Here is a 458,659-nt window from a genome sequence, read left to right as displayed (position 1 = left end):
CGACGATCCCGTCTTCCGTCCAGCCCCTCTCCCATGCGCGGCGGCAGCGGCTTCGGGAACAGTGCCGTCACTGCTTCCGGTACGCGTACGCCTCCGTGGCCGCCGCCTCCACCGCCGCCAGGTCCGCGCCCGTCGAGGCCGTGACCACCGCGGCGACCGCGCCCTCGACGAAGGGAGCGTCGACCAACCGGGTGTTCTCCGGAAGCTCGTCGCCCTCCGCGAGCAGCGCCTTCACCGTGAGGACCGCGCTGCCCAGGTCCATGAGCACGGCGACCCCCGCTCCCCGGTCCACGGCGGCGGCCGCCGCGGAGACCAGTTCGGAGCTCGTACCGAACCCGCCGTCGACCGTGCCGCCCGCGGGGGCGACGGGCACGGCCGCACCGCCGCCCGCCAGCTTCTTCGCCAGTTCGGCGACCGACTCCGCGACGGCGGCGCTGTGCGAGACGAGCACGATGCCGACCAGCTTCTCCCCGGTGTCACTCATCGGCGGCCTCCACGAGTGCGGCGATCAGCAGGGCCGAGGAGGTGGCGCCGGGGTCCTGGTGCCCGATGCTGCGCTCGCCCAGATAGCTCGCCCGGCCCTTGCGGGCCTGCAACGGCGTCGTGGCGACGGCGCCCTCCTCGGCGGCGGTGCTCGCCGCCCGGAACGAGGTGCCCATCGCGTCCACCGCGGGCACCAGGGCGTCGATCATGGTCTTGTCGCCGGGCGCGGCTCCGCCCAGCGCCATGACCCCGTCCACACCCGCCCGCAGCGCGTCCGTCAGCTGCTCCTCGGTGACCTCGGCCACCTCACCGAGCGCCTTGCCGGTACGGCGCAGCAGCGTGCCGTACAGCGGACCGGACGCCCCGCCGACCGTCGAGATCAGTTGCCGGCCCGCCAACTGGAGAACCGCGCCGGGCGTGTCCGGCGCCTCCTTCTCCAGCGCGGCCGTGACCGCGCGGAACCCGCGTTGCAGATTGCTGCCGTGGTCGGCGTCGCCGATCGGCGAGTCGAGCGCGGTCAGCCGCTCCGCCTCGCGGTCGACGGACGTGGCTGCCGCCGTCATCCAACGGCGGAAGAACTCGGCGTCGAGCACTGGATCTCCTTGCGTGGTACGGACGTTGACCTCACTCACCTGCCCCAGCGCAGCGCCGGTGTACTGACCGGCGCGTCCCACAGACGCAGCAGTTCCTCGTCGATCTGGCACAGGGTGACCGATGCGCCGGCCATGTCGAGGGAGGTGACGTAGTTGCCGACCAGGGTGCGGGCCACGGGGACACCGCGCTCGGCCAGCACCCGCTGCACTTCCGCGTTGTAGCCGTACAGTTCGAGGAGCGGGGTGGCGCCCATCCCGTTGACCAGGACCAGCACGGGATTGCGCGGCTGCAGGTCCTCCAGGACGGCGTGCACCGAGAAGTCGGCGATCTCGCGTGCGGTCATCATCGGGCGCCGCTCGCGCCCCGGCTCTCCGTGGATGCCGATGCCCAACTCCAGCTCACCCGGCGGCAGATCGAAGGTGGGGGTGCCCTTGGAGGGCGTGGTGCAGGCACTGAGGGCGACACCGAAGCTGCGGGAGTTCTCGTTGACCTGCCGGGCGACGGACTGCACACGCTCCAGCGGCTGTCCCTCCTCCGCCGCCGCGCCGGCGATCTTCTCCACGAACAGGGTGGCGCCGGTGCCGCGTCGGCCTGCCGTGTAGAGGCTGTCGGTGACGGCGACGTCATCGTTGACCAGGACCTTCGCCACCTGGATGCCCTCGTCCTCGGCGAGCTCGGCCGCCATGTCGAAGTTCAGCACGTCACCGGTGTAGTTCTTCACGATGAACAGCACGCCCTCGCCGCTGTCCACGGCCGCCGCCGCGCGCACCATCTGGTCCGGCACCGGTGAGGTGAACACCTCGCCGGGGCAGGCCGCCGACAGCATGCCCGGGCCGACGAAGCCGCCGTGCAGCGGCTCGTGGCCGGAGCCGCCGCCGGAGAGGAGTCCCACCTGTCCGGCGACCGGGGCATCACGCCGTACGATCACCCGGTTCTCCACATCGATGATCAGCTCCGGATGCGCGGCCGCCATGCCCCGCAGCGCGTCCGTGACCACCGTTTCCGGGACGTTGATCAACATCTTCATGGGAGCCTCCTGCTGAGCCTGGCAGCTGAGCCTCCGACCCGTGCCCTGCCTGGCCGGAGGGGTGAGGACGGTATTCGGTCTCGGCGGTCCGTGTGCGGTGGGCCACTCCCGGCAGTATCGGTGTTCGGGCGGCGATGGTCACGTGTGTCGACGTTCTCGGGTGCGTACGAGTCGCAGGTCCGCTCGGCTCGGCCGCGTCCCCACCTGGTGATGACGACCGCCACCGGGCTGCCCATCGGTCCCCGAGAACTGCGCCGTCGCATCGCGCGATTGGACATCCCGCGCCGGTCACCGTCTCCGCCGTCGCATCGGTGCCCCGGCCTGGTCGACCGAGGGCCGGCGGGCGTCGAGGGCGGGTACGAGTCCCGCGCGCCGTCGTGCGGACGCGCGTGCCGTGGGGATCAGGGCCGCCCGAGGAGGTGGCCGAGGCCGGGTGGTCGCGCGCGGCGAATGGCGACCAGGGCGACGTCGTCGACGAGCCGTCGGTCCGTGTGCATGAGCAGGTCGCGCAGCAGGAGAGCGGTGACTAAGCGTTCCCCCGCTTCGCTCTCGGGCTCGAAGTCGGCGAGGTAGCGGGCCATGCTCCGCTCCAGGGGCGGCGGCGAGTTGGGGCAGGGCGCCGTGTTCGTGGGCAGCCTCGCGGAAGGCCCCGAGCAGCAGGGCGGCCTCACCGATGGCGGGCAGGCCCTTGCCCCGCACGTCACCTGGGCCGGCTGACGCCTGGGCCGCCACGACCAAGCCCCCGACGGCGCCGGTCGTCAACGGGCCATCGAACCACGCGGTGAGCGCGGGCGCGATCACCAGCAGGGGGCCGAGGACCATGTCGGCCGGGGCCACGATGTCCGAGACCGTGACGAGGGCGATGAGCACCGCCGAGATCAGCAGCGGTACGTGGTTCGACCGCCACGAGCGCGCGAGGCCGGTAAGGCGTCGCCGCCAGGAGCTCATGCCTTCCGCAGCGCACCGTTGCGGGTCGCCCGGCGAACACGGGTGCCCCGGCCGAGGACCTCACCGGGAGGTGGTGGGCGCCGGCGGGCCGTTGCGACGGAGGACGGCGTAGCCGATGCCGACACCCACGGCCAACGGCCACTCGAGGGCGCCAGCGACCGCAAGCGCGCCGAGGCCCGCGTACAGGAGCAGCCCGCCCTTGGCGGGCAGTACGCGGCGGGCGGTGGCCACGGGGAGCGCCACGAGGTCGACCGCCTTGCTGACCGCGTCGCCCAGTGGCGGAACGGTGATGGTGATCGTGCGCCCGCCCGAGGCGGCGGGACTCTTCCCCGGCGATTGCGCGGCCGGTGTGTCGGCGGGCCGCTGCGTCGCCTTCGCCGTGGAGGCCGGGTGCGACGCCTTCGCCGTGGAGGCCGGGTGCGACGCCTTCGTGCTTCTCGTGGCCGGGCCCTGCCCGGCGGTCTTCGGCGTGGTCACGGTTCACATCCGTTTCGTGGTCCGGGACTTCGCCCCCCAACGAGGAGAAAGCTACCTGCGGGGCCGCGGACCTGCGAGCCGGGTAACCGTTCGGATCAGCACACCGGGCGGGGTGTGTCCCGGCAGGTGATGATCGGACGAGGGACCGGCCTGCTCTGGAGGTGGCACACGGATGTTGGTGCTGTCGGACGTACGCCTGCAGTTGTCGGCGGCGATCACGGCCCGGATGACCAGCGGTGCGCGCGGAGTCGCGGACGCGGCCGTCAAGATGCTCGGCCTGGAGCGGCGGGATGTCTGGTCCCGCCCGGGGCGTTGCCATATCGAGGTCCGGGGCGTGCAGGGCCCGCGCGGCATGTGGGTGGGCCGGATCGTGGAGCGTGCGCTTGAGGAGCACCCCGGCGTGCAGTGGGCGCGAGTGAACGCCCCAGCGGAGCGGGTCGTCGTGGAACTGGCCTCGCCGCCCCCGCCACAGCAGGAGCTGATCCGGATCGTCGCCCACGCGGAGGCCCATGGGGCCGCCGCCACAGCCGAGCCGGGGACGTTCGACGAGTGGTGCCCCGCGCCGCACCATCCGTGTGAGGGGCCGAGCAGACGGCCGACACTTCCGGTCCTGGCGGCGGACGTCGTGGGACTGCTGCTGACGGTGGCCACCCGCCTGTCGCCGTGGACTCCGCTGCCGGCCGAGGTCGGGGCGCTGGCCTCGGCCATTCAGTGCCACCCGCGGCTGCGCAGGCTGGTGACGTCGGGCCTCAACGAACACGGGAAATCGGAATCTGTCATTCCAGTCCTCAATGCGATCGTCCAGGGCGTGGCCACGCGTGGGGGAGGGCTGGTCCTCGATGTCGCGCAGCGCGTGGCGCAGTTGCGGGAGGCGAACGCGGCCCTCAAGGCGTGGGCCGAGGCAGAGCCGCGACTGGTGCCGGGACCGCAGGACGCTCAGGCCGAGCCGGTCGTGGTGGAACGGCCCGCAGTGCGTCAGGACGTGGCGGCGCGCTACGCCGAACGGGCCATGGGAATCGGCGCCGCCGTCGGCGCCCTGACCGCGCCGTACGCGGGGCCGCGGCGGGCACTGGCGGTGGCCCTGTCCAGCATGCCGAAGGCGCCGGAGGCCGGGCGGGAGGGCTTCGCCACCACCCTCGGCCGGTTCCTCGCCCTGCGCGGCGTCGTGGCCATGGACCGCAGCGTGCTGCGCCGCCTGGGCCAGGTGAACACGGTGCTGTTGGACTTCGACGCCCTGCGCAGCGGCCGGTACGAACTGACCGACCTGGTGCTGTCCGGCGGCGCCGAGCCCGAGCAGGTCTCCGACCGGCTCTTCGCCCTGTTCGACCCGGCCGTGCCCGCAGAGGTCCACCGCGACGGCGAAGGCTGGGCCCTCGGCCCGCTGGAGGAGCTGGACCTGACGGGCGGCACCGGGCAGCCCGCCGCCGACCGGCTGCGCGGCCGGGGCAGCGAACTGGTGCTGGGCCTGGCCTTCCGGCAGCGCCTGATGGCCGTGGCGGGGGTGGCGATGCAGACGCTGCCGGGTGCGCAGGCCCTGGCGGCGGCCGCCCGCCGCTCGGGGATCCGTGTGGTGCTCGCCAGTGACCAGCCCAACCCGGCGCTCGGCTTCGTCGACGCGATGGTGCCCTCGGGCGGTCATCTGGTGGCGTCGGTGCGCGAGTTGCAGGCGGACGGTGCGGTGGTGCTGCTGGTGTCCGGGAACCGCCGTGCACTGGGGGCGTCGGACTGCGGCATCGGTGTCCAGCGCGAAGGGGAGCCGCCCGCCTGGGGCGCACACCTGCTCGTCGGCACCGACCTCGACTCGGTCGCGCTGATCCTCACCGGCATCGGCGTGGCTCGCCAGGTCGACCGGGACTGCGCGGTAGTGGCCGCGAGTGGCAGCGGTATCGGCGCGGTCGCGGCGATGCGGGCACCAGCCGCCCAGGCGTGCTCGCGCGGGCAGGCCGGGTGCAATACCGCCGGGGGCATCGCCTTCTCGGTGGGGGTGTGGCGCGCCCGGCAGCTGTGCTCCCGTCCCATCACCCCCTCGGTGGAGACCGTTCCCTGGCATCTGATGCCGCCCTCGCGGGTCCTGGAGCGGCTGCGCACGAGCGTCGACGGACTCTCCGTGGAGGAGGCCGCCACGCGGGCCAGGGGCCCGGCCGGGGCCGGTCCGGCGCGTACCACCCTGGTGTCGGCCTTCGTCGAGGAGCTGGCCAACCCACTGACCCCGGTCCTGGCCGGCGGAGCGGCCCTGGCCGCCGCCGTGGGATCCCGGGCGGACGCCGCTCTCGTCGCCTCGATCACCGCCACCTCGGCGCTGGTCGGCGGCGTCCAACGGGTCCGTACGGAGCGCGCGCTCGCCGAGCTGACCGCCCGCTCCGCGGTCGGAGCGCGAGTACGGCGCGGGGGCGGCGAGCGACTGGTCACCGCGGAGGACCTGGTCCCTGGGGACGTCATCCTGCTCCAGCCCGAGGACGTGGTGCCCGCCGACTGCCGGCTGGTGGAGGCCCAGGGCCTGGAGGTCGACGAGTCGTCGCTGACCGGCGAGTCCCTGCCGGTGACCAAGGACCCGGCGCCGGTCGTCGCCTCGCACCTCACCGAGCGCCGTTCGATGCTCTACGAGGGCACCACCGTCTCCGCCGGAGAGGCGGTCGCCGTGGTCGTGGCCACCGGGCCGGCCACCGAGGTCGGGCGCACCATGGCCACCGCGCGGGAAGCGGCACCGGTGACCGGAGTCGAGGCGCGGTTGTCGTCGCTGACCAAGGCCAGTCTGCCCGTGGCGACGGCCTCCGCCGCGGCGGTGGCCGGGGCCGGGCTGCTGCACGGGCGCCCGCTGGCCGAGAGCCTGGCCTCGGCGGTGAACCTGGCTGTCGCCTCGGTCCCCGAGGGACTGCCGTTCCTCGTCAATGCGGCCCAACTGGCCTCCGCTCGCCGCCTGGCGGAGCACGGCGCGCTGGTGCGCAACCCGCGCACCATCGAGGCACTCGGCAGGGCCGACGTGCTGTGCTTCGACAAGACCGGCACTCTCACCGAGGGCAACCTCCAGCTCGCCGCGGTCAGCGACGGGGACCGTATCCTCCCCGTCGACCGGCTCGACCTGCCGCACAAGGAGATCCTGGCCGCCGCGCTGCGCGCCACCCCCGCCGCCCGGCAGTCCGAGCCGATGGCCCACCAGACCGACCGGGCGGTGGACACGGGGGCCCGCAGGGCACGGGTGGCGGTGCACCGCGGCGCGCCCCGCTGGCGGCGCACCGACACCCTGCCCTTCGGCCCTTCCCGCGCCTACCACGCCACGGCGGGCCGCGCCCTCGACTCCACCCTGCTCAGCGTCAAGGGCGCCCCGGAGACCGTCCTGGCCCGCTGCACGCGCAGGCGGCTCGACGGGGCGGACACCGAGCTCGACGACGCCGGACGCAAGGCGCTCACCACGGCCACCGAGGAACTCGCCGCCGCCGGCCGCCGTGTCCTCGCCGTGGCGGAACGGACCTTGCGGACCGACGAGGAGCTCACCGACGACGAGGTGCGGGACCTCGTGTTCGTCGGATTCGTCGTTCTGGCCGATCCGGTGCGCCCCGGGGCGGCGCCGGCCACCGCCCGGCTGCGCGCGGCGGGGGTGCACACCGTCCTGCTCACCGGGGACCACCCTGCCACCGCCGAAGCCGTCGCGGCCTCCGTCACCGGCGACTCGAACCAAACCGTCTGCACGGGACCGGAGTTGGACGAACTCGACGACGACGCGCTCGACGCGCTGCTGCCGACGGTGGATGTGATCGCCCGGTGCACACCGCACCACAAGGTCCGCATCGTCCAGGCCTTCCAGCGTCTGGGCCGGGTCGTGGCGATGACCGGCGACGGAGCCAACGACGCCCCCGCCATCCGCCTGGCCGACGTCGGCATCGCCCTGGGGCGGCGCGGCACCCCCGCGGCCACGGCCGCTGCCGATCTGGTCATCGGTGACGACCGCCTGGAGACGATCGTCACCGCCCTGACCGAGGGCCGGGCGATGTGGATCTCGGTCAGGACCGCGCTGGCCATCCTGATCGGCGGCAACCTCGGCGAGGTCACCTTCAGCGTGCTCGCCTCCGCGCTGGCCGGCGTCTCACCGCTGAGCGCCCGCCAGATCATGCTGGTCAACCTCCTCACCGACCTGGCTCCCGCGCTTGCCATCGCCGTACGCACCCCGGCCGAGAGCACGGGCGAACAGCTGCTGCAGGAAGGACCCCACCAGTCGCTGGGCACCGCGCTCACCCAGGAGATGCTGCAACGCGGGCTCACCACCGCACTCGGCGCGGGGCTGGCCTGGACCGCCGCCCGCCTCACCGGCACACAACGCCGCGCCGGCACGGTGGCGCTGGCCGCCGTGGTCGGCACCCAGCTCGCCCAGACCCTCACCAGCGGCGGCGCGGACAGCCGGGTGCTCGTCGCCACGGTCGGCTCGGCCGCTGTGCTCGTGGGCATCATTCAGACCCCGGGCATCAGCCACTTCTTCGGATCCACCCCGCTGGGCCCCGTCGGCTGGGGCATCGCCCTCACGGCCATCACCACCGCCACGCTCCTCCACTCGACGCTGCAGCCGCTCTCGGGCCGTCTGGCGGGCACGAGATGGCTGCCCTCCGCGGCCGGGGAGGGCAAGGAACCCGAGGAGTCCGCTCCGCTCCCGTCCGCGACCCCCGCGTTCATCGCGGTCCCGGCCGCGTGGCTGAGCGGTGCGCTGTCCCGCCTCGGCCTGCTGGCACCCTGGCTCGGAGCCGAACTCGCCCCTGCGGGCTGACAGTTGGGGGACCCGGGATGGCCGTCGTGGTCGCTGCCGCGGCGGCCGAGGGGCACCGGACCGGCGGCCGCTCCCGAGTGAGCCACCCCGGGCTGCAGGGCCGCTACGGGACGCCGCAAGCACCGTACGGCTATCCGCGTCCCGCCGCCCGCATCCTGGTAGTGCGCCGGGTCGAAGCCATGGCCGGCGACCCGGCGCGGGGTCTCCACGTCAGGATGGTGGCTCGGGGCCCGGTCACGCGACACGGGCCAGGTCCGCGTGCCGCACCTGGTGGGCCAGGGGCAGGCCCGCGACCAGGCGCTCCAGCTCCTCCACGACGATACGGCCGAGGCGTTCCAGCTCGTTGCCGAGCGAGCCCGCGATGTGCGGGGTCAAGAAGACGTTGGGCAGCCCGTACAGCGGGGAACCGGCGGGCAGCGGTTCGGGTTCGGTGACGTCCAGGACCGCGCTCAGACGGCCCGAGAGCAACTCGTCGGTGAGCGCGTCGTGATCGACCAGGGCGCCCCGCGAGGTGTTGATCAGCACGCCGCCGTCCCGGATCAGGGAGAGCCGGTCGCGGTCGAGCAGATGATGGGTCTCCGGGATGTGGGGCGCGTGCAGGCTGACGATGTCGCTGCGGCGCAACAGGTCGTCCAGCGGCAGTGCTTCGGCTCCCAGCGCCCTCGCTTCGGCGGGGGTCACGTAGGGGTCGTGGAGGAGGACCGTGAAGTCGAACGGCCGCAGCAACTCGAGCAGTCGGCGACCCACGCGTGAGGCGCCGACGACGCCGACCCGGCGGCCGAGATTGCCGATGCCCGCGGTCTCGGCGGGGGAGGGGTGTCCGTGCGTGCGCCGGAACCGCTCCCGGTGTCCGAAGGCGTCCTTGCCGGCGAGCAGGATCATGGCGAGCGCGTACTCCGCCACCGGCAGCGCGTTGCCGGTCACCGCGCTGGAGACCGTGATCCCCTCCCGCCACAGCGCCTCGCCGATCAGCGAGCGGACGGAACCCGCGGCATGCAGGACGGTACGCAGCCGCGGGGCCAGGGCCAGGATGTCCGCGTCCAGGTGAGGGCAGCCCCAGCCCGTGATCAGCACCTCCGCCCGGGCCAGCGCGGGAGCGAACGCCGGGTCGGTGACGTCCCGTACGACGAGCGTGGCGTCGACGTCGGCCAGCTCCCGGAGCCGGGCCATCAGCGGCGCAGGAAACAGCAGGGGCAGGTGCACCGTATCCATGGCGAACACGGCCCTGGGCAGCCGGGCGTTGGGCATGACTCTCCTGAGTCGTTGGAGAACGGTTTCAGAGAGCGTTTTCTACCGTAGATCTGCCGCGAAGGGGTGGCCAATCGGAGTGATGGGCCACTCGGGCAGACAGGTTGAGTGCCTGTCCACCCCGGAATGTCCCATCGTGCCGGAGTCGGGGACGGGCTCGGGAGAGGTCGCCCGACGCGGGTCGACCGACGCGGATCGACGGGGCGACCGAGCCCGGGTCGACCCCTCCGTCGCCGGGCTGGCAGGAGGAGCGGCCCCTCGCCGTAACGGGTTCTCCCTGTCGGCCCAGCGGTCGCGGTCTCCCGCGACGCCGACGTCCATGACATCTCTTGAGGTTTCAAGCAATGAGCGTTTCACGGGCGCGGATGCGGGTACCAGCGGGGTTCCCTAGCGTTGCAGACGTCGACGTCTCCGTCTGGAGGGACCTGTGATGACCGTGCCCCGGATCGTGATCGTCGGTGGCGGATTCGCCGGGATGGAGACCGCGCGCAAACTGGAGCGCATCCTCAAGCCCGACGAGGCGGCGCTGAAGCTCGTCACCCCCTACGACCACCAGCTCTATCTGCCCCTGCTTCCGCATGTCGCGTCGGGGATCCTCACCCCCCAGTCGGTCGCGGTCTCGCTGCGTCGGCTGCTGCGCCGGACGGTCATCGTGCCCGGCGGGGCCGTCGGCATCGATCCCGGTGCCAAGGCCGTGGTGGCACGCAAGATCAACGGCGAGACGACCGTCGAGCACTACGACTATCTCGTGCTGACCCCCGGAAGCGTCACGCGGCAGTTCGACATCCCCGGGGTGGACGAGCACGCCGTGGGAATGAAGACGCTCGCGGAGGCGGCCTGGGTCCGCGACCACGTCATCTCCCAGCTCGACCTGTCGGCGGCGAGCTCCGACCGGGCCGAGCAGGAGACCCGGCTGCAGTTCGTGGTCGTCGGGGGCGGTTACGCCGGCACCGAGACCGCCGCCTATCTGCACCACCTCACCAGCGCAGCCGTGAAGCGCTACCCGGGCCTGGACCCGGCTCTCATCAACTGGCACCTGGTGGACATCGCTCCCCGGCTCATGCCCGAACTCGGTGAGCGGCTGGGCGAGAAGGCCCTCGCCATCCTCAAGCGGCGCGGTGTGAAGGTCTCCCTCGGAGTCTCCGTCGCCGAGGCCACGGCGGACACCGTCACCCTCACCGATGGCCGCAAGCTGCCCTGTCACACCCTGATCTGGACCGCGGGGGTCGCGGCGAGCCCGCTGATCGCCACGCTGGACGCCGAGACCAATCGGGGCCGGCTGATCGTCCGGCCGGATCTGACCGTGCCGGGGCTGGACGGGGTCTTCGCCCTGGGGGACGCGGCCGCGGTGCCCGACCTGGCCAAGGGCGACGACGCGATCTGCCCGCCGACCGCCCAGCACGCGATGCGTCAGGGCTGGACCGCCGCGAAGAACGTCGCGGCGGCGCTGCGCGGAGCGCCGCTCACCCACTACCGGCACCGGGACCTGGGGCTCGTCGTCGACCTCGGCGGCATCCAGGCCGTGTCCAAGCCGCTCGGGCTGGAGCTTACGGCCCTGCCCGCGCAGGCCGTCGCCCGGGGTTACCACCTGGCAGCCCTGCGCACGTTTCCGGCCCGTCTGCGCACCCTGACCAACTGGACGCTGAACGCGCTGGCGGGCTATGACTTCGTGCGCATCGGCTTCCAGGCCGGCCGCCCGGCCACGCTCAAGGACTTCGAGTCGCCCGACGCCTACCTCAGCCCGGACCTCATCGCCTCGCACACGGGTGGAGAGGTGAGGAAGCGCACGGACTGAGGCAACCGGGGTCGGCGTCACCGGGTGCGGTCGCCTTTCGGCCGCCCCGGCCGGTCGGGAGCGGCGGTGGAGTACCTCAGGGTGTCGTGGCCTGGGTCGGCCATGGATCTCGCTTCCCTGTGCGAGGGACTCGCGTGGGTCAGCGGTGGGCGCCCGGCCCGCCGCTGCCGAACGAGCCGCTGCTGCCCCTGTCCCAGCGGGGCCGCTGCTCCGAGGAGCTCGTCCGGGACCCTACGTTGCCGTGCGCCTTCAGCCGGTGCGGCGTCAGACGGTGCCTGCTCCGGGGCACCTCCTCGGGCTCACGGTTCTCCCGCACCTCACCAACCGGCCCCTCGTCCGGCAGCCGGGGCTGCTCCTCCGGGCGCGGCGGTGGGGGTTCGCGGCGCCAGATGCGTACGCCCATCCAGAAGGCGCCGAGCAGCAGCGCCACCACGAGCACGGCCGCGATCAGCGGCCCGATGATCATGTATACGTCGACGGCAAGATTCATCGATACGGTATTCATGGCGCGCGAGTACCCTTGGCCTCCCCCGTGAACCGGCTCACCGCGACCGCGCGGCCCGTGTCCTCGAACGGTTCGCCTTGCGGATCGCGTCCAGCAGTTCCGCCTTCGACATCCTCGACCGCCCGTCGACGCCGAGGCGCTTGGCGATGTCGTAGAGGTGTTCCTTCGACGCGTTCTCGTCGACGCCCTCGCCGCTGCGGCCGCCCTGCTGCCGGGGCCGGGCGGAACGCGGGTCCGAGGGGCCCTTGCGGCCGCCCTCCTTGCGCTCCCAGTGGTCGCCGACCTTCTCGAACGTGTGCTTGAGCGCGCCGTACGCCACCCGGTGCGCCCGCTCGCCCTCGCCGTACTGCTCCACCGCCGAGTCGTGCGCCGCGATCCAGGTGCGCTGGGCGTCCTCGGGGGAGCGTTCCAGCGTGGAGGGCAGTTCCTGTCGTCCGGGCACGGAATCCACCTCCGTCTCCCTGCTCGTCATCCAGCCCCCGGGTTCCCTTCGCCGAGCCCGCGGAAACGGGCCGGGCCTCCGCGGAACGCCGGGTTTGGCGCGAGCGCCCACGGCTACCCGCACTCCCGTGACGACGACATCCCAGCAGGAGGTCTACCGCTTCCTGGAGGATCGCTTCGCCTGCGCCCAGGCCTGCGCCGAGTGTGCGCGGGCCTGCGCCCTGCGCGCGAGTCTCGCGGAACCGGACGGGCCCTACGATCAGGAGTTCCAGCGGCGCAAGGGGATCATGTGCGCGGAGGCCTGCGACGCGACCTGCCGTGCGCTGTCCGGGCACAGCCGGCAGGACGAGGCCGCCATCCGCGGCCAGGTGGAGTGGTGCCGGGCGGTCTGCCTGGAGAGCGCGCACGTCTTCGACCAGGATCCCGGCGGCAAGGAGGCCGCGCAGGCCTGCCGGGACGCCGCCCGGGCCTGCACCGACTTCATGGCGACGCTGAGCTGACGGGACGTGGTGAGCACCCGGGCGCGGGCGCACCGGCATTCCGACGCACCGGGACGCCCACCGGCATTTGGTCCGCTGGACGTCCACCGGCATTCCGGTCCGCTGGGCGTCCACCGGCACTCCGGTCCACCGGGGCCTCCACCGGCATTCCCAATTTCTGAAACACGTTCTACGGTGTGCGCCGTCAGGACCGGACCCGCCCTGGGGACCCTGGAGGCGCCGTGCATCTCGACCACACGCCCGAGCAGCAGCGGTTGCGCACCGAGTTGCGCCGCTACTTCGCCGAACTGGTGCCGGACCACGCCTACGCCCGCTACGCCGACCCGGCGGCGCAGAAGCGCTTCTACCGCGACACCATCCGCCGCCTCGGCAGCGACGGCTGGCTGGGCGTCGGCTGGCCGAAGGAGTACGGCGGGCGCGGACTGACGCCCATGGAGCAGTTCATCTTCTTCGACGAGGCCGCGCAGGCGGGCGTACCGCTGCCGTTGATGGCGCTCAACACGGTGGGGCCGACGCTCATGCGGTTCGGCACGGACGAGCAGAAGGCCTACTTCCTGCCGCGGATCCTCTCCGGCGAGATCGACTTCGCGATCGGCTACAGCGAACCGGACGCGGGCACGGACCTGGCGTCGCTGAAGACGCGCGCGGTGCGGGACGGGGACCAGTACGTCGTCAACGGCCAGAAGATCTGGACCACCAACGGCGACACGGCCGACTGGGTGTGGCTCGCCGTGCGCACCGACCCGGGCGCCCCGCCGCACAAGGGCATCACCATGCTGCTCGTGCCGACCTCCGACCCCGGCTACTCCTGCACCCTCATCCGCACGCTCGCCTCGCACGACACCACCGCCAGCTACTACGAGAACATCCGCGTCCCCGTCTCCCGACGCGTCGGTGAGGAGAACCAGGGCTGGCGGCTGATCACCAACCAGCTCAACCACGAGCGCGTCACCCTCGCGGCGCACGGCACCATGGCGATCCGTGCGCTGCACGACGTGCAGCGCTGGGCCATGGAGACCAAGCTCGCCGACGGCCGCCGGGTGATCGACCTGCCCTGGGTGCGCCGCGGCCTGGCCCGGACGCACACCAGGCTGGACGCGATGAAGCTCCTCAACTGGCAGATGGTGAACGCGGTACAGGAAGGCACCCTCACCCCGCAGGACGCCTCCGCCGTCAAGGTGTACGGCTCCGAGGCCCGCCGCGACGCGTACGCCTCGCTCATGGAGATCGTGGCGGCCGTCGGCGCGCTGAAGGAGGGTTCGGCCGGCGCCGTGCTGCATGGCGAGCTGGAACGCGGCTACCGCTCCGCCGTGATCTTCACCTTCGGCGGTGGCAACAACGAGATCCAGCGCGAGATCATCTCCTGGATCGGTCTGGGGATGCCCCGCGTCCGCAGGTGACGGAACGCGGCCGGGGCGCGAGCCCGGCCTTCACACAGCGCCGGTTCGGTGATCCCGGCCGCGGCCAGGAGCCCGATCCGCGGGGGGTCGCTCATGCCCGACCCACCTCCGCCATGCCATGACGCACCTCCTCGATCCGCACCGGCCGGTGCTCCGCCAGCGACCGGGTGCAGGCCTCGGCGATCCAGCTCGCCTCGAGGGCGTCGGACACCGTGCAGGGGGAGGGCGTGCGGCCCGCCACCACCTCGGTGAACGCGGTGAGTTCGGCGCGGTAGGCGTCCGCGAAGCGGTCCATGAAGAAGTGGTGCGGGGCACCGGCCGGGAAGGTGGCGCCCGGTTCGACGGACCGCAGGGGCAGCTTGTCCTCCAGACCCACCGCGATGCTGTCCTTCATGCCGTGCAGTTCCAGGCGCACGTCGTGGCCGCGCGCGTTGTGGCGGGAGTTGGAGACCAGAGCGAGGGTGCCGTCGTCCAGGGTGAGGAGCGCCGAGGCGGTGTCGGCGTCGCCCGCGGCCGCGATGTACTCGGCACCGCGGTTGCCGCCGGCCGCGTACACCTCGACGACCTCACGCCCGGTCACCCACCGCACGATGTCGAAGTCGTGCACCGAGCAGTCCCGGAAGATGCCGCCGGAGACGGCGATGTACGCCTCCGGCGGCGGTGCCGGGTCCAGGGTGGTGGAGCGTACGGTGTGCAGCTCGCCGAGTTCGCCGCTCAGCACCGCCTTGCGCGCGGCGACACAGCCCGCGTCGAAGCGCCGGTTGTAACCGACGTGCACCTCGATGCCGCTGTCCTGCACCGCGCGGAGCACCGCCAGGCTCTCCCCGACCGTCCTCGCCACCGGCTTCTCGCAGAAGACGGGCACACCCGCCGCGACGGCGGCGAGGATCAGCGCGGGGTGGGCGTCCGTGGCGGCGGCGATCACCACACCGTCGACACCGGCGGCGAACAGTGCCTGCGGTGAGTCGACCGCCGTCGCACCGAAGCGCTCCGCCGCCGCGGCGGCGGCCGCGGCCACCGGGTCGGTGACCACCAGCGAGTCCACCGCGTCGAGTGAGGCCAGTGTGGCGGCGTGGAAGGCGCCGATCCGGCCGAGGCCGAGGATGCCGATACGCATGAGAAGTCGCTCCCAACAAGCGTGGAGGAAGGGGGAATGGCGCGGAGACGGTCGACGTGGTGGACGTCAGTCGAGTCCGCCGAAGACGATCTGGTCCCAGTCGATCACCGAACCGGTCACCACACCGCTGCGGTCGGAGAGCAGGAAGACGACGAAGTCGGCGATCTCGTCGACCTGCCCCAGCTTGCCCATCGGCTGCGTCTCGGCCGCCCGGTGCCGCCAGTCGTCCCCGGCGCCGTGGAAGGCGCGCTGGATCGCGTCCTCGCCCTCGGTGTCCGTCCAGCCGATGTTCAGGCCGTTGACCCGGATCCGGTCCCAGCGGTGCGCGTGGGCGACGTTACGGGTCAGTCCGGCCAGGCCCGCCTTGGCGGCGACGTACGGGGCCAGGAAGGGCTGCCCGCCGTGGGCCGAGGAGGTGATGATGTTGACGATGGTGCCGGGCGCCTTGCGGTCCACCATGTTCCGCACCGCCGCCTGCATCGCGAAGAACGGCCCCCGCAGGTTGATCGCCATGTGTGCGTCGAACAGCTCCGGCGTGGTGTCCAGCAGTGAACCGCGTGAGGTGAGCCCCGCGGCGTTGACCAGACAGTCGATCCGCCCGCAGAGGTCCACGACCTGCTGCACGCTGCCGTGCGCCTGTGCCGGGTCGGCGAGGTCCGCTCGTACGAACGTGGCGTCGGCCTCGGCCGCGAACGCCTCCCCGATCTCGGCGCGGCGTCCGGTGAAGACGACGCGCGCTCCCTCGCGCACGGCCGCCCGGACGATTCCGGCGCCGACGCCCTGGCTGCCGCCGTTGACGAGGACGACTGCGCCCTCAAGAAGTCCCATGAGGTGATGTACCCTTTCAGATCCGGCGGCGCTCGGCGCCGGCCCGCAGTTCTTGGCGCAGTCGCTGCGGGCCCCAGCCCTCCGACAGGGCCCGGCGCACGGTGTCCGCCTGGGACGGCGGGGCCAGCCCGTCGACCGGTGGGTCCAGGTCCAGATTCGTGGGGAAGGGGTAGCCCTCGGCGCAGGCGGCGACCACCCGGCCCAGCCAGTCCGCCGCGGCGCCCTCGGCCTTGCGTCGCAGCAGCACCGGGTAGACCGCGTTCGACACCGTCTCGCGGTCCACCGTCTCCATCGCGCGACCGAAGGCGGAGGAGATCTGCAGCAGGTTGGCCATGCGTCTGATGTCCGCGGACCTGTTGTGTCCGGCGGCATGGAAGAGCGCGGGGTTGAAGAAGACCGCGTCGCCCTTCTCCAGCGGCAGTTGGACGTGGTGCTCGTCGAAGTACGCGATGAACTCCGGCCGCCGCCAGGCCAGATAGCCGGGTTCGTACGACTGCGAGTGCGGCAGGTACAGCGTCGGGCCGGACTCCACAGGCATGTCGCAGTGCGCCACGGCGCCCTGGAGCGTCAGCACGGGTGACAGTCGGTGGACGTGGGCCGGGTAGCGCGCGGCCTGCTCCTGGCCCAGGAACCCGAGGTGGTAGTCGCGGTGCACGCTCTGCGCCGCGCCGCCGGGGTTGACCTGGTTGATCTGCGAGGTGATCTGGTAACCCGGGCCCAGCCAGGCCTCGGCGATCAGCGCCAGCATGTCGTTGCCGTAGTAGTCGGCGAACGTCTCCGGGGCGCGTACGGCCATCTTGTCGAACGCGTTCCACACCCGGTCGTTGGCGCCGGACTCGGCGAAGTGGTCCCCGCGGGCGGTGCCCGCCGCCCGCTCCTCCTCGATCAGGGCGGTGAAGACGGCACTCGCGCGGTCCACCACGCCGAGATCGGGGAACGCCCGCCTGAGCACCACGATGCCGGGCCCCTCCAGCAGGGCGCGCACCCACTCGGTCTGCACGTGCCGCGGCCCGGCGGCCCGCAGCCGGTCGCTGTCGTACAGGAGGACGTTCTGCTCGACGCCTTCGGCGAGCGGAAAGTCACCTGCATCGGTGTGCCGTTCGACCAGGGGGCGGAACGCGTCGAGGTCACAGTCCTCCTCGCGCAGCCAAGTGACAGGTCCCGTGGCTGTGAGAGACATCGCACAGTCCTTTCGCAGTGCCGTCGTCTCCGCCAGTCTTGTGAACCGGGGGCCGTCATTCAATGAGCAGAGACCCCTCAAAAACCCATCATCGATCAGCCGTCTCCGCCCGCCGTCACCCCCCAGCCGTCATCGCCGGCCGACTTCCGAGGAACAGCCGTGGGACACCCCTATCCGATCCGCGAGATCGCCCGTCAGGCCGGCCTGAGCCAGGCCACCGTCGACCGCGTCCTCAACCACCGGGGCGGGGTGCGGGAGAGCACCGTGCGTGAGGTGCACCAGGCGATCAGGGATCTGGACCGTCAGCGGACACAGATCCGTATCGGCGGACGCACCTTCATGATCGACATCGTGATGCACGCCCCGGCCCGGTTCTCCTCCGCGGTGCGCGACGCCCTGGAGGCCGAACTGCCCTCCCTGCATCCGGCGGTGCTCCGCTCCCGCTTCCACTTCCGGGAGACCTGCCCGCCCGCGGAGCTGGTCGGCATCCTGGACCGGATAGCCAGGCGCGGTTCCCAGGGCGTGATCCTCAAGGCCCCGGACCTGCCCGAGACCACCGCCGCCGTCAGCCGGCTGGCCGCGGCCGGGATCCCCGTGGTCACCCTGGTGACGGACCTGCCCGGCAGCGCCCGCCTCGCCTACGTGGGCATCGACAACCGCGCCGCCGGAGCCACTGCCGCGTATCTCCTCGACCAGTGGCTGGGCGACCACCCGGGTCATGCGCTCGTCACCATCAGCCGGGGCTTCTTCCGCGGAGAGGAGGAGCGCGAGATGGGCTTCCGCAGCGCGCTGCGGTCCACCCGGCCCGGGTGCGAGCTGGTCGAGGTCACCGACAGCGACGGCCTGGACGCCACCCAGCACGACCTGGTGCTGGCCGCGCTGGAGGAGGACCCGGAGATCAATGCCGTCTACTCCATCGGGGGTGGCAACGCCGCGAGTCTCGAAGCCTTCCAGGCGGTGGGCCGCGATCCGGCCGTCTTCATCGCGCACGACCTCGACCGGGACAACACCCGGCTGCTGAGCGAACGCCGCATCTCCGCGGTGCTCCACCACGACCTCCGCCAGGACATGCGCCGCGCCTGCCTGACGGTCATGCGGGCCCACGGGGCGCTCCCCGAGGAGGGGCCCCAGCTGCCGTCGCCGATCCAGGTGGTCACGCCGTTCAACATGCCGCCCGGGGCGGTCGCGGAGGGTTGATGGGCGTGCCGGTCGAGGCCACACTGACGAGGTGGACGCGGATCCGGGGTTCTTCGGGCCCTCCTCGGTGACCTGGCAGATGCATGGCGACCCCATGATGTGGGTCGCCGGCATACGGGCGCTCTACCTCCAGGCCCTGCACCCGCGCACCGTCCGCGGCGTCACACAGAACTCCGACTTCCGGCGCGACGCCTGGGGCAGGCTGATGCGCACCGCCAACTTCGTCGGGACGACGACGTACGGGACCACCGAGGCCGCACAGCGGGCCGGTGCCCGGGTGCGGAAGATCCACGGCATGCTCGGCGCGACGGACCCGGACACGGGGGAGCGGTACGGCGTCGACGAACCCGAGCTGCTGCTGTGGGTGCACTGCGCCGAGATCGACTCCTATCTCCACGTCCTGCGCCGCTCGGGCTTCCGGCTCACCGGCGCACAGGCCGACCGGTACATCCGCGAGAACCGGCTCGCCGCCGCGCTCGTGGGGCTCGATGCGGACCACGTCCCGGCCGATCAGGATGAGTTGGCGGCCTACTTCGAGAAGGTACGGCCCGAGCTCGCCGCCGGGCCCGAGGCCCGCGAGGTGGACGACTTCCTGCAACGCCCACCGGTCCACCCGCTGCTCCTCCCGGCGCGCGCCCTGCTGTGGCGGCGCGTGGTGAACCTGGCGTACGCCGCCCTGCCCCCGTACGCCCACGAGTTGTACGGCCGGCCGGCCCCGACGCCCCCGGCGGTGACCCGGCGGCTGCGTCTCACCGGCACCCTGTTGCGCTGCGTTCCCGCACGTCTGCGCTGGCAACTGCCGCCCAAACACATCCTCCGCGCCATGGCCAGACTCGGCCCCGGCGCACGTCCCGCACCGCACGGAGTCGGCGGACGGCTCGCCATACCGGACGGGCCAGGGGAGGGGCGGGGCCGAGACGGGGGCGATTGCAGCCGACGGCGGACACCAGGCTGATCCAGGGCCGGTACCGGCTGCTCGACCCGATCGGGCGCGGCGGTGAACTGGGGCGCCTCGGCCGCTGGGAGGAAGCCCGGCTCGGCCGCTGGGCCGGCGCCCTCATGGAGTACCACCGGGTGGCGGCCGCCCGTGAGCATCTCCTCGGCCCCGACCACCCCGACACCCTGGCCGCCCGCGAGGACAAGGCCCACTGTCCGGAACAGGTGGGCCGCGGCAGGGAAGCGGTGGAGCTGTACCGGAGAGTGGCGGTGCCACGCCGGCAACTGGCGGCGGGAGCATTCTGAGCCGCCGCCGCGCGGCCCGTCTCTGGCCGATCCCGATCAACGCGTGCTACGAAGAAGCATGCCTGCACACGAGGGATACGACGCCGTGATCGTCGGCGGTGGCCACAACGGGTTGGTGGCCGCCGCCTATCTGGCCAGGGCCGGGCGGTCCGTGCTGGTTCTGGAGCGGCTGGACCACACCGGCGGCGCCGCGGTGTCCACCCGGCCGTTCGCCGGTGTCGACGCGCGGCTGTCGCGGTACTCCTACCTGGTCAGCCTGCTGCCGCGGAAGATCGTGCGCGACCTGGGGCTGGACTTCCGGGTGCGGGCGCGCACCGTGTCCTCGTACACGCCCGTCGAGCGCGACGGACGCCCCACCGGGCTCCTCGTCGGCGGCGGCGAGCGGCGCACCCGGGAGTCGTTCGCCCGGCTCACCGGCTCCGACCGCGAGTACGAGGCCTGGCAGCGCTTCTACGCGATGACCGGGCGCGTGGCCGAGCGGGTGTTCCCCACGCTCACGGAGCCCCTGCCCACCCGTGACGAACTGCGCCGCCGCGTCGACGACGAGGAGGCATGGCGGGTGCTCTTCGAGGAGCCGATCGGTACCGCCGTCGAGGAGTACTTCACCGACGACCTGGTCCGCGGTGTCGTCCTCACCGACGCGCTCATCGGCACCTTCGCGGACGCCCACGACGCCTCGCTGCGGCAGAACCGCTGCTTCCTCTACCACGTCATCGGCGGCGGCACCGGCGCCTGGAACGTGCCGGTCGGCGGCATGGGCGCGCTCACCGACGCGATGGCGGCCGCCGCGCGCGCCGCCGGCGCGGTGATCGCCACCGGGCGCGAGGCCGTCCGGATCGAGACCGACGGGCGCACCGCCGAGGTGACCCACCGCGGCGAGGACGGCGAGAGCACCGTCTTCGCCCGGCACGTCCTGGTGAACGCCTCGCCGCAGGAGCTGGCCAGGCTCACCGGCGACACCCCGCCCACCCCGGCCGAGGGCGCCCAGCTCAAGGTGAACATGCTGCTCACCCGGCTGCCCGCGCTGCGGGACATCACCGTCGACCCGCGCGACGCCTTCTCCGGGACCTTCCACATCGCGGAGGGGTACGCACAGCTGGCCGCCGCCCACGCCCAGGCGGCAGCGGGCTCGCTGCCGGCCGCGCCGCCCTCGGAGATCTACTGCCACTCGCTCACCGACCCGACCATCCTCGGCCCCGAACTCGTCGAGCGGGGTTACCAGACCCTGACGCTCTTCGGCCTCCACACCCCCGCGCGGCTCTTCGAGCACGACAACGACGGCGCACGGGAGGAGTTGCTGAAGTCGACGCTGGCGCAGCTCAACGCCCACCTCGCCGAGCCCGTCGAGAACTGCCTGGCCACGGACGCGGACGGCCGCCCCTGTATCGAGGCGAAGACCCCGCTCGACCTGGAGCGCGACCTCCGGCTGCCCGGTGGCAACATCTTCCACCGCGAGCTGGCCTGGCCGTACGCACACCAGGACACCGGCCGCTGGGGCGTGGAGACCCGCCACACGAACGTCCTGCTGTGCGGGGCGGGCGCCGTGCGCGGCGGCGGGGTCAGCGGCGTACCCGGGCACAACGCGGCGATGGCGGTGCTGGAAGGTGGCGGTGATCCGGCAGCGGGATGATCCGGGCGCGCCGCCATCCACGGATCTGACGGTACATCAGAAACCCTCTTCCCTCCTTCCGGCCGCTGCGGCATCCTGCGCCCATGCAGACGGAGCTGAGCAAGCAACTGGGAGTCGAGCACGCCCTCTTCGGCTTCACGCCGTTCCCCGCCGTCGCCGCGGCCATCAGCCGGGCCGGGGGTTTCGGCGTGCTCGGCGCGGTCCGCTACACCGCCCCCGACGAGCTCAGGCGCGATCTCGACTGGGTCGAGGCGCACGGCGACGGCCACCCGTACGGCCTGGACGTGGTCATGCCCGCACAGAAGGTGGAGGCCCCGAGGGATCGGACGCTGACGGAGGCCGACGTCGAGGCGATGATCCCGGAAGGTCACCGGCAGTTCGTCAAGGACACCCTCGCCCAGTACGGCGTGCCCGAACTCGCCGAGGGGGAGGCGTCCGGATGGCGGATCACCGGCTGGATGGAGCAGGTCGCCCGCAACCAGCTCGACGTCGCCTTCGACTACCCGATCACACTGCTCGCCAACGCGCTCGGCTCCCCGCCCGCCGATGTCGTCCAACGCGCCCACGACCGGGGCGTCCTGGTCGCCGCGCTGGCCGGCAGCGCCCGGCACGCGCGCAAGCACCAGCGGGCGGGCATCGACATCGTCGTCGCCCAGGGGTACGAGGCCGGCGGCCACACCGGAGAGATCGCCTCCATGGTGCTCACGCCCGAAGTCGTCGAGGCCGTCCACCCGTTGCCGGTGCTGGCCGCCGGTGGTATTGGCAGCGGGCAGCAGGCGGCCGCGGCCCTGGCGCTCGGCGCGCAGGGAGTCTGGCTCGGCTCGATCTGGCTGACCACCACGGAGGCCGAACTCCCCTCGCCCGCCCTCGTCCGGAAGCTGCTCGCCGCCGGATCGGGCGACACGGTCCGCTCCCGGGCGCTGACCGGCAAACCGGCCCGGCAGCTGCGGACCGAGTGGACCGACGCCTGGGACGACCCGAACGGACCCGGCACCCTCCCCATGCCCCTGCAGGGCCTGCTCGTCGCCGAGGCGGTCACCCGCATCCAGAAGTACGAGGTGGAGCCGCTCCTCGGCACCCCCGTCGGCCAGATCGTGGGCCGTATGAACACCGAACGCAGCGTGCAGGCCGTCGTCGACGACCTCACCCGCGGCTTCGAGAGGGCCGTCGACCGCATCAACCGGATCGCCGGAAGGAGCCAGCAGTGAGCCAGGCCGCCAACGGATTCTGGGCGCAGGCAGCGCGGGACCCCGAGCGCACGGTCCTCGTCGCACCCGACGGCGAGGAGTGGACCGCGGGACGGCTGCTCGGCGCGGCCAACCGGCTGGTGCACGGACTGCGCGCCGCGGGGCTCGAACGGGGGGACTCCTTCGCCGTCGTCCTGCCCAACGGCGTCGAGTTCCTCACCGCATACCTGGCCGCCAGCCAGGCCGGCCTCTACCTCGTACCCGTCAACCACCACCTCGTCGGACCCGAGATCGCCTGGATCGTCGCCGACTGCGGCGCCAAGGTCCTCATCGCCCACGAACGGTTCGCGGACGCGGCCCGCGACGCGGCCGACGAGGCGAAGCTGCCGGGCGGCCGACGTTACGCCGTCGGAGCGGTCGAGGGGTTCCGCCCGTACGCCGAACTCCTCGACGGACAACCCGAGTCGGCACCGGAGGGGCGCACCCTCGGCTGGGTCATGAACTACACCTCGGGCACCACCGGCCGCCCGCGCGGCATCCGCCGCCCGCTGCCCGGCAGACCGCCCGAGGAGGCGTACCTCGGCGGCTTCCTCGCCATCTTCGGCATCAGGCCCCACGACGGCAATGTCCACCTCGTCTGCTCGCCGCTCTATCACACGGCGGTGCTGCAGTTCGCGGGCGCGTCCCTGCACATCGGGCACCGGCTGGTCCTGATGGACAAGTGGGCGCCCGAGGAGATGCTCCGGCTGATCGACGCCCACAAGTGCACGCACACGCACATGGTCCCCACCCAGTTCCACCGCCTCCTCGCCCTCCCCGACGCGGTGCGGACGCGGTACGACATCTCCTCCATGCGGCACGCCATCCACGGCGCCGCCCCCTGCCCCGACCATGTGAAGCGGGCGATGATCGAGTGGTGGGGCGAGAGCGTCGAGGAGTACTACGCGGCCAGCGAGGGCGGCGGTGCCTTCGCGACCGCCGAGGACTGGCTGAAGAAGCCCGGCACGGTCGGCAAGGCCTGGCCCATCAGCGAACTCGCCGTCTTCGACGACGACGGCAACCGGCTGCCGCCCGGTGAACTCGGCACCGTCTACATGAAGATGAGCACGGGCGGCTTCTCGTACCACAAGGACGAAGCCAAGACGCGCAAGAACCGCATCGGCGACTTCTTCACCGTCGGCGACCTCGGCCACCTCGACGAGGACGGCTACCTCTTCCTGCGCGACCGCAAGATCGACCTGATCATCTCCGGCGGGGTCAACATCTACCCCGCCGAGGTCGAGGCAGCCCTGCTCAGCCACCCCGCCGTCGCCGACGCGGCGGCCTTCGGGATCCCGCACGACGACTGGGGCGAGGAGGTGAAGGCGGTCGTCGAACCCGCTCCCGGCCACGAGCCCGGACCGGCGCTCGCCGCCGACATCCTCGGCCACTGCGCCCGGCAACTCGCCGGATACAAGCGGCCAAGGAGCGTCGACTTCATCGAGACGATGCCTCGTGACCCCAACGGCAAGCTGTACAAGCGACGGCTGCGCGACCCGTACTGGGAGGGCCGCACCCGACCGGTGTGAACCAGGACCGGTACGGGACCGGCGCGCGGGTGTGGTGAACAGGACGGCCGCCGTGACGACGACCCGTCCTACTCGGGTGCGCGATCGTGCCTCCCAACTTCGGTGGCGGAAGGGGAGGTTGAGACTGACAAGGGCATCCCGACGTGTCCGTCACGTCGTGCCGTCGCCGGTCGGGTCGACTCTCTTCACGCGAATACGTCCGGTGCTTGACCTCCCTCGCGGAACGCGGCGAGGATCGCCACAGGCACGGACGGACGAAGGGCAGTTCATGACGGCGGGACGAAGCGTCACGGTCGACGGCACGCTGCGCCGCAGCGCCCGGCGCACCCCGGCACGCGTGGCGATCCACTACGGCGACCGGTCGTGGACGTACGCGGAACTCGACGACGCCGTCTCCCGGGCTGCCCGCGTGCTGCGCGAGGCCCGGCTCGCCCCGGGCGACCGGGTCGGCGCCCTGGGCCACAACTCCGACGCCTATCTGATCGCCTTCCTGGCCTGCGCCCGCGCCGGCCTGGTGCATGTTCCGGTGAACCAGAACCTGACCGGGGACGACCTGTCGTACATCGTCGACCAGGCGGGCTGCGCACTCGTCCTCGCCGATCCCGACCTCGCCGGCAACCTCTCCGGGGGCGTACGGGTGATCTCCCTGCGCGACGCGGACGACTCCCTGCTCGCGCGGCTCGCGACCGCGCCGCCGTACGACGGCGAGGAGCCGCGCGGCGAGGACCTGGCGCAACTGCTGTACACATCCGGCACGACCGCGCTCCCCAAGGGCGCGATGATGACGCACCGCGCGCTGGTGCACGAGTACCTGAGCGCGATCACCGCCCTGGACCTGAGCGCGGGCGACCGGCCCGTGCATGCGCTGCCGCTCTACCACTCGGCGCAGATGCACGTCTTCCTGCTGCCCTACCTCGCCGTCGGCGCCGAGAACGTCATCCTGGACGCGCCGGACGGGGACCGGCTCTTCGACCTGATCGAGGCGGGCCGTGCGGACAGCCTGTTCGCGCCGCCCACCGTGTGGATCGGCCTGGCCGGCCGCCCCGACTTCGCCACGCGCGACCTCAGCGGGCTGCGCAAGGCGTACTACGGGGCCTCGATCATGCCCGTGCCCGTCCTGGAGCGCCTCAAGGAGCGGCTGCCGAAGCTCGCCTTCTACAACTGCTTCGGGCAGAGCGAGATCGGCCCCCTGTCCATGGTTCTCGGGCCGTACGAGCACAAGGGGCGCATGGACTCGTGCGGACGTCCGGTGCTGTTCGTGGAGGCGAGGCTCGTCGACGAGTCCGGCAAGGACGTGCCCGACGGGGAACGGGGCGAGATCGTCTACCGGTCGCCGCAGTTGTGCGAGGGCTACTGGGACAAGCCCGAGGAGACCGCCGAGGCCTTCCGCGACGGCTGGTTCCACTCCGGTGATCTCGCCGTGCGGGACGCCGAGGGGTTCTTCACGATCGTCGACCGGGTCAAGGACGTCATCAACTCGGGGGGCGTCCTGGTCGCGTCGCGGCAGGTCGAGGACGCCCTCTACACGCACGAGCGGGTCGCCGAGGTCGCGGTGATCGGACTGCCCGACGAGCGGTGGATCGAGGCGGTCACCGCGGTCGTCGTGGCGCGCGGGGAGGTGACCGAGGCCGAACTCCTCGCCCACGCACGAGAGAAGCTGGCCTCCTTCAAGGCACCGAAGCGGGTGCTGTTCGTGGAGGAGCTGCCGCGCAACGCGAGCGGGAAGATTCTGAAACGTGAGCTGCGCGACCGGTTCGCCGGGGCCTGACCCGGGTCAGCGCGGCCGCAGGTCGACGATCCGCCTGATCTTGCCCACCGACCGTTCCAGCGACTCCGGTTCGACGATCTCGACCGCCACCGACACGCCGATCCCGTCCTTCACGGCCGCGGCGATCGCGAGCGCCGCCGCGTCGCGCTGCTCGGGCGTGGCGCCCGTCCGGGCCTCGGCGCGCACCGTCAGCGCGTCGAGCCGGCCCTCGCGGGTCAGCCGGAGCTGGAAGTGCGGTGCCACGCCCGGGGTCCGCAGCACGATCTCCTCGATCTGGGTGGGGAACAGGTTCACGCCGCGCAGGATGACCATGTCGTCGCTGCGGCCGGTGATCCTCTCCATCCTGCGGAAGACGCGGGCCGTGCCGGGCAGCAGACGGGTCAGGTCCCGGGTCCGGTAGCGGATCACGGGCATGGCCTCCTTGGTGAGGGAGGTGAAGACCAGCTCGCCCTCCTCGCCGTCGGGCAGCACCTCGCCGGTGATCGGGTCGACCACCTCGGGGTAGAAGTGGTCCTCCCACACATGGAGGCCGTCCTTGGTCTCGACGCACTCCTGGGCCACGCCCGGACCGACGACCTCCGACAGGCCGTAGATGTCGACCGCGTCGATCGCGAACCGCTCCTCGATCTCGCGCCGCATCCCCTCGGTCCACGGCTCGGCGCCGAAGATCCCGACGCGCAGGGAGGTGCCGCGTGGATCGACACCCTGGCGCTCGAACTCGTCGAGGAGGGTCAGCATGTACGACGGGGTCACCATGATGATGCCGGGCTTGAGGTCCTGGATCAGCTGCACCTGCCGTGTCGTCATGCCGCCGGAGGCGGGGATCACCGTACAGCCGAGACGTTCGGCACCGTAGTGGGCGCCGAGGCCGCCGGTGAACAGGCCGTAGCCGTACGCCACATGGATCGTGTCACCGGGGCGGCCGCCCGCCGCGCGGATCGACCGGGCCACCATGTCCGACCACATGGAGAGGTCGTTGTCGGTGTACCCGACGACGGTGGGGCGCCCGGTCGTGCCGCTGGAGGCGTGGATCCGCCGGATCCGCTCCCGGGGGACCGCGAACATCCCGTACGGGTAGTTCTCCCGCAGGTCCGCCTTCACGGTGAACGGGAACCGGGCGAGATCGGCGAGCGTCCGGCAGTCGTCCGGGTGGACCCCGGCCTTGTCGAAGGAGTCGCGGTAGAAGGGGACGTGCGCGTAGACGTACCGCAAGGAGGTCCGCAACCGCTCCAGCTGGAGACTTCGCAGTTCCTCGGCGCCGAGCCGTTCCCCCACGTCCAGCAGGTCGTGCGCGTCCGCCATGGGAACGTCTCCTCGCCTGTCATACCAAATCCGGGCGACCGATCATTCGGTCGATCTGCTGGGATCAGTAATCCAGCCCGCCCGGCCGGAGGCAAGAGGCCGGCGGCCCGCACTTTCCGCCCGACCACATGGGGACCTCAGCGGTCCGCCGCCAGCGCCACCTCCTTCGCCCAGCGGTAGTCCGCCTTGCCGCTGGGTGAGCGCCGGATACTGTCTGTGATCACCAGCCGGCGCGGGACCTTGTAGCCCGCCAGGTAGGTCCGGCAGTGGCTCTGGATGTCCTCCAGGGACGGCCGTGGCGCTCCCTCGCGCAGCTGCACCACCGCCGCCACACGGTTGCCCCACCTCGTGTCCGGCACCCCCGCGACCAGCGCGTCGTACACGTCGGGATGCGACTTGAGCGCCTGCTCGACCTCCTCCGGGTACACCTTCTCGCCGCCGGTGTTGATGCACTGCGAACCGCGGCCGAGGACGGTGACCACACCCTGCCCGTCGACCGTCGCCATGTCGCCGAGCAGCACCCACCGCTCGCCGTCCTTGCGGAAGAACGTCTCGGCGGTCTTCCCCGGGTCGTTGTAGTAGCCGAGCGGCACGTGCCCGCGCTGCGCGAGGCGTCCCGGCTCACCGACCGCGACCGGCTGGTGGGTGACGGGATCCACCACCTGGGTACGGGCGTTGACACGGATGCGGAAGCCGTTGGCCGGGCCCGAGTCCGGGGTCGCGGTGCCGTTGAAGCCCGACTCCGAGGAGCCGAAGTTGTTCAGCAGCATGGCATGCGGGACCAGTGCCTGGAACTGCGCGCGTACGGTGTCCGACATGATCGCCCCGGACGACGACACGCTGAACAGGGACGAGCAGTCCGTGCCCTTCATGGGTCCGTTCAGCGCGTCGATCAGCGGCCGGAGCATCGCGTCGCCCACCAGCGACATGCTGGTGACCTTCTCCCTCTCGACGGTTCGCAGAACCTCCTCGGGCACGAACTTGCGGTGGATCACGACCCGTTGGCCGAAGTTGAAGCCGATGAACGCCGTGAGCGTCGAAGTGCCGTGCATCAGCGGCGGCGTCGGGAAGAAGGTGATGCCCTCGCCGCCGGCCGCGACCCGCTCGGCCAGCTCCTTGGGCTCCTTGACCGGCTCTCCCGTCGGGGCTCCGCCGCCGAGGCCCGAGAAGAACAGGTCCTCCTGACGCCACATCACCCCTTTCGGCATGCCGGTCGTGCCGCCGGTGTAGATGATGAACTGGTCGTCCGCCGAGCGTGCCGGGAAGCCGCGCTCGGGGGATCCGGCGGCATCGGCGTCGGCGAAGTCCACGGCCGGCGGGGCGACGGCGTCCGGCGCCGGGGTCCCCACCCGTACGAGGTGCCGCAGCTTCTGCACCCGGGGCAGCGCCGCCGCCACACGGTCGGTGAACTCCGCGTCGTAGACCAGCGCCACCAGATCCGCGTCCCGGTAGAGGTGGACCAACTCCTCCTCGACGTAGCGGTAGTTGACGTTGACCGGCACGATCCGGGCCTTCAGGCAGCCGAGCACCGTCTGCAGGTACTCGACCCCGTTGTACAGGTGCAGTCCGAGGTGCTCTCCCGGTCGCAGGCCGCTGTCGAGCAGATGGTGGCCGATGCGGTTGGCGGCCGCGTCGAGCTCCGCGTAGGTGAGACGGCGCTCCGCGCCCGTGCCGGGGTGGTCGACGTACACCAGCGCCTCGCGGCCCGGAACCACGTCGACGACCGACTCGAACAGGTCGGCAAGGTTGTACTCCACCGCTCCTCCTGACCCCGGCGACACTCGGCGAAGAAAGGCGCATCCGTCGGTTCGCCGGTCATCAGAGCAAAGCGCGCCGCAACTGTGAAGGGGCCGGGCAGGGTGAATCTGACTGTCTGTCAGAAAACTCTTGAAGTGCCTCACCGGCTCCTGCAACCTGTTCTCGTTCCTGTAGACGGGAGACCGCAATGGGTGGGACGGAACACCTCACCGTGCAGCGCGACGGCGCCACACTGGTGCTCACGCTCAACAGACCCGACGCCAAGAACGCACTCTCGCTTCCGATGCTCGTCGGCCTGTACGACGGGTGGGTGGAGGCCGACGAGGACGACGCGATCCGCTCCATCGTGCTCACCGGTGCGGGGGGCGCGTTCTGCGCGGGGATGGACTTGAAGGCCCTGGCCGGGAAGGGGATGGACGGGCAGCAGCACCGCGACCGCCTGAAGGCCGATCCGGACCTGCACTGGAAGGCGATGCTGCGCCACCACCGCCCCCGCAAACCGGTGATCGCGGCCGTCGAGGGCCACTGCGTCGCGGGCGGCACGGAGATCCTCCAGGGCACGGACATCAGGGTCGCGGGCGAGTCCGCGACCTTCGGCCTGTTCGAGGTCAGGCGCGGCCTGTTCCCGATCGGCGGCTCCACGGTCCGGCTGCCACGCCAGATCCCGCGCACCCACGCCCTGGAGATGCTGCTCACCGGACGCCCGTACGGCGCACGCGAGGCCGCGGACATCGGCCTGATCGGCCACGTGGTCCCCGACGGCACAGCGCTCGCCAAGGCCCTGGAGATCGCCGAGCAGATCAACGCCTGCGGCCCGCTGGCCGTCGAGGCCGTCAAGGCGTCCGTGTACGAGACCGCGGAGCTGACCGAGACCGACGGGCTCGCCGCCGAACTCAAGCGCGGCTGGCCGGTCCTCGGCACCGCGGACGCCAAGGAAGGCGCCCGCGCCTTCGCGGAGAAGCGGCCGCCCGTCTACAAGCGCGCGTGACCGACGTGAAGGAGTGAGCCGTCGATGCCCGAAGTCCTCAAAGCCCCCCTCGTGGTCGAATTCCCCTTCACCCGGTCCCTCGGACCCGTCCAGAGCGCCTTTCTGACAGGACTGCGCGAACGCGTCGTCCTCGGGGTGAAGACCGGTGACGGCAGGACGCTGGTCCCGCCCGTGGAGTACGACCCCTTCACCGCCGAGGAGATCCGCGACCTCGTCGAGGTCGCCCCCACCGGCACCGTCACCACCTGGGCCTGGAACCACGCGCCACGCCGCGGCCAGCCCCTGGACACCCCCTTCGCCTGGGTCCTCGTCCGGCTCGACGGTGCCGACACCGCCCTCCTGCACGCCCTGGACGCACCGGGCCCCGACGCCGTCCGCACCGGCATGCGCGTGCGAATCCGCTGGGCCGGCCGGCGCTCCGGCGCCATCACGGACATCGCCTGCTTCGAGCCGTACGACGGCGAACCCGCCGAACCGGCGGGCCACACCGGCGCCTTCGAGGACAGGGTCAGCGGCATCCTCGCGCCCGCCCGCCTCGACTACACCTACACGCCCGGCCGCGCCCAGTCCGGCTACCTCCACGCCCTCGCCGAGCGGCGCACCGTCGGTGAACGCTGCCCCTCCTGCCACAAGGTGTACGTCCCGCCGAGGGGCGCCTGCCCCACCTGCGGCGTGGCCACATCGGAACAGGTCGAGGTGGGCCCGCGCGGGACCGTGACGACCTTCTGCATCGTGAACATCAAGGCGAAGAACCTCGACATCGAAGTCCCCTACGTCTACGCGCACATCGCCCTCGACGGCGCCGACCTGGCGATGCACGGCCGTATCGGTGGGATTCCCTACGACCAGGTGCGCATGGGACTGCGCGTCGAACCGGTGTGGACGGACGGCGCCCGCCATCCCGACCACTTCCGGCCCGCCGGCGAACCCGACGCGGACTACGACACGTACAAGGAGCTGCTGTGACGCGCGGAGCGCAAGAAGCCCCGGGTGCCGGGGAGATCGCCGTCGTCGCCTTCGCGCAGACCGACCACCGGCGCACCAGCGACGAGCTCTCCGAAGTCGAGATGCTCATGCCGGTGCTGCACGAAGTCCTCGACCGCACCGGGCTCAGGACCAGCGACATCGGCTTCACCTGCTCCGGCTCCAGCGACTACCTCGCCGGCCGCGCCTTCTCCTTCACGCTCGCCCTCGACGGCGTCGGCGCCTGGCCGCCGATCTCCGAGTCGCACGTCGAGATGGACGGCGCGTGGGCCCTGTACGAGGCGTGGACCAAGCTGCTGACGGGCGACGCCGACACCGCGCTCGTCTACTCGTACGGCAAGTCGTCCCCCGGATCGGTACGCGACGTCCTGACCCGGCAACTCGACCCCTACTACATGGCCCCGCTGTGGCCGGACTCGGTGGCGCTCGCGGCCCTTCAGACACAGGCGCTCATCGACGCGGGCGAGACCGACGAGCCCGCCCTGGCCCAGGTCGCCGCCCGCAGCCGGACGGCAGCCGTCGCCAACTCCCATGCCCAGCTGAGGGGTTCGGTGCCGCAGGGGGAGTACGCCGTACGGCCGCTGCGCACCGGAGACTGCCCACCGGTCGGCGACGGGGCCGCGGCCGTGCTCCTCGCGGCGGGGGAGCGGGCCCGCCGGCTGTGCGCACGGCCCGCCTGGATCCGGGGCATCGACCATCGCATCGAGGCACACGGCCTCGGGGTGCGCGACCTGACCGACTCGCCGTCCGCGCGGCTGGCAGCCGAGAAGGCCGGCGCCTTCGAACGACCCGTCGACACCGCCGAGTTGCACGCACCGTTCACCGCGCAGGAGGTGATCCTGCGCAAGGCGCTGCGGCTCGGCGGCAGCGTCACGGTCAACCCTTCCGGCGGAGCCCTCGCCGCCAACCCGATGATGGCGGCCGGGCTGATCCGCGTCGGCGAGGCCGCCGCCCGGATCCACCGCGGCGAGTCCGACCGCGCCCTCGCCCACGCCACGTCCGGCCCCTGTCTGCAACACAACCTGGTCGCCGTACTCGAAGGAGACCCGCGATGAGCAAGGAGCCCGTGGCCGTCACCGGGATCGGCCAGACCAAGCACGTGGCGGCGCGGCGGGACGTGTCCATCGCGGGGCTCGTGCGGGAGGCCGCCGGGCGGGCCCTCGCCGACGCCGAGTTGACCTGGACCGACATCGACGCAGTGGTCATCGGCAAGGCCCCCGACTTCTTCGAGGGCGTCATGATGCCGGAGCTGTACCTCGCCGACGCGCTCGGCGCCGTCGGCAAACCCATGCTCAGGGTGCACACGGCCGGTTCGGTCGGCGGCTCCACCGCGCTCGTCGCGGCCAACCTCGTCGCCGCCCGCGTCCACCGCACCGTGCTGACCCTCGCCTACGAGAAGCAGTCCGAGTCCAACGCCATGTGGGGCCTGTCGCTGCCGATCCCCTTCCAGCAGCCGCTGCTCGCCGGAGCGGGCGGCTTCTTCGCCCCGCACGTGCGCGCCTACCTGCGACGAAGCGGCGCCCCGGACACGGTCGGCTCCCTGGTCGCCTACAAGGACCGGCGCAACGCCCTGAAGAACCCGTACGCACACCTCCATGAGCACGACATCACCCTGGAGAAGGTGCAGTCCTCGCCGATGCTGTGGGATCCGATCCGCTACTCGGAGACCTGCCCCTCCTCCGACGGCGCGTGCGCCATGGTGCTCACCGACCGCGCGGGGGCGGCCCGCTCGCCCCGGCCCCCCGCCTGGATGCTCGGCGGCGCGATGCGCAGCGAGCCGACCCTGTTCGCGGGCAAGGACTTCGTGTCGCCAGGGGCCGGCAAGGACTGCGCCGCCGATGTCTACCGGCAGGCGGGGATCGCCGACCCGCGCCGGGACATCGACGCGGTGGAGATGTACGTGCCCTTCTCCTGGTACGAACCCATGTGGCTGGAGAACCTCGGATTCGCCGAGGAGGGCGAGGGCTGGAAACTCACCGAGGCCGGTGTCACCGCACTCGACGGGGACCTGCCCGTCAACATGTCGGGCGGTGTCCTCTCCACGAACCCCATCGGTGCCTCCGGCATGATCCGCTTCGCCGAGGCGGCGCTCCAGGTGCGCGGACAGGCCGGAGAACACCAGGTGGAAGGGGCCCGGCGGGTACTCGGGCACGCCTACGGCGGCGGCTCGCAGTTCTTCTCCATGTGGCTGGTCGGCGACCGGCCACCGACCTCCTGAGGGCGTCCCCCTCACGTCACCTGTCGGCGGTGGGACGCGATCGCTAGGCTGGCCGCGGACGACGAACCGGGAGGAGCACGGACGTGGCCGAGAGCACCATCCAGCAGCAGCCGCTCGCGGGCTGGGACAAGCCGGAGCTGGATCTCACCAACGCCGACTGGCACTCCAGCAGCCGAGGGCTCGGAGATGTCCAGATCGCCTTCGTCGAAGGCTTCATCGCGATGCGCAACAGTCGCCGTCCCGAGAGCCCTTCCCTGATCTTCACGCCCGCGGAGTGGGGCGCGTTCGTGTCGGGCGCGCGGGAGGGGGAGTTCGACCTCACGTGAGCCTCGCCCGCCGAGGCCTGCCTCGCCCGTACCGGAATTTCCGGACACGCGGGCGGTGAATCCGCCCCCGGGCCGCGGGCTGCGTCACGCTGGCCCCGGAACGATCACCGCTGTGTCCGGGAGGCAAGGATTCGATGAGCACCCTGCCGGTCGTCGCGGCCGTCGACGGATCCGACGAGAGCCTGCGGGCACTGGAGTGGGCGCTGACCGACGCACGGCTGCGCGAGGTGCCGTTGCGCGTGGTCCATGCGCGGCAGTACGCCCCAGGGCCACAGCCCGACGTCCTGGGCACCGGCCCCCCAAAACCGCCGGAGTCCCCCGTGCTCGACCAGGTGCGAGCGCATCTGGCGGGCCGGGCCGACCTTCCGGTCGCGGAGTACCAGGAGCTGCGGGGCGCCCCGTCCGCCGTGCTGCCCGAACTGGGCGACACCGCTGAGGTGATCGTGCTCGGGTCCCGGGGCCGCGGCGGCTTCGCCAGTCTGCTGCTGGGCTCCACCGGCCTGGCGGCCGCACGCGACGCCGCATGCCCGGTGGTCGTGGTGCCGCCCCCGGGACGAGAGGTGCACGAGGGCCTGCCCCTCCCACCGGGGCCGCGCGTCGTGGTCGGCCTGCACGTCGACAGCCCCGCCGAGGCCAGCCTCGCGTTCGCCTTCGCGGAGGCGCACCTCCGCGGCGCCCGGCTGCACGTGATCGCCGCGTATCCCTGGCCCCCGGTGCAGATCTGGACGGTGCCCGGAGCGCCCGTACCCCCGGCCGTGGACGAGGACGCCGTCGAGGACGAGATCCGAACCCTGGCCGCGGGCTTCCTCGCCGTCCACCGCGAGCGGCACCCGGACGTGCGGGTCGAGCTGACGACCCCGCCCGGTGACGCGACGGGCCATCTCGTCGCGGCCTCCAAGGACGCCGAGCTGGTCGTCGTGGGCCGCCACCGGCGTCGCCTGCTCGCCCCCGCCCGCATGATCGGTTCGGTGACCCAGGCCGTCCTGCTGCACGCGGCGAGCCCCGTCGCGGTGATCCCGCCGACGGCGGAGCCGGACCCCGCCGAAGAGTGACCGGACGACGGTCCGCGCCACCGCCCCGCGGAGGCGTCCCGCGCGCGGTCCGGCCGCCGCGTTTGCCCGGCGCCGGGTGGTCGCAGGACGGTACCCGCCCGGGAGATGACCCCTCTCCGGGGGCGGCGGGCCCCGGGCCCCGCTTGGGGCTCGGGCACGTACCATTGCGGCATGTCCTTCCTCCGCCGCCGCAGTGCCACTCCCGCCGGGCCCGACTTCGACGTCCTGGCCATGGATCCGGGTGACTGGCCTGGCAATCTCGGTGCCGGTCTGCTGCCCGCCCCCGACGGCAGCTGCCAGGGCGTCTTCCTGCGCTACGACCTGTTCGGCGGCCGGGGTCCCGCGATGATCATCGGCAATCTGCCGGAGGGCTCCCCGGCCCGTGACGTCGCCGAGGGCGAGATCCCCTTCGAGGTGGCCCAGCTCCTGCTCGCGCTGGAGAACGACGAGGAGGTCACCGTCGTCGGGACCGAGGACATCCCGGTGATGCAGGGCGACAACCTCCTCATCGTGCGCCGCCTGAAGTTGTCCGAGAGCCGGATCTCCTGCGTCCAGTTCGACCGCAGCGACAACGTCCTGGTGACCATCGCCGCATGGGACCGGCCCATCACCGACGACCTGTACGCGCTGCTGAAGCCACTGCCCGCGGAGCTGTTCCAGCAGGGCTGACCGCGGCCGCACGCACACGGACGGCCCCCGAGACCACGGGGGCCGTCCGTGTCGCTGTGGACGGTGTCCTGTCATCGCCGCTACTTCGCCGACGACACCACCTGCACGTCCGCCGCCCGCACGAACGCCACCCGGTGGCCGAACTGGATCTCGTAGTACAGGTCCCGGCCGACCACGACCCGGTGCGTGTCCGTGGTGAAGGTGACCGAGTAGTAGTACTCACCGGGCACCATGTCCCCGACGGCGTACCTCTGGCCCGCCGGCAGCCGGTACGGCAGTGGCGAGACCGACTGCGCGGGCACGCCCGCCGGGTACGCTTCCTTCTCGGGATACGCGCGGCCGTACACCGGGACGTCCGTGAGACCGGCCCTGGGCGTCACCACCAACCCGGACGCGTTCACCGCCGTCGGCTGCTTCTTCGGGTTCTTGAACCAGGCCTTCTGGCCCAGGTACCAGATCGCCGTCCAGTCCCCGCCGCGGTCGGCGACCGCGTAACGCTGGCCGGTGGAGGCCCGCGAACCCACGTCGTTCACGTCGATCGTCGAGTCGTCCCCCCTGGGCCGCAGCCCGATGTCCTTGATCAGCGGCGAGGTCGCGTCCGGCCTGCTGTACAGCCGCACCTCGCTGGATCCGTGTGCCGCGCACGGGGCGCCCTGCGCGGTGCAGCCCGTGTACGGCGGCCGGTTCCTGGTGTAGTCCGGCAGGATCGTCACCAGACCGCCCTTGGCGTCGGCCGTGGCGCCGAACGGCTTGCCGAGCAGATCGAAGTAGTGCCGCCAGTCCCAGTAGGGACCGGGATCCGTGTGCATGCCCGGGATCGTCGAGGTGGTCGGGCCGGGAACGTTGTCATGCCCGAGGATGTGCTGCCGGTCCAGCGGGATGCCGTACTTGGCGGCGAGGTACTGCACCAGCCGCGCCGACGAGCGGTACATCGCCTCCGTGTACCAGGCGTCGGGCGAGGCGAGGAAGCCCTCGTGCTCGATGCCGACCGACTTGGCGTTGACGTACCAGTTGCCCGCGTGCCAGGCCACGTCCTTGGCCTTCACATGCTCGGCGATGTGCCCGTCCGTGGAGCGCAGCGTGTAGTTCCACGACACATAGGTCGGATCCTGGACCAGCTTGATGACGCCGTCCCACTGGCCTTCCGTGTCATGGATGACGATGTACCTGATGCTCTGGGAGGTGGGCCGCTCGGACAGGTCGTGGTTGCCGTAGTCGTTCTGCCCGAACTGCGCGTACGGTGCCGGGATCCACTCGCAGGACACGGTCGGCGGGCACTCGGTCCCGTTCGCGTCACCCACGCGCAGCCCGGTGCGTCGCAGCTGCGCGGTGTCGGGTGTCAGGCCCGGCCGCGCGGCCAGCGTCACGCTCTGGCCGGCATCCGTGATGCGCCACGCGCCCTCGCGCATCACCTCGAAGACGTCATTGGCGTACGTGGCCGCCGTCGCCGTGTCCTCCGCGCCGGAGAACTGCGCCACCGCCCCGTACCAGTCGGCCGGGTCGTCGCTGAGCGGCTCGCCGATGTGCTGTTGCGCGGCGGCGAGCAGCGCGGCCCCGCCCGCGACGTTCGCGGCAGGGTCGGTGCGCAGCCGTTCGGCCGGGATGCCGGTCAGTGCCACGGCCTTGGTCAGCGTCGTGAGCCGGGCGGGCAGCCCGGAGCCGGCCGGCACCTTCGTCGTGGGCAGCAGCGCACCGCGGGCCTGGTCGCCGCGCGCGTCCTCCGTTCCCTCGCTGTGGTGGACGGCCTCGGCGATCGCGGTGCGGGCGTCGGTGAGGTGCATGGGACCGTACCCCCCGGAGACGCTCGGCGCGCCGCCGTGCGCGTCCCAGCGGGACTGGAGGTAGGAGACGCCGAGCAGCACGCCCTGCGGCACGTGGTACTCGGCGGCAGCGGCGGCGAAGGCGTTCTGCAGGGTGGCCGGGGTCTCCCGTGCCGGGGCCGGGGCGGCGCCCAGCAGCGGCAGCAGGAGAGCGGCCGAGGCGACGGCACCCGCCATCCTGGGGGCGCGTCTGTGACCGGCGGGGGCGCGGCGGTCGGTGGCGGATCCTCGCAATGCAGCCTCCTGGGACGGTGGGCGCTCTGGGGCGTGCGGGGGCCGGACGTGCGTCAGTGGTACCGGCTCTCCGACGATCCGTCAATCACCCTCAGATGCGGGCGATTTCCCATGTCAGCGGCGGTCGTGAGGAGTTTCGCGGCGGCGGTGGCGCGGCCTGCGAGGCGTCAGTGGCGTGGACCAAATGACCCGAATGGGTCAGTCCCGCGTGGGGTGGGAGAGCCGGACACGACGAAGGTCCGCGGTGCGCCGCTGTCGCGAGCGCGCCGCGGACCTTCGTCCCCGTCAGCGAGTGCCGACCGCTGCCCGTGCAGCCCGCCGGGCCAGCTGGCAGTCGTCGTGCAGCCGCCGCAGCAGCAGCCGCTGTTCCTCGCCGGACGGCGCAGCAGCCGGGTGGGCCACGCCCGGTGCCGCCGGGGCCGTGTCGTGCATCGATCGCTGCACGGCCGTCTCGTACGTCCGGATCTCACGGGTCAGGACCAGCATCAGGTTCACCAGGAAGGCGTCTCGCGACGCCGGTCCCGCCGACTGCGCGATCTGGCTGATCTGACGCCGGGCCACCGGGGCGTCGCCGAGAACCACCCAGAGTGTCGCCAGGTCGTACCCGGGCAGGTACCAGCCCGCGTGTTCCCAGTCCACCAGCACCGGACCGGTGGGTGAGAGCAGGATGTTCGACAGCAGGGCGTCGCCGTGACAGAACTGGCCCATACCCTGCCGGCCGGCCGCGTGGGCGATGTCGTGCAACAGCTTCTGCAGGTCGCCCATGTCCCGGTCCGTGAGCAGCCCCAGCTCATGGAAGCGCGAGATCCGCTCCGCGTAGTCCAGCGGGGCGTCGAACGTCCCCGCCGGTGGCCGCCATGCGTTCAGCCGGCAGATCGCGCCCAGCGCCGCCCGGATGTCCGCCCGCGGCGGTGCCTCCGCCGGGTGCCGCTGGAGCGCGGCCACCCGGCCCGGCATCCGCTCGATCACCAGGGTGCAGTTGTCCGGGTCCGCGGCGATCAGCCGGGGCACCCGCACCGGGGGCCGGTGCCGGACGAACGACCGGTATGCCGCTATCTCGTGCCGGAAGCGGTCGGACCAGATGGAGGAGTGGTCCAGTAAGCACTTGGCGACGGCCGTACTGCGCCCCGTCGTCCCGACGATGAGCACGGAACGCCCGCTTCGGCGCAGCACCTGCACCGGAGTGAACTCCGGGCAGATGCGATGCACCGAAGCGATCGCCGTGCGCAGCTGGGCGCCCTGGGGGCCGGACAAGTCGATTCTCCCGCTGAGCGGTTGGGTGCCGACACCCGGGACGCGGCGTGTCCTGCCGGCACCGAGCACGGGGGCCGCGGGTCGCGCGGGGTCGAGATAGGGGCCGCCGGCTCCGGGGCGGGGGCGCAGCGACCGGGGCGGGGCGGACACGGAGGACTGTGCTGCGTACATGGGCTATACAGATCCCTTCGTGTGCCTGCGAGTTCCACGCTGCCCGCCCCGGCCGCCGTTGGTGCACCCTGGGGAATGTCCCTGCGGCGGCCGGGTCGGGGTGGCGCGTTCCTACCTGACACCCGATGCCCCGTGGCACACCATCTGGCGCACCCTGGCGAACCCTGGCGAATAGTCCCCGAGCAACTGACAGGGGGTTACTGTCAACTCAGCCGAGAACCTGGGGGCTTGACGTGAGCGGACAACCCAACACCCGCCTCGCGGACCTGTTCGGCCTGGCCGGCTGGTCCAAGGGCGAACTCGCGAGGATGGTCAACCGGCAGGCGGCGGCCATGGGTCACCCCCAGCTGTCGACCGACACCTCGCGGGTGCGGCGTTGGATCGACATGGGAGAGATCCCGCGCGATCCCGTGCCGCGGGTGCTGGCGGCGCTGTTCACCGAGCGACTCGGCCGTGTCGTGACCATCGAGGACCTCGGTCTGGTCCGGCACGGGCGCGCGGGGGGACGGCGTGACGACGGGAATGCGAAGTACCCCGACGGAGTGCCGTGGGCGCCCGAGCGGACCGCTGCGGTCCTCACCGAATTCACGGGAATGGACCTCATGCTCAACCGACGCGGCTTGGTGGGCGCGGGCGCCGCGCTCGCCGCAGGATCCGCACTCAGCAGCGCCATGCACGACTGGCTGCACACCGATCCGGCCCTGGCGGCCGACGCTCCGCGCTTCGACGATCCCCTGCACGCCGACCCCGCTGGGTTCGACCGCTATGAGGCCGCCCCCATCGGGTCGCAGGAGATCGAGGAGTTGGAGCGCTCGGTCGAAGTGTTCCGGGCCTGGGACGCGGCCCGCGGCGGCGGGCTGCAGCGCAAGGCTGTCGTGGGACAGCTCAACGAGGTGGGGGGCATGCTCTCCTACCGTCACCCCGACCATCTGCAGCGGCGTCTGTGGGGCGTCGCCGCCAACCTGGCCGTCCTCGCGGGCTGGATGTCGCACGACATCGGCCTGGAGCCCACGGCCCAGAAGTACTTCGTCATCGCCGCCCACGCGGCCCGAGAGGGCGGAGACCGGCCCCGCGCCGGGGAGGCGCTCTCCCGCGCCGCCCGCCAGATGGTGCACCTCGGCCGGCCCGACGACGCACTCGACCTGATGCAGCTCGCCAAGTCCGGCTCCGGGGACGAGGTGCTGCCGCGCACCAAGGCCATGCTCTGCACCATCGAGGCCTGGGCTCAGGCCTCCATGGGCAAGGGGCAGGCCATGCGGCGCACCCTGGGCGAGGCGGAGGACCTGTTCGTCTCCGACAAGGGAGACGTGCCCCCGCCGAGCTGGATGCAGATGTTCGACGAGGCGGACCTGCACGGAATGCAGGCCCTGGCCTACCGCACCCTGGCCGAACACGAGCCGGGCGCGGCGCTCATCGCGCAGCGGCACGCCAAGGAGGCGCTGGAGCTGAGAGGGACGGGTCGGGACCGGTCGAAGATCTTCGACCACATCTCCCTCGCGTCCGCCTGCTTCATCGCCGACGACCCGGAACAGGCCGACCGATACGCTCGCCTGGCTCTGACGTCGATGGGGGCGAACTCCTCCCACCGCACATGGGACCGTCTGCGCGAGATGTACCGGCTCACCGCGCAGTACGCCGGTTATCCGAGGATCCAGGATCTGCGTGAGGAGATCGAACGTGCGCTTCCCAAGGGCCTCCTGAAGCCCAAAGGGGGCAACTCCGCGCAGGCGTAGGGAGTTGGTGGCGGGCAGGTGCAGAGGAGGGCCCGTACCGGACGGACAGGGATGGTGTCACGGCCAGGGATGGTGTGACGGACAGGGATGGTGTCGGTGTCGGCCTGATCGTCAGGAGACCACCCTGGCGACGAGCACGCAGGCCTCGTCCTCGCGCTCGCTCCCGCCGAACTCCTCCACGACGGCCCGTACACAGTCCTGGGCCGTGCGCGCTCCGCCGAAGCGTGGAGCCAGGTCGAGCAGCCTTCGGACGGCCGCCGCGCCACTGTGCCATGGGACCAGCCCGTCGGTGTGCAGGAGCAGCAGGTCGCCCTGCACGAGGGTCTCTTCGGCCTGCCCGTAGGCGGCTCCGCAGGTCGCTCCGAGCAGCACGCCGTCCGGCGCGGTCAGCATGCGTCCCGTCCCGTCGCGGAACAGCAACGGGGCGGGGTGCCCGGCCTGCGCCCAGCTCAGGGTGCGCGTCCCGGGCCGGTAACGGCAGCACACGGCACTGCCCAGGGCCGGCTGGACCGAGGCGTCGAGCAACTGGTTGAGCCAGCCCATCAGCCGGCCCGGTTCGGTTCCGGCCATGGCCATGCCGCGCAGGGCACCGACGAGGGTCGCCATGCCGGAGGCCACGGTCACCCCGTGCCCGGTGAGGTCGCCGACACTGAGGAGCGTGTCCCCGCCGGGCAGTTCGAGTGCGTCGTACCAGTCCCCGCCGATCAACGCGCTCGCGGACGAAGGGAGATGGCGGGCCGCCAGGTCCAGCGTCCCCGGGCCCCGCTGCGGGAGCCGTACGGAGCCGCGCCACGACGGCAGCACGGCCTCCTGCAGCTCGACGGCGAGCCGGCGCTCGGCCTGTGCGTGATGACGGTGGCGCTGCAGCGAGTCACGCGTCTCGCTCACGGTCCGCCGGCAGCGGCGCAGTTCGCTGACGTCCCGCAGCACGGCCCACATCGAGGCGGTGCTGCCGTCGGCGTCGAGTACGGGCTCGCCCATCATGTGCACGGTGCGCACCTCGCCGTCGGGGCGCAGGATCCGGAACTCCCCGTCGATGGGCTTGCCGTCGATCAGGCAGTCCGTGACCATCGCCGTCAGCAGCGCGCGGTCCTCGTCGTGCACCAGCGAGGGCAGCTCGTCGAGGGTGAGGGCGGGGGCCGTGGCATCGCGGCCGAGGATCTGGTACAGCTCGCCGGACCAACTCGCCTCGTCCGTCAGCAGGTTCCACTCCGCGCTGCCGACGCGGCTGAGCAGTGAGCCGCCCGCGGCAACGGTCGCGGCGACCGGATCGTCGGCGGCGGGGGGTTCAGCGGTCACGGGCGGCGGGCCGTCGCGCAACTGCGCCAAGTGCTCGTCCACAGCGCTCAGCTGATGCAGCGCCAGATCGCACAGGGCACGCTGCCACCGGCCCTCCGGATCCGTGCCGTCCTCCGGTGCCTCCCGCCGTACGGCGTCCACTTCGCCGCGCAGTCGCCGCGTCTGCGAGATGAGCCCGTCGACGGTGCCGCGTCGGGGAGGCTGGGCGGCGGGGCGGTCCGCGGAGAGGTGGGGTGGCATGACGCGCTCCGATGCGGGGATGGTTCGACCAAGGCTGACGGAAGGACCACGACGACTGTGGCACAGCCTGGGACGCGCTGTAAGGGATTTGGCAACACACGATAAGGTGGTGCTTCTGGCATATGCCACAGGCTCGGCGGAGTGTGTGCATCGCAAGGGCCGCGCGCCTGCCCGAGGGGCCCAAGTCGTATGTGACGTACGTGACTTGACGGACTGCCGGGACGCACGCGCCGTCGTTCACGCGGACGTGCCGAGCGTGTGTGTGCGACTCTCGGTGCCCTCGTACAGCTTCGGCCGCGGGGCGAGATCGACGGTCTCCCGGGCGCCGCTCGACAGCGCCCGAACCCCGGCCTCGGCGACCGCCGAGGCCGCGTACCCGTCCCACACCGAAGGCCCGGTGACCCGCCCCCGCCGGGTCGCGTCGACCCAGGACTGCACCTCGCGGTCGTAGGCGTCCGCGAACCGTACGAGATAGTCCCGCGCGACCTCCTCGCACGCGCCGCCCGCGGTCGTGACGACCATCGTGTGTCCGTCTCCGACAGGGGCGCTGCCGTTCTCGCAGACCGCCTCGCAGCGCACCTGGTAGCCGAAGCCGGAATTGACGAAGATCTCCACGTCGACGAGCGCACCGCCCGAGGTCTCGAACAGCACGAACTGGGGATCGAGCAGGCCCTCCGGGGCCTCGCCCGACGGCCGCGGACGCAGCACGGACACCGCGGTGAGCTCCTGGCCGAGTAGCCAGCGTGCCGCGTCGATCTCGTGCGAGACGGAGCTGTTGATCAGCATGGCCGTGGTGAAGTCGGGCGGCGACGACACGTTGCGGTGTGTGCAGTGCAGCATCAGCGCCCGCCCCAGTCGGCCGCTGTCCAGCAGGGACTTCAGACGGACGTACTCGGCGTCGTATCGCCGCATGAACCCCACCTGCGCGAGCCGCCGACCGAGCCGGGCCTCCGCCTCCACCAGGCGCAGTGCCCCGGCCGCGTCCGGCGCGAGGGGCTTCTCGCACAGCACCGGCAGCCCGCGCGCGAAGGCCGCGAGCAGCGCGTCCTCGTGCGCCGGTCCGGGCGAGGCGATCAGCACGGCCTGGACACCGGGCGCGTCGAGCGCTGCGGCCGGCTCGGCGTGCACCAGGACGCCGTCGATACCGGCCGTGGCGTCCTCGGCGCGATCCGTCTCGGGATCCGCCACGGACACCACTCTCGCCCCGCTCACCCCACGGTCCAGCCGGCGTATGTGGTCAGCGCCCATGTGCCCCGCACCCAGCACCGCCACGCCCAGCAGATCGCCCATGTGCCGCCCTCCCTCTGCGCCGACCGTTCCTGGGCAGGGTAGACGCAGGGTAGACGGGGGGAGAGAGGGCGGACTCGGTGGCGCATTCCCCCCGCGATGCACCCGGGCGTCGCCGGGGCAGGGTGCCCGGTCAGCGCCGGCAGCGGACCCGCCGTGATCCACCACCAGCCGGCGTACGACAGGACCAGCGCCCCCGGCCGCACCCAGGGCGGCGAACGGCAACCTGGGCATCCGGCGCAACCCCCGGGCGAACGCATTCGGCCCGAACCGGCGAGAGCCGGTGGGCCGGACGAGCGGTCCGGATGTTGGGGAATTCTTTGCCCATGGCCGAGACCTGACGGCCCCGGCCCGGCACAGGGCCGATCGGCGCATACGCGAGACGTAAAGCGCGGCCGAAACGGCGGGGGCGCACGGGGCCGTCCGGGTTACGGCCGCGTTGACGGCGTTCGATGCGTGGCGCACGCTCGACATATAGGTGCTCCATACAACTGGTTTGCCCGGGAGCCCAAGGCTCTGCGAAACAGCAGGTGAACGGGCTGTCCGGGCCGACCGCACGCGGGAGGTAAGACATGTGCGGCATCACCGGCTGGGTCTCCTACGACCGTGATCTGCGGATCGAGACCGCGACCTTGGATGCAATGACCGAGACCATGTCCTGCCGCGGACCTGACGACCGCGGAACCTGGGTCGAGGGGCCCGCGGCCCTCGGTCACCGCAGGCTCGCGATCATCGACCTGCCCGGCGGACGCCAGCCGATGACCGTGAGCACCCCGGACGGCACCGTCGCGCTCGTCTACTCGGGGGAGACCTACAACTTCACCGAGCTGCGCCGCGAACTGACCGACCGGGGCCATCGCTTCACGACCGACTCCGACACCGAGGTGGTCCTGCACGCCTACCTCGAATGGGGCGACGCGCTCGCCGAGCGGCTCAACGGCATGTACGCCTTCGCCATCTGGGACGGCCGCCACGACAAGCTGGTGATGATCCGCGACCGCATGGGCATCAAGCCCTTCTACTACTACCCGACCCCCGACGGTGTCCTCTTCGGGTCCGAACCGAAGGCGATCCTCGCCAACCCGCTGGCCCGCGCCCGGGTCCGCCTCGACGGGCTGCGGGAACTGTTCGCGATGGTCAAGACGCCAGGTCACGCAGTGTGGGACGGCATGCACGAGGTGGAGCCGGGCACCGTCGTCACCCTGGACCGGCAGGGCCTGCACCGGCGTGTCCACTGGCGGCTGGAGACCCGGCCGCACACCGACGACCGCGACACCTCCATCGCCACCGTCCGCTCCCTGCTGGAGGACATCGTGCGCCGCCAGCTGGTCGCCGACGTGCCGCGCTGCACGCTGTTGTCGGGCGGCCTGGACTCCTCCGCGATGACCGCCCTGGCCGCACGGCAACTGGCCGAGCGGGGCGAGAAGGTGCGCAGCTTCGCGGTGGACTTCGTCGGACAGGCCGACAACTTCGTCGCCGACGAACTGCGCGGCACCCCCGACACCCCCTTCGTGCACGACGTGGCCCGCTTCTGCGGCACCGACCACCAGGACATCGTCCTGGACGCGCACGCACTCGCCGACATGGACGTACGCGCCAAGGTCCTGCGCGCGCGCGACCTCCCGATGGGCTTCGGCGACATGGACTCCTCGCTGTATCTGCTGTTCCAGGCGATCCGCGGACACTCCACGGTCGCGCTGTCGGGGGAGTCCGCGGACGAGGTCTTCGGGGGCTACCTCCAGTTCTTCGACGAGGAGGCCCGGCGCGCGGAGACCTTCCCCTGGCTGGTGAGCTTCGGCCGGCACTTCGGCGACGACGCCGACGTCCTGCGCGCCGACCTGACCGAGGCCCTGGACATGGAGGCGTACGTCTCCGACGGCTACCGCACGGCCGTCGCGGGCATCGACCGCCTCGACGGCGAGAGCGATTTCGAGTACCGGATGCGGCGGATCTGCCACCTCCACCTCACCCGCTTCGTACGGATCCTGCTCGACCGCAAGGACCGCGCGAGCATGGCGGTCGGCCTGGAGGTGCGCGTGCCCTTCTGCGACCACCGGCTCGTGGAGTACGTCTACAACAGCCCCTGGTCGCTGAAGTCCTTCGACGGCAGGGAGAAGAGCCTCCTGCGGGAGGCGACCGCGGACCTGATCCCGCCGTCCGTGTACGACAGGGTCAAGAGCCCGTATCCCTCCACCCAGGACCCCAAGTACGGGCTGGCCCTCCAGGAACACGCCAAGGACCTGCTCGCCCGCCCCTCCCACCCGGTCTTCGACCTGGTCGACCGCGAGCGGCTGCACCGGCTCGCCCACCGCGACACGCCGCAGATCGCGCAGGCGTCGCGCCACGGCCTCGAACGCGCGCTGGACCTCGCGCTGTGGCTGGACCTCTACGCACCGGAGGTGAACCTCACCTGACACCGGGACCTCGCGGACCGGCGCCGGGCGCTGTCGCTAGTCCGACCCGTCCGGGCCGCACGAGCTGCCGTCGGACGGCAGGGAGCCGTACAGGAGGAAGGAGTCGACCTTCTCGTGAATGCACTTGGAGGTCGCGTAGCCGGTGTGACCCTCGCCCCTGTTGTCCAGGACCACCGCCGGGGAGCCGAGCCGTCTGGCCGTCTCCACGGTCCAGCGGTACGGGGTCGCCGGGTCCCCGCGCGTGCCCACGAGCAGCATCTTCGCGCCGCGCAGGTTCTTCACCTTCTCGCGGATGAAGTCGGTGCCCTTGGGCCGTCCGTAACACATCAGCACCTGGGTGAGCCGGAAACGCCCGAAGACCGGGGACGCCTCCTCGTACTGTGCACGCAGCCGGCCGATGTCCTGGGTGATGCGGTCGGCGCTCGGCCGGTCCGGGTCGTCGGCGCAGTTGATCGCCATCAGCGCGGCGGGCAGGTTGTCGGTGGGCACGTCCTCGGGGGCGACGAGCCCGTCGGCGACCCGGTGGCCGGAGGGAAGGGCCATGCCGATGCCGGAGAGGCGCATCACGCCGCTGAGGTCGCCCTGCTGCACGAGCTGGGACAGCGCCTGCTCCAGCGTCGACCACAGCTGCTTGGTGAAGAGCGCCTGGCTGATCGCGCCGACCAGGTCCTGCCCCGTGAACGGCTGCCCGAGATCGATCTGCACCGGGTCCCGGTCCAGCAGGTCGACGAGCTTGACGACCTGTTCCCTGGCCGAGCGCGCGTCCTGGCCGAACGGGCAGGCCACGTCCTTGGCGCACCAGTCCAGGAAGTCCTCCAGCGCCCTCTGCTGCCCTTCCGCGCCCGCCAGCCCCTGCTCGGACAGGGGCTCGGTGAGCGTGTCCACGCCGTCGAGCGCCATCCGGCCCACCTTGTCTGGGAACTGGGCCGCGTACACCGCACCCAGCCGTGTGCCGTAGGAGAAGCCGAGGTAGTTCAGCTTCTTGTCGCCGAGGGCCTGGCGCATCACGTCCATGTCACGGGAGGCATTGATGGTCCCTATGTACGGCAGCACCGGCCCGGAGTGCCGGGTGCACCGCTCGGCCAGCTGCCGCAGCTGGCCGAGGGCCGCCCGGGGATCGCTCTCGTCGACGGGACCGCTCTGGGCCGGGACGTCTTCCGTGCCCGCTCCGCAGCTGATGGGCGAGGACCGGCCGACCCCGCGGGGGTCGAACGTCACCACGTCGTAGCCGTTCGTCAGGCCCATGAAGTCCTTGCCGCCCACCGCCAGCTGGGGGACCCCGGCGCCACCGGGACCGCCGAAGTCCAGCAGCACCGAGCCCCGGGACTTCCCGGTCGCCCGGAAGCGGGCCAGTGCCAGGTCGAGGGTTCCGGCGCCGGGCCTCGCATAGTCGAGGGGCACCGTCACCTGGCCGCACTGCAGGTCCGCGGGCATGTCCTGGCCCCGGCAGGCGGACCATGCGATCTTCTGGTGGTAGAAGCGGGACAGATCGGGGCGGGCGTCGGCCGCGGCCACCGACGGCAGCCCGGCCCCCAACAGGGCGAGCACCGCGGTCATGACCGCCGCCGTGGTGACCGCGCGGCGTTCGTGCGTGGTCAGCATGATGCCTCCGGAGGACGCCCCGGCTGAGTCCGGCGACGTTCTTCAGATCACGATAGGCGGCCCTCGCGGGGTGCGCCTCCGGGCGAACGGGACGGGCGGACGTGCCCGTGGCCTGCGGGCCGCCGCGTGCACCCCGTGGCGCGTCGGAAGCCTGCCGGGGGAAGGCTCCGCCGTCAGTTCGACAACCGGGCCACTCGATGGGGTGAAAGGAAGATAAGCCATAACTCGGATTGGTTCCGCCGCGTTTAGCGGGTGCGGGCGAATGCTCGCGACCATGTCTGGAAGGCAGGGAACCTATGAAACGGGTTACCCGAAATGGTTTGATCGCCACGGCCGCCGCCTCGGGGGCGCTGGCGGTGGCGATGCCGGCACACGCGGACTCCGCGGCGAGCGGCACCGCGGCGGGTTCGCCCGGACTGATCTCCGGCCACACCATCCAGCTCCCGGTGCACGTCCCGGTCGATGTATGCGGCAACACCGTGACCGTGGTGGGACTGCTGAACTCGGCGGCGGGCAACTCCTGCGCGAACGAGAGCGGCGGCGGGGACGGCCCGCGGCAGGACACGGCTCCCGGGGGCGGCTCTGTCGCACACGGCGGCGGAAGGGATTCACTGGATGTGCTCGCCGGTGACAGCGTGCAGCTCCCGGTCCACCTCCCGGTGAACGTCACCGGCAACACGGTCGGTGTGCTCGGCCTCGGCAACACGGCCGAGGGCAACACCTCCACGAACACCTCGGGCGGCTCCGACCACCCGGCTCCGCGGCCCGTCGTACCGCCGAAGGCGCACACTCCCGCGCAGCCGCGTCCACGCTCCGCTCCGCGTCAGGTGGTCACCCTCGCCCACACGGGCACGGACGCGACCCTGCCCGCGCTCGCAGGGGGCGCCGCACTGGTGCTCGGTGGAACGGTGCTGTACCGCCGTTTCCGTGCGGGCGCGCCCCGCTGAGCCGACGCGAGCGCGTGGAGGGGCCCCGCCGGCCGACCGGCGGGGCCCGGAACACGACGCCGCGGGAACGCCGTCCCGGGCGAACCCCCCTCCATGAGCGGGCACTTACTTCCGTGGACATCGGGTCGGACGTGGCCGGAACGCTCGGTCTTCATGGCGCGCGCTTCGGAGATCGGGAAGGATGCCGTCGGCGCGGCTGATCACCGCACCGTCCGACACCCCCACCGAAGGGAGCGCAACGATGACCTCTGCGGGTCCCCAAGACCTTGTCGTCACCCCGGCCACGCTCGACGACTGGCCGGTGATCAGCGGCTGGGCGGCGGACGAGGGCTGGAACCCAGGGCTGTCGGACGGCCCGGCCTTCTTCGCCCAGGACCCGAACGGCTTCTTCATCGGGCGGCTCGCCGAAGAGCCCGTCTCGGCGATCTCCGTAGTCAACTACGGCGGCGAGTACGCCTTCCTGGGCTGCTATCTCGTACGCCCGGACCTGCGCGGCCGCGGCCTCGGGCTGACCACCTGGAAGACGGCACTCGCCCATGCCGGCACTCGGACGATCGGCCTGGACGGTGTCGTCGCGCAACAGGACAACTACCGCCGGTCGGGGTTCGAACTGGCCCACCGCACCGTCCGGTTCACCGGAGTCGTCCCCGACGGCAAGGCAGCTCCGGGAGTGCGACCCGCCGGGAAGGCCGACATCGACGCCATCGCGGCGTACGACAGCGCCTGCTGCCCCGCCGACCGCCCCCGCTTCCTGGACCACTGGCTCACCGCCCCCGGCCACCGTGTGTTCGTCCGCGTCGAGGACGGCCGCCTGACCGGGTACGCGGTGATTCGCCCGGCCCACGACTGCCTGCGCATCGGCCCCCTGTTCGCCGACACCGCCGAGGACGCCGATGCCCTGTTCACCGCACTGAGTGCCGAAGCCGCCGGCCGGCGCATCGCCATCGACGTCCCCGAACCGAACACGTCGGCCATGACCCTGGCCGAACGCTCCGGCCTCGCCCCGTCCTTCGAAACGGCTCGTATGTACACGGGTCCGGTCCGGCCCTTCGCCGCGGAGCGGGTGTACGGGGTGACCACCCTGGAACTCGGCTGATCCCGGCGGCGGGTACGACGGACGCCGAGTCCTGATTCCGGTCGGACGGACCAGGGCCGCACCGGACCCGGATGAAGGCCGCGGGTCCTGGGGTATTACGGTGCCGACACAGACCCCGGACGCTGGAGGAGCCATGGACCACGCCGCCGTACTGGCCCTGTACGACCGGGACATGAGGGAGGGGGCACGGCCCGACGGGCCCGGCGCCCATATCGAGCGTGCCGCGCGGGTGGTGCGCCAGGTCGCGTCCCCGCACGGCTGGAACGGGGTCGTCTGGTCGGACCTGGACGAGGCCACCGCGGACGCGGCGATCGCCGAACAGGTCCGCCACTTCGCCGGACTCGGCGTCGAGTTCGAGTGGAAGCTGTACGGGCACGATCTGCCGGTGGACCTCGGGGCGCGGCTGCGGGCGGCCGGGTTCACGGCCCAGCCCGAAGAGACGCTGATGGTGGCGGAGGTCGCCGATCTCTGCCTCGACGTCCATGTGCCCGACGGCATACGCATCGTGCCCGTCACCGACCCGGCGGGCGTGGACCTCGTGGCGGACGTGCACGAGAAGGCGTTCGGCACCGACGGCACCCGGATGCGCCACCAGCTCCTCGCCCAGCTCACCGGCGACCGGGACCGGGTGGTCGCCGTCGTGGCCCTCGCGGGCGACGAACCGGTGAGCGCGGCCCGCCTGGAACTCGTCCCCGGCACCCGTTTCGCGGGACTGTGGGGCGGTGGCACGGTCCCGCACTGGCGCGGACGCGGTGTCTACCGGGCCCTGGTTGCCCATCGCGCCCAGGTGGCCGCCGACCGCGGTTACCGCTATGTCCAGGTCGACGCGAGCAGTCAGAGCCGGCCCATCCTGGCCCGCCTCGGCTTCGCACCACTGACCACGACCACGCCGTACGTCTCCCCGTAGCCGCCGGGGCCACGGGGGCCGGCCCGCCTGGCGCGTGATCAGGTGGACTGGCGCATGGGACGACACGACCCACGGCGGCACCCCGGGGTACCGGGCTGCCACGGCCCGTGCCCGCACCAGGAGTGCGCCGCGACGCGCTCGCGCGGTCAGCGCCGCGCCTGCGCCCGGTCCAGTGCCGCGACGCCCAGCGCCGCCAACAGTCGTTCCCCTTCAACCTCGGGTCAATGCCCGGTCAATCCTCGTCCTGGCGCGGGCGCGTGCTCCTGTTCAGCCTTCGTCATGCCATGTACCGTTCAACAGTCCGTCGCTCGGGTCGCGTAGGAATGAAGTTCTACGCGCGCAGACCGCGACGGAAGTTCTACGCGCGAAGACCAGCACCCGCACCGCCCCACACGCACCGCACCTTCCCCAACTCCCCACGGAGGTCCGCCGGATGCTCGGACTCAGCAGATCCCGCCACCGCCTCACCACGGCCCTCGCCGCATTCGGTCTGCTCGCCACAGGCGCCGCCGTGCAGGCGACCACGGGCGCCACGCCGGCCCGCGCCGCCACCCCGCACCGCGTCCTGTTCGACAACGCGCACGCGGAGACCGCCGGCAACGCCGACTGGATCATCTCCACCAGCCAGCCCGACCCGCTCGGCGAGAACCCCTCCCCGTCCGCCGAGACCGACTGGACCGGAGCCCTCTCGTCCTGGGGCGTCGCCCTGCAGAAGACGGGCAACTACAGCCTCAAGACGCTTCCTTCGGGCTCCAGCCTCAGCTACGGAGGCTCGTCCTCGACCGACCTGTCGAAGTTCGACACGCTGGTCCTGCCCGAGCCCAACACCCTGTTCACCACGGCCGAGAAGACCGCCATCATGACGTTCGTCAAGAACGGCGGCGGTCTGTTCATGATCTCCGACCACACCGGAGCCGACCGCAACAACGACGGCTATGACGCGGTCAAGATCCTGAACGACCTGATGAGCAACAACAGCGTCGACTCCACCGACCCGTTCGGCTTCTCCGTCGACTCCCTGAACATCGCCTCCGGCTACCCGGCCGCGATCAGCGACAGTACCGACCCGGTCCTGCACGGCCCCTTCGGCACCGTCACCAAGAGCCTCATCGCCAACGGCACCACCGCCACGCTCAAGCCGTCCGACAACTCGGCCGTCAAGGGCCTGCTCTACCGCTCCGGCTCCTCGGGCAACACCGGCGCCTTCTTCCTGACCAGCACCTTCGGCAGCGGTCGCGTCGCCTTCTGGGGCGACAGCTCACCCATCGACGACGGCACCGGCCAGCCGGGCAACAAGCTGTACGACGGCTGGAACGACCCCGGCGCCACCAACGCGGCGCTGGCCCTCAACGCAACCGCCTGGCTGTCCGGCGCGAGCTCCGGCAGCGGGGGCGGCGGCGGTGGCTCCACCCCGTGCACCGCCGCCCAGCTCCTCGGCAACAACGGCTTCGAGTCCGGCAACACCACCTGGAGCGCGACCAGCGGCGTCATCACCAACTCCAGCGGCGAGGCCGCCCGTTCGGGCTCGTACTACGCCTGGCTCGACGGCAACGGCACCGCCACCACCGACACCCTCTCCCAGTCGGTGACCATCCCCTCCGGCTGCGCCGCCACCCTGAGCTTCTACCTGCACGTCGACACCGCGGAAACGACGACCAGCACCGCCTACGACACCCTCAAGGTGCAGGTACTCGACAGCTCCGGAACGGTCCTGGGCACCCTGGCGACGTACTCGAACCTCAACGCCGCGTCCGGGTACACCCAGCGCAGCTTCGACCTCAGCGGCTACGCCGGGCAGACCGTCACCCTCAAGTTCACCGGAACCGAGGGCTCCAAGTACCAGACGTCGTTCGTCATCGACGACACGGCGCTCAATGTGAGCTGAGGTCCCAGGGGTGGGCCCGCCCGGGCCCACCCCTGTCGGATCACCCCGCCGGGACGGTGTGCTCCGGCGTGTTCCAGCCGGAGACCCGCACCCGGGGCGCCGAGCCGTGCAGATCGGCCGTCCGGTAGGTGACGGTCAGCGTCACCGACTCGCCCGGCCACAGGCTCACCTCGTTGTCGGACCACAGGACGGGCAGCACCGGCCTGTCCTTCGCGTCCACCAGGTGGGCGTCCGTGAGCAGCGAGGGCGTCCCACCGTCCCCCGTGTTGCGCAGGGTGACCGTCGTGGTCGACCTGCCGTCCGCGTCCGTCGTCGTGGACGCCGTCGCCGACACCGGCACCCGTGCCATCGAACCCAGCCCGGTCAGATCGGCGTAGCTCGTCGTCGGCGTGTGGTACCAGTCGGTGCGTGCCCAGTCGAGCGTGTCGGCCTTGGTGGACAGCCAGTAGACGTTGCGGCTGACCTCCTTGCCCGCGCGGTCCGTGAGGATGAGCCGTGCGAGATACGTGGTCGAAAGGCCGCTCACCGACGAAGGGAGGGCCAGCACGGTGGTGTGTGCCCCGTCGCCCGCGACACTCACCCCGGTCGCCGTCCGGTCGTACTTCCGTGTGCCGTCGGTGTTGAACAGCGTGACATGGGCGGTGAGCCCGGAGGCGGGCATGTGCCGGTTGTTCACCACCACCACCGACCGGTTGTCGTACGCGTACTGGACGTGCAGCGGCTCATTGGCCTTCTTCGCCCCGAAGTAGGCACCGCCCTGGTCGAGGTAACGATCCATCAGCTGCCAGTGCAGCGAGGTCCACCCGCTGTTGAACATCCAGTAGATCACCCCGGTGGAGGGCTTCGTGGCGTCGTGGGCGTTGCGTCCGTACGCCTCGTACTGCGCCCGCACGTTCTCGTACTGGGCCAGCTGAGCCTTGCGTACGTGGTCCATGAGGCCGGTCGGTGTTCCGTACCGCCCGGCGAGCGCCTTGTCGTACAGCTCCAGGGTGCCGAAGGTCGACGACGGCGAGCGGTGGTACTGCCGGGCGCTCGGGTCCTTCCACAGGGTGTCCAGCTCGGCTGGAGTGAGCATGCGGCGCAGCGTGTCGAGGGTCGGGATGTCGGGACCGGCGCTGGTCTCGGAGTTGAAGCCGGTGGCGCCGCCCTCGCGCTTGGCGTACCAGTAGTTCGGCGGGACCCAGTCGTACGGGCCCGTCATCTTCATGCCCGAACTTCCCAGCCGAGGCGAGGAGTTGTCCGAGGCCGCCGCTACCACCGGGACCGGCCAGTCGGCGGCCTCCAGGGCGTCCAGATAGTTCTTCTCGATCGTGGCGTCCGGTGCGAAGTCGCTTCCGATCAGGAACGAGACGACACTGGGGTGGTCGCGCAGCCGGGCGGCCTCGGCGGCCATCGACGCCTGCGCGACCGGATAGTCGGCGGCGGTCCACTTCTCACCGGGCTCGCCGCCGTTGACGTTGCCCTCCCACTTGTCGCAGCACTCCCAGCCGGGCATGGTGAGGATGCCGTAGCGGTCCGCGAGGTCGAAGAACTCGTCCGGTTCGATGTGGCCTTCCAGACGGATGGTGTTGAGGCCGAGGTCGAGTGCGTACTTCAGGCGGTCCTCGACGTACGTCCCGTCCCAGCGCAGGAACTCGTCCGGGGACCAGCCACCGCCCTTGATGAGCAGCGCGCGGCCGTTGACGCGGTACTGTCGCGCGCCGTCCGCGTCGAGCGGTGCCCTCACGTCCCGGATGCCGAAGCTCTCGTGCGCGGTGTCGGACGTGCTGCCGGAGACGGCCGCGGTGAGGTCCAGCGCGTACAGCGGCTGCCCGCCCATGCCCGCCGGCCACCACACCTTCGGTGCGGTCAGATGCAGACCGGGCACGTCGGAGGGGGTGAACATGACCGTCTTCGCCTCGTGGGAGGCGAGCGGGACGGTCCTGGAGAAGGTGACGGAGCCGACGCTCCCGGAGACCGTGGCGGTGACCGGGGCATCGGAGTCGTTGCGTGCCCGCGCCTTCACCGTCACGTCCGCGGAGGCGAGCGACGGGACGTCCAGCCTGGTGACGACGTGCGCGTCGCGCAGTGCGACCGGTCCACCGCGGTGCACCAGCACATCACGGACGATGCCCATGTTCGCGTCGGGCGGCGGCTGCAGCCAGTCGATCCAGCCCATGGTGAGGTCCTTGTTCGGGTCGTTGGGCCGGATGCGGAACGCGACCGTGTTCGTGCCCGCGCGTACGAGCGAGGTGATGTCCAGCTCATGGCGGGTGTACGCGCCCGCCACATCCGCGGCCCCGGCGACCTGGCGTCCGTTGACGTACACGTCCGCCGCCGAGATGACCCCGCTGAAGTCCAGACGGGTGCGCTGCGAGGTGTCGGCGACCGTGAAGTCCGAGCGGTACCACCAGGGAACCCCGAAGTCGGCCTTCGGGATCCTCTGCTGGTTGGTGGAGTGGAACGGGTCGGCGTACACGCCGTCCGCGAGCAGCGCCGCCAGCACGGTGGAGCGGGATCCGGCCGGGTACCAGCCGCTCGCCGGGTAGCCGGGGGACGAGACGGCGGCCGGAGAGTCGGAGACCTTCGCCGTGGACTGGATCGCGTATCCGGCCAGGGGGGTCGCACTTCCCGCGGTGCCGGCGACCTCGGTGACGGGCGTACGCGGTCGGGCCGGCGACTCGCTCCGGGAGCCGGCCCACGCGCTGGTGGAGAGCGTGCACAGCAGACCCAGGGCGACGACGGCGGTGGTCAGCCGCCGACGCGGGGCAGGGCGGTGGAACACGGTGGTCTCCTTGGAGGTGGGGGAGCATCCGCGCTTCGGCACTGCGGGATCCGGCGGAAGGCGCCGCGGGACCTAAAGTTAGGAAACTTTACTAACTGGCGCCTCAAGCTAGGGCGTCGAGGGGGTCCTGTCAATCACCGGTGCGGCCGGGTGAGTTGGTCAGGAGGCGGTGCGGCGTTCGAAGACCACGTCCCGCGCCGTGCCCAGCGCCGTCGCCAGCGCGCCCAGCAGCACCGCGTCCTCGCCCAGCCGGCTCGGCGCGATCTTCGGACGCAGCGGGGTGAGCGAGCGCAGCGTCTCCCGTACGGGGCCGAGCAGCAGGTCGACGCTGTGCCCCACACCGCCGCCGAGCACCACGAGATCGGGGTCGAGCACGGCCGCCGCGGCCGCCACCGTGTGGGCGATCCGCTCGCCCTCCAGCCGCACCGCCCTGACCGCGGCGGGCTGCCCCTGCCGTGCCGCGTCGAACACGGCCTTCGCCGTGAGCTGCCCGGTCATGCCGAAGGCCCGCGCCGACTCGACGACCGCCACGCCCGACACCGCGTCCTCCAGCGTCTCGGGCTTCCGGCGCCCCGGCCACGGCAGGAACCCGATCTCCCCGGCCCCGCCGTGGGCGCCCGTGAACAGCCGGCCCTCGCTGACGACGCCCATGCCGAGCCCGGTCCCGATCAGGATGTACACGAACAGCCGGCTGCCCGCGCCGACGCCGTACGTGTACTCGCCGAGCGCGGCCAGATTGGCGTCGTTGTGCACCTCCAGCGGAATGCCCAGCTCCTCGCGCATCCGGTCGAAGAGCCCGGCCCGTCCCCAGCCCGGCAGATGCATCGCGTACCGCACCCGGCGCCGCTCCTCGTCGTACACGCCCGGCGTGCCCACCACCGAGTGCGCCACCTCCTCGGTCCCGACCCCCGAGGTGGCGACCACCTGCCGGGCGGTGGTGACGACCAGCTCGGCCATGGCGCCCGAGGAGCGGGCCCGGTTGCGCACGTCCGACCGGGCCACCACCTCGCCGTCGAGGTCGGCGAGCGCGATCCGCAGCCAGCTGCGGCCGATGTCGATGCCGAGCGCGTATCCGGCGGCCGGATCCGGGGCGTACAGAACGGCCATCCGGCCACGCTCGGGCGTGTGCGTGCCGACCTCGTGGACCAGTCCCGCCTCCTGCAGGGCCGCGAGCACGCTGGAGACCGTGGGCTTCGACAGCCCCGTCTCCCGGGCGAGCTGGGCGCGCGAGGCACTGCCCTCGGCGCGCAGCCGGTCCAGGAGCAACCGCTCGTTGGTGCTGCGCAACCGTCTGCGGCTCCAGGGCTGTTCGGTCTGCTCCACGGCGTCGTCGGCGGACATCGCACCATTCTCACGCATTCATGACACACCCTTGACGCATCTAGTAAGGCTCCTTAACTTTATCGCCCAGCCAGCCTCGCCGGGCGAGCCAGGGGGAGACCCGCGCCGGCCGGACACCCGCCGCCCTTGATCCGTCGGCCGCCATGCGACGTCGGCCCGCAGTCCGCACATCTCTCTCCCCGCGTCCCGCATCAGGAGGTCCCGTGTCCGGTAGCCCGCCCTCAGGTGGCGGATTCGTCCGCCGTGTCGGCCTGTTCCAGGCCACCGCCATCAACATGAGCCAGATGTGCGGCATCGGGCCGTTCGTCACGATCCCGCTGATGGTCGCCGCGTTCGGCGGTCCGCAGGCGGTCATCGGCTTCGTCGCGGGCGCGCTGCTGGCACTCGCCGACGGGCTCGTCTGGGCCGAACTCGGCGCGGCGATGCCCGGCTCCGGCGGCAGCTACGTCTATCTGCGGCAGGCCTTCCAGTACCGCGCCGGGCGCCTGATGCCGTTCCTGTTCGTGTGGACGGCGATGCTGTTCATCCCGCTGATCATGTCCACCGGCGTGGTGGGCTTCGTGCAGTACCTGGGATATCTGGCCCCACACCTGGGACAGACCGCCGGTGACCTGATCGGGCTCGGCGTCATCGCGCTGGTGGTCGTGCTGCTGTGGCGGGGCATCGAGAACATCGCCCGCATCACGGCCGTGATGTGGGGCGTGATGATCGCCTCCGTGCTACTGGTGATCATCGCCGCGGTCTCGGACTTCAGCCCGCACCTGGCCTTCACCTATCCGGCGCACGCCTTCGACCTGACGAGCGGTCAGTTCTGGCTCGGCTTCGCGGCGGGCCTGACCATCGGCATCTACGACTACCTCGGCTACAACACGACGGCGTACATGGGCGCGGAGATCAAGGACCCGGGCCGTACGCTCCCGCGCTCGATCATCTTCTCCATCCTCGGCATCATGGCCATCTATCTGCTGCTGCAGATCGGCACCCTGGGTGTCATCGACTGGCACCGCATGACCGACCCGAACGACATCGCGTCCACGTCGGTGGCCTCGGCTGTGCTGGAGAAGACCTGGGGCAAGGGCGCGGCGGACACGGTCACGGTGCTGATCCTGATCACTGCCTTCGCCTCGGTCTTCACGGGGCTGCTGGGCGGATCACGCGTTCCCTACGACGCGGCTCGCGATCGCGTCTTCTTCCGCCCGTACGCCAGGCTGCACTCGAGGCACCACTTCCCGATGCTCGGCCTGGCCACCATGGGCGCGATCACGGCGGTCGGCTTCCTGATCGGCCGTCATACCGACCTGGCGACCCTGATCCAGCTGCTCACCACGGTGATGGTGCTCGTCCAGGCGCTGGCGCAGATCGCGGCCGTGACGGTGCTGCGCACTCGGCAGCCGGCGCTGCACCGGCCGTACCGGATGTGGCTGTATCCGGTGCCGAGCGTCGTCGCCCTGGTCGGCTGGCTGGTCATCTACGGCTACGCGGACAAGAACTCCCCGGGCCGCCACCCCATCGAGTGGTCCCTGGCCTGGCTGGCGCTCGGCTGTGTGGCGTTCGTGATCTGGGCCCGTCTGGAGAAGGTCTGGCCGTTCGGCCCGAAGGAGATCACCGAGGAGTACCTCACCGCGCCCGCGACGGAACCGGCGGACGCGTGAGAGCGCATCCGTGACAGCGGGTGGGCCCGGCGCAGGCGGTGGCGGCCAGGACCTCTTTTGTCGGCCCGGTGCTGCGCTGGGCACCCGTCGTCGTCACTGCTTGACATGCAAGTGATTGCCTGCATAACGTTCAGTGTGCGATCAGCGAGTGACTCCGGGATGGACCAGGTCTTCAGGGCGCTGGCCGACCCGACGCGCCGATGGCTGCTGGACCGGCTGCATGAGCGCGGCGGACAGACGCTGGGCGAGCTGTGCCGGCAGATCGAGATGACGCGCCAGTCGGTGACCCAGCACCTGGCCGTCCTGGAGGCCGCCAATCTGGTCGGCACCGTGCGGCGGGGGCGGGAGAAGCTGCACTACCTCAATCCGGTGCCGCTCCACGAGATCCAGGAGCGGTGGATCGGCAAGTTCGAGCGCTCGCGACTGCGCGCGCTGAGTACGCTCAAGCGACGAGCAGAGGAAGCCATGACCGACAAGCCCGCGTTCGTGTACGTCATCTACATCGAAAGCACACCCGAGGCCGTATGGGACGCGCTCACCGACCCCGACCTCACCGCCGCGTACTGGGGCCACAGCAACGTCTCCGACTGGAAGCCGGGCTCCCGCTGGGAACACGTCCGCACGGACGACTCCGGCATCGCCGACGTGGTCGGCACGGTCTTGGAGAGCGAGCGGCCCACCCGTCTCGTCACCACCTGGGCCGCGCCCGAGAACGAGGGTCAGGAGGACAAGTACTCCCGGGTCACCTTCGACATCCGGCCGCACGCCGACATCGTCAAGCTCACCGTCACCCACGAGGACCTGGCCAACGAGACCGAGCGCGCACAGGTGGCCGGTGGCTGGGCGGCGGTGCTGTCCAATCTGAAGTCGCTCATCGAGACCGGCAGTCCGCTGCCGCAGGAGCCGTGGCTGGTGCCGGAGCGCTGAACCGGGTGGCGCGGGCGGGGCGCGACGAGGCCGGTCCGCGTGGGCGGACCGGCCGGTGGTTGCCCTCCGTGCTCGCTGAACTCGCTGACCGGTGGCTGTGCGGCCGAACTATGCGCGGGCGACGCTCTTCGTCGCCGCGCCCACACACAGCATGCCCAGCACCACGGCGAGTGCGCCGATCACGATGCTGTTGACCACGACTCCCGTGTCGGGGGCGGTGCCGACGATCCAGGGCGAGATGATCAGCCATGCGCCCATCGCGCACATCGCCCAGCTCAGGCCGTACATGCGCTCCGGCATGATGGTGAATCCGAGAGCCAGCAGGCCGATCGCGATACCCATGATGAGGTTGTGGGTCACGAGCGGCGGCTGGCTCGTCGTGTAGTGGAGTATCCACGGGGACGCGGCGCAGTACAGACCGAGCAGGAACGCCGGTCCGTCCACGAGCGCCACATCGCGACCACCGAGCATGCGGGCATACCGCGCCCGCATTTCGTGTACATCGGGGTGGGTGGTGATGTCACCCCTGGTGTGTGAGACGTCAGCCATGACTCGTCTCCTTCGGTTCTGGCAGGTCTGACCACGTCTGGGGCGGTGTGCGGTAGAGCGCCGCGCATGTTCAATCTGCTGTTCATTCTGCCCTTATTTGTTCTTTATGTGTAGCGGTCGGGAGGCTCGGACGGAGCGGAACGACGTTCGGCGCGCGCCAGTTCCGCCGTGAACTGGGCGCCCGCCAGCAGGGACAGATGGGACATCCACAGCCACACCGGGAAGACGACCAGGCCCGCCAGCGACCCGTAGAGCCTGCTGTAGGTGCCGAACCCATCGGCGTACGCCGTGAAGCAGCGCGACGAGATCAGCCACAGCGCCGCGGCGAGCACCCCGCCCGGCATCGCATGCCTCAGCGCACGGGCCTGAGGCGGTCCCGTCCGGAAGAGCAGAAGCACCAGGAGCGCCACCACGGCCACCAGGGCGGGCCAGCGCAGCAGCGCCCACGCGGTCGCTCCCGCCTCACCCAGACCGGCCCGCTGTCCCAGGTCTCGCACCAGCGTGCCGCCGAGGACGAGCAGCAGCGCACTGCAGAACCACAGGGTCAACAGGGCCAAGGCGGTGAGCAGGATGCGGTGCGCGGTACGCAGAGCGGGACGGGTGTCCTTGACGCCGTGCTGGTCGTGCAGGGCCCGCCGGAACACCGCCAGGTAACTGGAGGCCGACCACAGCGCGCTCGCCCCGCCGCCGACGGCCACCGTGAGCGCGGCGGACCGTTCCCCGGCCAGTCGACGCAGCGTGCTGTGCAGGGCCGTGCCCGCCTCGGCCGGCGCCCAGGCCGTGACACGCGCGATCAGCGCGTCCGTGAGGTGCGGACTGACCGCGCCGATCAAGGAGACCGTCATGAGGAGCGTGGGCAGTAGGGCGAGGATCGCGTAGTACGTGAGGGCGGCGGCCCAGTCCGACACGTCGTCCCGCCACATCGCCACCGGGGTGCGGCGCAGCGCCGGCCAGGCCCTACGGACCCGGTCGAGCGCGTCCCCGAGGGCGGCTGACACACCGGTGCCGGCCTGTGCGCCGACGCGTCGAAGCCATGGCCGTCTCCTGTGGGGTACTGACGCGTGCCCTTCCACGGCTGTCCTTCCCGTCGAGCCGCGTCGCGCGCGGCCGCCCCTGTCCCGCCGCCCGGCATCTCGCGTGTGCCGCGCCGGCCGGCGGACTCGTCTCCCACCTCCTTCCCTCACCCGTCGACGCCGGGCCATGCCGTCACCCGGTCGAAGGAAGTCGGCCTGCAGCCGATCCACCGGCGTCGCAGCTTCGGATCACGCGCGACAGCTCGTGATCCCGGATGTGCCAACGGGATGGGCCCGGCCGGAACCGGTCCGCACGCCCGGCATGTCCGCGTCCAGGGGCCCGACATGTCCCCGTCGATCGGGGGCAGGCGGACTGTACGAGAGGTGACGTTTCGGGTCGATGGTCGATGCTGGAGGTGTCTGCCGTTATGGGCGCGAAGGTGTTGGAGCGGTTCTCCGCCGGAGCTCCGCGCGGATCGTGGCCGGCGGAGGAGTACGCGGCGGCGCGCCGCGCGCAGGGGGAGCCCGCGACGGTCGTCATGGATCTGAAGTCGGACGCGTATCTCGTGGTGATCCCGCCACGTGACGACGACTGAGCGGGCGCTCACACGGGACGGGGCGCCGTTTCACCCGGCGGGCGGTCCCGCAAGGTGACCGACCCGCCCAGCTCCCGTGCCCTGCGCACGAACTCCCCGTGCAGGGCCTGCGCCGCCCGCGGCACGGATTCCGCCTTGCGGCGCTGGAGCATCAGCAGCACCTCGGTGCTCTCGTCGGCGAGCGGACGGAACGTGATCACGCCCCGGCGCTCCAGCGGATCCCCGATCACGCTGAAGTCGGGCAGCACTGTCGCGCCCAGCCCCTCCGCCACCATCAGCTTGCCCATCTCGGCCCCGTCGGTGGAGTACGAGAACGACGGGCCGCGACCGGCCAGGAGCCGGTGGACATAGCGGTGCATCACATAGCCCGAGCGCATGGCGATCAGCGGCTCGGTGAGGAGATCGGCGACCGGGACCGTGGTCAGCGACGCGAGCGGACTGTCCGGCCGCACGCACACCACCGGGCGGCCACGCAGCAGTTCGGTGCTCTCGAAGTCGGCCGGCACGTCGTCGCCGTCGAGATGGTTCACCAGGCCGAGGTCGAAGCCGCCCTCCAGCAGGGCCCGGTGGATATCGGTCTGTTGGGCGCCGACCACCTCGACCTGAGTGACGGGATGCGAGGCGCGGAAGTCTCGCACCACAGGAATGAGCAGCGGCACCGTCGCCGCGTTCACCGTTCCGAGCCGCACCGTACGGCTGATCCGATGCCGCTCGCCCGCCGCGGCCCGCAGCCGGTCCACCGCGTCCAGCACATTGATGATGTGCGGCAGCAGCTCCCGGCCCTCCTCGCTCATCGTGGCCCCGGACCGCTTGCGTTCCAGGAGATCGACGCCCAGTTCCCGTTCCAGATTCCGCACGGTCTCGCTCAACGCGGGCTGGGACAGGCGAAGTTCCTCGGCGGCCCGGCGCAACGAGCCGAGCCGGGTCACGGCCGCGATGTATTCCAGCTGTTCTGTTCGCACCACCGCAGAATGCGGACGCGCCGGGCAGTGGTTCAAGGGTTTCCCTGTCACACCTTCGTGAAATTCAATGGTCCGCGATACGAGACCGGTCGGGTTTTCCTTGACTGCCCGAGCCGGTGGCTGCCACGATCGACGACATGAAGATGCGACTGGACCTCACGCGGCGACGCCATGTCGACCTCGCGCGCGTTTCCAGCGCCTCCTGTTGCCCCGCGGTCTGATCCTTCTCCGGTCCACCGCGTTCCCTCCCCACACGCCTGCATCCGCGCGCCGGCGCGACCCGCGACGCCTCCGTCGCGGACAGGTGTGCATTCGTATTCCCTTCCCCGAATTCAGAGACCCGCGGCTCCCTGGCAATCGAGCACGCCTCCTGAATTCGGCGTCCCCGAAATTCGCAGCAGGAGTTCCGCATGTCCGAAGCGTCCGTGAAATTCGCCTACTGGGTCCCCAACGTCAGCGGGGGACTGGTCACCAGCAGGATCGAACAGCGCACCGACTGGGGCTACGACTACAACCGCGAACTCGCCGTCCTCGCCGAGAACAACGGCTTCGAGTACGCGCTCAGCCAGGTCCGCTACATGGCAAGCTACGGCGCCGAGTACCAGCACGAGTCGACCAGCTTCAGCCTCGCCCTCCTCCTCGCCACCCAGCGCCTGAAGGTGATCGCCGCGGTCCACCCGGGACTGTGGCACCCCGGAGTGCTCGCCAAACTCGGCGCCACCGCCGACCACTTGTCGAACGGCCGCTTCGCGGTGAACGTCGTCAGCGGCTGGTTCAAGGACGAGTTCACCGCGCTCGGCGAACCGTGGCTGGAGCACGACGAGCGCTACCGGCGCTCCGAGGAGTTCATCCGCGCCCTGCGCACGATCTGGACCGAGGACCACGCCGAACTCGCCGGTGACTTCTACCGGGTGCGTGACTTCTCACTCAAGCCCAAGCCCCTCAACACCGCCGAGCGGCCGCACCCGGAGATCTTCCAGGGCGGCAACTCCACCGCCGCACGCCGGATGGCGGGTCGGGTCTCCGACTGGTACTTCTCCAACGGCAAGGACTTCGACGGAGTCCTCGAGCAGATCGGCGACCTACGGGAATCCGCTGCCCAGGCCGGGCGCAGGGCACCGAAGTTCGGCCTCAACGGCTTCCTCGTCGCCCGGGACACCGAGGCGGAGGCCCGCGAGACCCTCCGTGAGATCGTCGCCAAGGCCGACACCGAAGCCGTCGAGGGCTTCGGAGCCGCGGTGAGGCAGGCCGGACGGTCCACCGCCGACGGCAAGGGCATGTGGCAGGACTCCTCCTTCGAGGACCTCGTCCAGTACAACGACGGCTTCCGTACGGGCCTCATCGGCACCCCGGAGCAGATCGCGGAGCGCATCGTCGCCTACAAGAAGCTCGGCGTCGACCTCCTCCTCCTGGGCTTCCTCCACTACCACGAGGAGGTCGAGTACTTCGGCAAGCGCGTGCTGCCCCTCGTCCGGGAGCTGGAGGCCCAACTCCCGGACGCAGGGGCTGAGTCCGTCCAGTCCGTCCCTCTGCATGCCTGACCGCCCACTCCTTGCGCACCGCACTGCGAAAGAGGTCACAAGCATGAGCACCGCCACGCCCACCGACTGGCAGACCCGCCCGGCCCCCGAGACCACTCAGGACTGGATCGCCCGCGCCGCCGAGGTCGCGGCCGTTCTCGCCACCGACGCCGCCGAACGCGACCGGGCCGGCGCCACCCCGTACGCGGAAGTCCAGCTCCTCAAGGACTCCGGCCTGGTCACCCTGCTCGGTCCCGCCGAGCACGGCGGCGGGGGACAGGACTGGCCCACCGCCTACCGCGTCGTCCGCGAGGTCGCCAAGGCAGACGGATCCATCGGCCAGCTCCTCGGCTACCACTACCTGTGGAACTGGGCCGCCCGTTTGGTCGGCACCCGCGAGCAGTGGGAGCACATCGAGGCCGAGGCCGCACGCAACCGCTGGTTCTTCGGCGGGGCCGTGAACCCGCGCGACAAGGACGTCGTGGTCACGGAGGACGGCGACGACCTGGTCTTCACCGGACACAAGTCGTTCTCCACCGGCAGCAAGATCTCGGACGTCACGGTGCTGGAGGGCGTCTTCGAAGGCACCGACAGGCACGTCTTCGCGATCGTGCCCTCCGGCACCGAGGGCCTGGTCTTCCACGACGACTGGGACAACATCGGCCAGCGGCTCACCGAGAGCGGCAGCGTCACCATCGACGGGGTGCGCACTCCGTGGTCGTCGGCGGCCGGTTACGTCGACAAGGAGTTCCGGCCGCGCGTCTACAACACCCTCAACGTCCCGACCATCCAACTGGTCTTCGTCAACTTCTACCTGGGCATCGCGGGCGGAGCGCTGGAGACGGCCGCCACCTACACCCGTACGAAGTCGCGGTCCTGGCTGCACGGCGGCCACGAGCGCCCGGTCGACGAGCCGTACGTCATCGACACCTACGGCGACCTCACCGCCAAGCTGTGGGCGGTCGAGGCGCTCGCCGACGCGGTCGCCGACGAGGGACAGAAGCTGCACGAGGAGCCCGACGCCGTCACCGAGCGGGCGCGCGGTGAATTCGAGGTGCGGGTGGCCGCGGTCAAGGCGCGAGCCACCGATGTCGCACTGGAGATCGCGAGTCGGGTCTTCGAGGCGACGGGTGCCCGCTCCACGACCACCGCCGAGGGCCTGGACCGCTTCTGGCGCAATGTCCGCACCCACAGCCTGCACGACCCCGTCGCCTACAAGCGGCGCGAGGTCGGCCGCTGGGTGCTCGAGGGCGAACTGCCCGAACCCACCTGGTACTCCTGACCGCTCGTCCGGGGGCGCCTGCCCATGCAGGCGCCCCTCCTCCCCGAAAGAGGACTCATGGCCACCGTTCTGTCCGTCTCCGGCAGCCCCTCCGCCGCATCCCGCACGGGCCGCCTGCTGCGCCACCTGGATCAGCGTCTGATCGCCCAGGGCCACCAGGTGATCCCGCTCGACGTCCGTACGATCCCGGCCGAGGCCCTCCTCGGCGCGGACTTCCGGCACCCGGCGATCGTCGAGGCGACCGAGTTGTTCGCCCGCGCCGACGGCGTCGTCGTCGGCACACCCGTCTACAAGGCCTCCTACTCCGGGGTCCTCAAGGCGCTGCTCGATCTGCTTCCGCAGTACGCGCTCACCGGCAAGACCGTGCTGCCGCTGGCCACCGGCGGCACCACCGCACACGTCCTGGCCATCGACTACGCGCTGCGGCCCGTCCTCAGCTCCATGGGCGCGGCGCACATAGTGCAGGGCTGGTTCACCCTCGACAAGGACATCACCGTGCACGAGGACGGCTCCCTCGGCGTCGCACCGGCCGCCACCGAGGCCCTGACCCAGGTCGTGGACCAGTTCTCGGCGGCCCTGGGCCGCACCTCCGTCCTGGCGGCGGTCGGCTGAGCGCCATGACCGACGTCACCGCCCATGTGATCTCCGGCGACGCCGAGGCCCTCGCCGTCGCCGCCGCCCTGGCCGACGAGTTCCGGGCCGGAGCCTCCCGGCGCGACGCGGAACGCAGGCTGCCACGCGAGGAGTTGAACCGGCTGTCCACCTCCGGGCTGCTCGCCGTCACCGTGCCCGCCGAACACGGCGGCGCGGACGTCACCGCACGGACTCTCGCCGAGATCTTCCGGCTGCTCGCCTCGGCCGACGGCAGCCTCGCGCAGATCCCGCAGAGCCACTTCGTCTACGTCAACGTGATAAGCCGTCAAGGGACCGCGGAGCAACGGAAGTTCTTCTTCGCGGAGCTGCTCGCGGGCCGCCGCCTCGGCAACGCCCAGTCGGAAGCCGGCACCAGGCACGTCCAGGACATCCGTACGCGCCTGGAACCACAGCCCGACGGCTCGTACGTCCTGAGCGGTGTCAAGCACTACTCCACCGGCGCCCTCTTCGCCGACTGGATCCCGGTGCTGGCCCGGGCCGACGACGACAATCTGCACGTCGCCTACGTGCCCCGGGACGCCCCCGGTCTCACCGTGGTCGACGACTGGGAGGGAATGGGTCAGCGCACGACCGCCAGTGGCACCGTCCGCCTGGACGCCGTCCCGGTCCCCGCCGACCGCGTCCTGCCCCACCACCTGACCTTTCGGGGTCCCCAACTCCATGGGGCCCTGGCTCAGTTGCTGCATGCCGCGATCGACGCCGGGATCGCCGCGGGGGCACTGGCGGAGGCCGCCGAGTTCGTGCGCACCAAGAGCCGCCCCTGGTTCGAGAGCGGCTTCGAGACCGCCGCCGAGGACCCGCTGCTGATCCAGCGCTTCGGTGAACTCGCCATCCAGGTACGGGCCTCGGAGGCGCTGCTCGCAGAGGCCGCCCGCACGGTCGACGCGGCCCGCGCCGCCCTCACCGACGACTCGGCGGCCGAGGCGTCCATCGCCGTGGCCGCAGCCAAGGCGCACGCCGCGCACACCGCCGTCGAGGTGGCCGGTGCCCTGTTCGAGGTGTCCGGCACTCGCTCGGCCCTCGACTCGCTGAATCTGCACCGGCACTGGCGCGACGCCCGCACCCACACCCTGCACGACCCGGCCCGCTGGAAGATCCAGCACATCGGCCGTTATGTGCTGAACGGGACGAAGCCGCCCCGTCACGGCCTCCTCTGACGGACCTTCCAGATCGGAGACTCCCCATGTCCCTCACCTTCCACTGGTTCCTCCCCACCAACGGCGACAGTCGCCATGTCGTCGGCGGCGGCCACGGCACCCCCGCCACGGTCTTCGGACGGGACCGGCCGCCGACGGTCGCCTATCTGAGCCAGATCGCGCGCGCGGCCGAGGACCTCGGTTTCGTGGGCGCGCTCACCCCGACCGGTGCCTGGTGCGAGGACGCTTGGCTGACCACCGCGATGGTCAGCCAGAACACCGAACGCCTGAAGTTCCTGGTGGCCTTCCGGCCCGGATTCGTCTCGCCCACGCTCGCCGCACAGATGGCCTCCACCTTCCAGCGGCAGACCGGCGGCAGGCTCCTGCTGAACGTCGTCACGGGCGGCGAGAGCCATGAGCAGCGCGCCTACGGTGACTTCCTGGACAAGGACGCCCGCTACCGCCGTACGGGGGAGTTCCTCCAGGTCGTACGGGAGTTGTGGGAGGGCAAGACGGTCGACCTGCACGGTCGGCACCTCCAGGTGGAGGACGCGAAGCTGGCCCGGGTGCCCGACCCGGTTCCCGAGGTGTACTTCGGCGGATCCTCTCCCATCGCCGGCGAGATCGCCGCCCGGCACGTCGACGTCTACCTCACCTGGGGCGAACCGCCCGCGCAGGTCGCCGCGAAGATCGCCTGGCTCCGCTCGCTGGCCGCCCGGGAGGGCCGCACCCTCCGCTTCGGCATCCGGCTGCACGTCATCACCCGCGACACCTCCGAGCAGGCCTGGGCGGAGGCGAATCGGCTCCTCGACGGGTTCGACCCGCAGACCGTGAAGTCCGTCCAGGCGGGGCTCGCGCGCAGCGAGTCCGAGGGGCAGCAGCGGATGCTGGCGCTGCACGGCGGCAGCCGGGACGGGCTGGAGATCCACCCCAACCTGTGGGCCGGGATCGGCCTGGTGCGGGGCGGGGCGGGCACGGCACTGGTCGGCAGCCACGAGGAGGTCGCCGAACGGATCAAGGAGTACGCCGCGCTGGGGATCGAGGAGTTCGTGCTCTCCGGCTATCCGCATCTGGAGGAGGCGTACTGGTTCGGGGAGGGCGTGCTGCCGCGACTTGCCGCCCAGGGGGTGTGGCGGCATCCGGTCGGGAAGGACGCGGTTCCCTCGGCCCAGGTGCCGTTCGCGAGCTGAGCGGGGTGGCGGAGGCCGTCCCGCCGCCGTGCGTCCGTAGGTGGCTGGTCACGCAGTTCCCCGCGCCCTTCATGGGGCGCTCCCGACCAGGGCCGTGAGATGTGCCCGGCGTGACTCCGCCGTCTGGCCCTGGACCAGGAGGAACATCCCCTCGCGGGCCAGCCGCTGGGCCTTGCTCGTGAGCGTCATCGCTCGTCCGCCGCCCGCCACCACCGCCGCGGTGGTGGCCGTCCGCATCACGTCGAACGCCTGTGTCCGCAAAGCCAGCCGCTCCTCGTGGTGTTCCTGCGCTACGGGGTGGTCGGCCAGGGTGTAGGCCCGGCGCCGCACCTTGTCGACGCGGTCCCGCAGCGGGCCCGCGCTGTCCTTCTCCAGCAGGTCAAGCGCAGCCTCGGCGATGCCGAACACCGCGGGCGAGGCGTTCACGGTCCTCGCGCGGTCGGTCGCCGACCACTGCTCGTGCGGCATGCGCGCGGCCACCGCCTCGTCCGGCAGCCACAGCCCGTCCAGCTCCAGCGAGACCGTGCGCGCGGCGGTGAGCGCGGCGAGCCGCATCGGTTCCGATGCCCGCAGGCCCGGCTGCTCGCGCGCCTCGGTGAACGCGAACAGCGCCTCGTCGGCGTCGGTCCACCCGGCGAGCAGCATCACGTCGTTCAGGCCCCACCCCGTGTACCAGGGCACGGTCCCGTTGAACCGCCAACCGTTCCGCTCCCTGGTCACGCGCACCGGGGTCCGCGGGTGCGCGCGCAGATGGGCGTATGCCACCCCGGACATCAGCTCGCCGCGCGCCAGCGGACCCAACAGCCGTTCCCGCACCGGCCGTTCGCTCTTCGCCAGCATCGCCACCGGGGTGTGGTGCTGCGTCTGCACGAACCACGTCGAGCAGCAGGCGCCGGCCAGGATCTCCGCGATCTCCCGGGCCACCGCGGAGGGTGCCCCCGCCCCGCCGTACTCCACCGGCGCACTCACCCCGAGCAGCCCCGACCGCTTCACCGCCTCGACATGGCTCGCCGGCACGCCCTCCTGATCGACACGAGCGGCGTTCGGGGCGAGCAGGTCCTCCGCGAGCTGCCGGGCACGGGCGACGAGAGGGTGTGCTGTGGTGGTCATGAGGAAGATTCTCCCGATGTCGTCGGGCGAGGTGTCGATCCGGGGCTGTGCCGTTCGTGTAGGAGGTGGGAGAGCCCCCACGGCGCCAAGGAGGACGTCATGAAGTACTACCTGCTCAGTGTGATCCAGCCGAGCGAGGGCGAGCCGCCCTCGGCCGAGGCGCTCGCGGCGATCATGCACAACGTCGAGACCTTCCACGAGGAACTGCGCGAGGCCGGAGCCTGGGTCTTCGCCGGCGGACTGCACGGCCCGGAGACGGCCACCGTCCTGCGGGCCGAGGACGGCGATGTGCTGATCACCGACGGGCCCTACGCCGAGGGCAAGGAGTATCTGGGCGGCCTCTGCCTGATCAAGGCCCCCGACCTGGACGCCGCCCTGGACTGGGGCCGGAAGGCGGCACGGGCCACCACCCTCCCCATCGAGGTGCGCCCCTTCATGCACACGGCCGAGGACTGATGCCGGACGCCACCGACGTCGAGGCCGTCTTCCGCGCCGAGTACGGCCGCGCGGTCTCCGTCCTCGTCGGCTTCCTCGGCGACATCGACCTCGCCGAGGAAGCGGTCCAGGACGCCTTCACCAGGGCCCTGCGGAAGTGGCCGGAGACCGGCGTGCCGCCGAGCCCGGCCGGCTGGATCATCGCCACCGCGCGCAACCGCGCGATCGACGGGCTGCGCCGTGAGTCCTCCCGGGACGCCCGCCATGCCGAGGCCGCCCGGCTGTACGCGCCCGACGCACCGGCCGAGGAGGGACCCGTGCGCGACGACCGGCTCCGTCTGATCTTCACCTGCTGCCACCCGGCACTCGCCCTGCAGGCAAGGGTCGCGCTGACCCTGCGCCTGCTCGGCGGGCTCTCCACGGCGCAGATCGCCCGGGCCTTCCTGGTGCCCGAGCCCACGCTGGCGCAGCGCCTGGTGCGGGCCAAGGCCAAGATCCGGGCCGCGGGCATCCCCTACCGCGTGCCCCGCGACGCGGACCTGCCCGACCGGCTGAACGGTGTGCTGGCCGTCATCTACCTGATCTTCAACGAGGGTTACTCCGGTTCGCCCGATCTGTGCACCGAAGCCGTGCGCCTGGGCCGTCTGCTGTCCGAGCTGATGCCGGACGAGCCCGAGGTGACCGGCCTGCTCGCGCTGATGCTGCTGATCGAGGCGCGCCGCCGCGCCCGTGCCGGGCACGACGGGGAGCTGGTGCCGCTGCCCGAGCAGGACCGCACCCGCTGGGACCGCGACCTGATCGCCGAGGGCCAGACGCTCGTCCGCCGCTGTCTGCGCCGGAACCGGCCGGGGCCGTACCAGGTCCAGGCCGCGATCAACGCGGTGCACAGCGACGCGCCGACGGCGGACGCCACCGACTGGGGACAGATCCTTCGGCTGTACGACCAGCTCACGGCCCTCACCCCGAGTCCGGTCGTGGCCCTGAACCGGGCCGTCGCCGTGGCCGAGACCGAGGGCCCGCGATCGGCTCTGGAGCTGGTGGACTCCCTCGACCTCGACGGCTACCACGTCTTCCACGCGGTCCGCGCCGACCTGCTGCGCCGCCTGGGACGCGCGGCCGATGCCGTACGGGCCTACGAGGCGGCCATCGCCCGTACCGGGAGTCCGGCGGAACGCGCCCACCTGGAACGGCGGCGGCGCGAGGCGGCAGGAGGGGCGGACCTCTGACACCCCGCTCGCCCGCAGCGGGTCGGGGCCCCACGGCCGTCGGGTGTGACGTACGGCTCAGACGGCCGGGTTCTCCCTGCCACCGGAATGGACGGGGCCCCATGAAAGGTTGGCATTTACACCTGACCGACCGAGACGGTCCTTGCGGGCCGCAAGGACCCCGCACCAGCAGCGAGGCACCGTGAACCACCCCAGCCCCGAGCAGCCCGCCGACATCGTGGCCCGGCTGCGCGCCACCTTCCGCACCGGCCGCACCAAGCCCGTCGAGTGGCGCACGGCCCAGTTGCGCCGCCTGCGCGAGATGCTGGCGGAGAACGGCCCGGAGCTGGCCGCCGCCCTCCACGCCGACCTGGGCAAGAGCTCCACCGAGGCCTACCGCACCGAGATCGACTTCACGACCCGCGAGATCGACCACACCCTCCAGCATCTCGACCAGTGGCTGCGCCCCGACCCCGCCCCGGTCCCCGCGCACCTCGGCGGCGACGCGACGGCGTGGACGCAGTACGACCCGCTCGGCGTGGTTCTGGTCATCGCGCCCTGGAACTACCCGGCCCAGCTCCTGCTGGCCCCCATGATCGGCGCGCTGGCCGCCGGCAACGCGGTCGTCGCCAAGCCCAGTGAGCTGGCTCCCGCGACCTCGGCCGCGCTCGCCCGCCTGCTGCCGGCGTACCTCGACACCGAGGCGGTCGCCGTGGTCGAGGGCGGTATCCCGGAGACCACGGCTCTGCTGGCCGAGCGCTTCGACCACATCTTCTACACCGGAAACGGGACCGTCGGCCGCATCGTCATGCGGGCCGCCGCCGAGCACCTCACCCCGGTCACCCTCGAACTCGGCGGCAAGTCACCGGTGTTCGTCGACCGCGGTATCGATCTCGACGTGGTCGCCGACCGACTGGCCCGCGGCAAGTTCCTCAATGCGGGGCAGACGTGTGTGGCCCCCGACTACGTCCTGACCGACCCGGAGACCGCCGCCGCCCTCGAACCGGCGCTCGTCCGGGCCGTCGAGGCGCTCTACGGCACGGACCCCGCGGGCCACGGCGAGTACGGCCGGATCGTCAACGAACGCCATTTCGACCGACTCAGCGGCCTGCTCGACTCCGGTCGCGTGGTCGTGGGCGGCGGCAGTGACCGCCCGACGAAGTACATCGCGCCGACCGTCCTGGCCGACGTCGACCCCAAGTCCCCTGTGATGCAGGAGGAGATCTTCGGCCCGGTCCTGCCCGTCGTCACCGTGGCCGGTCTCGACGAGGCGATCGACTTCATCAACGACCGCGACAAGCCGCTGGCGCTGTACGTCTTCACCGAGTCCGACGACACCCGGCGGCGGATCGCCGCCGAGACGTCCTCCGGCGGCCTTGGCTACGGCCTGCCGCTCGCCCATCTCACCGTCTCCGACCTGCCGTTCGGCGGCGTGGGGGAGAGTGGCATGGGCAGCTACCACGGCCGCTACTCGATCGAGACCTTCAGCCACCGCAAGGCGGTTCTGGAGAAGCCCCTGGGCTGAGACCTCCGAACAAGAGACTTGCCGGGCCCGGCCGCATGTGCGACCGGGCCCGCGTCGTGCTGTGGTTGTCGGCCATTGACTGGTCTACACCCTTGACTGGTACAGACCAAAGCGATTGAGTGTGCCTCCACACCCCCCACCACGGCCGCCCCCACGCCGTGGCCGGTATCACCGGCGCATGCGCACAAGGCTCGGCTCCGCCCTGCCTCGTGGGGAGCGGCCGTGCCCCGCAGAGGAGTTGACCCGTGTCGAAGCGCCGCATCGCCGCAGCCCTGACCTCGCTCGCCGTCTCGGGCGCCGCTCTGGTGCTGCAGTCGGCCCCCACGGCATCCGCCGCCGGCTTCGTCGTGAGCCAGGCGCAGTTCAACCAGATGTTCCCGAACCGGAACGGCTTCTACACGTACAGCGGTCTCACCGCCGCCCTCGGTGCGTACCCCGCCTTCGCGAACACCGGCAGCGACACGGTGAAGAAGCAGGAGGCCGCGGCCTTCCTCGCCAACGTCAGCCACGAGACCGGCGGGCTGGTGTACGTGGTCGAGCAGAACACCGCCAACTACCCGCACTACTGCGACCGGAGCCGGCCGTACGGCTGTCCGGCGGGCCAAGCGGCGTACTACGGGCGCGGGCCGCTCCAGCTCAGCTGGAACTTCAACTACAAGGCCGCGGGCGACGCGCTCGGCATCGACCTGCTCGACAACCCGTACCGGGTGCAGAACGACGCGGCCGTCGCCTGGAAGACCGGCCTGTGGTACTGGAACACCCAGTCCGGCCCCGGATCCATGACCGGCCACAACGCCATGGTGAACGGCGCGGGCTTCGGCCAGACGATCCGCAGCATCAACGGCTCCCTGGAGTGCGACGGCAGGAACCCCGCGCAGGTGCAGAGCCGTGTCGACGCCTACCGGCGCTTCACCCAGATCCTCGGAGTTTCACCGGGCGGCAACCTCTCCTGCTGACGGCGTACCGCAGGGCATGGTGTCATGCACCTGACCATCAGCCGAAACGAAGGGCACATCCGTCATGCGCACCCCCCACGCCCTGCTCGCCACGACCGCGGCACTGGCCGCCGCGGTCGTGGCGCCTCCCGCAACCTCCAGCGCCGCGCCGGCGGTTCCGGCCGCGGGCGCCTACTACGTCCAGAGCGCGACCACCGGACTCGACGCGGCCGACAACGGGGGCGCCGTCGAACAGCACAACCCCAAGGGCAATGAGGACCACCAGCAGTGGAACCTGAGAGCGAGCGGGACGTCGTACGTCCTCGAAAGCGCAGACACCACGGGCAGTTGCCTCGGTCGCTCCGGCGACCAGGCCCGCACCGTCGCATGCGCGAGCGCCGACGCGGTCTGGGACATCACGCCCGCCGGGGGTGACCAGTACACCCTCAAGGCTCCCGGGACCGAGCGCTACCTGACCGTCGCGGCCAAGCCCGCCGGCGCCAACTACCCCGCGCAACTGGCCATCGGCTCCTCGGGCGGCCTCGCCTCCTGGTACCTCACGCCGGTCGTCTCGCCCACCAGCCCCATGCCGTCCGCCGACCAGCGCACCCTCGACCAGGTCACGTTCCTCACCGCGCACAACGCGTACGCCAACGGAGTCGACGGCGGCTTCGCCCCGCCCTTCGTGAACCTGGTGCCCAACCAGACGCGCGGCATCAACCAGCAACTCGCGGACGGCGTACGGGGGTTCATGCTGGACATCCACCAGACTCCCGACGGTGCGATCCTCTGCCACAACAGCTGCACCCTGGTCAGCCGTCCGGTCGCCCTGTGGGTGGACGTCCAGCGCATCGTGGACTTCCTCAAGGCGCACCCGGATCAGTTCATCACCGTCTTCCTCGAGGACTACGTCGACCCGGGCGTCCTGCGCAGCGAACTGGCCCGGGTCAACGGCCTGTCGGACGTGCTCTACCGCCCCGACCAGACGGGGGTGCGGCAGCACGGCTGGCCGAAGATGGCCGATCTGATCGCCGCGAACCACCGGCTGCTGATCTTCACCGACCACAGCCGCTCCTCGGACGAGGCCGCCGGACTCACCCGCGACAGCTTCGGCGTGATGTACCAGAAGGACTGGACGGTGGAGAACTACTGGTCCATGGGCTCGGGCATCGGCTCCTCCGACTGGTCCTGCTACAGCCGCTGGTACGACGCGAACACCGCCATCCCCCTGACCCGCACCGAACCAGGCTTCCGCCCGCTGTTCGTCATGAACCACTTCCGTGACGCGACGATCGCGTCCACGGCACAGACGGACAACACCAAACTGGCCGACCGCGCCCAGCGGTTCTGCCAGCCCGCCGCCCGCAAGAAGCCCAACTTCCTCGCCGTCGACCGCTACGACCTCGGTGACCCGGCGTCCGCCGTGAACACCCTCAACACCTACACCTACCCGTGAGCACTCGGACGAGCGAAACCAGATGCGCCGCCGCGCGCGGTGTGCGCATGATCCCCGGATGACCTCACCGACGATCACCGCGGACGCCGCGGGTACCTGGAAGCTGGGCGACCTGTCCGTCAACCGCATAGGCTTCGGCGCGATGCGGCTGACGGGCAGTGCCGCCTTCCACCTCGGCAGGCCGAGCGAGCGGGAGCAGTCGATCGCCGTGCTCCGGAAGGCGGTCGAGCTCGGCGTCAACCACATCGACACGGCCGCCTTCTACTTCTCGTCGCTGCGCTCCGCGAACGAGCTGATCAACAGCGCGCTGGCGCCGTACCCGGACGACCTGGTCATCGTCACCAAGGTCGGCCCGTTCCGCGACTGCTCGGGGGAGTGGGGCACCTCGGCCCGGCCGGACCAGCTGCGCGGGCACGTCGAGGAGAACCTGCGGCAGCTCGGCCGTGACCAGCTGGACGTGGTCAACCTCCGCCGGATGCGGCAGGACTCCATCGCCGAGCACTTCGGGGCGCTCGCGGAACTGCGCGACGCCGGACTGATCCGGCACCTCGGCGTCTCGGACGTCGAGCCGCGCCACCTCGCCGAGGCGCAGGCGATCGCGCCGGTGGTGTGCGTACAGAACCAGTACGGGCTCCACGCGCACCGTCCGCAGACGGAGGAACTCCTGCGGATCTGCGGCGAACAGGGCATCGCCTTCGTGCCGTTCTACGCGGTCGCCGGCAAGGGCGGCCCGCACGGCCCGGCCGCCGACGACGGCGACGAGGTCCGGGCGATCGCGCGGGCGCACGCTGGCACGCCCGCCCAGGTACGGCTCGCGTGGACACTCCAGCAGGGGCCGCACGTCCTGGCTATCCCGGGCACCGGCAACCCGGATCACCTCGTGCAGAACGTGGCCGCGGGCGCGCTGCGGCTGACGGACGACGAGATGGCCCGTCTCGACGCGCTGCACCGCCAGGCAGAGTGAGCGCCGAACGCGGGCCCGTTCAGGACGTCGACGACTCCACGGGCCGTGGTGTGCGGGCGTCCAGCCTGGGGGTCAGCCGGGCGGCGGCGTACACGCACAGGCTCAGCCAGCACACGGCGAACAGCCAGCCGCCCAGGACGTCGGAGAACCAGTGGACGCCCAGGTACACGCGGGTCAGGCCGACCGAGGCGCCCCAGCCGAGGACCACGGCCAGAAGCCAGGCTGCGCCCCGTGGCGCACGGGCCCTGATCGCGAGGGCCAGCAGTCCGGCCGTGATCGCGGCCGTCGTCGTATGACCCGAGGGGAAGGACCAGCCGGACGCATGCGTGACCCAGTCCTGGGCCGCCGGACGCGGGCGGGCCGCGAGCGACATCACTCCGTACCGCACGGCCTGACCGGCGCCCAGAGACGCGAGACACGCCGCCGTCGCGAGGACGCGCCGCCGCGTCGACCGCCCCATCAGGAGTCCCGCAAGGGCGGCGAGCAGATACGGAACGAGCCCCGTCCCGGTGTACGTCAGCGCCCGGGCCACCACCACCGCGACATGCGGGCGATGGGCGGCCGACCACTCCACCAGGTCCTCGTCGCCGAAGAGCGGGGTGCCACCGTGTCCCGTGACGGTCAGCGCCAGCAGCACGAAGGCCACCAGGGCGCCCACCGCCGTCGAACCGGCGAGGTCGGCGGTGTCCGTCCGCTTCACGACGGCGTCCCGGGGACGGCGGCGACGTGCGGCGGTACGGTGCGCCATGCTGCGCCCATGGTCGTGAGCCCCTTTCATAATGGACGGGCGGGACGGGCCCGGCCGGACCCGCGAAGACTACAATCCTGTAGACGGTCTACAGAAATGCAGACGACGGCGGGGTGAGGAAGGTTCCATGACCGAAGCGAAGGACGAGCGCCGCCCCGCGGGTGAACTGGAAGCGAGCGTCATGGCTGCCCTGTGGGCCGCCGGCGCACCTCGGACCCCGAGCCAGGTGCAGCTGAGCCTCGGAACCGGTCTCGCCCGCACGACGGTGACGACGATCCTGTCCCGACTGCACGAGAAGGGCATCGTCGACCGCCGGCGCCAGGGCCGCGGCTACGTCTACTTCCCCGTCCAGGACGCCCACGGGCTCACCGCCCGGCGCATGCACACCGAGCTGAACCGGGACACCGACCGGCACACCGTGCTGGCCCGTTTCGTCGCCCAGCTCAGCGAAGACGACGAGCGCGTCCTGCGGGACCTGCTGGAATCCGGTGAGCAGTGACCTTCCTGCTCCTCGTACCGCTCGCGCTGCCGTTCACGATGGCCCCACTCGCACGGCGCGCCCTCGAACGGCTCACGCCCGTGAGCGCGCTGTGGGTGGTGACGGTCTCCACCATCGTGGTCGCGTGCTGCTCCCTGACCGCGCTGGGCGCCTTCGTGCTCACCGGGCTGCTCCAACTGCGCCTCTTCGCCGCGCTCGGTGAACTGGTACGCCCACTGCGCGCGGGCTCGGCCGTGTTCGTCGTACCCGCGGCCGCGTTCTCGGTCGGCGGGCTCGCCGTGTGCCTGTGGACCGTGGGCCGTACGGTGCTGCGCCAGGCCCGGGCCTTCCGTGCCGCCACTACCGAGGCGGACCGCCGCTCCACCGCGGGCGACCTCTGCGTCATCGACTCCCCGCACCCGGACGCGTACGCCCTGCCGGGTCGGCCGCACCGCATCGTCGTGACCACGGGGATGCTCCGCAGCCTGAGCCCGCAGGAGCGCGAGGCGCTCTTCGCCCACGAGCGGGCCCACAACGCGGGCGGCCACCACTACTTCCTCGCGGTCGCCGAACTCGCCGCGCACTGCCACCCCGGGTTGCGGCCCGTGGCCGGGGTCATCCGGCTCGCGGTCGAGCGAGCCGCCGACGAGGCCGCCGCCACGGTGGTCGGAGACCGCCGGCTGACCGCCCGGGCGATCGGCCGCGCCGCGCTCGCGGCCCATGCGGCGAACGAGGAACGGCCGGCCTTCGCGGCCGCCGCGACCAGCGGACCGGTGCCGCAGCGAGTCGCCGCCCTGCTGGCGCCCCCGCGCACGCCGCACCGGGCCGCCCGCTGGATCGCCGTTCTCCTCGTCGCCTGCGCCACCGTCTCGGTCGGCGCCTCGGCGACCGGCATCATCGGCTTCCATCACGAGGTCGAGATCGCCCAGGGCGAAGAGGGACACTGACCGGCGCGCCGAGTGGGCGTCCTGCGCGGGCCTCACCTCCGCTGGGCGGGTGAGCAGGCCAGGACCTCGCACACCGGGCCGGGGCCCGGGGCGGTGAGCGTGCGCCCCCACCGGGCCGGGGCCCACAGCGCGGGTGCGGGCGCGCCCCCGCCGGGCCCCCGCCCACAGCGCGGGCGCTGCGCCCGCCCGGAGCGGCTTCGACCTCCACCGCGATCCGATCACATGCCTGGCCCCGATCGGGCCACTTGACAGGATGCCGTACGCTACCTGCAACGTGTTACGTATAACCTCCTGGAAGGCCCGATGAGACGCATCGCCCTGGTCACCCTCGTCGTCGACGACTATGACGAGGCGATCCGCTTCTACACCGAGGCCCTTGGGTTCCGGCTCGCGGCCGACGAGCCGCGGCCGGACGGCTCCCGCTGGGTCGTCGTCGAGCCCGGCACCGCGGGCCACGGCACCGGGCTGCTGCTCGCCCGGGCCAAGGACGACTCCCAACGTCTCCGGGTCGGTGACCAGACCGGCGGACGCGTGGGCTTCTTCCTGCACACCGACGACTTCACCCGTGACCACGTCCGCATGACCACGGCCGGCGTGACCTTCCTGGAAGAACCGCGGCACGAGCCGTACGGCACGGTCGCCGTCTTCCAGGACCTGTACGGCAACCGCTGGGACCTGCTCCAGCCCGCCGAGTGACCTGCCCCCCGAGAACCACCCGCCGAGGAACCACCGCACATGACCGTCCCGCGCATCGACACCGACACCATCCGCCGCCTCCCCAAGGCCGTGCTGCACGACCACCTCGACGGCGGTCTGCGTCCCGCCACCCTCGTGGAACTCGCGGAGACGGTCGGCCACACCCTGCCCACCACCGATCCCCAGGCGCTCGCCGACTGGTACTACGAGGCCGCCAACTCCGGCGACCTGGTGCGCTACATAGCCACCTTCGAGCACACCCTCGCCGTGATGCAGAACCGTGAGGGCCTGCTGCGCACCGCCGAGGAGTACGTCCTCGACCTGGCCGAGGACGGGGTCGTCTACGGCGAGGTGCGCTACGCCCCCGAGCTGATGCTGAAGGGCGGCCTCACCCTGCCCGAGGTCGTCGAGACCGTGCAGGAGGGACTGGCCGCGGGCATGGCCAAGGCGGCGGCCGCCGGCACTCCGGTCCGGGTGGGCACCCTGCTGTGCGGGATGCGCATGTTCGACCGCAGCCGGGAGATCGCCGACCTCGCGGTGGCGTTCCGCGACGCCGGCGTGGTCGGGTTCGACATCGCCGGCGCCGAGGACGGCTTCCCGCCCGCCGACCATCTGGCCGCCTTCGAGTACCTGCGCCGCGAGAGCGTCCCGTTCACCATCCACGCGGGCGAGGCGCACGGTCTGCCGAGCATCCACCAGGCCCTCCAGGTCTGCGGGGCCCAGCGCATCGGCCATGGCGTGCGCATCACCGAGGACATCGTCGACGGCAAGCTCGGCCGGCTCGCCGGCTGGGTGCGCGACCGCCGTGTCGCGCTGGAGATGTGCCCGACGTCCAACCTCCAGACGGGCGCCGCATCCTCGATCGCCGAGCACCCGATCACGGCGCTGAAGGACCTGGGCTTCCGGATCACCCTCAACACCGACAACCGTCTGGTCTCCGGCACGACGATGACCCGCGAGATGTCCCTGCTGGTCGAGGAGGCGGGCTGGAGCGTCGAGGATCTGCGCACGGTCACGGTGAACGCGGTCAAGAGCGCGTTCATCCCGTTCGACGAGCGGGTCGCCCTCATCCGGGACGTGATCCTGCCCGGCTACGAGACCGCGCTCTGAAGCAGCCCCCGTACATAGGCGGCCTGTCCGACGTGCTGCAGATCGTCGGACAGGACGCTGACCAGCCGTACACCCAGGCTGACCGGCGGATCCCAGCGCTCGTCCACGATGCGCTCGAAGTCCTTGGCGGTCAGCCCGCGCAGGAACCCGAGCGTCTGCTCGTGCACGGCGTCGTAGTACCCGGTGAGCAGGTCGGCCGACTCCACCCGCACCTTGGCGACCTTCTGCGGACTGTGCCCGTAACCGGTGTCCCGGCGGGGCAGATCGAGCCCGAAGCGCTTCTCCCAGCCCTGTGACAGCCAGACCTGGTCGAGGCCGGCGGCGTCGGCGATGTGGTCGTCCTGCACCCGGGTCAGATGCCAGATCAGCCACGCGATGGAGTTGGCGTTCTCGGCGGGCCGGGCGTGGAGGACGTCGGGACCCAGGCCGTCGACGGTGGCATGGACCTCTTCCTGGATGCGACCGTACGCGTCGATGAGGATGTCCTTTGCATGCATGGGTCCACCCTCGCGTATCGCGGCCGCGCGCGCCCGGCGATTTCCACGCCTCCCAGGATGCGGCGCCGGTCAGGTGGTCAGCCCTGCGGGGACCCGTCCTGCCCGCCCACTGTGAGAAGGCTCATCAACGCCCGAGCCGCCGGGCTGGTCGCCCGGTGCGGCGGCAGCATGGCGACCGTCTCGTACGCGGGGGCGCCCCTGACGGGGAGCGAGACGAGGGAGGCCGCCTCCCGTTTGTGTCCGTAGTGGCGTGGGACGACGGCGATGCCGAGCCCCTCGTGGACCAGTTCCAGCAGACTGTGCACGTCGTTGACCTCCAGCGTGACGGTCCGCTGGACCTCCGCCTGCGCGAACGCCGCATCGGTCGTGCGGCGCGGCCCCCAGTCGGGATGGAAGTCGACGAAGGCCTCGCCGCCCAGGTCCTCGGGAGTGACCGGCCGGCCGCCCCCGAGCCGGTGCGACGGGTGGCACAGCACGGTCATCGGCTCGCTCGTCAGCGGGACCGACCGCAGCTGCTCGGTGTCCGCCCGGGTCCGCACCGCGAACGCCAGGTCCAGCCGGCCCGCCGCGACCTCCTCGGCGAGCGCACCCGAGCCCGCCTGCCGCAGCCGGATCTCCACATGCGGGTGCCGCCGCCGGAAGGCGGCGAGCAGCCTTGCCACGTCCACCCCGGCGATGCACTGCTCGGTGCCCAGGGACAGCGTGCCGCGCAGCACTCCCTGGACGGCCGCCACCGCCTCGCGGGCCGCCCGCACCTGCGCCAGGATCCGCTCCGCCTCCACCAGCAGGGCACGGCCCGCCTCCGTGAGCGTGACGCTGCGGGTGGTGCGCACGAACAGCGGGGCCCGCAGCTCCCGCTCCAGGGCACGGACCGAGGCGGACAGGCCCGACTGCGAGACCGTCAGCCGTTCCGCCGCCCGGGTGAAGTGCCGGTCCTCGGCGACGGCGACGAAGTGCTGGAGATGGCGCAATTCCATGATTGAGAAGCGTAGACGCTCAATCCCATCCGATTCCTCTGTTGGACCGCTGGCGGACGGCCGGGCGAGAGTGGACCGCGAAGCATGAGTCGTCAGGAAACACGTCTTCTGGAGTGCACGTTGTACACGGCAGATCCCGCCCGCTACGAGGCCATGCCCTACCGCCGCACCGGACGCAGCGGCCTGAAGCTGCCCGCGCTGTCGCTCGGCCTGTGGCACAACTTCGGCCCCGACCGCCCGGTGGGGACCCAGCGGCAGATCCTGCGCCGCGCCTTCGACCTCGGTGTCACGCACTTCGACCTGGCCAACAACTACGGCCCGCCGCCCGGCGCCGCCGAGTCCGCGCTCGGTGACGCCCTGAAGGCCGACTTCGCGCCCTACCGCGACGAGCTGGTCATCTCCACCAAGGCCGGCTACCTCATGTGGCCGGGCCCGTACGGCGAATGGGGCTCGCGCAAGTACCTGCTGTCCTCGCTCGACCAGAGCCTGCAGCGGATGGGCCTGGACTACGTCGACATCTTCTACTCGCACCGCCCGGACCCCGAGACTCCTCTGGAGGAGACGATGGGCGCCCTGCACTCGGCGGTCCAGCAGGGCAAGGCGCTCTACGTCGGCGTCTCGAACTACTCGCCGGAGCAGACCCGCGAGGCCGCCCGCATCCTCGGTGAACTGGGCACCCCGCTGCTGATCCACCAGCCGCGCTACTCGATGCTCGACCGCCGTCCCGAGGACGGGCTGCTGGACACGCTCGACGAACTCAAGGTCGGTTCCATCGCCTACTCGCCGCTGGAGCAGGGCCTGTTGACGGCCCGTTACCTCGACGGGATCCCGGAGGGTTCACGGGCGGCGAGCGACAGTCCGTTCCTCACCGCCGACTCGCTCACCGAGGACCTGGTGGGACAGCTGCGCGCACTCGACGACATCGCGAGGTCCCGGGGCCAGTCGCTGGCACAGATGGCCCTGGCCTGGGTGCTGCGCGGCGGCCGGGTGACCTCGGCCCTGGTCGGCGCGAGCAGCCCGCAGCAGCTGGAGGACAGTGTCGCGGCGACCCGCACGCTGGACTTCGACGCGGAGGAGCTCGCTCGGATCGACGCGATCCTCAAGCGGTAGACCGGCCGACGGGGCGTGCTCCCGCCGCACCGCCCGGAGGCCCTCGCCCGCCTCCGGGCGGCCGCCTGCCCGCACGCGCCGTCCCTCTCCCGCTCGTCGGCCCCGGCCCGGCCTGCCCCCTCCTGCCCGGCAGCCGTTCGTGCAGGTGCGCGCTCACCGTGTCGCCCGCCTCCTTGCCGATCGCCCTGCGTAGGTCCGCCTTCACAGGGAGTTCGTGCGTGCCGTCGCCCAGCGCCGTGAACGAGCCCCGAAAGGGATGGCCGTCGATCGTGCCCCGGACCTCGACCAGGCCGCGCGTCCCGAAGAACGCGACGAATCGAGCGGGCACGAACCGTCGACCGACTTCCGGGTACCCCGCCGCAGGCCACCCCCGAATCACCCTGATGTGACCGGAGCCCTGCGGTTGTGATGGCGGACGACGTGGCGAAGACTGGGCAAGTACGGGCAAACGACTACGGCGGCCGGCATGCGGCCGTGTGTCGCCGCCGGACGGGTGGTCAATCGTGAGCATCTCGCCGTTCGGGTCCGGCGATCCGTTCGCCGAACTCTTCAATCGCTTCTTCGGCATGAGCCCGGCGACCTCCCCGCCGGCCGTGCAACGCGTCCCCATCGGACGTCTCCTCAGTGACTCCTCGAACGAACTGCTCGCCACCGCGGGCAGCCGGGCGGCCGAGGACGGATCCGACCTCGACGCCGTGCACCTGCTGTGGGCCGCCACCCAGGTGCCGGCCGCGCGCCAGGTGCTGGAGCAGGCCGGAGCGGATCCGGACCGGCTCGCCCGGGACCTGGAGGGGTCCCTGCCATCCGGAACCGGCACCGGGGAGCCCGCGCTGACTCCCACGGCCAAGCGCGCCCTGCTCGCCGCTCACGCCCGCTCCCAGGCGGCTGGTTCCTCCTACATCGGCCCCGAGCACATCCTCGCCGCGCTGCTCGACGATCAGCGCTCGCCGCTCGCCCAGACCCTCCAGGCCGAGGGTGCCTCTCCGGGCGCGCTGAGCGGCGCCGGCAAGGCAGGGCGCGGGGCAGCCGCGCAAACGGAGACCCCGACGCTCGACGAGTACGGGCGTGACCTCACCGAGGAGGCGCGCAGCGGCCGCCTCGACCCCGTGGTCGGGCGGGCGAGCGAGATCGAGCAGACCGTCGAGGTCCTCTCCCGACGGACCAAGAACAACCCCGTGCTCATCGGCGATCCGGGCGTGGGCAAGACCGCGATCGTCGAGGGTCTGGCGCAGCGCATCGTCGCCGGCGAGGTGCCCAAGGTGCTGAAGGACCGCCGTGTGGTGGCGCTCGACATGGCCGGCCTCGTCGCCGGGTCCCAGTACCGGGGCCAGTTCGAGGAACGCCTGAAGAAGGTCATCGACGAGGTCACCGAGTCCAAGAAGGGGATCATCCTCTTCATCGACGAGCTGCACACGGTCGTCGGCGCGGGCGCCACCGGCGAGGGTTCCATGGACGCCGGCAACATCCTCAAGCCCGCGCTCGCGCGCGGCGACCTGAGTGTCGTCGGCGCGACCACTCTCGACGAGTACCGCAAGCACATCGAGAAGGACGCGGCGCTCGAACGCCGCTTCCAGCCGGTCATGGTGCCCGAACCCACCGTCGAGGAGACGATCGAGATCCTGCGCGGGCTGCGTGACTCCTACGAGGCCCACCACCAAGTCCGCTACACGGACGAGGCGCTGGACGCCGCGGCCTCCCTCTCCGACCGCTACATCAGCGACCGGTTCCTGCCCGACAAGGCCATCGACCTCATGGACCAGGCCGGAGCCCGGGTCGCACTGCGCACCGTGAGCGACACCGAGATCGTGGAACTGGAGGAGCACCTGAACCGGCTGCGCCGGGAGAAGGACGAGGCGGTCAATGCCGAGGACTTCGAGCGTGCGAGTGAGATCAAGCGCCGGATAGCCGAGGCGGAGCAGCAGCTTTCGGAGATCAGCGAGGGCGGCGTACCGACGACCCCCGTCGTCACCGTCGACGACATCGCCGAGGTGCTCTCCGCCCGTACCGGCATCCCGGTCGCCCAGCTGACCGAGACCGAGCGCGAGCGGCTGATGAAGCTGGAGGAGCTGCTGCACCAGCGGGTCATCGGTCAGGACCAGGCGGTCACCGCGGTGGCCCAGGCCGTGCGCCGCGGCAGGGCCGGCATGGGCGACCCCAAGCGGCCCACCGGCAGCTTCCTCTTCCTCGGCCCCACCGGCGTCGGCAAGACGGAACTGGCCAAGGCGCTCGCGGAACTGCTCTTCGGCGACCCCGACCGCATGATCCGCTTCGACATGAGCGAGTTCCAGGAGAAGCACACCGTCTCCCGGCTCGTCGGCTCCCCGCCCGGATACGTGGGCTACGAGGAGGCCGGCCAGCTCACCGAGGCGGTGCGCCGCAAGCCGTACAGCGTCGTGCTGTTCGACGAGGTGGAGAAGGCCCACCCGGACGTGTTCAACCTGCTGTTGCAGGTCCTGGACGACGGACGGCTGACCGACGCGCAGGGACGCACGGTCGACTTCCGCAACACCGTCCTCATCATGACCAGCAACATCGCCTCGAAGCACATCCTGGACCACACCGGCGACATCGAGGAGATCAGGGACGACCTGATGGCGGAGCTGCACGCGCACTTCCGCCCCGAGTTCCTCAACCGGATCGACGAAGTGATCATCTTCCACTCCCTGGGCCGCGAGGACCTGGTGCGGATCGTCGACCTGCTCCTCGAGGGCACGAGGCGCCGGCTGCACGCGCAGGGCGTCCAGCTGGAGGTCACCGACCCGGCCAAGGAATGGCTGGCCGACCGTGGTTACCAACCGGAGTTCGGGGCCCGGCCGCTGCGCCGCACCATCCAGATGGAACTCGACAACCGGCTGTCGAACATGCTGCTGGACGGCACGCTCAGCCCGGGCGACACGGTCATCGCCGATGTCATGGAGGACGAGCTGACCCTGAGCCTCAAGGCGAAGACCCCCGAGGAGCAGGCGGAGCTGGAGGCCAAGCGAGCGGCCGAGGCCAAGGAGGCCAAGGGAGCGACGCAGACGAAGGGAACGACGGAGCGCAAGGACAAGCCGGACTCGGGCGGCATCGTGGACGCGAAGTTCGACGAGCCCGAGTAGGGCGGTACGCCGGGTCGGTTCGGAGGGCACGCGGCAACGTCCCCCGGGCCGGCCCGGCTCGGTCCGTCTCAGGCCGCGCCCGCCGGGAGCCGGTCCAGGAACCCGTGGACGCTGCGGATGCGCCCGTCCTCGCCCAGGGCGATCACGTCGAAGCCGGCGACGGGTGCGGCGCCGTCCGCCTCGCTCACCAACTCCCAGGCGAACCGGGCGATGTCGTGGTGCCCGTCGACCGCGCCCGACAGCCGGAAGGAGAAGCCCGGGAACTGCTCGTGCGCGCCCGTGATCACGGCCGCGATCTGCTGGTGCCCGCTGACGTCGGCGAGCGGATCGGTGTAGCTTCCGTCCGCGGTCCAGGCGGCGGCGACCGCCGTGGCCAACGCCTGTGGGTCGGGTGTGTTCCACGCCTCGAAGTAGCGGGCGACGGCGGACTCGTAGCGGTTGTTGTCTGCGGACATGACGGAGCAGCCTCCAGCGAGGTCAGGGATGTCGGTCGGGAGCCGGATCCCGGGCGTGGTGCCCGTCGGGAGCCGACACCGCCACCATGCCCGCATGCGCCCGGTGCGTCGATTACCTCCCGGGTAAGCGCCACGCCGCCCGGCCGGGGCGCCGCACGAGAGGGCCCCGCCATCCGGCGCGACCTCGTTTCGGCCAGGGCGCGCTGGTGAATATGCCAAGAGACTGGCTGAAATCACATGGTGACAGAGTGTCAGTAGTGGCGATACTCGACTGACAGGGTGATTCGGGCATGAACGAAGTGCGCCACCCGTGCCGCGTCCGGGTCGCCCACGTGCACAGCGAGCGTACGCAAGGCACCACGGGCCGGCCCGGCACCGAGCACCGCACTGGGGGACGATCGTGCACGACGAATTCCTGTGCCATGTGACGGCATACGGCATATGTGGAGGTCAACGCGTCGGCGTGCCCTTAGGGACCTACCGCGCGCCCACGCTCGCCCTCGCCCTGTGGTGGATGCGCGACCGTGCCTCCTGGATCGCCGAACGGCTCGACCCGCACCCCGACAACCCGCTCTTCCCGCCGAACTCCATCGCTCCCGTCGCCGACACGGTCCCCGACGTGCCGAGCGTGCTGCGTGCCTGGTGTGGCGACGACCGACAACAGGAGCGGGTCGCCGAGGAGTTGGCCGCCGGACGACTGGTCCGCATCGCCATCAGCGACGACACCACCGAGTACGAACTGCTCGCCGAGTCCGTGGACGCGCTGCGGATGCAGCGGTTCGCGCACGCACTCTCCACCCCGGCCGCCTGACCGTCCGAGGGGTCGGTCGCCGATCAGGCGCACATGTGGACGAATAGCTAGAATTCAGGGCATGGAAGAGCGGCCGGTCGCCCTGACCGCGCCCGTCCTCGTCCTGGAGACCGAGACGGGCTCCACGGTGATGAGTCCGAGCCGTGACTACCGCGTCGGACGCGACCCGTCGAGCGACATCGTCCTGGACGACGCCCGGGTCTCCTGGCACCACGCCGTCCTGCGCGCCGAGGCCGGTCACTGGCTGCTCGCGGACGAGAACAGCACCAACGGCACCTACGCCGACGGCCGTCGTGTCCACCAGTGGGGCGTCGGACCCGGCAGCGTGATCCACTTCGCCAACCCCGCCGACGGCCCCTGTGCCGTCCTCGTCGACCGCACCGCGCAGCGGCCCTCCCAGGTCTCCCTGCCCGCGGCCACGGGCACCTTCCGGCAGCCGACGAACGTGCGCCCGCTGCCGACGCGCACCGTCCGCATCGGTCGCGGCGCGGACAACGACATGGTCATCGACGACCTCGTGGTCTCCCGCCGGCACGCCGAGCTGCGGGTGCACCCGGAGGGGACGTACGAGATCGTCGACCTCGGCAGCCACAACGGCACCTTCCTCAACGGCAGGCCCGTCACCCGCGCCCCCGTCACGCCCGGTGACATCGTCGGCATCGGCCACGTCGCGTTCTGCCTGGTGGGCGACGAGCTGCAGGAGTACGTCGACACCGGCGAGGTCTCGCTCGACGTCCAGGACCTGACCGTGCGGGTCGACCGCGGGCGCCGGACCCTCCTCGACGAGGTGTCGTTTCCCGTCGGCGCGAAATGCCTGCTGGCCGTCGTCGGCCCGAGCGGCGCCGGCAAGTCCACGCTGCTGAACGCCCTCACCGGACAGCGCCCCGCGGAGCGCGGCGCGGTCCTGTACGACGGCCGCGACCTCTACCGCGACTACGCCGAGCTGCGCCAGCGCATCGGGCTCGTTCCGCAGGACGACATCCTGCACGCCCAGCTCACCGTGCGCCGCGCCCTCACCTACGCGGCGGAGCTGCGCTTCCCGCAGGACACGGCACGGGAGGAGCGCCGGGCCCGGGTCGACGAGGTGATCCGTGAGCTGGGCCTCGAAGAGCGGGCCGGACAGTCCATCCAGAGCCTCTCCGGCGGCCAGCGCAAACGCGTCAGCGTGGCCCTGGAACTGCTCACCAAGCCGTCGCTGCTCTTCCTCGACGAGCCGACCTCCGGCCTCGACCCGGGCATGGACCGCTCGGTGATGCACATGCTGCGCGGCCTGGCCGACGACGGACGGACCGTCATCGTCGTCACCCACAGCGTGCTCAGCCTGGATGTCTGCGACCGTCTTCTGGTGCTCGCCCCCGGCGGCCGGGTCGCCTACTACGGGCCGCCCGAGGACACGCTGCCCTTCTTCGGCTTCGAGCAGTGGCCGGAGGCGTTCGAGGCCTTCGAACGGGATCGCGACCGGGACTGGGCGGAGGAGTACCGCGACTCGCCGTTCCACCGCCACTACGTCGTCAACGCGTCCGCACAGCCGCACCTGCCCGGGGCCGCCCCTTCGGCAACCGTCGGCCCACCGCCGCACGCACAGAGCTGGGGCGCCCAGCTCGGCACCCTCGTCAGACGGTATGCGGCAGCCCTCGCGGCCGACCGCACGTTCCTCGTCATCATGGTGGCGCTGCCGTTCGTGATGGGCGCCATGGCCCGGGCACTGGCCAAGGGCAGGTTCACCCCCGAGACGGCCCTGAACGCTCTGCTCATCCTGTGTGTCGGCGCCGTGCTGACCGGCGCGGCCAACGCCGTACGGGAACTCGTCAAGGAACGCGTGATCTACCAGCGGGAACGGGCGGTCGGCCTGTCCAGATCGGCGTATCTGATGTCCAAGGTGGTGGTGCTGGGCACCGTGACCGTGCTGCAGGCCGTCGTGCTCACCCTGGTCGCGCTGCTCGGTGTCGACCTCAACGCACCCGGCGGCAAGGGCGTGTTGATGCCCCCGCTGGTGGAGATCGCCCTCGCCGTCGCCCTGTTGGCGTTCACCGCGATGATGCTCGGTCTGCTCGTCTCCGCCCTGGTGCGCAAGGAGGAGGTCACCATGCCGCTGCTGGTGCTCCTCGCCATCGTCCAGGTGGTGTTCTGCGGTGCCCTGTTGACGCTGAACGGGGTGGCGGTGCTCGACCAGCTGTCCTGGCTCGTGCCGTCGCGATGGGCGTTCGGCGCGATGGCGGGCACGATCGACCTCGTACGCCTCGCGCCCGACAGGACCGATCCCCTCTTCCGGCACGCGACCGGCACCTGGCTGCTCGACATGGGCATGCTCGCCGTACTGTCGGCCGGCTGCGGGTGGGCCGTCGCCCGCCTGCTGCGCCGGCACGAGCCCGCGGTCATGCGGAAGTAGCGGCCATGACCACCCCCGGCTTCCGCCCGACACACGTCGTCCCCCGGGACGGGATGCCCGCCTGGGAGACCCCCGACCACTCCCGGCCCACGGTCCCGCTCGACGCCCTGCTGCCCGTCCAGCTCGCCGACCGGCGCGGCGACTGGGGCCGCGTCGTGTGCGCCAACGGCTGGTCGGCCTGGGTCGACGGCCGCCTCCTGGTCGCCGTACCGCAGGCACCGCCCCTCGCGGGCGGCCCACCGGCCGGCATGGCCGACCCGCGCACGCCGCTCGCCCGTGCCGAGGAGGCGCTCGCCCGCTACCGGGCCGCGGTCGACGACCTCGCGGCGGGCCGTCTGGACGGCGAGTCCTTCCGGGACCGTACGCGCGGCCTCAGGATCGGGGTCGTCGTCGACGGGGAGTCCGTCTGGCTGTACGACGTGGCACACGAGCGGTGGGCCTACTGCGAGGGGACCCGGCTCGGCACCTACGCGGCGACGGGGGAGCCGTCGGCCGCGGAGGAGCCGTGGGCCAGGGGCGGGACGACGGCCGCGGCGGACGCGAACGGCCACGAACCGACCCGACTGGTCCCCCGGGGCCCCGGTGACCGCTGATGGCGCGCGATGCCCCGCTCTCCGGGCGTCCCTCCGAACCGGACGGCCGGCGGATCGCCGGTTACCGCATCGAGGAGGAGATCGGCCGCGGGGGCATGGCCGTGGTCTACCGTGCCCGGGACCTGCGCCTGGACCGGACGGTCGCGCTGAAGCTGCTCGCGCCCGAACTGGCCCGCAACGACACGTTCCGCCGCCGCTTCACACACGAGTCCCGGGTGGCCGCGGCCATCGACCACCCTCACATCGTGCCGGTGTACGAGGCGGGCGAGACGGAAGGCGTGCTGTACATCGCCATGCGGTACGTCGCCGGGCACGACCTTCGCCGTCTCCTCGACCGCGAGGGGCCGTTGCCGTCGGCGACCGCCCTCAGGATCGCCGTCCAGGTGGCCTCGGCGCTGGACGCGGCGCACGACCACGGCCTGGTGCACCGCGACGTCAAACCCGGCAACGTGCTGGTGGCCGAGGGGACGGACAGCGACCACCCCGAGCACGTCTACCTCACGGACTTCGGCCTCACGAAGAAGTCGCTGTCGCTGTCCGGGTTCACCACGGTCGGCCAGTTCGTGGGCACTCTGGACTACGTCGCGCCCGAGCAGATCTCCGGGAAGCCGGTCGACGGGCGCTGTGACGTCTACGGCCTGGGCTGCGTGGTCTACGAGACCCTGGCCGGGCGGCCGCCGTTCCTGCGCGACGACGACATGGCGTTGCTGTGGGCCCACCAGTACGACCAGCCGCCCCCGCTCACCGGGATGCGCCCGGACCTCGACAGCGCCGTCGACGCGGTCTTCGCGAAGGCGCTGGCCAAGAGCCCGGACGACCGGTACGGCTCGTGCCTCGCGTTCGTGGCGGCCCTGCGCGCGGCGACGGCGGGCACCGGGCCCGCGGCCCGCGCCGCGACCCAGGCGGTGCGCCAGGAGGAGGTGCCCGCCCCGCCGGACTGGGCCCGGCCCGTGTTCCGCCGTCGAGGCTAGTGCTGTGGCCGGAAAGGTTTGCCGGGAAGCTCGCGGCGTCCGGTGCGGTGCATCGCAAGGCGGAGCGTCGCCCGCGTACTGGATGTACTCGGGCGATGCGACAACGCGGCGAGGTGCCGTGCCGGGCGTCGCGAGCCGGTGAACCTTTCCGGTCGCAGCACTAGGGAACCTCGCCCCGTCGACGCACCCCCTTGGCGAGCAGCCCCCCGACGAACCCGGTGACGAGCCCCCACAGGGCGGCCAGGCCGAGCGCCGTCCACGGCTCCGGCTCGAGGAACAGCACCCCGGACAGTCCGCCGCTCAGGTCGCCGACGCCGACGAGCGACAGACCGTAGTGTGCCGAGATCCGGCCGACCAGACAGATCATGAGCACGGTGAGCACCAGCGCGACCGCCATGCGCACGGCATGCTGCCAGGGCCGCATGCGCGCCGGTGAGCGTGCCGCCATCACGAACGCGGCGGCGAGGACCAGTAGGGCGTCGACGACCACCAGCCACCACACCCGGCCGTCATGGGCGGCGAGCGTGCCCAGGTCGAGCTGCGAGACGTCCGGGGTGCGCAGCACCTCGTCGAGCAGATGGGGCATGGGCAGCCCGAACGGCCCGTCCACGCGCCCGTGCCAGGTGGCGCCCAGACCGATGGTGAACACCGGCCACACCAGGTTGGGCAGACCCAGCAGCATGACCGCCAGGGTCTCGGCCGGGTGCCCGCGCGTCGCCGCCACCACCAGCGCGATGACGACGCCGAGGGCGACGTATGCGAGGAGCAGGGCCACCATGGCGTACGCGGCGGGGCGCACCGACTCCTGGAAACGCAGCAGCCGGGCGGGGAGCGGTGCGCCGCGCGAGACCAGCAGGGCGAGGACGAACACGCCCGCCAGCCACAGCAGCCCGAACAGCACGGTCGACGGCAGATCCGTGGTGTAGCCGATCCTCGGGGAGATACCGAACAGGTCGCCGATGTCCCCGATCGTGCCGCCGCCGAGCGGGATCGCGAACGTCTGGCGAGCCGCCAACGCCAGTCCGACCAGCGCAAGCAGCCACAGCACGGCGATCCGGCCGGCCCAGCCCGCCAGTTCGGGCGCACCGGCCACGGCACGGTGGCGCAGGGGACGCAGGAATCCCCCGGCGAGCACCAGCGCCCCGGCGAGCGTCACCGACAGCGGCATCACCGTCAGACCAGCCCGGGAGCCGGCGAGCGGGCCGGCGTCGCCCGCCAGCTTCACGGTTCCGCCGACCGCCATGACGACCGTGGCCACGACCACCCGGGGGAACCCGTTGTCGGGGATGCCCGTCCCGCCCGCCGCCCACAGCCCGAGCGCCGTGAGCAGCCCCATGACGAGGAGCGCGGCCAGCACCGTGGCGAGGGCCTGGACCCAACCGTGCGGGATGGCCGGCGGGCCGCCGGTGCGGGCCACGGCCTGGCCGGACGAGGTCGGGGCGCTCACGTTGCCACGCTAGGCAGCCTCTTGGCCCCCCGCTCGCCGGATGGGCCGACCGCGTGGGACCGGCCCCTCGGCACGCCGCGAGCCGCCTCTCCGTCCGCCCGCCGGGCGCCGTCTCCGCTTGCGGCGCGTCCCCGACTCCGGCACACAATGGGCTCGTTGTGGAAGGAATCGGTGTGTATGGGGCGAAGCGCCCTGTAGCGCTGTCTGTGCCCACGACGGGAGGAAGTGCTCGTGAGTGCCGAACCACCGTCATCCGGCAGCCGCCCCCCGGGGCCTCCCTCGGGCCCCTTGGCGGGCTCCTCCCGGCCGAGCCCCACACAGCCCGACGACGGCCGGGCGCCGCTCGGACCCTCGGGCGGCGGCAGGGACGGCTCCGGCGGCCCTTCCGGCCCTTCAGGTCCTGGCGGCCCTTCCAGCCCTTCCGGTCCTGGCGGCCCTTCGGGGCCCGACGGTCCGCTCGGCCCGGGCGACACCGGTGGGGGAGCGCACCGGCCATGGTGGAGGTCCGCGCCCCGGGTCGCGCTGCTGTCCCTGGTGGCCGTGGCCGCGGTCGTCCTCGGCCTCGTCTTCACCCGTTCCGGCGGTGGTGGTTCCTCCTCGGGCGGTGAGGTCTTCCTGCAGGCGGCCGACAGGACGGGCCCGGATCCCTTCACGGAGTCGTCGGCGACGGACAGCTCCGCGGCCCCCTCGACCCCGTCCCCCGGGGGCCCGACCCAGGCCGCCAACGTGACGCGCGCCGTCGACGGCTCCGCGCCCGGCCTGTACGGAGGTACCCGCAGCGTCGCCGCCTGTGACACGGAGAAGCAGATCAGGGCGCTGCAGGCGGCCCCGGCGAAGAACACCGCGTTCGCGTCCGTGCTCGGCATCAAGCCGTCCGAGGTACCGGCCTATCTGCGCTCGCTGACACCCCTGCGGCTGCGCCTGGACACCCGGGTGACCAACCACGGCTTCCGCGACGGCGCGGCCACCAGCTACCAGGCGATCCTGCAGGCCGGTACCGCCGTCCTGGCCGACGGCCGCGGCGTGCCACGGGTCCGGTGCGCCTGTGGCAATCCGCTCACCCCGCCGGTCGCGCAGAAGTCCACGCCGAAGGAGACGGGCGATCGCTGGCCCGGGTTCGAGCCGCAGAACGTCGTGGTGGTCTCACCGTCGCCCACCTCCATCGACGCGTTCGTCCTGTTCGACACCGCGCACGACGACTGGTTCGCACGCCGGTCGGGCGACCAGACGGGCCATCAGGACCAGAAGACGAGTCCGCCGGCACAACCGACCCCGCCGGTGAGTGTGTCGACGCCCGCACCGCAGACGTCGTCACCCCCGCCCACCTCGTCTCCGCCTGCCTCCTCGCCGGAGTCGCCGGCCCCCACCTCCGCCCCGCCTCCGTCGGCCTCGCCCCCGGGCCCGACGCCCCCGCCCCCGTCGGCCTCGTCGGCGTCGGGACCGTCGTCCGCGCCGACGCCGTCCTCGGTGTCTCCCACGAGCTCGCCCTGACCGTCGGCCGCCGCCCCCGTCGCTCCGACGCCGGATTCCCGGTCGGTCCAGTGCCGGGCTCTCGGTCGGTCCGACGCCGGGCTCCGGTCGCTTCGACGCCGGGCTCTCGGTCGCTTCGACGCCGGGCTCTCGGTCGGTCCGACGCCGGATTCCCGGTCGGCCCGCCGCCGGTCTCCGCGTCCCTCCGGCCGCCCGCGTTCAGTCGGCCCGTACGACCAGTGCGTAGTCCCCGAGCCCGAGCAGCCGGTCGCCCGGGACCTCGCCCAGCGTGGTGACGACCTTCTCGATCCGGCCTGTGGACGCGTCGAAGAGGATGTCCTGGACCGCGCCGCGGTCGTCGCCGTCCTCGGACAGCACCCGGCTCCCCAGCGCCTCGTGGTGCGGACCGGGCGGGCCGGGGTCGGGCAGCACGTCCGACTCCACGAGCACCGCGTCGGGGCCGACCGCGTGCAGGGCGGTCCAGGCGACCGCCGTCTTCCCGCGGCCGCGCCCGGCCACCAGGACATGGGTGATCCGTCCGGCCGCGGCGTCGAGGGCGAGCGAGCTGAGCACACCGATCTCGCGCGCCTCGCCCAGGGTCACCACCGGCAGCCCACGGGCCTGGGAGAACGACGTCACGGCAGCGGTCCCTTCTCAAGCCCGTCCGCGGCGGGGCCACCCCTCGTTCGGAACGCCTCGACACGGGCGGCGAACCCGGCGAGGTCGTCGGCGACGAAGCGGACCGCGTCCGCGGGGACGACCAGCGCGCGCCCGGACACCGCGAGCGTCTCGCCGCGCGGCACGAACACCTTGCGCCGACGCCTGCGCGACGCCGTGACCAGCGACGCGTGCGCGTCGAGCCGGAAGCCCACCACCCGCCCGCTGGTGCCGCCCTCGACCACGACATCCAGTACGACACCGATCTCCGTGCCCGCGTCCGTGAGCACCCTGGCGCCGAGGACTCGGCCGTTCGCCGCTTCCTTGCGCGCCACCACCGCCGAGGGCTCCACGAGCGCATCGTGGCCGCGGACCATCACCGCGTGCCGGCCCAGCGCATGGACCGCGGTCCAGGGCAGGCTCTTCCGCAGCGGTCCCGCGAGCAGACCCCGCCCGCTCAGGGTGAAACCGGTCACGTGACCGGCCGGGCCGTCGAAGACCGTGTCTTTCACCTGGGCGACCGCGTCCCCGCCCAGGGTGACCACCGGGCGCCCGGACAGTTCCCGCGCCCCCACCAACTCGTTCATCGCGCGCCCCGCTCCTCGGACCGGCCGCCCCGCTGGACGGCGATCACCGTGCCCGCGCGCCGACGCGCCTGCACCCACAGGAGCAGCCCGGACAGCAGCGCCACCGCCGCCACCACGAGGACCGGCCACACCCACCAGCTCACGGTCCACCTCCGGTACCCCGGCCCCGGCGGTCGTCGCCGGGCGCCGTACCCTGCGAATGCCCCGGACGCACGCGAAGATGCGCCTCGCCCGGACGGCCGCCCCGGGCGTCACCTCGCGCCGCCCGCCGGACCGACCGTGCGGGGACTGGCGGACGCGTCTGTGGGTACGAGCAGTGGTGCGGTACTCCTCCCGACAGGGGTGCCGCACCGTACGAATTCCGGCTTCCAAGAGGGACCGCATGATGGAGCACCTGGACGGAGCGGTGATACAGACTGACTTCGACATGCCCGTTGAGCCGCTTCGGCGGGCGGCGCACTACACCGGGGAGCCGGGGTCGATCGCCGAGGCCAGGGCCTTCGGCGAGCTGTTCATCGAACAGCTCCGGTCCGAGTGGTGTGCCCGCATCGACGGGCGCGCCGCCGGCGATGTGCTCCTGGTGGTGAGCGAACTGGTCACCAACGCGCAGCGGCACAGCCACGGCCCGTACATCCTGGAACTCGAGGGCACCGACACCTCCGTGACCGTCGCCGTCTACGACAGCAGTGCCGCATTGCCCCGGCGCTATCCCCAGGACCCGGGGCGCGTGGGCAGGCACGGGCTGGAGATCGTGCATGTGCTGGCGGCGCAGGTGACGGCCGAGCTGGTCCCGGTCGGCAAGCGGGTCACGGCCGTGGTGAAGCTGGGACGCTGAGCCCCGCCCCGGCCCGCCGCCGGGGCGCACCCACTGGCGTATGCGGGCACGCCCGCGTGCGCCCACCAGCTCGCGGGCGTGCGACCGCGCCCGTGTGCGCTCGGCGAACCGACCCGAGTGTCCGTGTACGTCCGAACCGACCTGTGTGTCCATGTACATCCGTGTACACATGCCCCTCACCATGTCCGCGTACGCCGAGCGGCCGGTGGTGTCCGCCCCTGCGGTCAGGTCGCAGGGGCGGACACCACCGGCCGTCGGGTGTCGGTCTCAGCCGCCTGTCAGGTGGCGTCGACCCGGTTCGCGTCATCCAGCATGCCGCTGCGCAACCGCTCGATGATGCGCTTGATGAGCCGCGAGACATGCATCTGTGAACAGCCGAGCCGCTCGCCGATGTCGGCCTGTGTGGCTTCCTCCACGAAGCGCAGATGGATGATCGTCCGATCGCGTTCGCTCAGCTCCGCCACCAGGGGAGCGAGGGTGTGGAAGTCCTCGACGAGGCGCATGCCGTCGTCTTCCTCGCCGATGAAGTCGGCGAGCACGGCCTCACCGTCCTGGTCGTCGCCGCTCAGCGCGGCGTCCAACGACGAGGAGTTGTAGCCGTTGGCCGCGATCTGCGCCTCGATCACCTCGTCCTCGGGCAGGTCCATCAACGCGGCCAGCTCGGCGACGGACGGCTCCCGGTCCAGCCGGGTGGACAACTCCTCGCGCGCCTTCGCCAGCTCCACCCGCAACTCCTGCAGACGGCGCGGCACATGGACCGCCCAGGTCGTATCGCGGAAGAACCGCTTGATCTCGCCGACGATGTACGGCACCGCGAAGGAGGTGAACTCCACCTCACGGGAGATCTCGAACCGGTCGATGGCCTTGATGAGGCCGATCATGCCGACCTGGACGATGTCCTCCATGTCGTCGCTGCGGTTGCGGAAGCGCCCGGCCGCGAACCTCACCAGCGACATGTTCATCTCGATCAGCGTGTTGCGCGCGTACTGGTATTCGTGCGTGCCCTCCTCCAGCGTGCTCAGCCGCTGGAAGAACTGACGGGACAGTTCCCGCGCGTCACGAGGAGCAACCGTCCGCGGATCCGTGACCGTGGGCAGGGCCTCCTCACCAGTCCTGGTCCGGACCGTGTCCTCAGTGACCGTCGACCAGCTCATGGCGGTGTCCATTACCTCTCCCACGAAACTCACTGTTCGGCATCTCGGCCGTCGTCAGGGCGTTGTGTCTGCGCGCATACCCCGGCGTCGGCGTCTCATGTCGGACCGAAGGGAACAATCGCGTGGCACAGGCCACATGGCGACCGCGGGCTTCGGCGGAGGCGACGGGCTTCACCCAGGGCAGAACGCCGGTCCCTTCCCGTCGCGTTCTCCGTCCCTAGGCTGAAGGGGTGAGCAATCATGCGCCGAACGAGGCCCGCGTCATTCCGCTGCGTCCGCAGACCGCGCCGCCGTCCGCCGGAGCGGCGCCCCGAACTCCGCAGCAGCCGGGGCGGACGCCACCGGCCCCCGCCCCCAGGGAGCCCCTGTGGCGCGACCTGGTCGGGGATGTGCTGCGGCGCGAGCGGCTCGCCCAGGAGCGCACGCTCAAGGACGTCGCGGAGGCGGCCCGGATCTCGATGCCGTACCTGTCCGAGCTGGAGCGCGGCCGCAAGGAGGCCTCCTCCGAGGTCCTCGCGGCCGCCGCCCAGGCCCTCGGACTCGGCCTGGGCGACCTGCTCTCGCTCGCCCAGGACGAGTTGTCCCGGTGCGCCCGGACCCGGGTGGGCCGGGGCCGTCCGTCGCCGACGGCGCAGTACGACGGTCTGTGCCTCGCCGCCTGACCGGCTCGCGGACGTCCGGCTTCCGGCGTGCCGGGGTCAGACGAACGCGAGCCGTCGGCTCAGCACTTCGTCGGCCAGCCCGTACGCGACGGCCTCCTCGGCGGTGAACACCTTGTCCCGGTCCATGTCCGCGCGCAGGGTCGCCACGTCGTGGTGCGTGTGCCGGGAGAGGACGTTCTCCACCTGGGCGCGGATGCGGACCATCTCCTTGGCCTGGAGGCTCAGGTCGGAGACCGTGCCCTGCCGCCCCCCGCTGGCCGGCTGGCCGAGCAGCACCCGGGCGTGCTGGAGCACGAACCGCCGCCCGGGGTCCCCGCCGGCCAGCAGCACCGCCGCCGTGGAAGCGGCCTGCCCCACGCAGAACGTGGAGATCGGGGCCTGAACGAACGTCATCGTGTCGTAGATCGCCATCAGGGAGGTGAACGAACCCCCGGGCGAGTTGATGTAGAGCGCGATCTCGTGATCCGGGTTCGCCGACTCCAGATGCAGGAGTTGCGCGATGACGACGTTCGCGACCCCGTCGTCGATCTCGGTGCCGAGGAAGATGATCCGTTCGTTGAGCAGCCGGCTGAAGACGTCGTAGGACCGCTCGCCCTGCGCGGTCCGCTCGACGACGTACGGAACCGTGTACGACCCCATGTCACAGCCCCATCCGCCGGCGCGAGGCGGCCGGGCGGACGTCGGCGAGCGACTCCACGACCCGGTCCACCATCCCGTACTCCCTGGCCTGCTCGGCCGTGAACCAGCGGTCCCGGTCCCCGTCCCGCGCGATGGTCTCCTCGCTCTGTCCGGTGTGCTCGGCGGTGATCCGCTCGATGGTCCTCTTGGTGAACTCCAGGTTCTCCGCCTGGATCTCGATGTCGGCGGTGGTGCCGCCGATGCCCGCCGACGGCTGGTGCATCATGATCCGGGCGTTCGGCAGGGCGAACCGCTTGCCGCGTGTCCCCACGGTGAGCAGGAACTGTCCCATGCTGGCGGCGAAGCCCATCGCCAGCGTCGACACGTCGTTGGGGATGAGCCGCATGGTGTCGTAGATGGCGAGCCCCGCGGTGACGGACCCGCCAGGGCTGTTGACGTACAGGCTGATGTCGGTGCGCGGGTCCTCGGCCGACAACACGAGCAGTTGCGCGCACACCCGGTTCGCCGACACCTCGTCGACCTGGGTGCCCAGGAGGACGATGCGCTGGGCCAGCAACTGGGCGGCGAGGTGGTCGTCGAAGCGGCTGGGTGGGGTGTCGCCCTCCTCCGCGCGGAGCGAGAGCGTGGTGGGTGGAGTCATCGGATCTCCTTGTCGGGCACGGATGCAGTCCTGGCACGGATGCCGTCGACTCCACTGTCGACCTCGGGCGTCCCCTGGACGAGGGTTCTCTGCCCGCGGCAGATTCGCCACGGGCAGAGGCCGGGCTCAGCCCTTCTCGCGCAACTGCCGGAAGAAGGCCCGGACGTCGTCGACCAGCAGATCGGGCTCCTCCATCGCGGCGAAGTGCCCGCCGCGGTCGAACTCCGTCCAGCGCACGATGTTCTCGGTGCGCTCCGCCTTGTGCCGCAGCGGGACCTGCAGTTCCGCCGGGAAGACGGCGAGGGCGGTCGGCGCCGTGGAGGGCTCGGTCGGGGCGGCGGCCCGGCCCCGGGCATGCGCCCGCTCGTAGTAGATCCGGGCCGCCGAACCGGCGGTCCCGGTCAGCCAGTACAGCATCACGTTGGTGAGCAGCCGGTCCCGGTCGACGGCCTCCTCGGGCAGCTCCTCCGAGTCCGTCCACTCCCTGAACTTCTCCACGATCCAGGCGAGTTGGCCCACCGGCGAGTCGGTGAGGGCGTAGGCCAGCGTCTGTGGCCGGGTGGCCTGCAGGATCGCGTATCCGGCTCCGTCGCGCTGCCACTCCTCCCAGCGGCGCCAGGAGACGAGCGTGCGCTCCCGCTCCTCGGGGCTCAGCGCGCTCAGCTCCTCGGGTGTCGGTTCGGAGGTCGCCTGCGCGCCCGGAAGCAGGTTGAGGTGGACGCCGATCACCCGGTCCGGGTGTGCGCGGCCCAGTTCACGGGAGATCCCCGCTCCCCAGTCCCCGCCCTGCGCGCCGAACCGCCGGTAGCCGAGCCGGTCCATCAGCTCCGCCCATGCGTCGGCGACCCGGCCCGCCTCCCAGCCGGTGTCCCGGGTGGGCCCGGACAGTCCGAACCCGGGGATGCCCGGCACCACCACATGGAACGCGTCGGCGGGGTCGCCGCCGTGGGCGGCCGGGTCGGTGAGCGGCCCGACGACGTCGAGGAACTCCACGATCGAGCCCGGCCAGCCATGCGTGATGATGAGCGGGGTGGCGTCCGGCTCCGGGGAGCGGATGTGGGCGAAGTGGATGTGCGCCCCGTCCACCTCCGTCGTGAACTGCGGCCACTCATTCAGCCGCGCCTCGGCGGCCCGCCAGTCGTAGTCGTGGCGCCAGTACCGCACGAGCTCCCGCAGATAGTCGCGGGGGACCCCGTACGCCCACCCCACTCCGGGCAGTTCGTCCGGCCAGCGGGTGCGGTCGAGGCGGTCGCGCAGATCGTCGAGGTCGCGCTGGGGGATCGCGAGACGGAAGGGCCGGATGCTCTCGGTGGTCGATGACGTCATGGTCGGGATGCTAGTTGGAGGCGGTGGCAGCGCCGTCCGAATCGATCCGGTGCGCGACCGATGAGTTTCGGCGCGAGGATCGGTCGACACAGGTGACCGCTCCCACTGCTCCAGGAGGTACTCATGGCCAGCGAAGGATTCACCACCTGTCTCTGGTTCGACGGCCAGGCCGAGGAGGCCGCGCACTACTACGTCTCGGTGTTCAAGAACTCCAGCATCGGGCGGATCGGCCGTTACACCGAGGCCGGTCCCGGTCCCGCCGGCTCCGTGATCGCCGTCGACTTCGTGGCAAACGGCCACAAGTTCATCGCGTTGAACGGCGGCCCGCAGTACACGTTCAACGAGGCGATCTCCTTCCAGATCTACTGCGACGGCCAGGAGGAGGTCGACTACTACTGGAACAAGCTCACCGAGGGCGGCGGCGAGCCCGGCCCCTGCGGCTGGCTCAAGGACAGGTACGGCGTGTCCTGGCAGATCATCCCGGACGGGCTCATCGACATGATCGGTGACCCGGACCCCGAGAAGGCGGCTCGCACCACGCGGGCGATGCTCTCGATGGGCAAGCTCGACATCGCCGCCCTGGAGAAGGCGTACGCGGGCGAGTAGCGGGGGAGCGGGGCCGCTTCACACAAGCAGCGGCCCCGTCCACGCTCATGTCGTCGTCAGTCCAGGTGTGCGGCGACGGTCCGGGAGATCTCGCGGGCGATGCGCAGGATGCCCGGCGAGCGGACCGGGCACGGCTTCGGCGTCGAGGTCGTCGGAGCCAGGCAGAAGTGCAGGTGGTCGTCGTCCCGGTGCAGGGCGGTGCGGTCGCGGGAAGGCTGGGTGCAGTACTCCGTGTGCTCGTGCTCGTACGCGGTGCACGGCAGGTACTGCGCCCAGGTGTAGCGCCCGGAGGCCGGACTGACCGTCCCGCCCGCGTCGGAGACGAGGTCGCCGGAGACGCGGGCCTGCTTCTCGTACGTCTCGTCCACGCGCCGGACCCGGTCGGGGGTGATCGGATCCGGTCCCTGCAACACCCAGACGATCCGGGGCCGTCGGGCGCCGCCCGCCGCGGCGATCTGTTCGGTCAGCTTCGCCGCGTCCGCGGCGTACCGCGCGAAGTACGCGGCTCGCGCCGAGGCGTAGGTGATCCCGTCCATACAGGGCGTGTAGCCCCAGGAGTTGCCCCAGAACTGGAGCACCACGAAATCCGGGTGCGTCGCGCGCACCAGCGCTGCCGCCTTGTCCGCGGCCGGCACGAGTGACCTGCCCGTGCTGCCCTCCAGGTAGTCGCACAGGGTGGTGCCCGAGAACGGGGCACTCGTGTACGTCGCCCGCAGCTCGCTCCGCAGCCGCTGTCCCAGCACGTTCTGGTTCTCCATGGCGATCGAGTCGCCCAGGTAGAGCACCGTGGGAGCCTTCGCGGGTGCGGTGCCGGGCGTGGCCGCCGCGCGTATGCGTGCCGTCGGCGAGGCACCGGACATCTCGGGGATCGGTGGCGCGGCCTCGGGCCCGGACGACGGGTCCCCGCACGCGCCGAGCAGCAGCCCGGCCACCAGCATCCCCACCATCCACCGTTCCCGCATGCCGCAACTCCCGCCCCGACCGCCGAAAGGGCTCCCCAGGCAAGCACGGCCGGGCCCAGGGGGGAAGGCGTACGACGGCCATGACGGGGCCGGTGTCCGCCTCCCGCCCCGCCTGCCCGCCGGGAGGCACCCGCGCTACGCCGCCCGGAGCAGTCCCGTCACCGGTGGGGGTCGCCCCGGATGACTCCACGGCCCCGTTCCGGTAGCCGTGGAACATGCGCTTCGTCGGCGAACTGGACCGGCGGCTGTTCACCCGGGTCGCCGCCGCTCATGTGCCCGGCGCCGATCGCGTGCTCACCCGGCTGAGCCGCTCGGCCGACCACGGCCTGTTGTGGCTGGGCATGGCCGGCTGCCTCGCCGCGCTCGGCGGCCGCACCGCCCGGCGCGCCGCCCTGCGCGGGACCGGTTCGCTCGTGCTCGCCTCGCTCACCGTGAACACCTTCGTCAAGTGGACCGCCCGGCGCCCGAGGCCGGTCCTCGTGCCGGTGCCGTCGATCCGTCGTCTCACCCGCCAGCCCCACACGACCTCCTTCCCCTCCGGCCACTCCGCATCGGCCGCGGCCTTCGCCACCGGCGTCGCCCTCGAATCGACCCGATACGGTGCGCTGGTCGCCCCGGTCGCCGCGGCCGTCGCCTTCTCGCGGGTCTACGTCGGCGTGCACTACCCGGGGGACGTCCTGGCCGGGGTGGCCATCGGCGCCGGGGCCGCGCTGCTCACCTGCCGCTCGTGGCCGCCGCGCCAGGTGAACCCCGAGCGTGAGCGGCCACCGGCGCAAGCTCCCGCCCTGCCCGAGGGTGAGGGGCTGGTGGTCTTCGTCAACAGCCGCGCCGGAACGGCGGGCCCGGCCGCCGCGCTGCCGCCCGCCGCCCTTCTCGCCGAACTCCTGCCCCGGGCGGAACTCGTCGAGTGCGGGCCGGAGGACGACTTCGCCACGCTGCTCGACCGGGCCGTGCACCGCGCGGCCGAACGCGGCGGCGCACTCGGCGTGTACGGCGGCGACGGCACGGTCAACGCGGCGGCCCGGGCGGCGGCTCCCCACGGGTTGGCCCTCGCGGTGTTCCCGGGCGGCACCCTCAACCACTTCGCCCTCGACGTCGGCGTGCCGCACTTCGAGGACACCGCGGACGCCGTCGTCCGCGGCGAGGCGGTCGCCGTGGACATCGCGGTCGCCGCACCCATGACGGGCCGGGGCCCCCGCGCCGATCCCATCGAGTTCCTGAACACCTTCAGCATCGGCCTCTACCCCGACCTGGTCCAACTCCGTGAACGACTGGAGCGGCGCTGGGGCAAGTGGCCGGCCGCGGCCGTGGCGCTCATCCGGGTGTTGCGCACCGCGACCCCCGTCGAACTGAGCCTCAACGGCCGTCCGCGCCGGCTGTGGCTGCTGTTCGCCGGAAACTGCCGCTATGTCCCCGATGGATTCGCGCCCGCCTTCCGGCCGCGCCTCGACGACGGGCTGCTCGAGCTGCGCATGGTCGACGGCGACCACCGCCTGGCCCGTACCCGGGTGGTCGTCGCGGCGCTCGCGGGTGCCCTCGGCCGCTCCCGGGTCTACCACGCCGAGCGGGTGTCCTGGGTGCGGGCCGAGGGCCTCAGGGGCACGGACACCTTCGCGTACGACGGTGAAGTCGCTCCCGCCACCGACGCGTTGCTGCTGGAGAAGCGGCACCGCGCACTCGTCGTCTACCGGCCGGTCGTCCAGGGCAACGAGATCGCCCAGCAGGCACGGCTCGCCGCGGCGGCGGCCCGCCACCGCGGCAGGGAGAGGGGCCGCCCTCTCCCTGCGGACGGCGGCCCCTCGGACTCGGAGAACTGATCACATGTGGACGACCCGGGCGCCCTCGGGGTCGGGCTGCTGTGTACCGCGGCGGTAGAGCAGGAACGCGATGACCGCGCCCACGGCGAACAGACCCGCCGACCACCAGAACGCGGTGGTGTAGCTCTCGATGGTCGCCTGCGTCCGGACCAGCTTGTCGGCCGGGTTCTTCCCGGCGAGGTAGTCCGTGGCGGCACCGGCCGCCAGCGTGTTCAGCAGCGCCGTACCGATCGAACCGCCCACCTGCTGCATCGCGTTGACCGTCGCCGAGGCGACACCCGCGTCCTCCGCCGCCACCGCGCCGGTGGCGAGCTGCATGGCCGACGGCATCACCAGGCCGAGGCCCACGCCGATCACGACCAGCTGCGGCAGCACCGCGCTCGCGTAGTGCGAGCCGAGACCGATACCGGTCAGCCAGGCCATGCCGGCCGTCGCGACGGCGAAGCCCAGCGGGATGACGGCCTTCGGACCGATCCGCGGCAGCAGCACCGTAGTGCCCAGCTGCGCCGTCATCATCAGCGCCCCGACCATCGGCAGGAACGCCACACCGGTCTTCGTCGGGCTGAATCCGAGGTTCAGTTGCAGGTAGTAGGTGAGGAAGAGGAACACGCCGAACATGCCGGCGCCGGTGATCAGCACCGCGAGGTAGGAGGCCGCGCGGTTCCGGTCGAGCAGGACACGCAGGGGCAGCAGCGGGTGCGCGGCCCGGGTCTGCCACCAGGCGAAGGCAGCGAGCAGCACGCCGCCCGCGAGCAGGAAGCCCCAGGTCAGCGGCGAACCCCAGTGGTGCGCATCCGCGTTGGAGAAGCCGTAGACGAGCGAGAAGAGACCGCCTGCCACCAGGACCGTGCCCGGCACGTCCAGCTTGGCGCCCGCGGCGTCGCGGTGGTTGCCGAGCAGCGTCCAGCCGCCCGCGAAGGCGACGACGGCGATGGCGACGTTGACGTACAGCGTCCAGCGCCAGTCGAGCGCGTCGGTGAGCAGACCGCCGAGCAGCAGGCCGACCGCGCCACCGGCGCCCGCGATCGCGCCGTACACGCTGAAGGCCCTTGCCCGCTCACGGGCGTCGGTGAACGTCGTGTTCAGCAGCGACAGCGCGGCCGGTGCGAGCAGTGCGCCGAAGACGCCCTGCAGGGCGCGGGCGGTGACCAGCATCCCGAAGCCGGTCGCGGCACCGCCGAGGGCCGAGGCCGCCGCGAATCCGACGACGCCGACGAGGAAGGCGGGCTTGCGCCCGAACAGATCCGCGAGCCGTCCGCCGAGCAGCAGCAGGGAGGCGAACGCCAGCGCGTACGCGGTCACGATCCACTGCCGGCCCGCGTCGGAGAAGCCCAGGTCCGCCTGGGCGGACGGCAGGGCGATGTTCACGATGGTGGCGTCCAGCACCACCATCAGCTGCGCGATCGCGATGACCGCGAGGATCCACCACCGCTTCGGCGAAGCCGTCGGCGGTGCGTCCACGGCGCCGGAGAGGGTGCCGTCCTTCACCGTCTGGGACATCTGAGAACCACTCCCGGGAGAGTCGTCGGGTTGCGAGCTGTAAACGAAACTGTTTCGTACCGTTGTAGCATAGGCGGGTTTCCGCGAAACGGCAACGTTTCGATAGAGGAGTTGCCAGGGGGCCGGCGAGCCGTCGTCGCGCTGTTCCTGGAGCGGCCGCGGCCCGTCGGTGAGATCGTCGAGGCATCGGACGACCCCGAAGAACCCTCCGCGAAGGACTGATCCGCCATGGCCGCCGACCTCACCGGCATGTACCTCACCCTTGACGACGGCCGTCGCGCCGTCCGCTTCAGCCGCGTGTACGACCTCCCGATCGACCGCGTCTGGCGGTTCGTCACCGACCCCGACGAGCTCGCGCAGTGGTTCCCGTCCCGCGCCGAGTTCGACCTGCGCCCCGGCGGCACCGTCAGGTTCAGCGGCGACCCGAACATGCCCGAGTCGACCGGCACGGTCATCGCCGTCGACCCGCCTCGGCACCTGTCCTTCGAGTGGGGTGGCGACGAGGTGCGCTTCGACCTGGAGGAGCTGGACGACAAGAGCACCCGCTTCACACTCACCAACGTCCTGGCTGAGCAGAACACCGCCGCCCGCAACAGCGCCGGCTGGGAGGTGTGCCTCCGGGCCCTGGACGCCAAGGCCCGCGGCGAACGCTTCGAGGGCCCGCACGCCGGGGCCAACGCCCCCTGGAAGGAGTACTACGAGGGCTACGTCGCGGCCGGAGTCCCCTCGGGCGCGCCCATCCCCGGCGCAGGTGCCTGACGGCTCACGCCATCTGACGGCGCACCAGCTCGTGCAGGCGCCCGTTCGTGTCCGCGAGGAGCTGCGCGGGCGGGCCCTGCTGGGCGACCCTGCCGTCCTCCATCACGATGACGCGGTCCGCGTCCAGCACCGTGGACAGACGGTGGGCGATCACGATCCGGGTGGCGTTCAGGGCGCGGGTGCTCTCGATCACCCGGCGCTGGGTCTCGTTGTCCAGCGCACTGGTCGCCTCGTCGAAGAACAGGATGCGCGGCCGGCGGATCAGTGCCTGAGCGATCATCAGCCGCTGGCGCTGTCCGCCGGAGATCGCGCCGCTGCCCTGGACGATGGTGTGCAGACCCATCGGCATCCGCTTGATGTCCTCGGCGAGGCCCGCCATCTCGGCCGCCGCCATCGCCTCCTCCGGCGTGTACGGCTCGGTGCCGCAGATGACGTCCAGGATCGAACCGTTGAACGGCTGCGCGTGCTGGAGCACCACCCCGCACTGACGGCGTACCGCCGACTGGTCGAGCGCCCCGAGATCCTGGCCGTCGTACAGGACACTGCCCGAGACCGGCTTGTCGAAGCCGATCAGCAGACGCAGCAGGGTGGACTTGCCACAGCCGCTCGGACCCACGATGGCCACGAACTCGCCCGCCTTCACCTCGAAGGACACGTCGTCGAGCACCAGGGGACCGTCGTCGGCGTACCGGAACGAGACCCTGCGCGCCTCGATGGCGCCGGACAGGACACCGGGGCGGGTGCTCGCCGTGCGCACCTCGGGCGCCGCGTCCAGCACCGGCCTGATCTCCTCGAACAGCGGCAGCGCCGCCACCGCCGAGACGAACGCGCCGGTCAGCTGGGTGACCGAGGTCAGCAGCATGGTCACCGACGTGTTGAAGGTGAGGAAGTCGGCGGCTGACAGCGAGCCCTTCGCCGGACCCGCGAGAAGCATGAACAGCACCAGTGAGCACAGCGGAAGATAGACGGCGCCCAGCACCGTCGTGAGGTTCTTGATCCGGCCGACCCTCTGCTGCAGCTCGCGGCTGCGCGCGAACTCGCGCGCCCAGGCGGCGTACGCGTAGTTCTCGGCCGCCGCGACCCGCAGCTTGGGCAGACCACGCAGCGTCTGGAACGCCTGGTTGTTCAGCTTGTTGCTGAGCTGGACCAGCCGCCGCTGCCACCGCACCTGCCACAGCCCCAGCCCCAGGAAGACGGCGGCGATGACGACGAGCATGCCGATCGCGGCCAGCGCCATGGGCACGTTGTACCAGAGCAGCAGTCCCAGGTTCATCGCACCCACCGTCACCGACTGGGCGACCACCGGACCGACACCGGCCAGCAGCCGACGGATGGCGCTGATGCCCATCGCCGCGCTGGCCAGCTCACCGGTGGAGCGTTCGGCGAAGAACTTCGTCGGCAGCCTCAGCAGACGGTCCCAGACCGCCGGCTGGAGGGTCGCCTCGATCCGTCCCTCCAGGCGCAGGATGGTCAGGTTCTCCAGCAGCATGAACGCCGCCGCCACCACGCTGGTGACCATGAGCGCGAGGCAGACCTGGACGATCAGCCCCTCCTGCGCCCTCGGCACGTACTCGCCGAGTACCTTTCCGGTGGCGATGGGCACCAGAGCGCCGATGGCGACGGTCACCAGACCGCTGAGCAGCAGCCCCAGCAGATCGCCGCCCGTGCCGCGCATGCTGAACCGCAGCAGGCTGAGCGGGCTGAGCCGCTGATCGGGCAGCGGACGGTAGAACATCACGGCCCGCGGTTCGAACTCGGCCGAGTTCGCCTTCTCGATCGGCGTCTCGCGCCCCGACGACGGCTGCACCGCCACATAGCCGCCGCGCCGCCACAGCAGCGCGACCGGCGCGCCCGACAGGGCCCGGTGGCCCACCAGCGGGCCGACGTCGTCATGCCACCAGCGCCCGTCGAGCCGTACGGCCCGCGTGCGGACGCGGGAGGCGATCGCGATGCGCTCGACCGGGTCGAGCCGGTCGTTCTCGGTGCCGCTCTGCGCGGGCTCGGCGAGCGCGATCCCGGCGGCGCGCGCCACCAGCCTGCACGCCGCGTACGTGGCGTCGGCGTCGGCGGCCGTCGTGCGCTGCGCGGACGACTTGCCGATCGAGGCGAGCAGCGTGCGGTCGGCCTGGGCGCGGACCGCCTCGCCCGCCCTGATACCCGCCGCCGTACGGGTCTCGTGGCTGCGCTCCAACTGCTCGATCCACCGGTCCAGGACTGCCAGGAGCCGGTACTGCTGGTCCACCATGCCCTGCCAGACGGCCGGGTCCATCAGCAGATCGGCCGCGGCCTCGGCGCCGTACATCGAGCCGTACTGGACGCTGCCCGGCGGCACCTGCATCCAGAACACGTCGTCGTCGGTGATGTCGGCGGCCCGTTCTGTGGCCATCGGTGCCTGGAAGAGGATCGACAGGCCCCGGCCGACGCCCAGGGCGAGCGCGTACTCCAGCGGGCTCGTCTGCGGCGGCACGTACTGCGGATTGCCGTACTCGTCGTACGACCAGGTCTGCGTGTCGACGGGCTGGTACAGCTCGCGCAGCTGGATGCGGCGCACCAGGCAGTCGCGTACCGGCCGGGCCACCAGCGTGTGCTGGGGGCCGGCGACCGGGCCGAGCAGCAGGGAGCCCGCCTCGAGTCGGCCGAGGTGGTGCCAGTGGCCCTGCACGGAGGCGTCCACCGCGAACAGGTCCAGCGCGCCGGAGGCGACCAGCCACAGCACCTGCGGGCCCTCCAGGTCCAGCCGGCTCAGGCCCGAGCAGTCGACCGGGGTGCCCATCTGGCCCAGGGCGTTGAGGACGAGGTCGCCCTCGTGCACCGTCGTCATCTCACCGCTCCCTGACCAGCTCGGCGTACGCCCCGCCGGCCGCCACCAGGGCGTCGTGCCGCCCGCGTTCCACGATCGTGCCGTGCTGGAGCACGACGATCTCGTCGCTGTCGCGCACGGTGCTCAGCCGGTGCGCGATCACCACGCACGCGCAGCCGCGCTTGCGCAGGTTGTCGATCACGGTCTGCTCGGTCTCCGCGTCCAGGGCGCTGGTCACCTCGTCGAGGACCAGGATGCTGGGATCGCGCACCAACGCCCGTGCGATCTCCAGGCGTTGGCGTTGCCCGCCGGAGAAGTTCCGTCCGTCCTGCTCGACCCGGCTGCGGATGCCGCCCGGACGCCGCGTCACGACGTCGTACAGGGCCGCGTCCCGGAGCGCCGCGATCACCGCGTCGTCCGGGATCGAGGGGTCCCACAGCGCCACGTTGTCGCGGACCGTGCCCTCGAAGAGGAAGACGTCCTGGTCGACGAAGGAGACGGAGGCGGCCAGCGCACCGCGCGGAATGTCCTCCAGGCGCTGCCCGTCGATGCGGATCACGCCCTCCCAGGGGGCGTACAGACCCGAGATCAGCCGGGAGACCGTGGACTTGCCGCTGCCGGAGCCGCCGACCAGCGCCACCTGCTGGCCCGGTCCGACCGTCAGGCTGAAGCCGCTCAGCAGCGGCTTGTCGAGCGGGCTGTAGCCGAACGTGATGTTCTCCAGCTCCACATGGCCGTGCAGCCGGCGGGTCGACTCCGCGCCGCCGGAGCGGCCGTAGAGCGGGTCGGCCTGGAAGTTCTCCACGTCCTTGAGGCGGGCCACGTCCGCCGCGAAGTCCTGGATGCGGCCCGCGACGCCGTTGAGCCGGGTGATCGGCGCGGTGAAGCGGGTCACCAGCGCCTGGAAGGCGACCAGTAGACCCACCGAGATGTGGCCCTCGACCGCCCGCAGACCGCCGATCCACAGGATCAGCGCGCTGTTGAGCGTGGCGAGCGTCGGCGCGACCACGCCCAGCCAGGCGCTCGGCACGCCGAGCCGTTGCTGCTCCTCCAGCGTGGTGGCGTGCTGCCCCGCCCACTTGCGGAAGTAGCCGTCCTCGCCGCCGGTCGCCTTCATCGTCTCGATCAACTGCAGACCGGTGTAGGCAGTGTTGGTGAGGCGCGCGTTGTCCGCGCGCAGCTTCGCGGTGCGGGTCGCCCGCAGCCGTACGACGACCCGCATCGCCACCACGTTCAGCAGCGCGACGCCGATGCCGACGAACGTGAGCTGCGGGTCGTACGTGTACAGCAGCACCGCGTACAGCACGACGACGACCGCGTCGACGCCCGCCGCGGCGAGGTCGCGGGCCAGGGTCTCGGCGACCGCGTCGTTGGACTGCAGCCGCTGCACCAGGTCGGCCGGGCTGCGCTGGGCGAAGAACGTCACCGGCAGCCGCAGCAGATGCCGCAGGAAGCGGGCGCTGGAGAGCGTCGAGGAGATGATCCGGCCGCGCAGCAGGTTCGCCTGCTGCAGCCAGGTCAGCACGACGGTGAGCAGCACACAGGCGGCCATCGACGTGAACAGCACACCCAGCAGGGAGGTCTGCCCGCCGATCAGGAACATGTCGATGTAGGTCCGGCTCAGCGCGGGCAGCGCGGCACCGACCGCAACCAGCAGGAGGCTCGCCAGAACGGCGGCGGGCATCGTGCCCGACGTGCCGCGCAGCCGGGCCGGCATGGCGCCCAGGACGCCCGGCCTGCGGCCGCCCCGGGTGAAGCCCTCACCCGGCTCCATCACCAGGACGACCCCGGTGAAGCTGGTGTCGAAGTCCTCCATCGGGACGAAGCGGCGGCCCTTGCCGGGGTCGTTGACGTACACGCCGCGGCGGCCGAAGCGGCGGCCCATCCCGTCGTAGACGACGTAGTGGTTGAACTCCCAGAACAGGATCGCGGGCGCCTTCACCTCGGCGAGGGCGGCCGTGTCCATCTGCATGCCCTTGGCCGTCAGACCGTAACTGCGGGCCGCCTTGAGGAGGTTGCTGGCGCGCGAGCCGTCGCGGGAGACACCGCAGGCGATGCGCAGCTCTTCGAGTGGGATGTGCCGACCGTAGTGGCCGAGCACCATGGCGAGGGAGGCGGCACCGCACTCCACGGCCTCCATCTGCAGCACCGTGGGGGTGCGGACGTTCTTCCGCCTGCCCTTGGGCACGGTGCGTTTCGGTGGCGCGGCACGGCGTCTGCCCCGTACCGGAGGCAGGGTGTCCTGGGGAGCGGTCACGGCAGCAGCCAATCGATGGGACGCTGATCGGCCAGACGGATCGAACCCGTGGCCAGGGTCATGGAGGTGAGGGTGAACGGCGGACCGTCAGCGGTCGACCAGCGGTAGCCGCTCTTCGTGCCGGACGACGTGTCGAGCTTCACCAGCACGGCGACCGGCCGGCCCTTCTTGGTGAACTGCTCGCCCAGCTGGCTGTCCCCGAGGAAGGCGGCGATCTGCTGCGGCGACTGGGCCGTGCGGTCCACGGACGTCACCCGGCCGCGCAACACCCCGTACTCCTGGGTGGGCACCGACTGGACGGTGAGGTCGACGGATGCGTTCGCGGGAACGGAGGCGGCGTTCTCGGCGGGGACGTACACCGTCGCGTACAGCGGGTCGGAAGCGTGGGCGACCTTCTCCACCGCGGCGACGTTGGCCCCGGTCTGGATGATCTGACCGATGGTGGCGGCGAGCGCGGTGACACGGCCCGCGGCGACCGTGCGGACCACCGAGTCGCCCCGGCCCGTCCGCACCTTGAGAACGGGCGAGTCCGCGGGCAGCCGATCGCCCTCCTTGGCAAGGATGGCGGTGACCTGCCCGGCCACCGGGCTCTGCAGGATGTAACTGCCCTCCCCGTGCGTGAGGATGGCGGGCGCGCTGACCGTGGAGGCCACCGACCCGGTGACGGCCCATACAGACGCGGCGGCCATGGCGGCCACCGTCACGGTGAGCACGAGCCAGCCCTGGGGACGGGCGAAACGCACCGGGAGGTCGAGCTCCTCGGGCGACTGCAGCTTGGCGAGGGCCTGTTGGCGGAACTGCACGGAACTTCCCTCACCTGCGGGTGACAGAGGGCCGGCTCGGACGAGCCGGGTGAACTACGGCGTGCGACGCGGCGGCGAGCCGCACGTTTCACGGCATCCGAGAGTCCCGGAACCGGGAGACGGTTCCGGGACTCAGCGGCACGGAGGTGCGGTCAGAGACCGGCGACCAGGTTCGTGACCGGGGCGGTGCGCAGGCCGGTGACACCCTCGACGGTGCCGACGGCCGTCTCGACCAGACCGGAAACCGGGGCGATGCCGTCCACCAGGCCGGTGGCGGTGCCCAGGGCGTTCACCTGCAGGCCGCCGGACACGGCGTCGAGCTCGGCGTCCGAGATCTCGGCGGTCTCAACCTGGGGGGTGGAGTTCATGATGGAACTTCCCTTCGTATGGAAATTTCACAAGGGGGAGAGCGGCCCCCCTCTGGGGACAGACGGTCGGCCGCGGTCCGCGAGGGCCGGGCGCCCGTTTCCGGGATCCCTTGGAGCGGCCCCGCGGTGCAACGGATCAAAGCACGCCGACGCGCGGCGATTCCACTCAACCAATGCTCTCACCAGGGCAATTGTTGCTACGAGGCGGCGATCCGTGCAGGCGTGCGCACGTCTTGGTGGCGACTTCTTCACATGCTGCGCGGCATCGGCGCGCATGGTCCCTTGCCGTCCCGATGTCGAATGGGACACTCCCGGTCCAATGACGCGGCCCCCGGCGTACGACTGTGCAGATCCGTCGCGCGCGGTGACCTGCTTGCGCATTCGATGTGCAGATTCCCTGAAGCCGGGATTCCGCTCAGCGCCCGGAACCGTCGGTCACCGACCGATGGCGGATCGTGCTCGTACGGGCCCGGAAGGTCTCCCCGGTGGACGGGTGCTGGCCCGGCACGTGTACACCGTGCTCGCCCGCGCCGCGACCTGCGCCCAGGGGGCCAAGTACTCGGCGAGGACGCGGTCGGCTTCGGCGGGGGTCGGCGTCATACGTGACTCCTGCCCGTGATCACGCCACCGCAGACGCGTTTGCCACCTATTTCACGCTTTCGCATTGCCAACTCGGCCAGTTGTCGACGCCGTTGAACACCCCACATGACGCGTGCGTATCAACAGGCATCCAGGCGCCCCAGTCAGCTGCCGGACGGCGGCAACGGACCCCGTCCCCAGGAGGTCAAGAGTTGAGTCACAAACGCATACCCAAGCGCAAGGCCGCGATCGCGGCGGGAAGCGTGGCGGCGCTCGGAGCTGCGGCCCTTCTGCTGCCCAACGCCAACGCGTCCCAGACGGGTTCGTCCGACGGCACCCCGAAGACGTTCAAGGCGACCGACGTGTCGCCCCTCGCCTCGCAGCTCGCGTCCCAGTTGGGCAGTGCCTTCGTGGGCACGTACTACAACGCCGACAAGCAGCAGGTCGTCGTCAACGTGGTGGGCAACGACGGCAACGTCGTCAACGCCATCAGAAAGGCGGGCGCGGTCCCCAACCAGGTGCAGAACAGCACCGCCACGCTTCAGGCCGCCGCGCGGACGCTGCGGAACAAGGCGACGATCGGCGGCACCGCGTGGTCCGTCGATCCCAGGACCAATGAGATCCGGGTCACCGCCGACAGCACCGTCACCGGCACCAAGTGGAACGCGCTGGAGTCGACGGTCAAGGGCCTCGGCTCGGGCGTGGCGACCCTCAAGAAGTCCGCGGGCACGTTCAAGACCTTCGTATCGGGCGGCGACGCCATCTTCGCCCAGGCGAACGGCGGCGGCGTCCGCTGCTCCCTCGGCTTCAACGTGACCGCGAGCGACGGCACCCCCGCCTTCCTGACGGCGGGTCACTGCGGAGTCGCGGCGAAGCAGTGGTCCGACTCCCAGAACGGCCAGCCCATCGCCACGGTCGACCAGGCCACCTTCCCCGGCAGCGACTTCTCGCTCGTCAAGTACAACGACACCAGCACCCAGACCAAGAGCGAGGTCAACGTCGGCAACGGCCAGACGGTCCAGATCGCCCAGGCCGCGGACGCGGTGGTGGGCCAGCAGGTCTTCCGGATGGGCAGCACGACCGGTCTGCACAACGGAAGCGTCACCGGCCTCGACGCCACCGTCAACTTCCAGAGCGAGACCGTCCCGGGCGGCGTCGACACCGTCAACGGCCTCATCCAGACGAACGTCTGTGCCGAGGCCGGAGACAGCGGCGGCTCCCTGTTCACCCAGGACGGCAGCGCGGTCGGCCTGACGTCCGGCGGCAGCGGTGACTGCACCGCGGGCGGCGAGACCTTCTTCCAGCCGGTGACCAAGGCGCTCCAGGCGACCGGCGCGACGCTCGGTGCGGGTGGCGCGGCGGGTGCGGGTGGCGCGGCGGGTGCCGGTGGCGCGGCAGGGACCGGCAACCAGAGCGCCAGCCCCGGTGTCACCGCGAGCCCGAGTGACACCGCGAGCCCCGGCGGGCAAAACGGCGTCGGCAACCAGACGGCGAGCCCCGGTGGCCAGGCAGGCGGTGGCGCGGTCAACCCGTCCGGCAGCGCGGGCAACGCCGGGAGCGTCGGCAGCCCGTCCGGTCAGTCGGCCGGCGCCGGCGCGGCCGACGGCTCCGGAGTGACGAGCCACTGACCGGGAGGCCCAGCGGTTCCACCCCGGGCAGTGGATCGGTCCGGCCCTCCGGCGGGAGGGCCGGACCGTCCCGGCTTCCTTGGAGCTCCGAACAGAATGGGAGTCGGATCAGCTCGCGGGCCGATGGCTTCCGCGATGGGAGCAACGCCACGGCGGTTCAGCCGCTCACCGTCTCCGCTCGGTCCTCCTCATCCGGGCGGGCGCCCCTCGCCGGGGGCGCCCAGGCCGTGTTCGGAGCCATTGCCGCGCATCGGCGCGTCTGCGCCGGCACCTCACCGGGTGTCGGCGCGTCACCGTCGGCGCCTTCGCCAGGTGTCGGCGCGTCACCGTCGGCGCGTTCGCCCGGTGTCGGCGTGCCGCGGTCGGCCGGTTGTCCGCCGGAGGCGGCTGCCCCGGCCGCGCCGACAGGACCACCGTAGGGCCGGTCCAACCTCCTGCGGGTGCCCTGTCACTCTCAGGAACACCTGGGGCGCTTCCGATGGATCTCCGCGGCGTCGCGACCACCCGGCACGCGCCCCCAGCCTTCGGCCAGGAGGTGCCCCCGCTCGCCGCACCGCGCGAAAGCCCAAGTAGCGCCGCCACGAAGACTTCCGCGCGGCACGCCGAGAGCACGCACCGAACGCCGCTCCTTGTCCCGCGGAGATCCGTCGGAAGCGCCCTGAGTCACTGCCGGGAACCCGGGTGCACAGACCACCGAGAGCGCCCGCGGCGCGCCGCTCGCGCAGGTACCGGCGTGTCGACACGCTCATAGGGGCTGCGCAAGCGTCGTGGAAGCGCTGTAATTGCAGAGTGGGCAGTGAGGGCGCTGCGGGACGCAGAACGAGAACCCTGCGTGCCGAACTTGCCCTCAAGGCGCTCAGCGCGGACCTGGAACCGCGTGAACGCCTCCGCCGTGTACTCGAACACGCCCTCATCTTCGCCGGAGCCACCCTCGTCGCCGTCTACACCCCCGAGGAGGACGGTGACCAGGTGCGCCTCACCGAGTCGGTCGGCGTGCCGAGGGCACTCTACGGGCTGCGCGACGCCTACCCCCTGTCCGGCGGGCCCGCCGCCGATGTACACCGCTCCCGGCAGCCCCGCTGGCTCACCCCCGAGGACCTCGGTCTCTGGGCCGACGCGCGCCGGCTCCCGGCCGGGGACTTCTCACTGGCCGTCCTGCCACTGCGGGACGAGGGATGTCTGGCCGCTGTCAGCGACGGGGCCGACGGTTTCGACGCCGACGAGCGCGAGTGCCTCCAGCTCGTCGCCGAGGCCGTCACCAGGCCGGTGCCGCCTCCGCCCGGCAGCGGCGAGCCGTCCGGCAGCTCGTTCAGTCTCGCCATGGACAGCGGCCGGGTCGAGGTCGACGACGAGATGCTGGAGCTGTTCGGCATCGAACCGGACGGCTTCGACGGCAGGGTCGAGACCCTGCTCGCCCGGGCCGTGCCGGAGGACCTGCCCTCCCTGATGTCCGTGGTCGAGGCCGACCACATGTCGATCGGCGACCGAGAGCTGGAGTTCCGCACCCTCCAGCGCTCCGGCGTGCCGAAGTGGCTGCGGCTGCGCGGGCGGCTGCTGCCCGCGGGGGAGGGCCGCCCGGCGCGGCTCGTCGGAACGGTCGCCGACGCCGCGACACTCGGCCCTGCCGTCAGCGACGTCACCCGCATCCAGCGGCTCGCGGCGGCTCTCGCCACCGCGGGCACCGTCCGCGACGTCAGCAAGGCCGTCGTCGCCGCCTTGCGCAAACCGCTGCAGGCCGATCGCATCGCGCTCGCCGGGCTGGAGTCCGACCGGCTCGTCGTCACCGTCCTGGACCCGCCCGAACCGGAGGCCTGGCCCGAGCTGTGGCGCACCGAATGGCGCTCGGAGTGGCCCGACGCCCCCGTACGCGCCATGCCGACCCTCGCCGCCGCGCTTCGGGAGGGCCGGGCCGCGATCTGGCCCGCCGGGACGGACCTGGAACCCGCGCTCGCCGAGGTCGGCCCCGGCGGACTGGCCGTGCTGCCGCTGCCCGCGGACGGCCGGGTGGCCGGTGCCTGCCTGGTCGGCTGGGACAGCCCGCACGACTTCGGGACCGACGAACGCGCCCTGCTCACCGCCGTGGCGGGCCTCGCCGGGCAGGCGCTGGTGCGGGCCCGTGCCTTCGACGCCGAGCACGAGCTGATCGGCATGCTCCAGCGGGCCCTTCTGCCGCGCCGGCTGCCGCGGCTGCCCGGTGCGGAGGCCGTCGCCCGCTATCTGCCCACCACAGCCGGCCTGGAGCTTGGTGGCGACTGGTACGACGTGATCCCGCTGCCCGACAACCATGTGGCCCTCGTCATCGGCGACGTCCAGGGCCACAACGCGAGCGCCGCCGCCCTGATGGGCCAGATGCGTACGGCCCTGCGCGCATACGCGGCCGAGGGGCACCCCCCGGACGTCGTCGTCTCGCACGCCAACCGGCTCCTCGTGGAGATGGAGTCCGACCTCTTCGCCACCTGCTGCTACGTGGACGTCGACATGGAGGAGGGCATCGCCTGGTCCGTCCGCGCCGGCCACCTCCCGCCCGTGCTGCGTCACCCGGACGGCACCACGGAGATCACCGACACGGACGGCGGACCGCCCCTCGGCGTCATGACGCAGGCCGAATTCCCGATGAGCCAGCTGCGGCTGCAGCCCGGCACGGTCGTCGCGCTCACCACTGACGGCCTGGTCGAGTCCGCCGACGTGGATCTGGAGGACGGTCTCGCCGGGCTGGCCGAGGGACTGTCCGCCGCCGATCCCCGGCACCTCGGGCTCGTCGCGGACGCCCTGCTCGCCGAGGCCAACCGCAGCGACGACGTGGCCCTGCTCCTGATGCGCTACGACGGCCTGGAGATGCGCCCGCAGCGCGAGAGCTGGACGGTGTGGCGCGTCCCCGAGGCGGTCCGGCACGCCCGCCGCTTCACCCGGCGCACCCTCCGCGCCTGGGGCATGACGGAAGGACTCGACACGGTGCTCCTCGTCGTCTCCGAACTCGTCACCAACGCACTCGTGCACACAGGCGGCCAGGTCCGATTGGACCTCACCCTTCTCAACCACCGGCTGCGCGTCGCGGTCGCCGACGCCTCGCCGCGCACCCCGGTCCAGCCGACGAGCATCGGCTGGGAGGCGACGGGCGGCCGAGGCATCCTGCTCGTCGAGGCCATGTCGACGGCGTGGGGGACGCTCCCGGTCAGCGGCGGCAAGCAGGTGTGGGCGGACATCGTCCTGGAGCCGTCGCCGTGCCCGGAGGGCACCTGACGCCGGGTGCCCCGCGCCGACCGCCATGACACCCTGACCTCGTGCGTCTGCTCCTGATGTCCGACACCCACGTCCCCAAGCGTGCCCGGGAACTGCCGGCACAGCTCCTGGCCGAACTCCCGCGCGCCGACGTCGTGATCCACGCCGGCGACTGGGTGGACGTCGCCACACTCGACCTGCTGGAGAGCCGGTCCGCGCGGCTGATCGCCGTGCACGGCAACAACGACGGCCCCGCCCTGCGGGCCCGGCTCCCGGAAGTGGCCCGCGCCGAGCTCGACGGTCTGCGCCTCGGTGTAGTCCACGAGACCGGCCCCGCCCAGGGCCGGGAGCGCCGCTGCGCCGACCGCTTCCCCGATCTGGACGTACTGGTCTTCGGTCACAGCCACATCCCCTGGGACACCATCACGGACACCGGGCTGCGGCTGCTCAACCCCGGCTCCCCGACCGATCGGCGGCGCCAGCCCCACTGCACCTATATGACGGCGGTCGTGCAGGGCGGCGCACTGACGGCCGTGGAGACGCACCGGCTGCCCCCGCGCAAGGGACTGGGATGACTGCCGGGCACGTCCAGCGCACCCCTTCGAGCATGGACGTGCCCCAGTGAGCCCATGGCCGTGGAAAGCGCGTTCATCGGGGCGGCGCAGGGGTGTTGACGCAGTTCGTGAATCGCCCTGATTGTTATGAGCATGGCAAGGTTACGCGTGCGTCTGTTCGGCGTTCTCGTGTCGCTCACCGGCCTCCTCGCGGCGTCGGGCGTCCGGCCCGCGGCCGCCGCCCCCCTTCCCGACTCCCTCTGGTTCGACGCCCAGGCGGCCACCACCCTCGCCGTCCAGGGCGGCCGTTTCACCGACGGCCTCGGCCGCGAGGTCGTCCTGCGCGGCTACAACGTCTCCGGCGAGACCAAGCTGGAGGAGAACGGCGGGCTGCCGTTCGCCTCGGTCGCCGACGCCAGGAAGTCCGCGACCGCCCTGCGCACCCTGGGCGGCGGCAACACGGTCCGTTTCCTGCTCTCCTGGGCGCATGCCGAGCCCGTGCGCGGCCGGCTCGACACGGCCTACCTCGCCGCGGTCACCGACCAGATGCGCGCGTTCCTCGACGCCGGCATCCGCGTCTTCCCCGACTTCCACCAGGACCTCTACTCCCGCCACCTCTTCGACCAGGGCAGCTGGTACACCGGCGACGGCGCCCCCAAGTGGGCGGTGGACGCGGGCGACTACCCCACCGAGTCCTGCGGGATCTGTCTCTTCTGGGGACAGAACATCACCCAGAACCACGCGGTGACCAAGGCGTCGTACGACTTCTGGCACAACGCGTACGGTGTCCAGGACGCGTTCCTGGCCACCGCCGAGAAGACCATGGCGTACGTCGAACAGCGGCTGACGGACGACGAGTTCGCCAACGTCGTCGGCCTCGACCCGTTCAACGAGCCCTACGCGGGCACGTACGACTCCGGGCAGACGAGCCGCGGCTGGGAGCGGAACCTGCTCTGGCCGTTCTACGCGAAGGTCCGCGCACGCATGGACGCGGCGGGCTGGCAGGACAAGCCGGCCTTCGTCGAGCCGAACCTCTTCTGGAACGCCAACATCTCCTCCCAGAAGCAGGAGGGCGGACTCCTCGACGTCGGCGCTATCGGCCCGCGCTACGTCTTCAACACCCACTTCTACGACCAGAAGGCCATCTCCGGCATCCTGATGTGGGGCAAGGCGAGCGACGGGCAGTACGCGGATGACTTCGGGAGCGTGCGTGACCGGGCCGCCGCCCTGGGCACGGCCGCGATCGTCAGCGAGTTCGGCCATCCACTGACCGGCCCGGTCTCCGACAAGGCCCCCACGGTGGTCAAGGCGATGTACCAGGCCCTCGACTCCCGCCTGCCGGGTGCGAGTTGGTGGTCGAACCCGGTGGACTCGGGGCCGGTGCTGTCCGGCACGCAGTGGCAGTGGGACCTCTACAACGGCCGGCACCACGAGCTGATGAACGGCAACCCCGACAAGGTCCTCACCTCCGCGGACGCGTGGAACGACGAGGACCTCTCGGCGGTGGCGCTCGACGGCACGGGCGCCCCCGTGCTGCGGCAGGACGGCCGCCTGCTGGACCGCCTCTACCCGAGCGCCACGGCCGGAACCACGGTCGCCTTCACCTACGAGGACCGCTCCCGGGACGGTTCGGCGGCGCTGACCTGGAACCCGGTCCCGAGCTCGCTCCCGAATGTGGCGCAGCTGGTGGGGTCGGGGCAGTACGGACTCCTGGTCTGGCGCTCGAAGGACTCCTCGGCGCCGACGGAGCTGCATCTGCCCGCCTCCTTCCCGGCCGCCTCCACCACGGTGGTCTCCGACCTCGGCACCGTGGCGGGACCGCCCGGGTACACGAGGTCCACCCCGATCGCCGTGGCGAACGAACCCGGCGGCACGGGCAGCAAGCGGCTCCTGCTCACCGCCTCCGACGCGAACTCCCTGCACTACGCCCTGGTCACGAACGGGGCGACGGCTCCGTCCGCCACCCTGCTGAGTGCGGCGCGGACGGAGCTGTCGGCATGGGCGGCGAAGGAGATCAGCTAGGGCGCTTCTAACGGAGACCCGTCGGAAGGGCCCTGGCGGAGGGACCCGTCCAGTCCGCGGGGACGTGCGCCAGGCGCACCCGCTGCGGGTGGTCGCCGACCGGGACCGAGACCACCTTCTGGCCCGTCGCGAAGTCGATCGCGGTGACCTGGTCGGCGCCGCTCTCGGAGATGATGCAGTCCTTGCCGTCGCCGCTGACGGTCGCCCAGTAGGGCTTGGACGCGGTGACGAGCGGGCCCTCCTGGAGGGTGGCGCGGTCGACGACGGTCGCGTAGTCGTCCATGGTCCCCGCTATGCACAGCTTGGTGCCGGCGGGGTTCATGGAAATGCCGTGGTGGCGTGAGTCGTTGACCCATGTCGTACGGTCCTCGCTGGTCGCCGGGTTCTTCGGCAGGGTCTTCACCCGGGTGATCCGGTCGGCGGCCACGTCGTACTCCAGGAAGCCGTTGAAGAACGACACCTGGAAGTAGAGCTTGGACTCGTCCGGGCCGAAGACCGCGGGCCGTACCGCGTTGGAGAAGTCCTTGAGGCCGACGGCGTCCAGTCGGCTCCGCATGTCGATGGTCCTGACCTGCTTGAAGGTGGTCGCGTCCACGATCGTGATGTGGCGGTCGCCCTTCGTCCAGTCCAGAGCCGGGTCGTCGAGCGATGTGTTGACCTCACCGATGGACATGTTCCAGAGGTACTTGCCGTCCTTGGTGAAGATGTTCTCGTGCGGCTTGTCACCGGTGGCGAACTCGCCCAGCTCCTTGCCGGTGCCGATGTCCAGCACCTGTACCTTGTTCGCGGTCGAGGCCGAGACCGCGATCCGGGTGCCGTCGGGGGACAGGCCCATGTGATCGGCTCGGTAACCCGCCACCGGGAAGCGCCAGTTGATCCTTCCGGTGGCGAGGTCGATGGACACGACGTCCGCGAAGCTCGGCCGGGAGACGACCATCGACTTCCCGTCCGGGGTGGAGTACATGTCGTCGACGAACTGGTCGTGCCCCTCCCCGACGCTGTTGCGGATGGCCTGGAAGTAGATCCACCTGATGGGATCGGCGTTGATCTCCGCCATCCGCTGGTTCTTGTCGGGGATCACGTTGATGCGGCCGATCCGCGCGAAGTCACCGCTGGACCTGATGACGTCGGCGGTGCCGTCCCAGTTGTTGCCCACGAACATCACCTCCCGCAGTGCGGCGGAGGAGTCCTGCGCGGAGGCGGCCGTCGCCGTGCCGCCGGCGGTCAGGGCGAGGACGGCGGCGATGGAGAGGAGGTGCCGGGCTCTGAGGACGGACATGACGGAGTCCCTCTCTGTGATGGCCGAGCTCTTGGTGGGGGCATGACAATGGTTGCCGACTGGTGCTCCGGATCGCCTGAACCGGGGAAGCTGCGGCCCGGAAATCTGAACACGACTGCGTTCAGAGTGACTTACTGGAAAGTAAGGAAGGGGCGGCCCCCTTCACAAGACTCCGTGCACGACAAAATTGGGCGGCAGGCGAACGGATCACCGTGAGGAGGGGGGAAGCTTGTGGCGGGCAGGCTCAGGCAGCCGACGGGCCGGTACGGCGGCAGGTCGGCCGAGGAGCGGCAGGCCGAGCGGCGCAGGCGGTTCCTGGAGGCCGCGCTCCAGCTCTTCGGCGAGAGCCCCGGCTTCCGGTCAACCACGGTCGCGGCGCTGAGCGAGGCGGCAGGGCTGTCGACCCGTCAGTTCTACGAGGAGTTCCACACGCTGGAGGACGTCCTCGCCGCCCTGCACCTCCAGGTCAACGACTGGGCGGAACAGGCCGCCCACGCCGCCCTCGTCGAGGCCCGCGACCTGCCGCTCCCCGAGCGTGCCGCCGCGATCTTCCGGGCCTACGCGGCGAACGTCACCTCCGATCCGCGCCGGATCCGTATCACCTTCGTCGAGATCATCGGGGTCAGCCCCCGGTTGGAGGAGCAGCGGCTCGAACGCCGTTCCCGCTGGGTCGACTTCATCTGCGCGGAGGCCGCCGAAGCCGCCGCGCGGGGCGAAGCGGCCCCGCGGGACTACCGGATCGCGGCCACGGCGTTCATCGGCAGCGTCAATGGTCTGCTGCACGACTGGCGGGCCGGCTGGGTGGACGCGTCCCTCGACGAGATCGTGGACGAACTGGTCCGGCAGCTGCTGGCCATACTGCGCCCGGCGGGATGGCCGCCGGACGCCTGAGCCGCGGCCCCCGCCCCGCCCCGCGCTTCGCTCGTGGGTAGTGATGAGAGCGGCCCGGGTGACGGCGGCTCGAAGTCGACGTCGCCGTCGTTGCCCGGGTTGTACCCGGCGTCGATCACCACGGCCCCCGGCTTGACGTCGGGGAGCGGGTCGCGTCAGGTCGAAGCGGCCGGTCCGGCGCCGGTGGCCCAGTGCCGCCCGCGCCGAGAAGGTCCGGGAGAGCCGCGAGCCGACCTGGACCTTCGGGGCCGTCGCCGTCCTACTCGTCCCATGCCTGGATGAGGATCTGCTCGGCGATCTTGCCGTCGCGCAACGAAACCATCGAGTTGGCGAGCACCCGGACACCATCGGCGTACCGGCACGACTCGGTGAAGGCGACATGGTCACCCTGGACGACGCACTGGTCCAGGTGGTGGGTCATGTCCCGGCTGTAGACGTCGTCGAGCATGTCGCCGATCTCGTGCCGGCCGTGCAGGACCTTCGGGTGACTGGGCTGGGTGTTGCGGTCGATGATGCGGATCTCCGCGTCGTCCGTGTAGAGCGACAGCAGAGTCGCCGCGTCCTCCCCTTCTATGCCTCGGCGCAGGGTCTCCGTGTCGAAGGCGGTACCTGCCGCGGTGCCCATGGTGACCTCCTTGGAAGGCCGCGGCCCGGCGAGCGGTGGGCCGCGAAGGCCTCTTCTTCGAGCCTCCTCCGCCGTGCGGGCCCCGGCAAGCGCAGCGGACCTGTGCGCCCCCCGGCGCAGCCGGGCCGAAGGCCCGTGACCGCCGCGGCCCGGTGGAGTTGCGCGAAGCATGATCTCCACACGGCGCATCGTCGCCGCGGTCGGTCTCGCCGTCGGCGTCACGGGCCTGGCCGCCCCGCCGGCGGCCGATCTGGCGGCCGTGGGCAGCCCCACCTGGTACGCGCGGTTCTGCGCCCAGGTGATGACCGACCCGGCGATGCGCGCGATCATGGTCGAGGAGTCCCTGTCCTCGCCGTCGCTGCGGCAGGTGCTTGACGGACTGCACCACTGTCTGCCCGATCTGGCGCCCGAGATCCGCGCCGAACGCGGAACCATGGCACGCGAGTGGATGCTTCACATGTCCGCCGAACGTGAGCGTGCCCTCGCGCAGGGCGGTCCCACTCCCCGCGCCAGTTGGCACGACGCGGCCACCGGGCTGGTCGCCGCGATCGTCGGGATCTGGCTGGCCCCCGTCACGAACGGCTCATGACGTCGGTGCCGTCCGCGAGCGGCCCCGACGCGCGTGGGGTGCCACAGGCAAGCCCATCGCCGTGCGCCTCGCCCGGTGGCGGGACGATCCGCACCCCGCGACGCAGGCGGTGATCGAACCGCTCGCCTTGCTCCACCGCAGGGGCTGACGCGCTCCGGTGCGACGGTCCGTCGCCCGGCGGACAGCGGCGCTGCCTGGGACCGTACGCCGCCAGATGTGCGCGCAATTTAGAGAACAAAATTGTTGACAATCTTGTTGGACTAGATTTACGTTCGACAGGCACTCACTCAGGGAGGGCAATGATGCCGATGGAAGCCCGTCCGAGCACCGGAGAGCAGGCCAAGCAGCACGCGCTGGAGCGGCTGCGGCAGGCGATCCTGCACGGCGAGATGGCACCGGCCCAGCGGCTGGTGGAGAACGAACTCGCCGAGCAGTTCGGTGTGACGCGGGCCAGCATCCGGGCGGCGCTCATCGATCTGGAGGGCCAGGGACTGGTCGAGCGGATCCGCAACCGCGGCTCGCGGGTGCGGGTGGTGACCGTGGAGGAAGCGGTCGCCATCACCGAGTGCCGCATGGTCCTGGAAGGGCTGTGCGCGGCCAAGGCGGCCGCCGCGGCCGACGACGAGCAGCTGACCGAACTGGCCGACCTCGGCACGGCGATGACCAAGGCCGTCGCCGACGGCGAACCGGTGACGTACTCCGAGCTCAACCAGGACCTGCACGACCGGATCAGACGGTTCTCCGGCCAACAGACGGCCGTGGAGCTGCTGGAGCGGCTCAATGCACAACTGGTGCGTCACCGCTTCCAGTTGGCGCTCAGGCCGGGGCGCCCGCAGCAGTCCCTGAGTGAACACCTGGCCATGATCGAGGCGATCAGGGCCAGGGACTCGCAGGCGGCCGAGGCGGCCGTCCGTGCCCACCTCACCAGCGTCATCGAGGCGCTGCGCGACTGACACGAGCGAGGCGGGCGCACCCCTGTCCATCACGGCGAGTGAGCCGAAGGGGCGCACCGGAGCGAGGGCGCAGGGGGATTCCCCCGCTCGAGCGAAGTCGAGAGCTCGGGGGAGTGCGCAGGCCCGAAGGGCTGAGCACGGTCGCGCTCTCGACACCGGCGGCAAGCGCCCGGAGGCGAACCGCCCGAAAGAGGAGAGATCTCAGCAATGACGCATGGTCATGCGCCCGCCACCCCACGATCCACGCTCGTCGTCACCGCCCACGCCGGGGACTTCGTGTGGCGCGCGGGGGGAGCCATCGCCCTGGCCGCCGCCCGCGGAGAGAAGGTCACCGTCGCGTGCCTGACCTACGGCGAACGCGGCGAGTCCGCCAAGGCGTGGCGGGAGGGCAGGAAGCTGGAGGAGATCAAGGCGATACGCCGGGAGGAGGCCGAGAAGGCGGCCGCCACCCTCGGCGCCGAGGCCGTCTTCTTCGACGCCGGCGACTACCCGCTGATCGCCACGCCCGAGCTGACCGACCGTCTGGTGGCCGTCTACCGCGCGGCGCAGCCCGATGTCGTGCTCACACACCCGCTGGAAGACCCCTACAACGGGGACCACCCGGCCGCCGCCCGCATGGCCCTCGACGCTCGTGTGCTGGCCCAGGCCATCGGCTACCCGGCGGAGGGCGAGATCATCGGCGCACCGCCGGTCTTCTTCTTCGAGCCCCACCAGCCCGAGATGTGCGGCTTCAAGCCCGAGGTCCTCCTGGACATCACCGAGGTGTGGGAGACCAAGCGCAAGGCCATGGAGTGCCTGGCCGCGCAGCAGCACCTGTGGGACTACTACACCGACCTCGCCGTCCGCCGCGGCGTCCAGCTCAAGCGCAACGCGGGCCCCAACCTGGGGTTGCCGCACCAGACGTACGCCGAGGCGTACATGCGCCCCTACCCGCAGGTCACGGGGGAGCTGGCATGAGCGGCGTGATCGTCACCAACCCGCCGAAGGCGCACCCGAAGGACGTCGAGGCGCTCGCCGGATACGGCGTGGCCACCGTGCACGAGGCGATGGGCCGCACCGGTCTGCTCGGCACCCGCCTGCGCCCGATCCAGCAGGGCACCCGCGTCGCAGGCACCGCGGTCACGGTCCTGTCCTGGCCCGGCGACAACCTCATGATCCACGCGGCCGTCGAGCAGTGCGGCGAGGGCGACATGCTCGTCGTCACCACCACCTCGCCCTCCACGGACGGGATGTTCGGCGAGCTGTTCGCCACCGCGCTGCACCGGCGCGGGGTGCGCGGCCTCGTCATCGACGCGGGCATCCGGGACACCGCCGAACTGCGCGAGATGGGCTTCCCGGCGTGGGCCGCCGCCGTCTGCGCGCAGGGCACCGTCAAGGCGACCGGCGGCTCGGTCAACCTGCCGGTGGTGATCGGCGGCCAGGTGGTCCGGCCCGGCGATGTGATCCTCGCCGACGACGACGGAGTGGTGGTCGTGCCTCGCGAGCGCGCCCGACCGGTGGCCGAGGCGTCCGAGGCCAGGGAGAACAAGGAGGCCGCGTCGCGCGCCGCCTTCCTCGACGGCCAACTGGGCCTGGACCGCTACGGGTTGCGCGAGAGCCTGGCACGGCTGGGCGTGACCTACCAGTCGTACGACGCATATGTGCGGGACGGAGCCGGCTCGTGACCGGGCCCGGGGAGGTGCGCTGCATGCTGATGCGCGGCGGCACGTCCAAGGGCGCCTACTTCCTGGCCGAGGACCTCCCCGCCGACCCCGCCGAACGCGACGACCTGCTGCTGCGCGTGATGGGAAGCCCCGATCCGCGCCAGATCGACGGTCTGGGCGGGGCCCACCCCCTGACCAGCAAGGTGGCGGTGATCTCCCGGTCGGCGGACCCCGTGGCGGACGTCGACTATCTGTTCCTCCAAGTCGCCGTGGACAAGCCCGAGGTGACGGACCGCCAGAACTGCGGCAACATCCTGGCCGGCGTCGGCCCCTTCGCCGTCGAGCGCGGCCTGGTCGCCCCGGGGGAGGGCGAGACGTCCGTCCGGATCCGTATGCTCAACACCGGCGAACGAGCCATCGCCACGTTCCCCACCTCGGGCGGACGCGTCGACTACGCCGGTGCGGCGGAGATCTCCGGCGTGCCGGGGACCGCCGCCCCGGTGGTGATCGAGTTCCCGCCCGGCGACAGCCCGCTGCTGCCCACCGGGAACGTCCGCGACGCCGTCGCCGGCACGCCGGTGACCTGTGTGGACAACGGCATGCCGACCGTGCTGATCGCCGCCCCCTCGCTGAAGGTCAGCGGGTACGAGGACCCCAAGAGCCTGGAGGAGGACCTCGCCCTGGCCGACCGGCTGCACCAGATACGGCTGGAGGCCGGCCGGCTGATGGATCTCGGCGACGTCGAGCGCGCCACCGTGCCCAAGCTCAGCCTGCTGGCGCCGCCCCGCAGCGGGGGCGCCGTCATGACCCGCACCTTCATCCCGGTGCGCTGCCACACCTCCATCGGCGTCCTGGGCGCCGCGAGCGTGGCGGCGGGTCTGCGCATCCCGGGGAGCGTGGGGGAGGGGATCGCACGGCTTCCGGTCCGCGGCGACCGCGTACGCATCGAACATCCCAGTGGGTTCCTGGACATCGACACCAGCGTCGACCCCGGTTCCGATGGGATGCCCGCGGTGGCCCGCCGCACCGCCGTCGTACGCACCGCGCGAAAGATCTTCGACGGCACGGTCTTCCCCCGGTCCTCTCCCGAGCTCTCGGCTCCGCTGGAACGAGCGGGGACCGCCACCGGGGACCCCACCACCGCCCCCACACCCGCACACGACCGATAAGGAGGAGCCGAAGATGACTCCGCCCCTCGGGGACATCGCCCATCTCGGGCACGTCGAACTGCTCACCCCCGACCTGGACCGCAGCCTGGCGTTCTTCACCGACTATCTCGGCCTGACGGTCAACGGGCAGCAGGGCGACTCGGTCTACCTGCGCACGTGGGACGACTACGAGCACCACAGCCTGGTTCTCACCGCGCACGAGACCTCCGGCATGCGCCGCACCGCGCTGCGGGCCTCCAGCGAGGAGGCACTGCGGCGCAGAGTGAAGGAGTTGGAGGCCGCGGGGTGCGAGGGCCGCTGGACGGAGGACGAACCGGGTCTCGGCCCCCTGTACGTCACCACCGACCCCGACGGCCACGAGGTCGCCCTGTACTGGGAGTCCGAGTGGTACCGCTGCCCGGACGAGCTCAGGCCGGGACTGAAGAACCAGCCCCAGGCCAAACCGGGCCACGGCGTGGGCGTACGCCGCCTGGACCACGTCAACTACCTCGCTGCCGACGTCGCCGCCAACGCCGACTTCCACCAGCACCTCCTCGGGGCGCGCCCGACCGAGCAGATCCGGCTCGACAGCGGCAGGATCGCCGCGAAGTGGCTGACGTTCACGAACAAGTCGTACGACGTCGTCTACACCGAGGACTGGACCGGCTCGCGCGGACGTCTGCACCACATCGCCTTCGCCACCGACACCCGCGAGGACATCCTGCGCGCCGCCGATCTCGCGCTGGACACGGGGGTGTTCATCGAGACGGGCCCGCACAAGCATGCCATCCAGCAGACGTTCTTCCTCTACGTCTACGAGCCGGGCGGCAACCGCGTCGAACTGTGCAACCCGCTCACGCGCCTGGTCCTGGCGCCGGACTGGCCGCTGATCACCTGGACCGAGGCCGAGCGGGCCAGGGGACAGGCCTGGGGTCTGAAGACCATCGAGTCCTTCCACACCCATGGGACACCGCCCATCGGCTGAAGCGGGCCAGGGAGGGGTGGGCGGCGCACCGCCGTGCGCTGCCCACCCCCCTTTTCACCTGCGGCTTCGCCATGCCCTCCGGGGAGAGACAGAGGAGCCCGGATCGTAGCTGAGATTGTTGACAAAAGCGTTGACACTCCGGTGGACGGCTCCTTAGCGTCTAGCGCACCACCGGGTCAGCCGCACGAGCCGTGTCGACCCGCCTCACTGATCCCCTCCAGGCAACGCCCCCTGGACGAGAGGAAAACAACGATGTCCTCCTCCACCGCCCTGTCCGCCCGCGGCAGCAGACTGGCCGCTCTGGTCGTCGGCCTGTGCTGGCTGGCCGTGCTCTTCGACGGCCTCGACATGTTCATCTACGGCTCGGTGCTGCCCCACATGCTGGAGCAGAAGGCCCTCGGGATCACCCCCGGCCAGGCCGGCGACCTCGGCAGCTATGCCACCTTCGGCATGCTGGTCGGCGCCCTGACCGCGGGGACGGTCGCCGACCGAATCGGGCGCAAGAAGCTGATGGTCACCTGCATCACGCTCTTCTCGCTGGCCTCCGGCCTGTGCGCGCTGGCGCCCACCGTCACGGTCTTCGGCCTCGGCCGGACCCTCGCCGGCGTCGGCCTCGGTGGCCTGCTGCCCACCGCGATCAGCATGGTGACCGACTACGCCCCGCGCGGCCGTGGCGCGCTCACCATCGGCGCGCTGATGACCGCCCACCACGCCGGCGGCATCCTCTCCGCCTACGTGGCCCTGTGGGTCGTGGAGCCGCTCGGCTGGCGGGCCGCCTTCTGGGTCTGCGTGGTCCCGCTCCTCTTCGCCCCGGTGTTCGCCAAGCTCATGCCCGAATCGCTGAGCTTCCTCGTCGCCAAGGGCCGTGCCGCGGAGGCCCGCGAACTGGCCGACCGCTACCAGGTTGAGCTGCCCGAGGCGCCCGGCCACGCGGCCCCCGCCGACCGCTGGAACGCCCTCACCAACCTGTTCCGCGGCGGGGAGTGGATCCAGACCCTGCTGTACTGGGTGGCGTCCTTCGGCGGTCTGCTGCTCGTCTACGGCGTCGCCACCTGGCTGCCCACCCTGATGCGCGGGGAGGGGTACAACCTCGGCTCCGCCCTCACCTTCGTTGTCCTCTTCAACCTCGGCGGCATCGTGGGCATGCTGATCGCCGGACGCGCCTCCGACCGCTTCGGCGCCCCCCGTATCTCGGCGATCTGGTTCGCGCTGACCGCCGCCGGGGTCTTCCTGCTCAGCGTCCACATGCCGTTGGCCCTGACCTTCACCGTGGTCTTCCTCGCCGGTGTGTTCCTCAACAGCGCGCAGACCATGATCTACGCGACCGTCTCGATCCGGTCCACCCCCGACAACCGCGCCACCGCGGTCGGCTGGACCTCCGGCATCGGCCGCTTCGGTGCCGTCTTCGGCCCCTGGCTCGGCGGCCAACTGCTCGCCGCCGGCCACGGCGACTGGGGCTTCACCGCCTTCGCGGTGGCCGGCGTGTCGTCCATGGTCTTCATCGGCCTCGCCGCCGTGCGCACGTCCAAGCAGGCAGCGCACGGCAGCACGCCGCAGGAGCTGATCACCAGCCACTGACCGGCCGTGCCTCGCGCCAGGGGCCGGGCCCGGCACGAGCCCGGCCCCTGGGCGCCTCATCCCGTCCCGCCCTCGGCCGAAGCCTGTGCCACCGTGCGTCGGGTGACGAACTCGAAGGGGCGTTCGCGCGGTTCGTGACGCGCCGTACGAACTCCTCGCGATGGCGATTCCCGGTACGGAGGCGACCGCCGCCCGGCTACCCGCGGGGCCGCTCGTGCTCCTTGTGCCCGTGGTGGGCGCAGCAGGCGTCGGGCTCCTTCGGCGGTTGTCCGGCCGACGGTGCGCCCGCGGCTGCCGCCCGCGCCGCGCACTCCGCCCGCCGTGCGCTGTCGACCATCTTCTCGCTGTCCGACGCGGCGTTGGCCAGGCTCGTGCAGCACAGGGTCAGCAGCAGTGCGCCCGCGACGAACGGCAGGGTCCGATGGGGCGGGGGCGGGGCGAGCAGGGCCCGTACGCGCTGGGGCACCGCTCCGCCGGTCGCGGCCAGTGCGGCGGAGCGGGGCGTTTCGGCGGCGGACGCGAGCGCGGCCCGGCCGACCGCGCGGGCGACGACCTTACGGCTGCCGACGCGCGCCGCGGCCTCCTCGTCGGCCCAGCGCTCCAGGACGAAGGACCCCGTGCCGACCAGCGGCCGCAGCAGCGGATTCACGGCCGCAGTGAGCCGCCAGACCGTCTGGAACAGATAGTGCCTGCCGCGCAGATGAGCCCGCTCATGCGCCAGCAGGGCCTCGCGTTCGCCGTCGCCGAGACAGCGCAGCATGCCCCGGGAGACCACGATCCGTCCGGGCGCTCCGGGCAGCGCGAAGGCGTGCGGCGCGTCGTCGTCGAGCACGGCCAGTTCCGTGTCGCCGGGCAGCCGGGCGCACTCCCGCCGCGCCCACAGGACGTGGCGGCCCTGGCGAACGGCGGCGACTCCCAGCGAGACGACTCCCGCCGCCAGGGCGAGGGCGCTGACCACCGCGACGACCAGGTACACCGGGTCCTCGGCGCGCAGCGCGGACACCGACCAGCGGCCCTCCGCGGCCACCTGGGGGATCTGTGCGAACCCGGTGAACGCCAGCAGGGCCAGCGACCCCACCCAGCCGGCCGCGGTCACCAGCGCGGCGCAGGCCAGGGCCCAGGCGGCCGGGCGCGGGGCCAGACGGCGGGCGGGCCGCGGCGCGAGCACCGTGAGGGCGGCGGTGACGAGGAACGGAACGTAGACGTTGATCAGCACCGGCTCAGGGCCTCTCGTCGAAGCGCTCGGCGTCGTCGCGGGCGTCGTGCCCGGACAGCAGCCGCTGCAGCAACTGTTCGTCCTCCTCCGACAGTTCGGAGACGAAGCGGGTCAGCACCGCCTCGCGATCGGAGCCGCGCTCCAGCAGGGTGTGCATCCGCTCGGCGGTGTGGGACGCCTCGTCACGGGCCGGCTCGAAGGCGTATCCGCGGCCCTCACGGTGGCGCACGAGCATGCCCTTGTCATGCAGCCGGGACAGGATCGTCAGGACCGTCGTGTACGCCAGGTCGCCCGGTAGCCGCTCCCGAACCTGACGTGCGGTCAGCGGCCCGTCGGCCGCCCAGAGCGCGGCGAGCACACCGCTCTCCAGTTCGCCCCGCGCCCGCCGGCCGGATGCTCCGCCGGGGTCGTCGTTCGTCCGGTCGCGCACCGTTCACCTTCCCTTCGCCGCCCGGCCTCACAGACTACCCGGCGAGCTACTACTGGATGTAGGAAGTATGCTCCGGGCTTTGAAACGCGAACTACTACGTGTTGTAGAGTTCCGCCGCTCCCCTCATGTGCGGAGGAAGAAAGCTCATGCCCCACGTCGGAAGTACGGTCCCCCCGCCCGCGCTCGCGGGCGCCGTCCCGAGCCCGCGAACGGTGACGACGCCCTCGGGCCGGGTCGTGATCGTCTCCGCGAGCGTCGGTGCCGGTCACGACGGCGCCGCCGCCGAGCTCGCCCGCCGCCTCGTGGCGGACGGAGTCGTGGTCGACCGGTACGACCTGCTGGACCTGCTGCCCGCCCGGCTCGGCCGCGCCGTCAAGGAGAGCTACCACCGGATGCTCGTCCGGGCTCCCTGGGTCTACCAGCGGATCTACTCCAGCACCGAGCGCGCCGGAGGCGGCGGCGCGGCGGCGCGGGCGCTGCTGCGTGCCGCCGAGGACCGGGTGCTGCGCGCCCTGCCCCCGGGCACGGGAGCGGTCGTCTCCACCTACCCCGGGGCCAGCCGGGTGCTGGGCAACCTGCGCCTCGCCGACCGGCTGACCGTGCCGGTCCTCACCTATCTGACCGACTTCTCGGTGCATCCGCTGTGGGTGGCGGACGGCGTGGACGTCCACCTCGCGGCCCATGCCGTGCCCGCGGCCCAGGCGCGGGCCGCCGGTGCCCAGGACGTACGGGTGTGCGGACCGGTGGCCAACCCCCGGTTCCGCCCCTGCGACGCGGCGGAGCGAGGCCGGGCGCGGGCGCGGTTCGGGCTGCCGGCGCAGGCCCCGCTGGCGCTGCTGGTCGCCGGTTCCTGGGGTGTCGGACCGGTCCGGCAGGTGGCCCTGGAACTGCGCGACTGCGGCGCGGCCGTCCCGGTCGTCGTCTGCGGCCGCAACGAGGCACTGGCCGAGCAGCTGCGCGCGGACGGCATCGAGCACGCCTACGGCTGGGTCGACGACATGCCCGGCCTGATGCACGCCGCCGACGTCCTCGTGCAGAACGCCGGCGGGCTGACCTCGCTGGAGGCGTTCGCCGCGGGCCTGCCCGTGGCCAGCTACCGCTGTATTCCGGGCCACGGGCTGACCAACGCCGCCGCGCTGGACGAGGCGGGTGTCGCCGCCTGGGTCCGCGACCCTGCCGATCTCAAGGCGGTGCTCTGCGAGCTGATCGAGGGACCGCTGGGGCTGCGCCAGCGCGAAGCGGGCCTCGCCCTCTTCGCCGACCCGGCGGGCGGACCGGCGGCGGAGATAGCGCGGGTCCAGCGCTCTGGGCTCGCGCCCCCGCCCGCGGGTCCGTCCGCGCCCTCCTCCGGGCGGCGCAACCGCCGCACCTACCGACGGCTCGGCGTGACCACCGCCTCGGCGTGCGCCCTGTGGGCCTGCGCCGTCGGCACGGGGATCGCGACGGCGTACGACGGTTCGAGTCTGATGCACGCCATAGGCCACGGCCTGGATCTGGACGACGATGCTCCCGGCCACGGCCCCCGACCGGAGGGCCACCACTCGTGACCACCGCACAACTGCTCCGCACGGCCGCCAGGGCCGCGCTGCCCGCCCTCGCCGCCGCCCACGCCGCGCCCGTCGTCTCCACCTTCGGTCCGCTGCGCAACCGTGTGATGCCCCGCCTCTCGGGCCGGGGCCGCGCCGACCATGTGGCCCTCACCTTCGACGACGGGCCCGACCCCCTGTCCACCCCGCTGTTCCTGCGGCTGCTCGCGGACCGCGGAGTGCACGCCACCTTCTTCGTGCTGGGCAGCGAAGCGCACCGCTCGCCCGGCCTGGTCCGCGAGATCGCCGCCGCGGGCCACGAGATCGGCATCCACGGCTGGCTGCACCGCCCGCTGCTGCTGCGCGGTCCGCGCGCCACGTACGACGACTTCGCCCGCGCCCGGGACACCGTCGCCGCCATCACCGGACGGCAGCCGCGGCTCTTCAGGCCTCCCTACGGCGTCATGTCGACCGCCGCCCACCTGGCCGCCCGCCGCCTCGGCCTCACCCCGGTGCTGTGGACCTGCTGGGGCGAGGACTGGACCGCCCGTGCGACCCCGGACTCCGTCCATCGCACCGTCACGGCGGATCTGGACGGCGGCGGTACCATCCTGCTCCACGACTCGGACTGCACCTCCGCGCCCGGCGCCTGGCGCTCGGCCCTGGGCGCCGTACCCCGCATCCTCGACACCTGCGCGCAACGGGGTTACGCCGTAGGCCCGTTGCGCGACCACGGCTGGGCCCGTCCGGCCGCCTGACGCACGGGCGGCGGGCGGCCGGGGTGGCGGGCGGCGGCCGGGGCGGCGGGAAAGTCACTCGAGTCGGCCGCTGCTGCGCCAGATCGCCGACTCCGAGCCGCTGCGCCCGGGGGAGCCGGCCAACCGGCTCGGAGTCGAGGCCTCACATGTCACCCGGCAGGTGCAGCAGCTGCAGAAGGCCGGCTATGTCACCCGGGTGCCCGACCCGACGACCGCCGCGCCCGGCGCATCGAACTCACTCCCTCGGGCCAGGAGGCCATCGACCGTATCCGCGACGCCGGTGTCCCTGGCATGCAGGCGGCCCTGGCCGCGTCGTCGCCCGAGGACCTCCGGCAGCCGGCCACCCTGTTCCCCCGCACGGTCGACGACTTCCTCGCCCACGCCGTCGACGACGACGCCGTCCCGGAGATCCCCGCGGCCCGCACCGAGTCCTCCTGAACCGGACCGGGCTTCAGTCGGCCGTGGCGAGGAACTGCGTCGCGGCGAGTTCGGCGTAGAGCGGGTCCGCGGTGACCAGTTCACGGTGCGTGCCGACCGCGCGCACGCGGCCCGCGTCCATCACCACGATCCGGTCCGCCATCGTCACGGTCGACAGCCGGTGCGCGACCACCAGGACCGTCGTCGACCGGGCGACATCCGCGACCGTGTCCCGCAGCGCCGCCTCGTTGACCGCGTCGAGCTGCGAGGTCGCCTCGTCGAGCAGCAGCAGACGCGGGCGGCGCAGCAACGCTCGGGCGATCGCGACACGCTGGCGTTCGCCGCCCGACAACCTGGTCCCGCGATGCCCGACCAGCGTGTCGAGGCCCTGGGGAAGCCGCTCCACCAGACCGTCGAGCCGCGTCGTCTTGACCACACGCTCCACCTCGGTGGCGTCGGCCTCCGGGTTGCCCAGGAGCAGGTTGTCGCGCAGGGAGCCGGAGAGCACCGGCGCGTCCTGCTCCACATAGCCGATGGCCGATCTCAGGTGGGGCAGCTCCCACTCGGCCACGTCGCGGCCGTCGAGCGTGATGGTGCCCGACTCGGGGTCGTAGAACCGCTCGATCAGCGAGAACACGGTCGTCTTGCCCGCACCCGAGGGACCCACGAACGCGGTCATGCCCCGCGCCGGCACCGAGAAGGTCACCCCGTGGTGCACATACGGCAGGTCGTCCGCGTACCGGAAGCGCACGTCCTGGAAGGCGAGCGCGGCCGGCTGCGCGCCGGGCGACGGCAGCGGGGCGGGCCGGGCGGACGGCTCGGCGGGCAGCCGCAGCGCCTCCTGGATACGGGCGAGCGCCGCCGCGCCGGTCTGATACTGCGTGACCGCGCCGACCAGCTGCTGGACGGGCGACATGAGATAGAAGACGTAGAGCAGGAACGCGACCAGCGTGCCCACGTCGATGGCACCGGTCGCGACCCGGGCACCGCCCACCGCAAGCACGGTGATGAAGGCGATCTGCATCGCGAGCCCCGCCGTGTTGCCCGCGGCCGCCGACCACTTCGCGGCCCGTACGCTCTGCCGCCACGACTCCTCGGCCGCCGCGTGGACGCCCTCCTCCTCGCGGTGCTCCGCACCCGACGCCTTGACCGTGCGCAACGCGCCGAGGACCCGTTCCAGGGAGGCCCCCATCACTCCGACGGCGTCCTGGGCCCGCCGGCTCGCCCGGTTGATGCGCGGCACGATCACCCCCAGCACGGTGCCCGCACCCAGGATCACGGCGACCGTGACGCCCAGCAGCACCGGGTCGACCAGGCCCATCATCACCACCGTCGCCACCAGGGTCAGCCCGCCGGTGCCGAGGCCGACCAGCGAGTCGGTGGTGACCTCCCGCAGCAGCGTGGTGTCGGAGGTGACACGGGCCATCAGATCGCCGGGCTCGGTGCGGTCCACGGCGGATATCCGCAGGCGCAGCAGATACGACGACAGGGCGCGCCGCGCACCGAGCACGACCGACTCGGCGGTGCGCCGCAGCACGTACGAACCCAGCGCGCCCACCGCCGCGTTGGCGACCACCAGCCCCGACATGCCGAGCAGGGCACGGGTGATGGGCCGGTCGTGTGCCAGATCGTCGATGAGCCCACGCGCCACCAGCGGCAGCAGCAGGCCGGTGGCACCGGTGGCCAGCGCCAGGAGCGCGCCCGCGAACAGCGCCCCCCGGTGCGGTCGTACGTATCCGAGGAGCAGCCGCCAAGCGGGCGGCACGGCTTGCGTCTCTGCGATGCTCACGGCATTCCTTGCGGGGTAGGGGCGTTCAGCCTACGTCCGCCGCGTGATGAGACGTCCCCCGCGTGCCCTCGCGCGCGCCCGAACGTCCGGCCGAGGTCATTCCGCCGCGCGGGATGCGTGCAGAAGACGTGCCTGCCGCGCAAGGATCATGGGTGCGGACCGCAGTGGCCCGCACCGGGCGCGTGAGGCGCCCACACCCAGCGACGGAAGGCAGCAGCACCATGGCGCAGGAAGTACGCGGCGTGATCGCCCCTGGCAAGGACGAGCCGGTTCGGGTCGAGACGATCGTCGTACCGGATCCGGGCCCCGGCGAGGCGGTGGTGCGCATCCAGGCCTGTGGTGTGTGCCACACGGATCTGCACTACAAACAGGGCGCCATCACCGACGACTTCCCGTTCCTGCTCGGCCATGAGGCGGCCGGGATCGTGGAGTCGGTCGGCGAGGGCGTCGAGGAGGTCGCCCCCGGCGACTTCGTGATCCTCAACTGGCGGGCGGTGTGCGGCCAGTGCCGCGCCTGCCGACGCGGCCGTCCCTGGTACTGCTTCGCCACCCACAACGCCACGCAGAAGATGACCCTGGCCGCCACCGGCCAGGAGCTGACGCCGGCCCTCGGAATCGGCGCCTTCGCGGAGAAGACGCTGGTCGCGGCCGGACAGTGCACCAAGGTCGACCCGTCCGTCTCCCCGGCCGTGGCGGGCCTGCTCGGCTGCGGCGTGATGGCGGGCCTCGGCGCGGCCATCAACACCGGGAACGTCGGCCGGGGCGACTCGGTGGCCGTCATCGGCTGCGGGGGAGTGGGCGATGCGGCGATCGCCGGGTCCTACCTGGCGGGCGCGGTGAAGATCATCGCGGTGGACATCGACGACCGCAAGCTGGCCATCGCCAAGGAGCTGGGTGCGACCCACACCGTCAACTCCGGCGAGACCGACCCGGTGGAGGCGATCCGCGAGCTGACCGGGGGCTTCGGCGCCGACGTCGTCATCGAGGCGGTCGGCCGCCCGGAGACGTACAAGCAGGCCTTCTACGCCCGTGACCTGGCCGGCACCGTCGTCCTCGTCGGTGTCCCAACCCCCGAGATGAAGCTGGAACTGCCGCTCCTCGACGTCTTCGCGCGCGGCGGTGCCCTCAAGTCGTCCTGGTACGGGGACTGTCTGCCCTCCCGCGACTTCCCGATGCTCGTCGACCTGCACCTGCAGGGCCGCCTGCCGCTGGAGAAGTTCGTCACCGAGACCATCGCCCTCGACGAGGTCGAGAAGGCCTTCGAGCGGATGCACCGCGGTGACGTGCTGCGCTCGGTGGTGGTGCTGTGATGACCGCGCGCATCGACCACCTGGTCACCTCCGGTACCTTCTCCCTCGACGGCGGCACATGGGACGTCGACAACAACGTGTGGATCGTCGGTGACGACCACGAGGCCGTCGTCATCGACGCCGCCCACGACGCCGAAGCGATCGCCGAGGCCGTCGGTGGGCGGCGGCTGCGCGCCATCGTGTGCACACACGCTCACAACGACCACATCGACGCCGCCCCCGCCCTCGCCGAGCGGACCGGCGCCACGATCTGGCTCCACCCCGACGACCTGCCGCTGTGGAAGATGACCCACCCCGACCGCCTGCCCGACCACTGGCTGGCCGACGGGCAGGTGATCGAGACGGCCGGTACCGATCTGACGGTCCTGCACACCCCGGGCCACGCCCCCGGCGCGGTCTGCCTCTACGACCCGGGGCTCGGCACGGTCTTCACCGGGGACACCCTGTTCAAGGGTGGCCCGGGGGCCACCGGGCGCTCGTACTCGGACTTCCCGACGCTCATCGAGTCGATCCGCAACCGGCTGCTGACCCTCCCGCCCGAGACGGTGGTCCGCACCGGCCACGGCGAGACCACGACCATCGGCGCCGAGGCACCCCACCTCGACGAGTGGATCGCGCGCGGCCACTGAGCCGACGGCGCGCCGGAGTGCCGGAGCGCCGGCGTGAAGAGGCGACAGAGGATGTCCGGCTTCCGCGGGACGCTCCCCGTGGACGGTTGCCACGAGTTCTACGAGCGCGGAGGTCGGACATGCCGGGACCGCTGGAGGGCCAGGTCGCACTGGTCGCAGGGGCGACGCGGAACGCGGGGGACGGGGAATCGCGGTGGAGCCGGGCGCGGCCGACGCGTGCGCGGTGCGCGTACGGACGCGTGCGCGGTGCGCGTACGGACGCGTGCGCGGTGCGCGTACGGACGCTGAGGCGGGTTCCGGACGCGGAGGCGGATTCCGGGGGCGGAGGCAGGTTCCGGAGCCGCGGCATCCGGGCTTCGTGGCGGTCAGGGTGGGAAGGGAACACGTCGTCGGGGGCGCCGGCGCCACGGCGCGGGCCCATGAGGGGTCGTGCCCGGACGGTCACCGGCGCCCGGCCCCACCCCGAGGGAAAGCAGGAGTGGCATGGAGTACGTGAAGCTCGGTTCCACGGGTCTTGAGGTGTCCCGGATCTGCCTGGGCTGTATGAGCTTCGGCATACCCGAGCGCGGCCGTTCACCCTGGAGCCTCGACGAGGAGGCGTCCCGGCCGCTGATCCGCCGGGCACTCGACGCCGGCATCACCTTCTTCGACACCGCCAACGTCTATTCGGACGGCACGAGCGAGGAGATCGTCGGCCGGGCACTGGCCGAATACGCCAGCCGCGACGACATCGTGCTGGCGACGAAGGTGCACGGCCGGATGCGGCCGGGACCCAGCGGCGGCGGCCTGTCCCGCAAGGCGATCATGGCGGAGATCGACCACAGCCTGCGCCGCCTCGGCACCGACTACGTCGACCTCTACCAGATCCACCGCTGGGACCCCCTCACTCCGATCGAGGAGACGATGGAGGCGCTGCACGACGTGGTCAAGGCGGGCAAGGCCCGTTACATCGGGGCGAGTTCGATGTACGCCTGGCAGTTATCCAAGGCCCAGTACACGGCCCGTCTGAACGGCTGGACGCGGTTCGTCTCCATGCAGAACCACTACAACCTCCTCTACCGTGAGGAGGAGCGCGAGATGCTGCCCCTGTGCGCGGACCAGGGCGTCGGTGTCCTGCCCTGGAGCCCGCTCGCCCGCGGGCGCCTGACCCGGGACTGGGACGAGACCACCGAGCGCAGCCGCATCGACGAGTACGGCAAGGGGCTCTACCAGGAGGGGGACCGGGCCGTCGTCGAGGCGGTGGCATCGGTCGCCGCCCGGCGGGGCGTCCCGCGCGCCCAGGTCGCCCTCGCCTGGCTGCTGCGGCACAGCACCGTGGCCGCGCCCATCGTCGGCGTCACCAAGCCGCAGCACATCGACGACGCGGTCGCGGCGCTCGACGTCGAACTCACCGACAAGGACGTCGAGCTGCTGGAGGAGCCGTACCGGCCGCACGCCATCAGCGGCCACTGACGCAGCCCGAGTGCACGACAGGGGCGGTACACGGCGTTCGTACCGCCCCTGCGCGGGCGATCCGGCCTCCTCACACGGTGCCGGTCAGCCAGGGCCTGACCTGTTTGCGTGCCTCGTGCAGCCGGGACTTCAGCGTGCCCAGCGGGACGCCTACGCGCTCGGCGGCCTCCGCGTACTCCAGCTGGCAGATGTCCCGGTAGACCAACGGCGCCACCAGATGCGGGTGTTCGCGCTCCAACCGCTCCAGGGCCTCCAGCAGGTCGACACGGGACCCGGCGATCACGCTGGTGGTCCGGGGATCCACGTGCTGTGCCGCGTCGATCGGCGCCGGCTGTTCGACGGCCCGCCGCTTCAGCTCCCGGTACTTCTGCCGGGCGCAGTTGGCGACGACCGTGTACAGCCAGGTACTGAAGCGGCTGCGGCCCTGGAACGTGGTGATCCTCCGCGCCACCTGCAACAGCACGTCCTGCGCCGCCTCCTCGGCGTCCTCCCGGCAGGGCAGGAACCGTCCGCAACGCCGTACCACCTCGGGCCGGATGCGCTGGAGCAGGCCGTCCAGAGCCGCCCCGTCACCCGCCGCCGCGCGCCGAGCGAGTTCCTCGGTGTCCGCGGCATCCCCCACTGGGTGCTCCCCTCGATGCCGATCTGATACCAGGCATGATAGTCGCATGCAGTCCCTGGAGCGGATCGACCGCTACCGCCTGGAACGACGCCTGGGCGGCGGCGCCTTCGGCGTCGTCTGGCTCGCCCACGACGACGTCCTGGAAGCCCCCGTCGCCGTGAAGGTGCTCGCCGAGAACTGGGCCGACCGGCTGGACATCCGGGAGCGCTTCCTGTCCGAGGCACGCCTGCTGCGCCGGGCCGGCTCCAGCCGGGTGGTCCAGGTCTACGACATCGGTGAGCTCCCTGACGGCAGGCCCTACTTCGTCATGGAGTACGCCGACGGCGGCACCCTCGCCGACCGGCTCGCCGACGGTCCGCTCCCCGTGGCCGAGGCCCTGCGCCTGACCGCTCTCGCCGCACGCGCCGCGGCCGCCCTGCACGACGCCGGGATCGTCCACCGGGACATCAAGCCGTCCAACGTCCTGCTGCGGAGCGCGCCCGACGGCTCCACCCGGCTGCTGCTCGCCGACCTGGGCCTGGCCAAGAGCCTGGCCCAGGCCTCCGGGCTGACCATGGCCGCGGGCTCCGCCGGGTACGCGCCGCCCGAGCAGACCGAACCGGGCACGGGCATCGACGCGCGCGCCGACGTCTACAGCCTCGGCGCCCTCGGCTATCACCTCGTCACCGGTACGATCCCGGCCCCGCCCGGCAAGGTCGAGCGCCCCGACCGGCTCCGTCCCGGCCTGCCGCCCGAGGTGCGGCGGGTGCTGCTGCGGGCCATGGAACCGGATCGTGACCGCCGCTGGCCGACCGCCGAGGCCCTCGCCGACACGCTCGACCGGCTCGCGGAAGCGCCCTTGGCGTCGGCCCCCGGGAAGCCGCGGCGCCGTCGGGGGACCCTGGTGCTCGCCGTGGCCGCCGTCGCCGTCGCCGGCACGGCCGCGGCCGCCACCACGCTGGTGCTCCGCCAGCCCGGCGCCGCGGCGGACGTCAGGGTCCAGGACGCCACCGGGCGGATCCAGGCCGCCGTGCCCGCGTCCTGGGGCCGTCAGTTGCGCGAGGCGGGCTGGAACCCGAAGGCGCTGGGCCTGCCCGACGGCCATGAACCCGCCCTGGCCGTCGCCGACGGCCTGGCGCGCTGGCAGGACCTCGGCACCGAGGTGAACGGCGCGTTCATCGGGCTGAGCGAGCACGGGGACCTCAGCGCCAAGGTGCGCGCGCTCGACCATGCCGGCTGTCACTACGAGGGCAGCCGCGCATACCGGGGCACGGCCTGGCAGGGACGGATACGCACCTGGAACGACTGCGCCGGCGGCAAGGGCTCCGTCGCGGAGGCCGCCCTCACTCCGGCCGACGGTGCCGCCGATCCCCAGGTGTACGTACAGGTACGCCAGGCCGGCGGCAACGACGCGACCGGCCGTGTTCTGGACTCGCTGCGGGTGACCCGCTGACCCACGGCACGGCGGTGGGCGCCAGCCCCATCGCGGCCCCACGAGACACGCGCGAACTTTTCCGCCCGCGCGCGCATCGGACAGGAATGACGGAGCACACGGCACCGTCCACACGCGCCCGGCGCGCGGTGAGTTTCAAGGAGCATGGACATGGTGACCTTCCGGCGCGGCACAACGGGTCCGCAACCCGACGGCACACCCCCCTTCCTGACGGCACGACGCACGGTGTCGGCGCTGGGTGCGGTGGCCGCCCTCGGTCTGCTCACCGCGTGCGGCAGCGGCCACGGCCCGACCAGTGCACCCGAGAAGCTGCCCGGGACGGCCCAACCGGCCTCCGGTGACCAGTCCGCCGACGGCGCCACCGCGACGGGCACGGGCAGCTCCACTGCCTCAGCCGGCACGGGCGGTGCTCACTCCACGTCCTCCGGTTCGTCCACCGGGAGCGGCGCCGCGAGCACCCGCTGCCACACCTCCGAACTGCGCGCGTCCGTCGGCGCCAACAACCCGGGCGCCGGGCAGGAGAACTTCCCTCTCGTCCTGACCAACCGCTCCGGACGCACCTGCACGATCGACGGCTACCCCGGCGCCGCCTTCGTGGACGCCTCCGGGAAGCAACTGGGACCGGACCCCAAGCGCGGCCCGGGCGGCCCCGCGAGGATCACGCTGGCTCCGGGCAGGAGTGCCTGGGCCGGCCTGACCTTCTCCAACCCGCAGGTCAGCGGGGCCAGTGCGGCCACGCCCAGTGCGATCCTCATCACGCCGCCCGATGAGAAGGCCTCCCTGAAGGTGACTTGGACGGGCGGCGCGGTGCCCGTCTCGGGCAACTCCTCGTCCGTGTACCTGACGGTCTTCAGGGCGGGCACCGGCGTCTGATCCCCGCTGTCGCGCACCCCGCTGTCCGCTCCCGGGCAGCGGGGTTCGTCATGGAGCCGCGACAAGTGTCACAGGACGGCAACACGTCCCGGGCGCCCCGATCTTTCCGCCGCCCCCGCCCATCGAACCCGTCGACCCACACCGCACGAAGGCTCCGCACGGAGCCGCACGACGAGGAGACCGGGGACGAACATGAACGGCATCTCACGCAGGCGTCTGCTGACCGCTGGGGCGACGGCCGGCGCCCTGGGCGCGCTGTCCGCCTGCTCGGGCGGCGGGTTGTCCGTGGGCGGCGCGAGCCCCTCGGACGGCCCCGGCACGGCACAGGCCCGGCCCCTGAAGCTCATCGGCGACGGCTCCACAGCCGACACCGGCGCCCAGCCGAAGCAGCCGAAGGCGGAGCGGCTGAAGCCAGGTCAGCGGCCCCCGCAGTTCGTGGTGTTCTCCTGGGACGGGGCGGGCGAACTCAGCAACAGGCTCTTCTCCCGCTTCCGCGAGGTCGCGGCCCGGCACGGTGCGTCGATGACCTTCTTCCTCAGCGGCATCTACACCCTGCCCGAGTCCAGGAAGAACCTCTACCGTCCGCCGCAGCACCCGGTCGGCGCCTCCGCCATCGGCTACCTCGCCGACCGGCACATCCACGCCACGCTCCAGCAGGTGCGGGCCGCCTGGCTGGAGGGCCATGAGATAGGCACCCACTTCAACGGCCACTTCTGCGGCAGCGACGGAGTACGCCGCTGGTCGTCGGCCGAGTGGCGGAGCGAGATCGACCAGGCCGTCCGCTTCGTCACCGAGTGGAAGACCAACACCGGCTTCACCGACCTCGACCCGCTGCCCTTCGACTACCGCAGGGAACTGATCGGCGGGCGCACCCCCTGCCTGGAGGGCCAGTCCAGTCTGCTGCCCACCGCGGCCGCCCTCGGCTGGAAGTACGACGCCAGTTCGCCCGGCGGCCTGCAGACGTGGCCGGGCAAGGTGCAGGGCGGCCGGATCTGGGACTTCCCACTGCAGTCCATCCCGTTCTCCGGGCACTCCTTCCAGGTCCTGTCGATGGACTACAACATGATGTTCAACCAGTCCGGCGGAAACCCCCTGGGCGACCGCTCCCGGTACGACGCCTGGCGCGTCCAGGCCCGCGACACCTACCTGGCAGGCTTCCGGCGCGCCTACGAGACCAACCGTGCCCCCTTCTTCGTGGGCAACCACTTCGAGCGCTGGAACGGCGGCATCTACATGGACGCCGTGGAGGAGGCGTTCGAGCGGATCGCGGCATACGACGAGGTGCGACTCGTGTCCTTCCGCCAGTTGGTGGAGTGGCTGGAGGCCCAGGACCCGGCGGTCCTGAGGAAGCTGCGCACTCTCGCGCCCGGACAGTCGCCGCTCGGCGGCTGGGCGGAGTTCCTCGGCACGGCCGCGTCGGGGTCGGCCGGCGCGGGCTGAGGGCCGGGAACCGGGGTGAGCACGACCGCCTGGGATCAGCCGCCGGCGGTCGTGGCGCTCGGGCTCGGGGGCTGCGAGGAGGCGTGGGGGAGCTGCGGTGGCGTCCGGCGGTCGTGCGGCACCAGTCCGTGCCGGTGCACGGTCCTGTCACGGGGGCGCTTGACCGAGTCGAGGTGGGCGAAGACCACCACATTGGCCTCGTAGTCGTGGACGCCGCGGTTGTAGTTGCCGCCGCAGGTGATCAACCGCAGCTGCGGGTTGGGAGTGTCGGCGTAGACCCGGTCGTCGGGGAAGGCGGCCTTGCTGAAGGTGCCGACCGAATCGACCCTGAAGCGGACGATCACTCCGTCCGCACGGGTGATGTCCACCGTGCTGCCCGGCTTGAGAGTGCGCAGGAGCACGAACACCGCCGGGCCGGTCTTGGTGTCGATGTGACCCACCACGATCGACGCCCCCCGCTCGCCCGGCGAGGCCCCGTCCTTGAACCAGCCGACCAGGTTCTTGTCGTTCACGGGCGGCGGGTTCAACTGCCCAGTGGCCCCCAGGGACAGCTCCGTGAACGGCGCGTCCACCGCGATCTGCGGAATCACGATCCGCTTCGGTACCGACCGCGGCAGCGCCTGCCCCGCAGGACTCGCCGTCGCATTCGGGTCCGGATCTGCCGGGCTGACCAGCGCGGGCGGGGTGACTGCCGGGGCCGAGGTGGGCAGCGCGGGCGGGGTGACCAGCGCGGGCGGGGTGTCTTCCATGAGCGGGGCGACGGCCGCCGGCGAGGTCGGCGGCTTGGGATCCGCCGGGGTGGTCAGTGAGTTGTGGATGAGCAGGGCGCCCAGCCCCACCGCCGCGGCCGGCCACAGCAGAGCACGGCCGACAGAAGGGGACGCGGGTCTGCTGCGCTGCTGATCCGGCGAGGGCGGCGGCGAGAGGGCCATCATGCAATGCCTTTCATCAGCGGGGGCGGCGGTCGGACATCAGGAGGCCGGGCGACGGCCGGCGGCCGCCACAGCCGCGGCCGCCGTCACCCTTCCCAGAGCGACAGCGGCCGCGACCGTACAGCAACCGGCGAGCACGAGCCGATCAGGCACCGGCAGCACCCGAGGCGACGCGACGCCGCAGCATGTACGCGCCGGCCCCGAGACCGCCGAGCAGCAGCACCGAACCCGCGGCCAGACCGCTGCCGGACTGCGCCAGCCCGCCGCCACCGGCGTGCACACCGCCGCGCGGCTTCTTCGATTGCTTGTGCTCCTCGCTCCCGTGCTCCTGGCTCCCGTGCTCCTCGCTCCCGCCGTTCTCCTCGGCCCCCGCCATGGAAGGCGCGCCACCCTCGGCTTGCTCCCCACCTTCCTGACCGTCCTTCGACGACTCCTCCTTCTCGTTCGGCCGGCCGCCGTCGTCGCCCGACCGCAGGGCCAGCGCGCCGCCACCGGCGTGCACTCCACCTTGCGGCTTCTTCGACGAGCCGCGCTTCTCGGACGAACCGTGCTTCTCGGACGAACCGTGCTTCTCGGACGAACCGTGCTTCTCGCTCGACCGGCCGCCGTCCTCGCCCTCGGCCGAGGCCTCGGCGCCGCCACCGGTGAACTCGTCACCGCGCTGTTCGTCCTTCGACGAGCCGTGCCCATCCTCGTCGGAGTCCTCGCCCTTGGAAGAGTCGTGGCCCTCGCCGCCGTGGGAATGACCGCCGTCCGAAGCCCGGAGCTCGGCGGTCATCGACACGGCATGCGCCGCGGGTGCGGAGAACGCGACGGCCGCGGCAACCGCCGCGGAGGCAAACATGGTGCGGGTCACTCGCATCAGAGGTATTCCTTTCGCCGCCGCCACGAAGGCCGGCACCACGCCGGCACAGCGGAATCGCAGCAGCGCCGGGATCACCATCAACCCGATCACCCCGCCCCACCACCGCAGGACACGGAAACCGAGCCAACCCGTACTCCCTCCGAGTGCCTCCAGGCCGAAAAGTAACCCGGTCGGCAGCACCCCCATCAGCAGTAACCCTCACCACGCAGGGCGCCGACCCGAGCGCGCCGTCCGACACGGAATCGCCTCCCACACACGTTCGATGACGTGCCATCAGTTCGCGTAGCGCATCCCTGCGACTCCCATCTGCTGACCGGCTGTCAGAAGCGCGCTCATGGTGGGACCTGGGCGCCGCCCCGAAGGAGTCGGAAGTACCCGAGGTGCGGGCCGAAGTACCCGCGGCGCTGATCGAACTCGCGTGCGCGACTCGTACAGCCGTCGGCGCAGTAGCGTCGACGGCATGGATCACATGAGGCGTTTCGAGGGATACGGGGTCCTGGTCACGGGTGCGGCGCGCGGCATCGGCGCCGCCACCGTCCGGCGGCTCGCACAGGAGGGCGCCCGCGTGCTCGTCACCGACGTGGACGCGGCGGAGGCCGAGAAGACCGCGGACGCCGTCCGCGAACGGGGCGGGCTGGCCATGGCATTCCGGTGCGACGTCGCGGACCGCGCGTCCGTGGAGGCGGCCGTCGTCCACGCCGTGGACGCCTTCGGCGCACTGGACGTGCTCGTCAACAACGCGTATGGCTGCACGCCCGACGCCCCGCTCTTCGAGGACGAGCCCGACGAGGTGTGGGCGCGGGACCTCGACCTCACCTTGACCGGGGCGTACCGCTGCAGCCGCGCCGCCCTCCCGCACCTCGTGGCCTCAGGACGCGGCGCCATCGTCAACATCGGCTCCGTGAACGGCATCCAGGACTTCGGCAACCACGCCTACAGCGCGGCGAAGGCGGGCCTCATGTCGCTCACCCGTACCCTGGCCGGGCACGCGGCCCCGCGCGGGGTCCGCGTCAACCTCGTTGCGCCCGGCACGGTCCGCACCACCGCGTGGGAGGGCCGCGACGCGGACCTCGCCGCGGCGAGCGGACTCTACCCGCTGGGCCGGGTCGGCGAGCCGGAGGACATCGCGGCGGCCGTCGCGTTCCTCGCCTCCCGGGACGCCGCGTGGATCACCGGCACGACCCTCCCCGTCGACGGCGGACTGCTCGCCGTGAACACCGGATTCCGCCAGACCGTGCGACAGCGCCCGGAGCCGCGGTAGGGCCGCTCAGGAGCGCTGCGACGAACCTCCCGCTGCCGGGGCGCACCGGTAGAGCAGGGGCAGATGGCGACCGGGACCGTATTCCGACGGCGGTACGGCCGTGCAGTGCGAGGTGACCCAGCGCGTGACCGAGGGCATGGGGGGTGTCGTCGTGTGGTGCTTCCCGGCCGGGCGGGGGTGCTTCAGTGCGACGTACCGCAGCTCCCCGGAGTCGATCAGCTTCCGGAGCCGGTCGAGCGTCGGGTACGGAACCTGTCCGGTGAAACCGCCCATGGGGAGCATGGACGCGTTGGCCGCGAGGATGTAGGCCGAGGCATCGGCCCAACCGGGCACCGCCGCAAGGTACTTGGCCCCGTCCCGATGGGCCGTGAGGTAGGCCAGGAAGCGCTGGCGCTCCGGCGTGAGCCGGGACGGTCCGCCGCCGCCGGGGCGGCTGCTGGGGCCGACCCTTCCCATGCCGCCGGCCTGGTTGTAGCGCGGAGAGAGCGCCGAGGCCGACCACACGGCGGGTACGAGGAGCAGCGAGGCGAGACCGGCGGCCAGACCGGCCGCGAGTATCCGCTGCCGGTGGACCGCCCGCATCCGGGAGAGACCGACGAGCGCCAGGAAGAGGACGCACAGGGCGATGGAGGCGTAGGCCTGCCAGCCGAGGAAGTGCGGGTAGCACAGCGTCAGGACCACGCACCAGGCGACGTTCGCGACGGTCGCCGCCGGCAGCACCCAGGCACGGCGTCCGCCGTCCCGGTACGCCCGCCAGGCCCGGACCAGCCCGGCGGCGCTCAGCGCCGACAGCGCGACGGCGACGACACCCATGTAGTACGTGTGACCGGTGACGCTGCCGAAGCTGAACGCGGCGAAGAAGGTGGCCAGCCACACGCCCCACATCAGGTACCCCGCGAGCGTACGGTCGGTGCGGGCGGCGCGGCGGCGCCACAGGACCCCGAGACCCCACACCAGGCCGAGAGCCGCCAGCGGGTAGAGCCACCCCGTCTGTGTGGCCAGTCCCGGGCTGAACATCTTGAACACGCTGTTGCCCATGGAGGGGTGGCCCGCACCGCTCGCGTGATGCGTGGCCTGGCCGCTGACGACGCTGCCCGTGCTGGCCGCGTCGACGCCGACCGAGTGGAACCGGGTCAGGAAGTTGTAGCCCACGACCATGCTGTAGGCCGAGTTGTCCGTGGTGCCGTCGATGTAGGGGCGGGACTGCGCGGGGGTCAGCGTCGCGACGGCCATCCAGGACGCCGACACCGCCAGCGTCACCACGCCGGCCACGGCGACATGCCCGGCCCTGCGCCGCAGCGTGGCGGGCGCCGCCACCAGATAGGTGACGGCCAGGGCGGGCAGCACCGCCCAGGCCTCCACCATCTTGCACTGGAACGCGACCCCGACCCAGACCCCGGCCAGCAGCAGGGTGCGCAGCCGGGCCCGCTCGACGGCCCGCTGGGTGGCCTCGGCGGCCAGGAGCAGCAGCAGGACGAACGGCGCGTCCTCCACGATCGACCGGCCGAGGCCCACCGTCACCGGGGTGAGCGCCAGGAACGCGGCGGACAGCAGTCCCGCCATCACTCCGGCCCAGCGGCGCACCAGCAGATGGAGCAGGAGGACGCAGGCCACCATCTCTATCGCCTGCGGAAGCACCAGCGCCCACGGATGAAACCCGAAGAGCAGGGCCGACAAGGCCTGCGGCCACATGAAACCGGGCAGCTTGTCGAGGGTGATCGAGTTGCCCGGGTCGAACGAGCCGTAGAAGAACGCGACCGGGTTGTCGGTCATGCTGCGTACGGCGCTCGCGTAGAACACGTGGTAGACGCTGTGGTCGATGCCCCACAGGCAGAGCATGGCCGCGACCGCCGCGATGAGCAGCAGCACCGGCAGTTCGTAGGACGGCCGGGGTGCCCGCGGCTCGCGTGCCGGAGGCGGTCCGCCGTCCCGGGAGCGGGCCGCGGGGATCGCGGTCGCCAAGCCCGTCGTCGGCTTCGCCTCGGGTGGAGCAGTCGGCTCGGAATGGGGGCTGAGCATGGATGGGCCTTCCAGGACTCCCGCGGTTGCTTCACGGTCGCGTCGGTCCGGCTCAGCGGAACGTGCGACCGTACGATCCGACTACGAAGAAGTAGGCGTTTCCGGACCGCGTTGCATGAGCTGTACAGGGTCTTGGTAAGAACCTGCGCCCATCGGTCGGGCGCGTGACGTGCGGAAGGCCAGGGGGTGACCAGGGGGTTGCGTCCCGGTTGCGACGCCCGGCCCTCTGTCGGTGACGGAGGGCCGGACGATGCCGGCCGGGTCCTGGGGGGCCCGGCCGGATCAGGAGGCCGTGGGGTGCAGGAGCGCGAACACGGCGCGGTTCTCGTGGTCCTCGGGGAAGCGCCAGTGCGCGGTGACGTGGCCCGTGGCGTCGGCCGGGGCGCCCTCGCCGGGCCGCAGGACGCGCGTCACCTGGAGGGTGAGCCGCCGGGCGGGCTCGGACGCGGTGTTCACGGTGAGGCGGGTGTCGTGGGGGCCGTTGACCACGGTCGACGAGACGACCCCGGTCGCGACGCCGGTGCCGGCGAAGTGGACGGTGACGGAGGGGTCGGGGGTGTCGTTGACGCTCTGGGCCTGGGGCTCGGCGCGCCCCTGGAGCAGGGCCAGCAACTGGGCGACCAGCACCGGGTCGTGGGTCCCGTCGTAGATCCATCGCCGTCCCAGCACCCCGTGCTCGGAGGTGCCGAGGAGCGCCTCGTCGGCTCCGTCGAGGGGAGCGCCCCGGTAACTCAGCGGCACGTGATACGTGACCGGCCGGTCGCCGCACTCGTCGGTGGCCGCCATGAACTCGAGCCCGACCTCGCCCCGCGGGTCGTCCAGCCGGAACCCGCCGCTCTTGGAGAGCACCGGCTCGCGGCCCGTGCCGAGATACCAGGGCTGGGTGGGAAGCCAGGAGGTGAGCAGCTCCAGCTTGCCGGGGGTCAGGGTGGTCCTGTGGATGATCGACATGCTTGCGAACGTACCCGCGCGGTACGCCGTGGCGGTTCCTATCCGGCCGATCCCCGCCGATCCGCTCGATCCGCCGGCCCGCCGATCCCAGCGCACGCGCGTCCGGAGCACGCGCGTGCCCAGGAGGCTCGGGCCCCGCCCCGGTCCGGCGAACAGGTGAAGGAAGACATCTTCTCGGCAGGATGGACGGTACTCGTCCAGGGCAGCGGGAAGAGCCTCCTCGACCCCTCTTCACAGGACCGTGCGATGACCCACCTCACCGGACCCACCACCGCCCACGGCGCCGCGATCCTCGCCGACCCGCTCCTCAACAAGGGGACCGCCTTCACCCGGCAGGAGCGCGAGGCGCTCGCCCTGGACGGGCTGCTGCCGCCCGCCGTCGAGACGCTTCAGGAGCAGACCGCCCGCGCCCATCAGGCGTTCCTCGGCTACGACAGACCGCTCAACCGGCACATCTACCTGCGGCAGTTGCAGGACACCAACGAGGTGCTCTTCTACCGTCTGGTCACCGACCATCTGGAGGAGCTGCTGCCGATCGTCTACACCCCCACCGTCGGGGAGGCGTGCCGCCGCTTCAGCGAGATCTACCGGCGCCCCCGCGGTCTCTTCCTGACCTGGGAGGACCGCCACCGGTTCCGCGAGATCCTGCGCAACCGTCCACACAAGGGCTCCGTGGACGTGATCGTCGTCACCGACGGCCAGCGCATCCTCGGCCTCGGCGACCAGGGGGTCGGCGGCATGGGCATCCCGATCGGCAAGCTGAGCCTCTACACCGCCATCGGCGGCATCCACCCGGCGCGCACCCTGCCCATCCTGCTCGATGTCGGCACGGACAACGAAGAGCTGCTGGCCGACCCGCGCTATCTGGGCCGCCGGGAGCACCGGCTCACCGGCGCCCAGTACGACGAGATGATCGAGACGTTCGTCTCGGCGGTCGAGGCGGAGCTGCCGGGCACGCTGCTGCAGTGGGAGGACTTCGCCACGGTCCACGCCCGGCCGATCCTCACCCGCTACCGCGACCGGCTGCTCACCTTCAACGACGACATCCAGGGCACCGCGGCGGTCGTGCTCGGCGCGCTCTCCACCGCGTGCCAGGTCGCCGGGACACCGCTGACCGACCAGCGTCTGGTGGTGCTGGGAGCGGGCTCGGCCGCGGTGGGCGTCGCGGACATGATCCGCGCCGCCCTCGTCGAGGAGGGACTTTCGCCGCAGGAGGCGGCCCGGCGCTTCTGGTTCGTCGACGTCGACGGGCTTCTCGTCGCCTCACGCACCGACCTGAGCGACGAGCAGCGGGTGTACGCGCGGGCCGACGACGAGGTGGCCGGCTGGGACGGCACCGGGCTGGCCGAGGTGGTGCGCCGGGTGCAGCCGACGGCGCTGATCGGGCTGTCGACGGCCCACGGCGCCTTCACGGAGGAGATCGTCCGGCAGATGGCCTCGACGTGCGAGCGGCCGGTCGTCTTCCCGCTGTCCAACCCCACCTCGCACGCGGAGGCCGAGCCGGCGGACCTGGCCCGCTGGACGGACGGGAGGGCGCTGATCGCGACCGGTTCGCCGTTTCCGCCGCTGGAGGTGGACGGCCGGGAGGTTCCCGTGGCGCAGGCCAACAACGTGTACATCTTCCCGGCCATCGGGCTGGCGGTGGCGTCCGGCGGAGCGACGAGGGTCACGGACCGGATGCTGGTGGCCGCCGCGCGCGCCGTCGCCCGGCGGGCCGCCGAGGCGGCCGCGGGCTTCCCGGGACCCGCGCCGCTGCTGCCACCGCTCGGCGGCATGCGGGAGGCGGCACGGGAGATCGCGGTGGCCGCGGCGCTCGCCGCCGTCGAGGACGGGGTGGCCCCGAAGGCGACCGAGGCCGAGCTGCGCCAGGCGGTGGCACAGACTCAGTGGACGCCGGACTACCCGGTCTACTGAGGCCGGTGCACCGCGCGACCCACGGCCGGCTGCGTGACCCCGTGTCCCCTCCGCCGCCCGGCGGAGGTGACCCGGCGCACTCTATCGTGATCAACGGCACTCGCCATGTTCCTGCCATGGCGGCAGTCGCTGGTGACCTGCGCGTCCGGCTCCCGCCGTGGCGTTTTCACGTAGCGTGGAGAGGCGGAGCGGCGTCGTCCTCACCGCCGTGGGCTGCGCGACCTTGATCCTACGGCATGTAGGGTTACGTTCTCAGTGCCGACACCTGGCGTATCCCTGTTCGTAGGATGCCGTTTCGAGCGTCGCCGAGCCGCGGCGTGACGGAACCGCCGTCCGGGGCGTCGGAGATTCAAGACGAGAGGTGGATGTGTCGATCGATACCCCCGAGTCAGGCGGGGCAGAGCCGGACATCAGCGTTGTCGTCATCGTCTACAACGATGCCAGACGCCTCCCGACAGCCGTACGTTCCGTGCTCGACCAGACGTTGCGCAACGTGGAAGTGGTCATCGCCGACGACTGTTCGACCGACGGGTCGTACGACGTGGCGCGGTCACTCGCCGCCGCTCACCCCGGCCGCGTGCGGGCGATACAGCTGTCCGAGAACAGCGGCGGCTGTGGAGAGCCCCGCAACCAGGGCATCGCCGTGGCGCGCGGGCGCTACGTCATGTTCCTGGACAGCGACGACACGTTGGAGCCCAACGCCTGCCGCAACATGCTGGAGGCGGCCGACCGCACCGGTGCCGACCTGGTCTCGGGACTCTGTGTCCGGGTGCACACCGACAGCAGGCACGACAAGCGGATCCCCTGGTACCCCTGGCTGTACCGGACCACCCGCACCGTCGAGTCGATCGCCGAGCTGCCCGACCTCTTCGTCTTCGACACCCTGTCGACCAACAAGTGCTACCGGCGTGAGTTCCTCCTCGACAACGAGCTCACCTTCCCGCGGGGCATCCACTACGAGGACCTGCTGTTCTCGGCGCAGGCGTATCTCGCGGCGGAGCGGATCACCCTGATCCCCAACACGGTCTACTTCTGGAACGTGGTCGAGAAGACCACGACCAAGTCGATCAGCAACCGGCGCCACGAGATCAACAACTTCACCGACCGTCTGGAGATCCACCGGCGGATCGACGCCATTCTGAACCGGCGCGGCCTCGACGAGCTGAAGCTGCACAAGGACATCAAGTTCCTCAAGCACGACCTCGTCCTCTACCTGCGCGATCTGCCGTTCCTCGACGACGACTACCGGCACCGCTTCGCGGAGCTGGCGCGCGGCTACATCCAGGACTTCCCGGAAACGGCGTACGGCCAGCTGGATCGCGTGCACGCGATCTGCGCCTACCTCCTGATGCAGGAGGACTGGGACAACCTGATGCCGGCGGTCGACACGCTGATCAACCGGAACAAGATCTCGGCACCGCTCGCCGAGCGCGACGGCCGCATCTACTGGTGCGACCAGCACCTGGACGATCCGAAGGCCCGTGACGTCATGGATGTCACCAGCCTCGGCTACCACGGCAGGTCGCTGGACCGGATGTTCCTGCGCAACGTGCTCACCGAGTACGCCGTACGCGGCGATCTGGTGGTGTTCGAAGGCGCGGTGGTCAACCCGCTGCACACCGTCTCCGCGGACGCCCGCCTGGGCGCCGAGCTGGAGTTCCGGGCCCGCCGCCGCAGTCTGCAGGCCTTCCGGTTCCCGGTGCGGACGGTTCGCCACGAGGGCGACACCATCGCCTGGCAGGCCGCGGTCCCGCTGTCCGGCCGCTTCCGGCCGCTCGGCGTCATCGACGATGTGTGGGACGTCCGGCTGCACCTGACGGCGGACGGGAAGCGCACCACGACCCGGATCACCTCCGGCAACGTCGACCTGGAGAGCGCCGCGTCGGTGCCCGTACGCCCCCGGCTCAGCCGGTTCGTCGCGGACCGGCTCGAACCGCAGGTCTCCGCCAAGGGGCATCTGGCCTTCCGGCTCGCCCAGGAGGGCACGGCCGCCGTGCGCGGCCGCGCCGTCGTGGACCGCAATCTGCAGGGCGCCGCCGCCCGGACCGCCAAGGGCGCGTACCGCACGCTCCGGGCCGTCCGCAAGGACCTCGCCTCCGGCCCGCGCAAGCTCCAGGGCTACCAGCGCATGCTGCGGCTGCTCCCGGTTCGCAAGGGCTCCGTCGTCTTCGAGAGCCACCTCGGCAAGCAGTACAGCGACAGCCCGCGCGCCATCTACGAGGAACTGCGCCGCCGCCAGGCGCCGATCACGGCCGTCTGGTCCTACGCGGGCGAGAGGCCCGAAGGCTTCCCGGAGGACGTCGAACTCGTCCGCCGGTGGTCCTGGCGCTACCTCAGGGCGCTGGCCCAGGCCGAGTACTGGGTCGACAACCAGGGCTTCCCCCTCAGGCTGCCCAAACGCCCGGAGACCACCTACATCCAGACCTGGCACGGCTCGGCGCTGAAGCGGATGGGCTTCGACGAGCCCACCTACCGGGTGATGTCCGAGCAGGAACAGCGCTCCTACCAGGAGGCGCTGGATCGCTTCGACCATTTCGTGGTGCGCAGCGAGCACGACGTCCGCACCCTGGTCCAGGCCTACCGCATCCCCGAGGAGAAGCTGCTGCGCACCGGCTATCCGCGCAACGACGCCCTGGTGCGGGCGGCCCGGGACTCCGCGGCGTCCGACCCGGCGCTGCGGGCTCTCGCCGAACGTCTCGGCATCCGTTCGGACCGCCGCGTGGTGCTGTACGCGCCCACGTTCCGCGCCCGTCCCGACGGCGGCGTACGGGAGTTCGAGTTCCCCTTCGACGTGGAACGCTTCGCCGACACCTTCGGCGACCGGTACACGCTGCTGGTCCGCTCCCACTACCTGAACCGGGTCACCCTCCCGCCGTCGGTGGCGGGCCGCGTGATCGACGTGACGGAGGAGCCGGACATCACGCCGCTGCTGCTGCTGTCCGACGCCGTGATCACCGACTACTCGTCGGTGATGTTCGACTATGCGTTGCTGCGGCGGCCGCTCCTGTTCTACGCCTACGACTGGGAGGAGTACTCCCAGGACATCCGCGGCACGTACTTCGACCTCCTCGACGAGGCCCCCGGCCCGGTCGCCCGCACGGAGGACGAGCTCTTCGCCGCCGTGTCCGACCTGCCCGCCGTGGGCACCCAGTACGAGGCGCGGCTCAAGGAGTTCGTGGACAAGTACGGCGAGTACGACCGCGGGGACGCGGCGGCTCGTATCGTGGACCGTTTCTTCGGCCCCGCGGGAGAAGCCCGATGACGCAGCGTGAGATCTTCTTCGTCGCCAACGAGGTCAATGAGCTCGGTGGCGTGGGCGTGTGGCAGGCCCAGATGGCCAAGCTCCTGGCGGAGCGCGGGCACCGGGTCCGAATCATCGGCATCGCCCCGCCCGAGGTCCCGATGGACCTCGGCGAGAATCCGCCGTTCGAGACGCTGACCCTGTACGACCGGCGGCCCCCGGGCCGTCGGAGGCCCCGCGCCCTGCTGGGCCGCGTCGACCCGGCCGTGCGACGGCAGGAGGCGGACATGCGGGCCGCCGCCGAGCGTCTGTCCCGTGAGTTCCGCGCCGCACAGCCCGGAGCCATGATCATCGTGACCCAGGTGTGGGCGATGGAGTGGGTGGCCCTCGCCGACACCGCGGGTCACCCGGTCGTCGGTATGAGCCATGAGTCCTTCGAGGCCTCGCGCAAGTCCTCCCGCTTCGAGCGCGTGCAGAAGTACTACAAGGACGTGGACAGGCTGCTGGTCCTCACCCAGGAGGACGCCGACCTCTGGGTGGGCGAGGGCCTCAACAACGTCGGCTTCATGCCGAACCCGCTGCCGGTGATGCCCGACACCCCGTCGCCACGCACCGAGAAGGTGGTGGCCAGCATCGGGCGGCTCAGCCACGCCAAGGGCGTCGACCTGCTGCTGGACGTGTGGGCCGAGGCCGCGCCCCGGCAGCCGGGGTGGATCCTGCGCATCTACGGCGCGGGCGACCACGAGGCCGAGCTCCGGCGGCAGTGCACCGAGCTCGGTCTGGACGACTCCGTGGAGTGGGCGGGGCAGACCGACGATGTCATCGGGGCGCTCGGGCGTTCGTCCGTGTTGGTGCAGTCCTCGCGCGGCGAGGGCTTCCCGCTCGTCCTCCTGGAGGCGATGGCCTGCGGCGTGCCGTGTGCCGCGTTCGACTGTTCCCCCGGTGTGCGCGAGATCATCAGGGACGGCGAGGACGGGCTGCTGGCCCGGCTCGGCAACACCTCCGAACTCGCCCGTCACCTCGTACGGTTGATGGCCGACCAGGACCTCCGTGACACGATGGGGGACCGGGCGCGGGAGAACGTGCAGCGGTTCTCCCCGGACACGATCACCCACAGGTGGGAGGAGCTCTTCGAGTTCCTGGAGCGCTGAGGGACGGCGCCCCGGCGTGAGCCGGGGCGCCGGTCGTTCGTGCGCCGGTGTCAGGGATACGAGACCACCGTGGACGGCGTGGTCGAGGTGCCCGAGGTGGGGGCGCCCGTCTCGTTGACGACGTGCTCGTACTGGCCCTTGCCGCCGAGCGAGACGACCAGCAGGTCATGGAACCTCACGCCCGGCCTGTTCGGGGCCGCGAAGCCGTTGTGCTGCACGATGGTCGGGTCGACGTTGTAGTAGCAGTAGCTGCCGAGCCCCCATCCCTCATGGGTGGTCACGTTGTCGCCGACCTTGTAGGCGGCATAGCCCCTGACCGCGCCGTTCTGGATCGCGGCCTGGTTCGGGGCGTCGTACGCCTTCTCGTTCTGGAAGAAGATGGTGCGGCCCCGCTGTCCGTACCACTGCACGTCGTACTTGTTGAAGTGCTCTACGAACAGGCCCGTGGCGAGGACGTCGTCACCGTTGACCACGATGCCGTAGTCGGCCCGGTTGGTGTCCCAGCCGACACCGGTGCCGTGATCCGCGCGCCAGACCCAGGTGTGGTCGACGATCGTGTGCCGGCTGTTGATCACCATGCTGGTGGTGGCCCTGCCCGCGCCCGCTCCTCCGATGCGCACGAACACGTCCTGGACCGTGGTCGGGTCGGCCGAGTGGTCCTTCGAGGCGCCGGGCGGACCGACTTCGAGCAGGGTGGCGGAGTTGACCGGTCCCGCGTCGATGAGGAAGCCGGCCAGTCGTACGCCGTCGACGTCCGCGACCTTCAAGGCCGTGACCCCGCCGTCGGGGACCAGGGTGGCGTAGCCGAGGCCGAGGACCACGGTGCCCGCGCGATCGACCCGGATCGGCTGGTCGAGGTGGTAGATCCCCGGGGTCAGCAGCAGGTGGAGCCCTTGGATGAGCGCCTGGTTGAGCGTCGCGGCCGAGACGCCCGGCCTGGCCACGTAGAACTGTGACAGGGACAGCGAGGTGCCTCTCGGTGTTCCGTTGCCCCACGTGACACCGCGGGCGTTCGTGCGCTTCTCCGGCAGGAAGACCCTCAACTCGTTGCCGCTCACGTGCAGGAAGGGCTTCTCACGGGAGACCGGCGTCGTGGCGAGGGTGGTGTACGGAGGGTTCGGGAAGCTCTGCCCGGGCGCGCCCTCGACACCCGAGAAGACCATGTTCCACACCCCGTTGAGCCAGCTGCCGATCGCGCTGTCGCGGGTGTACCACTGCTGCTGCGAGTACGGTCCGACCTGGCCGTCGATGCGGCTGTCGGCGATGTAGCCGCCGCTGGCCCAGCCGTAACCGGTGGGGGAGAGGTTGAGACCGCCGCGGACGTGCATACGGCGGAAGGGGGCCGCCTGGGCGACGGCCCAGCGATTGGTGCCGTTCGCGGGAACGAGGGCGAGGTTCTCCGCCGAACGCCAGAAGTTCTGTGTGGCGTTGCCGTTGAACCAGCCCGCGTCGACCGTCACATCGCCGTTGATGGTCGTGTCGTCGGGGGACAGGCCGAGACCGGCGATGGAGGTGTAGAAGCCGATCTGCGCGTTGAGGCCGTTGTACGTACCGGGCTTGAACAGCAGTGCGTAGCGTCCGGTGCCGAACTGGGCGGACTCCTGCCGGTGGAAGACCTCGTCCAGCTTGGCCTGGATACCCGGCGTGGACGGGTCGAAGACGAGGACGTTCGGGCCGAGGTCGCCGCCACCGGGCAGGGCGCTCGGGCGCCCCCGGGAGGACACGGCGGCCGACGCCGGTGCGGAAAGTCCCGCGAGGACGGGGGCCACCGACGCGGCGGCGCCGAGGAGTGCTCTGCGGCCGACGCCGGGGCGCCGCGGATCGGGGGAATCCGGGGAGACAGGGGGCATGGGGCGGCTCTCCTAGTTCAGGAAGTGAACGGTGTGGGGTTCGGGGAGCGCTCCCTCGCCGCTGAATGCTTCATCCGCCGAAGCGGCTGCGTCAAGAGGTGCGACCGGAGTTCTGCAAACGGTGTCCAAACCCTTGACGGACCTGCGTCCTGAGGTTTAACTCACGTCCTAAATTAAGCCATGAGGGGCCTTCGGGAGTCGAACGGGTGTCGCTGCCGAAGCCTGCTCGGGCTTTCGACTCCCGGAAAGGGACACCAGGAGCCAATGCGCAGCATCCGAGCCGCGGCCACAGGCGCCGTCACCATCACCCTCGCCCTCGCCGCCTCGGCCTGCGGAGGCGGGTCAGGGGCGGGCGGGTCCAACGACTCGCCGAAGACCCTCACGTACTGGGCCTCCAACCAGGGCGCCAGCATCGAGGTCGACAAGAAGGTCCTCCAGCCCGAGCTCGACAAGTTCGAGAAGCAGACCGGGATCAAGGTGAAGCTGGAGGTCGTCCCCTGGTCGGACCTGCTGAACCGGATCCTCACCGCGACCACTTCCGGCCAGGGCCCCGACGTGCTGAACATCGGCAACACCTGGAGCGCCTCCCTGCAGGCCACCGGGGCACTGCTGCCCTGGGACGCCAAGAACTTCGACAAGATAGGCGGCAGGGACCGCTTCGTCGACTCGGCACTCGGCTCGACGGGCGCGCAGGGCAAGGACCCGGCCGCCGTGCCCCTGTACTCGATGGCGTACGCGCTCTACTACAACAAGAAGACGTTCGCCGACGCGGGCATCTCCAAACCGCCGGCCACCTGGGACGAGCTGATCGCCGACGGCAAGAGGATCTCCGCGAAGGGCAAGCAGGGGCTCGGCGCCGAGGGCTCGAACCTCTCGGAGAACATCCACCATGTCTTCGTCTTCGCCAAGCAGCACGGCGCCGACTTCTTCGCCGCCGACGGCAAGGCGGACTTCACCTCCGACGGCGCGGTGGCCGCGGTCAAGCAGTACGTCGACCTGATGGCGAAGGACAAGGTCATCCCCGCGGGCAACGCCGAGTACGCGCAGAACCAGTCCGTCAGCGACTTCGCCAAGGGCAGGACGGCGATGCTGCTGTGGCAGTCCGCGTCCGCCAACCTGAAGTCGCAGGGCATGAGCGAGGACCAGTACGGCATCGCCCCGGTGCCCGTGCAGTCCGGCGCCCCGGGCACGGGCACGAACGTCAACTCGATGGTGGCGGGCATCAACCTGGCCGTCTTCAAGAACACCCGTAACCTCGACGGCGCCGCCAACTTCGTGAAGTTCATGACCAGCGACGCCGAGCAGAAGATCCTGAACACGGCCTACAGCACCATCCCGCCGGTCAAGTCCGCCCAGGCGGATTCGGCGTTCAACACCCCGGCGAACGCCGTCCTCAAGGACACCCTCGCCAAGAGCGCCGCCCCGCTGCCGCAGGTCGCCGAGGAGTCCCAGTTCGAGACGACCGTCGGTACGGCGGTCAAGGAGCTGTTCGCCGACGCCGCCGCCGGACGCCCGGTGACCACCGAGTCGGTGAAGGCCAAGCTCCAGAAGGCCCAGCAGCAGATGCCGGCGAAGTGAGCCCGGGCACCGACATGACCACCACGACCGCCTCCGCCGGAACCGGCGAGCGGACGGTGCGCAGCAGCTCCCCCGGTGCGGCGCGCGGCCCGCGTCGCACCGGCCGGATCCGCCGCATCGGACTGCCCTACCTGCTGCTCCTGCCTGCCGTGATCCTCGAACTCCTGGTCCACCTGGTGCCGATGGTGATCGGCACGGTGATGAGCTTCAGGGAGCTCACGCAGTTCTACATCCGCGACTGGGGCACGGCCCCCTGGTCCGGCTTCGACAACTACAAGATCTCCGTGGACTTCAACGCCCCCGTGGGCGACGCGCTGCTCCACTCGTTCCTCGTCACCGTCGCCTTCACCCTGCTCTCGGTCGGCCTGTGCTGGCTGATCGGCACGGTTGCCGCGATCTACATGCAGGACGCCTTCCGCGGCCGCGGTCTGCTGCGCGCCCTGTTCCTGGTGCCGTACGCGCTGCCCGTGTACGCGGCGGTCATCACCTGGGTCTTCATGTTCCAGCACGACAACGGCCTGGTGAACCACGTCCTGCACGACCAGCTGCACCTCACCGACAAGCCCTCCTTCTGGCTGATCGGCGGCAACAGCTTCGTCGCCCTGCTCGTGGTGTCCGTGTGGAAGGGCTGGCCGTTCGCCTTCCTCGTCGTCATGGCCGGGCTGCAGACCATCCCTCGCGAGTTGTACGAGGCGGCCGCCCTCGACGGCGCCGGCATGTGGCAGCAGATCCGGCGCATCACACTGCCGTCGCTGCGACCCGTCAACCAGGTCCTGATCCTGGTCCTGTTCCTGTGGACGTTCAACGACTTCAACACGCCGTTCGTCCTGTTCGGCAAGGCCGCTCCGGAAGCGGCGGACCTCATCTCGGTGCACATCTACCAGGCGTCCTTCGTCACCTGGAACTTCGGCACCGGCTCCGCCATGTCCGTCCTGCTGCTCCTCTTCCTGCTCGTCGTGACGGGCGTCTACCTGCTCCTGACCTCCCGGGGAAGGAAGACGGCCGATGTCTAGCACCTCGCACGCCACCCGCTCGCCGATGGCGCCCCCGCGGTCCTTCCTCTGGTCCCGGCGGATCTTCCTCACCCTGCTGACCGGATTCGTCCTGGTGCCGGTCTACGTCATGGTCTCCAGCTCCCTGAAGCCGCCCGCCGACGTCACGGGGAAGTTCCGCTGGCTGCCGAGCGGTCTCACGATCCGCCCCTACATCGACATCTGGTCGACGGTCCCGCTCGCGAGGTACTTCGTGAACTCGCTGATCGTGGCGGGATCGGCGACGGCCTGCTCGATGGTGATCGCGGTCTTCGCGGCGTACGCGGTCAGCCGCTACGACTTCCGGGGCAAGCGCGTGTTCACGGTCACCGTCCTGTCCACGCAGATGTTCCCCGGCATCCTCTTCCTGCTCCCGCTGTTCCTCCTCTACGTCAACATCGGCAACGCCACCGGCATCGCGCTGTTCGGCTCGCGCGGCGGGCTGATCCTGACCTACCTCACCTTCTCCCTGCCGTTCTCGATCTGGATGCTCATCGGGTATCTCGACTCGGTGCCGCGCGACCTGGACGAGGCGGCGCTGGTGGACGGCTGCGGACCGCTCGGCGCACTGATCCGCATCGTCGTGCCGGCCGCCATCCCCGGCATCGTCGCGGTCGCCGTCTACGCCTTCATGACCGCCTGGGGCGAAGTGCTCTTCGCCTCCGTGATGACCAACGACACCACCCGCACCCTCGCCGTCGGGCTCCAGGGCTACTCCACGCTGAACGACGTCTACTGGAACCAGATCATGGCCGCCTCGCTCGTCGTCAGCGTGCCGGTGGTCGCGGGCTTCCTGCTGCTGCAGCGCTATCTCGTCACCGGGCTCACCGCCGGAGCCGTGAAGTGACCAACACCCCTATTCCCGAAGGGACTTCCGTGTCCGATCGCATCGACCTCGCCGCGCTTCCGCATGACTTCCTGTGGGGCACCGCGACATCGGCGTACCAGATCGAGGGGGCCGTCGCCGAGGACGGCCGTTCCCCGTCGATCTGGGACACCTTCTCGCACACCCCCGGAAGGATCGCGGGCGACGACCACGGCGACGTGGCCTGCGACCATTACCACCGCTGGCGCGAGGACATCGGGTTGATGAAGCGGCTCGGCGCCAACGCCTACCGGCTGTCCATCGCCTGGCCCCGGGTCGTCCCGGGCGGCGACGGCCGGTTGAACGCCAAGGGCCTCGGGTTCTACGACCAGTTGATCGACGGTCTGCTGGAGGCGGGCATCACCCCGTCGGTGACCGTCTACCACTGGGACCTGCCCCAGGCGCTCCAGGACCGCGGCGGCTGGCCCGAGCGCGCCACCGCCGAGCACTTCGCCGCCTACGCGTCGGTCGTCGCCGAACGCCTCGGCGACCGGGTCACCCACTGGGCCACCCTCAACGAACCCCTCTGCTCGGCCTGGATCGGCCATCTGGAGGGGAAGATGGCCCCCGGCCTGACGGACCTGACCGCCGCGATCCGCGCCTCCTACCACCTGCTCCTCGGCCACGGCCTAGCCGCCCAGGCGATCCGCGCCGCCGCCCCGGACGCCGAGATCGGTATCGTCAACAACCTCTCCACCGTGCACGCCGCCAGCGACCGCCCGGAGGACCAGGCAGCGGCCCGCCGTATGGACGGGCACGTCAACCGCTGGTGGCTGGACCCGGTCCACGGCCGGGGCTTCCCGGCGGACATGCGCGAGGTCTACGGCGTCGAACTCCCCGAGCGGCCGGGGGACCTGGAGACGATCGCGGCGCCCCTGGACTGGCTGGGCCTGAACTACTACTTCCCGGCCACCGTCGCCGACGACCCGGCCGGCCCCGCCCCCCGCGCCCGCTCGGTGCGCCGACTCGGTGTGCCGCGCACCGGTATGGACTGGGAGATCGACGCGAGCGGCATGGAGACGCTGCTGCTGCATCTGACCCAGGAGTACGGCGCGCGCAAGCTGTACGTGACCGAGAACGGCTCGGCCTTTCCGGACGTCGTACGCCCCGACGGCACCGTCGACGATCCCGAGCGCGAGGACTACCTCGTGCAGCACCTCGCCGCCTGCGCCTCGGCGGCCCGCAAGGGCGCCCCGCTGGCCGGGTACTTCGCCTGGTCGCTGCTGGACAACTTCGAGTGGGCCTACGGCTACGACAAGCGCTTCGGCCTCGTGCACGTCGACTACCGCACCCAGGTCCGCACGATCAAGGGCAGCGGACACCGCTACGCGGACATCGCGCGGGCCCACCGCGCCCGCACGCGCCGGGCTGCCTGAGCGGACCGGCAGGACGCCGGACGGACAGTGCAGTGCCGGTCCGCGCCTGCGCAGGCGCGGACCGGCACTCGGCCGTCTGACTCAGATGCCGTCAGTCCCAGCCCTAGTCCCCGTAGCCTCCGCCGTGGTGACCGTGGTGACCGTGGTGGCCGTGGTGGCCATGGCCGTGGTCTCCGCCGTGGTCACCGTGGTCTCCGTGGTCTCCGTGGTCTCCGTGGTCTCCACCATGGTCGCCGTGACTGCTCCAATTCGTCTGGATGGCGGTGTGCGCCACGGTGGGGGTGCTGGCCATCGCGACACCGCTGCTCGCCGCGCCGGCCAGCAGCATCGTGCCGGCGATCAGTGCGACCCTGCGTCGGACGATCGTCATCGTGTCTCTCCTTCGTCTGACGGGCGCGAATCCCTTTCGCCCCTTTTGTCTCAGCTTGCGGCAGGTGGGCTGAGAGGAGCCTGAGAGAGGCGGGTGTCCGCCGTGGCCCCCCGGAGTGCATCCGTCACCGACCGTGCTCGGCGCGCGGCGACGACCGTGTCTCCGTAGGGTGGACGGGGAGGCTCGGCCATGCGAGTGCTGGTGATCGAGGACGAACGGGGACTCGCCGCGGCGATAACCCACGGGCTCGCCGAGGAGGGCTTCGTCACCGACGTCGCCTACGACGGCTTCGACGGGCTGTGGCGGGCGGTCCACGAGCAGCAGGACGCGATCGTGCTGGACATCATGCTGCCCGGCATCTCCGGATACGAGGTCCTGAAGAGGCTGAGGGCGGCCGACGTATGGACGCCCGTGCTCATGCTGACCGCGAAGGACGGCGAGTACGACGAGGCGGACGCCCTCGACCTCGGCGCCGACGACTACCTCAGCAAGCCGTTCTCCTACGTGGTGCTGGTCGCCCACCTGCGGGCGCTGCTGCGCCGCGGGGCCCCCGCCCGGCCCGCGGTGCTGGAGGTGGGTGACCTCGCGCTGGATCCGGCGCGCCGGCGCTGCCACCGGGCCGGCCGGGAAATCTCCCTGACCGCGCGGGAGTTCACCCTCCTGGAGTTCCTGCTCCGGCATCCCGAGGAAGTGATCAGCAAGACGGACATCCTCGACCATGTGTGGGAGGAGGACTTCGACGGCGACACCAACATCGTCGAGGTCTACATCGGCTATCTGCGGCGCAAGATCGACGCCCCGTTCGGCCGCCGGACGATCGAGACCGTCCGTGGCGCCGGTTACCGGCTGCGGGGCAGCGGGAGGTGAATGGGTGCACATTCCCGTCCCCGCCTGGTGGGCCCGGCGCTCGCTGCGTCTGAGACTGACCGCCGCGGCGGCCCTGATCATCGCGGTGGCCCTGGTCGGCGCGGCGTGTCTGCTGGTCGCCTGGCTGCGCATGAGTCTCATCACCGGGCTCGACCAGACCGCGCTCCAGCGCGCCGAGGTCGTCGCCGCGAACGTCGACACCGGCAGTCTTGCCCGCATCCTGCCGGCCTCCGGCAACGGCGACACCGCCATCCAGGTCGTCGACGCCCGGCACACCGTGCGGTCCAGTTCGGCGAATCTGGCGGGCGAGCGCGCACTGTTCGGCTTCGCCCCGACGCCCTCCGGGACGCCCCGGGCCCACAGCGTGAAGGGCCTGCCCCTGAGCGGAGAGGACACCTGGCGGGCGGTGGCGCTTGCCGCCGGAAGCGACAGCGACCCGGTGACCGTGTACGTCGCCGTGCCCACCGGGGCAGTGGAACACAACCTGGCCGTGCTCACGGCAGGCCTGGCCATCACCGTGCCGCCGGCCATCGCCCTGCTCACCGGCGTCGTCTGGCTGCTGACCGGGCGGGCGCTGCGGCCCGTGGAGGCCCTGCGCGCGCAGACCGCCGAGATCACCGCCTGCGACCTGGGCCGCCGTCTGGACGAGCCACCGGCCGACGACGCCCTCGGCCGGCTGGCGCGCACTCTCAACGACCTGCTCGCCCGGCTGGACGTCTCGGCACAGCGCCAGCGCCAGTTCGTCGCGGACGCCGCCCATGAGCTGCGCAGCCCGCTCAGCAGCCTGCACACACAGCTGGAGGTGGCCGTGCGGCACCCCGGGTCGGCGGACTGGCGCGCCCGCGGCCCCGCCCTGATCGAGGAGAGCGAGCGCCTGTCCCGGCTGGTCGACGACCTGGTAAGGCTGGCCCGCCTCGACGCCCGGCCCCGGCTGCGCAAACGCCCCGTCGACCTGGACGAGGTGGTCTTCCGCGAGGTCCGCCACGCTCGGCTGCGCACCTGCCTCGTGGTCGACCAGCACGCCGTCGGCGCGGCCCGGGTGCACGGTGACGAGGACGCCCTTGCCCGGGTCGTGCGCAATCTGCTGGACAACGCCATCCGGTACGCCGTCAAGCGGATCGACGTGAGCCTGAGCGCCCGCGACGGCACCGCGTGCCTGATCGTCGCCGACGACGGTCCGGGCATCCCGGTGGCCGACCGGAGCCGTGTCTTCGACCGCTTCACCCGTCTGGACGGGGCCCGCGCCCGCGACACCGGAGGAAGCGGGCTGGGGCTCGCGATCGTCCACGACCTCGTCGCCGCCCACCACGGCGGCATCCGCATCGAGGACAACGACCCCGGCGCCCGCATCGTGGTCTGCGTTCCCGCCATCGACCTGTGACCGCCGGCCCCCAGGACCCTTGATGCGGGTCAGCCGGTGTGCCCGAGCATGACGCTCCACAGACGCGTGGCCACGTGCAGGTTGAGTCTGCTGTCCACGTTGGACAGGTCCCTGCCGCTGATCTCGCGGATGCGCTGGAGCCGGTAGCGGAGTGTGCTGCGGTGGATCGCCAGGGCGCCCGCGGTCTGGTCGTAGTTGCCGCCGCAGTCGAAGTACCGGGCGAGCGTCTCCACCAGCGCCGTCCGGTACCGGGAGTCGTAGTCGATCAGCCCCCCGAGCCACTCGCGGACGAACTCCTCGAGCTCGTGGTACGAGTTGCCGGGCCCCAGGATCCGATACAGGCCCAGATCGTCGAAGAACGCCGTCCCGTAGCGCTCGCGCGAGTGCCGGCGCACCTCCAGCGCGCGCAGCGCCTCCTGGTGACGGCGGGGTATGTCGTGCGGCGTGTCGCACCGGGCGCTGACGCCGATCGCGCCTGTCCGGCTTCCGGCCTCCCGGCTCAACGCCTGGTACAACTCCGCGTCATGCGGCTGTCCCTGGGCCAGCAGGACCACCTGGCTCCCGCGCCGGGTCGCCAGCGCCCGCATGCCGATGGCGGACACCGCGCGATCGACGGCGCGCAGGAAGGAGTCGCTGACCGGCACGTCCGGCCACTCCACGACGATCACATGGTGCGGGCGGTGCAGATCGTGACCGACGGCATCGGCGCGGGCGTAGGCGCTGGTCTCGTCGGTTCCGTCCAGGAGGTCGTCGACCAGTTCGCGTCGTAGCCGCAGCTCCGTCTCGGCCAGCGTGTGCTGATGGGCCAGTTCCAGGGCCAGGGCCCGGGTGGCGTGGTCCAGGGCGAACACGGTCCGCTCGTCCGCCCTGCCCTCGGGGTCCACCAGCGCGAGCACCCCGAGCACCTCGCCGTGCGGGCGGGCCAGGGCGAGCAGCCGGCCCCCGACGCGCACGGGCCCCAGTTCCCGCGCCATCTCCTGCAGCATCTCGGCGTGCCGCGCCGCATCCGGTGCCGGATAGGTGTCGGGGCGCCCGGGACCCGCCCAGGAGCGCAGATTGCCGAAGCGGTCCTCGGCCAGGGCGGACAGCCCTGTGAGATCGTGCAGCGTGCGGACGATGGCGTCCTCACCGCCTCCGGCGGCGGCGACCCGTGCGAGGGCCTCGTGCACCCCCCGCTGGTGTTCCAGATCGGACAGGGCCGCACGCAGCTGCTCCCCGCCCGCCGGCCGACGCCGTGCCACGGCGTCCTCCCGCTGCCTGCGGTGCGTGGCAGCGTTCGACAGGGCCGCGGAGGTCTGCTGCACCAGCACCGTGAGCAGGAAGTGCTCCTCCTCGTCGGGCCGCACGCCGGAGGCGACCACGAGGTAGCCGTGCAGCCCGCCGAGCCCGCGCAGGCCGAACGCCCAGCCCCAGCCCCGCCCCGGGCACGGCACGGGCCCGTCCCGCTCGATCAGCTCCCCCACATGCCGGTCCAGGTCCGCGGTGCCGCCGGGCCAGTCGGCGGGGCAGCGGACCAGTTCCTCGCGGCGCACCAGATACCCGGCCTCCGCGCTGCACGTGCCGAGCGTGCCGACGCGGCTGAGCGCGAGGCGCAGGATGTCCGTCTCGTCGCGGCATGTGAACATGGCGCGGGACATCGCCAGCAGTCCGTACGGGTCGGCGGTGGAGCGAGCCGGACCCTGCCCCTCGATGGTGCCCATGGGATCACTCCGTTCTCCGCGAAACCCCCGGAGAAGGGCCTGGCGAGCCGTCCGGCGCGCCCTTGTCCGTCCTGCTCTCTCATGCTCGCAGGGCGAGCGGGTGCCTGCATTTTCAACCCCGCGGGACAGGTGCAACCGCGCGCCGATTCGCGACCCTGGTCTTGTCGACTTCGTGCGCGCGGCGCACGGAGGGCGCGGGGGCACGGAGGACACGGGGCACGGAGGACACGGAGCACGGGCACGGAGGACACGGAACCGGGATCGAATGAGCGTTTGATAACCGGAGTCATGGTGTCGACGCCGTTGAGCGATCCGGGACGGAGCGCGAAGGCGAGGCCTATGTCATGAGGACCACGATCGTCAACTGCCTGAACTGCAGGCGAAGCAACCGGGTACCCGTGGCCGCCGAGGGCGTTCCCAAGTGCGGGAACTGCGAGGCGCCGTTGCCCTGGATCGTGGACGCCTTCGACGCGGACTTCGACGAGATCGCCGACGCGGCCACCCTGCCGGTCCTCGTCGATCTGTGGGCCACCTGGTGCGGCCCCTGCCGCATGGTCTCTCCCGCTCTGGAGCAGGTCGCCCGGGAGCTCGCCGGACGGATCAAGCTCGTCAAGGTCGACATCGACAGGAACCCGAGGCTGGCGAGCCGGTTCTCCGTCCAGGCGGTGCCCACGCTGCTCGTGCTGGACCACGGCGAGGTCATCGCCCGTCAGGCCGGGGCCGCACCCGCCCCCGTGCTGCGCCAGTGGGTCGAGCACGCGACGGCCGGCCGGCGTCCGGCCGCCCGGAAGGGATGACCGCGATGATGATGCAGCCCGATCCGCACCTCGCCCTGGTACGCCCGGTCAGCCCGCGGACGCCGGACGGCTGTGAGGAGTGCCTGCGCCTGGGAACCCCCTGGGTGCATCTGCGTCTCTGCCTGACCTGCGGGCACGTCGGCTGCTGCGACTCCTCGCCGGAGCGGCACGCGCGCCGTCACGCCGGTTCCACCGCGCATCCCGTCGTAGCGCCCATGGAGCCGGGTGAGAACTGGCGCTGGTGCTACGTCCACGAGGCGATGGTCTGATGTCCGGCGACGACATCCCGGCGGCGGGGGAGGCGACCCCCGAGCCCCACGACGAGCCGCAGCCGCAGTCCGCGTCGGACGCGGAGACGGAGATCCACCGGGACGACGTCGAGGCCGTGCCCTTCGAGACCCCCGACATCTACGGCGCCTATCCCCGGCTCACGGACGACCAGATCGAACGCCTGGCGGAGCACGGGGAGCGGATCACCACGGAAGCCGATCAGGTGCTGATCCGGGAAGGCGAGGCGTGCGAGTGCTTCTTCGTCATCCTGAGCGGCTCCGTCGCGATCGTCGAGGGCTACGGGACCCCGGAGGAGCACGTGCTCAGGGTGCACGGGCCGGGGCGGTTCCTGGGTGAGCTGGGCTTGCTCCACGGACAGGTCGCCTTCTACACCGCAGTGGTCCGTGACCCCGGCGAGGTCCTCGCCGTGCCCATCGAGCGGCTGCGCGCCCTGGTGGCCAGGGACGCCGTCCTCGGCGACCTGGTCCTGCGCGCCTGCCTCGGCCGGCGCGCGCTGCTCGTCGGACAGGGCGCGGGCTTCCGAATCATCGGCTCGCGCTACTCGCCCGACACCCGGCGGCTGCGCGAGTTCGCCACGCGCAACCGGCTGCCGCACCGCTGGGTCGATCTGGAGACGGACGAGGAGGCCGAGGCCCTGCTGCGCCGATTCGGCGTCAGTCCCGAGGAGACGCCGATCGTCATCTGGCAGGACCGGACGCTGCTGCGCAATCCCAGCAACGCCGAGCTGGCCCGGCTCATCGGACTGGCCCCGCGGCCACCGCAGGAGAGCCGCAGCGACCTGGTCATCGTCGGTTCCGGGCCCGCCGGGCTGGCCGCAGCCGTGTACGCGGCCTCCGAAGGGCTGAGCACCATCGTCGTGGAAGCGGTCGCCACGGGAGGCCAGGCCGGTACGTCGTCACGCATCGAGAACTACTTCGGTTTCCCCTCGGGCATATCCGGGGCCGAACTGACCGAGCGCGGCGTGCTGCAAGCACAGAAGTTCGGTGCCCGGGTCACCATCCCGGCGGAAGCGACCGGGCTGGAGCCCCGTGACGGCCACTACGCCGTGACCTTCGCCGACGGTGACACGATGCTGGCCCGCACCGTCCTGCTGGCCACGGGTGCCCGCTACCGAAGGCTGCAGGCGCCGGGGGTCGAACGCCTGGAGGGGACGAGCGTCCACTACGCGGCCACCCTGTACGAGGCCCAGCAGTGCCGATCGGATCCCGTCGCCGTGGTCGGCGGCGGCAATTCCGCGGGCCAGGCGGTGCTGTTCCTCGCCGAGCACTCGCCGAAGGTACGCCTCCTCGTGCGCGGCGAAGACCTCGGTGCCCGTATGTCCCGCTACCTGGTCGACCAGGTCGAACGGCATCCACGTGTGGAGGTGCTGCTGAACACCGAGGTCGTCGAGGCCCTCGGCGAGGAGGTCCTGGAGGCCCTGGTCGTGCGGGACAACCGGACGGGGGAGCAGCGCACGATCGGGGCCCGGGCCCTGTTCGTCTTCACCGGCGCCGATCCCTGCACGGGGTGGCTCGCCGGCCGGCTCGCGCTCGACTCACGCGGCTTCATCCTCACCGGCGCCCAGGCGCAGGCCACGACGACTGCCCGGCGGTGGGAGGACCAGGGGCGCAACTGCGCGGCCCTGGAGACGAGTCTGCCCGGTGTCTTCGCCGCCGGCGACGTGCGCAGCGGGTCGGTGAAGCGGGTCGCCTCGGCGGTCGGCGAGGGAGCGATGGCCATCCACTTCGTCCACGAGCACCTCGGCAGCACCGGCACGGCCGGGTTGACGACGGACACCATACGTCCGGAGCGCCCACGGAAGGCGGCTTGGCTGGCGTGACCGACCGAGTACGAACGCACCATCAGGAGAAGAAGAGGGAGATGATGGGCGATGACCCTGCCTGTCCGACGTAATCGCCCCAGCACGACGAGCGACCGGCCCATCGGATGGACATCACCCAATCCACTGGCGGAGTTCGACGACCTGCTCAACCAGATGAGCGGGCTGCTCGAATCGACCGTGGGGACGGTGGCGCCCGCCGTGGCATGGACGCCCCTCGCGGACGTCATGGAAGAGGACGACGCCTACCGCATCGAGATCGAGATCCCCGGTGCCAAGAGCTCGGACATCAACGTCGAGACGGACGGCCAGGAAGTGGTCGTCAGCGGGGAGATCAAGGAGAAGGAGCGCAAGGGAATCCTGCGGCGCGGGTCCCGGCGCACCGGCGCCTTCGAGTACCGCGTGCGGCTGCCCGAGAAGGTGGACGCCGACAACGTCACCGCGGACATGGAGGACGGCGTGCTCACGATCACGGTCCCCAAGGCGGAGGTCGCCAGGCACCGCCGGATCGAGGTCACCCACCGCACCGACACCGGACGGAGCGCCGGCGGCTGAGACCGCGACCCTGGCAGTGCCTCCGGGCCCCCCGGCCACCGGCCGGGGGCCGACCGTTGCTCACGGCCGGTCGCGGTGCACCTGAGAGCTCACCCCCCCCGTGTGTCGCCTGGGCCCTGCACGGAATGTCACCGTTTCGTCGCAGCGTGACCCGTTCCACAACCCCTGCCGCCCCCGGTCGGTCTACCAGGCGGGAGACGCGCCACGTAGAGTCGGCGCCCACACAGGGGGCGCACACGGAGACGAAGGGGCCGCCATGGGGGACATACGCAGACGGGGAGCCGTCGCACTGGGGATCACCGCGCTGGTGGCCCCGGTCACACTCGCGCTCGGGGCCGCGCCCGCGGACGCCGCGAGCTGCACCACACAGACCGGCCCGTACCAGAAGCAGGTCGAGAAGTTCCTCGGCCGGCCGGTCGACGGGCGGCAGTCCACCGCCGACTGCAAGGCGATCCAGGCCTTCCAGAACAAGCACGGCATCACTCCCGCCATCGGCTACGCGGGCCCCGTCACCTGGGGCGTGATGGACCTCATGACCAAGCAGAAGGCCGTGGGGAACAACCCCAACAGGGACGGGAAGTGCCCTGTCGACAAGGGCCGCATCGCCTGCGTCGACCTCACGCTCCAGCTCAGCTGGATCCAGGACGGCCGCCGGCTCGTCTACGGCCCCGTCCCGGTGCGCACCGGCCGCAACGGCTACGCGACCCGCACCGGCCTGAAGAAGATCTACTGGCGGGACCTCAACCACGTCTCGACCGTCTACAACGTGCCCATGCCCTACAGCCAGTTCTTCGACGGCGGCCAGGCCTTCCACTCGGTCGGCGTCAGCGTGTGGAACCCGCCGGGTTCGCACGGCTGCGTCAACATGACCAAGACGGACGCGCAGAAGTACTGGTCGCTGCTGAAGACCGGCGACGATGTGTTCGTGTACGGCCGCAAGCCCGGCACCTGACACCACCGGGTCCGGCCGTTCTTCTGAACGGCCGGACCCGACCGGACACGGGCGTTACGCGGGAGCGTCCCCGAAGTCCGGGATCTCCAGCCGGACACCACCCCTCAGGGCCGACTCGTGCGCGATGATCCCCGGCAGGGTGTAACGGGCCGCGACCCAGGCGTTCACGGACGGCAGGGACCGGGTGGTGACCGCCGTCACGAAGTCGTCCACCAGGAAGTGGTGGCTGCCCTCGTGCCCGTTGGGCAGATGGTCGAACTCGCGCGGCAGCCGGGACCGGTCGTGCACCGGAGCCGAACCCGAGGTGAAGGCCGCCCGCAGTTCCGGCGCGATGTGCTTGAGTGATGGGTCGTCAGGAGACATGGTGCGCTTGGGCTCCAGCAGCTCCGAGATGTCCTTCACGCCCTTCTTGTCCTGCCACAGGGCCACCGTCGCGAGCTGCTCCATGCTCGCCTCGGTGCCGAAGAACCGGAAACGCGACTCCCGGATGTGCGAGGGGTACCCGACCCGCCGGAACTCGTTGGTACGGAACGAGCCGCCGCCCGCCACCTCGAACAGCGCGGTGGCGTTGGAGAAGTCGTTGCCGAACTGGCTGATCTCCTTGTCGAACACCCCGTCCCGGCGCTCGTCGCGCACGCCGATCGCGGACACGCTCACCGCGTGCGTCCGCCAGGCACCGAGCACACCGCCCACCGAGTGGGTCGGGTAGAGCAGCGGGGGATAGCTGGCGGTCGCCTTCCAGTTCTCGCCGCCGCTGTACTGGTAGGCCTCGTAGAACCCGAGGTCCATGTCGTGGACGTAGTCGCCCTCGGCGTAGAAGAGCCGTCCGAAGGCGCCCTCGGCGATCTTGCTGCGGGCGTGCACGGTCGCCGGGTTGTACTGGCTCGTCTCGCCCATCATGTACGTCAGCCCGGTGGCCTTGACCGCATCGATGATCGCCGCGATCTCCTCGGTCGTGATCGCCATGGGGACGGCGCAGTACACGTGCTTGCCGGCGTTCAGCCCCTGGAGCACCAGGGGGCCGTGGGTCCAGCGCTGAGTGAAGATGGCGACCGCGTCGACCGCCGTCGACTCCAGCATCGCCTCGTACGAGGGGAATGTGCCCATGAGCCCTTCGGCGGCGGCCAGCCGCTCGGCCCGTTCGGGCAGCAGATCGGTGACGTGGACGTCGCTGACGCCGGGATGAGCCAGGAACAGCTTCGCGAACTGGCCGGAGAACTGTCCGGCGCCGACGATGCCGAGCGAGAACGTCATGGGGTGCATGCCCTTCACTGGGAGAGGATCAGGTCGATCTGGCTGTTGGTCCTGTCGCCGTCGCCGCTGCCTTCGCGTGCTCGTCTGCGTCTCGTCCTCGACGGCCACTTACTTTTGATGCGAAAGAATCACCGCGTCAAGAGTCCTGCGTGCTTCTTCTGTCTCCGCGCACTCCGGCGTAGAGTGCGCCTCATTAGTTTCATGGCGAAAAGAAACGTGGGGATCGACGCCCATGACCGCAGATGCCGCCAGCTGGCTGCCACTGAGTCCCGGTGAACGCTCCGTGGCGATCGAGGTGCTCGTCCACGGCCCGCTCTCACGCACCGAACTCGCGCGCCGACTCGACCTCTCGGCCGGCAGCCTCACCCGGCTCACCAAGCCGCTGATCGAGTCGGGCCTGCTGATCGAGGTCCCCGACGGTGGTGGGCCGGCCGAGGGCCGCCAGGGTCGTCCCTCGCAGCCGCTCGACGTCGTGGCCGACTCCCGTACCTTCATCGGGTTCAAGATCACCGAAGAGATGGTGTACGGGGTCGTCACCACGCTCAGGAGCGATGTCGTCGCCCGTCTCGACCGGCCGCTCCCCAGCCACGACCCCGACGCCGTCGCCGGCCTGCTGGCCGGGATGGCCAGTGAACTCGCCGCGGAGTTCCCCACGCTCGCGGGCATCGGCATCGGCGTGGGTGGCCTCGTCCAGGACCGTGCCGTGGTCGGGGAATCCCCCTTCCTGCTGTGGCGCGACGTACCTCTCGCCGAACTCGTGGAGGAGCGCACCGGGCTGCCGGTGGTCGTCGAGAACGACGTCGCCGCCCTCGTGGAGGCCGAGACCTGGTTCGGGGCCGGTCGTGGCCTCGACCGCTTCGTCGTCCTCACCATCGGCGCGGGCCTCGGATACGGCCTCGTCCTGGGCGGAAAGCGGGTGCGCCACGCGGAGGAGGACCGTGGGTTCGGGCGGCACTGGATCCTGGACCCCAACGGGCCGCTCACCCCCACCGGCGAACGCGGCAGCGCCGTGTCACTGCTGACCATCCCCAGCATCCGCTACCAGATCCGGGCCGCCACCGGCCGCGACATGACGTACGAGGAGGTCCTCGGCCTCGCCGCCGAGGGCGAACCCATGTGCTCCCGCGTCATCGACGAGGCGGCGCGTGCGCTGGGCACGCTGATCGCCCAGATCGCCAACTTCGTGATGCCCCAGAAGATCCTCCTGGCGGGGGAGGGGGTCGGCCTGATCGACGTCGCGGGCAAGACGGTCGACGAGACCCTCCGCACCCACCGCCACCCGCTGGCCGCCCCGGTCGGTCTGGAGACCAAGGTCTCCGACTTCCACGACTGGGCGCGCGGGGCCGCGGTGTTGGCCATCCAGGTGCTCGTCCTGGGAACCGCGGAAGGGTGAAGGGTCCGGGGCCACGCGGAGTGATCAGCTTCACGGTCCGTAATGCCGGAAGGCGCCTGATTGCTCACATCGCCTTCACGGCGGGACCCGTATGCTTCACGACATGTCCACCACTCCCGAACCCGCAGCGGATCGCTGCGCCGACGAGGTCAACGAGGAGATCCGGGCCCTGTGGTTCCGGAGCGGCGGGATGCTGAGCATGGAGGAGCGGCGGGAGTACCAGCGGCTCGTCCTGGAATGGGCGGCGGCTGCTCCGGGCCCGACGAAAGCGGCGTGAGGGTTCGCCCGGCCGCCGCTGGTCGTGGCCGTCCTTGACGGCGACCGGTGATCTTCTCCGTCGGCCGGGCCGTCCGCTCGTGCGCGCCCCGAGCGGGGCTCAGCCCCACGTCCCGGAGTAGGCCCGGCGGTACGCGTTGCGTTCCTGTTCCGTGCGGATGTAGCGGGTGGCCACCAGGGCGATCAGGCTGCCCCCGATGACCAGCAGGCCCGGCCCGACGTTCCGCGGGTCGGTGAGCCGTGACAGGAAGCCGTCCGAGGTCCCGGCCGCGCCCACCTGCTGGACCGCGCCGGGAGCCGCGGACCCCGGGGCGGCCGACCCGGGTGCGATGACCGCACCCTGGGAGGCCGAGGTGGACGGTGCGGGGGCCGCGGAGGCCCCGGCGGTGGCACCGGCCGACGCCTGCCCCGCCAGCCGGACCCCGAGCGCCGACATCGCCTTCGTCACCGGCTGGAAGAACGTCGTACCGCCCGCCTGGCAGTTCCCGCTGCCGCCCGACGTCACCCCGAGCGCGATGCCCTCGGAGAACAGCGGGCCGCCGCTGTCGCCCGGCTCGGCGCACACCGTGGTCTGGATGAGGCCGGTCACCGAGCCCTCGGGATAGTTCACCGTCGCGTCGAGGGCCGTGACCTCGCCGTCGTGCAGACCGCTGGTGCTGCCGCTGCGGAAGACCTTCTCGCCGACGACCGGATCCCCGGCCGCCGTGATGCGCACACCGCGCCCGCCTCCGATTGCCACGACATTGGCACCGGCGGTCTCCTGCCCGCTCTCGTACCGGATGAGCGAGAAGTCGCCGCTGCCGGGGAACTCCGACGTGACCGTCTGGCCCAGCCGTCCCCGGCCCGTGTTGTCGGAGAACCAGAGCGTGCCGCCGGGCCCGCAGTGTCCGGCGGTGAGGATGAACTCGCTCTGCCCGTTGGTCACGTTGAAGCCCGCCGAACAGCGGCCGCTGACCGAGAAGAGGGGCTGGGCGCCGTTCACCCGGGTCGTGAACCTCCCCTGAGCGCGCTCCATCCGTACGAAGTCCCCGATGCCGTGGGCGAGTTTCGTCATCCGGGACCAGTCGGAGGCGGAGACGGTGCTGTCCGCCTGTACCACCACTTCGTTGGTCCGGTAGTCCACGGCCCAGGCGGTGCCCGCCACCTTGGGCCCCGAACCCAGGCTCCGTGTGGCCGACTTGAGCTGGTCCATGCTGTGACGCACCACCTTGGCCCGCGCCCCGGTGGCCGTCACCCGGGCGGCCGCGGCCTGGTCGGTCACGGCGACGACGGGTCTTCCGTCGGAAGCGACCCAGCTGCCGGCCGTACGCGAGGTGCCGAGCCGTGACACCAGGTCGGAACCGGTCCCTGCGGCGGACTGAGCGGACGTGCCGTCGGGAGTCTGAGCGCCGGACGGTTCGCTCGCCAGGGCCTGGGTGACCATCAGGCCCCCCAGGAGCAGTCCGCCGACGGCCGCGAAGCGCGCTCCCCGCCGGACGATCCGTCGTCGTGCATGCCTCATTCATGGCTCCCGGACACCGAACAGCACGGATTCACCACCGCGAGGCGCTCCGGTCGTCGAGCGCCCTCCCTCCATACGTGCGCCCGCGCCCCGGTGTTCACCGGCGAGCCGCGCGACTCACCTCGTCGGCGATGGCGAGGAGCCCCCGAGCAGCGCGCCACTGCGCTCGTCGCCCCACAGCAAGTCCCGGTCCACGTACGGCCGCAACAGCACGGTGAGCGTGGGGTCGCCGTGTCCGTTCAGCTCGTCCGAGGCGATCTTCCGGGCGATGCCGGCGAGGAAGTCGGCGAGCTGAACCCGCGGATCGCGCCGGGAGTCGACCAGCCGGAGTCCCGTGAGCCCGGCCGTCTCCGTGATCCAGGCGATGCGCTGCGCGGTGAGCATGTTCTGCTCGTCGTGGACGAGCGAGACGGGGTGTCCGGCCGTACTCCAGTACGCCGCGGTGCGGACGATCGCCGGCATCAGGGGGTTCAGTACGGGAACCACCGCCGGACTCTCGCCGATCCGTGCCCGATGGGAACGGGCCCGGTCGTCCGCCCGACCGAGCAGCGCCAGGATCTCGCCCACGTCACCGTGCGGGTGCGCCCGGTGCAGCGCGTCCACCGCCCGGAAGAAGGAGTCGACGGGTGCTCCCGGATCCGCGGTGCTCCTGACGCGCAGCAGATCGTTGGCCGCCTCCAGGAAGCGCAGCCACGGCTCGTCGCCGAAGCGGTCGCGGCCCGCGTGGAAGAGGACGAGGGCAGGCTCCGGACCACCGAGCAGCAGGTCCACCACGCGGTCGACGACGAAGAACGCCTTCTCGACCAGCACGACGTGCGCGTGCCCGTGCAGCGGCCCCGATGCGCCGAGCAGCCACTCCAGCACCGCGCGGTGCTTCTCCCGCAGTAGATGGGTGGCCTTGTACTCCTCCGCGGGAGAGCGGATCCGGTCACGGATCTCCTGGAGGTGCGCGGCCGCCGAGGTGAGGGGCAGATGCACACTGGCGTGCGCGAAGACATCGGTGTTCCCGCTGGTGAGGTTCTCGCCGTCCGATCCGGACTCGTCGCAGGCCACTTCCAGCAGGCATCCCGCCGACTGCGTACGGACCGCACTCCCGCGCTTCCAGGTCACCGTCTCGCCCCCTGCCTCGTGTCGCATGAGGATCATCCCGCACCCGAGGGCCGATGAACCGTCTTCGGCACAGGACACCACTGCCATGGACACGAGACCGACTGCCATGATGGCCGCCATGCGTGTGCTGATGCCGGTGCCCGACCGTGACTTCGACGTCACCGAGGTCGCGGTGCCCTGGAGGCTGCTGACCGATGCGGGGCACGAGGTGGTCCTCGCCACCGAGCGGGCCGGCACCCGGCCCGCCGCCGACCCCCGCCTGCTGACCGGAGTGCTGTTCGGCCGGCTGGGAGCCGAGCCGGAACCCAGACGGTTCTACGAACAGCTCACGACGGCACCGGAGTTCGCGGCCACGGTGTCCTGGGCGGACGTCGACGTCAGGGAGTACGACGGGCTGCTTCTGCCGGGCGGACACGCGCCCGGCATGCGCCAGTACCTGGGCTCCGAGGCGCTGCGGCGGCAGGTCGCGCGGTTCTGGGCGCTCGATCGGCCGGTCGGCGCGATCTGCCACGGCGTCCTGGTGCCGGCCCGGACCCGGGACGAGGCCACCGGCCGTAGCCTGCTGGCCGACCGCCGCACGACCTGTCTGCCGAAGTACATGGAACGCACCGCCTACCTCACCACGGCCTGGCGCCTCGGCCGCTACTACCGCACCTATCCGGCGTATGTGGAGGACGAGGTCCGCTCGGGGCTCGACGACCCGGGCGCGCAGTTCGAGCGCGGGCCCCGGGAGCTCACCAGGCGCGGCACCGCCACCGACGACACGCACGCGTTCGTGGTGCAGGACGGCCGCTATCTGTCGGCCCGCTGGCCGGGGGACGCCTACCTCTTCGCACGGCGGTTCCTGGCCCTGCTGCGGGGGTGAGCGCCGCCGATTCCGTCGTACTCGCGAGTAACTGTCTACCGATCAGTAACTCTTCCGTGGCCTGTCGTCCATCCTTGGACGTGAACATGTCGAACGCGTGGCGATCGTCGAGGAACTGTCGCCGCATGGAAGCGAGTTGACAGAGGGAAGGGACGGGCATGACAGGACGTGGTGTGGGGCGCCGGATCGGGGCGGTCTCGGCGGTCGTGGCGCTGGCCGTGGGCGGCACGGTGACCGCCGCGCAGACCGCCTCCGCGGCTCCCGCCGAGACCACCGCGAGCGTGGCGGCGGCGCAGACCTCCGGTGTCGACTACGCCACCTGGCAGGCGGATGTGAAGGCGGTCATCGACCAGGCGGTGCCGTACGTCAGGCAGCGCACCGAGAACGCCGCCGGGCAGAAGCAGGCGATCGTCTTCGACATCGACAACACCACGCTGGAGACGTACTTCCACCCCTGGTACCAGCTGCCCACCCCGGCGGTGCAGCCCTCCCTGGAGCTGGCCGAGTACGCGAAGTCCCGTGGGGTCGCCGTCTTCTTCGTCACCGCGCGCCCCGGCATCATCGAGGAAGTGACGGAGTGGAACCTCAAGGCCGTGGGCTACCCGGTCGACGGCCTGTACGTGCGTGACCTGCCGGATCTGTTCGGCCAGGTCAGCGCGTACAAGACCGGCAAGCGCGCGGAGATCGAGGCGGGGGGCTACACGATCATCGCGAACGTCGGCAACAACGACTCGGACCTGCTGGGCGGTCACGCCGAGCGCACCTTCAAGCTGCCGGACTACAACGGCCAGTTGTCCTGACGGCCCCTTCCGGGCATCGGGGCGCCGGTACGGTCGTTAGGCCCGTACCGGCGCCCCGCGCACGATTGGCCGCCCGGACTGCCGCGCGGCGTCCCGCTCGCGCTGCCCGCGATGAGCGCCGTCAGCCACGCCGGTGCGTGCAACCCACGCCGTCACGGCCTGGGGCGACGGCCGCTGCGTCGCGGCGCCGGCTGTGCGCCGTTCAGCAGGGCACGGCGGCGTTCCTCGCCGTGCTCCTCCACCTGGAGTACGACGCGCCGCAGCCCCTCGGCGAGGTCGCGGCACTCGGCGTCGCTCAACTGCCCCGTCACGAAGGCCTCTTCCTCGTTGAACGCCGGAAACACTCGCTGCATCAGCTCCTCACCCTTGTCGGTGAGGCCGAGCAGGACCAGTCTGCCGTCGGAGGGGTGGTCGGCGCGCCGCACCAGCCCCCGGGACTCCAGCGTGCGCGCCACCCCCGTGAGCGTCCCCTTGGAGATCCCTGCCTCCTCGGCCACGTGCCGGGTCTCCGACTCGCCCCACACCCACACCACCCACAGGACGACGAACGCCGTCCAGGTGAGGTCCGACTCCCGCAGCACGGAGTTCTCCAGGTGCTGGCGCACCGCCGACGCGGCCCGGTAGATGTTGGCCACGGCTGCCATTTGGTCCCGGCGGACCGGAATGCCACCGAGCTTCGCCGCGGCGAGTCTCTCGGCTTCGGTGATGGATCGCTGGCCGGGCACGGGCGCTCCTTCGGTCTGCTCGCCGGAACCGGACGGCTCGTCCGGCCGCTCGGTCGTTCGGTCGTTCGGTCGTTCGGCCTCAAATTGTACGGAGATCGCTCCGATCCGCGCGGGATGCGGCGTCGATCAGTGGTGATGACCCTCGTGCGCCGCGGCGGGCTCGTGTTCGGAGTGATCGGGCGATCCGCCCATCATGCGCAGCATGGCGAGGCCGCCGGTGCGCAGGAAACGGACGACCAGGGCGGCGGCCGCCATCAGGAACGCGATGTTGAGCCAGGTCGTGTAGTTCCAGGTGACGCCCTCCTCGGGGATCCGGGCGGCGGCCTGGCCGGGGATCAGGCCCAGCCCGCCGAAGAGGAACTCGACCACGTACCCGGCGACCACGATCGCCGCGTAGAAGGTGACGAGCAGGAACGCGGCCATGCGTGTGCCGTAGTACTTCCGGTAGATGTTCAGGATCGGCAGGATCAGCAGGTCCGCGTAGATGAAGGCGATCACTCCGCCGAAGCTGATGCCGCCCTTCCACAGCACCACAGCCAGCGGCACGTTCCCGATCGAGCAGACGAAGGTCGCGATCGCCACGACCGGTCCGACCAGCGGCCCGATCAGCTTGGCCGCGAGCGGATGGCCCCACAGGAAGAAGGTGCGCCAGAAGTCGTCCGGCACCCAGGCGGCGATCGCGCCCGCGATCAGCAGACCGGCCACCAGGTCGCGCAGGATCGCCGCCCACTCCATGACGAAGATGTGCGACACGGCGGTCAGGCCGTCCCGGGAGAACAGCCGACGGACGAAACGGCCCTCGCCCTGCACGGACATGTCCATCGCCGCGTGGCCCTCCATCGACCCGGCAAGACCCCGCTCGGCCTGCTCGCGGGCCTCGCGCAGCAGTCGCTCGCGCAGGAACACACGGAAGAGCACGGCGAGAACGATGATCATCATCGGCCCGCCGACGAACTCGGCGACGGTGAACTGCCAGCCCATCAACAGGGTCAGGATCACCCCCAGTTCGATCACCAGATTGGTCGAGGCGATCTCGAACGCCATTGCCGCCGTGAAGTCGGCGCCCTTGCGGAACAGGGAGCGCGCGAGGGCGACCGCCGCGTACGAGCACGAGGAGGATGCCGCGCCGAGGCCCGCGGCGAGGGCGAGCGTCCGTGGCCGGTCGTCACCCAGCAGCCGTACCACCGTCGACCGGCGCACCAACGCCTGCACCACGGCGGACAGGGTGAACCCGAGGATCAGCGCCCAGGTGATCTCCCAGGTCATCGACGCGGTGATGGACAGCGCGTGTCCGATCGCATGCCACATGCGGTGCTCTCTCCCTGTCGGTCCGGCGTCGACTATACCCCTAGGGGGTATGGGTCGCCAGGGCAAGCGCTCTTCGGCGAGCCCGCGTCGCGGCCGGTTCCCGCGGCGACCGTGGGTTCCCGGTGAACCGGTCGGCGGGCGTTTCCGTATCACTCCCCGGGGACGGCGGGAGACCTCGGGCACGGAAGGAGAGCAGTGTGTCGACACCGCCCGAACAGGTGCAGCCGGTGCGGCGCCCGGTGCTGGAACCCACGTACGTCGTGCGTCGCCGTCGCACGGAGGCGCTGGCCGAACTGGTGAGGGAGCTCCGCGAGCGCGAGAGCCGGCCGCCGGAGCCCGTCTACGAACCGATCGTCGTCCATGTGGCGCCGACGACCGCCGAGGACGCCACCGAGGAGCTGTCGCCCGTGCCGCCCGCCCGCGACCGCCGTGGCCCTGACGCCCAGAGGCGCCGCGAACGGCTCGTCGACGACGGCCTCACCCCGCGCCGCGCGGTCATCACGCTGGGCTTGACCGCCGCCGCCCTCATCGGATTCGGCGCCGCGCTGGTCCTGCCCGGCACCGGGGGCGAGGGTTCCTCGCACCGCTCGGCCGCCCCGCCGCCCTCCGCCGGCGCCCCCGCCCGGCAGCGGAGCGCCGACCCCGACGGACCCGGCACGCTGCGCGAGGGGGACAGCGGACCCCAGGTGACCGAGCTCCAGAGACGCCTGCTGCGCATCCCCGACGTCTACGCCCACGGCTCCACCGACGGCCGCTACGACGCCACGCTCGCCGCCGCCGTCGCCCGCTTCCAGCTCTGGTACGGCATCCGCGGCGACGAGACCGGCGTCTACGGCGACGACACCCGCCGCGACCTCGAGTCCCGCACCACGCTCTAGCGGGTGCGGGGGCGGACACGGGCATGCGTACGGCGGCCGCTCACCCTGAGCCGTACGGTTCCGTGTCCGCCCAGCGGTACGGGCGTGTCGCGTGCCCCCTCGCGCGACACGCCCGTCACCGTGCATCAGGGGCTACCGTTTCAGCAGCCGTACGGCCGGTCCCTCCGCGGTGTACACCGGCACCGCCCTGTACGCGTCCGACGCCACCGTGACCCGCCCGAACTGCCCGTGCAGCGACCGTGTCCCGATCACCGGGACCGTGGTCCCCGCCGTCGGCGGCCGGTCCTCGTCCAGTCGCAGCGTCAGCACGCTCTCACGGTCGAGCACCGCGCGGCCCCGGACCGTCAGCGCCGCCTGGTGCCCCGCCCGCAGCGTGACGTCCAGGGCCGCTCCGGCCGCATGCGTGCAGGAGCCGCGCACCCGGACGGTGCCGGTCGTACGCAGCGTCCCGCCCGACACCCGCACCTCACCGTGGCCCAGCGCGCTCCGCGAGGCGGCGACCAGGGTGCCGGCCTCGACGACCGTGCCACCCGCCGGTTGGCACCGGTCAGGGTCAGCGTCCCGGTGCCGTCCTTGGTCAGCCCACCGCAGCCCCCGATGTCGTTGCGCCAACTGTCCGCCGCGCCGAAGCCCCCGTCGGCCGCGTTCAGCGTGACGTGCACATCCGTGTCGAAAGAGCCGTAACCGTCCGCCGCGGCGAACAGATCCAGCCGCCCCCACTGCTCCAAGCCGTCCAGCAGGGTGAACGGGCCGGTGCCAGGGCTGGGACAGCACCGTGCTGCCCGCTACGACGACGTCAAACCGTGACCGCCCGGATTCCGGTGAAGCGTTGACGGGCCGAGTCCGCTTCTGCCAATGTCCGCACAAGCGCTTTCTGAGCACGGGAAGGGCTGACCCGACGTGCATCTCCCTCACCAGCGCGGCCCGTTGCACAACCTGGCGGACACCCCGGAGGCCTACGACGCCGTCCTGGCGGACATCACCGAGCAGGCCCTGGCGCGCCTCACCCGGGAAGGCAACCTCGAACACGCCGCCGCCTTGTACGACATAGGCGACACCTCGCTCGGTATCACCTCCCTGCTGGCCCTCGCCTGGCAGCGCGGCAAGGACCCACGGCTGCCCGAGGTGGTGCGCCGCAGCCTGGCCTTCCATCTGCGCGAGCGGGTGTACGTCGAGGACAACCCGGGCTATCCGAACCTGCGGGTCCGCAACTCCGCTCTTCCGTACGCGCGTTATGTGCTGGAAGCCGGTGCGCACCCCATCGGCGACTGGCCGAGCACGGTCTGGGCGCTGCTGCAGGCGGTCAACGTCCTCGACGCTGCGGACGGGCTCATCACCGGCGAACTCCGCGAGGAACTGTTCGAGTTGGCAGGCGGCTACTGGCGCTGGCTGACCGAGGCGACCTTCTTCAACCCGCAGGAGGCGGGCAACCAGGCGATCGGCTGCGTGGTCGGCGGCCTGATGCTGGCCCGCCATCTCCCGCCCGAGCAGGCGGAGCTGGTTCGCGCACGGGCGATGCGTCTGTACGCCGACGAGATCCGCGCCCACCGGGTACGGGACCGGGGCGCGCTGCTGCCGCCCGAGCACGGTGGCGCGTACGACAACAACTACGGCCCGATCTCCCTGTCCTTCCTCGCCCAGGCGCACCGGGTCAGCGGCGAGGAGGTCTTCGCCGAGGACGGGGACGTGCTCGCCCGTTACATCGACGCGCGCCTGACGAACGGCGGCTTCGACAACGGCGGTCCGCGCTACAGCGAACAACACTGCGGCTTCGAGGCCGTGGTGGGCCTGCGCTACTTCAGCCGGCGTATCGGCTCGGATCTGGGCCGTTACCGGGGAGACACCCGCTGGGCGCGGCACGCGGCCCAGCGGGACCGGGGCATCGACGGCCACTTCGCCTTCATGCTGGTCTGGCAGATCCAGGACGGCACGCGCTGGCACCGGGCGCCGTCGGCGACCCCGGTCCGTCACCAGCTGCGCGCGGGCACGGTGTCGGTGGCCTTCGACCACCGGATGACCCCGTCGCTGGTCGAGGCCGCAGGCACCTATTACCTGCCCGCCGCGGTCAACCGCCAGCACGGCTTCGGCCCGGTCACCGACGGCTTCCTGCTGTGCCGGCCCATGGGCGAGGTCCGGGTACGCGACCTCCGCGCACGCGCGCTCGCGGCGAAGCTGGTCACCAAGCCGGTCGTCGGTCGCGACCACCTGCTGCGGCACGTGCAGTCCCTGTACGTCACCGACGGCACGAGCCTGTGGGTCACGGTCGCCCTGGAACGGCTCGACGGCACGCCGTACCTGCTGGCCGGACTGCCGTACGCCGCGGACGACGGCGACCGGGTGCGCAGGACGGCCGAGGCCGCGGTGGCATCCGCCGGCACCCTGCGTCTTACACACCCGCAGGCACAGCGCACCGATCACTTCGACGCCCGCTCGGAGACCACCCAGGAACAGGCCGCCTTCTCCCTCGCCGCCGACCCGCGCGGCTACGGCAACCCGGACGAGGGCTGGCGCCACCTGGTCGCCTCCACGGCGCTGGAGGCGGATCCGGCGCCGGGCGCGCCGGAGGACCTGCACGTCTTCGCCGTGCGGTACGGCCCCCGTGGACCCTTCGCACCGGTCTTCGACCGCACCGGAGAGGGGCTGGTCGTACGCACGGAGGCGTTCACGGCCACGATCGGCTCCCCCGCGGGCGACGCGAACGGCGAGCCCGTGCTGACGCTGCAGGGGTGATCTGCGGGCAGCGGGCGGGGCGACAGGGCGAACTCAGCGGGAACCTGGCATCAGCTCAGGGGCGGGGTCAATGGCTCCGGCAGGGCCGTGCCCGGCACGAGCAGGTCGGCGCGCTCCCGTGTCGTCGCGACCAGGTCCGCGTTGCGCTGGTCCGTGCCCAGCACCCATGCCACCGCCGAGTCCTGGTCCTTGCCGAACTCCTCATGGCGGTCCACCAGGCGCCGGATGCGCTCCTGCTCGTCGAGCTCGCAGAACCACACCTCGTCCAGCTGCGCCCGCACGCGCGCCCACGCCCCCGACTCCAGCAGCAGGTAGTTGCCCTCCGTCACCACCAGCCCGGCCGTCGGCGGCACCGGGATCGCCCCCGCGAGAGGCTGTTCCAGTACCCGCTCGAAGCCCGGCGCGTACACGATCTCCTCGTGCTCCTCGTGCAGGCGCCGCAGCAGTGCCGCGTACCCGGCCGCGTCGAACGTGTCGGGCGCGCCCTTGCGGTCGCGGCGGCCCAGACGGTCCAGCTCGACATCGGCCAGGTGGAAGCCGTCCATGGGGACGTGCGCCACCCACGGCGGCCCGTCGCCGTTCAGCTCGCGGACCACGCGTTCGGCGAGGGTCGTCTTGCCCGCTCCCGGGCTGCCCGTGATGCCGAGGATCGCACGGTGGCCGGGACGCGCCAGGGACGCGGCGCGCTGGAGGAGGTCGTCGAAGGTCATGGTGAGTGTGTCGCTCGCTGCTGCCGGTGGTCGGGCGGTGGCCCTGTGCCGCGGGCCGGTCCTCGCCATTGGACCAGAGGCCCTGGCGGAGCGCGAGACCGGAGGGCGGATCCCGGGGTCGTCACCCACCGGCGCCGGTGTTCCCCCTCACAGTCGGCCGGGCGGCCCGCGTGTGGGACGCCGCGCGGGGAAGGCGCGAGAACAGGGCCGCCCGCACCGGGCGCGCCGTCCGAGAGCAAGGGAAAGGGGCCATGGCCTCGTACAGCGATACGCGACCGGAAGAGCACGGCGAGGACGCGGAACTGGAGCGGTTGCGCGCCGAGGTCCGGCAACTGCGGGCCCGGATGCGTGCCCATCCGCTGATCTCCCAGGCTCAGGGCATACTGCGGGAACGCTACGCGCTGCCGGACGCCGAGAGCGCTTTCGCCCTGCTCCAGCGCGCGTCCCAGCAGCACAACGTCAAACTGCGCACCCTGGCGGGCGCCCTGCTGGCCGCCCCGCGCCCGGAGGCTCGCGCACCTCTGTGGTTTCCGCGGCGGGTCCGCCAGGCCGAGCCCCCGCTGACCTTCGACCGGGAGGGCCGGGTCGGGCGCCGCGACCGGGGCGCCCTGCTGAGCGCCGTGCTCAGCCAGACCCTCACGGTCGTCGAGGCGGGCATGGGCGACGTCCAGACGGTCGACCGCGCGGCGGGCGGTCTGCGCATGGAGAAGCACATCGGACTCACTCCCGAGTTCATCGACTTCTTCGAGCACGTCGGGGAGGGCGGCACCGCGTGCGCGTTGGCCGCTCGCAATGTCGCCCAGGTCACCGTCCAGGACGTCGCGAAGGACCCGTTGTTCACCGAACCCGCGCGCGAGGCCATCCTGCGGGCCGGCAGCCGCGCCTGCCACAGCGTGCCGCTGACCACCGCGTCCGGCGTGTGCGTGGGCATGGTGTCGGCTCATCTGGAGCGCCCGCTCGACGGACTGACGACGGCCCAGACCAAGGCCCTGGACGTCCTCGGCGTCGAGGCGGGCGAGTGGCTCGCCTGGTACCACCGCACGGTCGTCGTGGATGCCCTCGAACACCTGCACGCACTGGGCCGCGGCCACACCGGCACACCGGTCAGACGGTCCTGACGCTCCCGCCTCGCCACGACCTCCACGGCCCCGCCCCGTCCCCGGAGGTGTGCCGGCAACCGAATGTGGCACTCGCCACCCTCTGTGCGGCGTTCTTCGGGGAAAGTGGCTCCTATGACGAAGCTCGGTCTTCCGGACGGCATCCAGGCCTGCCTCTTCGACCTCGACGGGGTCATCACCAAGACGGCCGTCGTGCACGCGGCCGCGTGGAAGCAGACCTTCGACGACTTCCTGCGGCAGCGGGACGGGGACGGCTACCGCCCCTTCGACGAGGTCTCCGACTACGACGAGTACGTCGACGGACGCCCCCGCGCCGACGGCGTACGGACCTTCCTCGGCTCCCGCGGCATCCAACTGCCCGAGGGCGACCCCGACGACCCGCCGGACCGGGGGACCGTCCACGGCCTCGGCAACCGCAAGAACGCCCTGCTCCTGGAGCTGATCCGGACCCGCGGCGTGGAGGCGTACGACGGCACGATCCGGTACGTCGAGGCCGCGCGCGCCGAGGGTCTGCGCACGGCCGTCGTGTCCTCCAGCGCCAACTGCCGGGACGTGCTCAAGTCGATCGGCGCGGAGCACCTCTTCGACGTCCGCATCGACGGAGTCGTCGCGGCGCAGCGCCATCTGCCCGGCAAACCGCGCCCCGACACCTTCCTCGCCGCCGCCCAGGACCTCGGCGTCGAGGCCAAGGCCGCCGCCGTGTTCGAGGACGCGCTGGCGGGCATGGACGCCGGGCGCTCGGGCCACTTCGGGTACGTCGTCGGCGTGGACCGGGTGGGACAGGCGGACGCGCTGCGCGCTCACGGCGCCGACATCGTCGTACGGGACCTGGCGGAGCTGGGGGAGCCGGGGGAGCGCCCGTGATCACGCACACGTCGTACGCCGTCGAGCCCTGGGTGCTGCGCGAGCGAGGGCTCCATCTGGATGTGCTGCCGCAGAGCGAGTCCGTGTTCGCGTTGTCCAACGGGCACGTCGGCTGGCGCGGCAACCTCGACGAGGGGGAGCCGCACGGACTGCCCGGCTCCTACCTCAACGGCGTCCACGAGCTGCATCCGCTGCCCTACGCGGAGGCGGGATACGGCTATCCGGAGTCCGGTCAGACCGTCATCAACGTCACCAACGGCAAGATCATCCGGCTGCTCGTGGACGATGAGCCCTTCGACCTGCGCTACGGCCGGCTGCGCTCCCACGAACGCGTCCTCGACCTGCGCACCGGACTGCTCACCCGGACCTGCGAATGGACCTCACCGGCCGGTACGACGGTCCGGGTGCGCTCCACCCGGCTGGTCTCCTTCACCCAGCGCGCCATCGCCGCGGTCGCCTACGAGGTCGAGGCCGTCGACGGCCCGGCGCGGATCGTCGTCCAGTCGGAGCTGGTCGCCAACGAGCAACTGCCGGGCCGCGACGGCGATCCGCGTACCGCCATCGTCCTGGAGTCACCGCTGGAGGCGGAGGAGCACTTCGCGAAGAGTGGCCGGCTGCGGCTGGTGCACCGCACCCGCAGGAGCGGCCTCAGGGTCGGCGCCGCCGCCGACCACGTCGTCTCCGGTCCCGAGCCGACCACGACCGAGTCGGAGGCGACCGCCGACCTCGCCCGTCTCACCGTCGCCTCCGCGCTGGGCCAGGGAGAGCGGCTGCGCGTGGAGAAGTTCGTCTCCTACGGCTGGTCAGGCACGCGCTCGCTGCCCGCGATCAGCGACCAGGTGGACGCGGCGCTGGCCGCCGCCACCAGTGTGGGCTGGTCCGGACTGGCCGCCGAGCAGCGGAAGTTCCTCGACGAGTTCTGGGCCCGTTCGGACGTCGAGGTCGACGGTGACGAGCAGATCCAGCAGGCGGTCCGCTTCGCCCTCTTCCACGTCCTGCAGGCCGGGGCCCGCGCCGAACAGCGCGCCATCCCGGCCAAGGGACTGACGGGCTCCGGCTACGACGGCCACGCCTTCTGGGACACCGAGATGTTCGTGCTGCCCCTGCTCACCTACACCTCGCCCGACTCGGTTGCCGAGGCGCTGCGGTGGCGGCAGAACACGCTGCCCGCGGCGCGGGAACGGGCCGTGCAGCTCGGGCTGCGCGGCGCCGCGTTCCCCTGGCGGACCATCGAGGGCTCGGAGGGTTCGGCGTACTGGCCGGCCGGCACCGCCGCGTTCCATGTGAACGCCGACATCGCCGACGCCGTGGTCCGCTACACGGCCGCCACGGGCGACGACAGCTTCGAACGCGACACCGGGGTCGAGTTGCTGGTGGAGACGGCCCGGTTGTGGCGGTCGCTCGGCCACCACGACCACCACGGCACGTTCCACATCGACGGGGTGACGGGCCCGGACGAGTACAGCGCGGTCGCCGACGACAACACGTACACGAACCTGATGGCGCGTGCGAACCTGCTGGCCGCCGCCGACGCCGTGGAGCGCCATCCGCGCCGGGCCGAGGAGTTGGGCGTCGACGAGGAGGAGAGCGCGGCCTGGCGGGACGCGGCCGAGGCGATGTACGTGCCGTACAACCAGGAACTGGGCGTGCACGAACAGCACGCCGGATTCACCCGCTACCAGCGCTGGAACTTCGCCGCCACCCGCCCCGACCAGTATCCGCTGCTGCTGCACTTCCCGTACTTCGACCTGTACCGCAAGCAGGTGGTCAAGCAGGCGGACCTGGTGCTGGCGATGTACACCTGCAGTCCCTTCTTCGACGCGGAGCACAAGGCACGAAACTTCGCCTACTACGAGCCTCTGACCGTGCGCGACTCGTCCCTGTCCGCGTGCTGTCAGGCCGTCATGGCGGCCGAGACGGGCCATCTCGCGCTCGCGTACGACTATCTGCACGAGGCCGCGCTGATGGATCTGCAGGACCTGGAGCACAACACCCGCGACGGCCTGCACATCGCGTCCCTTGCGGGTACCTGGATGGCGCTCGTCGCGGGCTTCGGCGGCCTGCGCCACCACGGGGGGAGGATCGAGTTCGCGCCGCGGCTGCCGGAGAGGTTCGGGCGCCTCGCGTTCACGCTCGAACTGCTCGGCGGTCGGCTGCGCGTGGAGATCGGGCGCACTTCCGCCACGTACACCCTTGTGACCGGCAAGCCGCTGACGATCCATCACCACGGCGGGCCGGTAACGCTCGACCCGGACAAGCCGCACACCCGGGACATTCCACCGCTCAAGCCCCGCCCTGCCCCGGACCAGCCGCCGCACCGGCGTCCGAACCATCCGGCGGCCACGGAGGGCTGACTCCAGGAGCGATCCCGCGCGGTGCCGCTCACCGTGCCGGTCGGCACGGTGAGCAGCGGTGGCTTGCGCGACCTCCCGTCACCGGACGCCGGACCGACCCCCGGCCGCCCCTGACGACCATCGACATGAACCTCGCCGAGATCGGCAGGATCGCCGCGCTACGGCTGTTGGACGCCATCGACACCCGACCGGCCCCGGGAGTGCACACGGTGCCGTGCCGACTGGTGGTCCGCGAGTCCAGCTGAGCCGACCGCGCCCGGGGTCGGCGACGGGCCTGAGCCTCGCCTCCGGTGCGCGATGGCCCTCCCGACTCAAGGCGCCCGACCCTCACTCACCCCGCCGACCGCCCCCCCGCGATGGTGCGGCCGGGGCCCGGTCCCGGCCGCACCTGCGGGTCAGTCGCGGGTGATGGCCGGTGCGATGTCCTCGTGGCGTTCGGCCGGTGCCGCGCCGTGGCTCGCGGCCCTGGTCGCCTTCGTGCCGCAGAAGGCGGACTCCAGGGTCCGGGCCATGGTGCCGAGCACCGAGGCGTTGTTGGAGGTGTTGGCGAGCGCCGTGACGCTGCGCCTGCCGTCCTGCGAGGTGAACGAGTAGGTGTAGTACCCCTGCACGGTGCCCGTGTGACCCACCACCGAGATGCCGCACGACAGGTCACGCCGGCGCAGTCCGAGCCCGTAGCCCTGGGTGCTGTTGACCGGCGCCCACTGCTCCATCTGCGCCAACCGCGTGGCGGAGATGAGCCTTCCGCGCACCAGAGCCGAGAAGAACGTGTCCAGATCGCGGGTGCTGGAGATCATCGCGCCCGCGCTCTGCGCCCAGGACACGGTTTGCTCGGTCGAGTCGACCAGCGCCGAACCGGCCTGGTCCGGGGTCAGATAGCCATGGGCGTGCGATCCCGGGATCGCGGTGGCCGGGTGCACGTAGAAGGTGTCGCGCAACCCCAGCGGCTTGATGATCCGGTTCGTGTACTCGGTCCGCACCGAATGGCCCGTCAGCGTCTCGATGAGCATGCCCGCGATGACGAAGTTGGTGTTCGAGTACGCGTACGCCGCCCCCGGCGCGTTGGTGCGGGGCTTCTGCAGCGACAGGTTCACCAACTGCCGATAGGTGAAGACCTTGTTGCGCACCGCCTCGAAGCCGGGCACGGTCTGCGCGAACATGTCGTTGGTGTAGTCGTACAGACCGCTGCGGTGGCTCAGCACGTGCCGCACCGTGATGGCGTCGTCGGGCAGCAGCCCGGGCAGGTACGAGTTCACCGACGCGTCCAGGTCCAGCTTGCCCTCGTCGACGAGTTGCAGCAGGACGACGCTGGAGAAGCTCTTGGTGACGCTGCCGACCCGGAAGCGGTCCGCGGCGCTGATGGCCCGTCCGGTGGAGGTGTCGGCGACGCCCTCGGCCGCCGTGTACATCGTGCCGTTGTCGTCGATCCGCGCCATCGCGCCCGGAGCGCCCTGCGACAGGGCCGTGCGCAGCACGCCGTCGAGTCCGGCCATGTCGGGCGCCGGCAGTCGACCGGCCGTGGCCGTCGTGGTGGCGGCGCCGGGGACGGCGGCGTGTGCGGGCACCGCCAGGAGGGACAGCAGGGCCGCGCCGAGCGCCGTACCCTTGCCCACCGTTGCTGAGACCATCAAGCTCTTCTCTCCCACTTTCCATCTTCCGGTGCCGGACTCCGGCACGGACCGCGCCACGGATGCGGGCGACGGCACCATCTGTACGCTCCCGAGCAGCGGTCAGGTTGCATCAACACGGAAGAAGATGCCGCGGAACTGGGGGAGTTGACGACATCAGCCGCCGAACAGCTGCGTCCAGTACGTGCCGGCCCGGCCGCCGCCCGCGAAGCCGACACCCATGTGGGTGAAGGCGGGCTTGAGGATGTTGGCGCGGTGGCCGGGGCTGTCCATCCAGCCGCGCACTACCTCGGCGGGGGAGCGCTGGCCGCAGGCGATGTTCTCGCCGACCGCGCGGTGGCGGGAGCCGGCGGCGGCCGCGCGGTCCCAGGGCTCGCGGCCGTCGGGCGAGGTGTGGGCGTAGAACGCGCGGGCCACCATGTCGGCGCAGTGGGCCTGGGCCGCGGCCGTGAGCAGGGGATCGGCCGCGAGTGGCGGCAGCCCGGCCGCCGCCCGCTCGGCGTTGGTCAGCGCGATCACCTCGTCGGCCGTCCGCACCAGCCCGGCGGGCGTGAACGGCCGGGCCCACAGCGCCGTCCAGTACAGGTCGCCCGGGCGGCGCCCGGCGACGCACGCCACCCCGGTCTCGGTGAACGCCGGTTCGCACAGCGTGCGGCGTGACCGCTCGTCGGTCAGGCAGTACTCGACGAACTCGGCCGGGGTGCGCGGCCCGGAGACCAGGTGTTCGCCGACCGTGAGGTACGCGTATCCGCCCCTGGTGATCCGCTGGTGGACGGATGTGCCGTCGGCGCTCTCGGTGGCGAGGGCACCGCGATCGGCCATGGCCGCGGCATGGGCGTGCGCCGCCGCCGCGAGGCGTGCGTCCAGCGTCACCGGAGGGGAACCGGCCCTGGTTCGCGTGGCGTTGACGAGGGACAGGAAGCTGTCCGGGGCGCGGGCGAGTGCCGGCTCGGGCGTGCGGGCGGGCGGTACGTCCTCCGTCACCTCCACTCCGAAGTCCCGGGCAACGCCCGCGAGTCCGTCCGTGTATCCCTGGCCCAGCGCGCGCAGCTTCCAGCCCGTGCCGCGGCGGTACAGCTCGGCCAGCAGCAGGACGGTCTCCCGTTGCGGACGCGGCGGGCTGAACCGGGCGACGGCACGGCCGTCCACGCCGGTGACGTGCAGCGTGGGAGCGGGCAGGGCACCCAGGGGCACGGACGGGTCGGCGGGGCAGACGACCACGGTGACGCGGTCCGCGCCGGCCCGCAACCCGGGCGGATGCACGGTCAGTTCCCCGCCAAGCAGCCGGACACCGGGCGCGGACGGCTGGTTGTAGAACACGAAGTCCGCGTCGTCGCGCACCTTGCCGTCGGCGCCCGTGACGAGCGCGGAGACGTCGAAGGGCCCCGGCACGCCGAGTGTGAGGGTGCCGCCCGGCAGGGGCAGATTGCCCCCGGGAACCAGCTCGTTCATCGTGCCGCCCGCTCGTCCGTACCGTCGTCATGACGCGGTCGGCCACGCGGTCCGCCGCCCGTCAGTCGGACAACGCGTCGCGGCCGAGCCCGGGTTCCCGTGCCGGTACTGCGGCGCGCATCGACCTGAGAGCCAGCAGCAGTACGCCGATGTCGTCCAGATAGACGGGATCGGGCAGCAGATCGGTGGGCAGCACCAGATACAGGACCGCGCCCCAGAAGACCCAGCGCGGTCCCGTCGGCAGTCCCGCACGGCGCAGGTCGCGGCGGGTGCGGACCAGCCGCAGCAGCACGGCGAGCGCCACGCCGAGCACGGCCGCGGCGAGGACCGCGACAACGGCGATCACGGTCCAGGTCGTGGAGTCCATGCGCAGCTCCGGGCATCCGTAGGAGTCGTCCTCTCCTACGGATGCCCGGCTTCGCGGTGGACAGTGCCCGCGCGTGGCCGAATGCCCCGCACGGCCGCGGAAGGAGCCCCCGTGCGCCCGCCGTCAGTGGCCGGCGCGGGCGGTGCTGCTCTCCACCAGGGCCTGGCTGACGGCCCGTACGCTGCGCGCGATGTGCTGGAGCTGCAGCACCTCGGCGGCGTAGAGCTTGATGGTGTGCTCGATGACGGATTCGGGCAGACCGAGCCCGGGCAGTTCCGCACGGGCCGTCTGCAGCGCGGTCCGGGCGACCCGCACCTCGTTCTGCACCTGGATCTGCGCGTGGCGGGCGAGCAGGACCGGGTGGCGGATCAGGGCGGGGTAGCTGGCGTAGCGCGCGGGCACGAGCTCGCGCAGCCACTTGGTCGCCGATCGCTCCCAGTCGTAACTGCCGGGTGTTTTGACCTGGCACGGCCAGTCCGAGCTGATCGGCGAGTACGTCGTCAAGGCCATGATCTTCGCTTCCGGGTCACGTCGGCTCAGGTGGTGCGGCAACTCTGGGGGCGGCTCCGGTCTAGGGGAGGGCCGGAGCCGCCGCCAAGGACGCCCGCGCAGGCGGGACCCGACCGGACACCCGAAGCCCCTGGGTAGGAGCGGACGGCCCCGGTTGTCCGTACGGCGTGGCCCGGGGGTCCGGGTCACGATCCGCAAGAAGTATTTATATATACCGGCGCGTACGCAAGGACATGAAAAAATTCAGGTGAGATTTGGGGGAATGATCCGGGCTTGTGAGGGCCCTTGGGGTGCCGGAGAGCAGGCGCTCTGCAAGAGACTGCCCGGCAGCAGGGGCTTCAGTCCTTGAGGAAGAACTGGTGCTGGTCGGCGATCTGCTCGTACTCCTCGAGGCGGGCCTGCGTCCGCTCGGGGTCGGCGTCGGTCATGGCCTGCAGCAGGGCCGCGGCCATCAGACCCGGAGCGGCGTACGAGTCGAAGACCAGGCGTGATCCGGTCCCCGTGGCGAAGACGACGTCGGCCTCGTCGGCGAGCGGCCCCAGCCCCAGATCGGTGATGAGGGCCACCTTGAGCCCCGCGTTGCGCGCCACCCGCACGGCCGTGAGGCTCTCCTGGGCGTGCCGGGGCATTCCGAAGGCCAGTACCCAGGTGCCGCCGGCCTCCCGCGACTGCAGCAGCGCGTCGTAGGCGACGGTGCCGCCGCGCGTCACCAGCCGCACGTCCGGGTGGATGCGCCGGGCCCCGTACGCGAAGTACTCGGCCAGCGACCCGGAGATCCTCAGGCCCATCACGGTCAGCGGCGTCGACTCCGACAGCGCCCGCCCGACGCGGATCACCTGGTCCGGATCGGCGAAGTCACGGCGCAGGTTCTCCAGGTTCTCGATCTCGGCGTCCACGGCCGCCTGGAGCTCGTTGCTGCGGTGCTCCGCCAGGGTGCCCGGGGCGCTCGGGGTGCCCAGCGTGCTCAGGGCGATGGACTGGAGCTTCTCCCGCAGCGCGGGGTAACCGCTGAAGCCGACGGCCGCGGCGAAACGCGTCACCGACGGCTGGCTGACGCCGACCCGCTCGGCCAGATCCGTGATCGACAGGAACGCGGCCTCGGTGATGTGCTCGATCAGATACTGGGCGATGCGCCGATGCCCGGGGGACAGCCTCGGACCGTCGAACAGCTCCCGGAGCTGGGACATGGGGCTTGCACCCGCCTCCGGGGCCGTCTTGCCCGCAGTGATCGCAGATGCCTGCGCGCGTGCCTTCTGCGGCGATGACACCGGACCGCCTCCTTCATGTCCCGAGAACCTTCAACATAGCTCACGGACGGCGCTGACCAGGGGCCTTACCGCTCACATCGCGGACAGCGCCCCGACAGGCGGGCCGCCCTCTTCGGCCGTACCGTCGTGCATGGGAGGCACGGGGTGGGGTACCCGCGTCGGCCATCGAAGGAGAGGAACGGCTGTGAACTCGCCCCTATCGCATGCACCAGAGGTCGAGGTGGTGGTCAGCGACTGCTCGCCGGAGGACGCCGGGAGCCTGTTCGCCGAACTCTGCCGGCGCTTCGAGTCGGACCGCTGCGCCGACGACGCACCGCACAGGGCCGAGGGATCCCGGCCCACGATGTGGACCGGGACGTTCGACACCTCGGCCACCCATGGCGAGCCCCGGCGGGCGGAGCCGCCACCGCACCTGTCGGGCCCGGTGAAGGCCGAGCTGCAGGGTGAACCCCGGGCGGTGGAGCGACTGCGCCGTGCCCTGGACGAGACGTTCGACGTCCAGCAACTGGGCGTGGTCGCCGGTGACCAGGAGGTGGATGTCGAGCTGCGGCTGGAGAGCCGGGAGCCGGCCTGAGGCTCAGATCCGGGCCCCGCTCCGGGCCCGATCCGGGCGCCGTTGCGGGGCACGAGGAGGGCGGCCGCGGCCGGAAGGGACGCGTCCGTGGCCCGCGCACCGGTGCCGGTCGCGGAACGTCGTGTCGTGCGTGAGCGTCAGGGCGCCCGCGTTGCCGTGGTCGGTGATGCCGTGCGCCGCGTTCCTGGGCGAGCGAGACCCGGCTTGCAGCCCGTCACCCCAGAAGCCGGAAGTCCCGCTCCACACCGGGCAGCGTCCACGGGCGGTGGCGCTGGACGGCGGCGGCGCCCGGGTCGAACCCGTCGACGAGGCCGGACAGCGGGCGCCGGAGGGGCAACGGTCCGGAATCGGTCCGTGGAGCCCGTAGGGAGGTCGTCCGCGGGACCACGGCGGCGCCTCGCGAGCGGTAGGGGCGGTGGGCGGGCGCTGCCGAGTCGTGGGCGGCGGCCCGCACCGCGCTCCGCTTCACGACCGAGGGAACGGCGTACGACCCGGGGCCGCGCACGGCCCACGCGGACGAACTGGGGGCCGCTCGCCCTGCTCTCCGACACGGTGGGACCGGACACACCGCCGATCCCCGACCTGCTCGCGATGGAGCGTGCCGTCGCCGAGGCACCCTGGGCCGCCGCGACCCTCCTACGCCGTGGCCTCTTGGCCCGTCTGCGGCTCCAACTCGCCCTCGCGGCACGGAAGCTGCGACGGACCCCGCGGGCCGCCACCGGCTGAGCGTTCCGGACGTCACACCCGGGGGCCGGCCTCCAGGTACCCGTGGAGTGAGGCCGTCATCGCGGCGACGAAGGCGTCACGGTCGGGGCCGGGGACGCGGTCGAGGGAGAGATAGGGGTTGAGGTCCTCCAGTTCGACCAGCAGGAGGTCGCCGCCCTGGGTGCGGCAGGCGTCAACGCGCTGGATGCCGTGGTCGAGGGTGTTCCAGTCGATGAAGCGCCGGGCGAAGGCCAGATCGGCCTCGGTGGGCTCGTAGGGTTCCAGGACCCAGCGCTGCGCCGGGTCGGGGGCGTGCAGGGCGTACTGGAAGGCGTCGTCGACGTAGTAGAACGACGCCTCGTAACGGAAGTCGATGCGCGGCTGTACCAGGATGTCGCCCCAGCTGAGGTCCGCCAGCCGCTCGCGGGGCACGAAGTCCAGGCCTATGGAGTCCGCCCCGGCCTTCGGCTTGACCGCGTACCGGTCGCTCTCGGGCAGCCGCCCCAGGTCCTCGGGCCGGTCGGCGGTGGGGATGACCGGGAATCCGGCAGCCGTCAGGTCGAGCAGATACTGCTTGCCGGCCATGTCGGCCCGGCCGGTCAGCGGGTTGTACACACGGGTGCCGTGCGCGGCGGCCCGGGCGCGGAAGGCGTCGTACGCCGCCTGGTGGTGCAGCATCGGACCGCTGTTGCGGACCACCACGGCGTCGAAGTCGTCCATCAGCGCCGCCGTGTCCAGCGGATGGCACAGGGCGATGTCGAAGTCCGCGCGCAGCCGGGAGGACAGGGCGATGTCCTCGTCGCAGTAGCGCCGCCCGCGGGCCTGGTAGGCCAGGTCGGTCACGTACAGAAGGCGGGGGCGGGCGGGCATGTGTGTCTCCTCGGTCGGCGCCGACCAACCTAGCGGCGAAGCGAGAGCGGGCTCCGGGCGGTCCCCGTGTCCGGGCCCGGCCGGTGACCGGATGCGGCGCGCAGGAGGGGCCGTACCGTGCGCGGGCGGGTGCGGATGACAGACTGGCCCCATGGAAGAGCGAGAATTCCGCAGGTCGGGGCAGCATGCGTCGGTGATCGGCCTCGGCACGTGGCAATTGGGCGCCGACTGGGGCGACGTGGACGACAAGGACGCCCACGAGGTGCTGGAGGCGGCGGCGGAGTCGGGTGTGACCTTCTTCGACACCGCCGACGTGTACGGCGACGGGCGCAGCGAGCAGACCCTCGCGGCGTTCCTGCTCGGCAGGCCCGACCTGCATGTGCTGGTGGCGACCAAGATGGGCCGCCGGGTCGACCAGATCCCGCAGAACTACGTCCTGGACAACTTCCGCGCCTGGAACGACCGCTCACGGCGCAACCTCGGCGTGGACCGCATCGACCTGGTGCAGCTGCACTGCCCGCCGACACCCGTCTACTCCTCCGACGAGGTGTACGACGCCCTGGACACGCTGGTCGAGGAGGGCCGTATCGCCGCCTACGGCGTGAGCGTCGAGACGTGCGACGAGGCGCTGACGGCGATCGCCCGTCCGAATGTGGCGAGCGTCCAGATCATCCTCAACCCCTTCCGCATGAAGCCGCTGCGCGAGGTCCTCCCGGCCGCGCGGGAGGCGGGCGTGGGGATCATCGCGCGTGTGCCGCTGGCCTCCGGTCTGCTGTCGGGCAGGTACACCAAGGACACGGTCTTCGCTGCGAACGACCACCGTTCGTTCAACCGGCACGGCGAGGCCTTCGACCAGGGCGAGACCTTCTCCGGCGTGGACTTCGCGACGGGCGTGGAGGCGGCGGCCGAGTTCGCCTCGCTCGCGCCGGAGGGCTTCACCCCGGCCCAGCTGGCGCTCGCCTGGATCGTCCAGCAGCCCGGCGTGACCACGGTGATCCCCGGGGCCCGCTCGGCGGACCAGGCGCGCGCCAACGCGGCGGTCGCGAAGCTGCCGCCGCTGCCGCAGGTCACGCTCGACGCGATCCAGGACCTCTACGACCGGCGGATCAAGGAGCAGGTCGAGGACCGCTGGTAGGCACCCGTGGCGGGGACCGGTCGGCGCACGGCGCGGCCGGTCAGGCCGTCAGGGCGGAGCGTGCCGCGCGGTATCCGCCGCGCTCGGCGGCTCGTACCCGGTAGGTGGTCTTGGCCCGGTCGACGACCGGGTCGCCGAGCACGATCCGCCCCGCCGCGTACAGCGCGTCGCACTCGTCGGTGGGCAGTGCCACCGGACGGCCGCCGGACTGCCAATATCCGTACCTGCGGCGCCCGTTCGCATGCACCGTGAGGAAGACCGGGACGCGCCGGTCCATGATCAGGCGCAGCACTTCGGCAGCACGGGAACTGAGCCGAGGGCGCGTCATGGCGGGTCAGCCTTTCGGAACACGGACGGACGTCATCCCGCACCGAGGGCGAGATGATCTTTACCCTTGCATTGTTGCCGAGAGCACTGACACCTAACAGTCGGCTTGCCGGGGACGCCCCCCGGGGTCCGGGGTTGTGTCGTGGCAATGTGATGACCTTCACCCTGATGTGGCGGAAAGTGATGAATTCCTTACGCGCGGAGGACGTAAGGGTTTGGGAAGAGGCAACCCAGGACCGTGGAGGTTTCCCGTGCGCCCGTTCACCCTCAACTACGCCCTGCCCAGAGGGCTTCCGGCTGTGGTGACGCCGTACCGCTTCGACGCCTCCCGGCAGCTGAACGTGCTGCCCGACGGCCGGCCCGCCGTGAGCGACCGCGAGCTGCTCCTGGCGGCCGGAACGACGACGTCCACCGCCGGTTCCCAGACCCACTTCGACGACTGACGGCCCGCACGCGGATGACGGTCCTCATCCTCACGTCGGAGCAGGACGTGACCGCCGACATGGCGGTGGCCGAGCTGCAGGAGCGGGGCGTTCCCGTGATGCGGCTGGACCCCGCCGACCTGCCCGGCAAGGCGGTGCTGTCGGCCGACTACGCCCATGGCGACTTCGACGGCCACCTCTCGGTCAACGGGCATGTCCTGAGCATGGGAGGACTGCGTTCGGTGTGGGTGCGCCGGCCGGGCGAGCCGGCCGCCCACGCCGAGCACGCCTCGCCATGGCTGATCGCCGAGACCCGCCAGGCCCTCTACGGCATGCTCTACTCGGCCACGCCCCGGTGGATGAACCATCCCCGCAACGCCGAACAGGCCCGCTACAAGCCGTGGCAGTTACGGGTCGCCCACCTCAGCGGATTCGCGGTGCCCCCGACCGTCATCACCACCGCCCCGCGCCTGGCCCAGCAGTTCGCCGAGGAGTACCGGGACGTCGTGGTGAAGTCGGCGTCGGGGCCGCCGCCCGACGATCCGGCGCTCTCCTTGCCGACCACGCTGATCGGACCCGACGCCGACTTCTCCGCCGTGGCCGCCGGACCGGCCCTGCTGCAGCAGTATGTCCCCAAGCGCGCCGACATCCGGCTGACCTGTGTCGGTGCCCGGCTGTTCGGCGCCCGCAAGAGGGCCGCGCCCGGGCAGGTCGACGGGCGGTACGGCGACACCGGGTACGCCTGGGAGGCCACGACCGTGCCCGAGCGCGTCGCGAAGTCGGTCCACGACTACCTGACGCTGTCCGGACTCGCCTACGCGGCCTTCGACTTCGCCGAGGACGACGAGGGCCTGTGGTGGTTCCTCGAGTGCAATCAGGGTGGGCAGTTCGGCTTCGTCGAACTGGAGACCGGGCAGCCGATCGCGGAAGCGGTCGCGCTGTGGCTCGCACAGCGCACGACGGAGCGCCGCGCCCCCGAGAGCCGCTGGTGAGCCGTGCCGGCCGTACCCCCTATGGCCTGAATGCCTGTTGCCCGTGGGGGGCGGGATACGCAAGCGTGCTGTGCCATGGATCATGACCGGCGCACCGCCCCGCACTGCCTGACCCGCCGTCAACTCCTCGCCGCAGCAGGCGCCGCCGGGGCCGTCACCGCCCTGGGCGCCTCTTCGGGGGCCGCCCGCGAACGCACCGTACCGTCCCTGTCCTTCACCGAGGCCACGAACGGTTCCGCGACCCTGGCCCCGGCGGGCGACCGGCTGGTCGCCGAGGTTCAGAGCGTGCTGTGGTCCGTGCCCCGCGACGGCGGCCCGGCACGGCCGCTCACTCCGGCGGGACTTGAGCCGAACCGGCCCGTGCACTCCCCGGACGGCACGCTCGTCGCGTTCTGCGCCTACCAGGGCGGCGGCTTCCACATCTGGACCATGCGCGCCGACGGCACGGAGCTACGGCAGCGCACGGACGGCCCGTGGGATGACCGGGCCCCGGCCTGGTCGCCGGACGGCACCCGCATCGCCTTCGCCTCGGAGCGCGGCGGCGACCCGGTGACGGGCAGTCCGTACCGCATCCACGTCCTGGAACTGCGCTCCGGGAAGCTGACGCGTCTCACCGGGCTCCACGGACAGGACGGCCCACTGCAGGACGGTGCCTGGGAGGACTTCGACCCGACCTGGTCACCCGACGGCAGACGCGTCCTGTTCGTCCGCGGGAGGGCGGTGACGACGTCCGCCGGACTGGGTCTGGAGGCCCGCACCATCGCGGCCGTCCCCGCCGACGGCCCGGGGCCGGTCGTCGTCGAGTACACCGAGACCGAGGCCGCGCAGGTCATGACCCCGGCCCTGGCCCCGGACGGCCGCCTGCTGGCCCATCTGCGCACCACCGCCTCGCCGGGCGGCTCGTGCACGCTCGTCGTCGACGGGAAGCCCGTGGCCGTCGCGGGGGACATCGCGCCGGTGCCCCCGCGCTGGACGGCGGCCGGGGAACTTCTGCTCACGGTGGACGGCCGCTTCACCCTCGTACGGCCCGAGCGACCGGGGGAGGCGAAGACGGTGGCGTTCCGGGGAACGCTGCCCGTGGACCGGCCGCGGTACCGCGTGAAGGAGTACGACCTCGGTGCGGCGCGGGTCCGTCCGGTCCGCGGCATCCATCTGCCCGCGCTGTCGCCCGACGGTCGGCGGATCGCCTTCGCCGCTCTCAACTCACTGTGGCTGGCGGGTACTTCGGGATCCGCCAGCCCGAAGCGGCTGCGGCGCTCGGCGCCCACCCGCTATCTCCTCGGCCCCGCCTGGGCACCCGACGGACGCTCTCTGGTGTACGCGGACGACCGTGACGGCCTGCTCGGCGTGTACCGTCACGACCTCGCCACCGGCGCGGAGACCGCCCTCGCCACGGGCGGCCGGGTGCACCCGGCCCTCTCGCCCGACGGGACGCGACTCGCCTGCCTCGACCTCACCGGCCGGCTCGTGGTCCGCGACCTGGCGAGCGGCGAGGAACGCGTTCTGGTGACACCGCTCGGCGGCGGCGGGCTGCCCGGCCGTCCCAGCTGGTCGCCCGACGGCCGTTACCTCGCCCTGTGCGACCGGGGCCGTCTCAACCTCCGCTTCCGCGAGGGCTACAACCTCATCCGGATCGTCGACACGACCACCGGCAAGGACCGGCTGCACGCCGTCGCGCCGCACGTGTCCGTCTCCGACCGGTACGCCTCCGGCCCCGTCTGGTCGCCCGACGGCCGCTGGATGGCGGTGATCGTCGAATCCGCCCTGCATCTGCTGCCGGTCACCCCCGACGGCACCCCCAGCGGCGAACCGCGCATCCTCACCACCGAACCGGCCGACCACCCCTCCTGGTCCGCCGACTCGGGGACCCTGCTCTATCTCTCCGGCACCCGGCTGCGCCTCGTCGCCACCGACGGCGGCGCCCCCCGTACCGTCCGCGTCCCCCTCGACGCCTCCGCGGTGGCCCCCGCGGACGCGGTGGTGCACGCCGGCCGGTTGTGGGACGGCACCGGCGAGACGACCCGTGACGATGTCGACATCATCGTCCGCGGCGGACGCATCACCGCCGTCGAGCCGCACCGCGTCTCCCGTCCCGGCGCCCTGCGGCGCATCGACGCCTCGGACCGGACCGTCGTCCCGGGCCTGTGGGACACCCATACCCACCCCTGGCAGAGCACCTACGGCGGCCGCCAGACGGTCGGGCAGCTCACGTACGGCATCACGACGGCCGTCTCCCTCGGCGGTTTCGCCCACGAACAGGCCCGTATCCGTGAGGCGGTCGCGGCCGGGCAGCTGGCCGGGCCCCGGCTGCTGACCACCGGCGAGCTCCTCGACGGTGCACGCGTCGCCTACAGCATGGGCCGCGCCCATCGCACCGAGGCAGGACTGCGCCGCTCCCTGGAACGCGGAGCCGCACTCGACTGGGACTTCGTCAAGACGTATGTGAGAGCGCCGAGTTGGGTGATGAAGGAAGCGGCGCGCTTCGCCCACGAACGTCTCGGGGTGCGCACCGGTGGGCATCTGCTGTCGCCCGGGGTCGAGGTCGGCCAGGACCTGACGACCCATCTGCAGGCCACGCAGCGAGCCGAGTTCGGGCATGCGATCACGGCGCGCGGACGGGCGTACGAGGACGTCGTGGAGATCTACACGGCGCGTGGCGTCGGGTTCGGACTCATCGCCACCCCGTTCACCTCCGCGCCGCTGCTGGGCGCCGATCCCGCCCTCGCCGACGACCCGCGCGTCTCGGTGGTGATGCCTCCGTGGGACGCGGCACTCGTCGCGCAGTCGGCGCACGTGCCGCCGACCCCGGCCCAACTGGCCACGCTGCGCACCGAGACCGACGTCTACCGGCGTGTCCTCACCGCGGGCGGGATCGTCGCCCTCGGTACCGACCAGCCCCTCGTGCCCGTCGGCCTCTCGCTGCACCTGGGGCTGCGCGCGCTGCACCAGGGTGGGCTCTCCCCGGCCGCCGCTCTGCGGACCGCGACCGTCCTGCCCGCCCGGCTGTTCGGCGTGGAGCGCGACCTCGGCACGGTCGAGGTGGGCAGGCTGGCCGACCTGACCGTCGTCGACGGCGACCCGTTCACCGACTTCACCACGCTCGTACGGACGGTGTCCGTGCTCAGGGGCGGGACGCCGTACGAGACGGCCGACCTGGTGGCCGCCTTCGAGCCCGCAGGGCGGCGCCTCGCGGACGAGGGAGGCGACTGGCTGGAGGCGGGCCGGCTCATGCGCCGGGACGGTTGCTGCGACCACCGGTCCTGAGCCCGTCCGGCAGCGGGAGGAACGCGGTCCACACATCAGGTCGTGTTCGGCCGGAAGGTTCTGAGGAACGTGTCCAGGGCCTGCTGGTTGGCGGTGCTCTTCGCGTCGGCGGCAGGCGTCGTCCAGCGCAGGGAGCAGCCCCGGTCGTCGCCGATCAGGAAGCCACGGCCGAAGGTGCGCATGCGCACGCCGTCCACCGTGGACAGCCACACCATGTCGGCGCCCTGGTAGCCCTGGTAGGTCACGGCGCGGATGTCGCCCACCCTCTCGTAGCCGGGGTAGGTCCGCTCCAGGGACGGCTCCTGCGCGCGCCAGATCGCGACCGGGTCGGAACCGAGGCGTGCGCTGTAGGTGACGGTCAGCGTGCGAGGGTCCCCGCTCGCCCCGAACGTCACCCGGTAGGTGCCTTCCCCGGCCGCCTCGCTGTGGACGCGCTCCCATCCCCGCGGCAGGTCGATGGAGAAGCCCTCCGGTGCCAGGTAGCGGTGGAAGACGGCCGGATCCCGGGGGGTCCCCGACGACGCGGACCGCGAGGGAGCCGCCGTCGGGCTCGTCGCGGGCGGCGAGGTCCCGCCGGGGGCGCCGGTGCCGGACGGGGAGGCCGAGGTGGAGGGCGCGCCGGAGCGGGACGGCTGCGGACCGGTCGCGGACACGCCGCCGTCGTCGGGGCGGAGTGCCGCGACGAGTACGGCGACCGCCGAGGCCGCGACCGCGAGCCCCGCGCCCACCAGCACCGACCGGCGCACGGCCGGTCTGCTCCACGCCTGCCCCGCCCGGTGGGCGACCAGCCAAGCGCCCCGGAAGCGCGGCATCAGGGTCTCCTGGGTGGGCTCGTCGGCGTCCTCGCTCACAATGCGCGTGAGCGAGGCGCGCACCACGGGCTCCGGCACCCGCTCCAGCGCGTCGCGGCGCAGCAGCCCCGTGATGGCCGGAACGAGTGGGCCGGCGTTCAACGGGGAGCGCAGCGGCAGCCGGTCGACCGCGCGCAGCGTCGCCTCGACCGGGCCCCGGTCCTTGAACGGCGGACGGCCCTCCACCATCGCGTACAGCAGTGCCCCCAGCGTCCACTGGTCCGCCGCCGGACCCGCGCTCGACCCACGGGCCTGTTCGGGGGAGGCGTACGACGGCGCGGTGACCCGCTGGGTGACGGACGTTGCGATCAGCCCGAAGCCGGTCACCACGACCCGGCCGCCCTCCTGCACGAACACCTGACCAGGACTCAGATCCCCGTGCGTCACGCCCCGTCGGTGGGCGGCTTCCAGCACGTCGAGGATCCCGAGGCCGATCCGGGCCGTCCGCACGTAGTTGAGGGGGCCCCGGGCCAGGATCTCCCCGAGGGGCGTGCCCTCGATCCGTTCCGTCACGGTCCACAGGACACCGTTGTCGCCCACCACGTCGAGGACGGTGGCGACCCGGCCGGGGCACAGCAGTTCCATGGCCTCCGACTCGCGCAGGATCCGGGCGACGGTGCGGCGGGGGGTGACCTCCGGCCGCAGCGGGGCGAGCCGCGACTCGATGAGCGAGACCGGCCGCCCGAACTCCACGTCCTCGCCGAGCCAGACGGTCCGCCCCTCCTCCCGGTGGACGACTTCGAGCGTCCGGTACCGTCCGGCGACCAACTCCCGTGTGGAGACCTGCCCGTGGTCCATCGTCATCCCTCGCTGCGCACCGGAATCTCCCGTTTCCCGGATGTACGGCGGGCGTGACGGTGGGTGTTCAAAGAAAGGGGATTTCTATCGAGTCGGATTTCCTCACGCTCGCTTCCACCGCTCACACGTGCGAAAACACGGCCCCGGATCTACTGGCAGGTAGCTTACCGACGGTTACATCGCTCCGCCGGAGCCGATGTACGACTCCGCGAACGCGGCGGCCGCGACGGGGGAGCCGAACAGCCGCCGCAGCCGGGCCGTGGCGTTGCCCGCGCGGAACGGGTCACCCGAGGACGGGCCGTGCAGCAGCTCCGCGAACCACTCCGAGAACTCCTGGTACTCCCATACGCGCCGCAGGCAGGCCGCCGAGTAGCCGCGCAGACCGCCGGTCTCGCCGGTGCGGTAGTACGCGACGAGCGCCTCGGCGAGTGTCAGCGCGTCGTGCAGGGCGAGGTTCATGCCCTTCGCGGCGATCGGCGCCACCAGATGGGCCGCGTCCCCCGCCAGGAACAGTCTCCCGTACGCCATGGGCTGCACCACGTAGTTGTGCATGTCCAGTACGCGCTTCTCCATCAGCCGACCCTCGGTCAGCGGCGGAGCGCCCGCCACGGACAGCCGTTCGCGCAGCTCCGACCAGACGCGTTCGTCCGGCCAGTTCTCCGGGTCGTCGCCGGGCGGGCATTCGAGGTAGTAGCGGGTGACCTGCGGCCCGCGGGCCATGTGGGCGGCGAAACCGCGCGGATGGACGCCGAAGACGACGCAGTCCGAGGACGGCGGCGCCTCGGCGAGCAGGGCCAGCCAGCCGACCCCGTGGTCGAGCCGGGCGATGTGGGCTCGCTCCGGGGGCAGCGAGGCGCGGGTCACGCCGCGGGCGCCGTCGCAGCCGGCGACCACATCGCATGCGATCCGCCGGCGTTCGCCCGAGGCCGGATCGGTGTACGACACCGACGGCGCCTCGGTGTCGACGTCGTGCAGCTCCACGCCGCGTGCGCCGAACCGGATGTCGCCGCCCTTGACGTCCGCGTACTCCCGTACGAGGTCGGTCACGAGCAGCGGCTGCGGATAGACGAAGTGGTGCTTCCCGGTCACCTCCGCATACGCGAACCGGTGCCGTTCGCCGCCGATACGGAACTCGCACTCGCTGTGCGTCTGCGCCCGCTCCAGCAGCCGTCCCGCCAGCTTGTGCCGCTCCAGCGCCCGCACCGCCCACTCCTCGAGGAACCCCGCTCTGGGCCGCTGTTCGATGAACTCCCTGCTCTCCGCCTCCAGGACGACACAGTCGACGGCGGCGTCCCGCAGTACGTTGGCGAGGGTCAGCCCGGCGGGGCCGGCGCCCACAACGACGACGGGGACGTGCTCGAGCGGCGGGACGGGTGCCGGAAAGGACGCGGGGAAGGGCGCCGGGGAGGAGTCGATCATCCGGTCATTATGGAGGCGTACGGTCAACGCGCCACCCACGCACCACTCCTGGGGTCAGCGCAGCGCCTCCCGCAGGGCCGGCAGCAGCTCCTTCGCCGACCACTCGACGTACTCGGCCTGGGTGTCGCCGCCGACCTGCACCAGCGCGATCTCCGAGAACCCCGCCTCCGCATAGGGCCGTACGGCCTCGACGAAGTCCGCCGGGTCGTCGCCGCAGGGAATCGAGGCGGCCACGTCCTCGGGCCTGACGTACTGCGTCGCCGACGCGAACGAATCCGGGTGCGGTAGTTCGGAGTTGACCTTCCAGCCGCCGCCGAACCAGCGGAACTGCTCGTGCGCGCGCCGCACGGCCGCCTCCCGGTCCCTGTCGTAGCAGACCGGCAACTGCCCCACCCGTGGCTTGCCTTCGCCGCCGTGCCGGTCGAAGGCGGTGAGCAGCTCCCGCTTCGGCTCGGTGGCGATGACGAGGTCGGCGAGGTGGCCCGCCAGGGCGCAGGACCGCTCGCCGGAGACGGCGACGCCGATCGGCGGCGGCTCGTCCGGCAGGTCCCACAGCCGGGCCGAGTCTACGTTGAAGTACGTGCCCCGTCGGCTGACATGGCCGCCGCCGAACAGCTCGCGGATGATGCCGATCGCCTCTTCCAGCATCTCGTGCCGCACCTCGACGGACGGCCAGCCCTCGCCCACCACGTGCTCGTTGAGGTTCTCGCCGGAGCCCAGCCCCAGCCGGAACCTGCCCTGCGACAGCAACTGCATGGTCGCCGCCTTCTGGGCCACCACCGCCGGGTGGTAGCGCACCGTCGGGCAGGTCACGTACGTCATCAGGGGGATGCGCGAGGTGGCCTGGGCGGCCGCGCCCAGCACGCTCCACGCGTACGGCGAGTGCCCCTGCGTCCGCAGCCACGGGAAATAGTGGTCCGAGGTCACGGAGAAGTCGAAGCCCGCCTCCTCGGCCCGCACCACATGGTCGACGAGTTCGCGCGGGCCCGCCTGCTCGGTCATCATCGTGTATCCGATTTGCACCATAAAACGCGGGTTCCCGGTCGGGTGGCACGGAAACGGGGCATCGGGATCCGGTCGCGACCGGGGACGGCTGCCCGTTGGGCTCATGGACATGCCCGGAGCCGGAACGGAAAGATGGCGGACGCACGCAGACAGCGAGCCGCAGCCCTGATCACGCGCCGCAACCGTTCTGGAGGCCCACCGGATGAGCGCCCGCCCGCTGCCCGTCAGCACGCCCGCCGAACAAGGAGTGGACGCGCGCGGAATCCAAGCGTTCCTCGACGCGGTCGAGGCGGCGCCGGACATCGAGCCGCACAGCCTGATGATCGTGCGCCACGGCCGTCTGGTGGCCTCCGGCTGGTGGGCGCCGTACACCGCCGAGCGCCCCCACCTGCTGTACTCGCTCAGCAAGAGCTTCACCTCGACTGCCGCGGGACTGGCCGTCGCCGAGGGGCTGCTCGACCTGGACGCGCCCGTGATCTCCTACTTCCCGGAGTTCGAGGCGGACATCACCGACCCGCGCAGCCGCGCCATGCTGGTCCGGCACGTCGCGTCCATGGCGAGCGGACACCTCACCGAGACCAACGTCGAGGCGTTCGGGCTCGACCGCGCGGAGCCCGTGCGCGGCTTCCTGCTGATCCCGCCGGACCGGGACCCCGGCACCGTCTTCGCCTACAACCAGCCCGCGACCTACACGCTGGCCGCGATCGTCCAGCGTCTGTCCGGCCAATCGCTGACCGAGTATCTGCGGCCGAGGATCCTCGACCCGCTCGGCATCGGCGAGGTCGCCTGGATCCAGCACCCGCGCGGCCGTGACCTCGGCTTCAGCGGACTGCACGCGCCCACGGACGCGATTGCCCGGCTCGGGCTGCTGTACCTCCAGGACGGTGTCTGGGAGGGCAGGCGCCTGCTGCCGTCCTCGTGGGTCGCGGAGGCGACGCGCCCGCACATCTCCACCGCGGACGGGACCGCCGAGAGCGCCGCCTCGGACTGGCAGCACGGCTACGGCTTCCAGTTCTGGATGTCGCGGCAGGGATACCGGGGCGACGGGGCGTACGGCCAGTTCTGCGTCGTCCTGCCCGAGCACGACGCCGTGATCGCGACGACCGCGGCGACCGAGCAGATGCAGAAGCTGCTCGACGAGATATGGCGCCATCTGCTGCCCGCGTTCCGTCCGGGCCCGCCGGCCGACCTGCCCGCGTTCCGTCCGGGCCCGCCGGCCGACCACGCCGACGAGGACAAGGCCCTCCGGCATCGCCTCGACCGCCTCGCACTGCCACCGGTCGCCGCGCACCCCGCTCCCGCGGCGGGCTCCGGCCCCTGGCCGGGGGCCCGCCTCACGCCCCGGGGCGGCCGCTGCACCGACCAGCCGACCCTGACGGCGGTCGAGGTCGCCGAGAAGGACGGCGCCTGGACGGTCACGCTGGTGGAGGGTGAGGACCGCCTCGCCCTGGGTCTCCCCGGCTCGCGCTGGGCGGTCGACGAGGGCCCGACCCCCAGGGCGGTGAGCGGTGGCTGGACCGACCCGGACACCCTGCGCGTCGACGTGCTGTTCCTGGAGACACCGCACCGGCTCACGGTGATCTGCACCCCGGCCGACGGCACCTTCACGGCCCGCTGGCACACCATGCCCCTGCACCCCGGCCCGCTGCGCCGCCACCGTGCGCCCTTCACGTCCCGGGCGGACCCGGCACCACGCGGATGACGGCGGCGGTGACGTTGTCCTCACCGCCGGCCTCCAGCGCCCGGCCGACCAGGGTGCGCGCATCGGCCCGCGCGTCCGGTCGGCGGTGCCCGAGTGCGGCCCGTAGCCGGGCCGCGTCCGGCAGATGCCGCCACAGGCCGTCCGTACACAGCAGCAGACGGCCGGGCACCAGCGGGCGGTAGCCACGCACCTGCGCCGTCACCCGTCCGGCGTCGGCGCCCAGCCACGCGGTGAGGGCGTCGTGCTCGCCCGTGTCGTCCTCGGTCAGCGCCAGGCCAGGCCCCTCATCGGGGAGCCAGTAGGCCCGGCTGTCACCGAGCCAGCCGCTCCAGACACCCTCCGGACCGGCGACACCGGCGACGAACGTACAGGCGGGCGCGGCGTCCTTCGACGCCGCCAGAGCGCTGACCGCCCGGCCCGCGCGCACGGCGGCCTCCTGGAGCGCCACCTCCGGCACGCAGTCCTCCACCAGCCGGGCGACCAGGGACGCCGCCCCGGTCTCGGCGGCGATCCGTGCCGCGCGCTCCGGCCACGGTGACAGCGAGACCCCGTCACAGACGACAGCGACCGTCCACGCCCCGCCGGCGGCCAGTGCCACGGCGTCCGCGTTGACCTCCCGCCGCCGACCCCGGTCGCTCACACCGGCCGCGTCATCGCCCGCCGTGATCTCCACATGCGCCCGGAACGCCGGCTGCGCCGCACCGCAGTGCCAGCACACACCGTCCGGCGTCACCGTCCCGCCGCACCGGACGCACTCCATGTTCTCGATGTTCTCGGTCATCGGACGGGCATCCTGCCACGCGCCCGGTCACCGGGGACCGAACCGCTCCGCCCAGGCCACGACGTCCGCCACGCTCGCATTGCCGCCGCACACCACCAGACCCAGCCGGGTCCCCTCGCCGACCCGCTCCAGCACCCGCCGGGCAGCGGGCAGCAGACAGCCCGCGGCGGGCTCGGTCCACACCTTGGCGTGCTCGGCCAGTTCGAGGCTGCCCCGGACCGCCTCCGCGTCCGACACCACGAGCACGTCGGTGACCAGGGCCGAGACATGGTCGTACGTCAACTGCGAGACGGCCGGCGCGCTGAGCGTGGTCACGATCGACGACAGCTCCACCGGCACCGGCCCGCCCGCCGCCAGTGCCCGGGACATCGCCTCGGCGCCCTCCGTCTCCACGCCCCAGACACGAACACCGGGACGCAGGGCGTGCAGCGCCGCCGCCACGCCGGAGATCAGCCCGCCACCCCCGACGCTCACCAGCACGTCGGTCAACGCGCCGGCGTCCTGCGCGAGTTCAAGGCCGACGGTGCCCTGGCCGGCGATCACCACCGGATCATCGAAGGGGTGCACCAGGGTCAGCCCCTCTTCCCGCAGCCGCGCGGTGAGCGCGAACGCCTCGTCCATCCCGTCCGTCAGCCGCAGCGACGCGCCCGTGGACTCCACGATCCCGACGGACCGCGCCGGCGCCGACCGCGGCATCACCACGGTCGCCTTCACCTCCAGCGCGGCGGCCATGACCGCGAGCGCGATCCCGTGGTTGCCGCCGCTGACGGCGACCACACCCGCCGCCCGCTCGGCCTCGTCCAGAGCGAGCAACCGCGCCGTCGCACCGCGCGCCTTGAACGACCCGGTGCGCTGCAGCAGCTCCAGCTTCGCGGTCACCGGAACACCGAGCAGCGCGGACAGCCCCGGGCTCTGCACCGTCGGCGTGCGCACCACGTGTCCGGCGATCCGCTCCTCGGCCGCGCGAATGTCCGAGATCCCGATCAACGCCCTTCCCCTCCCTGACAGTTCTCCACGGCCACGCAGTGAGCGCCCCCTGGCGGAGCTAGCGGAGCATCTCCGCCCAGTTGGCCGGAACCCGCCCCGCCGGCCCCGGCGCAGGCTGGTCCACGGGGTGGCTGACCGGGGGAGCGAGCTCCGGCCCGGACTCGTACAGCTCCGAGGTGGCGTAGTTCCAGAACCAGCCCTCGCCCGGCTCGTAACTGCGGATCACCGGATGCCCGGTGCGCTGGAAGTGGGCGGTGGCGTGCTTGGCGGGCGAGTCGTCGCAGCAGCCGATGTGCCCGCACTGCGTGCACCGCCGCAGATGGAACCACCAGCCGCCCGCATCCTCGCACTCCACACAGCCCGTGCCGCTCGGCGGAACGCTGGGGTCGATGCCGTTCACCGTGGTCATGACGCCTCCGGGGCTGTCTCGGGATCCCGCCGTGGGGCGGAGTCGGACGGTGTGCCGGAGCCCTGCTCGATCTCGTCGGACTCCGCGGCGGTCAGCGGCAGGCGTACCTGGAACCGTGTGTCGCCCGGCTCGGAGTGCACCTCCAGGCTGCCGTGGTGCTTGTTGACGACGATGCGCCAGGAGATGTCCAGCCCGAGCCCGGTGCCCTGGCCGACCGGCTTGGTGGTGAAGAACGGGTCGAAGATACGGCTGCGGATCTCCGGCGGGATGCCCGGACCCGTGTCGCGGAACTCGACGAGCAACCGATCGCGGTCGAGCGCGGTGCGGACGGTCAGCGTGCCCTCCCCGCCCGCGTCGTTGATGGCGGAGACCGCGTTGTCGATGAGATTGGTCCACACCTGGTTGAGCTCGCCGGGGTAGGCGGGCACGCCGGGCAGGGTGCGGTCGTACTCCTTCACCACGGCGATCCGCTCACCGATCTTCCCGGAGAGCATCAGCAGGGTGCTGTCGAGGAGTTCGTGCACATCGGCGATCCGGTACGGCGCCCGGTCGAGCTGGGAGTACTGCCTGGCCGCGTTGACGAGCGTGGAGACCCGGGTGGTGGAGTCCTCGATCTCGTTCATCAGCAGCTCGGTCTCGACCGTGTAGTTGAGCCAGCGGATCGCGGCCTCCAAGGAGTCCTCGTCGACGGCCGCCGCGACCTGGTCCAGCCAGTCTGTGTCGAGGCCCGCCTGCACGAACGTCGGCGCGAGCTGCCAGCCGCCCTGGATGCCGCGGTCGTCCAGCCAGTCGGAGACCTCGTCCTCGCGGTCGGAGGCCTCCAGCGGGCTCAGCGGTGTCGCCTTGGCGACCTGCTCGGCCGTACGCTCCTGGATGTCGACCAGCGCCATCAGCGTGTCCGGCTCGTACCGTCCGGCGGCGATCATGCCCAGCTTGTGCCGCATGCCGGCGACGCGCTCCCGCAGCGCCGAGGTGGCGCGTACGGCCGCGGCGGCCGGGTTGTTGAGCTCGTGGGTGAGACCCGCGGAGAGGGAGCCGAGCGCCAGCAGCCGTTCCCGCTGGTTGATGACCTGCTGGGTGTTCTTGGTGCCGAAGAACAGACCCTCCAGCAGATGCACCGCCATCGGGAACCAGTCCCGCATCACCGCGGCGAAGGTATCGGCGGGCAGGACGAAGAACCGCGAGGGTTCGGTGACCCGCATCGAGCCGTTGTACTGCGCCGCCCGCGCCCGGTCGCCCAGATACGCCTGGAAGGCACCCGCGTACACTCCGCGCTGTGACGTCCGGGAGATCTCCACGTCGTCGGAGCCGACCCGGCGCGACAGCACCACCGTGCCGTTCAGGAGCACGAAGAAGCAGGTGGCGGGCTCGCCCTCGGTGTACACCGGGCCGGGTTCGAACAGCTCCACCCGCCCTTCCCGGCACAGCCGCGTCAGCTGCTCCTGGTCCAGCTTCTCGAACAGGAAGAGCGTGCTCAGCTCCGACATGTCGCACGGCATCGGCCGACCGCTCATGACTTCTCCCCGCGCCCTCGGTTCATGACTGCTCCAGGTACCGGTGAACGAGCATCACGGCCATGGCCCCCTCGCCCACCGCGGAGGCGACCCGTTTGGCGGACTCGGCCCGCGCGTCGCCCGCCACGAACACGCCCGGGACGTTGGTCTCCAGGTGGTACGGGGGCCGGTCCAGCTCCCAGCCCCGGGGCGGTGTGCCGTCGCTCGTCATGTCGGGGCCGCTCACGATGAACCCGTGCTCGTCCCGCAGCACGGTCCCCTCCAGCCAGTCCGTCAGCGGGGCCGCCCCGATGAACACGAACAGCCACTGCGCGTCCACGAGTTCGGTCTGTCCGCTGTCCACCTCCCGCAGCGTCAGCTGCTCCAGGTGGTCGCTGCCGTGCGCCGCCTCGACCACGGTGCGGGTGCGCACGAAGATGTTGGGCGCCTCGGTGATCTGCTGGATCAGATAGTGCGACATCGACGCCGACAGCGATTCGCCCCGCACGAGGAGGGTGACAGACTTGGCGCCCCTGGACAGGTACATCGCCGCCTGTCCCGCGGAGTTGGCGCCGCCGACGATGTACACGTCGTACCCGGAGCAGGCCGGCGCCTCGGTCAGCGCCGAACCGTAGAAGACCCCGCACCCGGTCAACTCCACGAGGCCAGGGGCCTGGAGCTGCCGGTACGACACACCGGTCGCCAGGATCACGCTGTGCGCGGTGATCGCGGAACCGTCCGAGAACCGCACGGTGCGCGCCGCCCCGTTGACCTCCAGCGCGGCCACCTCCCGGGCGGTGAGGATCTCCGCGCCGAACTTCGTCGCCTGCCGACGCGCCCGGTTGGTCAGCTGTGCGCCCGACACGCCGTCAGGGAAGCCGAGGTAGTTCTCGATCCTGGAGCTCTGCCCGGCCTGTCCGCCGGTCGCGGAACGCTCCACGAGCAGGGTCCGCAGCCCCTCCGACGCCCCGTACACGGCGGCCCCGAGCCCGGCGGGCCCGCCGCCGATCACGACGAGGTCGTAGAACTGCGCCGTCGGTGTCGTCGCCAGCCCCACGTGCGCCGCGAGTTGCGCGTCCTCCGGTTCGACCAGGGGCGTGCCGTCCGGGGTGACGACGAGGGGCAGCCGCTCCCCGTCCTGCCCGGCCGCCGCCAGCAGCCGCTGTCCCTCCGGAGTGTCGACCGAGTACCAGCGGTAGGGCACCTGGTTGCGGGCGAGGAACTCCCGTACCCCCGACGAACGCGCCGACCAGCGGTGTCCCACCACCTTCGTGGTGGGGACCGGCCGGTAGTCGGAGGTCCGCCATGCCTCCAGCAGATCGTCCAGGACCGGGTAGAGCTTCTCCTCGGGCGGATCCCACGGCTTGAGCAGGTAGTGGTCGAGGTCGATCACGTTGATCGCGTCGATGGCCGCGTTGGTGTCCGCGTACGCGGTCAGCAGCACCCGTCGTGCGCCGGGGTAGACGTCCAGGGCCTGTTCGAGGAACTCGATGCCGTTCATCTGCGGCATGCGGTAGTCGGCCAGGATGACGGCCACCAGGTCGCCGCGCAGCTTCAACTCGCGCAGCGCCTCCAACGCGCTCTCACCGGACTCGGCGCGCACGATGCGGTAGGACTCGCCGTACCGGCGGCGCAGATCGCGCGCGACGGCACGCGACACTCCGGGGTCGTCGTCCACGGTCAGGATGACGGTCCGTGCCGCTGCCTCGGCAGCCTGTGCCATAAGGTCTCCCACCCCGAACTCTTGGCGTCCCGCCCATCGTATGTTCGATCGTCCCGTTTCGCTCCGGAACCTGTGATCATCCTCCGACAGCGTGAGATCACCGGAACACCGACAGGAAGGCACCCGCATGACCCGCCCGATCACCGTGGGAGTGGACGGATCACCGGAGAGCACCGCCGCGGCCGCCTGGGCGGGCCGCGAGGCGGTGCGCCGGGGTCTGCCGCTGAGGATCGTGCACGCCTGGCAGTGGCAGTCGTACGACATGGGCGTGGCCACCGACCGGGAGACCCGGGCCGGGTGGGCGCGGGAGGCCGTGGACGGGGCCCGGCGCACGATCACGGAGCGGCACCCGAAGCTCGCCGTGACCGCCGAGGTCCTGGAGGACGCGCCCGTCGAGACGCTGGTGGCCGAGGCGGCCGCGGCCGAACTGCTCGTGCTGGGCTCACGCGGGCACGGCGCGCTCGTGGGCTTCCTGCTCGGCTCCGTGGGCCGGCAGGTGATCGCCGAGTCCGCCCGGCCCGTGGTGGTGGTCCGCTCCGGCGACCGGGCCCCGGGGGAGGCGGCGGGCCGCGACATCGTCGTCGGCCGGCACGGCGACCCGGACGACAGCGCGCCCGCGCTCGGCTTCGCGTTCGCGACGGCGGCGGCCCGGGGAGCTGCCGTACGGGTCGTACGGGCCTGGAGCCTGCCGCCCGTGTTCGCCTACAGCCCCGGTTCGCTGAGGATGCTGGACGAGGCCGGCGGCCTGGAGCCGTACGAGCGGAAGGCGCTCGACGAGGCGCTGCGACCCTGGCGGGAACGCCACCCCGGCGTGCCGGTGACCGAGCACGTGGAGATGGGCAGCGCGGGCCAGGTGCTTCTCTCCGCGGCCGGGCACGCCCAGCTCGTGGTGGTGGGGCGCCACACCTCCCGGCCCCTGGGTCCGCGCATCGGCTCGGTGGCGGATGCGCTGCTGCACCACGCACCCTGCCCCGTGGCGGTCGTACCGCCCGCCTGACGAAGTGCGGGCCGGGCACGACCCGCGGTCGCCACCGGACGCCGGCCGAGTACAGCCAGGGCGCTTCCGACGGATCTCCGCGACGCCGCTCCTTGTCCCACGGAGATCCGACAGGAGCGCCCTACAGGGCGCGGTTCAGGAGGGCCAGCAGCTCCCGCCAGTGGCGTTCCGCCGCCTCCGGGTGGTAATCGGAGGTGTCTTCCTGGGTGAAGCCGTGGGGTGCGCCGCTGTAGACCTCGCACCGGTGGTCGACGCCCGCCTCCGTGAGGGCCTTCTCAAGCCGCTCGATCTGCTCGGCCGGCAGCGAGGGGTCCTGGTCCGCGTGGCCGAAGTAGGCCTCGGCGGTGACGCGGTCGGCCACCAGATGCGGGCTGTCCGGGGTGTCGGTCGCCAGACGTCCGCCGTGGAACCCGGCCACGGCGGCGACCCGGTCCGGGTGCGAACCGGCGGTGCGCAACGCCAGCCTGGCCCCCATGCAGTAGCCGGTGACACCGACCGGTCCGTCGGCGGCCTGCGGGCACTCGGCGAGCCGGCGCAGATAGGCGTCGGCGTCGCGTTCCGCCCGTTCGGGCGTCACCGACTGGATGAGGGGCATGATCTGCTGGAAGAGCTCAGGGCGCTCGGACGTGTCGATGAAGTCGGGCAGTTCGACCACGGGAGCCCGCCCGTCGCGGTAGAAGACATTGGGCACGAGGACGGTGTAGCCGTTCTCGGCGAGCCGGTCGGCCATCTTCCTCAGGCTCGGGCGCAGCCCGAAGGCGTCCATGTAGAGCAGAACCGCGGGGTGCGGGACCTGGTCGTCCGGGTGGACCAGGTAGGCGTCGGCCGTGCCGTCCTCGGTGGGGATGTCCACGGACGTTCCACGGATGGCGGTCATGTGCTGTGCTCCTGCCTCTCGACTTCCGGCCGGTGGCGGTCCGGCCGGGCCTTCGGCGCCATCATCGCAACGCAGGCCGACTGCTTCCGCCAGGGGATCGCCCTTCCATCTCCTCGGGATCCCCACCCTCCATCTCCTTGGGATCCGGCAGTGTCTCCCGGACCTTCGGCAGGATGTTCGTGATGTAGTCGTCGATGGCGGTGTCCAGACCGATGTCGTGCTGGGCGCGCTCGGACAGGTACCAGCGGTGTTCGAGCAGTTCGTGATAGAGCTCGGCGGGGTCCATCGAACCCCGCAGCTCGCGCGGCACGGCGCGCACGGTGGGCCGGAACACGTCCCGCACCCAGCGGTGGGCCAGGACCTCGGGACGGGCGGCGAGAGGATCGCCCGGCGCGTAGTCGTCCTGGGTGGCCATCCAGCTCTCCAGGTCGTTCAGCAGCCGACGGGCCTGGTTCTCCTCGGTGTCGAGACCGGTCAGCCTCAGCAACTGCCGCTGGTGGTGCCCCGCGTCGACGACCTTCGGCACGAAGGTGACGGTGTCGCCGTTCGCCGAGTGCGCGATCTGCATCTCCGCCACGTCGAACCCGAGGTCGTTGAGCCGGCGGATACGACGGTCGATGTGGTGGTGCTTGCCCGCCGGGTACACGGACGTCCGGGTCAGCTCCTCCCACAGACGGGCGTACCGCTCGCAGATCTCCGTGCCGAACGCGATGGGGTCCACCGACGGATGCAGCGCCCCGGACGCCTCCAGGTCGAGCAGCTCTCCGCTGATGTTGACGCGGGCCAGATCGAGGTCGTACTCGCGCTGCCCGGTGCTCAGCCGGGGGTGCAGTTCCCCGGTCTCCGCGTCCACCAGATACGCGGCGTACGCGCCCGCGTCCCGCCGGAAGAGCGTGTTGGACAGCGAGCAGTCGCCCCAGGCGAACCCGGCGAGATGCAGGCGCACCAGGAGCACGGCGAGCGCGTCCATCAACCGGTGCATGGTGGCGGGCCGCATCGTCGTCTCGAACATCGACCGGTACGGCATCGAGCCGCCCAAGTGCCGGGTGATCAGCACCGGTTCGAGGGGCTCGCCGTCGCGGTCCGTGCGGCCGGTGACCACCGCGAGCGGGTCCACCGCCGGGATACCGAGCCGGTCGAGGTCCCGCAGCAGCTCGAACTCCCGTACCGCGGGCCGCTCGGCGAGCTCCTTGACCGCCACCACCTCTGCGCCGGCGCGCGCGTAGCGCACCACGTGCCGGGAGATACCGCGGGGCAGCGGCACGAGGTGGCGCTCCGGCCACTCCTCCAGGGGCAGGCGCCAGGGCAGGTCGAGCAGGAGCGCGGGATGCTCCGGATTGGTCGCGCTGATCTGCAGAGCCATCGATGGACTGTCCTCGCCTCACGGTCGGCCGTCGTGCCAAGGAGCATCACCGCACCCGTACGGCGTCCACGTCAACAGGCAGGCCGGATCATGGAACGGGCCGATCGGCACGGCGTCCTGGGCGGCGCCCGGAGAGCTCCGTGTCGCTGGGCGGGTCGCGGCGGGTCGCGAGCAGCAGCGCGATGTCGTCCGGGCGGTCGGGGGCGCGCCGCGCCCGGTCCGTGAGCAGGTCCGCGAGTTCGGTCAGGGAGGTGTTCTCCCGGCGGCGCGCGCCCTGCCCCGCGCGGAAGAGCGCCATGCGCAGGGCCTCGACGCCCTCGTCGATGTCGGCACCCGGCCGCTCGACCAGCCCGTCGGTGTACAGCGCCAGCACGGCACCGGGTTCCAGCCGCAGATGCGTCACCGGGTAGCGGGCGTCCGGATCCACCCCGAGCACCAGGCCGCCGGGCATGTCCAGGACGTCCGTGCGGCCGTCCGGGTGGCGCAGCAGCGGCAGGGGATGTCCGGCCCGCGCCGCCCGCGCGTGCCCCGTGACCGGGTCCAGACGGACGTAGCAGCAACTCGCGAACTGGCCCGGATCGAGGTCGATGAGAAGCCGGTTGGTACCGCTCATCACCTGGTGCGGCGCGTGGTCGCCGAGTGCGAACGCCCGGACGGCGCTGCGCAGTTGCCCCATGGTGGCCGCCGCCTGCACGCCGTGGCCCTGGACATCGCCGATGACCAGGGCCAGCCCGTCGCCGGCCTCCACGACGTCGTACCAGTCGCCGCCCACGTCCATGCCCTGCGTTCCGGGCAGATAGCGGCCCGCGGTCTCCACCTGGGCGTGCGTGGACAGCCGATGGGGCAGCAGGGCCTCCTGCAGACCGCGGGCGAGGGCCGCCTCGGAGTCGTAGCGCCGTGCCCGCTCGAGGGCCTGGGCGATCAGCCCGGCCAGTGAGGTGAGCACCGTGCGCTCCTCGGAGCTGAAGCTGCGCGGGCGCTCGAAGCCGAGGATGCAGGAGCCGACCGGCCGCCCCGAGGCGATCAGCGGCAGGAAGGCCCGTGAGCCCTCGGTGCTGTCCAGCGGGATGCCCGGATAGGCGGCCTCCAGCTGGTCCATCGACTCGAAGAACAGCGGGCGGCCGGTCGTGAGCGTCTCCACGCCCGGCAGTTTGGCGTCCAGCCCCACCCCTTCGAACTGCGTGAGGAACCTCGGCGGGAACCCGGTCTCCCAGGCCAGGTGCAGGCGCCGCTCGTGCAGCAGGTAGATGGCCAGCCGGCGGCCGCCGAACGCCGGCAGCAGCTCCCGCATCACCACCTCGGACACCTGTTGCGCGGTCACGGCCTCGCTCAGCGCGATCGCGAGGACGATGGGTCGGTACGCCGGGGCCTCCGCGTACTGGGCGCTGGGCGCCCCCGCCGTCGAGGCCGCCGCCTCGCCCAGCGAGGGTGCCTCCGCGGTGTGCCCGAGCGGCACCACCCGGCAGGTCACCAGGTCCGGGCCGGGATACACCGACAGGGTGAGCCAGTCGCCGTCCCGTCCCCCGTGGGACCTCGCCGTGGGACGTTCGACCTGGAAGTGCACCGGCTCCGGCGACAGCAGTGCGGCCCGCAGATGGTCCTCGTACGCCGGGCGGTCCAGCCACGGCACGGCCTGCCAGAGGGGCCGGCCGACCAGTTCCTCCGGTGAACGGCCCAGCAGCGCGGCCGCCCGCGGGTTGGCGTACGTGATCAGGCCCAGCCGGTCGAACGCGAACACACCGTCCGGCAGGAGGTCCGTGGCCTCCTGCGCCGCCGGACCGGAACCCGGATCCACCGCGAACCCGCCGACCTGGTGGACCTCGCCCGCCGGACCCTCGGTCCAGAACTCCAGGAGCCGGTGTCCGCCGTCCCCGGCCCGCACCCGCAACGGTCGGGCCGGAGGGCTTCCGGCCGCCGTCTCGCGCAGCGCGGACAGCAGCAGATGCGCGTCGTCGGGGGCGACGGCCTGCGCGAGCGCCTCCGGCGACCGGGCCATGTCGTCCTTGACGCCACCGGCCAGTGCCCAGAAGGTGTCGTCGGCGGTGATCGTCGCGTCGGCCGGGTCCCAGACGAAGTGCCCGATGCGGCCCTGCGGCTGGGTGACGGCAGGGGGCCGCACACCCAGCGGCGGACCGTCCCAGACCACTGGATCACCCCCCTGCTCCAGGGCGCTCAGGGCGTCACCCAGCCGGTCCGCCACCGTCGTCATCCGCGCGGGGTCGGGCAGGGCCTCGGTGGCGTCCTGCGCCGAGGGCCGCAGCACCGTCAGGACGCCGTACGTCGTCGTGCCGCTCACCACGGGCACGTACACCGAGCCGAACCGGAACGGCAGGCCGGCCGCGAGCTGGGGGTAGCGCCGCATCGTCTCCGTGGCGTCGGTGAGCACCACGTGGCTGCCGAGCCGGTAGGCGTCCGCGACGGGGAACGGCCGGTCCATGTGCAGCCGCGACCACGGCCGGAACAGCGGGCCCGGCAGCCCGGCGAGCACGGCCAGACGCAGTACCCCCGGTGTGCTGGAGGGCAGGTACACACCGCCTGCGAAGCCACCGACGGCACGGATCGCGTCCGCCACGGCGCCGGTCAGTACGGCGGTCGGCGTCCCGGGTGTAGTGTCCGCGCGTGCGTGGCTCCCCTGCATCGGTCTGCCCTCGTCCCGGGCCGTCAGTCGGTATCACAGCAAGAATGCGCCGCCCGGCCCCGTATGCGCATCCGGACGGCTCGCTGGGGCCGAGGACGCCCCAGGGGTCATGGCGGCGAGACAGCCTGCAACCGATCAATCGATCATGCGTTCGATTGCGGGCGTGAGGGTGGCGCGGTCCGCCCAGCGAGCGAACCGACACCCCCGATCGGACCGAGGGAAGCCGGGTGAGGCTTCCTCACCTCACGCGACGGAACACGTCGTCGGGGTCGTCCCAGGTCGGCGACTCCTCCGCCCTGCGCTCCCGGGGGATTCGCGACGAGGACTGGTACATCGCGTCGATCTCCACCGCGTACCGCCGTGCGATGGCGTCCCTGCGCAGCTTCATCGACGGCGTCAGCAGCCCGCTCGCGACGTCGAACGGCTCCGCCAGGACCCGGAAGACCCGGATGGACTCGGACCGCGACACCGTGGTGTTGGCCGCGGCGACCGCCCGCGCGACCTCCTGCCGCAGCGCGTTCTCCTCCCGCGCCTCCCGTCCCAGGACGTCCCCCTGTGTGAACAGGACGGCGCGCCAGTGCGCCACGAAGTCGGGATCCAGGGTGAGCAGGGCCCCCACGCAGGGCCGGTTGTCGCCCACGACCACCGCCTGGTGAATGAGCGGATGCACCCGCAGCCGCTCCTCCAGGGCCGCCGGGGCCACGCTCGTGCCTCCGCTCGTGACGATGACGTCCTTCTTGCGGCCCGTGATGGACAGATACCCCTCGGGGTCGAGGTGGCCGATGTCGCCCGTCGCCAGCCAGCCGTCGCGCAGCACCGCGTGTGTGGCGCGGTCGTCGTTGACGTATCCCTGGAAGACCGACGGGCCGCGCACCAGGATCTCCCCGTCGTCGGCCACCCGGAGGTCGATGCCCGGCAGGGGGCGCCCCACGGTACCGCTCTTCTCCCGGCCCACCGGCTGCGCGGTGATGCCCCCGCTCGTCTCGGTGAGCCCGTACCCGTCGTGGACCAAGATCCCGATCCCGGCGTAGAACAGGGCCAGTTCACGGTTCAGCGGCGATCCACCGGACACGGCACCGCACACCCGGCCGCCGAGCGCGGCGCGCACCTTGCGGTACACGGTCCTGTCGTACAGGGCGTGCTGCAGTCGCAGGTCGAAGCCGGGCCCGGGCCCGGTGCCCAGTCGCTGCCGCTCGACAGCATGCGCGTAGTCCTGCGCCGTACGCACGGCCCGCTCGAACAGGGCGCCCCGCCCCGTCTGCTGGGCCGTGCGGAGCACGTTCTTGTACAGCTTCTCGAAGACGTACGGGACCGCGTACAGGAACGTGGGACGGAAGGTCAGGAGCGCGGACGCGAGGGCCTCGGGGTGCAGTTCGGGTTCATGGCCCATGAGCAGTCCGCCGCGCAGACACAGTCCCTGGATCATCAGCCCGTACACATGGGAGAAGGGCAGGAAGGCGAGGATGGCCGGCTGCCGGCCCGGCGGTGCGGTGGTGTGCCTCCAGCCGGCCAGCAGTGTGTCGCAGGGGCTGGCCAGACTGCGGTGGCTGAGCGCGCACCCACGGGGGTGTCCGGTCGTACCGGACGTGTAGGCGACGACCGCCGTCGAGTCGGGCAGCACGATCCGGCGCAGCGAGTCGACGGTGGCGGCCGGTACCGGACGGCCGCGCTCCACGAGTTCGTCCAGCACGCCGGTGTCCAACTGCCAGACGTGGCGCAGCTGGGGGAGCGAGGCGCACACCGACCCGACGGTCATGACCCCCCGCTCGTCCTCGACCACCACGGCGACGCAGCCCGCGTCCCTGAGGATCCACTCGACCTGCTCGTGGGAGGAGGTCGGATGGATCGGCACGACCTCCGCGCCGATCGCCCACAGCGCGCAGCTGAGCACCGTCCACTCGTACCGGGTGCGTGCCATGATGGCCACCCGGTGGCCGGGACGGATGCCGGAGGCGATGAGCCCTCTGGCCAGATCGACCACCTGGTCGCGCAGTTCGCCCGCCGTCACCTCGGTCCAGGTCCCGTCGGGCGTGTCGGCGCGACGCGCGATCTGCGGCAGCAGGGGTTCCCGGCCCGCCGCGCCGAAGACACTGTCGGCGAGCCCTCCCGTCATGACCGGCCCCTCCGCCATGACAGGGCTTCCGCTCATGACGGGACCTCCGGCCATGGTGAGCCCTCCCGTCACGACCGGCGCTCCCGCCATGTCCGGGGCGCTCGCCCGGGCGTTCCCGAAGTCGCGCATGCGCCGTTCCCCGAGCCTTTCCTGTCCTGCGACGTCGCCGATGGATGCGGGATCGGCGGTGCTCGAATCTAGCCCACGCCGCCGCGTGACGTGCCGGAAACGGAACAAGGAACCCACAGGGAGCGGGAGTACGGGTCCGGCGCACCCGCCTCCGATGGCGGCTCCGGGTGGACGGGCGGACGATGGGGTGGTAGGAGCCGGTCACTACGCAGGGAGCTGTCATGTTCGAGGTGAAGGCAGCCGACAAGCCGGACGAGCGGCGCGATTTCCCCCGCGGTCACCTGGACGCCGTCCACCTGACCGGACTTGACTTCGCCGTAGGGACGTTCGAGCCCGGCTGGCGCTGGTCCGAGTCCGTCGCCCCGATCGCCGGCACGGAGAGCTGCGAGTTCGCCCACAACGGCTACGTCGTCCGGGGACGCCTGCACATCCGTATGGACGACGGGACCGAGGGCGAGGCCGGGCCCGGCGATGTCTTCGTGTGCTCGGCCGGACACGACGCATGGGTCGAGGGCGACGAGCCGGTGGTGGTCCTGGACTTCGCGGGCCCGATGGCACAGGACTACGCGAAGGGGCCCCAGGGATAGCCGGGCCGGACGAGGCCCCTCGTGACGACGGGGACGTGCCGCACCAGCCGCGCGGCGCGTCCCCGTCGTACGAGGGCTCTGTCACCAGCGGCCGGGTTCGGTGCCGGTGATCGGGGCCGAGGGCGTCCCGTCCGGGCCCACCGGGACGTCCCCCGCGAGCATCACCCGGTGCATGATCCGGGGGTGCCCGGGGGTGACGAGGTCGCTGGGGGCGAGATGGATGGTGGCTCGGTTGTCCCAGAAGGCGACGCTGCCGGGCTCCCAGCGGAAGCGGACCGTGTATTCGGGACGCGTGGCCTGCTCCAGGAGCATCTGCAGGACGTGGGCGCTCTCGGCGCGCGAGAGGCCGAGGATCTGCTCGACGTAGTAGCCGTTGACGAACAGCACCCGTTCGCCCGTCTCGGGGTGCACCCGCACGAGCGGGTGTTCCGTCGCCGTCTGGTGGTCCAGGAGGTGCCTGAGGTAGGCGTCGTCGCCGGGCCGCGCCTGGTAGCCGACGCCCAGCCGGTGCTCGGCGCGCAGTCCGTCGGCGAAGGCGCGGACAGGGCCCGAGAGGCCCGAGTAGGCGGCGGCCAGATTGGACCACTGCGTGTCGCCCCCGTACGGCGGCACGCTCTCGGCGCGCAGGATGGTCGCGGCGGGTGGATCGACGCGGGCGCCGTGGTCGCAGTGCCAGCCGCGCAGCAGGGAGTGCCGCCTGCGCGTCAGCCACTCGTCGTGGTCCATTCCGTAGCGCCCGCCCAGCTCCAGCCGGTCGGCCGTGGTCTCCACCTCGGGGAAGTCCCGCGGCGAGGCGCTGCCGCGCTTGCCCAGGACGACGGGGTCGCCGAACCGGCGGGCCAGCGCGATGTGCGCGGCGTGGTCCAGCTTCTGGTCCCGGAAGAACACCACCTTCCAGCGCAGCACAGCCGACCGGATCACGGCCACGACCGCGTCGTCCAGGTCGTCGGCCAGGTCGACCCCGGTGATCTCGGCGCCGATGTGGCCGGCCACGGGCCTGACCTCGACCCCGGTAACGCTGTCCGTCGTCATACGGGCTCCGTCCGTCGTGCGTGCGGGCCTTGCGGGGACAGCATCGCCCGTCCGTCGCCCGTGCGAAAGATCACACAAGCCGCGTACGGATGACCAGAGTGTCCCCCTCTGGGCGGTCCCTTTGCCTTTCCATTGCCTTTTCATGGGCAATTGGATACACGCCTGTCGTCATGATGGTTCGGCATAAGTAAGGCATGCCTTCGCTAACCTGCGCGACCGTCGGCGGGGGGCATGTCGGGGAGGGCCGCATGTGGGATGACGCGTTTCCGAGCTTTCTCATCGGACTGAGGGAGGGGCTCGAAGGCGGACTCATCGTCTCCATCTTGATCGCGACTCTCGTACGGGCCGGTGCGAAATCCCGGCTGTCGCAGGTCTGGACCGGCGTACTGGCCGCGATCGCGCTCGCCATGAGTTTCGGCGCGGTCCTGACCTTCACCGCGGCGTCCCTGTCGGCCACCGCCCAGGAGGCGTTCGGCGGCACCCTCAGCGTGATCGCCGTCGCGTTCGTCACCGCGATGGTGTTCTGGATGCGTCGCTCGGCCCGCAGTCTCTCCGGCGAGATCAAGGAGAAGGTCACCGGGGCGCTCGCGATGGGCGCGGGCATGCTGATCCTGACCTCGTTCCTCGCGGTGGGCCGTGAGGGCCTGGAGACCGCCCTGTTCCTGTGGACCACGGCCCGCGCGGCGGGCGAGTCCGCGGGCCCGATGGCCGGTGCCGGCGTCGGTCTCGTCCTCGCGGCCGGCCTGTGCTGGGGCCTCTACCGCCGTGTCCTGAAGATCAACCTGACGAAGTTCTTCACCGTCACCGGCGCCGTCCTCATCGTGATCGCCGCCGGGGTCCTCGGCTACGGCCTGCGCGATCTGCAGGAGGGCGGGGTCCTGCCCGGCAAGACCGCCTACGCCGTCGACCTCAGCGGCAGCATCGACGCCGGTTCCTGGTACAGCACCCTCGTGCAGGGCGTGTTCAATCTGACGCCGACGATGACGTGGCTGCAGATCGGGTCCTACGTCGCCTATCTCGCCGTGGTCATGACGCTGTTCGTACGCGGCGTCCTCGGCACCCGCACCCCGGCGGCCAGGACCGAGCCCGCCGCCAAGGCGGACACGCCGAAGCCGGCCGCGGACGCGACCACGGGCATGGACACGGCCACGGACGCGGACGCGCCGAAGGCCGCCGCGGAGACGGCCGCGTCGCCTGCCGTCACGGCGGTCGAGTCGTCTGTTGCCGCGGCGGTCGAGTCGCCTGCGATCGCGGCCGACGAGTCACCTGCTGCCGCGATGGACGAGTCGCCTGCCGTCGCGGCGGACGACGCGAAGGCCGCCGCCGAGGCACCGGACGGGCCCGCGGGCAAGGCACCGGACGAACCCGCCGCGAAGACGCCGGAGCCCGGGCCCGAGCCCGCAGGGCGGACGCGGCAGCCGCACCCCGGCGCCTCCGCACGCCGCCGCCCCGCCTGGGTGGTCCCCGCCGCCGTCGTCGCCGTTCCCGCCGTGGTCGCCGGACTGGTCGTCGCCCTCAGCGGCTCCAAGCCCGCCGGCTCCCAGACCGTGGCGGTCTCCGAGACCGAGTGCGGCAAGGGGTTCACCGCGCCCAGGACCGGCCGGCAGACCTTCCAGATGCACAACACCGGGGGCAAGACCTCCGAGGTGTACCTCGTCGATCCGGCCACCAACGCGGTCTACGGGGAGATAGAGGGCCTGGCGCCCGGCACCACCCGCGACCTCGTCGCCACCGTCGCCGGAGGCACCTACGCCTGGCGCTGTGTGCCCACCGGCGGCCAGGCCGTCACCTCCAAGGCGATCCGCGTCAGCGGCGGCGCCGGGGCCAAGGCGGTCGTCCCGGTCTCCGAGAAGGACCTCGCCGCGCCCCTCACCGCGTACCGGACGTACGTCAGCCAGGGCCTGGCCACCCTCGTCACCCAGACCCGCAAGCTCAGCGACGACATCGCCGCCAACCACCTCGACGCCGCCCGCACCGACTGGCTGACCGCGCACCGCACCTACTCCTCGCTCGGCGCCGCCTACGGCACCTTCGAGGACTTCGACAAGAAGATCAACGGCCGCGCCGACGGCCATCCCGGCGGTGTGAACGACAAGGACTTCACCGGATTCCACCGCGTCGAGTACGGGCTGTGGCACGGACAGTCCGCCGACCAGCTCAAGGCCCCCGCGCAGCAGCTCGCCGACGACACCGTGGGCCTGCAGAAGGCCTTCCCCACCCAGAACTTCGAACCCGGCGACCTGCCCCTGCGCGCCCACGAGATCCTGGAGAACACCCTTCAGTTCGAGCTGACCGGCGACACCGACCAGGGCAGCGGCACCGGACTGGCCACAGCGGACGCCAACCTGGCCGGCACGCGCGAGCTCCTCACGGTCCTCAAGCCGCTGCTGACCACCCGCGCCCCGCGCCTCCTGCCCACCGTCGACGCGGACATCGCCCGGGTGCAGAAGCTGCTCGACGCCGCGCACCACGGCGACTCCTGGACCCCCGTGGACGGACTCGACGAGACCACCCGAGCTCATCTCAACGGGGCCACCGGACAGCTCCTTGAGGACCTCGCCCCCGTTCCGGACCTGCTTGAGATCCGGAAGTCCGCCTGATGACCGCACAGCGCGCCGAGAACGTACGCACCGAAGGGAACCGCTCCATGCCGTCCGCCGAAACGTCCGCCCCGCAGGGTGGCTGTCCCGCCGGTGCCGGCCGCCGCTCCTTCGTGAAGACGGCCCTGGGCGCCGGGGCCGCGGGCGCGGTCCTGGCCGGCGGCGGCCTCGCCCTCAGCCAGTCGGGCACCACCGAGGCCCGCGCCGCGGACACCGCGGGCGCCGCCAAGGTCCCCTTCCACGGCGCCCACCAGGCGGGCATCATCACCCCCGCCCCGGCGGCGGCCACCTTCGTCTCCTTCAACGTCATCGCCGAGAGCCGCAAGGAACTCGCCGACCTGCTGCGGACCATCACCGAGCGGGCCCGCTTCCTCACCTCCGGGGGCACCCCCGAGGACCTGGGCGTGGGCGCCCCGCCCTCCGACAACGGCATCCTCGGACCCGAGGTCCCCGCCGACGGACTCACCGTCACCGTCGGCGTGGGCGCCTCGCTCTTCGACGACCGCTACGGCCTCGCCAGGGCCAAGCCGCGCCTGCTCGGCCCGATGCGCACGTTCCCCAACGACAACCTCCAGGCGGCCGAGTGCCACGGCGACCTGTCGCTGCAGATCTGCGCCGCCAGCCAGGACGCCGTGCTGCACGCGCTGCGCGACATCGCCCGGCACACCCGCGGCGCGATGCAGATCAAGTGGCGCATCGACGGCTTCCAGAACACGCCCCGCCCCACCGGCGCCCAGCGCAACCTGCTCGGATTCAAGGACGGCATAGCCAACCCCGACGTCGCCTCCTCCCGTGAGATGAACCGTCTGATCTGGGTGGGCGAGGGACAGGGCGAGCCCGCGTGGGCGACCGGCGGCAGCTACCAGGTCATCCGGATCATCCGCATGCTCGTCGAGTTCTGGGACCGGGTCTCGCTGACCGAGCAGGAGAAGATGTTCGGCCGCCGCAAGGACACCGGCGCGCCGCTGGACGGCGTCGGCGAGACCGACACCCCCAACTACGCCAAGGACCCGCACGGCACCGCGATCCCGCTCGACGCCCACATCCGCCTCGCCAACCCCCGTACCGCCAAGACCGAGAACTCCCGCATCCTGCGCCGGGGTTACAACTACGACCGGGGCGTCGACAACGTCGGCAACCTCGACATGGGGCTCGTCTTCTGCTGCTACCAGCAGGACGTCCAGCGCCAGTTCGAGGCCACGCAGACCCGTCTCATCGACGAGCCCCTCGTCGACTACATCTCCCCGACCGGGGGCGGATACTTCTTCGCCCTGCCGGGCGTGCGGGACTCCTCGGACTGGCTGGGGCGCGGGCTGCTGTCCGCCTGACGGCCGGGTCCGCCACGAGGCGTTCAGCCGGCCGGCCGCCAGCCGAGCGCCGGACCCAGTCGGGTCGCGACGTCCGTGAGGATCTGTAGGTAGTCCTCGTGCTCGAAGGTGAACGGCAGCGCGAACGCCACCTCGTCCACCTCCCGGAACGCGGCGTGCGCATACAGCTGTTCGGCGATCCGACCGGACGGCCCGACCAGGTCCGGCGCGAACATCATCCGCGCCGGACCCTGCGGCGTGGCCGTGCGCGGCAACCGCTTCGCCGCGTACGCCTCGTACTTGGCACGCTGCTCGGCCGACGCGCTGTCGGTGGGGATGACGACCAGCCCCTGCGAGACGCGTGCGCGGTCGCCGTCGGGGTGCTGGGCGCGGAAGGCGCGGATGTGCGAGAGCTGGACCTCGGCGAAGTCCTGCGACTCCTCGGCCTTGACGACGCTGCTGGTCAGCAGGTTCATCCCGTGTTCGCCCGCCCACCGGGCCGAGCGCAGACTCCCGCCGCCGTACCACATCCGCCTGCCCAGGCCGGGGGAGTGGGGCTGCACCCGGCCGGAGAACACCTCGAAGCCCTCGACGCCGCTGAAGTCGGTGGCGGGCTCTCCGCGCACGAAGTCGAGCAGCCGCCGCACGCGCTCGTGGCCGAAGTCCTCCACCTCGGCGGTGTCGGGATACAGGGCCTGCTTGACCTGCTCGTAGTGCGCCGGAGGACCGACACTCACCCCGGGGTTGAGGCGGCCACCGGACAGGATGTCGACGGTCGCCAGGTCCTCGGCGAGCCGCAGCGGGTTCTCCCAGCCCAGCGGGATCACCGCCGTGCCGAGTTCGATCCGGCTCGTGCGCTGGGAGGCGGCCGCGAGCACGGCCACGGGCGAGGAGATCCCGTACTGCAGATGACGGTGGCGCACCCACGCGCTGTCGAACCCGAGCCGCTCGCCGAGTTCGATGATCTCCAGCGTCGACTCGTGCCCGCGGCGCGGATCGGCCTCGTCGAACAGGCCGATGGTCAGGAAGCCCAGTCTCCGCAGTGGTCTCGAGGTCGGCGGCACAGGCTCCTCCAAGATCCGTGGTGTGACTGCCGTCCACCGGTGCTGACCCGATTCTCGCAGCCGCGGCCCGCTGAGCCGCGCGGCCCGGTCAACTCGGCCGTACCAGCCGGGTCTCGTACGCGAACACGACCGCCTGCACCCGGTCGCGCAGCTCCAGCTTGACCAGGATGCGGCTCAGATGCGTCTTGACGGTCGCCTCCGCCAGGTGCAGGGTCTCGGCGATCTCCGCATTGGACAGCCCGCGCCCCACCTGCGTCAGCACCTCCCGCTCCCGGGCGGTGATCCGGGCCAGGCGCTCGTCCTCCCGGGCGCCCGTGGACTGGGCGGGCAACTGGTGGGCGAAGTTCTCCAGCAGGCGCCGAGTGATCCGTGGCGCCACCACCGCGTCCCCCGCCGCCACACAGCGGATCGCCGCCAGCAGCTCTTCGGGCAGCGCGTTCTTGAGCAGGAACCCCGACGCCCCCGCGCGCAGCCCCGCGAAGGCGTACTCGTCCAGGTCGAAGGTGGTCAGGATCAGCACCTTCGCCCCCGGGCACTGAGTCACGATGCGTTCGGTCGCCTCGATGCCGTCCGTGCCCGGCATACGGACGTCCATCAGAACGACGTCGGGCCCCAGCTCGCGGGCCAGGCGCACGGCCTGGGCGCCGTCCCCGGCCTCACCGACCGCCTCCATGTCGGCCTGTGCCTCCAGCACCATGGAGAACGCCATACGCAGCAATGGCTCGTCGTCGACGAGCAGAACTCTGATCGTCATGCCTCACGCTTCGTTTCCGGTCAGCAGGAGTACGGCGCGGACGTGCCAGCCGCCCTCCGGCCGCGGCCCCGCCGCGAACTCGCCACCGTAGGCCGCCGCCCGCTCCCGCATCCCGTGCAGCCCCTGCCCATGGGTGCCGGCGGGGATCTTCGCCCCGGGCCCGTCGTCGGTGACGTCGACGGTGATGCGCTGCGGATCGCAACGCACCTGGACATCGGCCCGGGTACCCGGCGGGGTGTGCTTCAGGGTGTTGGTGAGCGCCTCCTGGACCATGCGGTACACCGTCAACTGTGCCGGTACCGGCACGGCCGCGGTATCGCCGGCGACATCGAGCCGCGTGGGCAGCCCGGCGGCCCGCACCTGGTCGGCCAGCGGCTCCAGCTGGGCGATCTGGGGCATCGGGTGACGCAGGGCGTCCGGCTCGTCGGCCCGCAGCACTCCCAGGAAGCGGCGCATGTCGGTGATCGCCTGACGCCCCGTGGTGGACACCTGCCGCATCGCGGCCGTCGCCCGCTGCGGGGAGTGGTCCTGCGCGAAGACGGCGCCGTCGGCGAGCGCCACCATCACGGACAGGTTGTGGGTGACGATGTCGTGCATCTCCCGGGCGATCCGGGAACGCTCGTCGGCCACCGCGAGCTGTGCCTGCTGGTCCCGCTCCCGCTCCAGGCGCACCGCACGCTCCTCAAGGAACGCCAGGTGGGCGCGTCTGCTGCGCATGTTCATCCCGATCACCGTGGCCGCCACCACCATCGCGGACAGGGCCACGAACGTCTCGACCGTACGGTCCTCGGGCGCCCAGCGCGCCGACGCCAGGAGAGCACCGCACTCCAGTACTCCGACGGCGAGCCAGGTGCGCCGCCGCGGCGCGTACGCGGCCACCGTGTACAGCGCGATGAGCAGGGAGATGTCCCCGGGCATCCGCAGCCCGGCGCACCACTGGACGAACGCGACCCCCGACATGGCCAGGAACACCGGCAGCGGGGCCCGGCGCCGCCACACCAGCGGGAGGGCCATGAGGGCGGTGAGGACGACCACCGTCCATCCGCGCTGGCGCAGGTGGCCGTGCGCCATCCCGGTCTGCGCCAGGAAGACGGCCGCCGCGAACAGCGCGTCGACGGCCGACGGGGACATACGTGCCCGCAGACGCAGCCGGGCGCGCCCGGCGAGGGCGCGCCACGACTCGGCCCGAAGCCACAGGCCCCCCGGTGGTGCGTACGTCATCGACGCACCGGGCGGCCGCCCGCGACCGGGGCGGTACTCAGGCCCGAGGGCGCCATCAGGCGTCCCGTCGCTTGAGCGCCACCGCGGCCCCGGCCAGGGCCACCAGCGCGTACAGGCAGAACATCGCGAATCCGGTCCATGGCGCCAGCGTATGTGGCTGCTGGTGGATGTGGATGAGGCCCTGCCCCGCCGTGCTCGGCAGATACTTGTTGATCGCGTCGAACCACGAGGACGGCAGCGCCTCGGCGAGGACCGGAAGGACCAGCAGCACACCGAAGACCGTGGCGATCCCGCCCGCCGTGTTGCGGATCAGCGCCCCGAACGCCACCCCGATCAGACCCACGACCGTGAGGTACAGACCGGCGCCCAGGACCGCGCGCAGCACGCCCGGGGCGCTCAGCGAGGTCCCCAGGTGATGGCCGGACAGCGCCGCCTGCCCCACCAGGAACGCCGTGAGCGAGGCGATCGTCATCAGCACCCAGGCCACCGCCCCGAAGACCAGGGCCTTGGCCCACAGCACGGGCAGACGGCGCGGCACCGCGGACAGCGAGGCGCGGATCATGCCGGTGGCGTACTCACCGCTGATCACCAGTACACCCAGCACGCCGACGGCCAGCTGGGCCAGGTAGAACCCCCGCAGGCTCACCAGCGTGGGATCGAAGTTCAGCCGCTCGTCCGGCGGCAGGTGGGACCACCGGTCGGCGGTGAAGTAGCTGAACAGGAAGCCGAGGCCGACCATCGCGACGACGGCCGCCAGCAGTGTGAACAGGGTGGACCGCAGCGATCGCAGCTTGATCCACTCGGAGTGGATCACCCGCAGCTGGGTGACCTCGCCCCGCTCCGCCTCCGGAATCACCGTTGCCGTCGTCATGCCGCACGCCCTTCCCCACCCGCGCCGACGAGCTCCGCCGTCGGTGCCTGATACTCCACGGCGTCCCGGGTCAGCTCCATGAACGCCTCCTCCAACGACGCCTGCTGCGGCGTCAGCTCGGCCAGCGCGACACCGTGGTCGGCCGCGATCCGTCCGATGCGGTCGCTGGTGAGCCCGGTCACCTCGATCACGCCGGGCTCCTGCGACGTGATGGACACGTCCGGCCCGGCCAGCAGACCGCGCAGCTTCTCCGACTCGTCGGTGCGTACGCGCACCACGTCCCCGGCCGCCTGCGCGATGAACTCCGCCACCGACGTGTCGGCGATCAGCCGGCCGCGCCCGATCACGATCAGGTGCTCGGCGGTCAGCGCCATCTCCGACATCAGGTGGGAGGACACCAGGACCGTACGCCCCTCGGCGGCGAGCCCCTTGAGCAGGTTGCGGATCCACAGGATGCCCTCCGGATCCAGGCCGTTGACCGGCTCGTCCAGGATCACGGTCGCCGGGTCGCCCAGCAGCGCGCTGGCAATGCCGAGCCGCTGCCCCATGCCCAGGGAGAATCCGCCGACCCGCTTCTTGGCCACCGCACGCAGACCGACCAGGTCGATCACCTCGTCGACCCGGCGCGCCGAGATCCCGTGGGTCGCGGCGAGGGCCAGCAGATGGTTGCGTGCGCTGCGCCCGGTGTGGATGGAGCGGGCCTCCAGCATCGCCCCCACCTCGTGCAGCGGCGCCCGGTGGCCGGCGTAGCTGCTGCCGTTGACCACGGCGCGGCCCGAGGTGGGCGCGTCCAGGCCGAGGAGCATCCGCATCGTCGTGGACTTGCCGGCCCCGTTCGGCCCCAGGAACCCGGTCACGCTGCCGGGCCGCACGGTGAAACTGAGATCCTCGACGGCTGTGCGCTCCCCGTAGCGTTTGGTGAGGGAATGGGCCTCGATCATGAGATGTCCTTGCAGAGAAGGGAACCGGAGTCGGTACGCAACCGGACGCGCCCCACGCTAGGGCCGGGCCCCCAGCGAATCGACAGCCCTTGGGCCGACGTTCCGGGCGCCCTGCCTGCATCTACGGGCTGAACCGGCGTACACCCGCCGATGTACGTGCCTGGGCGGTGCCGCGTCACCCCCAGGCGGCGGGAAGCGCCTGGGGACCGCGGATCATGGTCTGTCGGCGCCAGGGGACGCGCTCGGCGGGGACGGCCAGACGCAGCCCGGGCAGGCGGTCCAGCAGCGTCTGCAGGAGGAGCTCGATCTGCAGCCGGGCGAGGACGGCCCCGGTGCAGTAGTGGGGTCCGTTGCCGAACGCGAGGTGCGGGTTGGGATCGCGGTCCATGTCGATGCGGTCGGGCTGGGGGAAGACGTCCGGGTCACGGTTGGCGGCCAGATACGAGACGTAGACGGGGTCCCCGGCCTTGATGCGCAGACCGTGCAGGTCGACGTCCTCGAGAGCGACACGGGCCAGACCGACCGCGGTGCGGTGCGGGATCCAGCGCAGCAACTCGTCCAGCGCGGCGTCCCACGACACCGGTGCCTCGCGTAGCCGTTCGAGCAGGGCGGGGCGGGTGAGGAGCAGGAACAGCATCTGGCCGCAGTTGTGGGTGACGGCCTCCCCGCCGATCTGCAGCGGCCCCGCCAGGCCCACCGCCTCCTCCTCGCTGATCTCGCCCCGGCCCACCGCCGCCCCCAGCAGGGACAGGACATCCTCTTCGGTGCTGCCGCCGCGCGCCCGGATCGTCTTGGTGATCCATCCGTACATGCCCTGCTTGGCGCGCTCGGCGGCTTCCGCCCCGCCCGAGGTGGAGATGATCTGCCGGGTCCAGGCGTGCACCCGCTCCCGGTCGGCCGCGGGCACCCCCATGACCTCGCTGACCACGGAGATCGGAAACGGTTCGAGGACGTGCTCGACGAGATCGGTCGGCGGTCCGTTCCGTTCCACCTCGTCCACCAGGGCGTCGAGGATCGCCTGCGCGCGGGGCCGCAGCCGCTTCATCGCACCCACCGTGAACGCGCCCGCCACCGTGCGGCGCAGCCGGTTGTGGTCCGGCTGGTCGGCGAAGGCGAGCGAGCCAGGCCTCGGCTTGAAGTGCGGTGCGAGCCGGGTCACCTGACGATCGACCAGCTCCGCCCGGCCGAACCGCGGATCGTTGGTGATCATCCTGACGTCGTCGTAGCGCGTCGCCAGCCATGCCCAGCCCTCGCCGTGGGGGAGGCGGATGCGGGTCAGCGGACCTTCCCGCATCAGTTCGGCGAGAACCGGGTCGAAGTCCGTCCCGTTCAGCTCGTGCGAGATCCAGTCCCGGACCGGGGGCGGTTCAGCGCCGGTCAGTGTGGTGGTCTCCTCCTTCATGCCCTCCACCCTCGTACCCGCGGGAGCGCCTGTCGCGCGGGACTGCTCCGGCCGGAGTGCACGCCTGTCCGCGCGCCGGGTCGCGCCGCGACGACGCGGGGTCGGCAGGACTTGTCTTGGGCATGCCCATGCAATGGGTCTCGGGCATGCCGATGCGACGAACCCTCGCTCCGGCCGCCGCCGTCCCGGCGAGTGCCCACCGCGCCACGTCCGCCGACGACGGTCCCTGACCAACTACTGGTCTGAACCAACTACTTGACAGTCACTTACTTCACTTCTTAAATCCCGATCTGAAGTAACACCGTTCCCCCCACTCCTGAAAGGGGAGAGCCATGGGCTCCCCAGGTTCGCTCCACCCTCCACGCGCGCTGACCGGTGCCGCGGCCCGCGGCGCCCTCGCGGTGTCCCTGCTGGTCCTGTCCGCCACCGCGCTGTCCGCCGCGCCCGCCGCAGCCGCCACCGGAGCCATCACCGGCCTGGCGGGCAAGTGTCTCGACGTCGCCGGCGCGAACTCCGCCGACGGCACCCCCGTACAGCTCTACGACTGCAACGGCACCGCGGCCCAGCAGTGGACGGTCGGCAGCGACGGCACGATCCGCGCGCTGGGCAAGTGCCTGGACGTGACCGGGAATTCCACCGCCGACGGCGCCCGCGCCCAGCTGTGGTCGTGCACCGGCGGGGCGAACCAGAAGTGGACGGTCACCGCCGCCCACGACATCGTCAACCCGCAGGCCGACAAGTGCCTCGACGTCACGGGCAACAACTCCGCCAACGGCACCCCGACGCAGATCTGGACCTGCACGGGCGGCGCCAACCAGAAGTGGAGCGCGCCCGCGGCGGGCGGCACCGCCCCCGCCGCTCCGATGGCCGTGGCCCCCTACCTCTACAACGGCTGGGGTGATCCGCCGAGCCCCACCACGATCACCAACGCCACGGGCGTGAAGTGGTTCACGCTGGCCTTCGTCCTCAGCAACGGATACTGCAACCCCCAGTGGGACGGCAGCCGCCCGCTGACCGGCGGTGTCGACCAGCAGACGATCAGCACGGTGCGGGCCAACGGCGGCGACGTGATCCCGTCCTTCGGCGGCTACAGCGGCAACAAGCTGGAGAGCTCCTGCTCCAGCGCGGGAGAACTGGCCGCGGCGTACCAGAAGGTGATCAACGCATACGGCCTGAAGGCGATCGACATCGACATCGAGGCCGACGCGTACAGCAACCCGACCGTCCAGCAGCGCACCGTCGACGCCCTGAAGACCGTGAAGGCCAACAACCCGGGCCTGAAGGTGTACGTCACCATCGGCACCGGCCAGAGCGGCCCGGACACCAGCCTGATCAACCGGGCGGCCTCCTCGGGGCTCACCGTGGACAGCTGGACCATCATGCCGTTCGACTTCGGCGGCGCCGGCCAGAACATGGGCACCCTCACCCTGCGGGCCGCCGAGGGCCTCAAGACGGCACTGAGGAACGCGTACGGCTACGGCGACGACCAGGCCTACCGCGACATGGGCATCTCGTCGATGAACGGCGTCACCGACCAGAGCGAGACCGTCACCGTCGCCGACTTCCGCACCATCCTCGGCTACGCGCAGCAGCACCATCTGGCGCGGCTCACCTTCTGGTCCGCCAACCGCGACCGCCCGTGCACCGGCGGACCGGCCGACAGCTGCTCCGGCGTCGCCCAGCAGCCCTGGGACTACACGCGCGTCGTCGCGTCCTACACCGGCTGACCGGGCCCGCACCCACCACCCCCACCACGGCCGGCCGACAGGTCGGCCCAGGAGGAACAGTGTTCCGATCCCTGTCCCACCCCGGACCAGGCCGCCGCCGGCGCGCCCTTCCCAGAGCGGCCGCCGTCCTGGCACTGGTCGCCGCCGCCTCGGTGCCGGCCCTCGTCCCCGGACACGCCGCGACCCAGACCTCGGCCGCGGCCGCGGTCCTGCCCACCGGCTGGGCCACCGTCGTCAACAGCGGCAGCGGCAAGTGCCTGGACGCCCGCGCCGCGGGCACCGCCAACGGCACCGTGGTCCAGCAGTACACCTGCAACGACTCCACTGCCCAGCACTGGAGTCTCACCGCCACCAGTGGCGGCTACGTCCGCATCAACAACCGCAACGACGCCGCCCAGGTACTGGACGTCACCGACGTGTCCACCGCCGACAGCGCGCCCGTCCAGCTGTGGACGTACGGCGGCGGTGACAACCAGCAGTGGCTGCCGGTCGACGAGGGCGGGGGCGCCTACCACTTCGTCAACCGGCACAGCGGCAAGTGCCTCGACGTCCCCGGGGCCTCCACCGCGGACAGCGTGCAACTGGCCCAGTACACCTGCAACGGAACCGCCGCCCAGCGCTTCCAGGTGACACCCGTTTCCACGTCTCCCGGTGATGTGGACCTCGGCCCGAACGTGGTCGTCTTCGACCCGTCCATGCCGTCGTCAACCATCCAGAGCAGGCTGAACTCGATCTTCCAGCAGCAGGAGACGAACCAGTTCGGCTCCCAGCGCTACGCCGTGCTGTTCAAGCCGGGCACCTACAGCAACGACGTCAACGTCGGCTTCTACACCCAGGTCCTCGGGCTCGGTCTGTCACCGGACGCGGTGACGGTCAACGGCGCGGTACACGCGGAGGCCGACTGGTTCCAGGGCAACGCCACCCAGAACTTCTGGCGCGGCGCCGAGAACCTCTCGGTCAACCCGACGGGCGGCACCGACCGCTGGGCGGTGTCCCAGGCCGCCCCCTACCGGCGGATGCATCTGCGCGGCAACATCGCACTGGACGACGGCGGTTGGTCGAGCGGGGGCTACCTCGCGGACAGCAAGATCGACGGGCAGGTCCGGTCCGGCACCCAGCAACAGTGGCTGACGCGCAATTCCCAGCTGGGCAGCTGGACGGGCGCCAACTGGAACATGGTGTTCGTCGGCAGCCAGGGCGTACCGGCCACGAGCTTCCCCAACCCCCCGTACACGACGGTCGACCGCAGCCCGGTCACTCGGGAGAAGCCGTTCCTCTACGTCGACAACGCCGGTGCCTATCAGGTGTTCGTACCGTCGGTGCGCACCAACTCCACGGCGACCAGCTGGGCGTCCGGTGCCCCGGCCGGTGCCTCGCTGCCCCTGGACCGGTTCTTCGTCGTCAAGCCCGGTACGACGGCCGCCCAGATGAACGCGGCCCTGGCCGCGGGCAAGAACCTCCTGGTCACTCCCGGCGTCTACCACCTGGACCAGACGCTGAAGGTGACACGCCCCGACACCGTGGTCCTCGGCCTCGGCCTGGCCACCCTCGTCCCCGACAACGGCGTCACCGCCATGACCGTCGCGGACGTGGACGGGGTGAGCATCGCGGGTCTGCTCTTCGATGCGGGAACCGCCAACTCACCGACGCTGATGGAGGTCGGGCCCTCCGGCGCCTCGGTCTCCCACGCCTCCGACCCGACGTCCCTGCACGACGTCTACTTCCGCGTGGGCGGCGCCGGGGTCGGGAAGGCGACCACGAGCCTGGTGGTCAACAGCCGCAACGTCATCGGCGACCACATGTGGATCTGGCGCGCCGACCACGGCAGCGGTGTCGGCTGGACGACCAACACCGCGGACACGGGCCTCGTCGTCAACGGCGACGACGTGACGATGTACGGCCTGTTCGTGGAGCACTTCCAGAAGCACCAGACCATCTGGAACGGCAACGGCGGCCGCACGTACTTCTACCAGAACGAGATGCCGTACGACCCGCCCAATCAGGCGGCCTGGATGAACGGCTCCACACAGGGCTACGCGGCCTACAAGGTCGCGAACTCGGTGACCAGCCACCAGGCCTACGGACTCGGCAGCTACTGCTACTTCAGCGCCGATCGGAGCGTGACCGCGGAGCACGCCTTCGAGGTGCCGGCCACGCCGGGCGTCCAGTTCCACGACATGGTGACGGTCTCCCTCGGCGGCACCGGGACGATACGGCATGTCATCAACGACCGGGGCGGCCCGTCCAACTCCTCGACGAACGTGGCCAACCTGGTCAGCTATCCCTGATCCGGCCGGGAGGACACCGCCCGGCGACTCCCGGCCGAACCGCCCGGCCGCAGCAGAACCAGCTGCGGCCGGGCGGCCTCTTGGAGCTGCCGAACGAATCCCATTCTGTTCGGAGCCCTTACGCGCCGCTCTCCCTCAGCATGTCCTCGCGCTCGACGATCTTCACGCGCTCGCGGCCCTGCGGTTCGCCGAGCGCCTTCTCCGCGGCGTCGAGGCGGTACCAGCCCTCCCAGGTGGTGAAGCGGACGTTCCGATCGGTGAGGAAGGCGTCCACGGCCTCGGGCGCCGGGGACGCGGGAGTGTGCAGGCGCCCGTTCGCGTGGTCGTCCAGGAGGTTGGCCACGGTCTCGTTGGCGTCACCCTTGGTGTGGCCGATCAGGCCCACGGGACCGCGCCGGATCCAGCCGGTCACGTACGTGGACTGCAGATGCGCACCGGTCTCCTCGATCACCCGTCCGCCCTGGTCCGGCACCGTTGCGGACGCGATGTCCCAGGGCAACTTCGGAAGCCGGTCCGACAGGTAACCCACGGCGCGGTAGACCGCGGTGACGTCCCAGTCCCTGAACGTGCCGGTGCCCTTGACGTTGCCGGTGCCGTCGAGGGCCGTGCGCTCGGTGCGCAGTCCCACGACCCTGCCGTCCTCGCCGAGGATCTCGGCGGGCGACTCGAAGAAGTGCAGGAACAGCTTGTGCGGCCGGTCTCCGACATCGCGGATGGCCCAGTTCTCCAGGGTCTTGGCGACCATGTCGGCCTGCTTGTTGCCGCGCCGTGTCGCGATCGAGCCCTCGTCGTAGTCGATGTCCTCGGGATCGACGACGACCTCGATGCTGGGGGAGTGGTCCAGCTCCCGCAGCTCCATCGGGCTGAACTTGGCCTGTGCCGGGCCACGGCGGCCGAAGACGTGGATCTCCAGGGCCTTGTTGGCCTTGAGCCCGTCGTGGACGTTCGGCGGTATCTCGGTGGGCAGGAGTTCGTCCGCCGTCTTGGCCAGGATGCGGGCCACGTCGAGCGCGACGTTCCCGACGCCGAGGACGGCGACCTTCTGCGCCGTCAGCGGCCAGGTCCGTGGCACGTCCGGGTGCCCGTCGTACCAGGAGACGAAGTCCGCGGCGCCGTAGGAGCCTTCGAGGTCGATGCCGGGTATGGCGAGGGCCCGGTCGGCCGTCGCGCCCGTGGAGAAGATCACGGCGTCGTAGAAGGTGCGCAGATCGTCCAGGCTGATGTCGGCCGGGTAGTCGACGTTGCCGAACAGGCGGATCTGCGGCTTGTCCAGGACCTGATGCAGGGCCGTGACGATGCCCTTGATCCGTGGGTGGTCCGGCGCGACGCCGTAACGGATGAGGCCGAACGGCGCGGGCATCCGCTCGAAGAGGTCGACGGACACTCCGGGTTCGGCGGCCACCTCGGACTTCAGCAGTGCGTCGGCGGCGTAGATTCCGGCGGGGCCGGCTCCGACTATGGCTACCCGCAAGGGGCGGGGCATCATCAGGTTCCCTTCGAGCGGTGACAGACGGCTCGACGGGAACCCTAAGCTAAGGCATGCCTTACCTGGTACGCGGGTCCGCCCTATGACCCCATAAGGCTGCCTTATGGCTCCTACAACAGGAGATCGAAGATGGCGGTGACGCCTTCCCAGTGCTTCGTCTGGGGGTTCTTGAGATCCGGGTACATGATCTTGAAGGTGTGGGCCAGGGCCAGGCTCAGCCCTCCCACGATCTCCGGGTACCGTGCCTCGGTCTCTTCCGTGGGTGCCCTGTCCAGCAGCGGGTGCTTGGCCAACTGCTCCAGGATCGGCTTGAGCTCCACCTCCTCGTCGAGCTGCCGGAACTTGTGGATGCTCTCCTGGAGCCCCTTGGTGATCGGCAGATCCCAGGGTTCGAGGGTGTCCCTGCCGTTCGCCTTGGCCGCGGCCTGGCCGACCAGGAGCAGGTCGTAGAGCTTGCCGTCGACGAAGTCGCTGTAACGCTTGAGATCGTTCTTGTCCACGTCGAGCCCGGCGGCCACACGGAAGAATCGTTCGAACCTGGACACACCCATGACGGTCATGCTGTCGCCTCCTCGTCGGCGAACCGAACCTGCCGAGCGCCGCCCCGCCGGGTGGCGGAACCAGCTCATGATCAAGGCTCTCAGAAGACTCGACGCCACACCTGCGCATGCCGGGCCGAAGACGGACACCTGGGTTCCACCCGTCAGACCGAATCGTCGCTGTCGCACCGGCGGAAGGCCTGGCGGCGGAAGTCCTGGCCGCGGAAGGCGCCACGGCTCACTCGTCGCCCCCCGGCTCGGGGGTGAGGACCAGCATCGTGACGTCGTCGCGAATGGTCCCGCAGTGGCTCACGAGGTCCGCCCACACCTGCGCGGTCGTGGCGGCCGGATCGCCGTCGACGAGGGCGGGGAGCCGGTCCACCAGCGGATAGAACGCGCCGGTGCTGTCCCTGGCCTCCCAGATGCCGTCGGAGGCCATGAAGAGCCGGTCGCCGCGCCGGAGCGGACAGCTGATCTCCTTGTACACACCTGACGGGGACAGGCCGAGTCCCAGGGGTGTTCCCGGTGGGACCTGCACTTCGGTGGCCTTCCTGTCGTGCAGCAGCAGGGGTGGCGGACTGCCGCAGGCGATGATGCGCACCGTACGGGCGTCGGGGGCGAATTCGAGCAGCACCGCGGTGGCGAACAGCTCGGCGTGCCGGGAGTCCCTCGAGTCCACGATGAGTCTGCGGTCGAGGCGGGCCGCCACCGAGCGCAGGTCCGGCTGGTCGAGCACGGCCTCCCGGAAGGTGCCGAGCAGGGAGGCCACGGTCGAGACGGCCGACAGCCCGTGGCCCTGCACGTCTCCCATGACCGCCCGCACCCCGGAGGGGCCCTCGCGCACGTCGAAGAAGTCGCCGCCCACCAGCGTCCCTCGTTCGGCGGCCTCGTACAGCCCCGCGCAGCGCACCGGCCCGACCTTCTTCGGCAGCGGGGGGACGACGGCGCGCTGGGCGACATGGGCGGCGGTGCGTTCCAGGTCGAGCTGGGCGTCGCGGTGGCTGCGCACATAGGCCACGAACACGCTCAGCACCGCGACGAAGGTGATGGTGAGCAGGTCGGTGTTGCCGGGGTGGTCCAGGTGGAAGGCCTGGATGTTCTGGAGGGCGATGACCAGGACCCCGAGGGTCGCGGTCGCCGCGGGGCCGTACGACAGCACGGCCATGGGCGGGATGGCACCCAGCAGGAAGCCGATGTCGAGCGGCTTGGGGCTGGCCAGGGTGGCGACGCAGACGAACAGCAACAGTGCGACGGGCAGGACCCGCACCCAGGGTGGGGGCGGCGCGCCGCGCAGCCAGCTCCGACCGTCCCCGTTCCGGCGCCACGGTATGGCAGGCATGCTTCGCACACCCCCACGCTCCTACGCGAGCTCCGGTGCCGCACGTTGGCGGCGGTCCCGTGGTGTGCCCGTCTGCGCTGTCGAGACGTGGGGGAGGTCCCCTCCTTACGCGGGCCGCACCGCGCCGTGGATCGCCGACTTCCCGGCGTAGAAGATCGACTCCTCGCGGATGAACGCTCCCGGGCCCGGCGCGTGGATCATCATGCCGTTGCCGGTGCAGATGCCGACGTGGCTGACGGTGTCGTGGAAGAGGACCAGGTCTCCGGGCTGGAGGTCGGCGAGGGCGATCGCCGCTCCCACGGTCGCCTGCTCGTGGGCGGTACGCGGCAGCATGACCCCGGCGGCCTTCCAGGCGGCCTGGGTGAGGCCCGAGGCGTCGTACGAGTCAGGTCCCGTCGCACCCCACAGGCATGGCCTGCCGATCTGTGCACGGACGAAGTCGAGTGCCTTCGCGGCCTTCCGGTCGTAGCCCGACTCCGGTGCGCCGCCGATCGCGGTGAGCGCGTCAGGGGCGACGAAGGCCCGTGAGTCGACGAGCGCGTCGGCGCCGACGAAGACGTCAGCGGTGGAGGAAGCCGGGGGGACGAGAGGAGCGGCAGGCGCGAGGGAGGCAGCCGGGGCGAGGGGGGCCGCGGGCGCGACGGAAGACACGGAAGACAGGGAGGCGACGGGGGCCCCGAGGGTGACGGGCAGGTCCGGCATGTCTATGCTGAGGGCGGGCTGCTGCTGCCAGGGCTCCCCGCCTTCGCGCCGGACCTGTTCCTCCGGCACCCTCCACGCGCCCGCGGTCGGCCGGGACTCGATCGCCGCGAGCGGCGTGCCGCGCTGTGCCGTGCGCTGGGCCAGCAGCTCACGGGCCGCGGCGAGCTTCCGCTGGTTGTGCTCCTTGGACGTCGCCACCGCGGTCTGCCGCGGCTCGGTGGGCGGCCCGGGCAGGGCGCTGCGGGCCTCCTGTCGCGGCTCCGGCGCGGCAGGCAGGGCGGCCAGGGGACGGGCCGTCAGCTCCGCCAGGGGCCCGGTGCCCGCTCCGGCGGTCAGCTCCGCCAGGGGCCCGGTGCCCGCTCCGGCGGTCAGCTCCAGCACGGCCCGGTCGGACGTCCCCCGACCACGGCCGGTGAGGTCGCCCCCCGGACGCCCCGCCGGGCCGGTGGGCCGTGCCCCGGCCGGGGTGTTGGGCGTTCTGTCGGCGGGCAGCACCGCCGGAACGGTCGGACCCAGCTTCGTGCGCGCCGCGTCGAACCACTGCCTGACGACGTCGTCGAGGGCGGGATCGGCCGGCCTGCGTTCCGCACGGAACACGGGGGTGACACGCTTGCGGGACCCCGTCGCCATCGCGCGGGTCGCGTTGTAGTTCCCGGTGGCGGTCTCGGCCTGGTCGTAGAGGCTGTGGATCCGCTGCTGGACCTCGTCGCGGCTCGGGCCATCCGGCGCCATGGGGACGTACTCCTTCCGTGCTCCGCCTACCGAGTCGGCTGACGGGTTCGGGCCGGCGGTTCCGGAAGGTGTGCCCTACGGCCTTGCCCCGCGGGGCAGTCGGGCCGATTCACCCCAGGTTCGGTTGGGTCCCCGGCTCCGGCTGCGGTGGGGGCGCACCGGACTCGGCGGAGGCCGCGCGACCCGGCGGGGTTCGCCGGAGGGAGTCATGCGGCCTGCCCGCCAACCTAACCAATTTGTGTGCCTCGTGTGAAGGTTGGGGCCTGGAATGTCCGATACGTAAGTGTGACTTTCGCGTGGGCGTTCCCTACGACGTGACAGCGGCCGGTCGTCGCACGGGAAGCGCTGCCCGGGCCGGGCCGATGAGCGCCGGCAGGAACAGTGAACTCACCGTCGCCGCGGCCGCGCTGGCCAGGGCGATGCCCCAGGCGACGGGGCCGAGGGGCGTGCAGCCGAAGAACTGGCTGAGGACCGGCGTCTGGACGACGACCGCCAGCGCGGCCAGGGAGCCGAGCGAGGAGCCGACGATCGCTCCGCTGCGCCCCCCGGCCAGCAAGGTCTGGCCCAGTTGCGAGCCCACGAGCGCGACCAGGGCGACGGTGCGGGCACGGGCGGCGCGGCCGGGCCCGGTCAACCGGGCCGCCAGCCAGCCGGCCGTCGCGCCCAGAGCCGTGGCCACCGCACGGCAGACGGTCTCCTCGGTCAGGGCCGCGCCGAGCGAGACCTCGGGTCCCTCGCGGAGCATGCGCTCGGTGGCCTCCGGATGGGGTGGGCGCAGGGCCACCGCCATGGCCGGAGCGAGGTCCGTGAACAGGTTCACCAGCAGCAGTTGACGGGCCGTCAGGGGTGAGGTGCCGGTCGTGGCCGCGCCGAGGAGGGTGAACGCGATCTCGCCGAGGTTGCCGCCGACCAGGATCGCCAGGGCCTGCCGTACGGAGGCCCACATGGCGCGGCCCTCCACCAGCGCGGCGAGCACCGTCTCCAGCCGGTCGTCCGTTACGACGAGGTCAGCCGCCGCACGTGCCGCCGGTGTCGCCCGCGTACCGAACGCGATGCCGATGTCCGCGAGCCTGATCGCGGGCGCGTCATTGGCGCCGTCGCCCGTCATCGCGACCGTACGGCCCAGGCGTTGGAACGCCTGCACGACACGGACCTTGTGCACCGGGGTGCTGCGCGCGACCACACCGACATCGGGCAGCAGGGCGTCGAGCCCCTGGTCGTCCAGCGCGTCGAGTTCGGCGCCCGTCACCACCCGCCGGCTGTCCAGGACGCCCAGTTCGGCGGCCGTCTTGCCGGCGGTGCCCGGGTGGTCTCCGGTGATCATCACGATCTGCACCCCGGCTTCGGCGAGTTGGCGCAGCGCCGCGGCGGCGGTGCCCCGCACACGGTCGGCGAACGCGAGGAAGCCGAGGAAGTCGAGTCCCCGCACGGAATCGTCCGTCAGCTCCCCTTCGGCGCCCCGGAGTTCGGCGACCGCGAGGATGCGGTGGCCCTCGGCCGCCAGCTTCTCCCCGGCGGCCAGGATGTCCCTGCGGCCGCGCTCGTCCAGCGGTCGGCCACCGCGGGTGGCACAGCGTGCGACGACCTCCTCGGGCGCTCCCTTCACCGACAGGATCCGGGTCCCCTCGGACTGGCTCAGGGTGGCGTGGAAGCCGCGGCTCGGCTCGAAGGGCAGGCCGGAGATGCGGCGCCAGCCCGGCGCGCCCGTCGTGCGGCGCACGCCCGCCTCCTCGGCACCGGCGGTGACCGCCTTGTCCGTGGCGTGCGCCAGCCCGTTGCCCCCGTGCGGGCGTGGTGTGGCCCGCAGTGCGGCGGCGAGTACGGCGCGCTGGTCGTCGCCGAGCGCGTCCAGGGGCCGGCTCTCGCCGTCGGCCGCGACCGCGACCAGGGAGATGCGCCCATGCGTGAGGGTTCCGGTCTTGTCGAAGCACAGGACATCGGTGCGGCCGGCCGCCTCGATGGTACGGGGGTCCCTGACCAGGGCGCCGCGTGCCGAAAGCCTTCTGGCGGCGGCCAGTTGGGCCGCCGATACCAGGAACGGCAGCCCTTCGGGAACACTGGCCACGGCCAGCCCCACGCCCGCCCCGACGGTGTCCCGGACCGGGCGCCCACGCAGTGTCCCGGCCACCATCACCGCCGCCGCCGAACCGAGGGCCACGGGCAGGGTGCTGCCGGTGATCCGGGCCAGCCTGCGCTCCACGCCCACGGCGGGCGCGGTACCCCGGCCGATGGCCGCGGCACGGCTCGCCTCGGTGGCCTTGCCGGTCGCGACGACGACGACGCGGGCACGGCCGGCCGCGACGGTCGTGCCCTCGTAGACCATGGACGTACGGTCCGCGAGGTCCGATGCCAGTACCGGCGCGACATCCTTGATCACGGGCAGCGACTCACCGGTCAGCGCCGACTCGTCCACCTCCAGGTGGTGCGCCTCCAGCAGGCGTCCGTCGGCGGGCACGACGTCACCGGCGCCCAGGATCACCACGTCTCCCACGACCAGGTCCTCGGCGGGGACGACGGCCTCCTGGCCGTCCCGCAGCACCCTGGCCTTGACGGCCGACTCACGCCGCAGCCGGGCCACCGCCCGGTCGGTCCGGTAGCGCTGGAAGCCGCCGACGAACCCGGAGAGCGCGGTGACCGCCACGATGACGACGGCGTCGAGGACGGCGCCCACCGAGGCGGACATGGCCGCCCCGGCGGCGAGGACGGGGGTGAGTGGATTGAGCATCTCGGCCGCGTAGGCCCGGCCGAGCGACGAGGTGGGGGCCCGTTCCCCGGAGGCGGTGGCCCGCGCCAGCGCCTCCTCGGTCGTCAGTCCGGTCTCTCTGCTCCCGGTGCGGGCGAGCACGGTGGCCGGGTCCATCGCATGCCAGGGCTGCCGGGACGCGCCGGTCACGGGCACCGGGCGCCGCAGCAGCCGGACCGCAGACCAGGCCCCGAGGACGGTGCCGATGACGGCCGCCGTGTTGAACGCGGTCACGCCGCGGGCCGCGGGCCGCCGCGCCCGTCCGGCCAGCGTCGCCGTCGCGCCGACGGCGGCGGACGCCTGGGCGAGCCGTACCCCCCACCTGGCTGCCTCCCGGGCGGTGCGGCAGGCCTGCACGACGACGACGGCCGTCGCCGGATCGGAGTCCATGTACAGGTCCGCGCCCCAGGGCGGAGTCCCCTCCGAGTCGGCGAGACCCACCCCGACGTCGGCCGCCACGAGCGCGGACCGGTCCCGCGAGATCAGCAGTACGCCCCTGCCGTCGCGCTGGAGGTCCCGTACGGCGTCGAGCAGCTGTTCGTCCGCCGCCCGCATCGCGTCGGCCTCCCGCACGGACGGGTCGTCGGGGTACGCGCCCGCCGTCACCACGGTCAGTCCGGCCCCATGGGCCGCGGGCACGAAGGCGTCGGCTGCCTCGTGCATCTGGGGCACCACGCTGATCATGGCGAGCAGCTGCCGTCCGCGCGCCAGCCCCAGCACGAGCCGTGCGCCTTCGCGCTCCAGTCGCTCCCGGGCGCGGGTATCGATGCCGCCCTGCAGGGACAGGTGCTCGATGGGCCCGAGCACCCATTCGCCCTCCCGGCGCACCCGCTCGGGCGCGGATCCGTCGAAGAGCCGATGGGCCGTCGCGGCGAGTTCTCCGGCGGGCGTGCTCTCGTCGAGGGCGATGAGATCGGCCAGCAGATGGGACCCGGTGGCCAGGACGTCCGTGTCGAGGAGGACGGTGTCGATACGGTCCAGCCTGCGCAGGGCGTCGGGGTCCGCCACGAGGATGTTCCTGCGGGCCAGTCCTCGGCCGAACACACAGGCGAAGCCTTCACGGGCCAGCAGGGGGGCCTTGGGGACCGCGGCCAGCGCACCCCCGACGGCCTTTTCGGGGCTCCGGGTGACGAGGAGCGACCCGGCGAAGGACGCCGCGGCCACGAGGAGTGCCTGGTCGGCGTAGCGCTCGACCGGTCCCTGCCGCAGTGGGGTCTCGCGGGGCTTCGCCGGGGGTGTCGCGCGGTGGTGTCCGGCCTTGGCGCTCCCGGTGAGGCACGGCTCGGCGGCAGCCCAGGCGGTGTTCTCCGCAGTCGCCTCCAGCACCCGCAGGGCGTGCCGCACGGTGTCGGCGCCGACCCCGAGGAGACCACCGGAGCCCGCCTGGCCGACCGCCGCCAGTCCGGAGATGAGGACTCCGGCGTTCTCGGGGCCGACCGCCCACTCCACCACAGCCCGCAGCCGTGGGTGGCTGTCGATGATCGGGGCGAGGGCCGCGACCGCAGAGGGAAGGGGCGTGTGACGGGTCAGGCCTGCCACAGCGGCCAAGGGCGCGGCCGTCACGTGCGCGACCATGGAGAGTGCCGCGCGCCGTATCCGTTCACCCGAGAGCGGATGGTCGGGCAGCGGGCGATCGATGCCGTGCGCATCCTCCACCGTCTCGACCGCCTCGACCAGGGCGTCCGCGATCTCCTCGACGTCGAAGGAATCCTCGATCCCGACCACGGCGTGGCCGAGCACAGTGTTCACGACGGCCCAGGCCACCCCGGGAACATCGGCGAGGCGCCGCTCCACGTCCTCGGCGAGCTTCACCGCCGCGGCATGGGGCAGGTCGCCCTCGCCCAGGCCGCGCACGGCGATGTGCGCGCGCCCGTCGAAGTGCCGTACGCGCCTGCGCGTGTCGTCCCACACCACAGCGGTGACGGACGACACGACGGCTTCCAGCAGTTCGCGTCCCGGCAGTGCCACAGCGCATCACCTGCTCTCGGCCGGCACTCAGCTCCTCCGCGCACGAGTAGCCATAAATAAATATTTCAACCTAAGTGCCGTAAATGCCGGACTTGGGCCCAGGTTGCAGGGCGCGCGTCGGGCGAAGCGCGCAAGAATTGAAGAGGCACACCACACCGACTCCTGAGAGGAGACCTGGGGGATGGCCAAGACAGCGGAAACCACACAAGAGCGGGAAGAATCCCGTAAGCACCGCATGGAGACCCATGCGCACGAAGGTGCGGGCCTGCACCTTCATACGCGCACACTGCACCCGTCGCTGAAGATTCCGTACCTGACGAAGGGCGACGTGACGAGCACGGCCAAAGCGGCGACGTCGCTGATGCCCGGCATGCCCACGCCCAAGGATCTCGTCTTCTACGGAGGTCTCGGAGCGATGGCCGCGGCGGGGGCCCTGGAATGGCCGGTCGCGCTCGCCGTCGGCGGAGCCACCTGGCTGGTGCGCAGCAGTAGATCGCGTGAAGGAGGTGCCCGGGCGTCGGCCGAGCACAACGGAGGCCGGGGCTCGGCCAAGTAGAGGGGCTGATGCGAAAGGCCCCCACGGCGCCCGGCGGCGACGGCGCTGCCGGGCGGCCGCGCGTCAGGCGGCGACCGCAGTGGCGGCCGCGCGTCAGGCGGCGACCGCAGTGGCGGCCGCGCGTCAGGTGGCGACCGCAGTGGCGGCCGCGCGTCAGGTGGCGACCGCAGTGGCGGCCGCGCGTCAGGTGGCGACCGCAGTGGCGGCCGCGCGTCAGGCGGCGGCGGGCGCGGCGGCCGTGCGCAGGTGCCGCGCGTACGCGGCCCACAGCTCCCAGAGAACACGCATGATGATCGCCTCGGCGAGCGCGACGCCGATCTTCGTCGCCACGGCTACGAGAATTCCGCCCATGTCGGCCGACTTTCTGTCTTCGGAGGGGTGTCTCATATCCGACAATGCAGCCGTATGCCCTGGCATGGGTGCACTTTGGATGTACATGTGCTGTCGCTTGGGTGAACAACCGGTGACACCGGTGCCTGGTCGTGGCGGCCGGTGCCGAGGTCGAGGGCGATCCCGAGGCGGCCGAGGTGAAGCGTACCTCGGCAGTCACCACTTCGGCCGCCTCGCTGTTGAAGTCCGGGTGGCCGGCAGGGAGATGGTGTGAAGGGCACCCTCGGGGTCCCACCTCCTACGGCCGCAGGATGAGCTTCCCGCGAGGGTGGCCGGTCTCGCTCTCCCTCTGGGCCTCGGCGGCGTCGGCGAGGGGGCGGCTCCGTGCGATGCGTACGACCAGGCGTCCGGCGGCGGCGAGCCGGGCATGCTCGGCGAGGGCCGTCACGGAACGGGGACCGCCACTGGAGAAGGTTTCAGCGCCACCACCTCCGCCCTGCGGTACGCGGCCGAGGTCAACGCCCGCGCGCTGATCGAGGCGGTGTGGCGGGCGGGCGGTGAACCGGTGACCATCCACCCCGCCGACCCCGCGGACACCGACGTGACCGCCCGGCTCGCCCGCTTCGACGGCGTGCTGCTGCCCGGCGGCGGTGACATCGCCCCGCACCGCTACGGCGCCGCCGACACCCACGACGCGGTCTACGACGTCGACGACCTCCAGGACGCCTTCGACCTGGAAGTCGCCCGCCGGACCCTGGACTCGGGAGTTCCCCTGCTCGCGATCTGCCGTGGTCTGCAGGTCGTCAACGTGGCCCTCGGCGGCACCTTGCAGCAGGACATGGGCGGCCGGGACCACGAACACCGCCATGTCGTACACCCGGTGGCGGTTCGGCGCGGCACCCTGCTGGAACGGGCCACCGGAGCGCAGCGGACGGAGGCCTCCTGCTACCACCACCAGCGGGTGGAACGCACCGGAGCCGGACTCAGGGTCACCGCACGGGCGGCCGACGGCACGGTCGAAGCGCTTGAACTCCCCGACGCGCGTGGCTGGTTCACCGCGGTCCAGTGGCACCCCGAGGACACCGCCCACCGCGACCCCGCCCAACAGGGCCTGTTCGACGCCCTCGTCCGAGCGGCCCGCACCCGCCTGTGACTCTCCGACTTCCGTGCGAGCGGGAACCCCTCCTGAGCACCTTCCCTACGGAGGCGAACGTCGCGGTGGGGGCCGCCACTTGAGCGGCCCCCACCACGGGGAGGTGACGCGGCACAGCCGCGCCGCGGGTCAGCGGGTGGGCAGTGCCCGGGTGTGCTCGATGCGCACGGCGTCCAGGTCCTGGGGGTTCAGGCCCAGCAGCCGCAGGATCGTCGGGGCGATCTGCGTGGTCTCGACCGTGTCGCCGACGCGCGTGCCGTGCGCGGCGGCGGCTCCGGAGACGACGAGCGGGACGTCGAGGTCGTCGGCGTGGGCGCCGCCGTGCTCGGCGATCTTGCTCTTGCCGCCGGTGTAGACGACGCCGTACCGCGCGATGCCGAACAGGTCGGGCACGCGCGAGTCGCCCGGGCGGACGTGGAAGTAGCGGGCCGCCTCCCCACCGGCGTACAGGGTCTTCAGGCCGCTCGCAGTGAAGGGCCTGGCGGCGCCGTCGATGCCGTTGCCGGTACCGGACTGGGCGAGCAGATACGCCTTGGCGAAGTCGGTGGCGGCCTTGGAACGGTCGGTGAGCCAGATGAGCATGCCGTCGTCGTTCACGGCGTGCGCGACCAGCTTGCCGGCGCCCGGGTGAGCGGCCTTCCAGGCAGCGTCGAGACCGTCCAGCAGAGCGCCGTCGTCGATCCGGGTCAGCGCCTTCGGGTCGGTCGGGGACTGCCCGTGCTTGGCCGAGAGGATGACCGTGGTGTTCCCGTCCAGGTGCCTCTTGCGCAGCTCGGCGGCGAGGGCCCCGACCTCCTTGTCGACGAACGCGAGGTTCTTCGCCAGCAGCGGTCCCGGTACGCCCTTCGACGCGTAACCGCCCGTCAGGCCATTGGAGGTGGGCAGCTTCTGAGCGGTCGACACGGACTGGAAGTTCATGCCGAACACCGCGGGGGTTCCGACCTTGTTCGTGCGGCTGTGGTCGTAGCCGTCGATCTCGTTGAGGACGGCCCGCACCTTGTAGCCGTCGTACTGCTCGGTCGCCGCGTTGTCCTTCGTCCAGTCGGCGGCCGCCGGATAACCGATCGCATCGCTGTTGATCTCGGGGGCGAACAGGTCCTGGATGCCGTTGCCCGAAGGCCCGTTCAGGATGTCGTACGCGATGTGCTTGTCGGACCAGGCGGTCCGCAGCCCTGCCTTGCGGACCACGTTGAAGACCGTGTTCACCTGCAGGTACGAGTACGGGTAGACCGGCTTGCAGGTCTTCGGGTCGACCGGCAGCTTCGACGGGTCGATCAGGCTGCGGGCGTTGCCGGTCATCTTCAGGATGCTGCCGGGCAGGCCCTTCAGACCCTGGCCGGCGTCGATGGAGTGCTGGTTGCGGTCGAGGTTCTCGGTGAGGTCGACCTCCACGCCGGGCTTCACGCCCGAGCAGTGGGTCGTGCCGGCCGGGAGAAGCGCGTGGTTGTAGGTGTCGTCGTAGTAGACGCCCGTGGTACCGGGGTTGCCGCCCGTGAGCTGGCCGACCAGACCCGGGAACGAGTCGGAGGGCACGGTGGTCCTCGCGTGGGTGTACTCCACACCGCCGGCGGCGAGGCGCGCGAGCGCCGACTCCGGGTGGCGGGCGACGTACCAGGCCAGGTCGGACTGGTGCAGGCCGTCGACCGACAGCAGCAGGACGTGCCGGGCGGGGGTGCGCGGGTGCGTGACGGGGACGTGCGCCGAGGCGGACTCGGTGGCCGTGGCGGTGAGAGCGCCGACAGCGGCGAGCGCCGCGGTGACCGCGGCGACACGACGGGCAGGACGTCGGGACAAGGGTTCTCCTCGAACGGTACGGAGCATGGGGCAGCGCGGATCATGCACCGACATACGAGAGGGCCAACGTGTACGGAAGGGGGCCTCCGTACCGTGTGATGCCAAAGAAACGCACGGGCGTACGCAAAAGTCGGGGGCGCCCCGAGCCGGTGGCTGCGCTGCCACCATGCGGACCGCGAGGGCTGTGAAATGACACGGCGCCACCCATGGGAGCCGTCACCGGACTCGGCCGAACCCGGACGGGTCAGCGCCGGCACCCTTCCCCGGTCAACTCTCCTGCGCCCGGGTGCTCGGCCGATGCCGGAACCCGTCGGCGTGGATGATCCGATCGTGGTGGTGGCCGCGGTGGACGATGGGAGTGCGGTGCAGGGCGATGAGCGCGACGTCGTCGTCCAGGCGCCCGCCGGTGTGGACGAGGAGATCTCGCCGAATGTGGTGCAGGAGCGCCTGCGGGCTGGCCTGGGTCCACTGGGCGACGCGTTCGGCGAGCGGGTAGAAGCGGCCCTCGGCGTCGCGGGCCTCGATGACGCCGTCGGTGTACAGCAGCAGGGTGTCACCGGGCTCGAAGGAGAACACGTCCAGGGTGTAGCTCCCGGGAGTCGTCCCGCTGACCCCCAGGGGAGGCGCGGGGTGCAGGCTCGGGGCGGTGACCACGTGGCCTTCGCTGAGCAGCAGTGGCGGAGGGTGTCCGCAACTGGTCATGCGGGTGATGGGGTCGTCGTCGGGGATCTCGACGAGCAGGGCGGTGGCGAAGCGTTCGCCGAGCTCCTCGATCGGTTCGAAGTCGGCCAGGTAGCGGGTCACGCTCTGTTCGAGAGTGGCCGCCAGCTCCGGCAGGGACGCCTGCCGATGGGCGGCCTCGCGGAAGGCGCCGAGCAGCAGTGCGGCCTCGCCGATCGCGGACAGGCCCTTGCCGCGCACATCACCGATCAGCACCCGCACCGCGTTGTCGGTGCGGGTGGCCGCGTACAGGTCGCCGCCGATCTGTGCTTCGTCCTCGGCGGCCAGGTACAGGGTGGCGACCTTCAGGGGACCGAGGGTCTCCGGCAGCGGCCACAGCAGGACGTGCTGGGCGGCCTCGGCCACCGACCGGACCTGGGCCAGCTGTGCGCGGCGCCGGTCGCGGATGGCTGCGTAGACCATGATCAGTACCGAGAACACGGCAAGAGTGATGATCTGCACGATGTGGTTGGTGGTGGTCAGGCCGCCGTGAAGGATGGCGATGACGACCTGAGCCGCCACCGCCAGCGCACCGACGAATCCGGTCATCCGGGGGCCGGCGAACGAAGGGGTGAGCGCCGGAGCGATGACCAGCGCGGGTCCCAGATGGATGGTCTCGGGGGAGTGGATGTCCACCACCATGATCACCACGATGAGAGCGACCGGAAGCAGCAGCAGCGCATGACTCGATTGCCACGGCTGCCGCAGAGCGGCAAGGCTCTGCCGCGGCCCCATGCCTCCACCCTGCCTCGCCACGGGTGGGTCGGCCACCGCGTGCCGGGGGGGCGCGTCACGCGGTGCCGGGCCGGGGTCCGCCGCCCGCGCACGGCCCCGACCCGACGGGTCGCGACCTGCCCCGCACACCCCTGAACGTAAACCGGTGATCCTTGGGTACCCGCCGCATTGTGCCGAGATCCACGCGGCGCCCCGATGGCGCCGGCGCAATCGATCAGCGAGGAGGAGGCGCAGATGAGCACGGTCAAGGAAGCGGTGGAGGTCGAGGTTCCCATCCACACCGCCTACAACCAGTGGACGCAGTTCGAGGACTTCCCGAGCTTCATGGAGGGCGTGGAGGAGGTGAGGCAGGTCGACGACCGCCACAATCACTGGACCACCAAGATCGGCGGAGTGCGGCGGGAGTTCGACACCGAGATCGTCGACCAGCTCCCCGACGAGCGGATCACCTGGCGGACCACCAGCGGCGACACCAGGCAGCGGGGCATGGTTCGCTTCCAGCGCCTGGATGACACGCACACCCGGGTGGAGCTCGTCATGGACGTAGAGCCCGGTGGGGCGGCGGAGAAGACCGCGGACATGCTGGGAATCATCGACCGGCGCGTCAAGGGCGACATGCGCCGCTTCAAGGAGTACATCGAGCAGCGCGGGAGCGAATCCGGCGCCTGGCGTGGGCGCATCAAGCCCGGTGACCCCGGTTCGTCCCTCTGACCGCCTGCCGGAGGTGCCTCGGCCGGACCACGCGGCCGAGGCGCCTCCGGCGTAGGCGTTACGTTGCGCTCCCGCCCGCCGGTCGCGGTGCCCCGCTTCCTTGCCCCGGAGGCATGACCGGCCGTGGCCGGGCCCGTGAGCGGGCGCGATCGCGTCGGCCTCCCATCGGCCAGAACAGCACGTACGCGGTCGAGACGGCCACGAACCCCAGGCGTATCAGGCCACGGGCCGAGTCGTCGGGAACGACGAAGACGCTGCCGTAGAGGGTGATCAGCGCGATCCAGCTCCACCAGGGCACGAGGCGCCGCTGCCCGATCACATCCCACAGCAGGGTGCCCAGCAGGACGGAAGCGGTGTAGTACGTGTACACACTGGGGTCCAGGAGGACCCTGGCGTTGGCCCCGAGCAGCACGACCGCGGCCCACCGGCCGCGCCAGACGGCGACACACCCGAGAGCCAGGCCCAGCGCGAACTGTGCCGGGCGGTCCCAGGACGGGGTCCGCGGGTCACTGACACCGAGCCAGCGCAGCGCGGACGCCGGCTGGTTGGGGATGGTGAACTGGGCCGCGGCGAACGAGTGCGGCGCGTCGACGAAGAACGGCAGCCAGGCGAGCGCGACCAGGCCGGCGCACCACAGGCCCGCGCGCAGCCACTGGTGTCTCGGCAGGGCGAGCAGCAGCGGCAGGAAGGCAAGCGCGGTCGGCTTGGAGTCCATGGCCAGGGCCAGGAAGACACCGGTCGCGGCCGGATGGCCGCGGGTGACGGAGTGTACGGCCAGGACGGTGAAGAAGAGGGCCAGGACATCGTCCAGGTGCCCGAAGCGGACTGCGACCTCGATCCACATCGGGATGAAGGCCAGACCGGCGACCAGCACGCGCTGCCGCAGTCGCTGATGGTTGGTTCCGGTTCCCAGGAAGTGCCAGGCCGCGCTGCGCCCGGCCAGGACGAGGACGACGAGGCCGAGCAGCGACATCAGGGCGGCGGCCAGCAGCTGCCCGACGGCCCCGGGAAAGGGGTTGAACAGGCCCGCTGCGAGGAAGCTGACGGGCCCCATCTGCAGCTCCGGGTGATGGGCGTACAGGTTCAGACCGCCGTCGCCGCCACTCGAGGGGCCCTGGTAGAGCAACTCTCCGCCGGTGCGCAGATAGTGCCAGGAGAACCCGCCGTGCGGCTCGACGACGGCGAACCAGAGGACCGTCCAGGCAGCGAGCAGCACCAGGTGCATCCGCTGACTGATGACCGGCACGCGCCTTCCTTTCGGCTCCCGTCCCCGACGCTTGGCCCTGAGACGTCCTGGGGTCCCCTTCTTGAGATGGCCGATCGGGCAGGATGGTTCTCCCGCGACCCGATCTCTCACCCAGGGCGCTTCGCGGACAGGTGTGTGTGGTGGCAGGTGCCGGGCACGGGTGGGACGGTGGAGGAGTCGGCTCCCTGTTCCTGGTGGGAAGTGATGAAGGCGGCGGAGTACGAAGGCTGTGGACGCCCGCCCGGCGAGGAAGAGGCCGACGGGCGTGAGTGACGCACAGGGTACGCCGAGACCGCCGAACCGCGGGTCCCTGCGGCTCGTCCTGGTCGCCGACCCCGGCCTGCCCTCGGAGATCGCCCGAAGCCTGGCTCCGCGCCTGCCCGGGCAACTCCGCCGGGCCACCGGCGCAGCGGTTCGGTGGGAGGTCGACGCGGTCACCGTACCCCTGGTGGCGGACGACCAGGTCGATGTCTCCCGCATCGCGGACATGGTGAGCGGTCACCTGGAGGGCATGGGCTGGGACATCGGCATCTTCATCACCGATCTCCCACGGCGTGCGCGTCTCTACCCGGTCAGTGTCGAGGTCGACACCGAACGCCGGGTGGCGCTCATCTCGTTGCCGGCACTGGGCTCCCGCCGCCTACGCCGCCGGGTGCGGCAGGCGGTCGTGGACATCGTCCGGCAGATGGTCTCGCGGGAGAGGGCCCTGGAGCACCCCAAGGTGATCGGCCGCCCGCCGCGCGAACCCGCACCCGGCCTCGGGCCCCAGCCCCGTGCGCTCAGGCGGTACGTCGTGCCCGGCCTGCGCGGCCATGTGCGCCTGATCAGCGGCATGGTGCGCGCCAACCGTCCCTGGCGGTTGTTCGGCTCCCTCTCCCGGGCGCTGGCGGGGGTGTTCGCCACGGCGACGATCCTCTTCATCAACACCGCCACCTGGAACCTGGCCACCGCGCTCAGCGCGTGGAAGCAGGCGCTGATCACCGTCGTGTCCGCTCTCGCCCTCAGCGCGTGGATCATCATCGACCACCGCCTCTGGGAACACGCCGACGAACTTCCCGCCCGTCACCACCCGCTCTACCCGTACAACCTGGTCACGCTGATCACCGTCGCGCTGGCGGTGGCCTTCCTTGCCGCGATGCTCTTCGTGACGCTGGTCGCCGTCTCCTTCCTGCTGTTGGAGCCCTCCGTCCTGCGCAAGTTCGTGGGACGCCCGGTCGTCGCGGGTGACTACCTCTTCCTGTGCTGGTTCATCACGTCCATCGCCATGATCGGCGGGGCCTTCGGAACGGGGCTGGAGGGCGACGAGGAGGTGCGGGACGCCACGTACGGAAGGAGGCAGCGCGAACGCCAGCGACAGCTGAAGGAACGCTCAGCCCGCTCCGAGGACGGCGAGGAAGACTGATGACACGCTGCTCGGGCGTACGGTTCTCGTACCGCAGGCCGAGTGAACCGGCGGGGACCGGGATACCCGGTCCCGTATGAATCGGCTGCCGAAACGGGGACGCAGGGACGACGCGGGGCGGCACGGCCCTCCGCCGGAATCGCCGGACCGCCGGAGGGAGCCCCCCGAGGACTCCACGGCCGAGCGGCCCGGACCGGACCCCGAGGTGGAGCACAGGGCCCCGGACGCGCCCACACAGCTGCCCGGGCGCTCGTGGTGGGCGGTGCTGAAGGGCACCCTGCGCGAGTTCCAGAAGGACGAACTGACCGACCGGGCCGCTGCCCTCACCTACTACGGTGTGCTGTCCCTCTTCCCGGCCCTGCTGGTGCTGGTGTCCCTGCTGGGCATCGTGGGCAGGTCGGCGACCGACCAGGTGGTGGCCAACCTCAAGCGGTTCGCCCCCGGCTCGGCCCGGGACATCCTCACCCGGACCGTGGAACAACTGCAGGGACAGACCGCCACCGGGTCGGTCGTGGCGTTCGCGGGCCTGGCCCTGTCGGTGTGGGCGGCATCCGGCTACATCGCCGCGTTCATCCGCGCCGCCAACGCCGTCTACGACATACCCGAGGGCCGCCCCCTCTGGAAGGTGCTCCCCATCCGCATCGCCGTCACCGTGGTGCTCATGGTGCTGGCCGTGATCAGCGCGCTGATCGTGGTCTTCACCGGAGACCTGGCCCGGCAGGTCGGCACCGCGCTGGGCATCGGGCACACGGCGCTGACGGTGTGGTCGATCGCCAAGTGGCCCGTGCTCCTCGTACTGGTGATGCTCATGATCGGGATCCTGTACTGGGCCACGCCGAACGCGAAGGTCCGCGGCTTCCGCTGGATCACCCCCGGCAGCTTCGTGGCGCTGGTGATCTGGATGGTCGCCTCCGGTGGGTTCGCGATCTACGTGTCCCACTTCGCCTCGTACAACAGGGCCTACGGAGCCATGGCGGGCGTGGTCATCTTCCTGATCTGGCTGTGGATCGGCAATCTGGCGATCCTGCTGGGGCTGGAGTTCGACGCGGAGACCGCGCGGCAGCGGGCGATCGCCGGCGGCCATCCACCCGACGAGGAGCCCTACACCGAGCCGCGCGACACCCGCGCGTGGGACGAGGAGGACCGGCGCCGTCTGGACTGACCGAGCGCTGTCGGGGGCGAGACGGCTCAGGAGGCAGCGGGGCGCCGGTACGTGCACACCGGGACACCCGTGCCGCTGGTGACCGTGGACGCGAGCCCCAGTCCTGGAGGGCCCGTACGGGCGTGGGGTGCCCATGACCAGCAGGTCGCCGCCCTCGCTCGCGCGCAGCGCACGGATGTGCGCGGCACGTATGTCAGTGCTGGATCGCGACCTTGGCGGCGACGATCACCAGGCCGAGTACGAGATTGACGGCGCCCACGGATGCCACCGCGAGGGCGGAGGCCCCGGCCCGCCGTGCCGCGGTGCCGGCCCAGAAGACCTGCTGGGCCAGGGCGATGCCGAGTGCCAGCCAAGCCGCCCCCGCGAGTCCGAGCCGCAGGAGGGGACTGATCGCGACCGCGGTGGCCGGCAGCACGGCCGCCTGCGCGATCGGCCACTCCCGGCTGCCGACGTCACGGACCTCCGCCCAGCTCAGCGGCCTGTGCAGCAGCCGGTCGCCGACGAAGCCGGAGTAGGCGTGCGCGGCCCAGAACACCACGCCGGTGCACAGCAGGAGCAGCACGAGTTCGAGCCTCGGGTACGGCCCGAATGTGCTGGTGCCGGCGACGACGGAGGCGGCGAGGAGCGAGCCGTAGACCGCGCCCGTGTAGTTGGTCCGGGCCGTGTCGGCCGGTCGTCCCGCATCCGGGTCTTGCAGGGAGGCCTGACGTGTCACCTCTCCAGGATCAGCGCAACGGGGGCATCCTGCCTCGCGGTTCCCCGGCCGGGCGCACGGCAGGACGCGCCGGCGCGGTCGCGAGACGGAGGCCCACGGGCGGGGTCGCCCGGCAGACGTGGGTGAGCGTGGCACAGTGGCGGTATGTGCGGCCGCTACGTCTCCACCCGCAGCCCCGAGGACCTGGCCCAGCTCTTCCATGTCACCGACTGGCGCCCCCAGGAGGCGCTGGCGCCGAACTGGAACGTCGCCCCGACCGACGACGTATGGGCCGTCCTCGAACGCACCCCGCGCGGCGCGGGCCATGACGCCTCGGCGCGGCGGCAGTTGAGGACCCTGCGCTGGGGCCTGGTGCCGTCCTGGGCGAAGGACGCGAGGGCCGGCGCGAAGATGATCAACGCCCGGGTGGAGACCGTGCACGAGAAGCCCGCCTTCCGGCGCGCGTTCGCCCAGCACCGTTGCCTGCTGCCGGCCGACGGCTTCTACGAGTGGGAGCAGATCGAGGACCGCGAGTCGGGCAAGGCCCGCAAGCAGCCGTACTTCATCCATCCCACCGACGGGCAGGTACTGGCGCTCGCCGGGCTGTACGCATACTGGCGCGACCCGTCGGTCAAGCATGACGACGATCCCGCCGCGTGGCTGATGACCTGCACCATCATCACCACCGAGGCCACGGACGAAGCCGGCCGCGTCCACCCCCGTATGCCGCTCGCCCTCACCCCCGGCCACTACGACGCCTGGCTCGACCCGCGCCACCAGGACCCCGACGAACTCCGCGCGCTGCTGACCCCGCCCGCGCACGGCCACCTGGCGGCCCGGCCGGTCTCCACGGCCGTCAACAGCGTCCGCAACAACGGCCCCCACCTGCTGGAGGAAGCCACGCCGTGACGGCGGGTACGGCTTGGAGCTCCGAACAGAGTGGGAGTCCCATCAGCGAGCGTGCGTGCCAGGCGCCGCGAACCGGGCGCCCATTCTGTTCGGAGCTCTCAGGCTCGACGTGGCCGTGCGCCGCCGCAGGCGAGGGGTTCCTGGTCGGGTGCCCGCGTGCAGGGTGCCGCCGCGGCGCCCGTGCCGTGCTCGGCGAGCGGGCCGACGGACAACCCGGCCGCGCGGCAGCAGTTCACGATCCCGGGCAGCGCTCCCAGCGCGGAGTGCCAGCAGCCGGCCGCGGAGGCCCGGTCCGAGTCGTGCAGGAGAAGGGTGCCTCCGCCGCGCAGACCGGATGCCAGCGCCGCGTGTACGGAGGCGGGGGCGGCGTCGGCAGTCCAGTCCCGGCCCCAGGCGGTCCACAGCACCGGCCGCAGTCCGGCCCTCCGGGCCGCCGCCCAGCGCCCGGACGTGAGGATGCCGTACGGCGGGCGGTACCACCGCGGCCGACGGCCCGCCGCGTCGTACACCGCGTCCACCGCCCGCACCAGGTCCGCCACGTCGCGACCCGGCAAGGGCAGCCAGGGGCGGCTGTGCGTCCAGCCGTGGACGGCGAGTTCGTGCCCCCGTTCGGCTGTCTCGCGGGCCAGCGCCGGATGCCGTTCGACACTCTCACCCAGTACGAAGAAGGTCGCCCGCACACCCAGGCCGTCCAGCGCGTCCAGGAAGCGCGGTGTGGACCTCGGATCGGGGCCGTCGTCGAACGTGAGAGCGATGTGATCGCGGCGGCCCACGCCGGCGAGCCCCGGGAAGAAGCGGCGCCTGAGGCCCGGCAGCCAGGTGGCGGCCGGACCCATGTGCGCGGCGGCCACCGCGGCGAACGGCACCAGTGCCACCGCCGCGCGCCGGGCGGGGGAATGGGCGTGTGGAAGAGACATCGGCAACGCGCCTCCTTGCGGTCCTGGGCTCGGGTACCGGTTCACGATCTCTGCGGCGCCGGTTCCTGGGTGCCGGGGTCGGATCCGTTCCGCCCTCCGGGCGCCGCGTCCCACGTACCGCCGACCGACACGGCACTCGCCAGACCGATGCTTCCCGCCCCGATGAGCACGATCCCGGCCACTTCGGGCACCACCTGAACCCCGAGGGCGATGTGCTCGTCGAACAGCGCCCATCCCAGCGCCACGCTGGTCACCGCGTCACCGAGGGTGAGAGCGGGCTGGGACGCCGTCAGGCTCCCGGCGCGGAACGCGCTCTGCAGCAGCAGGAAGCCGACCACTCCCATGGTGACGGCGGCATACGGCGGCCACTGCGTGAGCACGGTGGCCACACCCTGCGTGAGCCTGCCCATCACCTCCTTCATCAGCGCGGCCGTGGCGGCGAACGACACCGCGGACGACAGCCCGAGCAGCGCGGCGCGCGACCCGCCCCTCACCACCCGGGCCAGGACGATCAGCAGGGTGACGGCGCACAGCACCGCCGCTGCCGCCGCGGGCCAGCGCCCGGGCAGCGCCGTGGGCCGGCCGGAGGAGGGCGCGGCCACGCCCAGGAAGAGAGCCAGACCGACGGCCAGGGCCGTGAACGCCAGCCAGGTGCGACGGTTCGGACGGCGGTGGAAGACCACGCTGCCGACGGCCAGGGTGAACAGAAGTTCACTGGCCAGCAGGGGCTGTACGACGGACAGGTTCCCCACGGCCAGCGCGGACGCCTGCAACACGGTCGACAGCGCGAGCAGGCCGGCACCCGCCAGCCAGTACGGTCGGCGCAGCACACGGCCGAGCCACCGCATCGCCTGGCGCGCCCCGCGGCCGCCTTCGGCTTCGTCCGTGGCCGCCCGCCGCTGCAGGACGGAGGCCGAGGCGTTGCCGAGCGCCGCGAGCAGGGCGAGCCCGACGGTGAGGGCGCTCAACCGTCACTCATCCGAACCTGGCGGCGAGACACCGGTAGAGGGCCGGCGCCGCGCCGCGCACCCGCGCGGGCAGGCGCAGCCAGCCGGGGACGTAGACCTCGTCCCTGCCCCGGGAGACGGCGGACCAGACGGCGTCCGCCACCCGCTCGGGCGGGACCGGTGTCGGCCGCGACCGTCGGTAGGGCACGCCCCGGCGTTCGAAGAACGGAGTGTCCACCACACCGGGGACCACATGGGTGACGCCGACGCCGGTGCCGCGCAGTTCGTACCGCAAGGCGTCGGCGTACGTCGCGAGCGCGGCCTTGGCGGCGGAGTAGACGGCCTCGCCGCGCACGCCGACCGTGCCCGCCAGGGATCCGATGATCACTACACGTCCCGAGCCGGCTTCCACCATCCGGGGGAGCAGGTGCCGTACCAGGTGCATCGTGGCGAGCACATCGACGTCGATGACTTCGTCGATGGCGCGTGCGGGCATGCTGCTGAAGTCACCCGCCCAGCCGATACCGGCGCAGGCCACCAGCAGGTCCACCCGGCCGAGGTGGTCGAGGGCGAACTCGGCCAGCTGCCGGGTCTCAGCCTGCCGGGTGAGATCCGCGGGGAAGACGGTGGCCGGTGCCCGGTCGGCGACGCGCGCCAGCCGTGCCGCGTCACGCCCGTTCAGCACCAGGCGCCAGCCGCCCTCGGCGGCCAGACGACGCGCAACGGCGGCCCCGATGCCCGAGGAGGCGCCGGTCACCAGTGCCGTGCCCCGGGGGGCCGACGGGTCCCCGGTACGCCGACGCACGGGGAGGGCGGCCGGAGACGGCGCGTCCACGGACGGGGCGGGGGCGGATCGAGCACGGGAGGGAGCTTGAGACATGTCGGCTGACCTCGGCTGCGACGGCGAACACCGGACGGGCGGGTGAGGGCGAGGCTCCTGGGGCCGGACGGACGAGGCGAACGGGTGTATCCCGCTCGTCACGCTCCGAAACCAGGAACGCGTGGACGGGTTTGTACAGCACAGCAAGGGACAATCGGTACCAGTGCGTACATTTTCCCCTGCGTCTCGGCGCCAGGCGACGCGAGCGATCGGGAGGCCTGGCGGGATGGACCGTGGCCCGCGCGGTTCGGTCGCCGCGTCCGGGCCGCTCCTGTCGGCCGCCGGCGGCGTCGTGAGTCATGGCTGAGGCTGTCGGTCCCGCCCCACGGTCCACGAACGGGCGGCGGCTGCTGATCATCAGCGCGAGCATGGGGTCCGGACACGACACGGTGGCCGTCGAGCTGGAGCGCCGCGCCAGGGAGCGCGGTCATGAGGCGCACGTGGCGGACGTCCTCCACCTGCTGCCGTACGGCCTGGGTTCGGGCCTTCGGCGCAGCTATCAGGCCTCGGTACGGCACTTCCCCTGGGCGTACGCCGCCCTCTACGACACGCTGCTGCGGCGCGGGGGCGGCCGTCGTCCGAGCGGTGTGCCGCTGGCCGGCCTCGCGGGCCAGCGCCTGACGGAACTGGTGGAGCGGACCGGTGCGGATGTCGTCGTCCCCGTCTTCCACCTCGGTGCGCAGCTGACCGGGCATCTCAGGTCCCGAGGGCGACTGGAGGTGCCGAGCGCCGTGTTCCTGATCGACTTCGCCGTCCACCGGCAGTGGCTCCACCCGGGGAACGACAGGTACTTCTGCCTCACGGACGAAGCCGTGCGTGAGGTGCGCCAGGACATCGACGCACCCGCCGAAGCCACCGGCCCGGTCGTGGCACCCAGGTTCTTCGCCCCGGCCCCCGGGGCGCCGCAGTGGTCACGGTCCTTCACCCGGCGCGCTCCCGGGCGCCCCCCTGTCCTGCTCTCCGCCGGTGCCTGGGGAGCGGGATCCCGCCTTGCCGCGACGGCCGGGCTGCTGACCGCCCACGGATACCTCCCGGTCGTGCTGTGCGGCCGCAACACACGGCTACGCGGGCGCCTGTCCCAGCTCCCGGGTGTCCTCGCACTCGGCTGGATCGCCGATATGCCCGGCCTCATGCACGTGGCCGGCGCGCTCGTGGACAACGCCGCGGGGCAGACCGCCGTACAGGCCCTGGCCGTGGGGCTCCCGGTGGTGGGGTACCGCCCCCTGCCCGGCCATGGCGCGGAGGGCGTACGTCGGATGGCCGCGTTGGGCGTCTCGGACCTGGCCACGGACGAGGCCGGCCTGCTCGGCTCGCTGGATCGGCTCACGGCGGCGGGTCCCGACCGGGAACGACGCATCGCTCACGGGCGGACGCTCTTCCGCGGTGACGTCCTGTCACGGGTACTGGAGTTCCTCGAGGCGGCTGTCGCGTGAACCATCGGCCCCTGACACCGGGGGCGAATGCCTTCCGCCCGTTGGGGTCGGGGCGGCCGGGAGGTGCCGTGCCCGCGGGCGGACCCGGGCACGACACACTCTCGCCTCACCGAGGGGCGCGGCGGGTGACCCCGATGGTCAGACCCATCGCGGCCAGTCCCAGCAGCATGGTCACCGCGCCCACGACGCAGTTGTTCCAGATGATGCCGGCTCGTGCGCCGTGCGTGGCGGTGACCACCCAGGGGGAGATCAGGAGCCACACACCGAGCGGTGCCACCACCCAGGCCAGGCGGAACATGGCCTCCGGGGCCGTGGTCAGACCGAGCCCGATCAGACCGACGGTGATGCCGACGATCAGGTTGTTGACGGTGATGTTGGGCTCGGCCGCCGAGAAGTGCAGGACCCAGGGTGATATCGCGGCGTAGACGCCCGCCAGGACGAGCAGTCCTTCGATGACGATCGCCCCGTTGCTGGCCGCCGTACGTTCGAGCCGCTCCCGTATCTCTGACATTTCGGGATGCGCCGCCATTCCACCAGTGGAGCGTTGCGGATACGACATCGCTGCCGTCTCCTCTCCGTGAGGGGGAGTTGCGTACGTATGGCAAATTCCCCGATTTGGGTCATTTATCCAAAACATCACATGTGTCGACGCCGTCCCGGGGGAGTTCTGGCAGAGATGGTGCCCGGCGTGAGCGCCTCGGCCACCGAAGCCCGGCATCCATCCTCAAAGGTCCCCACGTCGTAGGATTGCCGCAAAGATCCTGACATGCCCTTGCCGGAGCCATGGTCGGGTTGAGCCGTTGAGCCGCATCGGGGCCCGGTTGCCCTGATCAAGCCCTGCCAGGAGATCTCGTGTACAGGCCGCGTGAGTGGATGCACCGGAAACGGCGCGGCCGCCCCGAAGCCGAAGGCCGCCGTGCGGCGCAGTACGAGGGCGCGGGCCTGCAAGTGCCCGCACCACCCGTATGGATGCGCTGGCTGCCGGCCATCTACGTCGCGGTGATCCTGGTGATCGAACCGATCACACCCGTGCAGTGGCCGGTGAGCTTCCTGCTCATCGCCCTCCCCGTGGTCGCCGCCTACGCCCACGGACCCGCCACCGTCGCCGCCATCACGGTCTTCGCCGTCGGGTTCGAAGCGATCCTGGCCGGCACTCCGTGCTGTGCGGGCCGCTCCGTGGGCTATGTGGGGGACCGCCACTACGTGGCCACCTACATCTCCACCACGCTGGTCGGCGTCCTCGGCGCGATTCTGGCCGCCCACCGCATGCGCCGGGAACGCACCCTCGCCACCGTGCGCTCCGTGGCGGAGACCGCGCAGCGCGTGCTGCTGCGCCCGGTGCCCCACCGCCTCGGCCAGGTGTGCGTGGAAACCCTCTATCTGTCCGCCGCCGCGGAGGCACGCATCGGCGGCGACCTGTACGAGGCGGTGCCCACCGCGTACGGAGTCCGCCTGCTCATCGGCGACGTCCGGGGCAAAGGCCTGGTCGCGGTGGAGACGGCCGCGACGATGCTCGGCGCCTTCCGCGAGGCCGCCCACGACGAGCCCGATCTGGCCGCGGTGGCGCGCCGCGTCGAGAGGAGCATGACCCGCAGAGCCGCGCAGCTTCCCGGCAGCGAGGTGGCGGAACGCTTCGTCACCGCCGTGTTCGCCGAGATCCCCGACAAGGCACCCGTGGTCCGCATCGTCAACTGCGGCCACCCGCCGCCCCTGCTCATCGGCCGGGACGGGACGGTCACCGAGCTGAACTCGACCGATCCCTCGCTGCCCCTCAACCTCGGCGTTCTGTTCGGGGACGAGTACCACGCGGACGAGCGGCCCTTCCGCCCCGGCGACCTCCTGCTGCTCTACACGGACGGCGTGACCGAGACCCGTGACCGCACGGGTGAGTTCTACCCGCTCCCCGAGCGGGTCCGGCAATGGGCCGCCCTGCCACCTCGGGAACTCCTCGACCACCTGCACGAGGATCTGCTCGCCTACAGTGGCGCGCGCCTCTACGACGACACGGCCGCCCTCGCCGCCTGCCGTCTCCCGAGTGACACGGGGGGCCGGTGCGAGACGGCCGACGGGGACTGCCCGGCGGAGTGACGCCCGCATCCACACGGTGCCGCGCCGCAGATACGGGCAGGCGCACGTCGACTCCCTGCTCCGACACCGCCTGACGAAGGATCCGGAGCATGGCGGGACGGCAACTCCGCGAGCCTTGCCGGGCGCCCTCGCGATCGGAGGGCGCACGGCAAGGCTCCGGGTCAGACGGCCGTACGGCCGCCGTCCACGGGCACCACCGCGCCCTGGACGAAGCTCGCCGCGTCGCTCACCAGGTAGGCGATCGCCTCGGCGATCTCCTCCGGTGCACCCGGCCGGCCGGCCGGGGCCTCGGCCGCCAGGGCGTCGAGAGCGTCGCCCGTGCCGGCGGTGCCTTCCGTGCGGGTCGGGCCGGGCTCCACTGCGTTGACCCGGACCCCGCGCGGCCCGAACTCGGCGGCCCACGCCTTGGTGAGCAGGTTCAGCGCCGCCTTGCTGGACCCGTACAGCGCCATTCCGACGACGCCGTACTCGGCGACCATGGTGCTGACGTTGACGATCGCTCCCTGGCCGCGCTCGGCCATGGCCGGTGCGAGCGCCGCGACCAGATGGAACGGGGCCTTCACATTCACGTCGTAGACGGCGTCCAGGTCGCTCTGTGACGTCTGCGGCGTCGGCCCGAACGGGTAGATGCCCGCGTTGTTGACCAGGATGTCCACCCGGCCGCCGCCCAGGTCGACGGCCTCCCGCGCCAGCTGCCGCGTGGACTGCGCCGTGCGCAGGTCGGCGGCGACGAAGTCGGCCTTGCCGCTCCGGTCACGGATGGCGGCGACCACGGCGTCACCGCGGGACCGGTCCCGGCCCGCGACCAGCACGTGCGCACCCCGCTCGGCGAGCAGCGCCGCCGTGGCGGCGCCGATGCCGCTGGTCGCCCCGGTCACCAGGGCCACGCGTCCGGCCAGATCAAGAGAACTCATGAGGTCGTCCTTCGTATCGGAAATGAGAGCGCAACGGGATTGCGGCCGTGCCGCGCCCGCTGTCGCATCACCTCGTTCGTGAGCTGACATGCGTCGAAAGCGAACGGCGTCGCCGGGGATTCCGTTTTCCTCATCGGCGGCTTCGAGAGCCGCCATAAGAGCTCCGAACGAAATGGGAGTCCGATCACGCGATCGCACGCACCAGACGCCGCGAGTGGTGGCGGGGTGCCGGTCAGGGCGCGCGTGCGCCCAAAAGAGGCGCTTATAACCGCTCTTCGAGAGCCGTATGGCCGGGATGCCGCGGCCGGCACACGCCGCACGGTTACATGACCCGGGAAGGGCACGGACGTGTTTCCGCCGCATGCGGGCGGGAGGAATTCCTGCCGTCTTCCGGCAAGGAGTTCATACCCGAAAGCGCGCACCCGGGAACGCCGACCACTGGAGTCCGCCATGTCACGGCTTCCCCGGAGCCAGTTCACCGGGGGCGCCTGATGACCGGCCCCGATCGTGATGCGAGAGAGAGAATGAGCGAAACACGCGAAAGCCAGGGAAGCGCCACCTATGACGTGGTCGTGCTGGGCGCCGGTCCGGTCGGCCAGAACGTCGCCGAGCACGCCCGCGCCGCCGGCCTCACCGTAGCCGTCGTGGAGCGCGAACTCGTCGGCGGCGAATGCTCCTACTGGGCCTGCGTCCCCAGCAAGGCGCTGCTGCGGCCGGTCATCGCCGTCGCCGACGCCTGCCGGGTGGACGGCGCCCGGCAGGCCGTCACCGGCCGCCTCGACACGGACCGGGTCTTCTCGCGCCGCAACCACTACGTCACCGACTGGGACGACAGCGGCCAGGCCCGGTGGGTCAAGTCCATCGGCGCCGACCTGTACCGCGGCCACGGCAGGATCGACGGTCCCCGCCGTGTCACGGTCACCAGACAGGACGGGGCACGCCACACCCTCACCGCGCGGCATGCGGTGGCCGTCGCCACCGGGAGCCGGCCGGCCCTGCCGGACATCCCGGGCATGGAGGAGGCCCGCCCCTGGACGAACCGGCACGGCACCGACTCCAGCACCGTGCCCGGCCGGCTCGCCATCGTCGGCGGCGGCGGGGTCGGGGTCGAGATGGCCACCCTCTGGCAGGGCCTCGGCTCCCAGGTCACCCTGCTGGCCCGGCGCCACCTGGTCCCCCGTATGGAATCCTTCGCGGGAGACCTGGTCGCCCGTGGCCTGACCGAGGCGGGCGTGGACGTGCGGATCGGCGCACAGGTGACCGCCCTGCGCCGACCGGACCCACAACGCCCCGTCACCCTCGTCCTCGGCGACGGCAGCGAACTGGAGGCGGACGAGGTCATGTTCGCCACCGGCCGGCTCCCCAACACCGACGACATCGGCCTGGACACGGTCGGGCTCACTCCGGGCTCCTGGCTGGACGTGGACACCACCTGCCTGGTTCGCGGCGTGGACGGCCAGTGGCTGTACGCCCTCGGCGACGTCAACCACCGCGCGCTCCTCACCCACCAGGGCAAGTACCAGGGCCGGACCGCGGGCGACGCCATCGGCGCCCGTGCCGCGGGTCTGCCGGTCGACGACGCCCCGTGGGGCGATCACGCCACCACCGCCGACCAGCACGCCGTACCCCAGGTCTTCTTCACCGACCCCGAGGCGGCCGCGGTGGGCCTGACCGCCGATCAGGCGGCCCGGGCCGGGCACCGGGTCACGACCGTCGACGTCGACTTCGACGCCGCCCAGGGCGCGAACCTGTACGCCGACGGCTACCAGGGCCACGCCCGGCTGGTGGTCGACCTCGACCGGGAAGTGCTGCTCGGCGTGACCTTCGTCGGCCCGGGGGTCAGCGAACTGCTGCACTCGGCGACCGTCGCGGTCGCCGGCGAGGTCCCGCTCAAGCGGTTGAGGCACGCGGTCGCCTGTTTCCCGACCGTCAGCGAGATCTGGCTCTTCCTCCTCGCGGCCTACCGGCGCGAACGCGACTGACCGCCGACCACCGCGCCGCCGCATCAGACCGGCCTTCTTCCGCTCGACCGCACGGTCGTCGCGGCGCAGGAAGCCGGCCGGGAGTCGCGGAGGGCGGGGTCGCCCACCGGAGCCGAGCAGCGCACCTCCGACCCAGACGGCGGGTGAGGTCGTCCTCCGCGATCAGGTCGGGGTCGACCTCGCCCACTCGGGCCACGCGGACCGGCGCGGCACCGTCCGGAGCGCCGAAGGAGGCACCGTGCCGGACGCGACCATCTCGTTTCCCGAGGCGCATCCACGGCCGACACCCCAGCGGCCGCCGCCGATGCCGTGGCCACCGGCCGCAGAGCGTTCGTGCCCTCGAAATAGTGGCCGATGTGCACTGATGACGCAGAAGGACGGTCCGTGGAGATCGTCCGAAGGGCCCCGCCATGGCCCTGTGGGATCACTGTGCTAGAAATGTTCCATGGCGAACCCTTTCGCCAGACTTCGGCGCATATCACTGCGGTCGCTGGCTGGAAAGAGCCCGCGAAGCGTTGCCGGGCAGGTGTTCGTGCTGCAGGTGGCGCTGGTGGTGCTGCTCGTCGCCGGCGCCGTCTTCGCCCTCGTCCTGCAGTCGGAGCGGGACACCAGTGCCGAGGCCAAACGCCGCTCCATAGCCGTCGCACAGACCTTCGCGCACGCTCCCGGCATCCTGGCGGCGCTGCAGACCCCCGAGCCGTCGAAGGAGCTCCAACCGCTCACAGAGGCCGGGCGCAAGGCCGCGGGTGTCGACTTCATCGTGGTGATGGACACCAAGGGCATCCGCTACACCCACCCCATCCCCGGGCGGATCGGGAAGCGGTTCGTGGGGAACATCGGGCCGTCGCTGGCGGGAAACGTCTACACGGAGAGCGTCCACGGCCCGCTCGGCCACGAGGTACAGGCCACCGTCCCCATCAAGAACGGCGGCGGCAAGGTGGTCGCGCTCGTCTCCGCCGGGATGAAGGTCAAGAACGTCAGCACCCAGGTGAACCGGCAGATACCGATCATCCTGGCCGCCGGGGCGGGAGCGCTCGCCGTGTCCACCGGCGGGACGGCCCTGGTGGGCAGGCGTCTGCAACGCCAGACCCACCGCCTCGCCCCCGACGAGATGACCCGCATGTACGACCACCACGACGCGGTGCTGCACTCGGTGCGCGAAGGCGTGCTCATCGTCGGGGGCGACGGGCGGCTGCTCCTGGCGAACGACGAGGCCAGACGGCTGCTGGAGCTGCCCCCGGACGCCGAGGGGCGGCCGGTGACACAGCTGTCGGGCCTCGACCCCGAGACGGTGGCGCTACTCGTCTCCGGGCGCGAGGCCACCGACGAGGTGCACTTCGCCGGGGAACGGCTTCTCGCGGTCAACCAGCGGCCCACCGACCGCGACGGAGGCCCCAAGGGAAGCGTGGTGACGCTGCGCGACTCCACCGAGCTGCAGGTGATCTCCGGCAGGGCCGAGGTCGCACGCGAGCGGCTCAAGCTGCTGTACGACGCCGGACTGAGCGTCGGAACCACCCTCGACGTGGGCCGTACCGCCGAGGAACTGGCGCAGGTCGCCGTGCCTCGCTTCGCCGACTTCGTCACCGTGGACCTGGCCGACGCCGTGCTGCACGGCGAGGAGCCCGCTCGCACCGCGACGGACCTGCGTCGCACCGCCGTCTGTGGCGTCCGGGACGACCATCCGCTCTACGAGAAGGGCCGGCTGATCGACTTCCTGCCGTCCACGCCCCAGGCGCGTGGCTTCGGCACCGGCCGCTCCGAGCTGGTGACCGATCTGTCGACCGCCACCGGCTGGCAGGCGCAGGACCCCGAGCGCACCAAGAAGATCTTGGACTACGGCATCCACTCGCTCATCGCCGCCCCCATCCAGGCCGGCGGTGTGGTGCTGGGCATGGCCAACTTCTGGCGCTCCAAGCAGCACAACGCCTTCGACGAGGAGGAGCTGTCCCTGGCGGAGGAGCTGGTGGCCCGCGCCGCGGTCAGCATCGACAACGCCCGCCGGTACACCCGTGAGCACGCCCTGGCGGTGACCCTCCAGCGCAGCCTGCTGCCGCGGGCCCTGCCCGAGCAGAGCGCCTTCGACGTCTGCTACCGCTACCTGCCCGCCCAGTCGGGCGTGAGCGGAGACTGGTTCGACGTGATTCCCCTGTCCGGGAGCCGGGTGGCGCTGGCCGTCGGCGACGTGGTCGGACACGGGCTCCACGCGGCCGCCACGATGGGGCGACTGCGGACCGCCGTGCACAACTTCTCCACGCTCGACCTGCCGCCCGACGAGCTGCTGAGTCATCTGGACGACCTGGTCGGCCGCATCGACCAGGACGAGGCGAGCTCGGATGCGGACGCGGGCGTCGTGGGTGCCACCTGTCTGTACGCGATCTACGACCCCGTCACACGCCGCTGCGCCATGGCGGCGGCCGGGCACTTGGCGCCCGCGGTGGTCCATCCCGACGGAAGCGTGAACTACCCCGATCTGCCGACCGGGCCGCCGCTCGGCCTGGGCGGCATGCCGTTCCAGACGGAGGAGGTGGAACTCGCGGAGGGTACCCAGCTCGTCCTCTACACCGACGGCCTCATCGAGGACCGCAGACGCGACCTGGACGTGGGGATGGAACTGCTGCGCGATGCCCTTGCGGGACACCCGGACCGGGGGCCGGAGGACAGCTGCCGGGCCGTGCTGGAAGACCTGCTGCCCGAGCGGCCCAAGGACGACGTCGCCCTGCTCATCGCACGCACCCGGGCGCTGTCGCCGGACCGTGTCGCCGACTGGGACGTACCGCTCGACCCGGCCGCCGTCGGCGCGATGCGCGTCGCCGTGTCCGACAAGCTGGACGAGTGGGGCCTGTCGGAGCTCGGCTTCGTCATGGAACTCGTCCTGAGCGAGCTCGTCACCAACGCCATCCGTTACGGCTCCGAGCCGATCCATGTGCGGCTGATCCGCGACCGCACGCTGATCTGCGAGGTGGCCGACGGCAGCAGCACCTCGCCGCATCTGCGGTACGCGACCACGACCGACGAGGGAGGGCGGGGCCTGTTCCTGGTGTCGCAGATGGCCGAGCGCTGGGGCACCCGGTACACGCCCCAGGGCAAGGTGATCTGGGCCGAGCAGACGCTTCCGGAGGGCAGCCGGGAGCCCGCAGGGCACGTGGGGGGCTGACTCCGAACCACGATCCGCACGGCTTCCGACCGACCGGACGCGGCCCAGCTCGCTGGGTCCCGCGTCAAGAAGCGGCAATGGTTTTCAGTAAGCGGCGCCTAGATATGGTTTTGAAAATCATGTTCATTTAGGCTGTGGGTGTCCGACGCCAGTGCCCGGCGCGCCGAGAGCGGCCCGGCACACTTCCAGAAGGAGACCCCGCCATGCGCCCCGCCCTGTCCCGCCGTACCTGCTATGCCCTCGCGGCCGTTCTGCTGGGCAGCGGTGCGAGCGCCTGCTCGACGAAGGCGTCCTCACAGACCGCGAAGTCGTCGGACGGCCCGATCCGGGTGGTGGCCGCGGAGAACTTCTGGGGCTCCATCGCCCAACAGCTGGGCGGCAGCCGGGTATCCGTCAAGAGCGTCATCACGAACCCGAACTCCGACCCCCACGCCTACGAGCCGACCGCGGCCGACGGCCGTACGGTGGCCACCGCGCGGTACGCGATCGTCAACGGAATCGGCTACGACGCCTGGGCCGACAAGCTGTTGTCTGCCAACCCCGGTTCGGACCGCGTCGACCTGAAGGTCGGCGACCTGGTCGGTATCAAGCCCGGCGGCAACCCCCACCGCTGGTACTCCCCGGACGATGTGCACAAGGTCATCGAGAGGATCACCGCCGACTACAAGAAGATCGACCCGGGGCACGCCGCGTACTTCGACACACGCAGGAAGAGCTTCGAGGACACGACCCTGGCCGCCTACAACGACCTGATGTCGAGCATCAGGAAGACCTATGCCGGTACACCCATCGGTGCCTCGGAGTCCATCGTCACCCCACTGTCCGACGGGCTCGGCCTGAAGATGCTCACCCCGGCCTCCTTCCTGGAGGCGATCAGCGAGGGCACCGATCCGACGGCCGGGGACAAGGCCACCATCGACCGGCAGCTCCAGGACAAGAAGATCAAGATCTACGTCTACAACAGCCAGAACTCCACACCGGACGTGCAGGCTCAGGTGAGGGAAGCGAAGGCCAAGGGCATTCCGGTGGCCACCGTCACCGAGACGCTCACGCCGGCCGGAGCCTCGTTCCAGGACTGGCAGGTACGACAGTTGCGCGAGCTGAAGAAGGCGTTGGCCGAGGCGATGGGCAAGTGATGGTGTCCAAGGCCGTGCGTCCCCGAGTCCCCGCGGCCCAAGTCCCCGAGCCGCGGTCGGAGTCCGACCGGTCCCAGACGCCGGTCGTCTCCCTGCGGCGAGCCTCCGCCCGCGTGGGCGGCCGCACCCTGTGGTCGGACGTGGATCTCGACCTCGGCGCGGGCGAGTTCGTGGCCGTGCTCGGCCCGAACGGAGTCGGCAAGTCCACCCTGGTGAAGATGCTGCTCGGCACGGTGGCGCCGGCCAGCGGCGAGGTGCGGGTGCTGGGGGAGCAGCCGGGCCGGGCCGGCGACCGCGTCGGCTATCTGCCACAGCGCCGCAGCTTCGACACCTCGTTGCGGATCCGCGGCATCGACGTCGTACGGCTCGGTCTGGACGGCGACCGGTGGGGCGTCCCCCTCCCATGGCCCGCTCGCCTCAGCGCGCGACGACGACAGCAGCGGGACCGGCTCACCGACGTCATCGAACTCGTCGACGCGTCCGGCTATGCCCACCGGCCGATCGGCGCCTGCTCCGGCGGCGAGCAGCAGCGGCTGCTGATCGCCCAAGCACTCGTACGACAGCCGCAGTTGCTGCTCCTCGACGAACCGCTCGACAGCCTCGACCTGTCCCACCAGGGTGCCGTGGCGGCGCTCGTCGGCCGGATCTGCCGCGAGCGGCGAATGAGCGTCGTCATGGTCGCCCACGACGTCAACCCGATCCTGCCCTGGCTGGACCGCGTCGTGTACATCGCCGAGGGCGGAGTCGCCGCGGGGCGGCCCGAAGAGGTCATCACGACGCAGACGTTGACGCGGCTGTACGGCGTCCCGGTCGAGGTGCTGCGCGCCGGCGACGGCCGACTGGTCGTGGTGGGCGCCCCCGAACCACCCGCCCGTCACAGCGATCGGCACGCCTCGTGAGCGTCATCCGGGAACTGTGGTCGTTCCCGTTCATGGTCAACGCCTTCCGTGCGGGCACGATCGTGGCCGTGGTGGCAGCCGCCATGGGCTGGTTCATGGTGCTGCGCCGGCAGAGCTTCGCGGGACACACCCTCGCCACGGTCGGCTTCCCGGGCGCCGCCCTCGCCACGCTGCTCGGCATCGGCACGCTCGTCGGATACTTCACGTTCTGCGTGGTCGCGGCCCTCGTCCTGACCACCGTGCCCCGGCGGCAGGCGGGGCAGGACGCGGCGCTCACCGGCACCGTCCAGGCGTTCCTGCTCGCCTGCGGCTATCTCTTCGTCGCTCTGTACAGGGGCTTCCTCGGTGGGGTCGACTCCCTCCTGTTCGGCAGCTTCCTGGGCATCACCGACGTCCAGGTGGTCGTGCTCGGCCTGGTCGCCGCCGCGGCGCTGGGCGTGCTGGCGGTGATCGGGCGGCCACTGCTGTTCGCCTCGGTCGACGCCGAAGTCGCCGCAGCGCGCGGGGTTCCCGTCCGGGTACTGTCGTGCCTGTTCCTGGTGCTGCTGGGGGTGGCCACCGCGTGCGCGGGCCAGATCACGGGGGCGCTGCTGGTGTTCGCCCTGCTGGTGATGCCGGCGGCGAGCGCCCAACTGCTGACGGCACGGCCGCTGGTGAGCCTGGCGGCAACCGTGCTGATCGCCGTCGCGGTCACCTGGGGCGCGCTCGTGGCGGCGTACTACTCGCCGTATCCGATCGGGTTCTACGTGACGAGCTTCGCCTTCGCCGTCTACGTCGTGGTCCGGCTCGGCCGGGTGGTCAGGAGTGTCCTGTGAGCGCGTTCGAGCACCCCTTCTTCGTGCACGCCCTCATCGCGGGAACCGGGATCGCGCCGGCGGCGGGACTCGTGGGCTACTTCCTGGTGCTGCGGGCCCAGGTCTTCACCGGCGACGCGCTCGGCCATGTCGCGTTCACCGGGTCGCTGGCCGCACTGGCCGCCGGTGTCGATCTGCGCCTCGGACTGTTCACGGCCACCGTCGTGGTGGCGGTGGTGATCGGGTCGCTCGGGCGCCGGGGGAGGGCCGACGACGTGGCCATCGGCGGCGTCTTCTCCTGGCTGCTGGGCCTGGGCGCCTTCTTCCTCACCCTGTACACGACCTCGCGCAGCGCCGCACACGGCACCGCGGGGGTGAGCGTGTTGTTCGGGTCCGTCTTCGGCCTGTCGAGCGGGCAGGCGTGGACCGCCGCCGCGGTGGCCGCAGCCCTCTGTGCTGCCGTGCTGGTGCTGGGCCGGCCCCTGCTGTTCGCGTCCGTGGACGAGGCGGTGGCCGCCGCGCGAGGGGTACCGGTACGGACGGTGGGCATCGCCTTCCTGGTCCTCGTCGGCGTCTGCGCGGCCGAGGCCACCCAGGCCGTCGGCTCCCTGCTGCTCCTCGGCCTCCTCGCCGCCCCGGCCGGAGCCGCGCACCGGCTCACCGACCGCCCTTACCGCGCCCTGCCGCTGTCGGCCGGGCTCGCGGTCGCCGAACTGTGGACCGGACTCGTGCTCAGCTACGCGGTTCCCGCACTGCCGCCCAGCTTCGCCATCATGGCGACGGCAACCGCGGTGTACGCGGCGACTCTCGCCTGGACGTCGGGCGTACGGCATCGACCGCGCCCGGCAACGGCGTTGACGCCCCGAGACAGCATCGGCCTCCGGCCCCGGTGACCGATCACCGGCCTCGGCTCCTGCGTCGACGGGCCGAGCGGCGGCGACGGCCCGGCCGTCGCCGTTGCCGTCACCCGCGTGCCCGGGCGCGGGCCTCGCGCGGTGGGCGAATGAACTGCAACGAGAGCGTGGCAGGCGGCTCGGCGACGCCCGGGCCGCCCGCCGACACCCACCGCAGCAGGTCGTCCGTGCAGTCGTCGTCCATCGCGAAGCCGATCCAGACGGCCCGGGCCCCGGCCCGGCGCCCGGCGGCCGAGGGCTGGACGACGATGACGTTGGCCTGGTCGCAGGGGCCGAGACAGTCCGTCGTACGGACGGTGAACCGACCACCGGAGTCCTTCGCGGCGGCCCGCAGCCGGTCGAGTTGCCACGCGTGGTCGGTGCCGGGGAACTTGCGCGGGTTGCCACAGCAGCAGCCCCGGCACACCACGAGCGTGCAGGGCCGGTGCGCGGCCCGTATCACGGAGTTCACAGCGCCGCCCGAGAGCGCACGCGGCACGTCGGCACCTGGCCTTGGCGGGGCGATGGACCGGGGCGGACCGGCGCTGCGACCCCCGAGCCGACAGGGGCGTGGACCGTCGTCTTCGTACCCTCGGACTGGGCCGGTCCACCTGCCCCCTGGGCCCGCGAGACGCGGACGGATACAGGCTGACGGACCACGACGGTGGTGTCGTCGAAACAGTGCACGGCGCGCGCGGCCTCCCTCAACTCGCGCAGCCGCGGGCTCGGCCCGGGGCGTCCAGGGCGCGATCCCACTGGCATGACAGTTCTCCTTCGTCCCCGCCCAACCGGCACTCGGCGCAGATGCCGGTGAGTTCGACGGTGTGCTCGACCGCGGTGAAGCCGGTGTCGGCGGCGATGCGTCCGGCCCAGTGCTCCACGACATCGGAGTCCACGGGGCGGCTTCGCCCGCAGTCGCGGCACATCAGATAGTGGCGGTGCCCGTCGGCGGGGCGCAGCCGGTAGAGCCGACCGCCGCCCGCCTCGTCGCGCACGACGTCCACGCCCCCCTCCGCCTCCAGTTCACGCAGCGCACGGTACACGGTGGTCAGGCCGATCGAATGATCACCGCCTACCAGCAGCCCGTGCAACTCCTGGGCGGACACGAAGTCCTGGCAGCCCGACAGCACACGCATGACCGCCATCCGTTGCCGGGTCGTCCGGCCGCCCACGGCCCACCACCTCCTGTGGTACGTCGTATCGATGCCCCCACCGTAGATGGTAATGAAATCCATGTCCATATGAGTGATGATTCATGTCTGGCCCGGCCGGTGATCGGCAGGCGCCCTCTCGGGTGGCGGACAATATGTAGATCGGTCTATTGTCTGGGCTATGGGAGCCAAGGGAGACGAGACCCGGGCCCGGCTGATCGCGGCCACACGCGTGCTGGTCGAGGCGCAGGGCTATTTCGGTACGGGGCTGAATCAGGTGCTGGCCGAGAGTGGCGCACCGCGCGGCTCCCTCTACTTCCACTTCCCGGCCGGCAAGGACCAATTGGTCGCGGCGGCGTTGGCCGAGGCGAGCCACGAGATCGGCGAGCTCATCGCCTCGGCGGGCAAGGAACAGCTCGATGCCGTGGCCGCCGTGCACTGGCTGCTGACCGTCCTGGCCGACCGGATGGAGCGCTCCGGCTACGCCAAGGGCTGCCCGCTCGCGACGGTGGCTCTGGAGACAGCGGGCGGGCATGAGGAGCTGCGCCGTATCTGCGCCGAGGCGTACGACGTCTGGCAGCGGACTCTCGCCGACCTGCTGGTCGAGGAGGGGCGTACGCCGGCAGCGGCGGAGGCGGCGGCAGGCGCCGTCCTCGCCCAGCTCGAGGGCGCCCTGCTGCTGGCCCGCGTGCGGCACAGCCGGCTTCCTCTGGACCAGGCTGCGCGCACGGTGGAGTTGCTGCTCGCCGACGGTTGACGTCGGCACTGTTCCCGTCTCCCGTCTCCCGTCTCGCGTGCCTCCCGCATCCCGCCTCCCGCCTTCGGTGGTTTGGGCGCAGGAGCGGGACCAGAAATATGTAGATCGGTCTAATTATCAGGAGTCCTCATGCAGACACGGCCCCAATCCCTCGTCCTGGGAGCCACCGGCTTCATCGGCCGTTGGCTCCTACGGCAACTTCTCGCCCAGGGCCTGCCTGTCGCCGCCGCCGTCCGTGGCGGCAGCCGAAGGGACGGGGAGCTCCGTCAGTGGCTCCGCTCGCGCGGTGCCGACGACCGCGCCATGACCACGGTGGGAGCCGACACCGCTCCGGGCCTCGGTCTCGGCCCAGGAGACGACGCCCTGCTGGCCGATGTCCGGGACGTCTACAACGCGGCAGGGCTCTATCGCTTCGGTCTGACCGTAGACGAGGCCCGCGCCGCCAACGTGGACGGCGCCGTGCACACCGTCCACTGGGCGGCGACCCGCCCCGGGCTGCGCCGCCTGGTCCATGTGTCCGGCTACCGCGTGGGTCGCGCCGAGCCGCGCTACCCCCTGCCCGCAGCGCAGGCCCGTGCCCTGTACTCCCGGCTCGGCGCCTACGAGGCGGCCAAGGCCGAGGCGGACGCGGCCGTGCGTGTCATCGCCCCGGAGTCCGGTGTGCCGTTGACGGTGGTCAACCCGAGCACGGTGATCGGGCACTCGGTCACCGGTGAGGCAGGCCAGTACATCGGTCTGGCCGACCTGGTGGAGCAGTTGTGGTCGCGTCGGCTGCCTGCCGTGCCCGGCAACCGACGTACCTTCGTGCCGGTGGTCACGGTCGACCACCTGGCCCGCTTCCTGGCCGCCGTCCCGGAGTACGACCGGGGCCCGGTGCGATTGCACACCGTGCTCGACCCGGCGACGCCGCTCCTGCCCGACCTGGTCGCCTCACTCGCCCGGCACCTGGGGGTGCCCGTGCCCCGCCGGGTCGTACCGGTGTGGCTGGTTCGCCGTCTGCCCCGCTCGCTCACCGGAGCCGACCCCGAGACGTTCTCCTTCCTCTCCGAGGAGCGGTACGACACGCGGTCCGCCGACCGTCTCGCCCAGGGGGCCGGGCTGAGCCACCCGCCGGTGGAGGAGGCGCTGCGCCGCTGGGCGTCCCGCCTTGTCGACGACCGCTTCGGCGCGGCCCGGGCCGCCTGAGCGGGGCCCGTCGCGGGGGCGGAGCCGCGGGCAGCGGCGGCCGTGCCACGCTGCCCTACCTCCGTACCTCCGAGCCGTTGGTTTGGGACACACTCGGCCGGGAACTCCGAAATTAGGATTTATCGGGCATTACTTAGGGGGTCAGGCCCGATGACAAGCGGGACACTTCTGGCGATCATCATTCCCGTTGTGGTGGTGATTGCCTTGATCGCAGTGGGGACCGCTCTCCTCATGCGGCGCCGTCGCCTTCGTGAGCGTTTCGGCCCGGAGTACGAGCGGTCCGTGGAGGAGGCCGGTGGCCGCCGGGCCGCGGAGCGCGAGCTCATGGACCGGGAGAAGCGGCATGACGCCCTGGAGATCAAGCCGCTGGCCAGCAGCGTCCGGGACCGGTACACACGGGAATGGTCCAGTGTGCAAGAGGAGTTCGTGGACCGGCCCGAGGACGCCGTACATGACGCCGACCGTCTGGTGACCTCTCTGATGCGGGAGCGCGGCTACCCGACAGAAGGCTTCGAGGAACAGCTGAAGGATCTGTCGGTCGAGCACGGCCGGACGCTGGAGCACTATCGTGCGGCCCACGAGATCGAGGAGCTCGGTACCCAGCGGAAGGCGACCACCGAGCAGATGCGCAACGCCATGGTTCACTACCGAGCCCTGTTCGAGGAACTGCTCTCGGACAGCCGTCATCCCCGGGGCGCCGGGGCCTGACAGGGATCGGCCGGCATCGATTCATCGCCATCACTCACCGACTGTTCGCCCGCCACATGGACGGCTTCGGAAACAGACATCGTCAGGAGGCCACCATGATCATCCTAGGGATCATCCTGCTCATCGTCGGCTTCGTCGCGAAGATAGCCATCCTCTGGACGATCGGGATCATCCTGGTCGTCATCGGGGCCATTCTGTTCCTCCTCGGCTCCCTCGGACACGCGGTCTTCGGCCGACGGCACTTCTGGTAGGGCGGCGCCCGGGCAGAGCGGCGCCACCGCTGTGCGAAGGACGAGCCGCGCCGGTCAGGCCGGCCTTCCGGACCGGGGACGGCCCGACATCACCCACGAAGACGTGAGCTCTCCTGCGGGCAGGTGACGTACGAGGGCCGGGGCGCGACCGCGGGCCGGTACGGTCAGGGAGTGGCTCGGGTCCCGGACTGGGCCCGGTTCGCCTGCCTGGGCACCATCGGGTGCGCCGAAGCGGAACGCGGGTGGTCGGCGTCCTCCCGCCGAGCCGTGATGGGTGGCCGGCTCTCGGCCCAGGCCACCAGTTGCGGGTCGTCCAGCGAGTCCACCCACAGATCGGCAAGGGCGACGGCCTCACGGCTGGGCTCTCGGCCCACCCCGATCACCCGCAGACCCGCATTGACGGCGGCCTTCAGGCCGTTGACGGAGTCCTCCACGGCCAGGGCGTTGCCGCAGTCCACGCCCAGGCGCCGCGCGGCCTCGACGTAGGCGTCGGGACGTGGTTTGGGCAGTACCCCCGGCTCAGGCACGACGACATGCCGGAAGTGGTGTCTCATGCCCACCGCCTTGAGGCAGAACTCCACCACGTCCGCAGGGCAGTTGCTGGCCACGGCCAGTGGTGCCCGCCTACTCAGGGTTCTCACCAGGGCCTGCGCTCCGCGAACCGCCACCGGGTCCTGCGCGACGAGTGCGCGAAACCTCGCCAGGAGCTGCTGGGTCATCTCCTCGTCGGCGTCCGGTGTGCCGGCGAGGCGCGCCATGAGGGCTCCGCACTCGGTGTAGTGCAGGCCCTTGCTGCGTTCCGCGAACTCCGGGTCGGGTGCGACTCCGTTCTCGCGCAGAACGATGTCGCGTGCCTGTTGCCAGTGCCGTTCGGAGTCCACCAGGGTGCCGTCGCAGTCGAAGACAACGGCTTGTGGGGTCCAGTCGAAAATACGATGGGCTGTCATGTGCTTGCCGTTCTGGTGCAGGACGGAACTGCCGAAGAGGCGGCGCGGTCCGCCGGTCAGGGGTTCCGGCGCGCCTGCTGAATCCCTTTACTGAGGAAAAGCGCGAATCGCGGGCCAGGCATGGCCGATTCACGCATGCAGTGGTCACATACCGCGTATTGCGGCGGTCCTGGCGCATCCGGAACCAGAAACATAATGAACGCTACGCTCAATCCTGGCGCCCGTGGGGATTTGCCACCGCAATACGCACGTGTGGGTGACGCCTCAGTGATAGCGCAGCACACCTCCGGCGGTCTGCTCGTCGCCCTGCCACATACGGAAGATGCAGGTAAGGCCGTACGCGGAACAGTCGATGACGGCGGGTGGTGTGTGTTCGGTGAAGTGCAAGGCCCTCATGCGCCCGGAGACCGGTCGAACCAGACGGCCTCCGCTGCGCAGGGCGATCGCCTGCCGCGCCGCCTCCAGCAAGACCATGCCGGGCACGTGATCCGTGCTGTGGTCGAAGAGAAAGGGATGGCGGGGATCGGCGGGGTCCACCACGAGGCCGTCGCCCGTCAGGGAGATGACGACGTCCGCCGTCGACTCGAGTCCCAGCAGGGCCGGTTCCGGGCGCGGGCGTCGGCCGGCCGCCACGGCCGAGGCGGCGCCGGACCGAAGTGCCGCGTAACGCCCGGCGTCCAGGAAACGCGCACCGCCGGCCGCGTGCGCGAACGTGCGGCCTCCGGCGAGGAAGTCCACCCACATCCGCAGTCCGGTCACGGTGTTCGCGCTCCGGTCGGTGCGGATGCCTCCGACCGACACCAGGCAGGTGATCTCACTCGCCCCGTGGGGTGCCCTTGGTTCCGCGGTGACGTCGAGATCGAAGGACACCTCCCTGATCAGGAAGCGGGCCGTGGACGGTACGCCGAAGTGGCGCAGCGGGATGTAGATGCCGAGCTGGCGCAGGGTCTCGACGACCATCCACGGGCTGTGCCGGTCGTCACGTCCACGAGGGAAGGTGGGATGCGAGCGGGGCCACGCCGCCGCGGCCCGGAAGGCCAGGGGCCCACAGGGGTGGACGTCCGTCAGCAGGACCTCGGCCACCGAGGTCCGGTGCACCCACTCGCGCTCGACGGTCCTGGACCAACTCAAGGACGACAAGCGGGCGGTGGAAGGGCCGCGGGCAGGCCCGGCGGATGCATCCTGTGCATCCCGCATACGCCGGCCAGAGTCCATGAAATATAGCTAATAAGACTGTTGTCGGTTTCGCATGCGCGGTCCTCGTGCCGTCGCAGCTGGACGGCTACATTCCTTCTCGTGGCCCACCGACAGACAAGGGAACACACGTGCAGGATCGGGCAGAAGAAACCCGCAAAGTCGTACTCAAGGCGGCGGCTCATCTGTTCTTCGAACAGGGATACGCGGCGACCAGTATCAGTGACATCAGCGAACGATCCGGCCGCACCAGTGGAGCGATCTACTTCCACTACACGAACAAGGAACACCTCGCCCTTGCCGTGGTGAACGCCCACTTCGCAACCTGGCCCGCAATGATCGCGCACCATGAAGCCGCCTCCGAACCAGCCTTGGCGAAGCTGGTACGCCTGAGCTTCACGGTCGCCCGCGCATTCCGCGACGACGTCCTCGTCCGCGCGGGCGCCCGTCTTTGGGCCGAGCGCAGATCCATCGCCGTCGAAATGCCTCCGCCGTTCGTGGACTGGATCGCCACCGTGGAGGGGATGCTCGACCGGGCATGCGCCGAAGGAGACCTCGCCCCCCACGCGGAGCCCAGCCGCGATGCCCCCACCCTGGTCGCCGCCTTCTTCGGCCTGCACACCGTCTCCGACGCCCTCGACGACCGGGTGCTGATCGAGGACCGCCTGGCGAACTTCTGGCTGCTGCTGCTCCCCGGTCTCCAGGCCGACCCCGCACCACAGGCCCTGCTGGCCAGAGCCAGGCGCCCGCTACCCGCCAACGCCTGAGGCGTTGCCGCCGCGTGGCCGACCGGGCATGGCGCGAGGAGCAGTTGCGCGGCCTGGTCACCCTCCGTCGGTCATACCTCCACAGCGTGTCACCCGCGTCGTACCCCGCAGCGTGTCACCCGCGACCCGTCCCGCCTCCACCTCGACAACGTCCGGCCGTGACCGTCTCGGGGCCGCCGGACGCGGACGCCCGCGCCCGGGTATCCCCGGCCGGGCCGCCCAGCGCGACAGGCCCTGGCGCGGGGGTACCCGTCTCATCAGGTGTGCCGCCGGGGTGGCCGGCATCGGCTGCCGACGCCGCCGACGGTCCGTAGGTGCGAGGAGGAGCCCATGGATTCGCAAGCAAGCCTCAGGCCGGCCAACCCGCCGGCGTTCGCCAACGAGGAAGGCGACGGCGTCGTCATCGGTGACGGGCCGGTCGTCCTCGATGCGTATGTCGACTTCCAGTGCCCGTATTGCCGTATGTTCGCGGAGATGTCAGGACCGGTGGTGGACGCCCTCATCAGCAGCGGCCGGATCACTGCCGTCTACCATCCCGTGGCCATCCTCGACGCGATGTCCACGAACCGCTACTCCACCCGTGCCGCGGCGGCTTCCGGGTGCGCGGCCGATGGTGGCAGGTTCATGGAGTACCACTACGCGCTCTTCGCCAACCAGCCGCCGGAGGGCGGACCGGGGCTCACCGACGACGAGCTGATCGCTCTGGGCGAGCCAGTGGGTCTCACCGACTCCTTCGCGGCCTGCGTACGCGACGGCGCCCATCTCGACTGGCCGCCGTACGTCACCGCGCGAGCGTATGAGCGAGGGGTGCGCGGCACGCCGACCATTCTGGTGGCGGGCGCCGTCGTCCAGCCCTATCCAGGGCCGATCACGACCGCGGTGACGACCGCGCTGAGTCAGGCGGTGTGACTGGCCCGGAACTCCGATGCTCGGGACGACGCCGTACGCCGCGTCCCGTGACGCCCCCCTACGGCCGTGCTCCGGCCGCCCCCGGAGCACTGCCGGAGCACGGCTCGGCTCCGAATTCGCAGAGGGGGACCGCGTGTTCACGAGACCGCACATGTCCCGGTCCGGTACCGGGGCCCAAGAGGCTGAGATCTGAGCGATGGGCGCCGGTGAGGCAGGCGCGCCGGGTCCCGGGGCGGAGGCCGTCGGCGCCGTGCGGGCAGGTGTCACCCGACTGGCCCTCTGTGACTCTGTGCCTACAGCCTGTGCGGGGTCTCCTGGATATGAAAGGCGTCCAACATGGGGAGGCCGATCATGTATGAGATGTGTGTAGGCCCTGAGGGACCGGGCGAAGCCTTGGTGTGGCACGTCATGGCCAAGCAGGCCACCGCCACCTTGTGCGGGCAGCAACTTGCTGAACGTATCGAGGCGTCGGGTGCGGAAGGGGCAGGTCACTGTCCCCTCTGCATGGCCTCGTTCGCCAAGCTGATGACGGCCGCCCGGCGCTGACGTCGGCGGTGGTCATCCATGCGGCGGCCGTACCCGGTGAGACGGCGGTGCCGTCCGGCTGTCCGCAGCTTCCCGAGCAGCATCCGTGACTCCCGAAACCGCGGTTCGGGAGTCACACGCTGTTCTGCCGACGAAGGCCGCGTTCTGCCGGCGGAGCCGTCCGGGATGCGTAGCCACGGTGTCGCGCATAGCGTCGGAATCGCACACCAGTGGGGAACCACACCGGGCGTCACCGGCCGTCCGCAGGTGCCCGGTCGGCGTGGGAGGTCGTTTGTCCATGAGATCTGAACCCGCGCGGCGCAGGCGCCGGGCACGGCCGCCGCTCGTCCAACGGTGGCGTCAGGCGGCGGATCGGCATCTCACCCCGGTACAGCGGTCGTTGGTGGTGATGTGGATCTCCTTCGGTGTCACCTTCGGCACCGTGCGGATCATCGCGCACGGCATCCGCGGCGGATGGCTGCCCTGGAAGAACTTCTCCGCCGGTGGCGAGCACCTGCCACCCCCCCGACTTCGGCATCGCGACACTCGCGGGACGCGGCCTGACCGCCGTGCGTGGTGACGAGCGGGCCGTCGGACATCCCGCCGGCGGGGAGGGAGTCGCGGAGGCCTCCTGAGGTCACGGCCTTGTGGGAAGGCCGGTTCCGTCTGGTACGAGGAGGCATCCGTGAGCGCGAGCAAGGGCGCCGGCGGTGCCGGTGCCGCCGGCGGGCGGCGCACCGGCACCCCGGCCGAGCCGGGACCTTCAGGTGCTTCCGGCCGCCACCCGGGAGACACACGGGCCGGGTGCCGTCGCGCCGTGCAGACCGCGTCACCTGCTGGCACGGCCGCGTCGCCGCGCCAGCAGGTGACGCAGTATCAAACGCGCGACCCGTCGGGACCGGACAGCCCGCCGTACCGGCAGGATCGGCGCGCTGCGCGGCTTCGGGTATTGGGGGCCGACCCCTGGTCGGTGATGACGACGAGCTTCCTGGTGTCGCTCGGTCTGGGCCTCTGCATGATCGTGACAGTGGTCGTGCTGTGGCCGGTGCTGAGCGTGATCACCGCGATCAGCCCGATCGGTACGGTACCGCGGCTGCCGCTGGGCTGGACGCTCCTCGTCGCCGCCCACATCGCGGTTGTCCAGGTGGCGTTGACCACGGCGCTGGCAACCCTGTGCGCGTTCGTCTACAACCTGCTGGCAGACCTCGCCCGCGGTGTCGAGCTGACGGTGGACGAGGAGGACCAGCGGCTCCCCGCTCCTCCGCCCAGTGCCGCCTCGACGAGGGACGGGGCCGCGGGGCGTTCAGGCGCCGGGTGAGCGCCGGAGAGCCAGGACGGATACCCGAGCGCCGGCGCGCGAAAGACCCTTGCCGACCCGCCCAGCGTCTCTTGGGGCGTCAGGCGTCGAGGGCTTGGTGGAGCGTGGGATAGCAGTCGATGACGGTGTCGAGACCGACGATCTGCAATACGCGCCGCACCGGCTCGGTCGGGCCGGCCAGACGGAGCCAGCCGCCCCCGCTGTGCGCGAGGTGGGCGGCGATGAGGGTGTTGATGCCGCTGGAGTCCATGAACGTGACGGCACCGAGGTCGATCACGGTCCGCTGAGGGAGGGCGCGGTCGGCGGAGAGCAGGGCCTGGTGGAGGCTGTCGGCGGTGTCGTGGTCGACTTCGCCGCGCGGGGTGATGACGCGCATGCCGCCGATGGTGGTGCAGATGATCGACAGCCTGTCGGGGCCGGTCGGCCCCACGGTCTCTGTCACGTCTCCCCTAAACAGCGATCGGTGAGGCTACAGCCAGCGCGTCGGCAGAAGGCTGCCCTGGATAGTACGGGTCATGCACGCCCTTGGCCCGGTCATGGATGTCCGCGGAGCGCGCGTGCCGCCGCCGCGGAGACGCGCGAGGCGTGAACGGGGTAGCGAGGCAGCCCGGACGGACTCCGGCGCAAACCGGTCACGGCTGCTGGGCGGTCCGAGGGGGTGGGACGTGGCGGGGCGTCCTGAGTCGGCGGCGGATTTGGGGGCGGGGCCGGTGCAGCGGTTCGCGTTCGGGTTGCGCAGTCGTAAGGCGGCGGGCGGTCTCACCGACCGCTGCCCTGGCATGCCGTACCGGAGAGTCTGTCACTGAGCTCGCCGTCACCATGCCCCTCTCGGCCGAAAGCTCCTTCGGCACCGAGACGGTGGGAGGTGGATAGTGGAGCTGTGGGCCTTCGACGGCGCCTTGCGGATCCCTGGCAGCCACGGCAGTCGAGCCCAGCGCTCGTGGCCGTCCTGCTTGGCTTGGTGCTGATCACCATCGCCGACGCGTGGGCCGCCGACCGTGTGCAGCTCAGCCCCCTGCTGGTGGCCGCGCCCGCGATCACGGCCTCCTTCGGGGGCCCCAGGCTGACGGCACTGATGGGGATGCTGGCCGTAGGGTGCCAGTTGATCATCGGCCTGGTGCACGGTGACTTCTTCTCGATGAACCACCCGGTGCAGGTCGCTGCCCTGGCGCTGCTGTCCCTCCTCATCGTGTTCTACTGCCGCCAGCGTGTCCGCCGTAGCCACCAACTGCAGCGAGTGCGGTCGGTCTCCGAGGCCACGCAGCAGGCGGTTCTACGGCCGCTGCCTCATCGTATGGGCCCGCTGCGCATCGCCTCGCGCTATCTGGCGGCCGAGGACGAGGCACATATCGGCGGGGACCTGTACGCGGTGACGCGCACCGAGAACGCCACGCGTCTGATCATCGGCGACGTCCGGGGCAACGGTTTGCCAGCCATCAGCGACGCCTCGGCCCTGATGGGCGCCTTCCGGGAGGCCGCTCATCAGTACGCCACTGTCACCGGACTCGCCGAGGGCCTGGAGGGCAGCATATGCAGGCACCTGGGCGAGTACTCCCTTCACTCCACTCACGCCACGATGGATGACCTGGAGGAACACTTCGTCACCGTCCTGATGCTGCACACCCCGGACGACACCCCGGTGGCACAGATGATCAACTGCGGGCACCCGCCTCCGCTGCTCCTGCGCAAGGACGGTGTGACCACCCTGCACGCCCGCCCACCCCAGCCCCCTTTGGGGTTGTGCACTCTGCCGAGAACCTTCTCCTCTCCCGACGTCTTCACCTTCGAAGGGGACGACACGCTTCTGCTCTACACCGACGGTGTGATCGAGGCGCGCGCTCCCGACGGCTCCTTCTATCCGCTCGCAGAACGCGTCGCGCAGTGGGCCGACCTGGGTCCCGAGGCACTGCTGAACCACATCGGCGAAGACGTCCTCGCACATGTCGGCGGGCGCCTGGACGACGACGCGGCCATGGTGGTGATCCAGCGCCTGCCCACACTGCGGCCCGTCGGCTACCTGAAGAAGGTTGCTCACGTCGACGGAATCCGACATGGGGCTGAGGACGAACGGGACAGTCCGGGAGCCACCGGCACCAAGCCATCGGCCTGAAGAGACCTCCCCGATCAGACGGCCGGCAAGCGCACGCGGCAACCAGCGATCATGGCCTGGCACGGCGCTCCGCTCAGGGGCGCCGCCAGTCGTCACTGGTCAGGTGTGAGCCTGCCATCGGCCCCATCCGCAGCATGCCGCCGTCCACGCTCCAGGACGCTCCGGTGACGTACGAGGCGTCGGGGCCGGCGAGGAAGGCGATCACGGCCGCCACCTCGCGGGCGTCGCCCGGGCGCCCGAGCGGGATGCCGGGTCGCCGCTCGGAGTGCACGTCCGTGTCCTCCTGGCCGGTCATGGGCGTGGCGATCTCGCCGGGTGCCACGGCGTTGACGGTGATGCCGTGCTCGGCCAGCTCCAGCGCCATGACCTGGGTGAGCAGGCCGAGGCCACCCTTGGCCGCGCAGTACGGGGCGGCGCCCACGCGCGGCTGGTGTTCATGCACGGAGGTCACGTTGACGATCCGTCCGCCGTCGCCCTGGCGGATCATCCACCGTGCCGCGCGCTGACCACACAGGAACGGTCCGACCAGGTCGACGTCCAGGACGCGGCGCACGTCGTCCAGCTCCAGGTCGAGGAAGGGCGCCGCCGTGCCCGTACCGGCGTTGTTGACCAGGACGTCGAGGCGACCTAGTTCCTCGCGCAGTTCGTCGATGGTGTCCGCGGCGGCGGGCAGTCGGGTGAGGTCCATCTGGGCCACGGCGGCCCGCCGCCCCTTGCCGCGAACCTCTTCAGCGGTCACTTCGGCGCCCTTGTGGTCGGTGTGCCAGGTGATACCGATGTCGAGTCCCGCCTCGGCCAGACGGACTGCGGTGGCGCGCCCGATGCCGGAGTCGGCACCGGTGATCACGGCCACCTTGGACACGGGACGGGTGGGGGCGGACATGGCGGGCCTCCCGATGGACGAACGCTCTCGGACGAGGCACCGCAGTACCCGGGGGCGTACCGGGCCAAACCGGGTGCCGACAGGGGCGGGGCGGACACGGCCCAATGCCGCGGCGCAAGCGACGCCGGTCTCCGGTCCAGCAGGCGTGAATCAGTGTTACCAGGATCCTGGTTCCACTGATGATAACGGTGATATCGTCGGTGAAGGATCATCGGAAACAGCCGAGGCAAGGGGAGCATCCGTGTCAGAGAAGTTGCGCATCGTAGGCCTTGAGGAACACGTGGCTCTGCCGGTCGTGCTCGACGCATGGGTGAGGGCGGGGGTGCCGCAGATCCCGCAGCTCGGCTTCGGCGACGCGCCGTTCGCGCAGCGGCTGCGAGACGTCGGGGAGCAGCGCCTGGCCGACATGGACGATCAGGGCGTGGACGTCGCCGTGCTGTCCCTGGCCGCACCGGGTGTGCAGAACCTCGCGGCAGCGGACGCCGTGAGCGTCGCGCGTGAGGCGAACGACGCGCTCGCCGACATCGTCCGCGCCAACCCGGAACGGTTTCAGGCCCTCGCGGCCATCCCCACGCCGTCACCCGAGGCCGCCGCGGCGGAATTGGACCGCGCCGTCACCCAACTCGGCTTCCGCGGCGCGATGCTGTACGGGCGCACCGGTGACAAGCCGGCCGACGCACCGGAGTTCGACGACCTCTACGCCACCGCCGAGCGGCTCCGGGTGCCGCTGCACTTCCACCCGCAGACCCCGGTGCAGGCGGTCCAGGACGCGTACTACTCAGGGCTGCCCAACGGAGTGGGCCCCGCGCTCGCGACCGCCGGGCTGGGCTGGTACTACGACCTGGGCGTGCAGTACCTGCGGATGATCTTCTCCGGTGTGTTCGACCGCCACCCCGAGCTGCAGGTGATCGCGGGGCACTGGGGCGAGGTCGTCCTGTTCTACCTGGACCACATCGGGGTCCTGCAGAGCATGGCCCAGCTGGAGCGCCCCCTGGCCGACTACTTCCGCCAGAACTTCTGGGTGGCGGGAAGCGGCACGGTGAGCGAGCGTTACCTGCGGTGGACGGCGGAGGTCGTCGGGACCGGCCGCATGCTGTACTCGACCGACTACCCGTACACCTTCGGGACGCGGCCCGGCGGCTTCCCCTTCCTGGACACCAGCGGCGGGGTCGCCCGGTCGTTCCTCGAGCGAGCGCCGTTCACCCACGAGGAGAAGGCCGCCATCGGGTCCGGCAACTGGGAGCGGCTGACCGGTCATGTCGCAGCCGGCCACGGACGTCGACAGCCTGCCTGAAACGCATACGGCAACTGCCGGTAACGAAACGGGTGAAGCTCGGGGACGCGACTCTGTCATGGGTGATGCAACGGGGCCCCGACCGGCCGATGACGCCGGGCCGATCCGGTCCGCATCTACAGCCTCGGGCCTGCTGGGGGCGGTCGCTGCTCGGGTCGTTCATCGTCACCGGCGGAACCGACATCAACGGATCCGCTACCTGGGCGTGTTTGCCGTCGGAGTGAGGGGCAACGCGATGTCCATGAGTGAACCGAACAGCGGAACGAATCAGAAGACCGAATCCCAGCGGACGGCCGCATCCAAGGCGCGGCGGACCGCGGACAAGGCGACCGCTCCGGCGTCGCGGGCCGCGAAGAACGCTGCGGCGACCACGGATGACGCGGCGTCAGCTGTCAAGGCCGGCGTCGAGCGTTCGGCCGAGGCGACGTCAGGGGCTGTGCGCACTGCGGCGCAGAGCGTCGAAGCGGGCCGCCAGGCCATCATCACGACCGCGGGGCACGTCGCGGTCACGGCCAGGACTGTCTGGACGGTCATCGCCCACCGGAAGCTCGTCGCCGCCGGTGTGGGTGCCGGCCTGACTGCGCTGAGCGCCGCGTCGTATGCGGTGGGCCGCCGTACGGGACGTCACACACACGGTCCCATAACCAGGCTCACCGGCGGGCGGATCTGACTCTCGATGGGTGAGTACGGCCGCCGCCTCGGTGCGCCGCGCCTCATGGCGAGTCCGGCGTGGTCGGGGGCCGTGCTCGGCACGGGGCGCCGGGGTCGACGTAGTCCGCGATCAACCGGTGCCCCGGGGTGCCTTCGAGCTGCGTGGACTGGGAGCCGCGGGTGAGGCGCCGACCGTCGCGCCCCGAGGCCTATCGTGGTGGTTATGCACGCAATTACGGTGAATCGCTACGGTGGCCCGGAGACCCTGGAACTGACGGAGACCGAAGACCCCAAGCTCGGTCCCGACTCGGTGCTCGTGCGCGTGAAGGCCGCCGGGGTCAACCCGGTCGACTGGAAGATCGTCGCCGGCTACCTCGACTCCATCATGTACGTCCACTTCCCCCTCGTCCCCGGCTGGGACGTCGCGGGCGTCGTCGAGGCGGTCGGCCTGGACGTCCCCGAGTTCTCGGTCGGCGACGAGGTCTTCGGCTACGTCCGTAAGGACGAGGTGCAGCACGGCACCTACGCGGAACTCGTCGACGCGCCCGTACGCACCCTCGCGCACAAGCCTGCCTCGCTGACCTGGCAGCAGGCCGCCGGCGTCCCGCTGGCCGGCCTCACCGCCTGGCGGTCACTGGCCCGGGTGAGGGTCGCGGCGGGCGAAACGGTCCTGGTCCATGCGGCGGCCGGTGGCGTCGGGTCCTTCGCTGTGCAGATCGCGGTGGCCCAGGGAGCCCGGGTGATCGGCACGGCCAGCGAACGCAACCACGACTTCCTGCGCTCCCTGGGCGCCGAACCCGTCACCTATGGCGACGGCCTGGTCGACCGGGTGCGGCAGCTGGCACCCGAGGGCGTCGACGCCGCCGTGGACTACGTGGGCGGTGACGCGGTCGCCGTCTCCCAGGAACTGCTGAAGGACCGCTCCCGCGTGGCGTCGATCGTCGACCCCGAGGTCACCCGGCGCGGCGGACACCATGTGTGGGTCCGGCCCAACAGCGCGGATCTCGCGGAACTCGGCCGACTCTGCGACGCCGGCAAGCTCAGGGTCCATGTCGAGCACGCCCTGCCGCTGACCGAGGCCGCCGAGGCATTCCGTCTCAGCCAGAGCGGACGGACCCGCGGCAAGATCGTACTCGAGGTCGGCACGCGGTAGCCGAGGACGCCCGACTCCATTCGACCGGCTTCGAACGGTGCGTCCGTCGCATCCGCACCGCCAAGAGAGAAGGCGTTCGCGGGGGTGGGGTCAGTCGGAGCTCTTACAGACCTGTGACGCAGTGGGCATGGCCGGGTGCCTCGGCGGGCGCGCAGCCCTAGCGTGGGGCACATGCGAGTACTGGTCACCGGCGGTGCCGGGTTCATCGGGTCCCATGTGGTCGAGGCGCTTGCGGCGCGCGGGCACGAGGCCGTCGTGTTCGACGTTCGGACCGACACCGGCTCGGACGTGCGGGACCGTCACGCCGTCCTGCGCGCCCTGTCCGGCGTCGACGCCGTGTGCCATCAGGCGGCCATGGTCGGACTCGGCAACGGCTTCGCCGACGCCGCGGAGTACGTCTCCCGCAACGACCTCGGCACCGCCGTCCTGCTCTCCGCCATGGCGGAGGCGGGCGTGCGACAGCTGGTGCTGGCCGGATCGATGGTGGTGTACGGCGAGGGCCGGTACGTCTGCGCCCGGCACGGGGAGGTCCGGCCGGGCCCTCGGGCCGTCGCGGACCTGGCGGCGGGGCGCTTCGAGCCCCGGTGCCCGGCATGCGGCCGGGACCTGTCACCGGGACTGGTCACGGAGGACGCGCCGGCCGACCCGCGGAACGTGTACGCCACGACCAAACTCGCCCAGGAGCACCTGGCGGCGGCCTGGGCCCGCGCCACGGACGGATCAGCGGTGTCGCTGCGCTACCACAACGTGTACGGGCCGGGCATGCCGCGCGACACCCCCTACGCGGGCGTCGCATCCTTCTTCCGTTCGGCACTGGCTCGTGGCCAGGCGCCGCGCGTGTTCGAGGACGGCTGTCAGCGGCGGGACTTCGTGCACGTACGGGACGTGGCGGCGGCCAATGTTGCGGCGCTGGAGGCGGGTTCGGCGGGCGGAGCCCTCACGGCGTACAACACAGGAAGCGGCGAACCGCACACGGTCGGCGGGATGGCCCGCGCGCTGGCCTCCGCCTACGGCGGCCCCGAGCCGATCGTCACCGGCGAGTACCGGCTCGGAGACGTACGCCACATCACGGCGGACTCGTCGCGACTGCGGTCCGAGCTCGGCTGGAAACCCGAGGTCGGTTTCGAGGAGGGCATGAGGGAGTTCGCGCGGGCCGGGCTGCGCGGCGACTGAGCGCTAAGGGGTCCTTGCACTATGAGCTCCGAACAGAATGGGCGCCCGGCTCGCGGCGTCCGGAACGCACGCGCGCTGGGTGCCAGACGCCGCGAACTGATCGGACTCCCATTCTGTTCGGAGCTCCAAGGGAGCCAGGGCCGGACGGGAGTCGGCGCGATGCGGGCCGGGGTCCGGCTCCACAGGCATGAGCGTGCCCGGGTTCACGCCTCGACCGCGGGCAGTGTCACCTCGAAGCGGCAGCCGCCGGGGATGTTGTGTACGGCGGCCCGGCCCTGATGCGCCTCGACGATGCCCCGGACGATGGCAAGACCCAGACCCGCGCCGGCCGGCGGGGTGCGTGCGTGCGTACCGCGCCAGCCGGTGTCGAAGACCCGCGGCAGGTCCTCCTCCGGGATGCCGCCGCAGCCGTCCGTCACGGACAGCACCACGCCCTCGGGGGACCGTCCGGCGGCGACCGCGACCGTCCCGTCGGCCGGTGTCCGACGGATGGCGTTCACCAGCAGATTGCCGAGAACCCGGCTCATCTCCTTGCCGTCCACCTCGACCGGCACCGGCTCGATGCGGTCGCCCACCAGCCGTACGCCGAGCTCCTTGGCGAGCGGGTCCGCGCCCGCGAGGGCGTCGCCGACCAGGTCGTACAGCGAGATCCGCGACGGGGTGAGCGCGAGGGCGCCCGCGTGGATGCGGGAGAGCTCGAACAGGTCGCCCACCATGGTGTTGAGGCGTTCGACCTCGGTGCGGATCTGGCGGAGATAGCGATCGGGGTCGGTGGCCACACCGTCCTCCAGTGCCTCCGACATCGCGCGCAGCCCGGCGAGGGGGGTGCGCAGATCGTGCGAGATCCAGGCGACGAGCTCGCGGCGCGAGGACTCCAGGGCCCGCTCGCGGTCGCGGGATTCGGCCAGTCGGGCGCTGGTGGCCGCCAACTCCCGGCCGAGCGCCTCCAGTTCGGCGGTCGCCGGTCCCGTGGGGGCCGCGAAGTCGCCCCCGTCGCCGAAGGAGCGGGCGGCGAGCCGGAGTTCCCGGCTTCGGGCGACCACCCAGCGGCCCAGCAGCAGCGCGGTGACCAGGGAGACGATGGCCGCCATCGCGACGACCGTCGTGACGACGCTGAGGTCGTGCGAGGACAGGAACATCGCCCAGGCCACGGCCAGTGTGCCCGCGAGCATCGCGGTCACGGCGACCACGGCGACCACGGCGAGCGAGGCGGTGAGTGAGCGGCGGCGCAGCAGCCACAGGGCCGCCGCGCCCAGCAGTCCCGCCGCGGCGGCTCCCAGGAACGCGAACAGGGCGATGAGAAGGGTGTCGCGCATGATCACTCCTCGCCGTCTGCGGGATCGAAGCGGTAGCCCACGCCCCACACGGTCTGGATCAGCCGCGGCCGGGCCGGGTCGTCCTCCACCTTGCCGCGCAGTCGGCGCACATGGACGGTGACGGTCGACAGGTCGCCGAAGTCCCAGCCCCACACCTCGCGCATCAGGTCTTCGCGGCTGTAGGCACGGCCCGGGTGCCGCAGGAAGAAGGCGAGCAGGTCGAACTCGCGGAGAGTGAGGGAGAGCTCGGCGCCGTCCTTGGTGGCTCGGCGGGCGGCGGGGTCGACGCGGAGGCCGGCCATGCCGAGTGGGTGCGCCACCGTACCGGGCCGTGACCGGCGCAGGACCGACTCCACCCGCAGCACCAACTCCCGGGGGCTGAACGGCTTGGTGACGTAGTCATCGGCGCCGACCTCCAGACCGAGGATCCGGTCGTCCTCGTCGCCGCGCGCGGTCAGCATGATCACCGGCACGGGCCCCTGGGCGCGCATCCGCCGGCACACCTCCAGCCCGTCCATCCCGGGCAGCATCAGATCCAGGACCACCAGGTCGGGCCAGTGCGCGGCGGCCCGGCCGAGGGCGCCGGGCCCGTCCTGGGCGCGGTCGACGACGTACCCGGCGCGCTCCAGATACCCGGAGACCACCTCGGCGACGGTGGGGTCGTCGTCCACCACGAGGACACGGAGGGCCCGGGCGCCCGGTTCGGCGGGCCGGCTCCCGGTCGACGAGTACGGCTGCTGCTTCATGACGCCAGCCTCGCACCAGGTGCCCGCGGCCCGCGCCCCCGGGCACCGACGTCCGCGTTTCGTAAGGAGCCGTAGTCCGGTATGTCGCTTTCGTGTTCGTAGGGTGAGAGCCGTGACAACCTCTCCCACCCCCTCCGACGTCGACGTTGTCCTCCCGTGCCTGAACGAGGCCGACGCCTTGCCCTGGGTCCTCGCGCGCATCCCGCCCGGCTGGCGCGCCCTCGTCGTGGACAACGGATCAACCGACGGCTCGGCGGTCATCGCCCGCGCGCTCGGTGCCACCGTGGTCCACGAGCCGCGCCGCGGGTTCGGCGCCGCCTGCCATGCGGGGCTGACCGCGGCCACGGCCGAGATCGTGTGCTTCTGCGACTGCGACGCCTCGCTGGATCCGGCCCTGCTCGTGCCCTTCGTACGCCAAGTCCACGACCGCACGGCCGACCTGGTGCTCGGACGGCGCCGGCCACGGGGCCGGGGCGCCTGGCCTTTGCACGCCCGGGCCGGCAATCTCGCGCTCGCCCTGATGCTGCGCCGCCGCACCGGCCTGCGGCTGCACGACCTCGGACCCCTCCGGGCCGCCCGCCGTGAGGCGCTGCTCGGCCTCGGCCTCACCGACCGGCGCAGTGGCTATCCGCTGCAGATGGTCGTGCGCGCAGCCGACGCGGGCTGGCGCATCACCGAGCACGATGTGCCCTATCTGCCGCGGACCGGCGCCTCGAAGGTGACGGGCACCTGGCGCGGCACCTGGCAGGCGGTACGGGACATGAGCCGTGTCCTGTCGGAAGCGCCCGCACCATCCGGGGCGACCGCGGCGTCCGAGCGAGGAGGAACGCCCCGATGACCATGCTGCTCGTCATCGCCAAGGAGCCGCGGCCCGGCCGGGTGAAGACCCGGCTCACACCGCAGTTCACTCCCGAGGCCGCCGCGGCGCTCGCCGAGGCGGCCCTGGTCGACACCCTGCGCACGGTCGCCGCGACACCGGCGCGGCGTCGGGTCCTGGTGCTCGACGGGGAGCCCGGCCCCTGGCTGCCGCCCGGCTTCGAGGTCGTACCGCAGTGCGCGGGCGGTCTCGACGAGCGGCTGGCCGCGGCCTTCGCCGGATGCGACGGCCCCGCCCTGCTGATCGGGATGGACACACCTCAGGTGACACCGGACCTGCTCACCGTGGACTTCGACGCCTGTGACGCCTACTTCGGCCCGGCCGAGGACGGCGGCTTCTGGGCCCTGGGCCTGGCCGAGCCCGACGCCGGTCTGCTGCGGGGCGTCCCGATGTCCACGCCCGCCACCGGCGCCGCACAGCGCGACCGGCTCGTCGCCGCGGGCCTGCGCGTGCGGGATCTGCCGTGCCTGCGGGACGTCGACACGGCCGCCGACGCGGAGGCGGTCGCCGCGGCGGCACCACGCGGCCGCTTCGCCGCGGAACTGGCCAGGCTGCGGACGGCCGGCCGCCGATGAGTACCTCGCACGTTCAGCGGCCGAACGGCACGGCACAGGTTCATCAGCCGCCGGTTCCGCCGGAGGCTGACCCGTACGGGGGCGAGGCACACGCTCCCTCACGAACGGCCCCCGCACGCACTCACCCGCCGAGAGGCGAAGCGCACGTGCCTTCATATCCGCACCTCACGCGTGTGCCGCCACCGACGGGCCTCGCGCACGTGCCCGCGCCGACGCACCCCACGCCCGTTGACCCGCCGACGACGGCTCCTGCTTCCGTCCACGCGCCGATGCCCCCGGGTCACCTCGTGCACGCTCCGGCAGGCCGCGCGCACGAGGCGACCCCGCGGGACGGCGCGCGGACTCTCGCTCCGCCGCCCTGGTCCGCCGACCCCTACTCCGACGCCCTGCGCGCCGGGCGCGGGCCGCTGTTCCTGCGGCGTGCCGACGGATGGCTGCTGCCCCTGGAGGTGGAGCGGTGGTGCGCCCGTCCCGACGCCGTGGACCTCGACGTCCTGGCACGCTGCGAGGGTGCCGTGCTCGACGTGGGATGCGGGCCGGGACGACTGGTCGCGGAGCTCGCCGCCCGGGGACGTACCGCCCTCGGTGTCGATGTCAGCGAGGCCGCCGTCGCGCACACCGTGCGGCTCGGAGGCAGGGCACTGCGGCGCTCCGTCTTCGAGCCGCTCCCCGGTGAGGGCGGGTGGGGCACCGCCCTGCTTCTCGACGGCAACCTGGGCATCGGCGGCGACCCGGCCGCCCTGCTCGGCCGTATGGCACAACTCCTCGTCCCGGGAGGCCTGTTGATCGCCGAGACGGTTCCGCTGGACGTGGACGAGCGCGTCAGCGTCCACCTCGTCCCGGCCACCGACACCCGGGCCGGGGCGAGCGCCCCGTTCCCGTGGGCCCGGCTCGGCACCCCGGCGCTGCTGCGGTACGCCCGTCCCCTGGGTTGGCGCGCGGAAGGTCAGTGGACGGCCGGCGGCCGCTGCTTCGCCGCCCTGCGCAGCCGCAGCAGCAGGAGCAGCGCCGAGCCGCCGAACACGAGCGCCTTGATCAGCAGCCAACGGGCCAGGAGGCCGTCGGGCGACAGCCCGGTGAGCAACCGGTAGCGCGCCACCTGGCCGCTGATCAGCGGGAACCAGACGTGCAGGCGCAGCCCGCAAAGGGCGACGGGTACAGGGACGTACGGAATCCACGCCCGGTGTCGACCGCACAGAGACGTCACCCGGGCCACCCACTCGGTGTTGAGCACACCGGGCGCCGCGGGCACGACGATCCGGGCCGGGTAGCCGGGGTCGGGGGTGAGCTGTGCAGGGGGAATCCCAGCAGTTGGGCCCGGCTCAGCCGGACAGTGCCCGTGCGCGAGCGTCCGGAGACGGATGCCCGCGTGCAGTACGACGCCGAGCACCGGGTGAACCAGGGGCCGCGCAGCGGCTGCGCCAGAAGCCGGGGGAGGAGGGAAGCCATGAGCCGCGCATCTGTCGGCCGTAGGCCGGGCGTGTCCCACGAGCGGGTGCGCAACCCATGACGAAACGCTGACGTCCCGGCCGGGTACGGTCAAGCTGACCGCCACCCGGCCTAGCGTGTCACGGTGTGATCCGCTTCCCCTTCCGCGACCTGGTCGCAGCCCTGGCCGCCGCCCTGTTCGTCGTGACGGCCGTGCTGATCGGCCGTCACATCCAGGACGCCCACGGCACGCTGTTCGTCCTGTGGCCCCCGCTGTTCGCCACCTGGGATCCGCACATCGGTCCGGGCACCCCGGCCGCCCTGGTGGTGGGGGTCGCCGTCGTCGCGTACGGCCCGGCCCTCTCCGCCCGGCTGCCGTGGCGCGCGCTGCTCGCGGCGGCCTGGGGCACCGCCCTGGCCTGGACGTGGTCGCTGGCACTGATCGACGGCTGGCACCGCGGCGTCGCCGGACGGCTGACCGCCCGTGAGGAGTACCTCCGGGTCATCGACCGCTTCCACGACATCGCCGCGGCCCTCCGGGACTTCAACCACCACATCGTGGAGGGCTCACCTGCACCCTGGCCCGCGCACGTGGCCGGTCACCCCCCGGGCGCGACGCTCACCTTCGTCCTGCTCGACCGGATCGGGCTGCGCGGCGGGGGTTGGGCCGGCGCCTGGTGCATCACGGTCGGTACGACCGCGGCGGTCGCGGTCCTCGTCGCCGTGCGGGAACTCGCCGACGAGACCCTCGCCCGCCGCGCCGCCCCCTATCTCGTGCTGGCCCCGGCCGCCGTGTGGGTGGGCGCATCGGCCGACGGGTACTTCGCGGCGGTCGCCGCCTGGTCGGTGGCCCTGCTCGCGCTCGCGCTGACCGGGCACCGGCCGCTGGTCTCGGGCTTCGGAGCGGGTCTGCTGTTCGGCCTGACCTGCTACCTGTCCTACGGGCTCACGCTGTTCGCGCTGATCGGGGCGGGCGCCTGGGCACTCGGGCGAAGCCGGGCCGCCCGGCCACCCTGGCGCACGCTGTTCCCCGTACTGGTCGGCCTCGCGGTACCGCCGCTCGCGTTCACCCTCGCCGGTTTCGACTGGTGGGAGGCCTACCACCTGCTGGTCAGACGCTACTACCAGGGAGTGGGCGGGATCCGCCCGTACGGCTACTGGGTGTGGGCGAACCTCGCGTGCACCGTGCTCATCACGGGCCTCGCGACGGCGGCCGGTGTGCGATACGCGATCGCCACCCTGGTGCGAAGCCGGGGAGCGGGCGCTCTGACCCGGCTTCGCGACGCGCCCGTCGGGCCCGGCGGCGAGACGGGCTTCGCGGCGGGCGGGTCGGCTGGCGTGGGCCGGCTCGGCAGCGAGCCGGGCGCCGTGGGCGGGTCGGCCGGCGTGGGCCGGCTCGGCAGCGGGTCGGCCGCCGTGGGCCGGTCCGTCGCCGAGGCCCGTCTGGCCCTGCTTGTCCTTGCGGCCCTGCTCGCCGTGCTGGTGGCCGACCTGTCCGGCATGAGCAAGGCGGAGACGGAACGCATCTGGCTGCCGTTCGCCATGTGGCTCCTGCCGGCCTGCGCGTTCCTGACCCACCCCCGAGCCTGGCTGGCGGCTCAGGCGGTACTCGCCCTCCTCCTCAACCATCTGCTGCTGACCGGTTGGTGACCGAACCGGACTCGGCACCAGCCCGGCGATCCCGCCCGCGGCCCAAGCGGTCGTCCGCGCCATGCTACATTCGAACGTGTGAGCGAAACTTGTGGGGCTGAACCGAGCGATGACAGGGCGTCGGCACGGGTCCCCGGCCGGACGGGTTGCCACGGCTCCGAGGTGCTGGGCGGCCTGCGGCGAGAGAGGCTGGTGCCATGCACGAGCCCCGCGTGATCGTCTCCCCGCCATCCGGAACCGGTGGCCGCCGGGTCCGTGCCGACGGCGAGATCCTGGGAATGGCATACAGCCTGCGTGATGTGGCGGTGCTGCTGCAGCGGGCCGGGCTGGAGGGCTGGGACGAGCTGGATGTGGTCGCGTCGTCCTTGATCGAGTGGCAGGGCGGCGGGCCGGAGGTATGGCCGGGTCCTGAGGACGGGCACGACACCTGACCGGGAGTCACCACCCCGGGCCGGTCCGTGAGGAGCAGGGACTCCAACATGGTGGCTTGCGCGCGGCGAGTCCGTCAGCGGTCGATGGCCCGCTGGAGTCCGTCGAGGATCAGGTCGAGCCCGAATTCGAACTCGTCGCTGTAGTCGTAGCCGGGGCGGAGCACGTGCTCGGTCGTGAGTTCGGCCAGGTGCGGGTACTGGTCGGCCGGGGCCCGTGCCAGGATCGCCTGCGCCAGCTCCGCGGTCTCGCCGGGAGCATCGAACGGCAGGCCGCGTTCCTGCAGGGCGAACCCGTAGACATAGCTGTCGAGGGCCGAGTACGCGTGCGCGGTCAGCGCAACGGAGAAGCCGGCCCCGCGAAGGCAACCGAGGACGGCGTCGTGATGCCGTAGCGTCGCCGGACCGGGCGAGGTCCGCGACTCCATCAGGCCGATCGCCCAGCGGTGGCGGGACAGGGCGCGACGAGCCGAGATCGCCCGCTGCCGCATCGCCGTCCTCCAGTCGTCCTCAAGGGACGGCAGATCGATCTCGCCGAACACCAGGTCGATCATGCCGTCCAGGAGATCTTCCTTGTTGGCCACGTGCGTGTAGAGCGACATCGCCTCCACCCCGACCGCCTCACCGAGCTTGCGCATGCTGAGCTTCTCGAGCCCGCTCTCGTCGGCCAGGGCAACAGCGGCGTGCAGCACCTTTTGGCGGCTGAGTGGGATGCGGGGCGCTTGATCGCCCGGGGTGCCCGGGGTGCCCGGGGTGCCCGGGGTGCCCGGGGTGCGCGGAGTGCCCGGGGTGCGCGGAGTGCGCGGGGTCATATGAATCCTCCCGTCGTCGACCTTGACAACCTTACGACGTAAGGATCACCCTTACGCCATAAGGACCGCGCCTTACGCCGTAAGGACCTCACAAGAAGCCGGAGCACCGCGATGCACCGCAAGCAGCTCGACCCCCCGACCAGGCCGGCCGATATGGCCGCCGGGGGCAAGACCATGACCTCGATCGTCCAGGACCGGTACGGTTCGGCGCCCGAGGACGTCCTCCGCCTCACGGAGATCGTCACGCCCGCGATTGCGCGGGACGAGGTCCTGGTGAAGGTGCATGCGGCCAGCGTGGACCGGGGCACCTGGCACCTGATGGCAGGCCTGCCCTATCCCATCCGGTTGGCAGGGTTCGGGCTTCGCAGGCCGAAGAACCCCAACCCGGGCCGCAGCCTCGCAGGGACGGTCGAAGCCGTCGGCGCCGACGCGACCGGCGTCAAGCCGGGTGACGAGGTGTTCGGCATATGCGACAGCGCGTTCGCCGAGTACGCGTGCGTCCGAACCGACAAGCTCTCCCTCAAGCCGGCGAACCTCTCCTTCGGTCAGGCGGCTGCCGTACCCATCTCGGGGCTCACCGCCCTGCAGGCCGTTCGCGACCACGGCCAAGTCCGGTCCGGACAACGGGTGTTGATCGTCGGCGCGTCCGGGGGTGTGGGCTCCTTCGCCGTGCAGATCGCCAAGGCATACGGAGCCGAAGTGGCGGCGGTGTGCAGTACCTCGAAGATCGACATGGTCCGTGCCATCGGCGCGGACCATGTCATCGACTACGCCCTGACGGACTTCGCGAATGGCCGGAACCGCTACGACGTCATCCTCGACATCGGAGGCAACCGTCGGCTGTCAGATCTGCGCCGGGCCCTCACCCCGAGAGGACGGCTCGTCATCGTCGGAGGCGAGACCGACGGACGGTGGCTCGGCGGCGTCGACCGTCAGCTCAGGGCTCACCTGCTGTCTCCGTTCATCGGTCAGAAGCTCGGCACCTTCATCTCATCCGAGAACGCCGAAGACCTGGCGGCCGTACGCGAGTTGATCGAGTCCGGCAAGGTCGCGCCCGTCATCGACCGGACCTACCCGCTCAGCGAGGTCGCCGCAGCCATCCGCTACATGCTGGACGGACGGACGAGCGGCAAGCTCGTGATCACCATCTAGCCCTCCAGACAGGCGAACACGTCACCGATGTGTCGTGGCCGTCCACGCGAGGCCGGCCGGTTTCGGACTCCCTCCGCTCAGAGGCTGATGGCGTACGCCTTGCGCAGCGTCTCGTGCACCGTCCACGTCGTACGGTCGCCCTCGCGCAGCACGGCCATGTCTCCCGGTCCGACGTGCAGCGTCGGACCGCCCTCGATCTCGATCGTCGCGGAGCCACTGACGACCACGAACAGCTCGTTCGCCTCAGTGTCGGTCACGACGCCGGGTGTGATCTGCCAGATGCCCCGCACCTGCCGGCCGTCCTCCGATTCCCAGACCACCTTGCCGGTGACCTCAGGGGTGCCGGAGACGATCTGCGCCGGGTCGAGCGGCTCCGGTTCGAGCCCGGCGTCGGGGATATGGACTACGAAGCTGTGGGTCATGCCGTGAACCTAGTGGGACGTACTGGGCTTGTCCGCGGGCACCTTGTCGGGTATCGACACGAGTGGAAGGACACTTCGTCGGGGGAGTGCGGAGGTTCCTGCCCGATCGGGGGTGTCCGGAGTGCGGCCCGCGCAGAGGGTGGCGACACTGGCCGTGACGAGCAGGACACTATCGACGGCCTGGGGCGTGACGAGAAGCGAGGACCATCCATGCTGCGGGGCTTCAAGAACTTCCTGATGCGCGGCGACGTCGTCGTCGTGGCCGTCGGGCTGATCGTGGCCCTGGCGTTGAGCACGCTGATCAAGGCGTTCACCGACAACGTGATCAACCCCATCATCGCCAGGGCCCAGGGCGGAATGTCGCCCGGTCTGGGCTGGCAGCTCGGCCGGCCGGGCAACGCCGCGACCTACCTGAACATCGGCGCGTTCATCTCCGCGCTGGTCTACTTCATCGTGTTCATGGCGGTCGTCTACTTCCTCATCGTCGTCCCGTACAAGCATGTCCAGGCCCGGCGGGGCGTGACGGTCTTCGGTGACCCCAGGCCCGCCAAGACGTGTCCGGCCTGCCTGTCGGAGGATCTGCCGGAGGCTGCCGGCAAGTGCAGGTACTGCGGCACCGCTCAGGCCTGAGAGCAGTCTTGTGCGGGTTCACGGCAGGATGGAGTCGACGTATCCGCCGTCGACACGCAGTGCGCCCCCGGTGGTGGCGCTGGCCTGGTGGGAGCTGAGGTAGACGACCATGTTGGCGATCTCCTCCGGTTCGATCAGCCGCTGCAGGAGGGACTGGGGCCTGTGTTTGCGCATGAAGACGCGTTGGGCCTCCTCCCAGGGCAGTTCGCGGTCGACGAGTTCGTAGACGAAGTCCTCGACCCCTCCGGTGTGTGTGGGGCCCGCGATGACGGAGTTCACCGTGACGCCCGTGCCTGCGGCCTGTTTGGCGAATCCCCGGCTCACCGCGAGCAGTGCCGTCTTGGACATGCCGTAGTGGATCATCTCGGCGGGGATGACGACGGCTGAGTCACTGGCGATGTACTGGATGCGTCCCCAGCCGCGTTCGGTCATGCCCGGCAGATACAGGCGGGTCAGCCGCACACCGGCCAGCACATTGACCTCGAAATAACGGCGCCATTCCGCATCGGTGATCTCTAGCGGGTTCATGGCGCCGAAGATCCCGAGGTTGTTGATGAGAATGTCCACCCGCGGCAGGATCTCTGTTGCCTGACGCGCGCCCTCCTCGCTGGTGACGTCTGCCGCGACCGGCACCAGATCGGCTCCCGGGACCTCCTGCGACAGGCGGGCGATGCTGTCTTCCACGCGCTCCGCGGTGCGGCCGTTGACGCCCACTCGGGCCCCTGCACGGGCGAGCCCCGCGGCGATCGCCGCGCCGATGCCCTGGGTGGAGCCGGTGACCAGTGCCGTACGGCCCTTCAGATCGATCTGCATCTCCAGCCCTTTCGTGTGCGTCCATCCACTGGGTACCCGCGGCGTCGCCCCGACATCAGAGCTTGAGGACTGCGGCGCCCGGATGGCCGTCCAGGCAAAGGAGTGGATCTGCTGGAGCCCCGCTGGAACGCCCTGGGGGCCCGTGAAGGTCGACGGTCTTGAGGTCATGGCGGACGGACGGCCGGCCGGCTCGTACGGGCCGAGGATGCCTCGCCGTGGTTGCGGTGGTTGCGGCCGGACGCCAACACCGACGCCCTCTATCCTCGCGGCCCCTCTCGGGGTGCGAGGCGGTCTTTGGCGTGCTCAGTGCGCGCCCGGGACATGTTGCTGCTGTCGCGGCTCTCTTGATCAACGCGGGACTGACAGGTGAGGCACAATCTGTGGCGCCCTTGGGAGGTGATCACTGTTCCCCAGCCGTTGCATTGGTCGCAGCCGACAGCGAGGGCGGCGTTGGCGCGGGGGATGGGATCGGGAGCGGCGCTCGCTCCGTAGCTCATATGAATCTCCTGCATCTGACAGTGTCCCGGTGGTGCGCGTCTCGCTAACGCGATGCCCAGGTTATCCCGTTTTATGTCCGATTGCACCCACTTGTAATGAATTTATGACCGCTTTGTCGTCGCCGCGGCGACCCGGCCGACCGGATGCCGTGGGCGCCCAGTCGGACAGTGGGTCGCCCGGGGCCGTTTCCGGATGCGTGACCGGCTGGCGGGCGGGTACGTTGCCCAGGCCATGGACGACTACGACCGCCTGCATCTCGACGAGATCGACTCCGCCCCCATCGAGCACACCGCACAGCGGCTGGCCCTGCTGACCCGCGAGGAGGCGCAGGACCTGCTGCGTCTGTTGCTGGCGGTTGCCGGGGAGGAGGGGCCGATGTCCGCGGAGGCGGGCCGGCTGGCGCGGGAGATCGCCGCCCGCGTCCCTTCGGAGAACTGACCGCCCGCAGGTGCCACAGGTGATCGACAGGGGAACCCGGCGTGCCGCCCGGCGAGCCCGCGACGAAACGCGACACCCTGCGCCCGCACCTTCACGGTGAGTAGTCCCAGTCGCCCCATGACCGGTCCGGTCAGAGGGCGAACAGGCGCGCAGCGTTGTCGTGGCACACCGCCCGCAGCCAGTCGTCACCCAGGTCGAGACGGGCGAGCGCCTCCAGGGCGTGGAGATAGGGATAGGGGATGTTGGGGAAGTCGGTGCCGAGCAGGATCCGGTCTCCGAGATGGGCCAACCGGGGAAGTTCGGCTCGAGGGAAGGGCGCGGTCGCTTCGCTGAAGTCGGTGAAGGCCATCGTGGTGTCCAGATGGACGGTGGGGTGACGACCGGCCAGATCCAGGAAGTCGCTGTACTCGGGCATGCCCATGTGCGCGATGATCAGGCGCAGGCTCGGATGGCGTACGAGCAGTCGGCCGATGGGTCCGGGGCCGGTGTACCTGGCCGGCGCCGGTCCGGAACCGCAGTGGATGACGATGGGTATCCCGGTCTCTGCCAGCAGGCCCCAGACCGGATCGAGCAGTGCGTCGTTGGGGTCGTAGGCGCCGACCTGAAGGTGGGATTTGAAGACCCGGGCGCCCTTGTCGACGGCCTCGTACACATACCGCTTGGCGTCCTGCTCCGGGAAGAAGGTGGCGGTGTGCAGGCAGTCGGGGGTGCGGGATGCGAACTGCGCGGCCCAGGAGTTCAGCCAGGCCGCCATCCCGGGCTTGTGCGGGTAGAGCATCGAGGTGAAGGAGCGCACACCGAACGCGCGCAGGGTGGCGAGCCGCTCGTCCTCCTCGTCCCGGTAGGTGATGGGCCAGGGGCGGCCGATCAGCGGGCCGGCGGAGTCGAAGTAGGCCCACACCTTGGCCAGCACCCGGTCAGGCATGAAGTGGGTGTGTACGTCGATCAGGCCCGGTAGGCCCAAATCTGCCCAGAACTTCTTCACTTGCTCGCCATCAGCCGGCGCCATGTCACCCTCCCTCCGTTCTCAGGCCGGACAGTACTCGCCTACGGCCGGTGCCCGACGCGCTTCTCCGGTCCCGGCATCACCACGGCGCCGCACGCCGACCACGCCTCACGGCCCCGCGCAGGGAGCCGGTCAGGGAACCCTGCCCCGGGACCCGCCGGTGGTACGGAACCTCAATCGCCCTGCATCGAGCCGCTGGCCAGGTAGCGGACATGCCAGGACAAGGCCTGGTCGAGCATGTGCGGAGTGTGCAGTCCGTGGGACGAATGCAACGCCCGCTGGTAGTACTCCTCCAGCGCCGGCCTGAAGTCCGGGTGGGCGCACTTGTCGATGATCTGTCGTGCCCGCTGTTTGGGGGACAGGCCCCGCAGGTCGGCCAGGCCCTGCTCGGTGACGATGACGTCGACGTCGTGCTCGGTGTGATCCACGTGGGACACCATCGGCACGATCGCCGAGATCGCCCCTCCCTTGGCCTCCGACGGGCTGAGGAAGAACGAGATGAGGCCGTTGCGGGCGAAGTCCCCCGAGCCTCCGATGCCGTTCTGGACGCGGCTGCCCATGATGTGCGTGGAGTTGATGTTGCCGTAGATGTCGGCCTCGATCATGCCGTTCATCGCCAGGCAGCCGAGTCGGCGTACGACTTCCGGGTGGTTGCTGATCTCCTGGGGGCGCAGCACTATTCGGTCGCGGTACTCCCCGGCCCGGGCGTTGAACTTCTCGACCGTCTCCGAGCTCAAGGAGAACGCGGTGGCCGACACGACGTCCAGCTTCCCGGAGTCGATCAGCTGGAGCATGCCGTCCTGGATCACCTCCGTGTAGGCGGTGAGTCCGTCGGCCGGCCACTCCTCCAGTCCGGCCAGCACGGCGTTGGCGACGTTGCCCACGCCCGACTGCAGCGGGAGCAGACTCTCCGGGAGGCGTCCCTGCTTCACCTCGTTGACCAGGAAGTCCAGCACATGGCCGGCGATCCTGCGGGAGATCTCGTCCGGCGACTTGAAGGGGGTGTTGCGGTCGGGGGCGTGGGTCTCCACGACGGCGATGACCTTCTCGGCCGGGCAGCGGAGGTAGGGCACGCCGATCCGGTCACCGGGCCCGGTGACGGCGATGGGCCGGCGTCGTGGCGGCAGTGCCGTGCCGTAGTAGACGTCGTGCATGCCCATGAGCTCCTCGGCCTGCCAGGAGTTCACTTCGAGAATGACCTTGTCGGCTTGGTCGATCCAGGTCTTGTTGTTGCCCACGGAGGAGGACGGGACGAGGTGGCCGTCCTCTGTGATGGCGCTGACCTCGACCACGGCCACGTCCAGCGGGCCGAGGAAGCCCTGCCACACCGATTGGGCGACGTGGGACAGGTGGAGGTCGATGTATTCCATCCGACCTGAGTTGATCTTCTCGCGGGTGACCGGGTCCGATTGATAGGGCAGCCGGAGGTCGATCCCGTCGGTCGCGGCAAGCACGCCGTCGAGTTCCGGAGCGGTGGACGCACCCGTCCAGACGCTGACTCGCATGGGCTCCCCGGCCGCGTCGGCCGCGGCGATACGCCGGGCCAGTGCGCCCGGCACGGCCTTCGGGTAACCGGCACCGGTGAAGCCGCTCATGCCGATGTTGGCGTCTGCCGGGATCATCGCGGCCGCCTCTTCCGCGGTCACGATCCTCCGCGCCAGCAGACTGTTCCTGATTCTGGAGTGCCCCGTCACCGATCTCTTCCCCGCCTTCTCGTCATCCGGCCCCAGGCCGGAACATGCCGGATATGTACTTATCGCCGTATCGCCGTATCGCCGTATCGCCGTATCGCCGCGACAGCGCATCGGCGTCTCTCGGTCGCAAGCGCCTCGTTCAGTGCCGGATCTTGCGGCGCAGGACGGATCGTGGTGGCTCCAGGGCAGAGGGGCCCTCGATGGGCACGGCGGCCTCCACCCGAAACTCCTGCGGCGCGGCGGGGATCCGGTCGTACTCCACCCGGTGGGCACGCGTCATCGCGCTCTCTCCTTCTCTCGTCCCGCCGAGCCCGCGCTCTCGTCCCGCCGGGCCCGCGCTCTCGTCCCGCCGGGCCCGCGCTCTCGTCCCGCCGGGCCCGCGGGCCTCCCTGGCCGTCACGGGGCGAGGCGTCCTTCCACGCGCCATGCCGTCCAGGGTCGGCTCACCGTGCGCAGCGCGGGGGAGTGGCCGGTCCAGGTGAGGAACGGGTCGGCGGCAGTCCCACCTACCGCGACGCCGACGGCGGTCGGCACGCTCCCGCAGCGGCCGACCTCCGCCTCCGACTCTCCACCGCTGCCCTCTGTTTCCACATGGATGGTGGAAGCAGCACCGAGCCCGGCCGTCGCCGTGCCCGGAGGTACCGCGGCTCCTCGCGGCAGCGCCCTTCGGTGCAGGTCATCATCAGTGGCTTCCCGCCACACGGGCACCTCCAAATGGAGACCCTCCGGCACCGGCGCATCCTCGCTGAGCGGCAACCGGAGGGCACAGCCGGTCAGCCAGTGGTCGATGTTGGCGCTCGGACCTGCACCGGTGGGACACTGCGTTCATGAACGAGGCCGATCCACGACGGCCCGGGGTACCCGGGCAGCACCCGGGCGGGACAACCCATACCCGATCCGTCGGCCCCGTGGACCGGTCGTCCCGGGAACACACTCAGCACACGGATCTGGTCGGCCTGCTGGACCGCAGGGCCGCGCTACGGGAGGCCGCACGGCGGGCCCGGGCCCTCGCCGGCGCCGACGTCAGTCTGATCGGCGAGATCGAGGACGAGGGCGTCGCCGTACTGAGATCGTGGGCAGGCACCCGCAACCGCGGCCTGCACGACCTCGTGATCCCCTCCGGACTGGGCCTGGGCGGCAAGGTTCTGGCGACCGGCCGGCCCTGCCGCGTGCGCAACTACGCACGGTCACGCAGTATCACGCACCATTTCGACGAGCCGATCGGAGCCGAGGGCATCCGGGCGATGCTCGGCGTGCCGGTCCAGCGAGCCGACCGCGTGCTCGGTGTCCTCTACGTCGCCCGGCGAGAACACACCTCCTTCGGCAGCGGCACGGTCACCGCCCTGTCCGAGATCGCCGACGCGACGGCCGTCGCCCTGACCGTGGCCGACCGGGCGGACCGGCAACGCGAGGCGGAAGCGGCTGCCGAACGACGGCGCATCGCCGTGGCCCTGCACGACTCGGTCGGAGCGATGCTGTTCACGATCGGCGCTCAGGTACGCGACCTGCGGACCGGGTACGCCGACGACCCGGCGCTCGCCGACCGGCTCGGCACCGTGGAACGGCGGATCGCCGAGGCGGCAGAAGCCCTGCGCCGTTCCCTCGCCGGGTTGCACGACGCCCCGCCGGATCGCTCACTGTCATCGGCTGTGGCCGCCGACTGCCGGGCCTTCGAAGAACGCACCGGAGTGACGAGCCGGGCGCTCACGCTCACCGACCTGCCCGAGCTGGATGCGCCCAGGCGTCAGATTCTGGTGGCCGCGGTGCGAGAAGCACTGCTGAACGTCGAGAAGCACGCCCGGGCATCGTCGGTGGTGGTGAGCCTGGCGGCGACGGACGGCGGGGTGCTGGCGGTGATCACGGACGATGGCGTGGGATGGGCGGACCACGGCGAGGCGACGAGCGGGGCGTCCGGAGCCGCCGGTGCGCTGCCCGCCGGGGGTATCGGACTGGCTGCGTTGAACGACGGGCTGCAGCGACTCGGCGGCACCCTGCGACTGATCGGCAACGAGGACGCGGGGCTGACGGTGCGCGCCTGGGTGCCATGCCCCTGAGCCCCGCGGGAAGCGGGCCGCAGCCGGTGCGGGTCCTGGTCGTCGACGACCATCCCGTCGTCCGTGACGGGGTCGGGCTGCTGGTGCGCCACGACCCGGAGATCACGATCGTCGGCGATGCGCGGACGGGAGCGCAGGCCGTCCGGCGCGCCGCGGAGCTGCGGCCGGATGTGGTCCTGCTCGACCTGAGGCTTCCGGACATGCTCGCGCCGGAAGTCATCGAGCGGCTGCGCCGCGAGGTACTTCATGTGCAGGTGCTGGTCTTCACCGCGTACGGTGACCACGCCGCCGTGCAGGCCGCCCTCTCCCGGGGCGCCGGCGGCTGCCTCCTCAAGGACGCCACGACACCCGATCTCGCAGCGGCGATCCGCTGCGTCGCCGCCGGAGGCCGGGTGATCGACCCCCGGCTGGCCGGGGCCGACAGTCCGGCACTGCGTAGCCGCCTGCAGGGCGTGGGCATCACCCAGCGCGAATACGACGTCCTGCGGCAGGTGGCGATGGGACGCACCAATCCGGAGATCGCCGAAGAGCTGGGCCTCACGCGCAACACCGTGAAGACGTATCTGCAGGTCGCCATGCAGAAGCTGGGCGCTCACAACCGCGTCGAGGCCATCGCCAAGGCCGGTGAGTTCGGTCTGCTCTGACCGGCTGCCCGCCCAGCCCGAATGCGAGTGCGTTGAAACTGTCCCGTTCAGACCTGTCCCGTTCAGACCTGTCTCGTTCAGACCTGTCTCGTTCAGACCTGTTCCGTCGGCCGGACCAGCAGTTCGTTGATGGCCACGTGGCGCGGGCGGGTGACCATGTACGTGACGCTGTCCGCGACGTCTTCGGGAGCGAGAACCTCCATCTGCTCGAAGTAGGGGTCGAGCATCTCGCTCCGGACGTCGGGCGGATTGTGCGAGCCCAGCTCAGTGGTTACGGCTCCAGGCTCGACCACACCCACGCGTACGTGGCGCTGGGTGACTTCCTGGCGCAGCGACTCGCTGAAGCCGTTGACCCCGAACTTGGTCATGTTGTAGACCCCGAACCCGCTGTTGGCCCGGCGGCCCGCGACGGAGCTGATGTTGACCACGTCGGCCACCCGGCGCGGCAAGCTCTCGGCGGCGGCCAGGAGGTGCGGCAGGGCGGCGTCGGTGGTGTAGAGCAGCCCCTGGATGTTGGTCGAGATCATCCGGTCCCAGCTTTCGACGTCGGCACCGACGACCGGGCCGAGCAGCATCACGCCGGCGTTGTTCACCAGGATGTCGAGCCGACCGGAGGCGTCGACCGCCTCCCGCACAGCGCCGGCGGCCCGGCTCTGTTCGGTGATGTCGGCCTCGATGGCCAGCGCGGAGCCGCCGGTCTTCTCGATCTCGGCGACGAGTTCGTCGAGCCGGTCCTTGCGGCGGGCCACCATGACCACGATGGCGCCGTGTGCGGCGAGCATGCGGGCAGCTGCGGCGCCGATGCCGCTGCTGGCACCGGTGATGAGCGCGGTCGTTCCGACAAGCGTTCCGTTCATGGATGTGTTCCAGTCCTTGTGAGCGAGGCGAGGGTCCGGCCCGTGGGCCCGGCCCGTGCGCGGCGGGACCTGCTCGGGCTCGCACGGGATGCCGCCCGGGGCAACTCACGGCGGCCCTGGGAGCACCGGGGCGGACCGAAGGAACGCGAGGCTACGCCGGGTGTGAGGTGGGCCGGGCCGCCACCGCACCCACGCCCGCGCGCCGAGGATCTCCTCCGCGTCCGGTAGCCCTGCCCGTCGCACAAGCTCGACGGGGTCGGCGTCGCCGTGCGCCACGTCCGGGAACCGCCCCTGCGCAGTCCGCGCCGCCCTTCCGGGGCGGAGGGAGGGGCACAGGCAGCTCTCTTCCCATGGCCCCAGGATCCTCCGGGTCTCCTTACCCCGCACACGCAGCACGGAGAAGACTCCTCCCGCGCCCGCCGCCCCCGGGTGCGCAGGGGCCTGCCTCTCGCACGGGACTGGAACGCGGGCACCGTGCTGGGCGGCGAGGTGCACCGACCTGACCCCGCTAGGGCGTCAGCAGGTGCCCTCGTCCTGCCAGGGCCCCCATTGCGAGGCGCCGGGCACCTCGTTCTGGGTCCACCACTTGGCCTTCCAGTTGTGGTGGTTGTACGACACCTCGTTGCCCTGCGTGTAGACCGCCGTCGAGCTCCAGGCCGACGCGCAGGCGGTGCTGGGTGGCGTCGGGGTCGGGGTCGGCGTGGGCGTGGGTGAGGGCGGGGTGGCACCGGCGAACTTCGCCGAGTACTTCGCGAAGTCCCACGAGTTCTGCGTCACGCTGGAGCAGGTGCCGGACGTGCGGCCGCCGTTGTCCGCGGGGGTGCACTGGCGGTCGCGGTTGAGGGACCAGAAGGTGAAGCGGTCCATGTTGTGGCTGATCGCGTAGTCCAGCACGGTCTGGAAGTCGGCCTGGGTGAACATCTCGCCGGAGTCACTGCGTCCGTTCATCCCCGAGAAGCCTTCGTGGGCATAGGCGGTCGCCTGGTCCCAGCCGAAGGTGGACTGCAGAATCGAGTTGAAGTTGGTGAGCGCGCTGGTCTGCGAGGCGGCGCCGTTGAAGCCGCCGTCGAACGGCATGATGGAGAAGTTGTTCGGTGTGAATCCCTGAGACTTCGCCTCCAGCAGCATCTGCTTGCCGAACCAGCCGGTTCCGTCCGCAGTTCCGGCCGTGGTGACCGAGACGTAGAGGCCGGGATTGTTCTGCTGGAGGATCTTGGCGGCGCCGATCTCGTTCTTGATCGCCGCCGCGTTCTCGTACTCCGGCTCCTCCAGGTCGAAGTCGATCGCGCGCAGGCCGTACTTGGTGATGACCTGCTGGTACGCCGCCGCCGTGGCTGCCGCGTCCGAGCACACCTGGCCGAGCTTGGTACCGCCGTAGCCGCCGATGGAGACGGAGACGTCACCGCCCTTGGCGCGGATGGTGTCGATGGCCGACTGAACGGCAGTGTCAGAGGAGACCGGGGCCGTCCCGCCCCAAGTGGGGGAGCAGCCGCCGCCGTTGGGGGCGAGGACGAAGGCGAGCTGAAACGCCTTGAGGCCGGTGGCGTCCATGATGGCGGCCGGGTCCGGCGGGTCGTTGTCCAGCGGCATCAGGTAAGGGGCGGCGGCGTACCAGCGGTTGCTCAGCGCGCTGGTCGCCCCCGATGCGTGGCCTGCGCCCAGTGCCGTTGTGCCCGCGATGGCGAGCCCGAGGGCGGCTGAGCCCAGACATATGCGAAGACGTCTCACTGCGTGCCTCCAGTGGGGGGGAGAGGGAGTCGCCCCAGCCTCTTGACGCCGACACGATCGCGTCAATGCTTTGGACTAGACCAGACAGACCTTTGGACTAGACCAAAAGGTCTCTTGACCTTGTTCCTTGCACCGCCCAGGAGGTGGGCCGGGGGATTGCTTCTCGGGCGCGCGCCGGTCCATCTCGCCGCTATACGCGGCATGTGACGGACCGAAGGTTCGGCGACGCCGCTCGCGTCGGGCCGCCGGGCAGCGGCTCAGCCCAGCACCTCAGCGATCCCCGCGTCGGCATCCACGTAGCGTGTGAGCTTGCGGTTCGCGAGACCGCGATGCCCGCGCGGCCGAGTTCTGTGGGCGCGCGTGTCCGGACCGCCGCGGAGTGGGCGTGCGGAGTGGACGTGCGAGGGCGGCGGCCCGGGCCACCGCCGGATCAGGCCGTCCTCTGCCGGCGGGCCGCCAGCACCGCGTAGACGATGATCCCCGCGAACAGGAACAGCACGCCCTGATACACCGCCGCGTACCCGGCGCCCGCGACGAGCCACATCGAGAACGCTGCCGCGACCGCCGTGATCACGGCGTCCCGCACCAGACGCGCCCGGTCGACCAGCTCGCGCCGCCCCGACACGAGGTGGAAGATCTGTGCGGCGGTGGCCAGCAGATACGGCACGGTCGCGGTGAACGTGGTGACGAGGACCAGGATCTCGAAGACCCTCGGCGAGCCCGACGCGTAGTTGTAGACGGTGAGGAGCGAGGCGAGCACGACGGTGACGCCGACGCCGACGGTCGGTACGCCCCGGCGCCGGCGCGCGAAGGCGGCGGGGAACAGACCGTCCTTGGCCGCCGCGTACGGGGTCTGGGCGCTCAGCAGCGTCCAGCCGTTGAGGCAGCCGGTCATCGACACGAGCGCGGCGAGCGCGACGGCCCAGCCGCCCCAGGTGCCGCCGAACATGGCGTTCACGGCGTCCGAGAAGGGCGCGGTGGACTTCACCAGGTGGTCGTGCGTGACCGTGCCGAAGACGGAGAGCGTGCCCAGCAGATAGACGAGCGCCGCGCCCGTGGTGCCGATGACGGTGGCGCGTCCCACGTTGCGCCGGGCGTTCTTGACCTCGCCCGCGCTGACGGCGGCGGACTCCACACCGAGGTAGGAGAAGAGCAGCATCGCGGCGCAGGCGGACACCGCGCCCATCGCGCTGCCGCCGCCGGCGTGGAACGGGCCCAGGTTGCGCGGGTCGAAGAAGAACAGCCCGCCGATCGCGACGAGCAGCAGTGGCACGAACTTCAACACGGTCGAGACGAGCTGGACGGCGCCCACGTACCGGGTGCCCGCGAAGTTGGCGAGCGCGGGCAGCCACTGCAGGGTGAGCGCGGCCAGGCACGCGCTCCAGCGGTGGCCGTTCACGGGGATCAGTACGTCGAGGTAGCCGACGGCGGCGACGGCGAGCGCCGCGTTCGACACCCAGGTGGTGATCCAGTACGCCCAGGCGGCGAGGAAGCCGGCGAAGTCACCGAAGGCCTCGCGGGCGTAGACGTAGGGCCCGCCGGTGCGCGGGTCGCGCTCGGCGAGTCGGCCGAAGACCAGGGCGAGGGCGATGGCGCCGACGGTCAGGACGCCGAATGCGACCAGGCTGATCGTGCCGTACGGGGCGACGGAGGCCGGGAGCAGGAAGATGCCGCCGCCGATGATGTTGCCCATGACCAGAGCCGTGGCGACGGGCAGGCCGAAGCGGCGGGCATGCCTGCCGTTGTTGCTGGTGGGATCTTCGGCGGGGGTGGGGGCCGCGGGGGTCTCCCGTGGGGCCGGAGCCGACTGCGGGACGGTCCCGGTGACGTGCATGGGGTGGTGCGCCTCTCATCGAACTGGTGCCCGGGATCGCCGGGACGGGCCCCATGGTCCGACATCGTCCGGCGCGACTCCAAATCGCATGCGTTTGTCCTGTATGGCCCAACCAGAACCGCAAAAGGTGCGCCCCTGTGGGTCCTGAGCCGGGAATCGTGCGGCGGCGCCTGCTCGGCCCGTCCGACTCGCGCGCCCACCGGCGTGGGACGCGGTGTGGCGGTGGCATCGCCTGGGAGTGCCCTGTCGGCCCGCCGGACCGGTCGGCGGACCCGTGAGGCAGAGCAGCTTGCCGAGGGCACCGGGCATCCACCAGTTCCAGCGGCCCACCAGGGAGACCAGGGCCGGTAGCAGGAACGTACGGACGACGAAGGCGTCGATCAGCATGCCCATGCCCATGCCCATGCCCATGCCCATGGCCAGGCCGGTCGCGATGACGCGCACCGGAAGGTGCTCGCCCGAGCGTGACACGGCCTCTCGTCCAGGCGTACACCCGTGGAGGTCGGGCCCTGTGCGCGGGAGCCAGGGGTGACGATCAGGGTCGACGACATGGCGGGACTCGTTGCCCCCAGGCCCTGGCGGGCGAATGCGGGCGGCGGCCGGTCCGTAGCCACCTCGATGCCGACGGGCTGGCCGAGCTCATCGGGCGGGTGGCTGGATGTAGTCCTCCAGGCGTGCGACGGCGAACCCCTGCTCCTGGATGTGCTTGAGCATATTGCCGAACATCCGCGTCATCGTGGTGCCCTTGAGCTCCGTGGGCCCGCGGAAGTGGGCGAGGATGATGTCGCCGGGGCGCAGCTTCTTGTCCGCTTCCTGGTACTGCAGGTTGGAGATCTGCATGGACTCCCGCCACCACACGATCGCCCTGGGCCCGCACTCGCCCACCGCGATCTTGGTGTCGCTGTTGTACGCGCCGTAGGGCGGTCGGAAGAGCAACGGCGCGGTGCCGTACTGCTGGGTGAGGACCTTCTGGTCGCCGCACACCTCTTCCTTCTGGCGGGCCAGCGAGACGGTGTTCATCGCGGGATGGTGCAGGGTGTGGTTCTGTATGTGGTTGCCCATCGCCTGCAGCTGCCTGAAGTACGCGTAGTTCGGCTTGATGGCGTCGTTCATCAGGAACATCGTTATCGGGACTTTCAAGTCCCGCATCATCTCGATGAACTTGGGGTCCTTCTCCGCTCCGTCGTCGATGGTTATGAAGACGACCTTCTGCGAGGTCGGTATGTGCGTGAAGACCGGGACCGTTCCGGTGGCGGAGAGTTTGACGGGCTTGTCGGCCGGGGGTTGCGGGGCGGCGGGCAGCGGGGTCAGGCCCCACTTGTGCCAGGCGGCGGCGTCGGCGGTGGCGCTCGGCGCGGTGCTGGGGGTGGCGCCGGTGGGGGTGGGCCGCGACGAGGTGGCGGCCGAACCGGTGCCACCGCCCGCGCCGCAGCCACCGGCTGTCAGGGCAGCCACGACCGCGCCCGCCAGTGCCCCGTAGAACCTGCCCCGCCTGCTGCGCCGCTTCACCGCACCGGTCTCCTGTGAGTCTGCTGTACTGCTTTCGAGTGTGTCAGGAACGGTACCGGGCCGCGAGGAGAGGCTGTTCAGCGGCGGGTGGGACAAGCCCCCTGGCAGGTCACCGTGGGGTTTGTGGCAGCTCCGCCGTGGGCTGCGTCTTCTTCGGCGGGGGCATGATCGGCGGCGGTGTCCGGGACGCGTTCCTGATCACGGCCGCCGGCATTCCGCCGGTCGCGGGCCTGGCCGCGCGGTGCGCACGGCGGGTGCAGCGGCGCGCGAGCCGCGCCGTGGACACCAGCGGCATCGTCGCCGATGCTGCCTGGTACAGCGGCTACAAGTGCGACGGCGTCGTCATCCAATGCCGGGACGGCCACCAGACGGTCCTCATCGGCACCGGGCGGCGTGATGCCCCCCGGTTCTCGGCGCACCGGACACCGCGTCCACCGGCACACAGACCGGTGCCGGACGCGAGGCTCCTCCTGATCCGGCAGCCACAGGACGTGCGGAAGCCGTGTGAGGAGACCGTCATCCGATACCGGAGCAACGGCCTCGGCGCCTGCGCTCGCCGCGATCCAGGGCCGAGAGGCCTCCCCCCGAGGGGAGGTCGTTGCACGGAACTCCTTCCCGGCAGAGCTCGATCACAGGCCGGCGGAGGCCCTGCTTTGCGCCTGCCCGAATTCGGTCAGGGGGTCGCCGCCGACGCGCCAGGGCCAGGCGGTGACCGTGCCGCCGAGTGCCTCGAAGGCCAGACGGGCGTCGTGCCGTCGGTCGGCGGCCATCAGCGCGTAGGCAAGGAGGTTCAGGTCGGCAAGAGCCGCGGCATGGCGCAGGAACTCCGGCCTGACCCAGGTATTGACCGCACGGTCGAGAGCCTGAGCCGCCGGAGCCAGGGACCAGTGGTTGCGCGCCACCAGCGCCTCGACTCCGCCCCGGGCGAGGACGGACTGGTACTGAAGGACCTGGGCCGTGAGTTCCGTCGCCGCGCAGGGCGCGTTCGCGGGCATGCGGGCCGAGAGGGCGTCGACGAACTCCAGTACCTGGATGCGTGAGCCCGCTTCCTGTGGGGTGAGATACCGCAGCATGTTCAGGTACGCCTCGCGGTTCCAGCGGTCGCGGGTGAGCACCTCGTTCCATGCTCCGAACACCTCCCGCTGCGGCCGGCGCTCAAGGCGTGACACCCCCAGCAGCACCACCCAAGGAGTGGGGTCCTCAGGTGCGAGGTCGGCGGCCCGGAAGCAGCTCTCCGTGACGGCGGCGGTGTCCTCCAGGCGCCCCTGGGAGCGGCCACGTGTGAGTTGCGTCCATGCATGCAGGACGAGTGCGCCCGCGTTGCGTGGTTCGCGCCTGGCCCAGGCCCGCGGCAGATGCGATTCGGACAGGTAGTCCGCCAGGACGGACAGGCGGTGCGTACGACGGTCCCAGTCACCCGAGTCCTGGTTCATGAGGCGGGACATCTGAGCTATGCACAGGTCCGCCGTCGCGATCGTGCCGGACATGGTGGTCGCCCGGAGGGACTTCAGAAGTCTGCGCAGGGGCTCGTCGTCGAGCTCGGGGGCAAGGCGCGCCCTTCTTCGGCGGCTTGAGAGAAATGCCATGTCGGGAGGCTATGGGTGACGGGCCTTGACACAAGGCTTTCGCCGGGATCGTTATCAGTTGGGCGTACGGCCTCCCAAGAGAGGCAGGGCGCCGGCGCCCTGGGTCCATCACATGCACTGCTCCGGCACTCACGACCCGGCACCCGCCGGTCGGCTGAGGATCTCCCCGCACACGCGGCAGGCGCTTCTGCCGGGACCGGCACTGCTCCTATGGTGAGCCGTCACTTGTGCCCGCCCGGAGGGGAACTGATGGTGCGTAGGACCAGGATCATCCGATACGCCGCCGCGTGCGCGGCAGCGCTGCTGATCTCTACGGGGCCGGCCCCGGCAGCTTCCGCCGGCGGCGCCCCGCCTCGGCCGAATCGGGTCGCCGTACAGCTCAACGCCTACTGGACACCGGCCCGGATGGCGGCCGCCCGGCCCGGCGACACCCGCAAGGGCGCCGAGGCCGGGCCGATCGCCCACGCCGTCTCCCCGGCGGTGGACGGACCTCAGCCCGGTGAGTACATCCCGCCCAGCAGAAGCTTCGACGGCATGCCCCAGGCCGGCACCTTCTTCTGGACCGACGCCACCGGCACCGGGCGCACCTGCAGCGGCTCCGTGGTGCGCGGCCCCGGCCATGCCCTGGTGCTCAGCGCCGGACACTGCCTGAAGGGGTACTCCGGCACATCCCCCAAGCGCCACCTCGGCTTCGTGCCGCAGTACCACGACGGTCTCAAGCCCTTCGGTATCTTCCCGGTCCGCACCAACGGCGTCTATGTCTCGCAGCAGTACTACGACCTGGGCGAGCATGCCGGGGCCGAGTACGACTTCGCCTTCGCCGTCACCGAGCCCAACCAGGACGGGACGCTGCTCCAGGATGCGGTCGGTGGGGTGCAGTTGCTCACCGGGACGGGGTACTACCACGCCCCGGTGCGGATGATCGGGTATCCGGCGGGGGCGCAGAAGCCGCTGGAGTGCTGGAGCTGGACCACCAAGTGGGCCAGCGACGACCCGGCCGACCCGGGCACCTTTCCGCGCATCGCCTGCGACGCCTTCGTGGGCGGGACCAGCGGCGGACCGATGCTGGTGCCGTGGTCGGGCGGCTGGGCGGTGATCGGGGTGATCGGCGGCTACCACACCGGCGGCAACACTCCGCAGGTCTCCTACAGCGCCTACTTCGGCGCCGCCACCCAGGCCCTCTACCGCGCCGCGATCACCAGCGCCCCACCCGCAGGCCCGACTCCCTGAGCCGGGCCGGGCTGTCTCTGTTCGTGGGTGCCGCGTTGGCGGTGGATGGGTGCCGTCGGCCCCGGGGGCTTCGTCACCGGCGATGACCGTGCATCTCCTCGCCCAGTCGCCAGTTCGCCGTCTGCGCTTCACCGGCCTCCGAACGGTCGTGCCCTCACGCGCGTGAGGTGGTGGGGAAGTCGTCGGCGCGTGTGGTGGATGAGTTGCTGTGCCACGAGGTGTCCCGAGCCTCCGCCGAGGCCGGGGCCGGGGTGCGTGGAGGCGCCGATCTGCCACAGGCCCGGCACGGGCGTGGCGTGGCGGGGCGCACCGGGCAGCGGGCGCCACAGCAGGTTCTGATCGAGTTCGGTAGAGCCTCCGTAAGGGTCTCCGAAGGCCGCGTTGAGGTTGTACGAGGACAGGTCGGCCGGGGTGACGGCGTCCCACGCGAGCACCTTGCCGTACACGTCGGGCGCGTGGCGCGCCACGCGGGCCAGAACCCGGTGGACGTAGCCCGCGGTCAGCTCCTTCGTCCAGCCGCCGCTGATGTCCAGTTCGCCCGCCGCGTCGCCCGCCGGTTCGTACGGCAGTTCCTGGAGCTGGAGCCACAGGGCAGCGGCGCCCTCCGGCACCCGCGAGGGGTCGAGGACGTGCTGCTGGCCGACGACCACCGTGGGTGTGCGCGGCAGCAGGCCGGCCTCGGCCTCCGCGCACGCGATCGCGGTGCTCGCCGATCCGTCGCTCAGGTGCAGCAGCGGCACGGTGGCCAGGCGTTCATCGCGCCAGGCGAGCGGCGCCGAGAGGGCGACGTGGATTTGGAGCGCGGCACGACCGTAGCGGAAGCGCCGGGCCTGGGCGCGGACGGCGGGCGGGACCGGGGCTTCCTGCGGCAGCAGTTGCCCGTACAGGGCGGTCGGGGTGACCGACGCGAGGACGGCGCTCCGCGCCCGGACCGTGTCGCCGCCCGCGACGACGCCGCTGACCTTGCCGTCCGTCAGGAGCAACCGATCAACCGGTTGTCCGGTGCGGATGTCCACCCGCAGTTCGTCCAGCAGCGTCTCGAAGGCGCGGACGAAGTTCTGGGCGCCGCCCGCCACCACGGGCAGGCCGAAGCCGTGCATCGTGGCGGCGAGGACGGGGAGCATCAGACCACCGGAGGCGTGGTCGGGCGACAGCCCGCAGTGCAGCAGCCACGGTGCCCACAGCAGATCTGGCTCATCGCCACGGAACTCACTGCGGCAGTACGACCGCCTGCTGGTCAGGGCGGCGCGGAGCCAAGCCTCGGCGCCCGCCAACCGCTCCCGGCGCATCAGCTGCACGGCGTGCTTGAGGCTCCGGGGGGAGCGCAGGTCGCTGCCCATGAGACCGCCGATGGCCTCGGCGTTGTCGACGAACCGCTGCAGCATCGCGAGGTAGGCGTTCCGGTCCCCGGCGTGGGCGAAGCCATCCGCCGTCGCGACGGGGTCGCGATGGGCGAGGACGACGCGGCCTTCGTCGGTGACCGTTCCGGTGAGGAGGTCGTCGGTGTTGCGGTACTCCAGGCCGTGGCGGTGCAGGTCCTCGCCGAGGGCGGCGTAGGCACTGCCGGAGATGAACAGCGGGTGCCACGAGGAGTATGTGTCGTGCAGGTAGCCCGGCAGGGTCCGCTGCTCGGTGGCGATGAACCCGCCCAGGCGCTCGTTGCGTTCGACCAGGGCCACCGACCAGCCTGCCCTGGCCAGTTCGGCGGCGGCGACCATGCCGTTCACACCGGCCCCGACGATGACGGCGTCGACCGTACGTTCCATGGATACTCCTCGGGATCGTTGCTCGGGGAGAGCCACTGCCCGGTCCCGGCGCAGTGGCCGTGCGCAGTGGCCGTACGCAGTCGCCCTGCAGGACGGCACACCGATTCCCCGGTCGCGGGTCACGGGGGAGTGGGCCGGGGGGCGAGGTTGGTGGCCTGGGCGCCGGAGAGTTCTTCGAGGGAGCAGCCGCGGGGTTCGATGCGGAAGGCGAGAGTGACGAGGAATCCGCAGGCGCACGCTGCGGCCACCGCGTAGAGCAGTGCGGCCTCGCCGATGCCCTCGAGCAGTACCGGGAAGAGGAACGTCCCCAGGGCCGCTCCGAGTTTGCCGCATCCGGCAGCGAAGCCATGCCCCGCCGCGCGCATCTCGGAAGGGAACACCTCGGCGGGCAGAGCGAACGTGGTGGCGTTCGGCCCCAGGTTCATGAACGTATTGAACATTCCGAACCCCAGCATCACCATACCGAGATGAGCGTTGGCTCCCCCGGGTAGCCGGCTGCCGACCGCCAGGACACAGAGCGCGATGGCCATCACCGCGAAGCCGATCAGTTGCAGCGGCACCCGGCCCATCCGGTCGACCAGCAGGATCGCCAGGGCGAATCCGACGACCAGGAAGACGTCCAGCAGGGCGGTGCCCTTGGTGGAGACGATGTCGTCGGCGATGAACGTGGTGTTCGGGCGGCCCAGTGCGAGCGAGGCCAGCAGGGTGGGAGTGAAGATGCCCACTCCGTAGGTTGCGATGTCCATGAGGAACCAGGGCACCGCGGTGAAGACGGTACGCCTGCGCCATGGACGGGAGAAGAGCTGCGGCTGGAGGAACGCCTTCAGTCCCTCCTGCGGTGGCTCGTGCCGCTCCTTGTCCGCGGCGGTCACCTGGACGGGAGCGCCGACGAGTGCCCGGCCGACCTGACGCGCCTCCCGTTCGCGCCCGTTCTGGGCGAGCCAGCGGGGACTCTCGGGCACACGGCGGCGCAGCCAGATGATGGCCAGGGCCGGTACCAAACCGAATCCCAGCATGAGGCGCCATGAAGTCACCTGTGGCGAGACCTCAAGGATCACCACCCCTGCCGCCGCCCCCAGCACGATGCCCGCCGCCTGCAGACTGAAGGCGCTGACCAGCCACCGTCCACGGTTCCTGGCCGGCAGGATCTCCGCCAGGTAACTCGCGGCGATCGGATAGTCGAGACCAACCGCTACGCCCAGCGCCAACCGGAAGGCCATCAGGGACCAGACGTCCCACGCTGCCGCGCACAGCACTGAGAAGATGACGAACAGCCACAGATCGACCCGGAAGATCCTGCTGCGCCCGATCCGGTCTCCCAGCGGCCCCAGCAGCGCGGCGCCGAAGACCGAACCCACGATCGCCGCTGCCGACAGCATGCCCTTCTCGACGGCGCTCACCGAGAAGTCGGCGGAGATGAGTGGGTTGGCGACTCCGATGATGAAGAAGTCGAAACCGTCAAGGAGAATGCCGAGGCCGGCCAGCAGCCAGAACCTGACATGCAAACGGGACATTGTGGCGTCGTCCAGGGCTTCGCCCAGAGGGCGCGCCCGGTCGAACGTGTGCTTCCTGGGCGGTGTCTTGGTGGTCACGCCATCCTCACCAGTAGCTCCGGAACAGGGCTCGCCGCATGCCATCCTCCGGACGGAACCTCAACGGGCGTGGGACGACGGGCGATTCGGCTTCGCCAAGGCACTCGAATGGACGAACCCGTCGTGTGAGTTACCACGGCAGGTTCGCCCGTCGGCCGACATCGCGGGTGCCCCCTTGGCGACGAGGGCTCTTCCGCCGTAGTGGGGACCACCGGACAGGCGGGGTGCCCCTGCCCGACCGCCATGAGGCGCGACGACCTGGTCAACCTGGAGCCGCCCGCCTGCGGGCCGGGCCAGCCAGTCCGGAAGAGCCGCACCTGCGGCCGGCCTGATCCCCGAAGCGGTCCGTCGACGCATTGGCCGGAGCCGGGTGCCTGAGTCGCGGCCTGGGCTTCGCCCGGGAATTCATGATCAAGGCGCCCGCGTGGTCGTCTCCGCTGCCGGCTCAACCGGGCCCCACAAGCTCAGGGGCACTCACGAACGCAGTGGTGGCCGGTGGAGGTGCAGATCGAGTTCGTCGCCTCCGTACGGCGTGAATCCCAGGCGGGTGTAGATGCGTTGGCCGGGCAGGTTGGTGCGGGCGACACTGAGGCGGAGTGCGCCCCTGTGACGCATGAGCGCCGCGGTGGCCAGGCCCCGTCGACGGAACTCGGGGGCGACCGCGAGGTCGACGACGCGGCAGGACCCGTCGTCTCCCGGCTGCGACAGACGGATCCGGCCGGCCGGTACGCCGTCGGCCTCGATGATGTCGAGCTGCCCGGGCGGATGGCGCTCCCGCCAGTCGCGTTCGCGTGCGTCGTACTGCAGGCGCAGCAGGCACTCGCGTTCACGCTCGGGCCACGCGCCGAGGCCGAGGGTGGCATCGAGGACGGTGGCGAAGAGGCGGCGCAGGAAGTCGGTGTCCGAGTCTTTCTGCGTCCGGAAGGTGACGGTGGTGGTCATGGTCGTGCCGGGAAGATCCCTTGGAGCGCGATGATGAAGTTGACGCAGAGGAACGGCTGCACGTTGGGGTGCGGCTGGCCTCCTCCGGTCGTGCCGATGGCTGCCTGGTGCATGGCGGTTCCTGGGGTCTGCGTGCTGTAGTAACCGCCGTTGCTCGGGGCGGCTCCCGCAACCCGGTTGCTGTCCTGACGTGCGGCGACGCCGTTGAGCGCATGGGTGTGCGAGGGGACCTGGCTGGTGTCGAGCGTGACGGTCTCCGTGCCGCCGGACTCGCCGAGGAAACGGGGGGACAGCCCGGGGCCCTGGCCTTGGTGCATGGGCACGCGGCCGCGCAGATCGGGGAGGGCGAAGGTCGTCGTGCCGTTGCCTCCGTAGGTGGTGCCGAGGAGGGAGAACAGGGCGGTGTTCTGGGAGATGGGCAGCAACTGGCCGTCGCACATGGCCCAGCCGACGGGAGCGAAGTTGAAGCCGACCATCCGAATTTCACCGAGAAACGGTTCCGACACCGTTCAGCGCCTTTCCGCTGCCGTTCAGGGGCAGCCACGTGTTGACCACGGCCCGGAAGCGGGCCTCTCGCCCGGTGGGGCTGAGGAAGAGTGGCGAGTGACCGAGGACGGGGTGGTGAAGGGCGTGGATGCCCTCGTCCAGGGGCGGGCCCGACCGCTGGGCGAAGCGGATCGTGAAGACTTCACCGCGGCCCGGCATGCGGTTGTTACGAGTGATGCGCGACAGGTCCTCGACGCGGTCCACGCTCAGAACCGTGCCCGGCCGATCGACGACACGCAGCTCGGATCCGACGAGGGACCTCCACACGGCCAGCGAGCGCACGGGGACAGAGCCGGCACCGGCGTGCTCGGCCCGGGTCGCGGCTGCCGCCTGCCCGGCGCCGACATGTGAGGGAACCGCGCAGGCCGCGCCGAGGGCGACCGCATGCAGCACAAATCTGCGTCTGGCCACGGTCATATCAGGGTTCCAAGTCCGTGGACCAGCGGACATCGCGCAGGGGCGAGCCGGCGGCGTGGCGGACCTCCGCGGCAATCGTGTCACCCGCCGCGAAGGCGATGGGGGTTGCCGCGACCGCGACGCAGGTGCCGGTCGCGTCGGTGGTGCAACTCAAAGCCGTTGATGCGCCGTTGCGGACGATGGTGACGGTGACGTTCGGTGCCGCCTCCCCGACCGTTGCCCGGAGAACGCTGACATGGTGCGCGCCCGGCAGCGACGTGCCGGCGGCGTCGGCCGTGGGCTCCAGATTGGCCTGCCCGGTGGCACCGACGAAACCGTCCGTCTCGGTGGCGTCGACGAAGCTGACAAGACCGGCGAGAACGGAGGGCCCGCCCGTTCCTGGCTGCCCTGGCTGTCCCGGTGGTCCTGGCTGTCCCGGCGGTCCCGCAGGACCCGGCGGTCCCGATTGCCCCGGCGGCCCCGATGGTCCCGGCGGTCCGGCCGGTCCCTGAGGCCCAGGCTGCTGGAGTCGGTGCCACGACAGTGGCCGCTCATGCCGACGGCACCTCTCGCCGTCCGGCACGATACGCAGAGCCCCCGTGCGCTTGTCGTAGCAGGCGTGGATGACCTTGTCGGAGCCGCCGTGCTGGGGCGGCGGCGGATCGGCATGAGCCGGGAGGCCGAACAGCGCGAGCGAGCCGAGAGTCGAAACCGCTCCCGACAGGGTCCCCACGCGCAGGTGCACCCTGCCTGCCGCCGGGCGAGATCTGAGACGGGACACACGGCCTCCGTGATGAGTGACGGGACGTCAGGCGGATTCGTACGGGCAGGAGGCCGGGCACGCGGGGCGACGTCGGCCAGGGCCTCATGGGCCTCCGATGGGCGAATGCGTGCAGATCGTGTCATTCCCCAGTCGCCCGGCCAGGCGACGACACGGCGGCGTACACCCGCTTGGAACCGTCGCGTTGCGTCGGCCGACGGAACCGAGCGGGCGGATCGCGTTCCATTCCGGTCTGGCTGAGGCTGCCGCAGAGGTCAGCCCACGCCGACAGTCCATCCCTGAGGTAGAGATTGACCGTAAAGCTCAACTTGAGCTTTACGGTCTGATCGATGGATCCGCACGGGCGGCCGGCTGTCGGCGGCCGGCCGGACATGTACGAGCTGACGCCGGCGACTGTGACGAGATTCCGCCTTCACGGCCTGTCGCTCTTCACGGATGGCATGTCGACGTGAGCGTGCGGGTCAAAAGGCTGCGTCGAACCGGTCATTCTCAGCCGCACGCCGTAGCCGTGAACAACCAGGCGGGGAAGGGTCTGCTGCCGAGGCATGATCGAGCAGAGGAACGAGCAGACATGACTGACTCATTCGTCCTGGACGTCACCAGGATCCGTGAAGAAGCCCAGCGGAAGATGGAGGCGGGCCCGGTCACCGATAGCTACGGCCTGGACAAGGACCGGGTGATGGCTGTCCTCAACGACGTGATCGCCACGGAAGTGGTGTGCTGGCTGCGATATACCCGCCATGCGATTTCCGCCATCGGCATTGACCGTGCCCAGGTGTCAGCGGAGTTCACCGAGCACGCGGCCGCGGAGATGCGGCATGCCATCCGGGCTGCGGAGCGTGTCTCGCAGCTCGGCGGGGACCCCGACTTCGACCCGGCAACGCTGACCGAGCGCGCTCACACCGACTACACCACGCCGTCTCGAGAAGACCTCAAGGCGATGCTGGAGAGCAACCTGCTTGCCGAACGGATCGTGATCTCCACGTACCAGGAGATCATCCGCTGGCTGGGCGACCACGACCCCACTACGCGCCGGCTGATGGAGTCGATCCTGGAAGAAGAGGAAGAGCACGCCGACGACATCGTTGACCTGCTTGGCGTCTGACCATCGATACCGGGATTGAACAAGAGGAGCTGGTGCTGCCGAGCCGCCAGGTCTTCAGCGTGGCCACGGCTCTCTCGCCCCTCGGGAGGTGGTGGAGCGGGCGAGGACTGCGCGGTCAGTGTCGGAGCCATGGCCTGGATCGCCTTGCGGTGGCCGTCCAACAGGAAGACCTAGGGCGGTCCTATTGGACACGATGGGGTAACCCATATTTCACCTAGACGTTTTTCGCGTGGCGCTCATTGCGCGTACCTTCAAGCCGAGTTCTGGAACCCGATCGACCAGTGCGGCTTTGTTTGGGCCCACGTATCACGAAGGCCGAGGCCATAGGCGTGTCAGGCAATCTGTTGTCTTCTTCGGCCTCGAAGGGGCATGCCGATTCCCGCCCGCCTGTCGCGGCGGGCCCGAGCGGCTCTGACGGTGGCAGGGCTCTCGGCAACGGTGCGTTGCTGGCATGCGTCGGCTGTGTTCTCCTCACGATCGTTCTGGGCCTGCTGGGACCGTCCGCCGTCGAGCCCCTGTTCGGGCCCGCCGGGTACCTTCCGCCGTGGTTCTGGAACGTTCGGCCGCCGGACCTTCTCATCTGGGTGCTCGTCGCCGTGGTGCTGCTGCTCGGCACCGCCGCCGTGATCGCCGGGCTCGCCGCGACACGCCGCGGATGGTCGCCCCGCCCCCGCGGGTTGCTCACTGCCGGCACGCTCGCCGTCGTCGGCCTGGTGTGCGTGCCGCCCATGGGCACCACGGATCCGCTCAACTATGCCGCGTACGGCCGGATGGCCGCCCTCGGGCTCGACCCGTACCGGGTGACGCCCTTCGGGCTGGCCCAGGACGGCGACCCGATCGGGCAGTTGTCGATCGCGGAACCGTGGTTGCACAACCCGTCGGTCTACGGGCCTCTGGTCACCGCGACCGAATGGGCCGCCTCGCTGGTCGGCGGCACCTCGATGCTGCGCACCGTGTGGATACTGTCCCTGCTCAGCGGTGCCGCGTTCGTCGCCACCGGGGCGCTCCTGCTGCGTCTGGCCGGACCGGATCCGCAGCGGCAGGTGCGCTCGCAGCTGCTGTGGACGCTCAACCCGGTGCTGCTGTGGAACCTGGTGGTGGGACCCCACGTCGATGTGCTCGGCGCGTTCTGTGTGGTTGCCGCCTTCTGGGCGCTGCGTCGTTCCGGTCTCGCCGCCGGCCTCGCGCTCGCGGCGGCGACCGCGGTCAAGCTCACACTGGGAATCTTCGCGCTGCCCTTCGCATGGAGCATGCGGCACGACCGACGCCTCCTGGTCGCCGCCACGTCGGCCGGTGTACTGGTGCTGGCGCTCGGTTACGGCTTGGTGCCACGGGCCGTCCGCAATGCCGCGGCCGTCAGCAACCAGCCCGTGGTCGGTTCCCCGTGGCCGCTGCTGCAGCGCAGACTGCTCACACCGCTGTTCGGTTCCGCAGCGGGGCACCTCGTTCCGGTTGTCGAGATCATGATGGTCGTCGGGATAGCCGCTCTACTGCTGGCGGCTCTGCCGCCGGTCGAGGACGGCGCCATCGTCCAGGCGACGGCCCGGCCGGCCCTGGCCCTCGTCGCCGGTTATCTGCTCGGCACCGCCTACGTCCGGCCGTGGTACGACGCGGTCGCCTGGCTCCTCGTGGCTATGCTGCCCCGCTCCTGGTTCGACCTCGTGCTGATCGCGCACACCACCTGCATGACGCTGCCGTTCGACCCCGGTCTGCCGTACCCCCTGCACCCGGACTGGCTCAACGGCGTCGTCCGTCAGACCGGCTACCGCGCCATGCCCTATCTGCAGGCGCTGCTGCTCATCGCCGTCGTCGGCATCTGTCTGTGGCGGATACGCCAGAGACAGGCCGGGACCACAGCCACTCCTCCGCGGCCCGCGTAGGGCGGCCGCCCCTGCACCGCCGGCGGTTCGCCAGGCCCGAGCTGTTGATCATGTTTGCCTCGCTCGGGGCGCCTTGGAAGGCGGACCGCGGCTCGTCCGACCGGTTCAGGAGGGCGCGCCGGTCAGGACTTCCACCTTGCCGGTGTCGAGCGAGTAGTAGGCGCCGACCACGGCAAGGGCGCCCTTTCCCACCAGCGGAGCCAGGTCCCGGTTGGAGCGCAGATCGGTCGCGGTCAATGTGACCTGGGCGCGGGCCATGGTCTCGATCGGGTCGGTGTCCCCTCTCCGGACGGCCTGCTCGTACGCCGGCCGCAGAGCCTTGACGATGGCCTGCAGATTGCCGGGCAGCGGTTTGCCCTCACGAATGGACGTGTACGCCGCCTTGACTGCGCCGCAGCGCTGGTGTCCGAGGACCACGATGAGGGCGGTGCCGCTCGTCATGGGCCCGTACTCGACGGAACCCGTGACCACCGGGCCGACCGCCTCCCCGCCCGTGCGCATCACGTAGAGGTCGCCCAGCCCGGTGTCGAAGAGGAGTTCGGGCGGCACTCGGGAGTCGATGCACGAGAGGATCGCCCCGAAAGGCTCCTGCTCCTGGGCCAGGAACTGACGCCGGTCGGGATCCCGGTCCGGGTGTTGAAGGTTCCCGCTCACCCAGCGCTTGTTGCCTTCCATCAGTCTCTCGAATGCCGCGGCGGGCGTGGTCGGCCGCGGTGTGGGCGAAGCGCTGATCGCCGACGTGGCGGCCAGCGTCGACGAGCAGCCCGTGAGCGCGACCGTGGCGCCCGCAAGGCCGCCGACCAGCAGAGTTCTACGATCCGCTCGTCCTGCTGTGTCCATCGGTCGTTCTCCTCGGTGCCGTTCAGAGCTGCCCGTACCTCGTGGCCAGGGCAAATTGTTCGCGTCGGGTGGGCGCGGTGGCAGCAGGCGCAAGCGAATTCGGGTCACTTTGCCTCCGACGGCCCACACAGGACTCCCACCCCAGTCGGCGGTTGTCGAGGACGCCGCACTTGGCGCCGAGCGCCTGTGGCATCGCGTTGGCCATCCAGCGGATCGAACGTTCCAGATCACACGGTGAAGCGGTCGGGGTCGGCGGCGTGCCAGTCGGCCGCCCAGGACGCGGGCGGCTCGGCGAGCAACTGCCCGGGCGCCAGCCACTCGTAGAGGTCCTCGTAGGAGCGTTCGGTGTACGGGTCTGTGCGCCGGCGGAGCATGTGCGGACGCAGCTGCGAGGGATCGGCGACGCCCATGGACGCCATGATCTGCAGCGCACTGGCCACGGTCGCTTCCTGGAGGCGCTGGACACGCAGCGTCTTGTCGCCGACGTCCAGGGCGCGGGCACGCCGCGGGTCCTGGGTGGTGACACCGGTGGGGCAGGTGTTGGTGTGGCACCGCTGCGCCTGGATGCAGCCGACGGCGAACATCATCGCCCGCGCGGCGTTGCCGTAGTCGGCGCCCTGCACCAGCCGTTTGACCAGGTCGGTGCCGGTGGCGATCTTGCCGCTCGCCCCGATTCGTATGCGGTCGCGCAGGCCCGTGCCGACGAGAGCGTTGTGCACGGTGAGCAGCCCCTCCGTGAGCGGGGTGCCGACGTGGTCGGCGAACTCCAGCGGTGCCGCGCCGGTGCCGCCCTCGGCTCCGTCCACCACGATGAAGTCCGGGGCCGTGCCCTCCTCGAGCATCGCCTTGCACACGGCGAGGAACTGCCGGCGCGAGCCCGGGCAGAATTTGAAGCCGGTCGGCTTGCCGCCGGACAGCTCCCGCATCCTGGCGATGAAGCGGACGAGTTCGCGCGGGGTGGAGAACACCCGGTGATAGGGGGGAGAGATCACCGTCTGCCCCTCGGGCACGTCCCGGACCCGCGCGATCTCGGCGTTGACCTTCGCTCCGGGCAGAACGCCGCCGATGCCGGGCTTGGCGCCCTGCGAGAGCTTGAGCGACACGCACTTCACGTGGTCGTGCGCGGCCTTGTCGGCGAACTCGCCGGGGTCGAAGTCGCCGTCCTTGGTCCGGCAGCCGAAGTAGCCGGTGCCTATCTCCCAGACGAGGTCGCCGCCCGGCCGCAGATGGTAGTCCGACAGTCCGCCCTCTCCGGTGTCGTGGGCAAAGCCCCCTGCCGCGGCGCCCCCGTTGAGGGCGAGGATCGCGTTCGACGACAGGGAGCCGAAGCTCATCGCCGACACGTTCAGCAGCGCCATGTCGTAGGGACGGCTGCAGCCGGGCCCGCCGATGCGCACCCGCGGCGGCGTCCTCGGCACCGGGCAAGGCGCCATCGACGGGACCAGGAACTCGTAGCCGGGCTGGTAGACGTCGCGCTCGGTGCCGTACGGCTGCTCGGCATCGGTGCCCTTGGCCCGCTCGTAGACGATGCTGCGCACGTCCCGGTCGAAGGGGCGGCCGTCGAAGTTCCGCTCGACGAAGTACTGCTGGAGCTCGGGACGGATCCCCTCCAGGAGGAAGCGGGCATGCCCGAGAACGGGGTAGTTGCGCAGCACCGAATGCCGGCGCTGCAGCAGGTCCCACGCGCCCAGCAGGCCCAGCAGGGCGAGCGGGACGGCGGCGAACCACCACCACGGCGAGATCCACCCCGCGGCGGCGACCGCCGCGAGTGCCGCGGCCAGGGTAAGTACGACCAATCCGATACGTGTCACGCCCCGCTCGTTACCCGGCAGCCGCCGTCCATGTCCTGCGGTGTCGTCAAGAGACCGTCAAGCACGAGTCCGGAGCAGGGCTACGGGCCTGAAGGCGGGGCGAGCGAGCCTGGCCGGCCCAGCGCGGCCGCCCTGACGCCCGGGCGCCGCCGGGTCGGTCGGTCGAGGGCGTCTGCGGGGCCGAGGACGACGGGTCCGCTCAGTCCGTGCTGCCGGCCACGGTGCGGATGTCGGTGTCCCACTCCAGCTGCGCGACCAGTGTGTCGTCGCCGGGGCGAGGAGTGGTCGCTGCCGGGCCGGTGCGCGACGGGGCCCGGGTGCCGCGGGAGATCTGTCCGCTGACGGTGATGTTGTGCTCCACGCGCGGGCGGCGGCACGCTTCGTAGACGGTGAAGGCGCTCGCCACGTCGGGCGCGTCCCGAAGGGACTTGGCGAGGATCACTGCGTCCTCCAGCGCCATCGAGGCCCCTTGGCCCGTCGCGGGGGAGGCCGCGTGCGCGGCATCGCCGATGAGGATGGTCCGCCCGGAGCGCCACGGCGTCCCGAGCGGTATCTCGGTGGCGTTGGTGACCATGATGCCGTCGGAGGAGGCCGCGACGATGTCCGCGGCGAGGGTGGCGTCCTCGCGCAGCAACTCGACGAGCTGTCGGCGCCATGGGGAGGGCGTACGGGGGGCGAGTTCGTCGGCGGACAGGGCCTCACCGGCGACGCGGGCGAACCAGTACGTCTCCTTCTCCGGCGAGACCGCGTAGCCGAAGGCGGCCGGCCCGCCCCGGACCATGGTGATGTGGCCGGTGTCCTCCGCCGCAGGGGCGCAGCGGGCGTACCCGTAGAAGACGCGCTGTCCCGCGTACACAGGCCGCACGTCGGGGGCGATCGACCGCCGGACGGTCGAGTTCAGGCCGTCGGCGCCGATGAGCAGGTCCCCGGTCGCGGCGCTGCCGTCGGCGAAACGCGCGGTCACCCGGTCCGGGCCGTTCTCGATGGACACGAGCCGGGCGCCGTGCGAAAGGCCTATACCCCGGCGGGTGACCTCGGCCTGAAGCGCGGCGTTCAGCGCGCCTCGGCGCAGGCACCGGTACCGCAGGAGCGCGTCGCCGGCCTCTCCCAGGGGCGCGTGGGCCACCTCGTCACCCCGGTCGTCGAGAAGCCGCATCGAGCTCAGCGGAAAGCCGACGGAGGTGACGGCGTCCGAGGCGTCGAGCTGCGCCAGGGCACGCATGCCGTTGCTCGCCAGGGTCAGGAACGCTCCGATGTCCTCGGCCGTGTCGGGGTGCGCCTCATGCACTGCGGCATCGAATCCCGCCTTGTGCAGGGCCAGCGCTGCCGCCGTACCGGCGATCCCGCCACCGATGACCAATATGCGTTTCACGTTCCCACTCCGCTCTCATACGCGGGACCCCACGCGGTCGCCGACATGACAGATGAACTCCCACCCGACTGCGTTGGTTTCGGTTCACAGCACGGTGGGCGCGGCGCCGCGGATGGTTGGTGGACGGCAAGCCGCGGGGCTATTCCTGGGGGCAGACCGCACGCGCCGGGGCATGGCTCGGAGTGGTCATCCGCACCTCGCTGCCAGGAGATGCCGGTGCGCCGGGGGCGGCCTGTGCCGGGTGCGATGTGATACGCAGCCAACCGGTCTGGGCGGCGAGGGCACCCAGCGCGAGAGAGATCAGGTGGCCGGCGTCGGCGAGCTCCTGGTCGTAGAGGAACGCGGCGGTCAGCGCCGAGGTGAGCAGCGGCAGGCCGCAACGGCGCAGACGCCCGCCGGCCAGGGCGAGCAGACAGGCGGCAGTGGTCACCAGCCCGTAGCTGATACCCACATCGCGGGCCCGGATGGGAACGCCTGGCAGACGGACGGCGTGCATCAACCACAGGAAGCCCTCGGTCAGCAGCGTTGCGGTCAGATGGCCGTAGACGAATACCGCGCAGGCACGCAAGGTGCCCCAGCGCCACTCCGCACACCCCAGGACCGCCGCCACTGCCGCGATACCCACCAGGGCCGGGACCCCGTCGACGACCAGGCCACTGGTGAACAGGGTCCACCACTTGCCGACGTCCAGGTGATGGACGTTGCTGCTGTTGTGACGCACGAAACGGGCGCGTTCGGCAGCCGGTTGCCCCTTCAGCCACCACGCGGTCACCAGCAGGGCCGTCACGTACACAGCGGTGCCCGGCACTCGCCTCAACGTCTTCCCGGCTCTCATCGTCGTCCGTTCCCGTTCCATGTCGTTCGCGACAGGGTTCGGACACCGACGGTCGGTGCGCCCGGCCCTTTGCATGAGCAGACCCCCGGCCGCCGCATCCGGTTCCACCCGAGGCCTGCCGAACGCGTCACAACGAGGCGGCGGTGGCGGCGCTCGGGTGGGCGATCCGCGCGGGGCTCGGCCGCTCGCGGCGGACTGACGACACGGCGCTGTCGGCCGAGACCACGCCTGCGCGCCCGCCGTCACGGCCGGGGTCGCAGTGGCGGCTGCGCCTTGGGGGGCTGTCCGCCGATGTCGGTGATCAGGTGCGTGCACACGTCACGGAGTCTGGTGTTGGTCTGCTGAGAGAGCTCACGAAGCAGGTCGAAGGCCTGGTCGGCGCTGCAGTGCTGTTGCCGCATGACGGCGCCGATGGCCTGGTCGATCACACTGCGGGACTGCATTGCGGTCTGCAGGTCACGGGTGAATTCCTCGGCATCTGCCAGGCGTTGCGCCAGGGCGATGCCGCCGCCGGCCTGTGCGGCGAATTGCCCCAGTTCCCTTTGGTCGTGGTCGGTGAAGGTACCCGGGGCGGCGGCGTAGAAGGTGAGGGCGCCGACGGTGTGGGTGCGCGCGGGGATCGGCAGGGACAGCGTCGCGCGGATGCCCAGGGAGGTGGCGTAAGCGGGGAAGGGCCCCCACCGGGTCTCTTCGAGCATGTCCGGCACCAGTACGACCTGTCCGGTGCGCAGCGCTTGAAGACAGGGGCCGGCGTCCTGCCCGTACTGCTTCTCGTCCAGCTTGTCGGCCACGCCACCGGTGCTGACCACGGTCAGGTGACGGTGGCGGCGCTGCAGGGTCAGTCCGCAGCCGTCCGCACCGGCGGCGCTGACGGCGTCGTCGATCAAGTGCTGCAGAAACTCCTGCAGGGATGCCATCTCCAGCAGCCGGTCCACCATGTCGAGCCTGTGCCGGCTGCCCTCATGTCTGTTCACCACCTGCCACCTCCCACAGTGCGCTGCGGTCCCTGGCTGAGTCTTGGTGCGTCCCCCGATGTCCGCGCTGGCACTTCTACCCCCAAACGTCGCCGACAGCAGTGACGAGAGGCGGAGGGTCGACCCCGCCCCGAGACTGCTGCGGACGACGGGCGACGGACGTGGCGGCGAGCGGGACAGCTGCCACGGTCGGCGGCTGGTGGGCTCCAGCGGCATCGATGGCCACCGCCGTCACCAGGCGGCCAACGGCTTGATCAGGTCGGCTTCGGGCGGCCGAAGAGGAGGTCGTAACCGGGCGGGAGCTGAAGCAGGACGCGGTCGAGGAGCTCGTCTCCGGCAGCCTCGGCCACCACGCTGAGCACCGCGCTGACGTCCCAGGTCGCGGTCTGTTCGGTGGCTCCCTCGATCCACGCCGCCGTAGCCCGGACGAACCGCTCCGGCGGGAGCGGCTCGTGTGCCTGGAGCGGGTTCAGTAGCACCAGAGCGCAGGTCTCGGGAAGCCGGTCGGCAAGGTCGGCCCGCACCTGGCCGACCAGATGAGCGCCCAGAAGGGCGAGCACGACGCGGGCGGCCCGTTCGGCCTCCCACGGCGACGAGTATTCGCCGCGCTCCTGCACCGCGGTGAGGAATGCATCCCAGTCCATCCGCATGTCGTCCCTCCCCGGTCACTCTGCCCGGCTGCCTGCCGGCCGGGGCGCATCCCGGCCCTCTACGGCGTGGAGTAGTTGCCGGGACAGCCGGTCCATCTCACGGAAGGAGTCGGTGCGCATGAGCATCGTCGGTCACTCCTCTCCCTGAAGGGGATGCGCATGGGCACACCATCTATATAGCCCGCCGCAGCAAAGCTGACAAGACGAGACTCAACGACGGGGATGAGTGAGTGGTTGATCACGCTGTCGACGCCCACCGGCGTCCGGCCCTTCGAGTGTTCAGGCTCCCCGGGCCGTGCCCGGAGAGCCCGGCCGGGCTCCCTTCCGAACCCGACCAGGGCCGGGTAGCCCGCCCACCTGCGTTCACTCCTCCAAACGACCGACCGGACGGCCCGCCGCGGCACGCGCTGCAGCCTGTGTCGGCACCATCGGCTGGACCGGTCCCGGCCCCGGTCGGCAGTGAGCGCCACGACCGGACGGAAGGTCAGCCGGCGGCGGCTCGTCCGGCCTGTGCGGTTCTTCTGCCATGCGCTGATCGAGGGTCTGCTCAGGCGCGGGTTGGCGCGCGTCCGATGGCAGGCAGGTCGTCGCCTGCTGATGAGGGGCGCGAGTCGTGAGTGTCTGACGCCCTGCGCCTGGCGTCTGTCCGGCAGCGGCTGTTCCACGCCGTTCAGCGTGGCGCGTACGACGATCAGGACCTCGGGCGAGGGAGGGCGTGCGTCCGGCAGTTGAACCGTCAGGTGGAAGTCACGCACGGTTGCCTCGACGGCCAGTGGGGCCATCGGGTCAGTGGGGCCATCGGGTCAGTGGTGTCAGGCCGCATCGGTCCGGGGGAAGAGGTATTCGTCCAAGAGGATGCCGATGGCGACAGCGGCCGGGACGGCGACCAGGGCGCCGATGATGCCCAGCAGGGCACCGCCGATCAGGACGCCGACAACGGTGACGACGGGGTGCACGTCGACCGCGTACTTCATCGCCCGGGGCATGATGAGGTAGTCCTCCGCGAGACGGAAGGCGACGTAGAAGCCCGCTGTGGCGCCCGCGACGGGCAGGGAGACCGAGAGGGCGACCAGGCTGACGGCCACCCCGGCGATCGTCGAGCCGACCACGGGGATCAAGTCCATCAAGGCGACGAAGAAGCCCAGGGCAGCGGCGTAGGGCACGCCGACCGCCGCGCACCAGGCGAATGTGGCGAGGCCGGCGATGCCGGAAGTGGCCAGGTTGGCCAGCATGAAGCGCCCCGTCCGGCTCAGGATCTCGTCCGTGACCGTCTGCGTCCGAGTCCGTTTGCTCGCGGCGACGAAGCGGAAGCAGAACCTCTTGATCACGGGCAGCCCCACCATCAGGTAGATGGTCACCACGAGCACGATCACCGTGGAGGTGATCACGCTCACCACGATCCTGCCTGCCCCCAGCAGACCGCCGACCAGGCCGGAAGAGCCTGAAGAGGTCAGCGTCCGCCGGGCTTTGGACACAAGGTGGTAGTGGTCCTCCAGGCGACCGAGAGACGTATGGCGGTCGTGGAGCTTGCTCAGCCAGGTCGGCACGGCATTGACCAGCGCATTGATCTCTTCGGTGACCGGCGGAACGATGAGCGCGACGAACCCCGCCAGGCACAGCCCGAAGACGAACAGGACCGCGGTGACCGCCCAGCCGCGCCGCAGGTGGAGGCGCGTCAGCCAGGTGACCAGCGGCTCCAGTCCGATCGCGATGAATACGGCCACCAGGAACAGCGACAGCAACTGGCCGATCTCCAGCAGCGTCTGGACTGCCAGCCATGCCAGCGTCGCCCCGAGACCGAGACCGAACCCCGCCCTTGCCCACGAACCACTGCCTGTCCCGCTCACCCCTCTGCCGTATAGGCCTCTGCCGGAGGGGCGCTCGTCGATGCCGGCACGTGCGCCCTCATCGCGCGGTCCATTGCCGTTGGGGCGTCCTTTCTGCTCCTCGCGGGCAGAGGAGTCATCGGGACGACGATCGCCGCTGTCGGGCGGAGCAGCACTCATGCACAGGCCTCCTCGCTGCGCGGTGAACAGCCGCGACGACGCCGCCACGCCGTACGGCTCTCACCGCTGATCCTGCCGCCACGCGGCCGCGCCCGTCATGATGGCGAGACGGGACGCCTTGCGTGGCGGAGGGGACTTCCCGACGAAGAGGGTTTCCCCTGGAGGGGCGTTCATGCGGAGGGGGCAGTTCCCTGTACCCGGTCGGTTCCCTGTGTTCCGTGAGGTCCCATGAACACGGCGACCTCCTTCGCCCCAGCTGTGCGAACCTGTGGCCATGCGGCTGCTGTTGATCGAGGACGACGACCGGATTGCTGACCCCCTCACGGAAGGCCTGAACCGCTACGGCTTCGCCGTGGACCGGGTCCGCACCGGCGCCGCGGGGCTGGCGGACGGGGGCTGCCCGGATTTGGTCCTGCTCGACCTCGGTCTGCCCGACATGGACGGCCTGGATGTCTGCCGAGGCCTGCGGGCCAGGTCCGCGGTTCCGATCATCATGATCACCGCGCGAGGTGAGGAAGCCGACCGCGTCGTCGGCCTTGAACTCGGAGCGGACGACTATCTGGCCAAGCCGTTCGGCGTAAGGGAGTTGGTGGCTCGTATCCGGGCGGTCACCCGGCGCACCGGCGCGCTCGCGGGGCCGACGGGCGCCATGCAAGCGGCGGCCGTACCCGTGACGGCGTCGAGCGCGCAGCGACTGGGTCCCCTGCGCATCGACCGGCGCACGCGCCAGGTCAGGTTGGGTGGGCGCGACATACTCCTGACGCCGCGCGAGTTCGATCTCCTGACCTACCTGGCCCGGGATCCTGGGGCCGTGCACTCCCGTCAGCAGATCATGGACGCGGTGTGGGATCCGCACTTCTTCGGTCCCACCAAGACCCTTGACGCTCATGTCGCGGCTCTGCGCCGCAAGCTGGGTGATCCCCGGTGGATCACGACAGCACGGGGCGTGGGCTTCAGTCTCACCGTTCCGGCCCCGGGAGTTGTGGACTCGCCGGAGGCGTCCGGGGCTCCGTGACGCCGGCTATCGACTGCCGCCCCGGGCCGCATGCTGGGCGGCGGTGCCCGAAGCACGTGAGGGGCGGGTCCCCCCTCACACCGCATGCGGTCGGGTTCAGTCGTGGGCGCTGTCGCCGGGGACCGTGAGCCGGAAGCCGATGCCGCGGACGGTGGCGATCCAGGCGGGGTCGCCGAGCTTGCGGCGGAGTGCCGATACGTGCACGTCGAGGGTTCGGGTGGGGCCGAAGTAGTTGGGGTCCCACACCGTGTCGAGGATCTGCTGGCGTGACCAGACGGCGCCGGGGTCGCTGGCGAGCTGCGAGAGCAGGTCGAATTCCTTCGGGGTGAGGGTGAGCGGCCGGCCGCTGACGGTGACGCCCCGGGTGCGCCGGTCGATGGTCAGCGGGCCCAGTTCCTGGACGCCTCGTTCCTCCAGTGGCCGGTCCTGCGCTGGGCCCGGCAGCATGGCTGCGAACGCCGGTGCGGTGGTGTTCGGCGGGGCGTGTCTCTCGGGGTGGGTGCGCCGCGTGACGGCTCGGATGCGGGCCACCAACTCTCGTACGCCGAACGGCTTGGACAGATAGTCGTCCGCCCCGACCTCCAGGCCGACGACCCGGTCGGTCTCCTCGCTTCTCGCCGTGATCATGATGATGGGCACGCTGGAGCGGGTGCGTACAGCCCGGCAGACGTCGATGCCGTCCATGTCGGGCAGACCGAGGTCCAGCAGGACAAGGTCGGCGGCAGAGGCCGACAGCGCGGAGGCACCGGTCCTGACCCGCTCCACGGCGAAGCCGTAGCGGTTCAGCCCCTCCACGAGAGGGCCGGCGATCCGGTCGTCGTCCTCCACGAGCAGGAGCCGCATGGCGTCGGGGTCATGTCGCATGTCCCGGTCGTGCTCGTGGCTTCCGCCGATCAGCGAAGACCGCCGGGCTCCGACGCCCGTCGGTTCCGTGGGGACGCCCTGTTCGCCCCCGGCCGGGTACGAGGGATCGCTATTCGTCGTCATGGGCCTGTCCGTGGTTGTCCCTATGGGCCTGTCCGTGGTTGTCCCTGTCGTGTTCGCCGCTGATGTCGCAGCGTTGCGGTGTGGGGCGCAGTGGTGATCGTCCGGGTGCGGGTCGTTCTTCTCGCTGTGGACGCGCAGCGCGGACGGTTCCTGGATCCGCGAGTTCCTGGGCCGTCATGTTCCGCTCGGCGTCTAAGGGGTCCTTGCACTATGAGCGCGCGACCCGGGCGGGCATGGTGCAAGGATCCCTAAGGCGGTGAGGGGAGCGCTGGGCGGTCCTGTACTCCGGCTGCGGGGGTGGGGGCGTGTTGTCGGATCCGGGGGACACGGCCTTCTCCCTCGCGGGCTGAAAGGGAGGCGCTCGCCCATGCAAGACACGACGGGAGATCCTGCCGCAGGGGGAGCGCCGGGGAACGGCAACGACCTTACGACCGGAGAAGGCAGCAAGGGACCAGAAGCCCGCCAGCACAGTGTTAGGAGAAGGCCAATATTCCGACGAGGCGCGCGGCGGGCGCTGTCCTGCTCTGGCTGGCTGCCTGGCTGGCCGGCTGGGTTGACGGATTGCTCGGCCGCCGCGAAGGTGACCGACTTCCGCAGCGGCCCGCTACCTCTCCGACGGGTCACTGCTGCCAGTCGGACACCGCAAGAGGACGTTCGATGGGGCCTGGTGGCACCGCGGCCTGCCTTGACCGCATTGCCGAGCGGGCGCGTCGGGGCGGTGGTGTGCGCTGCGTGTCGGCGGACCTGAGACGGACGACCGCGTCCAGCCCCCCACCGGGTGCGGCCCCCAGCGCCACCTCACCGCCCGACGCACGCGCCAACTGCTGCACGATCGGCAGACCGAGTCCGGTGCCTTCGTGGTCGGCGTCGTTGGCCCGCCAGAAGCGGTCGAAGGCGCGTCGCCGCTCGGCCTCGCTCATACCGGGGCCCTGGTCCGCCACGTGCAGTTCGACCAGGCCGGGTGGACCGCTCGGGAGTGCCGTGGCCAAGGTGATGGATGTTCTCGGCGGCGAGACCCGCAGCGCGTTGGAGAGCAGGTTGTCGATGATCTGCTCCAGGGCGCCGGGGACGGCCCACACCCGGCCGACCCGGGGCCCTTCCACGGTGATGTCGACATACTGTTCGCCGGCGAAGGCAGCCCACACCGCTGCTCGGTCGGCGACGACGGCATCGAGATCGGTGGCCTCCGGCGTCGTCGCCGCATTCTCCATCCGGGCCAGGGCCAGCAGCCCGTGCACCATGCGGCTGAGCCGTTCCACCTCGCCCACCGCCTCGTCGAGGCTGTCCTGTGCCCGCGGGTCGAGGTAGGGCTCGAAGTTCTCCAGCCGAAGCCGCAGCGAGGTCAGGGGGGTCTTCAATTGGTGGGACGCCTCCGAAGCGAAGGCGTGCTGGGCCTTGAGCAGATGCTGCAACCGGGTGGCGGTCCGTACGAAGGCGGACGCCAAGCGGCGCAGTTCGGGAGGCCCGAGGTCGGTGGCGGGCGGGTCCTTCAGCGTGCCGTCGGCCAGTTGTGTCGTGGCGCGTTCCAGGGCCCGTACCGGGCGGGTGATCCAGCGGGCCAGGGCGAGCGCTATCAGCGCGACAGCCGCCAGAACCCCCAGACCGACGGCCGCCAGCACCAGCCAGGCCTCGTGGACCTTGGACGTCACCGCCGTCAGGGGAAAGGACGCCCGCACCGCACAGCGGACCGTGTTCCCCGAGGCGCCCGGCACGGTGGCGAAGAAGACGTCGCCACCCAGGGCCGCGTCCTGCCGGGTGCCTGAACTCGAGCGGTTGCGCAGAGCGGTCGCGATGTCCGGTTCCGCAGACAGGTCTGTCCCGAAGGCGATGCCGTTGCGTGAATCCGTCAACAGTCTTCCCGCGCTGTCCACGACGATCACATGGCCGCCGGTGCGCTGCGCGAAGCTTGTCACCAGCTCCGGCACGTCGGGGGAGGCCTGCCGCTCGACCTTCTCCTCGAGAACCTCTGCCAGCATCACGGCTGCCTGCTGCGCGTTACCGGTGAAGCGGGACATCTCTCCGCGTGCGTAGACATAGCCGAACGGCACTTCCAGGCACAGCAGAACGAGGAGGGTGAGACTGAGATAGCTGAGCAGGAGGCGGCGGGTCATCGGGAACCTCCTTCGGGTTCCTGTCGGGCCAGCGCCGCCGTTTCGCAGTCGGCGGGCGGGGCGAGCCGGAATCCTACGCCGCGGATGTTGTCGATCCAGGCGGGGTCGCCGAGTTTGCGGCGCAGGGCCGCGATGTGGACGTCCAGTGTCTTGGTGGGGCCGAAGTAGTTCGGCTCCCACACGCTGTCCAGGATCTGCTGCCGTGTGCGGACGGCGCCGGGGTCGTCGGCGAGGTAGGCGAGCAGGTCGAACTCCTTGGGTGCCAGGGCGACCGGAAACCGGTGCAGATGCACCTGGCGGCCCCGGCGGTCGATGGTCAGCGGACCGATCTGCTGGGCACGGGCCGCTGGAGCGGCTCCTCCGCCCAGGGCCGACCTGGTGGAAGCCGAATCCGCGACCGGGGGACCGGTACGTCGGATGACGGCCCGGATCCGCGCGACGAGTTCCCGGACGCCGAACGGCTTGGACAGGTAGTCGTCGGCGCCCAGTTCCAGACCGAGAACCCGGTCGACCTCGTCGCTTCTCGCGGTGATCATGATGATGGGCACCTGGGAACGCAGTCTGAGCATCCGGCAGACGTCGATGCCGTCCATGTCGGGCAGGCCCAGGTCCAGCAGCACCATCTCCGCTTCCGCGGCGGCGAGTCCGTCGGCGCCGGTACGGGCGTGGTCGACGGTGAACCCGAAACGGCTCAGGCCCTCCATCAGCGGGCCGGCGACCCGATCGTCGTCCTCGATCAGTAAGACACGCATGTCGACAGACTCACAAGTCCCCGGTGTGCCACGCCGGAGAATCGCCTGAATCCCTCGGGAATTACCGTCGGTGAAACGCAACAACCGATTTCCTCACCAAGGGCGAAGGGCCGCAGACCGTGGCGCCCTGGTGCCGGTCGGCGGCTCTTCGCTGCCTTGTCTCACATCAGTCCTGCGGATTCCTGCTCCGCCGGCGTCTTCGATATGCCGTCGACCCTACGGGCGGTGATACAGGACTGTGTCAGTGGATTGACAGCGTGATGCAAGCAGTGTGTCAAGGAAGCACAGCAGCGGTGAACGGCCCTGCCGACGGGATCGCCGGCGGCGACAGCCCGGTTGCGGCCGCGCCTGCCCGGTCGCCCCGCGCACGCGGCAGGCGGTCAATTTCGTACGACTGTCCCAGTTTTCGAAACGGCCGGGCGCGCAGAATCCTGGATCGATTCTGATCCCGGCCTTCCTGCTCTTTGGCGATCAGTTAACTAACGATCCCGTAACGTTGTCGGCAGATGGGCGTGGATGGCGCTCGCATTTCGCGGCTCCTCGACGCTGCTGGTCGGCCGCAGGTTCTCCACCGGCCGGCTCGGGATACGCCGCGCCGACCCCACGCGTATCGCCGCTCCATTCCCTCCGCTCGCTCCTCATGCCACGGGACGGTGAAACATGCCGTACAACAGCACCATCGACGACCTGCGCGCAGTGCGTCCGGAACTGGTCGAGCCCTTCATGGTCGCACTCCCCGGTTCGCGTGCCACGGTGCTCGGCCGACTGTGGGGTGCCTTCGCCCGCGAGCCCCTGCCGGGCATCGCCGAGCGCCACCACGACTGCGGGACCCTCGTCGTCCACCTCGCCAACGGCGGACGGCTCACGGGCCCGGCCGCGGCGGCGGATCGTTTCGCCGTCATCCCGGACGACTTCACCGTGACCGGCCCCGACGGGCCGATCGACGAGCCGGCCCGGCTCCTGGCCGCCCTCGGACCGCTCACGGCGGGCGCGGCGCGTCTGGCCGACGAACTCGACAACAGTGTCGCCAACCTCGCCCTGGCCCGCGCGGCACACCGCGAGCCGCGTGCGGTGCGGAACTCCGTCGACGCCGAACAGGCCGTGGTCGACGGCCACCCACAGCACCCGTGCTGCCGAACCCGCACCGGACTGTCCGTCGCCGAGGTGCTCGCCTCCGCGCCCGAGCACCACCCGATCATCGAGCTCGCGCTGGTCGCCGTACCCGCCGACCGCTGGCGGGGAACCGGCGACTGGCCTCAGGAACTGCGTGACGACGACACGGTCCTGCTGCCGGTGCACCCCTGGCAGCGCGACCACGTGCTCGTGCACCACCGCGACCTGACCGTGGTGGACCGCACGATCGCCGCTCGCCCACTGTTGTCGATGCGCACCATGTCCCCGATCGACGCCCTGCCCGGGTGCCACATCAAGACGGCACTGGACGTGCAGGTGACCAACTACCGGCGCACCATCTCCCCGGCCGAGGTCGCCGACGGTGCCCCGCTGTCCGAGCTGGTCGCCGCGGTCGTCGACAAGGCCGGGTACGGCGAGAGCCTGCGCATCCTGCGCGAACTCGCGGGCGGCGCCGTCCTCGTGGACGGCCGGCCGTCGCCGAGCCTGGCGGCGATGATCCGGGAGTCCAGCGAACGGCACCTCGGCCCCGAGGAGATCGCCGTCCCGCTCACCGCCGTCCACGCCACCGGAGCTCGCATGGTGAGCGGCGACCCGGTCACCTGGCTGGCGGAGTTCGCCGAGCTCGTCCTGCCGCCCGCGCTGACGCTGCTGTCCATGGGCGTGGCCCTGGAGGCCCACGGCCAGAACACGCTCGTCGTGCTGCGGGACGGACGTCCGGTGCGGGTGCTGTACCGAGACCTGGACGGCGTACGCATCCACCCGGACCGGCTCGCTCAGCATGGCTTCTCGCTGCCGCCGCTGGCCGGCAGCCGGGCCGGGAACAACGAGACGGCGCTGCGCACCAAGCTGTTCGGGGGACTGCTCAGCGGCGTCTTCAGCGAACTGACCGAGGTCCTTTCCCGGACGCGAGGAGCCGGCCATCAGCAGTTGTGGGCCGCGGTGGCCGCTGTCGGCCGCCGGGTCTACGCCGACCTGCCCGATGCCGCCGGGGACCGGGCGGTCTTCTTCGGCGACACGCTGCCGCTGAAGGCGACCATCGCGATGCGCCTGGCCGACGACTCCGCAGCGGCCCAGTGGACTCCCGTGCCCAACCCACTGGCCCGCCACCGCTGACAGCCGACGGCCGGTCACCAGGCCGCCGCTCACTTCGAAGCACGTCCCCTGCACCGACTGGAGCCCCTCCGCATGATCGTCCCCAGCACCACCCCCGCTCGCGTCCCGACCGGCAGCCCCGCGCGGACCGCCGACGCCGTCACCGCCCAGACCCTGCTCAACTGCCTCATCCGCGAGGTGTCCGCGCCGGAACGCCAAGTCACCATCGACGACGATCACTTGCTGCTGTGGCTGCCCCGCCGCGACGTACTGCTCCGCGTCCCCCTGCGCCGCGTCTCCCTGATCGGCGCCCACCGCTTCGACGGTCCGATCCGGCGATACGACGGCACCAGCTGGTCCACGATCGGCTGGCGTGAGCTGGCCGGATACATCCACGACGAGCTGGAGCGGCGCACCGGCGTGGCCAACGACGAGTTCCTGGCCCAGGTCACCGACAGCCGGAACACCATCCACGCCGTCCTCAGGCAGCGCGCCACGGCGACCCCGCCGGACGATCCGTACCTGGAGTCGGAACAGTCCCTGGTCTTCGGCCACCGCTTCCACCCGTCCCCCAAGTCCCGCACCGGGGACCCGGAGCGCTGGCTGGACTACGGCCCCGAGACCGGCACCCGCTTCCCCCTGCGCTACCTCGCCGTCCGGCGCCCACTGGTGCGCGAGGAGGGCGACCTGAAGAGGCTGGACGCCCTCCACCCGGACGAGCGGAAGGGGTACGTGACCCTGCCCGTCCACCCGTGGCAGTACCGGCTGCTGAGCGATCATCCGGGGCTGCGCAGGGCGATGGCCGCCGGCGACATCGTCGACACCGGCGTCAGCGGTCCCGACTTCGCCCCCACCGCGTCCGTCCGCACCCTCTACCAGCCCGACGCCGACACCTTCCTCAAGTTCAGCCTCGACGTCCGCCTCACCAACTGCGTTCGCAAGAACGCCGCCTACGAGCTGACCGGCGCCGTCGCGCTCAACCGGCTCCTGGAACCGGTCTTCGCCGAGATCGGCCAGACGCACTCCGGGAGCGCCCTGCTCGCCGAGCCGGGCTACCGAAGCCTCGCCCTCGACAACGACCTCTCCCTCCTGGAAGGGTTCGGCGTCATCATCCGCACCGGTCCCCGCGGGCATCTCCTCCCCGGAGTGACCCCGCTGCTCGCCGCGGCGATCGCCGACGAGCACCCCACCAGTTCTGCCCACGTCTCTCACCTGCTGGCCCGCGGCGACGGCGACGTGCTCGCCTGGTGGGACGCCTACCTCGGTCTGCTCCTGCCGCCCGTTCTGACCGCCTACTTCGAACACGGCGTCGTCCTCGAACCCCACCTGCAGAACGTGGTCGTCGGGGTACGCGCCGACGGCAGCCCCGCACAGATGCTCTTCCGCGACCTGGAAGGCACCAAGCTCCTCCCCGAGTACCATCGCGACACCCTCGCCGCCCTGCCCGAGGACGTCCGCGACCCGATGACGTACGACTCCGAACGCGGCTGGAACCGGGTCGCCTACTGCCTCCTGGTCAACCACGCCGCCGAGGTCCTCGCTGCCCTCGCCGACACCGACCCCGCCCTGGAACCCGCCCTGTGGGGTCTGGTCCGCGACCACCTCGAGTCCTACTCCGGCACCGCCGGGGACCCGCCCCGGCTGCGCGCCCTGCTGTCGGGCGTGCCGCTGCCCGCCAAGGCCAACCTGCTGCTGCGCTGGTCTCGCCAGGCCGACCGGTACGCGGGATACGTACCCCTGCCCAGCCCGCTGGGCGAGGGCTTCCCCCGCGAGGTGACCCGATGAGGGACCAGCTCCTCCAGCACATCCACGACCTGGGCGACGACGACCTTCCGGCCTACCTCTACGACCTGCGGGAACTGCGCGAGCACGCGGCGGCCATCCGTGCCGCCCTGCCCGAGCGAGTCCAGCTACTCTACGCCGCCAAGGCCAACTCCGACCCCTGGCTCCTGGACGTCCTCCAGCACCACGTCGACGGCTTCGAAGTCGCCTCCGGAGGCGAACTGCGCCACGTCCAGGCGACCTGCCCCGGCACGCCGATCGCCTTCGGCGGCCCCGGCAAGACCCCCGCCGAACTGGCAGGGGCCCTGCAAGCCGGCGTGGAGCGCCTGCACATCGAGAGCGAACAGGAACTCCGGCTGCTCGCCGGCCTGCTGGGCGAGCGCACAGTGGACGTCCTGCTCCGGGTCAACCTGCCCATCGCCCTCGGCCCCGTGGCCCTCGCCATGGGCGGCGAGCCCAGCCCCTTCGGCCTGGACCCCACCCACCTCGACAGCTGCCTCGCCCTCATCGCCGCCGCCCCCCGCATCCGGCTGCGCGGGATCCACGTCCACCTCGCCAGCGGCCTGGACGCCACCACCCACGTCGACCTGGCCGGTCAGGTCCTGAGCTGGGCGAGCGACTGGTCGAACGAGAAGGGCGTGGAACTGACCGAGGTCAACCTCGGCGGCGGCATGGGTGTCGACTACGGCCGCCCCGACCAGCGCTTCGACTGGACGGGGTACGGCGCCGGCCTGCGCCGCCTCCTGGAGCGGTACCCGGGCCTGACCCTGCGCATCGAACCGGGCCGCTCGGTGAGCGTGTACTGCGGCTGGTACGTCACCGAGGTCCTCGACATCAAACGAAGCCACGGCCACGTCTTCGCCGTCCTGCGCGGTGGCACGCACCACCTGCGCACCCCCGCCACCAAACAGCACGACCAGCCATTCGTGATCGTCCCCGTCGACACCTGGGACCGGCCCTGGGAACGCCCCCAGGCACAGGGCGAACCCATGACGCTGGTCGGTCAGTTGTGCACGCCCAAGGACGTCCTTGCCCGCGGCGTCCAGGTCGGACGGCTGCGCGTGCGGGACCGCGTCGCCTTCGCCCTGGCCGGGGCCTACGCGTGGAACATCTCCCACCACGACTTCCTGATGCACCCCGCCCCGCACTTCCAGCACCTCGACCAGGTTCCCGTCCCTGCCGGATCCCACCCGTAGAAGGTCATGAGCAAGCACCGCCGTGTCCGCGGCACCGACAGGATGCAGACCCTCGGCGCGCCGCTCGCCCCCCTCGACGAGGGTGGCCGGCACCGCAGGGTCCGCAAGGGCGGCAAACGACGGGCCCCGAGCGAAGCGCTCGTGACGCTCGGGGCCCGCAACTTCCGCCGCTTCCTGATAGGACAGCTCGTCTCCAACATCGGCACCTGGATGCAGCGTGCCGCTCAGGACCTGCTGGTCCTCCAGCTCACCGGCAACAGCGGCAGCGCCGTCGGCGTACTGACGGCACTCCAGTTCCTGCCGCAGACGCTCTTCGGTCTCTCCGGTGGCGTCTTCGCCGACCGCTTCGCCAAGCGCCGCCTGCTGCTCCTCACCCAGACGGCCATGGGACTGCAGTCGCTGCTGCTGGGTGTGCTGACCGTCACGGGCATGGTGAACCTGTGGTTCGTATACGCGCTGGCGTTCGCGCTCGGCACGGCCACCGCGCTCGACAGCCCGGCCCGCAACGCCTTCGTCTGTGAACTCGTCGGAAAGGAACGCCTGTCCAACGCGGTCAGCCTGAACTCCGCGCAGTTCAACGTCGCCCGCGCGATCGGCCCGGCCGTGGCCGGGGTGGCGGTCGCCGCCGCGGGCACCGGCCCCGTCTTCCTCCTCAACGCGGCCTCGTACCTGGCCGTCCTCTACGGGCTGATCACCATCCGCGCCGACGAGCTCTACGCGCCCCGGGACAAGAAGGGCGCAAACTCCCGCCTCTCCGACGCCTTTCGCGCCATCCGCGCCACCCCCGACCTGCTGGTGCCTATCACGGTCATCGGCTTCGTCGGCACCTTCGGCCTCAACTTCCAGGTCACCATCTCCCTCGTCGCCATCACCGTATTCAACTCCGGCTCGGCGGCCTACGGTTACCTGTCCGCCGCCTACGCCATCGGCAGTCTCGTCGGCGCGCTGAGGGGAGCCGGGAGACGAAAGCCCCCCACCACCCGCCGCCTGGTCACCGCCACGGTCGTCTTCGGAGTCCTGGAGGCGGTAGCGGGCCTCATGCCCGGCTACGCCACCTTCCTGCTCCTGCTCGTGCCCACCGGGTTCGCCTCCGTGACCGTCACCACCACCGCCAACGCGATGACGCAACTCCACGCCGACCCCAGCCTGCGCGGCCGTATCGTCTCCGTCTATCTTCTCGTCCTGCTCGGCGGCACCCCGGTCGGCGCCCCCCTGGTCGGTCTGGTCTCCGACACCTTCGGCGCCCGCTTCAGCCTCATCCTCGGCGGAGCGATCTCCGCACTCGCCGCCATCACCCTGTCGGCCCTGGTCACCGCACGCTCGCGCGCGCCCCGGAGGGCCACCGCCCTCACCGCGGCCGCCTCACCGCCGCCCATATCCATCCATGGCCGCATCCGCCCAGAGGCCGCCCCTCGACCCGCCGCACGCCGGCCGGCAGCCTGACGAGCCCCCGGGGCACCGGCCGGCTCAAGCGGTCGGGGCCACTGGGGGGCTCCCGGCCGCGGTGGTCGCCCCTGCGGGCGGCGCGAACCGCAGCGGATGCAGCCTGCTCCAGTGCTGCCGCAGGACGTCCTCGGGTTCCCCGACGGGCGGGCGGGACGCGTCGCGGAAGGCCACATGCAGCTCCTCGACACGGTACCTGGCGGCGTCGTGCGAGCGGGGCGACGGCCGCGGGATGTGGTGGGCCCACCAGAGCGCGGCGGCGACGGCTCCCGTGGCAGCCGCAGCGGTGATGGTGAGTACGTCGCGTGGTGCGGCCGGCTGCATGACAGTCCTCCCAGCGTGGGCAAGTACCCGGTACTACTCGGACAGGTCTCCCGCCCGAGAGGATTCATGCCTGCGCGGCGTAACGCGCCCATCGGCGCGATGTGCATCGGCGGCGGCGTACCCCGAACCGAGCGGCGGCGAAGCCGAGTTGTGCGACCTGGAGCAGCGGTACGCGGCCGGGCTCGACATCGGCGTCGCCTGGACGACCAGGAGGACGCCCATCGTGCCGGCCGTGCTCGCCCGGATCTCGCGCAGCCGCTGTTGTACTACGCCGAGCGGGTGGCAAGTGCCTCCACGGCCGCCGCGACCTCGTGGGGGCTGGAGATCATGGTCAGGTGGCGGGCTCCGGGGATGAGCGTAGGTGGTGGTGCACCGATGCGTCGGGCGGTCTGCTCCGGGGTCTGCTCGCCGAACACGTCGTCCTGCGCACCGAACACGACCTCCTTGGGGATCGGAGCGGCGGCGAGCCGTGCCACCTGGTCGGCGGGCAGGCCGGGCACGCCTTGGGCCAGCATGTTCCACAGCGCGGCCTCGGCGCCCGGCACGCGAAGCGGTCGGCGCCATTGATCCAGTCCGGCGGCGTTCAGGGACGGGCAGTTGGGGCCACACTGGGTGTCGTACAGGGAGCGGATCAGTGAATCGGAGCCGAGGCCGAGCCGTAGCAGGCTGGTGCGGTAGGGGTCGATCAGTACGTATTTGAGAGCTGGAGGCGGACCGGCGCCGGTGTCGAGGGCATCCCCGTCGAGCAGCATCACACGCCCGATCCGCCCCGGAGCGCGCAGTGCCGCCTCGGCGGCGACGGCCGCTCCGCTGGAATGACCCACCAGCAGCGGGCGCTCGCCCGGTTCACCGAGGTGCATGGCGTCGAGGAAGCCCAAAAGCTGTTGGGTGAAGTGACCGACGGTGTAGGGGCCGCGGCGCGCGCTGTAGCCGTTACCGGTCAGGTCCAGCGCGAACACCCGGTGATCGCGTGCGAGCAGCGGAGCGAGCCGCGACCAGGTGTCCACCGACTCGAAGGCACCGTGGATGAGGACGACCGGCGAGCCAGTCTCGCCCCACGTCTGGTAGCGGGTGCGGATGTCGGCCGCCTGGACGTATCCGAGCCCTTCGGGAGGCGTGGCTCGTCGTGCGGTGAAGGCGTTGTAGACGTAGGAGGCCGATGTGACGACCACCAGCAGGACGGCACCGCCCAGCGCCAGGCGTCGCAACCATCGCCTCATCCGAGGGCGTCGCCGCGACGGCGTGCCGTCCGCGTCGTCCGACTCCGAAGGCGCGGGGTCGAGTGGCTTGGCCTGAGGGTCGGTACGCACGTCAGCCTCCTGTCGGTCCCGGCCGGCCATCACGACGGCCATCGCCGTAACGGATGGTAGGGACGTTCGGCGGACGTCCGCGCATCGGGGCCGGACCTCACAGTTCGGTGCTCATCGCGGCCGCCGCGGACCGCAACGACTTCGCCGGGGTGGCGCTCCGGCAGAAGCCGTTGAACCTGTCGCCGTTACCGGGCCATCACTGGGCGGTTCCGAAGTCCTGGGTCCAGTAGTTGTCGGGCTGCGCGAAACCGACGCCGATCTCCTTGAAGGCACAGTTGAGGATGTTGGCCTTGTGTCCGGGGCTGGACATCCAGCCCGCCATGACCTTCTCGGGAGTGGCGTAACCGTATGCGACGTTCTCGCCGTAGGTGCTCCAGTTGTAGCCGGCACGCGTGATCCGGTCGCCCGGGGAGGACCCGTCGGACCCGGTGTGCGACATGTTCTGGTGGGACGCCATGTCCTCGCTGTGTGCCTGGGCCACCTTGGCCAGGGTCGCGTTGAGCGTCACGGGCGAGCAACCGACCTTGCTGCGCTCGGCGTTGACGAGTTCCACGATACGAGCGGTGGCCCCGGACGCCGTGGCGGTGGCCTTCGGTGTGCTCGGCGACGTGGGGGCAGCGGGGGCGGAAGCCTTCGGCGCGCGTGCCGCCGTGGGAGTCGCGGAGGCGGAGGCCGTGGCCTTGGGAGTGCTGGGAGACGCGGTGGTCCTGGGCTTGCGAGTCGTGGTCCTGGCAGTACTCGAAGGCGCGGTCGTTTCGCGCTTCGGCGTGGTGGTCTTCGGAGTACTCGAAGGCGCGGTCGGAGTCTTCGATGCTGCCGAAGTGGGCCAGCCGGCCTCGTTGCCGTTCCAGTGGTGATTCCAGTTGGCGTCGCTCCACCAGCCCTTGGCCGCGTACGTCTCGCCGCTGTAGGACTGATTTCTGCCGCTGTCCCGCCAGTCGGCACATGCCACGGCGACAGACGGCACGCCCACGGTGCCTATGGCGACGGCAGCGATGACTATCCGCCGGTAATGCGTCTCTTTGCGATGCTTCCCCATGCGTGACCTCACTCGGTAATCGCTGAGCGCCCCTTGTGCGGCTGGCTCTGCGCGGACTCCGCCCTGAACTGCGGAGACGTCCTGCGGGTCGTCATTCTTAGGAAGGCTTCACATAGATCGCAAAGGCCTTAGTACTACCTTGCTTCGTAGGGCTGGGCGCCCCTTGCAATGCGTGTATGAGCGTGCTGGTCCGGCATCCGCAGGGGCGGGGGAGTTCTGTTGTCCCGTCAGAAACCCTTTGTCTTCGCATAGCTGGCGAAAATTCCGAGTGGGCGGAATGCCGTCGAGTCTGGCGCGATATGCGCCTACGCCAAGCCGGACAAATCCCATATGTCGACAGAGGGGCATCTACTATTCGGCACCCCTAGTCCTCCGAGCCCACGTGACGGATGTCACGGAACCGCAGCTTCCGGTTTTGGTCGCCCTCCGGGCATCGGTCGCCGGGTCCGCCGGGGGGGCGTGGCCGACGACCGCTGAGGCCGCTCTCGGGTTGATCCGTCATCCGCATGCGGGTGCGAACTGCGCCAGCTGGTCCTTGATCCAGGGATCGAACATCGCCTGCCGCTTCGCAGCGGTGGGGTAGAACATCGCCAGCTGGTCCGCGACCCAGGGATCGATGCGCTTGTGGCTGGTGCGGTGCGGGGAGAAGCGGTGGCTCGTGTCGACCACGGGGGTCCGGGCAGGGGCGTCCTTGGCCATCCGAGGGGCGGCCGCCATGGCGGAGCCGCCGGTGGCCAAGAGAGCTCCACCGGCGACTGCGGCGGAGACGCCGGTGATCGCGATGCGCCGCATCAGCTTCTTCATGATCTTTCCTCCTCGTACGGTCAGCGTTCTGTGGTCGCGAACGGTCGGAGCCGCCGTTACGACGGCGCTATTCGACACAACGCATATCGACACAGTTGAAGTCGCCAATTCATCCGGACGGTGCGCTTACCCCACTCATCACTCCCCACACACCGAACACACCGACAGCGAGGACGGGGACCCCGACCGGGCGGCACCGGCAGCCGTTGGGCGTAGATTCGGATATGTGGACGATTCGCCCAGACGTATCGATCCTTCTACGGACCGTGGGGTGGCCGCGGTCCTTCTGGGGTGCACTCCGGGGCAGATCGGTCCGTGCGCCCGCTGTCAGGGGCTTACACGCCGGTACGGGGCGGGTGCGGAGCCGGTCTGCCGGGCCTGCCGCGCAACCGATGTGGCGGGCTTCTGGAGCTGGTGTCCCGCGAGGATTGGTGACTGGGGGCCGCGGACCGCGTGCCCAGGGTCGGGTACCGGGGTACACGAGGTGAAATCCGAAGGAAGGACCGACATGACGACGTACGTGATCACCGTGCCCGGCACCTTCACCGACACGATCGAAACCCGTACGAGAGCTGAACTGGCCCGAGCCCTGCGTCACGCTGATCCGCACCGTACTCAGATGGGGAACGAGGAGGATCTGGACGTCCTCACGGTCAATGAGGACAACACCTTCACCATCCGCCTCACCGTCGAGGCGGACAGCGGACCCCACGCCGAACAGGACGCCCGGGAGCTTGCGGACTCCGCTCTGCGTGCCGCCGGGCTGGACGTAACCACCGCGCCCTTGGGGCCGGCGGTGATTACCGGCATCGACTCCGAGATCTGAGGCAGCCATAGGGCAGTGCCGTTGCGGGCACAGGCGCCCGTCGTTGCAGGAACTCCGCGGGTCCGTCACGGACTCGGGCTCGGGCTCGGGCTCGGGTTCGGGCTCGACGGCGCGGTCGGCCTGGAGGCGGTCGGGGCCCGGGTGCCCACGCACTCGGGGCCCGACCGGAACGGCGCTACAGCCTGACGTCCTTCTCCGCGTCCGCGAGGGTCCTGCCGTCCGTGCCGACGGATTCGACGAAGACCTTCACGGTGCTGCCCTTGGTGAAGTGGCTGCCGGGTCCCGGGTGCGTGGTCAGCCGTGTGGTGTGGGTGGCGGCGTCGCAGATGAGTCCGTTGCCGACCCTGCCGGTGGCGGTGGCGGGCTTGCCGCCACCGTGGGTGCGGGGGCCCGTGACCCGGCCGCGCAGCGTGATCCGGGCACCGGGGTCGCAGGAGTATGACACCTTGACCACGATGACCGGTGGCCGCTGTTTGTGGAAGACCACTTCACCCACGCTCACACCGTTGGCCTTGGCCACCGCGGGGGAGGCCGCGGCCACCGCCCCGGCGGCGACGGCGAGGGAAGCGAGGCCTGCGCCGGCGAGGCGGCACAGGCGCTGGGAGAGGACGCCAGGGGAGTCTGAAGACTTCACGGACCCTACCCTTCCAGGTTCGTATGGAGATATTTCCATCCAGGTAGAGGCGTTGTGGTGATCAACGGTTCCCGTCACCGCCTCCCGGTCCGTCCTCAACAGACTCTGGAGAACCGGCCGTTGCTCCCCAGGGCCCGGCGGTTGCAGAGGCATGATGTCCGGCGCGGACGGGATGCGCCCCTCACCTCCCGGGCCGCGTCAGCAGCAGCTCGGTGTTGTGGTCGCCCGAGGAACCGATCCTGGCCGCCGGGGTGGCGTAGGGATCGTTGTAGGACAGCTCGCGATAGAGGGCCGCGAGGCCGGTGTCGGAGGTGTCGGTGAAGTCGGTGGCGTAGGGCGCCGCGGACTCGATGAGCGTGGTGAAGAGGGAGAGGGTGCCGTCGCCGTTGTCGGCGATCTCGATGATCCGTGCGTGCTGCGGATAGTCGATGTGGGAGGCGGTGTTGATCTCCCAGAAGGCGCGCTCGGGGACGGCGTGCCCGTGGCCGATGATCTGGTTCTGGTGGGTGTGGCCGTTCACCCAGGCCAGGACATTGGGGTAGCGCTGGAGCAGCGAGACGAGCGCATTGCCGTCGTGCCGCGCCTCGAAGGGATGGTACGGGTCCGGCAGCAGGTTGCCCATGGTCGCGCTGGTGTGGTGGCTGAAGACGACGATCAGGCTGTCGCCACCGCTGCCGCGTACGACCTTCCCGTCGTTGTCGTACCAGTGGCCGCTGTGCGCCTTGAGGACGGACTCCAGCCAGTTGAGCTGCGTGGTCCCGAGGGAACCGTCCGCGAAACCGGCCCGGTTGGTGGTGTCGAGGCTGATGCCGAGGACGCCTTCGGCGAGGGGGAAGGCGTAGTAGAGGTGGCCGCTGGAGACCGAGTCCCTGGTGTAGCCGTGGCCGACCGGGCCCGGGCCGGTGTACGCCGGGTCCAGGTGCGCCTTCGCGTACTCGGCGGGAGTGAAGGGCCGCCGTCGCGTGTCGGGGGTTACCCGGCGTACCGCGCCGCCCGTGGTCAGCAGCCGGGCGAGCATGGCTACGGCCGCAGCCGGGTCGTGCTGCACGGCGCCGGCCAGCTTGGCCGCGGTGGCGTCGTCGCAGCCTTCAAGCTTGAGGTCACCGGTGTACAGGTCGCCCAACAGTCCGAGGTCGGGCAGGGATCCCTCGATGCTGTCGTCGTGGTTGCCGACGGTGCTGTACCACGGGACGGTCAGCCCGGGTGCGGTGAACGCGCGGCCCGCGCCGGCCAGGAAACCGGGCATCTGCGGGAAGCCCTTGGCCTTGTACACGTCCTGGGAAGACGACTCGGGGTTCCAGTACAGCGAGTTGCCGGAGTTCTGGACGCCCTCGTAGCGTGTGGGATCGCCGCTGCTGGGGGTGATCCGGCCGCCGCTCATCACGGTCAAGTACCAGTCGAGTTCGACGAGTTCGTGGTTGTCGGTGTTGTCGCCGGTGGCCATCACCAAGCCGAACGGGAGCCCCGTGTACGGTCCCGAGCGCAGTGCGTTGACTCGTTCGACCAGCGCGGAGGCGCCCCGGGCCGTCAGCGTCTCGTGCGGGCGGTGCGCGCTGTCGAGATACCGGGCCAGGTACTCGAATCGCAGCGGCGACTCGGTGTCCACCAGGTGCAGGTCGGTGAACTGCACGAAGGCGGCCACCCCGGTTCGGCGGTCGTCCCGTCCCGCCGCGGCGGTCGCCAGGTCGCCACGGACCACGAGCGGCCAACCGGGGCCCGCCGCCAGGCGCTTGTACTGGCCGCTGCCGGTGGGCGCCGCAACCTGTTCGAGGGTGGTTCCCCCGATCCTTACGGCCCGTGCCGCGGTGAGGGCCATGGCCCGGTCGTGTGCCGACGCCGTCCACAACGCTGCTCCAGCGGCAGCGGCGGACATTCTCGACACGAACTGGCGGCGGCTCATCCCGCGCATGGATCCCCCTTCGGACGGTGGCACTTGAAACATGAGCACGAGCGCAGGGCGCGCCGTCTCCGTCTCGGCGCAACTACATTACTGACGGGTAGTCACGCGTCCAGCGTTTCTGGGGAAATCTTGCGGCAAAGACGGGAATACAGAGGGCGAAGTGACTGCGGATCCGGCCCGCGACGCGAACGAGGACGTGGAGGGGCCGCCTGATCATCGTGGCTGTCAGGGACAGGGCGAGCATCAGTGCCGAGTCCGTGTGAAGCGATGCGCACCGGCGTGAAGGTGGCGGTGTCCACCCACGACTCCCCGGTGCCGGGACTGCGGGCGTAACGCGGATGGGCGCCCCTGTAGCCCGCCCACTCTCCTCATGGCGGAGCTCCAGTCCGCCGTGGCACGGCCCGCTGCACCACCCGCAGCGGGTTGTCGGCGTCTTCGGGCGGCGGGTGATCCCTGTTCCATCGACGCCGCGGCGTACCGTGCCCGCATGGAGCAGCGAGAGATCATGCAGCGGGTCGTCGGCATCCTGACCGAGACGCTGGAGATGCGACGCCGAACCCGCGAGAACCCCGACGGTGAGGTGATGCGGAGCGAAGCGGTCTCCGCGCTCCTCGAGGAGATGCTGCCGCGGATCGAGGTTCCCGCCGACGCGAGCGCTCAAGAGGTCGCGGCCGCAGTGAGCAAGGAGCTCGGGCCGGCCATCGCGCAGATCACTTCCGCTTTCGCGCTCGCCTTCGTACAGCTCGCCGAAGTCCATGACGAGGGGCGTGCCGATGTCTCCACAGCGGACGTCCTGCAGTCGATCTCCCTGCACTTCGAGACCGAGGCGGAGAGGTAGAAGGGTGGGCGCCGGTGCCCACCCCCATGAAGGTCCGCCCTGGTGCAGTCCTCGGTGTGGTGGCGACCAGCCCGAGCGACGGCAGCCCCGGATGTTGCGCGCCCACCCCTCCGGTGTGACCGTGAGGGGACAGGCCCACGGATCAAGCAGGGCGTACCTGACGCAAGGTAGGGCAGACGGGCCATGGAACGCCGACCACCCCCTCACCACGGAGGCGACGTGGAAGCCCACGCCGGCAAGCTCCCTGGCGCGGTCCAGGAGCCGGAGACCCGACCCGATCGAGTAAGGCAGCTACAGACTGAGGTCGCTCAGCTTCAGCACGCACTGACCTCCCACGCGGTGATCGACCAGGCGATCGGCGTGATCATCGCCGTGGGACGGATGACACCCGCCGAAGCCTGGGACGTGCTCCGCGAAACGTCCATGTGCACCAACATCAAACTGCGCCACGTGGCCGATCTGGTTGTCACCTGGGGTCAGGGCGGAGTGCTTGCGGCAGACATTCGCGACGAGCTCTCGGTGAGGCTCAGGCTGAACGGTCGAATGTCCGAGTGATCTACTTGCTGCCCCAGGCCTCCCACACGGCGTGATCACCGCGCCAGGGCCTACGCATGCTGATGAAGTCAGGTGCAGCCAGCCGCGTCACTGCACCGCGGGCCATACCTCCGGCCCACCCCCATGCCACTCGATCAACGGACTGTCGGCCACGTCGATCTCGTCCAAGCCCTCCAGGCCGGCGCCTTCCAGGAGCACGGTCAGATCGTGCAGGCTGTACGCCGTCCCGAGGATCTCGTCATCGATCCGGATACGTCGGCCACCCACCTCGGCAGGCGGGTCGACGATCACGCGGCGCTCAGGCATGCCCCCAGTCTCACCTGCGACAGCCCCGCCCGCACCTGGCCATGACCAGCCTGGGCGCAGCCCCCGGACGTCCTGGACGCCGGCACGCAACCGCGGGAGGCGCAGCTCGTCGAGGAGCTGGGCCCTGACATTCGGCAGCAACTCGAAGGGCTCAAAGCGAAGGGCTGGATCCTCGTCCATGAGGCTGCAGACGGGATGACGGTCGCCGACCTCACCGGGCCGGCGTGGAAGGCCGTCCGCAGCCGCCTCGACGTCGGCCAGTAGCGGGACTCCCATCTTGTCCGGAGCTCTGACGCGATCCCGTAAGGCCTGTGCCGTGTGGCCGCTCCCGGTGTAGCGTCGATACCAGTAGTCGTGGTTCCGAAGTCCCGTGCGCCCGTGACACACGTCTCGGGCGTTCTTGCTGTTCAGCACCTCTCCGGACCAAGGCGATCACCTCCGGTTCCCGCACGGTGCGGGTCCGAATTTCCTTGAGGGAGACAGGCATGGCCAGCGGTACCGTCAAGTGGTTCAACGGCGAAAAGGGCTTCGGCTTCATCGAGCAGGACGGCGGCGGCCCCGACGTCTTCGCCCACTACTCGAACATCGACGCCTCCGGCTTCCGATCCCTGGAAGAGGGCCAGCGGGTCACGTTCGATGTCACGCAGGGGCAGAAGGGCCCGCAGGCGGAGCACATCCGCCCCGAGTAATGAGTGAGCACCACAAGGACGCCGTCCGGCGTCGGGAGGAGGATGAGCTGAGGCAGGACGTTGAAGCCGCGACCTTCGACCTCGGCGCCGACATGGCTCTCCCGACAGTCGGGCATGCCGAGGGCGGGTTCGACGTCGAGGCCGATGTCGGACGGGACAACGCGCCGCCGGAGCTGCGCCCGTAGAGGGCGGGAGGAGGACCTCCGGCCGTTGCTGAGGTGCGACACGAACCCGCCCGCCGACGCGACGCGGATGCACCGCTCGTATGCCTGTTCGTGTGCGCGACGCTTCAGAGCGGGCGCGGGTAACGGGCGTGACTCTTCGTTTCGGCCATCCGACTCCCGCCGGTGGCATGGGAGTTGATCCAATGCACACGTGGGGGTGCGATGAGCCGCGGAGACGGTCCGGGAGAGCCCGCCGATCTGGCGATGGTACGCGCGCACAGACCCCGGACCGCCGTCCGTGAGACGGTACGGCACGAGCACAGGCGGCGCCTTGCCGCAGTGACCCTGAGCTGAAGGGTGCGACCACGCGCCCCGGAGATCGGAGCGCCCGCCCGTGTTGCGCGCTGGGGGCCCGCGCGGGCGTGCGCCGGCGGTGGGCGGCGCAGGTGGAGGCCTTTCGTCGTGTCTCACCAGCCATGCGGAACAGGGGTGTCGGGCGGCAGGCCGTCGACGGCCAGGCGCCGGAGGGCTCGCGGGGGAGGGGCCGACCTTCCCTCGCGAGCCGGAACAGCCCCGTGGGCGGCAGGTGCCGCTGTTCCGCGGGCACCCTGCACTGCCGGGCGCCGGGCGATCGGGTGCAGCGCAGGGTTGCCCCGCATGAAGGTAGGTCAGCCGAGGGTGGCGAGGGCTGCGGCGGCGAAGGCGTGGTCCTGCTCGGGGGCGCCGCCTCCGACGCCGATGGCGCCGATGAGGCGGCCGTCGCGGCGGACCGGGATGCCGCCGGCGATGAACAGCAGCGGCCGGTCCAGGGCGGTGGCCAGGCTGTGGAAGGGCCCGTCGGGCTTGACCGCGTCGACGAGGTCGGCGGTGGCGGTGTCGGGCTGGAGGGCGGTGTAGGCCTTGCGGGTGCTGGTCTCACCGGAGATGAGGAGGGCCTGGTCGTCGCGGCGGAAGGCGATCAGGTGGCCGCCCGCGTCCACGATGGTGACGCTGACCGCGACGTCGGCGGCCTCGGCGGCGCGCCAGGCGGCCGCGAGAAGGATCTCGGCGTCGGCAGTGGTCAGCGGGGTGACCGCGGCGGTGGCGGTGGTCGTGCTCATGGCGTATGGCTCCCTTGGTTCGTGACGGCGTGAAGATTCGTCAGTGTGGTCGGATCGGGCCGGTCGGCAGGTCAGTGGGCGAGGCCGGCGGGTGCCTGCCCGGCCTTCTCGGAGGCCGTGACGACGCCGGCGGGGGCCCGGGTGCGGGTGCGGCGGTCGAGGAAGGCGGCGAGGAACGACAGCACCAGGGCGGCTCCGGAGAGCAGCGCGCCGACCCAGTTCGGGGCGGTGTAGCCGAGTCCGGCGGCGATGACGAGGCCGCCGAGCCAGGCCGCGAGGGCGTTGCCGAGGTTGAACGCGCCGATGTTGGCGGCGGAGGCGAGGGTGGGGGCGGCGGAGGCCTGGTCGAGCACCCACTTCTGCAGCGGCGGCACGGTGGAGAAGCCCAGGGCGCCGATCAGCGTCAGGGTGATCGCGGCGAGGACCTTGTCGTGGGCGGTCGCGGTGAACAGCAGCAGGGCCAGTGCGAGGGCGCCCAGTGAGGTGAACAGCATCGGCATCAGGGCACGGTCGGCGAAGCGGCCGCCGAGCAGGTTGCCCACGAACATGCCGACGCCGAACAGCACCAGCAGCCAGGTGACGGCGCCCTCGGTGTAGCCGGCGGCCTCGGTCATCATCGGCGTGATGTAGGTGATCGCGGCGAACACACCGCCGTACCCGAGCACCGTCATCGCCATGGCGAGCCAGACCTGCACATTGCGGAAGGCGGCGAACTCGCCGCGTATGTTGTCCGTCTCGGGCCTGCCCATGTCGGGCACGAGCCTGGCCACGCCGAGGAAGCCGACGATGCCGAGCGCGGCGACGCCGACGAAGGTGATGCGCCAGCCGGCCGCTTGCCCGATGTAGGTGCCGCCGGGCACGCCGACGATGTTCGCGATGGTCAGGCCCATGAACATCAGGGAGATGGCCGAGGCCTTCTTCTCCGGGGCGACGAGGTCGGCGGCGACGACCGAGCCGATGCCGAAGAACGCGCCGTGTGCCAGGGAAGCGACGACCCGGCCGATGAGCATGACGCCGAAGACAGGGGCCGCGGCGGACAGGGCGTTGCCGATGACGAAGAGCGCCATGAGGAACATGAGCATCTTCTTGCGGGAGACCTTGGTGCCCAGCACGGTCAGCAGTGGGGCGCCGAGGACGACACCGAGCGCGTAGCCGGTCACCAGCCAGCCGGCGGTGGGGATGGACACGCCGAAGTCGTTCGCGACCTGGGGCAGGACGCCCATGATCACGAATTCGGTGGTGCCGATCCCGAAGGCCCCGATGGCCAGGGCCAGGAGCGCGAGGGGCATGGGAGAGACCTTCCAAGTGATTGCGTAAGGCGCTAACGAGCGGCCACAATAGTTGCAGACGCGCTATAAGAGCAAACGACGACTGCGGTGACTCGCATTTGCAGGCGTGCGCAATCATGTGGGGTGTGACCCGCCTATGGGCCGTTGAGGCCCTGCCCGTCCAATGGGTCGACCTCGCGTCCTGCGTACCGACGCGGTCATCTCACGTCCCCGCGTGCCGGGGGACACGCGGCGCGGGGACGAGGTCTACGGATTCGTGTTCCTCGTGCCGATTCGTGATCATCGTGCTGCGCACGACTGTCCCCCCGCCCGGCGGGGGCCGTACCCGCCCGCGACGCCGGGCTGCCCGCAGTGACCATGGACGGCGCGCAGGGGAGCCGAGCGGCCCGCCGTCTGCGACCGCGGCTGCTCCTGCCCGCCCTCCATTGCGAGGACTGCACAGTGATGCGCTCGCCGCTGACGGACTTCCTTGCCGAGGTGAACAAGCTGGGCCTGGAGGATCGGCTCGCCCATACCGTCATGGGCAGCGAGCGAGAGTGACCGCCGCGCGGGACGACGCCCCCGCCGCCTTCTGAGCGGACCCGACCCCCTCGGAGCGGACCCGACCCCCTCGGAGCGGACCCGACCCCCTCGGAGCGGACCCGACCCCCTCGGAGCGGACCCGACCCCTTCGGAGCGGGCCCGCCCCCATCGGAGCGGGCCCGTCCGAGGTCGACGCTTCGGACGCTGTCGGGCGATCAGCTGCTCAGAGCGTCCTTCACCCGGTCGACCATGGAGGCAAAGGGACCGGTCATCCACTGGGCGGCGGGCGATCCGGCCGCAGTCGGATGCGGGTGAGTCGGTGCCAACTTCTCGGTCAGCTTGAGCCTGGTGCCCATGCGCTGGAGCTCGTCCTCGGTGCACCCTTCGCGCAGTGCGGGGAACTCCTCCTGCTCCTCGTGCTCGGCGTGGTCGATCACAGACTTCTCGAAGGCGGCGATCCTGGCGTCGAACTCCGCGCCGGGGATGTCCATCTTCTCCAGCTCGGCGAGGACCTGGTTGGCTTCCTCCTCTTCACGGTTGCGGGCCTCGGCCTCCTTCTCGCCGGCCGTCTTCTTCGCCGCAGGCCGGACGATCATCTCCTCCGCGGTCTCGTGCACCGCAAGCAGGGCCCTCAGCTGGTCGAACGCCTGCTTCTTCTGCTCGCCCTGCGCGCTCTTGACGTCTGCGAAGAGATCGCGGATCCGGGCGTGCTGCTCCAGCAGAATGCGGACCACGTCGCCTTCCGGCAGCTTCGCCGCTTCCTGGCGTTCCATCGTCGCGCTGCTCACGAGACTGCCTCCTTTCCGCACCGGCCGTCCACTGTCTACTGGGCGGGTAACCCCTGCATATCAGGACAAACGACGATGGCGGATCCTGCTGCGGCATGGGCGACATCGCACTGCCCACGCTCGTCACGGCAGCTTCGTCGGAGCGTCCGGTGCCACTTCCTCGATCTCTGGTCCTGGCCCGGCCTCCTCCGGGTGATCTGCGTGGCCATGATCGATCGCGATCGATCCGATACGCCGACGCCCACCCCCCGAAGCCACTCCAAGCCCGCCGTGCCGGTCATCTTCGGCCAGCGGGAGTGGACGCCGCCACCGGTGTCAGTTGCCTGCTGTCCGGGTTCCTTGCTGTCGGCCACGCTTCCGGAGGCGGGCGGAAATCGCAGTGGACCGGCCGGTCCTGTGGGTCGGGAGATCCTGCCGATGGTCCTGATTCGACGGTGAACTATCGGAGATCGACCGGGGATCGACCGTCGATATTCAGTTAAAACGGCAGCCGCGGCCACCCTGCGGGTTTTGACCGGTCACGCTGTGAAACATCTCGGTGAGGTTGAGTAAGAGTCCTTCGAAGGGAAACGAGTTGCCGCTCACCACAGGATCCGATCACCGGGTCCTTCACGTCCTCACATCTTCCAGCGAGGATTCCCTGATCGCCGAATGGGCAGGTGGAAAAGGTAGAAACCTCCACCTCCTGACCGCGTCCGGTTTTCAAGTACCGAGCTGGTCGGTGCTCGGCCTCGACGTTTTCGCGGAATTCTGCCGCTGCGGCGGACTGGACGAGCACCTGGGAGACCTGCTTGCCGATGGTTGGGACAGCGCGGCCGGGCAGGTCGCCGACGAGATCACCCGTCGGATCGAGGCCGCGTCCCTCGACGAGCACGTCGCCGCGGCCATCGCCTCGGCCTACCGGCAGGTGGGCGGCGGCCTGGTGGCCGTCCGCTCGTCCGGCGCGGAGGAGGACGGCCGGCAGCACTCCTTCGCCGGCCAGTACGACAGCTTCCTCAACGTCTCCGGGCTCGATGAGGTCACCGCGCATGTCCGCCGCTGCTGGGCCTCCGGATTCTCGGAACGCTCCCTGCGCTACCGCGCGCTGCGCGGACTGCCGCCCGATGCCGGTGGCGTGGCCGTCGTCATCCAGCGCATGGTGCCCGCCGAGCGCAGTGGCGTGTTGTTCACCGCCGATCCGACGACCGGCCGTACGGACCGCCATGTGGTCAGCGCCGTCCATGGACTGGGGGAGGGGCTGGTCCGCGGCGCGGTCGACGCCGACACCGTCGTCCTGGACGCCACCACCGGCGAGCCGTTGAGCACGGTGACAGGCGACAAGCAGGAGCGCTACGACGCGGGCACCGGACCCGGCTGTCAGGTGTCGCCGGTCGACGACGAGGACCGTAGGTCACTGTGCCTCACCGCCGACGACCTGGCCCGGCTGCACGTCGTCGGGGTGCGCGCCACGGAACTCTACGGTGCCCCGCAGGACATCGAGTGGGCGATGGCCGACGGCGCCCTGTGGGTCCTGCAGAGCCGCCCCGTCACCAGCGTCGCTCCGGCGCCCCGCACCGCTCCGGAGCCCGAGGGGGAGCTGCGGGTCTGGGACAACTCCAACATCGTCGAGAGCTTCAGCGGTGTCGTCTCCCCCCTCACCTACAGCTTCGCCGCCGACACCTACGCCAAGGTGTACGAGAGCTACGCCCGCGCACTGGGCGTCAGGGGCGAGGAACTGCGCGAAGTGCAGGAGTGGACCCCGCACCTGCTCGGCTACGTCCATGGACGGGTCTACTACAACCTCCACCACTGGTACCGCATGGTGCGCCTGGCGCCGTTGTACCCGCTCAACCGCCGAGTTCTGGAGAAATCCCTGGGGGTGGCGGAGACCATATCCGATGAGACAGCCGACGCACTTCATCCCTTCACGCCCCGGACCGGGCTGCGCGGCCGGTGTTCGCGAGTGGGCCGCGCGCTGATCTTCGCCAGAAGATTCCTGACCATTCACAAATCCGTGGAGACCTTCCACCGGGACTTCTACCGTTCGTACGCGACCTTCAACAATGTCGATTACGACGCGCTGCCCGGTGACGACACCTACCGTCGCTTCCGTCGATTGCAGCGGGAACTCATCGAGAAATGGGGCCCGATGCAGGCCCTGGATGCCACGGTCCTGCTCTCCATCGGCCTGCTGGCCCTGCTCACCCGCAGATGGTTGCCCCACGCCCCCGAGTGGTTCACCTGGGCCGCGGCCGCCCCCGGCGGCGACATCGAATCCGCCGAACCGGTGCGGGCGCTGGCCGGGTTGGCCGCGAAGGCGCGTGCCGACGCCGAGGTCCGGAACCTTCTGGAGCGCACCCCGGACGCCGACGCCTACCGGGCCCTCCGCGACGCCGGCCACAGCGAGTTCCTGGCCGCCGTCGACGCGTACGTCGCCGAGTACGGCTACCGCAGCCCCGACGAACTCAAGCTGGAGGTGCCCGACCTGCACGAGAACCCGGCAGGACTGTTCACCCTGCTGCGGGAGGCGCTGCCGGGCACTACGGGTGGCGGCACGGGGGACCGCGGCGGCGAGGCCGACGCCTACCTCGGCCAACACCTGCACGGCCCCCGCCGCTGGGTGTACGAGCGGGTGCGGGGCAAGGCCCGGGCGGCGCTCGCCGACCGGGAGCGGCTCAGGTTCTGCCGCACCCGCGCCTTCGGCGCGGCCAAACGCATGCTGCGCGCGATGGGCCGCGACCTGGCGCGCTCGGGGGCCATCGACGCCTGGGACGACGTGTTCATGCTGCGCCTGGAAGAGTTACGGGGCGCCTTCGAGGGCATGATCGCGCACACCGAGCTGAAGGAACTGGCCGCGCTGCGGCGCAGGCAACTCGCCGCCGATACCGCGCTGCACGCCCCCTCACGCTTCACCACCCGCGGTGCCCCGTACTGGTCGGGCAACCTGGAGCGGGCAGGCTGGACCAGCGGGCCGGTCGCCCGCAGCGGTGCCCGCGAACTGCGCGGCACACCCTGCTGCCCCGGCATCGCCGAAGGGCCTGCCGTCGTCACCGACACGCCGCGCGACATCGGTGGCGGCATCCTGCTCACCTACCGCACCGACCCCGGCTGGGTGGTCGCGCTGCCCTCGGCCGCCGCGCTGGTGATCGAACGTGGCAGCCCGCTGACCCATGTCGCCGTCGTGGCGCGGGAGCTGGGCATCCCGACCGTGGTCCAGGTAAAGGACGCCACCACCGAGATCCGCACCGGCACCCTCGTCCGCGTCGACGGCGCCGCCGGGACGGTCACGGTACTCACCGACCCGCCCGACGACGGCCCGACCGCGACCCCGGACACCCGTAGGACGGAGACACCTCAGTGATCCTCACCGAGGAGCAACTGCAAGGCCTGCTCGACAAGTCCCTCGCCGAACTGCCCCGGGGCACCGAGTGGGCCGTGGCGCTCGAAGGCTCCATCGCGGAGGGGTTCGGCAACCCGTCCTCCGACATCGACTTCCTGCTCATCGGCCGCTCCGAGGACGACCTGCCGACCATGCCGTCGCTGCTCTTCGTGGACGGCCGCCGCGTGGAGATCCGTACCCGGTCGGTGCGTCAACTCGCCGACCAGTTCCGCAGCCTGGAGAAGGGGGCCAAACGGCCCGGACGGCTCTCCGAGGACCTGCTCAACCGCTGCCAGCGGCTGCTGCACAGCCACCCGCTGCGCGGGCACGCCCTGGTCGACGAGGTCAAGGCGACGCTGCCCGTCGAGCTGTTCCGCCGTATCGCCGCCGACTGGTGGGCGCACCGGGCCCGGCAGTCCCTCCGGCACGCGATGGCGCTGCTGAGCCTCGGCGACACCGACGAGGTGGTCGACTGGACCCGCGCCGGACTCGTGCAGACGGTCAAGTCCTGGGCGGCCGGCCGGGGCGAGACCTACCTGGAACCCAAGTGGCTGTCCTTGCAGCTGGACCGGACCGACCGGCCGGACGTGCGCGACCGGTATTGGGAACTGGCAGCCGCCGTCCCCGCACCAGGCAACGCCGACGCCGTCCGCGACCATCTGGCCGCGTGTCTCGCCTTCGTAGCAGACCTCGGTCTGACCGGGGTCCCCTGGCGACCCGAACGGCTCACCGTCGAACGCGTCGCCGGGGTGACCACCTGGTCGACCGGTGAGCGGGTCCATGTCATCCGCGGGCGCCGGGAGGTGTTCGCCCTGGGCGACCGAGCCGCAGCCGTCTGGCGCTCCCTCGTCCTGGGGCGGCCGCTGCCCCAGGTTCTGGCGGCGATCGCGGACACCGGCGTCGTCGACGCCGGCCCGCGGCTGGCCGCGTTCCTGCGCTACGGGCTGATCCGACTGGCGTGGAAGGGTGGCGGCACGGTCACCCCGTCGCTGCCGCTCGCGGCGCCGCCCGGTCCCGTCACTCCGCCGCCGTCCACCGTGCAGCCGCCGTTGTCGGTGCGCGGCGCGGCCGTCAGCGGGCCCCACGCCATCGACCTGGTGCCGCTGCCCGCCGATCGGTTCGCCGCCGCCGCCATGGCCCTGGTGTGGTCCAACGTGGTCGTCGAGAACGCCATCGAGGACCTGACCGGCGCCCTCCAGCGCGGTCAGTGGCGGGTCGCCGAACTCGCCGCGCGCCGTGCCGTGCACGCGGCGCTGCGCGGACTGTTCAGCGCGTACGGCGTCCACCCCCTGCCGGCGGACCCCGACTTGGTACGCCGTATCGACCTGCTGCCGCCCGCCGTCCGGCCGATCCGGGCGCGCGCCGAGGAACTGCTGCGGCGCACCGTCGACTCGGCGGAGCGCGGCGACGACCTCCTCGCGGAGCTGCGCGCCTATGTGGCCCTGGTGCGGGACACGGCCGGCGCCGAGGCCTTCCCCTCCTCCTTCGACTCCGCCGACACCTGGCGGGCCACCCTGCAACTCGGCTACGACTGGCTGCGCATCGGCGCATATCTCGACGCCGAACTGCCCATCGAGGAGGCCCGCGACCTGCTCGCCGGCCATGGTGCCCAGCCGCACCAGGCCGCGTGAGGGCCCGCCGCACGACACCCGACCGCGCGCCCGTCCGCACCACATGCCGCACCACGACGGCACGCCGACTCCCGGCAGCCCGCCCGCTCCCGACCACAGGCATCCCCTGGAGGACCGACTGATGGCCGACACGATGACGGTGCTGGTGACCGGTGCCAGCGGTCTGCTCGGCGCGGAGGTGACCGCCCGGCTCACCGCCGGGGGCCACACCGTGCTGGCGCTCCTGCACCGCAACGGCGACATCGTCCGTAACGACGGCAGAAGGCTCACCCCCGGCCCCGGCACCCTCACCGGGATCACCGGCGACGTCAACCGTCCCGGGCTCGGACTCACCCACGACGACCGGCGCCTCGTCGCGACCGCCGACCGGATCGTGCACTGTGCCGCCGTCACCGACTTCGGCCTGCCCGAAGAGCGGTACGAGAGCGTCAACGTCGCCGGAACCCGGCACGTCCTGGACCTCGCCCTCGCCCGCCGTACCCCGCTCGTGCACGTCAGTACCGCCTATGTGTGCGGGGAACGCGAGGGCACAGCTCGCGAGGACGAACTCGATGTCGGCCAAGACCCCGGCAACGACTACGAGAAGAGCAAACTGACCGCCGAGACCATGGTCCGCAAGGCCGCCGGTGAGCGCCTGCCGGTGGCGGTGGTACGCCCGAGCATCGTCGCCGGCGCCTCCCGCACCGGCCGCGTCCGCGACTTCAAGACCATCTACCCCGTACTCAAGATCCTCACCAGGGGCCTGGTGCGCACCGTGCCCGGCCACTACGACGCCGCCCTCGACCTGGTCCCCGTCGACCGCGTCGCCGACCTGGTGACCGAGGCCGCCACCCGCTTCGAGGACGCCGAAGGCCTCACCCTGCACGCCGTCGGTCAGGAGCTGACCCTGCGGGACTTCTCCGACGTCATCGCCGAGTACCCGTCCTTACAGGTGCCCAGGTTCGTCCCGCCGTCCGCCTTCTCCGCATCGGCCCTGTCGGACCGTGAACGCCCCTACTACGAGCGGGTGATCTCCTTCTACGACCCCTACTTCCGGCGGCGCATCCATTTCGACGCCACACAGGCCGCCGGCTTCAGCGGCCGTCCGGCGCCCGCGGGCGGACGGCCCTACTTGCGCCGCCTCCTCGATCAGTGCCTCAGGACCGGTTACCTAGGGCCCGCGCCGACCACAGCCCGAACCGACGGGAGTACCCCTTGACGACCCATCCCCGCCTCGCCGAGTCCGTGCACGGCATTCCGGTCTCACCGCTGCTGGCCTGCCACCCGGACAAACAGCGGCTGTACGGCGCGGACACCTACTACCAGGAGAGCTACGAACAGCTCGCCGCCCTCACCGACGACGTCACCGGCTTCGCCCACCGCCATGCCGCGCTGCTGCTGAAACCGGACGCCGTAGTGGCCCGCAGGCTGGACACGGCCGTGCAGTGGCTGACCGAGCAGGGCTTCCGGATCGTCGGCGCCGCGGTCACGCACCTGACCCGAACCATGATCCGCTCCCTGTGGTACTTCCAGTGGAACCTGGCCACCCCCTACCGTCGGAGGCTCGCCGCGCTCTTCCTGGAGGACGCCGACGCCCTCGTCCTGCTCGTCCGTCCCGATCACGAGCTCGACGTCCCGGCCTCGGTCGACATCACCCGGCTCAAGGGGCCCACGGACCCGGACGCCCGGGAACCCGGCCAGCTCCGCCACCTCCTGGGCCGCTACAGCTATCTGCTCAACCTGGTGCACACCCCCGACGAACCCGCCGACGTCTTACGGGAGTTGGCCGTGCACTTCGGCGACGCCGGGCGCGACCGCCTCTTCCGCTGCGCGCTGGCGGACGAGGACCGCACTGCCTACGCCCTGGAGCTGGTCGACCGGCTGTATGCGGCCACCAAGCCCCGTGAACTCGACTTCGACCCCGCGGTGGGAAGGCTGCGCGATGCCGTTTCCCGACACGGCGGCGCCGACCCGACCGCCACACCGCGTGGCCTTCTGGAATCGGCCTGGGAGCACGGGATCGACCTCGACCCGTGGGACACCGTCATCGTCGGATCCAAGGTGCTGCCCATGCGACAGCCGGGCCGCAGCCCGGTGCTGGACGGGTCCGGCGTGGACGCGTGGCGCCGCCACCTGGACGCCGCCCGCGGCGCCCTGACCTGAGGAGCGGCCCATGCAGTTCGCCCGGACACTTGCCAAGGAGCTCGTGCACCGCGCTTCCGTCGCGGAGGTCTTCCTGACCGACTCGGAGCGCCACGGCGAGGACGAGATGCTGCTCGCCGCGCAGCTCCCCCGCCTCCACGCCTTCTACGACGACACCCTCGGCCCGCGCACCCACCACGACCCGCTGTTGTTGCTGGAGGCGTGCAGGCAGGGCATCTTCGTGGTGGCCCACCGCTACCTCGACGTCCCGCTGGGCCATAAGTTCCTGCTGCGCACCGTCGAGTTCGAGGTGCCGGACCCGGCTGCCCTGGCGTCCGGTGACACTCCGACCGAGACCGTCATCGGCGCCCGTATCGAGCATCGGTTCCGGAGCCGGTCCGGGGTGACGGGCCTGCGGCTGCGTTTCACCGCGTCCATCGGCACACGGGAGGCCTTGCTCGCCCGCATCGACTATTCCTGGATGCGGCCGCAGGACTGGACACGCATGCGGGCCCGGCAGCGCGGTGCCCTCGGCCTGCCCCGAACCCCCGTCGCACTGCCCGGACCGCGCATCGATCCCGCACGTGTCGGCCGGCGTGACCCCGCCAACACGGTCATCTCCCCCGCGTGCACCTCGGCCGACGGTATGTACACGGCACGCCTGGTCGCCGAGACCGCGCACCCGATCCTGTACGACCACTGGGTCGACCATGTGCCCGGGATGCTGGAGCTGGAGGCATTCCGGCAACTGGCCGTGACCGCCGCCGTCGCCGCGGGCACGGTGCACACGCCCACGGCGCTGCCGGTCGGTCTGGCGGCGCGGTTCCGCTGCTTCGCCGAGATGGACCTGCCCCTGGTGTGCAGGACCACTCCCGTCCTGCACGGCGCCGACATCGAGTGCACTCTGCACCAGCCCGGAACTCTGGCCGCCGAGGCCCGGATCAGGTTCGCCGACCGGAACACGGCCGACCTGGCAGGCGTCTCCGCGGGTTCGGTGACACACAGGAGCGCCTGAACCCGGGCACAACCACCACACCACCGCACGAATCCGTACAGGGGGACACCCTCGTGACCACCGCCGCCGTGCCCCAAGTACCGGGCAGGCTGGGCCGTTTCCTGCTGAGCAGGTTCCGGCCCCACGTCTACGCCACCTACGGAATCCTGTGGGTCCTCGCCCTGGAGGGCTCCGCGGTGGCACTGACCGGCGCGTCCTGGCGCCCGTCCGGCGCCACCTGGGTGCGGTGCGTCAGCGTCGTACTGGTGCTGCTGTTCCTGCGAATGCTGGACGAGGAGAAGGACTTCGAGTACGACCGCGTGCACCATCCGGACCGGCCGCTCGTCACGGGCGCGATCACCGTCACCGAACTCCGCGGGGCCATGGCCGCGATCACCGCGGTGGTGGCGGCCCTGAACGCCACCCAGTCGGCGACGGCCGTCCTGCTGGCCCTCGCGGCCCTCGGTTACGGACTGTTCCTTGCCGCCCTGGAGCGACTGTCGCCGGCCGTACGCGACCGGCAGCTGCTCAACCTCGCGGTCACCTATCCGGTGCAGGTGCTGCTCGGCGCCTACGTGTACGGGTCGCTGGTCGTCGCCGGGACGGTCACCGCCGACTGGCACGGGGCGGTGCTGCTCGCGCTGTGCGCCTGTGTGTTCCTGCACTTCGAGGTCGCCCGCAAGACGGCGTGGGAGGCGGAGCCTGGTGCCCGACTGTACTCGGCCGACCTCGGCCCCAGGCCCAGCGCGGCGATCGCCGCGGGCCTCGCGGCCGGGGCGGTGGGCTGCCAGGTCCTGCTGTTCGCGCCGGACGGCCCGCTCGGGCTGCTGCCCTGCCTGACGGCGGCCCTTCCCGCCTGGGGAACCCGTCGGTTCCTCGCCGCGCGCCGCGGCGGCTGGCCGCTGCCGACGGCGATGGGTTTCGTCCTGGGGACCTACCTCGCCCTTGTCGTCAGGGCGCTGCTGCTGCCCTGACCACCGAACTTCCCCTGCCCTGCGGCCGGGTCGCTGACAGGGGGAGGGGCCTCCCGGGCCGGCGCAGGAGGGGGCGCGGGCTCACCGCCATCGGCTGCATCCGCGAGGGTCCGCATGGCCGGTCGGGTGACCCCCGCCCGATCCGGTGTGGTTGGCGACACGCCGATCGGAGAGCCCACGGCACGCGCAGCAGACGTCTTACGGTCGTCAGGGTCAGCGGCCGCTGCAGCGTCGTGGGCCTGATCGCCCCGCAGGCCGGCTACGTTCCGGTGACCCGGCTCGAGCCGTCCCGGCAAGTGACACGCCCTGACCAGAAGGGGGCACGAAGGAGCGGAAGTCTCGGTGGACAACGACCAAGAGAAGGGGCCTGCCGCCGAGGCAGCGCAATCGGCTGATGCGCCGACGACGCCCCGAGGACCGGTGCTGGGATCGGTGGTGTTGTTCGTTCGCGACCTTGAGCGCTGTGTGGACTTCTACCGTGAGTTGCTGTTGATGAAGGTCACGGTTCGTTCGGCCACCGCGACCCTCCTCGTGGGCACGGACGACGTCCAACTGTACCTGCGCGACGTCGGCGCCAACGCCGAGCACTTCGTCGGTTCCGTCGGGGTTCAGTACGTGGTCTGGGTGGCCGCCGGATTCGACGATCTCCGTCGGTGCGAGCGGGTGCTCAAGGGCTGGTCGTCCCACATCGCCTCGACCGCGCGGACGTCCGGTGGATTCTCCCTGGTGGAAGGGCGCGACCCGAGCGGCATTCCGGTGGTGGTGGTGTATCCCGGAGCGGACCAGGTGACACGGCGCGAGATCCTGTCCCGGATCTACGCCTGACGGTCAGGGCCGTCCGACGCGACCACTCACCGCGCGCCGGCGGCTGCCCTCCGCCATCCCGGTCCGCCTCGCGCGTCCCGCGGCACATCTCCTGCGGGTCCTTGCGCATTTCGCCGGCGACGACTTCGCCGCGTCGCGAGTGACTCGGTCACGTGTCCTCGGAGTGGATCTCGTACTCATGGCCGACGACCCTGAAGCTGCCCACCACACCGTTGGTGACGATGATGCCGTCGACCACCGCGGGGGTGACCCCGTAGGCGGTGCTGTGGGGGCCGACGGTGGTGATGGGGGCGCCGTTGTCGCAGTTGGCCCCGTCGAAGACCTCGACGGTCCTGCGGCTGTCATTGCGGATGTTGAGGCTGGTGGCGCCGAGGCCGCTGACCACGGTGACGCAGCCGCCCTGGAAGGCGGCGTAGTCCCGCTCGTTGATGTGGATCCTGCCCTCGTGCTCGAATCCGTAGCCCCGTCTGCGCCGGCCCTCGTTGCCGTCGCCCCTGTCGCCCCTGTCGCTCTGGGGCGCGGTGGCCGTGACCGCCTGCTGCACCGAGGCGGCCTGCATGGGCTCGGAGGCTGTAGAGGCGTAGGTGATGCCGGAGGCCACCATCGCTGCACCGGTCGCGATCGCGGTGGTGACGGCGGTGGAACGGTAATCCATCTCACTTCTCCTGTCTGAGAGACGCCGGCTGTGAGCCGATGCGTGCACGAAAGTACAGACAGTGGCAATTCATGCCATAAGCGACATGCCGAAAATGTGATGATCGCCTGCGCGCAATGGGCGTGGGGCTGCTGACGCTCCGTCATTCCGGGTGTCCTTGTGGGCATGCTCGGCCCAGGTTGTGGCGGTCGGCTGAGCCGGCTCGGCGGGAAGAGGGCCAGGGCGTGGAAGCGCGCGTCTTCCGCGTCTGGGACCCCCGCAGGACATCGGCATCCCAGGGGCGGCGGCGAGCACGTCCGGATCGGTGAGTGGCCCGCATCCGTCGGGCGGGACAGCCGGAAGAGGCCGCACGCCTGCCGCCCGGTCGGCGGGCAGCGAGGCGCCGTCCAGCCGGTCGGCTGCACGGCCACCCGCCCAGCGTCCGCCAGTTCGGCAGCCGCAGCGGCCGGACCAGCCACCAGTCCTTGACCAGCAGCGGATCGGCGAGCACCGGAACGCCTCGCTGCTCGTCGCGGATGCCGTCAGTGGCTGCAGGACGGTGACGAACAGAGTCCCGGCGGCGAGCCGGCGTGGTCCTGAAGCCACGGGTGAGGGCGGCTGACCATGGGGGCAGCGCCGCTGTCGGCGGTGTCCCGTCGTTCAGCCGTAGAGGGCCGACGCGCGCACAGGGCGGGCGGGGCCGCGATGCCGTTGGGCCCTGGGTCCGGACGGCTGCGGGTAGGAGTGCGACCGCCGGTGGCGCGGGTCAGGCGTGGTCGACGAGCTCCGCCTTGCCCTGCTGACGGGCGCAGTGCGCGCAGCAGAAGAACTGCCCGTCGGACTGGAGGCCGTGACCGAGGATGCGGCATTGGCAGTTCTCGCAGATCGGCGCCATTCTCTGCGCGGCGCACTCGATGCTGTCGAAGGTGTGGACCGCACCTTTGGCGTGCACCTCGAAAGACATCTCGTAGTCGTTGCCGCAGACCTCGCACTGCGCCATGGACGCTCAACTCCTCGTGACTTCCCGGACAGGACCGGTACCGGTACCTGCGACTGCCGGCGTCACTGGACGGTAGCGGACAGACGCCGCCGTTCTCGGGCGGCACATTGCCCTGCGCCCGAGTGACACACAGGAATCACTCCGCCGGACGCGGCGGGCATGCGGCAGCCACTCGGGCCAACCGCCGCTGCCGGCGCCCACCCACGGATCGAGGCTCTCGCGGGCCTCTGGTGCGTCACCGGCGCTGCGGCGGCGACACTGGGCGATCTGCCCGTCGCTGAAGGTGACCGCCGCTTCCGCTCACCGTCGACATCGCCGAGAGGTGCCAGATGTGAGCGAGATCTCCTCGGCCGTGGGCAGCTTTCGGCCCCCGGTTGTTGGTTTACTGCACTGGCTGGCTGAGGGCCGGGCACAGCCACCGCGCGCGGCCATAGCAATGAGGCCCGGCACTCGCCGAAGCGTCGACCTGAAACCGCAGGCCCTCAGCCCGAGCTTCGGCGGCCCCCGCACTCTTCCTCGGGGCACGCCGACGCGGCGGGCCGGCAGGTGCCGGTCAGCGCTCGGCCAGTGAGGTCAGGCGTGCGGCCGCCTGGGCCCGTGCCGCCTCCAGCACCGCGAGCAGCACATTCTTGCTGGAGCTGCGGCTGCGTACGTCGCACAGCATGACAGGCGTCGACATGTCGAGGTCCAGCGCCGCTCGCACTTGCTCGGCCGTGCACTCCCGCTGCCCGTTGAAGCAGTTGACCCCCACCGCGAACGGGATGTCCCGCGCCTCGAAGAAGTCGATCGACGCGAAGGAGGCGTCCAGACGGCGCGTGTCCGCGAGGACGACGGCGGCCAGGGCGCCCGCCGCCAGGTCGTCCCACATGAACCAGAACCGGTCCTGACCGGGCGTGCCGAACAGGTAGAGCACCAGCTCGGGGGCGATGGTGATCCGGCCGAAGTCCATGGCGACCGTCGTCGACGACTTGCCCTCGACCCCGGACAGGTCGTCCACTCCGAGGCTTACCGCGGTCATGCGTTCCTCGGTCTCCAACGGGGGGACCTCGCTCACCGAGCCCACCATGGTGGTCTTGCCCACGCCGAAGCCTCCCGCGATGAGGATCTTCAGCGCGGTCGGCATGACCGGCTCAGAGCTGACGGATACCATCCATCACCCTTTCGATGAGTTCCACCGTCGGCTGGTCGTCCTGCCCGGGCGGCGACTGGACGATGATGAGCGAGGCGTTGAGGAGATCTCCGCAGAGGATCTTCACCACGCTCACCGGCAGGTCCAGATGTGCGGCGATCTCGGCGACCGCCACCGCGCGATCCCGGCACAGGTCGAGGATCTGGGCCGCCTCCGGCTCCAGATCCTCGTGCGAGACCTCATGTGCGGATCGTGAGACGACCAACGTGATCAGTGTGAAGGTGTGCTGACTGTGGCGGGTACGCCCGCCCGTGATGGCGTACGGCCGCAAGTGACGCCCGGCCTCCGCACCGTCGAGCCATCGCGGATCACGCATCCTGAATATGACCGCCTGAAGGCGTCTGCACGCGGGGCGCGGCACTCAAGTACTGGCCGACCTGCTTGACGAGCGTGCCCATCTCGTACGCCATCATCCCGACGTCCACTTCCTCCGTGGCGATCGCGGCCAGTCGAGCACCGCTGCCCGCGGCCGTGACGAACAGGAAGGCCCTCTCCATCTGGATGACCGTCTGCTGGACCCGGCCGCCGTGAAACTGACGTGCCGCGCCCCGGGCCAGGCTGTGCATGCCCGAACCCACCGCGGACAGGTGCTCGGCGTCGTCCCGGTTGAGGTCCTTCGACTTGCCGATGAGGAGGCCGTCCCCGGACAGCACGATGGCGCAGCGGATCTCGGGGATGCGGTCCACCAGGCCGTCGAGGAGCCAGTCCAGCTGCGGACCGGGTTGTACCTGCTCATTCATTGCGTAACGTTCCCTCACAGTTGGTTGGCACCGGGGTCCCTGGGGTCCGTCGGCCGGGTGTCCGTGCCGAGCGGCCCGTCCGTGTCGGACATCTGGGCCCGCCGCAGCCCCTGCTGAATGGCCATCATCGTGCTGGCCGACGCCTCCGGGGAGATGACGCCGTTGTCCTCCCCGCCCTCGGGCCCGTCCGTGTTCTGTGCCGCCTCCCTGCGCAGTTGCTGCGCAAGGCTGGCACCACGTCTCCGCTGGGGCAGCACCCGAGGGGTCGTCAATGCCCCGGTGGCATCGGTTGCAGGCACCTGCCCGGCCTGCGCGGCGCGCCCAGGCTCGGGGCCGGGCATCGGCCCCGCCTGCGGTTCGCCGTGTCCGGCCCGTGGCCCGGGATGATCCGACTGTGCGCCGGGGGCCGTCGCCTGCGGCTGGGGGTACCCGGAATGCTCGCCGGGAGCCGCCAGGTGCGGCCCGGCGTGCGCGGGTGGAGCCGGAGCCTCCTGGGCCGGGGCCCACCGGTCCGGCTCGGCAGGCGGTACGGGGTGGTCCAACGCGGGTGGCAACAGACCTGCACCTCCGTACTCGGGGAAGCCGCTGTGGTCTGGAAGACGGGAGTGGCCGAGCATGTCCGCACCGCTGCCCGCCGACGCGGCCGCACTGACCGATGCCGCCACGACGGCGTCCGCGAGTGCTCGGTCTTCGACGCCTGGGGCGGCCTGCGGGGACTTGCCGTCCAGTGCGAGGTTGGCCGCCGACGCGGCCGCCGACTGGAGCTGGTCCAGGACCGGCGACGCGTGCTCCTCCAGCAGGGCCACAGGCAGCAGGACGATGACGAGCGTGCCGCCGTAGACCGACTCGCGCAGCTCCACCTTGATCTTGTGCCGTTCGGCGAGCCGGGCCACCACGAAGTGGCCGAGGCGCGGGTCCTCGCCCAGGGACGTCATGTCCAGCTTGGGCGGGTGCGCGAGCAGCTCGTTCGCGTGCGCCATTTTGTCCGGCGGCACGCCGAGACCGTGGTCCTCGACGTGGATGGCCAGGCCCTTGGCCACCTTCGTCGCGCTGACGAACACCTGGGTGTCCGGTGGCGAGAAGCTCGTGCCGTTCTCGATCAGCTCGGCGAGCAGGTGGGTGACGTCCGCCACGGCACGGCCCGCGACGGCGACGCGCCGGTCCGCGGGCACGTTCTTCACCTTGACGCGGGTGTACTGCTCGGTCTCGGCGACGGCACTGCGCATCACGTCGGTGATGGACAGCGGCGCGTTCATCCGGCGACTGGGCGGGGAACCGCTGAGGATGACCAGGTTCTCCGCGTGGCGGCGCACGCGGGTGGCGATGTGGTCGACCTTGAAGATGTCCTTCAGCAGGTCGGAGTCCTCGTGCTTGCGCTCCAGGTCGTCCAGGAGCGAGATGAGACGGTGGATCAGGATCTGGGTACGGCGGATGAGCTGGGCGAAGACCTTCTCCGTGCCCTCGCGGCCCAGTGACTGGCGCATCGCGGTGTCCGCCGCGACGTGGCCCAGCTGGTCGATGGCACCGGCCAGCCGCTCCAGCTCGTCGGTGGCGTAGTGGCCCTGCGGGCCGAGCGCGGCCGGGGTGACCCGCTCGCCTCGTTCTATTCGGGCGAGCAGCTGGGGCAGCGTGCGGGTCAACTCCTCGGCCCGCGACTGCAGTTCGGAGACTCGGCCGAGCGTGGCGCGGCGGGCGCGCAGCGCCAGCACCGCGCCGCCGGCCAGTGCGGCCAGCGTGGCGGCGGTGCCCAGGAGCATGCCCAGCAGCAGGTCGTCGGCCTGGCCCGAGGCGTCGTCCGCGAGTCCGCGCAGAGAGTCCGCGCCCAGCGACTGCAGGTCCCCGAGCACGCCGTCGGCGGCGTCCGGCCACGTCGAGGCCTTCTGGGGCAGCGCGGCGCCCTTGGCCGTGGCCACCGAGTCGCCGACCATGCCGAGCGTCGCCCACTGCGTGCCGTCGGTGATCTGCGTATAGGTAGCGGCCGCGCCGGCAGGGAGGTCATGGGCGGTCAGACCCGCGCGGAACTCGCGCTGCAGCGCCAGGTACTCCGCGAACTGGGCGCGCGTCGCGGCGGGCATGGTGTGGGACGGCAGCGCGCCGGACAGCAGAGCGTCCTGGCGCGACAGCATCTCCGTGATCTGCACCAAGGACGCGGTGGCGGCACCGCCCCCCGTGGAAGTTCCGTTGTCGCGGTGCACGGCCGTGGTCACCAGGGAGACGCCCTGGGTGATGGTGTCCGTGAAGTACTGGAAGGCGTCGGGCGCGGACAGGATGCGCCCGTCGATCGCGTCACGGCGGCCGGCCAGCGCGGCCAGCGCGTCGTCGAGCGCCTTCGCTCTGCGGCGCAGGGCCGCGGTGTCGGGACCCGGGGCGTCCCGGTAGGCCGCGACGGCGGCATCCGTCTTCTTGCGGGCGGCGTCCAGGTCCGTCCGGGCGCTGCCGGTGCGGCCGGCCTGCCAGACGGCGGTCAGACGACGCTCGTTCTGCAGAGCGGACAGCACGGCCTGGGCCGGCCGGGCGACGGACGAGTCCTGGTCCGCGTCGGCCTGCAGCTGGATGTGCTCGTCGACGAGACCGGCCGCCGTGTACCCCCACAGTCCGGTCAGACAGACCGCGGGCACGACGAAGGGCAGGACGAACGAGAATCGGAGAGATCTGCGCGGGGCGGACCGATGACGTGTCCGCCGGTCGCGGGTGCCTGGCATCTGATTCCTCGTACGGCAGCGAAACACTGGTTCGGTGGGGACGGTCCAAGTGGCGGATTGCACCGGGCGCGGCGCCTTGACTTGCCGTCAGCGACGTCGGGCGATCAGGCTGCACCGTATCAGGATCATGGCGCAGCGTCAGCACCGGCTCATGGCAACTGCCCTCCGACGCCCAGGAGTTGGCTGGCAGTCGCCCGGATGAATTGCTGTCGTTACCGGCGCGGGTGCCCCCGCCTCAGAGCAGGGCGAGAAGTTTGGGGGTATATAGGGCCCCTGCTGTCTCAATTCCGGCCACCAGGTCGAAGTAGATCGCGGTGAGTTCGGGGTCCTTCTGCACGGCCCGCAGCAGAGCCAGCCGCTGTTCGTGCGGTGTGAGGTGGGCCACGCCGAGCGTGGACTCGTAACCGGGTCCGAGCGCCGTGTCCCGTTCCTTCTCGAACTGCGCGAGGGCCGCGTCGAGTTCGGCCGCGTCCTCGCCGAGTCGGCCGATCAGACGGCCCACCAGGATGTCCGCCTGGAGGAACGCGTCGCTGATCCCGCGCGCGGTGATGGAGTCCTTGTGGTGCCCCGCGTCCCCCACCAGGGCCCATCCCGGCCCGGTGGCCCGCCGGAAGAAGTTTCGCTGGTCGCCGGTGCCGTACAGCCGCTCGACCGGTTCCTTGCCGTGGAGACGCTCGTCGAGGGCGGGCGCGGTGGTGCGTATCTGCTCGCGATAGGCCCGGTGCGCATCGGTGCGGACCTCCTTGAAGCGGGACTGCGGAACGTAGGCGAGGACGAGGGTCGCCCCCTGGTTGGTCGCCACGGCCGCCACCCAGCTGCCCGGAGCTTCGTACAGCTCCAGCGTGGCGGGGACGTCCTGCCAGTAGGTGTAGTAGGCGCAGGTCAGCCGGGGATCCTTCACCGTGTACGGCGCCTGCACCAGGTGGGCTACGGTCGAGCGCATACCGTCCGCACCGATCACCAGGTGTGCGCGATCGCTGAAGGATCGGCCGTCGTGTCGGCCCTCCACCCCGACGACGCGTCCGCTCCCGTCGCGCAGCAGCCCGGTCACCCGGCAGCGGTCGCGTACCTCGACGCCCGCCGCGGCCGCCGCTTCCACCAGGATGGCGTCAAGGACGTGCCGCCGCGGGGCGAAGGCGGCGCGCTGCCCCTCCACACCCCGGGCGCACCCTTCGAGACGGATGTCGGCGACCTCGTAGACCACGCGGTCCAGTTGCGGGCACCCCGAGGCGCGTACCGCGTCCAGCAGTCCCCAGCGGGCGAGCGCTGCCACTCCGGGCTGGTGGATGAGATGTGTGGAGAGCGTGTCGGTGCCGGAGGGGGCCTTGTCGAGCAGGAGTACCCGGTAGCCCGCCCGGGCCAGCAGCATGGCGACGGGCGCACCGGCGCAGCGCGCGCCTACCAGGATGGCGTCGAACATGGGGTTGCCTCACAACAGACGTCGGGGTGGTGTGTTGGCGCCGATCCTCGGACGCGGATGGTTCAGCGGGAGCGTCCGAGTTCTTCGAGCAGGGCCCGCCTGTCGATCTTGCCGTTGGTGTTCAGCGGCAGGTGATCGAGGATGGCGATCCGGCGGGGCAGCATGTATGGCGGCAGCCGGTCGCCGAGCGCCGCGTACAGTCCGTCGGACGTGCAGCCGGTGGCCCCGACCGCCGCGTGAAGTTCCGGTTCCCCGTCGGGAGCGGGCACGGCGAGGACGATCGCGTCCCGCACCCCCGGCTGCTGCCGCAGCGTCGCTTCGACCTCGCCGAGTTCGACCCGGTGGCCGCGGATCTTCACCTGGTGGTCGGTCCGCCCCAGGTGGATCAGGTGCCCGTCGCGCATGGCCACCCGGTCGCCGGTGCGGTACCAGTGCCGGTCGGTCAGCGGCTCGTCGCCGCCGGGCCGCCCCTCGGGTGCGAGGAAGCGGCCCGCGTTGTTCGCCGGATCGAGGTAGCCCGGAAACCGCAGCGGCCCGCGGACGCACAGTTCGCCGCTGTCGGCTGGCCGGCCGTCCTCGTCGAGCAGCAGCAGGTCGCAGACCGGGTGTCCGGTGCCGATGGGGGCGGTCCCGTTGGGGGTTCGGGGCCACTCGGCCGGGTCGTCGGGGAACCGGTACGCCGTGCAGGAGATGGTGAGTTCGGTGGGCCCGTACAGCACTTCCAGACGGCTGCCGGGCGCGGCGGCCCGCCACTCCCGGGCCGCGTCCAGGGTGAGCGGTTCGCCGCCGAAGATGCTCCACCGCAGGGTGGGCATGCTGCCCGGCTTCAGGGTGCCGAGGCGGGAGGCGAAGGAGATCAGCGACGGCACCGAGAACCAGTGGGTGAGCCGCAGGTTGTTGATCGTCTTCACCGGGGACAGCAACTGGCTGCGCTGGGGCACCACGAGGGTGCCGCCGCCGGCCCAGGCGACGAACAGGTCGTGCACCGAGCCGTCGAAGGTCAGCTCGAAGGACTGCGAGAGCCGACTGCCCGGCGCGATGTCGTATCGCGCGGCGACCTGGTCGAGGTAGGCGCAGAGGTTGCGGTGCAGGACCGGCACGCCCTTGGGGGCGCCGGTCGACCCGGACGTGAAGACGATGTACGCGATGTCGTCCGGACCGGTCGGCACGGACGGGAGTTCGGGCGCGGCATCTTCCGCGAGCTGCGTGAGCTCCTCGGGGCCCACCGACAGGACGGGTACCCCCGGGTCGGTGTCTGCCCCGGAGGCGTCGGCCAGCACGACCTCCACCTCGGCAGCCTTCACGATGTCGGCGGTACGGGCCGACGGGTGCTCGGGGTTGAGGGGGACGACGGCTGCGCCGGCTCGCAGGACGGCGAGGTAGCCGGCGTAGGCGGTCACCGATCGGCTGGCCAGCAGGCCCACGCGTCGTGGCGGGATGCCGCCGGCCGCCGCGACCAGGCGGGCGGCGAGCCGCTCCGCCAGGTCGCGCAGCCCGGCGTAGGTGAGCCGGTCCTCGCCGACCTCCAGCGCCACGGCGTCGTCGCCGCAGGCCTCGGTGGTGCGGGCGAACCAGGCATACGCGGTCTGCGGCTGACTCATCGGGCGGCCGCCTCCAGGGCACGCGTCCACCGGCGCAGCTCGCCCACCGTGCGCAGCCTGCCGAACTCCTCCGGGTCGACCTCCTGGCTGGATCGCTTGGTCAGCTCGACCACGATCCGCAGTCTCGCCAGCGAGTCGATGCCGATGTCGGTGAGGGTGGAGGTGTCGTCGAAGCCGGTGCGGGCGTGCTCGCGCAGGACCCAGGAGGCCAGATCGCCCTCCTCGTGCCCCTGTTCGCCGGGCCAGTGGCGTTTGGTCTGCCAGGGGTAGGTGGGCAGCGGGACGAAGTGGCCACGGTCCCCGAACACCGCGCCCCAGTCCACGTCCTCGCCCCGGCGGTAGCGGTCGGCGACGGCCGACAGCGGCCTGCCGCCCAGTCCCGGTGACCCGGTGAGCGCCGCCACCAGCTCTTCGTGGCTCGCTCCGACGACCGCGAGCCGGTGCGTGTGGTGCGTCCTGCGGACGGCCGCGCTGAAGCAGATGTCGCGCACGCGGTACGCGGCTCCCGCGCCGTCCGGAGAGAGGTAGGCGGCGTACGACCGGGCGAGTTGCTCCAGGGCGGCCGGGCTGCGCGCGGAGAGCGCCAGGACGTACGGCGTGCGGGTCGCGTCGGCAGCGGCGGGAGGCTCGACCGGATCCGGGCGGCGGATCACCACATGGGCGTTGAGGGCCGAGGAGCCCTGCCCGGACACCCCGGCGATGGTGGGCCGGTCTGCCTTCGGCAGGTCGGTGAGCGTGCCGGGCACCACCAGCGGCAGCTCGTCCCAGGGCACGGCCGGGTTCGGCGCGGCCAGGTGCAGGCTTGGCGGCACCTGGCCGTTCTCGAGGCAGAGCACGGCCTTGAGCAGCCCGGCCATCCCGCCCGCGGCCTCCGCATGCCCGATGTTCGTCTTGACCGAGCCGACGAGCAGCGGACGTTCCGCAGGGCGTCCCTCGCCCAGGACCCGTCCGAGCGCCCTCAGCTCCAGGGGGTCGAGCGCAGGTGACCCGGAGCCGTGCGCCTCGACGTAGTCGACGTCCGCGGGATCGACCCCGGCGTCCTCGTACGCCCAGCGCAGCACCTCCAGCTGCCCCTCCAGTGAGGGGTTGAGGACCGAGTCGCTGGTGCGACCGTCATTGCCGACCGCGCTGCCCTGGACCACGGCGCGGATGCGGTCGCCGTCGGCCAGCGCGTCGGCCAGTCGCTTCAGAACGACAACCGCTATCGCGTCCCCGGGGGAGTGGCCGTCCGCGCTCGCGTCACCGAACTTGCTGCGCCCGTCGGCGGCCATGCCGCCCGCCCGGGTCATCACCAGGCCTTCGTCGGGGCGGAGCTTGATGTTCACCCCCGCGGCCAGGGCCAGGGGACTCTCCCGGGCGCGCAGGCTCTGTACGGCCTGATGGACGGCGACGAGGGAGGACGAGCATGCCGTGTCCACGACCATGCAGGGGCCGCGGAAGTCGAAGGTGTGGGAGACCCGGGCGGGCAGCAAGGAGCGGAAGTTGTAGAGTTGTGAGGCGGTGGCGCCCTCCGGCCCCTGCCGCAGGGCGCGTTCCAGGTAGTCCGCGCGGGCGTTGCCCACGAACACACCGGTGCGGCTGCCGGCCAGCAGATCGGGACGCAGCCCCGCATCCTCCAGCGCCTCCCAGGCGGTCATCAGCAACAGCCGCTGCTGCGGGTCGAGTTCCATTGCCTCGGTGGGGGACATCCCGAAGAACTCGGCGTCGAACTCGGCGATCCCGTCCACGTGACCGGCCCGGCGGCCGGCTATCGGCAGGACATCCGCGTCGTAACGTTCAGGAGGGGTCTCGGTGGTGGCGTCGACGCCGTCCTTGAGGAGGGCCCACAGCTCGTCGGTGCTCGACGCGCCGGGAAGCCGGCAGGCCATGCCGATCACCGCCACCGACCGGGCGTCCACGTCCGACCTGTTCATGACGTCTGCTCCTTCTGCTTCGCCACTGTCCGTATGGGATCGCGTAGTTGACCTGCCGCACCACCTGGTGAGCGCTGGTGCGGCAGCACGTCGTCACTGACGGCGGCGCCGCGTACGCGCCTTGGCGTCCGTGCGCCGCCGTACCGCCAGGCCCCCGGGTCCGGGCGGAGGAGGTCGTTTCGCTCTCGGCCCGGCACATCGTCGTCCCGGGCTCGTCCGTCAGGTAGCAGACGCTCCTGAACACGTCGGCGGGCCCCCGCCCACGACAGGGCGCCGGGCCGTGGGGGGCGGCGTGGATCTTGGCGTGAATTCTCGCTCGGTGCCCTGGCCGAAACGGCTCTGTCGCTGCCGCTTGCGGCGGGCGGCCTCCAGCTCGCACCGTACTTGCCCCACCCCGCTGTGCCCTCTCTCGCAGGTGCATCGCACGACCTCATTACACACGGGCCGCATCGGCAGAACGCGCCCCATCCGGCTCTCCACCAGGCGTTCGAACCGAAGTTCGATCACTTCGCGGGGTGCCAGGCGGGACGCGTCAGCATCGAAAACCAGCCCGCCGCACGATTGTCGTACGCGGAATCGCTTCCGCTCGATTGCCGCACGACGATTGGCGAGAAGTGATCGCCGAAGGTTGAAACCTGGAACTATTTGGACAGACTCCCAGATTGGGCTGCCGCGGGTCCCTCGGGGCGGACCCGGTGTGCGGGGCTCGTGCGTCAAGTCACCTGAGCAGACCGCCAGTTGTATGCGAGACGAGGGATACGGAAATTACCAGGAGGGGCGATCCGTGGGAGCCGAGATTCTGATTTCATCTGATCCCATGGATCTCCACTCATACGACCAGGCCCGGATCGCGGGCGAGCAGCGCCGACTGCGACTGCAAGTTCTCGGCCTCAACACCGTTGAGGCGGAGGCCACCTTCGACCGTGTCGCGCGACTGGCGGCCAGCTTCACCCAGTCACCGTTGGCCATGGTCAACTTCATCAATGACGAGCGGCAGATGTTCCGCGGCATGTACGTGCCCACCGCCTCGCCGGACGACAAGGTGAGCCCCGACGGTGGCGGCATCCCCTTCGACCTGAGCAACCTCTCCCGCGAGGCGCCCGGCAGCTACGGCTTCTGCCCCCACGTGGTGGCCGAGGGGTCCCAGCTCGCCCTGGACGACGTCTTCGACTACCCGCGGTTCAAGGGCAACCCCCTCGTCAACGACCTCGGGGTACGGTCCTACCTGGGCACCCCCCTGCGTGACAACACGGGTATGGTCCTGGGCACGGTATGCGTCGCGGACTTCAAGCCCCGCGCCTGGGACCGCGGTCTGCGCGAGGGCATGCAGGAGCTCACCGAGACGCTCCTGTCCGACTTCAAGCTCCGCGACAGCCTGCTGGCCCAGCAGAAGGAGCTGTTCGCCGTCTTCGACGGGGCGCCCTTCCCCATCATGCTCACCGAGGGCCCCGACCACCTGCTGCGCTACGCCAACGGCAAGCAGGGCGCGGCCTTCGGCATGGTCCCGCAGTTCAGCCCGGGCCGGATGGTGCTGCCCGGCCTGGAGTCCATCGGCGTCTTCAACGCGATGGACGACGCCTTCCGCACCGGTCAGGCCACCACGCTGTCCCAGGCGTCCATCACCACCTACGATCACCCGTCGCCGCAGCACTTCAACTTCCTGTGCACGCCGGTGCGTACGTCACCCGGTGCGCCGATCAGCGGGGTCCTCACCGTGGCCATGAACACCACCGGCCAGGCCTACCCGGGCGCCGACCAGCAGGCCTTCGCAGCCAACGTCCAGCAGCGGTTCGAACGGCTCGGCGGGGGCGGGCTGCCGGGCCGGCGGATGGACAGCGCCGGATACCAGCACTGACCTTCCGTATGCCGTCGTAGGGGGCTCGGGTACCTGAACGCCCGAGCCCTCACGCCGTCGTGGATGCCCGAGAGCGCCTGTTGCCGATCGCGGGCGCCTGGCGGGCCACCCCTGACTCGCACGTTCAGCATGGTGAACTTCTTACGCCAGGTGCCTTCGTGTCCCCGTAGAGGTCTTCGGCCGGGAGGGTTGCCCGGAGGCTGGGTGATTATGCCGTCCGCAGTGGCAGTTCCTGCTCTTCACCGGCGATGATGCTCATCCTCGCCGAGTTCTTGCGCACGCCGTTGACGCGTTGGCGCCATGGTCCTACCGTCTCCTGCTATTCAGGATTGCACCCCATGTTCATGTACATGGACGTGAGGGCTCGCATCTGACGCAAGACCGCAGAGCCGACAGGAGGGAACCACATGCGCAAGCGCCCACTGCCAATCTCCCTGGTCGCTGCAACGGCCGTCAGCGGCCTGGCCTTCGCAGCCCCGGCCGTGTCAGCCACGCCGAGCGTCACCGTCTCCCACATCGCGGAGATGACCCCCACCGCCGGCATCCAGGGCGGCAGCAGCCCCGGCGTCGGAAGCCGGCTGGACCCCTCTGTCGCGCCCGGCGGCAACTTCGACCTGTCAGTGTGGGAGCTCCAGGAGCCGGTGGGCTCCCCCGGCTCGCCGACCACGATCCCGTCGTCCCGGCTCCAGGGGGCCAATGGCTACCACGACTCGTACTTCTACACCGATCCTCGCGACGGCGCGATGACGTTCTGGGCACCGGAGAAGGGCGTCACCACACCGAACTCCAAGTACGCCCGTTCCGAACTGCGCGAGATGAACCGCGACGGCAGCCCCGCCGACTGGTCGCTCAGTGGCACCCACGTGATGAGCGCGAAGCTGCGCGTGGTGTCGGTGACGTCGCACGTCTGCGTCGGGCAGATCCACCTCGGCACCGGCGGTTCATCCACCAAGCCGCTGGTGGAGCTGTACTACTACTCCAACGGCGACATCGTCCTCGGCACGGAGAACTCACCCTCGGGCGGCCAGACACCGCACACGGTGGGCCACGTGCCGGTCGGTCAGACGTGGAGCTACACGATCGGCGTCTCCGGCGGCCACACGATCGACCTGACGGTCAACGGCAGCACGACGCACTACACCATCCCGTCGTCCTTCAACAGCTACAAGCAGTACTTCAAGGCGGGCTCGTACAACCAGTCGTCCTCCAACAGCACCACCAACGGTGCCCGTGTCGGTTTCTACGCACTCACGGTCTCCCACCGCTGAGCGCCCCTCGACACAACGGCCCACGGGCCCGGCCCTCCTTGGGAGGCCCGGCCTCCCAAGGAGGGCCGGGTAACGGTCATCCCGCCGAACTCCGCAGACGAGTTCACCCTCACCAGCAGACTCGGTGGGCTACTTCACCAGCCCGTGCCGCTTCGCGTACGCGTTCGCCACGACCTCCGGGTCCTTCTTGTCGTTGTCGACCAGGCTGTTGAGCTCGGTGAGGTCGGCGGTGGTCAGGACATTGCCGAGCCGGGCAAGGGCCTTGCGGACGGTGTCATCGGCCTTGCGGTCGGCGACGAGCGGAACGATGTGCTGGCTGGGGATCAGATGCAAGGGGTCGGACAGCACCACCCAGTCGTTGGCCTTGATGTCGGTGTCGGTGGTGAAGAGGTTCGCCACGTCCACGTCCCCCTTCTTCAGGGCGCCCTTGACCAGTGGGCCATCGGAGTCGAGCGACTTGAACGCCTTGAACTCGACGCCGTACACGTCCTTGAGGCCGACCGCGCCGACCTGGCGCTTCTTCACCTCGGGGGCGGCGCCGATGACCAGCTTGCCGTTCTGCTTCTTCAGGTCGGCCAGGGAGGCCAGGCCGTACTTGTTCGCGGTCTCGCGGGTGACGACGAAGGCGTCCGAGTCCTCCGCCCTGCCGTACGGCAGGACCTGGAGGCCGGCCGGCAGGGCAAGGGTGAGGGCGTTCTGCATCGCGCCCTCCTCGGTGGGCGTGGCCCTCGGGTCGAGGTAGTTGAGGAGGGCGCCCTGGTACTCGGGGAGCAGGTCGATGTCGCCGGCCTTCAGGGCGGGGATGACGATCTCGCGGGTGCCGAGGTTGGGGCGGACCTTGGTCTTGACGCCGGCCGCCTCCAGAACGGCGGCGTAGAGGTAGCCGAGGACCTGGTTCTCGGTGAAGTTGGCGGTGCCGATGGTGACTCCGCTCTTGCTGGAGCCGCCGCCGGTGGTGGCGCTGCCCTGGCCGTCGAGGGAGGTGATGCCGCCCGCGCACGCGGACAGGGCGGGGACGGAGGCAGCAGCGAAGAGGCCGCCGAGGAGAGCACGACGATTCATGGTTCGAGTCCTAGGCAGTGCGGTGGCGGAAGAGGAAACGCTGAAGGCCGGCAAGGGCGACGTCCAGGACGACGGCGACCAGGGCGACCAGCACCGCGCCGCCGAGCACCTGCACCAGGTCCCGCTGGGCGAGCCCGTCGAAGACGTAGCGGCCCAGGCCGCCGAAGGAGACGTAGGCGGCGATGGTGGCCGTGGCGACGACCTGGATCAGAGCCAGGCGCAGGCCCGTCATGATCAGCGGGAGCGCGAGCGGCAACTCCACCTGGAACAGCACCTGGGGGCCGCGCATGCCCTGCCCGCGCGCCGCGTCCTTCACGTCCGGGTCGACGGCCGTCATGCCGGCGTAGGTGTTGGTGACGATCGACGGGACGGCGAGGGCGACCAGCGCCACGTACACAGGCAGCATCGACAGGCCGCCGGCCAGGAAGACCAGGACGACCAGACCGACGGTCGGGAGCGCCCGGCCGAAGGAGGCCAGGTTGATGGCGATGAACGCGCCCTTGCCGGTGTGGCCGATGAGCAGGCCGAGCGGGAGGCCGATGGCGGCCGCGATGAGCGTGGCGAGCAGGGAGTACTGGAGGTGCTCGGCGAGGCGGTGGGCGATGCCGTCGGGGCCGGACCACTGGGCGGCGCTGCTCAGCCAGGTGCCGAGGTTCTTGAAGAGTTCGTACATGTCAGGCTCGTCGCCTCCGCCACGGGGTCAGGATGTACTGGAGGGCGACCAGCAGGGCGTCCGCGACGACGGCGAGCAGGAGGGTGAGGACCACTCCGACGATCACCGGCGTCGGGAAGTTGCGCTGGAAGCCATCGGTGAAGAGCTGGCCGAGACCACCGTCGCCGATATAGGTCGCGACGGAGACCAGAGAGATCGACATCACCGTCGCGATGCGGACGCCCGCCACGATCACGGGCAGCGCGAGCGGGAACTCGACCGTGAGCAGCGTCCGCAGCGGGCGCGTGCCCATCGCCTTCGCGGCCTCCTTCGTCCTCGCGGGCACCGAGTCGAGGCCCTCGACCGTGTTCCGCAGCAGCACGACCAGCGTGTAGACCGTCAGGCCGATCACGGTGGTGGTGCGGGTCAGGCCGCTGACCGGGAGCAGCAGGACGAAGATCGCGATCGACGGGATCGTGAACAGCACGTTGGAGACGCCGAGGAGGAAGCCGCGCAGGAGGCGGATCCGGTGGGCGACCACCGCGAGCGGCAGCGAGATCAGCAGGCCGAGGAAGACGGGGGTGAGGGCGGCCTGGAGGTGGGAGAGGGTGAGACTCGCGAGGTCGCCGGTGTGGTCGGACACCCAGGACCAGTCGATCGTCATGCGGCCACGCCCACTTCGGCGTGCGCACGGCTCGCGTGCGCGTGGATGTCGTCCCGGGACGAGACACCGGTGAGGACGCCGTCCGCGTCGACGCGGGCGACCAGGCCGGTGGGGGAGGAGACCGACTCGTTGAGGGCGGACAGCAGGGAGTCGGTGTCCTTGAGCGGGCGGACGGGGAGTACGGCGTCCCCGGCGTCCTTCGAGGCCCAGTGCAGGGGCCTGCGGGCCGCGTCCAGGGCGAGGGTCCAGGTGCCGCCCACCGGGGCCGGGCCCTGCGGGACGCCGGCGAGGGTCTTGAGCGACAGCAGCTTCAGCCCGCGCTCGGCACCCAGGAAGTCGGCGACGAAGTCGTCGGCGGGGCGGGCGAGCAGTTCGGCGGGGGAGGCGCACTGGACGAGGTGGCCGCCGGTGCGGAAGACCGCGATCTGGTCGCCGAGGCGGACGGCCTCGTCGATGTCGTGGGTGACGAACACGATGGTCTTGCTCAACTCCTGCTGGAGCCTGAGCAGTTCGTCCTGAAGCTGAGTCCGCACAACAGGGTCGACCGCGCCGAACGGCTCGTCCATCAGCAGCACCGGCGGATCGGCGGCCAGCGCGCGGGCCACGCCCACGCGCTGCTGTTGGCCTCCGGAGAGCTGGTGCGGGTAGCGCTTGCCGGCGTCGGCGGCGAGACCGACGGTCTCCAGGAGTTCGGCGGCGCGGGCCCGTGCCTTCCGGCGGTTCCAGCCGAGCAGCAGCGGGACGGTGGCGATGTTGTCGAGCACCGTGCGGTGCGGGAAGAGGCCGGCCTGCTGGATGACATAGCCGATGGAACGGCGCAGCTCGGCGGCGTCCTGCTGGGTGACGTCCTTGCCGCCGACCCGGATGGTGCCGGAGGTGGGCTCGACCATCCGGTTGATCATGCGCAGGGTGGTCGTCTTGCCGCAACCGGAGGAGCCGACGAGGACGGTGACGCCGCCCTCGGGCATCTCGAGGGAGAGGTCGTGAACTGCTGCCGTGCCATTGGGGAAGCGCTTGTGGACCGCGTGGAACTGAATCATGAGATGTCCCTTGCCTGGCTGCATAACGTCATGCAGAGTTCTGGGTGCGTGAATAGCTTGTCAACGGGTCGGTGTTAATCCGAGGTAACGGATGACCGATGGGCAGGATTGGATGTCCGCATTGAGGGGAGTTTGGGCTTGATGTCGTCTCGGATGGTGGACGCATCCGAATCCGTGCAATCCGGATTGGTGGTCCTCGACGGGACCGGTCTCGATGTGGAGGACGTCGTGCGCCTGGCCGACGGGGCCGCGCGGCCGGTCCCCGGCACCGAGGCCATGAAGCGGGTGGAGGAGTCCTGGGACGCCGCCCGGCGGATCGCGGCGACCGGCCGCGTCTACGGCCGCTCGACCGGTGTCGGTGCCAACCGCACCGAGGACGTGCCCACCGAGGCCGCCGCCGGGCACGGCCTGCGGCTGCTGCGCAGCCACGCCGGTGCGATCGGCGAGGAGCTGCCGGCCCGCCAGGTCCGGGCGATGCTCGCCATACGCGCCAACCAGCTACTGGCCGGGGGCGCCGGCCTGCGGCCCAGCGTGATCACGGCCCTGTGCGAGGCGCTGGAGAGCGGGGCGTACCCGGCCGTCAACGAGTTCGGATCGGTGGGGACGGGTGACATCGCGGCCCTGGCACAGGCGGGTCTGGCGCTCGCCGGGGAGCACCCCTGGCGGGGCACCAGGGGGCCGGAACCCCAGCCCCTGGACAACAACGACGCCCTCGCCTTCATCAGCAGCAACGCCCTCACCCTCGGCCAGGCCGCACTCGCGCTGCACGAACTGCGCGGGCTGATCGGCGCCACCCAGGTCGTCGCCGCCCTCTCACTGCTCGCGGTGGACGGCTCCCACGAGGCGTACGCCGCACCCGTGCACGCCGCCCGCCCGCACCGCGGATCCGCCGAAGTCGCCCGACGCATGCGTGAGTTGACCGGCGCCGCCGACCGCCCGACGCCACCGCTGGGCCGCATCCAGGACCCCTACGGCTTCCGCTGCCTGCCCCAGATCCACGGGCCCGCGCACGACGCGGCGGACGCCCTCCAGCAGGTCATCGCCGTCGAGATCAACGCGGCCGCCGAGAACCCGCTGATCTCCCCCGAGGACATGGCCGCCTACCACCACGGCGGCTTCTACCAGGCCCAACTCGCCCTCGCCCTCGACCACTTCAGACTGGCCGTGACCCAGGTGGCCCGGCTGTCCACCTCCCGCCTGTCCACCCTGAACGAGCCCGCCCACACCCGGCTGCGCCCCTTCCTCGCCGACCACCAGCCCGCCTCCTCCGGCGTGATGATCCTGGAGTACGCCGCCGCAGCCGCCCTGGGGGACCTGCGGGCGTTCTCCGCGCCCGCCTCGCTCGGGCACGCTGTACTCTCCCGGGGCGTCGAGGAACAGGCCAGCTTCGCCTCGCTCGCCGCGCGTCAGACGCTGCGCGCCTGCGGTGCGTACCGTCTGGTGGTCGGCTGTGAACTCGTCGCCGCCGTACGGGCGCTGCGCCAGCGCGGCCTTCGGCCCGGCCCGGAACTTCCGGTGGGCCGGGCGCTGGAGCTCGCCGAGTCGGTGCTCGACGGGGACCTGGCCGACCGGCCGCTGACACACGACGTGACGGCTGCCGCCCACCTGCTCGACCGGTTCACGGACATCTGGAGGGGGAGCACGTCATGAGCTGTCCGTCGCTGCCGCTCTGGAGTGTGCCGGTGCAGCCGATGGCCCAGTTGTGGGCGGTGGGGGGCTCTTGCGTCGAAAGCCCTTCCCGCTCGATCGCAGGAGGTCATGTGCCAGTCAGGATGGCAGTGCCTGGGGCTGGGGTCCCGATCTCTGGGTGAGGTTTGCGCGACCTTGGGAACGTGGAGAGCGTGCGTGTACGCCGGAGGCGGCCGTGGGTGATGCGCGATACTGGTCGGCGTTGATGTGCCTGATTGTCGCGCCCCTGTTCGGGCGCGGCATCTTCTGTGATCGTTCGTGGCTGTGCCTGGGGAGTGTGGGGTGTTGATGTGCGAGCGGGGTGGCCACGCCTGTCAGCGCTGGCAGCGGGGTGCGTATGAGATGTGACGACGCGGCACCCGGTAGGGAGGAACAGGTGGTCCTGCCCCTTGCCGTGGCCCGGCTTGACGTGCAGACACTGACCGACCCCGCGGGCCTGCGCGCCGCCGGAGAGGTCACCGCGAGCACGCGCTCCACGTGGCAGGAAGCGCTCGGCGTGCTGACGAGGCTCTGCCAGGAAACCGTCCACGTGGAGCTGTCCGGGGTGACCTTCATGGATGTCGCGGGAGTAACGGATCTGGTGGTGACCGCGCAGGGCCTGTCGGTGGGGCGACGTATCGTCGTGCACCGGCCGCCGGCGCAGATGCCGAGGCTGTTGGAGATGTTCTGGCCGGCCCTGGGCACGATCGAGGTGGCACGGTGACAGGGACGACGACCGGCCGGCGATTCGCGCACCCGGCCCTGTTCTACCGGAACAAGGAGCAGTACATCGCGGGCACCGTACCCTTCCTGCTCGAGGGCGTGTCCGCCGGGGAGCCGGTGGCGGTGGCGGCGCCCCCGGCCCGACTGGAGTGGATCCGGCAAGAGCTCGCAGAACACGCCGGACAGGTGCGCTTCATCGACATGACCGAGGCCGGCCGCAACCCGGGACGGATCATTCCTCAGGTTCTGCGCCGCTTCGCGGATGCCCATCCGACACAGCGGGTGCGGATCATCGGCGAGCCGATCTGGCCCGGCCGCACCTCAACGGAGTACCCGGCGTGCGTGCAGCACGAGGCCCTGATCAACGCGGCGTTCACCAGTCGTGAGGCGACCATCTTGTGCCCGTACGACGCGGAGGGACTGGAGGAGCAGGTCCTGGCGGACGCATGGGCCACCCACCCCGTCGTCCTCGACGAGCACGGTGAGAGAGTCTCCGACGCCTATGACCCATGGGAGGTCGTGAACCGCTACAACCAGCTCCCGCCCGCGCTGCCCGACGCTGCGGCGTGCGCGTTCAGCCGCGAGCAGCTGCCCGAGGTGCGGTACTTCGCGGTGGGACACGGCAAGAAGCTGGGCCTTGCGGGGATTCAGCTGGAGGATCTGGCGTTGGCGGTGGCCGAGCTGACGACCAACGCTGTGGTGCACGGCGAGGGCAGGGGCGTCTTGCGGATCTGGGCCGAGGGCAGTCAGGTGGTGTGCGAGGTCCACGACGGCGGTCGGCTGACCGACCCGCTGGCCGGGCGGCGCCCCGTGGCGCCCACCGTGCCGGGAGGGCGGGGCCTGCTGATGGTCAACCGCCTGGCCGATCTGGTCCGTACGCAGAGCGGTGACAGCGGCACGACCATCCGTTTCTACCTCGGCAACTGACCACCGTCTTGGCCGGCGCTCGGCGCGAGGGCTTGTCCGACAGCGCGGGCTTCACCCCCGAGCCGAGGTGCGGGCGGTGGTCGGTCGGGCTTGGGTGCCGGTGGTGGGGAGGCGGGCGACCAGCGGGGCCCGGTCGTCGGGCAATTCCTCATCGGGCTGCCGACGCAGCAGCAGGCCGCGGACGTTACGGGCGCTGCTGTTGTTCAGTCGGTGAGGACGGGGGAGTCACCCGCTGTGTCGGGGATGAGCAGTTCGTAGGTCTCGGTGAGGTGGAGCAGGCGCGCGGGCTGCTTCTGGAGGCCGGTGACGACGAGCCGGCCGCCTTCGGCCAGGAGGCGGCGGCGTAGCTGCAGCAGGAGGTTCAGGCCGCTGGAGTCCATGAAAGAGACTCGCGACAGGTCCAGTTGCAGTGTCTTGCCGCCGAGCGGAATGACCAGGGTGGCCCGTACCAGTGCCGGGCAGGTCTTGAGGTCTACTGCTCCGGCTACGGTGATCACGGTGCTTTCGGCGTACTGTTGTGTGATCACGGTGAGGTCGTTCATGGTGGTTCGCCCCTCGATTCCGGGGTCGAGCCCATCACACCCCCCGGTAGGGGGTATCAAGCGCGCGGCGTGGGTCGCGCACAGTCGAGCGAGACAACCCGTACCGCGCCCCGGCCACAGGAGTGACCTTCAGGGGCGGCGCGGGGCCTCCCACCAGACCAGGCTGGTTGTTCATGCAGCCTCCCACAGGCCGGCCACTCCCACCAGTTCCTCCCGTGGTGGGCGGCGGGCGCCGGTCAGTCCCGGTCCGACGAGCGGTGCAGGGCCAGGTCCCTGGCAAGCCGATCTCAGCACTTGGCGTGGGCAGTGAAGAGCGGCAGGGTGTCGGTCAGCTCGAGTACGCGTTCCACGATCGGGCTGGTTGCCCGCAAGGTCACCGTCTTGCCGTGGCGCAAGGCCAGTTGGCGCACGGCGAGCAGGACGTTCAGGGTGGCGCAGTCCCAGAAGGAGACTTCCTTCAGGTCGAGGTCGATCCCCTGGACGGAGGATTCGAGGGCGTTGATCAGCGAGCGTTCGAGCTCTTCTCCGGCGACGTGGTCGAACGCGCCGCGCAGCACCACGACCATCCTGTCTCGGACGCGGTGGCTGCTGATGGTCATGAGGTAGGGCAGGCTCGCGGCTGCAAGGGGGTGTCCCTTGCACCCTGCCGAGGGCTGCGCCCGGTGGACGCGCTCCGGCACCACGGCCTCTTCCCAGGACACCCTTCCGTCCTCCTCGGTGGATCTTTCCCCGCCGGAACACGTCACTGCATACACGAAATCTATGTCATGTGTTGGCTCGGGGCCAAGAGGGGGCCGTAAAATCGCAGCATGGTTGGAGTGCCTGAATCTCACACGGGATGGACGTTCGTCACCAACCACGCACGTGTGCTGGCGGCCATTGCCGACGACCCGAACGTCCGTATCCGCGATATAGCCGCCCACTGCCGGCTCACCGAGCGCGCCGTCCAGCGGATCATTTCTGATCTTGAGCAGGAAGGTTACCTGTCCCACACGCGCGAAGGGCGCACGAACACCTACCGCATCGAGCCGGGCAAGGTGCTGCGGCACCCGGCGGAAGCCGGTCTGAGCGTGGCCGCCCTGCTCTCCCTGCTCGTCAAGGACGAGGTCGACCGCGTGACGCCGCCGACGATGTCGTCCGGTTCACCGCAGTAACGCCGCCCGCCAAGGAGCTCCAGCTGTAGAGGTCTTGGCAGTGGCCCAGCAGGTGATCCGGGGTTGGGCCCGCTCGATCATCGCCGGCAGCACCTCCAGACCTGCCCCGGACCCGACCGGGCGCGGCTGACGGTGCCGACGCGCGTGGTGGCCCTCGCGCAGCTGGTGGTCGGCGAGTTGGTCACCAGGTCCCCTACGTGTCCGCGCGGCACCATCCCGCGGTGGGGAGCGGGTGCGTTCCGGCACGTGCCGGAACGCACCCCGCGTGGCGAACTCCGGCGCCTCAGTGGCGGATCGGAAGGCGCGTGGAGTCCGGGGCCCCGTTCGGTGCGGAGACGGGTGCGGCGCCGCGGGTGGTGGAGGCGATGCTGCCGCCGGTGACGGTGAGGGGTCCTGCGGTGTAAAGGGCCTCGTCGAAGGCTTGGCCGTTGGCAGGCGTCTTGCCGACGGCGAAGACCGAGATGGCCTTGCCCGCTATGACGGAGGTGGAGACGTAGTCGCCGACCATGCGGCCCTGGGTGGAGTCGGCGATCTGGGACAGGGACATGGGGCCGGCGACGGTGGTCGGGCTGCTCCAGGTGCTGCCGCCGTTGATCGAGGAGATGTAGCCGACCTCCAGCTGGCAGGTGGACGCCGTGCAGTTCGCGGTCGGGTAGAAGTAGTAGTACAGGCCGATCTTCGCCGCCGTGCCGGATGTGCCGCGGTCGACGCCGATGCCGGGGATGAAGTGGTCGACGCCGCTGGTGGTGGTGTCGATCGGGACCCGGGTCACGGCCGACCAGCTGGTGCCGTTGGTGGAGGTGGCGTAGACGATGTCGTTGGCGGGGCAGCCAGAGCGGAACCGGCAGTCCTGCCAGGCGACGTAGATCTTCCCGGCGCCGTCGATTTCGGCGGAGGGCAGGCCCTCACCAGCTCGCAGGCTCCCGGCCACGGCGTGATTGCTGACGTTGGCGATCAGGGTGCTGGAGCTCCAGCTGGAGCCGCCGTTGGCGGAGGTGAAGGCGCGAATGGCGCTGCCGTTGGCGGAGTAGGGGACCACGACGGTGCCGTTGGGCTGGACGAGGGGCTGGCCGCCGAGGCCGCTGGGGTTCCCGGAGGGCGAAGCAGGAGTGGACCAGGTGGTGCCGCCGTCGGTGGAACGGCTCATGACGACGGCATTGCCCGATGAGGTGATGTCGACCTCGATGTAGCAGTTGCCGTAGTACGGGCTGGAGGACGTGTTGTCGCAGACGATCCATTCCTTGTCATAGCCCCGCCCGTCGTTGCCGACCGCCATGACCGGGTTCTGCCAGCTCGTCCCGTTGGTCGAGCGGCTGACCGTCACGCCCGCTCCGTTGACACTGGAGTCGATCACCAGACCCGCGACCATCCAGGTGCCGTGCTTGGCGTCGTAGGCCACGGCCGGGTCGGAGACGCGTGCCCAGCTCCCGCCGCCCTGGTAGGTGGTGATGCCGGGGAGCATGCCGTGCTGCCAGGTCGTACCGCCGTCGGAGGAGGTGTTCCAGCCGATGTCGGAGGCACCGCCGTCGGTGAACCGGCCGACCTGGGAGGAGGCGACGATCGTGTTGCCCCAGGCGTACGTGTCCGGTTCCAGTTCGGTGGCGTGCTGGCTGGAGGCGTTGGTGAACGGGTCGGTGCTCACCTGGGTGAGCCCGGGCGGCGGAGCGGCGGTGGTGAAGGCGACGTCGTCGTAGAGCGTGTAGGTGGGGTCACCCGCGTAGTTGTCGTCGTGACTGACGAGCGTGAGGGTGTAGTTGTGGCCGGCGGTCACGGATGAGGTGGCCTGCTTCCAACCCTGGCCGTTGGTGCACGTCTTGGCCAGCACGGTGCTCGTGGTGCCGGCCGTGGTGTCGGCGAGGGTGGCGGTGGCCCAGTCGTATGTCACCGTGTCCGGGCATGTCACGTTGTACCAGAAGGACAGCTGACTGGCGCCGGTGGGCGCGGTGAAGGTCTGGGCGATGGAGGAGTCGCCGTTGGTGGGCGAGGTGCCGCCGACGCGGGCGGCGTAGGTGCCCGTGTGGGCGCCGGAGTTGACCACCGCTGTTGTGCCCGCGGTGGTCCAGCCCGTCAGGCTGCCCGATTCGAAGCCGCCGTTGGAGACGTCGGCCAGGGCCGGATGCGAGGCGAGCAGGAGTCCGCCCAAGGAGAGCAGGGCGGTGGTGGCGGTCGCGACGGATCTGCGGACAGTGGTGCGCGACATGAGGAGACCCCTTGTGGTCGATGGGGGTGTGGGGGTGGGGTGGACGCCCCGACGCACAGCCGACGGTCCACCCCGGGGAACGACGTTCAGGAACAGCTCCCTTGCCCGATGTGGATCAGGGCAGGATCACGTCGTCGTAGAGGGTGTACGTGGCATCACCCGGGTAGTCGTCGTCGTGGCCGATGAGCGTCGGGGTGTAGCTGTGTCCGGCCGTGACGACCGCGGGGCCGGTGTCGGCCGAGCGATGAGCCGCTGGGGAATCCGAGCCCAGGGCGGGGAGCGCGGCGTGGGCTGCGGGAGCCGAGAGCCAGAGGGCGGGGAGCGCGGTCAGGACCGCGGTGCGTGGCTGTCCGGCCGCGTCTGCGTCTGGGACGGGACACTGAACATCCTTTCGGGTAGCTGGAGATCACCCAGCACTGCGAGGAGAAGGACGTTCACGCCGAAGGAGCGCGTGTTCGCAATCCGGGATACTTGCACCGGACATGACACGCAACAAGACGGGCGGCGGCGGTATCACGCCAGGCAACCGAGAATTTACGAGGAACAGTCAACTGACAGTAGAGACACAGGGATTCCCCTGTATCGGTGTATCGGAGATATCGGTGCATCGGCGACATCGGTGTATCGGAGACGGAGGAATCCCCGCATCGAATGAGACGGCCGCGTGCTCCTCCGCGCACCGGGAACCCATCCGCACACGACGGCGTCCAACGACATCCCCCAGCGCCCCGTCCGCCCCGTCCGCAAGCAGTACCCGGTTTGCGGACCGAACCCGTCCCCGGGCGAAACGACGACGTCGACCGCAGTTCCGCCTCCGGGCCCCACCGCGCGCACGAGGGCCCGGGCGGTTCCGTCCGGGGCCCCCGCCTCGACCACCTCCAGCAGCCCGGCGGCGACATCCACCGGAGCCCATCCGTAGGCGGGCGAGCCGTGCAACGTGACCGCCACCTCGTCCCCGACCCGCACCGACACGGGGGGATGTGGCGCACCATCTGGCGCGCCGGGCCGCTGCCGCGTCCTGCCGCGCCTGCCGCGCCTGCCGCAGCCTGGCCACGTCGGCGCCGGCTTGTACGGCCGGGTGCCCGGACGCCCACGCCCGCAATGTGTGGACGACGGCGGACCGGGTCGACGCCGCGAACGGGGACGGGCCGTGAGTCTCCGCCGCCGCTCTACGTGCCGGTCAGCGCGTTGTTCGGCACGTGACGCCCGGCAGGCTGCCTGCGGCGCCGGCTGGCTGAATCCGCCCGCGTCAGGCCCAACTTGTCCAGACACCTTTTCTCCACGCGCCGATCGATCGGCGTTCCCCCATCCGTACGGGCAGGTAGCTAAGGTCCTGCTGTCATGTACGCGCCCTGACGGCTGACCACAGGCCAGGGGCCACCCCTACTTTCACCAGGAGAGCGCATGGTCTCCCGTCGTACGGCTGCCGCACTCACCTCCACCGCGGCGGCCGCTGCGCTGCTCGGCTCCAGCGGTTACGCGGCCCCCCGCGCGAGCGCGGCCACCGGCACCGACCTTTCGGTGTTCGCCTGGAACGTCGACCTCGCCACCCCGATCGTCGACAGCACCCAGAACGAGAAGGCGGCCCAGCGCACCCCTGCCATCGAGTCGATCATCCGCAAGCACGGCGCGGACGTGGTGGTGCTGGACGAGGACTTCAACAACGGCTCGACCGCCGACATCACCGGCAAGCTCGCCGACCTCTACCCCTACCGGACCCCGGTGGTGGGCCAAAGCTGCTCCGGCGGCGGCTGGACCGGCATCAGCGGTGCCTGTTCCAACTCGTGGTTCGTCATCAACGGCGGCACCATGATCCTCTCCAAGTACCCGATCACCGCCCAATACGCCCACATCTTCAGCAATTCCACCATCGGCACCTGGGACTACCACGCCAACAAGGGCGCGGCGCTGGTGCAGATCGACAAGGGAGGCGTGAAGAGCTGGGTGGTCGGCACCCACCTGCAGGCCGACGAGTCCGGCACCTCAACCGACACCACCCAGTCCACCCGGCTCGCCCAGCTCAAGGAGATCGGGACTTGGGTGGACGGCATCGCCGGCTCGAGTGCGCCGGTGCTGATCGGCGGAGACCTGAACGTGGAGTACTACGGCGGACGGTCGCGCGGCGACTACGCCAATGCCCAGAGCGCGGCGAACGGTGTGCTCGGCACCCCGGCCACCGACCCGGGCCAGACCCTGCGGACCATGGACTGCCCGGTCTCCGCCTGGTGCCAGTACATGGCCGGCGTCGAGACGTTCCCCAAGGACTACCGGGACGACCTGGACTACATCGGCTACCTGAACGCGCCGGGTCGCCCGACGCCGGCCGCGATGTCCACTGTCAGGGTGGACATCGACCCGCAGCCCGGCTGGACCCCCGGCCAGGTCGACACCAACGCCCCCAGCGACCACTACCCGGTCGAGGCGACGTTCCAGGTGAACTGATTCGGTCTCCTCGCGCGCCTGGCCAACCATGACGGGCGCGCCGAACCGCGCGCTGCGGAAGGCGTCAGGCCCGACACCTTCCGCTTCGTCCGGTAGGGCGCTGGGTCTGGTCGGTCGGCGGGGTTGCCGAGGTCGAACTCGGCACCGCCGAACGGGTAGTTCGCGGGTCAGAACCAGCCGCCGTCGGCCTGGATGGTCCGGCCGGTGATGAACGAGGCATCGTCGGACACCAGGAACGCGATGACTGCGGCGATCTCAGCGGGCTGGGCCATCCTCCCGAGCGAACTGGCAGTGCGGATGGCGGTGTTGAAATCAGCGTCGACGTCGGGATGTACGTAGTTGGAGCCTGCGCGGCCGGACATGTCGGTGACAGTTCCGCCAGGCGCGATGGCGTTGATGGTGATGCCTCGCCGGCCGAGTTCGGGGCTGAGGTTGAGCGCGATGGATTCGACGGCGGCCTTGCTCGACGCATAAAGGGCGTGGTAGAAGACCGCCTTGTGGGCACTACCCGATGACGTCAGGACGATCCTTCCTCCTTCGCCCATATGCCGTACAGCGTTCTGTACGGCGAAGAACTGGCCTCGTGTGTTGATGGCGAAGACCCTGTCGAAGTCGGCTGGGGTGACGGCGTCCAGCTTGCCGAAGTGCTCTACCCCCGCGTTGCTGACCAGGATGTCGAGTCCGCCAAGAGCGTCGGCGGCCTGATCGGTGAGTCGCTGGATCTGGTCCGGATCGCTGACGTCCGCCTTGATCGCGGCTGCGCGTCCGCCATCGGCGGCGAGCTCCGCGGCGAGAGCTTCAGCCGCGTCGCTGCTGCTGCGGTAGTTGATGGCAACGTCGGCCCCGTCAGCGGCGAGCCTGCGGGCCACCGCCTCGCCGATCCCTCGTGAGCCACCGGTGACCAAGGCCTTCCTGCCCGTCAGTCGTCCACTCATCGGTCTCCTCCCGTGCCGGAGGCCCGGCGGTCGTGCCTCATGCTGGGAGCGCTGTGATCGGGGCCCCGAACACGCGTCAGCGGGTGGCTGTTTCTCCTCGCATACGGAGGAATTCTCCTCGCATACGGAGGAAGAGGAGGAAAAGGGGAAGGGCTGGCGAGCCCTTCCGTCGCGGTGGCGCGTCCTTGTTCATCACCGGGGCCATCAACACCAGAATCGCCCCGGTCCGGGCACGGGCGCCACTCGGTGGTCGATCACGGGGCTCCGCACGTAGCGGGTCACCCATCTCGTCGGGGAGCGGACGGCCGTCACCGACTCACCCCCACGCCGTTACGAGGGGCTGGGGGGGGGGGCCTCGCTTGGCTTGACGAAACCATGCGGGGCTCCGACGGGGGGGCCTTGGCGGAGCGCTCAGGGCCGGGCGGTGAGGCCGTAGTCATCTTCGGTGTGGCCGGCGCCGATCGCCGCCTGGACGAGCTGCGCGGTGGCGGAGGCCACGGGCATCGGGACCTCCAGTTCGCGGGCCGCGGACAGTCCCAGGTCGAAGTCCTTGCGCAGCAGGATGTTGGTGAAGGTCGGCTTGAAGTCCAGGTTGATCAGCGCCGGAGACTTGTACCTGCTGAAGGCCGAGCCCATCACCGAGTTGATGAGGAACTCCAGGAACGCGGAGCGCGTGACGCCGCCCTTCTCCGCGAGGAGTGTGATCTCGGCCAGCGACTGGGTGACGACACCCAGGAAGACGTTGTGCGCGATCTTGACCAGGCGGGCCACCTCGTCCGCGCCGACGTAGGTAACACCGCGATCCAGCAGGTTCAGGAGCGGCTCGACGGCGTCGAACACCTCGCGTGGGCCGGAGACCGCGACGGTCAGCTTGCCGGCCTCGATGACCTTCGGTTGCCGCTGACCGGGGCAGCCAAGAAGGCGCTGCCGCGCGCAGTCGGATACGTGCCGTTGGACCTGCCCGGCATCGATCTGGCCGACATCGACCTGACCATCGAACGTGGCACGCTCACGCGAACGCAGGGGTGGAAGAGCGGAGCAGGCGCTAGGGTCGTCGATGTGTGACCTGACACCCGGGCGCGGCGACGAGAGACGCTCCATGGTCGGCACGGACGGTGATGCGACAGCTGCCGCCGGTCCGGGTGGTCCTTCGCAAGCGCCGGATGCTCGCCTCACGGCGGGCGGCGGCCTGGTGGAGGGCCTGGTTTGAGCTGAATCCGCCGGGGCCCTGCCCGATGACGGTTACCCGGTATCGCACCGTGGTGGAGGAGGGGACGACAGTGCCCGACGCGTTGAACGACCAGCTGGGCGAGCTGACCGGCCTCTTCCTCTTCCGGATCCCGGAGGACATCTGGTGGTGGTCCGACGATCTGTTCCGGCTGCTCGGCTACGAGGCCGACACGGTGATGCCCTCCGGTGGGCTGCTGCGTGACCACGTCCATCCCGAGGATCGCTCGTGCCTCGACGACGCCCTGGACCTGGGCCGGCGCACGGGGAAGCCCTTCAGCTGTGTGCTGCGCATCCAGGACAAGGGCGGCACCGAACACCAGGCGGTGATGGTCGGCGACGGGCGATGCGACGGTGACGATGTCGTGTCCCTGAGGGGTTTCGTCGTCGACGTGACACAGGTGGTAGCGGGCGCCGCGCATCGCGTGGCCGGTCAGGACATCGCCCGGGCCCGTGCCTCGCAGGAGGATGTGGACCTGGCCCGGGGTGTGCTGATGGCGCTGTATGGCGTCGACGCCGATGTGGCGCTGCGGATCCTGCGCCGGCATTCGCAGCACACCAACGTCAAGCTCCGCATGCTCGCCCAGGCGGTTCGGCAGGCGGCGCCGACCGCGCCCGGCGACAGGCAGCACGACCTGCACCAGCGGGTGTCCCGCGCGCTGTACCCGCCCGACCAGGGCTGAGACACCCCTGCGCGCGGCGGGTGGGGGAGCGGACGCCGCCAGGTGCGCGGATCCGGTGGCGAAGACCACAGGCCGTCCGGCCTACTCGGAACCCTCGTCCCGGACCTGGAAGACCTTGCTCCAGCTGGCCCCACAGCGGCAGGAGGAGTACTCCACGAGCTCGCCGCTTTCGCTGACGCCCAGACCCCGGGTGATGCGAACGTGTACATGCTCCGGCACGGCAGACCTCCTTCCCACGCGCCCGCCGACCACCGGCGGACTGAAAGGAACATCCTGCGCAGAAGAGACAAAACCCGCATAGGAGCCATGTCACATTCCGAGGTCGGAACCGAGAACGCGAGATTCCCACGCCGGGCAGTACCGGAGTCGCCGAACCCTTGCGGGCGATGCGGGGTGGCGGCGGCCGCTGCCGCCGACCGGCGCCGGGTTGCCCGGGGCCGCTCCCGCCGACCGGCGCCGGGCTGCCCGGGGCCGCTCCCGCCGACCGGCGCCGGGCTGCCCGGGGCCGCTCCCGCCGACCGGCGCCGGGCTGCCCGGTCAGCCTTCCGCGGGCAGCCCGCGCCAGCTCGTCCCCGGCGTCAGGTGTTCGCCCTTCATCACCAGGGACAGAGCCCCGAGCCGGACGCCCTCACCCACCACCGCGTCGTACAGCACGACCGCGCGAGTGCCGATGCTCGCACCGGTCCGGACGGTCACCTTCGACATCTTCATGACGCGATCTTCAAACAGGTGTGTCTGCAACGAGACGTTCATGCCGACAGCGGCGTCGTCGCCCACCTCCACCAGGTCGAACTCGGTGAGGAAGGTGGTGCCGATCCAGGTGCGTCGGCCGATGCGGGCGCCGAACAGACGCAGCACCCGTGGCAGGAACGGCGTTCCCACCAGTGCACCCACCCCGACGGGGACCGCGGCGGCCTCGAAGAGGCCGGTGACGAACTCCGTACGGCGGACGAACAGGCTCCACAGTGGCTCGACGCGCGGCCGGTACGTCCCGATGAGGAGCCGCTTGACCACCACGCAGTACGCGATGACTGCGAGGGCCGCGCCCATGGCCAGGAAGGGCGACACGAGCACCGGCACCAGCAGCCCCATACGGGAGGTGAGGCCGGACAGCGCCAGCAGGTACAGGTAGGCGCTGGTTGCCAGGAGCGAGGCGGGCATGGTGGCGCGGAAGAACTCGATGCCCAGGCGGCCGAGGATCGCCTTGCGGGCCGGGCGGTACGTCAGTTGCTCCGGGAACGGCCCGCTGCTCTGGCGCACCGGCAGCCGCAGCGCGGGGGAGCCGAGCCACGTGGTGCCATCGGGTACGCGGCCGGGCGGCGGGACCGTGCCAACGCCGATGAGTGAGCCCGCCCCGAGTTCAGATCCGGCCGGTACGAGGGCCGCGTTGCCGACGAACGCACGGCTGCCGACCCGGGTGACCCCGAATGCCACGCGGTCGGCCGCAAAGGCGGCGGCGCCGATGCTTGCCATGTCCGCGACGAAACTGTCCTCTGTGAGGGTGAGCAGGTCCGGGTCGATGTACGCGGCGGTGGACACCTCGGTGCCCCGGCCCACGCGCGCGCCGAGCAGCCTCAGCCACGGCACGGTGTAGAGGGTGGCGTAGAGGGAGTTGGTGAACGTGAGGCTGTACTCCAGCAGCTTGTCCGCCACCCATTTGCGCACGCCGAGTGAGGAGCGCGTCGGATGGATGCCGACGGGCAGCCTGGGCAGGACCACGCGTTTGCCGAGGGCGACCACGAAGCACACGGTGCCCACGAACACCGGGCCGGACAGGGCGGTGGCGACCAGCCCCGCCCCCGTGCCCCAGCGCAGCCAGGCCCACCAGAACAGCGCGACGCTCGGCAGGACCATGACCGGCACGGCCAGTTCCAGGAATGCCAGACCGAGCAGCGCGGCGGCCACGTGCCGCGGCCGCCATCCGTCCGCGTCGCCGCGCCGGTGCAGCATGGTCTCGACGGCCGGGGCGAGGGCCTTCACCGGGCGCGCAGGCGATCCGGCTCGGCGTGCTCCGGCGGGGACTTCCTCGCCCTGGCCGATGACGGACTGCTCACCGAGCCCGGAGCGGTGGCCCATGCACGCCCCGGGTTCGAGAACCGCGTTGGCACCGACGTACGCCCGCTTGCCGATCGTGATCGGGGCCACGGTGACCCATCCGTCCGCGACCTCCCAGGCGCGCAGGGAGACCCCGTAGCCGACCGCGGCGTCGCTTCCGATGCTCAGCAGGGTCGGCAGGCTGACCATGCCGGTCGCGATCGTGGTGCGGGCTCCGACGTGGGCTCCGAGCAGCCGCAGGTAGGGGGCCATCATGGGGGAGCCGGCGAGCACCCGAAGGGGGCTGATGACAGTCAGCAGCAGGTTCAACGCCCACAGGCGCAGGTAGGTCGCTCGCCACAGCGGGTAGCGTCCCGCACCGATGCCCGCCGCCAGCGGGCGCGAGAGGGCAACGGGGACCATCCAGCGAACGGCGGCGTATCCGGCCAGCACGGCGATCGTCGGCTGCACGATCTGCCAGCCCGAGACACTGCCGTGATGTGCGGCGTACGACACGGCCGCCGGCAACGTGAGCAGGAACACCAGGACGTAGAGCGCCCCGGCCTGGGCCAGCCCGGCGAGCGCGACCCGGCCGCGGCCGTGGCGGATCGGTTCCGGGCGGGGCGGGCCGACTGTGCGGCTGGTGGCCGAGGTGCGCAGCCGCGCCGCGAACGCGCGCACGGTCGGATGTCCGTAGAGGTCGCGCAGAGTGGGGCCGGCTTCGCCGTCCCGGCCGCGCAGCAGCGACACGGCCCGAGCCGCGAGCAGGGAGTGGCCGCCTAGGTCGGTGAAGAAGTCCGCATCGGCCGACAACTCGGCCGGGGCCATGCCGAGCACCTGTGCCCAGACGTCCCGCACCCGTGTCTCCAGCTCGCCGCGGACGGGCACCACCCTGCCGGCGGCCGCGAGCCGGCGGCCGGTCGGGGCGGGCAGCCGCGTGCGGTCGACCTTGCCGCTCGGCATGGCCGGAAGGCGGTCGAGGACGTCCACGAACGACGGCACCATGTAGGAGGGCAGAGCGCGGCACAGGCGCTCGTGCAGGCGGGCGACGAGGGCGTCGTAGGTGACATCCGAGTCCGGGGTGCCCGCGGCAGGAACGACGTAGGCGGCGAGGACCTTGCCCTTCTCGGTCTCCTCCTGCCCGGGCGGATTCGGGCCCTCCGGGGGCCGCGGGTCCCCCTTCGTCCCCGGCGCCTCGACGAGCGCGGTGACCGCTTCGGCCACGCCGGGGTCCTCCAGCAGCACGTTGTCGATCTCACCGAGCGCGACCCGGTATCCGCGGATCTTCACCTCGGCGTCGGCGCGGCCCAGGTACTCGATCTCCCCGTCGCCGGTCATCCGGCCGAGGTCTCCGGTGCGGTAGAGCCGGCCGCCTCGGGGCGCCAGCGGGTGCTCGATGAAGCGCTCGGCGGTCAGATCCGGTCGGCGCACGTAACCGCGGGCGAGGCCGGGGCCGCCCAGGCAGATCTCGCCGACCGCGCCGTCGGGCACGGGCCGGCGCTGTTCGTCGAGCAGCACCACCGAGTACGTCGGCAAGGGCCGCCCGATCGTCACGGGCCGGCCGGGAAGCAGTTCCTGCCATGTCGCCGTGACGGTCGCCTCGGTCGGTCCGTACGTGTTGAGGATGCGGCGTCCCGGCCTGCTCCACCGCTCGACGAGCCGCCCCGGGCACGCCTCGCCGCCCACGACGATGCTGCGGATCCGCGGCAGTTCCCGCGGGATCGTCGCCAACAGCGTCGGTACGCAGTACAGCACCGTGACGTCGCGCTGCTCCAGGAAGTCGGCGAGTTCGTCGCCGAGCCGCCCGGGACCGGTCGGTCCGGCGACGAGCGTGGCGCCTGCCGCCCATGTCGGCCAGATCTCCTCGATGGAGAAGTCGAACGAGACGGTCATGCCCTGGTACACCCGGTCGTGGGGTCGTACGTCGTAGACGGGGGCTACGACACGGAGGAAGTTGCAGATGCTCGACTGGGCGATCTCCACGCCCTTGGGCCTGCCACTGGATCCGGAGGTGTACATGATGTACGCGACGGGGTCGTCCTCGCCGTGACCGGCGGCGGACGGGCGTGACCTGGGCAGGGAGCTGAGTTCACCGGCGTACGAGTCGGTCTCGATCACCCGACCCGCCCAGGGCGCCTCCGCCTGGGTCGCTGCGGGCGAGAGGGCGGACGTGGTCAGGAGTACGGCGACAGCGGCATCGCTCAGGATGAAGGCGATCCGGTCCGGCGGTGAGGCGGGGTCGATCGGTACGAACGCCGCCCCGGCCTTGCAGACGCCCAGCAGGGACGCGTACAGGCCCACGGATCGCGGCAGCATGATCGCTACGCGTGCGCCCGGGCCGATGCCCAGACGGCGCAGGAGGTGGGCGACCTGGTTGGCGCGTGCGTCGAGGCCGGCGTATGTCAGGCGCCGCTGCCCGCATTCGAGCGCCACGGCCGACGGCTTGCGGTCACAGGAGGCTTCGAAGAAGAGATGCAGGCCGGTGCATGCCACAGTCGGAGCGACGGTTGGGGCTGGGGTACTGGAGGGCATCGGACTCCCTCTTCCTACCCGGTGCGAAGGGTTGCTCGTCACCGGTACTACCCCCAGCCTGTCCGACGCCCGCTGAGAGGATGCTGAGGGAACAGAGGAAGCGAGGCACCGGTCCCAGCTGATCGAACTGCTCGGTGCACGGTGACGTAACCCGCGCGAGATCCGACTTCCTCGGCTGCCCGGCCGTAGTGCCAGGCGGGACTGCCCCTGCCTTCTGCGGCGGCCCGTACGTCGGGACCGGCAGCAGCAGATGCGGCTTGTCCGCCGGCGGTGTCGTGGTGATCGGGACCGCGCCGGGGCTGCTGTCGTTCGGCGGCGGACGTGTCCGGGCTCAGGATGCGTGCCGCGGACGCCGCGGCCCGGGCTTCGCGGGTGCGCCGACCTTGAGCGCTGACAGCCTCCGGCTACACACTCACCGGCCAGCCGATGGCTTACCCGTTGAGGGCGAGGTTTGCACCGTTTGCAGGTTGCTGGGGTACGGCGCGGAATCCCTCGTTCACGCATGGTCACGTCGTCGAACGCACCGATGGGGCTCCGGAATCACTCACACGAGTGAAGCCCCGTCATGTCTGGGCGGTCACGGCTCTGTTGGCTACCGAACGTCAGCGGATGAACATGTGCGCATGGATCCGGCATGGATATAAGACACGCGGAATATCCGCATTGTTGATGTTTGTGTCTGTATGACTGACATCATGCCACCGCTGGTGATCACCGACGAGGAGAGGAATGTCGTGGCCCTCGAGCCCAAATATGGCCGGCGGTCGGCCGCGAAGTCCGTGCCCGCACCCTTGAAGCCCCGTGCCGGCAGGCGCCTGGGACAGCTGGGGGCCGCCGTTGTGGCCGGCACCCTGCTCACCGGGCTGAGTCCGGGGGCGGCCGGTGCGCAGCCGGCCGCTGCCGCGGCGCCGAACCACAGTGATGATCCGACGCAGTACTGGAACAAGGTCCTGCTCCAGACCTTCCGTGATGCGCGGGGGATGAACGCCGCGCCCGGCAAGCTCACCAGGGCCGCCGCGATGACCTACGCGGCGATCTACAACGCCGAGAGCGCCTATCAGTACACGTACGGAACCATGAAGTACCAGCCGTACCTCAACCGGCCGCTGAAGTATGCCGCCCGGCCGCCGCGGCGGCGTCCGGACGAGGAGGAGCGGGTGATCGACCGCACCGCGTACCGGATCATCTCGCAGCTGTTCCCAGGCGATCGTGCCTACATCGACGCCCAGTTCATCGCCCGGACGGGCTACGCCCCCAACTCCTACGACATCCTCGACCACCTGGTGGTCGACCCGGTGGTGAGGCAGATCAACGACGCCCGATGGGGCGACGGTTCGGACAACACACAGGTCTACAGCGGCGACACCACCACGCCTGGCGCCTGGCGGCCGACCGGCGGCGCCTGCCGGCAGCCGAGCGACGCGGTGACCCCGAACTGGGGCCTGGTGAAGCCGTTCGTACTTCGCTCGGGCTCGCAGTTCCGGCCCGCCACGATGGCCACCTTCGCTTCCTACGCCGATCTGCTGGCCAGCCCGGCTTACGCGGGCCAGGTCGAGGAGGTTCGACGGCTCGGCGCCGTCAACTCCACCGAGCGCACCGTCGATCAGACCGCCGCCGCCTGGTTCTGGGCCAATGACCTGGACGGCACCTACAAGCCCCCGGGGCAACTGCTCCAGATGACCGGAATCGTCGCCAATGAGCACCGGCTCGACAAGTACCAGACTGCCCGCTTGTACGCGCTGGTGTCGCTGACGATGGCGGATGCCGTGATCGCGGTTTGGGACACCAAGTACGACACACCGATCAAGCTGTGGCGCCCGGTGACCGCGATCCAGGCCATGGGCGGCGCGAACGCGACCTGGCAGCCTCTCAGCGCCGACCGCTCAGGGGCACCGTTCACCCCGTGCTTCCCGGCCTGGAGCTCCGGGCACGCCGGCCTCGCGGGTGCCTGGGCAGGCGCCATGAAGCGCTTCTTCGGCCGTGACGACGTCTCGTTCTCCGCGCGCTCCGAGGACCCGCACACACACATGGCGTACCGCTCGTTCACCAGCTTCAGCCAGGCCGCCCGGGAGGACGCGATGAGCCGGATCTGGCTGGGTGTCCACTATCGATGGGACGTCACCGACGGGCTGGCGATCGGTGACCACGTCGCCGACTACCTGTTCGCCAACACGATGCTGCCGACGCGGCCGGGCCGTCCGCCGCGACGGTGAACCGGCACCGCACCCCCGAGATCGGTCCCGGTTCCGGCGTGCGCACCAACTCACCGCACCGACGCGGCGGGCGGGCGTTCGCGCATGGCGCCGTAGCCGATGAAGTACGCCGGCACGCGCTTGAGCCACGGCGCAGTGGCGAGCAGTTGACTCATCCGCTGCGCCCGTCTGGGGTGGCCGAAGGGCGGGTGTCCCGCGAGGACGGGCGCGATGATCCGTGCGTGAGCAAGCCGCTGCAGAGCCTGCGCCGCCGCCGTGGTCGGCCACCGGCGCCGCTGGATGCCGCGTACGTCCCGCAGGCCGACTGCACCCCGGCGCAGCGGTTCCACGAGATGCCGCGCGGCGGCAACTGCGTCTTGGACGGCGAGGTTGATGCCAATGCCGAAGACCGGCGACATCGCGTGGGCCGCGTCGCCGATGCACAGCAGTCCCGGGCGGTGCCAGCGCCGGAGGCGGTCGAGTCGTACGTCGAGCATCTTCACCTCGTCCCACGACCGCAGCTCATGCGCCCGGTCCGCGAGCCAGGGCACGGCAGTGGAGAATTCGGCCATGAACCGCTCGAGACCGGCGGCGCGGCGCTCGGCGTCGGTCCCCTTGGGGATCAGTGCGGCGCACTGCCAGTACTCCCCACGGTCGATCATGGCGGTGAGGAACCGGTCGCCGACGCCTCCCACGAGCCCGTGCGGGTCGCCTTCCCGCCGCGGCAGCCGGAACCACCAGGCGTCCATGGGGCAGGTGAACTGCCGCAGCCGTAGTTCGGGCAGCGACCGGGCCAGCGAGCCCCGGCCGTCGCAGGCCACCGTCAGGGTTGCCCGCAGTTCGCCAGTACGGCCGCCGCACGTGCGGTATCGCACCCCGGCCACCCGCCCGCGCTCCACCAGAAAGGACGTCGCCTCGGTACTCATCCGCACGGAGAAGGAAGGCTCCTTTCGTGCCTCATCGGCGAGGAGGTCGAGCAGGTCCCACTGCGGCACCATCGCCACGTAGTTGTACGGGCCCGAAAGCGTGCTGATGTCCGAGACGGTGATCAGCGAACCGTCCGCGCCGATCGGCAACTGGACCGTGGTCACCCGACGTTGCGGCAGACGGGCGAAGCGCTCGGCCAGACCGAGGTCGTCCAGCAGCGCCAAGGTCGACGGATGCACTGTGTCGCCGCGGAAGTCGCGAAGGAAGTCGCCGTGCCTCTCCAGGACCGTGACGGCCACGCCGGCCCGGGCCAGCAGCAGACCGAGGACCATTCCGGCGGGGCCGCCGCCGACCACACAGCACGTTGTCCGCTCCATCGCAGCCCTTCCCTTCGAATGGCATCCGCTCCGCGCTCCGATGCGACGTAGCCCCTCTCCCTACTTGACCAGCTCCGCCGGGCAGAACAGTACGCCGCAAACCAGCCGGCCGCGTCCGAACGCGTCGTCATGAGAAGCGAACCCGCACCACCGCGATCGGATCGTCAGCCCGCTACTGTGGTGCGAACAGGGGTGCGGAAGGTTTGATATGGCCGAATATGCGGGAGCGGACGCGGCTGCCGAGGACGCGATGCTCACGCGGGCCGCCCAAGCCGGTGACGTCGCCGCCTTGGGACTGCTGCTGGAGCAGCATCGGGCGGGCATGCGTGCCGTCGCCGTGAGCATTCTGGGCCCCGGCCCGGACGCGGATGACGTGCTGCAGGACACGGCGCTCGTCGCCTTGGCCCGGATCACGGACGTACGGGATCCGCATGCGGTCGGCGCATGGTTGCGGATGATCGTGCGCAACAGGTGCCGGATCCTGCTGCGTGAGTCCCGGCATGTCGAGCCGCTTGCCGCACTGCCGCTGCCGGACGCGGACGCCGACCCGGAGCAGTTGCTGGAGCGTCACGCGATGCGGGACTGGGTGTGGGAGGCCGTCGAGGAGCTTCCGACCACGCTGCGGTTGCCGCTGGTGCTGCGCCACTTCACCGAGGGCGTCACCGCGTATGCGCGTATCGCCGAGGTGTGCGGGGTGCCGGTGGGAACGGTCCGCAGCCGTTTGAGCCAGGCGCGGGCCAAGCTCGCCGGCGCCTTGGCCGCGACGGCGGACGCAGCGCACAGCGATGCCCGGGTGCGCACCGCGGCGAGCTGGGGCGAGGCCCGCGACACGCTGGCCGCCGCCGAGGCCGGGCGCTTCGGCGAGGTTCTGACGCAGCGCTGGTCTCCTGAGATCGCCTTGATGAACGGCGGCGCGCGGATGGGGGGCGGCGCTCTGCTTGGGCGCGCCATGGACGGCGATCTGGCGGCCGGGGTGCGACAGCGGCCGGCGAATGTCGTCGCCGGGCGGTCGCTGGCCGTGTGGGAGATGGACATCATCAACCCCGCGGACGCCCCGGACCACTGCCCGCCCGCCGTGGCATGGATCATGACTCTCAGCGGCGGCCGGGTGGCTCAACTGCGCCTGTTCCATCCCGTCCCGCTGAAGAGTTCCTCCGTGCCGGAGCTTCCGGCCACCTGACCCAGCCGCTCCCCCCTCCGCGTGGTGTGACCCACATCACGCATGCTGGATCGAACTTCTGCTCCTGCTGCGCGTCTTGTCGGTGTCATCGACCCACCTTCAAGATCGGGAGCATTGATGGTCCCACCCGTCAGCGGGCGGCTGGCCGAAGGAGTCCACACCCTCGGGGTGGGGGGCACCGTCGTGCGGTATCACGTCCACGGCACCGGACCGGTGTGCGTGGCGCACCTCGGCGGACCCGGCATCGCGTGGGAGTACCTGCGCGCACCGGCGCTGGAGAGGTTCCTGACCATGGTGTACGTGGAGCCGGCCGGCACCGGCGGCTCGGGCCGGCTCGCCAACCATCCCCACGGATACACCAGGGCCCGCTACAGCCGGCATCTATCGGGCTTGTTTCGTCAGGGTGTCAAGGGTGTCGTACGGGGAGCTCTGCCGCGGGGAGGCACAGGTGGATCACGTCGGTTCCGCGCGTGACCGGAACGGCACGCAGAAACGCCCGAGGTTGGAGGACGTGGCCGCACGGGTGGGCCTGTCCACGGCCTCGGTGTCCCTGGTGCTGCGCGGCGTGCCCGGCCCGAGCGAACGGACCCGGCAGCGTGTCCTGAAGGCGGCCGCCGACCTCGGCTACCAGGTGGACCGCACCGCCAGCACGCTGGCCAGCAGGCGCAGCCGGTTGCTCGGCGTCATGGTCGACATCCACAGCCCCTTCCACGCCGAACTGGTCGAGCACCTGCACACCGCGGCCGAGGAGGTCGGTTACGACCTCGTCCTGAGCACCCTCACCCGCACCCGCGACGAACACACCGCGGTGGAGACCCTCCTGGCCTTCCGCAGCGAGGCGCTGATCCTGCTCGGCCCGACCGCGCCCGCGAACGCGCTCGCCGCCCTCGACAACAAGGCGCCCGTCATCACCGTCGGCCGCCGGATCGCGGACGCCCCGCTGGACGTCGTACGCACCGCGGACGACGACGGTGTGGGTCAGATCGTCGACCACCTGGTCGAACTCGGCCATCGCGAGATCGTCTACGTGGACGGCGGCAAGGGTGCCATCGCCACCGACCGGCGCCGCGGCTACCGCACCGCCATGCGTCGCCACGGCCTGGACGACCACGTCCGGGTCCTCACCGGTGACCACACCGAAGCGGCCGGTGAACGCGCCGCCCGTCATCTCCTCGACGGTCCCCAACTGCCCACCGCGGTCGTCGCGTTCAACGACCAGTGCGCCATCGGCGTCTTGACCGCCCTCGCCCGCGCCGGTGTCGCCGTCCCGGGCGAGGTGTCCGTGGCCGGCTACGACGACGACACGCTCTCCAGGCTGAGCTGCTTCAACCTGACCACCGTCAGCCAGAGCGCCCGGGAACAGGCCCGGCACGCGGTGACCGCCGCCGTCGAACGCCTCGACCAAGACCGCACCGAACCCCGCGAGGTCGTCCTCACCCCGCACCTCGTCGTGCGCGGCACCACGGCCGAACCTGCCTGACTTCGGGTTGCATGACCTGCCCGAGGGCCCGGACCTGACAAGAGGTCCGGGCCCTCGGCTTGGGGGGTTACTTGGCGGCTTGGCCCTCGGCCTGGTGCTTGAGGTTGTTGACCCAGTTGTGGAGGGAGTTGTCGAGGGCGGTCTGCAGGGCGGCCTGGTTGGCGACGACCGGGGCTCCGGTCCAGGACTCCTCGGTGTGGACGAGGACGCCGTCGCGGGTAGGGGTGAAGGTCCACACGTGGATGGCGGTGATGCCCTGGGCGGGGCCGCCCCAGGCCAGTCGCTTGCCGTAGTCGACCTGCTTGACGGTGGAGGTGATGTTCAGGCCCTCGGTGGTCCAGCGGAACACGGAGCCGGGGCGGAGGCGTCCGGGGGTGTCCTTGACGACCGTCTCGACGTTGGGCTGCCAGGTGGGCCACTTCTCGACGTCGGTCTGGATCTTCCAGATGGTCTGCAGGGGGGCGTGGATGAGGAGGTTCTCGCGGGTGATGACCGGCGCGGTCTCGTCGATCTGCACGTCAGCGTGGACGGTGCCTGCGGTGGCGGGCTTGTCGTCGGTGAGGGCGTAGGCCGTGCCGGAGACGGCGACGAGGAGCGCGGTGGTGGTGGCGGCGAACTTCGCCACGGTCAACGTACGCATGATGCTTGGCCTTTCAGGGAGCAGGTGGTTCGGTACGGGGCCGGCCGGGCCGGGGGAGCGAAGTCCCCCGGCCCGGCCGGCGGGTTCAGCTGTTGGAAGCGTCGGATTCGGTGTCGGCATCGGTGTCGGGGATCCAGGAGCCGTGGATGCCGCCGGTGACCCGGCGCGGGAGGTGGACGGTGGCGATCCGGTCGAGGCCGGAGGCGTCCAGGACCAGGAGCTGTGAGGCGTCCTGCTTGAGGTCCGAGACGACGGTGAGCAGGTAGCCGTCGTCCTCGCGGGTGGCGCCGGCGGCGGGGACGAACACGGCCTCGCTGGGCAGGCGGGCGTCGCCGGCCTGGTGGATGCGGCGGGCGCCGGTGGTGCGGTCGTACTTGACGATGCCGTAGCCGCCGTAGCCGTCCTGGTCGGGGAAGGAGACCGCGTACTGGTAGCGGTTCTCGGCGCCGAGGAAGTCCTCGTTGAGCGTGGGGAACTCAACCGCCAGGTCGTCGATGATCTGCTCGTCGACGCTGCCGGCGGCCAGGTCGATCACCCAACGGCGGTTGTAGGACCGGGTGTTGGGCTCGGTGCCGCGGCCGGGGGCGCCGACCCACCAGTTCCAGGAGAGCTGGAAGCCCTCCTTGTCCACGGTCGGGCCCTCCAGCACGATGCGGCCCGCAGCATCCTCGTAGGCGTTGCCGGCATGCAGCATGTTGCCCGGCTCGATGGAGAACCAGCGGATCTTCTCCGCACCCTGAGGGCCGCGGGGCATGACGCCGATCCGGGCCGGCTGTGCGTCGTTCCAGCCGTAGGGGATGCCGGAGTGCTCGTTGGGGTCGAAGGTGACCGTGCCCTCGACGAAGACGACGTGGTGGCGGGTGACGGCGAAGTCGTGCTTGAGGGAAGCGGTGGCCCCCGGCACCTCGAAAGCGTGCGTGACCTGACCCTTGGCGTCGGCCACGTAGTACATCAGGTAGGGCGGGAACGGTGAGGAGCCGAAGAAGTGCAGCTCCCCGGTGACCGGGTCGGTCTTGGGGTGCGCGGTCATCGCGCTGCGCAGCTTGCCGTCGAAGTCGTAGGCGCCGACGGTGTCCAGGTCCCGGGTGAGCTCGAAGGGGAAGTTCGCCTCGCACAGGGCGAGCAGGCGTCCGGCGTGCTCGATGACGTGGGTGCCGGCCGTGCTGGCGGTCAGGTCCGGACCGTGCTCGGTCATGTAGGGGGCGCCGTCCAGGGCGGGGGTGCGCACCCAGCGGTTGCGGTACCACTCCGCGCGGCCCTCGCGCAGGCGGATGCCGTGGACCATGCCGCTGCCCTTGAACCAGTGGGTGGGGGTGATGCCGGGCTTGGGGTTGTGGCTGTTGCGGATCAGCCGGCCGGTCAGCTCCGGCGGCAGGGTGCCCTCGACGGCCAGGTCGGTGGCGGTGATCTCGTCGACGGCGGGGGTGTAATGGCCGATCAGGTAGGGCTTCTCGGTGCTGGTCATGGCAGAACCTCGTTTCCGTGAAGAGTGAGTGGTGAGGGGGTCAGGCGGTCTGCTCGGCGCGGGACTTGAGGGCGGCGAGCCAGGCGGTCAGGGAGGCGTTCAGGGCCTGGCCGAGTTCGTCGGCGGCGGCATCGACGGGGGCGCCGCTCCAGGACTCCTCGGTGTGGACGGTGACCTTGCCGTCCGTGGTGCGGGCGAAGGTCCAGACGTGGACGCCCTCGATGCCGTTGGCCGGGCCACCCCACACGATCCGCTCGCCGGGGACGACCTCGCGGACGGTGGAGGTGATGTCCAGGCCGTGGGTCTTCCAGTGGAAGGAGTTGCCGGGCAGCAGCGGGCCGTCGAGCTTGGCCTGGTCGACGTCGGCGTTCCAGTCGGCCCAGGAGTCGACGTCGGCGTGCAGGGCCCAGACGGTCTCCAGCGGGGCGTCGATCACGGTCGACAGGCGGACGATGACGGGGGCGGTCTCGTCGATGGTGAACATGGCAGGGGTTCCTTTCGGGTCGGTTGTGCGCGTTGTGGTTGGTGCGTTGCGGGTCAGTGGGTGTGTGGGTTCGTGGGTTGGCGGCTGGGTCAGTGGCTGCGGCCGGCGGGAGCCGGGGCCGGGTCGTGGGCCGGGGCGGTGGCGGTGCGTGCGGTGCCGCGCCGGGTGAGGAGGGCGGCGAGCAGGGCGGCTGCGGTCAGGACCGCGGCGGAGATACCGAACGCGGTGCGGTAGCCGGCCATCAGAGCCTCCAGGTGGGCCTGGTGGGCGGCCGCGTGGGAGGTGGCTGAGCCGGCGAGGGTGGCCAGCACCGCCAGGCCGATCGCGCCGCCGACCTGGCGGGTGGTATTGACCAGTCCGCCGGCCAGTCCGGCGTCCTGCTTGGCGACGCCCTCGACGGACAGGGCGGTCAGCTGGACGAAGGCGACGCTCAGGCCCAGGCCGATCAGGACGCTGGGGCCGAGGATGTCGGCCAGGTAGCTGCCGTGGGCGCCGATCTGTGCCAGCCAGAGCAGTCCTGCGGCCTCGGTCAGCAGCGCGCCGGTCACCGTAGCGGTCGCTCCGACGCGGCGGGAGACGCGCGGGGCGAGGGTGGAGCCGAGCATGTTGGCTGCGGCCAGGGGGAGTTGGCCCAGTCCGGTCACCAGCGGGCTGGAGCCGAGGACCTGCTGCTGGTAGAGGGGCAGGAAGAAGAAGAGGGCGATCCACACCGAGCCCAGCAGCGCCATCAGCACGTTTCCGGCGGTGACGCGGCCGGTGCGGAACAGGCGGGGTGGTAGCAGCGCGTTCGGGTGACGGCGCTCGATCAGGGCGAAGCCGGCGAGCAGCACAGCGGCCAGGGCGAAGGACCCCAGGACCGTGCCGCCCGTCCAGCCGGAGCGGCGCGCGGTGGTGAGTCCCCACACCAGGGCGGTCAGGGCGAGCGTGACAGTGGCGGTGCCGAGCAGGTCGAACCGGCCGCTGTCGGCGACCTGCGCCCGTGGCACGCTGGCGGCAGCGGCGGCCAGGACCAGGAACGCGCCGACCGCGACGGCGTAGAAGATCCACGACCAGCCCCACGCCTGGGTGAGGACGCCGCCGAGGAGGACGCCGGCCGCTCCCCCCGCGCCGGAGACCGCACCCCAGATGCCCAGCGCCTTGCCCCGGCCGGGGCCGGGCGGGAACAGGTCCATCACCAGGGCCAGGGCGGCGGGGGCGACGGCCGCGGCGCCCAGGCCCTGCGCGGCGCGGGCGGCGATCAGTACGCCCGAAGTGGTGGCCAGGCCCGCCACCAGCGAGGAGGTGCCGAACACCGCCAGGCCCGCGAGCAGGACCCTACGGCGGCCCAGCAGGTCCGCAGCCCTCCCGCCGGCCAGCAGCAGGGCGCCGAACGCCAAGCCGTAGGCGTTGACCACCCAGGCGGTGCCGCCGTCCGACAGGCCGACACCGGAGCGGATCTGCGGCAGAGCCACGTTGACGATCGACGTGGCGAGCATGACGGTGAACTGCGCCCCGGCCAGCGCCGCGAGCGCGGCTCCGGGGCTGCGGGTGGTGTCGGTGGTCCTCACAGCACTCTCCTTGTGTGGTCAATTCCCTGTGTGGTCAACCACTCACATTGATTCGGTAAGAAGGGCGGGGCTGTGCGCCCCGCCGACAGGCCCGGCCGTGCGACCGCGCAGGGCGTCAGTAGTGCCTGATGCCCGCGGACAGCGTTCGGGTCCAACGGGCGTCCACCTCGTCGGCGCCCATGGAGACGATGAGATGGCACAGCATGCCGAGCGCGAAGAATTCCTGGATCTGCTGCTCACTGCCGCCGGAGGCGCCGCGCGCGTACTCCACCAGCCGGGCGTAGCCCTGGCGGACCGCTTCGCGCACGGCCGGCTCCGAGACGGCCGCCGCCTGGGCGTGCAGCTGGATCAGCATCAGGTCGTTGTCGCTGATCAGTCGCGCGTAGGCGTCTCCCATGGCCTTCAGCACCACCTCGGCGGAGCTGCCCTTCGCCTCGGCCGCGGCCCGCTCCAGGCTGGCCCGCACCTGCACGAAGCAGTGCTCGACCACCGCGGTGAACAGCGACTCCTTGCTCGGGAACAGTCGGTAGACGTACGCCTGGGAGATCCCGGCCGCCTTCGCCACCTCGGTCGTGGTGGTACCCCAGTAGCCACGCGCCGCGAAGGCGCCGATCGCGGTGCGCAGCACCGTCTCGCGGCGCTCCTCGGCGGTGGACAACTGGCGAGGTCGTTCGTTCCTCATGTGAGTACTCAACCACTCACACTTTGGGGTGTCAACACCTCCGCGCCGGGGTTCTGCCCCGAAGGGCCACCACGCAGCACCGCCACCACCCCCGGCCGCACCGATCCGCCTCCACTGTCGCGGCCATGGCCCGGCCCTCACCGGCTCTCCCCAGAAGACAACCCAGAGGCAGCCCCAGACTTCTTGAGGGGCAAGTAGCTAGGCGTCGAGGTAGTGGTAATCCCCATCCGGGAGGCCGATCACCAGGCCGCCGTTGTGGACCCTCCACTCGCTCATGCCGTCGACGTCGTGGCTGACCAGAAACAGCCCCCGAGGCCTCTCGTCGTACTCGTCATCCTGGTAGGAGGCCGGGATCTGGGCGATCTGACGCAGCCTCTCCTCGAACCAGCCGGGGGACACCGCGCGAATGTTGCCCCCGTAGAAGGCCCACCTGACGTAGTTGTACTGCCGAGGGGGGAAGGCCCAGCCCCCGCTGTAGGTGCGCTCCGGATCGTCTGCTTCCACGATCTCCTTGATCTGGGCCAGCTGTCCGTCGTCACACTGCAGCCAGCCCCTGACCGAGACCATGATTCCCACGGTGGTTGCTCCTCATTCGTGTGGCGCGTTGCCCTGACGCACGGTTCCTATGCGCTTGCACGCTAGGGGTGACCTGCGCGGTCGCGCAAAGAGATTGACAGGTGATCAGCCGCCTCGAGCGAGTGCGCGCCATCCCATCAGGTCGGCCCTCACGATTTTGCGCGGGCCCGGGTGAGTATGAGAACGGCCGACGCGTGATCATCAGGGGTTGTGTGGACTCCTGAAGATCGTGCGATGGCCGCGGGCCACGGCATAGACGCGGCCCGCTGGCGGGCGATGTTCGACCAGGCCGTGGGCCCGCATCGCGGGCCGGTTTCGCCGAGTGGAACCGCGGGCGACGGCACGGGCGTTCATCCTCGGACTGCTGTCCGGCGTCGAGCGCAAGAACTGCTGGCAGCTGGCCGAGGAGGCTGGCCGTGCCCGCCCCGGCGCGATGCAGAGGCTGCTGCGAAGCGCACACGGACTGAACTGTCTGGCGTTCTGGACCGGCCCGCCGGGCAGGTCATCCGCCGCTACGCCGGCTGGCCGGCAGCAGGCGGAGGGATACTCCACCGTGGCGCGGGCGGGTTGTTGAAGCGACGGCCATGAGCGCAGTGTCCCGACGGCGTTCAGCGGCGCGGGTCACATCGCCGGGCGGCCAGGCACGCCTGCGGGGACCGGCCATGTCACGGACGTCGCGCGGATGGCTCGGGCCCGTGGTCGGCCAAGAGAGAGCAAATCGGAGACGAGGGACTGCTCGGGAGTCAATCCGGTGCGGGATCCGGTCTTGAATTACGTCTTCTTGACGGAGCGTTTCCTCCAATTTTCCATCGGCCCCGGAGTAATGCTGCGCGCGAGGGGTCCAAGGCGGCGAGGTGACCTGCCGCCGCCCTCCGACTGGCCGGTCGAATAACGCGGCGTCCTCTGCTGTCATCGCATTGACCAGCGGAAACGTGCATGCCCACGGGTCGGCGGCACTGCACGGGCGGGCCGCGGCCATCTTTCTGTGAAAAGACAACGAGTTGCATTGACCTGAACGCGTCATGTCTGGTTTGCTTCTCCGCGTCTGACGGAGCATCACCCGTTGCAACCAGGCAAGAACGCAGTACGAATCCTTCTCGCTGCCTCTTCATCCGTCCTAGCAGGACGAGAGTTCCACGCGGACTGCAACGCCGTACGTGAGTTCCCCAGCTGCCGAGCACACTGCCCGCGCAGTCACCCGGTGCCGCTCAGTCCTCTCGTCCTGCCCCGCGACGGAACCGGCCTCAACGTCGACGACCGGGGCTGGCGTACCGCGTGATGCCCTTCGTCGACGTCCCACGCAGCTCACCTCCGCCGGACCGACGGCGAAGGTCTGTACGCAGAAAGGATCCCATCACCCATGGGCCATCCCCACATCCGCGGCGCAGCCCGAACGACCCTGACCGGTCTCGCGTCGCTGTCCCTTCTCACCGGCGTGGCACTCGCCTCCATACCCCAGGCGGCAGCCGCCCCCCAATCCGCAGCTCAGACGGCGAGATCCAACCCCTACAGCCCGACCTACCAGCACCCCTACCGGCACGGAGCCGTACCGACCATCCAGCGGAACGCCAAGATGAAGTCCTGGGCGGCCGCGCATCCGGCCGCGACTGCTGCGACCGGACCGCAGACGCTGTCCTACGGCGGCGGCATCGACGGCATCGGCGTTCAGAGCGGCCACTCCAAGGTCTACCTGGTCTTCTACGGCTCCCAGTGGGGCACACAGAGCACCAACAGCAGCGGCGACGCCACGTTCTCCGGTGACCCGAACGGCGCGGCTCCGGTCGCCCAGGAGATGTTCAAGGACATCGGCACCGGCAACGAGCTGTGGTCCGCTGATCTCACCCAGTGGTGTGACGGACCGAACGTGCCGACAGGCGCGACCAGTTGCCCGTCCAACGCCAACTTCATCCCGTACCAGAGCGGCGGCGTGCTGTCCGGCGTGTGGTACGACAACTCGACCGCGTCGCCGAGCGCCGCGACCGGGCACCAGCTGGGCACCGAGGCCGTCAAGGCGGCCGGCCACTTCGGCAACACCACCGCCGCCTCCAACCGCGACGCGTACTACGTCATCCTCTCGCCGCACAACACCAACCCCGACGGCTACCAGGGCAGTTACTGCGCCTGGCACGACTACAACGGCGACAGCACGTTGACCGGCGGCCCGGTGTCCTCCCCCTACGGCGACATCGCGTTCAGCAACCAGCCGTACAACATGGACTCAGGTGCCGGCTGCGGCGTCGGCTTCGTCAACTCCCCGGGGACGCTGGACGGGTGGACCATGACACTCGGCCACGAGTGGCAGGAGACGATGTCGGACCAGAACCCGGCCGGCGGCTGGACCAACCACACCGGCAGCTCCTACAACGGCCAGGAGAACTCCGACGAGTGCGCCTGGATCTCACCTGGAAGCACCGGCGGGGCAGCCAACATCACGATGGGCACCGGCACCTTCGCCGAGCAGGCGAGCTGGTCGAACGACACCAACTCCTGCGCCATCTCGCACCCGATCGTCGGCGGCGGCAGCGGTGGCGGCGGCACCCTCACCAACGGCACCTTCGAGACCGGCAATCTGTCCGGCTGGACCACCAGCGGCAGCACCTCCGCCACCACCTCGGCGGCGCACAGCGGCAGCTACGGCGCGCTGGTCGGCTCGACCAGCCCGACCAACACCTCCTCGCTCTCCCAGACCTTCACCGCGCCATCCGGCACCAGCAAGGTCTCCTTCTGGTACAACGTCACCTGCCCGGACACAGTGAGCTACGACTGGGCGACAGCCACACTCAAGGACAACACGTCCGGCACCACCACGACGCTGCTCGGCAAGACCTGCACCAAGGGCGCGGGCTGGAAGCAGGTCTCCGGCACTGTGACCTCGGGCCACAGCTACACACTCACCCTCACCAACCAGGACGACAACTACGCAGGTGACCCGACCTACACCTACTACGACGACGTGACCGTCTCCTGACCTGTCACGCCGCACGTGGGGGGCGGGCCTCCGGCCCGCCCCCCACCGCCCACGATTCCATTCGGGCGGAATTCACAGGAGCGCCCATGCCCCACTCGACAGTCCGCCATCGCCCCTCCCGGCGCGCATTGCGCACGGGGCTCGCGGCCGTAACCGCGGCAGCCGCGACTTGTGTTCTGGGCGGCTGCTCAACCGGCCCGGCCGGACCGCAGCCTTCTCCACCGCCGTCAAATTCTCGTGCGACCTCTGCTCCGACGGGACGCGCCTCCGGGCCGGTTGTCCTCGACGAACAGGCCCGGGGAACCACTGTCCGGGTGGCCACCGGCACGCTCATCGTGGTGCGCCTGCACAGCACCTACTGGTCAACTCCCGCCGGATCAAACCCGCACGTGCTCGCCCCCTCCGGCGGCGGAACCACCTCCACCGGCACCTGTCCGCCCGGCGGCGGCTGCGGTGTCTCCTCCGCGCAGTTCACCGCCCACCGGCCCGGAACCGCGCACGTCACGGCTCAACGCAACTCGTGCGGAGAGGCGATGCGCTGCTCGCCGAGCCAGGGACGCTACGAGGTCACCGTGATGGTCACGAAGTAACGCCTCCCTGCCCTTCTAGACCTGCATGCGGACGAGGACACCATCCGGATGGACACGGTGCAGGACCCGGACGTGACCACCGGCAAGCGGTCTGCGGCTGCGCAAAGGGCGCTGTGAGCCTGCCCAGCCTGTCGGCGTCTGGAGCGCTGGGGCCGGCAGCTGTACTGATCGGTTCACGTGGTTGCCCGCTGAGGCCGTTCGGCCGGGGCAATGTCGGCCCGTTCCAAAGGCGGTTCCTCCGAAATTGCTTGGCTGCCCGGCATCCAAGGTGTCGCTTTGGGGAAGTTTGAACATAATGCGCATATGAGCCTATGGGGTAAACGAGACGATATGGTGATACATAAAGTGACGCCGTATAATGCCGAACCACCACCTGATGCGCTCCTAGATCAAATCACTCCCCTAGAGAGCTTCTACGGCCGCAATCACGGGCCTATCCCCCAAATGGACGCGGCGAGCTGGCGGCTGCGGGTGGAGGGCCTGGTCGACCGCCCGCTGGAGCTGTCAATGGAGGAACTGCAGCGCCGCTTCCCCGAGCGGAACGTGGTGGCGACACTGCAGTGCGCGGGCAACCGCCGCGCCGATCTCATGGAGTTCCGCGACATACCGGGCCAGGAGCCCTGGGGCCCCGGAGCCACCTCCACGGCCCGCTGGAGTGGTGTGCGCCTAGCAGATGTGCTGGCCGAGGCCGGACTGCAGGCGGAAGCGGCCCACATCGCCTTCACCGGCACCGACGTGTCGCAGGAGGCCAACCCGCCACAGCCCTTCGGCGCCTCCATCCCAGCGGCGAAAGCCACCTCCAGCGAGGTGATCTTGGCCTGGGCGATGAACGATCAGGCCCTCCCCACCGCGCACGGCGCCCCACTGCGCGTGGTCGTCCCGGGCTGGATCGGCGCCCGCAGCGTCAAATGGCTCCAGCGCATCACCGCCCAGGCCGAACCGACCGACAACTACTTCCAGACCGGCTACAGCGTCCTGCCCCCCGAAGCCGACCCCCACAAGGCCAAGCCGGGAGACGGCATCACGCTTGGCCCGATCGCTCTCCATTGCGCCATCCTGCGGCCCGACAAAGGCGCCCAGCTACCTTCCGGGCCGACCGAAGTCACCGGCTTCGCATTCGCTGGGGATGACCGCACCGTCGCCCGGGTGGACGTATCCTCCGACGGCGGCAGCACCTGGACCCACGCCGACCTGGACGCACCGGAGAGTCCATGGACGTGGCAGCACTGGCGCGCCACACTCACGCTACTGGCAGGCGAGACGGAGCTCATCGCCCGCGCCTGGGACTCCAATGGAGCCGTACAGCCGGAATCGGCGGCGACGGTCTGGAACCCCCGGGGGTACGCCAACAACTCCTGGGCCCGCCAGTACGTCACATGCCACCCCTGACTGGACGCTCCGGTAGAACGACGCCAGCCAGCGACATTGCGGCCGCGCTGTGTGGAAGCCCTGCGCGAGAGTGCAGAGCGAGATCAAGTCCGCGGCTCAGTCGCTGAGTTCGAGTCGCTCACGCCCGATCCGTTGCTCAGCCAGCGGGGTGCGCCACCGGCTCTCCTCCCTGCCGGCCCTGTCGGTCTGCGCGATGACACCCGCGGGCCACGACTCGATCACGGCGAGAGCGGAGTGGTGCCGGCGTGCGGTACCCGAGGAACTGGCCGCCTTCCGCCTGTCCTGCCACCCGCTCCTGGGCCGCGGTTCCGAGCGAGAAGACCTTGCACAGCGTGCCGCATGCCGGGTTCGGGAGGCGGCTCGGGGAGACCCACCGGTGGCGAGAGTGTCCGGTGCGAAGGCCGCCGTCGGCCGGACCACGGTCATCGCAGACGGCGGCTATCGGCATCGCCCGACTTCACAACCTCGCCGAAGACGGCTACCCACCTCGCCGACTCGGAGGATGCTCAGTCGAGACAGAACTCGTTGCCCTCGATGTCCTGCATCACGATGCACGAATCGTTGCCGTCATACAGTAGTCGCACGCGTACCGCGCCGAGCGGGATCAGCCGTGCGCACTCGGCTTCGAGCGTGGCCAGGCGCTCTTCACCCACGAGCCCGGTGCCGACCCGCACGCAAAGATGCACCCGATTCTTGACGACCTTGCCTTCGGGAACGCGCTGGAAGAACAGTCGCGGGCCCACACCTGAGGGATCACTGCATGCGAACCATGAACCCTGATCCTCAGGAGCCCGGGAGCGGTCGAAATCGTCCCACGTGGCGAACCCCTTCGGTGGCGGCGATACGACGTACCCCAACACCTCGCACCAAAAGCGAGCGACGCGCTCAGGTTCTGCGCAGTCAAAGGTGACTTGGAACTGCCTGATCGATGACATCGGCGCACCATAACAGGGCGACTCTGTCGCTCATCTCCCGGTAGCGGTCTGCATGTTGACGGGCGGATGGCCCCGTGCGACCGCGCGCCGGGACGCGCGCTCTGTCGCGGCTGCGGCACTGCGGCACACTCGGTCCCGGGTCTGCTGGGCCAGGTCTTGCGGGTGGTCAAGACGTCATGGGCGGTGGGGTGGTGGTTTCCGGGGCGGGATCGGTTGCCGAGGGCCTCGCGCGGACGACGGCTTGGTCGCCTTGCGGGCCGAACAGATGCAGGATCTCCACGGCGCTCGTGTTCGCGGGGCCGAACCAGTGCGGTTCTCTGGTGTCGAACTCGGCCACTTCGCCGGGGCGGAGACTGCATTCGTGTTCTCCGAGGATGAGGCGTAGCTCGCCGGCGAGGACGTAGAGCCATTCGTAGCCGTCGTGGGTCACCAGCTTCGGCTCGCGGGGAGCCAGTACGTGCTTGAACACCTGCACCCGGCCTGGATACTGCGTCAGCGGCACGAGGATGCTGCCGTCACCTCTGCGCAAGGGCGTGAGATGCACTCTGGGGTCACCGGTGGCCGGTGCGGCCACCAGTTGGTCGAGTGCGACGCGGTGCGCACGCGCGAGCGGTATGAGCAGGTCCAGAGTCGGGCGCCGTCTACCTGATTCGAGCCGGGACAGTGTGCTCACCGAGATCCCGGTCGTGGTCGCCAGCGCTTCCAACGTGAGTCCTCGGTCCCGGCGCAGCGTGCGCAGCCGTGGCCCGATGCCGTCCAGTATCTGCTCCAGTTCTGTGTCCACGCGGTTCAGTGTGCGGTTCTTTGCGGACTTCGCAAAGAGGCTGGTCGGGGGTCGTCGGCCTGCCTCAGCCTTGCCGGCAGGTACTCCTGGATGAGAGGTGGACAGTGACCGCGACAGTGACGACTCACCCTGTTCGGCCCCTTTGAGCGCGCGCAGGCGCTGGACGGTGCTGGCCGTCTGCTGCCTGAGCATGTTCCTGGTGGGCCTGGATACGACCATCGTCAACGTGGGCCTGCCTGCCATCGGGCGCGGCCTGGGCGTCGGGACTCGCAGTCTCGAGTGGACTGTGGACGCCTACACCATCGTCCTGGCGGGTCTGCTGATCTCCTCCGGTGCGCTGGCGGACCGCTTCGGACGCCGACGGGTGTTCCAGTCCGGGTTGATGGTGTTCGGAGCGGCCTCGCTGGTCTGCGCGATGGCCCCTTCGGTGGGCGCGCTCATGGCGGCCCGTGCCGTTCAGGGCATCGGAGCCTCGATGCTCAGTCCCGTGGCTCTCGCGATCGTGGTGAACGCGATGCCCGACCCGAGGGAGCGAGCGCAGGCCATCGGCATCTGGGCGTCGGTCTTCGGGCTCAGTATGGCCGTCGGCCCGGTCACGGGGGGCGCCCTCGTCGCGGGGTTCGGCTGGCGGTCGCTGTTCTGGATCAACGCTCCGGTCATCGTGACCGCCCTGGTGCTCAGCGCGGTGTTCGTGCCTGAGTCCCGGGGGCCGCGGGCACAGCGGCTCGACGTTCCGGGCCAGACCCTGCTGACCGTGGTCATCGGGGTCTGGGTCGGCGTCCTCATCGAAGGGCCGCGCCTCGGCTGGACATCGCCCGCGGCGCTGGCCGCCTACGGGGTCGCCTCCATGGCGACGGTCGGATTCCTGTGGGTCGAGGCCCGCCGGCACGAACCGCTGATGGATCTGCGGCTCTTCCGGAGCCCACTGTTCAGCAGCGCGGTCCTGGGCGCCCTGGCGGTCTTCGTCGCCCTGAACGTGACGCTGCTGCTCAACACCCTCTACCTGCAGCACACCCGGGGTTTCACGCCACTGGCCGCCGGGGTGGCGACCCTGCCCATGGCTCTCGGAGCGACCGTCTGCGCACCCTGGTCCGGCCGTCTGGTCGGTCGTATCGGACCGCGGCTGCCGCTGACCCTGGCCGGCGGCTTCATCATGGCCGGCGGACTGTGCCTGGTCGGGCTCGACCGGCACACGAGCGTGCCCCTGATCCTGCTCGCCTACCTGTTCATCGGTATCGGGTTCGGCTTCGCCAATGCGCCGATCACCAATACCGCGGTCAGCGGGCTGCCTCCGGACCGGGCCGGCGTGGCCGGAGCGATCACGTCCACCGCACGACAGGTCGGCTCCGCACTCGGCATCGCCCTCGCCGGCGGCCTGGTCGCGAACACCGGCCCGGCGGGGCTCGCACAGGCGTCCCGCCCGGGCTGGATCCTGGTCGCCACCTGCGGACTCCTCCTGTTCCTCTTGGCCCGCGCATCGCGGACGAAGAAGTGAAGAAGTGCTGTCGGAACTCATGAACTGTTCGACCTGGTTCGGCGATCGCCCGGGGCTCAGACTGCTGAGCAACTGCTGTCCGATGCGGTGAACATAGCCAGGCCCGTGCGGACGCTGACAGGGATAGGGAACCCTGGCATCTTGGGCTCACCTTGGCCGACCCTTCCGCGAGCCACTGCGACTGCCGGAGCTGAGAAGTCCGGACCGGGACCCGTACGTCACCCCTGGGTCAGGGAGTCGGCGTACGGGTTCCGTGCGCTTCAGTGAGCGCCACACGTTCGGTCGGGCCAGCTTCGCCCTGCTCCGAAAGCGCGTCCTGCTCTACTCGTGAAGCAGAGGGCAGGTCGGATCCTCGACGAGTCCGAAGCCCTCCGGGAACTCCTCCAGGAATTCCCGCCGCTCTGGGTCCGTCTCCACCGCGGCCATCGCCCCAATCAGGTCGAGAAACTCAACCCGCTGCTCATTGGACAGCTGGCCTACGAGGTGGGCGACGCCATCAAGGACCTTGACGGCGTCGTCCGGATCCATCTGCTCGTCCTCACAGTCTTCGATGAACCAGAGGACATCGACCAAAGCCTCGGCCAACGCACGGGTCAGAGACGGGTAGGTGGGTATCAAGATGGTCTCCCGGCACGTCAGCAATATGAGGTGCGGCCATCCCACCACATGCCTCTGACATCACGGTCAGGAGCCCTCCACACAACGGCCGACGCACGCCGCCGCGGCCGTACTTGTGCGTCTTGCGCACGGCACGAGGCACACGGCCCGACCTGATCACCGGGCAGGTCAATGCGGACGGGTCAGGCTCTGTGACGGGAGGCGCGGGAGTCGTCGTGTGGTTCCTGCTGCTGGGCGGCAAGCTTACTTGGATTCGACCCGTCCGAGCGGGTTGGGGCCGTCCGTCAGCGCGTCACGCGCCGCCTGCCAAGCGGGATCCCCAGGGTAGAGCTCGGTGCGGAGGTAGGCCCAGGTGAGCCGCTGGACCGCAGCCACCCGCTCGGGGTTTTCGTCCGTGGTCTCGGCGACGTCGTACCCGGCGATCCCGCCGAGTCCGTGCTCCGCGTCGAACAGGGTGAGCAGGGTCTTGGGGCCGGGGGCGAGGGTGTAGGGGTCGGCGTGCCAGTCCGGACCCATGTCCGTGAAGTGCTGGGAGTCGTCCTTGTCGCCGGCCACGACCAGCGCGGGTGTGGTCATCGTGGAGAAGTCCGTGGTCAGGAAGAACGGCACGTTCTTGGCCATGCGCCCGTTCAGGACATCGCCGCCTCTGCCGGGCGCGGCCAGCAGTACACCCGTCGTGATCCGGGGCTCGATGAGGTTCACTTCCTCTCCGCCGTCGGGGTCGGTGAGCCGGGCGCCCAGCAGGACGCTGGCGGTGTGGCCGCCGAGCGAATGTCCGGCAACGGCGACCTTGCTGTGGTCCATGCGCCCGGCGAGCTGCGGCACGGCGCCCTCGATCACGCCGAGCCGGTCGAGGATGTGCTTCATGTCCTCGATGCGTGAGCGCCAGAACAGGGATCCTCCGGGGGTGTCGGTGTGCAGGTGGCTCAGTGTCCTGGAGCTGAGGTGGGTGGGCTGGATGACGACGAACCCGTGTGCCGCCCAGTAGTTGGCAAGCGGCGCGTAACCGTTCAGCGAGGAAAGGTTGTTCGAGGGGCCGTGACCGTGGGAGAGGAGGATGACAGGCAGATCCGTCCCGGTCACCGGTGCGGAGACGCGCACCTGAAGGTCCACGGGACGTCCGGGCACGGACAGCACCACCGGGCTGAGCGAGAGGACGGGAGCGGGCGAGCTGAAGGTGTCGGTCTCGGTCGTGGAAGTCGATTCCCTCATGATGCGTATGTCCCTTCAATGGCCTCTGCTGCCGGTCTCATTCGGCTGGCGGCGGGTGAGGCGGTCAGGAGCGTCCGGCTTCAGCTACGCTGAGAACGGAGCGTTGTTCCGGTTAAGATACGGAACGTTGTTCCGTTTGTCAACGGCCGTCGGAAGGAGAGCGTGGTGCCCACTGCAAGCCAGCCCGGAGAGGTGCCGGCCCGGAGCAAGCGGGCCGACGCGCTGCGCAACCAGCAGACGCTGCTTGCCGCCGCCGCCGAGGTGTTCGTCACCTCCGGCGTCGACGCGCCAATCCGTGAGATCGCGGCCAGAGCGGGCGTCGGGATGGGGACGATCTACCGCCACTTCCCGACGCGGGCGGACCTCGTCGCCGCCGTCTACCGCCACCAGGTCGAGGCATGCGCCGAGGCCGGCCCGAGCCTGCTGGCCAGTGCCGACTCTCCGCTCGCAGCACTCCGTCAGTGGATCGACCTCTTCGTTGACTTCCTGGTCACAAAGCACGGACTCGCCAACGCGCTGCAGTCGGACAGCAGCGGCTTCGCCGCGCTGCACACCTACTTCGTCGACCGCTTGATGCCCGTGTGCGCGCAGTTGCTCGACGCCGCAGTCGACGCCGGCGAGATCAGGCCCGGTACGCAGCCCTACGAACTGATGCGCGGCATCGGCAACCTCTGCATCGGACGTGACAGCGACCCCCGCTATGACCCCCGCCGATTGATCGAACTGCTCTTCCAGGGACTGCAGCGACCGCAGTCATCCTGATGTCGACGACACTCGATAGCCCGTGCCTGGCTGCTGGTCGGGCAGGCCCGCGACAAGGCCCGGCCCGGTATGAGTCCTGGGGCTGGGTCAAGGCCGGCGAGATGCAGCCGTACGACGACTCGCCGCCCGGCGGCGCCATGGCGCTCGTCGCGCCCTGATCTCCGGGGTGAGGATCGTGCTGGCTGCCGCCCCGGTGGAGCTCCTCGGCGTCCTCGCCCTCGGCCTTGCGGGCGTGCCCGCCGAACGGGCCCGCAGGGATCCGGTCGGTGGGGGCGGTGACTGTCTTCCGAACGCTGCGGGTCAGATCTGGTCCAGGGGACGGTTGTTGGTACGGGGGCCGAGGGTGAGGACTGCCGTGGCGAGGAGGGCGAGCAGGAGCGCGCTCAGGCTGAACAGCGCGGAGGCGCCGAGGGCGGACAGGATGGTGAGGGCCGCGAACGGCAGGACGGCGGACACGAGCCGGGAGAGTGCGTAGCTGCGGCCAAGGAAGGTGTTGCGCACGTTCGTGGGGAACAGCTCAGCGACGTACGAGCGGGCGGCGGTTGCCTGGAGGACGCTGGCGGTGGTGGTCAAGGCTCCGGCCGTGACGATGACGGCGGTGGTGGTGCCGGTGCCGAAGACGCAGCCGGTGGCGGCGACGCTGAGGGTGGAGGCCATGACGAGGGTTCGGCGCTGGACGCGTTCGGCGAGCGGGATGAGCAGCAGGGCGCCGAGGGGGTAGCCGATCGCGGTCAAGGCCGCGTAGCCGAGGGAGTCGACGACGTCGTAGCCCTTGGCGAGCAGGACGAGGGGACCGATCGACGCGAAACCGTAGAAGCCCATCGGACTGAGGAGCTGGATGACGCAGGCCAGGAGTGTGCGTCGCAGGGGAACGGCGGTTGCGGTCCCGGATGCGGCTGGAGCAGGCGTGAAGACGCTGTCGGCCGGCGCGAGCTGGTTGGTCCCGGCCCTTGTTCGGGCGGCGGCTTCGATGGCGTGGAGTTGGGTGAGGGCTTGGGCGGTGTGGCCGTGGGCGGCCAGCCAGCGGGGGGATTCGGGGAGCTGGCGGCGTAGGAGCCACATGCTCAGTGCGCTGGCGCTGCTGGCGATCAGGAGCCAGCGCCAGCTGGGCAAGCCGGCGAGCGTGTGGGGCAGGCGAGCGGCGAGGATGCCGGCGGTGGGCACAGCGAGCATGCCCAGGGCATAGCTGGTGGCCAGGAGGCGGCCGCGGCGGGGGGCGGGTATGAGTTCGATCAGGTAGGTGTCGACGAGGGTGAGCTCGGCGCCCAGGCCGACGCCGATCAGGACCCGGATGGCGAGCAGGGCAGGGGCGGACCAGGCGGTGGCGCACAGCAGGGCGAGGGCGGCGTAGGCGATGAGGTTGATCTGGAACATGCGGCGTCGGCCGTAGCGGTCGGCCGCTTTGGCGAGGGCGAAGGCGCCGATCATCTCGCCGAGGAAGGGGGCACCGATCAGGAGGGACTTGTCGGTGGTTGTGGCGGTCCAGGACGCGGGGAGCAGCGGGATGAGCAGGGTTCCCAGTGCGACCTCGAAGAAGTTGAAGAAGGAGCCGAGGCCGATCAGGGTCACGACACGGCGGTGCCAGGAAGTGACGGGCAGGGCGTCGAGGCGTGTGGAGATCTCGGCCTGCAAGGGCGCGGCCGCGATGGCGGAGCTGCTCATGGGGGCCTGCTTTCTGTGCGGCTCAGGGTGGGGACGGCGTCGGGTTGTGGCAGGGGTGGCTGCCGGCACGGGTGGTGCGCGGCGAAGCAAGCAGGGGGGTGTACGAGAGGTTCGGCGGGCGGCTGGACAACCTGGGAGGGCGGCGCACGGGCCGGGAGCCGGGGGCGGCTCGGGAGGGGCGGGCGCACGGTGCTGCTCCCGGGCGCTCATAGTGCAAGGACCCCTTAGCCCTGGAGGGCGTTCAGCCACTCGTGGAAGGTGTCGACGCCTGATCCGGTCAGGGGGGTGCCGTGGGCGAAGCCGACGGCCTTGAGGTCGCGGGGGATGCGGGCCAGGCTGCCGGTGCGCAAGTGAGGGTCGGCCGCCAACTGGGCAGGGCCCAGGGCGCGTTCGCTTCGGTGGAAGACCGCGTCACCGGTCAACAGGGTGCGGGTGGGTTCGTGCACGAGCGCGATGTGGCCGGGCGAGTGGCCCGGAGTGTGCAGCACGCGCAGCCCGTCGCTGCCGTCGATCAGTTGTCCGTCTGTCAGGGGGCCGTCTGCGCTCAGGGGCTGCCAGTGCAGTTTCGGCAGGCGGTCCAGTGCGCGGCCCAGGGCGCCGGACCGGCCTGCGCGGGGGACACGCCCGGCTTGCAGCCAGGTGTTCTCGGCGGGGTGGATGAGAAGGGGTGCGCCGGTCAACTCCCGGATCAGGCCGGCGCCTTGCACGTGGTCGGGGTGAGCATGGGTGATGACGATGCGGGTGATGTCGGTGGGTTTGCGGCTGAGGTCGGCCAAGGCGGCGGTGATGGCTTTCGGCGCGCTGGCCCAGCCGACGTCGACGAGGGTGTAGCCCTTGTCGCCTTCGAAGAGGAAGGCGTTGTCGCGACGTGTGGTGGGGATGCGGATGACGCCGGGGGCGAGCTGTTCGGGCATGTGCGGACTCCAGGGTTTGGGCTGGACAGTAGGAGCACCCGGGAGTGCGTGCTCGTCCCGCGGGTGGTGTGCGTGGTGCTAGGACGCGGCGGGGATGGGGATGTAGCCCTCGCGGGCGAGCTTGGGCAGGATGCCGCCGGCCGCGAGGATGTCGAGGACCAGCGGTGGGAGGGCGCCGCCGGTGAGGCGGCTGCCGCTGGTGGCGTTCTCGATCCAGCCGTCGGCGAAGTCGAGGCGGGCGGTGTCGCCGTCGCTGAACGCGGCACGCGCGCCGGGGACGGTGAGGGCAGGCAGGCCGTGGTTGATGCAGTTGCGCAGGAACAGGGAGTTGAACTCGTCGGCGACCAGCGCGGCGACGCCCAGCTCCCGGAACAGGGCGGCGACGGGCCGGGAGGAGCCGAGGCCGAAGTTGCGTCCAGCGACCACGATGTCGCCTGGCCGAACCTGGTCGCTCCAGCCGGGGCGCAACTCGTAGAAGATGTGCCGGGCGGCTTCGGGGATCGGCAGCTTCATGGCGAAGGCGGGGTACATGGCGTCGGTGGTCACGCTGTCGCCCACCACCCAGACGCGTCCGGTGATCTGAGTGTCCATCAGTTCATCGCTCCTCGGGGATCGGTGACGTGGCCGGCCAGAGCGGAGGCGGCGACGGTGGCGGGGGAGGCCATGTAGATCTCGGCGTCGGGGCTGCCCATGCGGCCGGTGAAGTTGCGGGTGGAGGAGGTCAGGCAGACCTCGCCGGGGGCGAGAAGGCCCATGTGGTAGCCGAATCAGGCACCGCAGGTGGAGTTGGTGACCACGGCTCCGGCGTCGGCCAGGTCCTGCAGGTAGCCGGCGCGCATCGCCTCGCGGTACACCTGCTGGGAGGCGGGGGTGACCAGCAGCCGCACACCCGGGGCGACCGTGCGGCCCTTGACGATGGCGGCGGCGATCGCGATGTCCTCGAGCTGACCATTGGCACAGGAGCCGATGAAGCACTGGTTGACCGGGCGCTTCTCGATCGCGGACACCGGCAGGGAGTTGTTGCTGACGGTGCCGGGGCGGGCGACGCCTCAGGACCTGACCGCGATGCGCGCCGCCCTCAACGCCCAACGTCAGGCGACCGAGGAAGCCGACGCCCATGCCGCGATCCTCGCGAACAAGGCCTTCCACTTCGCCCTGCTGGACCGCTGCGACAACCATTGGCTGCTGCGGTTCGTCCGCCAGCTGTGGGAGGCCCTGGAGCCGCATCGCGCCTTGGCCTACCGCCGTAGCGCCGCCCGGGGCGACCGCACCCGCGCGGATGAGATCCTGCACGAGCATGAGGAGCTCCTCGCCCACCTCGAAGCCGGCGACGTTGACGCCGCGCTGCGATCGATGGCCCACCACCGCGAAAGCGGGCTCGGCGACTTCCACCGCCTTCTGGCCGGCGAGTCGAGCCCCGTAGGGTCGCAAGTGGCCCCGGCCACGGAATCGCCCTGACGGTCGAGGGCCTCGACCGCTCCGGCTGGGCGCCGTGCGCGCGGGTGCCCTGTGTCCACTCTCTACATACGGTGTTGGCCAGCGGGCCGCGCCGTGACAACCTGCTGGCCGGCAATGTATGCCGATTGAATCGGCTGAGGGATCGCCATCAGATACGAGAAGACCGCCACTTCCCCCGAAGCGGCGGTCACACTCGCGTCGTTCCTGCTCTGGACAAGGTCCGTTTGAAGACGGACCCGAACTGGGGTGTTGCAACGACTCCCAGAACCCAAGGAGGACGCCGCTCCACGAGACCTTGCCCTCGCTCCCGTCCGCCGCAGCAGCCAGACAGAGCACCGTGCCGGAGCGGAAGTTGAGCCGATCATTCGGCGGATTCCGGAGCCGGCCGGCACAGGTGAGCCACGGAGACGTTGCTCGTCGTGGCGTGGGCCGGGCCGCTCGCCAGGACCGGCGAGCCGACGAGGGCGGCGCCGATGACGAGCAGCCCCTGTCTGGTGCCGCGGATCAGTAGGAGTTGGTGCAGTCGATGTTGTCGGAGCCGTTCGCCTTCCACGTACCGCACGCCCACGCCTGCACGTTCTTGTCGTCGACCATGACGCTGAAGAAGTGGCCGCTGCCGTAAGTGGTGTAGTGCTTGCCCTGGTTGTTCTTGATCTCGATCTTGGAGCCGGACGGGGCGCTGATCCTGAAGCGACCCCAGGCGGCCCGGCACGAGGGACTGTAGCGCAGTTCCATGGCCGTGATCGGGCCGCTGCCCTCGGCCACCGTGCGGGCGTCGTTGGCGCACGTAGTGTTGGCGGGGTTGAGGCCATTACAGGAGGAGCCGAGGCAGCTGGTGGCGGCGGAGGCGGAGGGCGCGGCGACCAGGCCGCCGGCCAGCAGCGCTCCGGTGCCCAGGAGGACGGCTGCGCGGTGCTTCATGAGATGCCTTTCCGGGTCGGGTCGGGGGGTCAGGAGCTGGCGGCGGAGGTGCATGCGGAGCTGCCGCCGCAGTAGGTGATGTCCCAGTGGTTGCTTTCACGGGCGTAGACGTTGCCCGCTGAGGAGCGGTAGCGCACCGCGCCGTCACCCCGGTTGGAGATGTGGGTGAAGCTGCTGGTGATGTAGTTGCTGATGCAGGTGTTCGGCGTGATGTCGGCCTTGTAGCCGTGGTAGTGGCTGTACGTGCCAGAGGCATGCCCCACCTCGGTGCCACCCGTGACATTGATCGCACAGCCGCTGGCGCTCTTGAGGGTCTTGAGACCGTCGACGGTGGCCTGGTTGATCTGTTCGAACGACGTGCAGCTGGGGTTGGAGCGGGTGGTGCAGCTGCCACTGGAGGACCAGGTGACCCCGGCCGCGCGCAGCTGGGAGGCGGCGGCCGACTGGGAGAGCTTGGTGACGGCGAACGCGTTGCCGGGCAGGGCAAGCACGGTGGCAGCACCGAGGGCCCCGGCGGTGAGGCCGAGACGGCGCATGCTGCGGATGTTGGGCACGGCGAATTCTCCTCTGTTGGTCTGGTGCCGGTCCGAGAGCCGCGGTTCGCGGACCGGCAGGGATCTTTCGGCCACGGCGGGGTCAGTTGACCAGCGCCAGCCACGTGTTGGGGCCGACGATGCCGTCCGGGGTCAAGTGGTTGCGGGTCTGGAAGGCGGCTACGGCGTCATGCGTGGCTGCTCCGAACGAGCCGTCGATCGACAGCGCCGCGCCATGGGCTTTCAGTTCGGCCTGCACCGCGCTGACGGCCGGACCGTTGTCGCCTTCTTTGACGCTGGTGATGAGGGCTTGCCAGGTCTTGGGGCCGACGATGCCGTCGGGAGTGAGCTGGTTGCGGGTCTGGAAGGCGGCTACGGCGTCATGCGTGGCTGCTCCGAACGAGCCGTCGACCGACAGCGCCGCACCGTGGGCGTTGAGCAGGTACTGGATGGTGGTCACCTGGCGGCCGCTGTAGCCCTGTTGGACGACCGGCCATGCGCCGGCCGGTGGCGGCGGTGGCGGCGTGTAGGTGCCGTTGGCGGCGAGGTTCCGCAGGTCCTGCTCGGTGCCGTTGAACACGTCCTGGTCACCGGGAAAGGTGCCGGAGTCGGAGGTCTGCCAGAAGGCGTACGTCGACCAGCCGTTGGGCAGTGGGTGCGGGGTGCCGGTCCAACTGCCGATCCAGATCAGGTTGGTGGCGGCGAAGGCGGACGAGGTCCCGGTGCACTGCGACCACCACGACGTGTTGGTGTTGATCACCGGGTGGCGGCCGGTGCGGCGCCGGTATTCGTCGTCGAAGGAGGCGATCCAGCTGACCGTCGCACTGGGGCTGACCCCGTAGCAGGTTGACAGGCCCGGTGTGGCCTCGATGTCCAGGACGCCGGGAAGCGTCTTGCCGTCCGGCTGCCAGGCGCCGCCGTGGTCGACGAAGTAGTCGGCTTGCGCGCTGCCGGAGGACTTGTCCGGCCTGGCGAAGTGATAGGCGCCGCGGATCAGGCCGGCTTCCGCCGCGCCGTCGTACTGCTGGGAGAAGCGGGAGCTGATGTAGGAGGTGCCCTCGGTCGCCTTGACATAGGCGAAGGAGGCTCCGTCGGCGGCGGCCGCGGCCCAGTCCACGGTCTCCTGGTAGGCGCTGACGTCGAGCCCTCGCACGGCAGCATCCGTGGCCTGCTGCGGCCGGGTTTCCTGGGCCGTCGCCGATGCCGCGACCGGTGCGACGAGCAGTGCCGCCGTGACGGTCGCCGTGGTCAGCGCGCCAAGTAGCCCAGCCCGCGTACCGCGTCTGAGATGGAGGGAATCCCCCTGAGAGTATCGAGGAGTTCGAAAAGGAAGCGTCATTCATGGATTCCATTCGCTCGTCCGCGCCCTTCGCCCCCGGCCACGGGCCCCGCCCCCATGGCGCCGCCACGGCGGAGCGGTTCGCCCGCCCTCCCGTCAGCACGCCGGGGACGACGGTCCTCTTGTGAGCGGTGGACGCGGCCACGGCCCCGGCCGTGTACGGCAGCACTCACCGTCGACCTGCCGGCTGTCGTCCCGTCACATGTTTCTGGGTCGGCCCGTTGTTGCGCACCCCGCATCGCCGAGTGCAACAAACGTCGCTGCAGGTCGGCCGTAGGCGCCGATCGGCTGAAACATGCTGTTCAGAGATGCGACGGCGACGAGGACGGTGCCACTGTTGTCCCTCACTGCTCGCGTTGACCACGGGGGACGGGATGGGGCGTCGTGAGGGACCGCTGGATCCGGCGGCCGGGCCGGTCCAGCACTTCGCGTTCGCACTGCGAAAGCTGCGCCAGGAGGCCGGAGGCCTGACCTACCGGGCCATGGCCCAGCGCACGGGCTATTCGGTCGCCACCTTGTCGAGGGCGGCCGCAGGTGGCCAACTGCCGTCGCTGGAGGTGGTACTGGCCTATGTGCGGGCATGCGGTGCGGATCCCGAGGAGTGGGAGCCGCGCTGGCGGGCGGTGACTCGGGAAGTGGCCGTCGAACCGGAGGACGCCGATGACACGGACGCCCCGTACCGAGGACTGGCCCGCTTCGAACCCAGCGATCGGCATCTGTTCTTCGGGCGCGACCAACTCGTGGCCCAACTGACCGACCGGGTGCGGGACTGCCGCATGGTCGCGGTGGTGGGCGCGTCCGGCAGCGGCAAGTCCTCCCTCCTGCGCGCGGGGCTCCTCCCGTCCCTCCAAGCCCAGCAGTCATCTGGGTGCCGGCTGGCAGCAATACGGATCCTCACCCCGGGGCCGCACCCGGCGTCCACCCACTCGCCTGCGTTGACGGCAAGTCAGGAAGCCGGTGACACACTGGTCGTGGTCGACCAGTTCGAGGAGCTCTTCACCCTCTGCTCGGACCCGGCCGAGCGTGCGGCATTCCTCGACCTGCTGGTGAGCGCGGTGGAACCGAAGAGGCGGCTGCGGGTGGTGATCGCGGTACGGGCGGACTTCCTCAGCCGCTGCGCCGACCATCGCCCGCTCGCCGCCGCCCTCACCGACGCCACCTTCCTCCTCGGCCCCATGGGACCGGCCGAACTGCGCGACGCGATCGTCAAACCCGCCGCGGCCGCAGGGCTGATCGTCGAGCGCACGTTGACGGCGAGGATCATCGAAGACGTCGCCGAGGAACCCGGCGGACTGCCGCTCATGTCCCACGCTCTGCTGGAGACCTGGCGCCGCCGCAGAGGCCGCACCCTCACCTTGGCCGCCTACGAGACTGCAGGCGGTGTCCACGGCGCCCTCACCCACACCGCCGAAGAGCTGTACACCCGCCTCGCGCCGGAGCAGGCTGAGGTCGCCCGGCGTATCCTGCTGCGACTGATCATGCCCGGTGAAGGGGCCCAGGACACCAGCCGTCCCGCCGAGCACGCCGAACTGCGGGCGCTGAGCGCCACCGGCCAGCGCGCCGACACGGCCTCGGTACTGGAACAACTGGTCCGCGCACGGCTGCTCACACTCGACGGCGACATGATGCACCTGGCGCACGAAGCACTGATCACCGCGTGGCCGCGACTGCAGTCCTGGGTCGACGGCGCCCGCGAACGCCTTCGTGTGCACCGCCAGCTCACCGAGGCCGCCCGCGCCTGGGACGCGCTCGACCGGGACCCCGGGGCCTTGTACCGCGGCACTCGCCTCGCCACGGCCGAGGAGTACCTCACCGGGTATCGCGCGGAGCTCACGCCGGGCGAGGCCGCGTTCCTCGACGCCAGCGTCGCCGCCCGCGAGCAGGAGCGGCGGGCGGCGGCTCGCACCGCTCGGCGTATCCGGGCGCTGCTGGCCGCGGTGTCCGCCCTTCTCCTGGTCGCGTCGACGGCCGCTGTCATCGCCTTCCAGCAGCGCTCGCTGGCCCGCGCCGGCCGTGACCGCGCAGTGGCCGAGCAGGTGGTGGCCGAGGCGGGTCAGCTGAATGCGACCGATCCGTCGCTGGCGGCGCGGATGTATGTGGCGGCGCACCGGCTGCGGTCGGACCATGAAGCCGCCGCGGGCCTGCTGGACACGCAGAACATCGCGCTGTCCTCCGTACTGTCCGGCCATTCCCAGGCAGTGTACGCGGTGGCGTTCTCCCCGGACGGGCACACCCTCGCGACCGGGGCCGGTGACGACACCATCCGGCTGTGGAGCCTGGCCGACCCAGCGCACCCCGTCCCGCTCGGCAGGCCACTGACCGGGCACACCAACTGGGTGTACTGGCTGCAGTTCTCCCCGGACGGTCACACCCTGGCCAGCGCGAGCCGGGATCATACGGCGCGGCTGTGGGACGTCCGCGACCCGGCGCATCCCAAGGCCCTGGGCAGGCCGCTGACCGGGCACCGCGACTATGTCTTCTCCGTGTCGTTCAGCCGCGACGGGCGCACCCTGGCCACCGCCAGCCAAGACCACACCGTACGGTTGTGGGACGTCTCCGACCCGGCGCGCGCCAAGGCCCTTGGCCCCCCGCTCACCGGGGCGAGCGACGCCGTCGCCTCGGCCGCCTTCAGCCCGGACGGCCGGACGGTGGCGGCCCCCGGCCACGATCACCTGATCCGTCTGTGGAACGTCACCGACCGGACCCGTCCGCAGCTGTGGTCGAAGCCGCTGAGCAACCCGGACGTCGTCTACGCGGTCGCTTTCCGCCCGGACAGCAAGCTCATGGCCAGCGTGGGCAACGACTACAGAGTGCGGCTGTGGGACGTGTCCGACCCGGCGCACGCCAATCCGCTGGGCCAGCCGCTGACCGGTCACACCGACACCCTGCTCGCGGTGGCGTTCTCACCGGACGGCCGGACACTTGCCACAGCCGGGGCGGAGCATACCGTGCGGCTGTGGGACGTCTCCGACCCGCGGCATCCGGCGGCCCTCGGGCAGCCGTTGATCGGCCACGCCGGATTCGTCAACTGGCTGGCGTTCAGCCCCGATGGACGGTCGCTGGCCAGTGCGAGCGACGACCACACCGTACGTCTGTGGCATCTGCCGCGCGCCGTCCTGGCCGGCCATCTCGGCAGCGTCACCAGTATCGCGTTCAGCCCAGACGGCCGTGTACTGGCCAGCGCGAGCGCCGGAAGGGTACGGCTGTGGGACGTCCGCGATACGGCGGGCGGCAGGCAGTTGAGTGAGTTGCCCGGTCAGCACCTCGCCATCCGGGGGGCGTTCCAGCCGCGGGGCCGCTTACTCGCGAGCGCCGACGGTGACGGCACCGTGTGGCTGTGGGACGTCTCCGCACCGGACCGCCCCCGGCAGGTCGGCCTGATCCACACCGGCGGCGCCGACCAGGCCGACGGCGTGCTGGCCTTCACTCCTGACGGGCATGTACTGGTCACAGGCGGCCCCAAGCACAGTCTCCGGCTGTGGAACGTCATCGATCCCGCACGCCCCGCCGCCCTGGGCAGCCCGCTGACCGGCCACATCAGCAATGTCCACTGGGCGGGCGTCAGCCCGGACGGTCATACCCTGGCCAGTACGAGCGAGGACGACAAGGTCCGCCTGTGGGACATCCGCGACCCGGTCCGCCCCAGGGCCCTGCCGGACATTCGCACCGGCGACACGGGCGGCACCTTGTGGGGCGCCTTCAGCTCTGACGGACGGCTGCTGGCCACTGCCGGCGTCGGGCACGACGTACGCCTGTGGAACGTCAGCGCCCCCGCGCAGGCCTCGCCCGTCGGCGGCTCGCTGACCGGGCACACCGGTCCGGTGACCTGGGTGGGCTTCAGCCCGGACGGCCACACGCTGGCCTCCGCCGGCGAGGACCGCAGCGTCCGGCTATGGGATCTGACCGACCCTGCTCGACCGGTTCCCTGGGGCAGGCCGCTCACCGCAGGACACACCGCAGCGATAGAGACGGCCGCGTACCGCCCGGACGGGCAGCTCCTGGCCACAGCGGGACCGGATGGCACGATTGAGTTCACGCCCCTCGGGCTCGGCCAGGCGATCCGGCGGATCTGCGCCAGCACCGCGGGTCTACTCACCCCGGTGCAATGGCGGGACTACGTACGGGAACTTCCCTACGCTCAGCCATGCCGCGCCTGACGGGATCTCCCAGACATCGCCGTCGTCGTCGCCTCCGCCCAGCGCTCCCGACGCCGAGGCGACGCTTGGTTGGCTGACAGATGTGCTCGCCTCGATGGGCATGCGTCACGCTGGCCTGTCCTTGTGCGTATTGCAGAGCGGAGGCCGGAAGCCCCATCCCGGCGCCACAGTCAACGCGATCCGTTCACTGGCACGGGGAAGCCGGCCCTCGCCACCAACGCGTCTGTGGGTGTTTGTTTCATGCCGCGACAGGGGCCTGCGCAACAACCAGTGGGCCCGGAACCTGGTGTTCGGCGGGCGCCCGACGGCGACTCGGCAGGCGACGGCGGCCATCTACGCCCCGGCGTCCGGCCCGTCACCCGTCCTGTATGAGCAATCGCATGCGGTGGCGCACAGACAGCACCAAGGAGTGATCATGACCGACTCCATGAGCCCGCGGGAACGTTCTCTCGCATCCCCGGTTCAGACACACGCACTCACTGATGTGACCAAGCGGGTCGACCCCAGCCAGGAGCTGTCGCCGGCCGAACTGGCCGTGCTGGACGCCGTCGCACCGATGGATCCGAACGCGCCCTCGGTGAAGGTCGCCCGAATCGCCAAGCGGGAGGTCGGATACCGGGAGAGCGGAACCAACCACACCAAGTACGGCAGGTGGTACGGGGCCGACGGCCAGGAGTGGTGTGACATCTTCGTCAGCTGGGTCTTTCACGAGGTCGGCCAGCTGGGGGCCATCGGCGGCAAGCACAAGTACGTCCCCGACCACCTCAAGTGGTTCAAGAACCACAACCGGTTCTACCGTCGCGGGGCCACCGGGGGCGGGCCGCGGGAAGGCTGCGTGATCTTCTTCGACCTGAACGGGCACGACGGCGAGGACCACATCGGGATCGTGACGTCCTACGACGACACCTACGTCTACACCGTCGAGGGCAACCGATCCGACCAGGTCAAGCGGCTGAAGTACCCCCGCACCAGCCACCTGATCTGGGGCTACGGCCACCCCGCCTGGGAGTACTGATCTGCCGGGCACCCGCCGAAGCGGTCACAGCTTCTCGCGTGACCACGGCCATCAACTGTCACGCCAGCAGCTGCACCGGCGTGGACCCGAGCGAATCCGTGTGTCAGTTGCTTCAACGGCTCAGAATCGCGAGCTGACTGCCCCGGCGCAGATCATGCTCCTCACGGCCGCTCGCGTCGTCGACGACCGCCTGCCGCATCATCGCAACCCACTTTGGCGGGAATTGCATCGGCCGCCTCCGATCACCCCCCGCCCCGCCTGTGTGCGGTCTCTTCGACCGCGCCTATCTCTCTTGGGTTCAAGGAGACATCATGAACACTGCAATGCCGCTCCGCCGCGTCGCCCACGGGCTCGGCGCATTCCTCGGCGCCGCACTCCTGTGCGCCACCGCCGCCACCGCCCAAGCAGGAGCCGTCCCGGCCGACCAGTCCGCCTCGGAGGCCTCGGTAGCCCCGGTGACCTGTGGCAATCACACCAACTACTTCCGGATCTGGACCAAATACCACGGTTTCCCCGCTTGCTTCCACTACACCGGCTTCAAGTCCTTCTCGCCGACCTGGACCTCATACGGAATCTGCGCCGGCGCCTACTCGGGGTACGTCAACTACATCGTCGACGGCGTAGAGATCGGCGACCAGTTCACCGCTGGCAACTGCATCGACTGGTCGAGGACCTACGGCACGGTCGAGGTCGTCGGCTTCAAGCTCACCAACAGCTGAGCCGCCACCGCATCGGCAGCAGTCCAGCAAGGACGGCGCCCGGCCAGACGCTCGGGCCCCCGCCGGTGGCCCGGCCGGGCGTCAATTGCTCGTCCCGTCAACGACAGCCACGTCCGTCCCAACCGATCGGAGTATCTCCATGCGACCGGCACGAAAGCCCCCACGCGTACTGCAAGCGCTCGTGGCCGCAGTTCTGGCCGGCGCCGCGCAGCTCGTCGTCGCCGGCTCGGCCGATGCGGTCACGCCGACGTCCTCCGCGGCGCTGGGGTGCCACTGGGCCCACGGCCTGCCCACCGAAATCCTGGAGCTGGGCAGTACTGGCAGCTGCGTGGAATACCTGCAGGGCAAACTCGCCGTCACAGTCGACGGGACCTTCGGCCGTAGAACGTACAACGCAGTCGTGGCCACCCAAGAACACTGCAAGCTGCACGTCGACGGCATCGTCGGCCCCAAGACCTGGGACGCCATCTTGTACTGGTGCCGCGAATGAGATGACGTCTCATTCGGTGCGTCTGCGGTAGCAGCGTAGCCTCGATCCACCGACCGGTCCGTTGTGGATAACGCCCGGGGAAACGAGGAAGTGCCTTGTCAACTGCGGTGATGGGAGTTTCAGGCTTCCAGCACGCACGATCGGCAAGGCACTTCTGAGATGCAAGTTCCCACACCCTGGCAGGATTGTGCCCGTTCGATGTCCCGAATCTCATCGCGCATGCCGGGCTGGTCCCGGTGATGCGGCTGGCCGAACGGTGCGGGGCTTCACGCCGGGAGTGGAAGAAGGTGAAGCTGACCGGGGCGGAGAACGGCGCGAGTGCGGAGTACGGCCGGTTCAAGGGCACCCGCACGCTGCACTCCCTGCTCACCACCATCTGCACCCCTACCTCCCGGCCCACCATCCACGCGCCGCCCTAGGCACCCTGACGTCACTGTGGGGCATGCTTCGCCCGCACGTCGTGCTGGTGCTGCCGAGCGAGTCACCGGCCGATGTCCGCGCCGTGGATGGTGACGCTGGCCGGGCGGGAGTTCGCTGCTGCAGCGACCGCTGGTCCGGGTGTTTCGGGTGGCCTCATGCGTCGGGCAGTACGCCGGGCCGGAACTTCTCAACGCCGACGACACGGTGGATGTGGTGCGGCTCGATGTAGACCGCCACTCGTACCTCGCCGGGGATCAGCCAGGGAAACGTCTCCGTGCGGAGGTACTTCTGCGCGAGCCGGTCCATGATGCGTACGGCTGGCTCTCCCACCACGAAACGGACGGCGTGGCCCCGGATCTCGACCCGGTGGTACGGATTCTCCGTGTCCATACAGCACAGGGACACCCGGGGGTCACGCCGCAGGTTCTCCTCCTTGACGCGGCCGGCCGAGGTGTTGATCACGATCAAGCCGTCCTCCAGGTCAGCCCACATCGGTGTCAGCTGCGGTGAACCGTCCGGGTTCAGGGTGGCCACCTGCCAGAACCTGGGTTCCCGAAGCCAAGCGCGTGTGATCTCGTCCAGTTTGGCTGCCATGCGGTCGCTCCTCACTCGTGGGCTGACTGTCCAACGCGCCACGTGGTCAGCCGGGTTCCGGTCAGTGCGTCGTCGTGCCGGGGTGCGAGAGGGTCCGCGGTTGGTGGGGCGTCCGGCTGTTGCTGGGTCTACCCCTCGCGCCGGGCGGCTTGCGCGGCCTATGCGTGTCCGGTTCGCGGTCGTCACGGCCAGGCCGGAAGGGGCTCGCCCCTTGGATTTGCCTCGTTGCCACGGTTGTTCAGCTCCGCCGGCCGGGCCGTCCGCTGCTCGGCGCCCTCGCCGCCGGAGCCGACCTGCCTCTCCAGCAGGTCACGTTCGCCATCGGGTCGGGCAACAGTGCGAAGGAGCAGGGATCATTGTGCGGTGAAGTAGTGGCCGTCCTCGAGGTCGGCGATGAGCCCGGGGTGGACCGGCTCCCAGTCCAGCAGCTGCCGGGTCTGCGTGTTGGGCATCGTGATGTCGAGCGTCATGAACGGGAAGGACTTGAAGTGGTCCGCGGCCTGCTCGGCAGGGATGCTCTCGGCGGGGACGTCCAAGTGGCGGCCGATGGTCTCGGCGATCTCGCGCACCGTGATGCCCTCTTCGGTCGCGGCGTACAGCTGCGATCCGGCAGGGGCCTTCTCGAGCGCCAGCCGGAAGAGTCGGGCGATGTCCAGGACGTGGCCGGCGGGCCAGCGGTGGGCGCCGTCGCCGACGTAGCCGGACACGCCCGTGTCACGGGCGATCTTGATCAGCGTCGGGATGAAGCCGGTCTTGTCCCCCGTGCTGTGCGTGACCGGCGGGATCGCGACGAGCAGGGTCCGCACGTCGTGTTCGGTGAACCCGGCGATCGCGCGCGCGACGGCGGACCGCGGGTTGGCGTCGATCGCCGCGTCGCGTTCCGGATCGCCGGTGTGTGTCATGCCGATGCCGATGAGGGTCTTGCCCGTGCCGGCCAGCGCGTCGCCCAGGGCCCGCACCACGGCCAGGTCGGCGGCCGCCGCTTCGGCGAACTTGCCGGCGGCGATGGCGTCGTGGTTGAACGCGAGGTGGATGACCGCGTCCGCCTCGGCGGCGGCCTCGCGCAGGCCGTCCAGGTCCTCCAGGTCGCCGCGGCGCACCTCGGCGCCCAGGGCCTTCACCGCGGCGGCCGACGTCTCGGACCGGGCCAGGCCGACGACCTCGTGCCCGGCCTGGAGCAGTTCGGGGATGACGGCCGAGCCGATGTGGCCGCTGGCGCCGGTGACGAAGACACGCATGGTGAGTCTCCCGTGGATGAGCCGCCCCGCCGGGCGGGGCGAAGTGATGTGACTCAGTACCGTCACCATAGCAGGAGTGACGGTACCGAGTCACATCACATAGGCTGTGCCCATGGGCCGATGGGAACCGAACGCGCGGGAGCGACTGGTGCGCGCCGCACTGGAGCTGTTCACCGAGCAGGGGTACGACAACACCACGGTCGCCCAGATCGCCGAGCGAGCCGGACTGACCAAGACCACCTTCTTCCGGCACTTCCCCGACAAGCGGGAGGTGCTGTTCGCCGGTCAGGACACGCACGCTCGACTCCTCGCGGACGGGATCGACACCGCGCCGCCCGCCGCCACGCCGCTCCAGGCGGTCGCCGCCGCCCTCGACGCCGCCACCGCCACCTTCACGCCCGGGCAGCGTGACTTCGGGCCCCGGCTGCGAGCGGTCATCGCCGGCAACAGTGAGCTGCAGGAGCGCGACGCGTTCAAGCGCGCCCGCCTCGCCGCGGCCATGGCGGACGCACTCCGCAAGCGCGACGTACCGGATCCGACCGCGAGTCTCGCCGCCGACCTCGGCGTCCGCGCCTTCTCTGGCGCCTTCGCCCGCTGGAGCGATCCAGCCAACGAGCAGACCTTCACGGAACTCGCGCGCCAGGCGCTCCACGAACTGCACGCGGCGGCCACCGGGCTCGACTGAGAGGGGTGTTTCACCCTACTTGCCGGATCATGCGCTGGCAGACCTGTAGGACCTGGCGAGCCCGTTCATCTGCGAGGCAGCGATGGTCAGCGTGCCTGGCCGTCCTTTTGGCTATGGATCGGGCCAGGCGGCAGGACTCGGTGCCGGTTTCGATGAGGGCGGCGTTGAGTTGAAGGGAAGCCGTCCACGATCGCCGCGCAGAGCCGCGGGTCGGTGAAGGTCCCGCTCCATCCATCTGGGAAAGCCTCGTGGGAGGCGATCGCGATGCTGCACTTCTCCTCGGATCGACGTTGGGATTGACCTGTGGTCGAAATCAACGCTCCCTTCGGGCCCGCGCGCGAGGACCAGAGCACCACGGGCCGCGTCATCAAGCCGGTCGAGGGTGGCATCGTCGCCAAGGCGCGGCCGATGGCCGCGTTGCAGCTCGGGCAGGCCACACGCCGGTACCAGGCCCGGACACGTTTGTCCCTTCGCCGGAGCGGAACTGCGGGCGCCGGCGCCCCCACCGGGCGGCCTGAGTCATGACGCCTCCGGTAACTGAGCGACCGGCAGGGCCGGTACGAGTTCACGGACATCATCACGACTGGGCGGCGGCTGGTCATGAGGGGTGTCGTGATGCAGTCCTCCAGGCAGCAGAGGGACGGCGGGAGATCACCCTATGGCCTGAAATTCGAACGTGACCCGTCGTTGTCCGGACAGCACGGCAGCCTCCCAGGGCGCGGGCGAGCCCCGCCTACGGCTGTGCTGCTACCGGGGCCTGCGCTAGCTCGATTACCCCCTCCACGGAGCCGCTCGAAGTCCTGCCGGAGGTCAGCGCGGCCCAACCACGGTGACGACCGCGTACCGGGTTGAACCTGCCACGACCTCCACCACGGCGTCGCCCCCGGCGGGCGTGTAGGAGTCGCCGGCCTTCGCGAACGCGCGCCCCGGCTGGGGGAGTAGGCGCGGTGCGACGGCGGCGGCAAGCGCCGTGGTGTCCGCGCCCGTGCCTTCGACTCCCGTGTACCAGAGCAGGGCCTCGTCCAGGTCAGTGGTCGACCACACCGGAACGATCGGCGGACCGACGTCAGCGAGCATGTCCAGGAGGACCCGGCGGCGCTCGGTGTACGGACGCGGCCGCAGGTCGGGGAAGCCGCCGAAGGATGGGCGAGGACGTCAGAGACCACGTACGTCGCGAGGTGCCGTTCGGCGAGCTCCCTTGCACGACGGGGGCTGGACAGCGCGCGGGACTGCGCCGCCTCGAAGCTGATCCGCGCGGTGCCATCGTCGGCGACGTACACCACGGCCTCGCCGTCCAGGATCACGCCGGGCGGCAGGCGCATGGCGGCCAGGGCTGCACACCGGTATCCAGTGGGAGTATCTGCCGCAGGAGCTGGGCTTCGGCTCGGGCATGACCTGCCGGCGGCGCCTGGCGCAGTGGAACGAGGCCGACGTGTGGCACGAACTGGACCTCGTGCTGCTACGGAAACTGCGCTCGGCGAAGAAGCTTCACTGGTCGCGGGCGGTGATCGACTCCTCCCGCGTCAGGGCGGCCCGGCGGGGCCCAAAAGCGGTCCCAGCCCGGTCGACCGCGCACGTCCGGGCAGCAAGCACTACGTTGTCGCTGACGGCCACGGCTTTCGCCGACTGCGCATCCGCTCTAAGAACTCCTAACAGAATGAGCTTCCCCCCGATCCGGGCGTGGTGGGGCCAGGCGAGCACGAAGGAAGATCACTACTCTGCATGAGTGCTTTCCTACGATGAGTTGACTTCACCTGAGCGTGAGCTGTGGGATGCGTTCCCCGAGGGGCGGAGGGTGGACCTGCGTACGGGTACGCCGGAGGAGGACCGGGTCGCCGACGGCGGACGGTGGGGACCTGAGCGGACTGTGCGGGCGGCGGTGATCGCCGCGTTGTTGCTGGGCGCGAACACCGGGCAACCGGGCGCGGTGGCGCGTCTGAGGCTCACAGGGGCACGGATCTCCGGACGCCTGGACCTGGCGGGCGCGCAGATCGCACATGCCCTCTGGCTGGAGGCATGCTGGTTCGAGGAGGCGGTGAATCTCCTCGGCGCGTCGACGCAGACCCTTGTGTTCACCGGCAGCCGGATACCCGGCATCGAGGCCGATTCGGCCCGTGTCGAAGGCAACTTCTCCCTGCGGCACTCTGTGGTGGAGGGCGGCGCCCCCACACCCTTCAACCGCGTGAGCACCGCCCTGTCGCTCACCGACGCCCGGGTGAGTGGCGCACTTCTCCTCAACGGGGCCGAGTTGATCGCACCCGACGGGTGGGCCCTGTCGGCCGGTGGCCTGGCCATGGAAGGGGGCGTCTTCTGCCGAAACGGATTCGTCGCAATCGGGGAAGTCCGGCTGATGGGGGCGCGGTTGCCGGGCACTCTGGTCATGCATGGCGCCCGCCTGGAAGGACCCGGCCCACGCGGCGTGGCCCTCACCCTCGACAACGCCATAGCCTCGTCGCTCAAGTTCTCCGAGGGATTCACCGCAAACGGCACGGTACGGCTGCGCGGAACCCAGGTCAGGGACAACGTGACCTTCGACGGAGCCGTGCTGAACGGCCCGCCCACCGACGACGGAAGCGCCCCGGCCCTGATCGCCATGCATCTGCAAGCCGTCGACCTCGATCTCACCCTCGCCCGACCCCCGTCCGGCACCCTCGACCTGCGGGGCGCCCAGGTGTCGTACCTCCACGAGAACGAGCACAGCTGGCCGGACAGGGTGGAGCTGGACGGCTTCGTCTACGGCTCCATCAAGACGGCGAACGCGAACGACGAGCGCCACGAGGCCGTGGGCGACCGGGAGTCGGTGGCCCGACGCGTGGCATGGATACGCAGCAGCCCGGGCTACAACCCACAACCGTACGAGCAGTTGGCGGCCTGGTACCGCAAGGCCGGGCACGACGACGACGCCCGCCGCGTCCTCCTCGCCAAACAACGCCACAGGCGCCGCACACTGTCCCCTGCAGCCCGCGCATGGGGCCATCTCCTCGACGTGACCGTCGGATACGGCTACCGCCCCTGGCTGGCCGGCGTCTGGCTCCTCGCGCTGATCCTGCTGGGCACAGTGGCCTTCGGCACTGACTCCCCCAACCCGGTCCAACGAGGTCAAGGCGCCCCCTTCCAGCCCCTCGTCTACACACTCGACCTCTTGATCCCCATCGGGGGTCTGGGTCAGCGCACGAGCTGGTACTGGTCGAACGACAGCCTCCAGTGGCTGGCCTACCTGCTGATCGCCTTCGGCTGGGTGCTGACGACCGCCGTCATCGCGGGTGTCACCCGCACCCTGCAGAAAAACTAGCGGGCGACAGCTGCGTTCAGGCGTCGCCGGCAGATCAGTGCGCATCCGAGGGTGAGGAATGCTTCGTGGATGTCGTCGCGGATCTCCCAGCGGATCCGCAGGCGGCGGAACCAGTGCAGGTGAGCGAACGCGCGCTCGACGACCCAACGGTGGCTGCCCAGGCCGGAACCGTGCTCGGTGCCGCGGCGGGCGATCAGCGGCTTCGCGCCAAGATCCCACACCAGCCGACGGTACTTGTCGTGGTCGTAGCCGCGGTCGGCCAGCACCACGTCCGGGCGGTGCCGGGGCCGGCCGCGCTTGCCTCGCACGGGTTGCACCGCCTGAAGCAGTGGGATCAGCTGGGTGACGTCGTTGCGGTTGCCGCCGGTCAAGGGAGCGGCGAGCGGAATGCCGGTGGCGTCGGTGATCAAGTGGTGCTTGCTGCCCGTCCTGCCCCGATCGACGGGGCTTCGTCCGGTCTTGGCTCCCCCTTTAACGCCCGGATGTGAGAGCCGTCGACGGCCGCCCGGGAGAAGTCCAGGACGTTCGCGCTGCGGAGGTTGCTGAGGAGGACCCCGTGCAGCCGAGGCCACACCCCGGCCTTGGTCCACTCGGCTAGGCGCCGCCAGCAGGTCATGCCTGAGCCGAAGCCCAGTTCTTGCGGCAGGTGTTCCCAGGCGATCCCAGTGTGCAGGATGAACAGGATGCCCTGGAACACCATCCGGTCGGGGTGCCGCTTGCGCCCGGGGTGCCGGGTTCGACGCTCGACCCTGGGCAGCAGTGGCTCGATCACTGCCCACAGCTCATCGTCGACTTCCCACGGCTTCGGACGCGCCACTCCCCACCCCCAGATCACCAGGACCGGAGCTATCCAACCGCCTCAGAGATCATTCTGTTAGCAGTTCTAAAGCGCCGGCCAGGGCGACCAGCCCTGGCCGGCCTACCGCCTTACGACGCCGTCGGCTGCTGCACGTGACTGCCGTAGGGACGAGTGATGATCTCCATGCCGTGCCCGGCCGGGTCCATGAAGTACAGGCCGCGCCCGCCGTGGTGGTGGTTGATCTCACCCGGCTGCTTCATATGCGGATCGGCATAGTACGTGATAGCCGCCTGCTGGATCCTCGCGAAGACCGCGTCGAACTCCTCGTCCGAGATCAGGAACGCGTGGTGCTGCATGATGATCGACTCGGCCGGGATGGCAGCGAAGTCCCGGGTGACCCCGTTGCTGGTGGCGACCGGAATGAACGGGCCCCACTCGGTCCTGATCTCAAGGCCCAGGATGTGCGCCAGGAACTCAGCGGACTCCCGGTTGTCCTGCGCATGAATGATGGTGTGATTCAACTCGACTGACATGTTTGAATGCCTCCGCAAGGCACTTCACGGCACCTCCATGCCTCACCCAGCCGGTGACCGACACGCGATGCCGTGCCCAAGATCCTATGCAGCACGCTCGCGGCGTCGAGCCCCGCTCCCCGCCGATGCACCGTCGGGGCCACCCAACGTAACTACTGATCTCTTCGGATTGGTGTCGGGGGTGGTGACGTGTGGTGATCCCTGCGGTAGGCCGGTGGTATGCGGTACGCGCAGGGTGGTGGACTGACCGCGGAGCGGCGGCGGTTTCGTGAGCGGATCCGGTACGAGGCGGGCGAGCGGTTCGGCCGCGGTGAGAGAGCCGCGGTGATCGCGAGGGATCTGCGGGTGAGCGTGCGGTCGGTGGAACGCTGGCGCCGCGCCTGGCGGGAGGGCGGGACAGCCGCGCTCGCTTCCGCGGGGCCACCGAAACTGCCCAAGCTGTCCGACGACCAGTTCGGCGAGCTGGAGAAGGAGTTGGCGCTGGGACCGGCTGTGCATGGCTGGGAGGACCAGCGGTGGACCCTGGCTCGGATCAGAGCGTTGATCGCTTGGAAGTTCTCACTCGATTGCTCGTCATCGGCGGTGTGGCGGCTGCTGCACCGGCACGGCTGGTCCTGGCAGTGTCCCGCCCGCCGGGCCCTGGAGCGCGACGAGCAGACGGTGGGCTTGTGGAAGAAGGATGTGTGGCCGCAGGCGGAATGACTGCGGCGGTGCTGGGCGCGTACATCGTCTTCGAGGACGAGGCGGGATTCTCGATGACGCCGCCACGCGCCCGCACCTGGGGCCGGCGTGGACACACACCGGTGGTGCGGGTGCGCGGCCGCTCCTGGCGCCGCTGGTCGATCGCCGCGTTGTGCTGCTACAAGCCCGGCGAGACCTCCCGGCTCATCTATCGGACGCGGCGACACCGTAAGCGCAAGGGCAAAGGACGCGACACCTTCGCCTGGAGCGACTACCGCGACCTCGTCGTCCGCGCCCACATCCAGCTCCAGGCCCCGATCGTCGTCATCTGGGACAATCTCAACACCCACCGGGCGTCCGGAATGCGCGATTACGCGGCCGCACACGACTGGCTCATCATCATGCAATTGCCCTCATACGCCCCGGACTTGAACCCGGTCGAGGGCGTCTGGTCGCTGTTACGGCGCGGCCCAATGGCCAATACCGCCTTCACGGACGACGACCACCTCGAACGCACCCTCCGGCGGGGACTACGACACATCCAGCTCCGCCCCGACCTGATCGACGGCTGCCTGGCCGGCACCGGACTCAAACTCACCCACCAGCCGACACCAATCCGAAGAGATCAGTAACGCGCCAGTCAGAACCAGGAACTGGCGATGGTTGAATACGCGAGCCCACCAGTACCGGGGCCGAAGACCTCGCCCGGGTCGTCCCCGACCTGCTGCAGCTCTCGAATTCTGGCGCGGCATTCCGGCCGAGGGCCACCTGGCCGCCCTCTCCGCCTGATCAAATACTGGGTCGGCCCCCCGCCACCGGCTACGCCCACTGGGAAGACCCCGACGTGACGATCGACCCTGCTGGTCGTGTTTCTCGTCTTCGGCGGGCGCCCCGCTACGACGAGCGGCCGGGGCCAGCCGCGGCCGTGCAGTCTCTCGCCGCTGGTTCAGGAGTAGGTCCAGCGCCACCTGCTCCCGCTGGGTGCGCAGGTAATGCTCGTACCGTTGGCGTCCGTGGTTGTTGCCCCGTGGTCCCTGTTGCGGCAGAACTCGCCGGCGGAGTAGCAGTTCCCCGAGTTGGAGACGATCGAGCAGGTGCCCGAAGCGCTCTGGCTGCCGCTGCCGCTGCCGCTGCCGCTGCCGCTGCTGTCGGTGGCGGCCTGCGCAGTGACGGTCACCTTCACCTGGACCGTCTTCGTCACAGTCGGCCTCGGCGCAGGCTTCGCGGTGGCTGTCGCGGTGGCCGTTGCAGTGACGGTTGCGGTCGGTTGCGGCTCACCAGCCGCAGTCTTGACGCTGTCGCCGTTCTGTCCGCCGGCGCCGATACCGAGGAAGAAGGCAAAGCCGATCGCGGGCAGCACGTACCGTTTCCGTGCCCACTTCGGGGCCGGACGGACGGGCGGAGCAGGCGGTGGCGGCGGTATGTACGGGTTAGCCATTTGTCCCCCCAGGACGAGTCAGGGGCGACGACGGTAGTGCCTGGGGTACGACCTGCGGGAGAGGCGTGGAGAAGTAGTGATCATTTTGTGACGGTCGATGGTGGCGCTGTCTGCCAGGCATCGACGGCGCCCACGAGAAGGGCGGGATCGAGGGACAGATCGGCTACTTCCACCGCAACCACTTCACCCCGGTTCCTTCTCTGCTTCGCCGCTTGGGAATCCGTCTCGCTCGTCGTTGCGATCGACGTTCTGCCCATCGGAACCGGGCCCCGGCCCTCTCCGCGCTTGATGCCCGCAGCAGCGTCGGAATAGGTTTGCTGCCGGCACCGGACGATCAAGCGAGTTGGGGTGCATGGCGGGATTGGATGATCTTCTCGAGTTGTTCGGCCAGCCCCCGGCTCGTGAACCGTCTCCGGAAGACTGGGCTGAGGTCGAGGACTACCTCGGCTCGGCGCTGTCCAGCGACTTCAAGGCATTCCTGGACACCTATGGCACGGGCGTCTTCTGCGGCGAGCTGGTTGTCTTCCACCCGCGAGGTTCCAGTCCGCTGCTGACGAGGATGAGGATGCGGAAGATCCACGAGTCGTTCGGCCAGTCGTGGCGACGTGACTCGGACGAGTATCCGTTCCGGTTTCACCCCGACTTGGTGGCCTGATCTCCGGGGGATACGACTACTCCGGCGACGAGCACTTCTTCTGGCCGTGCGACCGGGAGTCGGACCGCTGGAGGGTTGTCACCAACATCAATGGGACCGAGCCCGAGGTTTTCGACGGACCGTTCACTGACTTCGTTCTCTCCTTCGTCAAGCCCCTGCGCGACGTGGACCCGCATCACGCCATCGACCCGGACGCCTTGGAGTTCCTTGAGCCGGAAGATCTGAACGAAGCGGCAGAGCGCGGCGAGATCGGTCCGGTCAACCCGAGCTTCGAGCCGCTTTGACCTCGCTGCTCGGCGGGGCCTGTCGCTCAAGATCGAGTGGTGGGACGCTCTTTGATTTGTCATGGTCTGTTGGGATCCGCCGATGTTCCCCGGGGCCGGGGTGTGGTCGGTGGTGACATGGCGTCCCGCGACATCGGGAAAGGTGGGCAAGCCGAGGTCGATGGCGGCGGTGCGGCGGGCACGGCGATCAACCTCGGCATGCCACGCATATCCCCAGCCGAACCCATCCGGGAGGAGGGAACAGCTGCGCTGAGACAATCAGTGGATGACCAGCAATGAGATCCGGTTCGACTGCCAGCAACGTGGCGACGGCGGCGTGCTCGTGATCCTCCCCCGCATCGACGGAGCACCACTCACCGAGCTGATCGACAGTTTCGAGATCGCTGCCGGGATGCAGCCCGCAGGCGATGCCTACGGTGGTCTGATCCCGCAGTTCTTCCGGTTCGGCCCGATGCAGGACCACTTCCTCGGACAGTCCACCAACGCGATGGGGCCGAAGACACCCGTTCTCGGTTGTGAATGCGGCGAGTGGGGATGCTGGCCGCTCATGACTCGCATCACTATGACAGCCGACCTCGTGATCTGGGACTCCTTCGAGCAACCCCATCGCAAGACTCGCGACTACAAGGCATTCGGTCCGTTCCAGTTCGACCGTCACCAATACGATGACGCCCTACGCGCGCTGAACGCCGCAATCGAGTCCGACGAGACGTGATCCTTACCCGCCAGCGCTAGTTCAGAGAAGCAGTTGTGCTCGTGGATACAGGTGGTGCCGTAGGCTCGCCCGCAGTTGTCGGCGTACAAGTGAACGTGCACCACCTCGTACGCATGAGAGTGCACCGTTCTTGATGCGGGTGAGAGGCCGTGGCCGGGAACCTGCTGACGTCGGTTGAGGATCGGCGGAGGGCGGCTGGCAGTGGCTTCGACGGACTCCTCAGCCGGCTCGACGGAGAAGCCTCCCGAGGGCGGTCGGTAACTGGAGGGAGCTGTTCTGGCGAGCTTGTCGAGGATGTGCGGCCACGCAGCCTCTCCCAGGAGCGCGTCAGCCCTGGGCGTGCCTCCGTACAGAAAGTGCGGTGAGGCGAGCGCCGGGCTCTCGCCTGGAAAGCGCGGTCGGTGGCCAGCATCGCGGCGGGCGATGAGGTGCGCGGTGGTCCCGGCCGAGCGTCGGCGTTCTGCCAGTTGTTCGGCGAAGCGGAGAGAAGGCCACATCGCGTCGTCGCCGCCAGCGACGAGCAACAGGTCGGCCCGGGCCTTGTCGACGGGGATCTCTGCCCGAGGGACCAGGTGAGCGAAGCTCCGCTCGCTGAGTTCGTACCAACCGCGGATGGCGGCCGGACCGCTGCCATGGTTGACAGGGGTCCAGGAGTCATCCATCGGGACAAAAGGCAAGGGGCGCCCCTGCCAGGTCCAGGAAGACCGATACGGGCGCCGTTCCCCATCGGGGCCCGGACCCACATTGCACCAGACTCGCGAGGTGGGCGACAGTGCGATGACAACGTCTACGCGCGGGTCGTACACGGCCGTGAGCAGAGCTGCTTCAGCCCCCTTGGAGACACCGAGGATTCCGATGCCTCGGGCCCCGTTCGTGGTGAGGAAGTCCACCGCAGCGGTGAAGGTTTCCAGGGGGATCTCACAGATTCCCGGAGACTGCTCTGGTCCGCCGAACCAGCGGATGGACAGAGCCGCGATGCCCTTCTGAGCGAGGATACGTGCTCGTTCGCGTTCGATGCGTCCGCTGGAACCGGCCAGGACCAGGACGCCGACGTCACTGCCGTGAGCGGGAGCGGCGAGAACGCCTTCCCAGGGATGCTTCAGCTCGTGCTCAACAACGTCCATGGGCTCCCCAGCTTGGCGCTTCGCGGTCAACAAGATTGTCCTGGACAACTTCTCAATCGCAGCCGGCGACTTGACGTCGAGACCCGCATATTGGAGGTGTCCCGATGCCAATCGTCTACGACCGGACCAAGACCCTGGTCCGCCGGCATGTCCCCCCAGGTGAAGCCGTTCCACTGCATCCGGAGGCAGTTGCGTTCGCCGGGCACTACGACTTCGACCCCGACGTCCTGGCCGCCTACCGGCCCACCGGGAAGGGCCGGGTCGAGCGCCAGGTCCTGATCGTCCGTGACCGCGTCCTGGCCGGACGCGCCTTCTCCTCCGTCGAGGAACTGAACGCCGCCTTCACGGACTGGGTCCCGCTGCGGCGGGCCAAGGTCCACGGCACCCACGGACATGCCGGGAAGCGTTGAACTCGTCGACCGGGCAGCCCAGGCGGACACCGAACGCGGCCTCGATCTCGCCTGCCCTGCGGACCTGCAGGAACCGGTGAAAGCCCTTGAAGATCTGCACGTACTCGCGCCGGGTTGACGTCGCCCGGCCGTTCACCGCCAGGTCGCCGACCACGCGGTCGATGTCCTCCGCCGTCACCTCCCAGGCAGGCCGACCCAGCGCGGCCGCGGTTCGCTACCAGCAGACCGATGTCGTTGTCGATGGTCACGGGGCTGAACCCGCGGGCCCGCCACGAGGCGACGAACGCGTCGACGCATGCGGTCTGACTGCCATGGGTCCGTCGCCAAGGGCTCTTGCGGGACGGCCCCGCCCGCGACGACCTGGAGTCTCGCCTCGGCCACCGGCACACCTTCCTCGCACCTAAACGGTCAAGGCAGCACCTTGCAAACCTGGGTGCCACCGCGAAAAGCAACGAGGACCCCAGGAACAGGAAACGGCCAGGTGGCAGCAGCAACTCTTGTGAGGGAACAAGTGCCAGCCCCAGATGGTGGGACGATGACGTTCGCCGATCCCCGTCTCTGCGCGGCCATCGTCGACCGCCTGACCTTCAACGGCACGATCATCGAGACCGGCACCGACTCCTACGCCTCGCCAGCACCTGGGCTCGGGCCGAGGATTCCGCCAAGGCCGGCTGACACCTGCCGTCCTACGCCGGGCGGTAGAGATCACCTACTCGCCGGCGCGGGCCACGAGCAGCGGCTGGAAGAAGCCAGTCTCCTGCGGCATCCGCCAACCGAGGTCGACAAACCCGGCCTCGGCTGCGAGGCCGGCCAGCCGGTCCCGGCCGAGTGCCCAGTAGGCGGTCCGGCGGACCTGGACGCGCCAATGTCCGCCTGCCGGAAGGAGTTGGAAGTGCTCCAAGTCGTAGCGCTCGCCGTCGTCGTGCCAGTGCCAGAGCTGGAAGGTGACGGTTCGTTCTCCGCCGTCGGCGAAGTCGGAGAAGTCGGCGATCCGGTGGACTTGTGGAGGCGTCGCAGCCGGGCGGTCGCTCAACAGATCGTCATAGGGACGCGTGCTGACCAGCAGCAGGCCGGCGGGGCGCAGCACACGGCGCATATCGGCCAGGGCGGCGTGCACATCCGGCTCCGTCAGAAGGTGAGGCAGCGAATTGTCGGCGCAGACGACGGTGTCGAACTGGCCATCGGGAAACGGGAGGCGTCGCATGTCGGCGACGGCCGTACGCAGGCGCAGGCCCCGGCGGGCGGCCTCACGGGCAGCGCGGGCGGCGGCGCGGGCGCTGAGGTCGCTCCCGGTGACGCGGTGCCCGCGTAACGCCAGACCGATGGCCTGCGTGCCGATGCCGCAGGAACAGTCGAGCACCGCCGCACGATCCTGGCCGATCAGGGCATCCAGGGCGTCCCCCTGCCGACGGATGCTCGCGTCCCAGTCTGCGTAGATCAGGTGGTAGTCGTCGGCCAGTTCGTCGTAGAAGTGCGCCACCGATGTCTGGGGCATAGCCCGAGATTACCGTGCCTGATTCCCCCGAGGCCCCTGGTCGCCCCGTGATCGGCGCGGACCCCTCTCACTGAGAGGTCGGAACGTGAGTAGTTGTCCGATTCGTCGTTGTGTCGAGGACAGGCTCGCCGATGGACGTCGTGGTGTCGGGTTATTGGTGGCGCAGGGTGAACAGACCGGGCTCGGTCTCGGTGACCAGTCGAAGGCCGATCACTCGTTTGAGTTTGGCGCGCATGCCCTCGATGTGCTTGGCCTGGCCGCCGAGGTCCAGGGCCTGACACGGATCGCGGGCGCGCCGGGGTGTCTCGGCATCCGCGAGGGTGGACAGGATGTGCTGGTACGGGATTGGCGGGCAGGGAGGGGTGTGCCGGCGCGGACTCGTCGCCATCGAGCGCAAGGATGATCTTGCGGGCAGTGGCGAGCCCAGCGAGTTCGTGCTCGATCTCGCGCAGCCGATCGCCGAGCTGGGCGATCTCCGCGCGCAGCCGCTCGGCCTTGGCGGACACGGCAGTCTCCCGCTCGGCGATCTTCTCCAGGATCGGTCTTGTCATCGGCGCATCCCGCTATGCCCACGCCAGGTCCGGGACGCTGCGCCGGTCAGACGGCGGGCCATGACGGCGGTTATCGCCCAGTACACGCGCGATTCGGACGAGGGCGGGTTCGCCTCGTAGCCGCGCACCAGGCGCCGTTGCAGCATCAGCGTGACGAGGGTCTGCTCGACGCGCCACCGGATCGGCTGTGGTGCGAAGCCGACCTCGCGCGCGTTGCGCTCGACGATCTCGACGTCGATGCCGAGCGCCGCGCCGTGCTCGACCACGGTGTTCTTGAACCCCTGGTCCACCAGCGCCTTGCTCACCCTGGCAGTGCGCGAGGCGACCCGCGTGAGCAGCGCGGTGCCGATCTGATTGTCGTGCACGCTCGCGGCGAGCACGACCACCGCGATGACCAGTCCTATGATGTCCACAGCGATCCCGCGCTTGCGGCCGGGGACCTTCTTCGCCGCGTCCAGGCCGGTCGTGGATGCCGGGATGTTCACCGCCGCGTGCAGGCTCTGCGTGTCGAGCACCACCAGGCTCGGATCCTCCGCCCGGCCCGCGCGCTCGCGCACCTGGCAACGCAGAATCTCGTGGATCACCTGGTCCAGGCCCTCGTCACGCCACCGGTAGAAGTAACACTTCACGGCCGAGGCGGGCGGGAAGCCCGCCGGATGCAGGCTCCACTGGCAGCCGGAGCGAATCTGGTAGAGCAGGGCGTCGACGATCGCGCGCATCGCGTAGCGCCCGGTGTGGCCGCTGACCGAGGGATGCGCCGCCTTCCACGCCGTGATCACAGGCTCGATCAGCGCCCACTGCTCGTCCGTGGTGTCGGTGTAGTAGCCGCGACGCTCGCTCACCGCAGCAGTCCACCAGCCCGGCCACTACCTGCAGCCGGTTCCGGGCGGCGTCACCGAAACGCGCGACGACGGACAATGGCGACAGCGGTGAACCGGGCGAATCAGCCCCCGGTTCACCTGATCCCGACGCAACGACGAATCGGACACCGGATCGCTTCCCGCCCGCTCAGGCGTTTCGGTGGTAGACCTTGTTGGCGATGCGCCAGCTGCCGTTGACGTGGGTCAGCAGGAAGATGTCGGTAAAGGTGTCCGGGCCATGCCAGAGCGTCATGGATGCGGTTGCGACGGTGCCGTGGACATCGATGGCGTCGATGCGACGGGAGCGGATCGGTTCGTCCGGGGCTGGCCTGCCGGTGAACAGAGCGCAGTACTCGTCCAGGCGCCACGAGACGAATGCTCCGTCCCGGAGTCCCTCGACGTGGGCAGTTGGCAGGAACGCGTCGCGGAAGTGGGCGGGGTCGCCGGTGGCGTGTCCGCGGATGTAGGCGCGTAGCGGTTCGAGCACGGCGTCACCCACGGCGGGGACCATTGCGGCAACGGCGATATCGGCTTCCGGGTCGACAGGGGTGTCGACCAGGTCGGCTGCGCTGCGCAGGGGGGTGTTTGACGCCGCAGCCAGCAGTGCCATGTCCTTGGCGCCGATCGTGAACTCGGCCGTGGCCGTGGCAGCGCCGGTCGGCTGGTCGGCGAGGAAGGTTCTCTTGCGGGCGACGAGCCCGCCGAGCTGACCAAGTTCGAGGACGCCCAGCACCTGGGCACGGGGCAGGCCCAGGGCGTCGGCTTGCCGCAGTGAGTCACGCAGGGCGAGGACGGCGCCTGCGAGGCTGTTGTTGGCGACCAGCTTGAGCGCAGCCGCGGTGGCGGCGTCCTCTACGTGCCGCACGGTGCCAAGCGCTTCCAGAACTGGGCGGACTCGCTCCAGCGCCTCCCGGTCGGCGGCGGCGAGAATCTCCAAGGCGCCGACAGCGGCAGCCGGCACGGAGCCGAGCACGGGCGCGTGGATGTAGGACGGGCCGAGTTGCCGGGCCAGCCTCGCCGCCTCGGCCGGAGCGATGGTGCTGGTGTTCAGCACGATCGTGTCCGTTCGCAGCGAGTCGCGGACGTGGTCGACGACCTGCTGGCAGGCCCGGCCGTCGAACAACGCCAGGAGCACGAGGTCGGCCTTCGCCACGGCGTCGTTCGGGTCGCCGGTCGTCTCGACAGCGCCTGCCGAGCGCCCGGAGCGGGACCAACCGACGACGTCCCAGTCGTGGTCGGCGAGTCGTGTCGCGATCGCGGCGCCCATGCGTCTCAGGCCGAGGACGGCGATCGTGTGCGGTGCGGTCATGCATTCCAGCGTGGGGGCATCGCGATATCTGCGACAAGCGCAGATATCGCAGGGCGACGATGCGGGATGCGCATACCTGGCAGGCACACTTGTGCCATGGAGTTGACTGCGTGGCGGACGTTTGTGACGGTGTGCCGACTCGGGTCGCTGTCGGCGGCGGCCGCCGAGCTTGGTTACACGCAGTCGGCCGTCTCACGGCAGATCGCCGGGCTGGAGCGCCAGCTCGGGGTGCCGCTGGTGCAGCGGCATGTGCGCGGCGTGCGTCCGACGCCTGCCGGCGAGGTGTTCCGTCACCACGCCCTGGTCGCGCTCAACGAGGCCGACCGTGCCGTGCGTGCCGTGCGGGACATTCGTGACGGGACGCCCAGTCGGCTGCTGACTGTCGGCGCGACGCCGTCTCTAGCCGCCGGGATCGTGCCCGCGGCGATCCGCCGCCTGCTGGAAACGGCCGGACCCCTCCGGTGGAGCCTGTTGCCCGGGTTGAGCCCGGAACTGCACGACCGCCTGATCGCCGGCGACCTCGACGTCGCTGTCGTCACCGACGCACCACCAGGGCTACCCAACGACCCGCGTGTCGAACGACGGTTCCTGGGGATGGACGAGATGGTCGTCGCCCTGCCCGTCGCCCACCCGCGGACAGGGCGCGGCCCGGTCCGCATCCAGGCGCTGGCCGACCAGACCTGGGTCGAGGACAACGACGGCTCGGCGGCGCTGCTGCGCCAGCACGCTGCCCGCGCCGGAGTCACCGCCCGCATCGACCTCACCGCGGCCGATCTGCCGGGCAAGATGGCGCTGGTCGCAACGGGCCACGCCATCGCCCTGATACCCGGGGTGCTGACGTGCGCACTGCGGACCGACGTCACCACAGTCCCCCTCGTTGATCCCCCGTCCCGCCGCATCTACACGATCACACCGCGTCGCGACCCGCACCCATCCGCAGCGCCCCTGCTCGACCAGCTCACGACAGCCTTCGGCTCGGATCGCCCTACCCAGGCCACACAACGGCCGGCTGAGACGGACGCCCACCCCGCTGCCCTGGCATTTCACGACGGCATCGCGGAAGCGCACGACGACAAACCCGAGCAACGGGCGTGAATCGGCATTGTTTCAGGGCGCCTGATCTACACCCAACGACGAACCGGACAAAGGCTCGCTTCCCGCCCTCTGACGACAGTGCCGTCATTTACCGTGAACATCTGCGAGCGCGCTGATCGCCAACTGCTGTTGAAACTCAACGACAAACGCTGCTGCTGAACGTGAACTAAGCCAGCACCGCCACAGGCTCCCGACTCCAACTGCGACCGGCTGGCTCGTCACCCGGCCCAAGGAGCGCGTCGCAGTCGCCCGCCGCATGTACGACTGTCGGCGTACGGACTTCTCTCTCCAGCGGCGTACGGGCGAACGTGCCCAGTTCTGTAGGAGACGGGAGAGACGAATCCGAGCTACCCGACCTTTGGGGAGAGACCGAAGACGGCAGGCAGTGGCGCGGCAGCATTGGCCGGCTGCGCCAGGTTCGTGATCCGACGCCTCAGGCACACCGGATGCTCGGTTCGAGATCTGACATGAGATCTTGACCGTTTGCCAGGAGAGTTTGACGGCCAGTACCTCGCCGAGTCGCCGCGGGCGGCTCCACGTCACGGAAGTTCTTGACCTAGGACTGATCGGGATGTTGCATGCAACATGGCTGTTTTCCTATGGACTGGAGGTCAGGCAATGACCGCTACCACCCGCGACCTGTTCGACCGTTATCACGCTTGTTGGGAGGCCCGCGACCCTGACCGGATCGCCGAACTCCACACGGTCGACTCGGTGTTCCACCTACACTCGGGCCAGACTCCGGCGCACGGGCGGGCAGCCATCCGTGAGGCGGTGGCCAGCACGTTTGAGCTGGTCCCTGACCTGAAGTTCGAACTTGTCTCGCTGCGTGTTGGGGAGGACTTCTGGGTTGTCCAGTGGAAGCTGACCGGGAAGTCTGCGTCTGGCGCCGCAGTCAACGTCGACCTAGTGTCCTGCGCCAGTAGTTGATCGTTAGTAGTTATGTGACTTCTGCTGCTGGTGCGTCAGTTCCCCGTCGGGGCCCGAAGCTGGAACCGTTGCTCTTGTCTGA

At 71.0% G+C, this 458,659-nt stretch carries 401 protein-coding genes, 11 pseudogenes and 1 riboswitch; of the genes and pseudogenes, 210 read left to right on the top strand and 202 right to left on the bottom strand.

All coding sequences use genetic code 11. The annotated features are described in order from the left end of the window. Positions 1-67 precede the first annotated feature (67 nt). The 4 genes from ASC56_RS02050 to ASC56_RS43025 form a co-directional block, all read right to left on the bottom strand. Positions 68-484 (bottom strand): PTS-dependent dihydroxyacetone kinase phosphotransferase subunit DhaM, encoded by a 417-nt coding sequence (locus ASC56_RS02050; RefSeq protein ID WP_055489357.1) that lies wholly within the window; start codon positions 482-484, stop codon positions 68-70. After that, positions 477-1,076, bottom strand: coding sequence for a dihydroxyacetone kinase subunit DhaL (dhaL, locus tag ASC56_RS02045; protein ID WP_055489356.1), 600 nt, complete (start codon positions 1,074-1,076; stop codon positions 477-479). Before dhaL ends, ASC56_RS02050 begins: the two co-directional genes overlap by 8 nt. A gap of 35 nt (positions 1,077-1,111) precedes the next feature. Next, positions 1,112-2,104: a dihydroxyacetone kinase subunit DhaK gene (dhaK, locus tag ASC56_RS02040; RefSeq protein ID WP_055489355.1), complete on the bottom strand. Its 993-nt coding sequence runs from the start codon at positions 2,102-2,104 to the stop codon at positions 1,112-1,114. Between the two features lie 401 nt (positions 2,105-2,505). Beyond that, complete coding sequence (locus ASC56_RS43025; RefSeq protein WP_055489354.1) at positions 2,506-2,685, bottom strand: hypothetical protein; 180 nt, start codon at positions 2,683-2,685, stop codon at positions 2,506-2,508. Here ASC56_RS43025 and ASC56_RS43020 point away from each other — a divergent pair. After that, the gene (locus ASC56_RS43020; RefSeq protein ID WP_371330021.1) at positions 2,684-2,821 is read left to right on the top strand and encodes a hypothetical protein; all 138 of its coding nucleotides are present in this window, start codon (positions 2,684-2,686) and stop codon (positions 2,819-2,821) included. The genes ASC56_RS43025 and ASC56_RS43020 overlap by 2 nt on opposite strands. 291 nt (positions 2,822-3,112) lie before the next feature. Here ASC56_RS43020 and ASC56_RS02030 read toward each other — a convergent pair whose 3' ends face one another. Further along, entirely contained in the window at positions 3,113-3,529 is a 417-nt protein-coding gene (locus ASC56_RS02030) for a hypothetical protein (protein WP_107309151.1), read from the bottom strand. 172 nt (positions 3,530-3,701) lie between these two features. Between ASC56_RS02030 and ASC56_RS02025 the strand changes: the two genes are divergently transcribed. Next, a complete protein-coding gene (locus ASC56_RS02025) occupies positions 3,702-8,282 on the top strand; it encodes a cation-translocating P-type ATPase (RefSeq protein WP_063784905.1) in 4,581 nt (1,526 codons plus the stop codon). Between the two features lie 234 nt (positions 8,283-8,516). Here the strand turns inward: ASC56_RS02025 and ASC56_RS02020 are convergent, their stop codons facing one another. Next, positions 8,517-9,530: a hydroxyacid dehydrogenase gene (locus tag ASC56_RS02020; RefSeq protein WP_199835860.1), complete on the bottom strand. Its 1,014-nt coding sequence runs from the start codon at positions 9,528-9,530 to the stop codon at positions 8,517-8,519. Between the two features lie 430 nt (positions 9,531-9,960). Here ASC56_RS02020 and ASC56_RS02015 point away from each other — a divergent pair, with 430 nt between their 5' ends. Beyond that, positions 9,961-11,325, top strand: coding sequence for an NAD(P)/FAD-dependent oxidoreductase (locus ASC56_RS02015; protein WP_055489353.1), 1,365 nt, complete (start codon positions 9,961-9,963; stop codon positions 11,323-11,325). Between the two features lie 139 nt (positions 11,326-11,464). Here ASC56_RS02015 and ASC56_RS02010 read toward each other — a convergent pair whose 3' ends face one another. Together ASC56_RS02010 and ASC56_RS02005 are read right to left on the bottom strand one after the other, a co-directional pair. After that, positions 11,465-11,815 carry a DUF6479 family protein gene (locus ASC56_RS02010; RefSeq protein WP_234376813.1) on the bottom strand — a complete coding sequence of 117 codons (351 nt, stop codon included), beginning with the start codon at positions 11,813-11,815 and terminating at the stop codon, positions 11,465-11,467. Positions 11,816-11,867: 52 nt separating this feature from the next. Further along, a complete protein-coding gene (locus tag ASC56_RS02005) occupies positions 11,868-12,272 on the bottom strand; it encodes a ChaB family protein (protein WP_055489639.1) in 405 nt (134 codons plus the stop codon). Between the two features lie 127 nt (positions 12,273-12,399). On the opposite strand from ASC56_RS02005, the gene ASC56_RS02000 reads away from it, so the two are divergent. Both ASC56_RS02000 and ASC56_RS01995 read left to right on the top strand, forming a co-directional pair. Then, complete coding sequence (locus ASC56_RS02000; protein ID WP_055489351.1) at positions 12,400-12,771, top strand: hypothetical protein; 372 nt, start codon at positions 12,400-12,402, stop codon at positions 12,769-12,771. 221 nt (positions 12,772-12,992) lie between these two features. Beyond that, positions 12,993-14,171, top strand: a complete 1,179-nt coding sequence (locus ASC56_RS01995) for an acyl-CoA dehydrogenase family protein (RefSeq protein WP_055489350.1) — start codon at positions 12,993-12,995, stop codon at positions 14,169-14,171. Positions 14,172-14,262: 91 nt separating this feature from the next. Here the strand turns inward: ASC56_RS01995 and ASC56_RS01990 are convergent, their stop codons facing one another. From ASC56_RS01990 to ASC56_RS01980, 3 genes are all read right to left on the bottom strand, one after another. Then, positions 14,263-15,288 (bottom strand): Gfo/Idh/MocA family oxidoreductase, encoded by a 1,026-nt coding sequence (locus ASC56_RS01990; RefSeq protein ID WP_055489349.1) that lies wholly within the window; start codon positions 15,286-15,288, stop codon positions 14,263-14,265. A 66-nt stretch (positions 15,289-15,354) separates the two neighbouring features. Continuing rightward, entirely contained in the window at positions 15,355-16,116 is a 762-nt protein-coding gene (locus ASC56_RS01985; RefSeq protein WP_055489348.1) for an SDR family oxidoreductase, read from the bottom strand. A gap of 16 nt (positions 16,117-16,132) precedes the next feature. Continuing rightward, a complete protein-coding gene (locus ASC56_RS01980) occupies positions 16,133-17,296 on the bottom strand; it encodes a phytanoyl-CoA dioxygenase family protein (RefSeq protein WP_055489347.1) in 1,164 nt (387 codons plus the stop codon). A gap of 159 nt (positions 17,297-17,455) precedes the next feature. Between ASC56_RS01980 and ASC56_RS01975 the strand changes: the two genes are divergently transcribed. The 7 genes from ASC56_RS01975 to ASC56_RS01945 all read left to right on the top strand — a co-directional run bounded on the left by ASC56_RS01975 (position 17,456) and on the right by ASC56_RS01945 (position 25,888). After that, complete coding sequence (locus ASC56_RS01975) at positions 17,456-18,493, top strand: LacI family DNA-binding transcriptional regulator (RefSeq protein WP_055489346.1); 1,038 nt, start codon at positions 17,456-17,458, stop codon at positions 18,491-18,493. Between the two features lie 79 nt (positions 18,494-18,572). Next, positions 18,573-19,448: an oxygenase MpaB family protein gene (locus tag ASC56_RS41540; RefSeq protein WP_079102267.1), complete on the top strand. Its 876-nt coding sequence runs from the start codon at positions 18,573-18,575 to the stop codon at positions 19,446-19,448. 17 nt (positions 19,449-19,465) lie between these two features. Beyond that, entirely contained in the window at positions 19,466-19,735 is a 270-nt protein-coding gene (locus tag ASC56_RS41535) for a tetratricopeptide repeat protein (RefSeq protein WP_371330027.1), read from the top strand. 58 nt (positions 19,736-19,793) lie between these two features. Next, a complete protein-coding gene (locus tag ASC56_RS01960; protein ID WP_055489343.1) occupies positions 19,794-21,365 on the top strand; it encodes an NAD(P)/FAD-dependent oxidoreductase in 1,572 nt (523 codons plus the stop codon). A gap of 83 nt (positions 21,366-21,448) precedes the next feature. Further along, complete coding sequence (locus tag ASC56_RS01955; protein ID WP_055489342.1) at positions 21,449-22,573, top strand: nitronate monooxygenase family protein; 1,125 nt, start codon at positions 21,449-21,451, stop codon at positions 22,571-22,573. Beyond that, entirely contained in the window at positions 22,570-24,120 is a 1,551-nt protein-coding gene (locus ASC56_RS01950; RefSeq protein ID WP_055489341.1) for an acyl-CoA synthetase, read from the top strand. Before ASC56_RS01955 ends, ASC56_RS01950 begins: the two co-directional genes overlap by 4 nt. Positions 24,121-24,388: 268 nt before the next feature. After that, the gene (locus ASC56_RS01945) at positions 24,389-25,888 is read left to right on the top strand and encodes an acyl-CoA synthetase (RefSeq protein WP_055489340.1); all 1,500 of its coding nucleotides are present in this window, start codon (positions 24,389-24,391) and stop codon (positions 25,886-25,888) included. Positions 25,889-25,894: 6 nt separating this feature from the next. Here ASC56_RS01945 and paaK read toward each other — a convergent pair whose 3' ends face one another. Together paaK and ASC56_RS01935 are read right to left on the bottom strand one after the other, a co-directional pair. After that, positions 25,895-27,190, bottom strand: coding sequence for a phenylacetate--CoA ligase PaaK (paaK, locus tag ASC56_RS01940; RefSeq protein ID WP_055489339.1), 1,296 nt, complete (start codon positions 27,188-27,190; stop codon positions 25,895-25,897). Between the two features lie 137 nt (positions 27,191-27,327). Next, entirely contained in the window at positions 27,328-28,947 is a 1,620-nt protein-coding gene (locus ASC56_RS01935; protein WP_055489338.1) for an acyl-CoA synthetase, read from the bottom strand. Positions 28,948-29,135: 188 nt separating this feature from the next. Here ASC56_RS01935 and ASC56_RS01930 point away from each other — a divergent pair, with 188 nt between their 5' ends. From ASC56_RS01930 to ASC56_RS01900, 7 genes are all read left to right on the top strand, one after another. Further along, positions 29,136-29,936, top strand: a complete 801-nt coding sequence (locus tag ASC56_RS01930; protein ID WP_055489337.1) for a crotonase/enoyl-CoA hydratase family protein — start codon at positions 29,136-29,138, stop codon at positions 29,934-29,936. Between the two features lie 24 nt (positions 29,937-29,960). Then, positions 29,961-30,902 carry a Zn-ribbon domain-containing OB-fold protein gene (locus ASC56_RS01925; RefSeq protein ID WP_055489336.1) on the top strand — a complete coding sequence of 314 codons (942 nt, stop codon included), beginning with the start codon at positions 29,961-29,963 and terminating at the stop codon, positions 30,900-30,902. Further along, positions 30,899-31,975 (top strand): thiolase domain-containing protein, encoded by a 1,077-nt coding sequence (locus ASC56_RS01920; protein WP_055489335.1) that lies wholly within the window; start codon positions 30,899-30,901, stop codon positions 31,973-31,975. The genes ASC56_RS01925 and ASC56_RS01920 overlap by 4 nt, the downstream gene beginning before the upstream one ends. Further along, positions 31,972-33,138, top strand: a complete 1,167-nt coding sequence (locus ASC56_RS01915; protein ID WP_055489334.1) for a thiolase domain-containing protein — start codon at positions 31,972-31,974, stop codon at positions 33,136-33,138. Before ASC56_RS01920 ends, ASC56_RS01915 begins: the two co-directional genes overlap by 4 nt. An 83-nt stretch (positions 33,139-33,221) precedes the next feature. Next, entirely contained in the window at positions 33,222-33,464 is a 243-nt protein-coding gene (locus ASC56_RS01910; RefSeq protein WP_055489333.1) for a DUF397 domain-containing protein, read from the top strand. 134 nt (positions 33,465-33,598) lie between these two features. Continuing rightward, positions 33,599-34,516 (top strand): universal stress protein, encoded by a 918-nt coding sequence (locus tag ASC56_RS01905; protein WP_055489332.1) that lies wholly within the window; start codon positions 33,599-33,601, stop codon positions 34,514-34,516. A gap of 171 nt (positions 34,517-34,687) precedes the next feature. After that, on the top strand, positions 34,688-35,185 hold the full coding sequence (locus ASC56_RS01900; protein ID WP_055489331.1) for a hypothetical protein: 498 nt from the start codon (positions 34,688-34,690) through the stop codon (positions 35,183-35,185). Positions 35,186-35,265: 80 nt separating this feature from the next. Here ASC56_RS01900 and ASC56_RS01895 read toward each other — a convergent pair whose 3' ends face one another. Beyond that, a complete protein-coding gene (locus ASC56_RS01895) occupies positions 35,266-37,239 on the bottom strand; it encodes an N-acetylmuramoyl-L-alanine amidase (protein ID WP_055489330.1) in 1,974 nt (657 codons plus the stop codon). A 285-nt stretch (positions 37,240-37,524) separates the two neighbouring features. Continuing rightward, entirely contained in the window at positions 37,525-38,664 is a 1,140-nt protein-coding gene (locus tag ASC56_RS01890) for an aminoglycoside phosphotransferase family protein (RefSeq protein WP_055489329.1), read from the bottom strand. 233 nt (positions 38,665-38,897) lie between these two features. Here ASC56_RS01890 and ASC56_RS01885 point away from each other — a divergent pair, with 233 nt between their 5' ends. After that, positions 38,898-40,397 carry a hypothetical protein gene (locus ASC56_RS01885; protein ID WP_055489328.1) on the top strand — a complete coding sequence of 500 codons (1,500 nt, stop codon included), beginning with the start codon at positions 38,898-38,900 and terminating at the stop codon, positions 40,395-40,397. A gap of 111 nt (positions 40,398-40,508) precedes the next feature. On the opposite strand, the gene ASC56_RS01880 is transcribed toward ASC56_RS01885, so the two are convergent. Next, positions 40,509-41,936, bottom strand: a complete 1,428-nt coding sequence (locus ASC56_RS01880) for a PP2C family protein-serine/threonine phosphatase (protein WP_055489327.1) — start codon at positions 41,934-41,936, stop codon at positions 40,509-40,511. 237 nt (positions 41,937-42,173) lie between these two features. Further along, on the bottom strand, positions 42,174-43,226 hold the full coding sequence (locus ASC56_RS01875; protein WP_055489326.1) for a Gfo/Idh/MocA family protein: 1,053 nt from the start codon (positions 43,224-43,226) through the stop codon (positions 42,174-42,176). A 569-nt stretch (positions 43,227-43,795) separates the two neighbouring features. On the opposite strand from ASC56_RS01875, the gene asnB reads away from it, so the two are divergent. Beyond that, a complete protein-coding gene (asnB, locus tag ASC56_RS01870) occupies positions 43,796-45,637 on the top strand; it encodes an asparagine synthase (glutamine-hydrolyzing) (protein WP_055489325.1) in 1,842 nt (613 codons plus the stop codon). 36 nt (positions 45,638-45,673) lie between these two features. On the opposite strand, the gene ASC56_RS01865 is transcribed toward asnB, so the two are convergent. Then, positions 45,674-47,239, bottom strand: a complete 1,566-nt coding sequence (locus ASC56_RS01865) for an alpha/beta hydrolase (RefSeq protein ID WP_055489324.1) — start codon at positions 47,237-47,239, stop codon at positions 45,674-45,676. A gap of 296 nt (positions 47,240-47,535) precedes the next feature. Here ASC56_RS01865 and ASC56_RS01860 point away from each other — a divergent pair, with 296 nt between their 5' ends. The 4 genes from ASC56_RS01860 (at position 47,536) to ASC56_RS01845 (ending at position 52,074) form a co-directional block, all read left to right on the top strand. Further along, positions 47,536-48,186, top strand: a complete 651-nt coding sequence (locus ASC56_RS01860; RefSeq protein ID WP_055489323.1) for a chaplin — start codon at positions 47,536-47,538, stop codon at positions 48,184-48,186. A 241-nt stretch (positions 48,187-48,427) separates the two neighbouring features. Continuing rightward, on the top strand, positions 48,428-49,282 hold the full coding sequence (locus tag ASC56_RS01855; protein WP_055489638.1) for a GNAT family N-acetyltransferase: 855 nt from the start codon (positions 48,428-48,430) through the stop codon (positions 49,280-49,282). Positions 49,283-49,415: 133 nt separating this feature from the next. Continuing rightward, positions 49,416-50,189: a GNAT family N-acetyltransferase gene (locus tag ASC56_RS01850; protein ID WP_055489322.1), complete on the top strand. Its 774-nt coding sequence runs from the start codon at positions 49,416-49,418 to the stop codon at positions 50,187-50,189. Between the two features lie 433 nt (positions 50,190-50,622). Next, positions 50,623-52,074: a hydrolase gene (locus ASC56_RS01845; protein WP_055489321.1), complete on the top strand. Its 1,452-nt coding sequence runs from the start codon at positions 50,623-50,625 to the stop codon at positions 52,072-52,074. A gap of 40 nt (positions 52,075-52,114) precedes the next feature. Here ASC56_RS01845 and ASC56_RS01840 read toward each other — a convergent pair whose 3' ends face one another. Further along, positions 52,115-54,838 carry a sugar-binding domain-containing protein gene (locus tag ASC56_RS01840; RefSeq protein ID WP_055489637.1) on the bottom strand — a complete coding sequence of 908 codons (2,724 nt, stop codon included), beginning with the start codon at positions 54,836-54,838 and terminating at the stop codon, positions 52,115-52,117. Positions 54,839-54,997: 159 nt separating this feature from the next. Continuing rightward, entirely contained in the window at positions 54,998-56,179 is a 1,182-nt protein-coding gene (locus tag ASC56_RS01835; RefSeq protein WP_055489320.1) for an ROK family transcriptional regulator, read from the bottom strand. A gap of 203 nt (positions 56,180-56,382) precedes the next feature. Here ASC56_RS01835 and ASC56_RS01830 point away from each other — a divergent pair, with 203 nt between their 5' ends. Next, entirely contained in the window at positions 56,383-57,831 is a 1,449-nt protein-coding gene (locus tag ASC56_RS01830; protein WP_079102222.1) for an APC family permease, read from the top strand. Between the two features lie 159 nt (positions 57,832-57,990). Then, entirely contained in the window at positions 57,991-58,758 is a 768-nt protein-coding gene (locus ASC56_RS01825) for a metalloregulator ArsR/SmtB family transcription factor (RefSeq protein WP_055489319.1), read from the top strand. A 108-nt stretch (positions 58,759-58,866) separates the two neighbouring features. Here the strand turns inward: ASC56_RS01825 and ASC56_RS01820 are convergent, their stop codons facing one another. Next, on the bottom strand, positions 58,867-59,307 hold the full coding sequence (locus ASC56_RS01820) for an SPW repeat protein (protein WP_055489318.1): 441 nt from the start codon (positions 59,305-59,307) through the stop codon (positions 58,867-58,869). 104 nt (positions 59,308-59,411) lie between these two features. Further along, positions 59,412-60,305 (bottom strand): YihY/virulence factor BrkB family protein, encoded by an 894-nt coding sequence (locus ASC56_RS01815; RefSeq protein ID WP_055489317.1) that lies wholly within the window; start codon positions 60,303-60,305, stop codon positions 59,412-59,414. A gap of 422 nt (positions 60,306-60,727) precedes the next feature. Here ASC56_RS01815 and ASC56_RS01810 point away from each other — a divergent pair, with 422 nt between their 5' ends. Continuing rightward, entirely contained in the window at positions 60,728-60,916 is a 189-nt protein-coding gene (locus ASC56_RS01810; protein WP_055489316.1) for a hypothetical protein, read from the top strand. An 8-nt stretch (positions 60,917-60,924) separates the two neighbouring features. Here ASC56_RS01810 and ASC56_RS01805 read toward each other — a convergent pair whose 3' ends face one another. Then, positions 60,925-61,878 (bottom strand): LysR family transcriptional regulator, encoded by a 954-nt coding sequence (locus tag ASC56_RS01805; RefSeq protein ID WP_055489635.1) that lies wholly within the window; start codon positions 61,876-61,878, stop codon positions 60,925-60,927. A gap of 137 nt (positions 61,879-62,015) precedes the next feature. On the opposite strand from ASC56_RS01805, the gene ASC56_RS43015 reads away from it, so the two are divergent. From ASC56_RS43015 to ASC56_RS01780, 6 genes are all read left to right on the top strand, one after another. Continuing rightward, positions 62,016-62,099: a putative leader peptide gene (locus tag ASC56_RS43015; RefSeq protein WP_371330026.1), complete on the top strand. Its 84-nt coding sequence runs from the start codon at positions 62,016-62,018 to the stop codon at positions 62,097-62,099. A 189-nt stretch (positions 62,100-62,288) separates the two neighbouring features. Next, a complete protein-coding gene (sfnG, locus tag ASC56_RS01800; protein WP_055489315.1) occupies positions 62,289-63,419 on the top strand; it encodes a dimethylsulfone monooxygenase SfnG in 1,131 nt (376 codons plus the stop codon). A gap of 43 nt (positions 63,420-63,462) precedes the next feature. Further along, positions 63,463-64,680, top strand: a complete 1,218-nt coding sequence (locus ASC56_RS01795) for an acyl-CoA dehydrogenase family protein (protein WP_055489314.1) — start codon at positions 63,463-63,465, stop codon at positions 64,678-64,680. Between the two features lie 57 nt (positions 64,681-64,737). Beyond that, positions 64,738-65,292: an NADPH-dependent FMN reductase gene (gene ssuE / locus ASC56_RS01790; protein WP_055489313.1), complete on the top strand. Its 555-nt coding sequence runs from the start codon at positions 64,738-64,740 to the stop codon at positions 65,290-65,292. A gap of 5 nt (positions 65,293-65,297) precedes the next feature. Further along, positions 65,298-66,491: an SfnB family sulfur acquisition oxidoreductase gene (locus ASC56_RS01785; RefSeq protein WP_055489312.1), complete on the top strand. Its 1,194-nt coding sequence runs from the start codon at positions 65,298-65,300 to the stop codon at positions 66,489-66,491. Positions 66,492-66,517: 26 nt separating this feature from the next. Further along, positions 66,518-67,660 carry an LLM class flavin-dependent oxidoreductase gene (locus ASC56_RS01780; RefSeq protein ID WP_055489311.1) on the top strand — a complete coding sequence of 381 codons (1,143 nt, stop codon included), beginning with the start codon at positions 66,518-66,520 and terminating at the stop codon, positions 67,658-67,660. 69 nt (positions 67,661-67,729) lie between these two features. Here ASC56_RS01780 and ASC56_RS01775 read toward each other — a convergent pair whose 3' ends face one another. After that, entirely contained in the window at positions 67,730-68,770 is a 1,041-nt protein-coding gene (locus ASC56_RS01775) for an acyl-CoA dehydrogenase family protein (RefSeq protein ID WP_055489310.1), read from the bottom strand. Positions 68,771-68,869: 99 nt separating this feature from the next. Between ASC56_RS01775 and ASC56_RS01770 the strand changes: the two genes are divergently transcribed. The 6 genes from ASC56_RS01770 (at position 68,870) to ASC56_RS01745 (ending at position 75,290) form a co-directional block, all read left to right on the top strand. Beyond that, positions 68,870-69,226 (top strand): YciI family protein, encoded by a 357-nt coding sequence (locus tag ASC56_RS01770; protein WP_055489309.1) that lies wholly within the window; start codon positions 68,870-68,872, stop codon positions 69,224-69,226. Beyond that, positions 69,226-70,431: an RNA polymerase sigma factor gene (locus ASC56_RS01765; RefSeq protein ID WP_055489308.1), complete on the top strand. Its 1,206-nt coding sequence runs from the start codon at positions 69,226-69,228 to the stop codon at positions 70,429-70,431. Before ASC56_RS01770 ends, ASC56_RS01765 begins: the two co-directional genes overlap by 1 nt. Positions 70,432-70,612: 181 nt before the next feature. Then, positions 70,613-71,935, top strand: coding sequence for an aldehyde dehydrogenase family protein (locus ASC56_RS01760; protein ID WP_055489307.1), 1,323 nt, complete (start codon positions 70,613-70,615; stop codon positions 71,933-71,935). Between the two features lie 245 nt (positions 71,936-72,180). Continuing rightward, on the top strand, positions 72,181-72,891 hold the full coding sequence (locus ASC56_RS01755; protein ID WP_055489306.1) for a chitinase: 711 nt from the start codon (positions 72,181-72,183) through the stop codon (positions 72,889-72,891). Positions 72,892-72,955: 64 nt separating this feature from the next. After that, positions 72,956-74,326, top strand: a complete 1,371-nt coding sequence (locus ASC56_RS01750; RefSeq protein WP_055489305.1) for an RICIN domain-containing protein — start codon at positions 72,956-72,958, stop codon at positions 74,324-74,326. A gap of 58 nt (positions 74,327-74,384) precedes the next feature. Then, complete coding sequence (locus ASC56_RS01745) at positions 74,385-75,290, top strand: oxidoreductase (RefSeq protein WP_055489304.1); 906 nt, start codon at positions 74,385-74,387, stop codon at positions 75,288-75,290. A gap of 19 nt (positions 75,291-75,309) precedes the next feature. Here ASC56_RS01745 and ASC56_RS01740 read toward each other — a convergent pair whose 3' ends face one another. Further along, entirely contained in the window at positions 75,310-76,038 is a 729-nt protein-coding gene (locus ASC56_RS01740) for a phosphatase PAP2 family protein (protein ID WP_371330020.1), read from the bottom strand. A 127-nt stretch (positions 76,039-76,165) separates the two neighbouring features. Here ASC56_RS01740 and ASC56_RS01735 point away from each other — a divergent pair, with 127 nt between their 5' ends. The 4 genes from ASC56_RS01735 to ASC56_RS01720 all read left to right on the top strand — a co-directional run bounded on the left by ASC56_RS01735 (position 76,166) and on the right by ASC56_RS01720 (position 79,269). Next, positions 76,166-76,537 carry a BlaI/MecI/CopY family transcriptional regulator gene (locus ASC56_RS01735; protein WP_055489303.1) on the top strand — a complete coding sequence of 124 codons (372 nt, stop codon included), beginning with the start codon at positions 76,166-76,168 and terminating at the stop codon, positions 76,535-76,537. After that, a complete protein-coding gene (locus tag ASC56_RS01730; protein ID WP_107309150.1) occupies positions 76,534-77,463 on the top strand; it encodes a M56 family metallopeptidase in 930 nt (309 codons plus the stop codon). The genes ASC56_RS01735 and ASC56_RS01730 overlap by 4 nt, the downstream gene beginning before the upstream one ends. Positions 77,464-77,766: 303 nt before the next feature. After that, positions 77,767-78,159: a VOC family protein gene (locus tag ASC56_RS01725; RefSeq protein ID WP_055489302.1), complete on the top strand. Its 393-nt coding sequence runs from the start codon at positions 77,767-77,769 to the stop codon at positions 78,157-78,159. A gap of 39 nt (positions 78,160-78,198) precedes the next feature. Next, positions 78,199-79,269, top strand: coding sequence for an adenosine deaminase (locus ASC56_RS01720; protein ID WP_055489301.1), 1,071 nt, complete (start codon positions 78,199-78,201; stop codon positions 79,267-79,269). On the opposite strand, the gene ASC56_RS01715 is transcribed toward ASC56_RS01720, so the two are convergent. Both ASC56_RS01715 and ASC56_RS01710 read right to left on the bottom strand, forming a co-directional pair. Beyond that, positions 79,251-79,766: a DinB family protein gene (locus tag ASC56_RS01715; protein ID WP_055489300.1), complete on the bottom strand. Its 516-nt coding sequence runs from the start codon at positions 79,764-79,766 to the stop codon at positions 79,251-79,253. The genes ASC56_RS01720 and ASC56_RS01715 overlap by 19 nt on opposite strands. Positions 79,767-79,843: 77 nt before the next feature. Continuing rightward, a complete protein-coding gene (locus tag ASC56_RS01710; RefSeq protein ID WP_055489299.1) occupies positions 79,844-80,743 on the bottom strand; it encodes a LysR family transcriptional regulator in 900 nt (299 codons plus the stop codon). 120 nt (positions 80,744-80,863) lie between these two features. On the opposite strand from ASC56_RS01710, the gene mgrA reads away from it, so the two are divergent. Continuing rightward, positions 80,864-81,853 (top strand): L-glyceraldehyde 3-phosphate reductase, encoded by a 990-nt coding sequence (gene mgrA / locus ASC56_RS01705; protein WP_055489298.1) that lies wholly within the window; start codon positions 80,864-80,866, stop codon positions 81,851-81,853. 130 nt (positions 81,854-81,983) lie between these two features. Here the strand turns inward: mgrA and ASC56_RS42730 are convergent. Next, positions 81,984-82,232 (bottom strand): annotated as a pseudogene (locus ASC56_RS42730) (DUF1905 domain-containing protein); the annotation flags it as partial. Positions 82,233-82,356: 124 nt separating this feature from the next. On the opposite strand from ASC56_RS42730, the gene ASC56_RS01700 reads away from it, so the two are divergent. After that, complete coding sequence (locus ASC56_RS01700) at positions 82,357-84,951, top strand: ATP-dependent Clp protease ATP-binding subunit (RefSeq protein ID WP_079102220.1); 2,595 nt, start codon at positions 82,357-82,359, stop codon at positions 84,949-84,951. Between the two features lie 68 nt (positions 84,952-85,019). Here ASC56_RS01700 and ASC56_RS01695 read toward each other — a convergent pair whose 3' ends face one another. Further along, positions 85,020-85,406: a nuclear transport factor 2 family protein gene (locus tag ASC56_RS01695; protein ID WP_055489297.1), complete on the bottom strand. Its 387-nt coding sequence runs from the start codon at positions 85,404-85,406 to the stop codon at positions 85,020-85,022. Between the two features lie 400 nt (positions 85,407-85,806). Here ASC56_RS01695 and ASC56_RS01690 point away from each other — a divergent pair, with 400 nt between their 5' ends. The 4 genes from ASC56_RS01690 to ASC56_RS01675 all read left to right on the top strand — a co-directional run bounded on the left by ASC56_RS01690 (position 85,807) and on the right by ASC56_RS01675 (position 90,170). After that, positions 85,807-86,217 carry a hypothetical protein gene (locus ASC56_RS01690; protein ID WP_055489296.1) on the top strand — a complete coding sequence of 137 codons (411 nt, stop codon included), beginning with the start codon at positions 85,807-85,809 and terminating at the stop codon, positions 86,215-86,217. A 61-nt stretch (positions 86,218-86,278) separates the two neighbouring features. Next, positions 86,279-88,606: an FHA domain-containing protein gene (locus ASC56_RS01685; protein WP_055489295.1), complete on the top strand. Its 2,328-nt coding sequence runs from the start codon at positions 86,279-86,281 to the stop codon at positions 88,604-88,606. A gap of 5 nt (positions 88,607-88,611) precedes the next feature. Continuing rightward, on the top strand, positions 88,612-89,199 hold the full coding sequence (locus ASC56_RS01680) for a hypothetical protein (RefSeq protein WP_055489294.1): 588 nt from the start codon (positions 88,612-88,614) through the stop codon (positions 89,197-89,199). After that, positions 89,199-90,170, top strand: coding sequence for a serine/threonine-protein kinase (locus ASC56_RS01675; RefSeq protein ID WP_055489293.1), 972 nt, complete (start codon positions 89,199-89,201; stop codon positions 90,168-90,170). Before ASC56_RS01680 ends, ASC56_RS01675 begins: the two co-directional genes overlap by 1 nt. Positions 90,171-90,330: 160 nt before the next feature. Here the strand turns inward: ASC56_RS01675 and ASC56_RS01670 are convergent, their stop codons facing one another. Beyond that, positions 90,331-91,617: a streptophobe family protein gene (locus tag ASC56_RS01670; RefSeq protein ID WP_371330019.1), complete on the bottom strand. Its 1,287-nt coding sequence runs from the start codon at positions 91,615-91,617 to the stop codon at positions 90,331-90,333. Between the two features lie 231 nt (positions 91,618-91,848). On the opposite strand from ASC56_RS01670, the gene ASC56_RS01665 reads away from it, so the two are divergent. Continuing rightward, positions 91,849-93,108 carry a DUF6777 domain-containing protein gene (locus tag ASC56_RS01665; protein ID WP_079102219.1) on the top strand — a complete coding sequence of 420 codons (1,260 nt, stop codon included), beginning with the start codon at positions 91,849-91,851 and terminating at the stop codon, positions 93,106-93,108. A gap of 198 nt (positions 93,109-93,306) precedes the next feature. On the opposite strand, the gene ASC56_RS01660 is transcribed toward ASC56_RS01665, so the two are convergent. Genes ASC56_RS01660 through ASC56_RS41050 form a run of 3 tightly spaced genes read right to left on the bottom strand, consistent with a single transcriptional unit; the run spans position 93,307 to position 94,474 of the window. Next, complete coding sequence (locus tag ASC56_RS01660; RefSeq protein WP_055489292.1) at positions 93,307-93,726, bottom strand: PRC-barrel domain-containing protein; 420 nt, start codon at positions 93,724-93,726, stop codon at positions 93,307-93,309. Continuing rightward, positions 93,723-94,331, bottom strand: a complete 609-nt coding sequence (locus ASC56_RS01655; protein ID WP_055489291.1) for a PRC-barrel domain-containing protein — start codon at positions 94,329-94,331, stop codon at positions 93,723-93,725. Before ASC56_RS01655 ends, ASC56_RS01660 begins: the two co-directional genes overlap by 4 nt. Continuing rightward, a complete protein-coding gene (locus ASC56_RS41050) occupies positions 94,328-94,474 on the bottom strand; it encodes a hypothetical protein (protein ID WP_199835856.1) in 147 nt (48 codons plus the stop codon). Before ASC56_RS41050 ends, ASC56_RS01655 begins: the two co-directional genes overlap by 4 nt. 239 nt (positions 94,475-94,713) lie before the next feature. Between ASC56_RS41050 and ASC56_RS01650 the strand changes: the two genes are divergently transcribed. Beyond that, a complete protein-coding gene (locus ASC56_RS01650) occupies positions 94,714-95,166 on the top strand; it encodes an ATP-binding protein (RefSeq protein ID WP_055489290.1) in 453 nt (150 codons plus the stop codon). Positions 95,167-95,444: 278 nt separating this feature from the next. Here the strand turns inward: ASC56_RS01650 and ASC56_RS01645 are convergent, their stop codons facing one another. Further along, positions 95,445-96,332, bottom strand: a complete 888-nt coding sequence (locus ASC56_RS01645; RefSeq protein WP_055489289.1) for an RNA polymerase sigma factor SigF — start codon at positions 96,330-96,332, stop codon at positions 95,445-95,447. A gap of 218 nt (positions 96,333-96,550) precedes the next feature. On the opposite strand from ASC56_RS01645, the gene ASC56_RS01640 reads away from it, so the two are divergent. Beyond that, on the top strand, positions 96,551-96,982 hold the full coding sequence (locus ASC56_RS01640; RefSeq protein WP_055489288.1) for a helix-turn-helix domain-containing protein: 432 nt from the start codon (positions 96,551-96,553) through the stop codon (positions 96,980-96,982). A 36-nt stretch (positions 96,983-97,018) separates the two neighbouring features. Here ASC56_RS01640 and ASC56_RS01635 read toward each other — a convergent pair whose 3' ends face one another. The 3 genes from ASC56_RS01635 to ASC56_RS01625 form a co-directional block, all read right to left on the bottom strand. Further along, positions 97,019-97,621 (bottom strand): ClpP family protease, encoded by a 603-nt coding sequence (locus ASC56_RS01635; RefSeq protein WP_055489287.1) that lies wholly within the window; start codon positions 97,619-97,621, stop codon positions 97,019-97,021. A gap of 1 nt (position 97,622) precedes the next feature. Further along, positions 97,623-98,261 carry an ATP-dependent Clp protease proteolytic subunit gene (locus tag ASC56_RS01630; RefSeq protein ID WP_055489286.1) on the bottom strand — a complete coding sequence of 213 codons (639 nt, stop codon included), beginning with the start codon at positions 98,259-98,261 and terminating at the stop codon, positions 97,623-97,625. Positions 98,262-98,387: 126 nt separating this feature from the next. After that, positions 98,388-99,587 carry an epoxide hydrolase family protein gene (locus ASC56_RS01625; RefSeq protein ID WP_055489285.1) on the bottom strand — a complete coding sequence of 400 codons (1,200 nt, stop codon included), beginning with the start codon at positions 99,585-99,587 and terminating at the stop codon, positions 98,388-98,390. 123 nt (positions 99,588-99,710) lie between these two features. On the opposite strand from ASC56_RS01625, the gene ASC56_RS01620 reads away from it, so the two are divergent. Beyond that, positions 99,711-100,193, top strand: a complete 483-nt coding sequence (locus ASC56_RS01620) for a VOC family protein (protein WP_055489284.1) — start codon at positions 99,711-99,713, stop codon at positions 100,191-100,193. A gap of 56 nt (positions 100,194-100,249) precedes the next feature. On the opposite strand, the gene ASC56_RS01615 is transcribed toward ASC56_RS01620, so the two are convergent. After that, the gene (locus tag ASC56_RS01615) at positions 100,250-101,155 is read right to left on the bottom strand and encodes a hypothetical protein (protein ID WP_055489283.1); all 906 of its coding nucleotides are present in this window, start codon (positions 101,153-101,155) and stop codon (positions 100,250-100,252) included. Positions 101,156-101,370: 215 nt separating this feature from the next. On the opposite strand from ASC56_RS01615, the gene ASC56_RS01610 reads away from it, so the two are divergent. Further along, positions 101,371-102,972, top strand: coding sequence for a bifunctional phosphatase PAP2/diacylglycerol kinase family protein (locus tag ASC56_RS01610; RefSeq protein WP_055489282.1), 1,602 nt, complete (start codon positions 101,371-101,373; stop codon positions 102,970-102,972). On the opposite strand, the gene ASC56_RS01605 is transcribed toward ASC56_RS01610, so the two are convergent. Further along, complete coding sequence (locus ASC56_RS01605) at positions 102,973-104,472, bottom strand: MFS transporter (RefSeq protein WP_055489281.1); 1,500 nt, start codon at positions 104,470-104,472, stop codon at positions 102,973-102,975. It lies immediately after the preceding gene. 228 nt (positions 104,473-104,700) lie between these two features. Here ASC56_RS01605 and ASC56_RS01600 point away from each other — a divergent pair, with 228 nt between their 5' ends. Continuing rightward, entirely contained in the window at positions 104,701-105,231 is a 531-nt protein-coding gene (locus tag ASC56_RS01600) for an SRPBCC family protein (RefSeq protein WP_055489280.1), read from the top strand. A 4-nt stretch (positions 105,232-105,235) separates the two neighbouring features. Here the strand turns inward: ASC56_RS01600 and ASC56_RS01595 are convergent, their stop codons facing one another. The 4 genes from ASC56_RS01595 to ASC56_RS01580 all read right to left on the bottom strand — a co-directional run bounded on the left by ASC56_RS01595 (position 105,236) and on the right by ASC56_RS01580 (position 111,459). Next, on the bottom strand, positions 105,236-108,052 hold the full coding sequence (locus tag ASC56_RS01595) for an NHLP bacteriocin export ABC transporter permease/ATPase subunit (RefSeq protein ID WP_055489279.1): 2,817 nt from the start codon (positions 108,050-108,052) through the stop codon (positions 105,236-105,238). Between the two features lies 1 nt (position 108,053). Continuing rightward, a complete protein-coding gene (locus ASC56_RS01590) occupies positions 108,054-110,288 on the bottom strand; it encodes an NHLP family bacteriocin export ABC transporter peptidase/permease/ATPase subunit (protein WP_055489278.1) in 2,235 nt (744 codons plus the stop codon). Continuing rightward, positions 110,285-111,091, bottom strand: a complete 807-nt coding sequence (locus tag ASC56_RS01585) for an HlyD family efflux transporter periplasmic adaptor subunit (protein ID WP_055489277.1) — start codon at positions 111,089-111,091, stop codon at positions 110,285-110,287. The genes ASC56_RS01590 and ASC56_RS01585 overlap by 4 nt, the downstream gene beginning before the upstream one ends. Before the next feature lie 152 nt (positions 111,092-111,243). Then, complete coding sequence (locus ASC56_RS01580; RefSeq protein WP_055489276.1) at positions 111,244-111,459, bottom strand: hypothetical protein; 216 nt, start codon at positions 111,457-111,459, stop codon at positions 111,244-111,246. A gap of 791 nt (positions 111,460-112,250) precedes the next feature. On the opposite strand from ASC56_RS01580, the gene ASC56_RS01575 reads away from it, so the two are divergent. From ASC56_RS01575 to ASC56_RS01560, 4 genes are all read left to right on the top strand, one after another. Continuing rightward, positions 112,251-113,666: a S1 family peptidase gene (locus tag ASC56_RS01575; protein ID WP_199835854.1), complete on the top strand. Its 1,416-nt coding sequence runs from the start codon at positions 112,251-112,253 to the stop codon at positions 113,664-113,666. 789 nt (positions 113,667-114,455) lie between these two features. Continuing rightward, on the top strand, positions 114,456-116,906 hold the full coding sequence (locus tag ASC56_RS01570; protein ID WP_055489275.1) for a SpoIIE family protein phosphatase: 2,451 nt from the start codon (positions 114,456-114,458) through the stop codon (positions 116,904-116,906). Positions 116,907-116,947: 41 nt separating this feature from the next. Next, positions 116,948-117,460 carry a metallophosphoesterase gene (locus tag ASC56_RS01565; protein WP_055489274.1) on the top strand — a complete coding sequence of 171 codons (513 nt, stop codon included), beginning with the start codon at positions 116,948-116,950 and terminating at the stop codon, positions 117,458-117,460. A gap of 132 nt (positions 117,461-117,592) precedes the next feature. Next, positions 117,593-119,461 (top strand): cellulase family glycosylhydrolase, encoded by a 1,869-nt coding sequence (locus ASC56_RS01560; RefSeq protein ID WP_371330018.1) that lies wholly within the window; start codon positions 117,593-117,595, stop codon positions 119,459-119,461. A 7-nt stretch (positions 119,462-119,468) separates the two neighbouring features. On the opposite strand, the gene ASC56_RS01555 is transcribed toward ASC56_RS01560, so the two are convergent. Beyond that, complete coding sequence (locus tag ASC56_RS01555; protein WP_055489272.1) at positions 119,469-120,740, bottom strand: YncE family protein; 1,272 nt, start codon at positions 120,738-120,740, stop codon at positions 119,469-119,471. Positions 120,741-120,971: 231 nt separating this feature from the next. On the opposite strand from ASC56_RS01555, the gene ASC56_RS01550 reads away from it, so the two are divergent. After that, the gene (locus tag ASC56_RS01550) at positions 120,972-121,631 is read left to right on the top strand and encodes a TetR/AcrR family transcriptional regulator (protein WP_055489271.1); all 660 of its coding nucleotides are present in this window, start codon (positions 120,972-120,974) and stop codon (positions 121,629-121,631) included. 39 nt (positions 121,632-121,670) lie between these two features. On the opposite strand, the pseudogene ASC56_RS43010 reads toward ASC56_RS01550, so the two are convergent. Beyond that, positions 121,671-121,771, bottom strand: a pseudogene (locus ASC56_RS43010) (bifunctional 5,10-methylene-tetrahydrofolate dehydrogenase/5,10-methylene-tetrahydrofolate cyclohydrolase); the annotation flags it as partial. A gap of 119 nt (positions 121,772-121,890) precedes the next feature. Further along, the gene (locus ASC56_RS01545) at positions 121,891-122,256 is read right to left on the bottom strand and encodes a nuclear transport factor 2 family protein (protein WP_055489270.1); all 366 of its coding nucleotides are present in this window, start codon (positions 122,254-122,256) and stop codon (positions 121,891-121,893) included. Between the two features lie 169 nt (positions 122,257-122,425). Between ASC56_RS01545 and ASC56_RS01540 the strand changes: the two genes are divergently transcribed. The 7 genes from ASC56_RS01540 to ASC56_RS01510 all read left to right on the top strand — a co-directional run bounded on the left by ASC56_RS01540 (position 122,426) and on the right by ASC56_RS01510 (position 129,152). Beyond that, a complete protein-coding gene (locus ASC56_RS01540; protein ID WP_159039582.1) occupies positions 122,426-122,845 on the top strand; it encodes a hypothetical protein in 420 nt (139 codons plus the stop codon). A 302-nt stretch (positions 122,846-123,147) separates the two neighbouring features. Then, the gene (locus ASC56_RS01535; RefSeq protein WP_055489629.1) at positions 123,148-123,798 is read left to right on the top strand and encodes a GntR family transcriptional regulator; all 651 of its coding nucleotides are present in this window, start codon (positions 123,148-123,150) and stop codon (positions 123,796-123,798) included. Positions 123,799-124,005: 207 nt separating this feature from the next. Then, positions 124,006-124,755 (top strand): PIG-L deacetylase family protein, encoded by a 750-nt coding sequence (locus ASC56_RS01530; RefSeq protein WP_055489269.1) that lies wholly within the window; start codon positions 124,006-124,008, stop codon positions 124,753-124,755. Then, positions 124,752-125,462 (top strand): 4-carboxy-4-hydroxy-2-oxoadipate aldolase/oxaloacetate decarboxylase, encoded by a 711-nt coding sequence (locus tag ASC56_RS01525; protein WP_055489268.1) that lies wholly within the window; start codon positions 124,752-124,754, stop codon positions 125,460-125,462. Before ASC56_RS01530 ends, ASC56_RS01525 begins: the two co-directional genes overlap by 4 nt. Further along, positions 125,459-126,610: a 4-oxalomesaconate tautomerase gene (locus tag ASC56_RS01520; protein WP_055489267.1), complete on the top strand. Its 1,152-nt coding sequence runs from the start codon at positions 125,459-125,461 to the stop codon at positions 126,608-126,610. The genes ASC56_RS01525 and ASC56_RS01520 overlap by 4 nt, the downstream gene beginning before the upstream one ends. A gap of 13 nt (positions 126,611-126,623) precedes the next feature. Further along, positions 126,624-127,574, top strand: a complete 951-nt coding sequence (locus tag ASC56_RS01515) for a catechol 2,3-dioxygenase (protein WP_055489266.1) — start codon at positions 126,624-126,626, stop codon at positions 127,572-127,574. Positions 127,575-127,826: 252 nt separating this feature from the next. Then, the gene (locus ASC56_RS01510) at positions 127,827-129,152 is read left to right on the top strand and encodes an aromatic acid/H+ symport family MFS transporter (RefSeq protein ID WP_055489265.1); all 1,326 of its coding nucleotides are present in this window, start codon (positions 127,827-127,829) and stop codon (positions 129,150-129,152) included. A 196-nt stretch (positions 129,153-129,348) separates the two neighbouring features. Here the strand turns inward: ASC56_RS01510 and ASC56_RS01505 are convergent, their stop codons facing one another. Then, positions 129,349-130,368, bottom strand: a complete 1,020-nt coding sequence (locus tag ASC56_RS01505) for a M56 family metallopeptidase (RefSeq protein WP_055489264.1) — start codon at positions 130,366-130,368, stop codon at positions 129,349-129,351. Positions 130,369-130,372: 4 nt separating this feature from the next. Next, the gene (locus ASC56_RS01500; protein WP_055489263.1) at positions 130,373-130,798 is read right to left on the bottom strand and encodes a BlaI/MecI/CopY family transcriptional regulator; all 426 of its coding nucleotides are present in this window, start codon (positions 130,796-130,798) and stop codon (positions 130,373-130,375) included. Between the two features lie 146 nt (positions 130,799-130,944). On the opposite strand from ASC56_RS01500, the gene ASC56_RS01495 reads away from it, so the two are divergent. The 3 genes and pseudogenes from ASC56_RS01495 to ASC56_RS01485 form a co-directional block, all read left to right on the top strand. Further along, positions 130,945-132,345, top strand: a complete 1,401-nt coding sequence (locus tag ASC56_RS01495) for a glycosyltransferase (RefSeq protein ID WP_055489262.1) — start codon at positions 130,945-130,947, stop codon at positions 132,343-132,345. Further along, on the top strand, positions 132,342-133,082 hold the full coding sequence (locus ASC56_RS01490) for a polysaccharide deacetylase family protein (protein ID WP_055489261.1): 741 nt from the start codon (positions 132,342-132,344) through the stop codon (positions 133,080-133,082). Before ASC56_RS01495 ends, ASC56_RS01490 begins: the two co-directional genes overlap by 4 nt. Before the next feature lie 70 nt (positions 133,083-133,152). After that, positions 133,153-133,520, top strand: a pseudogene (locus ASC56_RS01485) (MarR family transcriptional regulator); the annotation flags it as partial. A gap of 13 nt (positions 133,521-133,533) precedes the next feature. Here ASC56_RS01485 and ASC56_RS01480 read toward each other — a convergent pair. Continuing rightward, the gene (locus ASC56_RS01480) at positions 133,534-135,288 is read right to left on the bottom strand and encodes an ABC transporter ATP-binding protein (protein WP_055489260.1); all 1,755 of its coding nucleotides are present in this window, start codon (positions 135,286-135,288) and stop codon (positions 133,534-133,536) included. A 221-nt stretch (positions 135,289-135,509) separates the two neighbouring features. On the opposite strand from ASC56_RS01480, the gene ASC56_RS01475 reads away from it, so the two are divergent. The 3 genes from ASC56_RS01475 to ASC56_RS01465 all read left to right on the top strand — a co-directional run bounded on the left by ASC56_RS01475 (position 135,510) and on the right by ASC56_RS01465 (position 138,679). Beyond that, the gene (locus tag ASC56_RS01475; protein ID WP_055489259.1) at positions 135,510-136,598 is read left to right on the top strand and encodes an S-(hydroxymethyl)mycothiol dehydrogenase; all 1,089 of its coding nucleotides are present in this window, start codon (positions 135,510-135,512) and stop codon (positions 136,596-136,598) included. Beyond that, positions 136,598-137,227, top strand: a complete 630-nt coding sequence (locus ASC56_RS01470; protein WP_055489258.1) for an MBL fold metallo-hydrolase — start codon at positions 136,598-136,600, stop codon at positions 137,225-137,227. The genes ASC56_RS01475 and ASC56_RS01470 overlap by 1 nt, the downstream gene beginning before the upstream one ends. 483 nt (positions 137,228-137,710) lie before the next feature. Further along, a complete protein-coding gene (locus tag ASC56_RS01465) occupies positions 137,711-138,679 on the top strand; it encodes an aldo/keto reductase (RefSeq protein WP_055489257.1) in 969 nt (322 codons plus the stop codon). Positions 138,680-138,749: 70 nt separating this feature from the next. Here the strand turns inward: ASC56_RS01465 and ASC56_RS01460 are convergent, their stop codons facing one another. Next, positions 138,750-139,349: an RNA polymerase sigma factor gene (locus ASC56_RS01460; RefSeq protein WP_371330017.1), complete on the bottom strand. Its 600-nt coding sequence runs from the start codon at positions 139,347-139,349 to the stop codon at positions 138,750-138,752. On the opposite strand from ASC56_RS01460, the gene ASC56_RS01455 reads away from it, so the two are divergent. The 3 genes from ASC56_RS01455 (at position 139,348) to ASC56_RS01445 (ending at position 143,046) form a co-directional block, all read left to right on the top strand. Further along, positions 139,348-140,733: a serine/threonine-protein kinase gene (locus ASC56_RS01455; protein ID WP_055489255.1), complete on the top strand. Its 1,386-nt coding sequence runs from the start codon at positions 139,348-139,350 to the stop codon at positions 140,731-140,733. The genes ASC56_RS01460 and ASC56_RS01455 overlap by 2 nt on opposite strands. 150 nt (positions 140,734-140,883) lie before the next feature. Then, the gene (locus ASC56_RS01450; RefSeq protein ID WP_079102262.1) at positions 140,884-141,606 is read left to right on the top strand and encodes a DUF4232 domain-containing protein; all 723 of its coding nucleotides are present in this window, start codon (positions 140,884-140,886) and stop codon (positions 141,604-141,606) included. Between the two features lie 192 nt (positions 141,607-141,798). Continuing rightward, positions 141,799-143,046, top strand: a complete 1,248-nt coding sequence (locus ASC56_RS01445; RefSeq protein WP_055489254.1) for a hypothetical protein — start codon at positions 141,799-141,801, stop codon at positions 143,044-143,046. Between the two features lie 35 nt (positions 143,047-143,081). Here the strand turns inward: ASC56_RS01445 and ASC56_RS01440 are convergent, their stop codons facing one another. Together ASC56_RS01440 and ASC56_RS01435 are read right to left on the bottom strand one after the other, a co-directional pair. Further along, positions 143,082-143,981 (bottom strand): class F sortase, encoded by a 900-nt coding sequence (locus tag ASC56_RS01440; protein WP_063784904.1) that lies wholly within the window; start codon positions 143,979-143,981, stop codon positions 143,082-143,084. A 142-nt stretch (positions 143,982-144,123) separates the two neighbouring features. Further along, positions 144,124-145,029: a hypothetical protein gene (locus ASC56_RS01435; RefSeq protein ID WP_234376812.1), complete on the bottom strand. Its 906-nt coding sequence runs from the start codon at positions 145,027-145,029 to the stop codon at positions 144,124-144,126. 274 nt (positions 145,030-145,303) lie between these two features. Here ASC56_RS01435 and ASC56_RS01430 point away from each other — a divergent pair, with 274 nt between their 5' ends. Then, complete coding sequence (locus tag ASC56_RS01430) at positions 145,304-146,104, top strand: SDR family NAD(P)-dependent oxidoreductase (protein ID WP_055489627.1); 801 nt, start codon at positions 145,304-145,306, stop codon at positions 146,102-146,104. 6 nt (positions 146,105-146,110) lie between these two features. Here the strand turns inward: ASC56_RS01430 and ASC56_RS01425 are convergent, their stop codons facing one another. Together ASC56_RS01425 and ASC56_RS01420 are read right to left on the bottom strand one after the other, a co-directional pair. Further along, positions 146,111-148,123: a glycosyltransferase family 39 protein gene (locus tag ASC56_RS01425; RefSeq protein ID WP_234376811.1), complete on the bottom strand. Its 2,013-nt coding sequence runs from the start codon at positions 148,121-148,123 to the stop codon at positions 146,111-146,113. A 282-nt stretch (positions 148,124-148,405) separates the two neighbouring features. Then, positions 148,406-149,074, bottom strand: a complete 669-nt coding sequence (locus ASC56_RS01420; RefSeq protein WP_055489251.1) for a hypothetical protein — start codon at positions 149,072-149,074, stop codon at positions 148,406-148,408. A gap of 246 nt (positions 149,075-149,320) precedes the next feature. Here ASC56_RS01420 and ASC56_RS01415 point away from each other — a divergent pair, with 246 nt between their 5' ends. The 3 genes from ASC56_RS01415 to ASC56_RS01405 all read left to right on the top strand — a co-directional run bounded on the left by ASC56_RS01415 (position 149,321) and on the right by ASC56_RS01405 (position 155,380). Further along, on the top strand, positions 149,321-150,988 hold the full coding sequence (locus ASC56_RS01415) for an NAD-dependent malic enzyme (RefSeq protein ID WP_055489626.1): 1,668 nt from the start codon (positions 149,321-149,323) through the stop codon (positions 150,986-150,988). Positions 150,989-151,355: 367 nt separating this feature from the next. Further along, positions 151,356-154,250 (top strand): bifunctional glycosyltransferase family 2 protein/CDP-glycerol:glycerophosphate glycerophosphotransferase, encoded by a 2,895-nt coding sequence (locus ASC56_RS01410; protein WP_234376810.1) that lies wholly within the window; start codon positions 151,356-151,358, stop codon positions 154,248-154,250. Continuing rightward, on the top strand, positions 154,247-155,380 hold the full coding sequence (locus tag ASC56_RS01405) for a glycosyltransferase family 4 protein (RefSeq protein WP_055489250.1): 1,134 nt from the start codon (positions 154,247-154,249) through the stop codon (positions 155,378-155,380). Before ASC56_RS01410 ends, ASC56_RS01405 begins: the two co-directional genes overlap by 4 nt. Before the next feature lie 50 nt (positions 155,381-155,430). Here ASC56_RS01405 and ASC56_RS01400 read toward each other — a convergent pair whose 3' ends face one another. Next, positions 155,431-157,230: a hypothetical protein gene (locus tag ASC56_RS01400; protein ID WP_055489249.1), complete on the bottom strand. Its 1,800-nt coding sequence runs from the start codon at positions 157,228-157,230 to the stop codon at positions 155,431-155,433. A gap of 264 nt (positions 157,231-157,494) precedes the next feature. Here ASC56_RS01400 and ASC56_RS01395 point away from each other — a divergent pair, with 264 nt between their 5' ends. Genes ASC56_RS01395 through ASC56_RS01380 form a run of 4 tightly spaced genes read left to right on the top strand, consistent with a single transcriptional unit; the run spans position 157,495 to position 162,080 of the window. Next, positions 157,495-158,808, top strand: a complete 1,314-nt coding sequence (locus tag ASC56_RS01395) for a sugar ABC transporter substrate-binding protein (protein WP_055489248.1) — start codon at positions 157,495-157,497, stop codon at positions 158,806-158,808. Between the two features lie 14 nt (positions 158,809-158,822). Then, positions 158,823-159,821 carry a carbohydrate ABC transporter permease gene (locus tag ASC56_RS01390; RefSeq protein ID WP_055489247.1) on the top strand — a complete coding sequence of 333 codons (999 nt, stop codon included), beginning with the start codon at positions 158,823-158,825 and terminating at the stop codon, positions 159,819-159,821. A 25-nt stretch (positions 159,822-159,846) separates the two neighbouring features. Then, positions 159,847-160,686 (top strand): carbohydrate ABC transporter permease, encoded by an 840-nt coding sequence (locus tag ASC56_RS01385; protein WP_055489624.1) that lies wholly within the window; start codon positions 159,847-159,849, stop codon positions 160,684-160,686. Positions 160,687-160,715: 29 nt separating this feature from the next. Next, positions 160,716-162,080, top strand: a complete 1,365-nt coding sequence (locus ASC56_RS01380; RefSeq protein ID WP_199835852.1) for a GH1 family beta-glucosidase — start codon at positions 160,716-160,718, stop codon at positions 162,078-162,080. Positions 162,081-162,183: 103 nt separating this feature from the next. On the opposite strand, the gene ASC56_RS37450 is transcribed toward ASC56_RS01380, so the two are convergent. Further along, the gene (locus ASC56_RS37450; RefSeq protein WP_079102217.1) at positions 162,184-162,450 is read right to left on the bottom strand and encodes a hypothetical protein; all 267 of its coding nucleotides are present in this window, start codon (positions 162,448-162,450) and stop codon (positions 162,184-162,186) included. 189 nt (positions 162,451-162,639) lie between these two features. Here ASC56_RS37450 and ASC56_RS01370 point away from each other — a divergent pair, with 189 nt between their 5' ends. Further along, entirely contained in the window at positions 162,640-163,317 is a 678-nt protein-coding gene (locus ASC56_RS01370; RefSeq protein ID WP_055489244.1) for a response regulator transcription factor, read from the top strand. A 4-nt stretch (positions 163,318-163,321) separates the two neighbouring features. Beyond that, positions 163,322-164,698: a cell wall metabolism sensor histidine kinase WalK gene (locus ASC56_RS01365; RefSeq protein ID WP_055489243.1), complete on the top strand. Its 1,377-nt coding sequence runs from the start codon at positions 163,322-163,324 to the stop codon at positions 164,696-164,698. 29 nt (positions 164,699-164,727) lie between these two features. Here the strand turns inward: ASC56_RS01365 and ASC56_RS01360 are convergent, their stop codons facing one another. Next, the gene (locus ASC56_RS01360; protein ID WP_055489242.1) at positions 164,728-166,398 is read right to left on the bottom strand and encodes a CdaR family transcriptional regulator; all 1,671 of its coding nucleotides are present in this window, start codon (positions 166,396-166,398) and stop codon (positions 164,728-164,730) included. A gap of 344 nt (positions 166,399-166,742) precedes the next feature. Here ASC56_RS01360 and trxA point away from each other — a divergent pair, with 344 nt between their 5' ends. The 5 genes from trxA (at position 166,743) to ASC56_RS01335 (ending at position 170,812) form a co-directional block, all read left to right on the top strand. Next, entirely contained in the window at positions 166,743-167,195 is a 453-nt protein-coding gene (trxA, locus tag ASC56_RS01355; RefSeq protein ID WP_055489241.1) for a thioredoxin, read from the top strand. A gap of 5 nt (positions 167,196-167,200) precedes the next feature. Then, on the top strand, positions 167,201-167,464 hold the full coding sequence (locus ASC56_RS01350) for a UBP-type zinc finger domain-containing protein (RefSeq protein WP_055489623.1): 264 nt from the start codon (positions 167,201-167,203) through the stop codon (positions 167,462-167,464). Then, a complete protein-coding gene (locus ASC56_RS01345; RefSeq protein ID WP_079102216.1) occupies positions 167,464-169,305 on the top strand; it encodes an FAD-dependent oxidoreductase in 1,842 nt (613 codons plus the stop codon). The genes ASC56_RS01350 and ASC56_RS01345 overlap by 1 nt, the downstream gene beginning before the upstream one ends. A 51-nt stretch (positions 169,306-169,356) precedes the next feature. Beyond that, positions 169,357-169,860, top strand: coding sequence for an Hsp20/alpha crystallin family protein (locus tag ASC56_RS01340; protein WP_055489240.1), 504 nt, complete (start codon positions 169,357-169,359; stop codon positions 169,858-169,860). Between the two features lie 256 nt (positions 169,861-170,116). Continuing rightward, a complete protein-coding gene (locus tag ASC56_RS01335) occupies positions 170,117-170,812 on the top strand; it encodes a L,D-transpeptidase (RefSeq protein WP_055489239.1) in 696 nt (231 codons plus the stop codon). A gap of 54 nt (positions 170,813-170,866) precedes the next feature. Here ASC56_RS01335 and ASC56_RS01330 read toward each other — a convergent pair whose 3' ends face one another. Then, positions 170,867-172,066 carry a Gfo/Idh/MocA family protein gene (locus ASC56_RS01330; RefSeq protein ID WP_055489621.1) on the bottom strand — a complete coding sequence of 400 codons (1,200 nt, stop codon included), beginning with the start codon at positions 172,064-172,066 and terminating at the stop codon, positions 170,867-170,869. 232 nt (positions 172,067-172,298) lie between these two features. On the opposite strand from ASC56_RS01330, the gene ASC56_RS01325 reads away from it, so the two are divergent. Continuing rightward, positions 172,299-173,459 carry an ROK family transcriptional regulator gene (locus ASC56_RS01325; RefSeq protein ID WP_055489238.1) on the top strand — a complete coding sequence of 387 codons (1,161 nt, stop codon included), beginning with the start codon at positions 172,299-172,301 and terminating at the stop codon, positions 173,457-173,459. A gap of 91 nt (positions 173,460-173,550) precedes the next feature. Beyond that, positions 173,551-173,736, top strand: coding sequence for a hypothetical protein (locus ASC56_RS01320; protein ID WP_055489237.1), 186 nt, complete (start codon positions 173,551-173,553; stop codon positions 173,734-173,736). A 99-nt stretch (positions 173,737-173,835) separates the two neighbouring features. On the opposite strand, the gene ASC56_RS01315 is transcribed toward ASC56_RS01320, so the two are convergent. Beyond that, positions 173,836-175,236 carry a S1 family peptidase gene (locus tag ASC56_RS01315; RefSeq protein WP_055489236.1) on the bottom strand — a complete coding sequence of 467 codons (1,401 nt, stop codon included), beginning with the start codon at positions 175,234-175,236 and terminating at the stop codon, positions 173,836-173,838. Between the two features lie 117 nt (positions 175,237-175,353). Continuing rightward, positions 175,354-176,373, bottom strand: a complete 1,020-nt coding sequence (locus ASC56_RS01310; RefSeq protein WP_159039581.1) for a DUF3800 domain-containing protein — start codon at positions 176,371-176,373, stop codon at positions 175,354-175,356. 58 nt (positions 176,374-176,431) lie between these two features. On the opposite strand from ASC56_RS01310, the gene ASC56_RS01305 reads away from it, so the two are divergent. Beyond that, positions 176,432-177,211, top strand: coding sequence for a type 1 glutamine amidotransferase domain-containing protein (locus ASC56_RS01305; RefSeq protein ID WP_234376809.1), 780 nt, complete (start codon positions 176,432-176,434; stop codon positions 177,209-177,211). A 158-nt stretch (positions 177,212-177,369) separates the two neighbouring features. Next, positions 177,370-178,011, top strand: coding sequence for an HAD family acid phosphatase (locus tag ASC56_RS01300; protein WP_055489235.1), 642 nt, complete (start codon positions 177,370-177,372; stop codon positions 178,009-178,011). A gap of 152 nt (positions 178,012-178,163) precedes the next feature. On the opposite strand, the gene ASC56_RS01295 is transcribed toward ASC56_RS01300, so the two are convergent. Beyond that, positions 178,164-178,736, bottom strand: coding sequence for a MarR family winged helix-turn-helix transcriptional regulator (locus tag ASC56_RS01295; protein ID WP_055489234.1), 573 nt, complete (start codon positions 178,734-178,736; stop codon positions 178,164-178,166). A gap of 126 nt (positions 178,737-178,862) precedes the next feature. Continuing rightward, the gene (locus ASC56_RS01290; protein ID WP_055489233.1) at positions 178,863-180,044 is read right to left on the bottom strand and encodes a permease; all 1,182 of its coding nucleotides are present in this window, start codon (positions 180,042-180,044) and stop codon (positions 178,863-178,865) included. Between the two features lie 197 nt (positions 180,045-180,241). Here ASC56_RS01290 and ASC56_RS01285 point away from each other — a divergent pair, with 197 nt between their 5' ends. Then, positions 180,242-180,922, top strand: a complete 681-nt coding sequence (locus ASC56_RS01285; RefSeq protein WP_055489232.1) for a peptidoglycan-binding protein — start codon at positions 180,242-180,244, stop codon at positions 180,920-180,922. A 132-nt stretch (positions 180,923-181,054) separates the two neighbouring features. On the opposite strand, the pseudogene ASC56_RS39370 reads toward ASC56_RS01285, so the two are convergent. Next, positions 181,055-181,668, bottom strand: a pseudogene (locus tag ASC56_RS39370) (autotransporter-associated beta strand repeat-containing protein); the annotation flags it as partial. 154 nt (positions 181,669-181,822) lie between these two features. Between ASC56_RS39370 and ASC56_RS01275 the strand changes: the two are divergent. Then, positions 181,823-183,652 (top strand): hypothetical protein, encoded by a 1,830-nt coding sequence (locus tag ASC56_RS01275; protein WP_055489230.1) that lies wholly within the window; start codon positions 181,823-181,825, stop codon positions 183,650-183,652. Positions 183,653-183,702: 50 nt separating this feature from the next. Here ASC56_RS01275 and ASC56_RS01270 read toward each other — a convergent pair whose 3' ends face one another. Then, positions 183,703-184,362: a nucleoside/nucleotide kinase family protein gene (locus ASC56_RS01270; RefSeq protein WP_055489229.1), complete on the bottom strand. Its 660-nt coding sequence runs from the start codon at positions 184,360-184,362 to the stop codon at positions 183,703-183,705. 251 nt (positions 184,363-184,613) lie between these two features. On the opposite strand from ASC56_RS01270, the gene ASC56_RS01265 reads away from it, so the two are divergent. The 4 genes from ASC56_RS01265 to ASC56_RS42725 all read left to right on the top strand — a co-directional run bounded on the left by ASC56_RS01265 (position 184,614) and on the right by ASC56_RS42725 (position 188,943). Further along, positions 184,614-185,480 carry an ANTAR domain-containing protein gene (locus ASC56_RS01265; RefSeq protein ID WP_055489228.1) on the top strand — a complete coding sequence of 289 codons (867 nt, stop codon included), beginning with the start codon at positions 184,614-184,616 and terminating at the stop codon, positions 185,478-185,480. Between the two features lie 114 nt (positions 185,481-185,594). Further along, entirely contained in the window at positions 185,595-186,344 is a 750-nt protein-coding gene (locus ASC56_RS01260) for an HAD family phosphatase (RefSeq protein ID WP_055489227.1), read from the top strand. Continuing rightward, positions 186,341-188,698: a glycoside hydrolase family 65 protein gene (locus tag ASC56_RS01255; protein ID WP_055489226.1), complete on the top strand. Its 2,358-nt coding sequence runs from the start codon at positions 186,341-186,343 to the stop codon at positions 188,696-188,698. Before ASC56_RS01260 ends, ASC56_RS01255 begins: the two co-directional genes overlap by 4 nt. Then, the gene (locus tag ASC56_RS42725; RefSeq protein WP_267887603.1) at positions 188,695-188,943 is read left to right on the top strand and encodes a substrate-binding domain-containing protein; all 249 of its coding nucleotides are present in this window, start codon (positions 188,695-188,697) and stop codon (positions 188,941-188,943) included. Before ASC56_RS01255 ends, ASC56_RS42725 begins: the two co-directional genes overlap by 4 nt. A gap of 150 nt (positions 188,944-189,093) precedes the next feature. On the opposite strand, the gene ASC56_RS01250 is transcribed toward ASC56_RS42725, so the two are convergent. The 5 genes from ASC56_RS01250 to ASC56_RS01230 form a co-directional block, all read right to left on the bottom strand. Beyond that, positions 189,094-190,326, bottom strand: coding sequence for a serine hydrolase (locus ASC56_RS01250; RefSeq protein ID WP_055489225.1), 1,233 nt, complete (start codon positions 190,324-190,326; stop codon positions 189,094-189,096). 156 nt (positions 190,327-190,482) lie between these two features. Then, complete coding sequence (locus tag ASC56_RS01245) at positions 190,483-191,778, bottom strand: CAP domain-containing protein (protein ID WP_055489224.1); 1,296 nt, start codon at positions 191,776-191,778, stop codon at positions 190,483-190,485. A gap of 61 nt (positions 191,779-191,839) precedes the next feature. Continuing rightward, complete coding sequence (locus ASC56_RS01240) at positions 191,840-192,145, bottom strand: YkvA family protein (RefSeq protein WP_055489223.1); 306 nt, start codon at positions 192,143-192,145, stop codon at positions 191,840-191,842. Between the two features lie 123 nt (positions 192,146-192,268). Next, complete coding sequence (locus ASC56_RS01235; protein WP_055489618.1) at positions 192,269-192,655, bottom strand: hypothetical protein; 387 nt, start codon at positions 192,653-192,655, stop codon at positions 192,269-192,271. A gap of 338 nt (positions 192,656-192,993) precedes the next feature. Then, complete coding sequence (locus tag ASC56_RS01230) at positions 192,994-193,923, bottom strand: MurR/RpiR family transcriptional regulator (RefSeq protein WP_055489222.1); 930 nt, start codon at positions 193,921-193,923, stop codon at positions 192,994-192,996. Between the two features lie 184 nt (positions 193,924-194,107). Here ASC56_RS01230 and ASC56_RS01225 point away from each other — a divergent pair, with 184 nt between their 5' ends. Continuing rightward, a complete protein-coding gene (locus ASC56_RS01225) occupies positions 194,108-194,497 on the top strand; it encodes a hypothetical protein (RefSeq protein ID WP_055489221.1) in 390 nt (129 codons plus the stop codon). 214 nt (positions 194,498-194,711) lie between these two features. On the opposite strand, the gene ASC56_RS42720 is transcribed toward ASC56_RS01225, so the two are convergent. Then, positions 194,712-194,834, bottom strand: a complete 123-nt coding sequence (locus ASC56_RS42720) for a hypothetical protein (protein ID WP_267887599.1) — start codon at positions 194,832-194,834, stop codon at positions 194,712-194,714. A 215-nt stretch (positions 194,835-195,049) separates the two neighbouring features. Between ASC56_RS42720 and ASC56_RS40455 the strand changes: the two genes are divergently transcribed. Further along, entirely contained in the window at positions 195,050-195,223 is a 174-nt protein-coding gene (locus ASC56_RS40455; protein WP_159039580.1) for a hypothetical protein, read from the top strand. Between the two features lie 12 nt (positions 195,224-195,235). Here the strand turns inward: ASC56_RS40455 and ASC56_RS01220 are convergent, their stop codons facing one another. Continuing rightward, positions 195,236-196,072, bottom strand: a complete 837-nt coding sequence (locus tag ASC56_RS01220) for a hypothetical protein (RefSeq protein ID WP_055489220.1) — start codon at positions 196,070-196,072, stop codon at positions 195,236-195,238. A gap of 151 nt (positions 196,073-196,223) precedes the next feature. On the opposite strand from ASC56_RS01220, the gene ASC56_RS01215 reads away from it, so the two are divergent. Next, entirely contained in the window at positions 196,224-197,207 is a 984-nt protein-coding gene (locus ASC56_RS01215; protein ID WP_055489219.1) for an aldo/keto reductase, read from the top strand. A gap of 40 nt (positions 197,208-197,247) precedes the next feature. On the opposite strand, the gene ASC56_RS01210 is transcribed toward ASC56_RS01215, so the two are convergent. Further along, positions 197,248-197,535 (bottom strand): hypothetical protein, encoded by a 288-nt coding sequence (locus ASC56_RS01210; protein WP_079102215.1) that lies wholly within the window; start codon positions 197,533-197,535, stop codon positions 197,248-197,250. Positions 197,536-197,785: 250 nt separating this feature from the next. Here ASC56_RS01210 and tgmA point away from each other — a divergent pair, with 250 nt between their 5' ends. The 3 genes from tgmA (at position 197,786) to ASC56_RS01195 (ending at position 202,212) form a co-directional block, all read left to right on the top strand. Continuing rightward, the gene (gene tgmA / locus ASC56_RS01205; RefSeq protein WP_055489217.1) at positions 197,786-197,977 is read left to right on the top strand and encodes a putative ATP-grasp-modified RiPP; all 192 of its coding nucleotides are present in this window, start codon (positions 197,786-197,788) and stop codon (positions 197,975-197,977) included. 14 nt (positions 197,978-197,991) lie between these two features. Beyond that, positions 197,992-198,948: an ATP-grasp ribosomal peptide maturase gene (gene tgmB / locus ASC56_RS01200; protein ID WP_055489216.1), complete on the top strand. Its 957-nt coding sequence runs from the start codon at positions 197,992-197,994 to the stop codon at positions 198,946-198,948. A gap of 75 nt (positions 198,949-199,023) precedes the next feature. Further along, entirely contained in the window at positions 199,024-202,212 is a 3,189-nt protein-coding gene (locus ASC56_RS01195) for an amidohydrolase family protein (RefSeq protein ID WP_055489215.1), read from the top strand. Between the two features lie 35 nt (positions 202,213-202,247). Here ASC56_RS01195 and ASC56_RS01190 read toward each other — a convergent pair whose 3' ends face one another. From ASC56_RS01190 to ASC56_RS01180, 3 genes are all read right to left on the bottom strand, one after another. After that, positions 202,248-203,861, bottom strand: coding sequence for a serine/threonine protein kinase (locus ASC56_RS01190; RefSeq protein WP_371330016.1), 1,614 nt, complete (start codon positions 203,859-203,861; stop codon positions 202,248-202,250). A 174-nt stretch (positions 203,862-204,035) separates the two neighbouring features. Beyond that, the gene (locus ASC56_RS01185; protein WP_055489213.1) at positions 204,036-205,280 is read right to left on the bottom strand and encodes a 4-hydroxybenzoate 3-monooxygenase; all 1,245 of its coding nucleotides are present in this window, start codon (positions 205,278-205,280) and stop codon (positions 204,036-204,038) included. A gap of 54 nt (positions 205,281-205,334) precedes the next feature. Next, complete coding sequence (locus tag ASC56_RS01180) at positions 205,335-206,306, bottom strand: LLM class F420-dependent oxidoreductase (protein ID WP_055489212.1); 972 nt, start codon at positions 206,304-206,306, stop codon at positions 205,335-205,337. 181 nt (positions 206,307-206,487) lie between these two features. Here ASC56_RS01180 and ASC56_RS01175 point away from each other — a divergent pair, with 181 nt between their 5' ends. Beyond that, positions 206,488-207,987, top strand: a complete 1,500-nt coding sequence (locus ASC56_RS01175) for a serine hydrolase (protein WP_055489211.1) — start codon at positions 206,488-206,490, stop codon at positions 207,985-207,987. On the opposite strand, the gene ASC56_RS01170 is transcribed toward ASC56_RS01175, so the two are convergent. The 5 genes from ASC56_RS01170 to ASC56_RS01150 are packed head-to-tail and all read right to left on the bottom strand — an operon-like array spanning position 207,953 to position 213,380. After that, positions 207,953-208,768 carry a PP2C family serine/threonine-protein phosphatase gene (locus ASC56_RS01170; protein ID WP_234376807.1) on the bottom strand — a complete coding sequence of 272 codons (816 nt, stop codon included), beginning with the start codon at positions 208,766-208,768 and terminating at the stop codon, positions 207,953-207,955. The genes ASC56_RS01175 and ASC56_RS01170 overlap by 35 nt on opposite strands. A 27-nt stretch (positions 208,769-208,795) precedes the next feature. Further along, on the bottom strand, positions 208,796-209,755 hold the full coding sequence (locus ASC56_RS01165; RefSeq protein ID WP_055489210.1) for a threonine/serine dehydratase: 960 nt from the start codon (positions 209,753-209,755) through the stop codon (positions 208,796-208,798). Between the two features lie 58 nt (positions 209,756-209,813). After that, positions 209,814-210,164, bottom strand: a complete 351-nt coding sequence (locus ASC56_RS01160) for a UBP-type zinc finger domain-containing protein (protein ID WP_055489209.1) — start codon at positions 210,162-210,164, stop codon at positions 209,814-209,816. Next, complete coding sequence (locus tag ASC56_RS01155) at positions 210,161-211,678, bottom strand: ATP-binding protein (RefSeq protein WP_079102214.1); 1,518 nt, start codon at positions 211,676-211,678, stop codon at positions 210,161-210,163. The genes ASC56_RS01160 and ASC56_RS01155 overlap by 4 nt, the downstream gene beginning before the upstream one ends. Before the next feature lie 22 nt (positions 211,679-211,700). Then, on the bottom strand, positions 211,701-213,380 hold the full coding sequence (locus ASC56_RS01150) for an FAD-dependent oxidoreductase (protein ID WP_055489207.1): 1,680 nt from the start codon (positions 213,378-213,380) through the stop codon (positions 211,701-211,703). A 127-nt stretch (positions 213,381-213,507) separates the two neighbouring features. Between ASC56_RS01150 and ASC56_RS01145 the strand changes: the two genes are divergently transcribed. Next, positions 213,508-214,377: a universal stress protein gene (locus tag ASC56_RS01145; RefSeq protein ID WP_055489206.1), complete on the top strand. Its 870-nt coding sequence runs from the start codon at positions 213,508-213,510 to the stop codon at positions 214,375-214,377. A 121-nt stretch (positions 214,378-214,498) separates the two neighbouring features. On the opposite strand, the gene ASC56_RS01140 is transcribed toward ASC56_RS01145, so the two are convergent. The 4 genes from ASC56_RS01140 to ASC56_RS01125 form a co-directional block, all read right to left on the bottom strand. Next, positions 214,499-215,254 (bottom strand): dienelactone hydrolase family protein, encoded by a 756-nt coding sequence (locus ASC56_RS01140; RefSeq protein WP_055489205.1) that lies wholly within the window; start codon positions 215,252-215,254, stop codon positions 214,499-214,501. Positions 215,255-215,315: 61 nt separating this feature from the next. Further along, a complete protein-coding gene (locus ASC56_RS01135; protein ID WP_079102213.1) occupies positions 215,316-216,617 on the bottom strand; it encodes a DUF4032 domain-containing protein in 1,302 nt (433 codons plus the stop codon). An 88-nt stretch (positions 216,618-216,705) separates the two neighbouring features. Further along, complete coding sequence (locus ASC56_RS01130; protein ID WP_055489204.1) at positions 216,706-219,255, bottom strand: SpoIIE family protein phosphatase; 2,550 nt, start codon at positions 219,253-219,255, stop codon at positions 216,706-216,708. Between the two features lie 238 nt (positions 219,256-219,493). Further along, entirely contained in the window at positions 219,494-221,368 is a 1,875-nt protein-coding gene (locus ASC56_RS01125) for a long-chain fatty acid--CoA ligase (protein ID WP_107309166.1), read from the bottom strand. Positions 221,369-221,718: 350 nt separating this feature from the next. Here ASC56_RS01125 and ASC56_RS01120 point away from each other — a divergent pair, with 350 nt between their 5' ends. Then, positions 221,719-222,084, top strand: coding sequence for a cupin domain-containing protein (locus ASC56_RS01120; RefSeq protein ID WP_055489203.1), 366 nt, complete (start codon positions 221,719-221,721; stop codon positions 222,082-222,084). 81 nt (positions 222,085-222,165) lie between these two features. On the opposite strand, the gene ASC56_RS01115 is transcribed toward ASC56_RS01120, so the two are convergent. After that, complete coding sequence (locus tag ASC56_RS01115; RefSeq protein ID WP_055489202.1) at positions 222,166-223,116, bottom strand: TauD/TfdA family dioxygenase; 951 nt, start codon at positions 223,114-223,116, stop codon at positions 222,166-222,168. Positions 223,117-223,364: 248 nt separating this feature from the next. Here ASC56_RS01115 and efeU point away from each other — a divergent pair, with 248 nt between their 5' ends. Together efeU and efeB are read left to right on the top strand one after the other, a co-directional pair. Continuing rightward, complete coding sequence (gene efeU, locus ASC56_RS01110) at positions 223,365-225,716, top strand: iron uptake transporter permease EfeU (protein ID WP_055489201.1); 2,352 nt, start codon at positions 223,365-223,367, stop codon at positions 225,714-225,716. Positions 225,717-225,763: 47 nt separating this feature from the next. Further along, positions 225,764-227,044 (top strand): iron uptake transporter deferrochelatase/peroxidase subunit, encoded by a 1,281-nt coding sequence (gene efeB / locus ASC56_RS01105; protein ID WP_055489615.1) that lies wholly within the window; start codon positions 225,764-225,766, stop codon positions 227,042-227,044. A 23-nt stretch (positions 227,045-227,067) separates the two neighbouring features. On the opposite strand, the gene ASC56_RS01100 is transcribed toward efeB, so the two are convergent. From ASC56_RS01100 to ASC56_RS01075, 6 genes are all read right to left on the bottom strand, one after another. Continuing rightward, positions 227,068-228,087 (bottom strand): LLM class flavin-dependent oxidoreductase, encoded by a 1,020-nt coding sequence (locus tag ASC56_RS01100; RefSeq protein ID WP_055489200.1) that lies wholly within the window; start codon positions 228,085-228,087, stop codon positions 227,068-227,070. Between the two features lie 88 nt (positions 228,088-228,175). After that, positions 228,176-228,841 carry a response regulator transcription factor gene (locus tag ASC56_RS01095; protein ID WP_055489199.1) on the bottom strand — a complete coding sequence of 222 codons (666 nt, stop codon included), beginning with the start codon at positions 228,839-228,841 and terminating at the stop codon, positions 228,176-228,178. A gap of 3 nt (positions 228,842-228,844) precedes the next feature. Then, positions 228,845-230,062, bottom strand: a complete 1,218-nt coding sequence (locus ASC56_RS01090) for a sensor histidine kinase (protein WP_055489198.1) — start codon at positions 230,060-230,062, stop codon at positions 228,845-228,847. A gap of 55 nt (positions 230,063-230,117) precedes the next feature. Next, positions 230,118-230,933, bottom strand: a complete 816-nt coding sequence (locus ASC56_RS01085; protein ID WP_055489197.1) for an ABC transporter permease subunit — start codon at positions 230,931-230,933, stop codon at positions 230,118-230,120. Continuing rightward, positions 230,930-231,874 (bottom strand): ABC transporter ATP-binding protein, encoded by a 945-nt coding sequence (locus tag ASC56_RS01080; RefSeq protein ID WP_055489196.1) that lies wholly within the window; start codon positions 231,872-231,874, stop codon positions 230,930-230,932. Before ASC56_RS01080 ends, ASC56_RS01085 begins: the two co-directional genes overlap by 4 nt. 175 nt (positions 231,875-232,049) lie before the next feature. Further along, positions 232,050-233,276 carry a cytochrome P450 gene (locus ASC56_RS01075; protein ID WP_055489195.1) on the bottom strand — a complete coding sequence of 409 codons (1,227 nt, stop codon included), beginning with the start codon at positions 233,274-233,276 and terminating at the stop codon, positions 232,050-232,052. Between the two features lie 332 nt (positions 233,277-233,608). Between ASC56_RS01075 and ASC56_RS01070 the strand changes: the two genes are divergently transcribed. Further along, complete coding sequence (locus ASC56_RS01070) at positions 233,609-235,003, top strand: lectin (protein WP_055489194.1); 1,395 nt, start codon at positions 233,609-233,611, stop codon at positions 235,001-235,003. A 59-nt stretch (positions 235,004-235,062) separates the two neighbouring features. Next, positions 235,063-237,291, top strand: coding sequence for an RICIN domain-containing protein (locus tag ASC56_RS01065; RefSeq protein ID WP_371330015.1), 2,229 nt, complete (start codon positions 235,063-235,065; stop codon positions 237,289-237,291). Positions 237,292-237,409: 118 nt separating this feature from the next. Here the strand turns inward: ASC56_RS01065 and ASC56_RS01060 are convergent, their stop codons facing one another. From ASC56_RS01060 to ASC56_RS01040, 5 genes are all read right to left on the bottom strand, one after another. Next, positions 237,410-238,774, bottom strand: a complete 1,365-nt coding sequence (locus tag ASC56_RS01060; RefSeq protein WP_055489613.1) for an FAD-dependent oxidoreductase — start codon at positions 238,772-238,774, stop codon at positions 237,410-237,412. A gap of 113 nt (positions 238,775-238,887) precedes the next feature. Then, the gene (locus ASC56_RS01055) at positions 238,888-239,337 is read right to left on the bottom strand and encodes a DUF1931 family protein (RefSeq protein ID WP_055489193.1); all 450 of its coding nucleotides are present in this window, start codon (positions 239,335-239,337) and stop codon (positions 238,888-238,890) included. A gap of 217 nt (positions 239,338-239,554) precedes the next feature. Further along, complete coding sequence (locus ASC56_RS01050; RefSeq protein WP_107309146.1) at positions 239,555-240,655, bottom strand: PP2C family protein-serine/threonine phosphatase; 1,101 nt, start codon at positions 240,653-240,655, stop codon at positions 239,555-239,557. Between the two features lie 105 nt (positions 240,656-240,760). Beyond that, the gene (locus ASC56_RS41520) at positions 240,761-242,089 is read right to left on the bottom strand and encodes a C40 family peptidase (protein WP_055489191.1); all 1,329 of its coding nucleotides are present in this window, start codon (positions 242,087-242,089) and stop codon (positions 240,761-240,763) included. A gap of 7 nt (positions 242,090-242,096) precedes the next feature. Then, positions 242,097-242,255: riboswitch (cyclic di-AMP (ydaO/yuaA leader) on the bottom strand. A 141-nt stretch (positions 242,256-242,396) separates the two neighbouring features. Beyond that, the gene (locus tag ASC56_RS01040) at positions 242,397-246,800 is read right to left on the bottom strand and encodes an HAD-IC family P-type ATPase (protein ID WP_055489190.1); all 4,404 of its coding nucleotides are present in this window, start codon (positions 246,798-246,800) and stop codon (positions 242,397-242,399) included. A gap of 181 nt (positions 246,801-246,981) precedes the next feature. On the opposite strand from ASC56_RS01040, the gene ASC56_RS01035 reads away from it, so the two are divergent. Beyond that, complete coding sequence (locus ASC56_RS01035) at positions 246,982-247,356, top strand: hypothetical protein (RefSeq protein WP_159039579.1); 375 nt, start codon at positions 246,982-246,984, stop codon at positions 247,354-247,356. Positions 247,357-247,984: 628 nt separating this feature from the next. Here the strand turns inward: ASC56_RS01035 and ASC56_RS41515 are convergent. Then, on the bottom strand, positions 247,985-248,263 hold the full coding sequence (locus tag ASC56_RS41515; RefSeq protein ID WP_234376806.1) for a zinc-binding dehydrogenase: 279 nt from the start codon (positions 248,261-248,263) through the stop codon (positions 247,985-247,987). Here ASC56_RS41515 and ASC56_RS01030 point away from each other — a divergent pair. Continuing rightward, the gene (locus tag ASC56_RS01030) at positions 248,183-248,839 is read left to right on the top strand and encodes a gamma-glutamyl-gamma-aminobutyrate hydrolase family protein (RefSeq protein WP_234376827.1); all 657 of its coding nucleotides are present in this window, start codon (positions 248,183-248,185) and stop codon (positions 248,837-248,839) included. The two genes, ASC56_RS41515 and ASC56_RS01030, sit on opposite strands and share 81 nt — an antisense overlap. A 129-nt stretch (positions 248,840-248,968) precedes the next feature. On the opposite strand, the gene ASC56_RS01025 is transcribed toward ASC56_RS01030, so the two are convergent. Together ASC56_RS01025 and ASC56_RS01020 are read right to left on the bottom strand one after the other, a co-directional pair. Beyond that, positions 248,969-250,633 (bottom strand): alkaline phosphatase family protein, encoded by a 1,665-nt coding sequence (locus ASC56_RS01025; RefSeq protein ID WP_234376805.1) that lies wholly within the window; start codon positions 250,631-250,633, stop codon positions 248,969-248,971. 267 nt (positions 250,634-250,900) lie between these two features. Next, a complete protein-coding gene (locus tag ASC56_RS01020; RefSeq protein ID WP_055489187.1) occupies positions 250,901-252,088 on the bottom strand; it encodes a PP2C family protein-serine/threonine phosphatase in 1,188 nt (395 codons plus the stop codon). Positions 252,089-252,322: 234 nt separating this feature from the next. Between ASC56_RS01020 and ASC56_RS01015 the strand changes: the two genes are divergently transcribed. Continuing rightward, positions 252,323-252,799, top strand: a complete 477-nt coding sequence (locus ASC56_RS01015) for an SRPBCC family protein (protein ID WP_055489611.1) — start codon at positions 252,323-252,325, stop codon at positions 252,797-252,799. A gap of 58 nt (positions 252,800-252,857) precedes the next feature. Here the strand turns inward: ASC56_RS01015 and ASC56_RS01010 are convergent, their stop codons facing one another. Continuing rightward, entirely contained in the window at positions 252,858-254,024 is a 1,167-nt protein-coding gene (locus ASC56_RS01010; RefSeq protein WP_079102254.1) for a hypothetical protein, read from the bottom strand. 286 nt (positions 254,025-254,310) lie between these two features. Here ASC56_RS01010 and ASC56_RS01005 point away from each other — a divergent pair, with 286 nt between their 5' ends. Continuing rightward, positions 254,311-255,447 carry a hypothetical protein gene (locus tag ASC56_RS01005; RefSeq protein ID WP_055489186.1) on the top strand — a complete coding sequence of 379 codons (1,137 nt, stop codon included), beginning with the start codon at positions 254,311-254,313 and terminating at the stop codon, positions 255,445-255,447. A 76-nt stretch (positions 255,448-255,523) separates the two neighbouring features. Further along, the gene (locus ASC56_RS01000) at positions 255,524-256,609 is read left to right on the top strand and encodes a YihY/virulence factor BrkB family protein (protein ID WP_055489185.1); all 1,086 of its coding nucleotides are present in this window, start codon (positions 255,524-255,526) and stop codon (positions 256,607-256,609) included. 193 nt (positions 256,610-256,802) lie between these two features. Here the strand turns inward: ASC56_RS01000 and ASC56_RS00995 are convergent, their stop codons facing one another. Next, on the bottom strand, positions 256,803-257,324 hold the full coding sequence (locus tag ASC56_RS00995) for a hypothetical protein (protein ID WP_055489184.1): 522 nt from the start codon (positions 257,322-257,324) through the stop codon (positions 256,803-256,805). A gap of 144 nt (positions 257,325-257,468) precedes the next feature. Here ASC56_RS00995 and ASC56_RS00990 point away from each other — a divergent pair, with 144 nt between their 5' ends. After that, entirely contained in the window at positions 257,469-258,212 is a 744-nt protein-coding gene (locus ASC56_RS00990) for an SOS response-associated peptidase (RefSeq protein WP_055489183.1), read from the top strand. Positions 258,213-258,310: 98 nt separating this feature from the next. Here ASC56_RS00990 and ASC56_RS00985 read toward each other — a convergent pair whose 3' ends face one another. Genes ASC56_RS00985 through ASC56_RS00975 form a run of 3 tightly spaced genes read right to left on the bottom strand, consistent with a single transcriptional unit; the run spans position 258,311 to position 260,956 of the window. Continuing rightward, complete coding sequence (locus ASC56_RS00985; protein WP_063784902.1) at positions 258,311-259,129, bottom strand: polysaccharide deacetylase family protein; 819 nt, start codon at positions 259,127-259,129, stop codon at positions 258,311-258,313. A gap of 41 nt (positions 259,130-259,170) precedes the next feature. Then, positions 259,171-260,097 (bottom strand): DMT family transporter, encoded by a 927-nt coding sequence (locus ASC56_RS00980; protein WP_055489182.1) that lies wholly within the window; start codon positions 260,095-260,097, stop codon positions 259,171-259,173. Positions 260,098-260,104: 7 nt separating this feature from the next. Next, entirely contained in the window at positions 260,105-260,956 is an 852-nt protein-coding gene (locus tag ASC56_RS00975) for an SDR family oxidoreductase (RefSeq protein WP_055489181.1), read from the bottom strand. Positions 260,957-261,324: 368 nt separating this feature from the next. Here ASC56_RS00975 and ASC56_RS00970 point away from each other — a divergent pair, with 368 nt between their 5' ends. Next, positions 261,325-262,389 (top strand): galactosyldiacylglycerol synthase, encoded by a 1,065-nt coding sequence (locus tag ASC56_RS00970; protein ID WP_079102253.1) that lies wholly within the window; start codon positions 261,325-261,327, stop codon positions 262,387-262,389. Between the two features lie 106 nt (positions 262,390-262,495). Here ASC56_RS00970 and ASC56_RS00965 read toward each other — a convergent pair whose 3' ends face one another. Further along, positions 262,496-262,948, bottom strand: coding sequence for an SPW repeat protein (locus ASC56_RS00965; protein ID WP_055489179.1), 453 nt, complete (start codon positions 262,946-262,948; stop codon positions 262,496-262,498). Between the two features lie 410 nt (positions 262,949-263,358). Here ASC56_RS00965 and ASC56_RS00960 point away from each other — a divergent pair, with 410 nt between their 5' ends. Then, positions 263,359-264,477, top strand: a complete 1,119-nt coding sequence (locus ASC56_RS00960) for a PP2C family protein-serine/threonine phosphatase (RefSeq protein WP_055489610.1) — start codon at positions 263,359-263,361, stop codon at positions 264,475-264,477. Between the two features lie 161 nt (positions 264,478-264,638). On the opposite strand, the gene ASC56_RS00955 is transcribed toward ASC56_RS00960, so the two are convergent. Beyond that, positions 264,639-265,391 (bottom strand): SDR family NAD(P)-dependent oxidoreductase, encoded by a 753-nt coding sequence (locus ASC56_RS00955; RefSeq protein ID WP_079102211.1) that lies wholly within the window; start codon positions 265,389-265,391, stop codon positions 264,639-264,641. Between the two features lie 524 nt (positions 265,392-265,915). On the opposite strand from ASC56_RS00955, the gene ASC56_RS00950 reads away from it, so the two are divergent. The 6 genes from ASC56_RS00950 to ASC56_RS00925 all read left to right on the top strand — a co-directional run bounded on the left by ASC56_RS00950 (position 265,916) and on the right by ASC56_RS00925 (position 274,249). Further along, positions 265,916-267,373, top strand: a complete 1,458-nt coding sequence (locus tag ASC56_RS00950) for an NAD(P)/FAD-dependent oxidoreductase (protein WP_055489178.1) — start codon at positions 265,916-265,918, stop codon at positions 267,371-267,373. Between the two features lie 445 nt (positions 267,374-267,818). Next, positions 267,819-270,527: a SpoIIE family protein phosphatase gene (locus tag ASC56_RS00945; RefSeq protein WP_079102210.1), complete on the top strand. Its 2,709-nt coding sequence runs from the start codon at positions 267,819-267,821 to the stop codon at positions 270,525-270,527. 203 nt (positions 270,528-270,730) lie between these two features. Further along, a complete protein-coding gene (locus ASC56_RS00940) occupies positions 270,731-271,663 on the top strand; it encodes a metal ABC transporter solute-binding protein, Zn/Mn family (RefSeq protein ID WP_055489177.1) in 933 nt (310 codons plus the stop codon). Between the two features lie 14 nt (positions 271,664-271,677). Further along, positions 271,678-272,562 (top strand): metal ABC transporter ATP-binding protein, encoded by an 885-nt coding sequence (locus ASC56_RS00935; RefSeq protein ID WP_234376803.1) that lies wholly within the window; start codon positions 271,678-271,680, stop codon positions 272,560-272,562. Continuing rightward, positions 272,559-273,377, top strand: a complete 819-nt coding sequence (locus ASC56_RS00930; protein WP_055489176.1) for a metal ABC transporter permease — start codon at positions 272,559-272,561, stop codon at positions 273,375-273,377. Before ASC56_RS00935 ends, ASC56_RS00930 begins: the two co-directional genes overlap by 4 nt. Further along, on the top strand, positions 273,374-274,249 hold the full coding sequence (locus ASC56_RS00925; RefSeq protein WP_055489175.1) for a metal ABC transporter permease: 876 nt from the start codon (positions 273,374-273,376) through the stop codon (positions 274,247-274,249). Before ASC56_RS00930 ends, ASC56_RS00925 begins: the two co-directional genes overlap by 4 nt. Positions 274,250-274,319: 70 nt before the next feature. On the opposite strand, the gene ASC56_RS00920 is transcribed toward ASC56_RS00925, so the two are convergent. Further along, positions 274,320-274,748 carry a (2Fe-2S) ferredoxin domain-containing protein gene (locus ASC56_RS00920; protein WP_234376802.1) on the bottom strand — a complete coding sequence of 143 codons (429 nt, stop codon included), beginning with the start codon at positions 274,746-274,748 and terminating at the stop codon, positions 274,320-274,322. 205 nt (positions 274,749-274,953) lie between these two features. Continuing rightward, complete coding sequence (locus ASC56_RS00915) at positions 274,954-275,484, bottom strand: Fur family transcriptional regulator (protein WP_079102251.1); 531 nt, start codon at positions 275,482-275,484, stop codon at positions 274,954-274,956. Positions 275,485-275,581: 97 nt separating this feature from the next. Between ASC56_RS00915 and ASC56_RS00910 the strand changes: the two genes are divergently transcribed. The 4 genes from ASC56_RS00910 (at position 275,582) to ASC56_RS41045 (ending at position 278,301) form a co-directional block, all read left to right on the top strand. After that, entirely contained in the window at positions 275,582-276,157 is a 576-nt protein-coding gene (locus ASC56_RS00910; RefSeq protein WP_055489174.1) for a TetR/AcrR family transcriptional regulator, read from the top strand. A gap of 129 nt (positions 276,158-276,286) precedes the next feature. Further along, positions 276,287-277,342, top strand: a complete 1,056-nt coding sequence (locus ASC56_RS00905) for an SDR family oxidoreductase (RefSeq protein WP_055489173.1) — start codon at positions 276,287-276,289, stop codon at positions 277,340-277,342. 150 nt (positions 277,343-277,492) lie between these two features. Next, the gene (locus ASC56_RS00900) at positions 277,493-278,050 is read left to right on the top strand and encodes a hypothetical protein (RefSeq protein ID WP_055489172.1); all 558 of its coding nucleotides are present in this window, start codon (positions 277,493-277,495) and stop codon (positions 278,048-278,050) included. 95 nt (positions 278,051-278,145) lie between these two features. Next, positions 278,146-278,301: a DUF6131 family protein gene (locus ASC56_RS41045; RefSeq protein ID WP_199835850.1), complete on the top strand. Its 156-nt coding sequence runs from the start codon at positions 278,146-278,148 to the stop codon at positions 278,299-278,301. A gap of 164 nt (positions 278,302-278,465) precedes the next feature. On the opposite strand, the gene ASC56_RS00895 is transcribed toward ASC56_RS41045, so the two are convergent. Both ASC56_RS00895 and ASC56_RS00890 read right to left on the bottom strand, forming a co-directional pair. Beyond that, entirely contained in the window at positions 278,466-279,248 is a 783-nt protein-coding gene (locus ASC56_RS00895) for an HAD family phosphatase (RefSeq protein ID WP_063784901.1), read from the bottom strand. Between the two features lie 264 nt (positions 279,249-279,512). Continuing rightward, positions 279,513-280,379, bottom strand: coding sequence for a ScbA/BarX family gamma-butyrolactone biosynthesis protein (locus ASC56_RS00890; protein WP_234376801.1), 867 nt, complete (start codon positions 280,377-280,379; stop codon positions 279,513-279,515). A gap of 194 nt (positions 280,380-280,573) precedes the next feature. On the opposite strand from ASC56_RS00890, the gene ASC56_RS00885 reads away from it, so the two are divergent. The 4 genes from ASC56_RS00885 to ASC56_RS00870 all read left to right on the top strand — a co-directional run bounded on the left by ASC56_RS00885 (position 280,574) and on the right by ASC56_RS00870 (position 283,961). Further along, the gene (locus ASC56_RS00885; protein ID WP_055489170.1) at positions 280,574-281,209 is read left to right on the top strand and encodes a ScbR family autoregulator-binding transcription factor; all 636 of its coding nucleotides are present in this window, start codon (positions 280,574-280,576) and stop codon (positions 281,207-281,209) included. 330 nt (positions 281,210-281,539) lie between these two features. Further along, a complete protein-coding gene (locus tag ASC56_RS00880) occupies positions 281,540-282,118 on the top strand; it encodes a thioredoxin domain-containing protein (protein ID WP_055489169.1) in 579 nt (192 codons plus the stop codon). Between the two features lie 408 nt (positions 282,119-282,526). Continuing rightward, complete coding sequence (locus ASC56_RS00875) at positions 282,527-282,664, top strand: hypothetical protein (protein WP_234376800.1); 138 nt, start codon at positions 282,527-282,529, stop codon at positions 282,662-282,664. 664 nt (positions 282,665-283,328) lie between these two features. Further along, complete coding sequence (locus tag ASC56_RS00870; protein ID WP_371330014.1) at positions 283,329-283,961, top strand: DUF3566 domain-containing protein; 633 nt, start codon at positions 283,329-283,331, stop codon at positions 283,959-283,961. A 79-nt stretch (positions 283,962-284,040) separates the two neighbouring features. On the opposite strand, the gene ASC56_RS00865 is transcribed toward ASC56_RS00870, so the two are convergent. Then, complete coding sequence (locus ASC56_RS00865) at positions 284,041-284,403, bottom strand: STAS domain-containing protein (RefSeq protein ID WP_234376798.1); 363 nt, start codon at positions 284,401-284,403, stop codon at positions 284,041-284,043. Positions 284,404-284,901: 498 nt separating this feature from the next. Between ASC56_RS00865 and ASC56_RS00860 the strand changes: the two genes are divergently transcribed. Beyond that, positions 284,902-286,071, top strand: a complete 1,170-nt coding sequence (locus ASC56_RS00860; RefSeq protein ID WP_063784900.1) for a PP2C family protein-serine/threonine phosphatase — start codon at positions 284,902-284,904, stop codon at positions 286,069-286,071. Positions 286,072-286,144: 73 nt separating this feature from the next. On the opposite strand, the gene ASC56_RS00855 is transcribed toward ASC56_RS00860, so the two are convergent. Next, the gene (locus tag ASC56_RS00855) at positions 286,145-286,954 is read right to left on the bottom strand and encodes an SDR family oxidoreductase (protein WP_055489166.1); all 810 of its coding nucleotides are present in this window, start codon (positions 286,952-286,954) and stop codon (positions 286,145-286,147) included. A gap of 241 nt (positions 286,955-287,195) precedes the next feature. Here ASC56_RS00855 and ASC56_RS00850 point away from each other — a divergent pair, with 241 nt between their 5' ends. The 4 genes from ASC56_RS00850 (at position 287,196) to ASC56_RS00835 (ending at position 291,225) form a co-directional block, all read left to right on the top strand. Then, positions 287,196-288,248, top strand: coding sequence for an amidohydrolase family protein (locus ASC56_RS00850; protein ID WP_055489165.1), 1,053 nt, complete (start codon positions 287,196-287,198; stop codon positions 288,246-288,248). 235 nt (positions 288,249-288,483) lie between these two features. Then, positions 288,484-288,918, top strand: a complete 435-nt coding sequence (locus tag ASC56_RS00845) for a hypothetical protein (RefSeq protein WP_107309145.1) — start codon at positions 288,484-288,486, stop codon at positions 288,916-288,918. 204 nt (positions 288,919-289,122) lie between these two features. Then, a complete protein-coding gene (locus ASC56_RS00840; RefSeq protein WP_055489163.1) occupies positions 289,123-290,052 on the top strand; it encodes an NADP-dependent oxidoreductase in 930 nt (309 codons plus the stop codon). A 171-nt stretch (positions 290,053-290,223) separates the two neighbouring features. Then, a complete protein-coding gene (locus tag ASC56_RS00835) occupies positions 290,224-291,225 on the top strand; it encodes an NAD(P)-dependent oxidoreductase (protein WP_055489162.1) in 1,002 nt (333 codons plus the stop codon). Between the two features lie 203 nt (positions 291,226-291,428). Here the strand turns inward: ASC56_RS00835 and ASC56_RS00830 are convergent, their stop codons facing one another. Further along, positions 291,429-292,541 carry a sensor histidine kinase KdpD gene (locus ASC56_RS00830; RefSeq protein WP_055489161.1) on the bottom strand — a complete coding sequence of 371 codons (1,113 nt, stop codon included), beginning with the start codon at positions 292,539-292,541 and terminating at the stop codon, positions 291,429-291,431. A 2-nt stretch (positions 292,542-292,543) separates the two neighbouring features. Continuing rightward, positions 292,544-293,287, bottom strand: a complete 744-nt coding sequence (locus tag ASC56_RS00825; protein ID WP_055489160.1) for a response regulator transcription factor — start codon at positions 293,285-293,287, stop codon at positions 292,544-292,546. 103 nt (positions 293,288-293,390) lie between these two features. Between ASC56_RS00825 and ASC56_RS00820 the strand changes: the two genes are divergently transcribed. The 5 genes from ASC56_RS00820 to ASC56_RS00800 all read left to right on the top strand — a co-directional run bounded on the left by ASC56_RS00820 (position 293,391) and on the right by ASC56_RS00800 (position 298,248). Then, positions 293,391-294,125, top strand: coding sequence for a glycosyltransferase family 2 protein (locus tag ASC56_RS00820; RefSeq protein WP_055489159.1), 735 nt, complete (start codon positions 293,391-293,393; stop codon positions 294,123-294,125). After that, the gene (locus ASC56_RS00815) at positions 294,122-294,739 is read left to right on the top strand and encodes a DUF2064 domain-containing protein (protein WP_055489158.1); all 618 of its coding nucleotides are present in this window, start codon (positions 294,122-294,124) and stop codon (positions 294,737-294,739) included. Before ASC56_RS00820 ends, ASC56_RS00815 begins: the two co-directional genes overlap by 4 nt. Before the next feature lie 269 nt (positions 294,740-295,008). Beyond that, positions 295,009-295,830: a class I SAM-dependent methyltransferase gene (locus ASC56_RS00810; RefSeq protein WP_107309144.1), complete on the top strand. Its 822-nt coding sequence runs from the start codon at positions 295,009-295,011 to the stop codon at positions 295,828-295,830. A gap of 484 nt (positions 295,831-296,314) precedes the next feature. Continuing rightward, positions 296,315-297,817: a hypothetical protein gene (locus ASC56_RS00805; RefSeq protein ID WP_055489157.1), complete on the top strand. Its 1,503-nt coding sequence runs from the start codon at positions 296,315-296,317 to the stop codon at positions 297,815-297,817. 197 nt (positions 297,818-298,014) lie between these two features. Then, positions 298,015-298,248, top strand: a complete 234-nt coding sequence (locus ASC56_RS00800) for a hypothetical protein (RefSeq protein WP_055489156.1) — start codon at positions 298,015-298,017, stop codon at positions 298,246-298,248. Positions 298,249-298,322: 74 nt separating this feature from the next. On the opposite strand, the gene ASC56_RS00795 is transcribed toward ASC56_RS00800, so the two are convergent. Continuing rightward, entirely contained in the window at positions 298,323-299,057 is a 735-nt protein-coding gene (locus ASC56_RS00795) for a TetR/AcrR family transcriptional regulator (protein ID WP_079102206.1), read from the bottom strand. Positions 299,058-299,168: 111 nt separating this feature from the next. Between ASC56_RS00795 and ASC56_RS00790 the strand changes: the two genes are divergently transcribed. Further along, complete coding sequence (locus tag ASC56_RS00790; RefSeq protein WP_371330013.1) at positions 299,169-300,209, top strand: NAD(P)-dependent alcohol dehydrogenase; 1,041 nt, start codon at positions 299,169-299,171, stop codon at positions 300,207-300,209. Between the two features lie 77 nt (positions 300,210-300,286). Here ASC56_RS00790 and ASC56_RS00785 read toward each other — a convergent pair whose 3' ends face one another. After that, a complete protein-coding gene (locus tag ASC56_RS00785) occupies positions 300,287-300,631 on the bottom strand; it encodes a cupin domain-containing protein (protein ID WP_055489155.1) in 345 nt (114 codons plus the stop codon). Positions 300,632-300,841: 210 nt separating this feature from the next. Between ASC56_RS00785 and ASC56_RS00780 the strand changes: the two genes are divergently transcribed. Then, on the top strand, positions 300,842-301,261 hold the full coding sequence (locus tag ASC56_RS00780) for an MscL family protein (RefSeq protein ID WP_055489154.1): 420 nt from the start codon (positions 300,842-300,844) through the stop codon (positions 301,259-301,261). Between the two features lie 18 nt (positions 301,262-301,279). On the opposite strand, the gene ASC56_RS00775 is transcribed toward ASC56_RS00780, so the two are convergent. Further along, positions 301,280-302,074: an SDR family NAD(P)-dependent oxidoreductase gene (locus ASC56_RS00775; RefSeq protein WP_055489153.1), complete on the bottom strand. Its 795-nt coding sequence runs from the start codon at positions 302,072-302,074 to the stop codon at positions 301,280-301,282. A 729-nt stretch (positions 302,075-302,803) separates the two neighbouring features. Here ASC56_RS00775 and ASC56_RS00770 point away from each other — a divergent pair. Continuing rightward, the gene (locus tag ASC56_RS00770; RefSeq protein WP_234376797.1) at positions 302,804-303,010 is read left to right on the top strand and encodes a DUF6417 family protein; all 207 of its coding nucleotides are present in this window, start codon (positions 302,804-302,806) and stop codon (positions 303,008-303,010) included. Between the two features lie 130 nt (positions 303,011-303,140). On the opposite strand, the gene ASC56_RS00765 is transcribed toward ASC56_RS00770, so the two are convergent. From ASC56_RS00765 to ASC56_RS40445, 3 genes are all read right to left on the bottom strand, one after another. Further along, positions 303,141-304,019, bottom strand: a complete 879-nt coding sequence (locus ASC56_RS00765; protein ID WP_055489151.1) for an amidohydrolase family protein — start codon at positions 304,017-304,019, stop codon at positions 303,141-303,143. 170 nt (positions 304,020-304,189) lie between these two features. Then, on the bottom strand, positions 304,190-305,821 hold the full coding sequence (locus ASC56_RS00760) for an acetyl-CoA hydrolase/transferase family protein (protein ID WP_079102204.1): 1,632 nt from the start codon (positions 305,819-305,821) through the stop codon (positions 304,190-304,192). Positions 305,822-305,849: 28 nt separating this feature from the next. Then, the gene (locus tag ASC56_RS40445; protein WP_159039577.1) at positions 305,850-305,990 is read right to left on the bottom strand and encodes a hypothetical protein; all 141 of its coding nucleotides are present in this window, start codon (positions 305,988-305,990) and stop codon (positions 305,850-305,852) included. Between the two features lie 628 nt (positions 305,991-306,618). Here ASC56_RS40445 and ASC56_RS00755 point away from each other — a divergent pair. Both ASC56_RS00755 and ASC56_RS00750 read left to right on the top strand, forming a co-directional pair. Beyond that, positions 306,619-307,764: a GAF domain-containing protein gene (locus ASC56_RS00755; RefSeq protein WP_055489149.1), complete on the top strand. Its 1,146-nt coding sequence runs from the start codon at positions 306,619-306,621 to the stop codon at positions 307,762-307,764. After that, positions 307,755-308,408, top strand: coding sequence for a response regulator transcription factor (locus ASC56_RS00750; RefSeq protein WP_055489148.1), 654 nt, complete (start codon positions 307,755-307,757; stop codon positions 308,406-308,408). The genes ASC56_RS00755 and ASC56_RS00750 overlap by 10 nt, the downstream gene beginning before the upstream one ends. 92 nt (positions 308,409-308,500) lie before the next feature. On the opposite strand, the gene ASC56_RS00745 is transcribed toward ASC56_RS00750, so the two are convergent. The 6 genes from ASC56_RS00745 to ASC56_RS00725 all read right to left on the bottom strand — a co-directional run bounded on the left by ASC56_RS00745 (position 308,501) and on the right by ASC56_RS00725 (position 315,922). Continuing rightward, entirely contained in the window at positions 308,501-309,265 is a 765-nt protein-coding gene (locus ASC56_RS00745) for an SDR family NAD(P)-dependent oxidoreductase (RefSeq protein WP_055489147.1), read from the bottom strand. 516 nt (positions 309,266-309,781) lie between these two features. Next, positions 309,782-310,993 carry a carbohydrate-binding protein gene (locus ASC56_RS00740; protein ID WP_055489146.1) on the bottom strand — a complete coding sequence of 404 codons (1,212 nt, stop codon included), beginning with the start codon at positions 310,991-310,993 and terminating at the stop codon, positions 309,782-309,784. Positions 310,994-311,423: 430 nt separating this feature from the next. After that, positions 311,424-312,827 carry an amino acid permease gene (locus tag ASC56_RS00735; protein WP_055489145.1) on the bottom strand — a complete coding sequence of 468 codons (1,404 nt, stop codon included), beginning with the start codon at positions 312,825-312,827 and terminating at the stop codon, positions 311,424-311,426. 15 nt (positions 312,828-312,842) lie between these two features. Beyond that, a complete protein-coding gene (locus ASC56_RS43005; protein WP_371330025.1) occupies positions 312,843-313,238 on the bottom strand; it encodes an MMPL family transporter in 396 nt (131 codons plus the stop codon). Positions 313,239-313,466: 228 nt separating this feature from the next. Further along, complete coding sequence (locus tag ASC56_RS00730) at positions 313,467-314,336, bottom strand: polysaccharide deacetylase family protein (protein ID WP_055489144.1); 870 nt, start codon at positions 314,334-314,336, stop codon at positions 313,467-313,469. 629 nt (positions 314,337-314,965) lie between these two features. Then, on the bottom strand, positions 314,966-315,922 hold the full coding sequence (locus tag ASC56_RS00725; protein ID WP_055489143.1) for a hypothetical protein: 957 nt from the start codon (positions 315,920-315,922) through the stop codon (positions 314,966-314,968). A 249-nt stretch (positions 315,923-316,171) separates the two neighbouring features. Here ASC56_RS00725 and ASC56_RS00720 point away from each other — a divergent pair, with 249 nt between their 5' ends. Next, entirely contained in the window at positions 316,172-317,152 is a 981-nt protein-coding gene (locus ASC56_RS00720) for a serine protease (RefSeq protein ID WP_234376796.1), read from the top strand. 128 nt (positions 317,153-317,280) lie between these two features. On the opposite strand, the gene ASC56_RS00715 is transcribed toward ASC56_RS00720, so the two are convergent. The 6 genes from ASC56_RS00715 to ASC56_RS37410 all read right to left on the bottom strand — a co-directional run bounded on the left by ASC56_RS00715 (position 317,281) and on the right by ASC56_RS37410 (position 323,127). Continuing rightward, positions 317,281-318,918 carry an NAD(P)/FAD-dependent oxidoreductase gene (locus ASC56_RS00715; RefSeq protein WP_055489142.1) on the bottom strand — a complete coding sequence of 546 codons (1,638 nt, stop codon included), beginning with the start codon at positions 318,916-318,918 and terminating at the stop codon, positions 317,281-317,283. 119 nt (positions 318,919-319,037) lie between these two features. Continuing rightward, the gene (locus ASC56_RS00710) at positions 319,038-320,510 is read right to left on the bottom strand and encodes an MFS transporter (protein ID WP_055489141.1); all 1,473 of its coding nucleotides are present in this window, start codon (positions 320,508-320,510) and stop codon (positions 319,038-319,040) included. 474 nt (positions 320,511-320,984) lie between these two features. After that, positions 320,985-321,452 carry a GNAT family N-acetyltransferase gene (locus tag ASC56_RS00705; protein ID WP_055489140.1) on the bottom strand — a complete coding sequence of 156 codons (468 nt, stop codon included), beginning with the start codon at positions 321,450-321,452 and terminating at the stop codon, positions 320,985-320,987. After that, positions 321,449-321,958, bottom strand: coding sequence for a phage tail protein (locus ASC56_RS00700; protein WP_055489139.1), 510 nt, complete (start codon positions 321,956-321,958; stop codon positions 321,449-321,451). Before ASC56_RS00700 ends, ASC56_RS00705 begins: the two co-directional genes overlap by 4 nt. Continuing rightward, entirely contained in the window at positions 321,936-322,415 is a 480-nt protein-coding gene (locus ASC56_RS00695; protein ID WP_079102201.1) for a hypothetical protein, read from the bottom strand. Before ASC56_RS00695 ends, ASC56_RS00700 begins: the two co-directional genes overlap by 23 nt. Position 322,416: 1 nt before the next feature. Then, positions 322,417-323,127, bottom strand: coding sequence for a hypothetical protein (locus tag ASC56_RS37410; RefSeq protein WP_234376795.1), 711 nt, complete (start codon positions 323,125-323,127; stop codon positions 322,417-322,419). A 619-nt stretch (positions 323,128-323,746) separates the two neighbouring features. Here ASC56_RS37410 and ASC56_RS00690 point away from each other — a divergent pair. Together ASC56_RS00690 and ASC56_RS00685 are read left to right on the top strand one after the other, a co-directional pair. Continuing rightward, positions 323,747-324,280 (top strand): ferritin-like domain-containing protein, encoded by a 534-nt coding sequence (locus tag ASC56_RS00690; RefSeq protein WP_055489137.1) that lies wholly within the window; start codon positions 323,747-323,749, stop codon positions 324,278-324,280. Positions 324,281-324,723: 443 nt separating this feature from the next. After that, entirely contained in the window at positions 324,724-326,160 is a 1,437-nt protein-coding gene (locus tag ASC56_RS00685) for a glycosyltransferase 87 family protein (RefSeq protein ID WP_055489136.1), read from the top strand. A gap of 105 nt (positions 326,161-326,265) precedes the next feature. Here the strand turns inward: ASC56_RS00685 and ASC56_RS00680 are convergent, their stop codons facing one another. The 7 genes from ASC56_RS00680 to ASC56_RS00650 all read right to left on the bottom strand — a co-directional run bounded on the left by ASC56_RS00680 (position 326,266) and on the right by ASC56_RS00650 (position 334,696). Continuing rightward, positions 326,266-327,000, bottom strand: coding sequence for a carbonic anhydrase (locus tag ASC56_RS00680; RefSeq protein WP_199835831.1), 735 nt, complete (start codon positions 326,998-327,000; stop codon positions 326,266-326,268). Between the two features lie 227 nt (positions 327,001-327,227). After that, a complete protein-coding gene (locus ASC56_RS00675; protein ID WP_055489135.1) occupies positions 327,228-328,811 on the bottom strand; it encodes an FMN-binding glutamate synthase family protein in 1,584 nt (527 codons plus the stop codon). Between the two features lie 199 nt (positions 328,812-329,010). Further along, positions 329,011-330,183 carry an FAD-dependent monooxygenase gene (locus ASC56_RS00670; RefSeq protein ID WP_055489134.1) on the bottom strand — a complete coding sequence of 391 codons (1,173 nt, stop codon included), beginning with the start codon at positions 330,181-330,183 and terminating at the stop codon, positions 329,011-329,013. Between the two features lie 139 nt (positions 330,184-330,322). Continuing rightward, positions 330,323-330,991, bottom strand: a complete 669-nt coding sequence (locus tag ASC56_RS00665) for a rhomboid-like protein (protein ID WP_234376794.1) — start codon at positions 330,989-330,991, stop codon at positions 330,323-330,325. A gap of 269 nt (positions 330,992-331,260) precedes the next feature. Next, a complete protein-coding gene (locus ASC56_RS00660; RefSeq protein WP_055489133.1) occupies positions 331,261-331,956 on the bottom strand; it encodes a GAF and ANTAR domain-containing protein in 696 nt (231 codons plus the stop codon). A 290-nt stretch (positions 331,957-332,246) separates the two neighbouring features. Next, a complete protein-coding gene (locus ASC56_RS00655; RefSeq protein WP_055489132.1) occupies positions 332,247-332,642 on the bottom strand; it encodes a DUF2267 domain-containing protein in 396 nt (131 codons plus the stop codon). An 812-nt stretch (positions 332,643-333,454) separates the two neighbouring features. Then, positions 333,455-334,696: an AI-2E family transporter gene (locus tag ASC56_RS00650; protein WP_234376793.1), complete on the bottom strand. Its 1,242-nt coding sequence runs from the start codon at positions 334,694-334,696 to the stop codon at positions 333,455-333,457. Positions 334,697-334,922: 226 nt separating this feature from the next. On the opposite strand from ASC56_RS00650, the gene ASC56_RS00645 reads away from it, so the two are divergent. Continuing rightward, positions 334,923-335,663 (top strand): response regulator transcription factor, encoded by a 741-nt coding sequence (locus ASC56_RS00645; RefSeq protein ID WP_055489130.1) that lies wholly within the window; start codon positions 334,923-334,925, stop codon positions 335,661-335,663. Positions 335,664-335,759: 96 nt separating this feature from the next. Here ASC56_RS00645 and ASC56_RS00640 read toward each other — a convergent pair whose 3' ends face one another. The 3 genes from ASC56_RS00640 to ASC56_RS00630 form a co-directional block, all read right to left on the bottom strand. After that, positions 335,760-336,506, bottom strand: coding sequence for a response regulator transcription factor (locus ASC56_RS00640; protein WP_055489598.1), 747 nt, complete (start codon positions 336,504-336,506; stop codon positions 335,760-335,762). A gap of 764 nt (positions 336,507-337,270) precedes the next feature. Further along, entirely contained in the window at positions 337,271-338,761 is a 1,491-nt protein-coding gene (locus ASC56_RS00635; RefSeq protein ID WP_055489129.1) for a HAMP domain-containing sensor histidine kinase, read from the bottom strand. Further along, positions 338,758-339,513: a response regulator transcription factor gene (locus ASC56_RS00630; protein WP_055489128.1), complete on the bottom strand. Its 756-nt coding sequence runs from the start codon at positions 339,511-339,513 to the stop codon at positions 338,758-338,760. Before ASC56_RS00630 ends, ASC56_RS00635 begins: the two co-directional genes overlap by 4 nt. A 660-nt stretch (positions 339,514-340,173) precedes the next feature. Between ASC56_RS00630 and ASC56_RS00625 the strand changes: the two genes are divergently transcribed. From ASC56_RS00625 to ASC56_RS00610, 4 genes are all read left to right on the top strand, one after another. Next, positions 340,174-341,760 carry an IucA/IucC family siderophore biosynthesis protein gene (locus ASC56_RS00625; RefSeq protein WP_055489127.1) on the top strand — a complete coding sequence of 529 codons (1,587 nt, stop codon included), beginning with the start codon at positions 340,174-340,176 and terminating at the stop codon, positions 341,758-341,760. A gap of 72 nt (positions 341,761-341,832) precedes the next feature. After that, positions 341,833-343,524, top strand: a complete 1,692-nt coding sequence (locus tag ASC56_RS00620; protein ID WP_055489126.1) for an IucA/IucC family siderophore biosynthesis protein — start codon at positions 341,833-341,835, stop codon at positions 343,522-343,524. Then, positions 343,521-344,717 carry a type III PLP-dependent enzyme gene (locus ASC56_RS00615; RefSeq protein WP_055489125.1) on the top strand — a complete coding sequence of 399 codons (1,197 nt, stop codon included), beginning with the start codon at positions 343,521-343,523 and terminating at the stop codon, positions 344,715-344,717. Before ASC56_RS00620 ends, ASC56_RS00615 begins: the two co-directional genes overlap by 4 nt. 6 nt (positions 344,718-344,723) lie before the next feature. Further along, positions 344,724-346,160: an MFS transporter gene (locus tag ASC56_RS00610; RefSeq protein WP_055489124.1), complete on the top strand. Its 1,437-nt coding sequence runs from the start codon at positions 344,724-344,726 to the stop codon at positions 346,158-346,160. 24 nt (positions 346,161-346,184) lie between these two features. Here ASC56_RS00610 and ASC56_RS00605 read toward each other — a convergent pair whose 3' ends face one another. The 4 genes from ASC56_RS00605 to ASC56_RS00590 all read right to left on the bottom strand — a co-directional run bounded on the left by ASC56_RS00605 (position 346,185) and on the right by ASC56_RS00590 (position 349,637). After that, entirely contained in the window at positions 346,185-346,484 is a 300-nt protein-coding gene (locus ASC56_RS00605) for a hypothetical protein (protein ID WP_055489123.1), read from the bottom strand. A 266-nt stretch (positions 346,485-346,750) separates the two neighbouring features. After that, complete coding sequence (locus ASC56_RS00600) at positions 346,751-347,692, bottom strand: alpha/beta fold hydrolase (RefSeq protein WP_199835829.1); 942 nt, start codon at positions 347,690-347,692, stop codon at positions 346,751-346,753. A gap of 298 nt (positions 347,693-347,990) precedes the next feature. Continuing rightward, on the bottom strand, positions 347,991-348,833 hold the full coding sequence (locus ASC56_RS00595) for a CAP domain-containing protein (RefSeq protein WP_055489121.1): 843 nt from the start codon (positions 348,831-348,833) through the stop codon (positions 347,991-347,993). Between the two features lie 498 nt (positions 348,834-349,331). Then, positions 349,332-349,637, bottom strand: coding sequence for a hypothetical protein (locus ASC56_RS00590; protein WP_055489120.1), 306 nt, complete (start codon positions 349,635-349,637; stop codon positions 349,332-349,334). Between the two features lie 508 nt (positions 349,638-350,145). On the opposite strand from ASC56_RS00590, the gene ASC56_RS00585 reads away from it, so the two are divergent. Then, on the top strand, positions 350,146-350,463 hold the full coding sequence (locus ASC56_RS00585; protein ID WP_055489119.1) for a hypothetical protein: 318 nt from the start codon (positions 350,146-350,148) through the stop codon (positions 350,461-350,463). A gap of 175 nt (positions 350,464-350,638) precedes the next feature. On the opposite strand, the gene ASC56_RS00580 is transcribed toward ASC56_RS00585, so the two are convergent. After that, entirely contained in the window at positions 350,639-351,097 is a 459-nt protein-coding gene (locus ASC56_RS00580) for a hypothetical protein (protein ID WP_055489118.1), read from the bottom strand. A 181-nt stretch (positions 351,098-351,278) separates the two neighbouring features. Next, complete coding sequence (locus tag ASC56_RS00575; RefSeq protein ID WP_055489117.1) at positions 351,279-353,006, bottom strand: TIGR03767 family metallophosphoesterase; 1,728 nt, start codon at positions 353,004-353,006, stop codon at positions 351,279-351,281. 478 nt (positions 353,007-353,484) lie between these two features. Between ASC56_RS00575 and ASC56_RS00570 the strand changes: the two genes are divergently transcribed. Then, positions 353,485-353,835 carry a hypothetical protein gene (locus ASC56_RS00570; RefSeq protein ID WP_055489116.1) on the top strand — a complete coding sequence of 117 codons (351 nt, stop codon included), beginning with the start codon at positions 353,485-353,487 and terminating at the stop codon, positions 353,833-353,835. 219 nt (positions 353,836-354,054) lie between these two features. After that, positions 354,055-354,390, top strand: coding sequence for an ANTAR domain-containing protein (locus ASC56_RS00565; protein WP_055489115.1), 336 nt, complete (start codon positions 354,055-354,057; stop codon positions 354,388-354,390). Positions 354,391-354,477: 87 nt separating this feature from the next. Here ASC56_RS00565 and ASC56_RS00560 read toward each other — a convergent pair whose 3' ends face one another. Beyond that, positions 354,478-354,696 carry a hypothetical protein gene (locus tag ASC56_RS00560; RefSeq protein WP_055489597.1) on the bottom strand — a complete coding sequence of 73 codons (219 nt, stop codon included), beginning with the start codon at positions 354,694-354,696 and terminating at the stop codon, positions 354,478-354,480. A 485-nt stretch (positions 354,697-355,181) separates the two neighbouring features. On the opposite strand from ASC56_RS00560, the gene ASC56_RS00555 reads away from it, so the two are divergent. Together ASC56_RS00555 and ASC56_RS00550 are read left to right on the top strand one after the other, a co-directional pair. After that, the gene (locus ASC56_RS00555) at positions 355,182-355,385 is read left to right on the top strand and encodes a cold-shock protein (protein ID WP_055489114.1); all 204 of its coding nucleotides are present in this window, start codon (positions 355,182-355,184) and stop codon (positions 355,383-355,385) included. Further along, a complete protein-coding gene (locus ASC56_RS00550) occupies positions 355,385-355,570 on the top strand; it encodes a hypothetical protein (RefSeq protein ID WP_055489113.1) in 186 nt (61 codons plus the stop codon). Before ASC56_RS00555 ends, ASC56_RS00550 begins: the two co-directional genes overlap by 1 nt. 647 nt (positions 355,571-356,217) lie before the next feature. Here ASC56_RS00550 and ASC56_RS00545 read toward each other — a convergent pair. Together ASC56_RS00545 and ASC56_RS00540 are read right to left on the bottom strand one after the other, a co-directional pair. After that, positions 356,218-356,649, bottom strand: a complete 432-nt coding sequence (locus ASC56_RS00545) for a heme-binding protein (protein WP_055489112.1) — start codon at positions 356,647-356,649, stop codon at positions 356,218-356,220. A 71-nt stretch (positions 356,650-356,720) separates the two neighbouring features. After that, positions 356,721-357,938 carry an MFS transporter gene (locus tag ASC56_RS00540; RefSeq protein WP_055489111.1) on the bottom strand — a complete coding sequence of 406 codons (1,218 nt, stop codon included), beginning with the start codon at positions 357,936-357,938 and terminating at the stop codon, positions 356,721-356,723. Positions 357,939-358,289: 351 nt separating this feature from the next. On the opposite strand from ASC56_RS00540, the gene ASC56_RS40440 reads away from it, so the two are divergent. After that, positions 358,290-358,478, top strand: coding sequence for a hypothetical protein (locus ASC56_RS40440; RefSeq protein ID WP_159039576.1), 189 nt, complete (start codon positions 358,290-358,292; stop codon positions 358,476-358,478). Positions 358,479-358,675: 197 nt separating this feature from the next. Here the strand turns inward: ASC56_RS40440 and ASC56_RS00535 are convergent, their stop codons facing one another. Beyond that, positions 358,676-359,248 carry a hemerythrin domain-containing protein gene (locus ASC56_RS00535; RefSeq protein WP_055489110.1) on the bottom strand — a complete coding sequence of 191 codons (573 nt, stop codon included), beginning with the start codon at positions 359,246-359,248 and terminating at the stop codon, positions 358,676-358,678. Positions 359,249-359,786: 538 nt separating this feature from the next. On the opposite strand from ASC56_RS00535, the gene ASC56_RS00530 reads away from it, so the two are divergent. The 7 genes from ASC56_RS00530 to ASC56_RS00500 all read left to right on the top strand — a co-directional run bounded on the left by ASC56_RS00530 (position 359,787) and on the right by ASC56_RS00500 (position 369,151). Then, a complete protein-coding gene (locus ASC56_RS00530) occupies positions 359,787-362,588 on the top strand; it encodes a phosphoenolpyruvate synthase (protein WP_267887598.1) in 2,802 nt (933 codons plus the stop codon). Next, positions 362,585-364,237: a hypothetical protein gene (locus tag ASC56_RS00525; RefSeq protein WP_055489108.1), complete on the top strand. Its 1,653-nt coding sequence runs from the start codon at positions 362,585-362,587 to the stop codon at positions 364,235-364,237. Before ASC56_RS00530 ends, ASC56_RS00525 begins: the two co-directional genes overlap by 4 nt. 121 nt (positions 364,238-364,358) lie before the next feature. After that, positions 364,359-365,435, top strand: a complete 1,077-nt coding sequence (locus ASC56_RS00520) for an SDR family oxidoreductase (protein WP_055489596.1) — start codon at positions 364,359-364,361, stop codon at positions 365,433-365,435. Then, complete coding sequence (locus ASC56_RS00515) at positions 365,432-366,379, top strand: nucleoside-diphosphate kinase (protein ID WP_055489107.1); 948 nt, start codon at positions 365,432-365,434, stop codon at positions 366,377-366,379. The genes ASC56_RS00520 and ASC56_RS00515 overlap by 4 nt, the downstream gene beginning before the upstream one ends. 10 nt (positions 366,380-366,389) lie before the next feature. After that, positions 366,390-367,373, top strand: coding sequence for a ScbA/BarX family gamma-butyrolactone biosynthesis protein (locus ASC56_RS00510; protein ID WP_055489106.1), 984 nt, complete (start codon positions 366,390-366,392; stop codon positions 367,371-367,373). A 53-nt stretch (positions 367,374-367,426) separates the two neighbouring features. Further along, entirely contained in the window at positions 367,427-368,326 is a 900-nt protein-coding gene (locus ASC56_RS00505) for a hypothetical protein (RefSeq protein WP_055489105.1), read from the top strand. Positions 368,327-368,668: 342 nt separating this feature from the next. Beyond that, on the top strand, positions 368,669-369,151 hold the full coding sequence (locus ASC56_RS00500; protein ID WP_055489104.1) for a VOC family protein: 483 nt from the start codon (positions 368,669-368,671) through the stop codon (positions 369,149-369,151). Positions 369,152-369,299: 148 nt separating this feature from the next. Here the strand turns inward: ASC56_RS00500 and ASC56_RS00495 are convergent, their stop codons facing one another. The 9 genes from ASC56_RS00495 to ASC56_RS00455 form a co-directional block, all read right to left on the bottom strand. Continuing rightward, the gene (locus ASC56_RS00495; protein WP_055489103.1) at positions 369,300-369,806 is read right to left on the bottom strand and encodes a hypothetical protein; all 507 of its coding nucleotides are present in this window, start codon (positions 369,804-369,806) and stop codon (positions 369,300-369,302) included. A 745-nt stretch (positions 369,807-370,551) separates the two neighbouring features. Beyond that, the gene (locus ASC56_RS00490) at positions 370,552-370,785 is read right to left on the bottom strand and encodes a hypothetical protein (RefSeq protein WP_055489102.1); all 234 of its coding nucleotides are present in this window, start codon (positions 370,783-370,785) and stop codon (positions 370,552-370,554) included. A gap of 553 nt (positions 370,786-371,338) precedes the next feature. Continuing rightward, entirely contained in the window at positions 371,339-371,935 is a 597-nt protein-coding gene (locus ASC56_RS00485; protein ID WP_055489101.1) for an ATP/GTP-binding protein, read from the bottom strand. Further along, on the bottom strand, positions 371,916-372,290 hold the full coding sequence (locus ASC56_RS00480) for a DUF742 domain-containing protein (RefSeq protein ID WP_055489100.1): 375 nt from the start codon (positions 372,288-372,290) through the stop codon (positions 371,916-371,918). Before ASC56_RS00480 ends, ASC56_RS00485 begins: the two co-directional genes overlap by 20 nt. Continuing rightward, positions 372,283-372,714, bottom strand: coding sequence for a roadblock/LC7 domain-containing protein (locus ASC56_RS00475; protein ID WP_055489099.1), 432 nt, complete (start codon positions 372,712-372,714; stop codon positions 372,283-372,285). Before ASC56_RS00475 ends, ASC56_RS00480 begins: the two co-directional genes overlap by 8 nt. A 14-nt stretch (positions 372,715-372,728) precedes the next feature. Next, positions 372,729-375,416 (bottom strand): nitrate- and nitrite sensing domain-containing protein, encoded by a 2,688-nt coding sequence (locus tag ASC56_RS00470; protein ID WP_055489098.1) that lies wholly within the window; start codon positions 375,414-375,416, stop codon positions 372,729-372,731. A gap of 235 nt (positions 375,417-375,651) precedes the next feature. Next, entirely contained in the window at positions 375,652-376,836 is a 1,185-nt protein-coding gene (locus tag ASC56_RS00465) for an NAD(P)/FAD-dependent oxidoreductase (RefSeq protein ID WP_055489097.1), read from the bottom strand. Positions 376,837-376,898: 62 nt separating this feature from the next. Beyond that, positions 376,899-378,437, bottom strand: coding sequence for an amino acid adenylation domain-containing protein (locus tag ASC56_RS00460; protein WP_055489096.1), 1,539 nt, complete (start codon positions 378,435-378,437; stop codon positions 376,899-376,901). Next, positions 378,434-380,350 (bottom strand): beta-ketoacyl synthase N-terminal-like domain-containing protein, encoded by a 1,917-nt coding sequence (locus tag ASC56_RS00455; protein ID WP_055489095.1) that lies wholly within the window; start codon positions 380,348-380,350, stop codon positions 378,434-378,436. The genes ASC56_RS00460 and ASC56_RS00455 overlap by 4 nt, the downstream gene beginning before the upstream one ends. Positions 380,351-381,167: 817 nt before the next feature. Between ASC56_RS00455 and ASC56_RS00450 the strand changes: the two genes are divergently transcribed. After that, on the top strand, positions 381,168-382,205 hold the full coding sequence (locus tag ASC56_RS00450; RefSeq protein WP_055489094.1) for a GAF domain-containing protein: 1,038 nt from the start codon (positions 381,168-381,170) through the stop codon (positions 382,203-382,205). Between the two features lie 524 nt (positions 382,206-382,729). Beyond that, positions 382,730-383,473: a polysaccharide lyase family 7 protein gene (locus ASC56_RS00445; protein ID WP_055489595.1), complete on the top strand. Its 744-nt coding sequence runs from the start codon at positions 382,730-382,732 to the stop codon at positions 383,471-383,473. Positions 383,474-383,602: 129 nt separating this feature from the next. Here the strand turns inward: ASC56_RS00445 and ASC56_RS00440 are convergent, their stop codons facing one another. From ASC56_RS00440 to ASC56_RS00425, 4 genes are read right to left on the bottom strand one after another with little or no spacing between them, the layout of a single operon-like run. Continuing rightward, positions 383,603-384,535, bottom strand: a complete 933-nt coding sequence (locus ASC56_RS00440; RefSeq protein ID WP_055489093.1) for an ABC transporter substrate-binding protein — start codon at positions 384,533-384,535, stop codon at positions 383,603-383,605. Between the two features lie 10 nt (positions 384,536-384,545). Continuing rightward, positions 384,546-385,208: an ABC transporter permease gene (locus ASC56_RS00435; RefSeq protein WP_055489092.1), complete on the bottom strand. Its 663-nt coding sequence runs from the start codon at positions 385,206-385,208 to the stop codon at positions 384,546-384,548. Position 385,209: 1 nt separating this feature from the next. Continuing rightward, positions 385,210-385,851 (bottom strand): ABC transporter permease, encoded by a 642-nt coding sequence (locus ASC56_RS00430; protein WP_055489091.1) that lies wholly within the window; start codon positions 385,849-385,851, stop codon positions 385,210-385,212. Next, the gene (locus ASC56_RS00425) at positions 385,848-386,891 is read right to left on the bottom strand and encodes an ABC transporter ATP-binding protein (RefSeq protein ID WP_055489090.1); all 1,044 of its coding nucleotides are present in this window, start codon (positions 386,889-386,891) and stop codon (positions 385,848-385,850) included. Before ASC56_RS00425 ends, ASC56_RS00430 begins: the two co-directional genes overlap by 4 nt. Before the next feature lie 141 nt (positions 386,892-387,032). On the opposite strand from ASC56_RS00425, the gene ASC56_RS00420 reads away from it, so the two are divergent. From ASC56_RS00420 to ASC56_RS00410, 3 genes are all read left to right on the top strand, one after another. Further along, positions 387,033-388,541 carry an aromatic amino acid ammonia-lyase gene (locus ASC56_RS00420; RefSeq protein ID WP_107309142.1) on the top strand — a complete coding sequence of 503 codons (1,509 nt, stop codon included), beginning with the start codon at positions 387,033-387,035 and terminating at the stop codon, positions 388,539-388,541. 415 nt (positions 388,542-388,956) lie between these two features. Further along, complete coding sequence (locus ASC56_RS00415; RefSeq protein WP_234376792.1) at positions 388,957-389,283, top strand: STAS domain-containing protein; 327 nt, start codon at positions 388,957-388,959, stop codon at positions 389,281-389,283. After that, the gene (locus ASC56_RS00410; RefSeq protein WP_055489089.1) at positions 389,280-390,209 is read left to right on the top strand and encodes an anti-sigma factor RsbA family regulatory protein; all 930 of its coding nucleotides are present in this window, start codon (positions 389,280-389,282) and stop codon (positions 390,207-390,209) included. The genes ASC56_RS00415 and ASC56_RS00410 overlap by 4 nt, the downstream gene beginning before the upstream one ends. Before the next feature lie 203 nt (positions 390,210-390,412). On the opposite strand, the gene ASC56_RS00405 is transcribed toward ASC56_RS00410, so the two are convergent. Next, positions 390,413-390,751 (bottom strand): STAS domain-containing protein, encoded by a 339-nt coding sequence (locus tag ASC56_RS00405; protein WP_055489088.1) that lies wholly within the window; start codon positions 390,749-390,751, stop codon positions 390,413-390,415. A gap of 287 nt (positions 390,752-391,038) precedes the next feature. Then, the gene (locus ASC56_RS00400) at positions 391,039-391,452 is read right to left on the bottom strand and encodes an STAS domain-containing protein (RefSeq protein ID WP_234376791.1); all 414 of its coding nucleotides are present in this window, start codon (positions 391,450-391,452) and stop codon (positions 391,039-391,041) included. 108 nt (positions 391,453-391,560) lie between these two features. On the opposite strand from ASC56_RS00400, the gene ASC56_RS00395 reads away from it, so the two are divergent. After that, positions 391,561-391,905 (top strand): helix-turn-helix domain-containing protein, encoded by a 345-nt coding sequence (locus ASC56_RS00395; RefSeq protein WP_055489086.1) that lies wholly within the window; start codon positions 391,561-391,563, stop codon positions 391,903-391,905. 283 nt (positions 391,906-392,188) lie between these two features. Here the strand turns inward: ASC56_RS00395 and ASC56_RS00390 are convergent, their stop codons facing one another. Then, positions 392,189-394,105, bottom strand: coding sequence for an exo-alpha-sialidase (locus ASC56_RS00390; RefSeq protein ID WP_234376790.1), 1,917 nt, complete (start codon positions 394,103-394,105; stop codon positions 392,189-392,191). Positions 394,106-395,509: 1,404 nt separating this feature from the next. Here ASC56_RS00390 and ASC56_RS00385 point away from each other — a divergent pair. Continuing rightward, positions 395,510-396,547, top strand: a complete 1,038-nt coding sequence (locus ASC56_RS00385) for a sphingomyelin phosphodiesterase (protein ID WP_055489085.1) — start codon at positions 395,510-395,512, stop codon at positions 396,545-396,547. A 167-nt stretch (positions 396,548-396,714) separates the two neighbouring features. On the opposite strand, the gene ASC56_RS00380 is transcribed toward ASC56_RS00385, so the two are convergent. After that, the gene (locus ASC56_RS00380; RefSeq protein ID WP_063784899.1) at positions 396,715-397,482 is read right to left on the bottom strand and encodes an SDR family NAD(P)-dependent oxidoreductase; all 768 of its coding nucleotides are present in this window, start codon (positions 397,480-397,482) and stop codon (positions 396,715-396,717) included. Between the two features lie 411 nt (positions 397,483-397,893). Next, entirely contained in the window at positions 397,894-398,253 is a 360-nt protein-coding gene (locus ASC56_RS00375) for an NAD-binding protein (protein ID WP_199835825.1), read from the bottom strand. On the opposite strand from ASC56_RS00375, the gene ASC56_RS41040 reads away from it, so the two are divergent. Further along, positions 398,227-398,547, top strand: a complete 321-nt coding sequence (locus ASC56_RS41040) for a hypothetical protein (RefSeq protein ID WP_199835823.1) — start codon at positions 398,227-398,229, stop codon at positions 398,545-398,547. The genes ASC56_RS00375 and ASC56_RS41040 overlap by 27 nt on opposite strands. A gap of 215 nt (positions 398,548-398,762) precedes the next feature. Beyond that, positions 398,763-399,392 carry a PAS and ANTAR domain-containing protein gene (locus ASC56_RS00370; RefSeq protein WP_055489084.1) on the top strand — a complete coding sequence of 210 codons (630 nt, stop codon included), beginning with the start codon at positions 398,763-398,765 and terminating at the stop codon, positions 399,390-399,392. An 81-nt stretch (positions 399,393-399,473) separates the two neighbouring features. On the opposite strand, the gene ASC56_RS41035 is transcribed toward ASC56_RS00370, so the two are convergent. Next, positions 399,474-399,611, bottom strand: a complete 138-nt coding sequence (locus ASC56_RS41035) for a hypothetical protein (protein ID WP_199835821.1) — start codon at positions 399,609-399,611, stop codon at positions 399,474-399,476. 318 nt (positions 399,612-399,929) lie between these two features. After that, the gene (locus ASC56_RS00365) at positions 399,930-403,919 is read right to left on the bottom strand and encodes a Pls/PosA family non-ribosomal peptide synthetase (protein ID WP_234376789.1); all 3,990 of its coding nucleotides are present in this window, start codon (positions 403,917-403,919) and stop codon (positions 399,930-399,932) included. Between the two features lie 722 nt (positions 403,920-404,641). Here ASC56_RS00365 and ASC56_RS00360 point away from each other — a divergent pair. Continuing rightward, positions 404,642-406,171 carry a vanadium-dependent haloperoxidase gene (locus ASC56_RS00360; RefSeq protein ID WP_234376788.1) on the top strand — a complete coding sequence of 510 codons (1,530 nt, stop codon included), beginning with the start codon at positions 404,642-404,644 and terminating at the stop codon, positions 406,169-406,171. A 50-nt stretch (positions 406,172-406,221) separates the two neighbouring features. On the opposite strand, the gene ASC56_RS00355 is transcribed toward ASC56_RS00360, so the two are convergent. Continuing rightward, complete coding sequence (locus tag ASC56_RS00355; RefSeq protein WP_055489083.1) at positions 406,222-407,454, bottom strand: FAD-dependent oxidoreductase; 1,233 nt, start codon at positions 407,452-407,454, stop codon at positions 406,222-406,224. A 208-nt stretch (positions 407,455-407,662) separates the two neighbouring features. Between ASC56_RS00355 and ASC56_RS00350 the strand changes: the two genes are divergently transcribed. The 3 genes from ASC56_RS00350 (at position 407,663) to ASC56_RS00340 (ending at position 410,114) form a co-directional block, all read left to right on the top strand. Continuing rightward, positions 407,663-408,634, top strand: a complete 972-nt coding sequence (locus ASC56_RS00350) for an RNA polymerase sigma factor (RefSeq protein WP_055489082.1) — start codon at positions 407,663-407,665, stop codon at positions 408,632-408,634. 117 nt (positions 408,635-408,751) lie between these two features. Next, entirely contained in the window at positions 408,752-409,108 is a 357-nt protein-coding gene (locus tag ASC56_RS00345; RefSeq protein WP_055489081.1) for a hypothetical protein, read from the top strand. Positions 409,109-409,145: 37 nt separating this feature from the next. Next, positions 409,146-410,114: a LacI family DNA-binding transcriptional regulator gene (locus ASC56_RS00340; protein WP_234376787.1), complete on the top strand. Its 969-nt coding sequence runs from the start codon at positions 409,146-409,148 to the stop codon at positions 410,112-410,114. A gap of 67 nt (positions 410,115-410,181) precedes the next feature. Here the strand turns inward: ASC56_RS00340 and ASC56_RS00335 are convergent, their stop codons facing one another. The 6 genes from ASC56_RS00335 to ASC56_RS00310 all read right to left on the bottom strand — a co-directional run bounded on the left by ASC56_RS00335 (position 410,182) and on the right by ASC56_RS00310 (position 415,499). After that, positions 410,182-410,754: an SRPBCC family protein gene (locus tag ASC56_RS00335; RefSeq protein WP_055489079.1), complete on the bottom strand. Its 573-nt coding sequence runs from the start codon at positions 410,752-410,754 to the stop codon at positions 410,182-410,184. 85 nt (positions 410,755-410,839) lie between these two features. Continuing rightward, positions 410,840-412,219: a carotenoid oxygenase family protein gene (locus ASC56_RS00330; protein WP_055489078.1), complete on the bottom strand. Its 1,380-nt coding sequence runs from the start codon at positions 412,217-412,219 to the stop codon at positions 410,840-410,842. 40 nt (positions 412,220-412,259) lie between these two features. After that, a complete protein-coding gene (locus tag ASC56_RS00325; protein ID WP_055489077.1) occupies positions 412,260-412,703 on the bottom strand; it encodes an SRPBCC family protein in 444 nt (147 codons plus the stop codon). A gap of 89 nt (positions 412,704-412,792) precedes the next feature. Beyond that, on the bottom strand, positions 412,793-414,250 hold the full coding sequence (locus ASC56_RS00320) for an MFS transporter (protein WP_055489076.1): 1,458 nt from the start codon (positions 414,248-414,250) through the stop codon (positions 412,793-412,795). Positions 414,251-414,365: 115 nt separating this feature from the next. After that, a complete protein-coding gene (locus ASC56_RS00315) occupies positions 414,366-414,932 on the bottom strand; it encodes a TetR/AcrR family transcriptional regulator (protein WP_055489075.1) in 567 nt (188 codons plus the stop codon). Positions 414,933-415,130: 198 nt separating this feature from the next. Next, a complete protein-coding gene (locus ASC56_RS00310; RefSeq protein ID WP_234376825.1) occupies positions 415,131-415,499 on the bottom strand; it encodes a hypothetical protein in 369 nt (122 codons plus the stop codon). A 307-nt stretch (positions 415,500-415,806) separates the two neighbouring features. Between ASC56_RS00310 and ASC56_RS41505 the strand changes: the two are divergent. The 5 genes and pseudogenes from ASC56_RS41505 to ASC56_RS39350 all read left to right on the top strand — a co-directional run. Next, positions 415,807-415,956: pseudogene (locus ASC56_RS41505) on the top strand (IS701 family transposase); the annotation flags it as partial. Positions 415,957-416,868: 912 nt separating this feature from the next. Further along, on the top strand, positions 416,869-418,476 hold the full coding sequence (locus tag ASC56_RS00300) for a hypothetical protein (protein WP_063784898.1): 1,608 nt from the start codon (positions 416,869-416,871) through the stop codon (positions 418,474-418,476). A 314-nt stretch (positions 418,477-418,790) separates the two neighbouring features. Continuing rightward, entirely contained in the window at positions 418,791-419,066 is a 276-nt protein-coding gene (locus ASC56_RS00295; protein ID WP_055489072.1) for a hypothetical protein, read from the top strand. A gap of 303 nt (positions 419,067-419,369) precedes the next feature. Further along, positions 419,370-420,455: a sulfite oxidase gene (locus ASC56_RS00290; RefSeq protein WP_055489071.1), complete on the top strand. Its 1,086-nt coding sequence runs from the start codon at positions 419,370-419,372 to the stop codon at positions 420,453-420,455. Then, a pseudogene (locus ASC56_RS39350) lies at positions 420,456-420,790 on the top strand (ISAs1 family transposase); the annotation flags it as partial. 171 nt (positions 420,791-420,961) lie between these two features. Here the strand turns inward: ASC56_RS39350 and ASC56_RS00285 are convergent. Together ASC56_RS00285 and ASC56_RS00280 are read right to left on the bottom strand one after the other, a co-directional pair. Then, complete coding sequence (locus ASC56_RS00285) at positions 420,962-421,390, bottom strand: VOC family protein (RefSeq protein ID WP_055489070.1); 429 nt, start codon at positions 421,388-421,390, stop codon at positions 420,962-420,964. Between the two features lie 166 nt (positions 421,391-421,556). After that, the gene (locus ASC56_RS00280) at positions 421,557-422,183 is read right to left on the bottom strand and encodes a helix-turn-helix domain-containing protein (RefSeq protein ID WP_371330024.1); all 627 of its coding nucleotides are present in this window, start codon (positions 422,181-422,183) and stop codon (positions 421,557-421,559) included. 133 nt (positions 422,184-422,316) lie between these two features. On the opposite strand from ASC56_RS00280, the gene ASC56_RS00275 reads away from it, so the two are divergent. After that, positions 422,317-423,669, top strand: a complete 1,353-nt coding sequence (locus ASC56_RS00275; protein WP_234376785.1) for an MFS transporter — start codon at positions 422,317-422,319, stop codon at positions 423,667-423,669. A 321-nt stretch (positions 423,670-423,990) separates the two neighbouring features. On the opposite strand, the gene ASC56_RS00270 is transcribed toward ASC56_RS00275, so the two are convergent. After that, complete coding sequence (locus tag ASC56_RS00270; protein WP_234376784.1) at positions 423,991-424,287, bottom strand: hypothetical protein; 297 nt, start codon at positions 424,285-424,287, stop codon at positions 423,991-423,993. Between the two features lie 243 nt (positions 424,288-424,530). After that, positions 424,531-425,499, bottom strand: a complete 969-nt coding sequence (locus ASC56_RS00265) for a chlorophyllase (protein ID WP_055489067.1) — start codon at positions 425,497-425,499, stop codon at positions 424,531-424,533. A gap of 165 nt (positions 425,500-425,664) precedes the next feature. Between ASC56_RS00265 and ASC56_RS00260 the strand changes: the two genes are divergently transcribed. Then, positions 425,665-426,261, top strand: a complete 597-nt coding sequence (locus tag ASC56_RS00260) for a TetR/AcrR family transcriptional regulator (RefSeq protein ID WP_055489066.1) — start codon at positions 425,665-425,667, stop codon at positions 426,259-426,261. Positions 426,262-426,561: 300 nt separating this feature from the next. Here the strand turns inward: ASC56_RS00260 and ASC56_RS00255 are convergent, their stop codons facing one another. The 4 genes and pseudogenes from ASC56_RS00255 to ASC56_RS00240 form a co-directional block, all read right to left on the bottom strand. Further along, positions 426,562-427,923, bottom strand: a complete 1,362-nt coding sequence (locus tag ASC56_RS00255) for an MFS transporter (RefSeq protein WP_063784897.1) — start codon at positions 427,921-427,923, stop codon at positions 426,562-426,564. A gap of 224 nt (positions 427,924-428,147) precedes the next feature. Then, entirely contained in the window at positions 428,148-428,837 is a 690-nt protein-coding gene (locus ASC56_RS00250) for an MBL fold metallo-hydrolase (RefSeq protein ID WP_055489065.1), read from the bottom strand. 78 nt (positions 428,838-428,915) lie between these two features. Next, positions 428,916-429,428 carry a 3-isopropylmalate dehydratase gene (locus ASC56_RS00245; RefSeq protein WP_055489064.1) on the bottom strand — a complete coding sequence of 171 codons (513 nt, stop codon included), beginning with the start codon at positions 429,426-429,428 and terminating at the stop codon, positions 428,916-428,918. Then, positions 429,428-429,844 (bottom strand): annotated as a pseudogene (locus ASC56_RS00240) (aconitase family protein). Before ASC56_RS00240 ends, ASC56_RS00245 begins: the two are co-directional and overlap by 1 nt. Here ASC56_RS00240 and ASC56_RS00235 point away from each other — a divergent pair. Then, positions 429,816-430,295, top strand: coding sequence for a GntR family transcriptional regulator (locus ASC56_RS00235; protein WP_055489063.1), 480 nt, complete (start codon positions 429,816-429,818; stop codon positions 430,293-430,295). The pseudogene ASC56_RS00240 and the gene ASC56_RS00235 sit on opposite strands and share 29 nt — an antisense overlap. A gap of 504 nt (positions 430,296-430,799) precedes the next feature. Here the strand turns inward: ASC56_RS00235 and ASC56_RS00230 are convergent. The 3 genes from ASC56_RS00230 to ASC56_RS37225 all read right to left on the bottom strand — a co-directional run bounded on the left by ASC56_RS00230 (position 430,800) and on the right by ASC56_RS37225 (position 432,902). Beyond that, on the bottom strand, positions 430,800-431,216 hold the full coding sequence (locus ASC56_RS00230; RefSeq protein ID WP_055489062.1) for a DUF2690 domain-containing protein: 417 nt from the start codon (positions 431,214-431,216) through the stop codon (positions 430,800-430,802). Between the two features lie 29 nt (positions 431,217-431,245). After that, complete coding sequence (locus ASC56_RS00225; RefSeq protein ID WP_055489587.1) at positions 431,246-431,752, bottom strand: hypothetical protein; 507 nt, start codon at positions 431,750-431,752, stop codon at positions 431,246-431,248. 100 nt (positions 431,753-431,852) lie between these two features. Further along, complete coding sequence (locus ASC56_RS37225) at positions 431,853-432,902, bottom strand: GH25 family lysozyme (RefSeq protein ID WP_063784896.1); 1,050 nt, start codon at positions 432,900-432,902, stop codon at positions 431,853-431,855. A gap of 560 nt (positions 432,903-433,462) precedes the next feature. Between ASC56_RS37225 and ASC56_RS00215 the strand changes: the two genes are divergently transcribed. From ASC56_RS00215 to ASC56_RS00195, 5 genes are all read left to right on the top strand, one after another. Continuing rightward, a complete protein-coding gene (locus ASC56_RS00215) occupies positions 433,463-437,245 on the top strand; it encodes a helix-turn-helix domain-containing protein (protein WP_055489061.1) in 3,783 nt (1,260 codons plus the stop codon). 415 nt (positions 437,246-437,660) lie between these two features. Then, positions 437,661-438,260, top strand: a complete 600-nt coding sequence (locus ASC56_RS40435) for a CHAP domain-containing protein (protein ID WP_055489060.1) — start codon at positions 437,661-437,663, stop codon at positions 438,258-438,260. Between the two features lie 311 nt (positions 438,261-438,571). Continuing rightward, complete coding sequence (locus ASC56_RS00205) at positions 438,572-438,979, top strand: hypothetical protein (RefSeq protein WP_159039574.1); 408 nt, start codon at positions 438,572-438,574, stop codon at positions 438,977-438,979. Positions 438,980-439,160: 181 nt separating this feature from the next. Further along, entirely contained in the window at positions 439,161-439,469 is a 309-nt protein-coding gene (locus ASC56_RS00200) for a peptidoglycan-binding protein (protein WP_055489058.1), read from the top strand. A 185-nt stretch (positions 439,470-439,654) separates the two neighbouring features. Then, positions 439,655-439,888, top strand: coding sequence for a hypothetical protein (locus tag ASC56_RS00195; RefSeq protein WP_055489057.1), 234 nt, complete (start codon positions 439,655-439,657; stop codon positions 439,886-439,888). Between the two features lie 154 nt (positions 439,889-440,042). Here ASC56_RS00195 and ASC56_RS00190 read toward each other — a convergent pair whose 3' ends face one another. Together ASC56_RS00190 and ASC56_RS00185 are read right to left on the bottom strand one after the other, a co-directional pair. Continuing rightward, positions 440,043-440,483 carry a PPOX class F420-dependent oxidoreductase gene (locus tag ASC56_RS00190; protein ID WP_055489056.1) on the bottom strand — a complete coding sequence of 147 codons (441 nt, stop codon included), beginning with the start codon at positions 440,481-440,483 and terminating at the stop codon, positions 440,043-440,045. Positions 440,484-440,836: 353 nt separating this feature from the next. Next, the gene (locus tag ASC56_RS00185) at positions 440,837-441,721 is read right to left on the bottom strand and encodes an SDR family oxidoreductase (protein WP_055489055.1); all 885 of its coding nucleotides are present in this window, start codon (positions 441,719-441,721) and stop codon (positions 440,837-440,839) included. 112 nt (positions 441,722-441,833) lie between these two features. Here ASC56_RS00185 and ASC56_RS00180 point away from each other — a divergent pair, with 112 nt between their 5' ends. Beyond that, entirely contained in the window at positions 441,834-442,406 is a 573-nt protein-coding gene (locus tag ASC56_RS00180; protein WP_055489586.1) for a TetR/AcrR family transcriptional regulator, read from the top strand. 106 nt (positions 442,407-442,512) lie between these two features. Here the strand turns inward: ASC56_RS00180 and ASC56_RS41500 are convergent. Both ASC56_RS41500 and ASC56_RS00170 read right to left on the bottom strand, forming a co-directional pair. Beyond that, a pseudogene (locus tag ASC56_RS41500) lies at positions 442,513-442,687 on the bottom strand (AAA family ATPase); the annotation flags it as partial. Positions 442,688-443,216: 529 nt separating this feature from the next. Beyond that, positions 443,217-443,483, bottom strand: coding sequence for a hypothetical protein (locus ASC56_RS00170; RefSeq protein WP_055489053.1), 267 nt, complete (start codon positions 443,481-443,483; stop codon positions 443,217-443,219). Between the two features lie 187 nt (positions 443,484-443,670). On the opposite strand from ASC56_RS00170, the pseudogene ASC56_RS41495 reads away from it, so the two are divergent. Continuing rightward, positions 443,671-444,023, top strand: a pseudogene (locus tag ASC56_RS41495) (transposase); the annotation flags it as partial. Between the two features lie 109 nt (positions 444,024-444,132). Further along, positions 444,133-445,698: a hypothetical protein gene (locus ASC56_RS00160; RefSeq protein ID WP_055489051.1), complete on the top strand. Its 1,566-nt coding sequence runs from the start codon at positions 444,133-444,135 to the stop codon at positions 445,696-445,698. Here the strand turns inward: ASC56_RS00160 and ASC56_RS37390 are convergent. After that, a protein-coding gene (locus ASC56_RS37390; RefSeq protein ID WP_107309141.1) for an IS5 family transposase occupies positions 445,695-446,515 on the bottom strand; the annotation gives its coding sequence in 2 pieces (ribosomal slippage) (positions 445,695-446,173 and positions 446,173-446,515; 822 coding nt in all). The two genes, ASC56_RS00160 and ASC56_RS37390, sit on opposite strands and share 4 nt — an antisense overlap. A 110-nt stretch (positions 446,516-446,625) precedes the next feature. Then, a complete protein-coding gene (locus ASC56_RS00145) occupies positions 446,626-447,030 on the bottom strand; it encodes a VOC family protein (RefSeq protein WP_055489049.1) in 405 nt (134 codons plus the stop codon). A 219-nt stretch (positions 447,031-447,249) separates the two neighbouring features. On the opposite strand from ASC56_RS00145, the gene ASC56_RS00140 reads away from it, so the two are divergent. Then, entirely contained in the window at positions 447,250-447,732 is a 483-nt protein-coding gene (locus ASC56_RS00140) for a winged helix-turn-helix domain-containing protein (RefSeq protein ID WP_055489048.1), read from the top strand. Positions 447,733-447,785: 53 nt separating this feature from the next. After that, positions 447,786-448,343 (top strand): transposase, encoded by a 558-nt coding sequence (locus ASC56_RS00135; RefSeq protein WP_055489584.1) that lies wholly within the window; start codon positions 447,786-447,788, stop codon positions 448,341-448,343. A 314-nt stretch (positions 448,344-448,657) separates the two neighbouring features. On the opposite strand, the gene ASC56_RS00130 is transcribed toward ASC56_RS00135, so the two are convergent. Next, a complete protein-coding gene (locus tag ASC56_RS00130; protein WP_055489047.1) occupies positions 448,658-449,149 on the bottom strand; it encodes a hypothetical protein in 492 nt (163 codons plus the stop codon). 361 nt (positions 449,150-449,510) lie between these two features. Here ASC56_RS00130 and ASC56_RS41490 point away from each other — a divergent pair, with 361 nt between their 5' ends. Next, on the top strand, positions 449,511-449,804 hold the full coding sequence (locus ASC56_RS41490; protein ID WP_234376783.1) for an SMI1/KNR4 family protein: 294 nt from the start codon (positions 449,511-449,513) through the stop codon (positions 449,802-449,804). A 549-nt stretch (positions 449,805-450,353) separates the two neighbouring features. After that, positions 450,354-450,803, top strand: coding sequence for a hypothetical protein (locus ASC56_RS00120; protein ID WP_055489045.1), 450 nt, complete (start codon positions 450,354-450,356; stop codon positions 450,801-450,803). Here ASC56_RS00120 and ASC56_RS37380 read toward each other — a convergent pair. Further along, positions 450,743-451,927 (bottom strand): acyl-CoA thioester hydrolase/BAAT C-terminal domain-containing protein, encoded by a 1,185-nt coding sequence (locus ASC56_RS37380; RefSeq protein ID WP_079102189.1) that lies wholly within the window; start codon positions 451,925-451,927, stop codon positions 450,743-450,745. The genes ASC56_RS00120 and ASC56_RS37380 overlap by 61 nt on opposite strands. An 86-nt stretch (positions 451,928-452,013) precedes the next feature. On the opposite strand from ASC56_RS37380, the pseudogene ASC56_RS00115 reads away from it, so the two are divergent. Together ASC56_RS00115 and ASC56_RS37370 are read left to right on the top strand one after the other, a co-directional pair. Continuing rightward, positions 452,014-452,319: pseudogene (locus tag ASC56_RS00115) on the top strand (IS21 family transposase); the annotation flags it as partial. Between the two features lie 544 nt (positions 452,320-452,863). After that, positions 452,864-453,012, top strand: a pseudogene (locus ASC56_RS37370) (AAA family ATPase); the annotation flags it as partial. 34 nt (positions 453,013-453,046) lie between these two features. On the opposite strand, the gene ASC56_RS00110 reads toward ASC56_RS37370, so the two are convergent. The 4 genes from ASC56_RS00110 to ASC56_RS00095 form a co-directional block, all read right to left on the bottom strand. After that, positions 453,047-453,832, bottom strand: a complete 786-nt coding sequence (locus ASC56_RS00110) for a class I SAM-dependent methyltransferase (RefSeq protein ID WP_055489043.1) — start codon at positions 453,830-453,832, stop codon at positions 453,047-453,049. A gap of 151 nt (positions 453,833-453,983) precedes the next feature. Further along, a complete protein-coding gene (locus ASC56_RS37365; protein ID WP_055489042.1) occupies positions 453,984-454,220 on the bottom strand; it encodes a hypothetical protein in 237 nt (78 codons plus the stop codon). A 159-nt stretch (positions 454,221-454,379) separates the two neighbouring features. Next, positions 454,380-455,225: an IS5 family transposase gene (locus tag ASC56_RS00100; RefSeq protein WP_055489041.1), complete on the bottom strand. Its 846-nt coding sequence runs from the start codon at positions 455,223-455,225 to the stop codon at positions 454,380-454,382. A 166-nt stretch (positions 455,226-455,391) separates the two neighbouring features. Continuing rightward, entirely contained in the window at positions 455,392-456,552 is a 1,161-nt protein-coding gene (locus ASC56_RS00095; RefSeq protein WP_055489040.1) for a nuclear transport factor 2 family protein, read from the bottom strand. A gap of 96 nt (positions 456,553-456,648) precedes the next feature. Between ASC56_RS00095 and ASC56_RS00090 the strand changes: the two genes are divergently transcribed. Together ASC56_RS00090 and ASC56_RS00085 are read left to right on the top strand one after the other, a co-directional pair. Beyond that, a complete protein-coding gene (locus tag ASC56_RS00090) occupies positions 456,649-457,647 on the top strand; it encodes a LysR family transcriptional regulator (protein ID WP_079102188.1) in 999 nt (332 codons plus the stop codon). A 618-nt stretch (positions 457,648-458,265) separates the two neighbouring features. After that, complete coding sequence (locus tag ASC56_RS00085) at positions 458,266-458,577, top strand: nuclear transport factor 2 family protein (RefSeq protein WP_079102187.1); 312 nt, start codon at positions 458,266-458,268, stop codon at positions 458,575-458,577. The last annotated feature ends 82 nt before the right edge of the window (positions 458,578-458,659 follow it).

Source organism: Streptomyces sp. TP-A0356, assembly GCF_001417775.1.
Lineage (GTDB): Bacteria > Actinomycetota > Actinomycetes > Streptomycetales > Streptomycetaceae > Streptomyces.
This window is presented reverse-complemented; position numbering and strand designations above follow the sequence as displayed.

Excerpts from the sequence above, each read along its gene's own strand:
- ASC56_RS02050 (WP_055489357.1), bottom strand. The coding sequence starts at position 484 with ATGAGTGACACCGGGGAGAAGCTGGTCGGCATCGTGCTCGTCTCGCAC.
- dhaK (WP_055489355.1), bottom strand. The coding sequence starts at position 2,104 with ATGAAGATGTTGATCAACGTCCCGGAAACGGTGGTCACGGACGCGCTG.
- ASC56_RS43020 (WP_371330021.1), top strand. The coding sequence starts at position 2,684 with ATGCTCCGCTCCAGGGGCGGCGGCGAGTTGGGGCAGGGCGCCGTGTTC.
- ASC56_RS43025 (WP_055489354.1), bottom strand. The coding sequence starts at position 2,685 with ATGGCCCGCTACCTCGCCGACTTCGAGCCCGAGAGCGAAGCGGGGGAA.
- ASC56_RS02025 (WP_063784905.1), top strand. The coding sequence starts at position 3,702 with ATGTTGGTGCTGTCGGACGTACGCCTGCAGTTGTCGGCGGCGATCACG.
- ASC56_RS02020 (WP_199835860.1), bottom strand. The coding sequence starts at position 9,530 with ATGCCCAACGCCCGGCTGCCCAGGGCCGTGTTCGCCATGGATACGGTG.
- ASC56_RS02015 (WP_055489353.1), top strand. The coding sequence starts at position 9,961 with ATGACCGTGCCCCGGATCGTGATCGTCGGTGGCGGATTCGCCGGGATG.
- ASC56_RS02010 (WP_234376813.1), bottom strand. The coding sequence starts at position 11,815 with ATGAATCTTGCCGTCGACGTATACATGATCATCGGGCCGCTGATCGCG.
- ASC56_RS01990 (WP_055489349.1), bottom strand. The coding sequence starts at position 15,288 with ATGCGTATCGGCATCCTCGGCCTCGGCCGGATCGGCGCCTTCCACGCC.
- ASC56_RS01985 (WP_055489348.1), bottom strand. The coding sequence starts at position 16,116 with ATGGGACTTCTTGAGGGCGCAGTCGTCCTCGTCAACGGCGGCAGCCAG.
- ASC56_RS01980 (WP_055489347.1), bottom strand. The coding sequence starts at position 17,296 with ATGTCTCTCACAGCCACGGGACCTGTCACTTGGCTGCGCGAGGAGGAC.
- ASC56_RS41540 (WP_079102267.1), top strand. The coding sequence starts at position 18,573 with ATGCATGGCGACCCCATGATGTGGGTCGCCGGCATACGGGCGCTCTAC.
- ASC56_RS01960 (WP_055489343.1), top strand. The coding sequence starts at position 19,794 with ATGCCTGCACACGAGGGATACGACGCCGTGATCGTCGGCGGTGGCCAC.
- ASC56_RS01955 (WP_055489342.1), top strand. The coding sequence starts at position 21,449 with ATGCAGACGGAGCTGAGCAAGCAACTGGGAGTCGAGCACGCCCTCTTC.
- ASC56_RS01945 (WP_055489340.1), top strand. The coding sequence starts at position 24,389 with ATGACGGCGGGACGAAGCGTCACGGTCGACGGCACGCTGCGCCGCAGC.
- paaK (WP_055489339.1), bottom strand. The coding sequence starts at position 27,190 with ATGGCGGACGCGCACGACCTGCTGGACGTGGGGGAACGGCTCGGCGCC.
- ASC56_RS01930 (WP_055489337.1), top strand. The coding sequence starts at position 29,136 with ATGGGTGGGACGGAACACCTCACCGTGCAGCGCGACGGCGCCACACTG.
- ASC56_RS01925 (WP_055489336.1), top strand. The coding sequence starts at position 29,961 with ATGCCCGAAGTCCTCAAAGCCCCCCTCGTGGTCGAATTCCCCTTCACC.
- ASC56_RS01915 (WP_055489334.1), top strand. The coding sequence starts at position 31,972 with ATGAGCAAGGAGCCCGTGGCCGTCACCGGGATCGGCCAGACCAAGCAC.
- ASC56_RS01905 (WP_055489332.1), top strand. The coding sequence starts at position 33,599 with ATGAGCACCCTGCCGGTCGTCGCGGCCGTCGACGGATCCGACGAGAGC.
- ASC56_RS01900 (WP_055489331.1), top strand. The coding sequence starts at position 34,688 with ATGTCCTTCCTCCGCCGCCGCAGTGCCACTCCCGCCGGGCCCGACTTC.
- ASC56_RS01890 (WP_055489329.1), bottom strand. The coding sequence starts at position 38,664 with ATGTACGCAGCACAGTCCTCCGTGTCCGCCCCGCCCCGGTCGCTGCGC.
- ASC56_RS01880 (WP_055489327.1), bottom strand. The coding sequence starts at position 41,936 with ATGCCACCCCACCTCTCCGCGGACCGCCCCGCCGCCCAGCCTCCCCGA.
- ASC56_RS01875 (WP_055489326.1), bottom strand. The coding sequence starts at position 43,226 with ATGGGCGATCTGCTGGGCGTGGCGGTGCTGGGTGCGGGGCACATGGGC.
- asnB (WP_055489325.1), top strand. The coding sequence starts at position 43,796 with ATGTGCGGCATCACCGGCTGGGTCTCCTACGACCGTGATCTGCGGATC.
- ASC56_RS01865 (WP_055489324.1), bottom strand. The coding sequence starts at position 47,239 with ATGCTGACCACGCACGAACGCCGCGCGGTCACCACGGCGGCGGTCATG.
- ASC56_RS01860 (WP_055489323.1), top strand. The coding sequence starts at position 47,536 with ATGAAACGGGTTACCCGAAATGGTTTGATCGCCACGGCCGCCGCCTCG.
- ASC56_RS01855 (WP_055489638.1), top strand. The coding sequence starts at position 48,428 with ATGACCTCTGCGGGTCCCCAAGACCTTGTCGTCACCCCGGCCACGCTC.
- ASC56_RS01850 (WP_055489322.1), top strand. The coding sequence starts at position 49,416 with ATGGACCACGCCGCCGTACTGGCCCTGTACGACCGGGACATGAGGGAG.
- ASC56_RS01845 (WP_055489321.1), top strand. The coding sequence starts at position 50,623 with ATGCTCGGACTCAGCAGATCCCGCCACCGCCTCACCACGGCCCTCGCC.
- ASC56_RS01835 (WP_055489320.1), bottom strand. The coding sequence starts at position 56,179 with ATGTCCGCCGACGACGCCGTGGAGCAGACCGAACAGCCCTGGAGCCGC.
- ASC56_RS01825 (WP_055489319.1), top strand. The coding sequence starts at position 57,991 with ATGGACCAGGTCTTCAGGGCGCTGGCCGACCCGACGCGCCGATGGCTG.
- ASC56_RS01820 (WP_055489318.1), bottom strand. The coding sequence starts at position 59,307 with ATGGCTGACGTCTCACACACCAGGGGTGACATCACCACCCACCCCGAT.
- ASC56_RS01810 (WP_055489316.1), top strand. The coding sequence starts at position 60,728 with ATGCTGGAGGTGTCTGCCGTTATGGGCGCGAAGGTGTTGGAGCGGTTC.
- ASC56_RS43015 (WP_371330026.1), top strand. The coding sequence starts at position 62,016 with ATGAAGATGCGACTGGACCTCACGCGGCGACGCCATGTCGACCTCGCG.
- sfnG (WP_055489315.1), top strand. The coding sequence starts at position 62,289 with ATGTCCGAAGCGTCCGTGAAATTCGCCTACTGGGTCCCCAACGTCAGC.
- ASC56_RS01795 (WP_055489314.1), top strand. The coding sequence starts at position 63,463 with ATGAGCACCGCCACGCCCACCGACTGGCAGACCCGCCCGGCCCCCGAG.
- ssuE (WP_055489313.1), top strand. The coding sequence starts at position 64,738 with ATGGCCACCGTTCTGTCCGTCTCCGGCAGCCCCTCCGCCGCATCCCGC.
- ASC56_RS01785 (WP_055489312.1), top strand. The coding sequence starts at position 65,298 with ATGACCGACGTCACCGCCCATGTGATCTCCGGCGACGCCGAGGCCCTC.
- ASC56_RS01780 (WP_055489311.1), top strand. The coding sequence starts at position 66,518 with ATGTCCCTCACCTTCCACTGGTTCCTCCCCACCAACGGCGACAGTCGC.
- ASC56_RS01775 (WP_055489310.1), bottom strand. The coding sequence starts at position 68,770 with ATGACCACCACAGCACACCCTCTCGTCGCCCGTGCCCGGCAGCTCGCG.
- ASC56_RS01770 (WP_055489309.1), top strand. The coding sequence starts at position 68,870 with ATGAAGTACTACCTGCTCAGTGTGATCCAGCCGAGCGAGGGCGAGCCG.
- ASC56_RS01765 (WP_055489308.1), top strand. The coding sequence starts at position 69,226 with ATGCCGGACGCCACCGACGTCGAGGCCGTCTTCCGCGCCGAGTACGGC.
- ASC56_RS01750 (WP_055489305.1), top strand. The coding sequence starts at position 72,956 with ATGCGCACCCCCCACGCCCTGCTCGCCACGACCGCGGCACTGGCCGCC.
- ASC56_RS01745 (WP_055489304.1), top strand. The coding sequence starts at position 74,385 with ATGACCTCACCGACGATCACCGCGGACGCCGCGGGTACCTGGAAGCTG.
- ASC56_RS01740 (WP_371330020.1), bottom strand. The coding sequence starts at position 76,038 with ATGGCGCACCGTACCGCCGCACGTCGCCGCCGTCCCCGGGACGCCGTC.
- ASC56_RS01735 (WP_055489303.1), top strand. The coding sequence starts at position 76,166 with ATGACCGAAGCGAAGGACGAGCGCCGCCCCGCGGGTGAACTGGAAGCG.
- ASC56_RS01725 (WP_055489302.1), top strand. The coding sequence starts at position 77,767 with ATGAGACGCATCGCCCTGGTCACCCTCGTCGTCGACGACTATGACGAG.
- ASC56_RS01720 (WP_055489301.1), top strand. The coding sequence starts at position 78,199 with ATGACCGTCCCGCGCATCGACACCGACACCATCCGCCGCCTCCCCAAG.
- ASC56_RS01715 (WP_055489300.1), bottom strand. The coding sequence starts at position 79,766 with ATGCATGCAAAGGACATCCTCATCGACGCGTACGGTCGCATCCAGGAA.
- ASC56_RS01710 (WP_055489299.1), bottom strand. The coding sequence starts at position 80,743 with ATGGAATTGCGCCATCTCCAGCACTTCGTCGCCGTCGCCGAGGACCGG.
- ASC56_RS01695 (WP_055489297.1), bottom strand. The coding sequence starts at position 85,406 with ATGTCCGCAGACAACAACCGCTACGAGTCCGCCGTCGCCCGCTACTTC.
- ASC56_RS01685 (WP_055489295.1), top strand. The coding sequence starts at position 86,279 with ATGGAAGAGCGGCCGGTCGCCCTGACCGCGCCCGTCCTCGTCCTGGAG.
- ASC56_RS01680 (WP_055489294.1), top strand. The coding sequence starts at position 88,612 with ATGACCACCCCCGGCTTCCGCCCGACACACGTCGTCCCCCGGGACGGG.
- ASC56_RS01675 (WP_055489293.1), top strand. The coding sequence starts at position 89,199 with ATGGCGCGCGATGCCCCGCTCTCCGGGCGTCCCTCCGAACCGGACGGC.
- ASC56_RS01655 (WP_055489291.1), bottom strand. The coding sequence starts at position 94,331 with ATGAACGAGTTGGTGGGGGCGCGGGAACTGTCCGGGCGCCCGGTGGTC.
- ASC56_RS01650 (WP_055489290.1), top strand. The coding sequence starts at position 94,714 with ATGATGGAGCACCTGGACGGAGCGGTGATACAGACTGACTTCGACATG.
- ASC56_RS01645 (WP_055489289.1), bottom strand. The coding sequence starts at position 96,332 with ATGGACACCGCCATGAGCTGGTCGACGGTCACTGAGGACACGGTCCGG.
- ASC56_RS01635 (WP_055489287.1), bottom strand. The coding sequence starts at position 97,621 with ATGGGGTCGTACACGGTTCCGTACGTCGTCGAGCGGACCGCGCAGGGC.
- ASC56_RS01630 (WP_055489286.1), bottom strand. The coding sequence starts at position 98,261 with ATGACTCCACCCACCACGCTCTCGCTCCGCGCGGAGGAGGGCGACACC.
- ASC56_RS01625 (WP_055489285.1), bottom strand. The coding sequence starts at position 99,587 with ATGACGTCATCGACCACCGAGAGCATCCGGCCCTTCCGTCTCGCGATC.
- ASC56_RS01620 (WP_055489284.1), top strand. The coding sequence starts at position 99,711 with ATGGCCAGCGAAGGATTCACCACCTGTCTCTGGTTCGACGGCCAGGCC.
- ASC56_RS01615 (WP_055489283.1), bottom strand. The coding sequence starts at position 101,155 with ATGCGGGAACGGTGGATGGTGGGGATGCTGGTGGCCGGGCTGCTGCTC.
- ASC56_RS01610 (WP_055489282.1), top strand. The coding sequence starts at position 101,371 with ATGCGCTTCGTCGGCGAACTGGACCGGCGGCTGTTCACCCGGGTCGCC.
- ASC56_RS01605 (WP_055489281.1), bottom strand. The coding sequence starts at position 104,472 with ATGTCCCAGACGGTGAAGGACGGCACCCTCTCCGGCGCCGTGGACGCA.
- ASC56_RS01600 (WP_055489280.1), top strand. The coding sequence starts at position 104,701 with ATGGCCGCCGACCTCACCGGCATGTACCTCACCCTTGACGACGGCCGT.
- ASC56_RS01595 (WP_055489279.1), bottom strand. The coding sequence starts at position 108,052 with ATGACGACGGTGCACGAGGGCGACCTCGTCCTCAACGCCCTGGGCCAG.
- ASC56_RS01580 (WP_055489276.1), bottom strand. The coding sequence starts at position 111,459 with ATGAACTCCACCCCCCAGGTTGAGACCGCCGAGATCTCGGACGCCGAG.
- ASC56_RS01560 (WP_371330018.1), top strand. The coding sequence starts at position 117,593 with ATGGCAAGGTTACGCGTGCGTCTGTTCGGCGTTCTCGTGTCGCTCACC.
- ASC56_RS01555 (WP_055489272.1), bottom strand. The coding sequence starts at position 120,740 with ATGTCCGTCCTCAGAGCCCGGCACCTCCTCTCCATCGCCGCCGTCCTC.
- ASC56_RS01545 (WP_055489270.1), bottom strand. The coding sequence starts at position 122,256 with ATGGGCACCGCGGCAGGTACCGCCTTCGACACGGAGACCCTGCGCCGA.
- ASC56_RS01540 (WP_159039582.1), top strand. The coding sequence starts at position 122,426 with ATGATCTCCACACGGCGCATCGTCGCCGCGGTCGGTCTCGCCGTCGGC.
- ASC56_RS01535 (WP_055489629.1), top strand. The coding sequence starts at position 123,148 with ATGCCGATGGAAGCCCGTCCGAGCACCGGAGAGCAGGCCAAGCAGCAC.
- ASC56_RS01530 (WP_055489269.1), top strand. The coding sequence starts at position 124,006 with ATGACGCATGGTCATGCGCCCGCCACCCCACGATCCACGCTCGTCGTC.
- ASC56_RS01525 (WP_055489268.1), top strand. The coding sequence starts at position 124,752 with ATGAGCGGCGTGATCGTCACCAACCCGCCGAAGGCGCACCCGAAGGAC.
- ASC56_RS01515 (WP_055489266.1), top strand. The coding sequence starts at position 126,624 with ATGACTCCGCCCCTCGGGGACATCGCCCATCTCGGGCACGTCGAACTG.
- ASC56_RS01510 (WP_055489265.1), top strand. The coding sequence starts at position 127,827 with ATGTCCTCCTCCACCGCCCTGTCCGCCCGCGGCAGCAGACTGGCCGCT.
- ASC56_RS01495 (WP_055489262.1), top strand. The coding sequence starts at position 130,945 with ATGCCCCACGTCGGAAGTACGGTCCCCCCGCCCGCGCTCGCGGGCGCC.
- ASC56_RS01475 (WP_055489259.1), top strand. The coding sequence starts at position 135,510 with ATGGCGCAGGAAGTACGCGGCGTGATCGCCCCTGGCAAGGACGAGCCG.
- ASC56_RS01470 (WP_055489258.1), top strand. The coding sequence starts at position 136,598 with ATGACCGCGCGCATCGACCACCTGGTCACCTCCGGTACCTTCTCCCTC.
- ASC56_RS01465 (WP_055489257.1), top strand. The coding sequence starts at position 137,711 with ATGGAGTACGTGAAGCTCGGTTCCACGGGTCTTGAGGTGTCCCGGATC.
- ASC56_RS01455 (WP_055489255.1), top strand. The coding sequence starts at position 139,348 with ATGCAGTCCCTGGAGCGGATCGACCGCTACCGCCTGGAACGACGCCTG.
- ASC56_RS01460 (WP_371330017.1), bottom strand. The coding sequence starts at position 139,349 with ATGCGACTATCATGCCTGGTATCAGATCGGCATCGAGGGGAGCACCCA.
- ASC56_RS01450 (WP_079102262.1), top strand. The coding sequence starts at position 140,884 with ATGGTGACCTTCCGGCGCGGCACAACGGGTCCGCAACCCGACGGCACA.
- ASC56_RS01445 (WP_055489254.1), top strand. The coding sequence starts at position 141,799 with ATGAACGGCATCTCACGCAGGCGTCTGCTGACCGCTGGGGCGACGGCC.
- ASC56_RS01440 (WP_063784904.1), bottom strand. The coding sequence starts at position 143,981 with ATGATGGCCCTCTCGCCGCCGCCCTCGCCGGATCAGCAGCGCAGCAGA.
- ASC56_RS01435 (WP_234376812.1), bottom strand. The coding sequence starts at position 145,029 with ATGGGGGTGCTGCCGACCGGGTTACTTTTCGGCCTGGAGGCACTCGGA.
- ASC56_RS01430 (WP_055489627.1), top strand. The coding sequence starts at position 145,304 with ATGGATCACATGAGGCGTTTCGAGGGATACGGGGTCCTGGTCACGGGT.
- ASC56_RS01425 (WP_234376811.1), bottom strand. The coding sequence starts at position 148,123 with ATGCTCAGCCCCCATTCCGAGCCGACTGCTCCACCCGAGGCGAAGCCG.
- ASC56_RS01420 (WP_055489251.1), bottom strand. The coding sequence starts at position 149,074 with ATGTCGATCATCCACAGGACCACCCTGACCCCCGGCAAGCTGGAGCTG.
- ASC56_RS01415 (WP_055489626.1), top strand. The coding sequence starts at position 149,321 with ATGACCCACCTCACCGGACCCACCACCGCCCACGGCGCCGCGATCCTC.
- ASC56_RS01405 (WP_055489250.1), top strand. The coding sequence starts at position 154,247 with ATGACGCAGCGTGAGATCTTCTTCGTCGCCAACGAGGTCAATGAGCTC.
- ASC56_RS01400 (WP_055489249.1), bottom strand. The coding sequence starts at position 157,230 with ATGCCCCCTGTCTCCCCGGATTCCCCCGATCCGCGGCGCCCCGGCGTC.
- ASC56_RS01395 (WP_055489248.1), top strand. The coding sequence starts at position 157,495 with ATGCGCAGCATCCGAGCCGCGGCCACAGGCGCCGTCACCATCACCCTC.
- ASC56_RS01390 (WP_055489247.1), top strand. The coding sequence starts at position 158,823 with ATGACCACCACGACCGCCTCCGCCGGAACCGGCGAGCGGACGGTGCGC.
- ASC56_RS01385 (WP_055489624.1), top strand. The coding sequence starts at position 159,847 with ATGGCGCCCCCGCGGTCCTTCCTCTGGTCCCGGCGGATCTTCCTCACC.
- ASC56_RS37450 (WP_079102217.1), bottom strand. The coding sequence starts at position 162,450 with ATGACGATCGTCCGACGCAGGGTCGCACTGATCGCCGGCACGATGCTG.
- ASC56_RS01370 (WP_055489244.1), top strand. The coding sequence starts at position 162,640 with ATGCGAGTGCTGGTGATCGAGGACGAACGGGGACTCGCCGCGGCGATA.
- ASC56_RS01360 (WP_055489242.1), bottom strand. The coding sequence starts at position 166,398 with ATGGGCACCATCGAGGGGCAGGGTCCGGCTCGCTCCACCGCCGACCCG.
- trxA (WP_055489241.1), top strand. The coding sequence starts at position 166,743 with ATGAGGACCACGATCGTCAACTGCCTGAACTGCAGGCGAAGCAACCGG.
- ASC56_RS01350 (WP_055489623.1), top strand. The coding sequence starts at position 167,201 with ATGATGATGCAGCCCGATCCGCACCTCGCCCTGGTACGCCCGGTCAGC.
- ASC56_RS01345 (WP_079102216.1), top strand. The coding sequence starts at position 167,464 with ATGTCCGGCGACGACATCCCGGCGGCGGGGGAGGCGACCCCCGAGCCC.
- ASC56_RS01340 (WP_055489240.1), top strand. The coding sequence starts at position 169,357 with ATGACCCTGCCTGTCCGACGTAATCGCCCCAGCACGACGAGCGACCGG.
- ASC56_RS01335 (WP_055489239.1), top strand. The coding sequence starts at position 170,117 with ATGGGGGACATACGCAGACGGGGAGCCGTCGCACTGGGGATCACCGCG.
- ASC56_RS01330 (WP_055489621.1), bottom strand. The coding sequence starts at position 172,066 with ATGACGTTCTCGCTCGGCATCGTCGGCGCCGGACAGTTCTCCGGCCAG.
- ASC56_RS01325 (WP_055489238.1), top strand. The coding sequence starts at position 172,299 with ATGACCGCAGATGCCGCCAGCTGGCTGCCACTGAGTCCCGGTGAACGC.
- ASC56_RS01320 (WP_055489237.1), top strand. The coding sequence starts at position 173,551 with ATGCTTCACGACATGTCCACCACTCCCGAACCCGCAGCGGATCGCTGC.
- ASC56_RS01315 (WP_055489236.1), bottom strand. The coding sequence starts at position 175,236 with ATGAGGCATGCACGACGACGGATCGTCCGGCGGGGAGCGCGCTTCGCG.
- ASC56_RS01310 (WP_159039581.1), bottom strand. The coding sequence starts at position 176,373 with ATGCGACACGAGGCAGGGGGCGAGACGGTGACCTGGAAGCGCGGGAGT.
- ASC56_RS01305 (WP_234376809.1), top strand. The coding sequence starts at position 176,432 with ATGGACACGAGACCGACTGCCATGATGGCCGCCATGCGTGTGCTGATG.
- ASC56_RS01300 (WP_055489235.1), top strand. The coding sequence starts at position 177,370 with ATGACAGGACGTGGTGTGGGGCGCCGGATCGGGGCGGTCTCGGCGGTC.
- ASC56_RS01290 (WP_055489233.1), bottom strand. The coding sequence starts at position 180,044 with ATGTGGCATGCGATCGGACACGCGCTGTCCATCACCGCGTCGATGACC.
- ASC56_RS01270 (WP_055489229.1), bottom strand. The coding sequence starts at position 184,362 with ATGACCTTCGACGACCTCCTCCAGCGCGCCGCGTCCCTGGCGCGTCCC.
- ASC56_RS01265 (WP_055489228.1), top strand. The coding sequence starts at position 184,614 with ATGGCCTCGTACAGCGATACGCGACCGGAAGAGCACGGCGAGGACGCG.
- ASC56_RS01260 (WP_055489227.1), top strand. The coding sequence starts at position 185,595 with ATGACGAAGCTCGGTCTTCCGGACGGCATCCAGGCCTGCCTCTTCGAC.
- ASC56_RS01250 (WP_055489225.1), bottom strand. The coding sequence starts at position 190,326 with ATGGTCTCAGCAACGGTGGGCAAGGGTACGGCGCTCGGCGCGGCCCTG.
- ASC56_RS01245 (WP_055489224.1), bottom strand. The coding sequence starts at position 191,778 with ATGAACGAGCTGGTTCCCGGGGGCAATCTGCCCCTGCCGGGCGGCACC.
- ASC56_RS01240 (WP_055489223.1), bottom strand. The coding sequence starts at position 192,145 with ATGGACTCCACGACCTGGACCGTGATCGCCGTTGTCGCGGTCCTCGCC.
- ASC56_RS01235 (WP_055489618.1), bottom strand. The coding sequence starts at position 192,655 with ATGGCCTTGACGACGTACTCGCCGATCAGCTCGGACTGGCCGTGCCAG.
- ASC56_RS01220 (WP_055489220.1), bottom strand. The coding sequence starts at position 196,072 with ATGCCCGCCCGCCCCCGCCTTCTGTACGTGACCGACCTGGCCTACCAG.
- ASC56_RS01215 (WP_055489219.1), top strand. The coding sequence starts at position 196,224 with ATGGAAGAGCGAGAATTCCGCAGGTCGGGGCAGCATGCGTCGGTGATC.
- ASC56_RS01210 (WP_079102215.1), bottom strand. The coding sequence starts at position 197,535 with ATGACGCGCCCTCGGCTCAGTTCCCGTGCTGCCGAAGTGCTGCGCCTG.
- tgmB (WP_055489216.1), top strand. The coding sequence starts at position 197,992 with ATGACGGTCCTCATCCTCACGTCGGAGCAGGACGTGACCGCCGACATG.
- ASC56_RS01195 (WP_055489215.1), top strand. The coding sequence starts at position 199,024 with ATGGATCATGACCGGCGCACCGCCCCGCACTGCCTGACCCGCCGTCAA.
- ASC56_RS01190 (WP_371330016.1), bottom strand. The coding sequence starts at position 203,861 with ATGGACCACGGGCAGGTCTCCACACGGGAGTTGGTCGCCGGACGGTAC.
- ASC56_RS01185 (WP_055489213.1), bottom strand. The coding sequence starts at position 205,280 with ATGATCGACTCCTCCCCGGCGCCCTTCCCCGCGTCCTTTCCGGCACCC.
- ASC56_RS01180 (WP_055489212.1), bottom strand. The coding sequence starts at position 206,306 with ATGGTGCAAATCGGATACACGATGATGACCGAGCAGGCGGGCCCGCGC.
- ASC56_RS01175 (WP_055489211.1), top strand. The coding sequence starts at position 206,488 with ATGAGCGCCCGCCCGCTGCCCGTCAGCACGCCCGCCGAACAAGGAGTG.
- ASC56_RS01170 (WP_234376807.1), bottom strand. The coding sequence starts at position 208,768 with ATGACCGAGAACATCGAGAACATGGAGTGCGTCCGGTGCGGCGGGACG.
- ASC56_RS01160 (WP_055489209.1), bottom strand. The coding sequence starts at position 210,164 with ATGACCACGGTGAACGGCATCGACCCCAGCGTTCCGCCGAGCGGCACG.
- ASC56_RS01155 (WP_079102214.1), bottom strand. The coding sequence starts at position 211,678 with ATGAGCGGTCGGCCGATGCCGTGCGACATGTCGGAGCTGAGCACGCTC.
- ASC56_RS01150 (WP_055489207.1), bottom strand. The coding sequence starts at position 213,380 with ATGGCACAGGCTGCCGAGGCAGCGGCACGGACCGTCATCCTGACCGTG.
- ASC56_RS01145 (WP_055489206.1), top strand. The coding sequence starts at position 213,508 with ATGACCCGCCCGATCACCGTGGGAGTGGACGGATCACCGGAGAGCACC.
- ASC56_RS01140 (WP_055489205.1), bottom strand. The coding sequence starts at position 215,254 with ATGACCGCCATCCGTGGAACGTCCGTGGACATCCCCACCGAGGACGGC.
- ASC56_RS01135 (WP_079102213.1), bottom strand. The coding sequence starts at position 216,617 with ATGGCTCTGCAGATCAGCGCGACCAATCCGGAGCATCCCGCGCTCCTG.
- ASC56_RS01130 (WP_055489204.1), bottom strand. The coding sequence starts at position 219,255 with ATGCAGGGGAGCCACGCACGCGCGGACACTACACCCGGGACGCCGACC.
- ASC56_RS01125 (WP_107309166.1), bottom strand. The coding sequence starts at position 221,368 with ATGACGGGAGGGCTCGCCGACAGTGTCTTCGGCGCGGCGGGCCGGGAA.
- ASC56_RS01120 (WP_055489203.1), top strand. The coding sequence starts at position 221,719 with ATGTTCGAGGTGAAGGCAGCCGACAAGCCGGACGAGCGGCGCGATTTC.
- ASC56_RS01115 (WP_055489202.1), bottom strand. The coding sequence starts at position 223,116 with ATGACGACGGACAGCGTTACCGGGGTCGAGGTCAGGCCCGTGGCCGGC.
- efeU (WP_055489201.1), top strand. The coding sequence starts at position 223,365 with ATGTGGGATGACGCGTTTCCGAGCTTTCTCATCGGACTGAGGGAGGGG.
- efeB (WP_055489615.1), top strand. The coding sequence starts at position 225,764 with ATGCCGTCCGCCGAAACGTCCGCCCCGCAGGGTGGCTGTCCCGCCGGT.
- ASC56_RS01095 (WP_055489199.1), bottom strand. The coding sequence starts at position 228,841 with ATGACGATCAGAGTTCTGCTCGTCGACGACGAGCCATTGCTGCGTATG.
- ASC56_RS01090 (WP_055489198.1), bottom strand. The coding sequence starts at position 230,062 with ATGACGTACGCACCACCGGGGGGCCTGTGGCTTCGGGCCGAGTCGTGG.
- ASC56_RS01085 (WP_055489197.1), bottom strand. The coding sequence starts at position 230,933 with ATGACGACGGCAACGGTGATTCCGGAGGCGGAGCGGGGCGAGGTCACC.
- ASC56_RS01080 (WP_055489196.1), bottom strand. The coding sequence starts at position 231,874 with ATGATCGAGGCCCATTCCCTCACCAAACGCTACGGGGAGCGCACAGCC.
- ASC56_RS01075 (WP_055489195.1), bottom strand. The coding sequence starts at position 233,276 with ATGAAGGAGGAGACCACCACACTGACCGGCGCTGAACCGCCCCCGGTC.
- ASC56_RS01070 (WP_055489194.1), top strand. The coding sequence starts at position 233,609 with ATGGGCTCCCCAGGTTCGCTCCACCCTCCACGCGCGCTGACCGGTGCC.
- ASC56_RS01060 (WP_055489613.1), bottom strand. The coding sequence starts at position 238,774 with ATGCCCCGCCCCTTGCGGGTAGCCATAGTCGGAGCCGGCCCCGCCGGA.
- ASC56_RS01055 (WP_055489193.1), bottom strand. The coding sequence starts at position 239,337 with ATGACCGTCATGGGTGTGTCCAGGTTCGAACGATTCTTCCGTGTGGCC.
- ASC56_RS01050 (WP_107309146.1), bottom strand. The coding sequence starts at position 240,655 with ATGCCTGCCATACCGTGGCGCCGGAACGGGGACGGTCGGAGCTGGCTG.
- ASC56_RS41520 (WP_055489191.1), bottom strand. The coding sequence starts at position 242,089 with ATGGCGCCGGATGGCCCGAGCCGCGACGAGGTCCAGCAGCGGATCCAC.
- ASC56_RS01035 (WP_159039579.1), top strand. The coding sequence starts at position 246,982 with ATGGCCAAGACAGCGGAAACCACACAAGAGCGGGAAGAATCCCGTAAG.
- ASC56_RS01020 (WP_055489187.1), bottom strand. The coding sequence starts at position 252,088 with ATGGGGCCGCGGCAGAGCCTTGCCGCTCTGCGGCAGCCGTGGCAATCG.
- ASC56_RS01015 (WP_055489611.1), top strand. The coding sequence starts at position 252,323 with ATGAGCACGGTCAAGGAAGCGGTGGAGGTCGAGGTTCCCATCCACACC.
- ASC56_RS01010 (WP_079102254.1), bottom strand. The coding sequence starts at position 254,024 with ATGCACCTGGTGCTGCTCGCTGCCTGGACGGTCCTCTGGTTCGCCGTC.
- ASC56_RS01000 (WP_055489185.1), top strand. The coding sequence starts at position 255,524 with ATGAATCGGCTGCCGAAACGGGGACGCAGGGACGACGCGGGGCGGCAC.
- ASC56_RS00990 (WP_055489183.1), top strand. The coding sequence starts at position 257,469 with ATGTGCGGCCGCTACGTCTCCACCCGCAGCCCCGAGGACCTGGCCCAG.
- ASC56_RS00985 (WP_063784902.1), bottom strand. The coding sequence starts at position 259,129 with ATGTCTCTTCCACACGCCCATTCCCCCGCCCGGCGCGCGGCGGTGGCA.
- ASC56_RS00975 (WP_055489181.1), bottom strand. The coding sequence starts at position 260,956 with ATGTCTCAAGCTCCCTCCCGTGCTCGATCCGCCCCCGCCCCGTCCGTG.
- ASC56_RS00970 (WP_079102253.1), top strand. The coding sequence starts at position 261,325 with ATGGGGTCCGGACACGACACGGTGGCCGTCGAGCTGGAGCGCCGCGCC.
- ASC56_RS00965 (WP_055489179.1), bottom strand. The coding sequence starts at position 262,948 with ATGTCGTATCCGCAACGCTCCACTGGTGGAATGGCGGCGCATCCCGAA.
- ASC56_RS00960 (WP_055489610.1), top strand. The coding sequence starts at position 263,359 with ATGCGCTGGCTGCCGGCCATCTACGTCGCGGTGATCCTGGTGATCGAA.
- ASC56_RS00955 (WP_079102211.1), bottom strand. The coding sequence starts at position 265,391 with ATGAGTTCTCTTGATCTGGCCGGACGCGTGGCCCTGGTGACCGGGGCG.
- ASC56_RS00950 (WP_055489178.1), top strand. The coding sequence starts at position 265,916 with ATGAGCGAAACACGCGAAAGCCAGGGAAGCGCCACCTATGACGTGGTC.
- ASC56_RS00945 (WP_079102210.1), top strand. The coding sequence starts at position 267,819 with ATGGCGAACCCTTTCGCCAGACTTCGGCGCATATCACTGCGGTCGCTG.
- ASC56_RS00940 (WP_055489177.1), top strand. The coding sequence starts at position 270,731 with ATGCGCCCCGCCCTGTCCCGCCGTACCTGCTATGCCCTCGCGGCCGTT.
- ASC56_RS00915 (WP_079102251.1), bottom strand. The coding sequence starts at position 275,484 with ATGGATTTCATTACCATCTACGGTGGGGGCATCGATACGACGTACCAC.
- ASC56_RS00910 (WP_055489174.1), top strand. The coding sequence starts at position 275,582 with ATGGGAGCCAAGGGAGACGAGACCCGGGCCCGGCTGATCGCGGCCACA.
- ASC56_RS00905 (WP_055489173.1), top strand. The coding sequence starts at position 276,287 with ATGCAGACACGGCCCCAATCCCTCGTCCTGGGAGCCACCGGCTTCATC.
- ASC56_RS00900 (WP_055489172.1), top strand. The coding sequence starts at position 277,493 with ATGACAAGCGGGACACTTCTGGCGATCATCATTCCCGTTGTGGTGGTG.
- ASC56_RS41045 (WP_199835850.1), top strand. The coding sequence starts at position 278,146 with ATGATCATCCTAGGGATCATCCTGCTCATCGTCGGCTTCGTCGCGAAG.
- ASC56_RS00895 (WP_063784901.1), bottom strand. The coding sequence starts at position 279,248 with ATGACAGCCCATCGTATTTTCGACTGGACCCCACAAGCCGTTGTCTTC.
- ASC56_RS00880 (WP_055489169.1), top strand. The coding sequence starts at position 281,540 with ATGGATTCGCAAGCAAGCCTCAGGCCGGCCAACCCGCCGGCGTTCGCC.
- ASC56_RS00875 (WP_234376800.1), top strand. The coding sequence starts at position 282,527 with ATGGCCAAGCAGGCCACCGCCACCTTGTGCGGGCAGCAACTTGCTGAA.
- ASC56_RS00855 (WP_055489166.1), bottom strand. The coding sequence starts at position 286,954 with ATGTCCGCCCCCACCCGTCCCGTGTCCAAGGTGGCCGTGATCACCGGT.
- ASC56_RS00845 (WP_107309145.1), top strand. The coding sequence starts at position 288,484 with ATGTCCATGAGTGAACCGAACAGCGGAACGAATCAGAAGACCGAATCC.
- ASC56_RS00840 (WP_055489163.1), top strand. The coding sequence starts at position 289,123 with ATGCACGCAATTACGGTGAATCGCTACGGTGGCCCGGAGACCCTGGAA.
- ASC56_RS00835 (WP_055489162.1), top strand. The coding sequence starts at position 290,224 with ATGCGAGTACTGGTCACCGGCGGTGCCGGGTTCATCGGGTCCCATGTG.
- ASC56_RS00830 (WP_055489161.1), bottom strand. The coding sequence starts at position 292,541 with ATGCGCGACACCCTTCTCATCGCCCTGTTCGCGTTCCTGGGAGCCGCC.
- ASC56_RS00825 (WP_055489160.1), bottom strand. The coding sequence starts at position 293,287 with ATGAAGCAGCAGCCGTACTCGTCGACCGGGAGCCGGCCCGCCGAACCG.
- ASC56_RS00815 (WP_055489158.1), top strand. The coding sequence starts at position 294,122 with ATGACCATGCTGCTCGTCATCGCCAAGGAGCCGCGGCCCGGCCGGGTG.
- ASC56_RS00810 (WP_107309144.1), top strand. The coding sequence starts at position 295,009 with ATGCCCCCGGGTCACCTCGTGCACGCTCCGGCAGGCCGCGCGCACGAG.
- ASC56_RS00800 (WP_055489156.1), top strand. The coding sequence starts at position 298,015 with ATGCACGAGCCCCGCGTGATCGTCTCCCCGCCATCCGGAACCGGTGGC.
- ASC56_RS00795 (WP_079102206.1), bottom strand. The coding sequence starts at position 299,057 with ATGACCCCGCGCACTCCGCGCACCCCGGGCACTCCGCGCACCCCGGGC.
- ASC56_RS00790 (WP_371330013.1), top strand. The coding sequence starts at position 299,169 with ATGCACCGCAAGCAGCTCGACCCCCCGACCAGGCCGGCCGATATGGCC.
- ASC56_RS00785 (WP_055489155.1), bottom strand. The coding sequence starts at position 300,631 with ATGACCCACAGCTTCGTAGTCCATATCCCCGACGCCGGGCTCGAACCG.
- ASC56_RS00780 (WP_055489154.1), top strand. The coding sequence starts at position 300,842 with ATGCTGCGGGGCTTCAAGAACTTCCTGATGCGCGGCGACGTCGTCGTC.
- ASC56_RS00775 (WP_055489153.1), bottom strand. The coding sequence starts at position 302,074 with ATGCAGATCGATCTGAAGGGCCGTACGGCACTGGTCACCGGCTCCACC.
- ASC56_RS00770 (WP_234376797.1), top strand. The coding sequence starts at position 302,804 with ATGGACGACTACGACCGCCTGCATCTCGACGAGATCGACTCCGCCCCC.
- ASC56_RS00765 (WP_055489151.1), bottom strand. The coding sequence starts at position 304,019 with ATGGCGCCGGCTGATGGCGAGCAAGTGAAGAAGTTCTGGGCAGATTTG.
- ASC56_RS00760 (WP_079102204.1), bottom strand. The coding sequence starts at position 305,821 with ATGCGCTGTCGCGGCGATACGGCGATACGGCGATACGGCGATACGGCG.
- ASC56_RS40445 (WP_159039577.1), bottom strand. The coding sequence starts at position 305,990 with ATGACGCGTGCCCACCGGGTGGAGTACGACCGGATCCCCGCCGCGCCG.
- ASC56_RS00750 (WP_055489148.1), top strand. The coding sequence starts at position 307,755 with ATGCCCCTGAGCCCCGCGGGAAGCGGGCCGCAGCCGGTGCGGGTCCTG.
- ASC56_RS00745 (WP_055489147.1), bottom strand. The coding sequence starts at position 309,265 with ATGAACGGAACGCTTGTCGGAACGACCGCGCTCATCACCGGTGCCAGC.
- ASC56_RS00735 (WP_055489145.1), bottom strand. The coding sequence starts at position 312,827 with ATGCACGTCACCGGGACCGTCCCGCAGTCGGCTCCGGCCCCACGGGAG.
- ASC56_RS43005 (WP_371330025.1), bottom strand. The coding sequence starts at position 313,238 with ATGGGCATGGGCATGGGCATGGGCATGCTGATCGACGCCTTCGTCGTC.
- ASC56_RS00725 (WP_055489143.1), bottom strand. The coding sequence starts at position 315,922 with ATGGCATTTCTCTCAAGCCGCCGAAGAAGGGCGCGCCTTGCCCCCGAG.
- ASC56_RS00720 (WP_234376796.1), top strand. The coding sequence starts at position 316,172 with ATGGTGCGTAGGACCAGGATCATCCGATACGCCGCCGCGTGCGCGGCA.
- ASC56_RS00715 (WP_055489142.1), bottom strand. The coding sequence starts at position 318,918 with ATGGAACGTACGGTCGACGCCGTCATCGTCGGGGCCGGTGTGAACGGC.
- ASC56_RS00705 (WP_055489140.1), bottom strand. The coding sequence starts at position 321,452 with ATGACCACCACCGTCACCTTCCGGACGCAGAAAGACTCGGACACCGAC.
- ASC56_RS00695 (WP_079102201.1), bottom strand. The coding sequence starts at position 322,415 with ATGACCGTGGCCAGACGCAGATTTGTGCTGCATGCGGTCGCCCTCGGC.
- ASC56_RS00690 (WP_055489137.1), top strand. The coding sequence starts at position 323,747 with ATGACTGACTCATTCGTCCTGGACGTCACCAGGATCCGTGAAGAAGCC.
- ASC56_RS00680 (WP_199835831.1), bottom strand. The coding sequence starts at position 327,000 with ATGGACACAGCAGGACGAGCGGATCGTAGAACTCTGCTGGTCGGCGGC.
- ASC56_RS00660 (WP_055489133.1), bottom strand. The coding sequence starts at position 331,956 with ATGGTGGACCGGCTGCTGGAGATGGCATCCCTGCAGGAGTTTCTGCAG.
- ASC56_RS00655 (WP_055489132.1), bottom strand. The coding sequence starts at position 332,642 with ATGCGGATGGACTGGGATGCATTCCTCACCGCGGTGCAGGAGCGCGGC.
- ASC56_RS00645 (WP_055489130.1), top strand. The coding sequence starts at position 334,923 with ATGCGGCTGCTGTTGATCGAGGACGACGACCGGATTGCTGACCCCCTC.
- ASC56_RS00640 (WP_055489598.1), bottom strand. The coding sequence starts at position 336,506 with ATGCGGCTCCTGCTCGTGGAGGACGACGACCGGATCGCCGGCCCTCTC.
- ASC56_RS00635 (WP_055489129.1), bottom strand. The coding sequence starts at position 338,761 with ATGACCCGCCGCCTCCTGCTCAGCTATCTCAGTCTCACCCTCCTCGTT.
- ASC56_RS00630 (WP_055489128.1), bottom strand. The coding sequence starts at position 339,513 with ATGCGTGTCTTACTGATCGAGGACGACGATCGGGTCGCCGGCCCGCTG.
- ASC56_RS00625 (WP_055489127.1), top strand. The coding sequence starts at position 340,174 with ATGCCGTACAACAGCACCATCGACGACCTGCGCGCAGTGCGTCCGGAA.
- ASC56_RS00620 (WP_055489126.1), top strand. The coding sequence starts at position 341,833 with ATGATCGTCCCCAGCACCACCCCCGCTCGCGTCCCGACCGGCAGCCCC.
- ASC56_RS00615 (WP_055489125.1), top strand. The coding sequence starts at position 343,521 with ATGAGGGACCAGCTCCTCCAGCACATCCACGACCTGGGCGACGACGAC.
- ASC56_RS00610 (WP_055489124.1), top strand. The coding sequence starts at position 344,724 with ATGAGCAAGCACCGCCGTGTCCGCGGCACCGACAGGATGCAGACCCTC.
- ASC56_RS00605 (WP_055489123.1), bottom strand. The coding sequence starts at position 346,484 with ATGCAGCCGGCCGCACCACGCGACGTACTCACCATCACCGCTGCGGCT.
- ASC56_RS00595 (WP_055489121.1), bottom strand. The coding sequence starts at position 348,833 with ATGGGGAAGCATCGCAAAGAGACGCATTACCGGCGGATAGTCATCGCT.
- ASC56_RS00590 (WP_055489120.1), bottom strand. The coding sequence starts at position 349,637 with ATGAAGAAGCTGATGCGGCGCATCGCGATCACCGGCGTCTCCGCCGCA.
- ASC56_RS00585 (WP_055489119.1), top strand. The coding sequence starts at position 350,146 with ATGACGACGTACGTGATCACCGTGCCCGGCACCTTCACCGACACGATC.
- ASC56_RS00575 (WP_055489117.1), bottom strand. The coding sequence starts at position 353,006 with ATGCGCGGGATGAGCCGCCGCCAGTTCGTGTCGAGAATGTCCGCCGCT.
- ASC56_RS00570 (WP_055489116.1), top strand. The coding sequence starts at position 353,485 with ATGGAGCAGCGAGAGATCATGCAGCGGGTCGTCGGCATCCTGACCGAG.
- ASC56_RS00560 (WP_055489597.1), bottom strand. The coding sequence starts at position 354,696 with ATGCCTGAGCGCCGCGTGATCGTCGACCCGCCTGCCGAGGTGGGTGGC.
- ASC56_RS00555 (WP_055489114.1), top strand. The coding sequence starts at position 355,182 with ATGGCCAGCGGTACCGTCAAGTGGTTCAACGGCGAAAAGGGCTTCGGC.
- ASC56_RS00550 (WP_055489113.1), top strand. The coding sequence starts at position 355,385 with ATGAGTGAGCACCACAAGGACGCCGTCCGGCGTCGGGAGGAGGATGAG.
- ASC56_RS00545 (WP_055489112.1), bottom strand. The coding sequence starts at position 356,649 with ATGAGCACGACCACCGCCACCGCCGCGGTCACCCCGCTGACCACTGCC.
- ASC56_RS00540 (WP_055489111.1), bottom strand. The coding sequence starts at position 357,938 with ATGCCCCTCGCGCTCCTGGCCCTGGCCATCGGGGCCTTCGGGATCGGC.
- ASC56_RS00520 (WP_055489596.1), top strand. The coding sequence starts at position 364,359 with ATGGCCGACACGATGACGGTGCTGGTGACCGGTGCCAGCGGTCTGCTC.
- ASC56_RS00510 (WP_055489106.1), top strand. The coding sequence starts at position 366,390 with ATGCAGTTCGCCCGGACACTTGCCAAGGAGCTCGTGCACCGCGCTTCC.
- ASC56_RS00495 (WP_055489103.1), bottom strand. The coding sequence starts at position 369,806 with ATGGATTACCGTTCCACCGCCGTCACCACCGCGATCGCGACCGGTGCA.
- ASC56_RS00490 (WP_055489102.1), bottom strand. The coding sequence starts at position 370,785 with ATGGCGCAGTGCGAGGTCTGCGGCAACGACTACGAGATGTCTTTCGAG.
- ASC56_RS00485 (WP_055489101.1), bottom strand. The coding sequence starts at position 371,935 with ATGGTATCCGTCAGCTCTGAGCCGGTCATGCCGACCGCGCTGAAGATC.
- ASC56_RS00480 (WP_055489100.1), bottom strand. The coding sequence starts at position 372,290 with ATGCGTGATCCGCGATGGCTCGACGGTGCGGAGGCCGGGCGTCACTTG.
- ASC56_RS00475 (WP_055489099.1), bottom strand. The coding sequence starts at position 372,714 with ATGAATGAGCAGGTACAACCCGGTCCGCAGCTGGACTGGCTCCTCGAC.
- ASC56_RS00470 (WP_055489098.1), bottom strand. The coding sequence starts at position 375,416 with ATGCCAGGCACCCGCGACCGGCGGACACGTCATCGGTCCGCCCCGCGC.
- ASC56_RS00465 (WP_055489097.1), bottom strand. The coding sequence starts at position 376,836 with ATGTTCGACGCCATCCTGGTAGGCGCGCGCTGCGCCGGTGCGCCCGTC.
- ASC56_RS00460 (WP_055489096.1), bottom strand. The coding sequence starts at position 378,437 with ATGAGTCAGCCGCAGACCGCGTATGCCTGGTTCGCCCGCACCACCGAG.
- ASC56_RS00455 (WP_055489095.1), bottom strand. The coding sequence starts at position 380,350 with ATGAACAGGTCGGACGTGGACGCCCGGTCGGTGGCGGTGATCGGCATG.
- ASC56_RS00450 (WP_055489094.1), top strand. The coding sequence starts at position 381,168 with ATGGATCTCCACTCATACGACCAGGCCCGGATCGCGGGCGAGCAGCGC.
- ASC56_RS00445 (WP_055489595.1), top strand. The coding sequence starts at position 382,730 with ATGACCCCCACCGCCGGCATCCAGGGCGGCAGCAGCCCCGGCGTCGGA.
- ASC56_RS00440 (WP_055489093.1), bottom strand. The coding sequence starts at position 384,535 with ATGAATCGTCGTGCTCTCCTCGGCGGCCTCTTCGCTGCTGCCTCCGTC.
- ASC56_RS00435 (WP_055489092.1), bottom strand. The coding sequence starts at position 385,208 with ATGTACGAACTCTTCAAGAACCTCGGCACCTGGCTGAGCAGCGCCGCC.
- ASC56_RS00430 (WP_055489091.1), bottom strand. The coding sequence starts at position 385,851 with ATGACGATCGACTGGTCCTGGGTGTCCGACCACACCGGCGACCTCGCG.
- ASC56_RS00425 (WP_055489090.1), bottom strand. The coding sequence starts at position 386,891 with ATGATTCAGTTCCACGCGGTCCACAAGCGCTTCCCCAATGGCACGGCA.
- ASC56_RS00420 (WP_107309142.1), top strand. The coding sequence starts at position 387,033 with ATGTCGTCTCGGATGGTGGACGCATCCGAATCCGTGCAATCCGGATTG.
- ASC56_RS00405 (WP_055489088.1), bottom strand. The coding sequence starts at position 390,751 with ATGAACGACCTCACCGTGATCACACAACAGTACGCCGAAAGCACCGTG.
- ASC56_RS00395 (WP_055489086.1), top strand. The coding sequence starts at position 391,561 with ATGGTTGGAGTGCCTGAATCTCACACGGGATGGACGTTCGTCACCAAC.
- ASC56_RS00390 (WP_234376790.1), bottom strand. The coding sequence starts at position 394,105 with ATGTCGCGCACCACTGTCCGCAGATCCGTCGCGACCGCCACCACCGCC.
- ASC56_RS00385 (WP_055489085.1), top strand. The coding sequence starts at position 395,510 with ATGGTCTCCCGTCGTACGGCTGCCGCACTCACCTCCACCGCGGCGGCC.
- ASC56_RS00380 (WP_063784899.1), bottom strand. The coding sequence starts at position 397,482 with ATGAGTGGACGACTGACGGGCAGGAAGGCCTTGGTCACCGGTGGCTCA.
- ASC56_RS00360 (WP_234376788.1), top strand. The coding sequence starts at position 404,642 with ATGACTGACATCATGCCACCGCTGGTGATCACCGACGAGGAGAGGAAT.
- ASC56_RS00355 (WP_055489083.1), bottom strand. The coding sequence starts at position 407,454 with ATGGAGCGGACAACGTGCTGTGTGGTCGGCGGCGGCCCCGCCGGAATG.
- ASC56_RS00350 (WP_055489082.1), top strand. The coding sequence starts at position 407,663 with ATGGCCGAATATGCGGGAGCGGACGCGGCTGCCGAGGACGCGATGCTC.
- ASC56_RS00345 (WP_055489081.1), top strand. The coding sequence starts at position 408,752 with ATGGTCCCACCCGTCAGCGGGCGGCTGGCCGAAGGAGTCCACACCCTC.
- ASC56_RS00335 (WP_055489079.1), bottom strand. The coding sequence starts at position 410,754 with ATGCGTACGTTGACCGTGGCGAAGTTCGCCGCCACCACCACCGCGCTC.
- ASC56_RS00330 (WP_055489078.1), bottom strand. The coding sequence starts at position 412,219 with ATGACCAGCACCGAGAAGCCCTACCTGATCGGCCATTACACCCCCGCC.
- ASC56_RS00325 (WP_055489077.1), bottom strand. The coding sequence starts at position 412,703 with ATGTTCACCATCGACGAGACCGCCCCCGTCATCGTCCGCCTGTCGACC.
- ASC56_RS00315 (WP_055489075.1), bottom strand. The coding sequence starts at position 414,932 with ATGAGGAACGAACGACCTCGCCAGTTGTCCACCGCCGAGGAGCGCCGC.
- ASC56_RS00310 (WP_234376825.1), bottom strand. The coding sequence starts at position 415,499 with ATGGTCTCGGTCAGGGGCTGGCTGCAGTGTGACGACGGACAGCTGGCC.
- ASC56_RS00300 (WP_063784898.1), top strand. The coding sequence starts at position 416,869 with ATGGGCCATCCCCACATCCGCGGCGCAGCCCGAACGACCCTGACCGGT.
- ASC56_RS00290 (WP_055489071.1), top strand. The coding sequence starts at position 419,370 with ATGAGCCTATGGGGTAAACGAGACGATATGGTGATACATAAAGTGACG.
- ASC56_RS00285 (WP_055489070.1), bottom strand. The coding sequence starts at position 421,390 with ATGTCATCGATCAGGCAGTTCCAAGTCACCTTTGACTGCGCAGAACCT.
- ASC56_RS00265 (WP_055489067.1), bottom strand. The coding sequence starts at position 425,499 with ATGAGGGAATCGACTTCCACGACCGAGACCGACACCTTCAGCTCGCCC.
- ASC56_RS00255 (WP_063784897.1), bottom strand. The coding sequence starts at position 427,923 with ATGAGCAGCTCCGCCATCGCGGCCGCGCCCTTGCAGGCCGAGATCTCC.
- ASC56_RS00250 (WP_055489065.1), bottom strand. The coding sequence starts at position 428,837 with ATGCCCGAACAGCTCGCCCCCGGCGTCATCCGCATCCCCACCACACGT.
- ASC56_RS00245 (WP_055489064.1), bottom strand. The coding sequence starts at position 429,428 with ATGGACACTCAGATCACCGGACGCGTCTGGGTGGTGGGCGACAGCGTG.
- ASC56_RS00230 (WP_055489062.1), bottom strand. The coding sequence starts at position 431,216 with ATGAAGCACCGCGCAGCCGTCCTCCTGGGCACCGGAGCGCTGCTGGCC.
- ASC56_RS00225 (WP_055489587.1), bottom strand. The coding sequence starts at position 431,752 with ATGCGCCGTCTCGGCCTCACCGCCGGGGCCCTCGGTGCTGCCACCGTG.
- ASC56_RS00215 (WP_055489061.1), top strand. The coding sequence starts at position 433,463 with ATGGGGCGTCGTGAGGGACCGCTGGATCCGGCGGCCGGGCCGGTCCAG.
- ASC56_RS40435 (WP_055489060.1), top strand. The coding sequence starts at position 437,661 with ATGACCGACTCCATGAGCCCGCGGGAACGTTCTCTCGCATCCCCGGTT.
- ASC56_RS00205 (WP_159039574.1), top strand. The coding sequence starts at position 438,572 with ATGAACACTGCAATGCCGCTCCGCCGCGTCGCCCACGGGCTCGGCGCA.
- ASC56_RS00190 (WP_055489056.1), bottom strand. The coding sequence starts at position 440,483 with ATGGCAGCCAAACTGGACGAGATCACACGCGCTTGGCTTCGGGAACCC.
- ASC56_RS00185 (WP_055489055.1), bottom strand. The coding sequence starts at position 441,721 with ATGCGTGTCTTCGTCACCGGCGCCAGCGGCCACATCGGCTCGGCCGTC.
- ASC56_RS00180 (WP_055489586.1), top strand. The coding sequence starts at position 441,834 with ATGGGCCGATGGGAACCGAACGCGCGGGAGCGACTGGTGCGCGCCGCA.
- ASC56_RS00170 (WP_055489053.1), bottom strand. The coding sequence starts at position 443,483 with ATGCTCGCTGACGTCGGTCCGCCGATCGTTCCGGTGTGGTCGACCACT.
- ASC56_RS00145 (WP_055489049.1), bottom strand. The coding sequence starts at position 447,030 with ATGTCAGTCGAGTTGAATCACACCATCATTCATGCGCAGGACAACCGG.
- ASC56_RS00140 (WP_055489048.1), top strand. The coding sequence starts at position 447,250 with ATGCGGTACGCGCAGGGTGGTGGACTGACCGCGGAGCGGCGGCGGTTT.
- ASC56_RS00135 (WP_055489584.1), top strand. The coding sequence starts at position 447,786 with ATGACGCCGCCACGCGCCCGCACCTGGGGCCGGCGTGGACACACACCG.
- ASC56_RS00130 (WP_055489047.1), bottom strand. The coding sequence starts at position 449,149 with ATGGCTAACCCGTACATACCGCCGCCACCGCCTGCTCCGCCCGTCCGT.
- ASC56_RS00120 (WP_055489045.1), top strand. The coding sequence starts at position 450,354 with ATGACCAGCAATGAGATCCGGTTCGACTGCCAGCAACGTGGCGACGGC.
- ASC56_RS37380 (WP_079102189.1), bottom strand. The coding sequence starts at position 451,927 with ATGGACGTTGTTGAGCACGAGCTGAAGCATCCCTGGGAAGGCGTTCTC.
- ASC56_RS00110 (WP_055489043.1), bottom strand. The coding sequence starts at position 453,832 with ATGCCCCAGACATCGGTGGCGCACTTCTACGACGAACTGGCCGACGAC.
- ASC56_RS37365 (WP_055489042.1), bottom strand. The coding sequence starts at position 454,220 with ATGGCGACGAGTCCGCGCCGGCACACCCCTCCCTGCCCGCCAATCCCG.
- ASC56_RS00095 (WP_055489040.1), bottom strand. The coding sequence starts at position 456,552 with ATGACCGCACCGCACACGATCGCCGTCCTCGGCCTGAGACGCATGGGC.
- ASC56_RS00090 (WP_079102188.1), top strand. The coding sequence starts at position 456,649 with ATGGAGTTGACTGCGTGGCGGACGTTTGTGACGGTGTGCCGACTCGGG.
- ASC56_RS00085 (WP_079102187.1), top strand. The coding sequence starts at position 458,266 with ATGACCGCTACCACCCGCGACCTGTTCGACCGTTATCACGCTTGTTGG.